Genomic DNA, 461,373 nt, shown 5'->3' with positions numbered 1-461,373 from the left:
ACAGGGTTAGAAGCTATTGCTAACTTTCAGCCTGACTTAGTAATTTTAGATGTCCAACTACCAGATATCACCGGTTTTGAAGTTTGTCGCCAAATTAAGGCAAACCCTGAAACGACTTTTATTCCCGTACTACACCTTTCTGCAAGTTTTATCCAAAGCCAGGATAAAGCAGAAGGCTTGGATAGCGGTGCTGATGCTTATCTAGTGCAACCTGTTGAACCGATTGAACTGCTTGCCACCGTGCGATCGCTGCTGCGAATTCGTCGGGCGGAGGAAGCTGCTTTGTCCTCAGCGCGGGAGTGGCAAACTACCTTTGACTCCATGAAGGACGGCGTATCTCTGGTAGATCGAGAAGGGATAATTCTGCGTTGTAATCGAGCGATGATGCAGCTTTTTGGCAAGCCCTACCACGAAATTTTAGGTTATGCTCACCATGAGTTGATGAGCGCAGAATTGGGAATCGGCGATGGCACTTGTTTTCGGCGTGCGAAAGAAACTCACCAACGGCAAGTTCTCGAATTTCAGTCGAAAGGACAGTGGTTTGCCAAAACCATCGACCCAGTATTTAATGGGGATGGGACTCTCACTGGTGCCGTTTTCATCTTGTCCGATATCACCGAACGTAAACGAGCAGAAGCCTTGCTGCAAGATCAAAACGATCGCCTCAATCAACTGATGATTTCCTTGCAGCAACAGACCGAACAAGCGCAACAAGCCAACCGCATCAAAGATGAGTTTTTGGCAGTGCTATCTCATGAATTGCGATCGCCCTTGAATCCAATTCTGGGTTGGGCAAGAATTCTGCAAAAGAGTCACCAAGATGCAGCCAAAACTCAGTACGCCCTAGAAACCATCGAGCGCAATGCGAAACTGCAAGCACAATTAATCGAAGATTTGCTCGATGTGTCGCGTATTCTCCAAGGTAAGTTGGCTTTAGACACAGTTCCAGTCGGTCTTACTTTTACTATCAAAGCTGCCCTTGAAACCGTGCGCCTTGCTGCTGAAGCTAAATCTATTCAGATTCAAACAATATTTGAACCGAACGTTGGACAAGTGTTGGGTGATTCTGGTCGCTTGCAACAAATTGTTTGGAATCTACTTTCTAACGCGATTAAATTTACCTCAGAGGGTGGTCGAGTAGAGGTGCGGTTAGAAACAATCAAGGATGAAGTAGATACTCATCTTGCAAAATACACTCAAATTACTGTCAGCGACACTGGTAGGGGGATCTCTAGTGACTTTCTGCCCTACGTCTTTGACTACTTCCGCCAAGCCGATGGGACAACGACGCGAAAATTTGGCGGGTTGGGGTTAGGGCTAGCGATCGTGCGTCATTTGGTTGAATTGCACGGCGGAACCGTTCAAGCAGCCAGTCCTGGAGAAGGGCAAGGAGCAGTATTTCAAGTTAAACTTCCACTGATCGCTGCTTCAAAATTAAATCAAGTTAATACTGCCGATCGCGATCGCTCAGACTTCAATCTCAATGGATTGCAAACGCTGCTTGTAGATGATGACAAAGATTCGCGGGAGTTCATTGCCTTCGTGCTAGAACAGTACGGGGCACAAGTGACTGAGGCGGACTCAGGACATGATGCTCTAAACAATTTGATGCAAGCAAAATTTGATTTATTAATTAGTGATATTGGTATGCCCGATATGGATGGCTACACCTTAATTCGTCAAATTAGAAAGCAGCCGCCCGAACAAGGTGGAGAAATTCCAGCGATCGCTTTGACTGCTTATGCGGGAGAAATCGATCGACAACAAGCAATAGCCGCCGGATTTCAACACCATATTTCCAAACCAATTGAGCTAGAAGTATTAATACAGGCTATTTTGACGATAGTAACGGTTTAGCAACCTGAATTTTGCCTTATCTATTGAAGCTAATCTCTGAAATCATCTTTAGCATTGTTTCTGCGATCGCGGCGTTTAATAAACCTATTTTAAGTAAACGCTCATTCGTAATAGGTTAACTTACTTCTGCTATAATCCAACATCTAAAAGAGAATAAGCTAAAACACATTTAATTTGCATATTAAAATTTTCTCAATGTCTTGTGGGGTAGGCATCTTGCCATTGGTGTTAAGTTAAGGCAGAAGCCCAAATGTCAAAGGTATGTTCGTCAAATTCGGGCAGTCGTTCATCGAATTCGGGCAGCCGTTTATTGAATTCGGGCAGTCGTTCATCGAATTCGGGCAGTCGTTTATTGAATTCGGGCAGTCGTTTATTGAATTCGGGCAGTCGTTTATTGAATTCGGGCAGTCGTTTATTGAATTCGGGCAGTCGTTTATTGAATTCGGGCAGCCGTTTATTGAATTCGGGGTGTCGTTCATCGAATTCGGGCAGTCGTTCATCGAATTCGGGCAGCTGTTTATTATTTTTGTTCAATTTTAATTTGAGGAGGATAAAACCTAAACACAAAAAGACTTTTCATCCAGTCCCCAGTCCCCAGTCCCTAGCTATACTATTTTACCCCAGTGATTTCATCTTAACTTGACACTAATGGCATCTTGCCCGCCCTGATTATGCAACTTTAATGCTGATTAGCTTACTACTTTAAATTATCCCGTGCAGCAGCACGAACAATACGATTGGGGTCTTGGGTTAGTTGTTGGCAAATATCGCGGTCAGTATTTGGATTTTGAGCGATCGCATATCTTTCTGGCCAAAACCAAGATTTATAGTATCTTGCCAGAAATGAACTCGGTATATGAGGATTCATCAGAACCAAAAAGCGAGAAAATGATGGGCGATCGGGAAATTTTAGACACCGATCCAAGAAAGGAATCGCCGCTTCTGGTTCTTGGGTCAGTAAACTTTTAACAGCAGCTAAATTGAGTGGATTAAAGTGAAATCCCCCACGTACTGAGGGTTGAGTAGCTAACTGAATTAGTAAATCTTTCGGCGCACCAGGATTTTGAGCGACTGCTAAAGGTAATCTTCGATCTGGATGCTCTATAAATTTAGTTAGAATCTTGGCTGGAGTTTTCGGATGTTTAGCTACAGCTAATTTGACAATTAACTTATCGTCAGCTAGTTTTGCCAGAATTGAACTATCAACGTTAGGATGTCGAACAACTTTAGTTTTGACAGCAGTGTACTCACTATTTGCTAGTTCTCGTAAATCTAATAGAGATAAATTTGGATTTTCCAAGCTTGCTAATTGTTCTCTAAGCATCGAATCAAGTTTGGGATTAGCCAAAGCAGCTGCTCTAACTTCTGGATTGCGATCGTCAATTAACTTGTCTAAAGAGTTTTGAGTAATATTGTGATGACTAGCTACCAAAACTCTCACTCCCTGGATTGGATGCTCCACTAATTTTGATAGGATTTGCGGTGAAGTGCTAGGAGCGCTTGCTAGAATTACGCCATAGTATTCTAAATTAGAAAATTTAATAAATATTGGACTATGGTCTTTATATCTACCTCTGTCAAAATCCTTAAGCATATTTTCTCGGTAGGATCTTCTGCGTCTCGAACCCCTATTGTTTTGTATCAAGGCAAGTAAACATAGATTAATTGTTGGGTTATTTATGGGGATGGGAATGCTTCTTACTTTTTTGCTCCAATATCTATCTTTTAACTTCGTAAACAAAGTGTCTAAATCGGTAATTACAGGGTTGGTTTGATTGGTAGAATGATTTGGTAGTTTAGTATGCCCTATTGGCAGTATTCCCGAAAGTAAATCGAAAGCTATTGATTCTCGCTGTTTTAAATAAGTAATACATTCAGCGATTAATTGAGAAACTCTGGGGTGGTTTTCCAGATTATTTAAAATCGAACGAGGTGTGTCAGTAGAAGAAACAATCTTTAATAAAGTACTTGTATATTCGTGTACTGACTTTTGATTTAAATAAGGTAAAGTGCTTTCATCAATTGCTCCTGCGTACCACAATCGTACTTCAATTCCTTCTTCATCATTATTTAAAATAGGCAGTTGCGCTCTATCAATTTTGCTTTCCGCTAGATCGCGCCATCCAGTTTCCAACTCTCCAGCATAATTAATATGTAGCTTTGCTGCTTCAGCAATAAAAGGAAGGCTATTTTTCGCTAGCTTATCGAGTAATTCTTTAGGTGTTTTCGGATGATTAGCAATAATATTGAGAATTCCTGTAAATGTCTCAAGCTGAGATGCTGCTTTTAAAAAATTTGTGGATATTTCTGGCAATTGCACCAATTTAAACATCAGCCTACGTGGAATAAAAAGAATAAGGTTTGGTTTCTTATTTAAAGCCACCTTATCCCAGAAAGTAATGTCATCATTGGGACAATCAAGACGTAACTGAGCAACTTCTGCAACAATATCCTCCTCAGATGTTGATAACTCCAATAGTTTTTTTCTAGAAGTATTTTGATGACTAGCTATAACAATTAAAATCTCTCTCCATTTCCAAAATTTTTCAAAAGAGAATGTACTCAAATACCCTATATTCATCCGAAGATATTTAATGCCATATTGCTGCTCCAGAGAGAAATGTCTAAAATATTCCTTATTCCGAACACGCTTAATATTAGTCTCACAAATGCCAGCAGCAAATTCTAGAAAAGATGTTGGTACATTAGATGCACAAACAAGCTTTAATAGTAAGTGAGACTTTAATAGTAAGTTAAAGTTGACATTTTGCAGAGTTGATAAATCATAAGCCGGATTGCTGTTGATATTTTGCAGAATTGATAAATCATAAGCCGGATTGCTAAAGAATTCTTCAGGAAATAGATGCGCTAGTCCGATTAACCATTGTGTTGGTGTATTGGGATTGCTTGCGATCGCTCTTTGCATTTCCGAATCTTTGTTAGTTCTGGCTTGTATCGCAAGTTCTGCTAATAAACTACTATCGGCGAGAGGATTTGCAGCAACTAATTTCGTTAGTTCATCATTAATTGCAGCTAGCTCTCGTAATCTTTGTGGTGAAGTGTTATGATTTTTTGCTTCTTGCTTAAGCGAATCGAGTGACATTAACTTAACAACTTTCTTTTACTATTTCAGCAATATCATTTTTAATTTACTCGGATATTTCAGTAAGTGCTAGGTTGATTTAGTAAAAGATTCAAAGCCTCTCTCCTAAAACGAGAGAGGTTTGGAGAGAGATCAAAATTTTACTTCACGCTTGTCGAGAACCGCTATGAAAACACTCAATTAACAGTAGATTCAGAAATAACCGTTACACAGGCATTCACTAAAGGTAACAGCGGCCCTATTTGCTCTTGTCCATTCACTGCTAAATCGCTGTGACACAAATAAACTCTCTCGGATACACGAGACAGTAAATCTGTCAAAATTCTTTGCAGTCGTTGTTCTTCTGCCAATTTTTCATCTTCTGCTGTCCAAGGTTCGCCTAACCTGTCTCGCAGGAAAAACGGCGCACCGAACAAAGTCGCTGCACCACCTTTCGCCCACAGGGGCGAACCAGCATCTAGCCAAAAATGCCACTGGTGCGATCGCCTACTAGATCGATATTGAAATATAGTTGCTAGTGTGACAGCCTTTCTCGCTCCACCAATGGGGCGCACCGGGTAAGGGTTAGCAGTAATTGTACCACGCCGCAGTAATTGAATGAATTCAATAATAGTTGTCTGAGGCGTTGTCTCCACTGGGGTAATTTGTCGTAATCTGGTGTCAATTTCCCAGTAATGTTGGGCGGTTTCTAATAATTCCCGCAATGCTGCTAGTTGTTCGTAGGGGAGATTACTTCCATTCCACAAAAAACGTTGAATTGCTCTGTCTAACAGAGAAATAGGACTAGGAATTAACCGCAATTCTTGTTGCGATCGCTGCTGTTCTAACCACTGTAATATTTCACTATAGGCTGTAGTAGCTGCATAGCCGATTCGATCCCAGCGCTCAAAGGCTGACACTGGTAGCAAGTTGGGGCGATCGGGATGGGGTACAAAGCAGTAATCTGCAATCAAACCAGCACGTACCGGGTCAATATTTGTAGAGACGCGATTCATCGCGTCTGTAGTAGATACCCGATTCATCGCGTCTGTAGTAGAGACGCGATTCATCGCGTCTGTAGAGTTTTCAGGCGATTGTTTCCTGCTCAACACAACCAGCATTTCCGCCACCGCATCCCGATCTACAAGTCGTCCCAAGCCGGGATAAACTAGTGCCAGCATGGTGAGTAAGGCGCGAATCACGGGCGAACTAATTAGGGGACGTTGGTCATTGAGCGATTCTACTGGGATATTTTGCTTGACGAGGATTTCTACTAGAGTATAACGAGCGATCGCATCTAAACCTGGGGCAATAATTGCTACTTCTTCTGGTTGCACTTGCTTTGATTGGATAGCATTAGCAATTATCTCTGCTGTTTGCCGCAATAATTGGGCGCGGGAGGTGGTTTGAATTGAATGCACTGTTTTTGGTAAACTCAACATTACCATCGGGGAAGTGACTAATTCCACCATCTGTTTAGTCAGTTGCTCGCTCAGAGACTCTGGAGGCGGCCCGTTCAATATTTCTACCCGACAACGCTCTGCTAACCCTTCTAGGTAGTTGGGATCTGCTCCCAATCCCAATCGCACCGCACCATCAGGATTGTAGCTAAATGCGCCAACTGCACCTCGATCTAATAGCAACTCAAACAAAAGACGCGCTACGCTAGGATAATCATCGACATCATCCGCCAGTACTGCCTGGTAGCGTTTAGTTAGGTGCTGCTGGTAATGGCGATCGCTTAACAAATGCTGACTATAAAGTTCGGTAATAATCCCATAAGTCAGTAACCCCCTCTCTAAACACCAATTACGCCAATCTAGCAGCAAAGATGCCAAAAATTCCGGCTCTATTGTGGTATTTTCCCCAAAACCCTTGGCTAAAATTTGGGCAATATTTTCGCAAGGTATACCACTGTAAGCTGCTAATTGTAATAAGTCCAAGATGCGACGCACCAAGCGAGATTCATTCACTCCCGCAAGACGTAAAATTTCTTCTTCTAATTGCGGACGCCAAAGTTTGGTTGCTAACTCTTGTTCGGTTTCCGGTCGCAATCTTACCGGAAACTGTGCTTTCAGGTTCAACGAGTTAATCAGCAACGGCCAAAATAAAATAACTTCATCCTGAAAAAAACCTAGTGGCGTTTTGGCACGAACCGGATATTTACCCAAAGTTGAGGTAACAATTATATCTCCTAACTCTCGACGATTATCATCATTGGCAGCTAAAACTAAAACTCCTGGCTCTGTTTGTTTAAGATATAAAAATTCAGGTACATCGCCAGTTTTTTTACGCCCTGGTTTTTTTGTATAAAATGATTCAGTATATTGTTTTTCTGATTTTACCCAATTACAAAATTGTTCTACTAAGCGAGCCGTCTTACCACTACGGCTAGTGCCAACAATCCAAACCGAATGAGAAACCACAAACTTTCTCCTTGTAGATTTGTTAGTATACCTCGTGCGTTAACTTAAGGTTAATAGTCATCAAACAATGCTAAATGATTGTCTGCAATGAAAAATTCTGTTTTTAGTCAAAAAATCTATTCTTTCTTGCTTGCTGCTTTTCGATGGTACTTACAGACTCCTGAACGTTCTTTACATGAAGCCTATGATGCAGCATTAAAAATTCAGGAAATAGAAGATAAGCATTTCAATGGTAATAAAATAGACATCGACTCGGCCATGTACAGTAACAGTGTGATGGATTATTTTGAGTCAGACCTCAAAAAACTATTAAAAGTTGTCAGAATGCGGCTGACGGAGTTTAGAGCAAGTCGTTGGTTTCTAAATGAAGAGGATCAAAAAGCTGCCCAAAAAGCAGGTATAGAGTATCTAACTCCTTCTTTAGTTTTGGAAAAGCTAAACTATATCGATCGAGTTACATCTAAATACACAACAAATTCCGATAAAACAACTTCTAACGCTTTAGTAGTACAACCTCCAAATGTACCAGTTAATGTAACATCTGACGAAAAATCCCTGCTCGTCAAAACTCCAACATTACCACCCAAAATACAAAATCAAGACTTAAACAATAAACCAAAAGCCAAGAGCAAAACCGATACAACAGGTGTTTTACCTCGCTCTATTTTAAGTACTATCAGTCGTCTGCAAGTTGAATTAGACCCTAATTCGGAACAAGAAGTAATTCAGAGTTTTCGTCAAACTCAAAAAAGAACAATAATATCTATCAGGTTTATTTTACTATTAATTATTGTACCACTTTTAACGCATCAGATAGCAAAAGCTTTTGTAGTTGGGCCAATTGTTGAGAGATTTAGAAGCAGTGAGGAAATGCAGATATTTCTCAATTCTGAAATGGAAGAGGAAGCCCTTTTAGAATTAGAAAGATTTGAAGAAAAGCTCAAGTTTGAAAATTTCATTGTCAAAGCGCCTCCACTTTTACCTGAGCAGATGGAGACTGAAATGAAAAAGAAGGCGAAAGAGCTTGCTGAAGAATTTCGTCACGAAAGCTCTGGTGCTATCAAAAATGTTTTTGCAGATATGTTCTCGGTGGTTGCTGTTATCTGGCTTTTGCTAGTCAGTAAGTCTTCTATTGCTGTGGTCAAAGATTTCTTTGATAATATTGTCTATGGACTTAGCGATAGCGCCAAGGCATTTATCATTATTTTGTTTACTGATATCTTTGTCGGATTCCACTCTCCTCATGGCTGGGAAGTCTTGCTAGAAGGAGTATCACGCCATTGGGGATTACCAGCAAATAGAGATTTTATCTTCTTATTTATCGCTACATTTCCAGTGATTTTAGATACTATCTTTAAGTATTGGATCTTCCGATATTTGAATCGGATATCGCCCTCTGCTGTTGCGACTTACCGTAATATGAATGAATAGGGAATAGGGGATAGGGAATAGGGAATAGGGCATTGGGCACTTGTACTGAGTTTCGACTGCGCTCAACTACCGCGTAGTCGTTGGCGCAGCCTCTCGTAGAGAAGTATTGGGAATTGGAAAAAATTTTTGGTTTTTGATTTTGGAATTTGAGCGAGGTGGGAGAATCTTAAAAATTTTGAATTTTCATGAAAAAGACACTTATTGGGTTAGGAAAGTTTCACAAAACTATCGCTATCAGCCTACCTGTGATTTTGTCGATTTTACTGGTGCGGATGCAATCTTTCACGCATCAGGAACTCATTTCGCCAGAATGTCAGGTGAAAAAGTGGGATCTACCAGTGTCCTTGACTGCTGAAAATCAAGATGCATTTTTGCAAAAACAAAAATTACCATTAATCCAGAGACTACCAATTACTTGTTGTCAAAGTGATACCTCTTGTCTGGATGAAGTCATTTATGGCAAAATACCAGAGAAAAAGGCGCTGATCGGTGCGATCGCTCGCAGTCTCCAATATCTGCAAACAGCCGATGCTGCGGCTGCTTATCAAAACTATCCGGTGGCTGGAATTACGCGCGATCGCGTCATCAAAAGCTTGCAAAGATTCCGCGAACTTTTATTAAAAACCAATTCTGCCACAGAATTGCATCAAGCCATTGAGCGGGAATTTGTTCTTTACCAGTCAGTCGGTAAAGATAACCAAGGTTCCGTTTTATTCACCGCCTATTATGAGCCACTTTACGCAGCCAGTCGCGTCCCCACAGCAGAATATCGCTATCCGGTTTATCGCTTACCTCCCGATCTCAACTCTTGGACTAAGCCTCATCCGACACGCGAGGAATTGGAAGGAGCAGATGGTTTGCAAGCTGCAAAAGGGAAATTGCGAGGATTAGAGTTGTTTTGGTTTCGCGATCGCCTTGAGCCATATCTAGCTCAAATTGAAGGTTCGGCGAGGCTTCAACTTCCCGATGGTACTCAAACAACAATCGGCTATGCAGGTCATACCGCTTATAATTACAAAAGTATTGGGCGAGAATTAGTAAATGATGGCAAATTACCGCTAGAAGGTATCACTCTGCCAATTATTCTCGACTATTTTCAAAAGCATCCCCAAGAATTAAATATTTATATTCCGCGCGATCGCAGCTTTGTTTTTTTTCAAGAAAATCACGGTGAGCCAGCTCAAGGTTCTATTAACGTACCATTAACAGCAGAGCGTTCTATTGCTACAGATAAATCTCTTATGCCTCCTGGGGCTTTAGCGTTGATTCGCGCTTCCATTCCCTTTGTTAATCCTACCGGAAAAATGCAAGAGCGCATTATCAGCCGCTATGTTCTCGATCAAGATACCGGAGGTGCAATTAAAGGTGCAGGTAGAGTGGATTATTTTTTAGGTACTGGGAAAATAGCAGGCGATCGCGCTGGTGTTACAGTCAGCAATGGACAATTATTTTATCTCTTACTTAAGTCCAAAAATTAAACACACTCGCATTTTAATACTAAAATTCCCGACTTTTTTAGATACAGCAGTTTTCAAATGAATAGACCACGTACAGACCTCACTTCCATTCCTCTCTCCTTGAAGGAGAGAGGCTTTGAATTTCCCCCTTCCCTTATAGGGAAGGGGGTAGGGGGTTAGGTCTTTCTTGTAGTCTACTCAACTGAAAATCGGTGTAAGTCAGGAATTTTAGCCTTTTGGCGTAAATGAAACACCGATTCCAAATCAATGGAACGCTTGCGATATAGTAATTACGAATTACGCTACTAGGCGTCTAAATCCATGTCACTATCATCATCGTCATGATCGTAAGGGATATCGTCAAGGTCTATCATTTCGGAAATTTCTTCTACTTCAGTTAGATACTCAGATTCTTGATGTTCGCGTTCGATTAAACGACCAGTTGACTTCAGCCATTCCAAGAGTATAAATTCATTACTTGTACGAATTACAGGCGCTCGCTGGTTACGAGGTTCTTCACGCAAAGGACTTATAGGCATAAAAAAAACTCACTTTGAATTTACAGGTTAGCTTACAAAAACGTCAAAATTGTACATTAAGCTTAAAAGTCTTGCATAACAAGTCTTTTCTCAACAGACAAAATATGACCCATTGAAGTTTTGTCTCAAGTCCATTTAACTACTTACCATTAAAATGTCCCGGTGTCCGTTTTAATAATAAATATTTCAGCTGATGCAATATATATTACAAAGCATTTGGTAGCTTGACGAGAGTTTCATACATATCAGAGGGTAATGCAGATAGTCTATTCGCTACAGCGACTGCATCAGCTAACTTACTAAATTGACACCGGACTATCTCTTGTCCATTTCCTGAAGGGAATCGTTTCCTAGCTTTATTAGAGACAGCACAAATGATTGCTAAAGCTTTGGCGAACCCGTCTTTTGTCAATATTCTTTCTTGAGCGAACCCTTCAACAGGGATAAGACAAACCTCAAACCGATAGCCAGGTCTGGGAGAAACAGCTATGTCAATATATGGTTTATCTTCTTTTCTGATTCGGCGTAAATATTTGGCTGTTGAATTAGGATCGTGCAAATCAGTCCCAAGAGCGTAAGTAAAAAAGCAATCTTCTGTGAGGGACTCAGGACGAGTAATTATATCCGTGGGCATAAGTTCCAGTAGTATCCGTATGTTGTCTGCGTGTATGACACACTAGACTTGTCCGTTCTTATTAGCACATTTTCTTTGACAGTTAGGTGTATCAGTGTCAGTGTCACGCGAGGTATTACAATACATTGCGGCTAAGTAAAATTTCAATTTTTGGAATACTTATGACATTAAACACCTTTAGAATCAAAGGGTGTAGAGATTTAGATTCAAAGAGGAGTCTATATAGTCAGTCACATGACCGAAAATATTTCTCAACAGATAAAATCATAACATAGTTGATGTCAGGTGATGCGATCGCATCACCTGACAGCATCGGTGAATGCTTAAAAGCGATCGCGAACTATCTGAATATTTAGTTATTGAGATCGAATCATCGCCTTAATAAATCCCCAAGATTATAAATATAATCCTGGGGTATAACTTTCATATCTTTGTCAAGATATGTAAAAATCTAAAGGATACAAGGGAGGATAATACCAAAAACAGTATTCACCCAATTATGGTTTGACGTAAGTATTCACAACATTTTGAGACAGAGTTTTAATGGCAGGGGGAAGAGGAGCATATCCGCGATTTTTAGCGATCGTGTCCCCGGCTGCTCCAAAAGCCCAACCGATCAATCCTTTAATACCAGCTGCTACTTTAGCGTCTGCGTATTTATCATAAAATAGCACGTAAGTTGCGGTAACAATGGGATAAGCATTTGCAGCTGTTGGATCTGTAACTACGAGTTTAATCCGTTGAGCATTTGCATCTTGGTCACTTGCACCGACAAAAGCATTTGAAATTGTAGTTGATGAAATGGCATTGTAAGTACCTGCCTTGTTCTGCAAGACAGCAGCTTTCAGATTATTAGCTAACTGCGTAGCACTATCCACATAACCAATTGCACCAGGAGTGGTAGCGATCGTGGTGGCTACACCTCCACCTCCTGTAGCACCTTTGGAACCAACTGGCCAAACAACTGTATCGGCTGGTATTGTTGAGGGAACAGAGCCAACAATACTTTTTTTACCAGTTCCTCTGTTCCATGTCGGAAATGCCGCCTTGAGATGACTGCTTAAAGCAAAAGTAGTACCGCTGTCGTCACTACGATATACGAGAACGATAGGCTTATTTGCTATTGTTACGCCACCGTTATCTGCTTTGATTTTGGCATCATTCCAATTTATGATGTTGCCTTGAAGAATACCAAGGTAAGTAGCTCGTGAAAGCTTAATTCCACCAGTTGGCACGTTTAGACCAGTGGGGTTATAAGCTAAGGCGATTCCAACGGTGATTGCAGGTACTTGGACGTATGCATTTGCGGGTGTGCCAGCGTTATTGGGACTGCCACTAACTTTTTCTGTTCCTACTACGGGGTCGTCACTAGCTGCAAAAGAGACAGGGCGATTGATAGTAGGACTACCAGCTGGTACGGTTTGAGTGAAAAAAGCTGTTAAACCCTTACCACTACCAACCGAAGCATATCTAAATGTGACAGCCGCATTTACTGGGCCGGGAGGATTGAGGCTTGAAGGATTTCCAACACCGTAAGTGTTAAACCATGAGCCTTTCGGATTAAAAGGAGAGGTAGTTCCTGTACCTATAAACAAAGTAGTTATACTGCTTGCACCTGCACCATTTATGGAAGTTACTCCAGTTGGGGGAGGAGTAGTAGAGGTCTGAGCTAGAGATTTATGAGTAGCAGATTGACCTACTACTAAACCAGTTGCTATGGCAAGTACAGAAATTGAACTTGCTAAATAGGTCAATTGACGATTAGGATAAAAAGTCATGTCAAGCTCCTTCAAATTAATTTCCGGCTCAACGCCTATAAAATCAAAATCAAGTGTCAAATTGGCGATTAAAAACAACCTTATATCTGCATAAATAATTAGCATTATCAAGGTTATTAATAAATTAGACATTGACACAAAACGCTGAAAAATGTAGAGCAAAACTAAAGCAAGACTTTATATAGAGAGTATGGCTCTATTGCTAATCCACCCTAACAAATGATTATTTGCTAGTTAAAAACTCTACATTCTTAAAGTAAGTTTGTATAAATATTCAGTGGCTTTAATATAAGAGAGTAGTTATTAGTACTATGAATCAGGCTTCAATTACCATTTTCAGTCTCTTATTTCCTTTTAAAAGCCATGTTTAATTTTACCCACTTACTTATTTAGGATGGCAATTTTATTTGAATTATGGAAATCAATTTCTTCAATATAAATTACAGCAGTTTGTTACAAACTACCGCTAAGTGCGAAGTAAAGAAATTTAGGATTCCACGATTTTTTGATAACTGCTATAGGTAATAGCTGTTAAATTTTGCCAACGGAATCAACAGTATAATGTGAAGGTAAAGCTGAAGTCATGATTAAATTATGAAATGATTAAAAAGCTTAAATATATTTTGGGAATTTAGAGGTGTTTCAAAAGTGATTTTTATAGCATTTTTATTACTTTCTTCAGAGGAAAATCAAGACCTTTCACTTAATATGTGTAATATGTGATTTTGCTTATTAAGATTTTTTAGAGGTTTTAATCAGTATTTAATAGAGCTTACTAATTGCTTGACAAAAAAACCACTATATGGAACTTTTTGATTCGAGTTTTGTGACTATATTTTGTCAAAATCGTGGATTTTTCACTGTTTTTTGTGTTTTTCACGACATCAAAAACACAAATAACGATCTATGCTACCGAACGAAATCATTAATTGTGCTATTCACATTATTGACTCAGTGCTAGTACGGTTTTTGTGATGTAGGTAAAACAGGCTTGTTGAGTCCTTTTCAAATAGGGCTATACCAACATTTAAGGCATTTTCTCATTAATGCCTAAGCTGACAAATTATACCAATTTTAGATAAAAATGCGCTCAATACGTAGATTGAGTCGTAGCAATATCTCGTAGATTACGGGGTAAAACTCAACATATACAAGATGTTGGGGCGTTGGGTTTCGTGCTTTAAACGCAGAAAAGCTGAGAAACCTTTCGATAGCAGTGGCTTCCTAACCTACTTTGTAGCAATCATTTTTCAAATTGGTATTAGTCAAGAATAGCAGCGATGCCGAAGGCGGGCTACGCCTACGCAAAATCCGTCAGAACTAGCTACGATTCCGTCTCTACTAAACTTTTTGAGGTATTCAATGAACAAGATTAATCTGCACAAACAACACCAGGCCAAAAATCAGGTATTGATTTTTACTTCTTTGACTGTTTTGGCTTCTTCATTAGTACTACCCTTTCAACAAGCCTTTGCTGCAACATTGACTACTGTTGTAAATTTCAACGGCACCAACGGAGCTACACCAAGAGCTGGTGTACTTAAAGGCAACGGTACTGATGACAATCTTTATGGAACTACTTCTGCTGGTGGTACTTCTGGCAAAGGAACTGCATTCAAGTTAACTCCTACTGCTTACACTACTCTAACTACACTAATCAACTTCACCGGAACCTCTGGAATCAACAAAGGGACTAATCCAGTTGCTAGATTATTCCAAGCAGCCGATGGCAATTTATATGGGGCAACCTTTACAGGTGGTACAAGTGACCTCGGCAGTGTGTTTAAGTTGGCGAAAACAGCTTTTACAACCCTGACAACTCTGACAAATTTCACAGGCACTAATGGAGCTAACCCAGCAGGCCGACTGATTACAGGTACTGATGGCAATTTGTGGGGGACAAGCTCTACAGGTGGGGCTAATAATAAAGGAACTATATTCAAGGTTTCGCCAACTACCGGGGCACTCACCACCATCAGAAGCTTCAGCGGTACTGATGGAGCAACTCCATTAGCAAGATTGCAACTGGCTACCGATGGAAACTACTATGGCAGCGCCTCTGCCGGTGGAGCAAGTGCTAAAGGAGTTGTATTCAAGTTAACTCCCGCAGGAATACTGACTTCATATAGCTTTAATGGCGCCAATGGAGCAAATCCGCAGTCTGGATTAATTGAAGTTAGTGGATTCCTCTATGGGACTTCTAAACTAGGTGGAGCCAACAATAAAGGAGCTGTATTCAAGGTTCCCATCGGTGGCGGTACACCCGTTTTAGTTGCCAGTTTTAATGGTACCAATGGGGCCAACCCAACGGCTGCACTCATAAAAGCAAGCAATGGTAACTTCTATGGCACAGCTTCTGCTGGTGGCGCAAGCAACAAAGGAGTTATCTATCAGCTAACTGGAGCAACCATCACCGGCTTAATTAGTTTCAATGGCACTAATGGGGCAACACCAGAGTCCACGCTAATTCAACTCTCAAATGGTGCCTTTTACGGTACTGCCTCTTTTGGCGGTAGTTCTAATCTAGGAACTGTGTTTAAGTTTGTAATTTAGTTCCAAATCTAATCGGCGTGTAGAAAATGGTAAAACGTAGATTAGAACGTTTACCATTTTTCTACAATCGATCTAAACTTTTCAAGACAGATATTTGAATTTTGGTGACTCAATATTGTTTCATATCATGTTCGCTCCGAAGAACCCTAAAGAACCAAAGCTACGCTTGGTCTGCCCTAAGAGCAAGCCTATGGTGTACATACAAGTCTAAAACATTTATAGCAGTTCGCTCAGATACCTATGAGGTGGAGAAAGTCAAGGCTTGGAAGTTGGTTAATCGAGGCTATCTCTATCAGAAGATTGAAAAAATTCTCAAAGTCGAGAGGAATCTACCAGTTTAATCTCAATATTTGCAATCCAGCTTCTCAAATCAGAGAAATTTAGTTTTAGATAAATCTTAATATCATGTTAACTTAACTTCAGAATACTGATGTAGAATATAGAACTTTACTACAGGTTTATAATTTGATTAATAATGAAATGATGTTAAAGTATGTTGAATTGTAGTAGTTGTAAAATTTGATACAAACAAGGATAAATCATAGTACACCATAGGAAAATTAGCAAATGTTTAGACAAAGTTCTCACGAGAGAAACTTTTTCAAAGCTTTAACTGGTAGTGCGGCGAAAGAATCTCACAAGTTAAGACGGGCATTTAAATCCTGTCTGACTATTCTGATTGAATCTGTACCTTTTTTGATTGCTTGTGCTGTATTGGTTAGCGTTATCAGCCTCAAAAGTCCTATCTTGCTGTTTTGTTTACTGGTTGGTAGTTTAATTGCTCTCATCATCCAGCAAATTGGTCAGCAAGTGAATTTACCAAGGCGATCGCTAATATTATTACAAATTTTAGCAGCAGCGATCGTTCTGAGTTTATATTGGTTAGACTGGTTTGCAGCCCCTGTACAAGCTCAATTTTTTGGAAAAGCTGAAGACTTTTTCAAAAACAGCTTCCGTGGTTCAGCAACCAATGGTGGCGATAGCAACACAGCAATAAGTTTGATATTTAACGTGTTGCGGGCAATTTACTTACTCTATATTGCAATTTCCTTAGTTGGTGTGATTAACGCAGTGCGTAAAGATGAAGATTGGCAAAGCATCGCCAGAACTCCTCTATTAGTGGTTGTTGCTGTTACTGTTGCTGATATACTTACTGGCTTTGTAATTGGTCCTAGCCCTAATAAATAATTCAGATATTTCAAATGCCTCAAGAGCAGGAACAAGAATTTCGTCCAGTCAATCAGGTTCTAGGAAGCCAACCTTCACTAGGACCAATTCCTGCCGATCAAATTCTTCCTTGGACGGTAATCGCCTTAGCCTCCTATTTTACTATCAATGGAATTTTTGGAGGTTTTTTCCAAGAAGAGTTTCAAAAATGGTTGTGGACAGTACTAATGACTGGTTGGGGAATCGGAACTTGGTGGATTTTAACTGGTGGTAGGAGTTGGAGTTTTTTAAGTAAATTTATCGGGGTTCCCACTTGGACAAGAGGCTTTGCTCGTTATCAAAGCTTATTGGAAGTTAACCATGAAGCAAAAAATCGGAAAACAAAGCGTCAGCGTCGCCGGAAATGAAAGTAGATTAACACCATTTGAAGATGCCTTGCACTTGGCGACAATGCTGCGTGTCGCCATGAATGGACGTGACATTGGCGCTTATCTGTTGACAAAAGGTACTCAAAAAGATCGGTTCTGCTTTGTTTTTGGTTTTGATTGTAAGGGAATTCATACCACCTTAAGACCTGAACAAATTGATACACTTTTTAATAATATTGAAGCTGGATTAAAAGACATTCCTAGCGGTGAAAGGATGACGTTACACTTGGGTTCTTTTAGTTCAGACAAAGAGCGCCAAAAAGAGTTAGCAACATTAATCAGAAATGCATCATCGCGAGACATCAAATATTTGTTGATGGCGGAGAGAGCCAGAATTAAAGAACTGACGATTTCTGGGATTCGGAAACCTAAATTTTTACGGATTTATGTAACTTACACCATTGAATCTAATTCACAACACGCAGATGATTGGATAGAAAAGCTTTTAGTCAAAGCTGAATCCTGGTGGTTGAAATTTAAAGGCGATCTTTTAGAAGTAGAAAATCAACGTATTGAAACCCTGATTACAAATGCTTACAACCAGGGGTTTCTCCGCTGGGAACAAATATTATCTAACAAAATGGGATTGGATGTCAAACCTTTGACTGCTAATGAACTCTGGGGAGAAATCTGGAAAAGGTTTAATGATACGCAGCCAATAGATATTCCCCAGTTAATGACTTTAGATGAAGAAGGATTACATGAACAAGTTAATTCCGATTTAGCTAGTACTAAATTACTTCTAGACAATATTCACGGCACAACTTTGCTGATGGAATCTAGTGTACCTTGTGCCGATCGCCGCTGGGTTAATGTTAATAATCGTTATATTGGCACACTGTCATTTCTGGAAAAACCCGGCGGTTGGCCAAATAAATCGGCTCAACTGCGCTATTTATGGGAACTGTTGGCCAGAGAAACAGTAGTAGATACAGAAATATTTTGTGAGTTGACTGCTGCAAATCCAGCATTGGTAAAAACTACTTTGCAACGAGTGCTGAAGCAGTCAAATATGACAACGATTTTGGCTCAAGAAAAAAGTAAAACTATTGATGTCAATGCTCAATTAAAATTGAAGAAATCGGTAGCAGCACAAGAACAGTTATTTGAAGGTGCAGTCCCGATTTATACGAGTATTGCTATTTTAGTACATCGTCCAACTTTAGAAAAATTAGATGAGGCGACAAGATATATTGAAAACTGTTTTCAACGTCCAGCCAGAGTAATTAGAGAAACTGAATACGCCTGGAAAATTTGGCTGCAAACTCTACCAATAGTTTGGGAAGGTTTATTAGCAACACCCTTCAACCGTCGCCAGCTATATTTAACCAGTGAAGTTCCGGGATTAATGCCTTTAGTTTTAAGTAAAAAAGGTGATAGACAAGGCTTTGAGTTGATTGCTGAAGAAGGCGGAACACCCATACATTTAGATTTATTTAATCAGCACAAAAATTTAGCTTTGTTTGCCACAACTCGTGCTGGTAAATCGGTGTTGGTGTCAGGAATTTTAACTCAGGCTTTAGCGCATGGGATTCCGGTTGTGGCATTAGATTTCCCTAAACCTGATGGGACATCTACTTTCACTGATTACACAGAGTTTATGGAGGGGAATGGAGCCTATTTTGATATTTCCAAACAATCAAATAACTTATTTGAGCAGCCAGATTTACGATCGCTAGAAGCAGAACAACAGCGCGATCGCTTTAACGATTATACCGCCTTCCTAGAATCAGCCTTAATGACAATGGTTTTAGGATCGTCCACTGAAAGTCAAATTTTATCGCAAACCGTGCGATCGCTGCTCAACTTGGCTTTAGAAGCCTTCTTTAGAGATGAGGGGATCAAAGAGCGATATCGACAGGCGATGGAGGGAGGATTTGGCACTCTTGCTTGGCAGAAAACTCCTACTTTAAAAGATTTTCTCTTTTTCTGCTCGCCAGAACACTTGCAGCTAAGTTCTTTAACTGGCAGAGTCGAAGATGCTCTGAGTCAAATTCAGTTGCGCTTACGCTTTTGGCTTTCTAGCCGCGTCGGACAAGCCATTTCTGCACCATCCAGCTTTCCTACCGATGCACAACTTTTAGTTTTTGCTCTCAGAAACCTATCAGATAGTGAAGATGCAGCCGTACTATCCTTGAGTGCTTATTCAGCCGCACTCCGACGCGCATTGAGTAGTCCAGCTTCCATATTCTTTATCGACGAAGCACCAATTTTATTTGAGTTCGAGCAAATTTCCGATTTAGTTGGTAGAGTTTGTGCGAACGGCGCTAAAGCTGGTATCAGAGTCATCTTATCAGGACAAGATCCTGACACCATTGCTAAATCTAAAGCTGCATCGAAAATATTGCAAAACCTGACAACACGGTTGATTGGACGCATTCAGCCAGTTGCAGTAGATAGTTTTGCAGACATCTTAAAATATCCCCGCCAAGTTATTTCTCGTAATGCTTCAGAAAGCTTTTTTCCCCGTAAAGAAGGCGTTTATAGTCAATGGCTATTAGATGATAACGGTACTTATACATTCTGTCGTTACTATCCAGGTTACGAGCAATTGGCAGCAGTTGCTAATAACCCTTATGAACAAACTGCACGTAGCCAAATGATGCAACTTCACAGTGATAAATATGAAGCAATTTCTGCCTTTGCACGTCAATTAGTGGCTACTCTACGTAGTAGTTAATTGGGTTATGTAAGTAGTTAATGGTGAATCAAACAAGTTTGGATTTTAGATTTCTGATAGTGTAGTATTAGCAACTTACCAACGTCTTTTAGATTTACTGCACCCATTTTTGGGTTATAGCTCAGGAATTTTAGATTTTAGAATAGCACCGGGATTGAACCGAAAAACTAATTCTATTATCCAAAATCCCAAATCAGCACGGCTCAAAAGCTAAATTTTTACCTCACTATATAATGTAGTTTACCTTTTTCAGGCACAGATATATGCGAAAAACTACCATTTTTACTTTTACCTTGCTATCTCTGGCAATACTACCAGCAGTAGCACAAATTCAGACGGGCGGATTAGGCCAGGTTTGGACTGACTTTCAATCATATTCCCAAGATATGCAAGATTACTTTCAACATAATAATTTGAAAAATACCTTAAATCCTTTAGAACAAGCCCAGAGTCAAATTGCGATTGACAGTGCCAAAGGAGATTTGAAGATACCTAACCCCGTTGCTGCGGGACAAAAAATTCGTGATGATTCAATTAACTACTCTTATAATTCAGATGCTAAATCAAGTCGCTTTGAGAATAATGCAGCAGTAAGGGGAAATTTAGTTAGTAATGAACTTAATCGTATAATTACCCGTGGAATAGCGGTAGGTGTTCTCGGTAAAAATGGACAAACTAGAACAAAAGTAAAGCTAGAGAATACAGAAAAAAGTCTGGAAGATATTGATGGATTGGCTCAGGAAATAGATGATAGTAAGACGAGATTGCTAGGGAAAATTGGCAGCATTCCTAAGCCAGATGCTCAAACACAAGCTATTTCAAGTTTGACAGAATTGCTAGGTCTTAGTCAAGTGCAAATGATGAAAATTCAACAGGAACAAGTAAAAATTGTAGCTGAAACATTTGGTCAGACATTACAAAATAATCAGGCTTTGCAATACTCTAACTTAAATTTGGCAAATATTTCTCAGCAGGCGGAAGAGGCGAATCGCGCTCGCAGAGTAGAAACATCTACAGAAGCAGCGCGACTTTTACGAGCAACTTCTCAACTAGATTTGTTTGGCAGACAAGTTAATCAGCAGGATTTTAAGAGAAAAAAACTCTAATCTTTTAGACAATTGTAAAATCCTTTAACTTCTGAAAAAGCAACAGGAAATCTAAGAGGATGTTTGAAAAGTCATGATTGATGTATAAAACATTTTTTACCCCACCCTAACCCTCCCCTTGTAAAGGGGAGGGAACTAGATTTTTCTTGTTTCCCCCCTTTACAAGGGGGGATTAAGGGGGGTAATAATGTAATTAAAATTACAGCCAACTACTTTTCAAACAATTTCTAAAAAATAGCCCAGAAACTCAAAATGCAACTTGCAATTAAACTAACTTTTGCCCAAGTAGGCATCGATCAGATTCTCGATACTGGTGCTGCAACTTCCCAAAGCATTGCCGATGGTTGGGACAAACAATGGCTGGATTTATTACAAAATAACACCAATAATAACTTGTATGGAGCGCTGACAAATCTGGGTATTTTTTTTGCTGTAGGAACCCTGTTATTTTTTATGATACAATTCCTCAAAGACTTAATATCCTACGAATATACCCGTCCCATATCAGCTTTAATTTGGCCTTTTATTGTGGTAGTCCTCTTAAGTAATTCAGGCAAAGGAAGTATACTTTCTACTCTGACACTGGGAGTGCGGGATTTTTTAAACGGTGTGAATCAGCAAGTAGTGGTTTCAGCAGATGCAGATAATATATATCAGCAAGCACTGAATATGAGTGTTGCTGAAGAAGTAGCTGGTTCTTTACTACGTCCTTGTCAATCTCTTACTGGCGAACAACAAAGCCAATGTTTTGTTAAAGCTGCCGAAAAAGTTAACGTTCTCTGGCAGAAATATAGAGATACTTATGGAAATAAAAGCTGGATAAGCAGACTACAAACAAAGGTAGATAATATCAGATATGGCACTGGCATTGTATCAGAAACCTCTTTTAATTCTCTGTTAGGTTCTACAGCCCAAACGAGCATCAAAAACTTTTTAGTTTCCTTACAATATGCTTTTCAGAATTTGATAGAAGCTACTATGTTGTTAATAGCAGTTTTAGGGCCAATAGCAGTAGGTGGATCTTTGCTACCTGTAGCTGGTAAACCAATTTTTGCATGGCTGACTGGATTTTTATCTATTGGAATCGCCAAAATTTCCTTCAATATTATTGCTGTGCTGACTGCCGCAGTGATTGTCAATGGCCCAGGTCAAAATGCTAGTGTCGATCCAGATTTAATGTGGTTCATAATTTTTCTGGGAATTTTAGCACCAATTTTATCTTTAATTGTGGCTGCTGCTGGTGGTTTTGCAGTCTTCAGCGCAATTAACAGTACGGCTTCTTTAGTAAAGGAGAGGATATAAAAAAATTAAAAATGAATAAAATTGTTGTAAGTATCGTAATTATTAAGTATATGCAAAACATCATATATAATAGCTGAAGTTTTTGCAGTAGGAGGTGAGGAAATGGTGCGTTTACTAGAAAAAAGACAAAGAACGGCAAGTGTTTTGACGTTTTTTGCGATCGCAACCTTCAGTTTACATATATTAGTTTTATTTTTATTCTTATTACAAGGGCTAAATATTCGCCAACTCAGTTTGAGAAAACCTCCTAACTTTGTGCAATTAATCAATGGCAAACCAGTAGCTAATATTGATGATTTAGCAAGAGAACCAGAAGCAATTCGCCAATTTATCAGCAAAACGATGATCTCAATGTTTAGCTGGTCTGGAACCTTACCACCACAAAATATTGAAGAAGTCGCAAACCCCAAACCAGATTTAGGAATACTGATTAACATACCTCAAGGTGGTAGCCAAAAAATTACTACCAGCAGTTGGGTAGCTAGTTTTGCCTTATCAGAAGACTTTCGCAAAGGTTTCTTAGGCACAGTTGCAGAAATGACACCACCAGAAGTTTTCTCGGAAAATCCCAACCAAGCGATGACTTCACAACTAGTAATTAAGAGAGTTTATCCGCCAAAACAAATTGCACCAGGGAAATGGCAAGTGGGTATGGTAGCCGACTTAGTTCAAAAAAACCGAGTTGGTGGTGCAAGACTTATAACTCCTTTTAATAAAGATTTACTTGTACGTGCAGCAGATTATTTTGCTAATCCCCAAGCTGACAATAGCACCGACTTGCAAAAAGCAATTTATAGTGTCCGTGCTGATAGACTAGAAATTTATGAAATTCGGAATTTATGTTTGCTAGATGACTACAACCCGAACAAAAATCAATTACAACAATGCGGAACTGGACAAACATCTGATAGTTTTATCAGATAATCAATTTCTGACGTAAAAATAGTTCAGTATTATAATTCTACGAACGATTATTAATGCAATTACTCAAACCAGAAAATAATAAAAAAAATAGCCCTTTACCCCTGTTGGCAGTAGGAACATTTGGTTTACATCTATTTACCTTGCTGTTACTAATATTTCACTGGTCTATGTTACAACAGTTAGGCCGACAACTCACACCTCAAAGTTTAGTGCAACTTGTTGATGGTCATGCGATAACGGTAGACCCCCAACCCAATTTAGAGCGGCAACCAGAGACGATTCGGCGCTTTGTGGGTGAAACTATGAGTTTAATGCTTACCTGGTCACAACAACAGCCGCCAACACAAGTCTGGGAAATTAGCTCACAACTGGTAGCTGATGATTTTAAAGAAAAACTTAAGTCAGAAATTACTAATCTAAATCCAGATAGCCAATTTGAAAATGTTAATAGAGGTGCAGAGAATGTCTTAGTAATCCAAAAAGTTTCTCAACCTCAAGAAATAAGTAATGGAAAGTGGAAAGTAGAGATACTTGCAAATCAATTAATTTTTAACAGTTATGATAAATTAGGGAAATCAGTTTCCTTTAATAAACAAATTTTAGTTAGAGCAATAGATCGACCTGTAACTTCACTACCAAATGCAGCACTACCGTCGCAGTTTGCAGCTTACCGCCTTGGAGAAGCCAGATTAGAAATTTATAATATATGTGAAATAAAAGATAATAATTGTTCTGGAAATCCAAACTAGGCTCTACCATGACCCGATACTCAATTCCTGCCGAAACGCCTCCCCAAAATGGATTTACTCTAACTACCGACGATCGCCAACCAGAAGTAGAATCTGGAGATTGGGAATCGCGGATGTCAAGGTTGGTCGGTTTTGAAGAAGAATCTTCTAGTGACACCGAAAAATCGGAAGACTCGGCAACGCCGCCAGAGTCCCTATCTCTTCCACAAGAAGTTCAGACTAAGCAAGCACTCTCATCTAATCCCTTTGCCAAGTTAGGCTTGGTAGGATCTGCTACCTTAGCGATCGTTTTGGTGGGTGGTGTGTTTTTGTCTCAGTTGATGAGTGGTAGCAATCAAAAGCCAAAAACTATTGTTTCTCCACCAGTGCAAGAGCAGCCTACTGATGAATCCATATCTCAACAGATGGAAGCCCAAGTAGATACTCTCAAAACGAAATTAGCCCTGACTGAACAAGCACAGATGGTGAAAGATGCCCAACAACAGCTGAGAATTGCCAAATCAACGCCGACAGTAGCTTTACAACAACCGTCAGTTAGACAAAAAGCGATCCCAACACCCCCACCAACAGCTTACGTACCTCGGACAGTGACAGTTGAGCGCGTCATTAGAGTACCTGCTTCTCAACCTTCGCGATCGCCCCAGCTACCAGTTGTGAAGCCAAATCCTCAAACGGTCGTTAATGTAACTCCAGTAATTCCACCATCTCCACCAAGCCCATTTGCAGAGTGGGCAAGGTTAGCAAAGTTAGGTAGCTACGGTCAAGTTAATCCTAGCAATCAACCTACTAGTAACATAGCTACTTTGGAACCTGCAACCAATGCACAGCCGCAGCAAGAGGCAACAAATTCCAATCCCGAACAAAACACCCCACAACAGGACAATTCTGCGGTAAGTCAAGCTCAACCGCAGGGAGAGAAATCTGTAGCAGTTGGGAGTAGTGCTAAAGCTGTGTTAGCGACAGCAATATTTGGCGAAACTACTAATAAATCAGGCGGTGGTGGTGATGCAGATGAAGCGAAAAACGTATTTGTGATCCGATTGAAAGAACCACTAAAATCTACCGATGGTGCAGTTGCTCTACCCGCAAACACCGAATTCCTAGCTGAAATTGGTTCGCTTTCCGAACAAGGTCTTTTGCAGATGAACGTAGTCAAAGTTATCTCGCAAAATAATGGCAATCGTACAGAACGAAGCTTACCCAACAATGCAATTATTCTTCGCGGTACTCAAGGTAAACCTTTAATCGCAAATAAATATCCTGGTCAAAGTTCCTCCATAGCCTCGATGGATGCAGGACTATTCGTTTTGGGAGGTATAGGTAAAGCAGCAGAGTTAATAAATCGCCCTGATACAAAACTCGTGCCATATTCGATAACATCAACATCTCCCAACCCTACCGAAGACAACCCGAACAATACCACCAGCAGCACCTCCACTGGTCTTGTTAGTGAGACTGACAACAGACGCAATCTTGGAGCTGCGGTTTTGGAAGGTGGTATGAACTCTGTAGTACCCCAAATTGCCCAACGCAATCAACAGGCGATCGCCCAAATGTCTCAACAAGGTGGTGTTTGGTTTTTGCCAGCAGGCACAAATATTGAAATATACGTTAATCAAGCAACTCAGTTTTAAGGGGTAATATTTATAGCAATTTTAGATATTTGCAACCATGAAAAAGAATATTAAATTGTCAGGAGATAACCCAAAACGTTCTTATTTCCTACCTATAGCTTCCTTAATTTTCTCCGTTTCTATGTTCTGGTTGGTAGGTCGCGCTGTAGCTAATAACGCCGTTCTGCGTTCCATCTTTTCCTGTCAAGCACAAGGTTTAGGGGGACTTGTACCTACGGTTGATGTCTGGTATCAACAAGGAACAAACTTAAGTTTTATTCCGGCGGGAGAAGTAATTAAAAAAGTTTGGTTAAATGACCCATCACAGGTAACTATGGATTTTGATGGGCCAGTATGTATGCAGTTCGGTCAAGAAGCTAATAATAATTCAGGAGATTGTAAAAACTCCGCAGCAAATGTAATTCAACTCAGACGAATTCAAAAACTGGACATACCTGGACTTCCTCCCACTAGCAATACACTTTTAACAGTTGTTACCGAAGCGCAAGGTAAAAACAAGTTGTATACTTTTAAAGTGATATATAAAACAGATAATCCTGAATATCACACCTTAGCAATTTTTCCCGATCCTTCTGGTCAAGAAGGAGCTTGTTCGAGAGTTTTACAATAAAGTTCTAACAAAATTACCCTCAAGCCACAGAAGTTTCGCCTCGACAAAAAGCGTTGATGCCTACGTATGTCTGCATTGTGGTCGATCGAAAGCCCTGTTAGAATTCCTTGCTGAGAAAAAAGGGTTGGGGAGATTTAAGTCTTTGGGCAGTTTTATTTCTTTACGTAGCACGCTTAAAATAACGTATGGGTTAGTCCTGTAGTTCAATCAATTGAATAAACGCTATAACTTAACAGATTTAACTGACTCAGGCATTTTTAGCCTCATCTTTATAAATCTTCAGACAAAAACTAACCACAAATTCCAAAATCGTGTAAATATAAAGAAAAGCTTAAGAGGTTACAGACTCATGGTGACAGCGAAAATGATGCAACAGCTTTGGGCTGTAATCGAGTCTACTCAGGTCAACACCCTGCTCCAGTTTGACGATGCTGCTTTAGTACAATTGCTTCTTCAGCAGTTAAAAGCGAAGCAGGGGCTTGATGCTCAGTCAGATAGCACTCTCAATACTTATATAAAATCTAAACTGCCCCTAATTCGGGATACAGCTGAAGGTAGATTATCTTGAGGGCAAGGCGACAATCATTAGTCCGAAAAATCAAATTATTGCTCGCTGCCAAGCATACGCTCAGAGTTCAAACAGTGGAATATTATGAATAACTGGCTAGTAATTGCCCTAGTAGCTTATCTAATTGGAGCAGCGATTGAAGGGGTGAGTACAGCCAGTCAGCTATCTCATTCAATGCCAGAATTAGCTAAAAACACACAAGCTCATCCTTCAAAGTCTGACACCGGGTCTAGTTCAAGTTGGCGAGTTGTGGCCGCTATCGCCTCAGTCAGTGTTTGTGGAGCTTTTTTGTGGCCTTGCCGCCTTTTCCACCGTTTGATTAAAGGCAGTGTTCGTTCGTAAGCATAAAATATCATTACAGTAATTCTGGAAGAAGCTCTCTCCTTCTGAGAAATGAGTTTTGAGTTTGGCTCTCGTTTACTTATGATGCACTTTGTTCGGGTTCTGTCGCTACAGGTTGCCCAATTTTCGGCTCCGTTCCCGCAAACAGTCGTTCGATATTAGTACGATGGCGCAAAATCACATACAACCCACCGGCAATCCCAAACAGAATATAGGGTAAAGGTTGATGCAAAAGTACCATGAAAATGGAAACCGCGATCGCACCTGCAATTGAACTTAAAGAAACAATCCGCGATATTGCCACAACAACGGCAAACACACCCGCTGTTGCTAAACCTACCTGCCAACTCATTGCCAATAAAATCCCCAAACTGATAGCAACGGATTTACCACCAGTAAAGCCTAAAAAAATTGATTTACTATGTCCCAGAATGGCAGCTAACCCAGATATTGTTACCAACCACGGTTGCCACAGTTGTACATCTACCGTTTGAGGGATATAATTTTTAATTGCTTCAAAGTTGAACAACCAATAAACTAGAGCGATCGCTAATACTCCCTTTAAGGAATCAAGTACTAAAACCAATGCTCCTGGCCCTTTGCCCAAGGTTCTTAATACATTAGTTGCGCCAGTGGAACCCGAACCAACTTCCCGAATATCAATACCTTTTAATTGCTTCACAGCAATATAGCCAGTGGGAAAAGAACCCAACAGGTAAGCTATAACTACAATTGCCCCACACAGAGTTAGCCAAATAGCCATAATAAAATTCAAAACTTGTACTGAGCGTAGCCGAAGTATTCAAAATTCAAAAAAGTCAAGAGTAATACCTCTTGACCAATGACTAATGACTAATGACCAATGACTCATTTAAAAGTCATCATCATAGTTTCTCACTATTTTGGGGTCAGGAGCAAAGGCTAACCACAGGGGAAATTGCAGCAGTGATAGACTGATTTGTTCTTCGGAATCGTCAATGATAATTAAAGGTAATTGATTGGCTTTCGTCAATCGGTCTGCTTTTTGAGCGAGAGCGTCAGATGCCTCAAATAATACCACACCCCGGTCTGGGCCGAAATCTGGGCGACCGATTCCTAGACAATCTTGCAAGCCGCGCCGCCATTCACCTAATCGCTCCGGTGTATTAGCTAAGACTAAAGTACGGACGCGATCGCCATAGAGCTTGTGTAATATCGAAATTGCAGCTGAGGCAATCAGAATATTTTGTAAGCGGCTACCCATTGTCCGCAAACCACCTCTTCCTCCTTGGGTAAAAAACCAGTTGGAGATTCGTTCGGCGTGGATTGGTTCAAAGGTACGGCGTAGTTGCCACGGTGGCCCGTAGTAATCTGGTTTATTACGGTATTGGTCAATGAGGCGGCGAATTTGCTTTGTCGTATCTTGAAACTGCTGTTGGGCAAATTGGGGTATTCCAGGTTGGGGTTCAGCTGGTTTAGCCTCTTTTACAGATGGTTTTTCTCGTTCCACCACACTTGGCGTTAGTTGCAACTGCTCGGCGGCAGAGGCCAAATCCTGTAAACTACCCGTGAGATAGTCTTTAAAACCCTGCACCCGAATTGCCAAGTCTTGGGATGCACCAGCAAAAGTGGTTCGCATCTCATTGCGGATACGTTCTTGACGGCGTTCTAATTGTTCTACAGAAATTTGCAGCGTTTGTTTGCGTTGTTCTAACTGTACCAGCGACTCTTGCACGAGTCGCCCTAGTGAGGTTTGAGTTTCACTCACCTGTGTCTGAAGCTTTTCGTAAGAAGCTTGCAGCTTGGCTATTTCTGACTTGAGAGCTACTTCAGCACTCTGCAACTCTGCTACTCGCTGCTCTGCTTCTGCATATAATAAATTATTTCCCGATCCTATTTCAGACCCCAGAGCGACATTTTCTACTTCTAACTGCGCTACAAACTCGCCATTTGAATTTTCTGTTAGCTCTACTGTAGAATCTACCACTTCTGCATTGGCAATGAGTGGCTCAAAAGTTGTGTAGTCCTCTGATGAGCTAATGGCTTTTGTGTCTACCACTGGCTCAACTGATGAATTTACTGGATGTTCAACTGCATTGTTCTCTTCTGGTTTTTCTGCCAACCGTTCATCAATGGGTTCTGGGGTTTGAGATGCCTCTGGGTTCATAAACAATAGTGTAATTCCTATGACGCGAATAAATAGCTTTCAGAAATATTACAATTGACCTGCTATAAAAGTCCTGAGCATGAGTGCTGAGTTCTGAGTCTATATCAAAACGACTCAGAACAGGTGGCAATCAGCACTAAATACGCGGACAACGTTGTTCTAAACAAGTTTTCAAGGTGTTGGGGTCAAATAAAATTGGCAAAAAGTGAATACTTTTAATTTCTTTAAAGTAAAACAAAATGGGGACTCTATTCCAAAAGATCCGCCAGTTTTGCCATTCTTGGTAGGGAAAGCGTCGAATCAATTTTTCGCCTCTGTAAATATCTAAGTCGGTAGCGGTAAATTGCAAACGCAGCGTTAACGCTTGAAACATGAGAAACAAACCAAACAGCGTGAAAACGGAGCCTACCCAAGGTTGTACCAACAATAATGGAATCGCGGCAATCACCAACACTATGGGTATATTGTAACTAGGCTTGAGTTCCACAGTTGATGTGGAGTTAGAAACAAATGAACTGGTCACAGTCTTAAATCCTGCTTTGTTTAGTAGGCATATCTCCTATTTTAGGAGTCAGGAGTCAGGAGTTAGAAGTTAAGAGTTAGGAGTGAGGAGTTTTAACTCATAACTCATAACTCATAACTCCTCACTTCTTACTTCTATAGCCCTATGAATGCACTGCCAGTCCCCTGAAACATTAACCAAGAAAGAAAGAAGTTGCTAACAAATATAATCAGCAAGGCAGTCACAACAGCTGTTGTAGTTGACTGTCCTACACCTTTGGCACCTCCTGTTGTCGTCAACCCCCAACTGCAACCAATTACAGCGATTAAAATGCCAAAACAACAGGCTTTAATCATGGCGCTAAAAATATCCCAGAGACCAAGAAAGTTACGGGCTGAGTCTAGAAATACCGTATCAGACAGGTTGTAGATACTGGTCGCAATGATGAATCCTCCGAACATCCCTGTCACTAAAGACAGAAGGGTTAAAATTGGTAGCATGAAACAGCAAGCAAGAACGCGGGGGATAACCAAGTAATCAATTGGATCTGTTCTCAACATCAACATGGCATCGATTTGCTCTGAGACTCGCATGGTACCGATTTCTGCTGCAAAAGCAGAACCGACTCGTCCGGCCAAAATCACTGCTGTTAACACAGGAGTGAGTTCTCGTGTCAACGCTACAGAAAGGACTCCGCCGATAATGTTTCCGGCACCAAAGTTAATGAATTCTCGCGCCACTTGAATGGTAAACACTGCGCCAACGAAAATAGCCGTCAATAAAGCAATAAATAAGGAATCTGGCCCAACTGCTGCCATTTGTTCTAAGGTGTTGCGCCGATGGATTTTGCCTCTTAATAGGTGAACTAGTACTTGCCCACCCAGAAAAATCGCCGCCAGCAGCCGCTGACTCCATTCCCCTAAACTGGATTTGGATGTAGTCTGGTTCAATGTTCTGTAGCTAACTCGGTAACTGCCTTAAGAATAGCGGAAGTCATGGGAATGGGGAATGGGGAATGGGCATTGGGCATTGGGTATTAAGAGTGTTGAGTTAGGAGTTAAGAGTTAAGAGTTAGGAGTTTTGTTTACCCTCTTGTCCCCCTATCTCCCTCATGTCCCGGTTGGTGAGCGCAGTCGAACCACATCTCCCCCTACTCTCCCTGCTCTCCCAAGAAGGCTGAATATTAACTTAGATTAAAGATGTTCTCAGAAAATGAAGCTGTTCTTAAACGTGCTGCAAAGCAATACATAAGTATTACCCTTCGCTATAACCTTCATTGTACAAGGCTTTTGTAGATTTAAGTCGCTTTTTTTATCCACAGCATGGGCTGTAACTGCTAGCCATTTATTTTAATGAAAACTTAAGATTTTTGACAGATTGGCTGCTTTGGAGCGATCGCCCGTATTGTAGAAAATGACAAACCACTATCTTGCTTTTGTCATCTCTACTCACGGAGTTTGTCTTAAATGACTATTTTTACTAACTTTCTCCGCTCCCTACTACTCACAATCATTTTTAGTTTTGTGCTTCCCATATTTTTCGTTGGCGGCGGATTCCTCGTTCTATCCCTCATTGGTAACATCCCCTGCTTACAAGACTTCACTGAGGCGATCGCAACTGAGATTATCCATTTTCTCGCTACCTTCGGCAGTGGAACTCCCCTACGCGGATTATTTGTAATTAGCTTAACCTGTAGTTTCGTTGGCGCACTGTTTGATATGTTTGTCTATTATCGGTATCAAATTTTACGGATAGATTCTTAAGTAGTGAAATCGCTTCATCAGGAGATTATTGGGCTGTAGAAGACAGGAAAAAGTGATATTTCCAAGAGCGAAAGTACTACTAGTCTATAACCTAAATAGAGATTAGTGTTACTGAATCAATTTTTATTAATTAAATTGAGTGTCGAAGTAATTGATTAAATATTTATATATTCATTAGTTATTAGTGATTAATTACTGACAACTAGTAAGCGTGCGCGATCGCGAGTAAAAACAGTCCTCAAACATTCAAAAAGCCGGAATAACAAGGCATTGAGAAGTTTTAATTTTGCAAAATAGCTAAAATAGCCTTTCTAAATCATCAGGTTAACGCTAAACTAGAGTTTGGCATTTTGTGCTAGCTGTAATCTTTAAGGATTTGATTAGCATTAATCCAGACGATCCAATAAAACTCACTAAAAAATATAAAAATTTCCTTAAAATATTAATGAGCACAATGGCAGCTCATGTTTCTTAACAGAGAAAAGCAGGTCGTTTGACCATTGGGGATCTTATATTGAATTTATTACGAGGTATGTTGACAGCTCATGGTTTGGCCGTTTAAGCCCAAGTTTAGAAAACAAATTGCGCGGATTGAAATTACTGGTGCGATCGCCAGTGCTACTCGCAAACGCGTCCTAGAAGCCCTGAAAACTGTAGAAGAAAAAAAGTTTCCGGCATTATTGCTACGTATCGATAGCCCTGGCGGCACAGTCGGAGATTCTCAAGAAATCTACAGTGCCCTCAAGCGTTTACGCGAGAAAATCAAAATCGTCGCTAGCTTTGGCAATATTTCGGCTTCTGGAGGAGTATACATCGGCATGGGAGCCGAACACATCGTTGCCAACCCAGGTACAATTACGGGTAGCATTGGTGTGATTCTGCGTGGGAATAACTTGGAACGCTTGCTAGAAAAAATTGGTGTTTCCTTCCAAGTAATTAAATCTGGCCCTTACAAAGACATTTTGGCTTTCGATCGGCAATTGACCGAACCAGAAGAAAGCATCCTGCAAGAGTTGATTGACACAAGTTATCAGCAGTTTGTCCAAACGGTAGCTGATGGCCGTTCTTTAACGGTGGAAGCTGTAAAAAGTTTCGCTGATGGTCGGATTTTTACTGGACAGCAAGCCCTAGCTTTGGGTGTTGTAGACCGCTTGGGCACAGAAGAAGATGCCCGTCGTTGGACAGCAGAACTGGTTGGTCTCGATCCAGAAAAAACTCTCTGCTATACCCTAGAAGAACGGAAACCCTTATTGAGTCGCTTTATACCAGGAAGTCGTCAGTTTTCATCAGGAATTGGGGCTGGTATTGATTGGCTCGAATTTGAAATGTCTACTAGTGGTTTACCTCTGTGGTTATATCGACCCTAAATATGAGTTAGGAGTTATGAGTGAGGAGTTATGAGTTAAAAATCTAAACTTCTCATTCTCAATTCCTAACTCCTCACCTTTGTGTTTTAAGGAGGATTTTGGCGTGGACTGGCAAATGCGGGCTATTCGCGGAGCAACAACCGCTTCAGAAAATACTGTTGAGACAATCCGAGAAGTGGTTACAGAACTACTAGATGAACTGGAAAACCGGAATCAATTCCAGCCAACAGACATTATTAGTGTGACTTTTTCAGTGACACGCGATTTGGATGCGGTTTTTCCAGCTGCGATCGCAAGAGCGCGTCCTGGTTGGGATAATGTGGCTATGTTGGATGTGCAGCAAATGCACGTCGAAGGCAGCTTGCAGCGCTGTATCCGCTTCTTAATTCACGCTTATCTGCCAACCTCCGCCTCAATTCATCATATTTATTTACGTAACGCCGCTAGCTTGCGTCCCGACTGGAGTTTGCCTCAGATACAAGCATCACAGCAAGTAGTTAAGTCAAAAGTGTAACAGGACTTAATATTTTTCAGATGAAATCCAGTTTTCTAATTGTAAATTAGAAATGCGGCTGTAGTGACGAGTATTGTTTGTTACTAAGGTGTAATTTTCTGCAATTGCAACACTAGCAATTAGTAAATCAAATTCAGTAATAGTTTGTCCTATTCTACGAAGTACTGTTTTTAATTCACCACACTTTCTCAGAGCAGGATCGGTTAAAGGTACAACGGGTAAGTTTTGAATAGAATAAATTCTTCTGCACGAGTTCAATTTTCCACTACTGGTTGAGAATTATAAGCACCAAAATATAACTCAGCAACCGTGATGCTGCAAATATAAATTTGCTCCTCATTTAGGATTGCTATAGTTTACAATAAGTTTTGTTACATTTTTCCATCCGGAAATAAAAATTATACAGCAGGTTGGTTTTTAAGCGAAATTAAAAATGCAGTACGGGAGCATCAGATATAAAAAGCTTCTGCCTCACTTCGACTACGCTCAGTGACCACCTGCCTCAAAACCCGTAACTTTGTACTTAATGCAAATAAAAACTGCTATATGTATATACGCAGTTGGTATGATAATTTATGACTAAATATAGCTCCTTTGGTAGTTTCATTACTTAAGTAAGAAAGCGTAAACATTACTCGTGTAAGATCAATAAGCTGATAATCTCAGCGATTGTATCAAGTAAAAATATAGTTCTATTGGATATGCGATCGCATATCTTTTTAAAATAATGCCAAACTCCAGCTTGAAAGATGACTCATTATGGTTCAAAAATGCAATTATCTACGAACTAGGTGTTCGCACATTTGCTGACAGTAATGGTGATGGTATTGGTGATTTTCCAGGGCTGACAGAAAAACTAGACTATTTACAAGATTTAGGTATTACTGCCATTTGGTTGTTACCTTTTTTTCCTTCACCACTCAGAGATGATGGTTACGATATCGCCGATTACACTAGTATCAATCCTATCTATGGCACGCTAGAAGACTTTAAAGCGTTTTTGAGCGCTGCTCATCAGCGCGGTATTCGGGTAATTATTGAGTTAATTATTAACCATACCTCTGACCAACATCCTTGGTTTCAAAGAGCGCGCCGCGCCCCAAAAGGAAGTCAGGAGCGAGATTTTTATGTTTGGAGTGATACTCCTGAAAAATACCAAGAAGCGCGAATTATCTTCCAAGATTTTGAGACATCTAACTGGACTTGGGATTCAGTTGCCAAAGCTTATTGCTGGCATCGTTTCTATTCCCATCAGCCGGATTTGAATTATGACAATCCCTTGGTGCGCGAGGCAGTATTTGATGTTCTAGATTTTTGGTTAGAGATGGGTGTAGATGGACTACGCATGGATGCTGTGCCTTATCTCTACGAACGGCAAGGAACCAACTGTGAAAATTTACCCGAAACCCATGCGTTTTTGAAGGAGTTGCGATCGCACATCGACGCGAAATTTCCTAACCGGATGTTACTAGCTGAGGCGAACCAATGGCCTGAAGATGCAGCCGAGTATTACGGTGCAGGGGATGAGTGTCACATGAACTTTCATTTTCCCCTAATGCCGCGTTTGTTTATGGCAGTGCGGATGGAAGATAATTTCCCGATTGTAGATATTCTTCAGCAAACTCCATCGATTCCTGATAACTGTCAGTGGGCATTGTTCCTCCGCAACCATGACGAACTGACTCTAGAAATGGTGACAGATGAAGACCGCGATTTTATGTATGGGGCCTATGCACAAGACCCGATGATGCGGGTAAATTTAGGCATCCGTCGCCGATTAGCGCCGCTTTTGGGTAACGATCGCCGCCAAATTGAATTACTCAATAGTTTATTATTATCTTTGCCAGGAACCCCCGTACTTTACTACGGTGATGAAATTGGCATGGGAGATAACGTTTATCTAGGCGATCGCAATGGTGTTCGCACACCTATGCAGTGGAGTTCTGACCGCAACGCTGGTTTTAGTCGCGCCAACCCGCAACGCTTGTATCTACCCGTCATCGTTGACTCAGAATATCACTACGAAGCACTCAACGTCGAGGCACAACGGACTAATAGCAATTCTCTTTGGTATTGGATGAAACGTTTACTCGCTACTCGCAAACGGTTTGCAGCATTGGGTGAAGGGCGTTTTGAATTGCTACAGTCTAATAATCGCAAAGTTTTTGCCTTCAGCCGGATTACCTCTGAAGAAAATGTTTTGGTAGTAGCAAATTTATCTCGTTACGTGCAAACGGTGACGTTAGATTTATCAACTTTCAATGGGCTACTACCAGTAGAAATTTTTGGTTCCACTGAGTTTCCACCGATTACAGAATCGCCCTATTTCCTCAGCTTAAGTCCTTACGGATTTTACTGGTTCACCTTACAACGTAAACTTAGCTCAAATCAAGAGCCTAAACCCCAAGCAGATTTAGTAACTCTGCTGGTAAATGGTTCATGGCAGAATGTGATTCAACAACGAGAGTCAAAAAGCGTTCTAGAATCAACACTGCGGGATTATCTCTATACCTGTAGCTGGTTTGGCGGCAAAACTCAGACTGTACAATCAGTACAAATCATTGAAGCGATTTCTTTACCCTATAACCAGCAGATAGCTCAAATTGTTTGGTTGCAGGTAGATTATAGCCAGGGAAACCACGAAACTTATCTGTTATTTCTCGCCTATGCAGAAGGCGATCTTGCAACACATCTTTTGGCAGAAATGCCGCAAGCCATAATTGCACGGCTTGGGGTGCAAGGCAAAATAGACACTCCTCCACCCAATACTCAAGAAGTTGGAATTTTATTTGATGCTTTAGCAGACAAAAACTTTCTCACCTCACTGCTAGATGATGCGATCGCTAATCATCACTCTTATAAAGGGATAACCGGAGAATTATTTGGTACTACTACTGATTCATTCTCCGAATTGCGCCGACAGTTAACCAATCATGAGCCGACTGTTCTAAATAAAGAAGAACAAACCAATACTTATATAATTTATGGCGATCGCTTGTTGTTGAAACTCTTCCGCAAAGTCGAAGAGGGTTTGCACCCAGATTTAGAAATCCGGCGTTTCCTATACCAGAAAAAACACTTGCAAAACTCAGTTTTTCTAGCTGGTGCTTTAGAGTACCGCCGGGGAAATAAAACAGCCAGTAAAACTGCCCAAGCCACGACTATAGGCATATTACAAGAGTTTATTTCAGATATCCGCAGTGGTTGGGATTACACCCTTGATAGTTTGCAAAAGTACTTTGATTTTGTTACCACAGAACACGCCACTATTACCGAAGTGCCTCTGCCATCAGGTTCTTTGTTGGATTTACAGAGAATTGAGATTCCAGAATTGGCAATTGCAACTATCACTTCTTACTTGCAAAGTGTTGAGCTATTGGGTAAATCCACAGCTGAATTCCATATAGCGTTGGCTGCAAATATAGATAGCTCAGACTTTGCTCCAGAATCTTTTTCATCACTTTATCAACGTTCAATATATCAAAATGCACGTAACTTAACTGGACAAGTATTTAGGTTGTTAAAAGAACGAGTAAAATCCTTGCCAACCGATACTCAACCATTAGCATTAGAAGTTCTGAATAGCCAAGAGAAAATCTTAGAACGCTTTCAGTTAGTTGTCGGGCAAAAAATTACTGCATTGCGTACTCGTCATCATGGAAACTACCATTTATCGCAAGTATTTTACACAGGAAAAGAGTTTATTATTCCTGATTTTGAAGGCAAAGCAGATCGTAGTTTTAGCGAACGACGCATAAAGCGATCGCCTTTACAAGATGTAGCAGGAATGTTGCTCTCTTTCAACTATGCAGTTAATCAAGCTCTGAGCTATCAAAAAGAATCTGGGATGATCCTATCTGAAAATTTACCCCTTATAGAACAATGGGGACAGTTTTGGTATATCTGGGTTAGTACTAGCTTTCTCAATTCTTATTTAGAAACAGCTAATCAAGAATCTTTCCTGCCAAAGACAAAAGAAGAACTAGATGTGCTGCTTTTTGCCTATCTTCTAGAGCAAGCGATTGATGCACTAGGCGAGGAACTAAATAATCGCTCCGATCGGGTAGAAATTCCACTGCAATTTATTCTGCGATTACTGAGTGAAACTGCTTAAAGAAATCGGAAGTCGGAAGTACAGTTTTGTAATGGGGATTTAAACCCCATCACAAAACTTGCGGATGAGAGGAAGCCAGGGACTTAAACCCGTAGAATGTTGTTAAACAGTTTTTCCTTCTTTGCAGGTTTTAAAGCGTAGTACGGAAATATTAACTGTAGGTTGGGTTGAACTTTAGTGAAACCCAACAGAGACGGGAATGTTGGGTTTCGTTCCTCAACCCAACCTACAACTACTACAACTACAATTTCATCCCATTGGGAGAAAAGAAATTGTGCGATCGCGGCTGATAAATTTATAATTACTTCAAAATAGGAGATTTTCAAAAGGATAACTTTGCTTCCAACGATAGGTATTAAAGTCACGCTGGTCTACTGAAAAAATGCGCCCATGCCCTAAATATTCTGCTAAAATTACTAGGGAAGCATCAGCCAAATCCATTGGAAGATCAGCATATTTTTTGATTAATTCAATAATTCGAGGAGTATGATGAGGTTCTAAATTAAAAATCGTAAATAATTCTTCTTGCAGACTATTTAGAAAAATAATTTCAGCTTCAACTCCCTTGCGAGTTACCAAAAGATAACAAGTTTCTGTGACAACAGGCCATGTTGTAATTAAAGGTTCATTATATTGTTTTAAAGCTTGTTTTACTCTTTGGTGGTGAGTGTCTTTTTTATCAATAAGGGCTAACCAAAATCCTGTATCAATGATGATCATATTTTTTATCTAATGTATTAGATAAAACTTCCTTATATGTAGTTGATAAATTTTCTTCCACAGAACAACAACCAATTAATCCAATGTCATCAAACTTTTCATAAAGACTTTTTCCCTGACTATGATTTTCTGATTCTGGTTGTGGATAACGCTTTTTGAGTAACTGAATAAAATCAAGTAGTAAGATTTGAGCTTCTTCTGGTAAAGTATCAATATCTTTATATATTTCTTCAAATTTTATAAGCATAATTAACTTCTAAGATTGAGGAAAGTTTTCAGTATGACCTTATTATAGACTGCTTTTCAAGCGATCGCGGCTGATAAATTTATAATTTATAAAGGCATACAGCCAAATAATATTTTAAACTTTAAAATATATTAGTTGATCCTAGAGACTAGAGAAAATGAGCATTGAGGAAATTATTATAGACAAGGTAAGAATATTACCTCCTGATAAGCAACAATAGGCATTAGATTTTGTAGAATTTTTACTTGCGATTAACATATATTTTAAATTTGATTAATAAGCTGTAATTATTGGGGAATATGTGTTTATGAAAATAGCCAGAACACACCCTTGGAGGTTGGGTAGAACGGAGTGAAACCCAACAAATGATCTCACTTGTCACAACAAAAATTTTACATATTAACTTATCTGCTTTAAATTCAGGTGATTTAGTGTTGGGTTACGGCGCAAATATTAATTCGTTGTGCTGCAAATATGCTAGCTTGCGCCTCCACCCAACCTACAAAATTACTGATTAATTTATGTGATATCAAAAAATATAAATTTGATGTCGGATGTTAGCCTACTTCTAAATTGCTCCTCTACTTTGTAGTTTTATCATTTCTTCTTGTACACTAACTGCTACTTGTAATGCTTCATTTAATAACTGACCATATTCGCTTGCCTGTTCCCTAATTTGCAAGGTTTTTATCATACTTAAATTAATTGCAAATTTTTCTGGGTTAAAATCAGGATTTTCCCTTAAAATTCTTTCTGTTTTTAACGCACGGATTAACTCATCTCTTGTTAATTGGAATGCTTCAATTACTTTCTCTCTATCATCTAAACATACACGATGTCCGATTTCTTGCAGCTGTTCAATAACAGTTATATTTTGTACTAATTGATTATATTTTTGTACTTCTTCAGCTATCTTACTTAATTTATAATCAATTTCATTAATTTTATTAATATTTGATTTAGTAGAGTTTTCAAAACTGTTATTCATTGTACCACCTATACTAATCAGAAAAACAGATAGCATCCAAAAAATAATACCAGGGCTAATGTGCATAAAAACCTTAGCACAGATACATCCGATAAGAGTAATCCCTCCAGCAACACTGATTACATCCCCAATAGATTTTAAAGTAGAATCTTGAACGGGTATATTTTTTATACCTATCAGCTTTTCCAATTCCTCTTGAGTAATCTGAAGTTTTTGTAAATTAGAGTTCATAATTGTAAGATTATTAATTAATGTATTTTTTACAACATTTACATAAATAACAAAATCAAACTTATACTAACAACCGCAAATACACGCATTAAAAGCTATATTCTTTGCTATCCTATGCGTATTCGCGGCTGTATTTTAAGTTATATATTTACAAAACCCAGCCTGAATGCACTAATACGATCGCACCTTTCCTCAACCCTCCACAGCCAATCAATTAAACACCACATTTTCCATAGAAATATCGCGTTTCATCCTCGCTTGTGAATTAAGTTTTGAACTCGTAAACTAGCTTTTGCGACTTGAAAACTAGCTTTTGTGACTTGAAAAGTAGCTTTTGCGACATGAAAAGCAGCTTTTGCGACATGAAAAGCAGCTTTTGCGACATGAAAAGCAGCTTTTGCGACTTGAAAACTAGCTTTTGCGACATGAAAAGCAGCTTTTGTGACTTGAAAACCTGTTAATGTTAAAGAATTTCAGCAAATCTAACCAGATTTATTTATAAACTAATCTCAATCCCTTAGAAGTTCTCATAAAAAAACGCAAATATACGCATTAAACGCAATTTTTCAACATTGCCATACGTATATTTGCGATAAAAGTAGAAACAATTCTAGCTTTAATGCACTAACGCGATCGCCCTCTTTGTCAAAGCCTCAGCTGTCAATCCATTAAAGGCCATCAACTCGCCAGCACTGGCTGTAGTTTCGCCACGTTTCCATGCAAAGGTGTCGCGCTTCGCTGTACTCCGTAACAGGATCGGTTCTAGCATCGACGCAGCACCACCAGTAACCGCAATTAACCCATCGCCATCAAATAATTCGGCAAATTTCGCATCATCTAAGAAATCGCCATCAGGTTCGGAACAGGTATCCCATGCGGTATCGTGGGGACGATACAAACGTCTGGGGTTAATAACAGAAACAATCTTGGCACCAATACCTTCAGTTTCTAAGAAAGCAGCAGCTTCAAATACTGGCATTAATGTCATATCGCCAATTACAGCAAATACAACTTGTTTATCGCCAGCAATTTCATGTAATAAAACTGCACCATCGCGCAACCCTTGACGAGTTTGTTCTATAGTTGTGCGAATTGGTAACGGCGATTTACTTGCAGTAATTACAATTCCCTTATTCTTAGTTTTCAATGCCCACTCATAACAGACTTGAATACTATTAGCATCAGGGGGAAATAATGGAAAAACATTTCCATTTCGCATCAACGAAGCAAAGTAAGCTTCAATTTCTGGACGTTGGTGAGTCCAACCGTTGCGTCCTTGCTCTAATGCGCCTGCTGTGAATAAAGTAATAGTCGAGGGTGTAGGACGGCGTAATTCTGCCATTGCTTGGATTACAGTTTGCCAAATTGGTAATCCGTTGATGGCAAAAGATTCGTAGGAACACCACAAACTTCTCGCACCCATTAACGCTAAACCCGCAGCTAAACCGGCACAAGCATCTTCACTCAATGGTTCATAAACTTGCCCATTTGGTGCTTGATTATATAACTCGTCGGTTGTAGGATGGATAATCTTTAATGCTTGGTTGATGTTAGCAATTCCAGACGCTTCATTACCATCAGCGTTGGTGACGAGAAAATTCCGATCTTTATTTCCCACTATTCCTACCAATCGTCCCATTGCAGTTGTGGAAACTTTTGGTTCGCCTCCAACTGCATATTCTTCTAAAGATAATTCGCCTAATTCTGGCAATGGAAATTCAAATTCTGTCACTACAGTTTTTGCGGCTGGTCCACCACCGGCGCGTTCGGCATTTGTTCTGACTAATTGCCAAGCTTGGGCTGATAAAGCACGGGTTTGCAATGCATTAACAATATGCGGCGCATCCAGCGTATCTTTAGGATACAGGTTGTGAGATTTTGCACCCCGCGCGTGAACTCCTGCACCTTTGAGTTGTTTAATAATAAAAACGGTAAGTTTACCACCTAACGCCGATCGCGCGGCTTTATCTACACCGGAAAGTACTGCTTGAGTAAATTCTAGGCGTTTCTCAAAGGAAAAGGCAGTACTATCAACGTAATCCCCAGGTTGATCTCGATCGTCAAAATCTTTGGCATCCACCAACACAACTTCATCAAAACCGTTACCTTGCCAATATGCTTGCATCTCTGGGTTGGTTTTCAGGGAAACCATGCTGTGATGTTCTTGGCTGTAACCGTTCCACACTAATATCGGCAAGAAATTGGTGACAGCAGGATAAGCAGTATGGAAATGCGCGATCGCACTGACAATATAAGGCTCACCCAATCCCCCATCCCCAACTGTAAAGGGGAATAACTTATCTTTGTGCAATAGTGCAGCCGCCATTGCAAAGTGTTGCCCTTGTCCTAATGGCCCCGCAGGTGCGAGAATACCGGGAATGAAACCAGAAAGGTGTCCTAAAAGTCCGTGCTTTTCTCGGAAGCGATCGCGCAATTGTTGGACTGTAAAAATTCCCATGTCCTCTAGCGAACGATCTAAGAACATGGCACTATAAAATCCGGGGGCGTGGTGTCCGACTTCGGTAATAATATTCTTGTATCCCAGCATGACAAGAGATGCGTAAGCTTCTGCTTGGCTGGCGAATCCGCCGGGATGCCCAGAAGCCTTACTACCGGTAACTTGTAAAGTTAGGTAGCGCAGGGCATCGGCAGCTAGTAAAGTTTGATATACGGCTGCTTTTTCTGTAGTCGATGCGATCGCGATTTTGCCCGACTCAATAGCAGGAGTTGCACCATAAGTTTCAAAATCTGGTAAGGCTTCACCAAAATATTGAATCCCTTCCGAAAAATTGGGAAGCGCTGAAGATGCCTTTGCGGAGATTGCAGTCATGCTGAGTACCTTTTGACGAGGAAGTGAAACTGTAGATGCTCGTTGAATTTAACCAAAATTTTACATCTTCGAGGTTGTAACAGTTTATTGCTTTTTTGCAACGTTAGAATAAGTACTTTAAATGGTCAGGCAACCAAAATTTCAATTAGTTGAAGTAGCAAAAAATATTTAATCGGAAAAAAATTTATGAAATTCCCAAATGGCCCGCAAACTCCAGCAGTTGTACAGATCCTGCGCTGGGTTGTTAATCCGATGTCATTTATGGAGGATTGTGCCAAAAACTATGGCGAGATTTTTTCTCTCCGATTAGACAAAAATCTGCCTCCTATGGTGATTGTCAGCAACCCCCAAGCGCAACAGCAAATTTTGACAACTGATACCAAAGAATTGGAAGCACCTGGCGATGTGAATCAGCTGTTTGAACCGTTGCTGGGCAAGCATTCTGTAATTACCATCAGCGGCGCAGAACACCAGCGCCAACGTCAGTTGTTAATGCCTCCATTTCATGGCGAAAGAATGCGGAACTATAGCCAGGTGATTACCGATGTCACCAAGCAAGTTATTAACCAATACCAAATAGGTAAACCCTTTAATATCCGGTCTGCAACTCAAGCTATTACCCTGCGGGTGATTATGCAAGCTGTATTTGGTCTGTATGAAGGGCCTCGCGCCGAAAAACTACAGCATTTTTTGGGCGATCTTTTAGAAAAGGCCAGTTCTCGCTTAAGTATAGCTTTGCTTTATTTTCCAGCTTTACAAAGAGATTTTGGCCCGATTAACTTCTGGGGAAATCAGATGCGCCTTCAGCAAGAAGCTGACAAACTCATCTACGAGGAAATTCGGGAACGTCGAGAACAACCAGATTCATCACGCACGGATATTCTTAGCTTACTCATGGCTGCTAGAGATGAAGCCGGTCAACCCATGACCGATGAAGAATTGCGCGATGAATTGATGACTCTGTTAGTCGCTGGTCACGAAACCACAGCCACAGCCTTAGCATGGGCATTATACTGGATTCACAAAGTACCATCAGTGCGCCAAAAGCTACTGCAAGAATTAGATAGCTTGGGCGATAACCTAGATCCTGGCACCGTTTTCAAGTTACCTTATCTCAACGCTGTCTGTTCCGAGACATTGCGGATTTATCCAGTAGCGATACTAACTTTGCCCAGGGTAGTCAGAACCCCGATATCGCTGGGCGGTTACGAACTAGAACCGGGTACAGTGCTACTTGGTTCTATTTATTTGACCCACCAACGGGAAGATATTTATCCAGAACCTAAGCAGTTTAAGCCAGAACGCTTTTTAGAACGACAATTTTCTGCTTATGAATACTTGCCCTTTGGCAGTGGTGCTAGGCGCTGTATTGGGCTAGCATTTGCCCAGTTGGAAATGAAGCTAGCACTTGCTCAAATCCTTTCTAGTAAGGAATTAGAACTAGTTAATAATGGTGAAGTGCGACCTAAACGCCGTGGTTTAGTGACAGGGCCAGATCGTCCCATTGAGATGGTTGTCACGAGTCAACGTCAGGTGAAGTCTTCCATCCTCCAGACAACCTCTGTTTGATGCTGCGAGGTTTAATGGTTGCGTTCAGCAAACTTTCAATCATCTATACATTTAGATAGATTTTCAATGCTTTTAAACAATCCCCTATAGTCCTCTTTTAAAGAGGACTATAGGGGATTTTAATATATTACAACTGTAAAAAGAATGAATTTTAATAGTGAGACAATACACCAAGATAAGGCATTTTAATATCATCAAAAGACGTAAATTTAATATGTGTATCTCAAAATAATTGAGTAAGTTTTTTTTGTAAATGCATTTAAAAAATCATAAAAAATATTATTATTAATTTTGTAAAACTAATGGTGATTAATTAACACTACGGTTCACTTAGTGGTAACTAACTCCCGACTATCCCCTGAAAATATTAAAAAAGCTGGCTCTAATTACATCTTTTTTAAGGAGTGTTAGGGAGAATTAAACCTTAACCTAAGCGGATTGAATTATTTGCGCCTTGTTAAATCCTAAAAGTATTCAATAAACAATGAAACTATTTGAGAATCTCAGCACACCAGCGTTGCTACAAACTCTGCAATTAATTGCTGAACCAACAAAGTTTTTAGAAAATAATGCTGCTAAGTATGGTGATATTTTTACAGTAAAGGTAATGGGTTTAAAGTCGCCACCGATAGTATTTTTTAGCCATCCGCAAGCAATTAGCGATTGTTTTGCCATACCTGCACAAAAATTAGATTTTCAAAAAGCAACCCATGTATTTAAACCCTTGTTTGGTGAGAATTCTATTGTATTTCAAGAGGCGCGATCGCACCAACAACAACGGCAGCTATTACTCCCAGCATTTCATGGCGATAATTTAAAATCTTATGGACAAGCAATTTGTCAAATAACTGAAGAGGTTACACAAAGTTGGACATCAGGTACAGATATTTGTATACACAAATTAATGTCAAATATCACTTTAGAAATTATCTTACAAGTGGTATTTGGGATTACTCATGGTGTGCGTTACCAACAATTAAAAGAACAATTGAGTTCTTTATTAGAAGACGTAACTAAACCTTGGTATTCCAGCTTGTTTTTCTTTCCTTCGCTGCAAAAAGATTTAGGCGCATGGAGTCCTTGGGGAATTTTCTTAAAAAGACGAGAGCAAATTGACAAACTCATCTATGCCGAAATTTCTGAAAGACGTTGGCAAAATGATCCTGCGCGTACAGATATTCTCAGTCTGCTGATGTCAGCTTATGACGTAAATGGGCAACAAATGACAGATGAGGAATTACGCGATCAACTAGTTTCATTATTGCTATTGGGTTACGAAACTACATCTGGTGTATTAGCGTGGATATTTTATTTAATTCACTCCCATCCAAAGGTTAAACATCGGCTAATGCAAGAACTAAATACCTTAAACAATCTCACAAATCCGGAAACAATTGCCCAATTACCTTATCTCACCGCCGTCTGTCAAGAAACACTGCGAATTCACCCTATTGCTTTAATTTGCACGCCGCGAATGGTAAAAGATAGAGTGGAAATTATGGGGCATAAATTTACATCAGAAACAGTTTTAGTTCCCTGTATTTATTTAGCACATCGCCGAGCCGAGACTTACCCAGAACCAGAACAGTTTCGGCCAGAAAGATTCCTCAACCAAAAATTTTTACCTTACGAATATTTACCCTTTGGTGGAGGTTATCGCGGTTGTATTGGTGCAGCCTTTTCCATGTACGAACTAAAATTAGTAACAGCTATAATATTATCCCGTTTTGAATTAAGCCTTACTGATAAACGTCCTGTGCATCCAGTCCGTCGTGGAATTACAATTGTCCCTAGCGGCGGTGTAAAAATGGTTGTTACTAAAAAAGCAAAACTCAAAAAACAAACAATACTTTCTACTTAACCCTGTTTTATCACTTTGGGGAAAGAAAAATAATTGTAGGTTGGGTTGAACTTTAGTGTTACCCAACATTTACCTTGGTTTTCGGATGTTGGGTTTCGTTCCTCAACCCAACCTACGCCTAAATTGATAAAAGTATTGAAAAATAAAGGTTTTAGATTTTTACCTGGCGAGAGTGATTAAAGAGGGTTAATTACTCAATCTCCCCATTTGCATATATCGTAATATAGAGCCGCTTGTTAGTATCTAGCCTTTACAGTAAATAGTAAGAGGACATTTATGAGAATTAGTAATTCATGCCTAATGAGCATCGGTTAGAAGAACAATTTATATCCCAAGAAGCTGAAAAACAAGTATCCAATCAGCTAGATGAAGTAGAAGAAATAGCAATAGATGTAAAAACCGATCTGTTAAAAATCCTTCAAGGACAGGCGGATGGAGTTGCAGTTGCAGGTCAAGGATTAGTTATTAAAGAAGACATTCGCGTACAGGAAATAAAACTGCAAACAGATAGTATAGCTATCAATCCCTTTAGCGCTCTTTTTGGTCAAATAGAACTCAATGAGCCAATCAATACTATTGCTAGGGTTATACTCACAGAAGTCGATATTAACCGCGCCTTGACCTCAGAGTTTGTTCGTAGCCAGATGCAAAACTTTGAGTTGAATGTAGATGGAGAAATTGTCAGTTTTGAGCCAAAAGAAATTCAGATATTTTTACCTGGTGATGGCAAACTAGAATTTAAAGGAAAAGTGCAGTTAAAGGAAATGGGAAATACTCGCCCTTTAGCTTACACTGCGATCGCTCGCCCACGAACTCATTCACAACCCGCCATGCTGGAGGCTTTTAACTGTACTGAGGGAGAGGGGATTTCAATAGAATTAACTACAGCATTGATGCAGAAAGCTAAAGAACTGATGAATATACCATCCTTTAAATGGGAGGAGATAGCTTTTTCTATCAAAAATGTAGAAGTACAAAAAGGTACTTTAATACTTATGTTAGAAGTTCAAGTAAAGCAAATACCCCCATCGTCAAGTTTAATATCTCCTTAGTAGGATTGACACGAGTTAAAAATAATTTTTGTTACTGAGGGATGATGTCAATGTAATAAAAATTTTCTAATATTTTAGAAAGCTACTTATTTCTAAATTCCAACTATGCAAGAGTATGATGTTGTGCTGATCGGTGCTGGACATAATGGACTAGTTTGCGCAGCTTATTTGCTAAAAGCTGGTTATAGCGTTCTGTTACTAGAAAAGCGTTCTGTACCAGGTGGCGCAGCAACAACTGAAGAATGCTTACCGCAAGAAGCTCCTGGATTTAAATTCAATTTGTGTGCGATTGACCATGAATTTATTCATTTAGGCCCAGTTGTTGAAGAATTAGAACTAGAAAAATATGGCTTGCATTATTTGCAGTGCGATCCAGTTGTTTTCTGTCCTCATCCTGATGGGAAGTATTTCTTAGGACATAAGTCGCTGGAAAAGACTTGTGCAGAAATCGCCCGTTACAACCAACGTGATGCCAAAAAATACGCAGAATTTGTAGACTTTTGGCAGCGATCGCTAGGTGCAATGATTCCTATGTTTAATGCACCGCCAAAATCAGTTATAGACATTCTTGGTAACTACGACGTTACCAAACTGAAAGATTTATTTTCTGTTATTGGTTCTCCAAACAAAACGCTGGACTTTATTCGCACGATGTTGACCAGCGCTGAGGATTTACTTAACGAATGGTTTGATGAAGAATTTCTGAAAGCGCCACTAGCCAGACTAGCATCAGAACTTGGTGCGCCGCCATCACAAAAAACCCTTGCCATTGGTGCAATTATGATGGCAATGCGTCATAATCCGGGGATGGCCAGACCTCGCGGTGGAACTGGCGCACTTGTGCAAGCTTTGGTGAATTTAGTCACAAGTAAAGGTGGCGTTATTCTCACAGATCAGCACGTTGAAAAAGTTTTAATTGATGATGGCAAAGCTGTAGGTGTGCGGGTTGCTGGTGGAAAAGAATATCGCGCTAAATACGGGGTTATTTCTAATATTGATGCCAAGCGGTTGTTCTTACAAATGACAGATAAAAGCGATGTTGATGGAGCCGACCCAAATTTATGGGAAAGATTGGAACGCCGCATCGTTAACAACAACGAAACCATCCTCAAAATAGATTTGGCTTTAGACGAACCACTCCATTTTCCCCACCACGCCCACAAAGATGAATATCTTGTCGGTTCTATTTTGATTGCTGATTCTGTGGCTCATGTAGAAGAGGCTCATAGTAAATGTACCTTGGGAGAGATTCCTGATGCTAACCCATCAATGTATGTGGTGATGCCTAGTTATTTAGATCCCACATTAGCACCAGCAGGTAAGCACACTCTATGGATTGAGTACTTTGCTCCTTATCAAATTGCTGGTGCAGAAGGCACTGGTTTAAAAGGTACTGGTTGGACGGATGAATTGAAAAACAAAGTTGCAGATCGGGTGATTGATAAATTGGCAGACTATGCACCTAATGTCAAAAATGCAACTATCGCCCGTCGGGTAGAAAGTCCAGCCGAACTAGGAGAAAGATTAGGTGCGTACAAAGGGAATTATTACCATGTTGACATGACCCTAGATCAGATGGTATTTTTCCGTCCCTTGCCAGAAATAGCGAACTACAAAACGCCAATTGATAATCTATTTTTGACTGGTGCAGGGACTCATCCAGGTGGTTCAATTTCCGGAATGCCGGGACGCAATTGTGCACGCGCATTTTTGCAGGCAAAACATCCCATTAGCCAAACTTTGAAGGATGCGCGGGATTCGATTAAGTCAACTGTCGAGTCAGTGTTTGGCATTAGTTAAGCCTTGCACAGATAAACCCTCATGTAGAGACGCGATTTATCGCGTCTTGATTTATCGCGTTTTGATTTATCAGGCAATCACGAAAATATTTGTATTAGTCATAGCTAGACCTATTGCTAGTTGAGCAACTTGGATTTGACTAGATGAGCCTGTACCATCAGCATCAAAGAATAAACCCCCTGTATTATTGTTGTAGATAAAGCGATCGCTACTATCTTCTGCTACTGAACCGATAAAAAATTGCGTGGCTTGAAGTATACCTTCACTAAGTCCACCTCCAAACCCGATTTGAGAAACATGAATTGTGTCATCTAAGGGCGAAAAATCTGTAATGTTATCAATCCCCTCAGAAGGGGTATTAATAGTAAAAACATCAGATCCAGTTCCTCCCGTTAGTGTATCGTTACCTAAACCTCCAACGAAAGTATCATTACCACTTCCCCCTATAAGGATGTCATTGTCATCTCCACCATTTAGATTGTTATTACTAGTATTACCAGTCCCATTAATATCATCTGCACCTGTTAAGGTAAGATTTTCTTCATTGGCTGATAAAGGGGAGCTAACGGTTGATGAAACGGTGATATCTGGCGAAGTAGGCGTATTATTGGCAACAGTGAGTAAAGTTCTAAATACCTTTTGGTTGCTGGTTAGACTTTCATCAAACTCTGGGATTGAATTAGTTGGATCTAGAAATGAAATAACATAGTAATTTCCAATTGGGATATTCGGAAACGCACCACTCCAAGTCGCTGTTCCCGAATTGAATGGATTAATCGAAGAAATAGTTGTATTACCAATTAAGTAATGAGAACCAATATTATCAGTGATATTGGCATCAGTGGAAGCATAAAAAGAAACCGAGAAAGTGCCTGTCGCGGCTGTACCATTGTTGCGAGGATAGACCGTGATGCTGAAATTTTCCCCATATTTGATAGTTTTATTATTAAAACTTCCAAGAGTGGTGTTAAACCACACATCAGAATCTACTAAATCAGCTTTGTCAGTGGGTTGGCGCGCGCTATTGTCTTGGTCGATCCAGTTTTGAATCTCATTATATCGAGTGCTTGTAATTCGGGCGAACTCGTTGTAAAGCGGAGTTTTATTGCTGGTTGTCTCATTTGAAGCTACTCCATAAATAGTTGGTTTATTTGTGTTGGAATTATTAAGCCAGAGAGGGCCTCCACTATTTCCAGGTAAGATATCTAGCTCATTACTACGCAAGATCGAGTCAGTTGTACTTGTGATTTTTCCACTTTGAGTCCACATATCATAGTTGTCAAATTTCCCATCGCTATTGGAATCAAATTTATCAGATGGGTATCCAGTGACATTCACTAAAGTTCCACTGCTGAGATTATCGTCATATCCATAGTTAAACCAGCCAGTAAAGTTTCCAATATTGCGGTCAAGAGTAACCAATCCTATATCGTATTGAAAAGTTTCGCTTTTAGTTTGATCTCCTTGAGTCCATCCATCAAAAGAACGTGTATAAACAGATTTAGCTTCACTATAATATTCATAATCAGCGCGGTTTGTACCAGCAATGATATTTCCTTTAGAACCAAGCATCACCTCAATTTTATCTGCCCAACCTCCATATCTCGTATCATATACACAGTGTCCTGCTGTTAAAAAGTGGTAGGAATCAATCATGGCACCAGAACCGTTGATGATAATATCATCAGCAGTATCAATAACCCCATCTGGGCCTTTCCAATGTATTCTCATCTTTCCTATAGCACTAAATGGAGAAGTTGTCGTGTTGCTAACTTTTGTCCGACCATCAGGGGAGAAAAGAGACATAGTTTTATATCCTAAATAAAAAATGATGAATACAAAATAGACAATTTTAATGCCAAAAATTATCTCATGGCATTATGAGTGCACTAGCAATTTTTATGAGATTTTTTCCTGTTAATAATTTTTTAAGTAAAATTAAAACTTGAAATTGCCATATATTTAATATAAATTATTTATCCGATTTATCAATATCTAGAGCTTAGTTTGAATTTTCTTTGGAAGCGAAAAATAAAACTAATTAATAGAGATAGAGGTTGGAAAAACTAACTATTCTGATATTCCTTCTGTCTTCACCTCTGCGATCCTGGCTGATTTATACCGTCGGCATTGGCAAATTGAAGAAGCTTCTCATCAGGATGAATTACTACAGGAATGCGATGTTTACGACGAGTCACAGCTACGCAATATATATAGCAACACGAATAAATTGTTTTTTGAGTAAAGCAGGTTCTAAGCGATTGCTTTATGTGTATTTAATATGATATTATTACATACGCTTGATTTTGATAAAGTTTTATGCATCGTCAACAAACCTTTTTGGGAAAAGAAATATAAGTAAATTAATGGGTAAAAACTAGTGTATTTTGATAATACTCAAAAAACTAACAAATTTGACCATCATCTAAAAATTTTTGTAGGTACAGCATGGTTTTTCGGCACTGCTTCGTTGCATCTGGCTTGATAGCTTTCTTGACATTTGGCTGTAGTGGTGGGGGAAACTCATCGGCAGAAAATACTACACAGGTTGTCCAAGAAAGCAATGTAACCCAACTTTTCATAGAAGCGAAGGCTACCCAAAAAGCAGAAGATTACTTTCATCAAGGTAACAATTTATTAGATAGACATAATTATGAAGATGCCATAAAAGCTTATGATAAAGCGATCGCCATCAAAGTTGAGAGTCCTGAAGCTTGGATTAACCGTGGCATCGCCTTAACATCGCTGCAACGCTACCAAGACGCTCTTGCATCTTACGATCGAGCGATCGCCATCAAACCCGACAAATATGAAGCTTGGTATAATCGTGGCATCGCCTTAACATCGTTGCAACGCTACAAAGATGCTGTTACATCTTACGACAAAGCGATCGCCATCAAACCCGACAAATATGAAGCTTTAATTAACCGAGGTATAGCTCTGACAAAGCTGCACCGCTACCAAGATGCGATCGCATCTTATAATAGAGCGATCGCCATCAAGCAAGATTTGCACCAAGCATATTACAACAAAGCTTGCTCTTATGCTTTACAAAGCAATCTAGAATTAGCAATTGAGAACCTAGACAAAGCAATCAAGCTTGTTCCTGATAAATACAAGAAGTTAGCAAAAACTGACCCCGACTTTAGCAAAGTGCGTAGTAAAAAACAGTTTCAGGAATTACTGCAATAGTATTCGATCGCCACTACTCAGTGTAAAATATAAGCCTGCTGTAACAAGGATTTTTTCTTGAGCGGTTTACGATTAGACATGAAAAAATTGTTAATCACTGGGGCAAGTGGTTTTTTAGGATGGCATCTTTGCCAGCTTGCCAAACAAGAATGGGAGATTTATGGCACTTATTTATCCCATCCTTTAGAGATTACTGGTATGAAAATTTTACAAGCGGATTTAACAAATTTTCAGGAATTGAAACGTATCTTTAATGATGTCAAACCAGAAGCAGTTATTCATACTGCTGCACATTCGCAACCAAATTTTTGTCAAACCAACCCCAAAGAATCGCACGCAATTAATGTGATAGCATCTTGCAATATTGCCGGACTTTGCGCGGATAATTCTATTCCTTGTGCTTTTACCTCGACCGACTTAGTTTTTGATGGTTTAAATGCTCCATATCGAGAAACAGATGCCGTGTGTCCTGTCAATCTTTACGGCGAGCAAAAGGCGATCGCAGAAGCAGATATGCTAGAAAGGTATCCCATGACCGCAGTGTGTCGAATGCCGTTGATGTTTGGTGCAGCAACACCCACAGCGAAAAGCTTTATTCAGCCATTTATTCAAACTTTACAAGCCGAAAAAGAACTAAATTTATTTATTGATGAATTTCGCACCCCAGTAAGTGGAACAACTGCCGCCAAAGGACTTTTATTAGCATTAGAAAAAGTTAATGGCATCATTCATTTAGGTGGCAAAGAGCGGATTTCACGTTATGATTTTGGACAGATATTAGTAGAAGTATTGCAACTTCCTGCCACTAGACTTAAATCTTGTCGGCAACAAGATGTGAAAATGGCAGCACCTAGACCAACTGATGTTTCTTTGGATAGTTCCAAAGCTTTTGCATTGGGGTATCAGCCTTTATCTGTAAGGGAAGAATTAGAGGCAATACACTTCAGTTAAGGCTAAGTGTTAATTGGATATGTATACATAAATATTCGCGTTTACAGATTTTGCTGCGATCGCACTTGTAACACAATTTATCGAAAGTATAAATTTTCGAGAACCTGATTCTATGGTATCGGGCGATGCCTGCGGTGGGCTACGCCTACGCACTTCTGCCTTCTGTGAATTAACTTCTGCTTTCACGTTTCGGTGTTTCGCGCACTCTGTATCAACTTCTGCCTTCTCGGAATTAATTTCTGCTTTCACGTTTCGGTGTTTCGCGCACTCTGTATCAACTTCTGCCTTCTCGGAATTAACTTCTGCTTTCACGTTTCGGTGTTTCGCGCAGTCTGTAGCAACTTCTGCCTTCTGTGAATTAACTTCTGCTTTCACGTTTCGGTGTTTCGCGCAGTCTGTAGCAACTTCTGCCTTCCCTGAAGTAACTTTTGTCTTCAAGTAACCTGAGTTCGGGTTAAAGATAAGGAGGTAAAAGCCACTCCAGTTGAAGGCTAGGTTTCTTAGGTTGATGACAATAAGCGATTAATCCGCAAAGAACGTTAACGCAAAAATTAACGGGGCTTCGGTGTCGAGAATGTTCAATCTGAGAAATGTTTTTGAGTTGATCATTAATCGTTTCAATAATTGAGCGTTTACGGGACAAAAGTTTGTCATGAAGACGCATCAGCCTATTCTTCATATTGCGACGGGGTTTAGCGAAAAATTGGATTCCGAACTCTTCCAAAAGCTGAGAAGCAAGTTTTTCAGAAACATAGCCGCGATACCTTCGGTAAGCTTCGCTAACGCCAAATATTTTGCCAAAAAGCTTACACAGTAAATCTGGTACGGGTTTACGGTCATCAATATTACCAGGAGTAAGAGTCACATTTAAGAGTTGACCAAGCTCATTGACAACAATATGAAGCTTAAAACCAAAAAACCAATCCACGGAAGTCTTGCCACGAGCGGCTAAACCTTTAAATACCTTATGCCGAGAAATCCGACGATTATGACATACCTTCAAGCAGGTTGAATCGATAAAGCCGATACCCGTACATTGTCCGAAACAATGCTTCAGATAGACGCATAAAGGTATTAAAGTTGATGGTATCCATTCAATAAATCGTTGATAAGAAGGAAGACCTGGAAACGCAGAACTCCACTGCTGTTTCACCTGATTCAAATAAAAATGTTTGAAATTCCGGTAGTGATTTTGATGAAAAGCGATGATAATTGTCATTATTTCACTTAAACACAAGCTTTTCGCTCTTACACGTTTTATTCCTCCATGATTTAACAGTTTTCTGTGCCATTGAGCTTCAAACGCTTTACAGAAATCATCTACATGACAGAACAAAGCATCTAAACTAAACATAGGACAGGTTGCTGGATTTGTTGTTATTTTCAGCTTACTACCTGTCCTTTTCCTTATCCCGAACTCAGGTTCAAGTAAGGGAACTCCAAAAAATAAATCATCCAATTTCACCGAATCAAAAGGACTTTCTCTTCGCCTGCGAAGATATCCTTGCTTCTCTACAAGATCGAGTCCAGTAGGGTGCGTTAGCGACAGCATAACGCACCGCGCCACATTCCAGTTCTTCTAAATATCCCAAATACTGTTAAGCACTTCTGGAACTTCAATCATTCCCCAATTTTGCGGATAAACATCTTGCTGGATAAACCGATGAATAGTTGAAAATTGCCAATCCTGTGGAGTCAGACATAATTGATGCCGCACAGGATTGTAATGAATATAATCAACATCACTCCCTTTTCCCCCTCTTGCAAAAGTAACTTTTGCAAGAGGTCTATTAATGAGTCTATTGTCTTAAAATACCCATTGTTTATGCCGAATTAATATCTCTCGTAGGCTGCGTTAGGCGTTTGTGTTTGGATATTTTGACAGGCGATTTGGTTGTTTACGCCGTAACGCACAAAATCATCAGTTCGGTGCGTTACTTCGTTAACGCACCCTACAAGATCGGGCGATCGCACTCTATAAGAGCGGCGATCGCAATTATAATTGAATGGGCATCGGAAAATTAATATCGTTGCCAACTAATATATTTATATGTGTACGACCGTGCTTATATAATTTTCTGGTAATGGAGGAAAGGATATCTGAAAAGGTAATTAAATCGATCAATGCACCTTTCAACATGTTATCGACTTCTGTCCAAATAAGGGCAGAGCGGACTTCAGGACAATTTACGAGGTATTGGAAAAAGTGATCCTCAAAATTACTCAAATTGTCTGCTTTGCCCTCCGTTAATATTTGATCGGAAAATTCACTTAGAAATGTCTCTATATTGACGATGTTTTTGCCATTTAGAGTGTACAACTTATATGATTGGCTGAGTGAGTTTGATAAGTCTGTATATGCTACTTTATTAACCACATTTATGATGGATGGTCGTGTTATATTAAATCCTATATTCTTCATCGTGGCATTCCTTTTTTACTTTTTTTATTGGTTTTTTGTTGTAAATTGCGATTGTATAGGACTCATATCTGATTTTTGAACAAGATTTCAGATAAAACCCTGATAGAACGGGCTTTTCAATCTCAGTATCTTTTCAGAAATCAAATCGGAGTCCTAATATTAAGCAATAGTTATATAATTCGGGTAAAATTATTGTAGTGATCGCTTGTAGCCCACCAATGATTGGCATGTGGCCCTGCCCCTGTCGTATCCCTTACAATTCGATTTCTCCCCCAGAACCCTTCAGCCGCTATAACTCCTGTTGGTTGCGCATAGTATTCAGCATACCCTCCGGCTCCCGCGAGTCCGGGTAAGTCACCATCGTTATTATTCCATGACACATTCCAACTGGCCGTTAACCATCTTCTTTGCGCGTTTATTGACCATTGGTTCTTATGTACATTCATTCTATTATTGTAATCTTTCTCTGATCTGGCGTTCCTCCAAGTCGTCTCATCATTCCTTGCTTTAGCATTGACTGGTAACTTATTCCAGGCATCTAAGGCAACATTCTCTGATACTATCCTCTCTGTATCCTCATTCCATGGATTATCTTCGGCAACTCTGTCAGTAACCCATGAGGGTGCAGGAGGTCGTGCATTCGGACTCGTTGTTGCCAACGCGTATCCTGCACTTAGCGATGATGATAAACTACCTACAGGCGTAGTATTAGCAGCATTCCATGGAACCATTTGCAAATATCCGGGCTGCGCTAATGATGAAATTTGGCTATTCCCTGTTATTGCCCTTTTCCGTTGGCTCGTGCGATCGGCAATTGATGCAGATGGGGTTTCGATAGCTGTGTGTTGCGATAACTGCTGCGGTGGTAAAGGCGATCGCATCACTGCCCCCCCATTCTGCTGCACAACGTGAGTCAACTCATGCGCCAACAACTCCTGTCCGCCCCGACTCCCAGGATTATATTCTCCCGAACGAAAGAACACATCCTGTCCCGTTGTGAAAGCACGCGCCTGAATTGACCGATTCAATTGGTCTGATTGACCATCTGTGTGAACCTTCACCCTACTGAAATCTGCGCCAAATGCCGCCTCCATCGGTTCGCGGATATTGTCTGCCATCAATTGTCCACCACCCCTAGCTTGGTTAATGGACGCTTCCAGGTCTGGTGTAGCAGCCATTCCAGCATTAGTCTGACGCTGCACCATCGGCTTCATCTGTAATTCTTCCTCATCTTCTGGCACTGCTTCTCGTTGCAGTGTGCGATTGTCCAGAGATTTCATTTGCAATTCTTCCTCATCCTCTGGCACTTCTTCTCGTTGCAGTGTGCGATTGTCCAGAGATTTCATCTGTAATTCTTCCTCATCTTCTGGCACTTCTTGTCGTTGCAATGTGCGATTGTCCAGAGATTTCATCTGTAATTCTTCCTCATCTTCTGGCACTTCTTGTCGTTGCAATGTGCGATTGTCCAGAGATTTCATCTGTAATTCTTCCTCATCCTCTGGCAATGCTTCTCGTTGCAGTGTGCGATTGTCCAGAGATTTCATTTGCAATTCTTCCTCATCCTCTGGCAATGCTTCTCGTTGCAGTGTGCGATTGTCCAGAGATTTCATTTGCAATTCTTCCTCATCCTCTGGCAATGCTTCTCGTTGCACCAAAGGAGTGATGGAATTTGCTAGAGGTTTCATTTGCAATTCTTCTGAATCTGGCAGTGTTTCTCGATGGATAGACTGGTGATTTACAGGTTGCGTTATTCTTTGCATTACCTGCTGTGCGACGCTATCAGCTTCCTGTTCGTATTTGTCTCCAGGCTGGCTAATTGAGAGTTTTGCTTGAGAACGCAGTGATATGCGACTGATATCGTGAGTGACTGGTTTGTGGAGTGGTTGTATTTTAGGAATTGCTTGGCGTGAAATTGCCGACGACTCCAAACCAAAGCCAGGTATCGGTTGTTTCAGGGATGGAATTGAGAAGCCTGTAGTAGTTTTTTTCTGCCGACTGACATGTTCTCTCATTTTCTTCTCCAGATTGCCCAAGCAGTAGCTAGATGAATATTTTACTGTTAATAATATCTAGAGTACTGCGATCGCACTTGTAACACAATTTATCGAAAGTCTAAGTTTTTGGGTTTGGGAAGTTGATTCTATGGTATCGGGCGATGCTTGCGGCAAGCTTGCCTTCTTGGAATTAACTTTTGCTTTCACGTTTCGGTGTTTCGCGCACTCTGTATCAACTTCTGCCTTCTTGGAATTAACTTTTGCTTTCACGTTTCGGTGTTTCGCGCACTCTGTATCAACTTCTGCCTTCTTGGAATTAACTTTTGCTTTCACGTTTCAGTGTTTCGCGCACTCTGTATCAACTTCTGCCTTCTTGGAATTAACTTCTGCCAAGACGTTTCAGTGTTTCGCGCACTCTGTATCAACTTCTGCCAAGACGTTTCGGTGTTTCGCGCAGTCTGTAGCAACTTCTGCCTTCTGTGAAGTAACTTTTGTCTTCAAGTAAGGGAACTCTAAAAAATAAATCATCCAATTTCACCGAATCAAAAGGACTTTTTCTTCCCCTGCGAAGATATCCCTGCTCCTCTACAAGATCGGCGATGCCTGCTGCGGGCTGCGCCTACGCAGTTTAATTCAATTTGGGATAATATGTATTTCCGGCTTTGTGAATTTCAATCATGTCCAGTAGGGTGCGTTAGCGACAGCGTAACGCACCGAACCGATGATTTGGTGCGTTACTTCGTTAACGCACCCTATAAGATCGGGCGATCGCTAAACACTTCGGGGCGATCGCACTCCATTTGAAGAGAGCATTGGCATATTTGGTCATCATAAGCTTTACTCCTACTTTTCTTGAGGGTTAAGTTTTTTTTGTTCCGCGTTTAATATCGCTATCACAGATTTCATATATTCCGATGCCGGCTCTGCTCCAGTTTCTTTCCATGCAATCATCTCACCTTTCCATTGTTGAGCTTCTTCGGCTGTTATTCCTCTCGGTATTTTTGTTTCCTTTGTGATTACAACCTCTTTTCCTTGTCTACAAAATAAATAGTCAAAGAAACTCTTTTCCATTTTTGTCTTTCCTGGCAATACAATATCTTCCATGCTTAAGAGTCTTTCTATATTCGCTTCTTGAGTCTTATATTTGAATGTCTGTCCTTTTTCTTTTCCATACATGCCGACCCAGACCTCTGGTATTCCAACAGCAGTTTCAAAGCTTGCATGATCCCCTCCATCTCTCATGACGACAGAAGCATAATGATTTTCCCAGCCATCATCACGTCCAGGGGAAGTATCTGAATCATACAAAACCCCACCCACGTCACTAGTAGATTGATCCACTTTCTGATCGACTTCAGTTAATCCTCGCGCCAATTCGCCACAAAAATGTTCAGTACCGGGTTTTCCTTTCTTGTTCTCGTACTTTGAAATATCAGCGGTGTATTGTGTATAGGTAATATTATCAATTTCTTTATTGCCACCACTTTCCCATTCTAGTCCTCCAGGTAAGTCCATTGGAGCTTCCTTTGATGATACATATATATCCTTGGGATACTTAGCAGTTGCTACCGCAAATTTCTTATTTTCTGAGATTTGATAATTTCTATCAGTAGACTCTGTGTATCTTTGGATTGATGTATTTTCAACTGCCCTGCCGCCATTCTGCTGCACGAAATGAGTCAACTCATGGGCGATCAACTCCTGTCCGCTCCGACTCCCTGGCTCATACGCACCTTGCCGAAAGAACACATCCTGTCCCGTCGTGAAAGCACGCGCCTGAATTGATCGATTCAACTGGTCAGATTGACCATCCGTGTGAACTTTCACTCCACTGAAATCTGCGCCAAACGCCACCTCCATCGGTTCGCGGATATTGTCTGCGATCGCCACTCCTCCACCCCTAGCTTGGTTAATGGACGCTTCCAAGTCTGGCGCAGCATCCATCCCAACTTCACCTTGACGCTGCACCATCGGCTTCATCTGCAATTCTTCTTCCTCATCCTCTGGCAATGCTTCTCGTTGCAGTGTGCTATTGTCCAGAGGTTTCATTTGCAATTCTTCTTCCTCATCCTCTGGCAATGCTTCTCGTTGCACCAAAGGCGTGATGGAATTTGCCAGAGGTTTCATCTGCAATTCTTCTTCATCTTCTGGCAATGTTTCTCGTTGGATATGCTGACGATTTACAGGCTGCGCCATTCTTTGCATTACCTGCTGTGCGACACTATCAGCTTCCTGTTCATAAATGTCTCCCGGCTGGCTAATTGAGAGTTTTGCTTGGGGACTACGCAGAGGTATGCGACTGATATCGTGAGTAACTGGTTTATCGAGTGGTTGTATTTCAGGAACCGCTTGGCGTGAAATTGCCGACGACTCCAAACCAAAGCCACGTGTTGGGTGTTTCAGGGATGGAATTGAGAAGCCTGTAGTAGTTTTTTTCCCTCGGCTGACCTGTTCTCTCATTTTCTTCTCCAGATGCCCAAGTAGTAGCTAGGTGAATATTTTGCTGTTACTAACATCTAGAGTACAGCGATCGCACTTGTAACACAATTCACCCAAAGTCGAAATCCAGGCAAAAACTAAGTTCGACTTTTGGCTACTTTTGATTCTGATGCACTACCTTTAGCCTGGATTTAGGGAGAGTTTTTTTATTTATGGACTCAAAACAGCAACAAAATTTTTTCACCTTCGATGGAGATGTTGGCGGGACTGCTGGCTATGCTGGGGTTTCGGCGGCATCTGATGCTACCAAGGCGGCTAAAACGGCAAGTAAATATCTCAACGACTCACTGCTGATGAACCAGCTTACAGAACACGTATATAAACTTTTGCTAGAAGATTTGCGATCGCAGCGGGAAAGGCTAGGTAATTATAATTCCCAAAGGTGGTTGTGATGGCTACAGGCGCTAATAATGGCAACATTACTCACGAATTAAATTATGTCACTACTAATCGTTTCTATGTAGAAATAGACAGTTCTATTGCTGCATCTTTCGCGGAATGTTCAGGATTAAGTATTCAAATTAAGAAAAATGTCTTTCAAGAAGGTGGCGTTAACGATCAGCAAAGAATTTATTTAGGTCATACAGAATTTGCAGACATCACTCTTAAACGTGGAGTTACCGATCATCCAGGTTTTTGGAACTGGATGAATGCAGTTTTTGATGAACAGAAGAAAACATCTCGACGCAATGTCAATATTTTGATTTTCAATCAAGCCGGTGAAACGATGATGAGTTGGACTTTGATTGGTGCTATTCCAATAACCTGGAAAACACCTGCACTCCAAGCAGATGGTAAGGCAGTTGCCATTGAAGAATTAACTTTAGCGTATGAGGGTTTACAAGTTGCAAGGTCTACAGGGGGAGGCACTTCTGTACAACGAAATCAAAAAAGTGGATATTTCGTTTCTAGCTAATTGGCTATTTCTCAACGATAACTATGCAAATTATTCAATCTCCACTAGGAAACAATATTCAGCCCCTTGGGGTAATATCATCTTTATCAAATCCTGAGAGAATGGTATTGAGAAAACAGTCTCATTCTCTGCATTCACGAAGTAATTTTCTTAGTCCCATACAAACTAAACTACCATTAGTTACATCCTCGAAATTTTTCTTATCTCGCGAACATGAACCATCGATACAACCATTAATAGGTTGGGATAGTTGGGATAATCAAGATATAAATAGTGATTTGCCATTACTGGAATCTGATTTTTTTGATTCAATAGCTCTACCAGAAAATAGTCATGTTAATCCTAGTGAAATAGTAAAAGACAGTATTCCAGAAATCCTGCCAAATCGGATTGATAAAAAAACAATTGATGATACCTCGCAACAACTAAGTCTTAAAAGTAAAAGTAAATCTAAATCACAAAAAATAAATAAATCTCAAAAGCCACTTAAGAAAAAATCAAAACCAAAATCTAAAAAAGCAGTCAAATCATCTGTGGCTAAGAATATTGTTCAAAGCAATGTTACTATTAATGGTAATGAAGATAGCTTATTAACATCAAATAAGCCTCTGTCTGTTGGGGCTAATTTGGAAATACCCACATTGCGACTAGATAATGCTGTCGTTGAAAATTCTCTAGCTTTGCCGTCAGCACTTACCTCACCCGATCTTGATGATGCAACTACTTTAACTCATCCTTTGGCGAATGATGAAAATATTGTAGTAGAGCATATTGTTGTACCTACTTCTGAGTCTTCAGTTGCAAAAAAAACTATTGCAATACAACAAGAAATTGATTCCAGTGTTTCAAGTGAGTCTCTAGCGAGTATACCTGTTCAGCTAACACCTACCTCAGCCGAGATTGAAGACACACCTCATTTATTCAGAAACTCTGATAATCATGAACCGTTAGTAATTTCAGAGCCACAATCTGCTATAGTGCTTAATGTCTTAGATGCTTCAGCAAATCTGACTTCACTGCAACGTGACAGCTATCTTGAAAGTACTAATACCGAGTTTACAGAAAGTCAGCCCATTTTAGTCCCACCTGAGATTGTTGAAACACCAATAATTACTCCGACATCGCCTGAGATAGGTGAAACTGCGATCGCACCACTTACCGCGACGCCAGAGATTTCTGAAATACCAGCAATTAGCGCCATATCGCCTGAGATAGGTGAAACTGCGAGCGCACCACTTACCGCTACATCACCAGAGATTTCTGAAATACCAGCAATTAGCGCCATATCGCCTGAGATAGGTGAAACTGCGAACGCACCACTTACCGCGACGCCAGAGATTTCTGAAATACCAGCAATTAGCGCCATATCGCCTGAGATAGGTGAAACTGCGATCGCACCACTTACCGCGACATCACCAGAGATTGTTGAAACACCAGCAATTAGCGCCATATCGCCTGAGATAGGTGAAACTGCGAACGCGCCACTTTCCGCTACATCGCCAGAGATTGTTGAAACACCAATAATTACTCCGACATCACCTAAGATAGGTGAAACTGCGATCGCACCACTTACCACATCGCCAGAGATTTCTGAAATACCAATAATTACTCCGACATCGCCTGAGATAGGTAAAACTGCGATCGCACCACTTTCCGCGACGCCAGAGATTTCTCAAATACCAATAATTACTCCGACATCGCCTGAGATAGGTGAAACTGCGAACGCACCACTTACCGCGACGCCAGAGATTTCTCAAATACCAGCAATTAGCGCCATATCGCCTGAGATTGGTGAAACTGCGAACGCACCACTTACCGCGACGCCAGAGATTTCTCAAATACCAGCAATTAGCGCCATATCATCTGAGATTGGTGAAACTGCGAACGCACCACTTACCACATCGCCTGAGATTTCTGAAATACCAATAATTACTCCTACATCGCCTGAGATTGATGAAACTGCGATCGCACCGCTTTCTGCGACATCGCTAGAGATTTCTGAAACACCAATAATTACTCCTACATCGCCTGAGATTGGTGAAACTGCGAACGCACCACTTACCGCGACGCCAGAGATTTCTCAAATACCAGCAATTAGCGCCATATCGCCTGAGATTGTTGAAGCACCAATTAGCGCCATATCGCCTGAGATTGGTGAAACTGCGATCGCACCACTTACCGCGACGCCAGAGATTTCTCAAATACCAGCAATTAGCGCCATATCGCTTGAGATTGGTGAAACTGCGAACGCACCACTTACCGCGACGCCAGAGATTTCTCAAATACCAATAATTACTCCGACATCGCCTGAGATTGTTGAAGCACCAATTAGCGCCATATCGCCTGAGATTGGTGAAACTGCGAACGCACCACTTACCACATCACCTGAGATTTCTGAAATACCAATAATTACTCCTACATCGCCTGAGATTGATGAAACTGCGATCGCACCGCTTTCTGCGACATCGCTAGAGATTTCTGAAATACCAGCAATTAGCGCCATATCGCCTGAGATAGGTGAAACTGCGATCGCACCACTTACCGCGACGCCAGAGATTTCTGAAATACCAGCAATTAGCGCCATATCGCCAGAGATTGTTGAAGCACCAATAATTACCACCATATCGCCTGAAATTGGTGAAACTGCGAGTATTTTCAGGGAAATTATTGACAATGAACAAATAGTAGAATCAGAATTTACCTTTGCGGTAACAAATGAAGAAAATCCTGAAATATTAACCTTTGTTGATACCTCAGATAATCCCACCTCCCCACAAAATGAGGTAAACACACTACCTCAAGTTGAGCAAAATGCGATCGCAGAAAATTTGCCAGCACCTAAAGGTTATGCTACTGGTGGCCACGTAACAGATTCCCGCGTTGAAAATCGCCAGCAGATAGCAGCCTCGGATACAGTACCTGCAATGCTTACACCTGGGGAGTTTGTGATTAATACTAGAGATGCACAGAAGAATCTACCCCTACTACATCACATCAACACGGGTGGAACACCCCAAGATATTATCCTTCCAAGTTTACAGACACCCAATTCCACAGAACCAGAAGAAACAATTTCTTCAGAGACTCCGACTAAAGTCGATTCTTTTTCAGACACTTCATTACAGCTAAAAAGTGCTGAGACTGATTCACCTGAGATATCCAATTCTTTAAGTATTTCTAACTTGGGGTTGAATATTAGTAAACAGAAACTTTCTATTCTCAATTCTCCAGAGATTCATACCCTTCACAATGAAACAATTGATGTAGGTGAATCCTCACCCCAATACTCATCACCTCCCCTGATTTTCCGCAAAGCAAATTCTCCCACTAAGACATCTTCCCAATGGTCAAATACACCTTCTCAATGGTCAAGTGTAGAAGATTTACTAAATGGAAATGATGATGAATTCACTAGCTTTAATTTTCATGATGGAGAATTTAATAGCCCAAATTATGAATATTCTCATGTTTCAGAATCACCACAAGTTTTTGCTAAAGATCTTCCTTCACCTAGAGGCTTTGCTGATGGTGGAGAAGTTACTCCACTCGACATATCCAGAGAAATAGTACCAGTGACTGAGACGATAGAGAGCGCATCTTCATTTTCTCAAGAAGATGATAAAGATGATACAGCCGATCTTGAAGCTCTAGCTCGTGAAGTTTATAGCAGATTACGACAACGAATAGAAATTGAGCGAGAACGACATGGCGGTTCCTCTGGTAGATTACCTTGGTAAATTTGTATTTAAGAATTAATTTTTGGAGAAATACTCAAATGGCAAGTCCAGCAATTATTGTTATTCAAAAACGTCAACCGCAACTTGAGAAAGCCAAACTTGTAGCTTATAACGGTGAAGCACCAGATATTGAATTAATGTTTAATCCTACAGAGATTAGTTTCTCTCGAACTGTTAAGTGGGAAAGTCAGGATGGTAATAGAGGAACGACTCTACTTCCAAAAGTAAACTTTTCTAGCGTGGAACCTTACGAATTTACGCTCAAACAGTTACTTTATGATACTTATGAAACAAAAGAGTCGGTGATGAAAAAATATATAGATAAAATTAAGAAAGGTGTAGAAACTATCAGTAAAGCAACTGATAAACGACCACCTGTTTATATATTTACATGGGGAAACGAGTATTTTTATTGTGTCATCACGAGTTTAACTTACACTTTAAATATGTTTTTGAGTGATGGTACACCAGTAAGGGCACTGGTAGATATAGCCTTGCAAGAAGTAGATAAGAATAACCTTCCTGGAGGACGTGAATCTGCTTCTACAGGAAATGCTCGTGCGGAAGATCCAAAAGGACAAACACTGAGTAAGACAGAATAAGTAATACCAATTTGAAAAAAGAATGCGACAAATAGACTATTTGTAGAGACGCGATTCATGAGCCAGCGCGTTGCGAGGGTTCCCACGGCAGTCGCTCATGGGGGGAACCCCCAAGACCGCGCTGCCTCCCCGTTGTAGAGACGCGATTCATCGCGTCTTTAGCCAAGGATGTGTTGCAATCATTAATTAAATAGGTATAAAGTGACAAATTAGTATTGACTTTCTCATTAAAAGCTGCTCTGAACATTTCATAATTTAGAAAATAATAATTATGCCTGCAAAAAAAAGCCTTTATTTAAGCGAACCTAAAATACAAATAGACGGAAAACAGGCTTCTCCTGAATTAATGAAGGATTTGTTGCAAATCACAATCGAAGAAAGCCTTCATTTACCAGCAATGTTTACGCTAGTAATCCATAACAGCTATATTCCTGCATCTGACCGACCAGAAAACAAAGCTTGGCGACATGAGCCTTTGTTTAAAATTGGGAAAAAAGTGAAATTGGGTTTTACTTCTAGTACGACTCTAGATAATAACTTCCAAGAAGAGGTAGGAGAATTCCTCATTGAAGGCGAAATTACAGCGATGGAAGTTCACTTTAATGAAAAATCTGAAGCTGATATCATTGTTCGCGGTTATGATATTTCTCATCGTCTGCACAGAGGTCGTTATAATCGTTCTTTTTTAAATAAAACTGATAGCGATATAGTCAAGCAAATAGTTAAAGAAGTAGGCATAAAGCTTGGCAATATAGAGGCAACTGGTGAAGTTCATAAGTATGTATTTCAAGAAAATCAGACCAATATGGAGTTTTTGCGAGAAAGGGCTGCCCGCATTGGTTTTGAATTATTTATTACAGAAGAAAAACTAAATTTTTGCAAACCAAAAACTCAGGGAGCCTTATCACTCAAATGGTTAGTTGATATTAATAAATTTAGTACCCGTGTTACTAGTGCTGAACAGATAAGTTCTGTAGAAGTACGCGCCTGGGACTATACCCAGAAAAAATTGATTAGTGGAACAGCCAAGAAAGAAAAGCAAATAACCGAGACAGGTAATCGGCTAGGAAGTAGTACTAGTAATGCATTTTCTAATCTTAAATCTCCCAAAATGATTGTTGTAGATAAACCTGTTGCCAGTAAAAAACAAGCAGACACGATGGCTCAGGCTTTGTGTGATGAACTAGGGGGAGAATTTGTTTATGCAGATGCCAAAGCAGAAGGGAATCCTGAGATTCGTCCGGGACGGGTTATTAATCTTCAGGGTATGGGCGATCGCTATAGTGGTAAGTATTATGTTACAGAAACCCGCCATTTCTTCAGTCAGCGCGTTTATGAAACTTATTTCAGCGTGCGGGGACTACGTTCTGGTAGCTTATTCACAACTCTATCTCCAGAAAAACGTCTCCAGCCATCTGAGACTTTATTAGTCGGAATTGTGACTGATAATAAAGATCCAGAGAAAATGGGCAGAGTGAAAGTCAAGTTTCCCACTCTCACAGAAGAACATACAAGTGACTGGGCGAGAGTTGTTGCTGTGGGAGCAGGTCAAAATAGAGGCTTCGACTGTTTACCAGAGGTAAACGATGAAGTTTTGGTAGGTTTTGAACATGGCGATATCCACCGTCCCTACGTCATTGGCGGGGTATGGAACGGGAAGGATGCACCACCGGAAAAGGTAAGCGATTCAGTTACAAGTGGTGTAAGATTACGCACTATTAAAACTCGCGTTGGTCATGTTTTACAGTTTGTTGAAGAGGATAAAGGAACTAGTAAAACAGGGATTCGCGTAGAAACTAAAGACGGTCATAAAATATATCTCAATGATAGTCAAAGGTGCATAGAAATTGAAACTAAAGGCGGTCATAGAATCAAAATGGACGATATGGCTAAATCTGTTTCAGTGAAATCAACAGGTAATATGTCATTAGATGCTCGTGGAAATATAGACATTTCAGCCACGGGTACGATTACAGTCAAAGGTGCGTTGATTCGACTTAATTAATTCGTAATTAACACAATAGGAGGTTATCGTGGGTAGACCAGCAGCAAGAATTACTGACAATGTAGCGCACCCCTTACCCCCAGTCTTGACAGGAGGGCCGGGTAGTCCCAATGTGTTGATTGGGTCTTTACCTGCGTGGCGGGGTGTGCTTGCCGCCGCAGTACCAGGTTTACAGTCTGCCAAAACCGCTTCTGATGCAGCTATCCAAGCCGCTGAGGCTGCTACTTTAGCGGCGGCTGGTACACCAGGGGCACCTGCTGCCTTAGCTGCCGAACAAACTACAAAGGCAACATCAGCAGCTACTATGGGTAGTGCAATTAGTGCTGCTGCTGCTGGTGCTGATATTCATAATTGCGCCACACCTTTACCCGTCCCTCCTCACGGCCCTGGAGTTGTGATTGACGGTAGTCAGACAGTGCTGATTAACAATTTGCCTGCCTCTCGAATGGGCGACACCGTTTTAGAAGCATTAGGGCCGCCGAATAAAATTATCAAAGGTAATCCCACTGTTTTGATTGGCGGTTGATTGGAGAGGCAGGGGGCACGGGGCAAGGGGACAAGGGAGTGTTAGTATCTCTTTTATCCACCTTTGAACTGGATGAATCCACCTTTGAACTCCGTTAATCCACCTTTGAACTGGATGAATCCACCTTTGAACTCCGTTCGTCCACCTTTGAACTGGATGAATCCACCTTTGAACTCCGTTCGTCCATCTCAAAACTCCGTTCATCCATCTCATATTAAGTCCGGTTAATCACTTCTGATTACCGCATCTGTGCAAAAATCCCAAAAGCCTCTTTCCCTCTGCTCCCCTGCCCCTCTGCCCCCTGCCTTTCAAGGGCAGGCTTTTAGGCTTTCGATAAATAGTTGAGAATGTTCTCAATTATTGAACGTAGTTTTAAGTTCTCAGACAATGGTTTTGGTTTTAAAATTCCAAAAATTTGTCTAATCAAAAAAACCTGCCCCAGAAAGCTGCCCCCTGCCCCCCGCCTCCTTAACCTCGACCTTTGGCGAATAGGCTTAAACTCTCTGTGCCGATATCTTTGAAGATATCCATGTAACAGCTGTCTAAGTGCCAGATATGGTTTATGGTCGTGAACGAGCCTATTTGGGAACAGGTTGGGCTTATCCACTGCATTTAAACGTGCAAGGTGGAATACAACTTAGCCGTGAAGATCAAAAAGTTAAAGAATCTATTTGGATTATCCTCCGCACGGGTGTAGGTGAGCGGGTTTATCGCCCTACCTTTGGTTCGCGCTTGTCAGAACTGGCGTTTGCACCTTTAAATAGCGATACCCTACTGCGAATCCGCCTTTATGTTTTGGAAGCTTTAGAAGTTTGGGAACCACGCATTACTATCGATGAAGTTATCACCGATCCCGATCCAGTGCGTGGCAGAGTGGACATCATCATCAATTATCGGCTCAAAGACGGCCCCGATATTTATAGTTTTGTTTATCCTTATTATTTGGTGTCAGCTGGGGAGGAATCGTGATACCAATTAAAAATTAAAAATTAAAAATTAAAAATTCAGAAAGTTAAATTTCGTCTCGGTTTCTAGGTTGTATCTGTCACATTCTTTTTTAAAATTGGTATGAACTTTGATTTTTTACCGAAATTACCTTCTTCCAACTTAGACGATCGCGCCTTTGATGATTTGGTGGAAGAATGTATTATGCGTATTCCTCGTTACTGTCCAGAATGGACTGACCATAACCTCAGCGACCCAGGAATTACGCTAATTGAGTTATTTGCTTGGTTAACTGACCAAATGTTGCTCAGATTCAACCAAGTACCTCGAAAAAATTATGTTGCTTTTTTAGAATTACTAGGTATTCGTCTCCAGCCTCCCGCCCCAGCCCGCACGGAATTAACTTTTTATTTAAGTGCTGCACTACCTGAAGCCTACACGATTCCCGCAGGATTAGAAGCCTCTACTATCCGCACTGAAACCACAGAAGCGATTACCTTTAGTACAGATTCTCCTTTAATTATCGGCAATCCTCGCATCCAACATTTCTTAACTGCCCAAACTACCGAAGATATTCCCCAATCTCTGCGCGAAAGAGTTACAACTTCCTGGACTCGTCAATCTAACGGTTACTGGACAGGTAACGAACAACCGATTTTTGAAGAGGAACCCCAGCCTGGTAACTGCTTTTATTTAGCAATTAATTCTGACGATCCTTTAGACGCTAATGTTTTAGAAATTATTTTCCAAGGGGCTGCGGCTACTCCTGCTGGGATTAACCCCAATCAACCACCCCGGAAGTGGGAAGCTTGGGATGGGGAAAATTGGCAATCAGTTTTATTGCAAGAATTAGATGATAAGACTCGCGGTTTCAGTTTTTATGAAATCGCCCAAGAAGGTGAAAACCCCTCTCAAGGTGCAGAAGTACGTCTGCATTTACCTCAAATTTGGCCTGTGGCTAATTTCACCTCTTACCGAGGTCGCTGGTTACGCTGTAGCTTTATTTCTACAGAAGCGAATGAATCTGGTTACAATCGTCCACCACGAATTATTGGTTTAGCAGTGCGTTCAATTGGCGGTACTGTTAGGGCTAGCCATAGTACGCTGATTGAAGACGAGCGATTGGGAATTAGTGATGGTACACCCGGTCAGTCTTTCCAGTTACAAACAGCACCAATTTTAGAACGTCGAGAAAATGAGTATATTTTAGTTACTCCGGCTGGTGGTTTGCCGCAAAAGTGGACTGAGGTGAGAGATTTTGCTGATTCTGGGCCGCATAACTTCCATTACACCATCGATTCAATCACTGGTACAGTCCAATTCGGGCCGCTGATTCGGGAACCGAGCCAACTTAAACAACAAACACAGGTAAGATCGAGAATTCAGCAACCACAACTAGATGACACATCTGTACAAGTTCTGGAAAATAACCAGTCTGAACACCAATATGGGGCGATTCCTCCCCGTGGTGCAGAAATTAGGATGGTTAGTTATCGTACAGGCGGTGGTAGAGAAGGCAATGTTCAAACTGGGGCAATCCAGTTTTTGAAGTCTGCATATCCATATATTGCTAGTGTGGTCAATCGTGTACCAGCAATCAATGGGGCGGATGCTGAGTCACTGGAACAAGCTGTAATGAAGGCTCCCCGCATCCTCCGCACGCGCGATATCGCGCCGTCACTGCTGAAGATTTTGAAGTTTTAACTCAACAGGCGGGTGCTGGTGCGATCGCTCGCGTCCGGTGTTTGCCAGCAAATTCTCGCAGACAAGCTGGTATAGTTAGTTTGCTAGTAGTGCCTTATGCAAATACAGATGCGATCGCCCAAGGCAATGGGATGACACCAGAAGATTTTGCCCTCAGTAATGCCCTGCAAGAGCAAATTTTGAGTTATTTAGATGAAAGACGCTTATTAGGAGTACAAGTAGAGTTACAAGAGCCGAATTACGTAGGTGTTTCGGTACAGACAGAAATTGCTCTAGAGCCAGCCTACAATAATCCTTTTGCCAGCGAAGAAATTCGCCGGAATTTAAGGCGATCGTTGTATAAATATTTAAATCCCTTAACTGGAGGAATCGACGGCAAAGGTTGGCCATTTGGGCGACCAGTTTATACATCTGATATTGTGGCATTACTGCAACAAACCCCAGGCGTGCGTCATTTAGGCCCTGTCTTGCTATTTCCCATCCGCAAGCAAGGAGAAAATTGGCGACGACAACCATCACCAGAACAATTGATCGATCCGGGATCGGAAGGTTTGATATGTTCTTGGGCTGATACAAATCTGCGTTCCAATCACGACATCCAAATCATTAATCGTTGATTTGTCATTTGTCACTTGTACTGAGCGAAGCCGTTGGCGCAGCCTCTCGTAGAGAAGTATTTGTCATTTGTCATTAATTATCTATCCTCCTCTGCTCCCCTGCCCCCCTGCTTCCTTGCCCTGAGCGAAGTCGAAGGGCTGCCCCCTGCCTCTTCTTACCCCCAACCCTCAATCCTATGGTTCAAAGTCGCTCTAGTCCAGCTGTAAGCATTCAATTAACGCCAATGCAAATTCCCGAAGCTTTACCTGCGGCAGGTTTAGCATTTGCAAATGCAGAAAACATCGATGTAGCTGGACGTAGTTTGCTCTTACATCCTGGACATCCAAGTGAGATGATTGTGCAGGTGCAAAACTTAGAACAACGTCCTTTGCGGGTAAGCTTAAGCGTTGAAGGAAACTTTCCATCCCAGTGGTGTCAAATTGGTACAGAAGGCAGTGAAATACCGCCTCGCGGACAGATGGATGCTGTTCTCCACTTCTCAATTCCCGACACATTTTTTGAAGACCAAGAAGCAATTTCCCCTGGAAAAAAAGACAAACTAACACTCAATTTTCGCAGCCTAATTACTCTACACATAGATCTAGGCACAGACAACGAACAAATCGAGAGAAGCGAGTATTTCGATTTATATATCCGTCCCTACACTGCCTACATGGAATTCTTGCCAATTTTGTATCGGGAAGTGGACTTTATTGGTCGCTTCATGAAGATATTTGAGCAAGCTTTTCAACCAATAGTTGATAGTTATAACGTCATGTGGGCAAACCTCGATCCCTTGACAGCACCGCAAGCATTATTGCCTTTTATGGCTCATTGGGTTGCTTGGCAAGTAGATTCTGTTTGGGATCTCCAGCAACAACGGCGTTTAATTCGCCGAGCCGTAGAACTTTATCGCTGGCGAGGAACTCGTAAAGGATTGCGTCTCTACTTGCATCTTTATACTGGTTTACCGCTAGATGAACATTTACCAAATGAAGCTGATAAACATATTAGTATTACAGAACCTTTTGGCCCAAGTTTCATTATCGGAGATGCACAATTAGGAAATGCAGTTTTAGCAGGTGGACAACCATATCATTTTATAGTGCGTTTGCGTTCAAATATTTCTAGTGGCATCATCAACGAAGAACTTATTCAAAGAATAATCGAACAAGAAAAACCTGCTTTTTGCACCTATGAATTATCTATCGAAAATTCCACTAATTAAATAATTCGTAATTCAGTAAAATTAACAGACTTTTAATCCAAAATCTAAAATCTAAAATCCAAAATCCAAAATCTAAAATCTAAAATCCAAAATCTAAAATCCAAAATCTAAAATCCAAAATCCAAAATCTAAAATCCAAAATCTAAAATCCAAAATCCAAAATCCAAAATCCAAAATCCAAAATCTAAAATCCAAAATCTAAAATCCAAAATCTAAAATCCAAAATCCAAAATTGCCATGTCCCATCCTTTCCCACCACCACCAATTAAATCCTTGGAACGCCTGCAAGCCGCAGACGGCTTACTAATCAATGCGGAACGCTGGCGCACAGCCCATGAATATCACCGGAATCGGCAAAATGCTCAATATCAAAGTTTAAATCAACCTGGAATTGTCTGCGGTTTAGGCGTGCGAGATGTAACTGCCCCAAGCCAAGTTGAAGCTAGATATCGAGATGGACGTTGGGTACAAATTCAACCTGGGATTGCAATTGATTTAGCAGGTAATCTAATTGTTGTACCGACTTCTTATGATTTTCCGATCGATTTAGAAGTAGTAAGTTCTGAACCGCTCATGATCTACTTAGTAGTTAGCTATGTAGACCCTGATGAATTGCGGCGCGGACAACAAAGAGATATTGTTCAAGAAACTTATCGAATTGACCAAATAAACTCTACACCAGCCAGTTCAGAAATAGAAATATGTCGAATACTCTTACAACCAGGACATACTGACATTACCCAACCTGCGGATGCTTTTTTCCCTGGATATAATAATATTGATTTGCGTTATCGTCGTCAGGCACAAATGCGTCCTCAAGCACTTGTATGTATGGCGCAGGCGACTCATAGCGATCCTGAATGTGCGCGTAATTTTTTCAGCCTTTCATATTTATTACAAGCAGTAGAACCTCTCTACCCAAGTTTGCGGGGGGCTGATGAACCAGGTCAGGTTTCTTTAGCAGAAAACATCCAAGACTATGACATCCTTTATCTCACAGGTGGACAGGCTATCTCTTTAAATAGTCTCGAATTTGAATCCCTCAAAAATTATTTAAATTTAGGTGGTGTACTTTTTGTTGATGCGCCAACAAATGCTAATCCTCTAATTGAGAGTACTCAAGCTTTGGCACAACAATTAGAGAGTCCTTTAAGACCTTTAGAAGAATTGCAACGGAGTCATCCTTTAAGGACAAAACCTTTCTTATTTGCTGCTTTACCAATGGTTAATCAACAACAAATTAAACTTTTAATTGGTGGAGGAATTATTTTAGCCATTGGAGATTTAGCAACTGCTTGGGGGCTGGATAGAGATTTGAGTTTACCCAGATTGACCATTCGGACAGCTCAGGAATTAGGGATTAATATTCTTCACTATGCTTGGAAGCGGCGACAGTTAATTGGATTGCAACAGGAAGATAATTCAGGGCAGTGGTGAAAGGCAAGTTAGTAAGCTGGATATTGCTGTTCAAACCCAAGACTCTAAAGCGAAAGGGTGAATCTGGTGAATACGTTGGAAATCATTGTCCGTTGAGACTGCTGTTGGATGAGATTGGGTTCACCGAAGATGATGCGACTACAGTGATTAGTGTCAAGCAGATACATCAGAATTCAGCCTGCGAGCGGGTGTCATAAACAGACTGGAGACATTTTTCAAAGTCCTCACCTTGCCAGGTACCAGCAAATTTCAGCAAATCTTTAGCTTTGGAGCCACGCAGTATTGGTTCCCCATCTTGGATAATGGCACTTGCTGGTTTAATACCAGAGCTATTTTTTCTGGTTTTGAGATATTCGAGATAGTCGAGAGTTTCCTCTAGAATCGATTCTGGAGCGGTTTCGATCGCAGCAATGAGTTGTTCCTTAATAGGGGTCATGGGGGCACTGGAAGATTGATTGTGGATATCTTGATTCTGCATCATTTCCCACCATTATTTCTGAAACCAAAGATAGCGATGCCTGCGGTGGTAACAGAGCTTGCGTTGCCCTGAGCTTTGTCGTACCGCTACGGGGAAGCAAGCTACGCGTACTGTCTCCAAGAGTTGGGTCGAAGTGTAAACCTACACACTTCATTATCCAAAGGAAGCAGTGACAGTTAGTTGTTTGGACATTGCTTTGATCGTATTGAAATAGATGCCAACATTTTTAAGCAATTTCCACCTACAATATAAAGTTGGAATTATTGAGTCTGGTTATTTGCGATCGCAGTATTATTTTTGTCGTGTTCGAGTTCTCTCATTAGAGAATCAAAACCACTGGTATTGTTTCCACTTTGGGCAAATAAAGACCGAATTTTATTAATTATCGTACTCATACTGTTGGAGAAAAACCGACCGAGATTATTAACAAAGTTTTTCAGTTTCTCAAAAATTGTCATCTCTACAGTAGAATACTTATTAACAATTGGATATACAATTTTTCCTTTTTCTGTTTGATAGTATTCTTGTTCAGGCATCAACATTGATGTGAGTGGTTGCACCTGTTTTGCCATATCAGCTTCGGTTCGTTTATTGCTGAGGAATAAAACATCATAAATTTTTCCATTCCAACTAGCCCAATAATGGTTTTTCCAAAACCATCGTTTACCGTCATCACAATTAGGCTTTTTACCTTGATATGGGGTAGCCCCAGCTTCACTCAAAAAAGGTTTAGCGATACTTTCAATTGTGATTTTTTCAATGCCAAAATATTCTTCTGCAACTTTTTTAAAAGCACGAGCTAATGTCTGACAATCTCCTTCTGGAGATCCTTTTAATAGAGTTTCTGGACTCTTGCTCACCATTGTGTATTGAAATTGGATATTTACAAAGTTTTTAAAAAGTTGTTCTAATATTTTATCTTGTGGCAATGTGTCATCTATACCATTGACTAGTGTTTTAGCTAGCGAATATTCTTGTAAAAATTTTTGTTTTTTATCTGCTGAGTTATTTGCTGCTAATATTTCTTCAGACTTTGCTTGTTCGTTCTGATTAGCTGGTATTGTCTGCTGTGCGTCCTGGTTTTGCAGAGGAGATCGATTAATTTGGTTGACTACAGAAGTAGCGACACTATCCGCCTCTTGTTCATATCGATCTCCTGATTGACCAATAGTCAGTTTTGGCTGTATTTCTCCTATTGACAGGCTATCAGCACGTTTTATCGCCATTTTGCTCAAGTTATGACCAAACTGCGAAGAATGTTCCTTTCCTTGCTGCAAAGATTCATTCATCTTTGTTTGCAACACAGTGAGTCGCTCTTGCCCTTCTGGCGCGATAGTGCCATGCTTGGCTTGTATTTGGAGTTTCCTTGCCTCAAACTGATATTGTTGAAATTTCTGATTTTCTACCTTTGCCTGTACTATAGGCTTGTTGGAGCCAAGTTGAGAGTGGGTAGTTAATAAATGCGATTGCAACTGACTTTGCTCTGACGAATAAGCGGATGAGTCAGCTTTTTTGTGGATTTGTAGCCGTTCTTTCATCGCTAGTTTTAAAAGTCAATAGTGGGTAATCTATATATTATGTCACTTACTTAAAGATCCCCGACTTCTTAAATAAGTCGGGGATCTGCGGATTGCGATAATTTCTACTGGGTTAAGAACGCCGTACATTCAAGCAACACCATTCTTTGCGTTTCCACAGGGTAGCGACAACCCAGCCATTTTCTTCTAAAGCGTCAGCAACAGCTTTAGATTGTTCTAATAAAATACCACTGAAAATTGCCCAAGTTTCAGGTTTAGCGATCGCACTCATTTCTGGAATCAATTCAATAATCACATGAGCCAAAATATTGCAGACAATACCATCCACTGGGCTTTCAATTAATTTTTTCAAAACGTCTACACTTCCCTGTGCAGGCAGTAAACGTTCTGGGCTAATATGATTCAGCGTACCATTACTGATAGTTGATTGCACCGCTAAAGGGTCAGTATCCACTGCATAAACTTTCTCAGCACCCAATAACAGCGCCCCAATGGAAAGGATACCAGAACCACAGCCAATATCCGCAATTACCAAATGTTCGTGTTTGCCACTATTACCCACAAAGGACTGCGGAACTCCACTCAGCCGCATTTCCAGGGATTCCAAACATAGCTGGGTGGTCGCATGATTACCTGTACCAAATGCTACACCAGGATCGAGGCGAATTACTAATCGTTCGATTGTTTCTGGTAATGGTAGCCAAGCTGGGTTAATTAGGAAGCGATCGCCTATTTCCTGCGGATGCCAATATTGTTTCCAGCTAGTCGCCCAATCTTCCTCATCAATTAACTGCCATTGCAAAGAAGGAGATGAAACTCCTACACAGAGCGCATCTTGACGCAGCCATAGCGACAGCGCTGCTAAATCTAAAAGCTGTGTTTGAATTGTCGGCAGATAAGCCCTGACTAAAGATGAATTTCCTTTGTTTTCACTAGCCGTACCACGACAGCCAAAATCTTCCAGTCGCCAAAAGATCGTATCTTCTAGGTCTGGTTCACATAAAATATTTAGTTCCCACCAGGTGTTTGCCATATAATTTTAAATTTTAGATTTTAGATTTTAGATTAGGGACTAGGTAACGGTTAATGACCAATGCGAAAAACAATGAGCAATTAGCCATTACCAATCCAAAATCCAAAATCCGCAATCCAAAATTAAAGTGTTACTGTATACGCGTCCCGAATACCAGGGACTTTTATAATCTCATTCAAAATGCCTTCTGGTAAAGGGTCATCTATACTCAGAGCCATTACCGCATCACCACGGACGATTTTACGACCTACTTGCATACTGGCAATATTCACATTAAAACTGCCGAGTAGGGAACCAAGTTTGCCGATAATCCCTGGCATATCGCGGTGCAGGGTAAACAACATATATTTGCTAGGTGGGACGTTAATCGGGAAACCGTCAACGTCGGTGAGGTGGATTTCCCGCTCACCCAACAAAGCACCTGTGACAGAATGAGTACCTAAAGTACCTGTGGCTTCTAGATGCAGTGTACCAGCATAGTCTCTAATGGAAGCATCGCGGGTTTCAATTACCCGAATTCCGCGTTCTTTGGCTTCTATGCTGGCATTTACGTAATTTACTCGTTCCCGCAAAGCTTGGTAAAGTAGTCCTTTGAGGGCAGCGACGATTAAAGGCTGACTTTTATTGGTCGCGAGTTCCCCTTGTAGTCGAATATTCAGTACTTCTACCCTTCCACCAGCTAGTTGTCCTACTAGATTACCGAGAGTTTCTGCTAGTTGCATATAGGGTTTGAGTTCTTCCAACACATCGGGGCCGAGTCCGGGAATGTTGACGGCTGAACGTGCTGGTAGTCCTAAAAGAACATCGCGAATTTGTTCGGCAACATCAATGGCCACATTCACTTGAGCTTCTGTGGTAGAGGCTCCCAAGTGGGGAGTGAGGATGATTTCTTTACCTAGCGATCGCAATTCCGATTCACCCAGTGGTTCTGACTCGAACACATCCAAGGCTGCACCGCCAATTTTACCCGCTTTCAAAGCTGCTGCTAAAGCTACTTCATCAATGATCCCACCACGAGCGCAGTTGATAATCCGGGCTGTCGGTTTCATTTTTGCCAGAGTTGTGGCATTGATTAAGTGGGTAGTTTCTGGGGTTTTCGGAATGTGGAGGGTGATATAGTCTGCTTGCTGGAAGAGTAAATCTAGTTCCACCAACTGACAGCCAAGCTGTTCGGCTCGTTCTGTAGAAATAAAAGGGTCATAAGCTAGGAGTTTCATCCCCATTGTCTTAGCTACCGCCGCAACATGGGAGCCAATTTTACCCAAACCGACAACGCCGAGAGTTTTTTTGTAGACTTCCGCACCAACAAAGCTATTGCGATCCCACGCACCGCGTTTTACCGAAGCATTAGCATCGGGGATATGGCGAGACAAAGCCAAAATCATTGCTAGCGCGTGTTCGGCAGCGGCTATTGTATTTCCCTCTGGAGAATTGACTACGACAATTCCCCGGCGGGTGGCAGCAGGAACATCCACATTATCCACACCCACACCAGCACGACCGATGATTTTTAGCTGAGTGCCGGCTTCAATGATTTCTTGAGTAACGCGCGTACCAGACCGAATCATCAGCGCGTCATACTCACCAATAATTGCGATCAGTTCTGCTGGTTTTAGACCTAGTTTGACATCAACAGTTGCAACTTGCGAAAGAATGTCAATTCCAGCTTGGTCAATCGAATCAGAGACAAGAACCTTAGACATGATTACTTCATTTAAAGCTACAGGTTTTGCTGCACAAGACTTTTTAGTTTAGTCTTTATCTGTCGCAATTGAGCAAAAATTATTCGTTTGAATATCGACTTAACCTTAACTTACACTATCTGGTGGTGGTATCAAAGCATGAGTTGCTTTTGGTGGATACTGCCTCCTAAGTATTTGAAGGTGAGTGGCTATTTGCATCATCCTGTCGCTAAATATAAAGCATGAATAGCACTAAGCACCGATATATTTATTAATAGTTAAGAGTTACCAAAATTTTATCGGCTGAAGCAACTTTCTGAGTGGGGTAAAAATGCCTGTATTCTTGACTGGGCTGCAATTTTAGATCGGGCAATGCTATTGACAACCACCAAACGAGCGAGTAACTATTATATCTATCAAATCTTGGCTATTTCTAGATACCACAAGTGGTATCCCTTAGTCAAAGCAAAATATTGCAACTTTTATCCCAAACAGGCGTTTAAATTCACCAACCGATCGGCTTTTGATTTGTTGGTATCGCATATTACCATTAGCTTTCTGGTAAAACCTCCATCTTACCATAAAATATTTGTGCAATACTCTAAGGAAGTCGTGAAAGCTTTCTGAGTAGTTTGATGTTCTATTGAAAATGAATAAAGCTCAATGAACTAAAAATAGTTACTTCCAAAAAATTGAAGGGAAACAGGATTGTAGCTATCTTTAGAACTAGTAATTTTTATTTTTTTATTCCTAAATATTAAACTTAATCAATGCAAATTTTGGTGATGATGTTGCTTTTGTACCTCCAGAAATTGCTCAATTGATGGAAGAACAGGTTGGTGTCATGGTAATAGGCGATCGCAACTTGAATCCAAATCGATCTTGTGACTTTGGCCAGAAAATAATCACGTCAAGATGGTTATTTATCGTGTGCGAGCAAGTTAGGTAGAACAAAAATATGCGCTAACGACTGATTTGTGCGATCGCAATAAAATTTCTACATCACATGCATTTTTCCTGGGATAGAGATTGCGATCGCACAAATAGACATATTTTAGGGCAACTGCTCAAGCTCAAATACATAAATAATTTTGGGCTTAATGCAATGCACCGCGCTCAACAAGAAGCGCAACGCGCTGATATTGCAGAACAACGGGTTCGACAGTTGGCGGAACAATTAAGAGCGTTGGGAATAGATCCAGATAATCTGGCCTAACTGAAATATTTTGCAATATTTTCAACAAAACCTAAAAATTGAGATGATTACAGTAATGCTCAGAATAACAAAGTAGAGGTTGTACTGAAAAAGTATGTGATATCATGTCCGGTCAAAGACTTATCATTAAGGCAGCAGAGGGGCAGGGGGGCAGCTTTCTGGGGCAGGTTTTTTTGATTAGACAAATTTTTGGGATTTTAAAACCAAAACCATTGTCTGAGAACTTAAAACTACGTTCAATAATTGAGAACATTCTCAACTATTTATCGAAAGCCTAAAAGCCTGCCCTTGAAAGCAGGGGGGCAGAGGGGCAGAGGAGAAGGGTTTTTGGGTTTTTGCATAGATTCGGGAATCATAACTAATTAGCCGGACTTGATATGACAAAGGATTTAAGAGATGATCTCAACCTGATGAGATAAGTTTGAGCAAGTCATGATGTTTTAGGAATTTTTATAATCACTTGAAAGCGGTTAAATTACAGCAGAATTTTGAATACTGAATTATTACAGAAAAACTATTGTTTTTTAGGAATAACGTTCCTGATTCCACTTTTAGTAGAGACAGTATCACCTTTGTAGCGAGGGATGATATGAATACTGGCGTGCATAATATTTTGACCAGCAGAGCGATTGATATTCATTCCTACATTAAAGCCATCAGCTTCAAATTCTGCTTTGATAATTTCTTGGACTTTGTTCGCCATAAACCAGCAAGCAGATTGCTCTTTTAATGGAAGTTCAAAATAATTGCTGACATGAAGTTTGGGAATAACTAAAACATGACCTTTACTTATTGGATAGCCATCAAAAATAGCATAAGCTGTTGCTGATTCAGTTACTAATTTGAGATTTTTATGAGGATTACAAAATATGCAATAGTTAGATGAATTTCGCTGATGATTATAGTGAACATACTCATATATTTCTCGATATTCATCTAAGCAAATTGAAGTAAAGGGAAGTCTTGCAATGCACTGATAAGTAGGCTTTTTGTGAACATAATGTTCTCGAAATCCTTCTCTTTTGATATCCCTTCTTACAGCATAATAAGCTTTACCTCCTGGTTTTAATAAATGTGATACTTCCATTAAGACATTAGTTTGTTCTTCGGCAAATAAAACATTTAAAACATAAAAGCAAATTATGGTATCAAATTTATTATCAGGATATTCTGGAAAATAATAAGGGTCATAGCCTGTAATATCATAACCTTTTTGGCGCAATATTCTAACATCATTACCAAAGCCACAACCAAAGTCTAGTATTTTACCTTGGAGAAGATTTTGATTTAATAAAAACTGTGCCGGAAATGATAAATAACTTCTTTCAATCGCAGTAAGATGGCTGAACTGATTTTTTTGCTGTTTCATGGAATGAATTTTGGTGCTGATGTACCAAAATTATTATTCCCAGCATTTGTTAGGTTATGCGATGTCTACAACGGGCTATTCAAAGTCGAATCAGGGTCAATACCTAGCTCACGTAACTTAGCTGCTAATATATCAGCACGCTGGCGTTCTTGTTCAGCTCGTTGGCTTTCCTGTTCAGCGCGTTGGCGTTCTTGTTCAGCACGTTGACGTTCTTGTTGGGCTTGTTCGCTACTCCACAACAATAAATTTCCTTCTGTATCCCACCACCGCAGCCAATTCATGGTTTGGCATAATCTTTCACCTTGCCAAATTCCTAGAAATAACTCTAATTCAGGAATCCAGTAACGTCCATTAGCGTCTGCTTGCTGCAAAATATATTGTCCATTTTGCAAGCATCGTAGTTCTATGCTGGGTTCGTAAGGGTCGTAGGTTACGTATGTTGGAACTTGGAGAATCTTTTCGTAATAATAGAGTTTACCGTAAGGTGGAGTTGAACGGACTGATAATTCTCCGCCTTCGGTGTCTGAGAGGAATTCCATCACTACAGCCACAGCAGCACCTTCTAAATTCGGGGTGTAGCTGCGACGAACTACATTTGTTCCTACAGACTGCACTTGAGGAACATAAAACCAGTCTGGTGCTTTGACAACGATTTTTTTGTTGACAGTGGCTACAAGTCCAAAATTAGAGCCAATCAGCATTTGAGGTTGGATGCGTCCTGTGCTTCCCAAAGCATCGGTAAGTGCAGCAGCGATCGCAGGTTGTTGAATATTTTCCACTGGATCGTCTGGTAAAATGAAGTCGGCTGGAAGTGCTTCCCAAGTAACAATTGGTTCTTTTTGGATGGGGTTAACTTGTAGAACCATAAAATTATTCCTAATATTCATGCACAGTATATAGTTATTTTTAACAAATCTTCAGGTAGTACAGAGGTGCGATCGCAGCATATAAATTCAGATAATCTTAAGTTTTGGATGAATAGACGCGCACTGCCTAAAAACCTAGAAATCTGGAAGAATTTCTCAGACTGGTGTATATACTCGTAGTCAAGCACTTAGCAGGCCTGAACATTATGCTGGAATGGTTTATTGGCTGGATAGCAAGCAATGCCTTTCTGCATCGGAAATTTTTAGAATATTTCTGTGCTTGGGAGTTTGTCTGGCAGTTTGAGAAGGAAGGCAGTATTTCAATTGAGGATCTCAAAACTGAAGTTTTTGGCAAACACTGGCAAAATGAAACTTGGCATGAGGTATTGCGGCTAATTGCGGGAATGATTGATGCGAAATTTGTTGGTGAAATTCTTGATTACTTGATGGTGCAAGATGGTGAAGAGAAAAAATTTATCAACTTGTTTTTAGCAGCTAAGTGTCTTGCAGAAGTGAGAAATCGGTCGGTAATTGCGTCAGTGGCTAATAAATTATTTGGTAAGGTAAAAGACTTAACTAAATATGACCTCTGGTATTATTACACCTATGACAATGCAGAAGAAACTAAGCTAGTTCAGGAAGTCCGCATTCAAGCAATTATAACAATTGCCGCAATTTGGAAAGATAACCGTGATGCCTTACACTGCCTTAAAGACCTCACTACTGCTGATAATAAAAACTATGTCAGATGTGCAGCCATCGAAGCATTAGCCAGCAATTTCAAAGATCACCCGGACACCCGCTCATTTCTCAAAGACCTCACTACTGCTGATAATAAAAACTATGTCAGATGTGCAGCCATCGAAGCATTAGCCAGCAATTTCAAAGATTACCCGGACACCCGCTCATTTCTCAAAAACCTCACCACTGCTGATGATGGAAATGTGCGACATACAGCGATTAAAGCATTAGTCAGCGATTTCAAAGATCACTCGGACACCCACTCGTTTCTCAAAGACCTCACGACTGCTGATAATGAAAATGTGCGGCGTGCAGCGATTAAAGCATTAGTCAGCAATTTCAAAGATCGCTCGGATACCCACTCGTTTCTTAAAGACCTCGCCACTGCTGATAATCAAGGTTATGTGCGAGGTGCAGCCATCGAAGCATTAGCCAGCAATTTCAAAGATGACTCAGATACGCGCTCGATTCTCAAAGACCGCGCTACTGCTGATAATGTATGGAGTGTTAGATGTGCAGCCATCGAAGCATTAGCCAGCAATTTCCCAGATGACCCAGACACCCGCTCGATTCTCAAAGACCGTGCCACTGCTGATAATGAAGGGAATGTGCGACGTGCAGCCATCCGAGCATTAGCCAGGAATTTCCTAGATGACCCAGACACCTGCTCGTTTCTCAAAGACCGTGCCACTGCTGATAATGAAGGGAATGTGCGATATGTAGCCATCGAAGCATTAGTCAGCAATTTCAAAGATGACCCAGACACCCACTCGTTTCTCAAAGACTACGCCACTGCTGATAAATCTGAGTATGAGGGACGTGCAATCATCGAAGCATTAGCCAGCAATTTCCCAGATGACCCAGACACATGCTCGATTATCAAAGACTACGCCACTGCTGATAAATCTGATTATGTGCGACGTGCAGCCATCAAAGCATTAGCCAGCAATTTCCCAGATGACCCAGACACCCGCTCGATTCTCAAAGACCGTGCCACTGCTGATAATGAAGGGAATGTGCGACGTGCAGCCATCCGAGCATTAGCCAGGAATTTCCTAGATGACCCAGACACCTGCTCGTTTCTCAAAGACCGTGCCACTGCTGATAATGAAGGGAATGTGCGATATGTAGCCATCGAAGCATTAGCCAGCAATTTCAAAGATGACTCGGACACCCACTCGATTCTCAAAGACCGCGCCACTGCTGATAATCAATGGAATGTGCGAAGTGCAGCCATCGAAGCATTAGCCAGTAATTTCCCAGATGACCCGGACACTCGCTCGATTCTCAAAGACCGCGCCACTGCTGATAATGTATGGAGTGTCAGATGTGCAGCCATCCAAGCATTAGCCAGCAATTTCAAAGATGACTCAGATACGCGCTCGATTCTCAAAGACCGCGCCACTGCTGATAATCTATGGGCTGTCAGATGTACAGCCATCCAAGCATTAGCCAAACACTTCAGAAATCAATTTGAGTTGTTTGAGATTTACTACAACTGCGCTGTCAATGACCTCTTTGAACGTAAGCGAGATTATGAAACCAACCCTCGGCGCGTTGCACTGGAGATAATTATCAAGCAATTTCCTCAGCATCCCCAGACTTTACAACTGTTGCGCGACAAAGCAGAGAATGACCTAGATGAGCAAGTGCGGGAGTTTGCTCAACAGAAGCTGGCAGAATTAGAGAAGTAAAAGAGTGTATGAATAAATATGAAATATACAATTGTTATTCAGTGGTCTGATGAAGATGAGTGTTTTGTTGTGAGTCTTCCTGAATGGGGATTTTGTCATACTCACGGAGATACTTACGAAGAAGCTTTCAAAAATGCTCAAGAAGTTTTAGAAATGCTGATTGAATCATCTTTGGCTGACGGTCAACCTCTGCCAGAGCCAAAAACACTAGAAAAGTCGTTGAAATAATTCGTAATACTTCGGCTCCCTTCTCTACGAGAGGCTGCGCCAACGGCTTCGCTCAGGGCAAGACCTCAGTACAAGTTGGTAATTCTTAATTTGTCAATTTAGAGAAGCATACGGCGATGCCTTCACAGTAGGCATCGCGGATTTTAGATTTAATCTAATCTAAAATCCCAAATCGAGTTACCGATTCACCGCCGCCGCTTCTCTTGCTGCTGCTGCTTGGTCTGGGTGAATACCCAAGCGGGTGAGATTAATCCGACCTTTGTTATCAATTTCGCGCACTTTGATAATCACTTCATCGCCTACTGCTACTTCATCCTCAACTTTGCCAACGCGGTAGTCAGCTAGTTGAGATATGTGAATCATGCCTTCTTTTCCTGGCAAAAATTCCACAAATGCACCTATCGGTATAATCCGAGTAATGCGTCCCGCGTAGACATCCCCTTCATGCAACTTGCGGGTCATGCCTTGGATGATATTTCTGGCTCTCTTGGCCTTGTTCTCATCCACAGCGGAAATTGTCACGGTGCCATCATCTTCGATGTCAATTTTTGCACCAGTTTCCTCTGTGATTCCCTTAATAGTCTTGCCTCCAGGCCCGATGACCAAACCAATCATGTCTGAATCAATCTTGATTGTTAACAGACGTGGGGCATAAGGTGAGGTTTCAGTTCGTGGTGTATCAATGCAGGCGAGCATTTTCTCCAGAATGTGCAACCGGGCTGCTTTGGCTTGGTGGACGGCTTGGGCAATAACCTCCAAAGACAAACCGGAGATTTTCATATCCATCTGCAAGGCGGTAATTCCGGTATCCGTGCCGGCAACTTTGAAGTCCATATCGCCCAAAAAGTCTTCAATGCCTTGGATGTCGGTCAGAACTCGTACTTCGTCCCCTTCCTTAATCAGACCCATTGCCGCGCCACTGACGGGTTTGAGAATTGGTACACCAGCATCCATCAGGGCGAGGGTGGAACCGCAGACTGAACCCATTGAGGTGGAACCGTTGGAAGAAAGTACTTCCGATACGATGCGAATCACGTAGGGAAATTGTTCTTTTGACGGTATCACAGGTATTAGCGCTCGTTCTGCCAATGCCCCGTGACCAATTTCCCGCCTTCCTGGGGCCCGCATTGGCTTGGTTTCCCCGACTGAGAACGGCGGGAAGTTGTAATGATGCAGATAACGCTTGTGCTGATCTAGCTGCATGTCATCGTTGAGGTTTTGAGCATCCCCAGGTGTACCCAGAGTACAAGTGGATAATACCTGAGTTAGTTCCCGGTTAAATAAACCGCTGCCGTGAACTCGCTTTGGTAAAACATTAACTAAACAAGAAACCTGACGCACTTGATCGAGTTTACGACCATCAACGCGGACGTTATCTTCGATGATTTGTCGCCGCATGAAGTGTTTGGTAATATCTTTAAAAGTGTTACCAAGTGCTTTTTTATTTGTAGTTGCGGCAACTCGAATCGGATCTTCTTCTGGCAGTTCGGTAATCGTCGCGGCAATTTCATCCTTGACGACATCTAAAGCTGCATCGCGTTCGGGTTTGCTCAAACTAAATTGAGACAGGATTTTCTTAATCTCGCCACTAGCGCGATCGCGGATATAATTTTCTAGGGTTTGGTCTACTTCTGGTGGTGCTTCTTGCACTATTACTAGACCCAGTTCGGCGATTAAATCTTGCTGCGCTTTGATTAAGTCCCGCACTGCTTCATAACCAAAGTCAATCGCCTCAAGAATATCTCGCTCTGGCAACTGATTGGCTCCTGCTTCCACCATGATCACGCCATCTGGTGAACCTGCTACTACCAGATCCAAGTCTCCGGCTTCAATTTCTGCATAAGTGGGGTTAATAATGAAATCATCTCCCACTAAACCAACCCGCACTGCTGCCATTGGCCCATTAAAAGGAATCTGGGCAATCAGGGTAGCAATTGAAGCACCTGTAACTGCTAACACATCGGGTGGCACTAACTCGTCCATCGACAGTGTTAAGGCAATAATTTGCAGGTCATCCCTTAGCCATGAAGGAAACAAAGGACGCAGGGGACGATCTATAAGACGGCTGGTGAGAATTGTTTTTTCTGGTGGGCGACCTTCGCGCCGCATGATCCCGCCGGGAATCCTACCAGCGGCATATAGCCTTTCTTCATAATCTACAGTCAGGGGAAGAAAATCAATGCCTTCTCTGGCTTGCGATCGCGTAGCCGTCACTAAAACGGATGTATCCCCTGATTCTATCAAAACTGACCCACCTGCCTGGGGAGCTAGTAGGCCTACTTTCAGTCGAATATCCCTTCCATCGAAGGATATTGACTTATCAACTTCTGCCATTCAGTTTTTTTTCCTTCTCTTTCGCTATTCTCTTTCTGTGGCAATCCTAACATTTATGCCCTATGGCTGACTTCTAGTACATACAAAGATAGACAAGTCGTTTAACGCAAAGTGTGATACAAGATTAGAGCGTCTACTACCTGCCCATTCTCGAGCTTTGCCGCACCCGGAATTCGCCCAATAATTTCAAATCCTAACGACTGCCAAAGTGTAATTGAAGGTATATTAGTCTCAAAGACCAAATTAAACATTACTGCTTCGTAGCCCAGGTTTGCTGCGATCGAAAGCATAGCCTCTCCCATGAACCGTCCTAAACCCCGACCGCGTAATCCAGGTTGTACAATAAAACCAGCGTTGCAAATATGGCTACACCGACCGGGAAAGTTTGGCTTTAAATAAAACGCCCCTAATATTTCTTTTGACTTGTGTGTAGGATCTACAACAGATGTCCTGACAACAAAGGCATCCTTGCTTAACCAGTAAGCTGAAAATTCTGTAGGAGATAGAGGTTGCTTTTGGGGATAAGTTTTACCTTCAACAATTACAACATTGAGTAACGATCTGACAACCTCTTGTTCTTGAGGATGCATATAATCCAGTTCCACTAACATCCCGGTTTTTAAGACTTTAATTAGGGGAAAATTCATGATTAACAATGTTTATATGAAATAATTACTGAAATATTTATTATATTATGAGAAAATTGGGCAATAAATTTTGTTGATAAGATGCAAAAAATCGAATAATTGTGATTTTAATTCTAGAGTTTTGGGAAAATCTGAGTAGTTAGCAAATGGCGATTTTACACTGTAATTGGTTACTAAAAAATCAAAATGGTAGTTTATTTATTTGGGGGGAAACTTGGCGATCGCCACGAGTGAATTTGGAGTTGAATAGATCTGGAAATATCCCAGTACATCCATTGGCAATGACATCAGTGGAGTTGAGTGAGTGGTTGCGTTCCCAGAACATGGCAATTACCAACTTCATTCAGCAACCTCAAGTTGCGATGCCTGGGGCAAGCAAAGCGATCGCTACTACTGGGCGAACGCGCAAAGCCGCCAGTGCCACTGAAATCAGTTTGCCAACGCACTCCCAAATCATCGCTCTACCAACTTATATCCCAGAAGGTAGTAGTGAAGGAACAGCAGCAATTTTCCCTGTACATTCTGCTAGCTTGGGCGAAAATACAGACTCACCACAATATTTGCAACCGTGGCGAGTTGAGGGTTTTTGTCTTAACCCTAGCCAAGCAATAAAATTTCTCGCCGCGATTCCCCTGAATGCTGCTAAAGGGGAAGATGCTTTTTTGGGTGGAGATTTACGCTTTTGGTCGCAGGTTGCCCGATGGAGTTTAGATTTAATCTCCCGGTGTAAGTTTTTACCAACAATTGACCGACAATCAGATGGTACATTTGCTGCCAAATGGCGAGTACTTCTAGACAGTGCATTAGATGGAACCCGCCTAGAAAGATTTTCTGCGAATATACCGTTGGTTTGTCGTACTTATCAGGAGGGATTGGAGACTGGGGAGGAGTTTTCCCAATCCCTACTTTATATAGACTTTCCCACAGAACCTCAAGAATTACTTTTGGGATTTCTCAACAGTACGATAGATGCCCAAGTGAGAGAAATGATGGGTTCTCAACCTCCAATAGAAGCTAAGGCGATTGCATCTTTACCATCTGGGGTTCGACAGTGGTTGCAAGCCTTAACTAGTGGATCTGGTATCAATGCAGATGCACTTGAAGTGGAACGACTGGAAGCGGCATTGAAAGCTTGGACTATGCCGCTACAATACCAATTAACTCTTAAAAGTCAATTTCGTACCTGTTTTCAACTGCGTTCTCCAGAGTCTGGCGAAACAGATTGGACATTGGCGTATTTTTTGCAAGCGGCTGACGATCCTGAGTTTTTAGTGGATGCAGCAACTATTTGGAACAATCCAGTTGAAAGATTGGTTTATCAAAATCGGACAATTGAGCAACCACAAGAAACATTTTTGCGAGGTTTAGGGGTAGCTTCCCGATTATATCCAGCGATGTCTGGCGACAAGACGCAAAGCGCCTACGCACCCAGCTTAGAAACCGAATATCCCCAATCTTCTCGTCTCACCCCCATCCAAGCTTATGAGTTTATCAAAGCTGTAGCTTGGAGATTGGAAGACAGTGGTTTAGGAGTAATTTTGCCTCCCAGCTTGGCGAACCGCGAAGGATGGGCGAACCGTTTAGGTTTAAAAATTACAGCCGAAACCCCAAAGAAAAAGCAGGGACGTTTAGGCTTGCAGAGTTTACTAAATTTCCAATGGCAATTGGCAATTGGTGGACAGACTATTTCCAAAGCCGAGTTTGATAAACTTGTGGCTTTAAATAGTCCGCTAGTGGAAATTAACGGTGAGTGGGTAGAATTGCGACCCCAAGATATCAAGACAGCCCAAACATTTTTTACCACTCGCAAAGACCAAATGGCGCTTTCCCTGGAAGATGCTTTGCGTTTGAGTACAGGAGATACTCAAGCAATTGAAAAGTTACCAGTGGTCAGCTTTGATGCATCTGGGGCATTGCAAGAGTTGATTGGGGCATTAACAAATAATCAAGCGATCGCACCTTTGCCAACACCAACAGACTTTAAAGGACAGTTGCGACCTTATCAAGAACGTGGTGCTGCTTGGTTGTCATTCTTGGAACGCTGGGGCTTAGGCGCGTGTCTCGCCGACGATATGGGACTCGGTAAATGCGTAGCCAATGATACTCTAATAAATATAAATGGGCTGTTACGCACAGCTGAGACAATCTGGACAACTCACGCCAAAGAAACAGAGTTTGACGGCGAAGGATTTTGGTCTAACCCCACTGAGCAATTACTAGTTAATTCCATAAATGAAAAAACTGGCAAAATTGTCCAAGCTAATGTCAGGCGATTGTATCGGCAACAAGTCTGCGAAAAATTGCGAAAAATAACGTTAGAAGACGGTAGCCAGATCGCAATCACTCATCGTCACAAACTGCTAACAAGTAAAGGTTGGACAAATAACTTACAGGTGGGTGATTACGTTTGTGTACCAGGTAAAACTCTCTGGAATGGGCAATCACAAGACCCTGATTTAGTCAAATTTATTGCTTGGCAGATTGCTGAAGGGCATGAACTACCTGATGTGGGAAGAGTCACAATATCCCAAAAAGACATCAGAGTACTAGAGGATCTACTCCAAACTTGCCAACGCATTCAAAACCGTTATAACCTCAAAATTAACAGCCCTAATATCTCTACCTTCACTAATAAAGTTCCTTGTCTTCGAGTTAACAGTCAAGCCTATCGACGATTCTTAGAAGCTCAAGGTTATGTTTGGGGTAAACTATCGGCAGAAAAATCTATTCCGCCCTTCATTATGCAGGCAGATTTGGATAGCGTGCGGATATTTTTACAAAACTATTTCGATGCTGAGTCTGCTGTTCTTTTTAGGATGCGGAGTATTGAGATTTCTACAGCTTCAACTTTACTAATTCAGCAACTTTCTGCACTGTTGCGACGCTTCGGTATTTGGTTAAGAATATCGCCCAAACTAAAGTGTGCTACTAATGGAACTCGTACTTTACGCACCTACTATATTGGTGTAATTGGTGGAAATTCTGCCCGCAGATTCTTCCAAAAAATTGGTTTTAATAACTCAGAAAAACGGAGTAAATTAGAGCAAATTTGTCAACTGGTCAATAACACAAATATTCAAGGAATTCCTGCTTCTGATATTGTTGCTCAAGCAGTCAGAGGAACGAGGCTACCGTTGCGGCATTTTGGGATGCACAACACTGTTTACATTAATGGCTCACAGCAATTTTCTAGAGATAGTTTACAGCAAGTAATTGCTGGGATGAACCAGAGGATTAGTGGAGAAGCCCAAAAACAATATCAGCTACTAAAACCTTCTAAATGGACAACTCAAACTTTGTCAGCATATAGCAACCTAGATGTAGAACAGTTGAGCTTAACAAGACAGTATTTGCAATGTCTTCTCGATCGAGAGGTATTTTATTGTCGGATTGAATCTATAGAGGAGATAGATTATCAGGGATGGGTTTATGATTTTGAAGTTAGCGAACATCATAATTTTGTCGCTAACAATATTATTTGCCATAACACTGTCCAATTCATTGCTTTTCTGCTGCACTTGAAAGAACAAGATGCACTAGAAAATCCAACACTATTAGTTTGTCCAACTTCGGTTTTAGGCAACTGGGAAAGGGAAGTCAATAAATTTGCACCAAGCCTGAAAATTTTGCAATATCACGGTGACAAACGCCCAAAAGGAAAAGCATTTTTAGAAGCTGTAAAAAAGCACGATTTAATCGTTACCAGCTACTCATTGCTTCATCGAGATATCAAGTCATTGCAAAGTGTCTCTTGGCAGATAATAGTTTTAGATGAAGCCCAGAATGTGAAAAATCCAGAGGCGAAACAGTCAAAAGCAGTACGGCAATTAGAAGCGACATTCCGCATTGCATTAACGGGGACACCAGTAGAAAATAGACTGCAAGAACTATGGTCTATTTTAGATTTTCTCAATCCTGGGTATTTAGGGAATAAGCAATTTTTCCAGAGGCGGTTTGCCATGCCAATTGAAAAGTATGGTGATACGGCTTCTTTGACTCAGTTACGTTCATTAGTGCAACCATTTATACTGCGACGATTGAAAAGCGATCGCGACATCATTCAAGATTTACCAGATAAGCAAGAAATGACCGTATTTTGCGGTCTGACTAGCGAACAAGCTGCACTTTATCAACAAATTGTAGAACAATCTTTAGTAGAGATAGAATCTGCTGAAGGATTGCAACGCCGGGGGATGATTTTGGCTTTGTTAATCAAACTCAAACAAATCTGCAATCACCCAGCCCAATATTTGAAAGAAGCGACATTAGAGCAACATAATTCAGCCAAACTTCTGCGCCTAGAAGAAATGTTAGAAGAAGTTTTAGCAGAAAGCGATAGAGCTTTGATTTTCACACAATTTGCTGAGTGGGGTAAATTACTTAAACCCTATTTAGAAAAACAGTTAGGACGAGAAATATTCTTTTTATATGGTAGCACTAGCAAAAAACAACGTGAGGAAATGATTGACCGTTTCCAACACGATCCTCAAGGGCCACCAATTATGATTCTTTCTTTGAAAGCGGGTGGAGTAGGACTGAATTTAACACGAGCTAATCATGTATTCCACTTTGATAGATGGTGGAATCCAGCCGTGGAAAATCAAGCCACAGATAGAGTATTTCGGATTGGTCAAACCCGGAATGTGCAAGTACATAAGTTTGTTTGCACTGGCACTTTAGAAGAAAAAATTCATGACATGATTGAAAGTAAAAAACAATTGGCTGAACAAGTTGTGGGTGCTGGGGAAGAATGGTTGACTGAACTGGATACAGACCAACTTCGTAACTTACTAATACTCGATCGCAGTGCAGTAATTGACGATGATGCAGAATAAGTTCTTAATCATGTAAAAACTAGAAAGACTATTTTGTGTTGCAAGTGATTGAGATATTGCGATGCGATCGCTTACCAAAACGACTTGCATTGAATTGAGTAATCGAATGCGAGATGCTAAAAATAGCACCTCATATCATGTCCGCCTAATTAGTTATGATTCCTGAATCTGTGCAAAAACCAGGAAAACCTCTTTCCCCCTGCCCCCTGCTCCCTGCCCCCTGCGGTCTTAATGATAAGTCTTTAACCGGACATGATATCACAAGGCGTTGCTATGCCCATCCCACAAAACTAGCAAAATCATCCCGCAAAAAATATGCAACGCCCCTCCCAAACCCCGTACTGCTTGGTGATGGCAGAGTGCTAATAAAGATTAAACAATCACAAAATTGTCTTCGGTGAGTGACAATCCAGCACTTAGTTGTGCAAATTTTACCTGAGTAAACCCAGATGTACTACCATCAAGGTCAAAGAACAGTCCACCTGTGGCGCTGTTGTAGATAAATCGCTAAGTGCTAGTGGTTGCAGATGTTCCGATGGTAAACTGACTTGTCTTAAGTGAAGGCGTTGACAACCCGCCACCAAAACCAGCAGCCGATACCCGAATCAGTTCATTAGTGGCGTTGAAGTCATAAAGATTATCAACACCTTAATTGTAACTATTGAAAGCAAAGGTATCAGTACCATCATTTCCATAGAGGGTGTCATTACCTTTTCCACCTGTGAGGATATCATTGCCATTACCACCATAAAGAGTGTTATTGCCTAATGCCTCATAAGCAGAAAGAGTATCATTGCCATCACCCCCAGAGAGTAGGTTCTTGCCTGTAGAGACAGGGGAATTAAATCTCCAGCTTGGTTAAAAAATTTGACAATTGAATACCTAAAATTCGGCGTTGTTGAATTGAAGTATGAATCTGGATGTAGAGACGTAGCACTGCTACGTCTCTACAAGGATTCTGGTATTATGCAAAATCATTTTCATACATGGAATTAGCAACGCCCAAAATTCACACTCGATATTTGGTTTCTTGCGAGCGTCTAAGTTCTAGTAGAAGAAAAAATAGTCAAGTGTTGTTCGGAAAAGATATTTTTATACCCTCCTTGTAGGCTTCTTTGCATAGATATCTAGCTTGAAAATAGAGAACATCTAAAGAACCCAACACTGACCATATACTACCATTTTTACTTAGATATCTTTGCTTAAAGATACATCTTTGTATATTCTTCACATTATTTGCTGATAAATTTATGTAAAAATACCTTGTTTATGTAGTATTAATCTTTTGATAGTCAATCTTGCCGAAGGCTATTACGGACTGATATAACGTTTGTAACCAAGAAACCTGCGAACGCAGAGATTAGTGCTTCCGGCTCTAAAGCGCAAAGCAATCAAATGACCTCTGTTCTCAAAAATTCTCAAATGCTTGAGACATTGCTAATGGATCTGATGGCTGTGGTTGAGATTAAAGGCTAATACTTCTTAGTAAAGAACAAAAGCAGGGTAAAGTTATAATTATTTTATTCGTCTAAGAAGTGCAATGCCTACGGCGGCTTGCGCCTACGGATTTTTTAACTAGTCCTCAATCTCCAGTTCTTTTTACTTTGAGTGAAGCAACCATGACCAATTATACTCTTCAAGCAAGTCGAGAATGGTGGTCGCAACAATGGCTAGATTTGCTAGATTCCTATCGCTTTAAAAAGCGTTTAGAACGTGCCAGAAATTATGCTCGTCAAGGAAATGTTTTGAGCATTGAATTTAAAGGTGCAAAAGTATTGGCTAGGGTGCAAGGTAGTGAAGTAGAACCTTATAAAGTTTCTCTTTCCCTTGAACCATTTACCGATGAACAGTGGGGTTATGTAATTGAAAGCATGTCCCAAAAGGCAATTTTTGCTGCCAAATTACTAGCAGGAGAAATGCCACAAAATATAGAAGAAGTCTTCACGGCTAATGGTCTTTCGATATTTCCATTTACCCTTGGTGATGTCCACAGTAAATGCTCTTGTCCCGATAAAGCAAATCCTTGTAAACACATTGGTGCGATATACTATCAGTTAGGCGATCGCTTCAGTGAAGACCCCTTTGTACTATTTCAATTGCGCGGACGTTCTAAAGAGCAAATTATTAGCGACTTGCGTAAATTACGTAGTGCCAAGATTGAACCTAATACTACAGAAACGGTTGATGTTCAACAGTCAATTACTAATAACAAATACTCAGTAAAAATTGACTCTTTCTGGCAATACAATGAGCCACTAGAGTCATCCTTGGTAGTGATTGTACCGTCTAGCAGCGAGACGATATTAGATGTATTGGGAGCGATTCCCTTAGCAAAGGAAGAGGAAAACGCAGTAAATTCAACTTCGAGTGATGTGGTAATGAAATATTTAAATACCGTTTACAGAGATGTAAGTCAGAAGGCTGTTTTAGCAGCAATGAATGTAGAAGGAAGTTGATAATAATTCGTAATACTCGCCTTCATGCGAGAAGCAAGCTACGTAATTCATAATTCGTAATTATGAATTAAATTGACTAGAATATTCTCGCCTTAAAACTCTATCTCTTTATGGGTAGAGTGTTTACCAATTCTGTATTCTAACTCCTGATTTATTGTCCAAACTCAAGCCTAGCCTGTTCTACCAAATCACCAGTCACAACATCTTGGCCTGCTTCACGAGCCAGCTGTTCAATTCTGGCTTTAGCTTGAGAGCGGACAAAAAAGGGAATATTTTGTAACTTTTCTTTAGCTAGGGAATATTTTGTAACTTTTCTTTAGCTTCAGATGTCCATCGCAAAGTATCAATAAAATTGGAATCGTTCATAAATTAGTTACCTTGGCAAGTCGCTTACTTTAATTAACGTGAGTTCGACGAGTGCTATTTTGACCTCTCCCCCAGCCCCTCTCCTACCAGGAGCTACAGTGTACACACAAGTCCTTCTGACCCCCTCTAACTCCCCCTTGGTAAAGGGAAGAACCGGATATTTCCCCCCAAAACATCGGGGGGATTAAGGCTTTCAAGGGCAGGCTTTTAGGCTTTCGATAAATAGTTGAGAATGTTCTCAATTATTGAACGTAGTTTTAAGTTTTCAGACAATGGTTTTGGTTTTAAAATCCCAAAAATTTGTCTAATCAAAAAAACCTGCCCCAGAAAGGGGGATTAAGGGGGGGTAAATTCAGGGTTTAAGCTTCATTACCAAGATATGTGTACACCGTAGCCTACTAGGAGAGGGGAGCAAAAACCCTCCTTACTCGTTACTCCTCCCTCTCCCAAGGGGAGACGCACTCGCGTTCGCCTTTTAGGAGAGGGAGGCTGTCCGGGAGAGGTCTGTCGAACTCACGTTTAATTAATAGATTACTAATTTTCGTATAAAAAAAGCCCTTGCTTTTATGCAAGAGCTTTTAAATTAATAGTCAGTGATGAAATAAACTTTACAACCTAATCTAGGTCGTCCATGAACATCACCGGCTCAGTATCACGGTTAATTCCTTTCTCAAAACCACCAGCCGCAGCCCGTGCGCGACCAGCGTGCCACAAGTGACCAACTAGGAAGAAGAATGCTAGTACGAAGTGAGAAGTCGCCAACCAAGCGCGAGGAGATACGTAGTTGAAGGAGTTAATTTCGGTAGCCACACCACCTACGGAGTTCAAAGAACCCAGAGGAGCGTGGGTCATGTATTCAGCAGCGCGACGAGCTTGCCAAGGCTGAATATCATTCTTGATTTTTTCCAAGTCAAGACCATTCGGACCACGTAGAGGCTCCAACCAAGGGCCGCGGAAATCCCAGAAGCGCATGGTTTCACCACCAAAGATGATTTCACCAGTTGGAGAGCGCATCAGGTATTTACCTAGACCAGTAGGGCCTTGGGCAGAACCGACGTTAGCACCCAAGCGTTGGTCACGAATCAAGAAGGTCAAAGCCTGAGCTTGAGAAGCTTCTGGTCCAGTAGGACCAAAGAACTCACTTGGATAAACGGTGTTGTTAAACCAAACAAAGATTGAGGCAATGAAGCCCATAAGAGAAAGAGCGCCCAAGCTGTAGGAGAGATAAGCCTCACCAGACCAGATGGATGCACGACGTGACCAAGCAAAAGGCTTGGTAAGAATGTGGAAAATACCACCAGAAATTAAGATAAAGGCGACCCAGATGTGACCACCGACCACATCTTCTAAGTTATTGACGCTGATAATCCAGCCTTCGCCGCCAAAGGGAGACTTGATTACATAGCCAAAGATAACTGCTGGGTTCAATGTCGGATTGGTAATAATCCGAACATCACCACCACCTGGTGCCCAAGTGTCATACAACCCACCAAAGAACATTGCCTTTAACACTAATAGCAATGCACCGAATCCCAAAATAATCAGGTGGAACCCGATGATGTTGGTCATCTTGTTCTTGTCTTTCCAGTCGTAACCAAAGAAAGAAGAATATTCTTCTAAGGTTTCTGGACCGCGAACGGCGTGATAGATACCGCCAAAGCCAAGGACGGCTGAGGAAATTAGGTGGAGTACACCGATAACAAAGTAGGGGAAAGTATCGATAACTTCACCACCAGCACCAACACCCCAACCCTGAGTGGCAAGGTGAGGTAACAAAATCAAGCCCTGTTCGTACATGGGCTTTTCAGGAATGAAGTGAGCGACTTCAAACAAAGTCATCGCTCCAGCCCAGAATACAATCAAACCAGAGTGGGCAACGTGAGCACCCAGTAGTTTGCCAGATAAGTTGATTAAACGGGCGTTACCAGACCACCAGGCAAACCCGGTGGATTCTTGGTCGCGTCCAGCGCCGCCTAAGATATTTGGTCTATTAGAGAGCGTTACCACGTGGTAATACCTCCTCAGGGAATACAAATTGTTCGTGGGGTTGATCTTGAGGAGCCATCCAAGCGCGGATACCCTCGTTGAGCAAAATGTTTTTGGTATAGAAGGTTTCAAACTCCGGGTCTTCCGCCGCCCGTAATTCTTGGGAGACGAAATCATAAGCCCGCAGGTTGAGTGCTAAACCGACGATGCCGACGGCACTCATCCACAAGCCTGTGACTGGCACGAACAACATAAAGAAGTGCAACCAGCGTTTGTTGGAGAAAGCAATCCCGAAAATCTGTGACCAGAAACGGTTTGCCGTCACCATTGAGTAGGTTTCTTCCGACTGGGTGGGATTGAAGGCGCGGAAGGTGTTAGCACCATCACCATCTTCAAACAAGGTATTTTCGACTGTGGCACCGTGAATCGCGCACAGTAGCGCACCACCCAATACACCCGCAACACCCATCATGTGGAAGGGGTTGAGTGTCCAGTTGTGGAACCCTTGCAGGAATAACAGGAACCGGAAGATAGCCGCGACGCCAAAGCTGGGTGCAAAGAACCAGCTTGATTGTCCCAAGGGGTACATCAGGAATACGCTGACGAATACCGCAATCGGAGCTGAGAAGGCGAGAGCGTTGTAAGGGCGGATACCTACTAGACGAGCAATTTCAAATTGCCGTAACATGAAGCCAATCAAACCGAAGGCTCCGTGTAGGGCAACGAACGGCCACAAGCCACCCAGTTGGAACCAACGGGTGAGGTCGCCTTGGGCTTCTGGTCCCCACAACAGCAATAGGGAATGTCCCATGCTGTCGGCGGGAGTTGATACTGCCACTGTCAGGAAGTTACAGCCTTCTAGGTAGGAAGAGGCTAATCCGTGGGTGTACCAAGAGGTGACGAAGGTGGTGCCGGTCAGCCAACCGCCTAGTGCTAGGAAGGCGCAGGGGAATAATAATATCCCTGACCAACCTACGAATACGAAGCGATCGCGCTTGAGCCAGTCGTCGAGAACGTCAAACCACCCTCTACTGGGGGCGCGTCCAACTGCGATGGTCATCGGACTAAAATCCTCTTTTTTTACTAAAATTGCAACGTTTCTAAGGCATTACGGAAAGCCAATGTAACCGACTGCCGTGAGGAATTAACGTTTTTTTTGACAATCTCAACTGCTTTTAAGTAACTGAGATTCTGAGAGCTTACTGACTAGTTAAGTCATTATTTCTCAGGGTTATGACATTACACGTACCATCGGCTAGTAATCTAGCTTGTGGTAACTTAATGATTCTTAACTTATCACACTACTCAGGGTTTTTGCCTGATACGCAAAAGGAAATGAGCTATGAAACACGAACCTTATAAATAATATGAATATCAGAAATTTTACAATTTGACACAACTTTTCTCAGAAATCTAAAAAAATTTAATGCAGATGGAGGTAGGTAGAATAACTCATTTCAAGAGGTCAAAAAGAGGCAGGGACAGGAAAGCAGGGAATTAAGAGGGGCAGAGAGTGAGGGAGTAAAGAATTTTGATCGGCCATTGAGTAAAAAAATAGTACAACATTACCTGAAAAAATTATATCGGTAGCAGGAACATGGAACGGCGCAGTTGAGTTTTTGTCAACGATATTTGGTAAAATAATCTGGATAATGACTTTGCGGCCACGTCGGTGATACACCTCTGGAAAACCTATGTGAAACGTTAGACAAGGAGAAAGGAAGTTGGCATATCTTGACTAATACAAATAGCCTAAGTGGTTTGTCCCGTAGTACAAGAAAGCCAGCATTATCCGAAACAGGAAAATTTGTAGGGTACAAAGTGAAAAATTTCTAGTCTGCGGCAGGGTTCCCGTGGACTTAAAACATAGCTCTTTGTGCCTCCTAAGCAATAGCCGGATTGGCAGAGAAACCCACCACTCTATGCAAAAGCATTTAGTGTACGAGTATGTGACAGCGAGTATCTCACGGGCAATGGTAGTTCAATGACGACATCAACAACGATTAACAAAGGCGATCGCCTCCTGCACCAAAATGTTCTCGGTTCTCGTCGGTTCAGTAACTACTGGTGGGCAACTATCGTTACCTTGGGAGCAAGCGGCTTTCTATTGGCTGGAATATCCAGTTATTTAAAAGTTAATTTACTCATAGTTTCCGATCCCACTCAACTGGTATTTGTCCCCCAAGGATTAGTAATGGGGTTATATGGTACTGCTGGCTTGCTATTAGCTACATACCTGTGGTTAGTGATTTTATTGGATGTTGGAGGCGGTTACAACGAATTCGATCGGGAAACTGGCGCAATCAAAATCTTCCGTTGGGGGTTTCCTGGTAAAAACCGCCGAATTCAGATTGATAGCCGCATAGAAGATGTCCAATCTGTATTAATAGACATAAAAGAAGGTCTTAACCCCCGTCGCGCCCTCTATCTACGCATTAAAGGACGGCGAGATATACCATTAACACGGGTTGGACAACCAGTATCTTTAACAGAGTTGGAAACAGAAGGCGCAAAGTTAGCCCGCTTTTTGGGAGTATCGTTAGAAGGATTGTAAGGGAGTGAGGGAAGAAGAGGGGGAGCAGGGGGCAGGGGGCAAGGGGGAAAAGAAAAATTCCTTCTTTCCCCTCTGCTCCCAGCTCCCTGCCCCTCTGTCTCTTGTGCCCAATGCTCCTCAAAACGATAAGATACTCTGGTTAAATCGGTAACAGGCAATGCGGTTAAAAATTTCTCAATTTTTGCTTTCTCTTGTGATTATCAGTGCTTTGATCTTGGGAGGATGTTCAACACAGCAAGTCGCTTCTAATAGCTCTTCTCCAAACTCGACAGCTACCTCGACCACAACCGAGGCGAGTACCAAGACAACTACTGAAGCAACTTCTGTATCTCAAACTAGTAGTGAGAGCATTCCTGGACTGGCAGATTTACCGCGCCTCGAAGGCAAGGCTACTGTGGTAATCACGGTTAAAGGTTCGCCGATTACTATCGAAGTAGACGGTACTGATGCCCCCATTACAGCTGGCAACTTCGTAGATTTAGTGCAAAAGGGGGTTTACGATGGTTTAGCTTTCCATCGAGTTGTGCGCGAACCCCAACCGTTTGTAGTTCAAGGGGGCGATCCTCAAAGCAAAGACCCGAAAGTTCCAGCAGACAGACTGGGAACAGGTAGCTATATTGACCCAAAAACAGGAAATGCTCGTTATATACCTTTAGAAGTTAAGCCCAAAGGTTCAGATACTCCGATTTACAATAAACCATTTGATGCTACTGCTCAACCCGTCGTATTGCCCCATAAACAGGGTGCAGTAGCAATGGCGCGATCGCAATCACCAGATTCAGCTTCTGCCCAGTTTTACTTTGCTTTAGCGGATCTAGCATTTTTGGATGGTAACTACGCCGTGTTTGGCAATGTCACTCAAGGCTTTGATGTCGTAAACAAAATTCAGCAAGGCGATCGCATTGACTCTGCTAAAGTCACTCAAGGTGCTGAAAACCTGAAAACACCAGGAAAGTAGGGAAAGAGGCAGGGGAGCAGGTCTTTCTGGGGCAGGTTTTTTTGATTAGACAAATTTTTGGAATTTTAAAACCAAAACCATTGTCTGAGAACTTAAAACTACGTTCAATAATTGAGAACATTCTCAACTATTTATCGAAAGCCTAAAAGCCTGCCCTTGAAAGGGGGAGCAGGTGGTCACTGAGCGTAGCCGAAGTGGGAGCAGGGGGGCAAAGGAAAAACTCTTAACTCTTAACTCCTAAATTGGTCAAAATTGTTGTTACTGGTATTGGTTTAGTTTCCGCCTTGGGTGGAAGCTTCGAGGATAGCTGGCGAAATTTAATCGCAGGTAAATCTGGAATTCGGTTACATCAACCATTTTCAGAATTTACACCACTTCCTCTAGGTTTGATTGGCGAACAACCATCTGAGTTGACAAGGTTAACTCGGATGGTTGTTGCTTCTGCTTTACAAGATTCTGGGTTAGTTGCACCTTTAGCTGATTGTGCTGTAGTCATTGGATCGAGTCGCTCTTATCAAGCGTCTTGGGAAAAATTGGCGCGGCAAATGTATAACGCGGAAAATTTTCCTGTGTCCTCTTTGGGAAATTGGCTAGATACATTACCTCATATAAATGCGATCGCAGCTGCAAGACAAATCGGTGCATCGGGGATAGTTTTGGCACCGATGGCAGCTTGTACTACTGGAATTTGGTCTATTGCCCAAGCAGCTATGCTTATACAAACTGGGCAATGTCAACAAGCGATCGCAGGTGCAGTAGAAGCACCGATTACACCTTTAACTTTAGCTGGGTTTCAACAGATGGGTGCTTTGGCAAAAACTGGGGCTTATCCCTTTGATTTGCACAGAGAAGGCTTAGTCTTGGGTGAAGGCGCAGCTGTGTTTGTCTTAGAATCAGCAGAGTTGGCAAAGCAGCGTCAAGCAAAAGTGTATGGTGAAATTCTCGGTTTCAGCTTAACCAACGACGCATATCATAGTAATTCACCAGAACCCGAAGCCAAAAGTGCGATCGCTGCTATCAAACAATGTCTAGAACGTAGTTGTCTATTACCAGGCGATATTGATTACATTCATGCTCATGGTACAGCTACCCAACTAAATGACCAGATGGAGAGCATGGTAATTCAGCGTTTGTTTCCCCAAGGCGTGGCGGTTAGTTCCACCAAGGGAAGCACAGGTCATACACTAGGGGCATCTGGAGCTATAGGTGTAGCTTTTTCTCTCATGGCGCTAAAGCATCAAATATTACCGCCTTGTTTAGGATTGCAGCAGCCAGAGTTTGATTTAGATATCGTGACATCTGCACGTATAAGTAAAATTCGACAGGTATTATGTTTGAGTTTTGGCTTTGGGGGACAGAATGCCGCGATCGCGTTAGCAGCTCTTTAGCTCCCTTGTCACCTCCTCAAGTCAAAAACGTTAAAGGGAAAAGGGGAAGGTGGGGCCCCAAGAAGGGGATAAGGGGCGGGGGAAAAGGGAAAGAAAAAACCTTTAACCCAACCCCAGTAACCTTTTCCCCAAACCAAATTCTGAGTTCAAAATGCACAAAGCGAGTAGTATTGCATCTACTTGTTACTATAGTTTTGAAAAATAAATTGTGATTAAAAGGGAATATGAATGGCGATTGCTATTCGACAAGCTCGTGACGACGAACTTGAAGCGCTGATTCCGATACTACTGTTGGCAGAAGAATCGGAGCGTGCACTGCGATGGGGGCTTGCTAACCTCGTTGATGCTGTATATCGCATGGACGACAACGAACACTTGGTTGGTGCAGCAACGATGAAATGGCGCAGCGACCCCTGCGAAATTATGGAACTTGGTATAGCCCCTGAGTTTCAAAGGCAGGGTTTAGGTAAGGAGTTCGTTGCTTGGTTGATTCAAGAGGCGAAGCAACGCGGCAAGAAACAGATGCTCGTTGGCACGTCTAATTCAAGTCTTGGCAACATTGCTTTTTATCAAAAGTGCGGATTTCGGATGGATCGTGTGCGCCATGACTACTTTTGGTATTTACCTCAGCCAAGTTACGAAAACAGCATTCAGATTCAGGACATGCTCGTATTTCGTTTAGATTTGGTGCCATGCTCAACTAGGAAAAAAAACAAACTCAAAGAGGAAAAGCAAATTAGGTATGAAAGCTAGGGTAAAATTAGTTCTTCAGGATGAAGAGAGAGAATGGCAGCAATAATGGTTCCCACTTAATGCCTGCTCACCGAAAAATTTACAGATTAATTGAGATAGTAGCTTCGATATAGGTATAGCTACTTTAAGCTTGAGTGACTAGTGCTATGTACATTGAATCATTATCGATAGCAACCTTGGAGCAAGCAATTCACCTAAGAGAAGAAGTTTTCCCAGGCGTGAGTAATAGTAGTGATAGTCCATCGCTGGTGGCAAGTTTATATCTAGATGAATATGCTCAATGGTTTTCAAACAGTGGAATTACCCAACTCAATTACTGGGTTGCGATCGATGAGCAATCTTTCCAAGTAATTGGGCTAACTGGGTTATATTGCAAAAGCGAAGACGAACAAGAAGCTGACTGGTTAGGCTGGTTTTGTGTAGCATCACGATTTCGAGGAAAAGGAATTGGAAAAGAGCTATTAGACTTTACCATCGACTTAGCACAAGCAAAAGCAAAAAGGTACTTACGTTTGTATACTTGGGAACATCCTTCTTCTTATGTAGCCCGGATGCTTTATCTCAAACGCGGTTTTTACCAAATTGGTGAATCCCCAAACAAAAGCGGATTTAAAACTATCTATCTTGAACTCCAACTCGATAGCATTATTCACAGTGGATGAAGAAATTTTTTTATAGATTTTGTCAAAGCTTACATCATCGGCAGCTAACAAGCCAATTCCGATCGCAGGCAGAACCTTTCATCGCAACTTTAGAGGAAGAGGCAATCAACGGTGCGAAGCGATGCCTACAGCAGTAAACTATTCTCCTAGAACAAATGCACCAGAACCACAGTTACATAGATTGCGACAGTGTTGATCGCTCAAAGCCTTGACAAAACTGGGTTTTATACTTAGCACTGGCTCAACGCCCCGCTATCCATGTACAGCACTTTGCTATGGGACTTCCAAGAAATAAATTATCCACTCTTGTGGGGTGGGCGACACGAGCGCCCGTTGACAGGGGCGGACAAGATGTCATTGGTGTCAACTTAACGTGAAACCGAACGTCCGCCAGGGATTAAAATCCCTGTCTCATAGCAAAAGTCTTCTGAAGAGGACTGAAGATTACAGTCCATTTTAATGGACTTGGGTTATTAGACCGCCGTTTTAACGGTGGGCGGACTGCTTTACACCCAGAGCAGAATATACAATATAAAACTGTAACAAAAACTACAAAATAAGTCTTTTACCCAAAAAAAAGGATAAGCTTAGGTACAGATGAGATCCGGTTCGCAAAGATACCGTGATTAGGAGAAAATTTATGATTTCAAGATCCTCGTTGCTGTCAGAACCTGCTTCGCCAGCGCATATATGCCCCTTTGACCAAGCGTGTAGTTACTTAGAAGCGGCAGCTAAAGAATTAAATTTAAATCAGGGTTTGCTAGAAATTCTCAGCCACCCGCGTAAGGTTGTCACGGTTTCCATTCCCGTGAAACTAGATGATGGGGAAATACAAGTTCTCGCTGGACACCGAGTGCAGCACTCTGATGTCTTAGGCCCATACAAGGGCGGAATTCGTTACCATCCGGCTGTGACATTGCGCGAAGTATCTGCTTTAGCAATGCTGATGACCTGGAAATGTGCCTTATTAGGTATTCCTTACGGTGGTGGGAAAGGTGGCATTGCTATAGATCCCAAACGCTACAGTGTTGGCGAATTAGAGCGAATCAGTCGCCGTTATATCAGCGAGTTGATTAAAGATATTGGGCCTTCTGTAGATATTCCTGCGCCAGATATGGGTACTTCTGCCCGTGAAATGGCTTGGATGATGGATACTTACTCTGTGAATGTTGGTCATGCTGTACCAGGAGTTGTAACTGGGAAACCCCTTTCGATTGGTGGTTCTCTGGGACGAGAAATGGCAACCGGACGTGGCACAATGATTATTGTCCGTGAGGCGCTAGCAGATCGAGGTAAATCTTTGGTAGGAGTGCGAGTAGCCATTCAGGGTTTCGGTAACGTTGGCTGTGCCGCAGCAGAATTACTACATGAAGCAGGCGCGAAAATTATCGCCGTTTCAACTGGTGCAGGCGGAATATTCTCCGAAGCTGGTCTTGATATTCCCAAATTAAAAGTCTACGCGGCTGAAAATCGCAAGAGTATTGTCGGTTTCCCGCAATCTGTACCAATTAGCAATGCAGATTTATTAACTCTACCCTGTGATGTCTTAATACCAGCAGCTTTGGAGAACCAAATCACTGAAGAAAATGTGAATCAGGTGCAGGCGCAAATTGTCGCAGAAGCAGCTAACGGCCCGGTTACTCTTGAGGCTAACTTGGCCTTAGAGGCGCGGGGTGTGACAGTGTTACCAGATATTTTGGCGAATGCTGGCGGTGTAGTAGTCAGTTATTTAGAGTGGGTGCAAGGTCTTTCTTACGTATTTTGGGATGAGGAGCGCGTCAACCGCGAAATGGAACATTTGATGGTGCAAGCCTATCGCAAGGTGATTCATCAGTCGGAGGTACGGCAAATTTCTTTAAGGCTAGCAGCTTATACACTGGGGGTAGGTAGAGTGGCTCAAGCGTTGACTGACAGAGGTCTTTATCCTTAATATTTGGGCATAGACAGCAGTTTTTAATTGAATAAATAACATATAAGGGCACAACTATAATATTGTGTCCTTATTATGTTATGAATAGCCGATGTTTCTGTTAAGCGATCGCTACAACATAACTAGTGGTTTGATTAGAGGCTGCTGACTCAATTTATAATTGCAGGCAGCAGCCTACATAAATGCATTCCCATTCGGAAACCAACCTTACGACTCGCTAGAAGGTGCAGCAGCATGAATTAAGTCTGGCTTCTCGTCATTAGGAGGACGCTCAATAGTTTGAGCCGATGTGGGACGTTGATGGCGATTGCGAGTTTGGATCTGTACAGGTTTACCTGTCTCAATTGACTCGTAAAGTGCTTGAATAATCGAAACATCAATCAACCCTTCCGTCCCAGATGGTTCTGGGTCTTTATCTTCGAGAATACAATCAGAGAAGTAGGTAAATTCAGCCGCTAGTTGATCGCGATCTTCAAAGGTACGCTCTTGAGTTTCACCATTAATTGTCAGGTAATGCTTGATTTCTCCCTGCCAAGGATATGCGGGGTCTACTCGTAAATCGCCTTGAGTACCTACAATCTGATAAGTTGAAACACTTGCCCCTCCAAAACTACAGGTAAATGTTGCCAATCGCTCATTCGGAAAACGCAAGATGACGCTAGCCATTTCTTCCACTTCGCTGAAGCGTTGTTCTCCGTTATTGGCAGCTACGGCAAATACTTCAATTGGTTCATCTTGAAATAGATAACGTGCAGCATTAATGCAGTAGATGCCAATATCGTAGAGCGTGCCACCACCGGTAACATCTCGTAAACGAATATTGCCCTCTTCTACTTGCTGAGTAAAAACCGAATTGAAAATCCGTGGTTCACCAATTTGCTTTGAGCGCAAAATTTCAACTGCTTGTAAATTGGCTGCTTCTAAATGTAAGCGATAGGCAATCATCAGCTTCACATTGTTATCATTAGCAGCTTGAATCATTGTTTCACACTCTTTTTCTGTAACTGCCATTGGCTTTTCACATAACACATGAATTGCCTGATTAGCAGCCCGCACAGTGTAGTCACAATGCAAGTGATTAGGTAGCGCAATATAAACTGCATCAACCTCGCCGCTTGCCAAACAGTCCTCATACTCTTCGTAGGAGTAAGTATGCTCAATACCATACTTTTTGCTCAGTTCTTCGTTTTTAGTGGGATCATCTGAAACTAGTGCCACTAATTCTGAGTTTTCGGTGTTGGCAAACGAAGGTAAGGCAGCTTCTTGGGCAAACCAACCTAAACCAACAACGGCGTAACGAATTTTGTTCTTAGCATTTGTAGCAGTCATTTTTCTACTCTTTAATGAAGGAATATTTTGGTAATTTTAATGCCCTAATTACGTGTAAATTATGGCTAACATATTTATGCAAACATCTAGAACAAAGCGCATTACTACATTGCTAATGCAGCTTCTACATTTGACACCAACTTAGCTTTAGTTTCTTCAAACTCTTGTCCTAATTCAGTTAGCTCTTGCTCGCTCATACATTCGTGCACAGCATTAAAAATCTCGCTTTCTTCTTCTTTTACATGATGCTCAAGTGTTTCCTTCAATTCACTCATTTTTTCTTTAAATTCAGGGTTATTAGGCTTAAGCGCCTTAATTTCTTCTAAAATAACTGAAATTTCTTCATGTTCTTCTTCAGCTTCTTCAACATATTCTTCAGTTTCTTCATATTCTCGCAAAGCTGGGTAGAAGACTAATTCTTCAGTTCTTGCATGTAAGATCGCTTCTATATAGATTTGATTGAATTGCTCAACCAACTTTGCACCTTTAGCTTTTTCTGCTTCTGCAAAAAGTTTCTCAATTTGCCGATGCTCTGCTTCAATTAATGAAAGAATGTCTGTTGATTTAGCTTTAGTTTTAGCCATTTTTGCCTCAGTAATAATCGATTTATCAGACTGATATTTGGAGGTTAATGAATGGGAACTCGTATATTCTCAATGACTTGGGAAATGAAAACCTCATTCTTTGAGTAAGCTTTAATTTAGACTTAAGGAATATTTTCGGTATTGCACCTTAACTGAAATTCATAACCTCAGCATGATGGATGCTGAGTATGTAGCGTTAGCAGGTCAAAGCTACAACCCAAACCTCGAACACCTGTTGAAGATTCCCACACATTTGGTACAGCCTTACAAAGAAGCGGTGTAAGTCTTAAACACAACTAAGTTTTGTTTGTCTTTGATGTTACAACAGAAATGACAAAAGCTACTTAGTATATATGACAACCGACCTCCAAAAACAGGGATTATTGCTTCTGCGTCAAGCGCTTGATAATTCCACAGCCAATTTTCGCCCTGGACAATGGGAAGCGATTGAAGAATTACTCCAGCAGCGATCGCGTCTACTAGTTGTTCAACGTACCGGTTGGGGTAAAAGTCTAGTTTATTTTTTAGCAACTCGCTTGCTACGCGATCGAGGCGCTGGTTCTACTCTTTTGATTTCGCCACTACTGGCTTTGATGCGAAACCAAATTGTAGCAGCCCAACGCATTGGTGTAAAAGCCAAAACAATTAACTCCAGCAATACAGATGAATGGCAATTAGTAGGAACACAGTTGCTAGCAGGAGAAGTAGATATTCTGCTAATTTCTCCCGAAAGACTAGCTAACGAAGAATTTCGGGAAAAAATTCTTTTACCAGTATCTCAATGCATAGGTTTATTTGTTGTTGACGAAGCTCATTGTATTTCCGATTGGGGACATGATTTTCGCCCTGATTATCGCCGGATTGTGAGAATTTTACAGGCACTTCCCCAAAATATCCCAGTCTTAGCAACAACGGCTACAGCTAACAATCGAGTTGTAAACGATTTAGTTGCTCAATTAGGATCAAATCTGCGTGTTTCCAGAGGAAATTTAACCAGACAAAGTTTACATCTGCAAAATATTTCTATCCCCAGCCCAGCAGCACGAATCGCATGGTTAGCTCAACAGCTTCCTAATTTACCAGGAAGTGGGATTATTTATACCTTAACTGTGAGAGATGCTGAAAGAGTTGCCAATTGGTTAAAAACTCAAAATATTCATGCTAAGGCATATCATAGTAATTTAGACAATGAAGTTCGTATAGTATTAGAAGATGAGCTTTTGAACAATGAAATTAAAGTATTAGTAGCAACAACAGCATTAGGAATGGGTTTTGACAAACCAGATTTAGGATTTGTCATTCATTACCAGCGTCCTGGCTCAGTTGTCCATTATTATCAGCAGGTAGGACGAGCAGGAAGAGCGGTAGAAAAAGCTTATGGAATTCTTCTCAGTGGTGATGAGGATGATGATATAACTAACTATTTCATCAATACAGCTTTTCCTCCAGAGGTGCATACGCAACAAATTTTAAATGCACTTAATGCAGCTTTAGATGGTTTTTCTATTCCCCAATTGGAGCAGCAACTGAATCTATCACGAGGACAAATTGAGAAAGTTTTAAAACTGCTTTCACTAGAATTTCCTGCACCTGTAACTAAGCAAAATTCAAAATGGTATCTGACCCCAGTCTCTTATCAACCTGACACTGAAAAAATTGAAAAGCTTACACACATTCGTCGCCAAGAACAAGCTAGAATGTTACAATATATGCAAAGTCAAGAATGCTTGATGAGTTTTCTCGCAACAGAATTAGACGATCCTCATCCCACAGCTTGCGGTAAATGTGCTGTGTGTTTAAATAGACCGTTATTACCAGAAGCTTTCTCAATTGAGCTTGTAAATAAAGCAATTTAATATTTACGTCGCAGCGACCAAATCATTGAGCCACGCAAACAATGGACACCACAAGCATTGCCTAATTATGGCTTTTCAGGCAATATTAAAAATAATTTTCAAGCAGAAGAAGGAAGGGCATTATCTTTATGGGGCGATGCAGGTTGGGGAGAATTAGTCAAGCAGGGTAAATATCAAGATAATCATTTTGATGATGCACTAGTCCAGGGTATTTTTGACATGATTCAACGTTGGCTACCAAAACCCTTTCCGACTTGGATAACTTGTGTTCCCTCATTGAATCGTCCAGAACTCGTACCAAGCTTTGCTCAAAAACTGGCAGATAAATTAGGCTTACCTTTTATGCCAATTGTGCAGAAAGTTCACCAAACTGAATTGCAGAAAAAGATGAGCAACAGTTACCAACAAGCTCATAATTTGGACGGGGCTTTTGCCGTTGACTCTTGGCAAGGAATGAGTGGTTCTGTTTTCTTGGTTGATGATATAGTTGATTCCCGTTGGACTTTTACTGTAATTGCAGCACTTTTGCGTCGTGCTAACAGTGGGGTAGTTTTTCCTGTGGCATTAGCACTCAATTCATTCGGTCAAGGGGATTAGAAAATCATGTTAAATCATGTCCTGCAACCAGATACTCAAGCAATTTTGCTGTTGTGTGCCAGCTTTGGGCAAAATCGCCAAATTGAGCCACAACCCCTAACCCTGAGTGAATATAATTCTCTAACAGAGTGGTTGCGGGAAAACCAGATGCGTCCGGCAGATTTACTAGAATCTACAGGCAAAGAACAGTTAGAAAAAATTACTGTTAATAAGCTTAACCCTGAAAGGCTTTCAGCTTTATTAGAACGGGGTATGATGCTAAGTTTAGCTGTTGAGAAGTGGACTAATCAGGGATTGTGGGTGTTGGGAAGAAGTGACGCAAACTATCCTAAACGTCTCAAGCAAAAGCTGAGACATTCAGCACCAGCAATTCTCTATGGTGTTGGCAATATCGAACTGCTATCTCTAGGAGGATTAGCAATTCTCGGTTCTCGTGATGTCGATGACGAAATACTTGGTTACACGCGAAGAGTTGCACAAAACAGCGCTGTACAAGAAATGCAAGTGATTTCTGGTGGGGCGCGTGGGGTAGACCAAGCAGCAATGCTAGCCGTGTTGGACGCAGGAGGAACATCTGTTGGTGTCTTAGCGGATAGTTTGACGAAATCGGCAGTGAACAGCAAATATCGCTCTAGTATTCAAGAGGGTAGGCTTACTTTAGTTTCTAGTTATGACCCTGAAGCTGGTTTTAATACTGGTAATGCGATGGGGCGAAACAAATATATTTATGCTTTAGCAGATTATGCTCTTGTAGTCAGTTCTTCTTTTGGTAAAGGCGGTACTTGGGCGGGTGCAGTAGAAGCGCTTTCCAAACTTCAAGATATCCCAGTTTTTGCCCGGTTGGATGGGTCTGTGTCAGAAGGTAATCAGCAACTCCACAATCAAGGCGCAAAAGCTTTTCCGGCTGAACCCTGGAATAATTCATTGAGAGAACTTTTGGCAAAAGCGGCTTCTTTGGTTGAATCAGTACAGGTTGAGGTAGAAACAACAACTCAAAAGACTGTCTTGGATATTCATCCACAAGATATTTATCAAGCTGTTTTACCATTTATTCTTAATCATTTACAGCAACCGAAAGATGCAAAATCTCTGGCGGAATCTTTGGATATCAGATTATCTCAAATGCAGGATTGGTTAAACAGGGCTGTAAATGAAGGTAAGGTGAGAAAAATTAATAGACCAGTGGCTTATATAGTCAATAAACCAGTGACTCAACTTTCTTTATTATGATGGTGTCATCAGGGAATTCAAAATCTTAAGCATAATTGGTGTATAAAACACCAGTGTCTAATAGGAATAATAGGAGTTTAACAAGTGTATGGTGATACAAATAGAACCAACAACTCAGACTTTATACGACCAAGATTATTACCTTTGGCTGAGGACAACCATCAACCAACTTCGCGCTGGTCAGTTTTCATCTGTAGATTTAGATAACTTAATTGAAGAGTTGGAAGATATGGGGAGGAACCACAAGCGAACGGTGAAAAGTTTGTTAATTCGACTTTTTGAACATCTACTTAAGCTTACATACTGGGATATGGAACGGGAGCGAAATGAAGGGCATTGGAAAGGTGAAATCAGGACATTCCGTAGAGATATTAAGGATGAACTCAAAGATAGTCCTAGCTTAAAACCTTACATTTTAGAAATATTTGATCAATGTTATCAAGATGCAAGGAAAGAAGCAAGCGATCGCTCTCAACTTACCATTGACATATTCCCCTCTATACCCATTGGCTCTTTAGAACAAATCTTAGATGAAAACTGGTTTCCTGAATATAACCACAATCATCACGGTAAACCCGATTAAAATGAATACGCAACTTGGGTTTCCATAGGAGTATGCAGACGTGCAGCCGGACTTAATAGGCTTAGAAATTAGTAAGGGGGAACTGAGACGTTTGACTGGGTTCGATCCAGAAGACGTTTTTCGACCCTCGGTTTTGCGAGATGGCAAAAAGCGATTAGGGTTTTTTATCAGTGAAATGCTGGTGACGCTGGCGCTAACGCCAATAATTGTAGGCTTTGTTTACGCGTTTATTATTCTACCAACTATTGGTTCTTCAGTTCGACTAGGAATTCTTTTACTAATTTTAGTGCCAATGCCGATATTAGTGGGGCGATGGCTATGGCGACAATTAACCTGTCCCGAAGGACTGACAATACTTTTAGATGAAGTTGATAAATATCATGACCTGGTTGCTGCTATAGATATTAATGACCAATTAGCAGCATCAGGAAACGTAGAAAGCAGTATCCATGACCGAGATAAAGTCACTGCTGCCTTGCAACTAATTAGAGAAGATTTAGTTCGCGCTCTGAAAACGGAACGAATTTTGCGAGATAATAAAAAATTGCTTGCTAATAACCAAGAGTTATTTGTGAATAATTTAGCCAGTCTGCGAGCTTTACAAGTTAGTAGTCAAGCAGGCGAATATGCTCAACTGCTAAATCAATCATTGCAAATTGCGATCGATGTGCAAGCAGAAATCAGAAAATTGCAAAAAGGCTAAGAGAATGTTTGTAAAAGTGGTTACACGAGAATTTACCTGCCTCCACAGGTTAGAAAACCCTTGATTTTGGATTAGTTCACGGGAGGTGGACTTTACTCATGTAGTAGTGACTTCTAGTCACCCAATATTTTTTCAGAAAACAATCGCCCCGTTGACTTAAATGAGCAACAAACCCAAAATAATTGTCCTGGATGATGACCCTACAGGTTCTCAAACAGTCCACAGCTGCCTGCTGCTAATGCACTGGGATGTAGACACTCTACGCAGTGGGTTACAGGATGATTCGCCGATTTTCTTTGTGCTGACTAATACTAGAGCGCTAACGCCAGAGTCAGCTGCATCTGTCACCAAAGAAGTTTGCCATAACCTGAAAATCGCTTTGAAGGCTGAAGGAATTGAAGATTTTCTAGTTGTCAGCCGTTCTGATTCTACTTTGCGGGGACATTATCCCATTGAAACAGATGCGATCGCCCAAGAACTCGGCCCCTTTGATGCTCATTTTCTCGTACCAGCATTTTTTGAGGGGGGACGCATCACCCGTGACAGCGTGCATTACTTGATGATTGGCGGTGTACCCACCCCAGTCCATGAAACCGAATTTGCCCGTGATTCCGTCTTCAGCTACCATCACAGTTACTTACCCAAGTACGTCGAAGAAAAGACTCAAGGACGAATTAATGCCGAAGCTGTAGAAAGGTTTCTCTTGGCCGATATTCGCGCTGGCAGTTTGGAACGATTGTTACAACTTCATGGTAATCAGTGCGCTGTCGTCGATGGTGAAACTCAAGCCGATCTCAACCGCTTTGCAGTGGATATATTAGCAGCCGCAAGTCAAGGCAAACGCTTTCTATTTCGCAGTGCAGCAAGCATTTTAACGGCTTTAGCTGCTTTACCTCCCCAACCCATTGCTGCCGAAAACATGGCTCAGTACGTGCGCCAAGGCAAACCAGGTGCGGTGATTGTTGGTTCCCATGTGAAAAAGACTACCCAGCAATTAGAGGCGCTGTTGCAACTAGAAGGAACTGTCGGCATCGAAGTAAATGTAGAGCGATTACTTGATGATGCAAATCAATCTGCGACATTACTAACTGAAATCCAAGAAAGTACACGGACGGCACACGAAGCTGGCAAAACACCAGTGGTTTATACTAGCCGTCAGGAACTAAATTTTCAAGATGCCAAGACAAGATTGGAGTTTGGGGAAAAAGTTTCAAGTTTATTGATGGATATTGTGCGCGGTTTACCATCTGATATAGGATTCTTAATCAGCAAGGGTGGCATTACTTCAAACGATGTCTTGAGTACTGGACTAGCTTTAACTTCAGCCCGTTTACTCGGTCAAATTTTAGCTGGTTGTTCAATGGTGTTAACGTCATCCGATCATCCCCAGTTTCCTGATTTGCCTGTGGTGCTGTTTCCAGGTAATGTCGGCGATGCTGATGCCTTGGGGACAGTTTATCAAAGGTTGACCTTGCCAATTTGAGATTTGAGACTTGAGATTAAATAATATTTTGGTTCATGCCAGACTAACATTTTGCTACGCATCACTCCTTGTCGGTAATACAAATCCAAAATCCCAAATTTAAAATCCAAAATCTGTGTATCCTTTGTCTTTTGGCTAGTACTCCATGACTTCTGATTCTGCGATTCCCAATCTAAAGTCAAATTCTGCACTTCCTAATGCAGAATCAAACTCTATCCTTTCTGAGATAGAGGTAAATTCTACTGTTTCTGATGTAGAGTCAGATTCTATCCTCCCTGATGCTGAGTTAAAATCTGTCCTGCTTTATTTAAAATCAAATACTGTTCTTGGAGATGTAGAGTCAAATCCTGCTGACCCAGATGTAAAGTCAACTAATACTGATGCCGGATCGGATTTTATCCTGACTGATTTAAATCCCAATGAGTTAGCATTACCAGCGCATCGCGTAAATGATAATACTCAAGTCCAGTTAAAAAGTAAGGAGGGACGATTGTTATTAATTTTGCCCTCAGAATCTCAAGTATCTGCTTCAGAACTTACTTGGTCTGATATTTGGCAGCAAATCAGACAACGTCTGAGTGCAGGCGATCGCTTCCGGGTATCTAATACACCTGTGCATTTAATGGCACAAGACCGTTTGGTAGATACCAGACAACTCCAAGAACTCGCCGAGGCTTTGAGTGAAGTCCAACTCCGACTGATATCTGTCTCGACAAGTCGGCGGCAAACTGCGATCGCTGCTGTGACATCTGGGTATTCAGTAGAACAATTACAGCCCGTAACTTCCCTGAGTTCTGAGCCAACAACTACAGCGATCCCCCAAGAAGATGCCCTTTATTTAGAAATCACAGTCCGCTCTGGAGTAGAAATTCGTCATCCTGGGACAGTAATTATCTTGGGAGATGTAAATCCAGGTGGTATTGTAATTGCAGATGGAGATATTATTATCTGGGGTCGTCTGCGTGGAATCGCTCATGCTGGGGCTGGAGGCAATAGTGAGTGTCTGATTATGGCCTTGCAAATGGAACCAACCCAACTGCGGATCGCAGATGCTGTCGCTAGAGCACCAGAAAAACCGCCAGTGCAGTTTTATCCAGAGGTGGCACATATTACGCCCCAAGGAATTCGGATCGCTAGGGCGACTGATTTTTCCAGAAACCAATTCACCAAGAGCAATCAAGAACCATAAATATTTACTTAAAGAATGAAGTATATAAGTAAAGATGAAATAAAACAAATATTTATGCCTCGCCCTCATCAGGGAGAACAGATATTTCTTCATACTTGATACGATACTTCATACTTTATACTGCAATTTACTGTTTTATATTTCCTGAACCCTCATTGACCGCATTTCTATCATGACTCGCATTATTGTGATTACCTCCGGTAAAGGAGGAGTGGGTAAAACCACAGTTTCAGCAAATTTGGGTATGGCTTTAGCCAAAATGGGGCGTCAAGTTGCTTTGGTTGATGCGGATTTTGGTTTGAGAAATTTGGATTTGCTCTTAGGGCTAGAAAACCGCATCGTTTATACTGCGGTAGAAGTTTTAGCCAGAGAGTGCCGATTAGAACAAGCCTTGGTGAAAGATAAGCGCCAACCGAATCTCGTACTTTTGCCGGCAGCCCAAAATCGCTCTAAAGATGCAGTCACACCCGAACAGATGAAGTTATTAGTGAATGCACTAGCGCAAAAATATCAGTACGTGATTATTGATAGCCCTGCCGGTATTGAAAATGGGTTTAAAAATGCGATCGGCCCGGCCAAAGAAGCGCTAGTTGTCAGCACACCAGAAATTTCCTCAGTTCGTGATGCCGATCGGGTAGTAGGGTTACTAGAAGCACAAGGTATCAAGCGTGTTCATTTAATAATTAACCGTATCAGACCCGCAATGGTGCAGGCAAATGATATGATGTCAGTGCAAGATGTTCAGGAACTTCTCGCCATTCCCCTCATCGGGGTAATCCCTGACGACGAGCGTGTTATTGTATCTACCAATCGCGGCGAACCCTTAGTGTTAGCAGAAAATCCCTCTTTAGCTGCCACAGCCTTTGAGAACATTGCTCGTAGATTAGAAGGGGAAAGTGTCGAATTTCTGGAGATCGACTCGTCCCAAGACAGCATCTTCGCCCGCCTACGAAGGTTGTTGTGGACAAAGATTGTTTAACTTACCTTTCCAGTCTCCGCCCCAGACCTATTCGTAATGATTGAACTTCTAGAAAAACTTTTTTTTCGCGGCCCTGATAGCAGTCGAACTCAAGTTAAACGTCGCCTGCAATTGGTGATTGCTCACGATCGCGCTGATATAGATCCTCAAACGTTGGAAAAAATGCGCAAAGAAATCCTAGATGTTGTCTGTCGCTATGTAGAAATTGAGACAGAGGGCTTGGAGTTCTCCTTAGAAAGCAACCAACGAACCACAGCTTTAATTGCCAATTTACCCATTCGCCGGGTGAAGGGTGCTATACCTGAATGGGAAAGAGGTGATAAGCCTCTCTAGCTTTAATTTTAAGTATTTTTATTTACGATCTAGTTAAATTGTTGGTTCCTAGTCAGGACTTTATTCCTGGCTTTGAGGACTAAAGTCCCCACTACAAACTACTTTTTATAAATGGTTTGGCAGATATTATATTGCTGATTGAAAATCTGAATTTATCTCACCAAAACAGTAAAAATTAGACTTCTTGGCATTTGTCGGGAAAAGGGGAAAAGGCTCTGTATTGTCCCCTTCCCCTTTAACCTTTACCCTTTTCCCCAAGAGTGCAAAAGCACTTTTGCAAGAGGTCTATTGAAGATATTCAACCTCTGTCACTCTCCGAAAACACAGATAAAAAAATCCCGTTGTCAGCAGTGACGACAACGGGAGTATGTAGGGTTTTTTATAATCTATCGGTAGGCAACTTGGGGGCCTGCCCAAATTTCTGTCACCTTTTTACCAAAAGTAATCGGCCGATCGCTGTCGGTTGTAGTAATAGCCTTGCCATCATTAGCAACTTGTATTAATGGCCAGTTTTCCTCGCCCAATTCTCCCGCACGGAATAACACGCGATCTGGTTGGCTTTTACTCCACCCTAACAATACAGCAACTTTTTCATGTTCTTCGTCACTAAGAGGAGCAACTGTGTTAGTGTGATTTTTTTGCCGATCCCAAATCACAGCACTATCTGTAGAATCACCCGTGTTAAATATACCATCAAACTTGCGTGCTAAGAAGCGATCGCCTTTTTCTGACCAGCTAACTGGAACTAATACTCCAATCTTACCGCTCGTATCAGTTTCTTCTGAAGACTCCGCTTTTGCAGCCTTTACCTTTAATAAAGGATCGCTAACTGGAGTCGTTGAAGCCATCACCCACAATTTGTTAGTGTGCATATCTTGGACAAACAGAACGCTGGTGACACGACTGTTGTACATTTGGGGTTTTACCTCCAGTTGCACCCGGCTATAAACAGCATATTTACCATCTGGAGAAATCACGGGTACGCTGCGATAGTGACGCACTCCAGAACCACCATTAGCAGCAACAGCTTCTTGAGTTGCTGTAATCCATTTCCAAGGAATCGGATGAGGACTACCTATTGGGTCTATTTGTTCTGCTTGGGACTCATCAACTGGTTCCACAACAGGTATTTCCGTCGTTGTGGTTGATTGAGATTCTTTAATCGCTGGTGCTACTTGAGTTGCTGTCAATGATTCAGTCAAAGACTTTTCTCTAGAGAGATAATTTTCTTGTCCTCTTAAAGACTTGACATTAGCAGCTTTAAGTTTGCGTATTAAATTAAGTTGACTAACAGGAACATCTGTTGATGGTGCGAGTTCAACTGCTGCCAAAGAATCGGGAACAGTTACATCACTTACATCTAAATCGCTGCTTGAGAGATAATTATCTACTTCAGTTGGAGACTCAATTTTATTTGCTGGTAATACTTGCGGTTCCTGAACAGCAGTACTTTGTGTTGGCACAGAGTCAAATTCTTCTGTGATCGATTCGATTTGATCTGTTTTTAATGTTTCAGCTATCTCAGGTTCCCCAACTACAGCTATTTCCTTTGATCCAGAGTCAGATTCTTCAGTTATCGAAGTTAGTTTATGTACTTCGGATTTTACTGGGATCGAGTGAGCCGATGCTCCTAATAATGGCGCAATTAGGATCGCAACGACAACATAATTGAGAAATGGTTGGGTGCGGAACCATCCTGACAGCAAAAGGGGTTTAAGCATTTGTAGACTCTCTAGAGGGGGCAATTGCTATGTGAGAAGCAATACATCAACAGCAATGAGCAGGTGGTAGTTATATGTATAACAAGAAACTAAAACTAATGACGAAATAATATCTTCAAAGTTTGCAGAGCTTTACAAAAATTAAGTATCATTGTCTACACCTTTTCTTACCTAGATACGGAATATTTTTTCGCAAAAATATGCGAGTATAGTAAGTATGCTGAGAACTCAGTAATTACTACACGATATATAATGTGCCTATACCCAAACACACCAAAAATAAGTCTTGGTTAAGGAATATTTAGGATATAGTTTGAGGAATGAGGCTGGCGAACAAGAGTTAGATAACTCAGCTATCGGGGATCGTACTAGCGATCGCTAGTACACAGCAAATAAGCTAGGTTACACACTAAATATAACAGCGCAAACCCTCATGATAGTAAACGTGAGGCGTTAATTAAAAACCTGGGAAACCGGACGCATAATACATCATACTCAGAATATATTGCTATCAGCAACCCAAAGTTATAAATTGCTATCTAAACTACAGAAGTAGTTAGAAGACGCAATAGTTTTTCGGAAATGTAACTACATTTAAAGTTAATTTCGGGCAGACGATCGGGAACACAACAAAATTCACTCGGTAGATGCTCTAGCGACTCGCAAAGAAAAACCACTAAGTGATTGTTTCACTAGAGGCAAATGCGGCTGATACTAGCTGTTACGCTTGTCAACTTAACCCGGTAAGTTAATCAAGCAGCCTTTGGTTTCATGAATACGAAAATATTGTACCACCAAACAGCCAATATTATTTACAGCTAACAACTGTATTTTGCAACTGCGTCCCGAATACAGAAACCTGCTAGTAGTCTGCCAACCCAAAAATGCGCTTGTGAGGATTGGGTAAAGGTTAAAGGTTAAAGGGGAAAGGATAAAACACCTTTACCCATTGCCCTTTCCCCTTTCTCCCGCCAAGGAAACTTGGCGAACTGCTAGATGCAGGCTTAGTGAATTCTGTTTCAACATGAAACTTAAATGTTGTCAGTTATCAGGGGCGCACTTACGATTAACTAATGACTCACGACTAAAAACTATTAATTATTAATGAAAATTGTATTTTTTGGTACACCTCAATTTGCTGTACCCACCTTGGAAAAATTATTGAATCATTCAGAATTTGATGTGCTGGCGGTTGTCACCCAACCAGATAAACGCCGGGAACGCGGAAATAAACTGACGCCAACACCCGTAAAAGCGATCGCCACTGCTCACAACTTACCAGTATGGCAACCCGAGCGGGTGAAAAAAGACACTGAAACTTTAACAAAACTCAAACAATTAGATGCAGATGTGTTTGTTGTTGTCGCTTATGGACAGATTTTATCGGCAAAAATCTTGAATATGCCAAAATTAGCTTGCATTAATGTGCATGGCTCGATTTTACCCAAATATCGCGGTGCAGCACCGATTCAGTGGTGTTTGTATAACGGTGAGAGAGAAACGGGGATCACCACCATGTTGATGGATGTGGGGATGGATACCGGCGCAATGCTCCAAATAGTCACTACACCGATTGGATTACTGGATAATGCCCAAGATTTAGCCGATAGACTAGCAGAAATCGGTGGGGATTTGTTGGTAGAAACTTTGTTGAAGTTGGAAGGTAAAGAAATTCAACCAATACCTCAAGATAATTTAGCAGCGACTTATGCGCCTCTGATTCAAAAACAAGATTATGCTTTAGATTGGTCAAAAAGCGCGATCCAATTACACAATCAAATCAGAGGCTTTTACCCTAACTGCACCGCTACCTTTCGTAACAACCTGCTGAAAATCACTGCTTCTGCTCCTCTTGGTTCTGTAAGCGATTGCGATCTCCCACCAGAATTACAAGAATTAGTACATAAATTGCCTGATTTGTCAAATACATCAGATCGACCAGGAGTTGTAGTCAGCATTGCTAAAGGAATTGGTGCGATTGTCCAGACTGGGGAAGGTTTATTGCTGTTGCGAGAGATTCAGTTAGCAGGTAAACGTCCCCAGTCTGGATGGGATTTTGTTAATGGTACCCGCTTAACTGTGGGAGAAGTTTTTGGTACGGGAAGCTGACAGGGATGCAAGAGATGAAGGAGAATAACTTTTAACTCCTCATTTTGTACAGACGCGGTTAATCGCGTCTCTCCGAAGACTTTTCATAAAAGCGGCAAGATTCGCAAGGGCCATCGGGGTTGACTGCACAGCGAATAAGTTCTGAATGAGCATTGTAGCAGCAGGTGGCATCGCCGACTACCCAACGTCCCGCTACCAAACTTTTCTCAGATGGTCGTTTAGCAGACTGTACATAAATGGCAATATTATGCAAGCGGTAGCGCCCAGCTTGAAGTTTGTATCTATGACGGCGCTCTAAAACCGCGTAGGTTTTACCTTCAAAATCAAGATAGTTTCCGGGTTGGGGTGTCCAATCAAGTTGCACTCTACCGAGGGACTCACGCGGGTGCGTCAGAATCACCTCAGTTGGTAAAGAGTCTGGCTCCATAAGCTTATGTGATTTGATTTACATTATAAGGATAGTATCGCGATCGCTTTCTTTAGCTTATCGAATTTAAATTACAATTGATGATTAACTAGATTTGCGAGAAATATACATGCAGTAGGGATGCACTGCTGTGCTACCCTACAGATTACGGCAGCCAAAAGTCAGGTAGGATAGATTTGCTCAATTTACGCAAAGTTTGGTTGAGCGATCGCGCCATTTGGATATGCACTTCATCCTCTTCTACAGCTAAAATCTCAGATGGCTGACCTTTTCCCAAATAAGACACTACCAAATTCGCTGCCTCCAAACCAGTAACATAAGCTTTTTCCTGCGACCAGGAACCATGACGGTTCACAATCCAATCCCCACTCATAAACACATTCTCAAAACTTGTCTTCGCGGGCAACATATAACGATAGCTACCAGGTGCAAAGTGAGTCACTGCTTGAAGTAGCCGAATTACACTGCTATCAATTATCTTTGCCTCCCGAAATGCTGGCACACAAGTTGCTAAATAACCCTGAACGATTGCTAAAATCTCCTCATCACTCAAACCTAGAAACTGATTTGCGTGATAGAAATCAGCTTCAATCACTGTTACCGGCTCATCTCGATATTCATCATGTAGAGCATTCAAATCAAAAAACGTCCAACCTGTAGTTGCATCGAATCCAAAACAAGCATTAGAAGGACGAGGAATATCAACTTTACGGTCAAACCATAGTCGCGTGGCTAAAACATCAATTGCTCCTAAATTGCTCAAATTACGAAATTCTTCACGGCTTTGTAAACTAGGGCTAGTTGAGACAATTTTCTTCATCCCCGTGATTCCAACCGCAAAAATCACCGCATCTGCTTCAAAAACTTCATCACCACAAACCACACCCTTAACTTGATTACTATCAACAATTAAGTCTGTAACCCGACGCTTTGGCAACACTCGTGCCCCAGCTTTTTCGATACGTTTTACCCAAGGACGAAATATCTTTTCTCCGACAGTTCCCCGACACCAAACCACATCAAAATCCGGTTGATGAGCCAGAATAAAAAAGTAAAGCATCCCTAAAGTTGCGGCGGCTGAACACTGTTCGCCAGGGGCAAATAAGCCCACTAATAACATCGGTTCAAAAGCTTCGCGATAAAGTCGGAAAGAAACGTTAAAGTCTTTGAACAATTCACGGGCAGTTACAAAATCATAGCGCCGCCAAGCTGCATCGGAATTATCAAAATCAACGACAGCATAAAGTAAAGGCAGGGCGCTGAGACGGTCAATTAGTGGCAGCCGCTTAAACTGAGTGTAGAGAAAAGTTCCTAGTGGCGAGGGGAGTCGCGGTAAATCTTGAAAAATTGGTGATTCAACTTCCAAACCGGCTGGCGAATATTGCGAAGAACGAGTCCAAGTAGTAAAAGGATTAATTTCTAATTCATTGATTAAAGAAAAAATATTTCTGTAAGGATACCAGAACCCATGAATGCCAGCTTCAACAGACTTTCCAGCAGATGTTTGCCAACCTGCCACCAATCCACCAGGATAGGGGCCTGCTTCCAGAAGTGTCACATCATAACCTTGTTTTGCCAAATGGTAGGTTGCTCCTAAACCAGCCCAACCCGCACCCACAACTACCACCCGTTTTTGTTGTAACCCTCCTACCATCGCCGCCTCCAATTGTTGCAGTCCATCAACTAATGTATACGAACTTGTGTTGCGATCGAGCAAGGGTTGTCATTATAGCGGTTTTCACTTGGATGCAATAGGCTCTTTGCTAGCACATTCCATCGAATTTAAAATAGTTATAGACTTTAAAAAAGGCTTGAGAGTTAGCCGTTCAGGAAAAATCACTTGCGGTTAATGCTGAGTTAAGAGTATAACAGAAAACAGAATTCACTATTGATGAGGATAATCATAATGTCTCAATTAGCAAATGTAAAATCCAGTCTAAATGACTTTGAATTACGAGATGGAATTTATTTTCCTAGCGACTATGAACAATTAACTAATACTCAACATAAAAAAACATGGGATGCAATTGGTAAAACATATTATGGCTCCCAAAAAATTGAAAAAGTTGCAGCGACATCGCCCATTAAACAAGATTACACTCTGTTAACTGGTACGCCTGGAGGTACTTGGAACAAATTTCCGTTGAATAAATCTGTCGGTTCTATTCTAGAAATTGGTTCTGGTTATGGTCGCGCACCTTTACATCTCTCGAAAGCGAAAAATCTCAAATGCGAGAAATATTACGGCATTGATATTTCTGAACCTTTATTGCGGCGGCTAATCAAAGTTAAACAAGAATACAATTTTTTTCCAGAAGCTGAATTTAACTTGATTTGCACTTCTGCTGAAACATTGCCTTTAGAAGATAATTCTATAGATTTGGTAATTTCTAATTGCGTTTTTATGCATATTCCAGATGCCCAACTAAGAAATTTATTGGCTGATATTTCTCGCGTGTTAAAACCTGGTGGAATTTTTGTTTTTAATCATTCATTTCACAATAAATCTTGTCCTTCTCATATTATCCATAATTTTATCAGAAGGCTGAACCCATTTGTGAGAAATCCAGTTTATCTCAAACAATATTCAGCTGCTGAAATAGAAGAAATGTTAGCTACTGCTGGGATGAAAACGAAGTGTCCAGAATACATTGTCGAACCAACAGCAGAATATGCAATTTTGCCGGAAACCATCAAAGGGATTCCCGTGCCGTTTGCTAATGCTATCAACAGAAGTCTCAAGCCATCAGATAATTTAAAAGAAACTTTGGCTTACGGTTTTAGTGCGTATAGTACGAAACTGGACTGATTAATAAACTCTCTGGTTGTCACAATCAATTGAATATAAATAATCTACAAAAGCACAACAATGTTGTGCTTTTATTTTTGCAATCAATGCCTATGAACTTTAGTTTTTTATTTTTGGCTTTGAGTTTGCTTATTTAGTCTAAACTCCAATCATCACAAAGACGCGATAAATCGCCGTCTCTACAATAATCTGTCTTTTGTTTTGACGGCGATTCATCGCGTCTCTTGCCTTAACCGAATAGTATTGATATGACTTCTAGTTATGGGAGGATTAAGGCTGCCCAATGAAGATTAGATTCGCCAAAACTTGTACTTTTGTTAACTCGCGCACGAGACGTTGAGCTTGATGTTTATAAAGTGGTATTGGCAATACTCTAGGCAAATTATTCATCCATTGTCTAGCGGTGGTGGAACTACATCCCGTAATCAAAACTATCTCTTGGGCACCATATATAATGGCATTTGTAGTCAGAGCTTTTTCAATCTGCACGCTCCATTGGCGAGGCAGCATTTCACCCCATTCAATTTGCTGCAAACTACTGCTTGTGGCTAAAACAATTAAGCGATCGCCAGCATCAAGCTTAACATCATACCAGGGCATTAAAGAGTAATTGTCTTGCTGATATTTCTGGTAGAGAATCGGTACAACACTGTAACCAGATGCTATTTCAGATAAAAGCAAACCATTCAAGGTATCGCCATCTTCAATCTTGTATTCTGTCACCATGACTATTTGCTCGTTCAAATGAAACAAGCTGAGAACATTTTCTCCAAAAGCAGCACAAGCAAAAACTTCTGCCGATAAAGCCGCACCACATATAACTTGAGCATAAGGGAACAAAGGGGCGACATTATCACTAAATTGGCGGTCTTGAGAGCGGATAATCAAGGTAGTGGCAGGATTCATTGCATGAGCCATCAAACCAATTTCCAGATTTTCCATATTGTCGTCCCCAACTAAAATGATGCTTTTAGCATGGGAGATATTCGCCTTAATGAGTGCTTCGGTAGCATTACCAACGACAAGGGGCATATCGGGCAAAGTTTCTTGGTCGAGAGTGGTAGGATGAATTCCTACTAACGGCTGGTTGAGTTCTTGCAAAAGAGCAGCTACTTTTTGTCCCAAGCGATTTAAGCCAATAATTATTAGATGGTTGCGTTGTGGTATAGGAGGGCGGGAATTGAAAAAATGGAATCTTGAAGTGACAAGAGCATCAGTCAGCAGTGCATATAATACTCCCACGAAAGCTTGACCTGTCAACGTTAGTCCCAAGCTAAACAACCGCAACCACCAAGGGATAGCGTCTGAGGGCTTTGATTGCGCTGCAAACTCAACACCACCAAATAAATCTCCGTATCCTCCCAAGAGCAAAATTGCTGTCGCATAGAAAGCTTCTTGGATGCTGATATCAGGATAATATAAGCGGTAAAGAACTATCCCAACAAACCACAAGATGAGTACAGTAATCGCATAGATTGTTGCAATTCGCCGGATTTGATTTTGGCTTTGGTAGTAAGATTGCCAAAATTGCACTATTTTATCCTTGAGATTTATCGCTGTCATACCTTGGATAAACTGTTGCCAATGCCACTTTTGCTTATGAGATTGCCGACGTTGTTCAGAGAAAGCTAAATCGTATGCCACATCAATGTAAACTAGCGTATCTCCTACCTGTACTTCTGCCTCTGGATTCCAGCCAAACAATTCTTTGAGTGGCTTAGATGAAACAGGTGTATGACTCAAGATGCGGCGAGTTGTCAGATTGAGTCTATGTACTGGCTTGCCATTACACCAGCTATCCTTTGCTTGTACCTGATGCTTTATGACTTGCAACAGTTGCCCTTCTAAGGTGAAATATCCAATAGCTTCAGAACCAAGGGCTGTGAGAGCGAAGGCATGAGCTGAAAGATGAGTAGGTTCAAAGGCAACAAAATTACCGAGATTTTCCCACAAGAGTTTGTTGAAATTTTGTTTGTCAGAACGTACAATCAAGCGAACGTGCGGATTAAGACGCCGTGCTGCAAAGGCAGCTTCTATATTTATCCGCTCATTTCTGGTTACTAAAAGTATTGCACGACACTGACATATACCTGCTTGTTCTAAAACACTTGGCTGGCGGCAGTCTCCTACAATTAACTTTTCTAGTAAGTTAGGTACTTCTGGGACTTCCCAATGTTCGGGCTGCACATCCTCAATGGCACTGACTTTAACATCGTATTCTTTGAGGATTGCCACGCAATGTTGCCCTAAACTTTTGAGTCCACATACTAAGAAAAGGTCTTGGGGTTTTTTTTGATTGCTGGTAGGAGGAGGATGCACTTTCTGTTGACGGTAGCATTCGATACTGCTAACAGGATGTGTTTGCTAAGGTTTTTACACTTCGGTAATTTCCAACAATTTTAGCAGTTGGTTTTAAGATGAGTATCAAATGATAATAAACCGTAGCGAATTCTGATATTTGATACCTAACTGAAGGCGAATCTGATTTAAAGCTTGGATATTTTTGGGATTTCCTTGATTGATTGTGATGTAATTTACCAACTTTTTCCAACATATTAAAGCCAAAGTTGGTAAATTAGGGATTAGTTGAGCTAATTCTTCCCTACGCAACTATGCCATTGGATTTATCGCCTCTTTGGATATCACTCAAAACTTCATTACTTGCCACATTTATCACCTTCTTTTTGGGTATCGCTGCTGCCTACTGGATGCTGGGATATGGTGGCAAAGGTAAATCGTTGATTGAGGGTATCTTTATTGCGCCCTTGATTTTACCGCCCACAGTTGTCGGGTTCTTGTTGCTGCTATTTTTTGGCAAAAATGGCCCTGTAGGGAAATTCATGGGGGCTTTTGACTTCAGCATCGTTTTTACTTGGTATGGTGCAGCGATCGCAGCCACGGTAGTTTCTTTCCCTTTAATGTATAAAACTGCACTGGGAGCCTTTGAACAAATAGATGCTAATTTGCTGCGAGTAGCTAGAACCCTTGGCGCAAATGAAACCACAATCTTTTGGCGCATCAGTTTACCCTTAGCATTACCCGGCATTGTCGCCGCCACAATGTTAGCTTTTGCCCGTGCTTTAGGAGAATTCGGCGCAACCTTGATGCTGGCTGGTAACATTCCAGGACAAACGCAGACAATTCCAATGGCGATTTATTTTGCAGTGGAAGCGGGAGCAATGAATGAGGCTTGGTTTTGGGCGATCGCAATTATGGTGATTTCGCTCTCTGGAATTATCGCAGTCAACTTCTGGCAAGAATTGAGGGAAAAGAGGAGGGGAGGGGGGAGAGCAGGGGGCAGGGAGCAGGGGGCAGGAGGAGCAGGGGGAGATAATCTTTATACCCCGGACTCTAGCTTTGAATCTGGTGGATTGTTTGTCAATATTGAAAAAATCCTGACTAGCTTTGATTTAAAAGTTGCTTTCACTACTGATGAGCAACCCTTGGGATTGTTAGGAGGTTCTGGAGCAGGTAAGAGCATGATTTTGCGCTGCCTTGCGGGAATAGAAACGCCCACAACCGGGCGCATAGTTTTAAATGACAGAGTTTTGTTTGACTCAGAACAAAGAATTAATTTACCTAGCCGCGATCGCCGCATCGGTTTTTTAGTGCAGAATTATGCCCTATTTCCCCACATGAGTGTGGCGCAAAATATCGCTTTTGGCTTGCCCAAAAACCTATCTGCTGGGAGTATTCGGGTGCAGGTAGAGGAGCAACTAATAGCGATGCAGTTGCAAGGATTAGGCGATCGCTATCCGCACCAACTCTCAGGGGGACAACAACAACGGGTAGCCTTAGCAAGAGCATTAGCAAGTCAACCGGAAGCATTGCTTTTAGATGAACCGTTTTCCGCACTTGATACCCATCTACGTAGTCAATTAGAACAGCAAATGACAGAAACTCTTGCTGATTATCAAGGTGTGACTTTATTTGTCACCCATAATATGGAAGAAGCTTATCGGATTTGCCCGAATCTATTGGTGTTGGAGCATGGTAGAGCCGTTCATTATGGCTCCAAATACGATATTTTCCAGCATCCTGCTACCGTTAGTGTCGCCCAACTTACCGGATGTAAAAACTTCTCCCGTGCTGTTCTCCAGTCATCTCAACAGGTGGAAGCGATTGATTGGGGTTGTACTCTGCAAGTAATTGAACCAGTCAAGAGTGAATTATCTCACGTCGGCATTCGTGCCCATCAGTTTATTTTTACCAACGACTCATCACAGGAAAATACCTTTCCTTGCTGGCTAGTACGAACCAGTGAAACACCCCATCGAATGACATTATTTCTCAAATTACATTCTGCTGGCAAGAATTCTCAAGATTACCATCTGCAAGCTGAAGTCTTCAAAGAAAAATGGGCGACGATGAAAGACCAACCTTTTCCTTGGTATGTGCGTTTAGATCCTCTGCGCTTAATTTTGATGGAGTGAACGCAGAGATATACAGGATAGAGGGCATTGCATATTTGAGTGTTGCATCAAAAGTAAAACTAAATGGTAATCGATGTACTATAGCTTGTGAATTGTATCGCCAGTATTTTGTTCTGAAAAGTTTGAAGAAGCAGATTGGGAATAGAGCGATGCCGATAGAGCGGTGTTTCCCTACGGGATAGCTCCGCTTTACGCAACTTAGCTGCCGTGGCTTTGACATCGGTGCCGGATATCCTCAGCGATCATAATTTTTCAGACATTCCTCTAGAAAAAATATTTACAGTTTGGCAATTATTCTTCTGACTAGTGATACTTTTGAAGTATTTATCGCTGGAAAATTGAAAGTGCCACCAATAACGTATGCCATTTTTTGTAGCTCAGGTATCGATACAACTTCCGGAGACGGTGAAAAAATGACTGAAAATTCACTATTTGAAGAACCCGGATGAACTTGGCTAGAGTATATCCCTTTACTAAAGCTTCCAATCTTATTAAATCCAAAAAGTGTAAGGTTTCCCTTGCGGTTTTGATCCCAAGATTGTTTGAACTTTTTGAAATCTGCATTTTGGTAAAGGATTGTAACTGTTGGATAGTTACTGATTAGTAGGCTTGTGAGTTGACCAAAGTCCCCCCTATCAGCTAAAGAATTCAAATTATAATTAGGTGGTAACACGAATTTAAATCCTGTAACGTCCTGTGTGCCGTTCTTATAAGCCTCAGCAATTGGCTCTTCATAGTACCAGCCAATATTAGTAGCTTGCTGCCAAGCTAGTGGCTCTATCGGCACCATAGTGTATCCTGGGTACTTAATCTCGATCAAGCTATCCTTACTACTCCCCTGAACCATTTGCATATTGTCATCAAAACTATTCTCTTGGGAAAACCGGAGTACCGAGCCAAAAAAGAAGCTAGGTAGATCTGCGATGCTAGCGATCACTTCTGTACTAGACTTTTCTGAAGTCCTGATATCAACCTTAATGATTTGTTGTTTGTTGTTCAGGTCATTTTGGATAGAAGCCAAGGAGCGAGAGATACTGTAACCCACTTGAAAGGTTTGAGAAACCGCCCCTGTGTTGGGGTTAACAGTTTGCATACCACCATTTTCCCTAGTCGGATGAGAGGTATTATTTACCATCTGGCGGACAAGCCAATTTCCCATTTGGATCTCGGACTGGAGAAGGTTTACAGATTGCATAAGAGCTAGGTAAATTGATAATTCCGTTACAACTGGCTCTCCTGATACAGGCATTTTCGGGAGTAAATCCTTGAGATTCTGAGCATTTGCCATCTCCTTATTTGTCAGTGGTAGCTTTTCTTCCTCTTGCCGACCGCTCCATTGGGAGCCAAGAACGTAGCTAATTACATAATCTATCTTGGCCAAAACAGCTTGATCCCCTAGCCTGTTCTGAGCCTTTTTTAGATCCTCAACAGTAATCTCGCCAAAAATTTCTTGGTACTTGTTAACAATTGATTGAGCCTGAGTATTTGTATGGCTCAATGTATCATGGAGCTTAGTTTGATCGGCTTGACTTAATGTATATTTAATGCTGGATATAAGTTGGATATAAGCATTGGGGAACCCTCCAGCAGATGAAATTTGGGCTGTTCCCGGTAGACTCCCCGGTGATACTCGGGCACTGATGTAGTTGAAAGTACCTTCGTTAAATACTTGGTTTATATTCTGGTAATACCACATGAAGTCACCCTGAGAGGGAAACGCAATCGGTGTAATCTTAGTATGGTAAATACCAGCAATTGCTTTGTTAATAGTAACTTCGAGATCGGAGTAAAACTTTTGTTCGCTAGCTGTCTTAGATGGCAGGGTTATTAGGGTATCTTTTTGTCCAAAACTGTTTCTAGCTTGAACAGATATTAAGGTTTTATCTGTTGTTAACCTGTATGGTATTTGAGAGTAAGATTTTTCACTGATAAACAAGCATTTGATGTAAATTGTACAAAGCATCACGACAAAAATAACTGACCAGTTTTTTCTCCTCATACCCTTTTGAATAAATGCATTAGATACCTGAAAACAGCTATAGATTTACAAGTTTTTGCTCTGCAAAGATAAGCAGTTGACTTGGCCTTGCAGAGCACGAGTAATTAAACTGATCTGATTGCCTAACTTAGGCTAATGTCCGATCTTCGCAACACGAACTTCAACCAGTTAGCTAGACAGAAACAAGCTGTTCAACCTGTTGAGAAGAGGTCACTCCAGGGTTGGTAACAGCACCACCGATGACGTATGCAGTCTTCTGTAATTGAGGTACCGATAGAACTTCCTTCGACGCTGAGAATGTTACTGTAAAAGTGCTGTTATCGGCTCCCTGCTGATAACTACTACCATACGCTCCCTGGCTGAAGCTTCCGAGTTCGATAAAGCCGAAGAGCTTGAGATTTCCACTGACACTTTGATTCCAGGATTGTTTAAAACTAGAGAAATTGGCGTTTTTGTAAGTGATCTCGATCGTTGGATAGTTGGAAATTACCAAGTTGTTCAGCAACCCGAAGTTCCCTCCCTTAGCAAAAGGCTGTAGATCGTAGGCCGGTTTGTTTAGGAATTTGAAACCGGTAACGTCTTGAGTACCATTGTTGACTGCCTGTGCAATTGGATCTGTGTAGTACCAGCCAACATTGGTAGCTTGTTGCCAAGCTGTTGGAGCCATCGGCACTACAGAGTAGCCTTTCCAAGTTAGCTTGATTGAGGCATCTGTACTTGTTCCTTGCGACTTGGACATATCGTAACTGCCACCAGCTGTTGTCGCAAAAGTGAGCCAAGAGCCGACTGAAAAACCAGCTTGCCCTTCGATGCTGACACTGACACTCTCTCCAGATGCCTGCGAGGTTGTCATACCAAAGCTGATAGTGTTGTTGCTGTCTAGATCGTTCTGGATAGCTGCTTGGGATTTGGAAATGCTGTAGCCTACTTGTAAATTAGGCGACACTGCCCCCACAACAGGAGCCGGCTCCGAGTGCTGCATTGATCGCACTACCTCAATCGATTCCTCACCAACAACACTCTCCACTTCCTCCACCGCAACGGATAACGTCACCATCTCGATCGCAATCGGTTCAACTCCCGCATTCCCCTTGGATATTTCCCCAATTGCAGACTCAGTTACTTCCATTGTTGGCGTAACAGATTTATCCGTATCAATCCTATCCTCATCGATAAAGTATCCCCTCAATTCCTCTCGCAGAATTGCCCGCGCTTGGGAGATGCGCTTGCAGACATTCTGGTAAGAAATCTCTTGCTGTTGGACAATTTCTTGATAAGACAGTTCCTGATAAAAGTGCAGGATAAACGTCTCGCGTAGCCTAGTCGGTAAGTTATCAATGGCACGACGAATCACAATCCTTTTCTCGCCAGTCTCCATTGCACTTTCTGGCGTTTCCTCACTCCGTACCAGTCCTTGCTCCTCGTTCGAGGCGTATACTTCTATATTTTCAACTCTATTCGCACTGCGATCGCGTTCTCGATGAATATCCACGCAGAGATTATGAGTTAGTCTTGTCAGCCACGCCTTAAAATTAGCAATTTCCTCCGCATACTTTTGCACCTTCTCCCAAGCCTTGAGCATCGCCCGACTTAGCGCATCTTCAGCATCCGTCGGATTCCCACCCATCCACTTGAGACAGTAACGATAAAGATAATCTCGATATTCCTGCCATTGTTGCCAAAATCTTTTTACTAAATCTTCATCTTCTGAGTTATTCCGCAGGCAGGACGTAATCGATGCAACTACTGATTGACAATTTGACATAACTCCTGATGTGGTAGTGTATCCAATTGCTGCAAAATTAATGCCTTCAATCCCTTATAGGGCTAGGCATTTGAGTATGAAATATGGTCTGAAAGTCAAATAATGATGTACTTGCTGTATGCCGTAAATCTAACATCTATCTTGAGACGTATCCTCAGTAAAATTACGTACCATAATTTAAGAATATTAAATTAATGTGAGTTCGACAGTTACAAAAAGGCAAAAAGCTTACTAGATATGAAGTGCGAGAAACTGGGCAGGTAATGACGTATTCACAGGTGGTGCCAATACGGTTCGGTTAAAGGGGAAAGGAGAAAGGGGAATAAAAAACCTTTAACCGCAAACCCATTTCCCTTTTCCCCAAACCCTATTTTGAGTTCAAAATGCTTATCCGAACCGTATTGCAGGTGGTGCGGCGGTTGATAGGTTCCTTTACAACACCAGTGCTGCTTTTAATGGCTCTGCTATTGGTCTAAATACCATTAGTGATTTCAACAAATCCCAAGGTGACAAGATTGAACTAGATAGACTACCTTTTGTGCGTAGACGCTTCTCCTGTCGGAGACGCTACGCGAACGTCTTTTCGCAGACATCGCTCTAATTCTGAAATTATTTAAGTAATATTAATTATTTTTAAAGTATTGGTTTAGACTTGCATCAACGGATAATTTTAGAAGTACTTATATCGTGTCCAGATGAATAGTTATAAATAAGCTCTCCTTGTTCTTGGCCACCAGTAATATCATGTCCGGTTAAAGACTTATCATTAAGACCGCAGGGGGCAGGGAGCAGGGGGCAGGGGGAAAGAGGTTTTCCTGGTTTTTGCACAGATGCAGGAATCATAACTAATTAGGCGGACATGATATAATAGCAAGTTAATCCTTGGACTAAATGATGTTGCTTCATGATCTGTTGACATCGGTAGACCAAAAGCTCTTCTAGTTCGTCTAGAGATGCTGGGGAAAAATTAGCAACTACTTCATTGGTCAGAGGCCACAACCTTTCTGCAGGTTGCAATTCAGGAGAGTAGGCAGGTAAATAAATTAAATCAATTCCTTCGGGAACAATTAAGTTGTTACTTGTATGCCAACCAGCCTGGTCAACTGTTAGTAGAACTCGTTTGTTTTCTCCAAAATCGTACTCTTGGGCAAAGTCAGCCAAGACTCGATTAAATACTTCAGTATTGACTCTAGGTAGAATCCACCAATATGTCTCACCAGATTCTGGATGTACAAATCCATACAGCCATATCCATTTATACTTTTGTTGTACTGAAGCAATTGGCTGCTCTCCTTCTGGTATCCAGACTCGACGCAAAACCGGATGAAGACCTAAACGGTGTTCATCCATACTCCAAACCTCTATCTGGGCATTTGGATATTTGGCTTGAAGAAATTGCAGCTTCAAATTTAGTTTTTTTTCCAGTTTTCTTGTTCAATCGGGTCGGCTTGGTGATGTTCTCTTCGAGGCACACGTAATCTGTATTTCATCTGTTTTAAATATTCCCATCCACGCCGACGGTCTACTTTCTCACCTGTTAGCTCACTTAACCAATCTGCCACTTTTCTACCATTCCACAATCCCCCATCTGGTGCTTTGTGTGAAAGTACCTGCCACAGTTGAGCTTGCTGTATATCTGATAACAATGATGCTTTACCTCGATTCTCATAGCGCTTGTTACCTAAACCTCCGACACCATTTTGGTTGTATCGTTTTACCATTTGATAAATCTAAATTTTTGAGTATCCTGTCACTTGAGATACTTCCTGTACCGTCTTTCCCGTCCTCAATAACCAAATTATTTGGTAATGGCTGCGTTGGCTTGGTTCTGTTGCTTGACGGTATCCAACAAATAGTTCTTCTGTACTTAAGTGGCTAGCAATCGCAATCCGTTTTGGCATAAGACATAGATAGGTCTACTGCAACGATTCCAATTTTATTATAAGTAATCATCCGGACTTGATATTACTTCAAGCGCCCAGACCCAAAGAGTCTGAGCGCTTGAATATTAGGTTGCAGAGAAACTTCTGCTAGATTGTTGTGGAATTATGCAGGCATCATGTGCATACTTCTGCAAGACTCTGCACACTTACGGCAAGCGGCAGCACATTCCATCATTTTCGCGTCATCGTTCATCATCTCACACGCCATTGCAGTGCGATCGCACATTTCCGCACAAAGCATACAAGTGCGTTCCATGAACTCAGAACCGCTCATCATCATATTCATGCACATCATACACATTTCAGAGCAATCGCGCATCATGCTCATCATGCTCATCATGTTCTTATCCATGTGCTGACCACCTTTGCTCATACAATGAGTCATGGTTTCCATGCACATTTTATGACAATCCATACAAACATTCATGCAAGTCTGCATTTCTGGAGTCATGGTTTCAGTCATCATCATCATCGGAAATATCTCCTGATTTTTTGATGCATAAAATAGTGTCCCCGAAGGACTATTTATCACATTAGTCTTATCCTTTTAAAGAGTCAATGGGGTTTTTAAGAGAGAATTTTTAAGCCTACTATCCCGATATAATTACCGGGAATCTGAACTAATTCTACACTAATTTGGTGTTGTTTTTCTGGAAAATACTATACATTAAGGTTTAGAAACCCTCGTTTACAAGTGTGGTTTCCTTTGGCAAGTCAACTTTATATCGGGGATCAAAAGTTAGAGTTAAATTTAAGTCGAAAATAATGTTATTGTTTTTAACAAATGAATGCCTAAACTAAGCATTTGTAAATTTATATTAACTTGTGTTTGATTAATTTATATTAACTTGAAGATATAGGTCTTGAAAAATTCGTAATTCCTAATGGAATTTCAACTGCACTTAAAAGAAAATTTCCTCGAAAAAAATAATTTTCACAACTTACATAAGATATGATGTAGGTTATAGATTTGATTGCAATTTTAGTAAGCGATCGCTGGCTGCTTGTAATGTCTCAGGTCTTTTGCTAAAGCAAAATCTAATCAATGAATGTCCTTTTTCTGGTTGACTGAAAAAGCTGGAACCGGGAACTACAGCAACACCGATATCTTTAATCAGATGGTAAGTGAATTCAACATCTGTTTTATAGCCAAATTTGGAAATATCTGCAAGAATGTAATAGGCTCCTTGAGGAACGAAATAGGGAATCCCAACTTGGTCTAGAATTTGTAAAATGCTGTCTCGCTTCTGGTGATAAAGTTTGGCTAATTCTTCATAATAGGATGGTGGCAGTTGCATAGCGGCAACTCCGGCTCGTTGCAATGGTGCAGGTGCGCCAACGGTGAGAAAATCATGGACTTTGCGAATCGCCCCTGTCAATTCGGGGTTTGCTAGAATGTAGCCGACTCGCCATCCGGTAACACTATAAGTTTTAGATAAACCGTTAATCGTAACGGTGCGTTCTTCCATACCGGGAAGAGTCGCTAGGGCAATATGTTGAGTGCCGTCATAGAGAATATGTTCATAGATTTCGTCTGTGAACGCTAACACATCCCATTTTTGACAAAGTTCAGCAATTAAGGTGAGTTCTTCACGGCTGAAGACTTTACCTGTGGGATTATGGGGTGTGTTGATAATAATTGCTTTGGTATTGGCATTGAAAGCTTGACGCAACTGTGCTTCATCAAATGTCCAATGAGGAGGATGCAGTGTCACGTAGCGGGGTATAGCACCAGCTAAAATCGCATCGGGGCCGTAGTTTTCATAATATGGCTCAAATACAATTACTTCGTCACCGGGATCGACTGTTGCTAGCATTACAGATGCCATTGCTTCTGTGGAACCGCAAGTAACGGTGATTTGGGTTTCGGGATCGATATCTAAGCCGAGATACCAACGGACTTTGTTAGCGATCGCATGACGAAATGGGCGATCGCCCCAAGTAATGGCATACTGATTAACATCTGCCTCTATCGCCTGATATGCTGCCTGTTTCAATTCTGGTGGACAGGGAAAATCAGGGAACCCCTGCGCCAAATTCACCGCATCGTGTTGCAGTGCCACCCTGGTCATTTCTCGAATCACAGACTCTGTAAACTGTTCTGCCTTCGCTGATATTTTTTGGCGCTTAATCTCACTCACCCCTATACCTCCGTCGATCGTTATTGCCGAAATCCTGTGAATTTCTGTAACCCAGACTAAATCCATAAGATTGATAGATTTATCGTAGTATACTCAAATTTCTGAGCTAGAGGAAGAAGCAAGGGAGCGGGGGAGAAATCAATTCAAAATTCAAAACTTGTACTGAGCGTAGCCGAAGTATTCAAAATTCACGCATTCAAACATTTTAGAACTTCTACCTCTTTGCCCCTCTGCACCTCTGCCCCTCTGCCCTCTGCCTCTTCCCAATGCCCTTATTATCTATATACTTAATTATTGAGATTAATAGTCAATTATTGAAGTATCGATCCAGAATCATCATGAAATCTTTGCACCGTCCCGATCTGTATAGCTGGTCTAATTTCAATCCGGCAAGAAATATTGATTTCAATGGGATTGCCTGGATTCGCCCAGATGGCAACATCTTGATTGACCCAGTAGCCTTATCAAACCATGATTGGAATCATCTAAAATCCCTCGGTGGTGTGGTTTGGATTGTGCTGACGAATTCTGAGCATGTCAGGGCAAGTAAAGAAATTGCCGATCAAACCTATGCTAAGATTGCTGGCCCGATTGCAGAAAAAGACACTTTTCCTATACCTTGCGATCGCTGGCTATCTGATGGTGAAGAATTTGTCCCAGGACTGGAAGTGATTGAACTCAATGGTTCTAAAACTCCCGGTGAGTTGGCTCTGTTACTAGAAGAGACAACTTTAATTACAGGGGATTTAGTCCGGGCACGCAAAGCAGGTAGCTTGACAATTTTACCAGATGACAAGCTGCTGAATCGAGAGGAGGCTGTTGCTTCTATTCGCAGGTTGGCTCAACTGAGTCGGGTAGAAGCAGTGCTGGTGGGGGATGGTTGGCCCGTCTTTCGGGATGGACGCGATCGCTTAAAGGAGCTTGTAGCGACATTGTAAATAATTAGGGTAGCACAGCTAGCTATGCTACCCTGACAATACTTTTTCAATAGCACTGAATAGAAGAAGTTATTGTCAAAAATTTATTCACTCTTGGTCAACTATGAAAATCTGATGATTTAAGTTGTGTGTGCGATGTGAGGACGGCTGTGACGCTCGATAGTGCAGCGTTAACGACACAGGAAGGTCTTGACTCGCTAATGCTACGCTATCGGTGACGCAACTTATCAAGCAGGCTCAAATTTCAGCGAAACACCGTTCATGCAGTAGCGCTTCCCAGTGGGCGCAGGCCCATCATCAAAAACATGGCCCAGATGACCACCACAGCGACTACAATGCACTTCAGTTCTGGTCATAAACAACGACTTGTCTACAGTTGTGGCGATCGCACCTTCAATTGGATTAAAGAAGCTAGGCCAGCCAGTACCACTGTTGAATTTGGTATCAGATGTAAACAGTGGTTGTTCACACGCAGCACAATAATAAGTACCCTTGTCGTATTTCTTATCTAATGGACTGGTATAAGGGCGTTCAGTCCCATGTTTACGCAATACATTAAACTGTTCTGGCGTTAAAATCGTGCGCCACTCTGACTCTGGTTTGGTAACTTCAAATCCACTCTTAGAAGTTGTCATCGCTTCTGGCTCCCATTTGATATACCTTGATAACAATGCTGTGCCGACTATGACTGCACTAGCCTGTAAAAAATAGCGTTTGTCCATATATCTATTATTTTCTATTTTCCGGTTCACTGGCCAATCAATTCCAGTACGGGATTCCCTACATGAATGACTATAATCAGCGATGTCTGGCGACAAGCCGCTTCTCTACGAGACGCTACGCGAACGCATCTACGCTCTGAATTAGCCCTAATAAACTGATTAAAATTGGCTAAGAAACAACAATACCTTAGCCAAAAAAAGAGTATGTCCCTATCCCGATTACGGTACTCTCAAAGGCGTTGTTAGCGCCATCTCTCCAGATGCCATTACACAAAATAATAATTCAGGTATGGGAACAACTGCCACAACAGCTTTGCATGAGTGTCAAGTATGGGTCGAGGAACTGGTCGGTTTCATTCGCAATAAGCAGGCATATTATCGACGAGGTTTAAAGGCTATGATGCTTATACAGCAAGCACTTTAGCTTAATTGTCGCCCTTTGAAGAGATTAATTATAGTGTCTGGTACAAGGCCATCAGCTGAATCCTTACGTTATTTACATCTTTGCATCTCAAGATGTCATAAAACTCTATTTACCGCCGTGCGATCGCCGATCTTGGTTCACAATTTTGGCTAAATTATGGGTAAAAGCACATAATATCCTATGTTTTAATCAAGAAGGATGTCAATCTTTTAATTGATATTGAACGTTTGATTCCTCTTGTACGTAATTATTATTTTGATAATCATCTTGCTTAGTAGAAGATGTGAGTTCTTCCAAAATTTGAATTGCACCACTAATCCGCAGTAAGGTATCGCGCAGATTTGCTTGTTTCGCCTCTAAATCTGCCATGACTTTTTGTCCTGATACCAATTCGGCTTTGAGTTCAGTGAGACGTTTTTCTAATTGTTCTTTCATTATTTAATTAAGTTCCTTTGACTTTGCTATTTAGGGAAATAAATGTGCCAGTACCGGAATATTTGGAGGTTGCGTCGGGTATGGGACTAGGTACAGAAGGTTTTTGTGCAGGAACCAGAACTTGAAATTTGGCTTTAAATGAAGCACCTTTGAGCAGTACTGGTTTCCCACCAGATTTTGTCTTTTTGGCTTTTTGGTTGCCAGCAAGGGATTCAATGGACAGTATCCCAACTCCAGGGATAGTATATTGGGAAGTCATATAAGGACAACCAGGAACGATAACTTTTTTTTCGTCGCCATCTACACAGACTAGTTTCTGGTTAATTTTATCCTTACCTGTGCCAATTAGATCGCCTGGACGGACGGTGACAATGGCTTGGCCAAAAGTTTTGTTAAACATGGCTCGATCGCCAGTGATGAGAATGAAGTCAGCCATAGAGTCATATTGAATTGCAAATATATTTTATAAGCTTGGTGATCGCACTAACTAGGAGAACCAATACATCTTGCTTTCGCGACTATATCAGCACCTCCACTTCCCTGTTTTCCACCAAGATACCAATATCCGTCACTTCCTATATAAGTGAAAACTTGTTCGCCACTACCAGCAAATTTTCCTTGCGTATATGTTAAGAATGCGACGCATTTACTACTGTGTCCCATTTTGACATCAGTTTGACCATTCTTCCATACATATTCGTCAGAATACCAAATCTTTCCCTGTATTTCTCCACTAGGAGTAATGGTTACTGCATCTACAAGATTTCTTTGTGTACTACCTTGTGTTTGTGTTCTAATTCTCAAGCCAATATCTCGATTGGATGAGTCGTCTCTTGCTTGAAGAAAAGCAATATTCTTTAGTCCATATTCCTTGAGTTGGACATGACCCGATAGGTCAATATTCGTTGTACTGTTAACAGATACACCCACCGATAAAGAACCAGTTACAGTTAAATTTCCAGCAAAAGAAGAACTTCCTGTTCCTTTGACTGTTAACCCACCATCTACAGCAGTGCTTAACAACATTCTTTCAGTATTTTGATTATCTCGCCAAGAATGATTGCCGTTAGCTGTATAGAATAAAGTAGAACCATTAATACCGAGACCATATCCGCTCCAAAGTTGTAATTTCAGTTGGTTTGTAGTTCCATTATCTGAAAAAATAATTTGTTGACTGCCATCAAGACTAACTTTACCTTCCTGAATAGTCAGACTACCTTGAAGCAACTGATTACCTTGCACATTTAATTTGTAGTCACCTGGATTATTGATGCCAATGGCAACATTGCCAGTATTATTTATATACAAAGCTGTACTTTTAGAGCTACCACTTCCTACTCGGATATTTAATCCGTTAAAGACATTCCACTTGGCTCCATCCCACACTCCTTCATTATCTATGTTAGACAGGTTATTATACAGTACGTGGTTATAGTCTCCTATTGAAGCCAGAAATAATGCACCACGCTTACTACCGTCTGCTGAAATGGATAAGTTTTTACCTGTAATATTACCATTAACAGTTAAATCGCCAACAATTGTTCCAGAGGTGATTTTATTTGCTGATAAATTAGGAATTCTCTCAACATTTAATGTTCCAGAAGTGATTTTATCAGTTGATAAATTAGGAATTCTCTCAACATTTAATGTTCCAGAAGTGATTTTATCAGTCGATAAATTAGGGATTCTGTCAACATTTAATGTTCCAGAAGTGATTTTATCAGTCGATAAATTAGGGATTCTGTCAACATTTAATGTTCCAGAAGTGATTTTATCAGTCGATAAATTAGCAATTCTGTCAACATTTAATATTCCAGAAGTAATATTTTTTGTATCTATTGTTCCTGAGATTGTCCCAGTTACTGTTAAATCCCCATCAATTTTTAAGCTACCTGTCAAAACTGCTAAGTTTGGAGTGGCATTTCCTCCAGAGCGAAGAGTTAAAGCTTTACTATTAGAATTTGGTAAGGATAAACCAGAATATTCCCGAACGTTAGCATCAAGAGTAATGGTATTTTGAGCTATTGTTAGTTTTCCCAGATTGACGCTATTTTCAGGAATTGTAGTTGAAAATCCCAAAATAGGTTTTTCAATCCAACGAGTATAGCTATCTGGTACATCTTTTTGCTGTTGAACTTGTTTACCTTGAGCATATTGGATGTAGAGTACACCGTCAGTAAGATTTTTGAAGTCGGAAAATGTAATATTTTCTTTTAAAATAATTAAATCGCCGCTACTATTGATAGCCGAACCCGATTTTATTTGAACAGATTTTGTATCCTGAATAACTGCAACTTCTAACCCTTCAATAATTCCTGAAATATGAAGACTTTGATTATGATAGCGTTGGCGATCGCTAAGATATTTATGTTGAATTTCAAAGTCATCTTCTAGCAGGTATTGCCCTGCAAAATAGTTAGGACGTTCATTACCAAAGTTAGTGAAATCAGTAGTTTTAGCCATGTTTGATCCTGAATTTAGTTCAATGATTGACTATTTGTTCCTAGAATGGTGTTACCAAAAACAATTTTACCTTCCTCGTTTTTACGGCAAATTTGTAAAATATTATAGGGAGAGACGGCTGTGAGGTTAAAGGTTTGCTCTAGTATTTTATAAGTAGATAAACGCTGATTAATATTTAAGGAAGCTTGAACAGTGACTTTACCAGCAATATCAAGATTATTGAGATTTTTGATTGTCACTGTAAATTTATCTATAGTTTGCATAAACTCTTGGTAGTAGAGGGTACGCTGAATTCTAATTGTATTATTTTCTCTAAGAGTTTCTGGTGTTAATAAATAAAATCCTGAAACATCATCTTGAAGGCGAACTGTGATTTGATTTAGTAAATCTGAGTTGATTGTATTTGGTTGGGTAATTTCTACAATTGCTTCAAAGTCTAATTTTTCAATAATTGCAGTTATATTAGGTTGTAACTCTTGAACTTTCGGTGGATCAAACAGTAGAAAACTATAGGGTTTAGTCCATATAGATTCTGTCAGCTTCATTCCCGATTGTTGCGGCTGACTATTTTGGTAAAAAATTGTATTTCCTGCAATAATTTCTCTTTTATCATTTTGATGACAAATTTTTAGGACTGGTGATAGATTTACAGGTTGTTCTAGGAGTGTATTGTTATATTCAACTTCATTAATTAAAAAATATAGCTTAATAGTTAAATTGCCCACGAACTGTTTATCGGTTCGGTTTGATAATATAACATTGAAACCTGCTAAATTTTCTTGTAAATGCTGATAATTTAAATTTTGTTTAATTGAAAATGATTGATTATTGATAATTATTTCTGGTGAGTAAGGGGTAATTAATTCCGAGTTTCCTTGAATCTGAATAGCTAACTGGTTCGCTAATTGATTAATGGGAATACTATTAATGTTGTTAGGAGTAATTGTGACTTCTATGGCAAAGGTTTGATTATTTGGAGATGCAAACAATTTGAAAGGATAAGCAACGTGCGATCGCTGAGTTAGCTGCATCGTTGGGACAAGGATTTTTAAGGAATAAAATGTCTGTGCAGGCTTTTCTCTATCGATAATTGCTTTAGCAATTTTAGCTTGTCGCCAATACTTATCAGGATCGCGGTCTTTGAGAGTTAGTTGAACTTGAAAATAATTCGGTAAATTATCAAATTGATCGAAGACTTCAACCTTTTCTCCAAATCCTGAATTTTTTAAATAAACACTCAAAATTTCGATTAATCCTGCTTTTGTTCCTCGTAAACCGTATAGGTGAACAATTTGTTGAATAAATGCTTTTTTGACCTCTACTTCCCAATCGTCTCGTAAACTCAAGGCTACCCAACCCGCTAACCAAGGTAAAAATTCCTTTGGAGTATGTTGAGGATTTAAATAAACATGAATATTATCAATAATTTCTTCTAATCCTGGTATATTTTGAGTCTTGGCTGTAATAATTTGCTCTTGATTCGGAGTTTCACTTAATCCACTGAGAATTTTTTCAAATGACAGCAACAACTGAGCAATAAAAACATCTTTTTGGAGAATTGCTGGTAAATATTGATGATATGTACTAATAGATTCAGATTTTTTTACGTTCATTACCAACTTCTACCAATATTGTAAATTTACTGTCTGTGAGATTGATTTTAACTAACTGATTATCTGCTAAATTAATTTCAGATTTAGAGTTATTATTCTTATCTTTAATTTGCAGGTTTTCAACATAATCTACACCTTCTAAGTCATCTAATAATTTATATAATTCCGATAGATAAACACTCCGACCAAAAGGCCATCCTTTTCCCTGCCAATATTTTTGCGATCGCAGAGGTTCAAAAAACATTTTGACTTCCTCTTCTGCCTGTGTTTTAACTGCTTCTGCTTGTGCGCCATCCTGAAGCACTAATTCTGCTTCTATAGATATGGATACATACTCAGGTTCTAAGATATGCAGGCGGGTAGTTAATAGTCTGCGATCTTCAAGAAATCTAAATAAAGGTTCATATTTATTTACTTGAGTTATTTCGTTATCTTCAGGAACAACTACTAAACTAATATGTCCTTTAGCAAAATTATCAGATGTTGACTCTAAATTACATTGTGTTAAACATTTAACCCTAGCAATTTTTAAATTATCAGCATCTTGTGATTTATTCCAATCGATAAGTACCAATTTTTCAAAATCTTCTGGAGTAACGGCACGATAAATTTTGCGTACTTCTAATAAAGTCTTTTGAATTTCTGATTGTAAAATGTTTTGTCGTTCCTGGGTAGAAATATTAATGGGTAAGTTCCATTCTTCTCCTTTAAGTAAACTCAAAAAACTAGCATAATTCTCATCAGGAATTTGATTAACTCGGTAGAGAACCATTTCTGTTAACCATGCGAATAATTCAATCAGGATAATTCCTGTATCTGTAGGATTATGATCTGTCCATTCTGGGTATTCAAGCGGAATCTGAGAAATTGCCTCTTCTAGTAAGTTGGCATAGCTGCGATCGTCGAGATTGGGTAAGGGTAGAGTCATGATTAGAGGAATGGGGGATGGGGAAATAGGGAATAGGCAATGGGCAATAGGCAATAGGCAATAGGCAAATAGGTAATAGGTAATAGGTAATAGGTAATAGGTAATAAAAAGAATAGTTTTTAATTTTTTAAATTTTTGAGAAGGGAAATAATCATTTTAGTTTCTTCTTGAAGATGTTGGAGAATCAATTCTATATCTTTTACAGTGCATAACCCTACTCTGGAAGAGAGAATAAGATGAGTTTGTAATTCATTAATTGAGCCTTGACTGATGTTTAAAAATCTCGCATAATCACCAGGCGATCTTCTGCCATAGCCTTCCGCAATATTGGCTGGAATAGAAACAGATGCTCTTCTTATTTGTTGAATCATTCCGAAAAGTTCATCTCTAGGAAAATTTTTCGTTAATAAATAACATTTTTCAGCAATTTCCATACCTTTTTGCCAAATTATTAAGTCTTTAAAATCCCGAATCCCTGACATTTTTTACTCCTTATATTCACCAACCTAACCTATTGCCTATTGCCTATTGCCTATTGCCTATTGCCTATTGCCTATTGCCTATTACCCATTCCCTATTGCCTATTGCCTATTGCCTCTTCCCTATCCCCTATTCCCTTCTACCTTGACGTTATGATTGCCAGAATAAATTAAAGAATCAGCACTTAGTAATAACTTGCTTTCTGTTGCAGGTAGCTCCACCTCTAGGGAATTAACATGATCTACTCCCGTAATGGATTGAATAATGGCGTAAAAATCCGATTTTTGCGGGTAGCGTCCAAATTGCCACCCCTCCCCTGTTCCTCCAGTTAAGGGATGGAGAAAGGCTTCTAAGTGTTGTCTAACGCTGTTTCTCACCATGTCTGCGTCTTCGAGCAACACAGGAGTGATAGTTGCAGTCACAGTTACTTCTCGCCATTTTGGGGCTGTAACCACTAAATCTACTGTCCCCGCACAACGGGAACGAATGTAGGTTTCGACTTGCTCTAGTAAAGCTAAACTAGGGGTTGGTTGGCGATCGCTACTGTAGGGCAGAATTATTAGCTTAACTTGCCCTGCACGGCGGTTAATTTCCCGCATCATTTTTTCAAAGTTTTCTGCTTCGGTAGCATTAATTGTCTGCAACTTTTCTCGGAGGCTATCTTCAAATAGCACATTTGGTTTAGTCGGATCGAGCCAAAGTTTTTCATTCAAAGGGCTAAAATCAGCCGTCAGCAAATCTGGTGTAACTACTTTGACTCTAGCTACATCTGTAGAAGCTTCGTAAGCTAAATCTGCTATATCCTCAAGAGTGACAGCGCGATCGCGGTGACGTAGTTGCTTTGGTACTCGTTCTTTCAGACGATCCAAAGTTTCCTGTTGCGCCCCACCTGCTGCTGCTTCCAGGTTAATTACCCGATCGATGTAGGGAATGGTAGTTTTCAGTTGGCTAATGGTTTGTGCAGTGACGTTTCCCTGTTTACCTCCTCCAGTGCGATAAAAAGATAGGCGAATATTATTGCGTCCTCTGGGGGGGATCATCCCGGCTTGTCCGTTTCCAAAGCGAATTTCGCCTGTTTGCCGATCTAAAGTGTAATGGCGATCGCTGGCACTAGAATCGTAAAAATCTGCTACTTCTTGCCAAAGTACCCAAACTTCATCAATTTCTCCCAAATTATCTTTAATTACCTTGATGCGATCAGATTCTATGTTTAGGGGAATTTGTGCTTCTTGAATTTCTAACTGCTGTCCCATCAAAATGGGAATATTATTGGCAATGAAAACCTGATTTGGATCGTAGTTACTTGAACCTAATACTTCTTCTTGGAGACTAATTGCCTGAACTGCCCATGTAGTATTAGTTAACAAGCGACGTAGACGAGGTTTAACCCGAAAATTACCTGATACCCAACGCACTCGCAACCAATATAGTTCTTTGCCAAAGTTTTCTCCTGGGCTAAAGTCTGCGGGAGCAATAAATCTAATTAAACCTGGTTGAGAAAATGCTTGAGTTTCGTCCTCTACTCCTAATGGTTGCCAACCCAGAGTACTAGAATATTCCCAAACTAATTGGGGTTGCTGCGAACGAATCACTGGGGTATTCTGAGGATAATCTTGTTGTAGAGGTTGATTAGTGGTAACTAAATTTTTACTAATATTACTAATAGTATAATTATCGTATTGTTTGGCGTTGAGTGGGTTCTGAATTTGTAGGCGATCGCCTGTTTTCCAACCAGTTACATCGGCTATTTGCAGCGTTTTCTCTCCAGTATTTACTGTTAATGCAAGGACGGTATTTGCTGTAATGTCAGCTGATAATTCATTAGGTAATGGGGTATCAAACTGTGCATAAAGAGTAACTGTTTTATTATCAAATGATTTATCAAATCCGAAATAGAGGGTAGGTTCTCGATCTATGGTAGGTGTAAAAGGTTGAAAAGATTGTGTACTCGAATTTTCTGGATGAGAATATGTAAAATCATTTTCAGCAAAATAAATAACTTTTTCTGTAAGGGTAAATTCGTAGGTTAATTTTAATGACTTAATCAGAGGTGGATCGTAAGTCGGAGGAATCGTCTCCGTGATAATTAACTTACGCATGATTCGCGTCCCAACCCCTAAAGTAGTGTTTAAAACTCCGGTTTCTAGCTTCAGCCTATTATTATCTTTAATGATTTGTGTAATTTTATTTTCTTCTGGAAATCCCTCAGTATAAGGAAGAACACGAATTGTATCGCCAGTGTTAAATAAATCTAAAGTATCAACTTCAATTTCGTTGGCTCCTTGTTTGAATTCCTTTCGCAGAACTGCTAAGTCATCATAAACAGGATACAGGCGCTCATCTGCGGCTTTACCATAATGACCTTGAGTAATCCGAGCGCGAACCCAATAACGAGTTTCTCCATTTACAGTGCTAGGAGAAGGTATATTTTCTGCATTGGGAAATTGTAACTTCGCCTGGATAGTATCTTTTTCAGTAAACTGAATTGCTGATGATTTTTCTATCCATTTTAGTTGGTTATTTTTATCTGCTATTTCTTGCCATATTTGACCGTTACCAATTTCCCAGACAATTTTTAAATTATTTATATTTACAGGCTGATGAGTTAAAATTATATCAATAATAATAGTTACATTTGGCTTCACAAATGTATCGTTTAAAGCTATATAAAATGTATCATTAAGTTCCGGCTGTTCGCCAAAGGGATAAAAATCTTTGGTAAGGTCTAAAGGAGTAGTGTTAAATAAGCAAATTTCAGGAATTAAGTTAGCTTGCTTTATATTGATAACACCTTGAATATTAGTAACTTGAGGTAAATTTTCGATTAAAGAAAATATATTATTTAAATTGGCTTGTAACCATCTTGCTGTTTTTCCTTGAAGCTCATAAGGAGCCGGAATAGGTAAATTTGCAAAAGTAAAAGTAATAGTAGATTGATTATTGTTCTGACTTTGGCTAGGAGTTTCAATGGTTTGCCATTGAGAGCTATCCCAATAAGACCAGTTAAGCGGTATTTGTAATTGATTAACACTTTCAATCGTATTATTGGTAGTAATAATTAGTTGCAGATCCTTTAAGTCTGGTAAAGTAAAAATTTCGGGACAAGTTATGTAAAGAGAATGGGTAATAGAGCGATCGCCTTCCAAAGCTAAAAAAGCTGCATCTTGTTGTCCTGTTCCTGCCAAAGTGCGCTCCTCGGAAAGGATCTCAGAGAGATCGCTATACTTATCTTGATTGGGTTCGCGCAGGAATACTGCTTGTAATTGCGTTGTTGTGACAACCAATTCTCGATCCGTTTCAAACACGATTTCTGCGTCTGTACCCTCTGCTGGTGGCGCTGAAACTTGAGTATGAGCGGGAACTAACCCATCTGTAAGGCTTCCTTGTGCCAAATAAAAGGTTAAAGGGACTTTAGCAGGTTGAGGAGGTTTGAGTTCTCCCCCAATTAAATCAAGGAAAGCCAGAAAATTTTTCTCTGGAACTTGGTTGATGCGATCGCTGACTAATTTTACCATCCGCCCAAAGATGCGAATTAATGCCCCACCCGCATCAGTTTTATTTCCAGATGCAGCTTTCCAGCCGGTAGATTGTTCTACTAACTTCTCGGTTTGCTCAACAATTTCTTCATAGGTACGCTGGTCAATTTTGGGAGGTAAAGAAGGCATATACAATTACTGCAAATAAAAAGGATAAACTAAATTAAAAATATTATTTGTTGTCCGAATTTGATAATTTATTTGAATTAAAATTACATTTGGTTGGTGAGGATCGGGAATTGTATCCACATCTAAAACATCAATGCGAGGTTCCCATTCAATTAAAGCATCTTTCACATCACTAACAATTTGTCCAACTGTTCCCAAACTATTAGGAGAAAATACTTTTTCGTGAATATCACAGCCAAAATCAGGACGCATTATCCGTTCTCCTTTGGCAGTACTGAGAATCATCCAAATTGATTGACGCACAACATCTTCATAGCGCGCCACCTCAATTTGAGCATTTTTATCAAGTTGGACAGGTAAAGCCCATCCCACACCTAAAAAATCAATCTCCATTACATCACTTCCAATGAACCATCATTTATTTTCACTCCGGCTGCACATTTGATTCCTAAGCCAGATTGCGCTTCCAATTTATATTTAGATTTAGCTTTGATTGTACAATTTGCACCTACTTCTAATTGATAATTTTGTTGAGTTTTTATTTGCAAGTTTTTACATTCAATCGAGATATCATCATCGCTACTTTTTAAGATAACTTTTCCTTTGGTCTCAATAGTTAAATCTTTTTCAACTTGAATATTCATCTTGTTATCTTTAGAATTAATCACAATTTTATTTTTACCAGTCTTGTCTTGAATAATAATTTTTTCTTGCTCTTTAGTATCATCTAAAACAATCATATGACCGCTTCGAGATTTAATGACTCGTTGATTATTTTTCCCATCTTCATTTGTTATTGGTGGTTTATCTTTTCCATTCCATACAGCACCAAGAATGTAAGGAAAATTCATATCACCTTGTTCAAAAGCAACCAATACTTCATCATTAACTTCAGGCAAAAAATAAATACCACGGTCATTTCCTGCCATGAGAGTTACCACTCTAGCCCAGTAACTTTCTTCTTCTGAAGATAGCCAAGGAAATTTTACTTTGACTCTTCCTAATTTATTTGGATCTTTGTTATTAGTGACTACACCAACAGTTACGCCGTAAAAATGATGATTTTGGTTGTTTGATAATAAAACATCTAGTCCGTTCATGTAGCATTTCTCCCTACCGTAAATGAAGTTTTATAACCTTGGTTTACTAAATAACTATGTTCGGCAGTTTTAATATAATAAAGTCCACTAAACCTTTGACCAAGCCCAAGAATTTCAACCACTTTTCCGGCGCGTAAATTGGGATTACCTTGACAAGTTCCTTCACCAGTAATGTAAGCGATCGCCATATCTTGAAACTGCCCCAATGCCATACTATCAGCTTCTTCTTTACTTAATACAGGTTGATTTACTATCGTATAGCTCGATTCACCAAAGGCTTTTTTGACTGCTTTCGTTCCAGAAGTTGAACCTCCCATTGTGCCACCTTCTTTTCCTACTCCTGCTTTACCTGATACTTCTTTTTTCTCTTTTTCTTGATAAATCCAACCTTTTACCTCTAACTGTTGTACCTGATTCATAGTACTTAAGCGTGGTAGAAATTCTTGTAAATCTTCTCCATAAGTTAGAGTCAAAGCTTTACCTTTACCATTCTGATGGGGACGAAAATAGAGAGTTTTTTGCTCTACTGCAATTTCATAACCAATGCGTTTAGCTCTCTCTTTTAAAAACTCCCAATCTGTTTGATTGTGCTGCAAGATATATTCTAACTTCACTTTACTATCAGTAACTTTTGCTGTAATTCCCCTAGTTCTAGCAATTTGACTGACAATTTCACTATCCTTAATTTTTAGGAAGGATTTTGTGTGGCTTCCTCGCAACAAACGATGGCGTAAATCATGACCACGCACCACTAATATAGGTGCTACATCCTGGCTATATTCTGGTTCTAATCCTGTAATTTCTCCCACCATGAGAGTTTTTATTTCTTGTTCATATCCCATCTGAATTTCTACTTTATTACCAACATCAAATACTTTGTTATCTACCCATGTCATTTCTTGTTTTAATAAGTCCCAAGTAATCAATCGCAGTTCAAACATACTAGGAGCTTCCAAATCCTCAGATACCAAAACTGATACTAAATCAGCTTCTATTTCTGCGGCTAAGGGTTCGTCTTGAACCAAAATTTTGACATTAGGATTTAATAAGGAAGCATCATTTGGCATGATTTAACTCCTCTGAGTCAGGCTAGTAATTCGCAAAGGAGGAATCGTCAGCACAGTTCCAGGATTTAACATCCGAGGATTGTTTAAGCGATTTTCTACCGCAATTACACGCCATAAAGCAGGATCGCCATATTCTTCAGTAGCAATACTACTTAAAGTTTCTCCTCGTTTAACGATTCTCACAGGATCATCAATGGGATTAGCAATCTTTGCCTTTTTTTTCGGTTCTTTCCACTCCTTAAATTTACAGCTTAAAGTTGCTCTGACAGGCGTACCATCTTCGAGAAAATGAGTAAGTTTTTTGGTGACACTTTCTAAAAAACCATCAGGTAATAACAAGCTATCTTTACCTGATATAGTTCCCCAAATCAATTGACAACGAGGGGGACGTTTAGGGTTTTTGCCAATACGAGGCTGAGTCAAACTAAAAATTTTGCGGGTATAGTTTTGGACATTTTCTGGGGGAAATCCCATCAACGTGGTGTCAAAGAACAAATCAAGACTGAGTTGAGTTAATTCTTTAGATGCAACTGGGCCATAGTCTCCCATCGACCAGCCTGTTTTAACAATTTCCACTTGATTAGGGTTAAAAAGAACTTTAAATTTATCAGCAAAGTCTCCTGGATTATTTTTTTCGGCTTTGATAGTTAATTTCTCTAGTGCCATTGATTTTTTCCTCTGCGTTCACTTTCAACGACTAGCCGTCGCATTAGTTTGCGTTCAACTTGACTCGCTATAGCATCAACGTCAATATTGGATTGAGTTGCTATTGGTGATACAGGACTAGCAAAAGTTATAGGAGGTGATAAAGAATCAGTATTTGATATCGAATTGCGGTTTGATTGTTGACTATTACTTTTTGATGATGAGGTATTTTTAGCTCCGGGTAAAAGCAGAGATTGAGCTTTTAAGGATGGGTTACTTGCAGAAGTTACAGAGACAAGGGGAAGAGAAGATATATTTTGCTTGTGATTAGTTTGATTATTTTGTGAGGTAGAAACAGTAACAGGTTGTGTGTTGACTAACGTTGCAGGTTGATTTTGATAACTTACCGAATTGATAGCAAATGATATTTCTTGTTGAGTCAAATTAGCTTGAGCAGTGACAATGGGAAGTTGTTTTGATTGGTGCTTAATTGAGCTTAAATTGCCTGCGTAATTATCTGCTTGCGTTTGTTGTTGGTCAGCTAAATTATTTAAATCATTAACAATAGGAAGAGATGACCGCGATCTGGAATAATTCTGGAGTTTTGCTTGAATAATAGGTAGGGTTGTATCAGTAAAGCTGGTAAATTCTTGTGATGACTCTATTTCTCCAGTATTTGGCGATTGTTCAGCAATGGGTTGTGGCAAAACTACGGGAATTTCTGATGAAATGATAGAGGCAACATCTATAATCGGTTGAGATGGGTGATTGAGATTTGATTCAGCGCTATTAGGCGAAGATGCTTGCAAGTCTGTCAAATCTGCTAACGTCATTTCTGCTGTTTTTGGCAATTGTTCGGTTATAGATTGTGACAAAACTACGGGAATTTTTGGTGAAAAGATAGAATCGACATCTACAATCGGTTGAGATGGGTGATTGGGATTTGATTCAGCGCTATTAGGTGGAGATGTTTGCGAGTCTGTCGAATTTCCTAACGTCATTTCTGCTATTTTTGGTAATTGTTCAGCAATTGGTTTTGCCGAAACTACCGGAACTTCAGATGAAGATATAGAGGTTTTATTACTTTGTGTTTCTAAAGTTAAAGATTTGGCTGTTTCATCCGCAACATCCGAGTTTGAGAATTCTGTGATATTTTGGACAGGGATAGTATTATTAACTGTTTTAGTTGCTAAAGATTGAGAAGGATCTAATTTTCTTTGAATTATATTAGCAGAAGGTTCAACTTGGGAGACAGTTGGCAAATTATGTACTCTCTTCTCTACTTTTTGGTCTTGTGCTAATGAAACAGGCTGTGCATAAACAATGGGTATTGACTCAGATGATAGGCTATTAGTATTACCCCAACGTTGCATTTGTTGAGTCAAAAGAGGTAAACGATTTAAAAAGCGATCGCAACGATTAATAATGCGCTGACTCATCGCCATTTTCATCATTCCCGGTTGGTTTAAGGGACGATACAGGCGATTTACCAACCCCTCATCGAGTGAATCTTCCCAATTAGATAAATTTGCCATGATTCAACATAAAACTCCTATAAGATTTTTACTAAATTGAGTACAAATACAAGAGCCTCCTTACCTATCACCTATGACCTATTGCCTATCACCTATCATCTATGACCTATGACCTATTACCTATGACCTATTACCTATTGCCTATTGCCTATTCCCTCTAAATTCCTATAACTTATTACCTATTACCTATTACCTATTGCCTATTGCCTATTGCCTATTCCCTCTAAATTCCTATAACTTAGAAATTCCTTGATGCACTAATTCAATTTTTTCTACAGCAATTTCGTCGCTACTAGCCTTAAAACTTGGCCCTTCCCACTTGACGGGATATGCTTTTTGAAATGTCCACCACATCACCGGAATTTGCTGATCGTTAAGTAAGAGAATCGTACCGTTCAACTGCTCAATCCACCCTTGGCTAGTTGCTTTATACCAAATATAAAACAAATCAATATTTACTAATCCTCGACTCAAAACTAAATTGGGATAAGTAGTATGTTTGGGAAATTTATGAACAAAATCGTTTAAGCCTCCTTCCTGATAAGATTCCAACTCAATTTCACTACTTAAACCACTAACTTCGCTAAAACCACCAACAACAACTCCTCCAATTTCCACAGCAAAGTTATAAGCCATGTAGGGATCGTGTCCCAATAAACTGGCTGTTGAACCTGCGGCTAAAGCTGCATTTAATGCGATAAGTTTGGGATTCATTTATTTTCTGTTCAATCGTTAAGTCGCTGATTAATTTGTACTACCTGCGCCACCCACTGCTGACGTTCTCGGTGTTCCATTGCCATAATCTGTTCGTAAGACCAATGAAAATTGTAGGCAAGGTAAGCTACCTCCTCCAGCAGTCGTTCTGTGGGGTAGCAAACTACTCCCCCACGGGAATAGTTTCTACTTCAAACTCTCCGTCACAGTGGGGACATGCTACCCGCAGACGACTATGACCGTTTTGGTTAATCCTTTGATAAAAATCCTGTAAATAAACTAAATCTCCTGAGAATAAACCCTCAATTATTTTGGTATTAATTTGGTCTAATGTTCCTAGTTGGACTATCGTCCTTGCTAAGAGAATAATCACCAAATAACCAGGATTTTTCTGCACCCTTGGATCTCGGATGGGGGCAATTTCATCATAGGCAGTTGAAAGGCGCATAATGCCTTCGCGGTGAGTGTTACCTTCCGAGTCGAGATATCCTTGAGGCAAGATAAAAGGAAATTCGGTTTGCTGCATGATTTTACTGAAAGTAAATATTAACCAATGGTAATACCTTCATGAACTAGTTCGAGAGTTTCTATCGCTACTTCGTCTGAGGTAGCATTAAAACTTGGAGCATTCCAGATAGTAGGCCAGCTATTTTCTAAATTCCAACGAATCTTTTCTTCTCCTTGATCGTTAGCCAAAATAATAGAAAGATTGCGTCGATCTGTCTCGCCATTCTGTAACTTTTTGTGCCATTCCCACAGTTCTTTATTGTCACTAACTCCTCGCTTTAGGGTAATGTTACCATAAGTATTAAGACCGGGAATTTGACGTTGGCTTAATGCTTTATCTGTTCCTTCTCGATAAGTTCCTGCTTTACGAGTCGCTGTCAAACCGCTACATTCACGAAACCCAGCATGAACAATACCATCCCATTCCACCCAGAAATTATAACCACTGTATGGATCGTGGGGATTAGAAATCGTGGGCATAATAGAACCTCCTGCAATAAATTTGAATTAAGAGTTATCAGTTATATAGGAATCTGCTTTGATTTTTGAACTTACTTGGGTAGGAAGGCAATGGGTAATAGGCAATAGGCAATAGGCAATAGGCAATAGGTAATAGGCGATAGGCAACGGGCAATAGGCAACGGACAATAGGCAAGAAGTCTTTTTGAGTTATATGGGGTTTTTTCACGCAATCAAATATGAGTCCTATATAATTCCCATTAAATTTTTGAAACACTCAACACATATCTACCTCCTTTTTCCAATTTTTTCTGTTGCCTATTGCCTATTGCCTATTGCCTATTGCCTTCATATCAGCGAAATTCCATTACTACTTTGAACAACTAAAAGTTGAATAAATTCCCCCGGAATAGTGGGAGCTAAACCTATTTCTGCTATTACTTGTCCCATTTCTCGATTTTCAGGGGGATTCGTTTCAGCATCACATTTGACATAGAATGCCTCTTGGGGCAAAGCACCTTGGATAGCGCCTTGTCGCCATAAAGATTCACAATAAATGCTTAATTCCCTTTGCAGTCGCACCCATAAAGGAAAAGCATTTGGTTCAAACACTGTATCTGCTAAATTGCGATATACCCAGCGTCCAAAGGTGAGAAATAAACGACGTACATTGACATATTGCCATTCAGAGATTGGGCTGAGGGTACGTACTCCCCACACTCGCATACCTCGTCCTTGGAAGCTACGAATACAATTGACTCCCGCTTCATTTTTTGGATTAAGCTGTTCTTGATCTGCGGAAGTTAGGGCAAAACTAAGATCCAGTACCCCTGCAAGTGGAATATTAGCAGGTGCGCCATGTACCCCGACTGTGCGATCGCAACTTGCATATATTCCCGCAACATGACCACAGGGAGGAATAGGATCGACGCGAAATTCTACTTTTAGCCAAGGTGCATATAATGCTCCGTTTTGGCTATAAATTCGTTTGCGTTGCTCATTTAGTTTTCCTACATCATTCAAAGCATCAAGAATGGCAAAGCGAATCGCCCATCTGTTCGCAATGTTTTAAAATAGCTTGCTGCATCTGCATAACTTCCCCATCTGAACCAAGCATGATGTCGGGAACACAAATCAAATCAACATTTTCTAAGACTTCGCTTGTCTCTAAACCTTCTTGGAGAGCCTCAATAGTATTGTCAGATAAGGCTATAACATAACAAAGACGACCTCCATTTTCAAAAAATCCTTTGATTGCATCTGTTAAATACCCTTTGGCTTGACCAAAATACTGCTGAAAATGCGTCGCTAAGGTTAGCTTTTTTGGTTCTTTCACTTCCTCTGTAACCAGGCCAAAGAATACCGGAACACCTGTCAGTAACTCAGGTTCTGGAGTAGGAACGACATAGTTTAAAGAGATACCTGGTATTTTTGGCTCTAAAGTCGGCATTTGAGTATATGGCAGTCCGCTTTGATTTTTGAACTTACTTGGGTGGGGAGGCAATAGGCAATAGGCAATAGGCAATAGGCAATAGGGAAGGAGGCTTTTTAAGTTGTATGAAGTCCTATAGTTCGTAATTCGTAATTCAGTGGGGAGTGGGGAAAAAACCACTTTCATACTTGGCTTGCCTATGAAACTTGTTTCCTTGAGATTACCTCCTACCTATTCCCTATTTGCCTATTTGCCTATCCCCTATCCCCTATCCCCCATCCCCTACGTTCCCGTCTCAGTCCACTGACTCAGACGGAAAATCACGAATTCTGCCGGCTTCACCACTGCTAGGCCAATTTCTGTGACAACTTGACCCAAATCACGCACTTCTGGGGGGTTGGTTTCGGCATCACATTTCACATAAAAAGCTTCTTGGGGAGTTGTGCCAAACAATGCACCTTTGCGCCACTCTATCAATAAAAAAGCACTGATATTGCGGCGGATTTTTGCCCAGAGTTCGGGTGTATTGGGTTCAAAAACTGTCCATTGAGTCCCTTTATCAATGGAATCTCGCAGGTAACTAAAGTGCCGACGAATATTGACGTATTTGAACTCTGTATTTGCATCTCCGCCCAAGGTACGCGCACCCCAAACGCGGATATTCCCGTTTAATTTGCGAATAACGTTAATTCCATCGGGATTAAGCCCATCTTGTTTGGCTTTGCTGAGATTATATTTTAAATCTAAGGCTCCCAAAATAGTTTCATTGGCAGGGGCTTTGTGTACTCCCCTTTGTCCATCAACCCTTGCATAAACTCCTGCAATATGACCGCTTGGGGGAATATAAATATTGCTATTACTTGCAGGATCGAAAACTTGAATCCACGGGAAATACAAGGCTGCATAGGCAGAGTTGAAGGGTTTAAGGGTATTTACAACTCCTGTGCTGCTCAAGTCAATGGTATCTAAACTATCGAGAATCGCAATGCGATCGCCTAGTTTTTCCGCATGATCTTTAATATCATCTCTAAAGGCTAAATTTCCTGGTGCAGCAATAATAGTGATTTCATCAATAGCTTCAAACGCATCTAAAACACCAGCAAGTTTATTTTTTTCAGATATCCAGGTGACGTAACAACGAGTTCCACCATTTCTGAAAAAGCCATAAACTGCATGAGCTAAGGTGTTTTGCCCTTGGGTATCACCACTAGGTGGTAAAAAGTCACCAAAGAATTTCTTAAATTCACTAAAGTTTGTGATTAACTTAATTTCCCCTTCTTGAGCAATGTTAGCATCGCTGGGAATTACTATTACAGGTAGTTGAACTTGGTAATAACCAGTAATTTTCTCCCCTGAAGTAATCGCATCTTTAAATTTTACAGTTGCAGATTTTTCGGCATCGCTATTGCTAATAGGGTTTGTATCATCTAAATTAACAGGACTCCCACCAACGAAAAAGCCATAAGTCCCCACTGTGGTTACTAGTGGATAATCTCCTGATAATAAGGAATAATTTTTTTGGTTTCCACCTTTACCTTCACCAATTTCAACTGGATTTGTAGGGCTACCTACAGACTTAATTGAGGTGTTGCTAATATTAGTTGATGACCAAGCATTGGCTTTAATCGTGCCAATAAAAGCAGCAATACTGGTTCCAACTCCGACAATTGGAGCAGAACCGGAAGCTATTTCTTCGACATAAACACCTGGGGAAAGATAAGTTGGCATTTCTTTAGCTCCTTGATATAAAGAAGTCGGAGTAAATTGCTGGGATAAGGCAAATAGGCAAGAGGTAATAGGCAAATAGGCAAGAGGCAAGAGGTAATAGGGTTTTAGTTTAGTTTGTTTTTCGTCATAATATAGTTGATTATTGTGCCTATTTACTTATCTTAAAAATAGCTAGTATTTATTTGGATTTTAGAGCAAAATTCTGCTCTGCAATTACTTGACCGCGCTGAATATTGAGTGACTGGGAAACTTTTTGATAACCTGTTGCAGAGACAATCACGGTGATGTTACGCTGACCTAATTTCGGTGATTCTAATCCGATTAATCGATAATTACCTTGTCGGTCGCTAATGCTAGCATCTTCGCTATCTTGAATCTGTACTTTGGCATTTGTAATGAACTTTTTTGGATCGTTTGCATCAGTAATTCTTCCTTTAATTCCCGTGGGTAAAAGCACAATATCCGCCATCGTTGTGGAAATTTTGCCATTGATAGGGGAAGATACTTGAACTTTTGTTCTGACTTCGTTGTATCGAGTTAAGCTGGTAGGTAACGATGCTTCTAGAAGGTATTCTCCAGAGGGTAAATTGGTAAAATAAAAATAACCATCATTGCTGGTAATTTTGCGGTCAGGTCGCTCAGGCATTTTTTCCCATTTTGAACCGTATTGTAGTGCTTTTAGAGATAAAATAGCTCGGAATTTTTCTGGCATCTCAATAATTGCAACTATTGCACCAGAAATATTCTTTTGGGTTTCTTCTTGCAAAACTTTACCTGCGATCGCTATTTGTTGGTTAACTATAGATAGTTCGAGCATCGCTACTCCTGAAACTAAGAGTTTGGTTGATGAACTCCCACCAGTCCCGCTTCTTCACCTGCTTCATCCACAGGAACGGAGATGGTGACAGTACAATGCAAGACAACCTTGGGTCTAGTTCCTTCTTTCCCCCCCATTGCTTGCCAAAATTCACCAAAACTTTGTAAGTTACTGGGACGTAAACTAATTAGTCTTAAAGGAAGTTCTTGTGCTTCTAAGTTATCTGCAATCAAGGTTTCGGGGAGTTTTCGATGTCGCAGCAATACCTTCATCACTGCTCCTAAAAGCTGATGTTCTGTCTGGATATCCTCTTCATTTTGTGGCCAAGCAGTAATTAGATATGAACAATCTACCCTAGCTGGGGGACGTTTTCTAATTGCTCTGCCATTAGTTTGGCGTTCCACTGACCAAGCACTGCTGCGTAACTCTAGATTTTCCTGCACATCATAAAGAAATAAATTAATCGCTGGTTTTTGTTTAATTGCTCCTTGGTAAGGCGTAACAAAACTGATAAATACCTCTGTGTCTCCTGAAGGAACATCAGGTGGAAGTTCTCGCTTCAGTAGCAATTCTAAGGTAGTGTCTAGACCATCTAACATAATCTAAACAATGTTCGTTTTATGACACTGTTCATTTTGAAAGCTGATGAAAGAAAATAACTTATAGTTGAAAATAATACAACCAGTTACTAGCTTTATGAATAAAATATACATGAGTTATTGTCAATATTCTTGTAACTATTAGTAATATTTGCAAAAATTGCAATTTAGGAAAAGTCTGCTAAAATCGATTGATTAAATTTAGAATAAGGAACTTAACGTTGCAGAATCTTGCTGTGGCGCTCAATACTGGGTTGAGCTTTGCTCCGTGTTTGATAATACTAATGTAATAATTTATTCTACTAATACTATATATAATAAATACACATATTTTATGAGTCGCATAAATACTTAAGTATGTCTAATCATTATTTTTTATAGCAATCCCTAACCGAATACCGGAGATAAACTATGTACCGAAAACAAATATCTCAAAAAGCTTCACCCTCGCTGCCGTCAACGCCAATAAGTAAAGAGATTGCCCCTAGTCACAGTTATGGATCTGGATCGTTGTCTTCAGTTGTACAGAGAGTGCAACAAGATCCAAATAGCGTGAGTGGGGATGAGAGACAGGAGTTAGAGAGTGCGATCGGTACAAGGTCAACACGAGAGATTTTGGCGGGAAAGCAAACGCCGTGGATACCTGAATTCCAAGGGATTTCTGCCCAGCTTTGGGGTAATTCTGGTCAAGTTGGAGTACCAATACAGGCGAAGCTGACAATAGGGGAAGCGGGGGATAAGTATGAACAAGAAGCGGATCGAGTAGCCAAGGATGTGGTGCAGCAGATTAACACACCACAAACGAATGCACTACCAAAGGCAGATTCAACACTGGTACAAGAAAAATTGCAACGGAAACAGTTACCAGAAATGGTGCAGCGTCAAGAAGCTATTTCTGAGGGTGAAGCATCAACAGATTTGGAATCAGCCATTAATAGTGCAAGGGGAAGTGGACAAACTTTAGATGACAGTCTGCAACAGTCGATGGGACAGGCGATGGGGGCAGATTTTAGTGGCGTGCGCGTGCATACAGATGCTCAGGCAGACCAGTTGAATCAATCGATTCAGGCGAAGGCGTTTACCACAGGTCAAGATGTATTCTTTCGGCAAGGGGAATATCAGCCAGAGAGTCAAGGGGGACAGGAGTTGATTGCTCATGAATTGACCCATGTGAAACAGCAAGGTGACGAATCGATCAACCAATGCGCTGGAAACTTAGTTCAAAGAATGAAACAAGTTAAGAAAGATAGGTTTCTTGGAGTTTTATTCGAGCTGGAAGATAACGAAGCTGAACCACAAGACAATGAAGAATACACTTACGAATTCGACGACGAACTATCAGACCAGGGAAAGAAGCTATATTGGCGTAGGCCAGCACCAAAACCCGTAGAACTAGATCCAGAGGAAGTTGCAAAATCCAAAAAGAAAAGTAAGATAGCAGAACTTACAAAACCAAAACCAGAACTATTTAACGAAGAATCTGGAGGTGCTAAGGAAGGTACATTTGAATATGTAGCAAATTATCTTTTTGCAGAAGTTTGTAAAGCAGATTCCGAAACTGCTCAAAAAATTTGGTCTGATGTATGGAAAGTAGATGATAGCCAAGATGAACCAAAACTTGTACCAGCACAAGAGGAGATTCCTGACCAGACGAAGAAGGAACTATTAAACCGCATGATCGAGAAAGGCTTAGATACAAGCTGGCAGAAGCAACCTATTGAAAATATCATGCAGTTAGAAGTGAAAAATCAAAAACCTGCTTCTTCTATGGCTATACACCAAATAGATCAGAACATGCTGGACTCTCAAGGAGATGTTCTTTTTAGTAGTAGACCTTGGTTAAAATCACAAACTTTAGGAGTGGGATTCCACACTACGGATGGCGATTCGTCCAAAGTTCTTCAGAGTAGAAATCAAGGAGGTTGGGGAGGAATTACGCGTCCCATCACTGCCCCATTCTTCCAAAAACGATATGCATTAGATCAACAGTGGAATCCTTTAAACCAATGGTTAAGTGATAAAGGCCCAGCTTTCCGAAAGGGTATTAAGGATAATGAACTTTTATCGACTGTGAGTGTAGCAACTAGCTTGCATGCTTGTGTCAAGTTCCCTTTAGCAAATAAAAATAGAACACATACAAAAGAAAATAATCGTGTCCAACATGAATCATTCAAGATGACAGCATATGTTTATGCAGTTATTGTTAAAGACGGATATGCGACATTTACCAAACAAGATAATCCATTCCCTGAAATCGCCACAGGAGACATCGCTATTCAAGATATTATCGGTTATGCCAAAATAACACGTTGGCATGATTATCATAAAAAGGAAAACAACCAACAGGAAAATACAGACAACCCAGATGACTCATCATTCTATTATGAAGTTGATAATTTTGTAGAAAATCCTTTAGGACTGACGGACGAAGAAGTAGCTATACAACAAGAACTTGTAAAAAAGGCGAAGGAAGCGATCGTCAAAGAACAGGAACGAGCAAAGAATGGCAAATATACTCCAAAAGAGAACTAACTAGTAGTGCGATCGCCCCTTTTGTAGGGTGTGCTAACAGATATGACACTAACCCAACATATCGCAATGCAGTCTAACAGTTACGCATACCCTAGCCATCACTAGTTAAGTCTGTTCCACTTCTCTATGTCATTCCAATTATCAGCCGTGAATTCGATAGCAGCAGGAGAAAAAACATTTACTAGACCCATGTTTCCAGAAACAGAAATTACTCCCGATTTAAATGGGTTGCAACCTCTACTACTGCGATTAGATTGGCTGATTCAAACAGCTATTTCTACTGTGCAATCAAACCAAAAACCCGGAGGAGAATTAGAGGTTTCATGGTTACAAAAAACCGAAATATTATCAGAGCAAGCATCAATTACAATTCGGTCTGATTCGCTCTTAGCATGGTTGCAAAAAACTTTTAGCTTATCTGCTTTTGACTTGGATATACTAGCGATCGCTCTTGCACCAGAATTAGATCGTCACTATGAAAAGGTTTATGCTTATCTCCAAGATGATATGAGCAACAAAAGACCTACAGTAGATATGGTCTTAAACTTGCTCTGTTCTAGCGTTCCTGAAAAGCTATCACGACGTAAGCATTTTACTACTAACTCACCCCTAATTTACCATCGTCTGCTCCATCTCTGTCCAGAACCTCATCAGCAGCAATCTACACTTCTTTCTCATCGTCTAATACTCGATTCCCAAGTGGTGAGGTTGCTATTACATCAACCGGGGTTAGATTCCCGACTCATTTCTTGTTGTCAACTACTAGAACCAAGCATATATTTCGATACTTTATATCTCAAGGCAGATGTACAGACAGCACTAGAAGCTTTGTTGAGAGAAGACTGGCAGAAACAACAACCCCAACTACTCTATTTTCAAGGAAATGATGCCTGCGGCGGGCTGCGCCTACGCACAGGTAAACACCGCACCGCCCAAATTCTTGCTAAAGCTTTGGAAGTTCCCTTGTTAGTTGCCGATATAGCAAAGATGGTAGAAGATAAAGCCAACTTTGAGGAAAAACTGCAACTTTTATGGCGAGAAGCCTGGTTTTTTAATCGTTTGCTGTATATCGATAACTTCGATATTCTCTACCTTCAAGAGCATCAAATTCTTTATCAATCCTTTCTCAGACAATTAGAAAAAAATATAGGTATTACTATTCTCTCAGGAGTGCAAAATTGGATACCCACAGCGACGGGTGCAATCGGATTAATTACAGTTCCTTTTACAATTCCCGAATCTAGTCAACGCCGAGAATGTTGGCAAATTCACCTAAAAGCAGCCCATATAACTCTTGAAGATAGAGAGTTAGATGTGTTGTGCGATCGCTTTCTTCTGACCCCAGACCAAATTGCCGATGCTGTCGCCACTGCCTATAATACTGCCCGTTGGCAACAAATTGACTCAATTAAAGAAAAACCATTACCGTCATTTTTAAACTTATGTAGTGCAGCTCGCGCTCAATCGGGTCACGATTTAGCAACTCTCGCCCGTAAAATCGAACCGAAATATACCTGGGATGATATTGTATTGCACTCCAACCAAATAACACAACTACAAGATATTTGCAAAGAAGCAGAATACCGCAATTTAGTACATCAAAAATGGGGTTTTGCAGATAAATTATCTTTAGGAAAAGGTCTAAATGTTCTGTTTTCTGGATCTTCCGGTACAGGTAAAACTATGGCAGCAGAGGTGATTGCCCATCAACTGCAATTAGACCTTTACAAAATTGATTTATCTCAAATAGTTAGTAAATACATCGGCGAGACGGAGAAAAATATCAATCGCATTTTTACTGCTGCAACCAATTCTAATGCCATCCTTTTTTTTGATGAAGCTGATGCCTTGTTTGGCAAACGTTCTGAGGTGCAAGATGCCCGCGATCGCTACGCAAATATCGAAGTAGGTTATCTGTTGCAAAAAATGGAAGAGTATGAAGGTATTGCAATTTTAACTACAAATCTCCGTAGCAATATAGACGAAGCTTTTGAGCGGCGACTCCGATTTATTATTGAGTTTCTCTTACCAGATACAAAAAATCGTCACCTAATTTGGCAGAAAATTTTCCCAAAAAATGCTCCCTGTAGCCCCAATCTTGATTTAGAATTATTGGCACAAAATTTTGAGATTACAGGGGCTAATATTCGCTATATTGCGCTGACAGCAGCTTTTTTAGCAGCAGATGATGGGGGAGTAATTGAGATGGTACATTTAATTCGAGCGCTGCGTCGGGAGTATCAGAAAATGGGACAAGTTCTCAGGGATAAAGATTTAGGTCAATATGTAGATTTGCGTTGACTCCACTAGAACACAAAGCAAACACATCTAATTTGCAGTCACGATTCTTCAAATAAGCGAGCGCCCTGATGTAAACGTTCCGCAATTTGATAAGTTTGTCCTTGAGGGTGGCCGCCGAGATACGTGCAAAATGGGACACGTTGTAAAGTTTTGTAAAGAAACCAGGTTGAAAGCATTGATTTTAGGTTCAGTCGAGCCAGAAATTTTGGAAGCGATATCGCTCGATAGTTCTGTGTAGCGAATAGTGTGTTGAATATTCTTGGTAAGGATTCAGGTGGAACCTAGTTGACAAAGGAGACAAGAGTGCGAGAGCATCACTGTCATGAGCCAAAAGACAGTAAAAGCCATTCCAGAAGAAGAACTAAACCAATTGTCAAAGGAACAGTTGGTAGAAATTATTAAGGCGTTGCAAGAGGAAGTAGCAAGGCTCAAACAAAGCTTAAAAATTGACAGTAAAACTTCATCGTAAACAATCAGGAGCTATTACGGCTGTAGTGAATTTCTGCGCTTGAGCAATCACAGTCAATTACTTTATATTTAAAAAAGCAAATTTACCATTAATACCGTTTGCTTCCATCTTTAATTGGGCGACATAAAACTGTTTTTGAACTACATCACCTTCTGGTGTAAAAGCAATTTCACCTAAAGGAGTTTGATAAGTTAATCTCAGTAATTCCTTGTTCAACTCTTGACGCAACTCAGGTAAAGTTAAATTCTTAATTCTACTTTTTTTGTCTAAAGATTGCAATGCTTCTACATATACTTGTAAAGCAGCAAAAGCTTGTGCGCTAACTTGGGGTGGCTCTCGATGATATTGCTCAACATAAGCTTTACGAAAAGCAGTGTTAATTTCATTTTTGTATTCAGGACTATAAGCTTGAGCAATAATTACACCATCACAAAGCATCCTGCAAACTGAAAATATATGAGAAGTATTAAATCCATTTCCGCCAATAATTAAGCCTCGATAACCAAGTTCCCGTACTTGTTTGACTAAATTACCTCCATCCACAGCTAATCCAGATATAATTATTAAATCTGGTTTTAAATTAATAGCACTACTGGCTTGCGCTTGAAAGTCGGTATCTGTAGTTTGAAACTTTTGGACTGTGACTAAATTTAATTCTAAATCTTTCACTGTTTTTTGAAAAATTTCGGTTTCCGATTTATTAAAGGCATCATTTTGTGCATAGAACACAGCCACCCTTTTGATTTGAGGATTTTGTTTAAGCGCTGCTTTGACTGCGTAAGGAGCGACGACTGCAACAGATGAAGAAACACGAGCGATATAATCACCAATCTCAGGAATGCCTTTAGCAGTATTTGATGCACCAATCACTGGAACCTGATTGCGTTCTGCTATCGGGTCAGCACTAAATGCCTGTTGTGACAGAGTAGGGCCAATAATACCAACAACCTTATTTTGATTAATTAAACTGCCAAAGGCATTAATTGCTCCAACCTCATCGCCACCAGTATCTTGAAATATTAACTCGATTGGTTTACCATTAATCCCATCTTTGTTATTAAAATACTTCTGGGCAATTTTAACTCCATCAGTTCCCTCTTGACCTAGTAGTGCTACATTACTGGTTTGAGCAAAAGCGATCCCAATAGGAACAGTATTAGCTGCACTTGTTACTACTGCGGAATTATTTGCTGGAGTTAATCTAACGTTGCTACTTTTACTACAAGCTGCGATCAGCATCCAGCAAATAAATAATAATGCTGTATTACGTGATATCCCAAACCAGAGTTTAACAGTGAGCGTGCTTTTCATAGATGCTCGATTATAATCTTTGAAGAATATTAGGGATTTTGAGATATTGTTCTTATATAGTACTTGTAAGCTGTTCAGCATACAAACTTCTTCTGTTAACGCGGCAGTTACTTATTTTCTTCCAAGGAAACGAGCGCAGCTCAGAAAATAGAACCGAGTCGCCCCTCTGCTGAGTTGATAACTGAAAATTCAGTTTCGGGTGTAGAAGTCAAAACAGTTCATGAAGGTATTTATTTCGCCGTATCTGTACCAAATTCTGAAAAATGTTCGCATGAGGCGATTGTAGCGAGGTCAAATCTGCGACCGGGGCGTATGCAGAAACTCAAGGTTGCGGCGAATTCGGGGCAGAATCCGGGCTTTGACTTCTTGCGGAAATGCAGAGATTATGATCCGGCACTTGTGATAACGATCAAGAAACTGCTAGCTAAATTTCCCCAGGGGGGAATTGCAATTGCAGACGGAGTATTGATTAACTTTAAGAGTTAATGCTAAAAGGTAATTGAACGTGGATTTATTGGTTAGAGAAGTTGAACTTAACGATGCTGAAGCTATTGTCAGCATTTTGAATCCAATTATTGAGGCTGGAGTATACACAGCGTTTGATACACCCTTGACTGTCGAGGCTGAACGTGATTATATTTTACACTTTCCAATACGTGGAGTATTCCATGTAGCTCTGTGTTATCACGAGCAAAAGGTTGTAGGATTTCAAAGTATGGAAGCATTTGCTAACTACACCCATGCCTTTGATCGTGTGGGAGTGCTAGGAACTTATGTTGATCTGTCATATCGACGCCAAAAAGTAGGTACAAGTTTATTTAATGCTACGTTTGAGCTTGCGCGTCAGCGTGGGTACGAAAAACTGCTTACTTATATTCGTGCAGATAATATGGCGGCATTAGCTACTTACCAAAAGCTTGGTTTTGGAATTATTGGTACAGCGAAAAGACAAGCCAAAATTAACAGCAGATATATAGACGAAATCATTGTTGAAAAATTTTTGTAGAGATTACAGATGGACACTCATGAATTGCTATGGCAATGCTGCTCGCTTTGTGCATTTTTAACTCGGAATTGGGTTTGGGAAAAAGGTTACTGGGTCTAGGTTGAAAATTTTTTCTTTGCCATTTTCCCCAAAACCCGATTAGTATTGGGTGAAGTGGGATGAGCAACGCAATTGCCCTTCATTGCAGTACCAGAGTGCGATCGCTGATTTTGAAGGAGGCGTTGCGAACGAGGATTGGGATAAAATCACCGGAAGCTGTGTTTGTGGCTGCTTGTAAGGAGGGGAAGAAAGCGGAAGCACAACAGGCCAAATCTACTGCGATTGCTTGGTTTGAGTGGGCGAAGAAACAGCGAATTGTGATTGCAATGTCTGGTGAGATTGTGTACACGCGCTTTAAGTGAAGCGGTGGCGTTGACCGAGACGATCCAGCGGTTTGGGATGCAAGGGTAGAGTTTTGTGTCTGCCTAAAATTTTAAATAGTCGAGTAAGGCGATCGCTGCTCGTTCTCAGTGAAGCTGATAAATTTGTGCAAAAAAATCAATACTTTTCTAAGATGCAAAAGAGTGCTTTGGGAAGGGGATCGATTATCCCATGATAGACCGTTTGTTTAGCCAAACGCAGATGAAATCGTTCTTTGAATATCTGCCCAATCTCCTCTGGGCTAAAGCGGTAAGGCCCTTGTTCTCTTGTTTCCTCTTGAGAGAAGCATTTCAGTAACAGGTAGCACTTAGGCTTTAATAAGCTTGCGACTGTTTGGACGTAAGTACCATAGCTTTGGGGTGGCAGAACATGGAAGCATCCTCTGTCGAGAATCAAATCGAAAGATTGTTGCAAACGACTGTTGAGAATATCATCTTGTTGAAACGAAATTTCTAATCCCTTTTGGTTTGCCTTTGCTGCCGCCTGACGAATGGCCCCCTCTGACAAATCTGTTCCCATCGTCTGAAATCCTCGTTCGGCTAGGGCAAGCGCCTGAGTTCCGGGCCCTGTTCCCAAATCCAGCACTGAACCATTGCTCACCTCAAGGGTAAGGAGCGCTTCTTCGACATCTGGATCTAAGCTAGGGTTGAACCAAGGCATGGTTTCAACGGCCTGTTCTTGATAGAGCGTTTCCCAGTTCGGAAATTCTCGTTCGGTCATCATTAGTTACCCTTTCTATTGAATAGGTGAATATAATAGCTACAATGTCTTGTAAAAACTCAAGTGATTAAAGTCAGCTAAATTGCCTTATGCTTTTGGCATGGTAGAGTCAATCGACTTACGTTGATGTAATAGCTCAAACCATTGGCTCAATTTAGGATACTCTTGCTGCCAATTATGGCCAAATCTGAGGCTGTAGTAACCCAACCCTGATATAGCTGCAACATCAACAGCACTCATAGTTTCATTGAATAGGTAGGCTGAGTTAGTCAACTTTTGCTCAAAAACACCTAAAAGGCGATTAATGCTGGACTGATATTTAGCTTGGGTGGCAAAATCGGCTTGATTTCCTTTACGGGTTTCGTACCACAATCCCACAACATTATCTATCAAATTATCTGCTAACTCTTCCCCCTGACGACAGCACAAACGCTCGACGCGCGAACCTGGATAGAAACTCGGCTCAGGATAAGTTTCGTCTAGATACTCCACAATCAGCGTTGAATCCCAAAAAACGAGACCATTTTCATCTACCAATACTGGAACTTTCCCAATGGGAGATAAACTCAGAAATTCTCTTGATTTATTGTTAATGTCTATTTCTTTAGGTTCGTAAGGTAGCTGTTTCTCTGCCAGGACAATTCTCACTTTCCGAGCGTAAGGTGAACGCTGTGCATAGTATAAAATTCGCGCCATATCACTGCTATAAATTCAGTTCAATTTCAATACCATTGCCAATTTACGAGGCTTTAAAGCCCGTAGAAACGGCATGAATACGTCCCAAAGAAGTAAGCTTGGCAAAAATCTGATTTAATAAAATAGGCTCAGGCATTTCCGGAAGCATTTTTAAGATTTCATTAACATATCGAAAACCACGGTAGTGAACCTTAAGGTCAATAATGCTGGAACCGGGATTGTGGTGACGAAAATCAGCGAGAAGATGGTGGGATAAATTAACCATGAAGAATGCGTGTTTTAGCAGCATTAGTCACAGCAGTTTGTCCCAGGTTCATAAAATCTTCCAATCCCCAGAACTGCTTGGCATCACGAAAATTAAACACGAGAGTGGAAACGGAGTTTGTAGTAGTCGATTATCTTCTCATATGAAAACTTTAGGTCACTAGAAAATAGAATTACATGACTACGAGCATTAGTTTTAAGATTTGTTTTGACTACAGTAACTATATTTAGTGCTTGAGCAAATTCCTTTCGAAGTATTCAAAATTCAAAATTCAAGCATTTTAGAACTTCTGCCCCTCTGCCTCTCTGCCTAATGCCAATACCCAACGCTAGTTTTTTGGACATTGCTCAATCTACATTGTTTTGATAGGAATACCGGATTTTTATGAAAACTTCTTGCTTACTTAAATGGAATATGTGATACTCTAAAAACTATAAACAAAGCACGGTAGTTCTATCGAATTACCGTAGTTTAAAAGGACAAGACTCATGCAGCTACTATGGTTCATCCCAACCCACGGCGACGGACGTTACCTTGCAACTGCTACAGGTGGAAGGGCAGTAAGCTTTCCTTATCTGCGGCAGATTGCCCAAGCGGTGGATGACCTTGGTTATACAGGGGCATTGCTGCCTACAGGCCGCTCTTGCGAAGATGCTTGGATTGTAGCGTCAACCTTGGTATCACTGACGCGACAGATGCGTTTTTTAGTAGCGATTCGTCCCGGCTTGGTATCACCTGGAGTAGCGGCGCGGATGGCGGCGACTTTCGATCGCCTCTCTGGGGGACGCTTGCTGATTAATGTCGTGACTGGTGGCGATCCCGTGGAGTTAGCGGGAGATGGCTTGCATTTGGATCACGATCGCCGCTATGAATTAACAGATGAATTTTTGACAGTATGGCGAGCGATCGCTAGTGGCGAACAAGCCAATCTCCAAGGCGACTATCTTAACATTCAGGATGGGAAACTGCTGTTTCCACCCGTCCAGAAGCCATATCCGCCCTTGTGGTTTGGCGGTTCCTCTCCTGTTGCTCAAAAAATTGCTGCCAAGCACATAGATGTCTATCTAACTTGGGGCGAACCACCGGCGCAAGTAGCCGAGAAGATTGCAGCAGTTCGCAGACTTGCAGAAATACAAGGCCGGACTTTGCGGTTTGGAATTCGCCTACATGTGATTGTGCGCGAAACTGAGAGTGAAGCTTGGGATGCAGCGAATCAATTGATTAAGTATGTGGATGATGAGGCGATCGCCAAAGCCCAAAAAGCTTATGCCCGGATGGATTCAGTTGGACAACAGCGAATGACTCAATTACACCACGGTAATCGTGAGGCATTAGAGATTAGCCCGAACTTGTGGGCGGGAGTCGGTTTAGTGCGGGGTGGTGCGGGAACAGCCTTAGTCGGCGATCCTCAAACCGTAGCTGCCAGGATATTAGAATATGCTGATTTAGGTATTGAGTCCTTTATCCTCTCTGGCTATCCCCACCTAGAAGAAGCTTATCGAGTTGCAGAACTTCTATTTCCCCATTTGCCATTAGATAATTTACCCGCAGTGGAGAAGCAACACGTCTTAAGTCCATTCGGCGAGATTGTGGCAAATGAAGATTTCCCTAAGCAGCAACATCAGGAGAAAGCCACATCCATATCCTAGTAAAGTTTAGGGTATTGGGCATTGGTTATTTCCCATTCCCCATTCCGATTAATGCATAGGAGTTTAATTGAATGACAAATATTTTAGCGATCGCAGGTAGTCCAACACATCCATCTAGAACCTATGGTGTTGTCGAATATACTGCCCAGCTTTTACAACAAGAAGGCTTGCATATAGATATTATTTCAGTTCGAGATTTACCTGCTGAAGATTTAGTTTTTGGACGATACGACAGCCCTGCTTTAGAACAGCCAAAAGCTTTATTAGCAAAGGCAGATGGTGTGATTATTGCCACCCCAATCTACAAAGCTGCTTACACAGGAGTGCTAAAAACATTTCTAGATTTGCTGCCACAAAAATCATTAACAGGTAAACCCGTGTTACCAATTGCTTTGGGTGGAACCATCGCTCATTTATTAGCAATTGAATATGCTCTAAAACCTGTGTTATCTGAATTAGGAGCGCGGCATATCCTCGCTACAGTTTATGCAGTAGACAAACAAATTCAACGCCAACCCGATAACAGCGTCTTGTTAGATGAGGAAATTGACCAAAGACTCAAAGACGTTCTTAAGGAATTTGTGAAAGCTGTAGAATATGATGCCGCAGCGCCTCAAGAATTGGTTCATGCCAATTAAATAATTAAGTTTATACCTCCGTTTGCTTGTAGCAGAAGGGTAAATTTTACCCATCTGTTACTTTTTTTTAAAGTTAATCAGAGCCACATAACTTTACTTTCAGAATTTCATAAATGACACTTTTATTGCAATCTTCAAATTATTTATAGATCGCGCTCATACTTATCTGCCAACTTTTATAGTCTATTAAACTAACACCGCTATAATTTATTATCTTTTCTATAAAATATATTGTATATATGCAAATTGTCTCCTAACTCTACCTATAGTAGATGAGTGAAATTTACTCATCTACTACTTTCTCTATTTACAGCAGTTTTCATGTATTTGAACCACATTTGTCGTCAGGACACAGCATTGCTCATTAGTGTCAACTTAACGCCAAACCCCTTGTCCGTCGGGAATTGAAATTCCCGCCTCATAGCTCAAGTCATCTGAAGATGACTAAATATCGACCAAAAATCTCCAGTCTACTTCAGTAGACTTAACCTAAAAGCCGGAAAATTTATTTTCGGGCGGGGATGGGCAGCACTTTTTTGGTCAGGTTAGCCAGTAAATTAGAAGTAGGGCGTAAAAAAATAAACTCAATGAAAGCGATGTCTAACGACAAGCCGCAAGGCGTCTGCGCTTCTGAACTTGCATCTATCGTCGGTGAAGAAAATGCTATTTGCCTTTGGGAAAATATCGAATTCAGTCAGCAAAAACGTATCCAACAAGCTATAGCTTCTGGAAATTCACCCAGTTGTATTGTCTATCCCCGCAGCCAAGAACAGCTAGCCGCAGTCATGACCGCGGCTCACGCCAATAACTGGCGCGTGCTTCCCTGTGGTAGTGGCAGTAAACTTAGCTGGGGTGGTTTAGCAAAAAGCATTGATGTTGTAGTTAGTACAGAACGCATCAACCAACTGATTGAACACGCTGTTGGTGATTTGACTGTCACAGTCGAAGCTGGGATGAAGTTCTCCGATTTGCAAGCACTTTTGGCAAAATCGCGGCAATTTCTTGCTCTTGACCCCACAGCACCAGAGTCAGCAACCATTGGCGGTATTGTTGCCACAGGTGATACAGGTTCTCTGCGGCAACGTTATGGCAGTGTACGCGACCAGTTACTAGGTATTACATTTGTCCGTGCTGATGGAGAAATCGCCAAAGCTGGGGGAAGAGTAGTTAAAAATGTTGCCGGATATGACTTGATGAAGTTGCTTACCGGGTCTTATGGCACATTAGGCTTTATTAGTCAATTAACTTTTCGCCTGTATCCGCTAGCCGAGGCATCGGGGACGGTGGTACTAACTGGGAAAGCTGAGGCTGTATCTCAAGCGGCTGATATCCTTCGAGGTTCGGCGTTAACACCAGTTCAGGCTGATTTGCTATCAACTAAATTGGTGTCTAGTTTAGGATTGGGTGAAGGACTGGGATTAATTGCTCGGTTTCAAAGTATTAGTGAGAGTGTTAAGGAACAATCAAACCGAGTTTTGGAAGTTGGACAAAAGTTAGGGTTAAATGGGGCAATTTTTACCGATAGTGATGAAGCTAATCTATGGCAGAGATTGCAAGAACGAATACATACTACTGCTACAGAATCGGTAATTAGCTGCAAAATAGCAGTATTACCTACTGCTGCTGTGGGGATTTTGACTCAAGTGGAGTTGGGTTTAATTCATCTTAGTAGTGGTTTAGGTTTGTTACAATTAGAGAGTAAAAATCAAGTTTTGAAAATCCGCGATCGCTTAGGCTTTGCTAGAAGCAATCCCACTCAAGTGAGTAGTGGTTTTTTAATAATTCTGTCAGCACCAGTTGCGGTTAAACAACAAATAGATGTTTGGGGTTATACGGGTAATGCTTTACCGTTAATGCGCCGTATTAAGGAACAGTTTGATAGTAAGCATATTTTAAGTCCTGGTCGGTTTGTGGGTGGAATTTAAGAAACGAACCGCTAAGACACAGAGAACGCTCAGATAGAGAGGGGAACAAGAGAATATATGCAAGTTTCAGAAAATTCTGTTAATAATACGGCTAGTTTAAAGAATTTGAAGGGCTTTGATGAAAGTCATCCACCCGATCCGAAATTAATTGATAGTTGCGTACATTGTGGATTTTGTCTTTCGACTTGTCCTAGTTATCGGGTGCTGGGTAAGGAGATGGATTCTCCTAGAGGACGCGTCTATTTAATGGATGCAATTAATGAGGGTGAAATTGCTCTCAATACCGCAACAGTAGAACATTTTGATTCTTGTTTGGGGTGTCTTGCTTGTGTGAGTACTTGTCCTTCTGGCGTGCAGTATGACAAGTTAATTTCTGCAACTCGTCATCAAGTTGAACGAAATTATCCCCGCAGTTTACCAGATCGATTTTTTCGCCAACTAATATTTACTCTGTTTCCCTATCCTAATCTTTTACGGGTTTTATTAGTTCCGTTGTTAGTTTATCAAAAATTAGGATTTGCTAAGTTATTTCGGGCTACGGGTTTACTGAATAAAATATCGCCCCGTTTGGCAGCAATGGAATCAATTCTGCCAGAAATTACTCTCAAATCTTTTCAAGATAGTTTGCCTACTGTGATTCCTGCTAAAGGTGAAAAGCGGTATCGAGTCGGGGTAATTTTGGGTTGCGTCCAACGGCTGTTTTTCTCCCCCGTAAATGAAGCGACAGTGCGCGTTTTAACAGCGAATGGTTGTGAAGTTGTGATTCCCAAATCTCAAGGTTGTTGTGCGGCGCTTCCCGAACACCAAGGACAAACAGAACAGGCGAAAGCTTTAGCAAGACAGATGATTGATAGTTTTGCCAAAACAGATGTGGATTTCGTAATTATCAATGCTGCTGGTTGCGGTCATACTTTAAAAGAATACGGTCACATTTTAGAAGATGACCCAGAATATCGAGAAAAGGCAAAGGATTTTGCCGCTAAAGTTAAAGATGCTCAAGAATTTTTGGCAACTGTTGGGTTAACAGCGAAACTTTCACCATTGACCGATAAACCATTGAATTTAGTTTATCAAGATGCTTGTCATTTATTGCACGGACAAAAGATTAGCGTCCAACCGCGTCAGATATTGCGACAAATTCCAGGGGTGAAGTTGAGAGAACCAATAGATGCAGCTTTATGTTGTGGCAGTGCTGGAGTTTATAATATGCTGCAACCAGAAGTGTCTGAAGAATTGGGTCGGCAAAAAGTACAGAATTTGTTGAATACTGGTGCTGAGTTAATTGCTTCTGCTAATCCGGGGTGTACTTTGCAAATTACCAAGCATTTGCAGTTGCAGGGTAAGAAGATGTCAGTTATTCACCCGATGGAGTTGTTAGATTATTCGATTCGCGGTGAGAAATTGAAATTGTAGACATTTTTTTGTGGGATGGACACCTGTAATTGATTTGAAAGCAAAGAGCCAAAGCTACGTTTTTACTCCCTCCTCGCTTGCCTACGGTGTATACACAAGTCAAATTACCCCCCTTAATCCCCCCTTGTAAAGGGGGGAAACAAGAATCTTGTTCCCTCCTTACCTCCTTTTAATAGAGGTACTCCTTCGATGACCCGATGTATTGGGGGGAAACAGGAATCTTGTTCCCTCCCCAATACATACGGGGAGGGTTAGGGTGGGGTAATTCGAGGACTGGTAGTGATTCGATAACTTGTGTGTACACCGTAGCCTTGCTTGCAAGCAGGGTTGGCGGTGGGGTTCATCTGAATTCTGTTTAATTAAACAGACAAAAATAATCACTCAATCTGAAGAAGTTTTTTCCGAAATAGCCGCTTTATCGTCTGTATAATCACTGAAACGGGCAAGAGCATCAAGCTAATTTCGGGTAATTTGTGATGAAACTAGATTTAGTCAGGTTTTCTCAAGCTTGCAACCCCAGTAAAACTCTGGTCGTGAGCAAACCGGAAGATAAACAATATTATATTGATTTCTCTAAAGTGCGTGGTGCCAAAATTATTGAGGAACTTGGGCGAACTATCGCCCGCCTTTCACCTGAAGAACCCACTTGTCAATTGTTTACCGGACATATCGGTTGTGGCAAATCCACTGAATTACTGTGGCTAAAGGCAGAGTTAGAAAAGCAGGGATTTCATGTGGTTTATTTCGAGTCTAGCCAAAGCCTCGATATGGCTGATATTGATGTTACAGATATTTTATTAGCAGTAGCTCGTGAGGTGAGTCAAAGTCTGGAAGCAATCAAAATTAACCTCAAACCAGGATACTTTAAAAATCTGTTTACGGAAATTTCTGAGTTTTTGCAAACGCCGCTAGATATTGGGGTGGAGGCGGAATTATCTGTTGGTATTGCTAAAATTACTGCCAAAACTAAAGATAGTCCCAAACTTCGCTCTCAGTTACGGCAATATTTAGAACCGCGCACCAACGGCATTTTAGAATCAATTAACAAAGAATTGCTCAAGCCTGCAAGAGAGAAACTTAAGCAGCAAGGTAAAAAAGGACTGGTGGTAATTATAGATAATCTCGATAGAGTAGATAATTCTTTAAAGCCTTCCGGTTATTATCAGCCAGAATATCTGTTTGTGGAACGGGGCGAACAGTTAAACCAGCTAAATTGTCATGTTGTTTATACCATTCCCTTAGTGTTGATTTTTTCCAACGCTTTAGGAAGGCTAACAAATCGCTTTGGCGTAGACCCCAAGGTTTTGCCGATGGTTCCTGTGCAATTACAAGATGGTTCGCAATTCTCACAAGGAATCATGCTGCTGCAACAGATGGTGATGGCGAGGGCTTTTCCTGGTGTGAGTTGGGAACAAAGCCGGAATTTAATTACCGAGGTTTTTGATAATTCTGATACTTTAGAGCGACTTTGCCGAGTTAGCGGCGGTCATTTGCGTAACTTGTTGATGTTATTGTTTCGCTGTCTTCAGCAAGAAGACCCGCCTTTGTCGCGGGAGTGCGTAGACAGGGTGATTAAACAACGCCGCAATGAGTTAACTTTGGCAATTACGCCTGATGAATGGGAAGTACTGCGTGAGGTGGCGCAAAAGAAAAGCTTGAGAGGTCATGAAAGATACGAACTTTTGCTCCGCAGTATGTTTGTATTTGAATACCGGAATGAGGATGGTTCGTGGTTTGATGTCAATCCGATTTTGGCAGAAGCCAAAGAATTTGGGTTATAAATCGGCATATATGAACAATTACCCCCCTTAATCCCCCCTTATAAAGGGGGGAAACAAGAAATCTAGTTCCCTCCCCTTTATAAGGGGAGGGTTAGGGTGGGGTAAAACCTTGGTTAATCAGCTATTTCAGACTTGTGTGTACACCGTAGCCTTAAAGGAAGAGAGAAATAGAAGTGAGGTTTTCCAGATACCGCGATAAGTCAAGTGCGGGAGCTAGATCAGCAAGTGCGGGAGCTAGATCAGCAAGTGCAGGAGCTAGATCAACAAGTGCCGGAGCTAGATCAACAAGTGCCGGAGCTAGATCAACAAGTGCCGGAGCTAGATCAACAAGTGCCGGAGCTAGATCAACAAGTGCCGGAGGTATATCAGCAAGTGCCGGAGGTATATCAGCAAGTGCGGGAGCCGTTTCAACAAGTGCGGGAGCCGTGTCAGTTGTCATCTTCACAACTACAGCTTTTTACAACTAGCAAAAATCGTCATTTCTGCCCCCTGCTCCCTGCTCCCTGCCCCCTGCCCCCTGCCTCACTTCGACTTCGCTCAGTGACCACCTGCCCCCTGCTCCCTGCCCCCTGCCTCCTACCTCCTGGCTCAAAACCCGTAGCTTTGTACTTTATGCAAAAGAAAACTGCTGTATGTTATGAGTAATCAGCAAAAACCGGAAAATTTAGCTTTTGATAATCAGAGTTCATTACAAACTTTAGTCAGAGCAATTACCTTTTCTCAGGGGCAGTTTTCGCTGATTTTATTGCGCTGTAACTATGCTGCTTTACGTCAACGTATGGTAGAACGCCTGCGCCAATTATCTCCTGTGGAAATATGCGAAATTACTTTACCTGCATCAATCAAAACGCTTTACACAAATATACGCGAACAATTGGCAGATGAACAGCCACCTGCATTGATGGTTTTTGGTTTGGAGTCGGTTAAAGATATTGATACAGTTCTGACTTCAGCTAACCAAGTGCGGGAGGAGTTTAGAAAGAACTTCCCGTTTCCGATATTGTTATGGGTTAATGATTCAGTTCTGCAAAAATTTATTCGATTAGCAACTGATTTAGAAAATTGGGCAACTATCATTGAGTTTGAAAACCCTACGGATGAATTAGTCAACTTCCTTCAGCAAAAAACTGATGAAGTCTTTGCTGGTGAAGTAACGCCTAATTCCCAAATGTGCCGGGAATTAGAAACTGCTCGTCAGGATTTGCAAAATCGAGGAGAAGTATTAGAAGCAGCACTTCAAGCAAGTTTAGAGTTTTCGCTTGGCTTGAATGATTATCTACACGATCGAATAGATTCAGCTTTAGCACATTATCAACCAAGTTTGCAGTTCTGGCAACGAAGTAATTATTTAGAACGACAAGGTATATTAATCGTTAATATTGCTTTAGTTTATAACCGCCAAGCTGAAAAAAATCAGACAGAAAATCAACACTATTGGCAAGAGTCGAGAAATTACCTTGAGCAAGCTATTGATGTTTTTGAACAAGCAGGACGTTCAGATTTAATCGCAAAACATATTACTAAACTAGGTGAAGTACTACGAGGTTTGCAAGCATGGACAGAGTTGCAAAGCCTTGTGGAAAAGTCTCTACCACTACATCAAAATTATGGCACGTCGTTGCAATTGGCTAAAGATTATGGTTTTTTGGCAGAGGTAGCACTAGAACAGTCACGCTGGGATGAAGCTCATCAACTGGCGGGGCAAGCATTACAAATATTAGCTGATATACCTAATATTCAATCAGATGAATTTGGATTATATCGATTTATTTTAGCCAAATCACAACAGGGTTTAGGTCTAGTTCAAGCAGCAATTACTAATTTAGAAACTGCAAAAGTTGAAAGTAATCATCAATACAACCCACAATTATATATATCTATATTAGAAAGGTTACGCTTGCTCTACTTTGAACAAGGTGAATATCTCAAAGCTTTTTATATTAAGCAAGAGCAACTACAAATCGAACAACAATATGGTTTCCGCGCCTTTGTTGGTGCATCTTACCTCAACCCGCAACGACAACCAATTAATTCTGCACTGCAAGTTGAAAATGCAGAAACCATTGCTCAAGAAATCGCTGCTTCTGGACGGGGACAAGATGTGAAGCGGTTGCGAGAAAGAATTGGCGGGACTGAGCATAAATTAACTGTAATTCATGGTCAGTCAGGAGTGGGTAAAAGTTCGATTTTACAGGGTGGATTAATCCCGGCGTTGCAACAACAATCAATTGGCGAGCGAGATGCTTTACCTATTTTGTTGCGAGTTTATACAGATTGGGTGGGAATGTTGGAGCAAAGTTTAACTAAGGCTTTTGAGGAAGTTAGAGGTAAGAAATTATCTGTTAATTTTGATTCTTCAGCAGCGATTTTAGAACAATTACGCAAAAATGGCGATAGAAATTTGTTGACGGTTTTAATGTTTGACCAGTTTGAAGAGTTTTTCTTTGTTTATCCCGACCAACATCAAAGGCGAGTGTTTTATGATTTTTTGCGAGTCTGTTTAGATATTCCTTTTATAAAGGTTGTTTTATCATTACGGGAAGATTATTTACATTATTTATTAGAGTTAGACCGTTTGTTTGATTTGACGGTAATTAATAATAATATTCTTGATAAAAATATTCGCTATTATTTGGGTAACTTTTCCCCAGCCGATGCCAAGGCAGTTGTAGAGAGTTTAACAGCACGTTCGCAATTTTATCTAGAACCTACGCTAATTGATGAATTGGTGCGGGATTTAGCAGGTGATTTGGGTGAGGTGCGCCCGATTGAATTGCAAATTGTGGGGACGCAATTGCAAACTGAGAAAATTACAACTTTAGAAAAGTATCGTCAGTTTGGTACTAAAGAAAAACTGGTCGAGCGATTTTTAGAAGAAGTTATTCATGATTGTGGTTTTGAAAATGAACAGGTTGCACGACTGGTTTTATATTTACTCACAGATGAAAATGGCACTCGTCCTTTAAAAACTCGTGCTGAGTTAGCTGCAGATTTGGTGGCAGAAGTTGATAAATTAGATTTGGTGTTAGAAATTTTTGTGGCATCAAGGTTAGTATTGCTGTTACCAGAATCACCTGCTGACCGCTATCAATTGGTACATGATTATCTCGTGTCGTTTATTCGCCAACAACAGGGCAATGAAATATTAGCAGAATTAACTAGAGAGCGAGAAAAACGCCTGCAAGCAGAGGAAAGAATTAAAACGGTAAGGGAAGAAATAAAAACTGTTGAGGTAAAATTACAACAAGTCCAAACCACTCTCGAACAAGCGGAAGCAAAACTTACAGAAGCACAGAAAGCAACAGAAGCAGCAGAAGCAGCACGTAAAGAAGCACAAAAGGGAACCGAATTAGAACGAGCTGGAGTTAATGCTTTAAGACAGTTTGAATATGCAGAGTTAGAATCGCTATTGGCAGCAGTGCAGAGTGGTAAAGAATTAAAAACTTTGGTCAAAGATGGTCGCCCTTTAGAAAAATATCCAGCTATCAGCCCTATTTTTGCTTTGGATAATATTCTCAATAAAATTAAAGAACGTAACCAGTTTCAAGGGCATCAAGGCAGTGTCAATAGTGTGAGTTTCAGCCCGGACGGCAAAACCATCGCCACGGCATCATCTGACAAGACAGCGCGGTTGTGGAACCTGCAAGGGCAACAGATCCAAGAATTCAAAGGGCATCAAAACAGTGTCTGGGGTGTGAGTTTCAGCCCGGACGGCAAAACCATCGCCACGGCATCATCTGACAAGACAGCGCGGTTGTGGAACCTGCAAGGGCAACTGCTGCAAGAATTCAAAGGGCATCAAGGCAGTGTCAATAGTGTGAGTTTCAGCCCGGACGGCAAAACCATCGCCACGGCATCATCTGACAAGACAGCGCGGTTGTGGAACCTGCAAGGGCAACAGATCCAAGAATTCAAAGGGCATCAAAACAGTGTCAATAGTGTGAGTTTCAGCCCGGACGGCAAAACCATCGCCACGGCATCATTTGACAACACAGCGCGGTTGTGGAACCTGCAAGGGCAACAGATCCAAGAATTCAAAGGGCATCAAAACAGTGTCTGGGGTGTGAGTTTCAGCCCGGACGGCAAAACCATCGCCACGGCATCACTTGACAACACAGCGCGGTTGTGGAACCTGCAAGGGCAACTGCTGCAAGAATTCAAAGGGCATCAAGGCAGTGTCGGTAGTGTGAGTTTCAGCCCGGACGGCAAAACCATCGCCACGGCATCACTTGACAACACAGCGCGGTTGTGGAACCTGCAAGGGCAACTGCTGCAAGAATTCAAAGGGCATCAAGGCTATGTCAATAGTGTGAGTTTCAGCCCGGACGGCAAAACCATCGCCACGGCATCATCTGACAACACAGCGCGGTTGTGGAACCTGCAAGGGCAACAGATCCAAGAATTCCAAGGGCATCAAGGCTATGTCTTAAGTGTGAGTTTCAGCCCGGACGGCAAAACCATCGCCACGGCATCAGATGACGGAACAGCGCGGTTGTGGAACCTGCAAGGGCAACTGCTGCAAGAATTCAAAGGGCATCAAGGCATAGTCTCAAGTGTGAGTTTCAGCCCGGACGGCAAAACCATCGCCACGGCATCATCTGACAAGACAGCGCGGTTGTGGAACCTGCAAGGGCAACTGCTGCAAGAATTCCAAGGGCATCAAGGCTATGGCTATGTTTATAGTGTGAGTTTCAGCCCGGACGGCAAAACCATCGCCACGGCATCACTTGACAACACAGCGCGGTTGTGGAACCTGCAAGGGCAACAGATCCAAGAATTCCAAGGGCATCAAGGCTATGTCAATAGTGTGAGTTTCAGCCCGGACGGCAAAACCATCGCCACGGCATCTGATGACAAGACAGCGCGGTTGTGGAACCTGCAAGGGCAACTGCTGCAAGAATTCAAAGGGCATCAAGGCTATGTCAATAGTGTGAGTTTCAGCCCGGACGGCAAAACCATCGCCACGGCATCTGATGACAAGACAGCGCGGTTGTGGAACCTGCAAGGGCAACTGCTGCAAGAATTCAAAGGGCATCAAGGCTGGGTCAATAGTGTGAGTTTCAGCCCAGACGGCAAAACCATCGCCACGGCATCAGATGACGGAACAGCGCGGTTGTGGAACCTGCAAGGGCAACTGCTACAAGAATTCAAAGGGCATCAAAGCTATGTCAATAGTGTGAGTTTCAGCCCGGACGGCAAAACCATCGCCACGGCATCATCTGACAACACAGCGCGGTTGTGGCCTGTGGAGAATTTAGACCGTTTGCTGGTGCGGGGTTGCAATTGGCTGCATGATTATTTGCAGAATAACTCGAATTTGGGTGAGAGCGATCACCATCTCTGCGACGATATCAAGTAAAAAGCAAGTGAAAAATTATGCATCGCCGGATTAATATCAGCTAGCCAAATAAAACGTGATTGCGGGTGCAACGATCGCAAAGCGTCTCGTAGAAAAGAGAAGCAATCACAAGCTCGATCCGGTAGCAATGCGATCGCCTCTATCTATTCGATGTAGCTCAAGCAATATTTTGCGATCGCCCTCTCATATTGAATCATTTTAACCAAAGCGCGATGGCACTACTTGTACTTGTCCATCAGGCGATCGCTTCTTTAATTCTTCTGCTTTTATAGCCCAATACGGTTGGGTTAAGGGTTATTGGTACAAAATATTGGGTTTTGAGACGCGATAAATCGCCGTCTCTACAAGTGTTTTGGTCTGCGATCGGGGTTTACTTGCAGTCTCATCTACTCTCAAAGCCTACATGCGATCGCCCAAGGCAGCGTTTCTTTGAGTGTATCTTTGAGTAAAGAACTTGGATTGACTGGGGAAATTTCAGGCAGAAAGCGATCGCCATCTCAGCTCTTACCCCTTTCTCCTCTTATGGGATGATGAAGTCAACTGATTTGCTATGCCATCATCAGCAATAAAACAAAATGTCAGTTGAGGTTTTTCATGGCATTAGAAGGGGTAATTTTAGATATTGATGGCACGCTGGTTATCAGCAATGATGCTCATGCAAATTCCTGGGTAGAGGCATTTGCAGGTTATGATTTGGAAGTGCCATTTGAAACAGTTAGACCACTCATGGGTATGGGTGGAGATCAACTAATTCCTAAAGTAGTGCCAGAATTAAATGGTGAAGAAGGAACTGGCAAAGCGATCGCTCAACTACGCAAAAAACTCTTATTTGACAAATATATACCGCAAATTACTGCTGCTCCTGGTAGCAGAAACTTAATATTAAAGATGCAAAAATCGGGATTGCATCTGGTTGTCGCTAGTTCAGCAAGTTCTGAAGAACTTGAGATCATGCTGAAAATTGCCCAAGTAGATGATTTGCTAACGGAAGTAACTACATCTGATGATGCTGAAGCATCTAAACCTGCTCCTGACATTGTAGAAGCTGCCTTGAACAAAGGGCAAATAACACCAGAAAAAGTCGTGATGCTAGGAGATTCGCCCTATGATATTGAGTCTGCCAGCAAAGCAGGAGTAGGTGTAATTGCTTTGCGTTGCGGTGGCTTTAGCGATGAAGAACTGTCGGGAGCGATCGCAATTTACAACGATCCAGAAGATTTACTCCAGCAATATGACTCTTCTATTCTGGGTGCAAATGCTTAAATATTAAAAGAAGGAAGAAGGGTAGGCGATCGCACTCGATTCATTAACAAAGCTGTGCAATATTATACTAGTCAAAAAGCCTTAGAGCCATCCTACGGGCGGGACTTGATTTGGAGTTGGTGAAGTTTTGAGGCGATATCTGGTGAAAAGCTACTTTGCATCTGCGCTTCCCACTTTTCTAGAAGACGCGATTAATCGCGTCTCTAACCTTTGGCTCAGACCTTAGTGTAATTATTGATTATCTTAGCTAAATCTGGCACTGCTTCTTCTACGTGCTTTTTGGCTGAACCGCGAAGTTTTTCATAGGTTCCTCGCACAATTTGGCGGGTTGAGTTCTTGACTCTGGCATCGGTAACACTCAGTAGCGCGTCTGCTGTATCAGAGCGATTCGTACTCAGATATTCAACTGGATCGCCTTTCTCTACGCCTCTACTCCAGATGGGATCGAGAGCTGTAAAGCATTGCGGTAATATTTGCTCAACGACATAGGGAATATACCCTGGCTTAATCCCTTTCAAAGCAGCAAAGGCAGTTTTCAAAGCGATGCCGCTCATGCCTGACTTGGATGCAAGCTGTCCTTCAATCATGTTGCAACAATCATCTACGACCATAGCCTTTTTGGTCGGATTCAAAAGTCCCTCACTAAGTCCCATTTCACTCTTCCTTATCTAAGTACTTAATTCTATTCGGCTAATTTTTTAGCAAGCAGGAAATTACAGAAAATGGTATCAGAGTTAGAGGATGTTGTGGATAAGCTGATACGCTTTTAAACTGCATAGTTGAGAAGAAGCAAGGGGGCAGGAGGCAGAAGGCGGGGGGCAGGGGGCAGGGGAGCAGGGGAGACAAGACAAAACAGAAAAGGGATTAACCCCACCTGTTGCGCTAGCTTCCCGTAAAGTACGAGAACCACTTATAACTTATAAGAAGTGGATGTACTCAAACCTATGTTCCGCTCTGATTCACGGCAACAGTAAAAGGTCTTTTCCCCCCAGCCCCTCTGCCCCCTGCTCCCTGCTCCCTGCCCCCTGCCCCCCTGCTCCCCTGCTCCCCTGCTCCCCTGCTCCCCTGCCCCCTGCCTCTTAGCAGACTTAAGAGCTTATCCCATCCTCCTGAGACCTAAGTTGCGTCTCTGGCTGACTTGAGCCAGCAGGTAGAACTTCATGTCTAGTTCCGGAAGCTCCATTTGGTGAATCTGGAGGATTTGAACCTCCTCGCTTCCGAGGTAATATAGCCTGAGCCAAGCTCTTAACCAAAATATAGAGAATTGGCACTAAGAACAAACTCAAGAATGTCGAAAGCATCAGCCCGCCAAACAGCGCTGTTCCTAAAGACCAACGGCTGCTGGCTCCAGCCCCTTGAGAAATCACTAGAGGCAAAAATCCTAACAGTGCGGCAAAGGATGTCATTAAGATCGGTCGCAAACGTTCTTGTCCCGCTTTCACCGCCGCCCTTGTGTAGCTCATACCCTGCTCGTGCAGTTGATTGGCAAATTCCACAACTAGAATTGCGTTTTTCGCAGCTAGACCAATCAAAGTTACCAAACCTACCTGGCAATAGATATCATCGACCACTTTTGGGAAGAGGCTACCTACCATGAAAATATTGGAACGCAGCCAAATCGCTGTCATTGCTCCCAAAACTGCCAAAGGAACTGTCAGCAAAATGATAATCGGGTCAACGTAGCTTTCATACTGAGCTGCCAGCACTAGAAAGACAATAACGATCGCTAAGGCAAAAATCAAGCCCGTAGCTCCCCCAGATGTCTTTTCTTGCAGATAAGTGCCTGTCCACTCATAACCAAACCCTTGAGGTAAGTTTTCTGCTGCTAGTTGCTCCATTGCTTTAATCGCTTGCCCAGAACTAGCACCGGGAGCCGGAGCGCCCTGTACTTTGATTGACCTGTACAAGTTGTAATGGGCGATGGTTTTCGGCCCTACAAAGGGAGTAATTTTCACCAAACTGCTCAACGGAATCATCGCCCCATTGGCAGAGCGAACATACAGCTTGCCAATATCATCTGGATTAGAACGGAACACTCCATCTGCTTGGACATATACCCGATACTGTCGCTGTCCCTGGACAAAGTTATTCACATATTGCGACCCCAGATAAGTTTGCAATGCCCCAAAGATATCGTTAATTTCAACATTGAGAGCTTTGGCTTGGTTGCGGTTTACCTGAATGTCAAATTGGGGAGTATCTGCGGTGAACTGAGTGAAGACTCCTTGGAGAACAGGGCTTTTACGTGCTGCCCCAATCAATTTTTGAGTAGCATCAATTAGGTTTTCAATCGGCGCACTGCCGGTTTTGTCTTGAACGATAAACTCAAAACCACCCGTAGTACTTAATCCTCTCACTGGAGGAGCATTGACTGCGATCGCTCTGGCTTCTGTAATTGCAGATAGCTTGGCGTTCAGTCTTTGAAGTATGCCATAAACAGAGTGAGATTGTTCAGCTCTCTCTTTCCAGGGTTTCAGGTTAGCAAAGGCAATACCTAAATTAGAAGCATTACCATCGAAACCAAAGCCACTGATCATAAAACTAGCTTTAACTTCGGGAGCCGATGTCACTTCTTTGACTACCTTGTTCATCACAGATTCGGTATATTTCAAAGAAACCCCGTCAGGCCCCTGGACAATGACAAAGAAGTAACCTTGATCTTCCTCTGGAATAAATCCGGTAGGTACTGCTCTGTACATCAAAACTGTTGCTAATAAACCAGTGAGAAAAACGCCGATTACAATCGGCTTGATATGGGTAAGGTAGCTAACAAACCTGACATATCGCCGCGTGAACCAGCTAAATCCTCGATTAAATCGGGTAAAAAACCACCCCAAAGGGCCGCGTGGAGTCTGAGCAGGGCGCATGAGAATGGCTGCCATACTCGGAGAGAAGGTTAAGGCATTGAAGGTGGAAATGCCAATGGAGCAAGCAACGGTTAAGGCAAATTGTTTGTAAACAATCCCAGTAGTGCCTGGAATGAAAGCAACTGGAATAAATACCGCCATGAGTACAAGTGAAGTGGCAATGATTGCCCCAGTTAACTCCTTCATGGCTTCGACAGCCGCCTGAAAGGGTCTCATACCCTGTTCTAGTTTGACTGCAACTGCCTCCACCACAATAATGGCATCATCCACGACGATCCCGATCGCGAGAACAAAACCAAATAAGGTGAGTGTATTAATTTGAAATCCTAAAACCAACAGAGCCGCACACGTCCCAATCAAGGAAACGGGGATCGCCACAGTCGGAATGATCGTGGTACGCCAGTCTTGTAAAAAGACAAAAATTACCAAGACCACTAGGACAATTGCCTCAACCAGAGTGTGTAGAACTTCTTCTAAAGAAATTTCTACAAACGGAGTGGTATCAAATGCCAACTCGGCTTTGAGTCCTGGTGGAAAACTTTTCTCTAATATTTTGATCTGTTCTTCAACAGCATGAGCAACGTTCAAGGCATTACTACCGGGAAGTTGATATATCCCCAAACCCACGGCTGCCTTGGGAGCATTTCCTGGAATAGTGAATTTGGCATCAGCCAGATAGTTCTCTGCTCCTAGTTCGACTCGACCAACATCTCTGACTTTAACTAAAATGCTATTGGTGCTATTAGTAGCGCTATTACTAGTGCTATTACTGGTGCTATTAGTGCCAGCTGGAGTCACCTTCAGCACCATATCTTCAAATTCAGCCGCATCTTTAAATCGACTGGTTGCCCGTAAAGCAAATTCAAAGCTTTGATTATCTGGTGCTGGTTCCTTACCAATCGCCCCTGCACCCACTTGAATATTTTGTTGTTGCAGGGCAGCTGTGACATCTTGCGGAGTTAATTGATGTTGGGCAAGCTTGTTGGGATCGAGCCAGAGACGCATAGCATATTTGCGTTCTCCAAATACCCTGGCACTTCCCACACCAGGAAGCCGTTTAATCTGATCGAAAATATACAAATCGACATAGTTACTGATAAAAATGTTGTCATACTCATTATTTTCTGAGTAAAACCCATAGACCAGCAGCAAACTGCTCGATGCTGTTTCAACAGTTACACCTGTTCGTTGAACAGTATCTGGCAATTGAGGTGAAGCCAGTGCTTCTTTATTTTGAACGTTTACTTGAGCAATATCGCTATTGACATTAGTTGGAAACGAGACGGTTATATTACTAGAACCATCATTACCCGTATTAGAAGATATATAAGATACATCTTTAACACCATTAATTTGTCGCTCAATAATGTTGGTGACAGTATTTTCTGTTGTTTGAGCATCTGCACCAATATTGTTGGAGCTAACGTTGATTTGCACTGGGGCAAGGTCTGGTAGCTGAGAAATGGGAAGAATCGGTATACAGATGCTTCCCAGCAGCAAGATAATGAACGTGCAGACCGTCGTCAGCACTGGCCGCCTGATGAAGGTATTGACAAACATAAATCAAGCAATAATGGAATTGTTTCAGACTGGTTAGGAACGTAGTAGCTTTTTATTAATATAAGGATTTATTAAGGCTTAATGTTAGATATTTTCTTTTTCCTATAGTCAGTATAGGAATGCATACATTTATGCTGATGACTCAATGTATCATTAGAGGCAGAGCGATTAACTAAGGTTTTAGCGTCAGTTTTACCCCACCCTAACCCTCCCCGTATGTATTGGGGAGGGAACAATAAATCTTGTTTCCCCCCTTAATAAGGGGGGATTAAGGGGGGTAATTGGACTTGTGTATACATCGTAGCCCTGCTCCCTGCCCCCTGCCCCCTGCCTTATTTTCAAGACAGGTTTAATCTAGCTCGATCGCAAGAGAGTTAGAATTTGGTCTCATCAACTGAAAAATGCGGTAATGAATCTAATTTCTAATTATCTTTGCCATTACTCGAAAAATTTAACGATTGCTCGTCATTGACCCAAATTGCTTGTTGAGGTACAGAGATGGAAATTCCCGCTTCGTCTAGGGCAACTTTGAGGCGGCGGCGAAACTCTCGTGCTACATCCCATTGTTTGAGGGGCAGTGTTTTAATCCAGACACGAATAATCAAACCGCGATCGCCAAATTGATCTATTCCCAAAACTTGCGGCGGTTCCAATATTTGACTCTGCCATTGCATTTCTTGATTCATGTTATCAGCAATAGTTGCAATCAAGTTCAAAGCCTCTTCTGTATCCGCTTGGTAGGCGATGGGAATTGTTAAATCGGCTCGCGACCAACGACTAGAAAGATTGGCAACAACTTTAATTTCACCATTGGGAATTGTAATCAAGCGCCCTTCAGAATCCCGCACTTGGGTCATCCGCAGATTCAGATTTTCTACTAAGCCTCCCACGCTTCCCACATTAATCACATCGCCTAAAGCATACTGGTCTTCTAAAATGATCAAAAAACCGTTAATCGCATCTTTAATTAAGTTTTGCGATGCCAAAGACAATGCAACACCAACTAAACTCGCACCTGCTAGTAAGGGAACGATATCTATCCCCAAGGATACCAGCGCGATCAAGAAACCTACTCCTACCCAGATAACAGTAGTGATACTTTTAGTTACACCAGAAAATGTGGAAACACGCAGTTGCAACCGCGCAGAACTTTCTGGGGTGAGGAAAGCACTACTACTAATCAGTGTGGAGGCGAAGCGGTCAATCAGGGCGTAGGTCAAACGAATTGCTACATAGGTTGCCAAGCATACAACACCTAATCGCACAGGAAATTGGGCGGCTGTGAGAATTGCTACTTGAAAACCTCGTGTATAGGGAAATAGACCCAAAATAAAGAAGCTTCCACCTGCCCAAATTCCGGCTTGACTGAGCTGAAATAATCGTCTTTTGGCTTCTTGGAGATGTTGCTGTTGTCGTTGATTTAGTTGTGTTGTAATTGCTTGATCTGCTGGTTTTGAGTAGTTGAAGAGTTCCCTTTGGGGTTGGGAGGCAATGGAGTTTTCTAAATTCTTTTGGGAACGCCGCTGCCAGCTATATACCCCCCAACTCATGACAATCATTGCTAGTCCGATACCGCCAGCAATTTTACCCTGGTCGATTAAAGATTGAATTTGCCTTTCTTGCTTGGCTTGTTGCAAGTCTTCTTGTAATGATTCGGCGACTTGATTTGCCGATGTCGATACATCTACCTGTCGCAGTCCCGCATCTTCAGAAGTAACGGTCATCAGATATTGACCGTTGACATAAATTACTGGTAATTCGTTTACTTTGCGAACATCTACCTTAACTGGTGTGTTTGCTGGTGATTGAAAGTAATTTTGACCAATTTTCTCCAACTTCTTTTGAATATCTTCTGAACGCTCAGGAAAGTTGGTTCTTGTTGCCGCTATTTGAAATAACCGACGACCATCTAAATAAATCCAGCCGGAAACAACTCTGTTATCTGAATCATTACTAATACTGCTGGGAGCTTGCAGTTGCGGTAACAAAGGTATCTGGGCTGTGGCTTTTGGCACAGATACAACGCCTATGGCCATTGAACTGGCGATGCCTACGGCGGGCAAAGCCAACGCCAAAAATTTAAAGCGCACTCAAACACCTCCTTAAGTAAAATCTATCAATTACTACTTTAACTATCCTGCTTAATTCCTTTGGGTAGATGTACCTATCTAAAGTTGAAGTTTTCCCTTGAGTTGATGAAAATTTGATGTTTTTTCTTTGCCTTCTATCTTTAGACAGATGACAAAAATCAGTATGTCAGGACTGAAAGAGTCTTACTCTTACCAAAGATAAAACAAAAAGGAAGAAGCTGAAGAGGAAGTTGACATTCCGGCGATCAAACGTCAAGCTAGTTTTGAGGATTCTTGACTAGTAATTTGCTTTCATCCAAGCAAAAATCGCCAGTAGTAGAATAACCTAGTAGAGTGCGTAAAACTTACGTAGCTTTTTTAATTTTTTGAGGTAACTTTTGATGACCGCAACTTCTCCCCGATTAAAGCACGAGGTTAAAGACCTCGGCCTAGCTGCCTTGGGAAGACAGCGCATTGAATGGGCTGGACGCGAAATGCCAGTTTTGAAGCAAATCCGCGATCGCTTTGCGAACGAAAAGCCCTTCGCTGGTTTACGCCTAGTAGCTTGTGCCCACATTACAACCGAAACAGCACATTTGGCGATCGCTTTGAAAGCCGGTGGTGCAGATGCGCTTTTAATTGCTAGCAATCCCCTATCAACCCAAGATGACGTAGCCGCTAGCCTCGTCGTCGATCATGAAATTCCTGTTTTTGCTCAAAAAGGCGAAGATAACGCAACTTATAACCGCCACGTCCAAATAGCTTTAGATCATCGCCCCAACATTATTGTTGATGACGGTAGCGATGTAGTTGCAACTTTGGTACAAGAACGCCAACACCAAATTGCTGATTTGATTGGTAGCACCGAAGAAACCACCACTGGGATCGTCCGGTTACGTGCCATGTTTAGAGAAGGCGTTCTCACCTTCCCCGCAGTCAACGTTAACGACGCGGACACCAAGCACTTCTTTGATAATCGCTATGGTACTGGGCAATCAACCCTAGATGGCATTATCCGCGCCACCAATATTTTGTTGGCTGGGAAGAATGTTGTTGTTGTCGGTTATGGCTGGTGTGGTAAAGGTACAGCCCTCCGCGCCCGTGGGATGGGTGCTAACGTCATCGTCACCGAAATCGACCCCATCAAGGCAATTGAAGCCGTAATGGATGGCTTCCGCGTCCTGCCAATGGCTGAAGCTGCACCTCAAGGTGATATATTTATCACTGTCACAGGTAACAAGCACGTCGTTCGTGGCGAACACTTCGATGTCATGAAAGATGGTGCGATCGTTTGTAACTCCGGTCACTTTGACTTGGAACTTGATTTAAAATACTTGGCTGCACAAGCTAAAGAAATCAAAGAAGTTCGTCCTTTCACCGAAGAGTATAAATTGAAAAATGGTAAATCAGTTGTCGTTCTCGGACAAGGACGCTTGATTAACCTAGCTGCGGCTGAAGGACACCCCAGCGCGGTAATGGATATGAGTTTTGCAAACCAAGCTTTGGCTTGTGAATACCTGGTGAAGAATAAAGGTAAGTTGCAACCTGGTTTGCACTCAATTCCGGTTGAAGTCGATCAAGAAATTGCTCGGTTAAAGTTGCAGGCTATTGGTATCACCATTGATAGCCTCACACCCGATCAAATTGAGTACATCAATTCTTGGACAAGTGGAACTTGATACATTGATTAGTTGATTTTTTGAGGGATAAGCTTTTGGGCTTATCCCTTTTTTTTGGGTTTTGCCCATATTGCAAGCTTAATCCGCAAAGTGCAAAAGCTTACTTAAAAAATTAAATTTCAGGAAAATTTAGAAAATACTGAAATTGTTTTTGATATCAGAATGCGATCGCTATATTATATTTGTCGTTGACGGCGTTTTTTTGCTATTCCACGCCGATATGCGACTTATTTTTAGAACCCCACTTCCATTCCTCTCCCCGTTGGCGTTAGCCTGCCGTTAGGCAAGCGCATAGAGGCTTTGAATCTTACTCCCCTTCCCTCTTAGGGAAGGGGCTGGGGGTTAGGTTTGAGATAAAGTTGCACACCGCGTTATTCCTAAATCTTCTATATCTCTAGCCCAAACTTGTTGATTAACTATTTCTACTAGCGGCACTTTGCTTGGGGACATCCAAGAATTAAATTAACGTAAGTTTGACGAGTGCTATTTTGACCTCTCCCCCAGCCCCTCTCCTACCAGGAGAAGGGAGCAAAAACCCTCCTTACTCGTTACTCTTCCCTCCCCCTTATAAAGCTACGGTATATACACAAGTCTGAAATAGTTTACTCACCTGGTTTTACCCCACCCTAACCCTCCCCGATATATTGGGGAGGGAACTGAATTTTCTAGTTTCCCCCCAATATATCGGGGGGATTAAGGGGGGTAATTTTACTTGTGTATACACGGTAGCCCTTATAAAGGAGGGAAACTTATACCAATTCAATTAATGATTGCAACACATCCTTGGGTAAAGACGCGATAAATCGCGTCTCTACAAATGGTCTATTTGTCACATTATTTTTTCAAATTGGTATTAAAATCTTGCCCCCTCCCCAACACATACGGGGAGGGTTGGGGAGGGGTGATTCAAGGATTTTTGCAAGAGGTCTATTTTTTTATTTGGAAGTCCCTTGTACTGGCTGCAAACTTGTATCTGAGTTTTGCACTTTGTACTTCTAGATTCTATCGGTTGTATTCGCATCAATATTGCAATATTAATCATCAAGATTACAATCTTAATCATCAATATTGCAATGTTCCTCATCAACATTGCAACTTTCTTCATAAATATTGCAATGTTCCTCATCAACATTGCAATATTCCTCATCAACATTGCAACTTTCCTCATTAACATTGCAATCTTCCTCATCAATATTAAAGCAATTACCAAGAAAAACAGGTAAAAACTGGAAATATAGAGGAATTACCCAAATTGGTTGGAATTTTTTTAACAAATATAATTATCACTAATTTTACTGAACCAAAAAACAGCTTTAGTAAGCCAAAGTAGCTTTAGAAACCTCTCTAAGGAATATATTGATGTCTCGTAAAAAACGTACATCCCGTGTTCTCGAAAAAGCTGAGTTGAGATCCGCTGGACTAAAAGCAATTGATTCAAATATGAGTTTTGGTGATGATTGCGATTTGCAAAACTTGAATCAAGCAATTGAACAGCTAAGAACCATGCTTGATGCTTATAACACTGCCTTAACTGTAATTGATTCTTCTAAAACTAAAATTGATGCGATGGAGAAAACCCTAAGTAATCTTACAGACAAGATGGTAAGAGGGGTTGCTTTTAAATATGGCAAAGATAGCAGCGAATATGAAATGGCGGGTGGGGTTCGTGAGAGCGAACGGATTCGCAAAGGCAGATTAAGCCGCCTGAAAGCTACTGGTGGAGAAGCATCAGATAAAAATCCTAAAACTACCTAATACAGCCCATATAAAAGCATAAAACAGCAGGAAAAGCAATGTTCTTACAAGGGATCTACGGAAAGAACAAAGGCACTTGGCTGATTAAAATTCTTTTCTTAATTATTGCAATTGTTTATGGTAAAGCATAACCCATTGCAATTTTTTATATTTACTAACGGTCTTTGATAAACAATAATTATATACAGCTACTATCATGCATCATCATGCATATTAGATCGGGCATTTTGTAGTTATATTTAATATTTTAGAATACTGAGACTCTTGCTGCATAGTGTTTTCAACCATTTTGCTTGTCTAAATACTGATTAGAGTTTATAGTGATACGGTGTTTTCCGTTCCTTGTCTCGGCAGATTCATAACATGATTTATTCTGGCAAATTACACAAGTATTTTGCGGGCATTTCTTTGTCTGTAATTTTAGTAGGTGACTTAGTTCTCACACAAAAAACTGCTCCAGTTTTAGCTGAAACCATAAATACATCGGTCGGTGAACCTGTGACATTCAGTTGCAATGATAGTGAAGCGGCAATCGCAGCTAAAAATGGTCCCAAAGTAGCTAATGGAACAGCAAGAATTTACATTGGTTATCAGCAATTCTCAAATAACAAAAACCCTATAACTATCCGCTTTAATAATGGGATAAAAGCATGGTGTCGTGATGATTACGAAACCACGGGCGATGATGGTACAGGTTACGGATTGTATTGGAATGGAAGTGATGTTTTATATGGCATTTACTCTTCTACAGGCAGTCAGACAGGTAACAATTTTAGCCGTTTTGCCAGTGGTCGGTGGTTGTCTAGCTATGGTAATGGAGGCGGACCAAAAGCCGCAGTGATAGCCCGGATTAATCCAGCTAATGGCCAGGTTGATTATGCCACATTTTTATCTTCTAAAAAGCCAGACAATGGACAAACTAATTCTTTACTTGTCAATTCTCTATCATGGAATGGCACAAATTTAACTGTGAAAGCTCAGTCATGGTGGACTCCTCGTGGCACTAATACAAATTCCATGAATTGCTCTGGTTCATCACCTTATCAATACACAGCCGCATTTACAAGCGATTTAAGAACGATGACCTCAGCTTCAGCCAATACTTGTTGGTAAAAGGGAAAAATTTAGCTTTCAAATTAAGGAAACATATTGTTTCCAGTTGTTTAAGAATTGACAACAACCCTGGCGAATCGAATTTACAACCTTAAATCCCCAACTTCTTATGGATTTAAGGTTTTATTGTTGTTCGCAAATGATTTAAAATTGACTTTGTAGAAACAGCGATTCATCGCGTCTCTTGCCTTAACCGAATTGAAAGTAACGCTTCATTTAGGGACACGAACGAAGTTTTGCGTCGATTCGTGCCCTAGACACAATGGAATACCTATTAGACCTCTTGCAAAAGTGCTTTTTGCAAGAGGGGGAAAAGGGTAAAGGTTAAAGGGGAAAGGGACTTTTGCAGAACCTTTTTCCCCTTTCCCCTTTTCCCGACAAATGCTAAGAAGTCTATTACTCCAGAATTACCAGAGGTACCGATATGACTGTTATCACTCCTGATAGTCTCATCGTGGAGGAAAGTCCCTCTCACACCGCGCATAAACCAAATCGTATGCTCTGGATCAGCGAAGCAGGAGGACTTACCCAGTTCGGCGCGTTCATCGAAGTCTTGCAGCCTGGCTCTCGTTCGTCGATCAAACATTGGCATAGTGCTGAGGATGAAATGGTCTATGTCCTCGAAGGCGAGATCGTGCTCATCGAAGGAGACGCGGAGGCTGTACTACGTCCTGGCGACGCCGCAACTTTTCAAGCAGGAGTGCCGATAGGCCACTTTCTCGAGAATCGTAGCTCCAAGGCAACGCAATGCCTGATAGTCGGCACTCGAGCGGAAGTAGACACAATCACGTATCCTGACCACGATCGGGTTTGTCACCGTGACCGATCGCTGCCAGACGACATTTGGACTAACGGCGCGGGAGAACCTGCCTCGAGTCCCTACTAGAAATGATTGCTGGATGCTTTTTGTACGCGCAGCGTGCGGCTGTGTAAAAATGCCCGACGATGTTCTGGCTAGGTGCGCTATCAAAGCGTCGCCTAACAAGTTGCTGCACCGGAACGCCACAAGTTGGTCGGTTGAGTTGCCAAGGTTGTCTGCGTCCGGTGACGTTTGGTCGTTAAACACCCAGATTTTGCTGTATCTGCCCCTAATTGTTCCCATTGGGACGCTGAATAATTGTCTCTACCACCCGCCGCTTGGCTTTAGGATCGATACCTACTAAGCGCACATACTCACCGCTATATTCTGCCAGAGTTGCCTCCAAATTTGAGATTGCATCAGTCTCAGCATCAATGTGGCTATGAACACAAGTTTGCCAAGAACCTGTGCGAAAACGGCGCTCATCTACGTGTTCAATACTAATTTTGTAACCTTGAGATAATAATTGTCTAATTTGAGCTTGTGTGTCTAGGGTCAAATGTGAATTTGATGCTTCCTGTTTCTGAAATCCATTAGTTTTTACTTCTTGGGTTGGGCCATTTGCCGGCTGAGTAATTGGTTTAATTGGTGTTACAACAGTAGGTGGTGCTGATTGAGAATTTCTACCTCGATTGAGACGATTGTAATCATCAACCAAATGGGAATTTTCCACCCGTTTTTGTTCGCCAACCAGGAAGTTACCAGACTCGATTAAGTGAGACAGCCTGAAATCTGGCTTTTGAAATTCTGGCGGCCCTTTAGCGCTGTTAACCACACTCAAGGATATCTGTTCAAAACCTACTTTATGGATGTAGTTGCGGATTTGTTCGTCATAAATGCGCGATCGCAAAGCGCTAAAAAAGTCAATGGACTGATTGACAAAAGTATCAACTAGCTGTTCAACTTCCTTCTGTGACAGTCCATCCTGTTCAAAAATCCCCTTGACAATTCCCACTTTATCGTCTCTATTTGGTTCCCAGTAGAATTTCTCCATCCGTCCATCCCGAATTAACGGTGCATAGAGGGTAGAAAAATCATTACCTGTGACAATAATCGGTACACGATGTAAAGGTGTGGAATCATAGCTTCCCGGCAACTGCACATCTGTGGGATTATCAGCAATATTCATCAGTGTGGCATTCACCAACTGCGTGTTTACAGTATATTGAGTCCCTTCATCAAAACGTCCTGCACCGGCATCTAAATCGTTAATCATCAGTACACACATTTTGCCGCGTACTTTGATCAGTTCTGCTGTTTCCCGATAGCGCAACCGAATCAACCGCGCTGGATCTCCCGCATCTGGACTTTCCAATTCGCCACCAGATATGTTAGTAACTTCGATACCCATTTTCTCGAAGACTAATTGACATTGAAATGTTTTGCCTTCTCCTTTGCGTCCATGAATACCCAGTATCACGGGAACTCGCACGCCAGGAAGCTTCAGGAAGTTTTTGGTAATGTGGACAGCAAGTTTGTCCAAAAAGCGGGGAGCGATGTAGTAACCCATGAGTTTATGTGATGAAAAATTAACACTTCTAAGGTTAATGTTAATTTTTTTTGGGGATAGCGATCGCTTTTCTTTCAGACAAGCTTGTGTTTGTTCATCTGTTGGGTTGATTAGACATCTCGCAAAAGTAACAAATGCTAAGATATTGAACTTCTTGGCATTGTAGGGGAAAGGGGAAGGGGTCAAGGGGAAAGGGATAGAATTAATTTCCACTTACCCTTTAACCTTTCCCCGACATCTTGCAAAAGTAAATTTTGAAAGATATCTATTGGAGAAAGGTTAAAGGGTAAGGGAAATTGTATCTACTACGTCTCATTAGGCAAAATTTCTTTTAAAGCAGACAACGCCTCTTCTGTTAATAAATCTGGGTTGTTAGGATCTTGAGGCAATATAATACCGCGCTTTGCAAGAGCAGCAAGAATTTCAGGAGTTAGTCGCGAAACAGGAGGCGTTGCGCCACCGTATACACTTTTCAATTCCTCATCATCTATTACTTCTTCAATAAACATAACTGGAGCTAGATTGAAAACGACGTTATCTTTGATTTTGTTTTTAGTCATAAACCACGTCTTAATTACGCCTTTTTAACTAATCATTGAATATGTACTTAATCTATCATCTAAAAAAAGGATAAATCAAGGTTTTATCCAAAATATCCTAGTTTTATGACTAATTTTGCTATTTTTTTGATTAATCCAATTAGGCAAGGTCTGAGGACGCGGTCGCACTTTTTGGCAGTGTGCCAGTTGAAAAATGTTTAGCCCAACGCTGGCGGTGGCTTTTCAGATTATGGCAAAAACGATTGTAAAAAACCTTGAAAGTGTAGTCTCAACGTTACAATTGGCCCAATACTTTATTTGCACTTGTTGTGGTTTAACATCACTTTTGATTTAATTTTACTTCTGTAATGCTGATGGATACTTATAATATGGTAATTAAAATTTAACTATGGAAACACAACCGATACAAGTAATTGGAGGTGGACTAGCTGGGACAGAAGCAGCTTGGCAAATAGCGCAAGCTGGAGTGCCAGTAATTCTGCATGAAATGCGTCCAAAGCGATTTAGTCCGGCTCATCATACAGAACATTTAGCAGAATTAGTGTGTAGTAATTCCTTTGGGGCAATGGCAAGCGATCGCGCGGCGGGATTATTGCATGAAGAGTTACGCCAACTCGGTTCGATTGTGATCTCAAAAGCTGATGAACACGCCGTACCTGCTGGTGGGGCGCTAGCTGTAGACAGGGGACAATTTGGCCAAGATTTAACTGAAACTTTAGCGAGTCATCCTTTAGTTGAATTCCGTCGGGGTGAAGTGTCTGCAATTCCTGAAGGAATTGTGGTTTTGGCAACCGGGCCTTTAACTAGTCCCGATTTAGCAGAAGATTTGCGCCGCTTTACCGGGATGGAATACCTCAGCTTTTTTGATGCAGCCAGTCCGATTATCGTCGGAGAATCGATTAATCGTGACATTGCTTTTATGGCATCACGTTATGACAAAGGTGAAGCCGCTTATCTTAACTGCCCAATGAATAAAGAGCAGTACTTGCACTTTCGAGAAGAACTCTGTAAAGCTGAACAAACAGAACTCAAGGGTTTTGAACGAGAAACGGCGAAATTTTTTGAAGCCTGTTTGCCCATAGAAGAACTAGCCCAGCGCGGGGAAGATACCATGCGCTACGGCCCCCTAAAGCCAGTGGGATTGTCAGATACTCGCACAGGAGAACGCCCTTATGCTGTGGTGCAGTTACGACAAGAAGATAAAGCCGGTCAACTATGGAACATGGTAGGATTTCAAACAAATCTGCGTTGGGGCGAACAAAAGCGAATCTTTCAATTAATTCCCAGTTTAGAAAAAGCAGAGTTTGTCAGGTTGGGAGTGATGCACCGCAACACTTTTATTAATGCTCCCCAGTTAATGCATCCTACCTTGCAATTTAAAGAGCGTCCGACATTGTTAGCCGCTGGGCAATTGATTGGTACTGAAGGTTACACTGCGGCGGCTGCGGGTGGTTGCTTGGCGGGAATTAATGCCGCGCGGTTAGCCTTGGGTAAAGAAGCTTTGGTTTTACCACCAACAACCATGATCGGTGCATTATTAGAATTTATTAGTTCCGCTTCGCCCAAACATTTCCAACCAATGCCGCCTAACTTTGGGATTTTTCCCGATTTAGGAATGAAAATCAAAAGTAAACCAGAGCGTTATGGACGTTACCGCGATCGCTCTTTAGCTGATTTGGCAAATTGGAAAGCTAATCGTAATTAATGGGCATTGGGCATGGGGCATGGGGCATTGATTATTTCCCTTGTCTCCCCGATCTATTTTTTAATAGTGACTAATCCATGTATACCTAGCGCTGTAATTACACCTCCCAGTAATCCCCAAGTACCATCGGCAAATACGTTGATGCGATGAATGTAGGTGCGATGATAGGCATACTCTAACTGTCTATCATTTACTTTTCCGACCTCTACCAGGTTTCCCACATACTTTTCGGCTTTAATCAGTGCTGCATAATCGAGATTAAACCAATACAACGATACTCCCACCACTGCCAAACCTGGAGCAACCAATGTAATTAAAAGAATTGCTATGCGTGCGTTCATACATCTCACCCGCTAATAAACCTGCTCAATGCTGACATACTTAGAATCCTTGTGTTACAACTTGGCAGGCCAATTTAATAATGCGTTGGAGTGAGTGAATCAGATTTTGGGAATAATCCTCATAGTGTTTGAAAGCATCGTTTTAGTTAGGTTCGCACTATGAGAGGGCGATTTCTAGAAAAAAAGCAGATTTATTGCTGTTTATCTATTGCATTTTGCTGTATTTTGTGGATTTGTTTGGCATTAATTCCAGCCGATGCAACGTCTACAGAGTCTATTGATACTCTGCGACAACAGCAGCAACAAATGAACCAGCAGCGTCAGGGTGTAGTTGGAGAGCGCGATCGCTTAACAAATCTCCAACAAGAGGCCCAAAAACACCTCACTGGTTTAAACCAAAATCTGCTAACTACAGATAGCTATCTTCAAGAGAGCGAATCACGATTACAACTTGCTAGCCAACGCCTCCAGCAGTTAGAAGCTGATTTAGATGTGGCAGAACGTTCATATCAGGAGCGGCAAATCGCAACAGTAGCACGATTGCGTTATCTCCAGCGATCGCCTGCTTTTGCGGGATGGGCGGTTTTGCTCGAAAGTGAAAATATCAGCGACTTTTTCAGCCGTCGTCATCAGTTGAAGTTAGTGTTTCAAGCAGACCAGAAAATTTTGCTAAAACTCAACACCCAAGCAAACTCAATCGATAAACAAAAAACGGAAGTAGAACAGCAAAAAAACGAAATCGGCTTAATTCGCGAACAACTGTTAGCACAAAAAGCCGATTATCAAACCCAGGCGCAATCACAATCAGAATTGATTCAACGCCTGAATAGCGATCGCCTCGCCTTAGAAGCTGCGCAAAATCAGCTAGAAAGAGAATCCAAAAATCTGGAAGTTTTGATTCAACAAAAGGTAGCAGAAGCCCAAGGAAAAACCAACAGCCGAACAGGTATCATCATTCGAGGAACTGGTATAATGGCATATCCTAGCGATGCTTCTACTAGCAGTCCTTTCGGCTGGCGGATACACCCAATTCTTGGCTATCGTCGCTTTCATGCCGGCTTAGATTTTGCCGCTAGCTATGGCAGTAAAATTCGAGCAGCCGATTCAGGAAGAGTAATTTTTGCTGGCTGGTATGGTGGTTATGGCAGAGCGGTAATTATCGACCACGGCAATGGCATAACTACACTCTACGGGCATACTAGCGAGTTATATGTTTCTGAGGGACAAGCAGTTGAACGCGGACAAGCGATCGCAGCTGTCGGTTCCACAGGTTTCTCAACTGGCCCCCACCTCCACTTTGAAGTTCGTCGCAATGGTACACCCGTAGACCCAGCTAATTATCTTTAAAGCTGCGAATTCGATCGCAGACGTGCTATAATATTGAAGAATGAGGGCGCGTGGCTCAGTGGATAGAGCAACAGATTCCGGTTCTGTGGGTCGGGGGTTCAAATCCCTCCGCGCTCGTTACCTTTACAGACTAACCAGAAAATCGAGAGGTCATTTTCTCTCATGGGATAAACCTAATTTACCATATGAGACAGAATGGGAATGGATAGTCTGGAATAAAAAAATTAGCCAAAAACTTTAAACTGTGTAGGTTGGATTAAGGAACGTAGCTTGCTGCCCATACCACTTCGTGGAAGCAAGCTACGCGTAGCGTCCCGAAGGGAAGGCTAACCCAACATTTCCGGGGCTTTGTTGGGTTGTGCTTTGTTACAATTTTTCTTAACTGATTCAGTCTCTCACCCCTATCTCTACCCCGAACTTTTTAAAAAATCAAACACCGTCGCATTTGTTGGGCGAATTCCTAAAGTAGAAGTAGATGCTAAATCTTTCCTATTAGCAGCAAATGGGTATGATGCAACTAGGATTTTTGTGGAGCGCAATTAATTATGACTGCTTTAACCTTACAATTACCTGCTAATCTGCAATTTACTGATGAGGAATTTGCACAGATTGTCGCTGTGAATAAAGAATTACGACTAGAGTTAACTGCGGAAGGGGAATTAATTATCATGTCACCTACTGGGGGAGAAACGGGAAACCGTAATTTTGAACTGTATCTTGATTTAGGAGTTTGGAACAGACAGAATAAACTCGGAAAAGCTTTTGATTCTTCTACTGGGTTTAAATTGCCAAATGGGGCAACTCGTTCACCTGATGCTTCTTGGATAAGGATAGAAAGATGGGATGCTCTTACCCCAGAACAAAGAAAGAAATTTCTCCCTTTGTGTCCTGATTTTGCAGTGGAATTAGTCTCTGAAACTGATGATGTAGAAGATACTAAAGCCAAAATGACAGAATATTTAGCAAATGGCTTACAACTGGGTTGGTTAATTAATCCTAAAGAGAAACAAGTAATAATTTATCGCCCAAATCTTGTACCGGAAGTTTTACAATCTCCTACAAGTTTATCGGGTGAAGATGTTATCCCTGGTTTTGTTTTAAATTTACAGCAGATTTTTGCATAGATAACTGATTATCTTGATTTTATTTCTACTCAAATTCGCTGAAACCATCGACGCTTCCTTGAAAGCTCAAACCAGATTCGACACCGCCGCAAGTGCTGAGTGTAAGAACTTTAGAAAAGTGAAAATCTTTTTTGATTGGCGATCGCACTTCTTCAGCAAAAAAATCAACTAACTTAAAACCAATATGGTTTTTCAGTACACTAACGCATTTGTCACTATAGCATCGGTTAATTTTGAGAAGTTAGTGAATTTCTATACCAAATTGCTGGAGCAAAAGCCAGTTATTTTGATTCCCAATGTTTATGCTGAGTTTAATTTAGTTAGTATGCGTTTAGGTATTTTTAAACCAAAGAACACAAACGAATCGGAATTTGAAGCGAGCGCCAAAAGTAAGATAAGTTTGTGTTTAGAGGTGAGTAACTTAGAAGATGCGATCGCTCACCTAACTGCTTTGGGCTATCCTCCACCAGGAGACATTTCCATTGCTTCCCACGGCAGAGAAATATATGCCTATGACCCTGATGGCAATCGTCTGATTTTACATCAAGCTGCTAAAAGGAGTCATTAGTCATTTGTCATTGGTCATTTGCAAAGGACATAGACGCGCCAGCGGCTTCCCGCAGGGTAGGACAAATGACAAAGAACAAATAACAAAGGACAAATAACAAATGGCTATAACTCAAAACTATAAATTAAACCTGATTCAATGGTATCCAGGTCACATTGCGAAAGCTGAAAAGAAGCTCAAAGAACAGCTAAAGCGTGTAGATGTGGTGTTTGAGGTACGAGATGCTCGGATTCCCTTAGCAACTCACCATCCCCAAATAGGTGAGTGGGTAGAAGGTAAAAAACGGGTATTGATACTTAACCGAGTAGATATGATTACACCACAAATGCGATCGCTGTGGATCGATTGGTTTAAACGTCAAGGAGAAGTCCCTTATTTTACCAACGCTCAACATGGTAAAGGTATAGCAGAAGTAGCGCGGGCAGCGCAAGCTGCTGGGGTAGAACTCAATCAAAGAAGAAGCGATCGCGGGATGTTACCCCGTCCAGTGCGGGCTGTGGTGATTGGTTTTCCCAATGTCGGTAAATCAGCTTTAATTAACCGCTTATTGGGAAAGCGAGTTGTGGAAAGTGCAGCTCGTCCTGGGGTAACTCGTCAACTACGCTGGGTGCGAATTTCCGAACAATTAGAATTGCTAGATGCTCCTGGTGTCATCCCTTTAAGATTAGAAGACCAAGACGCAGCCTTGAAATTAGCTATTTGTGATGATATCGGTGAAGCATCTTACGATAACCAGCTAGTAGCAGCAGCCTTAGTGGATTTACTCAACTATTTAGAAGCTGTAGCAGGAGATTTATTACCAAAAAAACCATTACAATCTCGTTACCAACTCGATTCCACATCAGACACCGGAGATACCTATTTACACGCCTTGGCAGAGCATCGTTACAAAGGTGATGTAGAGCGAACAGCAAGGCAACTTTTAACAGATTTTCGTAAGGGATTGTTGGGTGAAATGAGTTTAGAATTACCACCAAATTAAATCTAAATTCAAATAGTAAAAATTAGGAAAACTATTTGATTTTTAACAGGACTTACGCAAGTGTCACAAGCAATGGCGCGGCTATGTTGTGCTGCGCACCAAACAACTAGGCGATAATGATAACGTCTTGCCTTTTAATTGCAAAGATAAATAATTTGATAAATTGTTTGACCAGTTTTATAAGCTAAATCTTTGAGCTTAAACCAAACTAAAATAGCGCAGTCAATATGATTTATGGGAGTAGCACATAGTTACTGAAAAATGCGATCGCGCGCGTTAGATATTTCCACTTACCAACTAAATTAGGAATTTCCAAAAAATAAATTATCCAAATAAACGTAGACGCATACTCTTACAAAGAAGCAAGCTATGCAAAGCGTCTGTCTGCGACACGCCGTTCGCGTTCGTAGAAAAGCGGCTACTCTACGAGAACGCCAAAGGCGAAGCCGCAGGCTACCACTCCAAGCGCAGAGAACACAAAAAGAGAAGAAATAGAAAGAAGTTTGGCGTCAGTTTTGAGATATTTTTATTTGGAAGTTTCTTAATACTTTTTTAATGTTGCCTCATGCCTTTCTTTGTCAGGTCAAAAACTCTTTAACGGAGTTTTGATACTACTTTGGGAAATCATCAAAATGCGTTCCCCACACCTACATAAAGGTGTTTGCATTCCTACTCTTGGCTCCAGTGCCCTATACCAATGTAACTTTTCTAATGGTTGTTACCCAATTTATGGTAGCGGGAATTATAACACTAGTATAAAGAGATTTTCGTAAAAATTTATGAGCGCAAAAGTTGATGGAACTTTAAGGACTGCTGGCTGCCAAATCATTGAGCAACTTTATTCAGGTTCTCGTACTCAAGTGTATCGGGCAATTCGAGAATGCGATCGCCTACCAGTTGTCATCAAACTCTTAAAACGAAAATACCCAACTTTTAGCGAATTAGTCCAGTTTCGCAACCAATATGCGATCGCTAAAAACCTAGATATTCCTGGCATTATTAAACCCTACAGCCTAGAAGCCCATCATAATGGCTATGCCCTAGTCATGGAAGACTTTGGTGGTGTTTCGCTGCGGCAATATACTCAAGGAAAAACACTGACATTAGAGCAATTCTTACCCATTGCTTTGCAACTACTAGACACTTTACACCAGTTACATCAACAGCGCGTCATTCACAAAGACATCAAGCCAGCCAACATCTTGATTCACCCTGACACGAACCAAATCAAGCTGATTGACTTTAGTATTGCCTCGCTCTTACCACGAGAAACCCAGGAACTTCAGAGCCTCAATGGACTAGAGGGAACGCTAGCCTATCTGTCGCCAGAGCAAACCGGACGGATGAACAGAGGCATTGACTACCGCAGTGACTTCTATTCTTTAGGCGTGACTTTCTTTGAATTACTGAGTGGAAAATTGCCCTTTGAGTCCTATGAACCGATGGAGTTGGTGCATTACCACATTGCGAAACTTCCACCCTCCCTGTGCGATTTCAACCCCAAATTGCCCTTGATGCTGGGCGAAATTGTCCGCAAACTGATGGCGAAGAACGCTGAAGACCGCTATCAAAGCGCGCTAGGACTTAAACATGACGTTGTTACCTGCTTAGAACAGTGGCGAGAAACAGGCAAACACACCTGGTTTGATTTAGGACAGCGAGATATTAGCGATCGCTTTCTCATACCCGAAAAACTCTACGGGCGGGAATCGGAGGTAAAGACCTTATTAGAAGCATTTGGTGATGTGGCCAATGGTGGCTCTCAACTGATGCTAGTGGCAGGTTTTTCTGGTATTGGCAAAACCGCAGTCGTCAATGAAGTGCATAAACCGATTGTGCGCTGGAACGGCTACTTCATCAAGGGCAAATACGACCAGTTCAACCGCAACATTCCTCTGTCTGCTTTTGTACAAGCCTTTCGCGATTTGATGGGACAGTTGCTTAAAGAAAGCGATACTCAACTGGAGCAATGGCAGAGCAAGATTTTAGCGGCAGTTGGAGAGAACGGGCAAATCCTGATCGAGGTGATTCCTGAACTGGAGCAGCTGATCGGCAAACAGCCGGAGATCGCTGAACTATCAGGCGGTGCGGCACAACACCGTTTCAATCTGCTGTTCCAAAAGTTCATTCAGGTGTTCGCGACCAGAGAGCATCCGTTGGTAATATTTCTGGATGACTTGCAGTGGGCAGATTCGGCATCGCTGAATTTGCTGAAGTTGTTGATGGCTCAAAGCGATTGCAGCCATCTATTCATTATTGGCGCATACCGCAATAACGAGGTGTTTGCGGCTCATCCACTGATGTTGACGCTAGATGAAATTGAAAAAACTTCTTCTAGCATCAAAACCTTGAACCTAGCTCCCTTGAGTCAAGCAGATGTGAACCATTTGATCGCCGACTCGCTTAGTTGTGCAACAAAACAGGCACTGCCATTGACAGAGTTGGTTTATCAAAAAGCCAAAGGCAATCCCTTTTTCACAACTCAGTTTTTGAAAGCGCTACATGAGGATGGGCTGATTAGCTTTAATTGGGAGGCAGGTTTTTGGCAGTGTGATGTAGCACAAGTGCGATCGCTTGCTCTAACTGATGATGTGGTGGAATTTATGGCACAACAACTTCAAAAATTGCCCAACATCACTCAAGATGTTCTGAAACTGGCAGCCTGTATCGGCAATCAGTTCGATTTGGCGACGTTAGCGATCGTTTATGAAAAGTCGCAAGCAGAAACCGCTTCAGACTTGTGGAAAGCATTGCAAGAAGGATTTATCATTCCTACCAATGAAATTTACAAATTTTATCAGAATTCCTCATTGGCGATCGGTCATTTGCAAATGACAAGTGACAAAGGACAAATGACGGTTTACAAATTCTTGCACGATCGCGTCCAGCAAGCTGCTTATTTCCTGATTCCAGACGAACAAAAACAGATCGCTCACCTCACAATTGGGCAACTATTACTGACTCATACACCTGTTAGCAAACAAGACGAAAAATTATTTGAAATCGTTAACCAACTTAATATCGGCAAATCCCTAATTGTCGAGCTATCTAAGCAAATAGAACTCGCCCACCTCAATCTGAAAGCTGGACAAAAAGCCAGAGCCACAACTGCCTATACAGCCGCATCTGAGTATTGCACTACAGGCATCGCTTTGTTAGCTGAAGATATGTGGCAAACGCAGTATGAGTTAACCTTAGCCCTCTATGAAGCTGCCACTGAAGCCGCTTACCTGAGCGGCAACTTTGAACAGATGACACAATTGGCCGCAGTCATAATAGAACACTCTAGAAATCTGTTGGATACGGTCAAGGTCTATGAAGTTCAAATTCAAGCTGCTCAAGCCCAACATCAATTTATAGAGGCAGTGGAGATTGCTCTGAAGATTGTAGAGCGTCTAGGAACGAGTTTTCCCAAACAACCCAGTCAATCAGATATTGCTAAAGCATTCGAGACGACTAAATCGATTTTGGCTGGAAGGCAACCGCTGGATTTAATCAATTTGCCCCAAATGTCAGACCCTAACAAGTTAGCAGTTGTACGGATTCTCGCCGCTGTTACTTCTGCTGCTTTTGTTGTCACTCCAGCGCTGTTACCGTTTATTGTCGTCGAACAGGTGAATTTATCCGTTCAATATGGCAATAGCTCATTTTCGGCAATTGGCTATGGCTACTATGGAATGATACTTTGTGGGATGACGGGAGAGATTGACTTTGGGTATGAGTTTGCACAATTAGCACACTTGTTGCTGGAACATTTCAATGCCAAAGAACTGAAATCCAGAGTCTATGTCGGAATTTACTGTTGCGTGTGGCATTGGAAAGAGCCGCTCAAGAACTCCTTACCGTTTCTCCGGGAAGGCTATGAAGTTGGATTAGAAACGGGAGATTTAGAATCGGCTGCTATTTGCGGATTCATTTACATCTCATATTGTTGGTTTATAGGCAGAGAATTAAGCGATCTCAACCGAGAGAGCGCTGCCTTCCGAGATCAGCTTGGGCAGCTCAACCAAGAAGGTCTTACCAGCCATCTGACCGTTTTTCAGCAACCAATTTTGAATATGCTTGGCGATTCTGCTGAACCTTGGCAGCTGACTGGAAATGCCTTTAATCGAGAGGAAATTGTGCCAGCTCTCGAGCGTTCGGGCGATCAAACTGCGCTGTATTATTTCTATGCCAACCAACTTGGTCTGTGTTACATGTTTGGCAAGTTTGAGTTGGCGGTGTCAGCGGCGATCGCCGCCGAAAACTATACGGGTGGTGCTACAGGCTTATTCATAGTTCCGCTCTGCTACACCTATGATTCTCTAGCCCATCTGGCAATCTATTCTCAGGTTTGTGAGGCACAACAGCAAAACATTCTGCAACGGGTGGCTAAAAATCAGGAAAAAATGCAAAAGTGGGCTGACCATGCTCCAGAAAATTACCTGCACAAATTTTATTTAGTTGAAGCCGACCGATACCGAGTCTTAGGGCAGAAATCAGAGGCAATAGATTTGTACGATCGCGCCATAACTCTAGCCAAAGAACACGGCTACACTCAAGAAGAAGCACTCGCCAATGAACTGGCAGCTAAATTCTACCTGAATTGGCACAAAGAGCGCATTGCTCAGTCATATATGACCCAAGCCTACTATGGCTATGCTCGTTGGGGCGCTAAAGCAAAAGTCGCTGACTTGGAACGACGCTATCCCCAACTCCTCGCCCCCATCTTAGAGCAAACCCGTTTTCCCCTCTCAACTAACGAAACTATTTTCACCTTGGAGAGTCTCACCTCCACCAGTTCCGCCACTTCCAATAGTAGCAGCGTCTCTGTTGCTTTAGATTTAGCTACCATTCTCAAAGCTTCCCAAACTCTTTCTCGGGAAATCGAACTCGAAAAACTGCTTTCAGCTTTGCTGCATATCGTCATTGAAAATGCTGGAGCCGATAAATGTGTATTCATGCTTTTGCAATCAGAGCGGTTGCTAGTTCAGGCTTTAGCACAACTTTCCCTGAGCAGTCTACAGAACCAAGCTGCCAAAGTTGATTTTTACCCGATGTTATTCAACCCACAGCCTGTTGAAGACTCAGTTGATGTACCAGTTGGCTTAATTAATAACGTCAAACGCAATTTACAACCAGCAGTAATTACTGATGCCACGGTGCATCCGCAATTAATTAACGATCCGTATATTCAGCAACAGCAACCCAAGAGTATCTTGTGCAGCCCGATTTTGAATCAGGGTAAGTTGTTGGGCATATTGTATCTGGAAAATAATTTGGCAACCGGAGCCTTTACAAGCGATCGCGTCGAACTGCTGAACTTACTTTGTGCCCAAGCCGCAATTTCTCTGGAAAATGCCCGAATTTACCAAAATTCTCAGAACTATGCGCAACAGTTGGCACAATCTCTAGCAAAATTGCAAGCTAGTGAAATCCGCTTCCAAAATTTGGCAAATAATATTCCTGGGATGGTGTACCAATTCCGTTTGGAGGTGGATGGTTCAACTTCAACACCCTACGTTAGTTCTGGCTGTCTCGACTTATATGAGTTAGAGCCAGAGTTGGTAATGGCAGGGACGCATAGCCTTTACGCTATGAATCATCCTGACGATCGCCCGGCTCTTGCCCAAGCGCTCGCCTACTCAGCTGAAAATCTTACACCATTTGAGGAAGAATGGCGGATTATCTTGCCTTCAGGAACCGTAAAATGGATTCAATCTGCTTCTCGGCCAGAGCGACAAGCCGATGGGTCAATCATTTGGGATGGGGTAGTAATTGATATTAGCAATGGCAAAGAGGCTGAACTATCTCTAGCCAAAGAACGAGAGTTTTTGAATGCCATCATTCACAATATTACCGATGGGATTGTTGTTTGCGATGCAAGTGGCAAATTGACTCTATTTAACAAAGCAACTCGTGAATTTCATGGTGTACCAGTAGAATCATTACCAGCAGAACAATGGGCAGAACACTTCGATCTCTATCAACCTGATGGTCAAACACCTCTATTAACCACGGAAATTCCTTTATTTCGCGCCTTGCAAGGAGAAATCGTCGAAAATGCGGAAATGGTAATTGCGCCGAAGCATGGTTCTAGGAGAATTTTATTAGCTAGCGGACAAGCGATCTTCGATGCTTCAGGTAACAAACTCGGTGCAGTAGTTGTGATGCGAGATATTAGCGAAAGGGCGCGGCTTGAAGCCGAACGCAAACTTGCTGAACTTGCCTTGCAGCAAAAATCATTTGACTTAGAACAAGCGCTAACCGATTTGCAAAACGCCCAATTACAAATGGTGCAAAGTGAGAAAATGTCTGCACTAGGGAATTTAGTTGCTGGTGTCGCTCACGAAATGAATAATCCTCTCGGTTTTATTGCTGCGAGTCTTAAACAAGCTAAACCTACCCTTACTGATGTAATTGAACACTTAAAACTGTATCAATCAAGCTTACCCAATGCAAGTGATGAAATCCAAGACCATGCCGAAGAAATCGACTTGGATTATAGCTTAGAAGACTTGCCTAAGATGATTGATGCCATGTCGATGGCGTGCGATCGCCTGAAAAATATCAGCACCAGTTTACGAACTTTCTCGCGTGCCGATAAAGATTATAAAGTACCATTTAATATTCACCAAGGCATCGATAGCACGATTTTAATTTTGAAACATCGTCTCAAGGCTAACGAGCAACGTCCAGCAATTGAAGTGATAACTGAATACGCCACTTTACCTCAAATTGAGTGTTTCCCTGGACAACTAAATCAAGTATTTATGAATCTATTAGCAAATGCTATTGATGCCTTGGAGGAATCGAATATTGGTCGAAGCTTTGACGAAATTAAAGCAAATCCAAACAGCATTACAATTACCACTACAGTAGAAAATAATTTAGTTAAAATTACAATTGCTGATAATGGTAAGGGTATAGAGGAAGAAGTAAAACAAAAAATGTTTGACCATTTATTTACGACAAAAGCTGTCGGTAAAGGCACAGGATTAGGACTTGCGATCGCTCGACAAATCGTCGAAGAAACCCACAACGGAAAATTGCATTTTAACTCAGTTCTGGGTCAGGGAACAGAATTTATCATTGAAATTCCAGTATAATTTTTAGTCAAATTATTCTAGAAAAACATGGCAAAGCGATCCAAGTGAATTCTAAACTTGGCGAAGGAACTGAATTTGTGATTCAGCTACCATTGTTGGCATAAACGAAAAAGGACTGACAAGATTGCGACCCAATACTTCTCAGGTTTTGGGGAAAAGGGGAAGGTGGGGCCCCAAGAAGGGGATAAGGGGCGAGGGAAAAGGGAAAGAAAAAACCTTTAACCCAAACCCAGTACCCTTTTCCCCAAACCCGATTCCGAGTTAAAAATGCTTTACCCGAAAAGTATTGGATTGCGACCCCAGGAAGGCAAATTCCTAACTCCAAACTTTTTACGCTTTTCCAGCAGCTACCACAGAGTTTTTCTTCAAAAGTTCCACAGCGGCTTGATATTGCAGATCCGCTTCAGTACCAATTTCTTCGCGGTTAATGGCTGGTTGGGAAATAACTTTATCTGGCTTAATACCTAGTTTGTTAATATCCCGGTGTTCAGGAGTTTCATACTTAGCAATTGTGACTGCTAAACCCGAACCATCTGATAATTCAAACAAGGATTGAATTAATCCCTTGCCAAAGGTAGTTTCGCCTACCAACTGGGCACGACCGTTATCTTGGAGTGCGCCAGCAAGAATCTCACTGGCACTGGCAGTTCCTTGATTTACCAAAATCACCAGAGGATCTTTCGTCAGGGCTGGCCCAAAGGCTTCAAAACTACCTTGAATACCTTGTCGGTTAACAGTGTAAACAATAGTGCCAGAATCTAACCAGAGACGGGCAATTTCAATTCCTGATTGCAATAATCCCCCAGGATTATTTCGTAAATCTAGAATGTAGGCAGCAGCGCCTTTTTTTTCTAGACTAGAAATAGCGTGTGCCAACTCTGTTGAAGCGTTGGCATTAAATTGTGTAAGACGTAGGTAGCCAATGGGTGTACCCTCAGCAGAAACACGCAAATCTGAAACCACAGGGTTAAGGGCAATGCGATCGCGTGTCAGTCTAATTTCCGTTTCTGCTTCTCCGTCCCGTTCGATTACGAGAGTCACAAGGCTGCCACTGGGTCCGCGCATTCTGGTAGCAGCTTCATCAAGGGTGAGATTTTCTGTGGAAACACCTTCAATTTTGAGAATGCGATCGCGTGGTCGAATCCCCGCTTTATCTGCCGGTGAACCGGCGATAGGAGCCACTACTTCTAACTTCCCATTCTCAGAATTCAAGGCAATTTGCAATCCTACCCCAGTCAGTTCCCCAGAAGTATTGACCTGCAAGCTGCGGTACTGTTCTGGATCTAAAAAGCGGGTAAAAGGATCGTCGAGGCTCTTGAGCATCTTCCCAATTGCCTCATAACTGGCATTTGAATCTGGCAGTGGTTTTTCCAGAACCTTTTGCCGCACAGCCGCCCAGTTTTGATGATTAAATGTCTCATCTAGATAAGTACGATTAACAATTCGCCAAACTTCCGAAACCAGCTTTTGTTCTCCAGTCAAAGCCAGCGATGGCTGAGTGAGCGTACCCAACGCCAAGCAAACCGCCATTAACAATGAAAATCCAACCCGAAAGACTTGTTTATTCATGAACCCCATTATCAATTCCACCTCAACCCAAATTGCCTAGATAATGCCCACTTCCTCTGTTGTTGATGAAATCTATCTCTCGATTATGTTACTTTTTTTATAGAAGTGGTGCATTTTTCTCATCAAGTTGTTCAGTCAACTGATGCATCGTATCCACTCACCAAAGGATAAAATCTACTTTGTGTCCACCATTTTGTGTGTAGGGGCGTAAAGAGATCGCAATATATTCCATCTTTACAGAGTGTAAAGTTTCTGAAGTCTCTTAGCACACTGAAAGCTAAAAAGCAAAGAAAAAAAACTCCTCTTTACTAAAATCCCAAAATTGTTAATTGGGAGAGAAGTCTGAGCGAAGGCTTCTGCCGATTCAGAACTTCGGGATTTATCAACCGCAACCGACTTTTAGGAACTTGAGATTGTATGGCTAACGTTTACGACTGGTTTGAGGAACGCCTGGAAATTCAGGCACTCGCCGAAGACGTTACTAGCAAGTACGTCCCTCCCCACGTCAACATCTTTTACTGCCTGGGTGGAATTACCTTGGTTTGTTTTCTCATCCAGTTTGCTACTGGATTTGCCATGACGTTCTACTACAGACCAACAGTTACTGAAGCTTTTTCCTCAGTCCAGTACATCATGACTGACGTAAACTTCGGTTGGCTAATTCGCTCCATCCATCGCTGGTCTGCCAGCATGATGGTGTTGATGATGATTTTGCACGTCTTCCGGGTTTATCTCACTGGTGGTTTCAAAAAGCCCCGCGAATTGACCTGGGTAAGTGGTGTGATCCTTGCTGTGATTACCGTTTCCTTCGGAGTTACCGGCTATTCTCTACCTTGGGATCAAGTTGGCTACTGGGCTGTGAAAATCGTTAGCGGCGTACCAGAAGCAATTCCTGTGGTTGGAGTTCTGATTTCCGACCTATTGCGCGGTGGTTCCAGTGTTGGTCAAGCAACACTAACTCGTTACTACAGCGCACACACATTTGTACTGCCTTGGTTGATTGCAGTATTCATGCTGTTTCACTTCTTAATGATCCGCAAGCAAGGCATTTCCGGGCCTTTGTAATCTCAGCTATTAGTGAAAGGCAACATTTGTCAGTTTTCAGATCGAGTTGTTTGTTTTAAACTTATGAAACACAAGAAATTAATTGCACATAAGTTCCAAAAAACCAATACTTGTATCTGGAGCGTAAAGCTATAGAAAACTTCAGGCGGATGACTGTAGATATAGAAACGCTGTTTCCTGCCTTTTGGTTGCCTAGTAGCTGATAGCTTTCACAAATGCTTTAATTTAACTTAAGCAGGAGAGCACATTTCAAAATGTCAACACAAAAAAAACCTGACCTGAGCGATCCTCAGTTAAGAGCCAAACTCGCTAAAGGCATGGGTCACAACTACTATGGTGAACCCGCTTGGCCAAATGACTTACTTTACGTCTTTCCAATTGTGATCATGGGTTCCTTCGCTGCGATTGTGGCTCTAGCCGTGCTAGATCCCGCAATGACAGGTGAACCAGCAAATCCTTTCGCCACACCATTGGAAATTTTGCCAGAGTGGTACTTGTATCCAGTCTTCCAAATTTTGCGATCGCTTCCTAACAAACTTTTAGGAGTGTTAGCAATGGGTTCTGTACCAGTAGGTCTAATCCTCGTTCCCTTTATTGAGAACGTGAATAAGTTCCAAAACCCCTTCCGTCGTCCAGTCGCAACCACAGTATTCCTCTTTGGTACCCTTGTCACCTTGTGGCTGGGTATTGGTGCTGCTTTGCCATTGGATAAATCTTTGACCTTGGGACTATTCTAAATTAGTCACCACAAAGTTCTTTGACGCCTGTGAGTTTCAAGAGCAGATGCAGATGTGCTTTTGAAAACAATCAACAGGCGTCAATTTTAACAGTAAAGAATTCAGAATTCAGAAGCCAGAATGGGCTAAACGCCCCGAAGAGAGCTAACAGAATTAAAACGTGAACGAAAAAGCGGATAACGCCACCCAAAGTGAATCCGTGTATCTTACAGGAAAGCAAGTTATGCATAGCGTCTTATAGATAGTGTCTGCATAAATGGGTTTAAGTTCCCCACTAAAATATGCTTTTTTTAGTGCTCAACAAGATAGTGTTGGATTTGTAGCCAAATCCCGCAGTGTATCCCTCACTGATTTCCTTCTGTTAGCGGATAGCTAAGGTTTAGCCCATTCTGAATTCTTTATTCTGTATTCTTCTTCAATCGTTCAGATTGCTTCTGGGATTTGCAGTTTTGGATAGAAAAGCTATTCCCAAATCTCAAATCATCAAAAGTCAACAAATACAAACATTTCTGACTTACTTAACGTAAGTTGCTAGTTACAACCCTCGTCAATGCCAAAATCATTCATGTTTTGTATTTTGGTACATAGAATATATCAATTTAGATTTTTTTATGTCAGAGAAATTTTGCGAACAGCGCAGAATTTAATAACTAGCAACTTGGGTTTACTTATATTCAACTCACAGTTAATGCTTAGTATAGTGCAGCAAGACCATCTGACGGTTAAGAGCGAACTCAGGCTCTTAAACCAAGTGCAAGAATGGTTTGAGCAATTTTGTCTGCAACACTTGTCTCAACTTGGCTGGTCAAAAACCCAACTCGATCGCCTCAATTTAGCATTAGCAGAAGGCTTTACCAATGCTGTTCGTCATGCTCATCATGCTTTACCGCCAGAAACAACCATTGAGATTAACGTTTATCTGTGGATTGACCGACTAGAGATTAGAATTTGGGATTATGGAAAACCTTTCAATCCTGATGCGATCGCAGAGCCAGCCCCAGGTACTCTGCAAGTAGGTGGGTATGGATGGTTTCTCCTCCGGCGGTTGGCTGACAAGGTTGTATACGAACGTGGTGCGGATGGTAGAAATTGCCTACTCATTGTCAAGTACTCTGTAGAAGCACAAAAGTAACAGTGAAGTCAAGGCTAAAGGTAAAGAATAGTTCTGATGTCAATTTTGGCTTGTGAGCAAAGTGGGGCGTAGGGAAGGAGTCTCGACAAAAAACGAGGGTTTTTCTTCTCTACAATACTCTCTTGTAATAGGAGGCAAACAAATAAAACTTCCATATAGCCGTCATCAAGCTAATGAAGACTTTGCTTCAATTTGAGCTACAAACTTTCAAACAGAAGCGGTTTTTGTTAAAATACATTGTTATTTGATTGATAAAAGTATACTTCTTTTTCAATGTTATTTAAATTGGAGAAATATATTTTTTACGTGAAATTACCGATCGTTATTATGATTTTTTTGTAAAGTTTTCAGTAAAGCTTTTGTATAAAAAGAACTAGTGAATATAGTAAAAATAGCATTCGAGCTACACTAGCTGCTTTGTTAAGATTTGTCAGCAGTGTTGAGAGTCTTAATGTTTGTTCTCCAACAAGTGCCATTTCGTGATTAAAGAGATAGACACAATAGGGGAACAAAATATTATGACTAAGACAGCCCTAATTACAGGAATTACTGGTCAAGATGGCTACTATCTCAGCCATTTGCTCCTCAACCGTGGTTATCGAGTTGTCGGATTAGTACCCCCACATCGACAAACTAATTTGACAAAACTGGGAATACTGGCAAATCAAGTAGAAATTTTTACAGTTGACTTGAGGGATAGTGCAGCACTGTTGACCGCAGTTGAACAACTGCGTCCCCAAGAAATTTACAATTTGGCGGCTCCCAGTTTTGTACCCGACTCCTGGAACGACCCATTGGGAACTTTGGATTTAATAACTGGTACAGCTACTAGGCTCTTGGAAGCAGTACGAAAAGTTGGTTTGTCTACCAGATTTTATCAAGCCAGCAGTTCAGAAATGTTTGGCGATGTATTTCTCTCGCCTCAAGATGAGGAAACCGCTTTTCGTCCCAAAAATCCTTATGCTGCGGCTAAAATGCACGCTCACTGGACGATGGTGCATCATAGACAGCGCTATGGACTATTTGCCTGTAGCGGAATTTTATATAATCACGAGTCTCCTCTACGCGCACCTCAGTTTGTCACACGCAAAGTTTCTTTGGCAGCTGCATCAATTAAATTGGGTTTAACTGACACATTAGAAATGGGTAATCTGGATGCCAAACGTGATTGGGGCTTTGCAGGTGATTATGTAAAGGCAATGTGGCTAATGTTGCAAATTGATCGGCCAGAAGAATATGTGATTGGCACTGGCAAACTACACAGTGTGAGAGATTTAGTTGCCACAGCCTTTGAGTCTGTGGGCTTGGATTGGAAGCAGTATGTAGTTTTAAATACTAACTTGTTGCGACAAGATGAGCATTTTCAACTAGTAGCTAACCCCAGTAAAGCTAAAATAAACCTCGGCTGGGAACCCCAAGTAAGCTTTGAGGAACTTTTAGAAAAAATGGTAAAAACAGATTTAGAGCGGTTACAAAGCGGTGCCATCGCGCCCTTACCGCAAGTGTAAATAATCTAAGATGCAAATCACTACAGTGACAAAAAACCTGAATTTAGGTAATAAAGTTAATAAACAAACTAACCATGTCTTTGTGTTTTTAGAAATTTTTGCTCACGAAGGTGGTATTCAATCGTATATAAAAGATATTTTTCGCGCCTATTTGGGATTGGGTCAAGACTACAAAGCAGAAGTTTTTTTGCTGCGAGATAGTACTGATAGCTTAAATCCGTTTGAAGACGAGAACTTAAAATTTCATTACTTTAAAAATCAGTCTCCCTATTTGGGGAGATTGCAAATGGCAGCAGCTTTACTGAAATGTCTGTTGCAGAGCCGTCCGCAGCAGGTTTTCTGCGGTCACATTAACTTAGCAGTATTAATCCAAACACTTTGCCAGCCCTTGGGGATTCCTTACACCGTGCTAACTTACGGCAAAGAAGTCTGGGAACCGTTGAAAAATCAGGAACGTCGTGCCCTGATATCAGCAGAAAGAATTTGGACAATTAGTCGCTACAGCCGCGATCGCGCTTGTGTTGCCAATAGTCTAAACCCAAACATGGTACAGATGCTGCCTTGTGCAATTGATGCGGATAAATTTACTCCTGGCTCCAAACAACCAGAATTAATCCAGAAGTATGGCTTAACTGATGCGAAAGTGTTAATGACAGTAGCGCGGTTATGGTCAGGAGATATTTACAAGGGTGTAGATGTCACCATTCGGGCATTACCACAAATCGCTGAAGTTTTCCCAGAAGTGAAATATTTGGTAATTGGTCGCGGCGATGACCAACCGCGATTAGCTAAACTTGCTGCATATTTAGGTGTGAGCGATCGCGTCGTGTTTGCTGGTTTCGTTGCCACAGAAGAATTAATGGAACATTATCGGCTTGCTGACGCCTATATTATGCCGTCGCAAGAAGGCTTTGGCATAGTTTATCTAGAAGCAATGGCTTGTGGAGTGCCGGTGTTATCTGGTGACGATGATGGCTCCGCTGACCCCTTGCAAGATGGTAAACTGGGATGGCGAGTTCCACACCGCAATCCTGATGCTGTAGCAGCAGCTTGTATAGAAATGCTTCAAGGGAATGACCAGCGATGTGATGGAGAGTGGCTAAGAGAACAGGCGATCGCTCTGTTTGGCATCAATGCCTTTCAACAGCACTTACACAAAATGCTGCTATCCTCAGTAATAAAGTCCATTTGAGTCCAAATGACAAACGATCGATAACTCATAACTAATGACTAAAATCGCTATCCTAGAAGGAGAGCAGGACGAAATTTATTAAAAATGAGCTTTAAGTCATTTCAATTGAATCTTTTAAATCTCCGCCCTTGGCTCACCCTGCTGGCAGTTTTTTGGCTGCTGGCATCAGTGGGCTTGGGTTGGTTAGTTAATTCACTGCTAATTATTTTCGGGTTACTGTTGTTAGCACCTATTGTGGCTTTTTTTGGCTTTCGTTGGTGGCTGCAACGCAACTTGGTTGCCGATCGATGTCCCGTTTGTGGATATGAATTTACAGGTTTAAATAACACTCAGTTGCAATGTCCTAATTGTAAGGAATTACTGTTAGTGCAAAATAGTCATTTTCAGCGCTTCACACCAGAAGGCACAATTGATGTCACTGCTGTCGAAGTTCCCGCTAAATCACTGGAAGAATAGTCAAGGATCGTTAGTCATTAGCAAAGTATAAATGACTAATGACTATTTATTTTTTTGTGAGATTGAGAGGTTGTAAGTATACTGTTGCTGGGATAGTTCGCCCACATACAGCGAGTATTTTCCTGCCTGCCAATAACCAGAAAGTTCTGACTTACCTCCAGAGTAACTATCTGCTAATACACAAAAGCGCCCTCCAGGCCCGTCGATCAGGAGTGTTGGCTTTCCTTGACTCTCTACTGTTAATCGTAAATAAGGTAGTGACTCTGTAACTTGGATAACTTGACTAGGTTCAGTGGTAATATTGCCACAATTACTTTTGACAGTTCCCCCAGACTTTCCCTTCAAAACCAGTGGATCTGGTTGGAAATTCCGACCAATTTGAATTGTTGGTGTCTGTGCCAAATTAGCCTCAGTGAAAGCCAAACTCATCGCCAAAGCTGTGGGAATAATTGCAAGTAGCCTCAGAGTCTTCATTTTAATGAATGCTCCAGATTTTTTTTAGAGCAATATTGTTATACAGTCCGATTTATATAGACGACAGCAATTCCTCTTGGTTCCAAAAGCTGCCGTATAAAGTAATACTAGTCAGTTAAGGATTATTTGTGAAGATTTGATAGGTGTATGTAGAGAGGTTGCATTGCAACGTCTCTACAATTGATGCCTGAAAGGTCTTGCATCCACAGACATTAGCTAAAATCACAAAGACAACCACCAAAAATAGAATTTGGTTAGTCTATTGTTGAATAAGTATGCTAATGAGTTAGGAAAGATTGATGAATCCTCAACCAGAAGAAGACTTACAGCGGCGTCTCAATCAGCTAGAGGCAGAGATTAATTCCCCGCCTGGGGTGGTTTCACAAGAACAAAAACAAACGCCTCAGTCTATTTTTGCCAGCTTCAACTTGCAACTAGAGCGATTTCAGATTTGGTTCAACAGCTTATCTGGGGCAAAAAAGCTGGTAGTTTCAGGTGTGACGGTGCTAGTAGGCTTGGCGATGCTGCAAGCAGTTTTTAAACTAGTTGCATCTATAATCAGTCTGGCACTTTTGGCAGTGTTAGTGTATGTTGGATACAAATTTTTTGTGTCTGGTAGCTTTCAACGTAAGCAATAAGTTGATATGCATTTACTTTGCACTCTGCCCAAAGTTATGAAAGTCAGGAGCCGAAATAAAAACGGCTTCTGACTTACAGAGGATTTCCAGGAAGTTGAAGTACACAAGCTAAGTGTCAAAACTAGGTATAAAGCCTATTTGATTTCTGTTAGCGCAGCTTATTCAGACTCCTGAATTCTGCTGCATAACTCCTAAATCCTATTTCAATATGCTTTTCTTTTTGCTGACGAGCTTAGTCTATTTTAATTGTGCCGATCGCGGCGTAGAAATAATATCAAAGGAAATTATACGATGACGTCACCAATTGTCAGAAGAACTAGTAATCAATCTGGTCAGTCAAAAAAATCGGAAAGAGCCAATTCGCTGCTACTAGGAAGTAGGCGTTTTGCTGCTTGGGCGGCTGAAATTACACTAGTGGTGACTAGTGGGTTGATTCCCTTCGGCCTTGGTGTCTATGCCAATTCTAGAAGCGATCTGAACCGAGTACCGCTTAACCCCGTGCTGGTAGTCACAGAAAGAGCGATCGCCAGACCCCTAGCTCTACCTGTGAGCTATGGCATCCGTAACGTAGCATGGCCGACTAATATTTTGTGGACAATCGCCTTGTTAGCGCCTGTAACTCTCTCGTGGTGGCAATTGTATTTATTAGCTAAGACTGGTAGCACAATTCCTAAACGTTGGTTAAAAGTGCGGGTTGTCAACGAGCAAGGGAAGCCGCCCGGATTAGGGGCAGTTGCGATCAGAGAAGGCGTTGGGCGTTGGACTGTACCCATTTCCATTGCCTATCTGCTGTGGCGCTACAGCTTTGCTTTTCCCAATTTAGGATTATTCACATTTTTGTCTTTATTAATGATTGTGGGTGAAGGGATTGGCTTACCGTCCCGTCGGGGGCGTCGCGCACTCCACGATCGACTCGCAGGTACTTATACAATTGATGCAGTTTTAGCTAGCAACAGACAAGCTCAGTCTGCTGACGGTAATGAAGAAGCAGCAGAATGGCAAGAGGGAGAAGAATTAGCGGCAGATCGAACCAGCCAATCGCATAATTTGTGGCGGCGAATACAGCAAAATCCCAATCTGACTTTGTTTGGGGTAGGGCTAACGAGTATGACTGCTGTGCTGGCAACTTTAATCGGTACTCAAGTTTATATCCAAATTCAACAATCCCAGCGAGCAACCAAGCAAATCAACAGCCAACAATTCCTCGAACTTGTCAAACAATTGACTCCCAACTCTGGGGCGACTAATGAGCAACGCCAAAGTGCAATTCTGGCTATGGGTGGTCTTAATGACCCACAATCCATTAAATTTCTGGCGGATTTATTAGTTAGCGAAACTGACCCCAGCCTTCTGGATACAATTCAACAAGCTTTGACAACTGTCGGGCCCCAAGCCATCCCAGAACTCAAAAATAAGAATCAGTTTTTGGTGAGCGAACTGGAATCTGTAGGTAGCACTGCAACCAAAGAGCGGGAATTACGCCAAGGTCGGTTACAAAGAAACCAACGAACAATCAACAAGATTCTCTCTGTTTATAGCGGTAAAAAAATCGACGGTGTTGACCTTAGTAGAACCCAATTAGGTCAAAGCGGTACTCCAGGAAGTTCTTTCTTCAACTTGGTACTGGACAATCTTGATTTATCAGGAGTTAAGTTTAAATCTGCAAATCTTAACCAAGCCAGCTTTAAGGGTACCCGCTTTCGGAGTGTAGGTGAAGATGGACGCTGGGATACCTACGACGATGTAATGGCTGATTTAAGCCAAGCTCAGTTGCAGCAAGCTAATCTTACTGATGCTAACCTCAGTCGCGTCTTGATGAACCGCATCGATTTGAGTCGTGCCACTCTTAACAGAGCCAATTTATCCAACGCGCGTCTATATGATGCTAAACTCAACAGCACCCAACTAGTAGGAGCCGATCTGCGAAACGCAGTTTTGGAAAAAGCTAGCTTGACTGGGGCTGATTTAGGCGATGCTAAATTGAACGAAGCCAATCTGTATGCAGCGCGTTTAGGTCGCGCCACTGCGATCGGCACGCAATTATCTTTTGCCAACTTAATTAACACTGATTGGCAAGGGGCAGATTTATCAGGAGCTTATTTGGATCGTGCTAATCTCAGCAATGCTAACTTCAGCGCTACTCGTTTAACTGGTGCTGTTTTACGTTCTGCCCAAATGGAAAACGTTAACTTGCAAAATGCTGACCTGAGTCTTGCAGATTTACGAGGGGCAAACGTTGCTGGAGCAGATTTTAAAGGAGCAATTCTCGCTCCTAGCAAACAAGATCCAGCAGATCAATTTGTCCAAACCCCAGATTTAGGCTCAGTATCTGCCGTAGTCCAAGGGGTTGATTTTTCTCAAGCCAAAAATTTAGATGCCAAGCAATTAGCATACATTTGTACTCAAGGAGGCATTCATCCCCGTTGCCCGTAGAATGAGAGGGAGGCAGAGGAGCAGAGGGGCAGGGAGCAGGGAGCAGGGGAAGATGAGGGAAATCAAGGACAAAAAGACAAAGAGACAAGGAGAATAACCTATGCCAATGCCCCATGCCCCATGCCCCATGCCCCATGCCCAATGACAAATGACAAATGACAAATTGGTGTGAGGAGTTGGTTATGAAATATATTCCATCTTTGGTTTCAGTTTTAGGGGCTGGTTTGATCTTGAGTCTGGCGAGTACGAAACCAGCACAAGCTCAAGTAGCTTATGGCAGTTATATTGGTATCGGCCCCACTGTTGGTTTTACCGATGGTATCCAATTGGGGGGAGTAATCGCGGGGCGCTACAAGCTTTTGGAAGCACCAATATCACTCCGCGCTCAAGTATTAATTGGTAGTAATACGGCTGTTGTTCCAACGGTTTCTTACGATTTACCCCTCAACTGGCAAGCTGATGCCTACCTGGGTGCGGGATTAGTTTTAGCTGGTGGCGGTGATTCTTCTCCTGTAGGTGACAAAATTAGTTTTGCCTTACAACCGGGTATTGATTATATGATCCCAAATAGCAATACTGTCCTTTTTGGCAATGCTATTATTGCTTTTGATGCCTACCGAGATAGCAGTGGTACAGCTATTTCCGTACAAGGTGGCGTTGGTTTAAGATTTTAAGGGACATGTTATCCCTAAGAAGCGTTAAACTTCATTGCAAATTAAGAAGTTAGTCCAAACAACGTGATAGTTTTTGGTCATGAAGAGAGACAGCACAGGATTAACACAGGAGAACACAGTGGCAATGGAATCAAATTTATTAACGGATGCGGGCGCAGATGAAATGAATCAAGATTTCAGTGAATATGTTGCCAACTTGCAACTTCACATGACTCTGCAAGCTCGTAATCTTGTTCCAACGCTGAAGCAAACACTGGTAGATAGTCGCCACCAATTACTCCATCAAACCCAAGCCAACTTTGAAAAGCTAGTTTCTCGGCAAGGGTTATAAAATATATACAAATTTTAATCAAAATTCAAATAAAATAAGGGCAGATGTTGTTGGGTCAATGCCAATGGTGTTCTCACAAGGTCTGCTTTTTCTGCTTTTTAAGTATTAAGTTACTAAAATCACCCTTTTGGCACAATAGTAGAGAGCAGAAACTAGTTAAGATTATTGCAGCAGTTCCTTCCTTTGAAGAGCAGTTAGTTAAGGCTAAATGGCGGCTCGAATAAAAATGACTTCATTACTTCCCAGAAACCTCAGCGTTATTATCCGACCAGTCCAATATCGGGATCTGGACGGAATTGAGCGCATAACTCAAGAGTCATTAGCAGCCCTTACTCCGAAGGGAGCAGGTTTTGCCATCAGCCAGATGCAAAGGCTGCGTCGTTGGTATGGATTACTCAAATTTTTAAGTTGGTTTCCTAACCCGCTACAGTATCGCCTTTGTGCTTTTGTTGCAGAGCAAGGGCGGACACTTTTAGGAATGATTCAAGTGTCACCCTTTAACCGCACACGTAGCACTTGGCGGATCGATCGAGTGTTGCTAGAGCGTGGTGTTGATAAACAAGGAATTGGTTCGCCACTTTTGCGTCATTGCTTTGAATCGATTCTGGAAGCTCGGACTTGGTTACTGGAAGTTAATATCAATGACATAGAGGCGCTGGCATTATATCGACAAAATGGATTCCAGCGTCTAGCAGAAATGACATACTGGGAAATTGGGTCAGAATTACTGGCTGAATTGGCACAAGCAGAGCCAGACTTGCCCAACCTCTTACCTATAAGTAATGCTGATGCCCAGTTGCTATATCAACTAGATACGGCATCGATGCCACCTTTGGTACGTCAGGTTTTTGACCGCAATACCCGCGACTTTAAAACCAGTTTGTTTGGCGCTTTAACTGATGCAGTGAAGCAATGGCTGACCAAAACAGAAGTAGTCAGTGGTTACGTATTTGAACCGCAACGCAAAGCTGCGATCGGCTATTTTCAGGTGCAACTCGATCGCAAAGGTGAAGTTCCCCATGCTGCAACGCTGACAGTTCATCCTGCTTACACCTGGCTTTATCCAGAATTACTATCTCAACTGGCTCGTATTGCCCAAGATTTTCCTCAGCAAGGGTTACAACTAGCCTCCTCAGACTATCAGGCAGAGCGAGAAGAATATTTGGAGCGAATTGGAGCAAAACGCATAGAACATACATTAGTGATGTCTCGCTCTGTGTGGCACAAGCTACGAGAGTCGAAATTTGTCTCCTTAGAAGGAATCCAATGGACTGATATGCTGCAAGGTTTACAACCAACTCGTAAACCTATACCAGGTGGGATGTCATGGATACAACCAGGGAAACTGCCATCCTCAGATAAACCACTGCCAATCAAGCCAGAACCGATTAACTTTCCGGTAAAAAACCCTAGCATAGAAACATCGCCGATTACTGAATCAGCAGATGGACAGCAGGAGAATTAGTGTGATATCCCAAGAGCAACCAAAACCTTTTATTTCAGCGTTGGGACTAGATTTTGGTCGCAAGCGGATTGGTGTGGCTGGATGCGATCGCACGGGTTTAATTGCCACGGGTATCGCTACAATTGAACGCACATCTTTTGAGCAGGATGTCGAGCAAATCCGACAAATCGTTAATGAACGTGAGGTGCAAATTCTAGTTATGGGCTTACCTTATTCAATGGATGGCTCACTAGGATTTCAGGCTCGTCAAGTTCAGAAATTTACTAAAAGACTTGCTAAAGCACTAAACTTGCCTGTGGAATATATGGATGAGCGATTAACTTCATTTCAAGCAGAGCAACTGCTGATAGCTGAAAACCGCTCCCCATCACGCCATAAAGGTTTAATTGACCGCAAGGCAGCCGCTTTAATTTTGCAACAATGGCTGGATCTTAAACGTGCCAACTCTCGCAGCTCAATTGCGGCTATTGAATATTGATACCTTTTAACATGATATTCTGAAAACGATTAGCCAGCAGTTGTATCTACGTATAAAGCTATTTGTTTGACATCATAATATGTCATTCACTATAGTTAAGCGATTTTCAAACTTGCTGGTATTTATTAAATTTCTACATTTCGGCTATGTTTTCCTCTCCATTTCCTGAAGAAAATGATAACGCTCATGCGGGTTCCATCACTTTAACCGATGACAAAGGGCGATCGCTCGACTGTTATATAGAGCATTCCCTAGAGGTAGATGGACAAGAATACGTTTTGCTTCTTCCTGTAGACTCACCTGTAGAAATTTTTTCTTGGGAAGGTGATGGTGAGGAAGAAGAAGCGGTTCTGGTAGAAGATGACACGATCATTGAGCAAATTTTTGCTAATGCCCAAGCTGTACTATCTGAGCAGAACTTGGTACTGAAGAACACAGCTTATGCTTTGACAGTTGCAGGTGATTTACCACCAGTTGAAGAATCAGAACTCTTCACCTTAGAAATCGAAGACGAAGAGGCAGATTTAGAGCCTGAACAATTACAGCTACTTGCTAGCTTTTATGAAGAAGATCAGGAGTATGCAATTTATACACCCCTAGATCCTCTGTTGTTTTTTGCACGGATAACAAAAACAGGTGAGCCAGAATTACTTTCTCCAGAGGAGTTTAGGAAAGTGCAACCTCTGTTAGAAGAACATCTTTTTAATGAAGTGGAATAAGATTAAAAATTCAAAATGAAAATATTGCATTTTGAATTTTTAATTGGGAATTTTCATTGTAATCAAAATCTACCTAAACCTTTTACCATGTCCTATAAAATGTGGAAGCGATGAAACATTGACACTAAATTGGGACAATTAGTATTGTTTAAAATTATGGAACAAGCATTTTGGTCGTGATTTTCAATTCCATTATCTAAATCTAAAATTGGTATGAGGTGCTGAAAATGACTTATAGCGATTTTACATTAAGTAAATTTAAAAAGTCATTCAGCATCTGCATTGATGAAGAAACTGATTTATGTGCTGACATACAACCTTTACAGGCAAGTGAGAAACTCAAAAATTTTTTAGAAGAAACTACAGAACTGGCTTTAGCAATTAATACTGAAAAAGCTCGTTCAGAAATGATTATCACTCCGATATTGTTGGAGATAAGACGCAGAGCGAGTTATCCAATTAGCTTATTTTCGGGAACAGATTTTAATGTCGATGCAGAAAAAGGTCTGAATGGATACTGTGACTTTATCATCAGTCGTTCTAAAGAGCAGCTAACAATTAATGTGCCAGTGGTGGTTATTATTGAAGCCAAAAATGAAAATATTAAAGGTGGATTAGGTTAATGTGCAGCCGCAATGTTGGCAGCGCAATTGTTTAATCAACAAGAATGAAATGAAATTAGAAAAATTTATGGTGCGGTAACAACAGGGGATATTTGGAAGTTTTTGAAGTTAGAAGGAAAGGATATATTTATTGATTTGAGTAATTATTACATCAAAGAAATAGATAAGATTTTAGGGATTTTATCTCAAAATGTTCAGGGAGACATTCCAGGATGGAGTTCGACTAACTAAACTATATTGGGTTATGCTCATTTGTCTTAGCTATCTACATTTGACTGTTGACTATGGTCTGGAACAATCTTTTACAGCCTGATTTGATTTTAGAAGGTTCAGTGTTGAACCTAACACCAGATATTATCCAAAAATACGGGCTTAAAGGGCTAGTATTGGATGTAGATGAAACTTTAGTACCCTTTACAGTCGGGATAGCTTCCCCAGAACTACAAGAGTGGGTAGAGCAAATCCGTACCTGTACTGCACTGTGCTTGGTGAGTAACAACCTGAGTGAAGCGCGAATTGGTGGAATTGCGCGATCGCTCAACTTACCTTACTACTTGGGTGCAGCCAAGCCTTCCCGACGCAAAATTAGAGCCGCACTGAGGGGAATGGATCTACCAGTGCATCAAGTGGGGATGGTAGGCGATCGCTTATTCACCGATGTTTTAGCAGGTAATCGCCTGGGAATGTTTACCATTCTAGTGGAACCGATTGTTCATGCTGATGCGGCTCTGCGCTCTCATCCCGTCCGCAACTTTGAAGTTTGGATATCTGAAATTCTGGGAGCCTCTATTACCCCCAAGAAAACCAAGATTCACAAAACTTGAGAAATCGTCAGGAAAGTAAATCTAAAGAAATGGTTAAGGAATCATACTGGAAGCAAAAAATCGGGGATCATAAGTATTAATAACATGGGGTCAGCCAAAAAAGATCCTAACTCATAATAAGTAAATATACTTCCGTAAAGCGTCAACCTTCACTATAGAAGGATTGGCGCTTTACAATTTCTTTAGTCATTTGTCCTTTGTCATTTGTCCGTTGTCATTCGTCAGTTACTAATGACCAATGACTAATGACCAATGACTAATAACCAATGATTAATGACTAATGACTAATGGCTAAAACAATTGTTGTCAAAATCGGTACTTCCAGCCTAACTCAACCAGAAACGGGACAATTAGCACTTTCTACCATTGCTACTTTGGCGGAAACACTTTGCCATTTAAGACGCCAAGGACATCGGGTGATTTTGGTTTCTTCTGGCGCTGTCGGTGTGGGTTGTGCGCGATTGGGTTTAACTGAACGTCCGAAAGCGATCGCACTCAAACAGGCTGTAGCAGCAGTTGGACAAGGTCGGTTAATTCGGATATATGATGATTTATTTACTACCTTGCAACAAGCGATCGCTCAGGTATTACTGACACGCAGTGACTTGGTACAGCGCAGCCGCTATCTCAACGCCTACAATACTTTTCAAGAACTATTAGGACTGGGAGTTATCCCTGTAGTTAATGAAAATGATACCGTAGTCATAGACGAACTAAAATTTGGTGATAATGACACCCTTTCGGCATTGGTTGCCAGCTTAGTAGAAGCAGATTGGCTATTTTTGCTCACCGATGTCGATCGGCTATACTCAGCCGATCCGCGTTCCGTACCAGATGCGCGGCCGATCGCTTTAGTGAGTAGCATTAAGGAATTAACTCAATTACAAATACAAACAGGTTCCCAAGGTTCTCAGTGGGGTACTGGCGGTATGGTGACAAAGATTTCGGCTGCGAGAATTGCGATCGCAGCGGGAGTCCGTACCGTAATTACCCAAGGGCGATTTCCCCGGAATATCGAAAAAATTATCCAAGGCGAATTGATTGGGACGCATTTTGAACCGCAACCCGAACCAACTTCGGCGCGTAAACGTTGGATAGCTTACGGACTTGTACCTGCGGGTAAATTGTATTTAGATGAAGGAGCGATCGCGGCAATTTCTCTAGCAGGAAGATCCTTATTAGCAGCTGGAATTAAGGCGATAGAAGGAGAGTTTGACACGCAGGATGCGGTGCAATTGTGTGACACGAACGGTAACGAAATTGCCAGAGGACTTGTGAATTACAACAGCAATGAATTGCAAAAGATTTGTGGGCGTCATTCACGAGAAATTTCTACAATTCTAGGATATGTCGGTGCAGAAACCGTGATTCATCGGGATAATTTGGTTTTGACTTAAAATGGAAATAAGATAAATTTTGTGACTATTAACTGAGATGTTAATTTTTACATTAGACTCATAATTATTAAGTTTAATGGTGTGACAACAAAGAAGGCAGTTGGTGCATGGAATAAAAAACACGCGCTCCAGATGCCTCAAGTAGATTAGCTTCACTTTGCTCGGTGTAACCTAAAACTCTCATTCCAGCGGCAACACCCGCACGTACACCCAAAACGCTATCTTCTACAACAGTGCAAGATGCAGCTTGAAACCCCATATTTTTAGCCGCATATAAGAATAAGTCAGGTGCTGGTTTCCAGCTTTCAATTTGATATGAGCTAAAGATACGTCCTTCAAATCGAGGCAGTAGGTTAGTTACACGCAAAGCTAACTTAATTTTTTCCGGTGGACCACTGGAAGCAACGCAAATAGGTAGATTAATCTTGTCTAAAGCTGCTTCTATTCCTTCTACAGGATGTAGTTCACGCTCAAATGCCTCAGCAGTACGGGTACGAAGCTGAGTTACAAAATCTTCTGGCAGCTTTTTTCCAAGTCTATGCTCAATGACAGCAACACAATCAGCCATTTTGCAACCCTTAAATAACAAAATAGCTTCTTCAAGTTTGATTGCAAGTCCAAACTCAGCGACAAATTCCACAAGAACGCGATTGCCTAATCCCTCGCTGTCTACTAACACTCCATCACAATCAAAAATAACTAATTCTGTTTGCACGCGCTCCACGCCTCACTCACTTACAAATTCGAGATTGTCATAGAAGCGATCGCCACCGCCCCCCATAAAGGTGCATCATCCCCTAGAACCGCCGGCACAATTTCAAAATCAACTTCTGGCAAAGCCGTCTCCCGCGCTACCTGACGCACTACCCGCCAAAAATCCTCCCCCGCTTTCATCACCCCACCTCCTAACACAAAGCGCTGCGGATTCATCAAATTTGCTACATTGCCAATACCCACACCCAGCGCCCAAGCAGCCTTGTGTAAAACTTCCTTCGCCAAATCATCTCCAGCAGCCGCCGCTTCAGCTACCAACTGTCCCGTTAACATTGTTAAATCATCCCCCACCAAACCCCTCAAAACTTCTCCTCCTTGGTGTACTTGGCCACTTGGCGGTACGTTTTCCAATATGTCCTTAGCATTTTGCGCCATATAAGGCCCCGAAGCCAAACGTTCCACACATCCCCGCTTCCCACACAAACAAAGTGGCCCAGCAGGATCTACAACGATATGTCCAATTTCGCCAGCCATCCCACCAGCACCCCGCCAAGGCTGGCCGTTGAGTATCCAACCGCCACCCACACCAGTGCTGACAGTGATGTAAAATAGGCTATCGTATCCTTGTCCCGCACCAAAATGGTGTTCGCCCAAAGCCGCAACATTGGCATCATTATCTACACCAACAGGAACACCAAACTCATCCTCCAACAAGGCTTTGAGAGGAATATTTTCCCATCCAGCCACATGATGAGATAGTCGCACCGTCCCTGTGGAAGCATCAACCGGGCCGCCAAAGCTAATACCGATCGCAGCAGGTTTTGTGTCTTGCAGCAAAGAGTAAATGAGCGATCGCATCATTTCCAAGTCAGTGCTAGCATCTGCACCTACTGGCGAGAGACGACGTTCATAACGCAACCACTTTCTCGAACCGATATTAGCTGTTGCTGCTGCCAGCTTGGTTCCGCCAAAATCGAGAGCTAAAATTAATGTCATTCACTCACCTTTTATTACACCATCACACAACGTAGTAGTCTGTCAACCCAAAATTGTTAGGTGGAGGTTGGGTAAAGGTTAAAGGGAAAAGGGTAAGGGATAAAAAACCTTTCTTTCCCCTTTCTCCCTTCCCCTTTACCCCGCTTGCGTTACCTTGGCGTACTAGTAGTTTCTTTCTTCAGAAAGATGTTTGCACTCAAGATACATTTAACACTAGAAAAAACTACACTATTATTTAGCAACTTATGACTACTGAGCAACCCAATCCACTTATCGATTTCTCTCATGCCAAAGAACCTCCTGACTCTCTTGATATTGATACTCAAGAGGCAGATCCCATTGAACCAGAAGAAGTGAGTGGAGAGAGTAAGCAAAATCCCACTCCTGATGATTTGAATCGCGAAGATGAAGATCCCAGAATCGGGGGTAGTCAAATAATCAGTGGGAATATTTCAGCTGGGTAAATAGTTACTCACGTTTTTGTGAGTTGAGTACTCCATCAATAAACTGTTGTAATCGTTCATAATGCGAACCTTTCCAATAAATGCGATCGCAGTCTTGGCAACGCTGGAATTCATCAATCTGCGATCGCACCTTTTCTGGCACTTGTTCAATAATGGATTGCTTATCTACAGGTTCTAATAATCCATTGCAACGCAAACACCGTTTAAATGGTGAGATTAATTCAAACAAGTCGAAGCGTTGCAGTACTTCTAGGATTTGTTGTTCGGGGTTAGTGTTTCTAACGTAATACCCATACGTTACCAAACTACGCATCAATAGACCTTTATCACGAGTCAAGAGAATCCGCGCTTGAGTGTACGATATTTGGGCTAATTTATCGTCCTCGTAGTCATTGCGGTATAAAGTATCAAAACCTAAAAGTCGTAAAGATGTCGCCAGCTTCCCTAAATGAATATCTACAACAAAACGGACAATACTGAGTGGTTTTGGCAGAAGAGAAACGCTTGGTATAATAACATTCCTAGCTGAAATTGGATAAACATTGATAGTGTCTCCATCAGAAACTATGTAAGAAAAATTTACATATTCACCATTAACATTTATCGAATCTACCTCTGGATGAGGGACACCCAACGACTCAATCATGTCCTTAATAGAGGCTTTTTCCTCAAACACATGAGAGATTCTCACCTGTTTGTGATGCCGTGGTAAAAAATGATTCAATTCTGCGTGAAAGTAGAAATATGCGATCGCCATAGCTACAGATATTTGGACTAGTAAGTGCGCCTTTACTAGCAACAATTTGTCACAATTGCAAAACTTTATCTATTATATTGAAACTATCAATGCTTGTTGTAGTAGGTTATCTTACTATGAAATGCCTGTTCACCTTGATTTAAGCAATGTCCTAGAGGCAACAAACTGTAAAGAAGTCATAAAGAATCTTAAAAACTTGCATTTCTTATTGACTTCAGTTACAGTCAAAGCAGATGCCTATCATCAAACCCTGACACAAACTTCGGGAAGTTAGATTAGGTAAAACGCTAAATACCAAATTTGTTAATGTTAATGTCAGTGACAGTGCTAATAATTAGTCACTACTTTTAATTATTAACTTATCGCAGGTGGAGTAAGGGGAAGTAAAGCATTTACCCCTAGTTTGACTTTTTTTATTTTCTCAAGCTATTGAGAATTATTTGCAATATGGATAATTCGATAGATAAATTGAAAGCAGATAGTGGGGAAGAAGTCTGAAAACAGTATTGGCTTACCAAAGCGAGCGCTGTTTATTAAATGTTTCCGCATCTCCCTTTAGGAATATATTTGTAAGATAATCGATACAGAATTATATCTTTATATGTAAAAACAGGATATGTAATTAGCTATGTAGATAATTTCAGCAAAACTTTAAACAACTAGATTGCTACTAGGAACATTTTTGATTGTAGTATCAGCTACATCAAGATTGTAAGCAAGTTAATCGTCGGTAACTCTCCCAGTCGCTTTGCGTCTATGTACTAGGTTTAATATATTTGATTTTGCCAAAGAGACCAAGTTCAGAAAAACTGAGTTTCCGCTAATGAAAATTTATTAAATACCAAATAACAATAAAACTAGATACAAAATTAACGCCACTCATACGGAAAAATATCTCTTGACACTATTTATCTTTATTGTGGAGAATTTATTAACCGGGAAGACCTCAATCGATAATGATGTTATAAAGTGGCTACCTAGTTTTAACTCAGAAATGAATATTGTTCTTTTTTATCTCCTTGAACCAAGGATATTGTAGTTAAGAACACAATTGTATTTTGTAATACCTTTTGTCCATAAAATATGCTAATGAGTACAGCGAGATGAATACTTTTTTTTGTTCTGATGATTCGCGGCAAGTAGGAGAAGATGTTATTGGTAGTGCCACCAATTATCAAACTTATATTTTAATTGAGTGTCCTTTACCTTGGACATCAGAAGCCTTTAACTCCAAGTGGGTGCCTCAGAATTTGAGGATTTTGGTAGAAGAAGTGAAGCGTGCAAAACTGCCGATTAGATTTCTCCTCATTGCTAATGATTTATCACATAAGGTAAATCACACTACACTTTTGATTTATCAAAAAGAAGAGGGGCTAAGTAATGGATACCATAAACAGGAGTTTCAGCTAGCAAATATTGAGCAAGTAGCAGGAGTTGTCCAAAAATGGATATGGGGTATCGATTCTAATTTGGAAGTAGAAACTAGTAAAACTAGAGATATTTTAGTTTGTACCCACGGCAGCCATGATAAGTGTTGTGCGAGATATGGCGCTCCTTTTTACTTCCAAATAACAGCGAGTAATGCCGATTTGTGCTTAGAGAATGTGCGAATTTGGAAATCATCGCACTTTGGTGGACATCGGTTTGCACCAACAGTTATAGACTTGCCAGAAGGAAGATACTACGGTCGTCTCGATCGAGATTTATTTAGATCGATTTTGACTCGTACTGGCGATATTCAATGCTTACATCAAGTCTATCGAGGCTGGGGAATTCTGCCTGCTGCACTTCAGGTTTTGGAAAGAGAGCTAATTCTCTATAAAGGATGGGATTGGTTTAATTACAAAGTTGCAGGAAAAATCTTAGAGCAAAGTTTGGACAATAGTACTATTTTAGCTGAAATTAGTTTTGAACAACCTTGTGGTTCTCTCTATACTTACCAGGCTAAACTTGTGAAAGATGAAACGAAGACTCAACAACTGAAAAGTTCATGCAATGCTACACGAGAGTTGGTAGTTACTAAATATGCTGTCGGTAGTTTTTGGATTACTTCTAGTAAGGTGATGAGTTATAGTACACAGAAGTAGAGAGAGAGTTTTTAAACGCAGAGGGACGCTAAGGGAAGCGCAGAGGTACGCAAAGTATTGCTGTATTTACTATAACGCTGCACAAATTATTAATAAAATCTCTGTGTTCCTCTGCGCTTTCCTCTGCGCTTCTTTGCGTTTAAATTCTCAATTAAGATGAAGCCATATTTAAGACTTTTCGTAACAGTATTTGGTCTTCTAATTTGGCTTTTAAACGACCATTCTCGATATCTCGAATCCAGCTTTGGCTTTTACCTGTGAGTTTTGCCAATTCTCTTTGGGAAAGATTTAAATTTTTTCGCGCCTGCAAAATCTGTTCGCCTAGCAAATCGTTTGTAGCTTTGGGCTTCTTTTTGGCTTTAGTAGTTCTTGTTTTCTTTTTTTCCGATTCTGAGATTTGCTGTTCCCATTCTGGCGGGAGTTCAAAAGCCAAAATCCGCGCATTCATGAGCAGATTCCATTTACCACGGGGGCCTGTATCTGTGAGGCGAGTTTCAGCACCACCGTCATTAGTCCAAAATTCTAATGCTTCATCTGGATCTTCGGGAAGATCGATTAATTTCGCCCACAAAGGTTGAATTTCTGGTGGATAAGTAACTGGATCGAAAAGTGGTTTCATTCCATAGTGATTGAGAATTTCCAAATCGCTTTCAAAAGTTCGCAGCAGACGTTTACGTTCTTCCCGTTGTCTGGATGCAAGGGCGACTTTTTCCTCACCGTAAGCAATACGCAGCAAGGTAGGAATGGTGATGCGTTGTTCCTTGCCCATTTTGGTTTTAAACAGCAACCACAGCATTAGTCGAACTGCGCCTTCATGTTGCTGCCAAATACTCATAACTGTGGTTAGCAGCGTTTTGGGGAGACTGCCGTATTGATAGAATGCGGTTCGCTCTTTACATGCTTGTTTGTTTAAGAAATATTGCGCCCATAAGCCTGCTTTGACTTTAAAAGTTAGCCCGATCAGATATTTGCATCCGAGATTATCTTCCTGGAAGTGGTGCTGAATATCTACTAAGTGCCATAAGCGGCTGCCGACAAGAGAGAATCCGTTAATTCGACCTTGTTGGGGCCAGTCAATGGAGATAATTAGGGAGCAAGCTTGCTGAACGATATTTTTCATTAAAGCTAACTTGGCAGCTTTGCTTAAGTCTTTGCGTTTCTCCATCCCCAAATATTTCTCGATTTGTCGCTCATCGATCGCAAATTCTTGCTCCCAAGGTTGCTCTAAAGCTGTAGCATAAGCTGCAAAAATTAGATGTATGCAAGCGGCTCTAATGTCAAGTCCCTCAATTGCTGCTATATCTGTGGCCTTGTCGTTCACTTTGAAAGGATCTTGGATATGAAAAGCGATCGCACCTCGCCCTTGATTAACTTGTCGGCTATAACTGATGTACCCTTCTTCATCGGTTTCCCAGGGTAGGGATGTGCGCTGCGCTAATACATTACAAGCTTCCCAAATTGCGATCGCTGAAGCAAATGGATTATTCTTGCCATTAGAAAATAAGTCTAAGCTGCTAGCATCTCTCGGTTCAACTTTGCATCTTCCCTTTTTCGCCTGCCAAGGAATCGGAGAATTAGTTGGACAAGCTATTACACATTGCGGTTGTGAATAATAGCCCTCACAATTATTACAAAGACCAGGATCGACCCAGTATTCATTGTCTTCTATTCTGATTGCACCCGTAGGACATTGGGGGCGGCAGTTGTCACATCCAACGCAACTGTTGTTAGGAATTGTATAAGGCATTTGGCTCTTTTCCCACTCTAATCGTTGAGATGTCTGGCTCAGGTCTCCCCTGGATGAGTCCTGTTTATTCATGACTCGCTACCACACAATATTTCTAGTGAGAATAATTTTTTCTCACCACATTCCATTTCCACATCCACTTGTTAAATTCGCATCTAACTGCAAGCTATTTAAAGTTTAAAAAATAGCCTAATAAAACTTCTGATTAACTATACATTTCATGAGCAAAATAATTAATTTGTTCGGATTGAGCCTAGAAAAAATCTTTACGTTTATTTAATTTAGTACTTGATGAACATTTTAGTTTTGACGATAAAATCTTATACAAAATGTTTTTCGTCAATCTTCGAGCCTCCTATACTTGAGCTTACTCTGATTTGTTAATAATTTTAATATTTAAGGCACGATCGTATTCTGCCATCAACTTTACAGTTCCTTTATAAATTAATTTTGTGTATTCAGATGAAATCAAAATATTCCTTTGTCATCATTTATTTAAATATTTAAATCAAAATAACTGGAAAATTGTTGCTTTCTAAAATACATATTGCATATATCAAAATGTCAATGGCGAACATTTATTTTGGTATACATATATACTGTTTATCTAAATTTATTTCCTCAAGTCTATAAATATTTGAAAAAAAATATCATTATTCTTAGAGATATAGTTGCATTTGCTGTAAATAATAGTTAAATCGGCAGGTATACAATACGGTTCGGATAAGCATTTTTCACTTTCCTTGTGGTCTGGGGAATGGGTTTGGAGGTATTGGGAAAAGGATGTATTCAAAACCTTTCCCCTTTCCTCTTTACCCTTTTACCGATAAGAATCATTAGCAATAAGTTCGATCTATAAATTGACAGAAAAAACAATTCTTCGTTGTGTTCAAAGTCATCGAAAGTTAATGTGGTAAAAGTAAATTTTGAATATAAAACAATAAAAGATTAGGATAATATGATGATTAATGTACAAACAGATAGACAGGCAAAATTGCTGAGGATTTATTCATGGCACAACTAACAGGTTTGACATTTGGCGGTAAGGCATGGACACCAAAATTTGCTCAGGAAATCGACAAGGACAAATGTATCGGCTGTGGCAGATGCATTAAGGTATGCGGATACAATGTGCTTGGTTTGAAGGCACTCAATGAAGAAGGTGAATTTGTGGAAGATGAAGATGATGATGAAATTGAACGGAAAGTAATGGCAGTTACTTCTCCAGACAACTGTATTGGTTGTGAAGCTTGTTCGCGGATTTGTCCAAAGAACTGCTACACCCACGTTGCTTTAAATAATTAAGGTTTTTGGAGTTAGTCAAAATTGTTGTTCGTCACAGGAGGCACTGTTTGAATAAAGCGCAAATGCGCTAGGCAAGGTAACTTGAGGGGAATACTAAATATTTACTGTAACTAATAAAAAGTTCATAGTAAACAAATCCGTAAATCGCAAAATGTTAGCTATTAACAAATTTAAACTTGCTGCTAATATAGCCTAATCAATATTAGGTCTAACAGTGCCCTCTTAGAACAACTAGCTTTTGTGAAAGCAGGGGGCTAACTTTGTGGTATGAGTTCAACTATAATTTGTCATTTTTTGGGGGAAAGATATGGAAAAAATCTGGAAGTTTCCCCCATTTTTTATGGCTACACGTTAGAAAGTTAATAAGTGAAAAGGAAATAGAGAATGGGGAAAGAACAAGGGAATAGGGTGCAGGTTACAGGGAATAGATGAATTCCTATAACCTGTAACCTATAACCTCTCCCCTAAAACCTAAACTCAGAAAATAACACCTCAAAAGACTGTTTACACAGGTAGCATGTATGCAACAAGTTCCTGTTTCACTATGGACTCTGGTTGCTGGGATAGTAGTTACAGCAATCAGTATTTGGATCGGTCACAACCACACACTCATGCCGGTGCAGGCATCGTTACAAGCGCCTTTGGTAGACGGTTTTTTCAACGTCATGTTTACCATTGCGATCGCACTCTTCTTGGTGGTAGAAGGAACAATTATAGTTTTTTTGGTCAAGTTTCGTCGCCGTCGCGGTGATGATACCGATGGTTTGCCAATCGAAGGCAACGTTCCCTTAGAAATCTTTTGGACAGCAATTCCTACAGTAATTGTCCTCGGTTTGGGCATCTACAGCGTAGATGTTTTTAACCGAATGGGCGGTTTTGAGCCTGCTGGTCATCCTCATTCAGCTGCTCATGTTGCTCATAAGTCGGGAACTGCAATCGCTGCTACACTCAGCGATGCTTCTGAAGCAACAACTGCCCCAGCAATAGCCCCAACAATTGGTATTGGCGCGTCTCCCAAAACCCTAAATAAACCAGCCGATTTAGTTGTTGATGTCAAAGGCATACAATACGCCTGGTTATTTAATTACCCTGATAGCGGCATTAGTTCTGGGGAATTACACATACCCGTTGGTGCTGATGTGCAACTCAACCTTTCAGCACAAGATGTAATTCACTCATTCTGGGTGCCAAACTTCCGCTTGAAACAAGATGCACTTCCCGGTATCCCTACCGAACTGCGATTTGTCGCCACCAAACCAGGTACATATCCCGTAGTTTGTGCTGAGTTGTGCGGTGGTTATCACGGTTCAATGCGGACACAGGTAATTGTCCACACGCCAGAAGAATATGATAGCTGGCGGACAGAAAATCAGCTTGCTCAACGACAAAACCTAAATCAAGTCGTTGCTGTTAATCCAGCCGACTTATCAACATCAGAGTTTCTCGCACCCCACACCCATGAGATGGGAATTAGTGCAGCAACTCTAGAGTCATTGGTCATTGGTCATTAGTCATTGGTCATTGGTCATTAGTTATTAGTCATTGGTCATTAGTTATTGGTAACGGACAAATGACAACGGACAAATGACAAATACAACTCTTGGAGAGGCTGCACTTCGACTTCGCTCAGTGACCACGCCAACGGCTTCGCTCAGTACAAGTGACAAATGACAACGGACAAAGGACAAATGACATAGACGCTTCTGCGGCTTCCCGCAGGGTAGGACAAAGGACAAAAATATGACACAGGTAGAATTTCCCCGGAATACTCCACCAGACGAAAAGAAACCGGAAATGGTGACTGGCCACACTTCGCATCCGAAGGCGTGGAAATGGCAGGACTATTTTACATTTAATGTTGACCACAAGGTTATTGGTATCCAATACCTGGTGACGGCGTTTGTGTTTTATCTCATCGGCGGACTGATGGCTGTTGCTCTCCGTGTCGAATTAGCAACACCAGATGCAGACGTACTCGACCCCAATCTGTATAACGCTTTCATGACCAATCACGGGACGATTATGATCTTCCTGTGGATTGTTCCTAGCGCCATTGGGGGATTTGGTAACTATTTGGTGCCATTGATGGTTGGTGCCAGGGATATGGCTTTCCCGAAGCTAAACGCGATCGCCTTTTGGTTAAATCCCCCAGCAGGTGCGCTCATTTTAGGTAGTTTCATTTTCGGCGGTTCCCAATCTGGTTGGACAGCTTACCCACCTTTGAGCTTAGTGACAGCACCAATTGCTCAAAGTATGTGGATACTTGCGATCGTTTTGGTGGGAACTTCTTCAATTTTGGGTTCGCTGAACTTTGTAATCACCATTTTGATGATGAAGGTTCCTAGCATGAAATGGGATCAAGTACCCCTATTTTGCTGGGCAATCTTGGCAACCTCTCTGCTGGCGCTTCTCTCCACACCTGTATTAGCAGCCGGTTTAGTGCTGCTGTTGTTTGACCTCAACTTTGGCACATCCTTCTTTAAACCAGATGCAGGTGGTAACGTTGTAATTTATCAACACTTGTTCTGGTTTTATTCTCACCCGGCAGTATATTTAATGATTCTGCCCATCTTCGGCATTATGTCCGAGGTAATTCCAGTTCACTCCCGCAAACCAATCTTTGGTTATAAAGCGATCGCTTACTCTAGTGTAGCCATCTGCGTTGTCGGTTTGTTCGTCTGGGTACACCACATGTTCACCAGTGGCACACCCGGTTGGATGCGGATGTTCTTTACCATCTCCACTCTTATCGTTGCAGTTCCCACTGGCGTGAAGATTTTTGCCTGGGTTGCTACCCTTTGGGGTGGTAAAATCCGCTTCACAGGTGCGATGCTTTTCGCCATTGGCTTGTTGTCCATGTTTGTCATGGGCGGCTTAAGTGGTGTGACGATGGGAACAGCCCCCTTTGATGTTCACGTCCACGACACATATTATGTAGTCGGACATTTCCATTACGTTCTGTTTGGCGGTTCCGTGTTTGGCATCTACGCCGGCATTTATCACTGGTTCCCCAAAATGACCGGACGAATGCTGAATGAAAACTTGGCACGCATTCACTTTGCCCTGACTTTCATCGGCACTAATCTGACCTTTTTACCGATGCACGAGTTGGGTTTAAAGGGAATGCCGCGAAGAGTGGCAATGTATGACCCCCAATTTATCGACCTCAATCAAATTTGTACCTTTGGTTCATTTGTTTTGGCGGTATCGGTAATTCCTTTCACCATCAACATAATCTACAGTTGGCTGAAAGGGCCTTTGGCTGGTGATAATCCTTGGCAAGGTTTGACCTTAGAATGGACAACAAGCTCACCACCTGCAATTGAAAACTGGGAAGTGTTGCCGGTTGTCACTCATGGCCCTTATGACTACGGTCAAGAGCATAGAACTGAATTACAGTCATCAGCAACGCCAGAAGCTAGTGCTTAGTTCGTAGAGTGAGTGATGCGATCGCACTCAAAGCCACTGAAACTTCTAGTCATTAGATTTAAAAACTCGAAACTCCAAGCTTGGAACACGAACGCCCGAATTCAATAAGGGACTTCCAACTAAATAAAATATCCGATCTTGGTGTAGGCAGGGGGCAGGCTTGCCGTGAGCGTAGCCGAACGGGAGCAGGGGGCAGGGGGAGAAAGAAAAATACGATCTGAGTAAATTGGATAATTTATTTTCTGGAAGTCCCTAAACGAACGCCCGAATTCAGAAAACGGACGCCCGAATTCAATAAACGGACGCCCGAATTCAATAAACGGACGCCCGAATTCAACAAACGGCCGCCCGAATTCAATAAACGGCCGCCCGAATTCAACAAACGGCCGCCCGAATTCAACAAACGGCCGCCCGAATTCAATAAACGGACGCCCGAATTCAACAAACGGCCGCCCGAATTCAACAAACGGACGCCCGAATTCAACAAACGGCCGCCCGAATTCAATAAACGGACGCCCGAATTCAGAACACGAAACTCGGAATTTTCAAAATTCCTGAACAAGTCAAGAGTTTGGCTAAACAAGCGTGAGTTCGACGAGTGCTATTTTGACCTCTCCCCCAGCCCCTCTCCGACACGGAGAGGGGAGCCAAAACCCTAATTCTCCTCGTTGCTCCTCCCTTTCTCCGTGGGAGAGGGAGGCTGTCCGGGAGAGGTTCATCGAACTCACGTTAAACAAACATGAGTTCAACGAGTGCTATTTTGATTTCTCCCCCAGCCCCTCTCCGACACGGAGAGGGGAGCCAAAACCCTAATTCTCCTCGTTGCTCCTCCCTTTCTCCGTGGGAGAGGGAGGCTGTCCGGGAGAGGTCTGTCGAACTCACGTTAAACAAGAATTTTGGATAAAGAATGGAAATTTTGCCACTTCAGACTTCATTCTTTATTCAAGCTTCCACAACAGACAGAGTAGATCGGTATTGTCAAAAAATCTATGACTATAGCTACAACCACAAGCGAAGAACACAGTGCAGGACACGAAGAACATCCAGATTTAAGAGTTTGGGGACTTTTGACGTTCCTCGCCTCTGAATCCCTGATGTTTGGGGGATTTTTTGCCACTTATTTGTTTTTTCGGAGCAGTACAGCCGTTTGGCCTCCAGAAGGAAGCGAAGTAGAACTACTTGTGCCGACAATTAACACCATTATTCTGGTGTCTAGTAGTTTCGTGATTCACTTCGGTGATACGGCGATTAAAAAGAATAACGTCAAGGGAATGCAACTGTGGTACGCAATTACTGCAATCATGGGGGCAATTTTCTTGGGTGGTCAGGTTTATGAGTATTCAACATTAGGATACGGACTGACTACCAACGTCTTCGCCAACTGCTTTTATATCATGACTGGGTTCCACGGTTTGCACGTTTTTGCAGGACTGTTATTGATATTACGTGCATTGTGGCGATCGCGTCTTCCCGGTGAATATTCTGCAACCAATCATACTTTCATCGAAATGACAGAAATTTACTGGCACTTCGTAGACATTATTTGGATTGTATTATTCACCTTGGTGTACATTCTCACTTTGTTTTAACAAAAGTTAGGAGTGAGGAGCCAGAAGTCAAGAGTTAAGAATTTATAACTTCTAACTCGTAATTCACAACTTCTAATACCAATTTGAGAAATGATTAGACAGATGGAAAACTGAGACACTTATCCAATGGATGTTTCACAATCCAAAATCTAAAATCTAAAATCTAAAATGGTATAACTCCTAACTCCTAACTACTAACTCTCCAGAAATTTATTATGCAAGCTAATACAAACCAATTCTCATGGTTCCAGGTTCCAGAAGACATTAAAAACTTATTAGTTTTAGCTGCACAAAACTGGGAGAATACATCACAATCAGAAAAATATATTCAACAAGCTTTAGCAAAAACTGGTGAAAATACAGATGTATTGGTAGCAGCATATAGATTTTTCTATTATAAAAATAATTATTGTTTGGCACTACAAACAACAATCAAATTATTAGATAAAATTAAAGAACTAGAAAACTTTCCTGATGACTGGGAGCAACTTAAGCCGATATTAGTCAGTCGCAAAGAAGAACCACAAATTCGATTGTACTTAAATGCTTATGCTGCTTCTGGATTAGTACTAGCAAAGTTAGGAGAAATTGAAGAAGCAAAAGAAATCAGCACCAAAGTCAAAGAGATAGATGAAAAGCATGATTTTGGTGCCGGAATTCTTCTGGATATTTTGACACGTCCAGCAGAAGAAGATGATTAATTAGTCAATGTGCTTCTCTACAAAACGATGTGTGAAAGAGTGGGGAATGATGAAGAAGCAGGGGTACAAGGGGCAGGGGACAGGAGGAAAGAGTTAGAGACAAATCATTTGTATCAAGCATTTCGTGAAATGGTATTACCTCTTTCCCCTCTGCCCCATTCCCAATGCCCAATGCCCCATTTCCAATGCCCAATGCCCTTTTGGTGAACAATCATGAACAACTGGTTATCTACATCATATTCCTCTTACTCTATTTTGGGAGCAGCTAGTAATAGTAACTCTATTATTCCTGCAATTACCATACCGACTAAAATTCCTGCAAACAATATTCCTAACGTCTCTCCGATCATTATCATCCAATCTTCTCCGTTATCAATTTAAAAGTTATGAAAGGTAAGGATTGGTTACTAACGGGAGATGGTCAGCATCAAGCTTGTAAATCTGTAAGAGCCTGGGATTTATTGAGAGAAAATTACCGCCTTTACCGGTTTTTAACTGAGGTGGAAGATGTTCTCAATAATGGAGACGATCGAGTCAGTTTTCTGCCAGAAATTCGGATGCTCGTAAGGCGCTTGATAGTAAATTCCTACTGGGTACGAAGTCAAACTTTAGAGCCTTCACCCAAAACAGGAACCTCTGTTTTACTCCTATACGATGAATTAGGTTTTCCCTTAACTGTGCAAACAGTAACATTTGCACCGGGAACCCGATCGAACATTCATAATCATGGGACATGGGGAATCGTGGCGGTGTTAAAAGGTCAGGAAAAAAATACTTTTTGGCAACGCAGTCATAGCCCAGAATTTCAGGACAAAATTGAACCGACGGGAGAGCTAACTCTATTTCCAGGAGATATTATTAGCTTTACTCCCGATGCAATTCACTGTGTAGAAGCAGTGGGTGATGAACCAACTGTGACTTTTAATATCTACGGTGAAACCGATCCCAATGAGAGATTTGAGTTTGATCCGATTAAGTATAGTGCTAAAAACTTTTAGCATCACGCAGTAGGCACACACAGCCATCATTGGTGTCAAATTAAGCTGAAAGCCTTTTCATATCTCGTTTCCAGCCCAAAGGCTGGAAATGCACTTCAATTGGACTGCTGCCGCCAGCAACAGAGGCTCCGCCTCTAGGACAGCATTCTCAGTCGGAGACTGGGAACGAGACACAAACGAATCGTATTCTACTAAGAGGTAGTTAAATGGCAAGAGTAATTTTCTATAGCAAACCAGGCTGTAAAGGTGGTATTAAGCAAAAAGTTTTGCTCACAGCTGCCGGTCATGAAGTGATACCACAGAATTTGCTAACAGAACCTTGGACAGTTGAGCGGTTGCGTTCTTTTTTTGGCGATCGCCCCGTAGCCGAATGGTTTAATCCTTCCGCCCCTAAGGTAAAATCTGGTGAGGTGGTTCCTGAAAAAATCGATGCCCAAACCGCCTTGACGTTGATGTTGAAAGAGCCACTTTTAATTCGCCGTCCTTTATTAGAAGTAGGCGAGCGCCGTGAGGTAGGATTTGATGTCCAAAAGATTGATACTTGGATTGGCTTACAAGCTGTGGATGAATCCTTGCAAGAAATCAGCGACAAGTTGATGAAGCAAGATTTGCAAAACTGCTCCCACGGTCATGGTCATCATCACCATAATCATTAACGTGAGTTCGATGAACCTCTTCCTCCCAACCTCCCTCTCCCACGGGTTTTGGCTCCCCTCTCCGTGTCGGAGAGGGGTTGGGGGAGAGGTCACAAAAGGGCTTGTCGAACTCACGTTAATCATTAGGGTGGCTGTAACCATCATGGTGAACAACATCAAAAACAAGGCGGCTTATGTTTATTAAACTTCTTGCATAAATCAATGAGCTTTCACCCTAAATCCCTCTCCCGACGTTGCTGAATCAAGGGATGATTCTTGTGGGGTGGGCCGAAAAGCCCGCCCGGAAATACAAGGGACGGGCTTTTCGGCCCACCCCACAAAACTAGTAAAATCATCCCGCAATTATGCAACGCCCCTCCCCCAAGCTTGGGAGAGGGATTTTGAAATTAGCTCTAGTCTTTAGCTAACTTCTTGTTGGATGTGTAGTAAACCTTACTACCACTATCAGGTACAAAATGGCAGCTGACACATGAACGCCATAATGACTTCCAAATAGGTTCTTCCGATTTGTGGAAATACTCACCCATGACTGGTTTTATTGCCTCAGTTGCCTTCAGCAAATTGTAGTGAGGGATGTTAAGGAATATATGGTGAGCAACATGAGTACCAATATCGTGATGGATATGATTAACCAAACCATAATCACGGTCAATACTAGAAATTGCGCCTTTGAGGAAAGTCCAATCTTCTCCCCGATACCAGGGAAGCTCTGGCTCAGTGTGGTGCAAAAATGTCACCAAATCTAGCCAAATTATGAATACAAGGTAGGGCACAGCATAATATTTCAGCAACCACATCCAACCCCATTGGTATGTGAGGAAACCGAGCAAACCTACCATGCCAATCAAAAGTACAGTACTAGTGATGACATCCCATTTTTCTGATGCTTTGAAAAGCGGACTGCTGGGCAAAAAGTGAGAGCCTTCTTTATTAGGAGAACGCTTAAACAGATACACAGGATAAGCCAAGAGAAAAATATAATATCGGACTATCTTTTGGGCTAAAGGCATCTCTTTGTATTCTGATTCCGTCACAGGATACCAGCTTTCATCATTATCGAGATTGCCAGTATTTTTGTGATGGGTTCGGTGGCTGATCCGCCAACCATGATAAGGAACAAGTATTGGTGTGTGAGAAAGATGTCCAATCAAATCATTGAGCCATTTATGCTTTGAAAAAGATTGGTGTCCGCAGTCATGCCCGACTACAAACAAAGCCCAAAACATCGTTCCTTGCATTAGCCAGAAAATCGGAAAGAAAAGCCAAGAATCCAGGTAATTAGCTACGGCATAAAGCAGACCGATAATTAGGATGTCACGAAAAAAGTAAAAAAGTGATTTTGTTACATTGGGCTGAAAGCATTCAGCAGGGATTGCAGCTTTTAAATCTTGAAGAGTGAAAGGTAATTTGGTGGAATCCTCAGACGTTTCGTAGCCAGTAGGATTATTGAACGTGACGAGATTTGATAGCACTGGATTCTTTTGTTGGATATAAATCGGAACTTGATTTGAGACAAGATAATCTCACCTTTAGGATGCCCACAAAACTAGCGATCGCTAACATCAAAAAAGATAAATTTTGGCAATTTAGCTAACAACTTTATAGTTAGTAAAAAGTTGCCAAATTCTATTTAAACACAGCATGATAGACGCTCTCGTTGAGTTCAAGAGCGTAAGTCTAAATCACAGCGCTATTTATTGCTCTGTATAATATTCGTTGAAAGTTTTATAGCCAACATCAGTTGTGTATAGTTGACACTGGTCTGTAATCTGTTTCATTAAAGACCAAGAAAACTGACACTCATCATGTAGATAAGGCTGCCAATTTTCTTTGATGCTGCTGTAAGCTAACCGCAAATTATAAGAAGGAATCGCAGTGGAAATATGATGAGGGACATGAACATTGATATCGTGGCACAGGATTTCTACCCAACGCGGATAATCACAATGAATAGTGCCAAATAGCTGTGCTAGAGCTTCGTTCCACTTGTTCGCTGTCGTAAAAGGAACATCTGCGGCAGTGTGGTGAACAATAGTAAAAGTACTCATCCAAAAATGGTAAATCATCCAGGGCACTAGCCAAAACTTGACAAAGCCCCAGATACCAGTTGTGGCGACCAAAAGCGGGAAAGCGATCGCAGCAAACACAACTACTACAGCCACAGACAGCTTGATACTCGATTGGTCTTTCGTTTTGAAGTTCCGCCAATCAAAATGCACTACAGCCCAATGTCCAATGGAACCTACCCACCAGAAGCGTTTACGCATGAACAGTTCAAAAGCAGACTGTCGGGTTTTATCCCAATCTTCAAACACTTCTGGTCTGATTGGATGCCAAGCATTGTCCTCATCCAGCTTATTGGTATGAGTATGGTGGTAATTATGCTTAATGCGCCAACTATGAAAGGGGTAAATTAACGGCATCATGAAGAAATGCCCTACCAAATCATTCACCCAACGACGTTTGGCAAAAGACCTGTGACCGCAATCATGGCCAATTACAAAAAAACCTGTTAAAGCAGTGCCCGTAAAAATCCAAGCAAGGGGCAAGAGAAACCAAGGAGCGATCGTCAGGCTGTAATAGCCCAAGGCGACCGCCAAGACACTGAGTATTACTTGTGTCCAAGCTTTGCGACGGTTCTGCTGAAAACATTCCCGTGGCAGGGTTTTAACAATATCTTTGAGCCGAAAGTCGGAATTACTAGGCTCGTCACTTAGTTTCTGGCTATTAATTATTGATGTAGTCATGGACACCTAAAAAACAACAAACTCCTCCACCAAGTCACTAAAAAGTAACTTGCCGCAAAAATTCTTCACATTAGCGCTTCGGATTATAGCAACCTAACCGACACAAGCGCACCAGTAAATAGCTTTTTAAAAAGTTAGGAGTAAAAAGTGAGGAGTTAGAAGTGATGAGTTAGGAGTTTAGATTTATAACTCACACCAGATGTGAATTATAAACGCTCCTTGTCCCATAAAGATTTGTAGTTTCCAAAATTATGGTTTGAGAAAAATTGATGGCATCACGTAACTCCTAACTCCTGTACAGACGCGATTAATCGCGTCTCTCCTAACTCTTGTACAGACGCGATTAATGCGTCTCTCCTAACTAACTTTTGTTGGGGCCAACTTCACATTAGTCGCCAGACCAACTGCTTGCAGCAATTGAACTGTCATCCAAGTTAAATCGACTTCCCACCATTTCAGCCCATGACGAGCTGAGTATTGAAAAGCATGATGGTTATTATGCCAGCCTTCACCGAAAACTAGTAGGGCTACCCACCAGCAATTAGTCGATTTATCCCCAGAATCATAGCTTTGATAGCCAAATTTATGAGTAGCGCTGTTCACCAACCAAGTGCAGTGGTAAACCCAGACAATGCGCACAAAAATTCCCCAGACAACAAACGACCAGCCACCTAGAAACAAAAGCAATACACCTAGAGCAACCTGGATCGAGATGAAATATTTTTCTAAAAACTGATAAACTGGGTCTTCGGCAATGTCTTTGGTGAAACGAGGAACATCAGCGTGAGCGGGACAATAGTGAATCAGCCAATCCATGTGGCTCCACCAGAAGCCTTTATTAGAATCATGGGGATCGGCGTCAGTATCAGAGTGTAAATGATGAATGCGATGTGTCCCAACCCACTCAATTGGGCCTCCTTGACACGAGAGTGTGCCGAAGAAAACCAGGAGATACTCCAGCCACTTGGGAGTTTGAAAACTGCGGTGAGTAACAAGACGGTGAAATCCGAGAGTAACTCCTAAACCACCCGTTACCCAGTACAGCAATAAACCCACACCAACTGCCGTCCAGCTAAAGTTACCAGGAATAAAGGCAAATAAAGCGCCGATGTGCAGTCCAATGAAAAACAGGGTATTAACCCAGTTAATTTGAGGTTTGGTTGAAGTAGCAATTGTCATGCAGTAACCTGAATTTGAATTTTCCAGCCTAGTCTGCGCGATCTTAAAATCCGCATATCTATAATCTTAATTTTTGTGAACGAGGAACTGATGAACAGCTTAGAACAGCTGCGGCAAGCAGAACAGGCACTATTAGAAATTTTTTCTGGTATTGACACTCAGGTCAAGCATAATCTAAAACGAGTGCTGGGTGCTTTTCGTAATCACCGTGTGGGCGCACACCACTTTGCTGGTGTAAGTGGCTATGGTCACGATGATTTAGGACGAGAAACTTTAGATAAAGTTTTTGCCGAAGTTATGGGTGCCGAAGCGGCGGCGGTGCGAGTGCAGTTCGTTTCGGGAACTCATGCGATCGCCTGTGCTTTGTTTGGTGTTCTCCGTCCTGGAGATGAAATGTTAGCAGTGGTCGGTTCTCCCTACGATACGCTTGAAGAAGTCATTGGTTTACGGGGTCAAGGTCAAGGTTCCCTGATCGAGTTTGGCATAAATTACCGCCAATTGGAGCTAACCCCAGAAGGAACTATAGATTGGCAAGCTTTAACTACTAGTGTGGCTGAAAACACTCGTTTAGTCTTAATTCAGCGCTCTTGTGGCTATTCTTGGCGTCCTAGTTTATCAATTGCCGATATTGAAAAAATCGTTCACTTAGTCAAACAGCAAAACCCGAATACCGTTTGCTTTGTGGATAACTGCTATGGCGAATTCATTGAAACCAAGGAACCCACAGATGTAGGTGCTGATTTAATGGCGGGGTCATTGATTAAAAATCCTGGTGGCACTATTGTCAGTGCTGGCGGTTATGTCGCCGGCCGCGCTGATTTAGTAGAAGCATCCGCCTGTCGCCTCACGGCTCCCGGTATCGGTAGTTATGGTGGTGCTACTTTTGATCAAAATCGCCTGCTGTTCCAAGGCTTATTTCTAGCGCCGCAAATAGTCGGAGAGGCAATAAAAGGGACTTATCTTACTGGTTATGTGTTTGATAAACTCGGTTATCCAGTAAATCCGGCTCCCTTGGCTCCCCGTGGAGATGTAATTCAAGCAATTAAACTCGGTTCTGCCGAAAAGCTAATTGCTTTCTGTAAAGCTATACAACAGCATTCTCCCATCGGTTCCTACTTAGACCCCGTTCCAGATGATATGCCGGGGTATGAGAGCCAGGTGGTCATGGCTGGGGGGACATTTATTGAAGGGAGTACTTTGGAATTATCAGCAGATGGGCCAATGCGTGAGCCGTATGTGGTTTATTGCCAGGGTGGGACTCATTGGACTCATGTGGCGATCGCCCTGGAAGCTGCGATCGATGCAGTCGGCACTAGTAGTTTGTGATTAAGGATTGGGTTGGTAACGCTCAACTCTATATTGCCACAAGAAAAAATATCTTTATTTACCGACAACATAGGGGAGAAAAGCCCGTCGCACTTCGGATGCACCCAACAGGCTTGGCTCGATCGTCGCTGTGAACCAGGATGGATCGCCCTTTAGGAAATGGGCGTGGAGATCGACAAATTGCCCATAGCGATTAGCGATTTCTTGAATTGCAGTGTTCATGCGCTGGAGGTTCTTGCGGGCGATCGCCGACTCAACCCCTACAAAGTTGCGTCTGTCATCTCCAAAGGTAGGATCGTACACATTACCAAGCACAACGGGGCGAATTGGCAACTGCTGTACAAATGTGTCCAAAGTATTAGCAAAAGTTGCAATTCCTGCACCAGTATCTTGAATTAATCCCCCCAGGAGATCGTTACCACCGATAGTGATTAGTGCAATCGCCTTTCCTTGCACCCGCAATTGGTGAGCCTGAGAAGACAACCCATCAACCGTTGCACCATCACGCGCATGATGTTGCAGTTGAGCAGGCCCGCGTGATGTTAGATCCTGACCTTGAAATTCGGGAAACAGGCGATCGTCATTCTGGACGAGGAGTTGCCCTGGATGAACCCCAAACTCGTTATATCGTCCGCAATCTAAAATTGAGTCGCCAAAGGTATATAGTGTCACCATTTCTTGCTCCCCTCGATTGCAGCCAAAGAGAGTTAGGACACTTGCCCCGCCAAATACTTGAATAAAGTGTCATCGCGTAGGTCGAAACGCAGCCATCACACTCTCCTGTTTGTCCGACCGTAGCATGAGGAGATAGTAGACGATATGAATCAGAAGATGGATTTGCGGTTACAAGCCCTGAATCTCGAAATACTTCTTACACTGGTCGCAACCCATCTCAAAGTTGAGCCAGTAGAACTTCAGCTTGTGCGATCGCTACAGGTAAACATAATTTGTCATTCTGGGTAGTTGCTGGCTGGGCAGAAGGATTTCAAGCCTATGACACAATTAGAAGAATAAGATAGAACTACTGTCACAAACCCTGCTCTGAAGAGACAGGGCTTGTAAGAGAAAGACTAATCACCCTTCAAATACAAGACTAAAACATTGTCTAGCTTGTAGGTTCACAACCTAAACTGAATAGGTACGTAACTTTGAAGCGATTTTGAACGGAAATAAGTTGTGACTGAGATTAAAGGCTTGAAAACTGAAAGTCAACGCATTTTAGAAGATTTGTTCTGTAGACAGGAGAAGGGCGAGTAATGAGCGATCGCCACACCCCAACTGCTGCACGTCTCAATGTTTACACCCAAGGTCAAGGATTCCCCATTCTGGGCTTACATGGTCATCCTGGTACTGGTCGTAGTCTTTCTGTCTTTACCAATCATTTATCAAAACGCTACAAAACTTTTGCCCCTGATTTACGCGGATACGGCAAAAGTCGCTACAACGGCAATTTTGACATGAATGACCATTTGACTGATTTAGAAGCGCTGCTAGACCGTTTGCAGATTGAAAAGTGCCTGGTATTGGGATGGTCACTTGGGGGCATTTTGGCAATGGAGATGGCATTACGTTTGCCAGAGCGCGTTACTGGGCTGATTTTGGTGGCGACAGCTGCAAAACCCCGTGGCAGTCATCCTCCTATTACTTGGCAGGATAATTTATATACTGGCATTGCTGCCCTATTGAACTATATAAAACCGAGTTGGCAATGGAATATTGAAACTTTTGGTAAGCGATCGCTTTTCCGCTACCTAATCCAACAACATACATCTACCAGTTACAATTACATCGCCAAGGAAGCAGTACCAGCTTATTTGCAAACTTCTCCAGCTGCTACTCGCGCCCTTTATAGTGCAATTCAATCAGGATACAATCGGCTTCTAGATTTAGAACAAATACAATGTCCTAGTCTAGTACTTGCTGGTGAAAAAGACCGCCACATCACATCTGATTCCAGCTTAGAAACTGCTCGACATCTCCAAAATTCTCAGTGGCAGTGCTATCCCAACACGGCTCATCTTTTTCCGTGGGAAGTTCCTCAGCAGGTACTAAATGATATTGACCATTGGCTGAAAGAACATCCGCAGGTAGTTGGTAGTCAATAGTCCAAATAAATATTTAAAAAATTTTGACTATTGACAACGAAGAAGAAATGGAGAGAGAAGATGTGGTGACGCGATCGGCGAAAAAGACGCAATAGCCCCCGATAAAAGGATTTTCTGTGTCTTCATATCTTTGCGTCCCCGCATCAGGGCATCCTTTTCATTCTCTGGCCTAACTTAAATTTGACCGCCAAAGGCAGGCTGTACTTTGCGGTCAAATCTTTCCCCCAAGTCGTCAGCAATTGTTAAGTTACTAGGTTTACAGCGCTTGACATTCACAACAATTCCCGTAGCTCCTTCAAGCTCTAAATCTTCTATGTATCCTTTGCTTGCTAATCTTGCATCAGAAGAACTTAGAAATGGCCCGAAGTAATACGTGCAACGGGGATTGTGCGTCACAATCTCTACCCACCAAGCCAAGCCGATATAGTCGAATGTGTTAATTAACACTTCCTTGAGGTTATGCCAAATGGTTTTCATGGTTTTCGCTGATTTATTAACGTGCTACAGGGTGTTAAACGATATGTTGCTTTATTATCTTTTACATTTCTTTATACTCTGTTACGTTATTTTTTCAAAGAGATTTTTTGTAATTTATCTAAGTGCAGCGTATTTAGCGATCGCTGGCGATAAATTTCATAAAGCGCCATACCTGCTGCTACAGAAGCATTCAGGCTAGGAGTCTTACCTTGTAGAGGAATCGATACTAAAAAATCACACGAGCGCTGAGTCAACATACTCAGACCTTCGCCTTCTGAGCCGATTACTAAAACGATTGGCCCAGTGAAATTGACTGTATGCAAAGGTTCGCTGCCACTTGCAGCTGTGCCGTAAATCCAAAAGCCAGCTTCTTTTAACTCTTCTAAGGAGCGGCTGAGGTTGACAACTCTAGCTACAGCAAAATTCTCTAAAGCGCCTGCTGCCACTTTCATGACCGTGGAAGTGATCCCAGATGCCCTTCTTTGGGGAATTACTAATCCTTGAGCGCCTATTGCTTCGGCAGTACGAATTATTGCTCCTAAGTTGTGGGGATCGGTAATTCCGTCAGCTACGACAATTACAGCATCGGTTACAGATTTGCACTGCTCAATTAGATCGGGCAATTCGATGTAAGCGTAGGGAGCAACTTGTGCTGCCACACCTTGGTGATTAGCCCCGTTGGTAAGATAGTCTAAACGTTTGGGTTCAACCTCATCAATAACTGTGCCATTTTCCTTTGCTTGCAAGAGAAAATGGTGAAAGCTGGGATCGTACCGCAGACGGGTAGTAATCCACAGACGGTTGAGATTGCGCTGATTTTGCAATGCACTCAATACTGGATGACGACCATAGATGAGATCGTTATCTTCTTCTGTTGGTGTAGATACAGACGGCTGGGAAAAGTTGCTATTTCTTTGTCGGGAGTTGCTATAACTGGGGTTGGTATCTATTTTCCTGGGATTGCGATTCGGATTAACAACAGAGATGGTGTTGCCATCTACTTTTCTGGGATTGAGAGTTGGATTCGCACCAGAGATTGGGTTGCTATCTATTTTCCTGGGCTTGCGAGTCGGATTCGCACCAGAGATTGGATTGCTATCTATTTTCTTGGGATTGCGAGTCGGATTCGCACCAGAGATTGGGTTGTTATCTATTTTCCTGGGATTGCGAACCGGATTAGTAACAACACGTTTACCTTTAATTTTTACGGGTTGTCCCCGATTTGGTTCGCTAGAAGTCAAGATTTTTTTGGGTTTATCCTGCATTTGAATTATGGATATAGCGTATGGTTGATTGTTCCGATTACCTCAATTTTTTGAATCTAATCTAGTGCTGTGGCTACTGCGAAATTGAGTTTTTACTCTTTTTCTAGATGAAGTATTTGCAACAGTTCGGTTAGACGTTGGTAATCGGTGATATATAAGTAGCCTATTAAAGTTTCTAGACTAGTTGCCTGTTGATAAATTTCGGGATTAAGTCGCTTAGGGCGTCCTGTTGCGGCGTTTCTACCCCGTCGGACAATTTCTAATTCGGTATCCCTGAGATGAGGAATCAGCGATCGCAAATGTAGCGCTTGTGTTTCTGCTCTTACCTGCTCCACTACCAGACGATGGTAAATTCCTGACCGCTGCAATGGCAGCAGATAGAACATTCTAACATACAACTCATAAATTGCATCCCCCAAATATGCTAAAGCACTAGGAGAAATTTGTTGCACTTGTGAGAGGGAAATCTGTTGGAATGGCCCTGTGGTTGCCAAGAGTGCTTCAGTCCAAGACAAGCTCTGTTTGGGAGTTTCATCTTGTCCATCTAATAGCTCTTCCTCCTGTGACTTCACAAATAAATCATTCCTTGACGGGCTACATTTGGCAGGCATTCTTCGCAAAGACTGATTTTTCTGAAGTATGCCGTGATAGTATACTTAGCATAATCAATACTATCAAAATTACTTCCTAATTTCATCTTTTTGATTGAGAGTTGGCATTTAAAATCACCCTGATGTCAACATCTATAAACCAAATTTCGCCTACTTGTTGTGGTCTGCGCCTCAGATAGGGTAAAATTTTAACATCAAATTCACCCTTCTACTTGGTAGCATTGCCATACTTACTGAGTAAACCTGAGTAAACGACAACTTTTAACTATACAGCATCAAGTCAAGTCTATCTATAAACAAATCTGCTGGCTTTGTATTTCTTACAACAAATCTCTCAGACTTGATTATTTATCCAATATTCTAGCCAACGATTACATACCCAAAAATTGGGTCTTTATATATTTAGTTATTACTCAACTTTAAACATAATAGCTCAACTGGCTTTATGCCTCTCCCACAAGGAGAGAGGTTTTCTGCCAGAAGTTTTAAAAATTAAGCTATCCGATTTTGAATCTAGATAGCTAAATTTACCTCTCAGATCGAGCAATCAAGACTACTTGACGTTTTCTAGAGCGTCTTCAACTGATTTTTGCAGGGAGAGAAACTTCTCTAGGCGAACAAGCTTGACCGTTTGAGTTACGCGGGCATTCGTGACAATTTGCAAAGTGCCATCAGCAGTTTGAGCCTGCTTGGCTAGCTGCACCAGAGCACCCAAGCCAGAGCTATCAACAAAGTCAATTTGCGAGAGATCCAAAATAATGTGCTTAGGACCCTCGTCTATCTTGCTGCCAAGTGTCTTGCGAAATGTCGGCTCGGAAAAAGCATCTAACAAACCTGTGAGGCGGAATAGCTGACAGTTATCCCGGACTTCACGAGTGCCTCTCAGGCTAACGGTTAGATTCAGTGGCTCAGCAATAATTCCCTCCTCATGAGTTAAAGTGAACGCTCAAGTATAGATGGTTTTTGAGCAAGTTGTCTACAATCTGCTGGAATAGGGGATTGGGCATTGAAAAGAGGCAGAGGGGCAGAGGGGAAAGAACTTGTAGAAGAACTCTCCCCTGCTCCCCTGCTCCCCTGCTCCCCTGCTTCTTCCCCATTCCCTATTTTTACCTCACCTCTGCCACGGCTTGACGTGCTGTTCGCATGGCTTGAACAAATTGCTCAAACAAGTAATCAGCATCGTGGGGGCCAGGACTAGCTTCTGGATGATACTGTACGGAGAACACAGGTAGAGATTTGTGACGTACCCCGGCAATGGTGCGATCGTTTAAGTTTAGGTGGCTGATTTCTACAACTGCCGTAGGTAAAGAATCTGGGTCAATAGCAAAACTATGGTTTTGACTAGTAATTTCTACTCGTTGTTGTAAACCGGCAGGCTGATTCAAACCACGATGACCAAATTTGAGTTTATAGGTTTCTGCTCCTAGTGCATGACCTAAAATTTGATGTCCCATACAAATACCAAAGATAGGTTTTTCACTTAACAGGAGTGCTTTAGCAGTTGCAATTCCTTCAGTGACAGCAGCAGGGTCGCCAGGCCCATTAGAAAGAAACACACCATCTGGATTGTATTTGAGAATTTCTTCTGGTGGTGTATCAGCGGGTACAACAATTACCCGACAACCATAACTTACTAAGCGACGTAAAATATTGCGCTTAACGCCAAAGTCAAGGGCAACAACGGTAAAGGCTTCCCCAAGATTTTCCGCAGTTTCAGAGTTAAATTCCCAAGTTGGAATTGTGGGATCGGACCATTCATAAGCCGTTGAGGTGGTGACTTCACGAACCAGATTTAATCCTGCCATGTTGGGGGCTGCTAGTACCTGCTCTAGCAATTCCGCTTCATCAAGAATAGTAGTAGAAATACCACCGTTCATCGCTCCGAACATCCGAATTTTGCGGGTGAGAGCGCGGGTATCAATGCCGTATATCCCTGGTATTTGGTTTTGTTTGAGGTAGTCAGGTAAAGTTTGTGTCGATCGCCAGTTACTCGGACGGTGACAAATATTCCGCGCGATCGCACCCCGCACTTGGGGCCCATCTGATTCTTCATCTTCCAGATTGACGCCAGTATTCCCCAATTCAGGATAGGTAAAAATCACAATTTGACCCCGGTAACTAGGATCGGTCAAGACTTCTTGATAGCCTGTCATGCCAGTGTTGAACACCACTTCTCCGATCGCGGTTCCTGTCGCACCGAAAGACCAACCGCGATAAGTGGTTCCATCTGCTAGGACAAGTAAAGCTGGTATTGAGTCAGTCAGGGGCATAGGTGATAGGATTGGGGATTGGGCATTGAAAAGAGGCAGAGGGGCGGGGTGCGGGGGGCAGAGGGGAAAACTCTTCTCCTTGTTCCCTGCTCCCTATTTTCTATTCCTTAATACTGCGATTGTTAATTATCCCATGAGTTGAGCAATTGGGAGTTTTTAAGATAGTTAATTAAAATTAAAAGGGAATTAAAGTAGCGGGAGTGGATTTGGCAAAGCTTGGGCAGTTAAAATTAATTATGCTTCAGTCTTTTTTATCCCGTGCAACCCTAATTTTTGTATCAAGCACTCTAGCGGTTTTGTGCGTTGCCTGTAGTGAAGACAAACTGAACACCGCTACTGGTGGCGATGAGCAACCTATGCCAATTGGGGATCTAGCACCAGTCCAGCCTAGCGTTAAACCAGTAAGACCAGCAGCTACCCCAGAAGCGCAGCCGCTAGATCCGTTTGAAAGTGAACCAAGTCTTTTTGAGATGGGACGAGACAAAGCTGTTGGCGCTTGGAGTATCAGCCAATCGGCTCAATCTCCAGATGATTGGAAATTGGTGGCGAGTCAGTATCAGGATGCGATCGCGCTGATGCAAAAAATCCGACGACAAAGCCCAGAATTTGCGATCGCTCAAACCAAAATTACAGAATATCGCCGCCAGGTTAAATATGCCCAACAGCAAGCTAATCCTCGTCCTGTTGCAGTTAGAGAACCTCAGAAAATAGTCGTTGTTGTTCCCCAAAGAGAAACTATACCAAAGCTCACTTTACCTCCACGAGAAACAAAACCGTTATCACCAGAGCCAGCTTTGCCTTCATCAGCAGTGGTTATTCCCGATGAAGCAGTATTTACAGCGCCGATAAAAAGACGAATTGGTGGTACGCCAATTGTGGAAGTTACCTTTAACGGCCAGCAACAATTTGAGATGATTGTGGATACGGGAGCAAGTGGCACTGTCATCACCCAAGAGATGGCTAATGCTTTGGGAATCGTCACAGTGGGAAAAGCTAAGGCAAACACCGCGAGTTCCAGAGCTGTAGAATTTCCCGTGGGCTATGTTAATTCGATGGCAGTTGGCGGGGTAATAGTGAATAAAATACCAGTAGCGATCGCAGGTGCGGAACTAGAAACTGGACTTCTAGGACATGACTTTTTTGGCAACTACGATGTCACCATTAAACGCAATGTGGTAGAGTTTCGCCCGCAATTGCGATCGCAAATCAATTCCCCAGAAACTTCACTAACTCCTCCAACTTCGTCCAAGCAGCCCCACTTTGTAGGATATCCTTAGCGATTTTAATCCCTTGGGCGCGATCGAGGAAGGCGATCTTACCCGCGACTTGCAGCGCCAACGACGCATTTAAAGCTACTACATCTTGTTGCGCCTGAGTTCCCTTACCTTGGAGTACCGCCTTGAGAATCTCCGCATTCTCTTGCACATCTCCACCCCGAAGCATACCTATGGGAGCAGGTGTTAAATCCAAATCTAGGGGATTAATAGTAGTTAACTGTACTTCGCCGTTTGATAAAATCGCCAAGTCAGTTTCATCTCCTAACCCAGCCTCATCAAGTTTTTCTCGCCCGTGTAGTACAATCGCCTTTTCCTTACCCAAATTCTGTAATGCTTCGGCAACTGTTGCCAAAAGCTTAGGAGTAAATAAGCCCACCACTTGCCCAGTTGGACGCAAGGGATTTACTAACGGCCCGAGCAAATTAAAAATTGTTCGCACTTTCAAAGTCCGCCGTAATGACGCAACCGCCTTGAGTGCTGGATGCCAACCAGGGGCAAACAAGAAAGTGATCCCGACTTCTTGTAGTGCTGCTTGTACTTTTTCACTAGAGGCACTTAAGTTTACACCCAAGGCTTCCAATACATCTGCACTTCCTGTGAGACTTGAGGCTGAACGATTGCCGTGTTTAGCAACTGGTATACCATAGGCAGCAGCAACAAAAGCCACTGCTGTAGAAATATTAAAGGTTGATGAACCGTCTCCACCAGTGCCACAAGTATCTATTACGGTGCTAAGTTCTAAGTGCTGAGTGCTAAGTGGGGAACATTGAGATTGTAATACTTCAGCCATACCGGTCAACTCGTCGGCAGAAATGCCTCTAAAGTTCAGTGCTGTTAAAATTGCTCCCGATAATTCTGGGGGAACCGCTTCACTGAGCCAACCCTTCATCAATTCAGCAGATTGAGTGCGAGACAATGATTGTCCATCTATTAATTGTTGCAGCAGGATATACCAGCTAGCAGAGGATTCTTGAGCAGAGATTGGGGAAGTTGCCATAGCTAAGGTTTTTGTAGGTATGGGAGCCATCCTACCGAAAAATGAGAAAGTAGCAGCCAAGCTTGGGAAACTAAAATCCCAACTTTTTGCTGTTCTTAGGAGTTGACATTTAAGCAATTACTTATGTATTCTATAAATAGTTAAGCGTTTGCTTAAATATATGGTTAATAGGAATGAGTAGACCTGCTGCCAGTGCCGATGTTTTTGTGGCGATCGCAGATCCCACACGCAGGGCACTACTGGATCTGTTACGTAATGGTGAGCAACCAGTCAAGGAACTAGCCCAGCCATTTGCCATGAGCTTGCCAGCGATTTCTCAGCACTTACAGATTCTTTGCGAAGCAGGCTTAGTACAAATGCGAAAAGCAGGGCGACAGCGTTTCTATCGGCTCAACCCGGAGCCATTGAAACAGATATCAGAATGGATTGCTCATTACGAGCAGTTTTGGCAAGAAAAACTCGATGCCCTTGGCAATTATTTGGAGGAAAATTGATGCTCCGATTGAATATGGAAGTGTTTTATCCCTATCCTCCCCAACGGGTTTGGCAGGTTCTCACTAACCGTCAGGCATTGGCAGTATGGTTAATGGAAAACGACTTTGAGCCGCGTTTGGGACACCAATTCCGATTTGTGCATTCGACACTGCCAGGGCTGGAGGGAGACATAAACTGTGTGGTAATTGAACTCGATGAACCAAGACGACTTGCATTCACTTGGCAAGACAGTATGATGTGCCAGCCTTCAGTTGTTACCTGGACAATCCAACCCGTTGTTGGAGGTACAAAACTTCTACTCGAACATAAAGATTTGATTCAAAAAGCCATCAAGCTAAATGAACCAATGGAACTTTCCCAACCGTGGCAAGGCAAATTTATGCATGAGTCCCAGGCAGGGATGCAAACACTAACAGCAAATAATCGCAGCACTATATTTTCGTCAATACCAATTGGTAGATATGAGGCATTAGATAGTATCTTTCTTAGTTATTTTCTCAATGGTGGATGGAACTATAGTTTGCATGAAAAACTACCGCAAATCTTAGTCACAGATTGCAGTAATTAAAGTGTAAATTCACATATTGCAGACCGATAATTACATTTAAATTCAAAGCTTGGCAACACGATCATTTGTAGTGAGACGAGTATTAGCCAACCCACATTAAATTGAGCTTTTGGAAAATTAAATATGAATAAACAGACTTTTGTGGGCATAGAAACTGAAATATGGTTTGAGTTTGTGCCTGTTCCAGGTACGAAATTATTGCCATTAGCTGAACCAGTGTCAAAAGCGCACTGAAAACCACCAAACCTAGATCCCCCCTTTTTTAGAGGGGAGTCCTAAAAGCCCTCTTTTTAAGGGGGTTGGAGGATCTCTTGTGCGGAAGTCCTAAATTTATTAGTATTTTATCTTTTTTGAAGATATCAAATATGAGTTATCAGACTCAACTCAGCATCCCAATGATTATTCAACAATCAGAAAGAGGGGAACGAACATTAGATATTTATTCCCGCTTACTTGCAGAACGAATTATCTTTTTGCGAAACGAAGTTACAGATGAGACAGCTAACCTCATCGTTGCACAAATGCTATTTCTTGATGCTGAAGATTCACAAGATATCACATTGTATATTAACAGTCCTGGAGGTTCGGTGACAGCAGGAATAGCTATTTACGATGCCATGAATCAAATTCGTTCAGAAGTATGTACTGTATGTATTGGCATTGCTGCTTCAATGGGATCGTTCTTGCTTGCTGCTGGAAGTAAGGGTAAAAGATATGCTCTACCAAATGCTCGAATTATGATTCATCAACCATTAGGAGGCGCTCAGGGAAAAGCATCTGATATTGAAATTGCAGCCAAAGAAATTTTGTATTTCCACCAATTAATGAACAAAATACTCGCTGCTAATACAGGTAAATCGCTAGAACAGATTGAATTGGATTCTGAACGTGACTTTTTCATGAGTCCTGAAGAAGCAAAAGCTTACGGTTTAATTGACAATATCATCTTGAAAACATCTGCATCTATTTAATTTGCAAACAAATCTAATATCCATAAATAGTAATGGGATGGAAACCAAAAATGAAAATACTCATCATTGGCGGCACAAATTTTATTGGCCCTCCTGTAGTCCGTCAACTGATTGCAATGGGTCATGAAGTGAGCGTATTTCATCGGGGAAAAACTACAGCTAACTTACCACCAGATGTGCATGAAATTTTGGGCGATCGCTCCCATCTTTTGGAGATGAAAAGCAAGTTTAGGCAGCTTGCGCCTCAAGTTGTGGTAGATATGATTGCCTATAACGAACAAGATGCACTAACTCTAACGAGCGCATTTGAGGATATTACCCAGCGTGTTGTTGTAATCAGCAGTATGGATGTATATCGTGCATACGATGTCCTTTGGGGTAGGGAATCTGATGTTGTACCTGTACCACTTACCGAAGATTCGCTCCTGCGCCAACAACTCTATCCATACCGGGAAATGCCCTCTAGACCGATCGCTGTGCCAAGTGATTATGAAAAGATTCTGGTAGAGCAGGTGGTGATGGCATCCAACTTGCCCGGAACGATTATACGCTTGCCAATGGTATATGGTTCCAGAGACATCCTACATCGCCTGTATTCCTATCTTCAGCGAATGGATGAAAACCGTCCTGCGATTGTTTTGGAAGACAATATCGCTCGATGGCGTGGCTCTTACGGCTATGTAGAAAATGTAGCGTATGCGATCGCATTAGCAGCAACAAATGAACGTGCAACTAATCGTATTTATCATGTCGCTGATGTCGAAGCACTTACCGAAGCTCAACGCATCACCAGAGTCGGGAAAATAGCCGGATGGCAGGGTAAAGTTATTATCGTACCCAAAAGCCAGTTACCATCAGAGTGGAAGTTGCCTGGTAATACAGAGCAAGATTGGTTTGTAGACTCAACTCGTATCCGTCAAGAGTTGGGATATAAGGAAATTGTGCCGTTAGATGAAGCATTGCGGCAAACAATTGATTGGCAACGAACTCATTCACCTCAAGAACCGCAGCAGTTTGCAGTACCGTGGTTGCTGGACTATGCAATAGAAGATGCGATTTTGTCTAAATTCCGTTGAACTTCATAGTTAGTAATGAATAGCTCTTTTCCTTTAGCAGCACCAATTTGTTTATAGTTATTCATGCCGTACTGTAATTCCCACTCTGAAATATTAGCCCATTGAAAATTTTCTAAAATTTGCGTTGAGTTGTCGTAGGTAATTAGCCAGCGATGATGACATTGTTGCAAAAGTTCAGCAAATCTCTGATGTTCAAAAGAAGTGTGCAAGTGACCATCTTTACCATATAGCTTTGATTTCGTAGCACTAAAATATGGTGGATCTAAAAATATAAATACATCTTCTCCTTCTGATTTTAATAAATCGCTATAATCTAAATTAGTAATTTTGACGTTTTTTGATAAGATATTTTCTAACTTTTCAAGTCGTTCTATTGAAGTATCAGTAAATCTTTTATGGAAAGCTTCTTGGGAAAAACCGCCTGATTCTACGGTTCCAGAAAAAGTAATTCTATTGAGAACGAAAAAACGAACGGCTCTTTCTAAATCAGATAATTTATTCACATCTACACTAGTCAATTCTGAAAACAATAATTTGCCATCTGTATACTTGACTTTAATATGGCGAATTTCTTTAACTAACTGAGCAATATCAGATTGGGCAAATTTCCAGAATAAGAAGAGTTCGCGGTTTAAATCGTTAATCCAAATTTTGAGATCGGGAAACTTTTGTCTTAAATAAATGAATACGGAACCACCACCTACAAAAGGTTCTCGAAATTCAGAAAAGCTTTCTGGTAAATATTCAACTATTTGATTTATGGCTTTTGACTTACCACCAGGATATCGTAGAGGGCTTTTTAGCATATTAGCATAAAAGTAGTTTTTTGTGGCTTAAAATATATTAATTTAATTATTCAAACATTTATACAAAAAGAAGATTCAACTATCTGTAAAATAGTCTGAATCTATCTTTTTGATTTCATAAACCGATACTATTGATACACCTATATTATTATCAATCATCAATTGTGCTAATTCTTGACCATCTATTAAGACAACCTTTATATCTATGTCAGCTACATAATTTTTTGCATCTTGAGTAAACTTAGAAGTGGTAATAAACACTCCTTTTTTTGCTCTTTGCCCATATAATGCACCAACAAATTTCTGAATTTCTGGTCTGCTTATAACATTAGCGTCCCATCTTTTAGCTTGGATATAAACAACATCTAATCCTAATTTATCTTCCTTAATTATACCGTCGATTCCACCATCACGACTTTTACCAATTGCTTTACCAGCATCACGCCTTGAACCTCCATAACCCATTTTAATAAGTAAATCAATTACAATTATTTCAAAAAAATCTGACGAAATAGTTTTAATCCGATTAATTAAATCTATTTCCAATTCATTGCGAATTTTTTGATATCCTAATTCTATAGACTCTTGGGGAGTTTTTTCTGAGATTTCGTCAAAATCTGGATTAATCTTATTGTCTTGTTTTTTTGAACTTTTAAAGTTAATAAATTCAGAGAATTGACTAAGAAATTGAACATCTATCTCTTGTAGAGATTGTCTAGTTACATTTATACCTTGTTCTGTAATCTCAAAATATCCTCTCTTTGGGGTTGCTAATAAACCTGCTTTCTTTAAGTATGTTCTTGCCCATCCTACACGATTATCAAATAATGGTTGTTGACCACTAGGTAATAATTCTTTTCGTTCGTCTTCACTTAAATTGAACTGGTCGGCTAAAGCTCCAATGGCTTCTCTTATAGAGTGTTCTTGACCATCAAGCGCATATTTAAGTAATGGAAGCATTATCTTTTGATAATCAGGTATTGCCATTTTTATCTATCTAAAAGTTTACAAAAATAAGACTATAGGCATTTTTAACATCCTTATCAGAAAATTGGTGAAAAATAAGTTAAGCGATCGCAAACCCATAACACAAAACTACGCACCCGTAATATATATTGCTGAATTTTATATCGAGTTTATGTTGCAATTTTGTAAAAACCTGTTACATTACTTTACAGGCAGTTATAACTGTTACAACATAAAAGCTCGGAGTATTATTTATGGCAGACGTTAAGAAGACTACGCCTTCGGTTTCAGAAGATCCTAATGCTTTGCGCTGGGGCTTCACTCCTCAGAGCGAAAACTGGAACGGTCGTTTTGCAATGATTGGCTTTTTATCTGCTGTTGCACTTGAAGTGTTTTCTGGTCAAGGGATTTTACACTTCTGGGGCATTCTCTAAATTTAAACGTTTTTAGCTTCATTAGATTATGAGGCAAGACGGGGATTAGTAAAATTGTCTGCCTTGCCTCGTAATCTCAAGAATTAGAAAACTCACCAGCAACTACCGTGATGAGCGAAATATTACACGCCCTGGAGATTCTTCTTGATTAATTCGCGCATACACTCGAAGAGAAGTTAAGACTTCGCCAGGAATACCACCACAGTCTAGTTGTAAGTCATCCTTGGATAAAGCACAGATATCTGCATAAAGCCCCGATAATTGGCGAATTCGCACTTCATTACCTGCATTAATAGCTTCATCAGCGACTTTCTTCAGGATGCGCCGTGATTCATGTTGTAGCTTTCCCCACCAAGAATAGCGTTCAGCCGGTGGTACAAATACTAGGGAATGTATCGCTTCGTCCATGTCAATCCAAGCACGGAGAATTGACAGGGGATCGGTGTTTTTCTCAGCTTTTTGGGTGCGTTGGAAGCGATCGCTTAAAGCATCAATATATTGATCGCGCTGTTCTGGTTTAGAGTGTAAGGAAACGACATCGAAGCTAAAAACACTCTTTAAAGCATGATGTAAATCTGGGTCTATTTCGATAAAATTCATATATAAAAATAGGAATGCCGCTGGTAAATCGGATGCATTCTCTTGGGTAACTAATGGATTTGAAAGTGCTTGTTGATACAAGCTCAATCCCTGAGCTTGAACAGTTCCACTAAGACCGGGGTAGATAATTTCGTCGCGGATAAAGGGAAGTTGAAAAAGATTAGAATTATCTGCGATCGCACCAACTTGTTCAGCCAAATCTAAGGTGCGCTGTCGCCAAGTTGCAGCCAAATCTTCTGGTATTCGCAGCAGTTTGCGTTGAATCTCATTCCACAAATCTGAGTCTGTTTGGCTTTGCAGTTGGGAATTACCCAGATAATAACTGAGTTCTGAGTCGGAATCGAAAGCTTCTCGGAGGTGATTTAGTTTTAACTCGTCTGGCGGATCTTCCCAACCAGTATTTTGCTGTGGTGGTTCAGGTTGTAAGAGGTTATGAAGTTCTTGCAGCACATCATCACATATTTTAGATCCTGGATCTAGTGGTAATTCTGCACGAGCCTGATTCAAAGTAGCCTCCAGTCCATACAAACTAAACCGCAGTAACCGAGCTAACTCCGAGTTTTCTATCTCTAATAATTGACGCAAATGCTGCATAAATATCACCTCCAAATATTACCTGTATGCGGTTCGTAGCGAATTAAGCTTGACAAACTTCTGCGTTCCTCTGCGTTTAAAAATATTAATTTTTTTAACGCAGAGGAACGCAGAGGTTTAATGTAAGAGTTAATGTATGCCGCAAAAGGGATCGCGTTCTTTATCAACTTCATTAGGTTGCAATTCTAATTCAGCACGATAAACACATCCTTCTTCTTTCAGGCATTCTTGATTTTGTGATGTCCAGTAAGGCACTTCACCAGCGTGCATTCTTAGAATACCTCGATCGTCGAGAGTTACACGATATTGGCAAGGGTAATCTGTGGTTATATCTGGTTTACTGAGTGCGCCAATTCTGATCCATTTTTTGCTGTTAGTTTCGGCATCTGTTTGATAAACATAGAAGGTGTGCTGGCCAGTTTGTGGGAATGGAGGTAAGGGATTACTAATTAACCCAATTCCTGGTTGCGTCACCCCATCGCGCAAATAGTGAAATTTGTGAAACGTTTTACTACCATCATTTCCGACTTCAAATACAAGATGATAGGCATCTGGTTGATCGACAGTTGCAGACTCAATCACATTGACGGCAATATCACCATCATTTAAGTCTTTATTGAAGCGTTCTACAGCAATATTCCAATTTAATTTACCATCAGCAAATAACTCTGATGTTTCTGAAACTACCGATTCTAAATCAATACCAGAAATGTCAATCAAATAATGGGGATTTCCTTGACAAAGCAATACGTTAAATTCGAGGGTTTGGTCAATCTCAAACTGGACTTTGATTTTTTTCAGAAATTCTACTTCTGGCATTTCCAGTTGATTCATGAGGTTTTTGCCGTCAAAGCTTCCCCATAGTCGTAAATCTCCCTCTTCGTAATCTTGACGGTAGATAATATTAGTTAATTGTATGCCTTGCCAATGAGTACGAACTTTAGCAACAGTTTCCCAAGGTGCAAGTTGATAGAGTTCTTGTCCAGCTTTGAATATAGTTAGTAAATCGTTGCTTTGGGTTTTGCGTTTGAAGTTGCAGGGTAAATAATAAAATAGGTTTTTAACATCAATTTCTAGCTGGTTGGCTCCCTTACGCAACAAGCTTTTAGACTCTTCTGGATCGAATCTCAATCTTCGTAACTTTTCGGCATAACAAGCACCGGCGGAGGTGGCTAGCTTGGTAAATTCCAACACAAAGGTAATCCGTTCTGGATTCCAAACAAAATATGGAGATTTACTAAATTCTTGGTAGATTTGACGCTGCACTATGTCTAAATTGCAAGTTTTACCAGACAAAATTAACCAATCAACTTTTTGGGAATTCCAAGAATCTTTGGTGAGATCGTCGGGACGCAAACGACTTTCCATTAATCCTTTGGCAATTCCGATCGCTTCTTTAATTCCTGAAGCGGCGGCTCGTTCAAATTGCTGGTTATCTAAGGTGACGCAGATGTTATTGGGATCTTTAACTTGCAATTTAATGGCGCTTTGGGTAAGCAATTCGGAAATTTGCTGCTCAGAAAGTGTAAAGGTTAATAGAGAATTCTCTGTTGGTGGCTTTTGCCCAAGTTTAAGTTTGGCGGCTTCTGCATAATCCCAGAGAATATAAAAAGATTGCAGACGTTGAGGTGCTTGTTGCCAACGAGTCGGCAATACTTTCTCGGCTGTATCTAGGGCATCTTTGTAAGCAATATCGCCTTCTGGATTTTCTTTATCTAGACATTTTAAAAGACTGCCAGTTTTGAATTTGCCTTGTTCTAAAAAGCGCTCGTTTAACTCGGAGTTAATTAAATCTTCTAGCTTTTCGTTTTCAAGATCGCCTGTTGTAACTGCTGTCAATAAATAATCTGCGATCGCAACTTTTAATAATCTGAAAATTCGCAGTGTAATTAATTCACCGCCTAACTGTAAATGACCGGATGAACCTAATAGTTTGGGAGTAAGTTTATAGTAACGTCCTCCTAAACCTCGGTCTTCATAATCGGCAAAAGCTGGGGTTTTATCTTCTAGAGTCAGTTCAATTAAAGCTAAGTCTGTGGTTCCCCCGCCAATATCCAAGACGAGGACATTTTGTGACCATTTGTTTCCTACTTGGCGACAACGGGTTTTGAATGACTCGATTCCAATGTTGAGATTACCGCCAAATTCTCGCCATAAAAAGAATATTGCTACAGAAACGGCTTCATCATAAGCAGTTTGCACATCATCGATTCCCAACTGCTCAACCAATTCCCTAACTTCCTTGCGAACAACTGGTGGGGCGACTGTTGGGTAGGTAACAACTGCTGTTAAAAAATCTCCTTCCGAAAATCTGCGTCGTGCGTGTTGGCGGTATTCTTCAGTTAACTCGATTAAATGCGCCCAAGCAGATTGGATTAACTGGTTGGCGGTAATTGTTTCTTCTTCGCCATCCAAAATAACTGAAAACGATCGCTCCTGGCCAAAATAGCGTTTGGGTGAATGGTGAAACCTGCTGATGATTTCCTTTAAAGAACCGCTTGTACCTTGAGCGATCGCTTTTTTTCGGTTATCTCTAGCTTCCCTACCCATCCGCAGTTTTAAATCCTCTAAGTGTGAAATTTCCGCCTCGCTGGGAATTTCCGTATCGCGGCGATCGATATCCAGCACAACTGGGATCAGATTTTGCGACTCTAAGGTAGGGACGCGGAACACCTCATGATAAATTTGGTAAAGTTTTTTGCTGACAGCACGGCGGAATCTCTCGCTGTTTCCTAAAGAAAGTTCAATTTGGCGAATTGCTTCCAAAAATCGCTCTTTATTATCACTTTCAAATACTTCGCTCAATCGGCTGGGTTCTATCTCTAAATTTTTGCTAATTTCTATGATAAACTTTGCCCAATCATCAGTGCTAACATCCGGTAAAGCTACTGAGGCGGGAGAACTCAGCCATTGTGATAAGCGATCGCGCAACCGCATTTCTTGTTCTTTTGGTAAAATTTCTGCGATCGGTACTTCAATTGGATCGAAAAGTGTCACTGTCGAATTCGATGTACCAAAATCTAAAGCAAACCATCCTGGAAATCTTTTTTGTTGTTTCTCGCTTGGTTCGCGATCGGTATAGTTATTCAGTTTAAAAGGGTTCATTATAGTATCAAATAATTCTGTTGAACGATCGCTTTTTTATCTAGGGCGATGCCTACACCTTTTCATATAAAAGCGTAGGCATCGCTATGAAAATTCCATCATTTACTAAGTTTATGTTGAAGATTCTTGCTCACTTGCAAGTCTTACTTGTTCGATAGTTAAATTAAGTAATTGGGCAACCTCTTCCATTGATATACCACGAGCTAAGAACTGAGGTACAAGTTCAAGTTTTACTTGTTCTCGTCCTCGTTGTACTCCTAGTTCTATCCCCTCTTGTTTAGCTTCTTGATAAACTCTAGTTTCTTCTAACTTAACTCCTAACATTGCCTCTACCTCTTCACGACTTAAGTTTGCGAATTTATAAACTGCGATCGTTGTGATTACTCAGATGCAAGTCTTACTTGTTCAATGGTTAAATTAAGTAATTGGGCAACCTCTTCTATCGACATACCACGAGCTAAGAACTGAGGTACAAGTTCAAGTCTTGCTTGCTGTAATCCTTGTTGTATTCCTTGCTCTCGTCCTAGTTGTATTCCTTGTTCTCGTCCTAGTTCTAATCCTAGTTCTAGTCCCTCTTGTTTCGCTTCTTGATAAACCCTAGTTTCTTCTAACTTAACTCCTAACATTGCCTCTACCTCTTCACGACTTAAGTTTGCGAATTTATAAACTGCAATCGTTGTGATTACATCTATTATCTCCTTCTTAGCCAAGACAGTTATCTGCTCTTGTTGCACCCGCTCAATTAAACGTTTCGCATCCTGAACCATTTGAGTCTCTGAGGCAATAGTCAACTGCATCAAACTAATACCTACTTTGTACTCATCAGGATTACCTAACTCATCTAAATAAATCCGTTGTACTTGAGAACTGTTCAGTAACGATCTGTGAATAGTGGTTTTTTCTGGTTCCAAGCTGCGAGACTGTAAAATAATTACCCCGTACCAGTCATCGTAAAGTGACGCGTTACGATACATATACAGCATGGATTCTGAGAAAAAGCGATGGTACAGTAACTCATCCTTTTGGAATTGTACCTCAGCAAAAAAGATTATCTGAGATGTTGCATCCGGTGGAGGTAAAAATACCCCATCAATCCGAAATGTTGGTTCTTTAACTTCAACTGATTCAAAGCGATAGCTAGCAGCTTCAGGCGGTGGCTGTTCTACTAACTCGAAAAACAATCCTGGGACACGCTTGAAAATTGTATAAAAAATCGCATCACGCCTCATAAATACATCCTCATATCTTGACGCGATCGCGTCATCTCAAATCATCTAAATAAGAAACAGCAGCAAGTTCGGAAATAATCTGCAACCAAGTCGGAATTTGGATTTCAGATGGTAATTCTCCAGCCGCCAAATATCTTAGCAAATTTTCTTTTTTGGAAAGGTTTTGCAAACTAGGAATAATTTGATCCAAAATACCTTCTAGTTCGGCATTAATTTGCTGATTAACTTCGCTAACATACTGCACAAGATGGAGGCTGGCGCTAGCTGTAATTTCATCTCGCAGTCGCAGTACTAAAAGTTGGTGATTGCTCGATCTGGGTAAACCTTGGCTTTTCTCTGGTGCCCAATCAAAGATTTGACCAACATTGTGTTTATCGTCTTGACGTGCTAAGGGAAAGATAATTTCGGGCGCAACAGTTTTATCTTTACTACTGATTTCCGAGACGATTGCTTCTTTCCATTCGTTAGGATCGCATCCTAGTAATAATTTGTAAAAGAGATCGGCATCTTCAAAACCAAATTTTTCTTCAATTTCTTGTTCCATTTCTGGGTGGAAAAATGCCTGTAATTGTTCGCGTTCTGGGGCTATATAATTTGATAATTGGTTTAACAAATCTACCACGGCTTGCTGGATGCGATCGCGGGCAAAATCTTCTACTTCTTTAACGGTTTTCTCAAATACTGGATAAAAATCATCGCTCTTAGTCGGAAGGGAAGTATTTACGCGGTTTCCCCGATCGAATAATTTCCCAGCTGCACCTTTAGATTCTGCCAGAGCGATCGCTCCATTGTTAGCTTTGTTGAAGAGTAAAGTCCACTGGTTCCAATTGAGGATTCTAAAGGTGAGTTCGTCTTTCACTACATCGCTAACAACAACACCGCGCCGATCTTTGAGTGGTTCTTTCCCGATATCTTTTTGAAAATTTCTGTAGATTTTATCTAAGCTTTCGATCAAAAAACGCAATTCGATAAAAGCGGGACTATCGCCTGTGGGGATACCTTGCTCGTGAATTTCATCTATGATGTCTTTCAAGCGATCTTGTTGCTGACTCACCACATCAGCAGCTCTTTTGGTATCTTCATACAGTTGCTTTAGACCATGAGTCGCTACGTGGGTTTGAATCAATTCCCGCAGCTTACTAAGTCCGCCATCTTGACTAAAGTAACCTAGCTGTCTGCCCAAATAGCTACGGGTGTTAGATTCTATCAGATTTTTACTTAATAGCTCCCATTTCTCTTGTAGCCGTTTAGACCGATCTAAATAATCAGGATAATCTAAGTTAGCTAAAAATTCTGGTGAACCAGCTTTGACTGTAGTAGAACGTTTTGCCAATTCAGCTAATCCCAATAGTGGCGACAGTAAAACGATGCGGTCTTTTTGGGTTGTAAATGCTGCTGCACCGTCAATGGTAGTTTGCAGAACTTTGAGTTTTTGGAGAACCGTTTCCTCTTCTAAATGGCTATCTTCAATCAGATGGTCAAGTTCTCTTTCGCCACCCTCGCTATCTAGAGGGAGTTGATCGAAACGACCCACACCAACGAGAATTAAATCTTTCAGGTCTTGTCCCGGTCGCTGCTGCTGCATCATGGTGAAGATTTTATTGGCGCGATCGCTTCCGGGAGATTTACCATTTAGCAATACCAAAATTGTCTGTACTTCTGCCAATTCCCGCAATGACAAAAAGGTATCCCTAGCCCCAGAATTAGCAGCCCCCAATCCCGGAAAGTCGATGAGAATAAATTTAGCTGCATCTGCAAAATCCCAAATTTCCCGTGAGATTTTCACATCAATATCGACGCGGCGGATCAGTGGGAAACTGTTTTGCAATAACTTTGTTGGTAGCCTCTGGGGTGGACTCGGTAATCTGATGTGCGCTGGGGGTAGATCCTCGAATTTCAGAGTTTGGATTGCCATTGGCTGCTCGACTAGCTGTAGCCCCTCGCGGGCAGTCACCGCATCAATTTGGTAGTGCCCACCACACATAACTTCCCCATAAGCTTGATAAGCCCGCAGGAATAATACCAACTCCCGGAGTAAATAACGCAACTCTAAATTGTTACTGCTATTCCATGCTTCTTCACACCAGCCAATAATATCTGTGCCAGAGTTGAGTTTCGATACTGGTATCGGAGGAAGCCCTGCTGCTGTGGTTCGTTTATTGGCTTCCCCTAGCATGAAGCGGAGACACTCGTGTACTCCCTCATGGGAAAGATACTCTACCGTAAAGTTGCTTAATTGCGTCGTTGTAAAATCGTCTTGCGGAATAATATGTATGGCGGTAACATTACCTGTAGTGGGGTTTTCACTGACTGGTAAAGCATCTGCATATCCAATTAGACTGCCTAAAAGTAAGGTTTTTCCACTACTAAATTCTCCCATCACACCAATTTTGACAGGCGAAGTTGCCAGGCCTACAGTTTTCTGGGCAGCCGATCGCAAACGCAGAAGACAGTCATCAAGACTAGCTGGAACCCAATCTTCTTGTTTAGAAGGGTACTGGGGCACAGAATCTATCTTTCGGAGAATGAATTCGCCGTACTCCTTAAAACGGCCCAGTTTATCTGGTTCCATAAAGTAGTTTCCGCCTAACATTAATTTCTGTGAGCTTTATAACATATAAAATGCGATTACCAGGCATTGTTACAACCAGTTGATATCACATTTAGCATTTCTCTCATTTAATTTGTGATTTTGGGATGAAGCATTTTGCATAGTCAAGACAATTTTGAAACATTGGATTTTGTTAGGAAAAATAAAAAAGAATACATTCTTCAAAATCAAGGTTCGCGAATGAGTGAAGTTGGCTTTTATACCACTAAATTATTGAAGACCGCTTAGTAAATATGTGGGTATTCAACCCTTTTATACACATGATTTAAGGCATAAGAGTTTTAGACAATTTTTACGTAAGTCCTTTATATATAGGAATCCGCTTTGATTCAAAGAAATTATTTGCGTAGGCAGGGAATAGGGAAGAGGGAACAGGGAATAGGGAAGAAGGAATAAATGTGTACTGAGTTTTTTTCACGCAATCAAATAGGAGTCCTATACAAGGTTTTTGGTGCTAACCCAAGGGTATTAGAATATAATTCACTACTACACAAGCCAAATCCGCCTAAGCAAAAATTTTTAAACCAATGGAGGTGGGTAAAGTTTCGTGTAGCCGCGATTTCTAGTCGCCAGGACTTGGGAGCATCCCAATTTGGCAAAAATAAAATAATCTGGGGATTCAATCAAGTGGTTATTCTGACTCTTGCTCAAATCCAAAACTAATGTCTAGCAAACACTAGACTTCTTGGCATTTGTCGGGAAAAGGGGAAGGGGGAAAAGGTTCTGCAAAAGTCCCCTTCCCCTTTCACCAAAACCTTTTCCCCAAGAGTGCAAAAAGCACAAGTGCCAAGAGGTCTACTCATTGGGAGACTAACAGGTATAGATTTTTACCAAATAATAAGACCTCTCCTTAGTTGTACTAAGTGATAGAGGTCTTTGGAGTTATGTTATTTTGGCTAACAGTTTAAAAACTGCTTGTTATATCAGCTCATAACTGTTCTCTTACGCTTGAAGATGATCCCTAAACCACCCATTAACAGTGCGCCCATAATAGTAGAGGATTCGGGAACAACTTTAACCGTTGCGGCTATAACTTTGAAATCTGGCCCATTGTCGTTAGGAATACCAGGAATAAGCCCATTATTGTTAGAGCTAGTTAATCGCAGTGTTTGAGTAGTGATTCCATTTAAACTAATGCCTATAGAGCCAATATTGAAAGGCCCATTGTTAAGGATGGGGAAGACCTGAGTACTGATGTTATAGTCGGCTTTGCTGTAGTTTTGCCTCAAAATTTTGTAAGTCGCTATAACTTCATTATTTTCACCCAAAGCTTCCACCAATAAATCGCTATCGCCTGCAACTGAACCACCTGCTGTTCCACCACGCTCCCAAAAGAGGAAGGTATTCACGGGATTGGCGAAGGAGACTTCAATGCTGTCTGTATCTGCATTTTCTCGCGTCACCAGAATGCTATTTAGATTTAAGTTTCCCAAACTGTCAACAATGTCTTGAGCAGTTGGATTTGGTTTTGAGGGGCCTTCAAAAAGCAGGGTGTCATCAGGAGTATTAGGGCCTCTTCCTGAATTCAGTACACCGAATACATTTCCATCTGGAAGAATGTATGTATCATTTCGGAGAATCTTTGCTTTGGTGACAACTTCAAAGCTACTAATCGTTCTTCCACTAAATTCTACTGAATCCAACCGGATATCCCTTGTGGGATCGTTGAGTAAACTAGATGTAGGGTCGTTAGTCGGAGTAGCTGTGACATTAGTTTTAAACGAAAATTGGGTGAATGGTGCTGTCTGAGCATGAGCAGGTACTGTTAGTATTAGGGAAGCCACTGATATAAAAGCAGCACTTGTTGCGATCGCTATTGTCTTTGCAAAGATATTTGTCATTTGTATTTTCACCTTGATAGACACCAAAAAACTTACCTGAGTGAATCAGATAGGTTACTAGACAGAACAAATTAGTCGCACAGTCTCAAATTTGTGCAACCTCACCCCCGCTTCTACAAAAAGCGAATTATCAGACTTTTTTACACTTCGGACAATTAACCCTTCAGTTTTTGAAAGTCTTTAATCAGATTTATGATTATTTACTACTAAATCTTGGTCGATTTACCGTAGTTTAGTAGAACTATCCCATAGCTTTTTGTCTGTGTCAATTAGTTAAAAAAGTTTTTATAACTTTTGTGTGGGCGATCCTTTCAGCCAAAATGCTGTTATTAGATACAATACCTTAGCCAATTTACAAGAATTCAACGCCCGTAGAAACGGAATGAATACGTCCTAAAGAAGTAATTTTGGCAAAATCTGGGTTAATAAAATAGGATCGGGCATTTCAGGAAGCATTTTTGAAATTTCACGGACATATCGAAAACCACCATAGAAAGCCTTAAGATCGATAATGCCGGAGTCGGGATTGTGTTGACGAAAATCTAAGAGTTGATGATGGGATAAGCTGGTCATAAAAAATGCGTGTTTTAGCAGCATTAGTCACCGCAGTTTGACTGAGGTTCATAAAGTTTTCTAATCCCCAGAACTGCTTGGTATCTCTAAAATCAAACTTGATTTAGAAGCGTAAATGCCTTGCAGAGAATCATATAGTTTTAGTGAAGCTAAATCAGGTTTTTCAGCAATGCAATTACATAGCTAAGATGAATTTCTCAGTACTTCAAAAAAGAAACAAAGTAAAACAAGCTCTCTGATATATATAGTTTAAATTTCACACAAAATGCTGAAGTTAATCTTAATGATAACTTCAGCATTTTTTCAATTTATTTACACTAAAAGAGGAATTACTGCATATAGAAAAATAAATAAAGTATTAAGATCGTTAGCAGGTTGGCATAAACAAGATTATATCCATGTATTAAGAAATTGTATTTTCAGCACATTACCTTAATAATTTAGGCAGAGCAGGCAGGCAAAAGTGTTTTCTAAAAAGGTGCAGAGCTACGTTAAGCAAATCATAGTTGAAGAGGAAGAGATACAACAGGATGAAAAAGGATTCTGCCAGCAGGCGGATATTGCTCCTCTGATGATTTGGATGTCTCGATGTAATGCACTTTACTGTTACTTCAATTCTAATTGGCTGAAATTTACTGGAACACATCTCACAAAAGCCGCGTCTGCATCTGCGCGAGCAGAGGAAATAGGCAATATTTGGACTGGCAGCGTCCATCCAGAAGATAGACAGCGATGTGAAGATATATACCTGAGAGCATTTGTGACGTATGATTCCTTCCAGAGGCAATATCGCCTGCGTCGAGCTGATGGTGAATATCGCTGGATTTTAGATACAGCCGCGCCACGATTTGCGGCAGATGGTAGCTTTGTCGGTTACATCGGTTATTGTATCGATCTAACAGAAGTGCCGATCGGGATCGGTCAACCTTCCCTAACAGAAAGCTGCTCGCTATCGACAAATTCCTCTCGTTACCTACGTAAAATTACTGAAGAAGAACGAGCAACAGAATTAGCAAAAGCATTAGAGCAACTGCAAGCCGAAATTAGCAAACGCCAAGCAATTGAAGCAGAGTTACGCCAAAAAACCTCAGAATTTGCCGCGATTTTGCAAGTACTTCCTGATTCCTACTTTCGCATTGATGCTGCTGGCAGTATTCTGGATTACAAGCAAGGGTTGATGGAGAGTCTGTATATTTTACCAGAAGATTGTCAGGGCAAGAGTTTGCACGAATGCTTACCGACTGCTGTCAGCGATCGCTTCCATCAAGCAATAAATCAAGTACTTGAAACTCAATATGAAGTCAGTTTTGAATATACCTTACCGCAACCAGGAGAAAACAAGAATTTTGCAGCTAGGTTATTACCATTACCAGACCAGCAAATTATAGTTCTTGTTCGCGACACCAGCGACAACATCCAAGCAGCTTTAATAGAAAGTGATGCCAAGTTCCGCAGCATTGTAGAAAATGCCAACAACGTTATTTTTGCGCTGACACTTGAAGGGATATTTTCCTACGTTTCTCCTAATTGGACTGAAATCTTTGGGCATGAAATTGCAGAGGTTGAAGGCAAATCTTTTATTCCTTTTATACATCCTGACGATGTGCATATTTGTGTCGATTATTTTCAAAGAATTTTGACAACAAGCGAAAAACAAAAACCAATCGAATATCGAGTCCAACACAAAAATGGTAATTGGCGATGGCATACAAGCAACTCATCTGCTATTAAAGACGCTAATGGCAATATTTTGTACTTCGTTGGTATTTGCTATGACACCACTGACCGTAAAGAAGCAGAAATTGCACTCAGAGAAAGCGCCCAACGAGAAGCACTCCTCAATCGTCTTTCTAGCCAAATTCGAGCTTCTTTGGATCTCAATTACATTGTGGAAACCGCAGTGCAGGAGATTCGCAACTTATTCCAGATCGATCGCTGCGTCTTCTTTTGGTATCGGCAAGACGCTGATGTACCATACTGGGAAAGAGTCTATGAGGCGAAAAGTTCCTTTTTACCGTGTCTACTTAACCAACAAGAAGCAACTCATGCCGAAATCAAACTAATTGCAGCCAAAACCTTGAACGGAGAAATCATCCGCGTTGATGATACTGAGACTGTGGGCGATTCCATAGCAGAGCAATTTTTGCAGGATTTTGGTTTTACTGCTTTTATGGCGCTGCCTGTACACACCCAATCTGGTGAAATTGGTGCATTTAGCTGTGGTTATTGTAGTGGCTTTCGTCCTTGGCTGAACAACGAAGTAGAATTACTACAAGCAGTTACAGTTCAACTAGCGATCGCCATTGACCAAGCTAAACTTTACAACCAAAGTCGCATTACCGCCCAAACTGCCCAAGACAAAGCCCAGCAACTAGAAGCAGCACTGCTAGAACTTCAACAAACTCAAACGCAACTAATTCAAACTGAAAAAATGTCCAGTTTAGGACAATTGGTTGCAGGTATTGCCCACGAAATTAATAATCCTGTCAATTTCATCTACGGCAATATTAGCCACGCCAGTGAATATACTAAGGATTTGCTGCAATTAGTAGAACTTTATCAACAAAGCTACTGCCCACCAACACCAGAGATCGATCGACAAATTAATACCATTGATTTGGAATTTCTCAAGCAAGATTTACCCAAAATTCTGGAGTCGATGAAGATGGGAGCCGAACGCATTCGGCAGATTGTCCTATCTTTACGCAATTTTTCTCGCCTTGATGAAGACGGTACAAAAGCAGTAGATATTCATGAAGGGATGGATAGCACTTTACTGCTATTGCAAAATCGCCTCAAAGCCAAACCAGGACATCCCGAAATCCAAGTAATTCGAGACTACGGCAATCTACCACCAGTAGTCTGTCACGCCGGACAGATGAATCAGGTGTTTATGAATGTGTTGACAAATGCGATCGATGCTTTAGAAGAGTCATACTCTGTGGGAAGGCGAAGCGCCTATATCAATAGTCATACCCCGCAAAAAGGCGTTTGTGTAGCGTCTCCAAGAGTTGCGCCTATGTCATTAGCAAACAACACTGAACAAATGACTTTGCCACAAATTCATATTCGCAGCCTCATCCAAAAAGACTATGTAATCATTAGCATTGCTGACAATGGCCCTGGGATGAGTGAGGAAGTACGCAAACGCCTATTTGACCCCTTCTTCACGACAAAACCTGTGGGTAAAGGTACAGGTATGGGATTATCAATTAGCTACCAAATTGTAGTCCAAAAACACGGTGGAAAGATCCATTGTATTTCAGCACCAGGAGAAGGAGCCGAGTTTGTTGTAATGATTCCACTAAAGCAAGAACCCTCAACCTAGATATCACACAATAGAGATAAAAGTGAAAAAATGTAGAGACGTAACAGTGTTACGTCTCTAGAAGGGTTCTGGATAACGCATATTTAATTTCTCGATATGTGTAATCTTAATCTGAACTTAATCAAAGCTTAACCTAATAGTTGTTAACTAAGATCAACTCACTTTTTGCTGCAACATTTTAACCCCCTCAATAACCTAAAATTTACAGGAATTGAGGGGATTATTTATTCTAATATAGGAAATTAGGTTTGAAAAACGTTGTAATGGTAGTACTATCTTTGCGTAGGCATAGCCAATCCAGACAATAGACTTCTTGGCATTTGTCGGGGTAAAGGGCAAGCGTAAAAGGGTAAAGAAACTCAAAATCCTTTCCCTTTAACCAAAACCTTTTCCCTAAGAGTGCAAAAACATATTTTTGCAAGAGGTCTAATGTACATAATGAACTACACCTACGCACCGAATAAAAAAATCCCTGAGTACAAGTAAAATAGAAGGCTGGGATGATACAACCCGAAAGTCAAAATAGTATCACCTACACACGCGTTATCCACCTAAGTCATGTAATTGACATAGATATTCCCCAATGGTCTGGAGATCCCACAGTAGAATTTGAAACTGTGGCTGAACTAAATAATGATGGTTATTACTTGCGGCGTTTCTCCTTGGGGGAACATAGCGCTACCCATATCAACGCCCCTAATAGTTTTCATAGTTCTGCTGTGGGAATTGACCAATATTCAGCCCAGTCTTTAGTTGTACCTGCGGTGGTTATAAACGTTTGCCAAGCTACAGCAGTTAATCCTGATTATGCCTTGAGTGTTGCTGATGTTTTGGCTTGGGAAGCAGAATATGGTGAAATTTCTGGTGGCTGCGTAGTTATATTGAATACTGGTTGGCAAAATAAGTGGTTAGATAAAAGTGCATTCCTCAATCATGATGCTCAAGGGATTCCCCACTTTCCGGGATTTGGTAGCGAAGCGACTCAATTTTTACTTGATAAACGGCAAATAATTGGGGTAGGAATTGATACTCATGGTGTAGACCCCGGACAGGATAACAGTTTTGCGATTAACCGCTTGGTATTGGAAAAACCGCGCATTGTGTTGGAGAATCTAACAAATTTGGATCAACTGCCACCTAAAGGTACTACTCTAGCGATCGCAGTTCTTAGGTTACGTGGTGGTTCTGGTTCGCCTGTGGGCGTGTTGGCGTTCGTGCCTTAAGGCAAAGAATTCAGAACTTAAGAGTCGGAATTCAGAATTGATACTTAATAATGATATACAGAGCAATGAAACGGTGTAACTTGTAATGAATGCTGAAGAGTTTCTCAGACGTTATGAATCAGGAGAACGAGATTTTTCTAAAGTCGTTTTGAAAGGTCTTCAGCTAAATCACCTTGATTTGAGTGACATCAATCTTAATCAAGCTTGGCTTGAATCTACTTGTTTGATGGGAACCAATTTAAGCAGTGCAAACATAAGTGGTGCTAATCTGAGGTTTTGCTACTTAGGTTCTGCCAATTTAACCAATGCTAATTTAAGTAACTCACAAATAGAGGCAACTAACTTTAACGAAAGTAATTTAACCAATGCTGATTTAACCAAAACGTTTCTATGTGACTCTAGTCTAGTTAGAACGAATTTAACCTCAGCAACGATACAGGAATGTAACTTATCAGGTTCATTCTGCCGCCAAACAATTTTTACAAATGCTAACTGGGATTGGAATTATACTGACGTAATTTTTCACGAAGCCATATTGCCCAATGGAGATATTGAGAGCTATAACTATCACCCTAGCGAAGCCATTGAGTCATTACAAAAACGCTATGATTCAGGAGAAAGAATTTTTACGTTTGAGCGTTCTGTAGATTTGACAGGAATCAGATTGAGCGGTAGTGTTCTGCGTTTGTGGGTTCCAGACTTTGAATTGCGTTATGCTGACTTGAGGAACTGCAATTTTGAAAGCTCAAGAATTCAAACGTCTTTTTTTGATTTTGCTGACCTAAGTGGCGCTGTTTTTAAAGAGGTAGGTTTAGCTGATAACTCTTTCATTGCCGTTAATTTAAGTGATGCAAATTTTGAAGGAGCATATATGAAAGATGACGACCACAGGTGTTGTTTTGATGGTGCAATCTTTTGTAGAACTATCATGCCAGATGGAAGTAATCAAAATAAGGGATGTTAACAGTTATGGGTTAAAAATGTAGTTGAACAAATGCAATGCCGCGGACGGTATCAATCTGTAAAGCTGCACTGCATTACCTTGGCGCGAGATCAAAATTTAAATCATGACTCCTGAATTCTGACTTGACGATAACGTAGAAAGCAAGCAAGCTTAGTACACAAATTCCACTAGATTATCATTCGGAGGTGTTTGTGATGATAACTCCACTATCTTGCCGTAATTATATAGATGGTCAATGGTTGAGTGCTGTAGGAGAAGCAACCCTAGAAAGTCGCAATCCTGCTGACAAAACCGAAGTCGTAGCCACATTTCCCCGTTCTCAAGTTCAGGATGTAGATACAGCGGTAGCCGCCGCCCGTCAAGCCTACCGCAGTTGGCGCAAAGTCCCGGCCCCAGCGAGGGCAGAATACATTTTTCGCGTTGGGGAAATATTACTCCAGCATAAAGAAGAACTTGCCCAATTAATCAGTCGGGAAATGGGTAAACCCTTGACGGAAGCTAGGGGAGATGTCCAAGAAGGTATTGACTGCGCCTTTTACAGTGCTGGCGAAGGACGGCGACTATTTGGGCAAACCACACCTTCGGAAATGTCCAATAAATTTGCCATGACTGTACGGATGCCTATTGGAGCCTGTGCTTTAATTACTCCCTGGAATTTTCCGGTGGCAATTCCTTGCTGGAAAGCGATGCCAGCTTTGGTATGTGGCAATACAGTCATCCTCAAACCTGCCGAAGATACTTCTGCTTGTGCAACTAAATTGATTGAAATTTTTCAACAAGCAGGTTTACCACCAGGAGTAATTAACTTAGTGCATGGTGTGGGAGAAGAGGCGGGGAAAGCTTTAGTTGAGCATCCTGATGTTGATTTAGTATCCTTTACTGGTTCTTCAGAAACGGGTGCTTTTGTCGGCGCGACTTGCGGACGCACTCACAAACGTGTCTGTTTGGAAATGGGTGGTAAAAATGCTCAAGTGGTGATGGAAGATGCCGATTTAGAACTTGCTCTCGATGGGGCAGTGTGGGGAGCGTTTGGCACAACTGGGCAACGGTGTACGGCTACTAGTCGGCTGATTTTGCATCGTGATATCAAGGAAAAATTTACCGCGATGCTTTATGAGCGTACCAGTAAGTTACGCTTGGGTGCTGGCACTGACTCTGATACAGATATTGGGCCAATAGTCAATGAAAAGCAACTCCAACAGGTGAGGAAGTATTTGGATATCGCTCGTGAGGAAGGAGCAAAGGTTTTAATTGGTGGAGAAATTGCTAGTGAAGGTTCATTAAAAAACGGTTACTTCTTTCAACCAACTATTTTGGATAATGTAACTCCTGATATGCGCGTTGCTCGTGAAGAGATATTCGGGCCAGTAGTGGCATTAATTGAGGTTAGCTCCTTTGAGGATGCGATCGCAATTCTCAACGATAGCAATTATGGTCTTTCTTCTTCAGTTTACACCCGCGATATCAATCGGGCTTTTACTGCCATGCGCGACATCGAAGCAGGTATCACCTATATTAACGGCCCGACTATTGGGGCAGAGGTACACTTGCCTTTTGGTGGTGTGAAACAAACCGGTAACGGACACCGCGAAGCTGGAACTACTGCATTGGATGTTTTCACAGAGTGGAAAAGTGTTTATGTTGACTTCTCTGGAAGTTTGCAACGCGCTCAGATAGATAATCGTAGTTAATTGTTTGCAAATACACCTCAGATAATTAACTACCCCTGGCTGTGCGAAAGTTTAAGCCAGGGGTATTTCATAAGAATTCTTGGCATTTGTCGGGGTAAAGGTGAAGGGGAAAAGGGTAAAGAAACTCAAAATCCTTTTCCTTTACCCTTTACCCTTTACCCTGAGAGTGCAAAAATATATTTTTGCAAGAGGTCTATAGTAAATTTGGGTCAATTCCTTGTTGTTGTAATTTGGCTAAAAGTTCTTGAAACTGCTGCTGAGTTTGTTCTAGCTGTTGTTGCTGTTGTGCGTTTATTTCTTCTGGAGTTTGGTATCTGTTACCATCTTGGTCATACCAAAATAGCCATTCTCGTGTTCTTCCTTGATAAGTACCCTGTTCTCGTCCAATCCCTAAACCAATTTCTGGCATCCAAATTTGATCGCCGAGTTGTAAAGTGTACTTACCTTCAATTAAGCGATAAACTTCTAAACGTTGACGCTTACGACGTAGCCGCGTTGGTGCATAAATGACGTAATATAAAATGCCTAATTGAGCATAATCTATTTTCTTTTGTTCATATTCGCCATTGTAGGTTTGAGAAACCACCTCTAAAGCTAAAATGGGCGTAATTCCTTCTTCTTCCCAGAAAACGTAACTAGAACGTCCGTTTTCTCCAACAAAACGTTCAACACCTAAACTCAAAAACCCATCGGGGACTATAGCTGGTTGTAATGGTGTATAGTAAATTCCCATATTGATACCGAAAAACCAGTCATCACGAGTTTGCCAAATCGAGGCTAAGATGGCTAACAATAAATTAGGAATTAATATTTGTAGTTCGTTATCCACAGGGATATCATTAGAATCTGGTAATTCCGCCGATGAAGGTAGGCAGTCTAAGGGATTGTAATTATACATACAGCACTTTTCGATTCATTAACCAAATCAAATAATCTGCTTTAATACAAGATAGCCACTATTTCGCATACCTGCTATGTCCGCCGACTACCCGACACCAGAAAAACGTGCATTCATATCCCGATGTCGAGAAAAATGGCAACACATTGGACTATCTACCAAACCCATCAACCAACAACAGGCTACGGATGCAGTTCGAGCAATATATACTGCACTCGAACTCACTGAACCTGAAATAATTATCGTTGATAGCCCTAACGCTGGGTTCGAGTACATCTGGAATTTGCTCAAAGTCGAATCTCAGACAATTCTGGGTGATGCTATAGATAGTTCCCACTGGAGTAAAATCTACAGTAAGTTGCAATCATATTTGCTCACGCGATTACCCGTTGATTTACAAACAAATTTACATTCTTTGTTTGACAATCATCTAGCAAAAGAATATGCCAAATTACTCCAAGAACAGTTAGAAATACAATGGGGAGATGTTTTGGAGGAACATTTTGGTAAACGCAATAGCCAGTTGATTAAAAATATATTCTCTTCTTGTCGGAAACCGGAAATTTTAATTGCAGGATGCAGTTATTTTGACTTTTGTATTCAGAGTTTCAACTACCAGCAATTTGAAAACCAACTATTCATTTTAGAAGATTTTGTTAAAAATTGCGGCTGGACTTTCTTCTTTCAAAATATCGCGATTATTTCCAACCATTGCACCACAATTAATATTGATAGCAACAACCATCTCCACGGTGAAAATACACCTGCCGTAGCCTTTACAGATGGGTATAGCCTGAATGCACATCACGGTAAAATAACCCTACAACGCAAGCGTCAACTCGACGATCTCGCCTGGACAAAGATATTTGAAAAAATGAAGGCAGTCGAAATTGACTCTTGGGAAGAATACAAGTTGTTACGTGTCGTTGAAGGAATTAATGTCCAGCCTAAGCAGTTCCTTAAAGTAATAAATCCAAATACGGGAGAAGTGCAGGTTTTTAGAGTGTCTATGCGGTTCACATCTGCTATTGAGGCGGCACGCTGGGTAAACCAACGCAAAACTTAGGAATCATGAGTAAGAATAAGCTATTTCATAATTATTTGTTGTTTGACAAACTCAGAAAAATTTAAATTAAAGCTGATGCCAATACTGTGTTTGATTACCATTTCTCAAACACTGGCAATACTTAAGCAATTATCATTATTTTCAATTTGGTCTCGCAAGTTATTACTAATTCTTGGGTGCTTTCAGCCGCGCTAGTAGCGACTGTCAAATTTCAGAGTCAAGCGTTGGCTAGCAAATATCGCAGGCATCGCTGTTTGATGCCATTTTTTCAGATTAGATGCAGGGTTGACGGGAGTGACTACAGGGTTGACGGGAGTGACTTCAGGGTTGACGAAAGTCACTACAGGGTTGACGGGAGTGACTACAGGGTTGACGGGAGTGACTACAGGGTTGACGAAAGTCACTACAGGGTTGACGGGAGTGACTACAGGGTTGACGAAAGTCACTACAGAGTTGACGGGAGCGACTACAGGGTTGACGAAAGTCACTACAGAGTTGACGGGAGCGACTACAGGGTTAACGGGAGTAACTACAGAGTTGATGGGAGTGACTTCAGGGTTGGTTTTTGTTTGGTGCGATCGCTTAATTATAAAAAATCATTGCCAGCAAAGCAATCTTTGAGTGTTGCGTTGGCTAGCAAATACCGCAGGCATCGCTTTTTGATGCTGTCATAAATTAATATTTATCTCCAGATTATTGCTAAATTTAAAGTAAATCCTGGTAAAATATCTTCACCTAATAATTCTTTTGGATGTTCTAATATTTCCACTGGTTGACCAAGACTGTAGATTTCTACCTGACGTAATTTTGAATTAATTAACCAACCTAATTTAACCCCGTTATCGATATATTCCTGCATTTTCTCTTGGGTTTCTTTCAAAGAATCGCTGGGTGACATTAACTCTAAAACGAAGTCTGGTGCAATAGGTGGAAACTTTTCTTGCTCTTCAGGTGTAAGTGTATCCCATCGTTCTTTTCTAATCCAAGCGACATCAGGAGAACGGTTTGCACCATTAGGCAATTTAAAGCAAGTGGAAGAATCGAAGCAAATTCCTAGTTGAGTTTGACGATTCCAAATCACAAAATCTGCCGCAATTTCAATATTACGATTTCCAGTCTCTCCGCCTGTGGGTGGCATGATTAGAAGTTCTCCCCTTGCATTGCGTTCAAATTTGATTTCAGGGTTTTCACGACACAACTGATAAAATTGATTGTCGGTAAGTTGGATGATGGGGTTTAAGTTGATGGCGATCGCTGTCATAGTAACTATATTGGGGATGACATCAAAATTTAATGAAGCTTTTTACCACAAACTAATTGTATCAAGACATCTTAGTAATGAATTTCAGAGTCCAGCGTAGGCGTAGCACAACCCAGGCATCGCTCTTGAACACCATTTTTTCAAACTAGATGCAGGGTTCGTCTTTGTTTGGTGCGATCGCCTAATTATAAAAACTCATTGCTAGCAAAGCAATCTCCGATAAAGAGCGATCGCTCTTTAACACCATTTTTTCAAACTAGATGTAGGGTTTGTCTTTGTTTGGTGCGATCGCTTAATTATAAAAACTCATTGCCAGCAAAGCAATCTCGAAAAAAGCGTTGGCGTAGCCCGCCGCAGGCATCGCTCTTTGATGCCATTTTTGAAGATTAGCTGTGCGATCGCCTAATTATAAAACTCATTGCCAGTAAAGCAATCTCGAAAAGAGCGATCGCTAAAACTCACTTAGCTGGTTCTGATGGTAAACCGAGTTTGGTACGAAAATCCTTATCGTATTTTGCATACTCCCAGTTTTTAGCAGATATAACTTGCTCAGAAGTCAGGTTTTTAACACCTCTAAGGTCGGTCAAAAATTCGAGAATGCCGAGGTTTGCATTGCTGAGGTCAGTACCACTAAGGTTAGCACCTCTGAGGTCGGCACTAGCGAGTCCAGCATCGCTGAGGTTAGCATCACCGAGGTTTGCATTGTTGAATTTAGTATTAAAGAAGTCTGCATGGCTAAGGTTGGCACGGCTAAGGTTTGCATCGCTGAAGTTTACATAGCTGAGTTTGGCATTGCTGAGTTTGGCATTGCTGAGGTTGGCATTGCTGAAGTCTGTACCGCTGATATCGGCATCGGCATTGGTGAGGTCGGCATTGGTGAGGTTGGCATTGCTGAGTTTGGTATGGCGGAGTTTGGTATAACTGAGGTCTGTACCGCTAAGATTGGCACGGCTGAAGTTTGTATTGCTGAGGCTGGCAAAAATGAGGTTAGCACGGTTGAGGTTGGCACCACGAAGGTCAGCACCATTGAGATTGGCACGGCTGAGTTTGACACCATAAAGGTCAGCACTATTGAGATTGGCACCACTGAGGTTGGCACGGATAAGTCTGGCATCATTGAGTTTGGCACCACTGAGATTGGCAGTGCTAAGGTTGGCATCACTGAAGTCTGTACCGCTAAGGTTGGCATGGCTAAAGTTGGCACCGCGAAGGTCAGCACGGCTGAGGTTTACACCCCTAAGATTGGCGTAACTAAAATCTCGACTTGCGAGACTCTCACCAAGTTCTACCAACTTTTGAAGTGCTTGAATTCTCGCCTGACTATACTCTTTTGTCTTAGCAGCATCTACCGTTTGCCAAAGAATGGCTATCCTAATTGGCTTCTCTACAGCTATACCCAGATATATTGCTAAACCTAGCGGAATAATAATGAATTTAAAGCGGTTATTCCATCTTTGTCTAATACTCGCTTGAATAAACTCTACTGCTAAATCAGATAATCTTAAATTTTTGGCTTGTTCTTTTTGAGAAATCTGAAAAATCTGTGCATCTATCAAACGTTTCCCCTGAAGAAGGTAATCTTTTCCCTTTCCTCTATCTCGCCATTCAACGGCAGCCGCTTCAATTTTTCGCTTTTGCCGCAATATATCCCGGCTTTCCTCAATCCACTTGCGTAATAGTGACCAATTGCGAATCAGTGTTTCGTGAACAACATCGACGACAGCAGCTTTTCCAGGACTTAATCCTTTCTCAATTAAGGTACTAGTAACAACTAACTTTTCATCAGCTAACCGTTGAATTACCTTATTAATCAAAGCTTCTGGATGCTGTGAAGTAACTAAATCGCGTTGCAAAACCTGTCTGCGCGTGTCTTCTGTTCGTTCTCCCAACTGTGTCAGTTCGAGAAAAATCCGCTTTGTTGCCTGCTGTTCCTCAGGTAATAACGACTTATAAACTTCTGTAGCGCGTATTTGCAGCGTTCCTCTGATTCTACCCAATCGGCTATAGGCGATAAGAGTTAACTTTTCCTGAGTTCTTTGCTGCCATAGTTGTGTCAGCGTGTACTGCAACAATGGTAAGCTCCCCAGTGAGTTCTCTACATCTATAATCATTTCAGAAACTAATTCCGGTTCTACTTCCAAGTTCACCTGTTCAGCAGGTTTGATAATTGCTGTTTCTAATTCCTCCCGATTCATCGGTGTTACTGTTACTAAATGCTCTTGAATTTTCTTAGCTAGTCCGCCATACTCTTGTTCGAGACATTTACCAAAGAAATCACCCCGCATTGTGATTATTAAGCAGAGTTTATTGTCATCCCGTTGCAAAGCACCTAGCAAACATTCAAAAAACTGCTGTCGTTTTGTAATGTCTTGACATTGAGTAAAAGCTTCTTCAAACTGGTCTACCACTAACACGACGCGCTGAGTTTGACTAGCAGTAATAAACTGTCCTAAACCAACTGCACCTCTAACTATTAATTCTTCTGCTTTTGCTAATTGTGATGCGCGTTCAATATCTGATAATTCTGATTCTACAAATGTCAGTGCTAAATTTTGTAAGGGATTAATCCCTGGTCGAAATATTTTCAACTGCCAAGTATCGCTACCAGATAACTTGCGTCCTAACTTTAATTGATAAAGTAAACCTGCTCTGACAACACTAGATTTACCACTTCCTGATGCTCCCAACACAGCAAGGAAATTACCCGATCGCACTTTTTCTAATAATTCATCGGTTAACGCTGTTCTGCCATAAAATAATTTAGCATCTGCTTCTGTGCAATCAAAATAAGACAACCCTTTGTAAGGACAAATAGCTGATATTTGTTCTGTGGAATTAACAACAGAGGAATTCCATTTGCGGGTGAGATTAATTGCTTCACCAGAGTTAGCAAATATGGGACGCTGGGGGAAGGGGTGATGTTCTTGATTGAGCAAGTCTACTAAAGTGTAGTTACTCACCCAACGGTCTTGTTTTGGTTCTAAACCTTGAAGCAGTGCGGCGGTGAGAACGCTGTGTTGGCTGTTAATCTCTTCAAAAGCAACTTCAAAATCACGAGAAGCCGCAATAAAACACCTGTCTCTACCTTTACCGCGATCGCCTGGATCTGCCTCTGCAAAATTTAGCACTTCTCCGCTATAGCAGCAATCCAAAATCACAATTTGTTGTCTGACTTCACTTTCTTGCAGCAGTCGTCGCAGCCATTGTAGAGATAGTCCCCAATTACCCGCGTCGGGGTTGACTTCACTCGTTGCTAAATAACCTTCCTGAATTCCGATATTTTTCCGCAATCCATGACCAGAAAAATACAGCAGTGCCGTGTCTGGTGGCTTACCATCTGGCTTAAACAATTGGACGATCGCTCTTTCTAACTGAGTTAAACTAACTTTAGTTTGCTTACCAATGCGAATCGTCTGGTTTTCCTTGTCTTTGATTGCTGGTAGCCGCGTTACCCGAAATTCACCATATTGTTGTAAGATTTGAGCGATCGCTTCACCATCGGCAGCTGGCGCATTGAGACTCTTTAAGCGGTCATACGTATTAATTCCCACCACCAAAGCGTCTCGACTCATATTAGTAAGCTTTATGATAGTTTAGTCGCATTATTTCCAGCTTCTACAAGAAATTTACCGCATTTTCCGTAAAAATGTGTAAGGTAGCACAGCTGTGCTACCCTACGCCCAATTCTTTTAAGCAAGATTTATTCCATGACTCAACTCACACCTATTCATTTAGAAGATGGCACGATTATTTACATTGAAGCTACAGATAATATAGATGCTCCACCAGTCATTACCGAAGTTTCTCCAGAAGGAGAAGAAGCGCTAATTGATAAGGGATGGGATGCTGATGCTGCACAAAAACAGATAGTGCAAAATTTTCAAGCGATTGAAGGTACAATTCGGGCTTACACTGTTTATTCACTTAATGCTTTTAAGAAAATCCCTGTTGCTAATATTGATAAAGTCACTTTAGAATTTGGCATCAAAGTTGGCGGTGAAGCAGGTATACCTTACATAACTAAAGGCACGGCTGAAAGCAATCTGAAGGTAACAGTAGAGTGTTCATTTCCTGACCAATCGGAAAAACAAACTCAGCAATCATGAGTCAAAGTATTGGTGCTGCTAAAATTTCGATTATCATTCCGGCTATTAATGAAGCAGGAAATATTAAAAAAGCCATTGCTACTACTCAAGCCAATCTAAATATAGAAGTCATTGTAATCGATGGTGGCTCTAGTGATGATACTGTAGCGATCGCTCAGTCTTTAAATGTCAAAGTTATCTCATCATCTCCCGGTCGTGCTGTGCAAATGAACGCGGGTGCTGTAGCAGCTAGCGGTGAGATTCTGTTATTTCTCCATGCAGATACCCGTTTACCAACTGGGTTTGATGAGATGATTCGCACGGCACTACAACAGCCTGGAATTGTGGCTGGTGCTTTTAAATTGCGGATTGATGCGTCACTTTTAAGTTTACGATGGGTGGAGTGGGGAGTAAATGTGCGATCGCATTTTTATCAAATGCCCTATGGCGACCAAGCAATTTTTTTAACAAAGGAAGTATTTCAAAAAATAGGCAGTTTTCCCGAATTGCCTATCATGGAAGACTTTGAACTCATGCGTCGTCTAAAACGCATCGGACGCATTGTAATTATTCCCACACCAGTTGTCACCTCAGCCCGTAGATGGTTGCAAAAGGGAGTATTAAAAACTACGCTACTTAATCAAATAGTAATTATTGCTTATTTGCTCGGCGTTTCACCTGAGCGAATTTGTCGCTGGTATCGCCGAGAAAAATTTAAGAGGCTTTAAGCTGTTTCTCATGTAGGTGGTATATCTTAGGGGCATTGGATTTAAGGTGTAAATTTGAAAGTTGAGCTTCAGAAGGTCAACATTGAGCTTCAGAAGGTCAACATTGAGCCTCAGAAGGTCAACATTGAGCCTCAGAAGGTCAACGTTGAGCCTCAAAAGGTCAACATCGAGCCTCAGAAGGTCAACGTTGAGCTTCAGAAGGTCAACGTCGAGCCTCAGAAGGTCAACATTGAGCCTCAGAAGGTCAAAGTCGAGCCTCAAAAGGTCAACATCGAGCCTCTGAGGGTGAAACTTATAAAAATGAACAAGCGTTTATTAAATTCCAAACTCAAACTACTACTGCTAAGTTGCCTGATTATCACACTAATAATTGCTGCTAAACAGTTAAATTTTCAGGGACTTTTACAGACCTTAGTCATTTGGGTTCACAGTCTTGGTACTTTAGGGCCTATTGCCTACATAGTTATTTTCAACTTAGCAACATTACTATTTATACCGGGTTCTCTTCTAACCCTCAAAGGTGGTTGTCTGTTTGGTGTATTTTGGGGTTCAATATATGTGCTAATTGCTGCAACAATTGGAGCAACCTTGGCTTTTCTTATTGGACGCTACCTGTCGCGGGATTGGGTTTCTCGACAAATGGACAAACATCCTAAATTTAAAGCGATTGATTTAGCAGTTGCTAAAGAGGGATGGAAAATTGTTTTGCTAACTCGTCTTTCACCCGTCTTTCCCTTCAATTTATTAAATTATGCTTTTGGAGTAACACAGGTTTCTCTCAAAGATTATATATTAGGTTCCTTCGGCATTATTCCCGGTACTGTGATGTACGTTTATATTGGTTCTTTAGCTGGTAATCTTGCCACGATTAACACCTCTCATCAACCAATTACTCCAGAAACTCAGGTCTGGCAATGGATAATGCGAGTAGTTGGGTTGATTGCTACCGTTACTGTAACTGTGTATATCACAAAAGTTGCTCAGAAAGCATTAGCTCAAAGTGTGGCAGTAGAAGAAATCACAACCGATGAAAAAACTAACAATCATTCAGATATTTAAAGCCTCTCTGCGAGACGCTACGCGTAGCTTGCTTCCACGAAGTGGTACGACTCCGCTCGGCTTTAACACTGAGCGAAGCCGAAGTGTTAAAAGTATTAATGCCAGAAACTTCCAGAAGTTTTTTAGCCTCAGTGTATTAATATTACTAATATTGGCAAGTAGTTTTTCATTAAACACAGACCCAGCTTTAGCACAAGAATCGGTAAATTCAAATTCTTTTAATCCCCAAGCAATTTTACGCGAAGCCTTGCAGTGGATTGAAAGCCTGGGTGCATTAGGAGCCATAGCTTTTATTGCCCTTTATATTATCGCTACCGTTGCTTTTTTTCCAGGTTCTATTCTCACTTTGGGAGCTGGTGTAATTTTTGGTGCAGTTTGGGGTTCTCTTTACGTGTTTATCGGTGCAACCCTTGGCGCTACAGCTGCTTTTCTCGTCGGACGTTATTTAGCAAGGGGTTGGGTTGCTCAGAAAATTGCAGATAACAAAAAATTTGCCGCCATAGATGAAGCGGTAGGTAGAGAAGGATTAAAAATTGTCCTGTTAACGCGACTATCTCCGATATTTCCTTTCAATTTGTTAAACTATGCCTTTGGCATCACGGGAGTTTCACTTCAAGATTACTTCATCGGCTCTCTAGGGATGATTCCTGGAACCATCATGTATGTTTATATTGGTTCCCTTGCAGGTAATCTGGCGATGATTGGCACTGAGGCTCAACCTACCAACCCGAATTTACAATGGGCAATTCGCATCTTGGGTTTGATTGCAACAGTCGCTGTTACAGTTTATGTAACCCGGATTGCCCGCAAAGCTTTAGAAGAGGAATTGTAGGGTAGCACAGGTGTGCTTGCAAATTGCTGTAAATTATTGATTGCTGAAACATTTATAAAAAAAAGCTTCAATCGTATCTGTCAATTCCCAAACGGACAAAACAATTTAAACGCTGTATTCCTTATTAAACAAGCATAAAAAATAAAAGACTGAGCCGCCTAAATTAATCGGGATTCTTAATTTTAAAAGAGGTTTCGCCAATGACCAATTCAGATTTAGAAAGAGTCACAGTTCGCCCAATTGACGAGTATAACCAAAAGCTGGTGTCTTATGCCCATCCGCCAAATTGGGTTAATCCTCAGCCTGCCGACGTTTACGACTTGGTAGTTATTGGTGCTGGAACGGCGGGATTAGTCGTGGCGGCGGGGGCTGCGGGTCTGGATTTGGGTTTAAAGGTGGCGTTAATTGAAAAGCATCTCATGGGTGGAGATTGCTTAAATGTTGGTTGCGTACCATCTAAAACTATTATTCGCTCTGCCCGCGTTGTTGGCGAAATCTGGGATGCTAAAGACTTGGGAGTTAATATTCCCCAACATAATATTGATGTTGATTTTCCCAAAGTTATGGCCAGGATGCGGAAGATAAGAGCTGATATCAGCCCTAACGACTCGGCGGAACGGTTTCAAAAGTTGGGTGTCGATGTCTTTTTGGGTAGCGGTCGATTTGCAAGTAAAAATACGGTGGAAGTTGGCGATCAAACCCTCAAGTTTAAAAAAGCTGTGATTGCAACTGGCGCAAGAGCTGCACAACTGTCGATTCCGGGAATTGAACAGGCGGGTTATCTAACCAATGAAACGGTTTTTTCTCTAATTCAACGACCAGAACGTTTGGCGGTGATTGGTGGCGGGCCCATTGGTTGCGAAATGGCGCAAGCTTTCCGGCGTTTGGGTTGTGAGGTGGTGCTTTTTCATAGCGGTTCTCATCTCCTAAATAAAGAAGACCCTGAAGCCGCTAAAATTCTCCAAAAGGTTTTGATTAGCGAAGGAATTCGCCTAGTATTCGATTCCAACTTGGAAGAAGTGGTAACTGTCACCGAGGGAAAACGCCTTTACTTTTCCTCTAACGGTCATCGAGATTCGGTGACAGTCGATGAAATTTTAGTTGCTGCGGGGCGATCGCCAAATGTCGAAAATCTAAATTTAGAAGCTGTGGGTGTAGAATATGACAAGCACCTTGGCGTGAAGGTAAATGATTACCTGCAAACGACCAATCCCAAAATTTATGCAGCTGGCGATATCTGCATGAACTGGAAGTTTACCCATGCTGCTGATGCCGCAGCGCGGATTGTAATTAAAAATACCCTGTTTTCTCCCTTTGGCTTGGGACGCTCGAAACTCAGTAATTTGGTGATGCCTTGGGTAACTTATACTGACCCAGAAATTGCCCACGTAGGGTTATCCGAACACGAAGCGCAGAAATTGAGTATTGAGGTGACAACAATTGAGATTCCTTTTAGTAGTGTAGACCGAGCGATCGCCGATGGTGAAGAGTTAGGATTTCTCAAAATTCACCATAAAAAGGGGTCTGATGAAATTATCGGTGCAACTATTGTCGCCAGTCACGCGGGTGAGATGATATCAGAAGTGACTACGGCAATGGTGAATAAGATTGGTTTGAGCAAGTTAAGCAGTGTAATTCATCCTTATCCCACTCAAGCCGAAGCAATTAAAAAAGCAGCTGATGCTTATCGTCGAACACTCCTAACATCAAATACCAAAAAATTGCTGGGATTTCTGACAAAGTTATCTTAAGCAAAATCAGCGAACGGTCAGATAACTGTTCGCTGATAACTGATAATTTTTATGTCACTGCTATATCTCTACACAGGTCGGAAACGATCGATCTCGCCTCCGGTCAAGTTTGCGTAATACAGATTACCATCAGGGCCAGTGGTGATTTGTGTAGGCAGTCCTAGATTAGGCCTGTCTGTTTGGGAAGCAAACCGCTTAACTGAGGTAACTTTACCTTGACTATCTAATATCAAAGCATCGATAGTTCCTTGACTGAAATCACCAATGAATAAGGCACCTTGATAGATTGCAGGGAAAGTATTACCTGTGTAAAAGTCACCCACTAGGATCGAATTAGAACCAGAATGCTTGTAAGTGTACAGTGGTTCTGTAACAGATGAGCCACTATTATAGAAGGCTTTTGCTGCATCTAAATTAGCGTAGACTGGTTGTTTCAGACTGACGACATTACCATTTGCATCAAGGCCACCTTCATAGAAGGGCCAGCCAAAGTTAGCTCCTGGTTTTCCGACATTCACCTCTTCGTAAGTACCGAAGCCAACATCGCCAATATAGGGGGTATTGGTCTTTTTATCAATTGTGAAACGGAAGGGGTTACGCAGACCGTAGTCATAAACTTTGGAAATATTGCTATTGGCGTCACCGTTGTAGAAAGGATTGCTGGATAAGCCTTTACCCGTAATCGGGTCAATCCGCAGAATCTTGCCGGATAGATTATTTTTATCCTGGACGCGAATTGCTCGCGGGTCTACTCCATTGTAGGAAGTACCATCTCCTAAGCTCACAAATAGAGAACCATCAGTACCAAAACGCACAGAACCAACTGAGTGAGATTCACTATCATTGGCTATAAAATTCTGGATATTTTGGACTTTATCGAGATTATTGAGATAATCCTGCAAGCTAGTAAACGGCTTACCAGTATCTTTGTTGAGAATTCCTGATGGTGCATAGCCAAGTGAAACATTTGTGCTATTTCCATCTGGGTGGCTGATATTTGCCCAAGTGCCATTTGTGCCAAGTAGTACAACTTCGCTGCCAGCAATTGCAGTAGTGTAATTAGTATTGGGGTCAGCTGTAAAGCGACTTAGGCGTGCAGTACGATTCCCATTTTGATCGGGATCGTCCAATGTGCTATTGGGATTATTATTAGGATTGTTTGGATTAGTTTCTGGTGGATCGTAGGTATACAACAGGTAAACATAGTTGTTGCCGTTTGGACTTTTACCAAAATCTGGATGTACGGCAATGCCTAAAAGACCGCGATCGCGCGTATCATTTACTTGTCCGCTAATATCAGTAAACGGTGTTGATAATAAGCTACCGTTTTTCATGACTCGCACTACCCCATTTTTCTGGGCAATGAACATACTGTTACCATCAGGTGCCCATTCAAAAGCTGTAGGTTGATTCAAACCAGAAGCTACCTTATCTAAAGCAAAATTACCAGAGTCATTATCAATAATAGTGATACTTGTCTGTTGATTAGTTAACTGCACTCCAACTGGGTTACTTAACTTCAAGGTAAATGTTTCATTTGATTCCCCAATGTTGTCATCAACAATGGGGATAACAATGGTGTTACTGGTTTGTCCAACTGCAAAACTCAAGTTTCCAGATACAGTTTTGTAATCAGATCCAGCTTTAGCAGTCCCATCTTCGGTCGTGTAGTTGACGCTAGCAGCCGCCGAAGCGTTGCCTCGTGTAACTATCACCTTAGCATTACCGTCACCTTCATTAACTACTGTCTGACTAAAATCGAGGCCGGAGCGATCGTTGTCTTGAATTGTAATTGCGAGAGTTCTTTGGACTCCTAGTGTTGCCCCCTCTGCCTGATCGATGACAAAATTAAAGGTTTCATCTCCTTCTATCAAGGAATCATCATTGATCGGAATCGATACCTGTGCGCTACTTTGTCCCGGCGCAAAAATCAGTGTTCCAGCAGTTTCAACGCCTTCACTGCCATAGTCAACTCCTTTTGTAGCAGTATTAGCTATAGTCGCATACTTAATTGAAGATGTACCACTTGTATCTCCAGTTCTAATTAGTTTGACGGTAACACTACCACTGTCTTCGTTCACAGTCATCGAAGACGAACCTAAGGTGATAGTGGTCGGAAGAAATGGTGAATAAAGTTGAGACTGAGGAATGATTTCCTTCGCCTGAGAGGCGCTTGACCAACGCAGTTGAGAAACGGCATTGCCTTTATTTTCGTAGTACTCAAGTTTAATATCGTACTTCTGACCTGCAACCAATGCGATCGAGCCACTAGATTCAGTGGCAGCTTGATCGACAAACTGACTGATGATTTGTTGACCATTCACCCACAGTCGCACACCATCATCAGCAGTAGTGTAGAACTTGTAAGTTTCGCTGTATTTGGCTTCTACCTGACCTGTCCACCGCACTGAGAAAGTATCTGCATCAATCGACGGAGCGGGAGAATCAGCGCCCCAGTTAAAGTTCACCGTCGGATTTGTAGTAGTTATCTTCAGATTGGTGAAGTCGATGTTGTCGTAGTACTCTCCTTTGAGTCCATTGCCACTACTAGGTGTGCTGACATTACTATACAGTTGCGACTGAGGAATGATTTCCTTCGCCTGAGAGGCGCTTGACCAACGCAGTTGAGAAACGGCATTGCCTTGCTTTTCATAGTACTCAAGTTTAATATCGTACTTCTGACCTGCAACCAATGCGATCGAGCCACTAGATTCGGTGGCAGCTTGATCGACAAACTGATTGATGATTTGTTGACCATTCACCCACAGTCGTACACCATCATCAGCAGTAGTGTAGAACTTGTAAGTTTCGCTGTACTTGGCTTCTACCTGACCTGTCCACCGCGCTGAGAAAGTATCTGCATCAATCGACGAATCGGGAGAACCAGTACGCCAGTTAAAGTTCACCGTCGGATCTGTACGAGTTACCTTCAGGTTGGTGAAGTCCATGTTGTCGTAATACTCTGCCTTGAGTCCATCTCCTTGAGAGAGTAGGCTAGAGCGAGCAGAAATGCTGGTTTGCCCTTGGTCAATACTTTCTAGAGATGATTTAGTAGTAATTACTGGACTTACAGATGTTGATAAGTTTTGATTTGATGCCATAATTAATGTTTCAAGATTAATTTTACATTGAATATTCCAGCAAAAAATGCATCATGAAGCTTGATATAAATATACTGATAAGCTAATAATTGATTAACTTATAAATATATATTTAGTAATTACTAATCATGAATAATTAATTGAAGAATATATTAGTCTTTGTTAGTCTTTGTTTTCTTTCAAAAATTTAGTAAATTTTTGATACCTTCTAAATTTTATTGATGTGCAGATGCATATCAGCAAGGCAAGCAGTGCTTAAGAAAGCAAATACATGCGTAATTAGTCAAATGCAATAACTTTACATAGATTACTTAAGTATTCTTTTAGTGCTTACACATTTGACAATAGATGGCGGTGTTATGTCTATCTTCTGTATGGAACTTTGTTTAAATATTCATATTGATATATCCTTTTTTAAAGGAATATAAAAGTTTTGCTGATGTTTAAATAAAAAATGCCAAAATATCGGATAATCTAATGTGCTTATCTACAAATTTATTAACTATATAAAATTTGTATAAAGAAAAATTTTAATATTTAAAGATTTGAAAAATTAATATTTATCTATACTTCATTTTGACTATTACTTTATCTTTTTGTTACCAGAACCAGCAGAAATATAGTAATAACCTAAAATCAGTGGAACAAAAACTTTTATCAGAGGGGGGGGAAAGGGTAAAGGTTCAAGGGGAAGGGGACTTTTGCAGAACCTTTTCCTGACAAATGCCAAGAAGTCTCTTGTTGTGAGTGGATTATCCTGTAAATCGCTATGGGACAGTTTCTCTTCTCTACAAGAGGCTACGCCCTAAGCGTTCGCGTTGGCGTTCGCGTTAGCGTCTCTGAAAGAGAAGCCTCTCGAAGAGAAGCTATGCCGCAGGCTTTACGAGGCGCTGCGAGCAAAGAATTGTCAGCATCCGAAACCCTCTGTTTCGTTCATTTACAAAAGTTTTCAATTTACTCTAAGTCAGAAAAATTATAAGTTTGACGTTGCACATTCCCACTTTCCCCTAGACTAAGGGCAGCAACCTTGTTCAAACTGGCAGAGGAAAGTGGACTTTGACTGAGACAAACAATTTAAACTCTACCATCCAGAATCTTTCACGCAGGGAATTGCGGGATTTAGTGCGGACTCAGCTGCAAATGCTCCTAGAAGCAGGAGACTTGCAAGGAGCAAAATCAATTCTCGTACCCGTGCAGCCTGCGGATATCGCCGAGGCGATTGAGGGTTTACCAGAAGCGATGCACGCTTTGGCTTTTCGCTTGCTTTCTAAGGATGAGGCGATCGAAGTTTATGAATATCTTGACTACAGTGTTCAAGAACGGTTAATTGAAGAACTTAAAAGCCAGGAAGTCTGCGATATTGTCGATCAAATGTCGCCGGATGACAGAGCAAGGTTATTTGATGAATTACCGGCAAAAGTCGTCAATCGCTTGCTAGAACAACTGAGTCCAGCTGAACGTCAAGCTACAGCCCAACTATTAGGTTATGAAGCTGATACAGCTGGGCGAATTATGACGCTAGAGTTGATCTCGCTGAAAGAAAATTTGACAGTATCTCAAGCTCTAGAGCGAATTCGCAACTTAGCTAATGCCAGTGAGATGATTTATTATCTTTATGTCATGGATGCGGCAAGGCGCTTGACGGGGATTGTATCGTTGCGGGAATTAGTAACGTCTCAGCCTGAGCAAATTATTGGCGAAATTATGACCCGTGATGTGGTGTTTGTCTACACTGATACAGATCAAGAAGAAGTTGCAAGATTAATCCAAAGATATGATTTTTTGGCTGTGCCTGTAGTAGATCGAGAACAGCTTCTAGTAGGTATTGTTACGGTGGATGATGTAATTGATATTCTGCAACAAGAAACCACGGAGGATATCTATGCTTTGGGTGGTGGTGTGCAGTCGGGGGGCGACAATTATTTTCAAATGAATTTGCTGGAAATCGCTCGGAAACGGGTTGTCTGGTTATTGGTCTTACTTGTAACCAATACCGTTACAGGCACAATTATTAAGTCGCAAGAAGATATTTTAGCAAAAGTGGTGACACTGACGGCCTTTATTCCCTTGTTGACTGGTACTGGAGGTAATGTAGGCGCTCAATCTTCCACAGTGGTGATTCGCGGGATGAACACCGATGAAATCCGATCGCGTGGTGCATTGCAAGTAATCAGCCGAGAAGCGATCGCAGGCGCCCTATTGGGAGGAATGTTAGGTGCGATCGCTACTGTCTGGGCTTATTTTCTGCAAGGACGATTAGAAGTAGCGATCGCTGTCGGCACTAGTTTGGTAGCTATTTCTATTTTGGCTTCGATCTCCGGTTCAGCACTGCCATTTCTATTTCGCTATCTGCGTTTAGATCCGGCATTAATGTCAGCGCCGTTCATCACCACAGCAGTTGATGTCGTAGGTGTTTTGATTTACTTCAATTTGGCGCGGATAATTTTAAAGTTATGAAAAAAGTCATTGGTCATTGGTCATTGGTCATTAGTTGTTGGTAACAGACAAATGACAACGGACAAAGGACAAATGACAAAAGACAAAGGACAAATGACTAACTTAACTTTTACAATTCTGATTCCGTATCTGGAGCAACAATTTCGCCAGTACCCAATTGCAGTATCATGTCCTGGTCAGTAATCAATCCGCTAAGTTCCTTCACTTGTAAATTCATGTCTTCACAAGCTTGTCTAAGTTCTCTGGCAAATTTGTTGAGGTCTTGACCATAGCCACATTGATAAGCAGCAGTTTCAATTCCTTGCTGGGCATTTGCTCTAGCACAATCTACTAGTTCTCTGCCATTCAATGGTGTAGGAGATGCCATAGACGTAGTTATTATTTATTAAATGTTTGCTGCTAGATAGACTATCAATATTCCCACTTTTACTCATCCCTCCAATGGAAGACCATCAGGGTATAATTTAGAAGTAATTATTTTTTCTAATTAGTCATTAGTTCTTTATTCAAAGTGAATAACCAGTGACCAATGACTAATGACTAATGACTAATGACTGAACTTTTTACTTACCCATTGACAACATCTCCACCATTGACATGTAACACTTGTCCAGAGACATAAGAAGCATCATCAGAAGCTAAATATACGTAGCTAGGAGCAACTTCTTCAGGTTGTCCGGCTCGTTCCATTGGTACTTGTTTACCAAAAGTTTCAACTTTCTCTTCGGGGAAAGTTGAAGGAATTAAAGGTGTCCAGATTGGCCCTGGGGCGACAGCATTAACGCGAATTCCTTTGGATACCAAATTTTTTGATAAGGAGCGAGTAAAAGCAACGATCGCACCTTTTGTAGAGGAGTAATCTAGTAGTTGTGGGCTACCTTTATAAGCTGTTACCGATGTGGTATTGATGATAGCACTGCCCGTTTGTAAATGCTTGAGTGCAGCTTTAGTCATGAAAAACATTGAGAATATATTAGTGCGGAAAGTTCGCTCTAGTTGCTCTTCGGTGATTTCTTCAATACTTTCTTTCGGATGTTGTTCAGCAGCGTTGTTGACGAGAATATCGAGTTTGCCAAACTCACCAACTGTTTGTTGTATGGCTTGCTGACAAAAAGTTTCATTGCCAATATCACCTGCAATTGTTACTGCACGACGCCCTTGTTTTTCTACCAAATGTTTTGTTTCTTTGGCATCATCGTGTTCATTAAGGTAAAGAATAGCTACATCTGCACCTTCTTTTGCAAATGCGATCGCAACAGCACGACCAATCCCACTATCTGCACCCGTAATCAATGCTACCTTATCTTGTAACTTCCTACTACCCCGATACTGAGCATCATCTGCTTTGGGTTTGGGTGTCATTTCTGATTCAACACCTGGTGTTTCTTGTTGCTGTGGCGGTTGTAATTTTTGCTCTTTTTTCTCTTTTGGTTCTTTTGATTTAGCCATCTGTTTTACCTTAGTCATTGAGTATTGAATGGGTGTTGAAAAAGGGGAATTGGGCACTCGTTATACTCCATCTTTCTCCTATTCCCTATTTCATAACTAAACCTTGGATCGAAAATTCAACCCAAGGTTTATTTTTGGCTTTGGCTCTCACTAGCCATTCGCAATTTTAGGCATTTCTATCCTGGATGTTTGCCAAACTGACTTATTCCTAGCAACTGTACGCGACTTACATTATTTATCCTCACGCTTGACCATGAAATAAGTACACAACTGCGATGCGATGAAGAATTTCTCTTTTTCACCTGCTTTCAAATTAACTATTATGTTGCTCTACTTTATCGCCCTCTAGAGGTAAACTAAGCTGCAATTAGCTCAACCTTAAGAGGGAAAAGAAATTAAAAAAGTCAGCGATTTCCGAGTTGCTATAGCTCGATCGCTCCTTGCGGACTTCCGGAAATTTTTTACAAAACTACCTGAATCTTGACACGGCAACTATACATCGTCCAAAAGGGTGCGTGGTGCGCTACATTGAGATTATTAGAGGGCATGGGTTATGGCAACATTAAATATTTCCGAGTTAGAACAGGTTGAAAAGTTTCGCCACTTACAATTAACCCTGCGCGATCGCTGGAAAACGAGCGAAATATTTGACAATAGTGAAGCGGATATTTTAATTATTCCCTCCTTGAGTCTTGACCAGGGAGAACTCCAAAAGATTGAAGGCTGCGAACATTATGAAGAAAGATTACTATTTTCCTTAATTCGGTTGCGGAATCCCCGAACTCGACTGATTTATGTAACATCAGTACCGCTGCATCCGAGTATCATTGATTATTATCTGCAATTGTTGCCAGGAATTCCCTTTTCTCATGCTCGCAATCGCTTGCTGTTACTTTCTACTTACGATTCCTCTTTTAAGCCTCTAAGCCAAAAGATTTTAGAACGCCCACGTTTGCTAGAGCGAATTCAGAAATCTTTGAGGCTAGACAAATCATTTATGATCTGCTACAACTCTTCGCACTGGGAAGGCGAATTGTCTTTAAAATTGGGTGTACCACTGTATGCGGCTGCACCAGATTTACAGATTTGGGGAACAAAAAGTGGCAGTCGGGAAATCTTCAAGGAAAGCGGAGTACCGCATCCAGATGGCAGCGAAAAAGTTTGGAACCACAAAGATTTGACAGAAGCTACCGTTGATTTGTGGGAACGCCAACCAACATTAAAACGGGTAGTAGTAAAACTTAACGAGGGCATTTCTGGAGAGGGGAATGCATTGTTGGATCTCAGACCGATTGAGAATTTAGCACCAAACACTGGTACTCATGCCGAAAGGATAGCAGCAATTAGCGATCGCTTATCAACGATGCGCTTTCAAGCAAAACAAGAGACTTGGGATAGTTTTTTGGGAAAAATGCCTGAGTTAGGGGCAATCGCTGAAGCATTCGTGGAAGGGGAAATTAAGCGATCGCCCAGCGTTCAAGGACGGATCACGCCCCAAGGCGAAGTGGAAATCCTTTCAACTCACGACCAAATTCTCGGAGGCCCAGACGGTCAGATTTATCTTGGTTGCAGCTTTCCTGCTGATGAAAGATATCGATTGCAATTACAGCAATTGGGACTTCAAGTTGGCAGAAAGCTAGCAGATAAAGGCACTTTAGAGCGGTTTGGTGTAGATTTTATCGCCGTTGACAAGGGTAATGGAGACTGGGATATTCAGGCGATCGAAATTAACCTGCGTAAAGGCGGTACAACGCATCCATTCATGACCTTGAAATTATTAACGAACGGTCGCTATGACCTTTCCACGGGTTTATTTTATAGTCAACAAGGTCGTCCAAAATACTATGTTGCCACTGATAATCTGCAAAAAGAGCGCTATCAGGGATTATTACCCAATGATTTAATGGATATCATTGCTCACCACAGACTGCACTTTGACAGCGGTACAGAGACAGGTACAGTCTTTCATCTTATGGGCTGCCTTTCGCAGTTTGGCAAGGTGGGATTAACCAGCATCGGTGATTCACCGCAACAAGCACGAGATATTTATAACAAAGTTGTCAAAGTTCTCGATGAAGAAACCCGCAACGACAATTGTGATTTCTCGGCGTTTTCAGATTATTCCTTTCCTGTAGTTTGGGATGAATTATAAGCTAACGCGCCTACATATTGCACAAACTCCGTGTAGACCGTCATTAGTCATTAGTCACTTGTACTGAGCGACTTGCCCTGAGCGTAGTCGTAAAGCCTGCGGCATAGCTACGCTTCGGGCGCAGCCTCTCCAAGAGTTGGGAGTCGAAGTATTTGTCATTTGTCATTTGTTGGGATAAGGGGCGGGGGAAAGGGGAAAGAAAAAACCTTTAACCTTTACCCAATCCAATTCCGAGTTAGAAATCCACAAAGCGTGCAGTTAGGGGCATCTGTTGTGCCCCGCCGATTAGTTCTAAATGGGCCGATCGCTGTTAGGTAAATTTTGCTGGTTGTTTTGCAGTTTACCAGATTGCAATTGCGTATATATATAGGTTACTACGGCTAAAGTTAGCCCAATAGCCAACACCACGCCTACGATTCGCAAGAAATTGGGAGTAATTCTCGTAGTTAGCTGCTCACTTAGCCTTGGTTGGTAAATAGTATCATCCGTTCGTGTTTGTGTTCTGCTTTGATTAGACGCAGGTCGTGGCTGATACAACGTCACATCTGGTTGCACTGGCGGTCTACTTTGATTCGATCCTGGTCGCGGCTGAAACAACGTCTTATCTGGTGGAACTGGTGGTCTATTTTGATTAGATCCTGGTCGTGGTTGAAACAACGTTTTATCTGGTGATACTTGTTGACCGCTTTGATTAGATCCTGGTCGTGGTTGAAACAACGTCTTATCTGCTGGTACTTGTTGACCACCTCGATCGGCTCCTGGTCGTGGTTGATATAACGTCACATCAGGTTTGCTGGCGTTCGGATTATTCACAGGATTCTGTTGATTTTGCTCAACTGGGTTAAATGGTCTGGGAACGGTTTCGTGATTTGAGCCTTGGTTGTGTCCTGCCTGAATGGGAGGAACGATTTGCTCAGATTGGTTTTGCTTAATCGGGTTAAATGGTCTGGGAACGGTTTCGTGATTTGAACCTTGATTGAAACCAGATGGAGGGCGAATAACGGTATCGTCGTTTGATTGTCTGGAAACAGTTTCGTGGTTTGAACCTTGATTGAAACCAGATGGAGGACGCAGAATCGTGTCGTCGTTTGATTGTCTGGGAATCGTTTCGTGATTTGAACCTTGATTGAAACCAGATGGAGGGCGAATAACAGTATCGTCGTTTGATTGTCTGGGAACGGTTTCGTAATTTGAGCCAAGATTTGAAGAAGGTTGCGATCGCCCAGTAATTTCTCCGGGTACGCTAGATTCGGTAGCAAATTTGGCAGCAGCTTGCAAAGCTTGATTTAGTTCTTCTACCGTTGCAAATCGGTTGGCTGGGTTTTTTTGGAGGCATTTCATTACCACGGCTTCTAATTGTTCGGGTAAATGCTCACACCCTGGTTGCTCGCGCAGTGGTTTTGGTGGCTCGTAAGCATGAGCTAATACCCAAGAAGCCTCACTCACATGACTACCCTTAATGCTGATTCCAAAGGGGTCGGCTGCACTCAGCATTTCATAAAGGATAATCCCTAAGCTGTAAATATCACCTCTAGCATCCAGGTTGCGATCGCTTTGGATTTGTTCGGGAGGTGCGTAACGAAATGTCCCGATAAATGTACTAGTTATATTTGTAATATTGGAATTTTCTGAAGATTCACTACGAATTTTGGCAACACCAAAATCCAAAACCTTCACCCATTCTCCTAAATCTGTGGGCATCAAAAATATATTATCTGGTTTCAGGTCGCGATGAACTACCTGAATATGTTCAGTAGTTTTGCCGCCATCCCGTTGGAGAGTCACTCCTTGATGGGCAAGCTGTAAACCTTTACAAACTTGCGCCATAATCTTTACCGTCCGCTCAACAGACAGCCGCTTTTCGCGCAGCAGTAATTGCCTGAGCGTTTGCCCCCGCAAATATTCCATGACGTAAAATGGAAAACCTTCCGGGGTTACACCACAGTCACTAATCTTAACAATATGGTCGCTTTGCAAAGCAGCACAAACTGCCACCTCCCGTTCAAAACGCTTTCTCATTTCCAGTGATGCCACTAGCGTATCTTTGAGCAACTTCAACGCTACCTGCTGACCAACACGGGTGTCCGTTGCTAGGAAAACTTCTCCCATGCCACCCCCGCCTAACCGTCTGTCTAAACGGTATCGCTGGTTATCACCGACGAAGCGACCATTCCAAGAATTTGAAGAAGGTGGGGATTTCATCTGGGGCAACCCATCCTAGTTACTTTAAGTGTTAACTTTATTCAGAGATAATACTAGTATTACAAATATGATTGCTTCATAACTTAGATGAATATTAGTAATATATACTACTAGTAGTTATCTAATTATACTCAGCTTAACATATTAATAACTTAAAGTAATATGATAAATTTGATAAAATGTTTAAACTTTAGACCTAATAGCAGTTGAAATTTGTTCCTGATATTAAGTTAGCGCAAGTTCGCCGATAATCGTTGCTTCAGTAGTACTGAGTGACTAAAAGAGTCAAACGGTAGAGCGCAAACTACGAACCTAGTGCCGCAAGGCAAAATTCAAAATTCACGCATTCAAAATTCAGAATTAATACAGCATAAGAGTTTCATTTATTTTGAATGGGTGGTTTATTTACGCCGTGTTGTCTAGCAAGTCAAACTTTACAGACAAGTAATTGAATTTAAGACTCTGATTAAATTACACTGCTAATTTTGACCGGCTAATTAGGAGGCTAAGATGGAAAGCAACACCACAACATGGTGGATATATGCATTATTGTCAGCTAGCTTTGCAGCATTGACAACTATCTTTGCCAAAATTGGGATAGAAAATGTGAATGCTAATTTAGCAACAGCAATCCGAACTGTTGTCATTTTAGTAGTTGCTTGGGGGATTGTATTTTTTCAGGGGAACGTAGTTAATATCTTAGCTTTACCCCAAAAAACCATAATTTTCTTATTATTATCTGGAGTATCTACAGGGTTATCATGGATTTTTTACTTCCAAGCCTTACAAGCAGGAAAAGCTTCCCTTGTTGCACCAATTGATAAATCAAGCTTGGTATTAGTTTTATTATTTTCAGTCATTTTTTTAGGAGAAACATTAAGCTGGAAAATCGTTTTAGGAACTGGGTTAGTAGTCATCGGTACTTTAGTTTTAATCATTTAAAATCTTAATTAAGCTCGACTCGCTCTAAAATTAAGAACTCGGTTTTCTTTATCCGACAAAACCTAGCTTTTTAGCAAATACTTTTTCCACATCACAGATTATCGATGAAGTGAAAAAAGTAAAACTAAGCTAACGCGCCTACATATTACACAAACTCCGTGTAGACCGTCATTAGTCATTAGTCACTTGTACTGAGTTTCGACTGCGCGGTAATCGAGCGAAGTCGAGATTCAACTACCGCGAAGCCGTTGGCGTGGTCACTGAGCGTAGTCGAAGTGCAGCCTCTTGTAGAGAAGTATTTGTCATTTGTGTTTACCAACTGGACTTTGGACAATTGACAAAGAACAACCTCTCCTGAAGGAGACGCTGCGCGAACACCAGTTAATGTGCTTTTCTTTTTACGTAACAGCTTACTATCCCATAAAGGTTTATGTTTAAGCGTTCGTACTGATAGTCTTAGCGACAACAGGACTTAAAGTTTTGCAAAATATATTCTATTAATGTACTCTGGCGTACATGATTAATATGTGCTATTGCCATGAGGAATCAGGATGAGTAATGTGCTCTCTATAGCCGCAGTGACAGCAGTACTAAAAGTCTTGCTGGAAAATGGTTTAGTCAGCGATCCGATCGCTGCTAGCGTTGGTGATGTGATTGTAACTGCCTTACCGCCCGATCGAATTTCAGTTGAAGCTGACGAGCGTGCCCAAATAAACCTTTTTCTCTATCAAGTGACGCAGAACCGCAATGTCGATTGGGTATCTCAAGAATTTCGGAGCAGGCACTCACGGATTAATGGAAACCCACGCTCTCAGACTCCACCACTAGCTCTTGACCTTCACTACTTATTAACAGCTTACGGAGCTAAGGATTTTCAGGCAGAGCTTTTACTCGGCTATGCAATGCATTTATTACACAAAACACCAGCGATCGCATCTGATATTATTGAAAATACTTTGATAAATGCATCTACAACCAATACCTCAAGTGCTTTTTCCCAAGCCGTAGCAAGTGTGTCTGTATCCGATTTAGCAGAACAAATTGGGCAGATCAAACTGACTCCAGAGTTTTTTAACATGGAAGAAACTTCTAAGTTATGGTCTGCTTTACAAACACACTATCGACCTTCAGCTACCTATTTAGCATCAATGATATTGATTGAAAGTAGTAAATCTGACAAAGAAGCAGGTTTCTACATGATGCCCTTGTCTCAACCGAATATAGAGCAAGTTATAGCTCAGACTAAAACTGAACAAATGATTGTTGCAGGTACAAAATTAGTAATTCGTGGTAAACGGTTACGCGGTGAAATCACACGAGTTCGTTTTAGTAATACGGAAACATTACTAGTACCTCAAGAAGTCAAAGAAACGCAAATCAGCTTATTAGTCCCCCCAGATTTATACGCCAGCGTTCAGGGTGTCCAAGTTGTACATCTAACAATGGGCTATGCAGAGCAAACGAATCATCTAGTTGAATCAAACGTGGCGGCTTTTGTCTTACATCCAACAATTACAGCATTCGTCACTCAAGTAGAAAATAGCGGTGAGAATTTACGCGCAGCAGAAATTACCGTTAAATTCCAGCCGAAAGTAGGTAAAGAACAGCGGGTAGTTTTGCTACTCAATCAGGTATCAGGTGAGAATCCGGTAGCTTACTCTTTTTTGGCTGCACCACCTACCCAAGACACTGATGCGATCGCAATTCCGATCAAAAATGTCAAACCAGGAACTTATATTGTCCGAGCGCAAGTAGATGGCGCCGAAAGTCCACTTCACAAAAATCAGTTAGGGGAATATGATTCGCCACAGGTGACAATTTTATGAATGCTACAACAATTAATCACAATTGGGATGAGGCAAACTACCGCTACCTATCAGCAGCTCTGGCTGTAGTGCGTGATATTTTGGAAAATCATACGGCAAAAGAGCAAAATCAACCACAAGAGAACCACCCAGAGCATTTACAGCAGGCGTTACAGGAAGCTGTTGCTGCTATGCCTGCACCATCGGCATTGGAGAGAGTCTGCAAAATGTTTCGCCTCTCATCCTTTGAACGTAATTTGTTGCTGTTGTGTGCAGGTATGGAATTAAATGGAGATTTTGCCAAATTGTGTGCCATCGTTCACGACGATTCACAACGAGCTTACCCAACTTTGGGTTTAGCTTTGGCAGCTTTACCTAACGTCCATTGGGATGCGATCGCTCCAAATGCTCCCTTACGTTATTGGCGGTTAATTCAAATTGGTGATGGTCATGCCCTAACTCTTAGTCCCTTGAGAATTGACGAGCGGATTTTACATTATCTCACGGGTATTCAATATCTTGACGAACGGCTAGCTAGTATCATTGAGCCATTACCAGAGGTTAGCGATTTAGTACCTTCGCATCAAGATTTAGCAGAGCGAGTCGCAGCGATTTGGTCACAAGCTTACAAGGTTAATAGCTTACCAATCATCCAGTTATCTGGTGGTGAAACTGCCAGTAAACGTGCCATTGCCACCACAGTTTGTCAACTTCAGGGTTTAAGCTTGTGGGTAATGCCTGCACAAGTCATTCCTTTAGCACCTGGCGAGTTAGATAATCTCATTCGCCTATGGACTCGCGAGACAATTTTAAGTAAAAGTGCCTTACTCATAGACTGCAACGAACTAGATACTAATGATACAGCGCGGCTGAATGCGATCGCTCGTTTCATCGAACGCACAAAGGGCTTTTTAATAGTCACGAGTCGGGAACGGATCGGCTTATCACAACGCCTAGTAGTTAATTTTGACGTACATCAACCAACTAGCAAAGAACAAGGTGCAGTTTGGCAAGATGCATTAGGAGCGAGTGCATCGCAAATGAATGGGCAAGTCAAAACCTTAGTGGATCAGTTTAACCTTAGTGCTGCAACCATTCGCGCTGCTTGTGCAGAAGCCGCAGGACAATTAGCCCAAACACCAGAAACCGATATCACTAGCATTTTATGGGATGCCTGCCGCGTGCAAGCACGTCCGCGCTTAGATGAACTCGCCCAAAGAATTGAGCCATCTGGGGATTGGGATGACTTAGTATTGCCAGAGGCGCAGAAACAAGTTCTCCGGGAAATCGCGGCTCACGTGCGGCAACGTAGTACTGTATATAACAATTGGGGTTTTGGGGGCAAGAGTGCTAGGGGATTGGGAATCAGCGCTTTATTTGCAGGTAGTAGCGGCACTGGTAAAACTTTGGGAGCAGAAGTACTGGCCCAGAAATTGCGCCTCGACCTCTATCGGATTGACCTATCATCGGTAGTCAGCAAATATATTGGCGAGACAGAGAAGAATTTGCGCCGGGTATTTGATGCCGCAGAACAAGGCGGAGTGATTTTGTTATTTGATGAAGCCGACGCTTTATTTGGTAAACGGAGTGAAGTTAAAGATGCCCGCGATCGCTATGCCAATATAGAAGTTAGCTATTTATTGCAACGGATGGAAAGTTACCCAGGTCTAGCAGTCTTGACTACCAACCTGAAAAGTTCAATTGATACAGCCTTCCTGCGGCGGATTCGCTTTGTAGTGCAGTTTCCCTTCCCGGATACTATGCAACGAGCCGAAATTTGGCGGCGTGTGTTTCCAGCCGAAACCCCAACCGCAGATTTAAATGCTCTGCAATTAGCACGGCTTAATGTCGCTGGGGGTAATATCCGTAACATAGCTTTAAATGCCGCTTTCCTCGCTGCTGATGCTGGAGAACCAGTGCAGATGAAACACGTATTGCGAGCGGCTCAAACAGAATATAGTAAATTGGAAAAACCCTTGACTGATGCGGAAGTTGGCGGCTGGATGTAATTTTGCAATTTTGACCTTATATTATGTCCGGTCAAAGACTTATCATTAAGGCAGCAGAGGGGCAGGGGGGCAGCTTTCAAGGGCAGGCTTTTAGGCTTTCGATAAATAGTTGAGAATGTTCTCAATTATTGAACGTAGTTTTAAGTTCTCAGACAATGGTTTTGGTTTTAAAATCCCAAAAATTTGTCTAATCAAAAAAACCTGCCCCAGAAAGCAGGGGGGCAGAGGGGCAGGGTTTTTGGGTTTTTGCATAGATTTGGGAATCATAACTAATTAGCCGGACTTGATATTATACCAATTTGAAAAATGATTGCGACAGATGGATTCACACCAAGCCAGACGCACGAAAGCAATTCCAAATCCAAAATCGTTCGACTGAGCGCAGCCGAAGTCTAAAATCCAAAATCTAAAATGGTATTACTCTGGTAATTCACCAAATCTTTCCCGATAGCGAGCAAGCATAGACTCCATTTGGGCAAGTTGCTGTTCGGCTTGTTCGCGTTGCTGTTCGGCTTGTTGACGCTGTTGCTGTTCTTGGTGTGCTACTTCTTCTGGCGTGGGTGTCAGTTGTCCATCGGCAGTGAAAAAGCGCAACTTCGATTGATAAACTCCCAAATATAACTGCAATTGCTGACTCCATAACCAACCAGTTTCATTTGCTTGCAGTTCTTGATAACGGCCATCTAATAAATGAAATCCTTTAAATTCTAAACTTACCGGGTCAAACCAAAAATAATCAGGAGTCCGCCAAATATCTTGATAGATTTCCTTTTTCAACCCTCTATCAGTAGCAGCTGTTTTGTCAGAAAGAATCTCTACAATCACATTTGGGTATTTGCCATCTTCTTCCCAAACTACCCAGCTTTTGCGTATTTTACGTTGGGTATTTAAAACTACAAAGAAGTCGGGGCCTCGAAATTGCTCGGACTTACGCTGACGCGGACTGTAATAAATCGTCATGTTACCGCAAGCGTAAAAATCTTGACGCTCCTGCCACAACCATTCCAAACACTGAATTAACAGCAGTATTTGCCGTAAGTGAAGTTCTGTTTCCAAAGGTGGTTCATCACTGTATAAATCACCAGGGGGAAATATAACATCTTCTGGTGTGTCTTCTAAAATTATTCCTAAATCTTGAGCAGAAGACATAATAATTTCTATTTTGACAAGATAAATCTAACTTAACCCAATTCATTCACCTGCAAAAGCGATCGCCCCAGCTTTTAATCCCAGCTTTCTAGAATTATAAATCTCGCTTACACAGAGTCACTGCTGGCACAGAATAATTTCTACTTAAGTCGATAGCGATCGCCACGAAACAAATTGTATAATTTGATTCAAAAATATGCTTGAGGATGTGAGATGAGCGATCGCATATTTGGGTCTAAGAAACTAGGTATATCCACTTCAAATCCGTCGCTGCTCTCAGCAACAACTCCAACGCTGGCGAATCCAGTGCGCGGCTTTGACATCGCAAAGAAAGCTCCAATCCAAGCATCCTCTGAAGTATCAACAGACATGCAAGCTGCACAATCTGCTGGCGAACAATCCTGGGAATCACAAGCTATCAAAAAAAGGCCACTTCACGACATTAGTAGCATGGCGTTGCGTCGTCCACAAGCAAAACTGACGGTTGGAGAACCAGGAGACCAGTATGAGCAGGAAGCCGATAGGGTGGCTAATCGAGTCATGTCAATGCCTAATACTGCGATGCAACCGCAGATGACACCAGAAGAACAGACTCAAGAAGAAGTGCAAACGAAGCCTTTCGATGTTTACTTTGGGCAAAGGAAACCGGCAGGGAATAATCAGTTGCCTCATGTAGTACAACACAAAGGTAGAGTATTGCAGAGAGATGTGTTGCAGAGAGCGCCAAAAAACCCAGTAGTAACAGAACTTTCGTCAAAATTGCCACTGACGGAAGCTAATGCAAGATTAATTGACGCTTGTCATAATTTAGGTAGTATTTATGTGGATTTATCTGTAGCAAATACTGACTTAATCAGTACAAAATTAAAAATTTTCTCTATAAATTACGATATGGCTTACAGCAATTACTCAAGAGTAATTGGTCAAGGAAGAGCAGAAGCACAAAATCAAACTCTTTGGAGAGGAATATTTTTAGGAATAGGAACGGGTGTTTTAGCAGGTCTTGCTGCCGCCTATATTGCTCCTTCTACTGCTGCTGGATGGTTTGCTCTCACTCTCGCTGATGCAGGTACAGCAGCCGGTTCTTCATTTTTACAAGGTGCTGCATCTTCAGCAGTAGCTCTTGCTGTATCAGATGCCATCACAACGCGAGGCAGTGATTTACAACCTGGTGGTCTTTCACCTGATATGCTGCGAAGTAATATTTGGCAACACGTTGCATCAATGTATCGTGGTGCATTGCAAACCAATAAAGTATTAGCAAACTTACATAAAAATACCGTTATTCTTGAGCGATTAATTGCAGAAATTAGGGTACAAATTGCTGGTGGTGCATCGTCATATTCGCCAGCAGATATACTAACAGCAACTAATATTATGAACGATCGCATTAATGGAATGGCAAGTGTCTTTAGCGAGTTGAGACAAAAAGCAACTGCGATGAGTGCCTTTGGTAATTCTATTTTGGCTTACGATCCTACTAAGCCCGGAGTCGATCAAATAGAAAAAGATATTTGGATTATGTGGATGGGAACTTTAAGTAATGATGACTCTGACATTCTTGATTTAGATAATATTGAGGATCATTTGAAGAGTATCGGGATTTTAGGTAATGGTGGTTTATTAGGTGTAGATTTTGGAGACTATACCTCCGAAGACGATGAACTAGCGGCTTTAGCAGCAGCTCGTCCTCGCGCTGCAACCATACGAGGTAAGTACGATCGAACCGCTTCTCAATGGACTGCACCAAGTCCCTAAGTTAAATTTTAATTATTTACTTTGATTTGTTTGCAAAGCGTCTACTCAATTAAAGATTTTTACATCGTTTCCAATCTCCGACTGGTGAAAATACTTGTCAGGTTTTGGGGAAAAGGCAAAGAAAAAACTTTAACCTTTCCCCTTTAACCTTTTCCCCAAACCAAATTCTGAGTTCAAAATCCAAAACCCAAGTAGTATTGCGACTGGTGACACAGATTTAATTAGCACACTTTAAAACTTTTTCAACTTGTTTCGGTGCTTTGATTTCAGTAAATAGCTGAATTGCTCGATCGAAATTTATTTGACTTTCATCAGGTTTTGACATCTTTTGATTAGTTAAACCCAGTTGAAAATAAGCTTCAGCTAAATCGCATTTAGCATCTATTTTATCCAAAAGTTCAATTGCTTCTGTATGATTAGCAATAGCTAATGCAAAATCTGTTTGTTGCCGATGGATTTCTGCTAAACCATTGAGTGTTTTTGCTTTTACTTGCATATAATGACTTTCTTCAGCAAAAGTCAAAGCTTGATGGAATATTTGATTTGCCTGAGAAAATTCGCCTAAATTGACGTAGGTTTGACCCAAAATTTGCATAAAATAAACAAATCTGCCAGTCTGTTCGATCAGTTTTTCGTTCGTAATATTTTGATACGCTACATCTGCTAATTGATATGATAAATCGCACAAACCTAAATAAGAATACACCAAAGCTAAACAGACTGAAGCTTTCTCTGCCCAGCGATGATGCTCGGTATTTTGAGCTAAATAAATTACTTGTTGAAATAACTTGGCGGCTGCCTCTAGTTCCCACAAATCTATTTTGTAAAGACCAATACTTAATAAAGAATCTACCTCTAGCATCCTCAGATAGTAAACTGTATGTTTATTTTCTGGCTGAGGTACAAGTGATTTGAGTGCTTGGGTTGCGAGTGTAATAGTCTTTTCTTGACAAGCGATCGCTTGACTAATTTTACCTGTTATCCAATATAGATCGCCCAATATATTATAAAGTTCGCTGAGATTTTGGTCATCTTCCAGATTGTTAACAACTCGCTCAATTGCCGCAAGTATCGGTTGAATTAAACCCATCCGATACAATGTACTCCCAAGAGGTAAAAACTGCTGCCATTGATTATTTCGGCTTTTTAAAATGACTTTACCTGCTAACTCAAATTCATGAATTTCTATATAATGATAATATGCTTCCAGAGCTTGCAAAGCATCTTTAAATGTTTCAATTTGTTTAACACTAGTTGTCCAAAATTCTGCGGCTTTGTGGTTGGCAATTTCCCATTCATTGCTGGGGCGTAAACGCGCGATCGCCTCTTTCCGAATTACCGGATGCAGCCAATATTCACCTTTTTCACACTCCACCAAAGACCGATTTCTCAAGGAGGCGATGATTTGGCGATGTTGATCGGCTGGAACATCCCACAGTAAACAAAACAATCCTTGTGATGAAATGCTGGGTATATCTTGGTAACGATAGCATCCCAAACGGCAAAGTAAGCGATACGCTTCGGGATCGAGGGCTTGCAGACGATTGATTTGACTAACGGCTAAATTTTTTAAATCGGTTGCGGCTAAAGGATCGGCATGATTTTCTTGCCAATAAAGAGCCATATCACCATCAAAATCCTCCTGAATCGAACCACAGAGAATCCCCATTGCTTTCGCATTACCGCCATAAGTGCGATGCATGATTTGCAAGATTGGTGAGTCGATGGCTAATCCACGGCTACTAAAAAACTGTTGCCATACGCTTTCATCTAAACCAGGAAGCCGATAGTGATTCACATTTAACCCCGGTTCACAAAGGCGATCGCGGCTAGTAATCAAGGTAACAGATTGCACTTTGGCATCAGCTAAAATCCGCAATAGTTCTACATAGTTGCGGTGAGAAGCAATTAACCCACCTTGTCGATCTAATGCAGGTTCGAGATTATCAATTAACACCCCAATCCGCCGATTGTGGAGTTGGCGCTTGAGTCGCGCCAAAGTTACCCCAAATTCTACCCCAGGTTCTTCGTCAAAATCTTGTTTAAGCCATTCCTCTACAACTCGTTCAGCAGGGGTGATATTCTGCGTTTCCTTCGCCATCAGCAGTTCCAAAACCAAATCAAACTCTTGATGGAGATATTGCTGCGCTAGAGTAGTTTTGCCTAAACCGCCTTCACCTTGAATGACAATGACTTTTGAACCTTGATTTACCAAAGTATTTAGGTGAGCGATCGCTTCTGTTCGGCCAATAAAATTGGTATCCTCTAATTTTGGGGTGGGTTGGGGCGATCGCGAGTAATCAATCAGACTTGATGATATAGCAGTAGTTTTTCTCAGAACCCGTTCCAAAGTAGCGCGACAATTACTTTTGGTTATTTTTTCTCGCAATACTTTAGAAAGCAACTTCCATAACTGAGAACCAGCATCCTTAGCGTGTCCTTCCGTACAACCGTAAGCATGAGCGATATCCAAGTATTTTCTACCCAACCAAACTTGCACAAGAATCACTTTTTGCAAATCGCTCAACCGTTCCCCAGTCTGAGGGGGAATTATGGCGTCTAACCATGCTAATGCTGCTTCAGCGTCCATTGGGTAACGACAAGGCTAGTTCAGATTTTAAGGACAACTATAAATTACTTTACAGTTATATTGCTGGAGTTTTTGGATAAGATTCTGTAAACCCGACTTTTTTCCCGACTTTTCCGACATTGGCTGGAAGCCTCTAGCGAAAATCTTCTAAGTGTCACCGTGCCAAAATGGGAAAGAAGTTGCACAATTGGTGTTGAAAAACATACAAATTGTTCTGCATATAAACTAGATTCTTTAGTTTGGGAAAGTTTGAGCGTAAAATGTCAGAACTAAATCAAACTTCAGAAGAACAGTTAGAATTAGCACAAAAACAACTTGAGCGTTATCGTCAACAATTTGGGGAACTACCAGAAGATTGAGGGGGCGATTGCATTGCCCAGAGCAAAACTGATTTAGTGCTTTAAAAGTATTGCTATTTGGACAACAACTTTTAGTTCTTTCACATACTCTTTTTAAGAGCTTCACTCCAAACAAGCTCAAACTCACTTTGTGATATTTCATGTTTTGTTCCTAAGCCAGTTTCTGATAATGGTTGATCGCACAAGGCCATTCCTCCAGTTTGTGGATGATAAACTTTGTTAGATAAAAACCATTTATCCCCATAAATCTCAACTTGCCTAGAGGCCGAATCACCATCAAATTCTAAATAAGCAATCCCCATTTCTAAGTCAGATTCAGCCTCATGCTTAAAATATAACTTCATAGCATTGTTTTCTCACTTATCATCACTCTGTCACTAATATATAAATCATTTCTGAAATAGAATGTGGCAATTTCATCCAACTTTTTCCCCGACTTCTCCCAACTCCATCAGATAAAACTGCCGACTTCAGCCGACTGACAAACGATAGTGCGATCGCTTAGGCTATTGGGCATAGAGATAAAAATTAAAGTATAAAAAAATGCTTAATACTCTCAGCCCAGTTAGAGAAGACTTAGCAGGTAAAAGCTATCCCAGTCCTCACTACCTACAAACACAGCGCCGCATTCGTTCACTCATAAACAAATATATTGCAGTCGAACAACTACACGATCGCTTGCAAGATTTACCGATACAGTTTGCCAATCCCCAACCGCGTCCCTGGAAACCCATCGATTGGCAGACGATTAACCGCAATCAAATTATCGGCTTAGACGCAAATGTATTTCTATCTATATTAATAGGTGCGATGGACACAGAAGCACCCATTCGCGGTTATACCCAAACCAGTCGGCAGTATTTAGAAAAATTGCATCCTCAGATGGCTCGGTTTGTTGGTGGAACAGTCGGTGAAGATGGGGAATTGCTGAAACTTGGTTTGTGGGAAAAGGAAGAACGTCAACACACACCCGCATTAATCAAAGTCTACACCCAATTAACAGGCGAGAAAATTACCCCAAAACTTCGGACAGTTAGAGGCTATCTCCCTACAGATGACGCCAAAGAAGACTTATATCGCCACGGCTTACACCGCATTGCCACAGAATACGGTGCTACCTGTCTTTATATTTGGTTGATGGCTCACACCACAGGCGCACTCCAGGATGTTTTAGAGGAACTAGCGCAGGATGAAATCAACCACATGACCAAATTCTGGGGGTTTGGAGTCTGGGCTTTCCCTGATACTGGGTTGATGCGAATTGGACGGACGCTAATCAAAACGCGATCGCCAAACTATCAGCGTAACAACCTCATGCGTACTCTTCGCCGCATGATGGGTATCCTCAACTGGGATGCTTGGTCATTAACCAACAAAATAACTCTCCTATTTACCTTCACTTACACAATGCATCGCTTGTGGAGTTGGAACAACACCCTCACACCAGAGTACTTACAAAATTTATTTGAATTAGACATTAGTAAAAACAAATGACAAATACTTCTCTACGAGAGGCTGCGCCAACGACTTCGCGGTAGTTGAGCGCAGTCGAAACTCAGTACAAATGACAAATACTTCTCTACGAGAGGCTGCGCCAACGACTTCGCGGTAGTTGAGCGCAGTCGAAACTCAGTACAAGTGACAAAGGACAAATGACAAATGACAAATGACAAATCAAAACTACCCATCGATTTAAACCCCCAAAAAATCCCCCAACATATCGCCGTCATCATGGATGGTAACGGCCGATGGGCAACCAGTCGAGGATTACCGCGCATTGCTGGACATCGCCAAGGAGCAAAAACGCTCAAAGAACTATTGCGTTGCTGCAAAGATTGGGGAATCAAAGCGTTGACAGCCTATGCTTTCTCAACAGAAAATTGGCAGCGTCCTGTTGAAGAAGTAGATTTTCTGATGCATTTGTTTGAGCGATTACTACACCGCGAGTTAGCTCAGATGCATCAAGAAGGTGTACGAATCTCGTTTATTGGAGATTTATCGGCTTTACCTAAGTCTTTACAGACAGAAATGGAACGTTCAATGATAGAAACGTTGAACAATCAAGCAATCCACTTTACTGTTGCAGTCAACTATGGTAGCCGCAACGAAATTACCAGAGTTTGTCGTCAAGTAGCTCAACTCGTGGAACAGGGCAAACTTAGCGCCCAAGAAGTGAATGAAAGTCTTGTAGAACAACATCTCTACACAGCAGATACTCCAGAACCCGATTTGCTGATACGTACCAGTGGTGAGATGCGATTGAGTAATTTCCTCTTGTGGCAAATGGCGTATACAGAGATGTATTTCACCGATATTCTTTGGCCAGATTTTAATCGAGAAGCATTTCATCAAGCTTTGTTGAGCTATCAAAATCGCGATCGCCGTTTTGGTCAAGTTAAAGCTTCATTATCAGCTTAATGTACCAAACACCAGACATCACCTGAAGAAGGCAGGGTAAAGGGGAAGGGGGAAAGGGGAAGAGGGAAAGGAGAATATCTATCCTTTTCCCTTTAACCTTTTCCCTTTTCCCCTCTTCTTCTGCCTTCTGCCTTTATTGATAAAGTAAAAGCACCCACATTACCACGATGGTATATGAGCGCTCACAAATAAAACATTATCGAGGATAATCTATCTGCTATGACAGACCGAAGTAACTATAAGAATAGCAGGCACTGGGTAAATAAACTGCAAGGGTAGTTACAAATGTTTTGTTAAAAATATTACTTACCGTAAATGTGATGCTTGATTTAGGCAAAATCCAATCGATTGCGGAATCCTATTCTCCCCAAGAACTCTTCGCTGGCTTGGTTTGGCAGCGTCGGTTCAATGAGTTTGATGGCGAAGAAGTAATTACTGACCTTTCCAACCACAGAAATTTATGGTCAAGCTTTCTGTTCACAAAACCAATCTTTGCACCAGATGAAAACGGTTTAAGTTTTGGTGGTATGGTCGATACCCTACTTGCAATGGCAAATTATCGTCCCATGCCTGAAAGCAGCATCATCCATTTTATTGCCTATCCTGCCGATACACTATACATTCTGACAGAGAACCAAGACACAAAAGTGTCAGAGCTTTTAGACTTGGGCAAAAAATGGCGGGCTGACTCAGTAGAGATAAGTGATAGCACGAATGAAGACTACGGTTTGCGCCTGAAGCGCCGACTGAGAACTAGACTGGAAGGGGCGCTATCAGGTGAAGATGTTCATCGGTATTCTGATGCGGTCATTGTTTGTTATTGGTGGGATTGAATACTTAAAATATCTCAATTGGAGAAATTGTGTGCTATAATGTGCTATTTTTTGCGCCGATTTTAGCCTGCACCTAAATTGAGCAGCGATCGCGGTCTCTTAATTTTTTTAGTAATTCTTCTCTGGTAGGTATTGAACCGAAATCCTCGGCTCAATATTTATATTCATTATCACAAAATGAGACTTATGTAATTATTGTTTTATCAAAATAGCAATTCGATTTTATTTTTGAACAGAGAAAATCTGGAAGGCTTATGAATCAAGCATTCTAGGAAACGTACTGTTCACAAACCATTGAGTATTTACTATAGTAACTATAGAAACTCTTAATATAATTTATTGTTAATTATTTCCAAAAATAGTATTTACTATAATTTAATACTTGCAATATAAGCTGATTTCCTGGTAAGCAAATTCAGAAAAAATCCTGAAATGCAAAATTTAAAGTTAACAAGATTCTCTTGCTAAATATACTTTAAATTTACTTATCAATCCATTTGGAAATCGCAATTGTTTTTTCACGATTTTATTGGTGTTGGGAGTTATGATGGCAAAATATCTACTAGCTTCTGCTAGTGGGATGGGATTTTTATGTTTAATTGCCGGGTTATCACCTGTGCAAGCCCTTCCTAGTCTAGAAATTGCAGATAAAAACTTAGCTGTTAATCAAAATGATGGCAGCTTTCAAAAAAATGATTCTCATCAAAGCAATTTAGCAAATAATATCTCCAGTAAATTGTTGATAGCTAATGAGAGTCAAAAAAACTTATCCTCAGTCAATCAACAGCTAAAAAATCAAAATTTAGAAGTAAATTCTACTGGTAACTTTTGGCAGCCAATCACACCACAACCTGCAAGTTCATCTCAAGCATCAGACAAACTTGCACAAGTAACATCTGTATCCCAATTGTCTGATGTACAGCCGACTGATTGGGCTTTTCAGGCACTCCAATCTTTAGTCGAACGCTATGGTTGTATCGCAGGTTATCCCAATCAAACCTATCGCGGTAATCGGGCGATGACTCGCTATGAATTTGCTGCTGGCTTAAATGCTTGTTTAGAGCGAATCAACGAACTGATTGCGACTGCAACGGGTGATTTGGTCAAAAAAGAAGATTTAACCACGTTGCAGAAACTACAAGAACAATTTGCGGCGGAATTGGCAACATTGCGAGGTCGAGTAGATGCTGTAGAAGCTCGCACAGCAGAACTAGAAGCAAATCAGTTTTCTACTACGACCAAACTCAGTGGAGAGGCAATTATTGCTGGTATTGGTGCTAGCGGCGGCGCTCCTAATCAGAGTGACCCGAACATCATCCTAGTCAATAGAGTGCGGTTAAATCTCACCACTAGCTTTACTGGTAAAGATTCATTAATTACTGGATTGCAAGCCTATAACTTTTTGGGTGGAGCCGATGGACAGGGTAGCTTACAACAAGGTTTAGGACTAGCTTCGCCGCTTTTAAGTGCAAGTAGCGCTCGTACCAGTTTTGAGCCGCAATTTCCGGGGTTAAATGTCAATACTTTGTCGGGTGTTGGCGCAAACAGCGTTCAGATTTACAAATTGCTGTATATCTTTCCCGTGGCTAGTAAATTAACCTTGTTTGCGGGAACTGCGGCGGAGACATCAGATGCTTTCCCAACAATTACGCCTTTTTATGGTGAAGGACAAGAGTCAATTTCTCGTTTTGGCAACTTGAATCCTGTGGTACGGGTTTCTGGTGGGACTTCGGGTACTGGTTTAGCATCGGCGGCGGGATTTATTTTTAACATTTCGCCAAATTTAGATTTCAGAGCTTTATACGGCAATCCAAATGCCAATTTAACCCAAAAATCTGCCGCTGAGGCAGTACCAGGAGTTTCTACTACACCTTTGGGAGCAGGTTTATTTAGTGGTAGTAATGTGATTGCCACACAGTTGACTTTCAAGCCAAGTACCGCTCTGGATATTGGTTTAAACTATGCCCACAGTTATCACGAAATCAATATTTTGGGTACAGGATTAGTTAGTAGTGATATCGGTGCTTTAGTAGGAGCAGGGCTTGGACCTGAAACACCGGTCACACTCAACTCTGTTGGCGGTACGCTAACATGGCGACTGTCTCCCAAGATAGCCTTATCTGGCTACGGTGCAGCACTATTTGTTGACGCTGCTTCCAATAACGTGAATGCTTCCACCACATTTACTAGTTGGATGGCGGGAATTCACTTCAATGATTTATTCAAGTCAGGGAACACTGCCGGGATTCTTTTTGGTCAGCCGCTTTTCCGTAGTGATGCTGGTGGTTCTGCTCAACTTACCCCCACAGGCGAGAATCGGGCGACTCCTTACCATTTAGAAGCCTATTACCGCCTTCAAGTTAGCGATAATATCAGCATTACCCCTGGTGCATTTGTTCTCTTTAACCCAGAAGGTAACAGCAACAATGAGACTACGACTGTAGGCGTACTTCGGACTACTTTTACATTTTAAGAGATTAGACTTCTTGGCATTTGTCGGAAAAAGGAGAAGGGAAAAAGGCTTTGTATTGTCCCCTTCCCCTTTAACCTTTTCCCCTTCTTGCAAAAAGCACAACTGCCAAGAGGTCTATTGAGATTAGGCAGTCAAAATCCCCTAATAAATTGGGGGATTTTAAGATTAAACCTCATCTATGTTGAAACCTAGAGTTTTTTAAAAAATATATTTTTGTAGGTTGAGTGGAGTGAAACGCAACCCAACATTACCACCAAATTTTATGTTGGGTTACGCTATCGCTGCACCCAACCTACAAAACTACGGTTTTCAAGGTAGACGAGGTTTAGATAACAAAATTCACAGTAGACCTCTTGCAGCATCAATCAACAATAAAGAACTTCACCCCGATGCTTTGGCTATCCATTAGTCACATTTTTAAAAGGAGTGTCGAGGATAAAATAATGACTAATAAATACGTAGAAATTCGGTGGATGTTTATTGAATAATATTGTTTGGTTTTTGACAAAAATATAGTCGCATTGCCCAAAATCTGTTGTGCAAAACTAATCTGATGTCTACGTTGGTGACTGACTTGTACTGAGCGCAGTCGAAGTAGCTTACCGAATGGCCGAAGTCCGGGCTACATCAAAAATAAACTGTGTAGGTGTAGCTCATCGTCGATATCGCCCCCAGATAACCTAATTATTTCTTTTACCTGATTTATGAGTTTGATTTGAAAGGTGGTGCTTTTGTATAACCCGCTCAATCTGGCAAGTCACCGCATCTATTCTATTTTTAACCTTATCAAAATCAATATTCACCCAAATATAGGCTTTGTCAGGTCTTTGCTGCCTTCTATTCATATATGGTTTCACTTGTCAATATATTTTGTTATATCTATACAATATAGTCTTCTCAATTTCTAAACTACTTTCTCTAGACATATAAGTAAATATGCTTAACATTTACTTAAGGTTTTATCGCACTCAAAGTACAGCGTAAGCGCCAGAGGCAGAGAGTAGGGAATCAGCCTTAGTTATACAGAGTTTTTTCACGCAATCAAATAGGAGTCTTATAGCTTTTAGAAGTTCAACCAAACAGTGATTTGATTAATATGGGCGCACATGATTATCTATCTATTGAAAGAGACGCGATATTTCGCGCCTCTAAGAACCAAAATCAAAATTATAAGTGTTATTAAATCTTTGTTTGTAGATATTGCACCAACTGCGGTGCTTGCATTACTCCCTCTATCCGATCCACAGGCTGACCCTGCTTAAACAGTACTAAGGTTGGAAGAGAAGCAATTTTATACTCAGTAGCCAAATCTGTGTATTTTTCTGTGTCGATTTTGACAATCCTTAAGCGATCCTTAAGTTGGGCATTGACTTGCTCTAAAATTGGCACCATCATTTGACAAGGACCACACCAGTCAGCATAAAAATCTACTAATACAGGTACATCAGAAGCAGACAGCATATCTTCAAAACTGTTAAATTGCTTTTTGGTTGCCATGTGACACACACCGATTTTCAATTGTTTGTTTCAATAGTAGTTCTTATAAAATAAAATCGGTATAGGTTCATGGGTTTTTGTTAGTAAAAGATTAGATTAGTTAATATTAGAATGATTCGCCAGCCAAAAATCTTAAATAATTATAATAAAATACGTATATTATGTTAGGTTGTGCATCTGTATTAAATATGTATTTCAACCTATCACGATCGACCAAATCATTATAGAGGCTTTCACAAGAGTGATGTCTACAAAGGCTGTAGATGCAACACTTTCCAATACTTATCGGTTAAGAGGGAAAGGAACTCATGTTAAAAAGGAAAAAACCTTATATATCGAGCCTTCTACTCCTTTTCCCCTTAACCGAGCAGTATTGCAACACTTTCTAGTCTATCTAGTCAGGCAAATATATTAGTTATAGTTATTCATTTATTTACAGAGAAGTAACTATAGATATTTAATCAGAGTAAAACGTTAATTATTGTTATTCGAGTTATATAGGAATCTTATTTGATTTGTGAGAATTGCAAACCGCAGCTTCTCGATCGCTTTTATGAAGGCGGGGATCTGGTTTTTGCGCCTTTGATTCAGCATAGCTATATCTAGTTAAATACGAGGTATAACTTTATCTACTAGCTATCTAACTTGCAGCATGACACCAAGATTATCACCCCGCAAGAGTTAGATATTATCTAGACAATATTCAGATGTTCCCGAAATCGCCATAAGATAATTAGCGCGGTATTTCTAAGATTGAGGAACATTAAATGACGCTATTACAAGATAAAGTCGCAATTGTCACAGGTGCATCAAGAGGAATTGGCCGAGCGATCGCAATTGAATTAGCCTCACAAGGAGCGATCGCAGTTGTCAATTATGCCAATTCTAGTGCTGCGGCTGAAGCAGTTGTAACAGAAATTACAGCAGCAGGAGGTCAGGCGATCGCGATCCAAGCAGACGTTTCTAAAGGCGATCAAGTAGATGCACTAGTTAACGCCGTCACCGAAAAGTTCAGCCGTGTGGATATTTTGGTCAACAACGCAGGTATTACCCGCGACACCCTGCTTTTGCGTTTGAAGCCAGAAGATTGGCAAGCAGTGATAGACCTAAATCTAACTGGTGTTTTCTTATGTACGCGCACCGTCAGTAAAATCATGCTGAAGCAGCGATCGGGGCGGATTATCAACATTACCTCTGTTGCTGGGCAAATGGGCAACCCAGGTCAGTCAAACTACAGCGCCGCCAAAGCAGGTGTCATCGGCTTCACCAAAAGCGTTGCTAAAGAACTAGCTACTCGCGGGATCGTCGTTAACGCCGTCGCCCCTGGATTCATCGCCACCGACATGACCAGCGATCTCAACAACCCCGAAGATATTCTCAAATACATTCCACTCGGTCGCTTCGGTCAACCCGAAGAAGTCGCAGGAATGGTGCGCTTCCTCGCCGCCGATCCTGCCGCTGCCTACATCACCGGACAAGTCTTTAACGTCGATGGCGGCATGGTAATGGCCTAAATAGTTGAGCTAAATAATTGAGGGGTAGCGATTTTTCGTAGTTGGCGCTAAAGTGCCAACTACGAATTTATTAAATAATTTTTGACAGATTAATTATGAAAACAGATTCTATTTTTTATCGTTTATTTCAAACTTTCCCCAGTGCTTTTTTTGAATTAATTAATCTGCAACCATCAGAAGCAAATGCATATAATTTCGCTTCCGTAGAATTAAAGCAAACAGCATTTCGCATTGATGGAGTCTTTCTTCCTGTTGCTGACACTAATCATCAGCCGATTTATTTTGTAGAGGTTCAATTTCAAAAAGATAATGAATTTTATGCTCGTTTATTTTCAGAAATATTTCTGTATTTACGACTTTACGCACCTACTTCAGATTGGCGAGCAGTAGTTATATTCCCTCGCCGCAGTCTTGAACCAACCCAAGTCCAACCTTATCGAGTTTTACTCGAAAGCCAACTTGTAACGAGGCTATATTTAAACGAGCTTGGAGAAGTAACTGAATATTCCTTGGGAGTTGGGATCATCAAATTAGTAGTTGTAAATAAAAAACAAACTCCCATATTAGTCAAAAGTTTGATTACAAAGACACGTTCGGAATTGAGCGATAAAGCACTTCAACAAAAAGTGCTAGATTTAATAGAAACAATTGTAGTTTACAAACTACCGCGTATCAGTCGTCAGGAGTTGGTAAAAATGTTTGGACTCGGTGATTTTGATATCAAAACTACCAGAATTTATGAGGAAGTGCGTGATGATATCATTGAAGAAGTCCGTAATGAAGTCAGGCAAAAACAGACTCTAGAGCTAGTCATGCGCCAGTTACGACGACGCATTGGTAATTTGAGTCCGCAATTGCAAGAGCGTATCAGCCAGTTATCTATCGAACAGCTTGAAAATCTAGCCGAAGCACTGTTGGATTTTTCCATAGAAGGAGATTTAGTTGCTTGGTTGCAAGACAATTTAACTCAAGCTTGAATTTTTGATCGACTGAATAAACATAGTAGGGCTAGCACTGCAATGCCCACCCTACAAGTAACTAAGGCTGTTGGCGTATCCTTTGCCAGACTGTAAAGCCCAAAAGCAGGATAATGCTACTGGCGGTAGCCAGCATCACAGCCAAACTCATACCTTGTATTCTCATCGCCAGCAAGTTGAAAACTAAGGTAATTGACCAAAGGGTAAACGCAGCATGGCGCTGGGAGAGTCCCCAAGCAAGTAAGCGGTGGTGCAGATGGTCTTTACCAGGAGTACTCAGAGGGTTATTTCCTGCTAGTAGCCGCCGCACAAATACTTGAGTGGTGTCTAGCACCGGTAACAACAGAAATAAAACCGTAGGAATTAGGGCATAAACTGTATTTTGTTGCAGTTTGCCCAAAATACTAGTTGCTGCCAGGACATAACCGAAAAAGTATGCTCCGGCATCACCCATAATAATTCGTGATGGATGGAAATTATGGCGCAAAAATCCTAGTGCAGCACCTCCCAAAGCTGCGAGGACTAAGATTGCCGCAGCACGATTGTTAAATTGGGCACCAACGCCCAATAAACTCATGGCGGTTATAAAGCTAATTCCTCCTGCCAAGCCATCCATACCATCCATCAAATTGATGGCGTTGGTAATCCCTACTACCCATAGTACTGTTAGCAACATGGACAGAAGTGAATCGATGGGAGTGCCAAACAGGACTTTGACACTGATGCCATTAGCTACCAGCAAAAGTGCCGTGACAATTTGCGCCCACAATCGCACAGAGGGCGGTAAGCCAAACTGATCGTCAATAAAGCCCACAAGGACTAATATCGAACCCCCCAACAGAATAGTGAGCACCTGAGCCAATACGTTTTGGAGTTCGATCGGTCGTAAAAGGCTAGCTAGTACCAGCGCAGCAATCACGCCCGCGTAGATAGCCAGCCCCCCTGCATTGGGTAAAGGTTCTCGATTGAGTCGCCGGGCGTTGGGTTGGTCAGCCCAACCTACCCGCAAGGCGAATTTGCGTACTGTCGGAATTAAACGCCAAGTTACAAGCCAAGCCAAGAGGAACGTAAATACTACTGCCAACCAGCCGGTGCCGCTAGGGTCGGCAATACCAAGGGACTTAAGGGAGTTGTCTAGATTCATCTCCCAATTCAAGCATTACTGCCAGTATCTAATATGAGCATCACCTGTATATTAATCAATTTTTTTATTTCCATTTGTAACTTGAGCAGCCTGAGAGATTAGCACTCTGGCGCTGTGAGTGCTAAATTGTCTAATGGAAGCGCTGGAGAAATGAAACATGGCGAAAATTATTGCATTTGACGAGGAATCGCGGCGATCTCTAGAAAGGGGTGTTAACGCCCTTGCCGATGCCGTAAAAATCACCTTGGGGCCCAAAGGTCGCAATGTCCTTTTAGAGAAAAAATTTGGCGCACCTCAAATTGTCAACGATGGTATCACTGTTGCCAAGGAAATTGAATTAGAAGATCCTTTGGAAAATACTGGTGCAAGACTCATCCAGGAAGTGGCCTCAAAAACTAAAGATGTCGCTGGAGATGGGACAACCACCGCCACAGTTTTAGCACAAGCCTTAATTAAAGAAGGTTTGAAGAACGTCGCCGCAGGTAGTAACCCTGTGAGCTTGAGACGCGGGATCGACAAAACTATTGAGGCATTAGTAGAAGAAATTGCCAAAATAGCCAAGCCAGTAGAAGGAAGTGCGATCGCTCAAGTTGCCACTGTCTCTGCTGGTAACGATGAAGAAGTTGGTCAAATGTTAGCCCAAGCAATGGAAAAAGTCACCAAAGATGGTGTAATTACCGTTGAAGAATCAAAATCCCTGACAACTGAATTAGAAGTAGTTGAGGGGATGCAGATTGACAGAGGTTATATTTCTCCCTACTTCGTCACCAACAATGAACGGCAAATCGTCGAATTTGAAAACGCCCGGATTTTGATTACTGACAAAAAAATCAGCAGTATCCAAGATTTAGTGCCTGTGTTGGAAAAAGTTGCCCGTTCTGGTCAGCCGTTGCTAATTATCGCTGAAGATGTCGAAGGTGATGCTTTAGCAACTTTGGTGGTGAACAAAGCGCGGGGTGTACTAGCCGTGGCAGGGATTAAAGCACCTGGATTTGGCGATCGCCGCAAAGCTTTGTTAGAAGATATTGCGATTCTCACTGATGGACAGTTGATTTCGGAAGAAATCGGTTTAAGCTTGGATACCGCTTCTCTAGAAGCATTGGGAACTGCCCGCAAAATCACCATTGACAAAGAAAACACCACAATTGTTGCTGGTAGTGTCACCAAGCCAGAAGTACAAAAGCGGATTGGTCAAATTCGCAGACAGTTGGAAGAAACTGATTCTGAGTACGATAAAGAAAAACTTCAAGAACGCATCGCCAAGCTTGCTGGCGGCGTGGCAGTGATTAAAGTGGGTGCGGCAACCGAAACCGAACTCAAAGACCGTAAACTGCGGATTGAAGACGCGCTCAACGCGACTAAAGCTGCTGTAGAAGAAGGTATTGTTCCTGGTGGTGGAACAACCTTAATTCACTTAGCTAAGGCGGTAGCAGCGATTAAAAACACCCTAGAAAATGACGAAGAAAGAATTGGGGCTGATATTGTCGAACGAGCGCTAGAAGCCCCCTTGCGCCAAATAGCAGATAACGCTGGTGCTGAAGGTTCTGTGATCGTCTCTAGAGTCCGCGAGAGCGACATCAACATTGGCTATAACGCCGCTACTGGCGAATTTGAAGACTTGATTGCTGCTGGTATTATCGACCCTGCCAAAGTTGTACGTTCAGCTTTGCAAAACGCTGGTTCCATTGCTGGTTTGGTCTTAACCACCGAAGCGATCGTTGTTGAAAAGCCAGAGAAGAAATCTGCTGCTCCTGCCCCTGATATGGGCGGCATGGGTGGCATGGGCGGTATGGGTGGCATGGGCGGCATGGGTATGTTCTAATTTCTGCTGACCCAGATAAATATTTTTTAAACAGTTTGTCTTGCCAAGGCAAACTGTTTTTTTGTAGCATTGCTGATTCAAAGGCAATATGTTATACCAATTCGTAATTCGTAATTCGTCAGATTCAATCTGAGTGACGATCAAATTAGCAACCTAAATAATTACACAATTTAGAAATTACCATCTTTATATTAATTTTTGTGAAATAACGTGTAAGTTATTCTTATGTCCTTTGTTATTTACTAATGACAAATGACAAATGACAAATGACTATTAGGTAATATTGCATGGCACGAAAACTACGTCGCCTTCCTAAAATACTCACCAAGCTGTATGAAGACGAGTTCCATCACCAACCAGGGACTATACCTGGAACTATTTTTATTGATGCAGATGCTCCACCGCCAATAATTTTTTTGATTGACTATAACCAAACCAATTTCATCCGCGAACAAATAGAAACTCCAGAGGAGTGTGTCTCTTATCTGGAAGCGGAATCGGTTTCTTGGGTAGACGTACAAGGTTTAGGTAGTCAAGATATATTACAACGATTGGGTAAGGTTTTTAAGTTACATCCTCTAGTTTTAGAAGATGTAGTCAATGTACCGGAGCGTCCCAAAACAGAGGATTATGAAGAGCAATTACTTTTCATTGCTCGGATGGTAGTACCAAAGGAAAGAATATGTGGTTTTTATAGCGAGCAAGTGAGTTTGATATTAGGAAAAAATTATTTACTGACAGTGCAAGAGGAACCAGAACATGATTGCTTTGAAGCGGTGCGATCGCGAATTGAAAAAAATAAAGGTATCATCCGTAAACAGGGAGCAGATTATTTAGCTTATGCTCTATTAGATGCAATTATTGATGGCTTTTTCCCAGTGCTGGAGCTTTATGGCGAGCGAATCGAAGAGTTAGAGGAGGAAGTAATAGTTAAACCTACTCCCCAAACACTGCAAAATATTTATCAAATTAGACGAGAATTACTGCAACTACGTCGTGCTATCTGGCCCCAGCGGGATGCAATTAATTCCTTAATTCGAGATGCTCCCGATTTGATTTGTGAAGAAGTGCGAATCTACCTGCGAGATTGTTATGACCATACAGTGCAAGTGATGGATATGGTAGAAACTTACCGAGAACTATCATCTGGATTAATGGATGTGTACCTTTCGGCAGTAAGTAATAAAATGAATGAAATCATGAAGGTGCTAACGATAGTTTCAACAATTTTTATTCCCCTGACTTTTGTGGCCGGAATATATGGTATGAATTTCAATACTGAAAAATCACCATATAATATGCCTGAGTTGAATTGGTATTGGGGTTATCCCCTTTGCTGGGCACTAATGTTAGCGATCGCAGTTAGTTTGCTATTCTTTTTTTGGCGAAGAGGCTGGCTACAAAATTCTGTAGTAATCAAGCGCAATTAAAAATTGTAAATTAGCGATGAGTCAAATATATATTCATTAGCACCGGGAGTTAAAATTTTTGAGTTATGAGGAGTAGCGACCAAAATTTAGTAGTTTTGACGATTTATATTATCGGTGTTTCTTATGTTTTCAACCGCATGATTGAATCCATCGATGACCAAGTGAAATTTGAGTTTAAAAAAGGAATCGTTGACGAACAACTCAAAGAACAAAATCTCGACGATAAAATTGGAATTTCCTTTAAACTCAAATCCTCATACCCAATTGACGATTTGAAAGATTTAGGAATTAGTATCGAAAATAAATCGGATAATGTTGCCCTATATGTTGACTGGGATAACAGTTCTTTAGTTGTTGAACATAGTAAGCAATCGCGCCGCGTAATTCGGAAATCACCAGACTTAACCCGCGACTTAGCAGTACCCCAAAGTCCTAGCCTGATTGCCCCCAGGAAAACACTTTCTGAAACAGTGACAGCAGAAGATGTTTTCCAGCGCGATCAAGTAGCTGGAACCTATTTAGCAAAAAAACCACTAATTGATATCAATGGGCTACAAAAAGGGCAAAAAAAGTTGTACAACGACTTTTTTAACAGAAAAAAAGAGTTGGATTTTTCTCTGCAATTAGTGCTGAGGATATCTGAAGTGCGTTTAGGTCTAGCCCCAGGTCGTGATTTTCCTCCCATTAGCATTATTAATTGTCCTTTCACAGTCAGGAAACTACCTTGGACTTACGCTCTACCTTGGAATAAAAAAAAGTAATGCCTGTCAACCCCTTGTGTTAACCGGGTACACTGGATTTAAGGAGAGAGTAGGCGCAGGCGGTTGCAGATCGGTCATAGTTACTGGTTTGAGGAAAGTCCGGACTCCCGAAAGACCAAACTTGCTGGATAACGTCCAGTGCGAGCGATCGTGAGGATAGTGCCACAGAAAGATACCGCCAGGACAATTAAAAATTAAAAATTAAAAATGTAAAATGAGTAATTTTTAATTTTTAATTTTACATTTTTAATTGATCTGGTAAGGGTGCAAAGGTGCGGTAAGAGCGCACCAGCAGTATCGAGAGGTGCTGGCTCGGTAAACCCCGGTTGGGAGCAAGGCGATAGGAACTACGGTTGGTCTTTTACCAGTTCCGCTCAACGAGAGCCGCTTGAGGCGTTTGGTAACAAACGTCCCAGATAGATAACTGCCCTCGCAAGAGAACAGAACCCGGCTTATGTCCTGCTCTCTCCCCTTTAATGGAGTATGAACCTTTCACGGTTTGTACTCTATTATTTTTTGTACGGGTTTTGGGCGTAAGCGTACCCTTCGGGAAGCAAGCTACGCGTAGCGTCTCGTAGAGAAGCTCGTCGTAGACATCGCTAATTCATCATCTAAAGCATTTAAAGCATTCCCAATATCTCTAATGCTGTATCCAAATGCCATTTAACGCGATAGAGTCCAAACAGCTTCTCTTGACTGTATCGTGCTGGATACTCTAGTTTCCTCCCCTCCATCGTTACCTTGAGCAATGCTGACTGCTCAGGTGTAGGTGTTCCCATAGCCTCTAGCGTTGCTTCTAACGCTTGTACTTGAGAAAGCATAGGAGACTTCAATCCTTTATTTTCTGACACTTGCTTGCAGGCTATAACAGGAAAAGTCAGGAGTGCGTTAATGTAGGATGCCTTATCCGCAGGGTTTCCTATTGCTTGGATGCCATACTGTATCAGACATAAATCGCGTAACGCTCTCAAGCTTTTAACTTCTAATTCTGTGCGCGTAAACATAAAATAGAGTTACCTCTTGTAAAAGTGGAAATCGGTGGGCAACAAGTTTCTCAGGCTAAAATGCCCATCGATTTAACATTCTCCACTGATATACACGTGGAGAAGAAAATTATTTGTATTTCTATACAATGTCTAAAAATAAAGGTAATCCAGATAACTTAAAGCCATTCACCACAGACAGAGAGCGACCACTAACTGAATATCTACATTTGCGTGTCACCAAGGAAATGAAGGAAGAAGTAAAAGCTAAAGACGATCCTCCTGAGTTTTGCCGTCAAGCTATTCAAGAGAAGCTAGATAGAGAGAAGTAGCGAAAAGTTGTTAAAGTGATAGTCCAAGAACTTTAGAGATATAAGATAGATAGCTAGTTACCTTCCCCTGCCCCCTGCCCCCTTTCCCCTTCCCCCTGCCCCCTTCCCCCGATCGCGTAATGCCCCTTGCCTATCCACGCCGTCAACGGCAACTTGAAAGTTTAGTCCAAAAATTTGGTTTGTCGCTAGAAGCACCTATAAAGTGGGAACTGCTGGATTTAGCGCTAACTCATCCCACTGTCTCTGATTCGGCAAATTATGAACAACTGGAGTTTGTTGGCGATGCAGTGGTGCGGTTGGTGTCGGCTGTTGTATTATGGGAAAATTATCCCGATTGTTCAGTAGGGGATTTTGCGGCAATTCGTTCGGTGTTGGTGAGCGATCGCATTCTCGCCCAATTAGCCAGAGTTTATGGTTTGGAGTTATACTTACTAGTCGCTGGTAGTGCTACCGCCGATAAAGTTGGTCTAGAGTCACGACTGGCAGATGCTTTTGAAGCAGTTTTGGGTGCGCTTTACTTAAGTACTCAAAATCTGGAATTGATTCGCTCTTGGCTAGATCCCCACTTTCACCAACTAGCCACAGAAATTCGCCTCGATCCTGCCAGACTAAATTACAAAGCTGCTCTCCAAGAATGGACTCAGGCGCAATTTAAAGTTTTACCAGAGTATCGGGTTGTAGAAGTTACTCAACCGCACCGCAATCAAGAACGTTTCCTGGCTGAAGTGTGGCTGCACGGAAACAAACTCGGAGAAGGTAAGGGGCGATCGATCAAAACCGCCGAACAAGCCGCAGCTAAAGTAGCTTTTTTAGCAATTCCCAATCCGCAAATACCCTGAGCTTAAAAGAAGGGTGATTAGTCGATAATCAGTTGATTGTCAGTGGTCATTTGTCCCTCGTCCTTTGTATACAAATAACTAATGACAAATGACAAATACTTCTCTACGAGAGGCTGCGCCAACGGCTTTGCTCAGTACAAGTGACAAATGACAAATACTTCGGCTTCGCTCAGTACAAGTGACAAATGACAAACCAAATTAAAATTGCTGTTATCGGAGTTGGGCGTTGGGGAGTGCATCTGTTGCGGAATTTTTTAGCACATCCTCAAGTAAATGTAGTTGCTGTAGTAGACCCTCATCCAGAACGATTAGCAGCAGTAAAGCAGCAGTTTAACTTAGGCGGAAATGTACTATTAACAACCCAGTGGCAGAATTTAAAGACAGTGCCAGGGTTGACAGCAGTGGCGATCGCTACTCCTGCTACCACCCACTATGCTTTAATTAAAGATGCTCTCCAACAGGGATATCATGTTTTGGCAGAAAAACCCCTAACTCTTGATCCCGCAGAATGTCGGGAACTTTGCCAGTTGGCAGAGCAGCATAATTTAATACTCATGGTTGACCATACCTATTTATTTCACCCAGCAGTTGAGCAAGGAAAAACTGTAGTACAAGCGGGGAAATTAGGTGATTTACGCTATGGCTATGCCACCCGCACCCATTTAGGGCCTGTCCGGCAAGATGTTGATGCACTGTGGGATTTAGCTATTCACGATATTGCTATTTTTAACGCTTGGCTGGGTGAAATTCCTGTGCAAGTACAAGCAACGGGTACTGTGTGGCTACAGGGAGCAGGGGAGCAGGGGAGCAGGGGAGCAGTGGGGCAGAGGAGCAGGGGGGCAGGGGAGCAGGGGAGCAGGGGAGTAGAGGTGAGTCCATATACAGAGTCTGTGCCTCAAGGTTTGGCCGATCTAGTATGGCTGACACTCACATACCCAGATGGCTTTCAAGCTTATATTCATTTGTGCTGGCTGAATCCTGATAAACAGCGACGGCTGGGGATTGTGGGTAGTCTTGGTAGCTTGATTTTTGATGAAATGTCAATATCATCACCCCTAACCCTGCTACATGGTGAGTTTGAACAGCAGGGGAATCAATTTATTCCTGTGAATCAAAGGCAGATAGTGCTGGAATTAGAGCCAGGAGAACCATTGGAGCGGGTTTGCTCCTCCTTTGTTGTCTCAATTCTTAACAATACTCCCTCAGAGATTTCGTCTGGCTGGGTAGGCACTGAGTTAGTAGAAATTCTTGCTGCTCTAACATTATCTCTTAATCAAGGCGGTAAACCTGTTTTTTTGAGCGATCGCATCGTCAAGGAGTAAAAGTCTTAGGAGTAGTTATGAATATGGACTTTTGACTAAATTACTTCTTGAAAGTCCCATTTGCACAAACTCCTCCTTTTGGAAGACTTACCAAGATAGTTTGCAGGGGTGAAAGACGAATCTCGCAAGTCTCATTTCCAAATAGCAACTGGGACTTCGGGAGCTTCTCTTTGTCTAGCTCTACTTTTACAGATTTGTTGATCCCCAAAGAGGAACTTCCCCCAGATTCCTGTAGGCTGGGATAGCGGCTTGCTTTTACTGGCTCATTCCCAGAGGAGAACCCAAGATCCCCGACATTTGCTTCTTTATTTGGAACAGCTAACAGCGAGATATCAATCAAAGGTAAGGTAATTTTCAGTGTCGTACCTTGATGAAGTCCCGCACTCTCAAGAGTAATAGTGCCTCCCATGAGTTCGATTAAGTTTCGTGAAATCGCTAGTCCCAGTCCAGTACCTTCAAACTGGCGTGTGGTAGTGCCATTCACCATTACAAAGGGGCGAAATAGTTTATGCTGTTGAGTCGGATCGATACCTATACCTGTATCTTTGACAGCTACTACCACCTGAGATTTACCATTAGTAGATTGGATTTCTGTTGAAATGGTGATGCTTCCGGTGTCGGTGAACTTGGTGGCGTTGCCGATAACATTAATCAGCACTTGCTTTAGTTTTCCCGCGTCTGCCTTAATTGGTATCACTTTGGAAGTTAACTCACATTTCAATTGCAAGCCCTTTTGTTGGACATTAACTGATTGTAAATTAATTACCTCTAACAATAGTTGTCGGAGGTCAATTGGTGTGGAAACAACTGAAAGCTTACCTGCTTCGATTTTAGAAATGTCGAGCAAATCATTAATAATACCTAACAAGTGAATTGTTGTTTCATCGGCGCGTTTGAGAAACTCCATTTCTTCTTCCCGGTCATCACATAAACCTTCTTCAACCAGGCGAATACAGTTAATAATAATATTTAATGGGTTTCTCAATTCATGGGAAGTCGTAGCCAAAAACTGGCTTTTAATTTGGTTAGCGCTTTTTGCTTCTTTCCAAGCTATTTCTAATTCTTCCGAGCCAGCTTTCAGCCGTTTTACCATTTGGTCTAATGCTTGGGCTAGTTGATTGAATTCCCGAATTTGAAAATTGTGCGGAACTGGTTGTGCGGCATGGTGAGAGTGAATATTGAGAGCGTAGTCTCGTAATTCTTCTACAGGACGTGCCAAGTAAGGAGCTAAATATAGAGATGCTAACAAACTTGCACCAATCAAACCGACTGTCAAAACGATCAGAATTAATTTGATTTCCTCTAAACCAAAAAGTGCATTATCGACGCTAGTAACAGCTAAAACTATCCATTTTTGCTGCTGCTGTTGGGTGAGTGGATTTGGAATTGCTGTATAACCAGCGACTAATTCTTTTCCTTCGGTAAAAGAGAAATTTATCGAATCGTTTTGTCCCGTAATTGCATTTTTAATTATGCTTTTGATTTGGGAAGCATGAGGGTGCTGATTGATATTAGTTCCCACCCAATCTGTCAATGGGTGTGCCAAAATTGTGCCATCTTCAGCAATCACTACCATAGCGCCTGTGAGCGATCCCGGCGGATTTTTGGTTTGTTGGGATAATGCAGACTGAATACTTAAGCTGTAAACTGAATTTTTTCGGCTATCAAAGACTGGTGCAGATAAAACTAGTTGCAGCTGCTGATTTTGTGTGTTTCTTTTTCCAGTCGTTCCTGCTTTTGGCGGTAAGATTGCTTTGACATCAATTCCCTCACTAGGGAAAGGTAATCTCAATTCGCCAATTTCTCGCTCCCCACAGCTACTGGCAATTATTTTGTGGCTTTGGAGATTTGTTAATTGGATGCACTCAATACTAGCTGGAAGTTGTTGCCTTAACTGCGTGAGAAATTCTTGCTCTTGTATAGGCGAATCCGATGGAATAACCGTTGTTTTGCTTACACTCTGCAAATTAGCTTTTAAGATTGCGATCGCATCACCAATTCTCTCTCCTTTACTGATAGCGCTTTCTGTTAAGTTTTGCCGTGCAGTTCTCAATATACTAGTACGTGCCTTATTCAAGGCAACAATTTCGCCTACTAGTAAAACTGGAACAAACAGCAGCAATATTCTTGTTACTAAAATTCGACGGAAGGAAGATTGGCGGGAATTAGTCATCAAGTGTCTCACTTTGCACCTGCAATCTACAACACCAAAGATATGCAATTAAACTAGCTAGATGAGACATTTTCTTAAATTATCAGAATTTTATTTTCAATGTTTAAAAATAACAAATTGCTATAATTCAAAAAGAAACGTGGTATACCAAAACTCGTATATGCTAGATGTAGAAGCGATTTGTGTTGCATATCAATACAATGGTGAAATATAAAACAGTAGGTTGCAGGTATGGTTTAAAGAGAATCTACATACGACTAAAGTAAATATTAAAACTATCAAATCAATTTAATGTTGCAACATCGTCCTCATACTACAGTTGTTTTAGCAATGAGTGCAGATGGCAAGATAGCAGATTTTAAGCGATCGCCTGCTAGGTTTGGCTCAAAGGTTGATAAAGCGCACTTAGAAAAACAAATTGCTGCCTCTGATGCCGTTTTGTTCGGTGCTAGGACTCTGGATGCTTATGGAACAACACTTACTTTAACCGATCCAACTCTAGTGCAACTCCGGGCGCAAGCAGGGAAGCCTCAGCAACCAGTTCATATAGTGATTACAAACTCTGCAAACCTTAATCCGGAAATTCACTTTTTTAAGCAACCAGTTAGACGCTGGCTACTCACCACAACAGCAGGGGAATTTTCGTGGAAAGAACGCTTACAGACACTTCACTCAACTCTGGGAATCGGAGTACAGGAGTACCCTTCAGAATTTGAGAAGATTTTGGTTTTTGAAACACCAACGCAAGAAATTGACATTCTCGCAGCTTTGAAGTGTCTAACCACTCTACATATAACACGCTTGGCGATCTTGGGTGGAGGTGAATTAGTCGCTTCTTTGGTGAAATTAGACTTAATTGATGAATTATGGCTAACTGTCTGTCCACTGATTTTAGGTGGTAATACTGCACCTACACCCGTTGAAGGGAAAGGATTTTTACCTGATTTGGCTCCCAAGTTACAACTTATAGAAGTTCATACAGTTGAGCAAGAAGTGTTTTTGCACTATCGCCTGCAACGACCAGCAGATTAGATTACGCTAAGTTAAGTTATTTATTGGGGATAGGGCGTTAGGAGTGCTGAGTGCTGAGTTAGGAGTTAGGAGTTAAGAGTTAAGAGTTATGAGTTAAGAGTTAGGAGTTTTGTTTATCTCCTTGTCCCCTAACTCCCTCACTCCCTCACTCCCTGCTCCCCTGCTCCCCTGCTCCCCTGCTCCCCTGCTCCCCTACTCCTCTACTCCCCTGCTCCCCTGCTCCCTACTCCCTACTCCTCTAAGATGGTGGAACAACTTAAGCCTCGCTATTCTGTCATTTGGACGAACAAAATTGCTGAAGTACCCCAAAATGCTTGGAATGCTTTGGCAATGCCACTCAAAACGCCATTTTTAGAATGGGAATGGCTGAATAATCTCGAAACTTCCCAGAGTGTTACGGCTAAAACTGGTTGGTTGCCAAATCATTTGACATTGTGGCGAGATAAAACGCTGATTGCGGCTGCGCCACTTTATCTTAAAGGACATAGTTCTGGTGAATTTGTTTTCGATCACCAATGGGCAGAGTTAGCCGATCGCATCGGAGTCCAATATTACCCAAAATTGCTGGGAATGACACCATTTACCCCAGCAGAAGGTTATCGCTTCTTAATTGCCCCAGGAGAAGACGAGGATGAAATCACAGCGCTGATGGTGCATGAAATTGACACTTTTTGCTCCAAAAATCGGATTTCTGGGTGTCATTTTCTCTACGTCGATCCCCAATGGCGTCCAATGCTGGAACGGCATGGCTTTACAACTTGGCTGCACCACAGCTATATCTGGGAAAATGCTGGCTTTAAAACTTTTGATGATTACTTGAAAGTTTTCAATGCGAATCAGCGCCGTAATATCAAGCGGGAACGCAAAGCTGTAGAAAAAGCAGGTTTAAGATTGCAACCTCTAAGCGGGGATCAAATTCCTCAGTCTTTGTTTCCCTTGATGTACGAATTCTATGCTGACACCTGTGATAAGTTTGGCTGGTGGGGTAGCAAGTATCTCACGCGGAGATTTTTTGAGCAGCTACACACCGATTATCGCCATCGAGTCTTGTTTGTTGGCGCATATAGCGAAGAAGATGATTCTCATCCTTTAGGAATGTCCTTTTGTTTATTTAAAGGTGACAAACTCTATGGACGCTATTGGGGGAGTTTTCAAGAAATAGATTGCTTACATTTTGATGCTTGTTATTATGCACCGATTGAGTGGGCGATCGCTAACAATATCCAAATTTTTGATCCTGGCGCGGGCGGGCGTCACAAAAAACGCCGTGGTTTCCCCGCTATGCCCAATCACAGTTTGCACCGCTTTTACAATAATCGTTTAGGACAAATTATTCGTCCCTATATTAAGGAAGTGAATCAACTCGAACAGCAGCAGATTGAAGCAATTAATGCAGAGTTGCCATTTAGTGAGAAAAATGGTTGAGGAAAAGCAACTACTCGATAATCAACACAGCGTTGATGTTGTAAATAAGTTCAAGAAAATATTTATGAATCGTGATGAGTTGATTAAAAGATATGCTGCTGGAGAACGTAACTTCGCTCTAGTTAAATTTTCCGATCCTGGCTTGGACGGGATTGACCTGAGTGGCACTGACTTGACTGGGAATAATATGGAGGAGTTCTATCTTGCTCGTGCTATTTTGAAGGCAGTTAGTTTGGTTAATGCCAAATTGTTTGAAGCCTGCCTGGATGGTACTGATCTGACCGAAGCCGATCTTAGAGGAGCTGACTTGCGACGTGCTCGTCTCGATGTTGCTAACCTGACTAATGCCGACCTTAGACAAGCGAGATTCCACAAAACTCGTTTCTATAGGGCTAATTTGATAGGGGCTAACTTGAGCGGAACTGATTTAGGGGGATGCGACTTCTGGGAAGCTAACTTGACTGGAGCCAATTTGGAAGGATCTAATCTGCATCGCACTACTTTTCGTAACACCATCATGCCAGATGGCACTATTCGGAATAGTTGAGTCTAATTCTCTAATTTTATTTTAAGTAAAAGGGATCAAAAATATCTGAAAGATATGAAGAAGACTAAGGAGGATAGGAATTACACTTGATATAGAGTGTAAAAACCCTGAAAAAAGAAAATTTCTTTTTATAATGCTTATGGATTTAATAGTTGAAGATTTAGCCGCAATTGATGATAAACTTTCCCAGCGTCATATTGACCTCGATCCCGGTGGATATTTCATTATTTACTTGGATCGAGACGCGGGGTTAATTTATGCCAAGCATTTTACAAATGTGATTGACGATCGCGGTTTAGCTGTCGATCCTGAAACGGGAAAGGTTATTCCAGCGCGAGAAAAGGTAGAACGAACTCATACAACAGTTTTTAGCGCCAGAACGGCGAAAGAACTTTGCGTGAAGATTTTTGAAGAAACTCAGCCCCCTCCTGTAACTCAATTAGATCATGCAGCTTATTTAGGTCGAGAATTTGTCCGGGCTGAGGTAGCTTTAGTTACAGGTCAAGAGTATGTTCAAGATTAAAGTTAGGAGTGAGGAGTTAAAAGTTAAGAGTTAGAAATTCATAACTCCTAACTCCTAACTCCTAACTCTCAACTCCACTCCTAACTCTGCCATTACCCATTAGAAGAGGGCTGATTTATCTGATAGATATAGTAAGTTGCCATTGGGATAACGGTGGCGGCAATTAACAATCCTACAACCCAAGCAGTAGCGTTGCCTTGGTTGGTTTCTTCTGCTTTCTTGAAAGTGCCTCCAACCTGCACATTGTCAGTTATTTGGGGTGGCCCTGGATCGGTTTTGCCAGAGAGAACGGCGACAAGGCGATCGCTTGCATCAAGAAATGCCTGATTATATTTGTCACCATTGCGTAACGGCACACTTACTGTTTCAGTAGCTATACTCTCGGCAATAGAGTCAGTAAGCAAAGGCTTGACTTGATCCCCAGTAATAATGGCAGTACCATTGGTAACTGTATCAAGAACCAACAAAGTTTGATTAGCTTGGGCTGCTTTTGTCGGAAACCATTTTTCAAACAGTTCTTTAGTAAAGCTTTCTGGTGTTTCGCCATAGTCGAGTCGGCGAACAGTAACAATTCTGACTTCCTTATCTGTTTGCTTTGCCAAATCCTTAAAAGCACTGCTAATCTTGCCTTCATTCAGACGGCTGATGACTTCACCTCGATCTAAAACCCAGGTGTCATTCCCTGCTGTCAGACTGGGTATTTGATACACACCTGTGGCTGAAGCAGGTGTGGCAAACAGCGAGGCTGCGAAAATAATCGTCACCAAAGGTAGAATTAGCCGGATGAGGTGTTTTTGACTGCTAAAAACTTGTTTGAGGAGCTGTTTCATCGTGTAATCCCTAAGACAGACTTGCACCAAAAATACTACAGAAACACTGCAAAAATCACCTCGTTCCCGATTTTCTTCAGTGTAAAATTTCTGATATTCCCAGCAAATATGTATATTGTACGGGATTTTTGATTACACAAACTTGTCCTGAGGGCGGTTGCAAGCATTAACCTGACGCTAAACCCCCTTACTAGTCACAAGAAATACCGCCCATTTTGGGAATTAACCCAAATACTGAGGGCGGAATTTGCAAACCATCTAGAAATCATATCGCATGATTCATATTTTGGTTCAACAACGGCATATTTTTTCATATCTGCGAGTAGCTTTTCTTAACGTACTCATTAGATATCTGAGTAAAAAAGAATGTCAAGACGTTATACTGCTAAGTCTCTACAAGGGTTCTGGACAATGCATATTTAGTTTCTAGAGATGTCTATGTGATGGTTTATATCTGCATTTTTCTGATATTTTAGCTAAATCAATATCATATATACATGACTATACTTTTAACTAACGACGATGGCATTGATGCCCCTGGTATCCAAGCGCTGCTCAAAGCTGTAAACGGCAGAAATTCTATTATCGCTGCTCCTGCCGATCATCAGTCTGGCTGTGGACATCAAGTTACTACTACTCGTGCTATCAACCTCCAGCGACGTTCTGAGACTGAGTATGCGATCGCAGGTACTCCTGCTGATTGCGTGAGAATTGCTTTAACACAAATTGCCGCAGATGTCAAATTTGTACTTTCAGGCATCAACGCTGGGGGCAATTTGGGAGTCGATGCCTATATTTCTGGCACAGTGGCCGCCGTGCGGGAAGCCGCGATGCACGGTATTCCCGGAGTTGCCATTTCCCACTATCGTAAAGCCAAGCTGAATTTTGATTGGGATCTAGCTGCCAAATTCACAGCTGAAGTTTTAGCGGATTTACTCAAGCGTCCCCTAGAACCAGGAAGCTTCTGGAATGTGAATCTGCCGCATCTGCAACCAGGAGAACCACATCCTGAGATGGTATTTTGCCAAGCCTGTACCAAACCTTTGCCTGTGAACTATCGAATTGAAGGCGATAATTTTTATTATGTAGGAGAATATAGCAAACGCGATCGCACTCCTGGTAGCGATGTAGATGTATGTTTTTCTGGTAATATCGCCGTCACCCAGTTAAGAGTTTGACATCAGCCATCAGTTCATAGTTAACTGTTACCAACTTTTAGTGGATATTGAGGAGAGCTTGTAGGGCTATTAATTAATCTTATGGGTAAGCTAATCGTCATTCATTTTTCCAGACTGATTCGCTTGTAGTAAGGGCTTCAGCCCTGGTGTTATGCAACTTAAATGCTCATTAGCTTATGTGGTGCGATCGCGATCGAAATTTTCAAGGATTTGAAATCTGGTAAAGTTTCAGTGGTACTGAACACTAATTTCAAAAAAAAGGAGAAATTTATGCAGTTTCTCAAAATTGTTTTTGTTGCGCTCGTATTGATGGTGAATCTGCTAATTGCTCAACCCTCTTGGGCAGGTAAGGATTTCACTAAGGGGGCTGACTATGCTGAGGTAACTCAGGCACTCAATCAACTTCTAACTGTAAAGAATACACCTGAGCAAGCTGGCTATACACCTGAGCAATTCCAGCAGCGACTAGCACAATTGCAGTTTCAGAAAAATGTCATAGAAACAGCTAGAAAGCGGGCGCAGTGCCGCAATGAAACTGGAAGGACTTTGGCTGTCTATGCCAATAAACCAAAAAAAATTCCAACCCAACTTTACTTTTTGGGTGCAGGAACAATCACCGATGATGATTGGGATTGCGATGGTATTTACTTACCCGCAGGTTCTCAAGTGGTTTTAGGCCCAAACGCTCAACCACAACAACTGACTCAACCCATCGCCGTTAAGTTTGTCGATGGTACACAGTCTCTTGCTAGAACCAATCCAGCCACTGGTGCAATTGAATTGAATGTTGAACCTGCGAAAGTATTCAAGGCGGGTGAGAGTACTTGGTTGCTTCCTAATTTTTCCCAAGCAGATATCGATACGCAAATTCCCACCCCACAACTCATTGACTAATCTTATCTAGATTATTCAACTTTTATGCGGTAAGGCATTAAGCCTTACGCCTTTCTTGCCAATCAACATAGAAAAAGAGAATTGCTTGCATTACCTCAAGTTATTAGTGTCGGTGATGGGTTTTTATGTTTGAACAACCTGAAGATTTACGATTTTATGTCCAACAATTAGCTACCGAAGCTTTACAAAAATCACAACCATCGGCATGGTTTGAAGTGTTATATACCGAAGCTAAAGGTGATACAGCAAAAATTCCTTGGGCAAAGTTAGCTCCTCACCCTTATCTACAAGATTGGTTGACAAATCGTCAACCGTTCGCTTCTGGGCAAAAAGCGCTAGTCATTGGTTGTGGTTTAGGAGATGATGCCGAAGCTTTAGCCGATCAAGGGTTTGAAGTAACTGCCTTTGATATTTCACCAACAGCGATCGCTTGGTGTAAGCAGCGATTTCCAGATTCGACTGTCAACTATATAGTTGCAGATTTGTTAGCGATTCCCTCACAATGGCATCAAGCTTATGACTTTGTTTTTGAATGTCGTAATATTCAAGCTTTGCCTTTGAATGTGCGTTCTTGGGTTATTTCTTCAGTTACCTCTGTTGTTGCTCTCGGTGGCACACTTTTGCTGATTACTCATATTCGAGACATAGAAGCCAAACCCTCTGGCCCACCTTGGCCATTATCAGACTCAGAATTAGCACAGTTTGAAAGTTTGGGATTACAGCCAGTAGAAAAACTTGAGTTTTTAGAATCTGAGTTTGACGTTAAGCAAGTGCGGATTGAATATCAAAGGCATAAATAATTCTTTGACAGATGTATTGCCTTTCAGTTCTCTTGGATAATCTACTGGTTTGTAACTCCCAGTGATAACCTTGGAAAACAACTGCGCCTGCTGCAAAAATATGGTTATCCAGCAAAAAAGTAAGAGAAGGCAATGGTGACAGTGCTGCAACAGGCATTGTTATGCAGAGATCCGTAAACTACGCTCTTGAGTTTTCCGATCTTCGAGACGCTACTGGCGTTCGCTTGTCTTTGAGAACTAAGGGCGATCGCTTTTCAGATATACTCTCGAATTTTTCCCTAATTACTTCCAAGGGTGAATACAAAGTATCCTCCAGCCCAGAAACTTTCTTTGACGAAATTCCCCACCCCCTACCATCTTCGATGGTGACCCCATCCGTGGAACCCTCCTCCAAATCCGAAGTGGAACCCTCTTCCAAATCCGAAGTTGATGCCATAACTAGGATAGGGCGACACATAGATGGGATAAGGGTTGTAGATGTAAACAGGAGAAGGCGCTACGGTGTAAGCATCATCATCACAAATCTGAGTAGTATGTTGCACAATTGTTTTAGGTACAACATTCTCTTGCCCAGCATAAGGTAGATTCAAATAACCATCTTGAAAACCACGAGCGAATTCGCCTCCCGCACTCCGAGGTTTATAAGCTTCTCTGTTCCGAGCGCTTTGTTGTCCTTCTCGAAAACCATTTGTATAAGCATTGGGGTGGTTAGCCGCCGATGTGAGTACCCTATTATCAATAACAGGATGACAGTAAACAACCCTATCAGCTTTAGCGGCTTGGGGAAAAAGTAAAGACGTTGAGCCAGCGATTAAGCTGAATAAAGTAGCAACAACTATTTTCTTCACAGCTTTTAACCTCATTTATGCTTAATACTTTAAGCCCTTTAACTATAATTATAAAACCTGAATTATCAGGTGAGATCGGCCAAAAATCATAAATCCTTTGTCAACACCCCTGCCTTGATGCTAGGGGATTCTAGCCTAAAGTCTTAGGAATACCACGACGCAATAGAGCTTGGATGTTGTTGTTTTAGAAATATAAGCGATCGCCTGACTGCATATCTCCTTCAACAGCAGGTTAGGTAGTTGATTATTATTGGTCTTAATAGTTATTATTCTGGTTTACCGAACAGAGAAATTAGAGTAAACCGTAATTTCATTTTAAGTCTAATTAAGTGCGGTAATCATCATTTAATTAGGTGATGATAACCGAATTTACACAAGTTGTAACCATATTTATTATGAATACATAAGCACAAAGGCAAGTGCAAAAACGATTAAACAATAGCTGAATTGTTCCGAGAAAGAGTTATGGTACTAGTTCGTTACAACCCCTGGCAAGAATTGAACGCTTTAGAACGTCACATCAACGGCTTATTGGGAGATACCAAAGTCCCGTCTGCACGGTTGGAAAAAGGCTTTATCAAAGTTCCGGCTGCTGAAATTCAAGAAACTGAAGATGCGATTCATCTCAAGCTAGAACTGCCAGGACTGGAAGCTAAAGATTTAGATATTCAAGTCACCCAAGACGCAGTTCACATTAGCGGTGAGCGCAAATCCCAAACTCAAACCCAAGACAAGGGTATTACCAAGAGTGAATTTTACTATGGCAAATTCCAACGTGTAATTCCTCTATCTGCTAGGGTTCAAAATACCAATGTTACCGCAGATTATAAAGACGGTATCTTGAATTTGACACTGCCTAAAACCGAGCAAGAAAAGAACAAAGTCGTCAAGGTTAATTTAGAACAACCTGCTGCATAAGTGCGAAACTTCTCACCTCCAATAATTGATTGAGATAACTAAAAGCCCAGTTATAAATACTGGGCTTTTTTGTATGCAATCTCTACTTTAAGGCGCTGTTCGGTGTCGCTCTGAGAGTTTCATCAAGACGATCCCTGATTTTTGATTTGTTTAGATGTAGCTTCCATAAAGTCGATAAAAACTTTTATGAGCTTATGAATTCCCTCACTACCTCCTGCAATTAAACCTCCTGTCAGCAATGCATCTAAACAACGAAAAATAATTACTTGTATGGGATTATCTAAATCAATAACTACAAGTGGTTCGATTGAGCGAATACCTATTGCGCTCATTAAAAGACCGAATAAAAGAGATGTCCATAGAGCAATTATTCGTGTATCAGATTTATAGGCTGTTCTTTGGCGCTCTTTTTCATGTATATCATCCATTTGTGGCTGGAAAAGTTTTAATGAATTTTGTTGATTTTGTGTAAAATTTTGGATTATTTGCTGTTCTAAACTCATTCCTTCTGGTGGAAGTCCACTGATTTGATTTGATTCCAAAGAAGGAAATTGTTGCTGTTGTCCTTCCATAAGTTTTATTTTCTCAGAGATGAGAGCCTTTTCTTGCTGAATACTAATATCTAATTGTTCGACGAATGGGCCACGCCAAGTAGTTATAAAAACTTCTAAAGAACGCTCTAACAACAAAGAAATAAATAATTGTAATGTGAGTAGCTGGACAATATCATTAGCTCCAAATGGTTTTAAAATGAATGGTTTTGATGATAACCAAGTTGACAAAGTTACTATTATAAAACTAATAATGATTAATACAATAAATAGAGGAGATTCGGGAGAAAGCTTTCGCAACGTATCTATACTCCTGTTTCGCATCACAATATTTAACACAGCCTGGAGGTGAAAACTACACCTGCTGAGTAACTTAACAACGTTAATTTGATAGAACAGTAAATAATTTATGACTCGTCCCTTATTTCTAAAAGTGTGATGAGTCGCGCCGTTGTGGGAGCAGAAAGCATTCTAGTGCTACTGTGCATAGGACGACGCTAGAGCAAGTAGCAACCGTAGCACCAACTAAAAACCCCTCCAAGGTGTTGGAGGGGTGAAAGTAATTTTTGCGAATGAGATGGTAATTAGGGGGAGACAGCAGCTTTTCCTGCTCGGTTACGCATTTTTTTGTCAAAGCAACCAGATGATAGTACAGCATTTTATAAATCCATTACGAACCTCTGCAAGTCTGTACTTAGTAAGATAAATCGTTAGTGCTGTCGTCTGATGTCAACTGCAACTCGACAGCGTTTAGATAACCTTTATCATTCAAAGCTTTTTGTGTTGGTAACTTTTTAGCGTTAACAGCAGTCTTAACCACATTTAATGCAGTCAGGTTTCCTGTTTGGGATTGAGATACCAAAGCGCTACTGCTAAGACCACCCTGTGCTTTCAGATTACCTCGATAAGCTAGAAATACAGCATCAAAGGGTTTGAGGTAGTTGACGTTAGATGAATTGTTAGAATTGATAGCTATAGGTTCGCCACTATTGCTAGTAGCTATTTGAGTGCCACCGATTCGAGGCAATAAAGCAATAGAAGTAACAATGAGTACAGAATCAATCAAGATAGAGAGTTTCATCGGATTATCCTTAGTTATAGTAAAGTGCAATGAGTGTTCTTGAGTAATAGAGTCTTATTTTTTATTTGTCTTAACTTCCTGCACCCAGTTCACCTGAACGGTTGATTTGCTCCTCACCCATTTGGGTGATTGCATCCGACGATTCATTCAAAGTTGCTAAGACCCATCATCTGATAAGCAAGAACAGCAGTATCAAAGGTTTTGAGGCAATTGATATCTGTGGAATCGTTGCGTAAAGTATTAGATTTGACAGCGGTGTTGATTGATGTGCCATTTTTGCGATGAGTAGCTATTTGAGTCCTAGCGATTCTAGGCAGGACACTAGAATCAACAATGTGTGCAAAATTAAGCCAAGGAAAGAGTTTCATCATTGATGCTGTGTTGGTTAATAAATCGAGAGCTAAGTTCAGGACAAACTTGAACAGATATATATTTAACTGAGGTTATTTAAAAATTTATGCAACGCTGTTACTCAGTTGTAGATATAGCCCAACTGAGGCATCGTATTTTTAAGCTATCTCTTCAACAGCAGATTTATTGATTTAGTCTGATTGAATTTAATTTGTCTATTCGGGTTTACCGAACAGGCAAATTAAAGCAAACCGTAAAAATTTTTCTATCTAATTTGGTGCGGTAATCATCAATTAGTTGGTGTCAAAAACCGAATTTACAGCGGCTTTAACTCTGCATAATATGAATATGTAAGCACAAGTTGAAGTGCAAAATTTATTAAATAATATTAACTGATGCGAGGAAGGGGTATGACACTAGTTCGTTGGAATCCTTGGAGAGAAATTGACACTCTACAACACCAAATCAATAGTTTATTTGAAGATACCAGACTACCATCTGCATTGTTTGACAAAGGCTTAAGCAAAGTTCCGGCTGCTGAAATTCAAGAAACTGAAGATGCGATTCATCTGAAGATAGAACTGCCAGGAATAGAAGCTAAAGACCTGGATGTGCAAGTCACAGAAAATGCTGTTTACGTTAGCGGTGAGCGGAAGTCAGAAACGAAAACAGAGGAAAAAGGTGTTACCAGAAGTGAGTTTCATTACGGTAAATTTCAACGCGTAATTCCTCTATCGGCTCGGATTCAAAACACTAACGTTACGGCAGATTATAAAGATGGCATCTTGAATCTAACACTGCCTAAAACTGAGCAAGAAAAGAACAAAGTTTTCAAGGTTAATTTGGAACAATCTGCTAATTAATAATCTGCTTGCGATGTCTACGATGGTCACTGAGCTTGCCGTTGGCGCAGCCTCTCGTAGAGAAGTGCGGACTATGACGCTCGAAGACTCGCTAACGCTTCGCTATTGGCGTCGCAGTACTTTAACGTGAGTTCGATGAACCTCTCCCGGACAGCCTCCTTCTTTGAAACCCAAAGGGAAGAGCAACGAAAAATTAAGCTTTTTGCTCCCCTCTCCGACACGGAGAGGGGTTGGGGGAGAGGTTAAATAAGACTTGTCGAATTCACGTTACTTTACCTGTAATGATTGATTGAAATGATTAAGAGCTTGGTCATTTACATGACCAAGCTTTTTTATTAGCATTTTAGTGTTGAAAAAAATACTAAAGACTTTCGATATTTTTAAGCACCTCTGCGGCTGACTGATATCGTTGAGTGAAGTCGAAATGTACCATTTTATTTAAAATCATCACTAACTCGTCTGTAGCGTCAGTGAATTCGCGCCAATGTTGCCAAATCTGTTGATTAGCATCAGCTTGGCTTTGGATGATTATTGCACCAGTATTTGTGTCTCTACGAAACTCTCTGGGTTCTACGCCAGTTAAGCCTTGTATTCCCATAATTCCCAAGGCATAAATATCACTGTTGAGTTTTGGCAACCCGCTCATTTGTTCCGAAGGTGCATAATTAGGAGTGCCAATTGAAATTGTTTGAGCTTCTTGCTGCTGAGGTTGAATCTGCTTAACAGCGCCAAAGTCAATTAAAACAATGTGCCCATCTGATTCTCGCCTAATTAAGTTACTAGGTTTGATATCTCGATGGATTACGCCATAGCTGTGAACAAAAACTAGTACATTTAAAACTTCTTTGAGTATCTCCAAAATTTCAGCTTGTTTTAGTCGCTTTCCAGCAGTTAACTCTTTATCCATAGCGTGCCCTCGAACAAATTCTTGTACTAAAGAGAATTGCCGATTTTCTTCAAAAAAAGCTAGCAGTTGGGGAATTTGTGAGTGCTTACCCAAAGTTTCTAAAATTTCTGCTTCCGCGTCGAATAAACGTCTGACAACATTTAAATATTCTGCATCTTGGCGGGGAGGTCGCAACTGTTTAACCACACACTGCGGATTACCGGGACGCTGGATATCGTCAGCTAAATAAGTATTGCTAAATCCTCCAGAACCCAAGGGTTGAGTAATTTTGTAGCGGTTATTTAGTACCGTTCCTAGTGTAATTTCTTGCCCGATGGAATCAACAATTACTGTTGGCGCTTCATTTGAGGCGTTGCCACGCTGCCGTAAAAGATTTTGCAATTCTATAATTAATTGTTGGTGTTCTTGAACCCGTTGGGTAATTTCTTTTTGCTCTTGCTGGGTTTGATAAGCATTATAGGCAAGGACACTGGCGGCGGTAAATACTAACCCCAACGCCGGAGGTATGACTGGGAACCATGCAGCTTGGGTAAAAATGACAAAATTGGCTCCAAATAATACTGCTAGGGCTGTTACTGCTGCCAATCCTAAGCCTAGCGGATGTTGAATTCGCCATACCAGCAACCCACCAACTACAGTCCATCCCCATATCCAAAGGACTTTACCCCACTCAGGCAAAAACCAAAATAGAGGTTGTTTGTTCAGAACAGCACTGAGAATTTGACTAACGCTGTGGGCATGAATTTCAATTCCGGCCATTTTGCCAGAATTATCTGATTTCCCGCTAGTAAAGGGCGTATTAAAAATATCATTTAAACTGTTAGCTGTTGAACCAATCAAAACGATGCGGTCTTTAACTAAATCTGGTTTAATTTGATTTGCAAGTACTTCTGTAATAGTTACCTGCTGGGCAACCTGATGACCAGAACGGTAATTAAGCAGGATTTGGTAGCCATTGGTATCTGCTTTTTCATAGCCGCCAGCGTTACTTTGCAGAGGTTTAAATACAGTATTACGTAGTTGTAGTTCTTTTTTGGGGGTAAATTCTAGTTGGATGCCTCCAACTTCTAAATATTTGAGCGCTAGTTGTAAGCTAAAAGAATAGGTACTTTGACAAGAATCAGACTCCTCTGCACTTACTAATAAGAGATTGCGGCGAATTGTGGCATCAGTATCTTCTACGACATCATTAAATCCTACTCGCTCTGCTTCAACGCCTTTTGGGGGTGCTACTCCCGGATTATTAGAACCCGAATGTTTACAAATGGGAATGATGATATCGCTCTGTTGGAGGCGTTGCAGTAGCTTGTCATGACCAGGCGGTACTGGTAAGTCACGAAAAATATCTAGACCAATGACTCGCGGTTGATATTCTTCAAGTTTGCCTAATAGTCGGTCTAGAAGTTCGCTAGACAAGGGCCAATTCCATTTTTGGATATCTTTTTCACTTAAAGCAACAATCAATAAACGGGTGTCTGGGCCTGGGTCGGCACGTAATTGCGTCATTTGGTCGTAGACTTTCATTTCTAGAGGCTCAAAAACCCCCAGTTTTTGAATTCCTACTAACAGAAGTGTTGCGATCGCACTTGAAAGAATAACTGGCTGTCTAAATAAACTTTTAAAAGTTACAACCATTTTCTTAAATAGATTTTACTTTAAAATATACGTATATTTTTGGATTAATTTTTAATATCGAAATTATTCTACGCAATTTGCAACTTTTCAAAAAATATAGTCATCATATTTTACTTGTAAACGCCAAGAGACTCAAATCCCCGACAACTTTTACGAAGTCGGGGATCTTTTTGTTCATAACTCATTTATCATTGCTAGATGTGTTTCAGATAATGCACAATTGCCTCTGCTGTTGACAAGTTAGTAGCCAATAAAACTTGATTAATAGTGCATAATCTTAACAGTGCTTCTTCATTTGCTTGACCAGGCTGAGGTTGCAGCAAATCTCGCAGGAAAATAACTGCTACAATTTCTCCGGCTCCAACCAATGAAGCAATTGTTTGATATCCTCCAGAAGTTGGTGCGGGAGTTTGTTGACTAATCGTTATCCCTGCCTGCTGATGTAAAACTTCACTAACAGATGGCCAGGTAATTGTAAAACTCTGCGAGAAAAATTCCTGATGTTCCAAAACCAATTCAGCAAGTTCTGATTTTTTGCTTTCATGAGCAATCAGCACTATGTTTCTTTCAATGATTGCTTGAGGAGACTCACTAACATTTGTTTCTTCTGGAGTTTCATCAAAATGAGCTTCTTCTACTTCAGGAATTGCTTCAATAGTTTGATTGATGCTCTCAGTAGCTCCACTTTCTGTTGTTTCCAAAGATGGAATATAACCGAAGTCAGAAATTTCGCTTATTTGTGCAGCAACACCATCAACATATAGACTAACTTCTTCAGTACTTGCATTACTCAAATCAATATATTGATTGCTTAAAACTTCCGCAACGGCATCATCAGGTGTAGTTGATGCTTCCGAAACTTCGCTTATTGTTTCATCCACCGCAGAAGTAGGTTCTACTTCCTCAACATCTGCGCTGTCTGCTGCTGTAACTGACCTATCCCAATCTATTGCTTCATCAATGATATCCCGTGTAACTTGGCTCTGCTCCTCTGCTGCTTGTGGCTGAATTTCTTCGTTTTCAACAATTTCACTGGTTTCTTCTACTACTGGCGTATCTAAATTCACTACTTCATCGTGAGTAGTTTCATCAATGATATCCGGTGTAACTTGGCTCTGCTCCTCTGCTGCTTGTGGCTGAATCTCTTCGTTTTCAACAACTTCACTGGTTTCTTCTGCGACTGGCGTATCCAAATTCACTACTTCATCGTGAGTAGTTTCGCGAATGTCACTCTCCTCCTCAGATACATGGTGGAAAATATCGCGCGGCTGGACGGAGGTAACTTCTGCTGCTAGTGCTGCCTCCAATGCATTTTCATCGTAGGTAGCTTCGGGAGTGACGCTTTGTACAGGAACTTCGTTCAAAATATCACGTGGCTGTACGAAGGTAACTTCTGCTGCTAGTGCTGCCTCTAACTCTGCATCCTCGTCGTAGGTAGTGTCTGGAATAGCACTTGTATCACGCTGTTGTACGAAAGTAGATTCTGTCGCCAGTGCTGCTTCAAAATCTCCAGCCTCATCATGGTTAGCTTCTGGAAGAACACTTTCTTCTTCAGGAGTTTCAATGATGCTTTCAGGTGCAGCTATGGCGTTATCAGGTTCAGTCAAAGAAACTTCTGAGGCTTCGCTGACTTCTGGAACTTCAACTTCCTGACTATCGGCGCTGACTTCTGGTGTAACTAATGTCCGCAAATCCACAACATCATCACGAACATCGTGTGGAACTTCGCTAACTGCTGCTGGTGTCTCAACAACAGGAATGACATCATCAGGTTGAGTCGAAACAACTTCTGAGATTTCGCTGATTTCGGAGGCAGGGGGTGCTTCTACTTCGGAACTAATTGGCGGTGAAACTTCGCTAACTACCTCTGGGGTTGGGGCTGGATTAACAACATTGGCAGCGTTGACATTTTCAGGCGATCGCGATCGAGAAAACAGTGAAGGATCTATAATTCTAAAGACTGTCTCTGGTTGCTCATAAGCAGGAGCAACTGCTTCCAAAATCAAAACATAATCTGCAATCCGAATAATATCTCCATCACTCAAAGAATATGGTCGATCTTTTTCAGCCTGTTTCCCATTAACTATTGAACCATTTCTACTGCCAAGGTCAGAAAAGTAGTAATTTCCACTTTTAACAAAAAACTTAGCATGTACCCGACTGATATCAGGGCTGTCTAGGACTAAATCAGAATCAGGAGAACGACCTATTACCCATTCTCCTCTTGTTGGAGTTTCTGTGGTCAGGTCAACTTCATTGACTTCACTTAAATTTGGTGAGTAGCTAACTTTAACTTTCATATTAATTTTTGGTTAATTTTATTGATTTCTGCTACCCAACGCTGACGGGTAGTGTGTTCTAAATTTAAAATATCATCTTGTGACCAGTGGAAATGATAAGCAATAAAAGCTACCTCCTCATATAAAGTATCAGAGGGGTAGCTTACGACTCCCCCGCTAGTTCTAGCTCCACTGAAAATTGAGTATTGCAGTGGGGACATTGTGTTGGAATGTGTACATTGCCTTGTTGATTGATTCGATTGTAAAATTCTCGGAGATAGGCAATGTCATGTAGGAGAAGTCCTTCGAGTAAATCAGGACTAACAGAGTTGAAACTGCCCAAGCGAGTGATAACCCGCGCAAGCATTACCAAGACACCGTAAGCCGGATTTTCTTGAACTTTGCGCTCTTGTTGCACCAAAATTTCATCTTTGGCGGTGGCTAAACGCATCACCCCATGACGATGTACTCGTTGTTCGCCATCACTCAATCCTCTAGGAAGAGTGAAAGCAAATTCTGTGCAGAGAGTATCCTTTTTACGGCGCATAGGTTAATTTTATTTGGGCATTAGGCATTGGGCACTTGTACTGAGCGGAGCCGAAGTATTGGGCATTAACTGGTTCCCAGCCTGGAGGCTGGGAACCCATTCTGGGAGGCTCCGCCTTCTCTTTGTTGACAAGAGGTAGAACCTCTGAGAATACATTCCCAGCCTGGAGGCTGGGAACGAGGCTAAACTCCATTAATGAGTCTTTGCTCTCTGCTCCCAATGCCCAATGCCTCATTCAATTATGAAGAAGTGCTTCGGGAGAATTTACTGTATCTTCCGGTATGGAAGTTTCGCCTTCCAACCCATTGATTCGACGGTAAAAATCTTGGAGATAATTTAAATCTTGAGAAAAAAAGTTTTCCACGATTGCAGGAGTAACTTCTGATAAAGCACCCAAACAAGTAATCACTCGCGACAAGATAATAATTGTGGCATAAACGGGATTCGCTTTAACGCGGGGGTCACGCAAGGGTGCAATCTCGTCTATCGCCGTTGATAACCGCATTACACCTTTGCGGTGGAGGTTGCCTTCAGAGTCTAGATACCCCTTTGGCAGTGTAAATTCAAACTCTGTGGGAAACATAATTCTCCTAATTATTTCACGCGTTTAAATTCCTCAAAAGCAACCTCTACCTCCTCAATTTCGATGTCATGGCTGCGGGCGTTGACATCGGCAATTTTGTAACTTGCAGGCCAAGCACCGGCTAATTCAAATCTAGCTACTTCTTCATTTGCCTGATTATAAATAGACAAAGCAACAAGTCTACGTTGCTGTGACCAATTACCTTTTTCGACTTTTTCAAACCACTTCCAAAAATCCATAGAGTTGGTAGTACCTCTACGCAGAATGAGATTACCACTCTTGGGATTGCTAGGAAGCTTGGTTCTCACCACCTGACCTTTGGATTGTCCTTTTGTACCCCAGGTTTGAGAAGTGACTTCAGTAATTTCAATTACCTCTTGTGTTCTTTTAAAGCCTTGACACTCCAAAAAGAAACAATTGGCATCGTTTTGACCTTCTAGTGTCAGTTCTAAATAGAACCGATGGGCTGTCAGAACTTCTGGAATTCGGCTTGCGGATTGTACCACTGTTAATTACTGCAAATGCTAATTATTTGATTCGTTTAATTCCTTCGTGAACCAATTCAACTGTTTCATTTGCCATATCACCACCAGAGGCTGTTAAGGTAGGCCCGGTGTATTTACAGGGATAACAATTGACAATGTTCCAACGTGCTTTTTCTGAGCCTTGTTGGTCATAAGCAACTACTGAACCAGTTTTACGATTCTGTGCCCACTTCCGAGGGTCTCCCATGTCTTCGTTACAGTCTTGATACCATTTATAAAGGTCTATATCATCAGTGGCGATGACTTTTACTGTAATATTGGTAAATTTAACAACAGTTGGTGTAGCTTGACGCATGAGTTTAGCGCCTTTAGATGAACCGTGAACTTCTTGCGCTGGTGTATTTTCAACGCCTAGTCCGCTAATTTCTTTGATGAATTTATCAGTAATTCCATCAGCCTCGAAGTAAAACTTACAAGAGGTTAAAAATTCGCCTGCCATACTTTTAGACTCCTTTGTGTGTGGTTAATTTGGGAATGGGGAACAAGAATTTTAGATTTTAGATTTTGGATTTTAGATTGAAATTTAATCCAAAATCCGCAATCCAAAATCCAAAATTGAATTGCCCTATTCGCTATCTTCAATGCCATTCCATTGGCTGATGCGGAAAACAACAAATTCCGCCGGTCTGACGGGACAAACACCGACTTCAATATATAAACGTCCTAAAATTCTGGTTTCTGGTGGGTTCAATTCTTCGTCGCACTTGACATAGAATGCTTGGGCTGGAGATGCACCAAATAAAGCACCTTCACGCCAGATACGTTCTAAGAAATTACTGACGGTGCGGGTGACACGCGCCCATAAATCTTGGTCGTTCGGTTCAAAAACTACCCACTGAGTCCCTAATTCTAGGGATTTCTCGATATAGCTAATTAATCTACGCACGCTGATGTAACGCCACTCTGTTTTATCTGGCTCAACTAAAGTGCGTGCGCCCCAAATGCGGATACCTCGATTGGGGAAGCTGCGAATGCAATTTATTCCCAAGGGATTTAATAATTCTTGTTCGCGGAAGTTGGTGTCATAACCCAAACCAATTACGCCTCTGGGAACCTCATTGGCTGGGGCTTTGTAAACTCCTCTGGTTTCGTCGGTGCGGGCCCAAACACCCATCACATGACCGCAAGGAGGTACTAAAATTGGATTACCGCGATCGCGTGGATTCGGTACTTTAATCCAAGGATAATAAAGGGCCGCAAACATGGAACGACGGTTAAATCTATTCAACCATTCCACTACTTGTTGCGGTTTGACGGCTTCCGGTGGCGAATCAAGTACAACCATGCGGTTGGGTGGGTTGGGAATATCGCCACTGGCAGAACCCTCGCACATACTAATCATCAACTCGATGATGCCGTGAACTTGATCTAAATTCAGTACTTGCTCTTGATAAGCCCGCATCACATCAGGACAAGCCAGCATTGTGATTTCATCAACTTCAAAGATACCGCGTACCCCGGTGCGATCGTCTCTAACCCCTTCTAAATTTTGTGAAAATCTATCGGGTGTGGCAGCGACAATGGGCGGTGCTAATTCGTATTGACCATTCACCGGACGACGAGCTAAAGGTTGTCCGCTTTGAGTGATGTCTTCTACAGTGACATACATCGAATTTCTCAATGCTGTCAGTGCATAAGTTGCTACTTGAGCATTAGGGTCGCGGTTCATGCTCAAGTTTTCGTATTGCTCTAAAAGTTCATCTCCCCGACGAATTTCGATGGTGAAATATTCGCCTGTATTGGGAGGCGCTTCTCCTTCAGTACCTTCGGGTAGAGGGCGGGGCGAACCATCAACAATTACAATATTTACTAATCCACCTGATGCTTGCTCAGGGCGCAATGTAAAGCGCAGGGCTGGACGATTACCTCTAGCGTTGATTCTGAGGGTAGCCGGTTCTGGAGTTGCAGGTCTGGGTGCGCCTGGTAACTGAGTCCCAATGCTTGTTACCCAGCAACGACCGCCACCATTCATAAAGTAGCCGTAGACTGAAAAGGGTAAATAGGCGTTGAAGTCGGTGAAGCCGTCAGAATTAGGACGAGCAAAGTAGTTTAAAAATTGCGTCCAAGTGGTTACTAGCATGGGCTTGTATAACTCAGCCCCACCGCGAACGTCTTCTGTAAAGCCTACAAATCCGGCAACTGCTGTGCTAACACCTTCAATTGGTCGGCTACCCCGGTCAATTTCTTCGATGTAAACACCAGGAGCAAAGTAATCAAGTCTAGCCATGAAAGTTTCTCCAAGTCAGTAAAAATCTAATTATTCAGGAGTTAGAAATATTTCTTTGAAAGTATTACTTTGGTTATCTACCAATGCATTGACGTTTTGAGGTAAATAGCCTGGATGATTCAGAGTCAAAACATAATTACCTAAATGAAGGTCTTCAAAGAAGAACAACCCTTCTTTAGTAGTTGATATGGACTTGTCAGTTCCTCTCACAGCCACTTCTGTTGCTACCAGCGGCAAATTTGTCACCGCACTTTTGACAATACCTGCGATCGCAACTCGCCTAGTTAGAACTAAACTGTCACTATCGCGAGACAATTGATTTCGCAAATTGAAAATTCGCTCCCAAACCAAAGGCACTGGAGTCGGTTGTGGCTCGAAGGGTATTGTAACTGTCAAATATAAGGCTGAACGCAATGGCACATTGAGAGCGCTCCATAAAGAGCCAATCTCAATTGGCGGCTCTAAGGCAACTGTCATGTTCAAATTACCATAGCCCCGTAATTCAGGAACCAAAAACTCTTCTTCCAAGGTGCGATGGCGCAACAGCACAGTCAATGCCTCACTAATAAAGTGATGCTCACCTAAAGCTGTTCTATCCCAGGCTGTTAATAGCAGCGAAACATCAAACCAAGCTGGTGCCCAATTTACAGTGGCAGGTTGTAGAGCGCGTGTTAGCTTGCGTTCTACTTGCCTGCCAGAATGTTGTACCTGCTTACTCTCACGTATATCAAAAATATATAAATTGAGAGTCGGGCCTGCTCCCTCTTCCCTACGATTACCAGGATGGCTAAAGTCAATTTGCTCTGTACTGGTAAGTGAGGTTCCTCCAGCGAGAATTTCGGCTAAAGTTTGAAGAACGAAGATAAGCATGAAGGTGTGCTGCTGGTAGCTAATCCAGATGCATCTACAGTATATGTATCGGGCTTCTAAAGTTAATTAGACTTTTGTCGATATTTTTTAAATCAGGTATTGGGTCAAGAATCCGTAAAGCAGCAACTTCAGTTTGTAGATTAATCTGGAGCAGTTCTTCAGTGGAGGCACTACATTTTTTTCTTGTGAGGTGGATTGAAAAGCATTGGTGTCAAGTTAAGGCAGAAGCCCAAATGTCAAAGGTATGTTCGTCGAATTCGGGCAGTCGTTTATTGAATTCGGGCAGTCGTTTATTGAATTCGGGGCGTCGTTTATTGAATTCGGGCAGCCGTTTATTGAATTCGGGGCGTCGTTTATTGAATTCGGGCAGTCGTTTGTTGAATTCGGGGCGTCGTTTATTGAATTCGGGCAGTCGTTTGTTGAATTCGGGGCGTCGTTTATTGAATTCGGGGCGTCGTTTATTGAATTCGGGCAGTCGTTTATTGAATTTGGGCAGCCATTTATTATTTTTGTTCAATTTTAATTTGAGGAGGATAAAACCTAAACACAAAAAGACTTTTCATCCAGTAAAGAGCGATGCACTGAGCCGGTCGTTGTGTCCCTAGCTATACTAGTTGACCCAATGATTTCATCCTAACTTGACACTAATGGCTGAAAAGACATCCCAAGTAGTCCATTAAGCTAACGAAAGCTTGGGTACGTAGTCAATACTACTCGGGTTTTGCATTTTGAATTGAAAGTTTGGTTTTGGGAAAGGGTTAAAGGGTAAGGTTTAAGGGTTTTTTCTTTCCCTTTTCCCCTTTCCCCCAAAACCCGACAAGTATTGGGTACGTAGTAAGCATTTCAGTGCTTAACATCAGGACTAAAGTCCTTACTACAAACTTGTTTACACAGCAAAGTTAGCTTGATAATACACATGTGAATACAAACCTTAATAATTATTTGTATGAATTATCTCAAAAGAGAACTTAACAAAAAAATAAACATTCCTGAAACTGCATAATTTTATACTGGTCAGCAGAAGAGTAAAAACATTTAGTTGCAAAAAGCGAGTGAAGCTATGACACTAGGCTTTTCTGTACAAAAACTAGACAATGGCTCTAATTATTTGAGTTCCTCAGACATCCAAAGCTTTTGTCAGCTTGAGTCTGAGCAGTTAACTAGTCAGTATCCAATTTATTTCGCTCGGATTGTCTATCATGATTCATTATTGAGAGCTAATCAAGAGGTAATAAATTATGGTCAAGACCAAGTTCCTTTTTCCCCAAAAACTTTAGCTTATTTGCGTTCGGAAGCATGGCTGACAGATTTTCCGCCTGTTTTGACTTTACAGGAATTTCAGCTGAAGGACTTTTCATCTATTTCTTACATTTGCCCCATATCCTATAGAAATCAGAAAACTGAGTATATTCAAATCATTACTCATGAACCTCTCTCGTCGAGTTTACAACTATATGTAAAACGCTCTGCTATGCTACTGAGTAAATATGTAGATATTTCCTTGGATTATGGCAGACAAAAAACTGAAATTCAACTCCTAGAAAATATCTTGCATCGAGTCGGTCATCAATTACGTAACTCTCTAGGACTTATCGGATTGTATGCACATAATTTATGCTTAGGTTTAAAGGATAGCCCTTGGCAAGAGCAAGCAACAATCATCGGCGAAAGTATACAAGATTTAGATACTAATTTAAATGAACTGATTGATTGCGGTCAAAGTGAAAAATTAAGAGTAACACTTCAAGATTTAAGAAGTTTAGTGGTAGAAAGTATCATAAATTTACAACCTCTAATTAATCAGAAAAAACTTAAAATATTGATTCCCGATACATCGACAATACTGAAGATAGACAAATTACAAATGAAACAAGTTTTTGATAATATCCTCAGTAATGCCGTTCATTTCAGCCCTCATTCAGGAACTATTACCTGTACCTGGCAAATTTTTCAAGATGAAGTTTTAATTAAAATCTCCGATCGAGGACCAGGATTGTCTCAAGAAGACTTACAAAAAATATTTACCCCATTTTATTCCCGACGCCAAGGAGGTACAGGACTGGGTTTAACTATTGCTAAAAAAATCATTTTGGATCATCAAGGAAGTATCTGGGCACAAGTTTTATCAGAAAGTGGGGCACAAATTTCGATGATTTTACCTCGACCAAGGAATGTGAATTAATTTATAATTCATCAGAAAAATATGATTAATGATAATAATAAACTTTCGGTTTTACTCGTAGATGATGAAGAACGCTTTCGTCAAGGTTTACGTACTCTCCTAAATTTTTATAGTATTAATTCTGCGTTACCTGTAGAAGTTATTGGTGATGCAGATTCTGTTGAGCAGGTTTTAAAGTTTACAACTCAGAAGTGTCCAGATTTAATTTTGCTGGATATGCAATTGAAAGGATGTGATGGAATTACAGTTCTGGCACGTCTAAAAGAAGCTGCTTACAGTGGCAAAGTTTTAGTATTGTCGGCTCATCAAGAAGACGATTGGATTTTTAGAGCGATGCAGGGAGGAGCCGCAGGTTATGTGTTTAAAAATCGTGTAGCAACCCAATTATGTGAAGCTATTGACACTGTAACTAGGTCAGAAATTTATCTACCTTCAGAAGTTGCTAGTCGATTTTTCCGGTTTTTTCAGGCTTATTCAGATTCTTGTGTAAAAGCATGTCATGAGGTGCATTTAACCGAAAGAGAGCAAGAAGTTTTGTACTGGTTAACTCAAGGTGCTTCTAATGAAAAAATCGCTAAACATTTGTATGTAACAGTTGCTACTGTTAAGGCGCATCTCACCAGTATTTTTGAAAAATTAAAGGTTACTAGCCGGACTCAAGCGATTGTAACTGCCCTCAAGCTAGGATTAGTTCATGCTTGAGCGCGACGGAAGTAATCGGCGCAATTCACGAAACTTTTTGGATATGGCTTCATTTGAATCTTTTTATCAAGAATACCCCTGCTCGTACAATTCTCCCTTAAGTTGCGATCGCCCCTTCCAAACGGCGCAGCAAATCAAGGGTGCTAAGTTTTGCTTGGAATGTGGTTTTCCAGCAACTTTACCACAGGAGGGTGAGATTAAAGGAAGTCAGGGAACTTATCAAATAACTAGTTTTGTCGGTGTGCGCGGTTTAGGGCGCTTATATTCAGGTGTTCAACTTAAGGACAAACAACCTGTAATCATCAAAGAATACCTGCTCCCCAATCGTTCTTTTAATGAAAGTGAGACTCAAAAGCGGAAAGAGACTTTTAAACGGGTAGGTGGGGTAAGTTTAGCCGATAGTCGAATTCAAAACTTTCGTCTGGTGGAAACGAAAGAAGCGATCGCAGATGAAAAAGGAGAACGCTGCTATCTTATTACTCAAGGAATCGAATCATCCCAAACTTTAGGTAAATATCTCATAGAAAAGGGAGCAATGACATCTCTTGAGGTGCGGGAAGTACTAAATCAAGGTTTACAAACTCTCCAGTTTCTCCACACTCAAAAGCTGCGTTTTCCCTCCAATCAAACACAACTAGGTATCACTCACGGCAATATCAATTTAGATAGTATTTTAATTAAAGTAGAAAATAATCAAAAGTTTTCTATATACTTTTGTGATTTAGCAATCTGGGAAAACTTATTTATTCCCCCAATTATTCCTCAACCTGCTGCCGCCAGACCCGATCAAGATTTAGAATCATTAGGATTATTAGCCTTTTATTTATGGGTAGGTCGGACAACTAATTTTTCATCTAACCAGCCTCTCGACCCTAGAGATAATCAACAATGGCCGGATACTGATAGCTATTTAAGGCAATTTATTTATCGCTTAATTGGGTTGGAAACTCCTTTTGAGAGTGCAGAAGCGGCTCGTAAAGCACTGCTAGAACTTCCTCAAGAAGATCGTGCTAAAAGTTTAAATTCAGCGCGAGCGCCAGGTTCTCAAGAAATAAAAAAGCCTTTGCCAATGCCCTTACTTTTACTAATAATCCTATTTTTATTACTACTTGGTGGCGGAATTTGGTATTGGCTATGGGGTAGGAAAACAGATAATCCTAATCAATATATCCAATGGTCTAAACTTGTACGTAATTTTTCCGAAGTCCCCAACGTTCCTTCTGGACAATTTACTTATACAGGAGAAAAAGATAGTACATGGAGTTTTGTTTTAACGCAATTAGTGGACAACAGCCGTTTAGCAGATTTATTGACCAGACCAAAGCCAGATGCAACCGCAACATTTGACTATAAATCTGTTTTGTCATCAAATATAAATAATCCGATTAAAAGTATCGAAGAAGTTCAAACAAACAAAAAAGATTTTGCCATTACTAGTTTGGTAGATAACATTACAGATAAACTTGCGAAAAAAGCAGTGGCCTATGATGGTTTACTTGTTTTTGTCGCATTTAATAAAAGAGACTCAAATCTTGCCAATGCTCTTGGGGGGCAAATTAATCTTGAGCAATTGCGTCAAATTTACACAGGTAAAATTACTAATTGGCAGCAGATTAATCCTAAACTGCCAAATCTGCCTGTGAAACCTTTTGCCCCAACCGAACCGGAAGCAATCAGTAAATTTCAACAAATAGTTCTGCAAAATGCTCCTCAAGACGAAGCTTTATTTGCAGCGAAAGTTACTAAACTTGATACAACAAAAACCCAAAACCTGATACGCAGTGAAACTTTAGATGGGCGAACTACTGGTATTATCAGTTTTGGGATTATCAGTAAAACTTCGAGTCAGTGTACTGGCTATCCTCTAGCGATCGCCGATGCTAAAAAGTCCGCTATTCAACCTCTGTTTCAAAAGCGCGATCGGCGCTCAATTAATCCCTCAGATGATTTGTGTCAACATGATGATTATTATGTTGATGTCACAACTTTCCAAAGCTACCCCTTGGGATACCCTATTTTTGTAGTGTACCCTAAAGACAGCAACCGCCTACCTGGTGGTTCTACATTTGCCCAGATGCTAACTACTCGTCAGGGTCAGTGTTTACTTAGTAAAGTAGGTCTTGTAGCTTTACAACCTATGCCTGATGATATAAAGTCTTATGCCTGCAAATCGGTGCCCTAATCCTAGTTGCGAATATTTTAACCGCGCCCTGCCTAACAATGCTAAGGTTTGTCCCTGGTGTTCTACCCCGGTGGGTAATGTAGTTTCTGCTACACCACAATCACCTAGTCAACCTCCACCTATTCAACAACAACCTAGTCAACCACCTGTTCAGTATCAGCGGCCGCCTACAGACCAACCTTACCAAGCTCCCCAACAAGCCCCCATTGATTATTCAACAGTCTATCAGCCACGAGTTTCCTATCAACCAACGCCACCTGTTTATACCCCCCCGCCTCAAAGAGCGCCAGCCTTAAAGCTGATTCATAGCACCGGCAGAGAATTTCACCTCATTGGGGAAGGAGGTTATATCGGTCGCCGCAGTCAGAGTCCAGGAATAGCGCCGCCAGAAATTGACTTGACCGGCATTCCCAGTGAGGGAATAGTCTCTCGTCGTCATGCGCGAGTCGATTGGGACTGGTCGCAAAATTCTTACATGATTGTTGATATGAGTACAAATGGTATTTATTTAAACAACAATCCTTTGAATCCTGGTATGCAGTATCGCCTACTGAACGGTGATTCCCTGCGATTTGGTCAGGATAACCTAGTTAATTTCACTGTATATGTAGTGTAGTAAAAAGCTGATTTTATAACTTTTAATTAACAAGACTGGGGGCTTAACAACAAGCTTAAGCCCTTTGTTAAAGATAGACAAACTTGTGAGCTAAATATATTTAGTAAACTCTGCTGTTGACGACTCATTTTTACCTTCTTAAATCTAAAATTCGGCCATTAGTCATTTTCGCTTATCCCGAAAGACAAAGGACAATAGACAAATGACGCTGGACGGAGGACAAAGGAAAAATGAGCAATGTATTTCGGGAATTTCTGCAAAAAGTAGGCAGCGGAAACCACACATCTAAGAATTTAACTCGTATTGAAGCAGTCACCGCTACTCAAATGATGCTGCTGGGTGAAGCGACACCAGCCCAAATTGGAGCCTTTTTGATTGCTCACCGAATCAAGCGTCCTACGGGAGAAGAGTTAGCCGGAATGTTGGATGCTTATGAGGAACTGGGGCCAAAACTGCAACCCATAGCCTCTGGGCGACCTGCGATCGCTCTTGGCATTCCTTATGATGGTAGGACACGCACAGCACCGATTAGTCCCGTCATAGCTTTACTACTCGCCGCAGTGGGACAACCAGTGGTAATGCATGGTGGCGATCGCCTACCAACAAAGTACGGCTTACCCCTGATAGATATTTGGCAGGGTTTAGGAGTCGATTGGACTACTTTACCCCTAGCACAAACTCAACAAGTGTTTGAGCAAACGGGAATCGGCTTTATTTATCTACCTCAGCATTTTCCCTTAACTACAAGTATTTGGGAGTACCGCGACCAACTGGGCAAACGTCCGCCGTTGGCAACAATGGAGCTAATCTGGTGTCCTTATGCTGGGGATGCTCACGTAATTGCTGGGTTTGTCCATCCACCGACAGAACGGATGTTTCAGATCGCTTTCGGACTGCGAGGAGTGACAAAATTTACATTAATCAAAGGATTGGAAGGTAGTTGCGACTTACCGCGCGATCGCACTGCAATCATCAGCTTATCTTCATCCGTAGCACCCCAAGAGGTAGAACGATTGCACCTCGTACCGCGCGATTACGGCTTTACTACCAAGAACGTACCCCTTGGAACTACTGAAGAACTGGTGGCGGATATTCAAGAGGTTTTGGCAGGTAAACCAGGTGAATTGATGCAAACAGCCTTGTGGAATGGCGGATTTTATCTATGGCGCAGTGGTATTTGTTCAGATATGCCAGAAGGTTTAGCTAAAGCAGAAGAATTATTAACCAATGGTGTAGCAGCAGCTAAACTCCAAGAACTGAGCCAGGTAGTAACTTCAGTATCAGCAGATGTACCCTTTAGGGTGTCAACGACTTCTCCAAAATAGATTTTTGTTCCAACCAATCTTTACCTACTTGGATACTGATATCCGATGCCAGGTTGCCAGTGCTTTCCACCCGCACTTCTCCAAATCCCAAAGTGCTGCGAATTGATTCGGCACTGTCACCATCTCCTTGTTGGGCGACAATATGAGTTACATCTAGAGGTTCACCCCATGCCTTGGCCACATAGATATTGCGATATCCAGATTTTTCCAAGGCTCTAATTAACGGTTGCAGGTTAGAGCGATCGCCACCTGTACTATCTTGAATTGCTACACGCAAAGAGCGGGGGTTAGTTGTACTTGCCAGCTGTTCCTGTTCTGACTCCACACCAAAGTGTTGAGCCATCAGTTTCGCAATCCCATCTTTGTTGGGCAACCAATAGCTAGCATCAAACTCATTCTTTTCGCTAAAGCGACCTGGCAGCATTAACATTTGCATATTAGAGCGATTTGTCCGCACCCCAAAACCCATTAGTGCCACTAACTCTTCAACCGTCAAGTTAGTATCAATGTGGTCTTTCACGACATCAAGAACTTTAGGTAATTGAGCAACAGTCGCTGGGTTGAGTGTTTGCTCCATTAAAGCGCGGATGACCATTTGCTGGCGCTGAATCCGACCAATATCACCGAGTTCGTCATGGCGAAAACGCAGCAATTGTAGTGCCTGATCGCCGTTGAGATGCTGCTTACCCGCCTTCAAATTGATGTACAAATGCTGAGAATCATCTTGATATTTCATATCTTTAGGGACGTAGACAGTCACGCCACCCAAAGCATCAATCAGCTTGGCAACTCCCAAAACGTTAATTCGGATATAGCGATCGATTCCCACCCCACCTAAGAGATTACTGACGGTTCTAGCAGTCAAAGCTGGCCCACCGTCAACATTGGCAGCATTAATTTTTTTCACTCCATATCCCTCTATTTGCGTGCGGGTATCTCTGGGAATGGAGAGCATATTTATTTTTTTCGTCTCTGGATCGAATTTGACCAAGAGCATCACATCGGAAAGACCATCAAAAGAGTTGACTTGGGGCAGGTATTTGAGATTTTTGGTATCTTCAGGAGGGTTTTGGATATCTGGCGGAAGTACGCTCATTCCCATCACCAAAAGATTCACTGGACGAGTTAATTCTGAAAATCGCAGCACACCTCCAGAAATGCGCTCGCTATCAAAGGCCGCCTCATCCTTTGGAGTTAGCTGGGCTTGTTGCAAAGGCGTACTCGTCAAAGACACCGCCAAAAGCGCCCCCGCAGTTGCAGATACCATCGCAATACCACCCATACCTACCCAAAACCACAGCCACCGTCCTGATGTCGAGCTTTGGGGAATTTTTTTATTGGACTTTGAGGCTTTTCCCGACTGGTTTTCTTCCGCCGAACTTCTTTGAATGGTCACAGACTTCCTCACACTTACTCACTAATCAAATTCAGTAATTTTGCAGACTAAAAACACCCAAACAAATCAACCCATAATAGCTAACTCTTAATTATCGGTGCTAACTTTTTTAATGTAGTGTCAACCACAACACTTATAGCAGCATTTATTCTTTTTTTGGGACAACCTGGAGATGTTTTACTGAAGTATGGCAATAATAAACTGGATTTGACTAGATATATAAATAAATCTGCCAGAAATTTTCTAAAATTCAGTAAAAACACCGACAATTTATCGCTTTAAAAAATTAAGATAAATACTTGCCAAGCACTCGTTCAGCTAAACTACTAAACCCTGGTAAACGACTAGATTTGCCCTGCATTAGGCGCAAAATCAACCAAATACTTACTAAAAAGTAACCTGACGTAAGAAAGCTATTGAGGATAAATAGACGTAGCGGAAAAAAATCTGAAGTTGCTGCCCCGGTGGCTAATAATAGATAACTCAACAGCCAAGTAAGTGCCAAAGTAATAGACAGACGACTAATAGCAAGTTGTTCCCGATTACCCTGGCCTCGATAGAGCGTCCACAAAGATGGAAAAAAGCCGACGATCGGAACTAAATGTAAAAGCAACTGTGTTTTAGGCATTGGGGATGGGGCATCAAGAAGAGACAAGGTAGACAAGGAAGAGGGGAGAGACTTGGGAGAGACTTGTCCCCCTTGTCCCCCTTGTCCCCCTTGTCCCTCTGCCCCTCTGCTCCCCTGCTCCCTGGCTCCCCTGCTCCCTGGCTCCCCATTCTCTTTTGGTTCAAAATTCTTCATTGGGGTTAGTCTAACTCCTAAACTAGAAGGATGAATAAGACTCATATAGTTAGAGATAATAAGCTGTAAAGAAAAATTTCATTTAGTTCTATTCCGCAATCAGCTCAAAATGCAGACACGTAAGCTACTCGACTGGTGGCAAACATTTACTCCAATAGCGCGAATCGGGGCGATCGCGCTATTCGCTCCGCTGCTAGTTCTCAATGGTTGGGCAATTTCGGTATTTTTCAATTATTTCCATTCTCTCATAGTCATTTTAGTCGGAGCCTCAGTGCTAGCATTTCTGCTCAACTACCCCGTGAGTTGGATGGAGCATCATGGTGCTAGGCGAGAGCAAGTTGCTATTTTAGTATTTCTCTTGGCTTTATCGATTTTATTGGCGTTGGGTGTGACACTTTTTCCCTTGGCTCTTACCCAAGCACAACAACTGGTGGCGCGTTTGCCAGATTTAATCGACTCTGGACGCTCTCAGTTGATGATCTTAAACGGAAAAGCTGAGACTTTTGGCTTACCGATTAACCTCGATGCTCTGGTGGTGCAAATCAACGATCGCGTCAAAGGACAATTACAAGCGATCGCTGGACAAGTTTTAAATCTGGCTGTACTGACAGTTACTAGTCTGCTAGATATTCTCTTGACGATAGTTTTGACTTTTTATCTTTTACAGCATGGGGGTGAACTCTGGGAAAGTTTAGTTGAATGGCTACCTAATAAATTTCGCGAGCCTTTCTCCAAAACAGTCCGCCTCAGCTTCCAAAATTTCTTCATCACCCAGTTGATTTTATCTACCTGTATGGCTTCAGCCCTTATTCCTACCTTTTTGTGGTTAAAAGTGCCCTTTGGATTGCTATTCGGACTAACTATTGGCCTGATGGCTCTCGTTCCCTTTGGCGGTTCTGTAGGCATTGCCCTAACTACACTATTGGTAGCGTTGCAAGATTTTTCAATGGGTGTGAGAGTGTTGATCGCAGCGGTAATCGTACAGCAAATTCTCGAAAATTTAATTGCCCCCCGAATTTTAGGCAATTTTACTGGTTTAAATCCAGTTTGGATTTTAATTTCGGTCTTAACAGGGGCAAGAATTGGCGGACTGTTGGGTGTAATTGTGGCAGTACCTACAGCTGTTGTGATTAAGACTGCTTTAAGTGCCTTGCGTCCTGGTACCGCAACAAACGACAGCGCCATTGGGGAGATAACTGCATCCGTTCCAGGAAATGAGTCATCGAAAGCCGACGACAACAAAACTTTGAGCATTTCTGAAGCAACATTGCCTTAATACAAGAAGGCAGGAGCAGGAAGTGTATCATCAGTTATTTATCAGGAACGGTAAGGGGCAAGGGAAAGGGTAAAAAGCTATTGCTTCTATGGTGGGAGACTATTATTAACCTTTTTCCCTTGACCCCTCTTATTTTTGAAATTCTGTTGCAAGCGATTGCTTAATATCAAAATTTTCCAAATCCTGTGAAAAGTCAGCCTTTACCACCAGAAATGAATGCCAATTGGTGTTTCGCTTCAATATTCTAAATAGCTTTTAAGCTTTTAAATAAATCTAACTTTCAGAATCATTATCTAATTTAGAATTTAGCAAAGGAAACTACTTTGCAAGAAGTGCTTTTAAATTGCAGCAAAGGTGAAATTGCTAGGTTCTGCACTTGCCGATCGATACCATCTCCCTGAATAATCACCTGGGAACGCGACTGAATTAATTCCCGAATTTGTGGACAACCTAGAACAGAATTCAGTTCTGTTAAAGCAAAGATAAGTTCTATATTTAATTTATCTAACGATGGTCGCAATGTCTGGTTTAAGTCTGGCACGTTAGGAAAAGATTTAATGCCTTGCTTTTGCCAGTTTTTAAAATCAGTGGTTTGGATGAGTTTTCCTGCTTTTATTTGTGCTTGAAAAAATGCTGCAACTGTATCGGGTTCTAAATTATGGATTGTTGCTTGCTGCCGAACCTTTAATAGTAACTCTTGTTCGCGCTTTAGATCCTCAATAGGACGTTTGTGATTCCATTTCCATCGGGCTACATCATGTGCAATTAACAATCGCTGCTGGATCAATTTTAGTAATTTATCTACAGGCAGTTGTTGTTCAGCTACCCTGATAGCTTGGATATCTACTAATTTTACTGGCTTAGAGTTTTGAGCAACGAAATATAATTTTAACTTTGCAGCCACTACTGTAGTACTGAAAAAAATTCCAAAGAAAATTATGATGACAAACAACAGTGGATGCTTTCTAAAAAAACTTAAATTCATAGAAAAAAGCTTATACACCCTGCTAATTAGGACAAATTATGAGTAAATCGGTAAGAATACAGTATTTTCAATTTCAAACAAAATATCTCATAGTTACTGACAAAAAGCAAATTCAGGCTTATGGAGGTATTCCTGCATTTCTCACAAGCTTGAGGTGCAGAGAGGCACGAGAGAGGTGCAGAGGGAAAAGAACTTGTACAAGAACTGTCTTCTGCTCCCCTGTACAAGGTTTTGAGAGATGTGGTGAGAAATCCGGGTATTGTCTTTGTCAGCAGGGATTACGTGCTGCTAAAAGATGATGCTAAACGCAGTCGTAAATTGTTCTAAGCAGAAATTCAGCGGATTTGAGCATTGATAATATAGGTAGATGTAGAGCCGATTTCTTTGTTAAAGATGACTTTTCTCAGCACTGACATAATTCACGCCTTGAGATTACAGCTTGAAATGAACTCTGCAAGAATTGCTATTTGCTGAGTAAATTGGGATATAGATGCGGAAAATTTTTCTGGGTAAACTTGACCAGCAAATGGTAATGAAAAACTATTATCAAGATTTTTTAATTCGTGATTGGGTGAAAAGCGATCGCACAAGAGCCGCCGAAGTCATCAGTTATGTATTATCAGAATACGGTCTGGGTTGGGAACCCAAGGGTGCTGACCAAGACGTGCTGCGAGTCGAGGAATGTTATTTAGCTACTGGGGGAGAGTTTTGGGTAATTGAACACCAAAGTCAGTTAGTAGGTACTGGAGCATACTACCCCATACACCGAGGTGAAAAAGCTGTAGAAATCCGCAAAATGTATCTTTTACCCAGCATCAGGGGTTTAGGATTAGGGAAATATTTGTTACAACAGCTAGAAGCAGCGATCGCAAAGCGTGGTTTTCAACAAATTTGGATTGAAACCGCCAGTGTTTTGGTGGAAGCAGTCAAGCTGTATGAAAGCAATGGCTACACTCCAGCAACAGGAGTGGAAACAACAAGGTGCGATCGCGTCTATGTTAAGTCATTGGTCAATAGTCATTAGTCATTAGCTAAAAACAAAGGACAAAGGACAAAGGACAAATGACAAATAACAAAGGACAATTCTAAATGCACCCTTGGATTCAAAATTTTAAAGGCTTACTCAATCTTTTTCTCCAATCCCATTGCCCTCTATGTCAACGCGCAACTTCCCAAGAATTCTGTCAAAACTGCACCATACAACTGCAAAAATGTCAACGTAAAGACCCGATTTCTCTATGGCAAGAGCCTATACCAGTGTTTGGCTGGGGGGAATATGGTGGCCCAGTGAAACGAGCGATCGCAGCGATGAAATACGAAAATCAACCCCAAATAGCTCGTCCTTTGGGTCAATGGTTAGGGGAAGCATGGTTGTTAAATTCACCGAAGCGAGATAGCCAGCCTGTAGTAGTTCCTATCCCACTTCACGCTAGCAAACAAAAACAACGTAAATACAATCAAGCTGCACTAATAGCACAAAGTTTCTGCGAAATAACTGGATTAAAATTGAAACTAAACGGTTTAGCAAGAGTGCGAGAAACTGAAGCGCAGTTTGGTTTGTCGGTATCTAAACGAGAAAAAAACTTGAACCAAGCTTTTGCTATTGGGCAAGAATTTCGCCATCGTCTTCCAAATGTCCCAGTGCTGTTAGTGGACGACATTTATACTACTGGTGCTACTGCCAGGTCTGCTGTGCAAACACTTCGTCAGTATGGAATTGTGGTCTTAGGATTAGTAGCTGTAGCCACTGCTGTCAAAGACGGATAAATCAAGAGTTAATAAGCTAACTTTGGCAGATAAGTGCATAAATTGACCTAATTACCCTATTTTTGTAGAAAAATTGCTTAAAATGTATGAATAAAGTTTTTGCGGCAGGTTTAAAACAACTCATCATCATTCCTGCCACATTGCTGGCAATAGGCATAAGTACAAGTGCAGTTGCTCAAAATAAGTTGTATAGTCCAATTCCTTTATCTAACAGTACTGAAATTGACGATCGCCTTTCAGACAAAGATATCCCCACAGGTCAAGGTGGGTTTGCTCGTGATTACACTGTGAAGTTGCAGAAGGGCGACAATTTAGCAGTTGACCTGTCATCGGAAAACTTTGACAGTATCATCACACTGCTGGCACCTGATGGTTCGACTTTAGCAGAAAATGATGATGGCCCTGATGGTAGTAGCAATTCCTTACTCTTTACTCGCATCGTAGAGACAGGGAATTATGTTATTCGTGTCCGGTCTTTTGGGGAAACTGGGGTTGGGGCTTTTAAACTCAAAGTCACAAAGTTGCAACCGATTAAATGAGTGCTGAGTGCTGTTAGCGGTAGCGGGGCGTTTAGCCCGTGCTGAGTTAGGAGTTAGGAGTTAGGAGTTTGGAGTTTTAACTCCTCACTTTTCACTCCTCACTCCTAACTTCCTACAGTAGTCAATACACAGAGAAATAAGGCTTCAGTCCACTCAACGACTGCGCCGTAGGTATCTCCAGTGTGTCCGCCTAGTTTATGGTTGAACCATGCACCAGTTAAAGTGGCGATTGCACTTCCAACAAATATGATTGTCAGTGCGAGAAATAGCTGCTGGTTATCTATTAGCCAAAGTAAACCACTCAAACTAAACAACAACAACAATCCCGGTAACAAATCTTTGTAAGAACGAATGGCTTGTTTGTGAAGCGCACCTTTACCAGTTGCTTTCAAATAAGGATATCGGGCAATCGCTAGTTGTTGTCCCCAACGTCCCCAACCACAAGCAGCCATCAGCAATAACCAACGGTTTTCTGGCATATCCGTCAAAGCTGTTATTTTCAGTAGCACCAAGGCGATCGCAGCCATTGCTCCAAAGGCTCCTGTAGCACTATCTGCCATTACCTCCAGTCGCCGATCTGGGTCGCCTACTGCTAAACCATCGGCAGTATCCATTGCCCCATCTAAGTGCAATCCTCCAGTTATGGCAATCCAAACACTTACTACCAGGGCACTACGAGTTAACACGGGCATACCAAGATAATCCATCCCCGTATCTAGCAACCCTAAAATTCCCCCAATTATAACTCCAACAAGCGAAGCAAGACGTGCTACTCTTTGAAAGTCCAATCCGTTCAAATACGGTAACGGAATACTTGTGTAAAATATAATACTAGCTGCCAGCTTTAACAGCAGCTTTTTCCACCACTGTTGCTGTTTCGTCATTTGAATTAGATTAATTTTTGGTAAATTGCTGGATAATAGTCATAATTTCGGTAAAACCGACATCAGTAGACTTTAAAACTTTAAATAAGATTTACTTCTATTAAACATTCTCGTTGAAAATTTTGTTATGCTGGTCTAAGTGGTAAACAAATAGTTTTGAGTAATTTTTTATACGAAAACGATAACTTAGGAAGTTAAAATTCCATCAAGGAGCAAAATTTGTATTTTGTATTCGTTAACTAAAAACTTACTCCAAATTATTAGACGATTGCCCCATAAAATTGATATTTTTTTAAATGTAGGGAGTAAACAAGCTATTCAATTATGACAGTTTAGCTATGTTGTTGCCCTCCTTAGCTCAATCGCAATTTTCCTATGAGTCACCATCTACCCGACACCAGGATACCAGCTCCGTGCATTATAAACACGGGCATTATTGTGAATAAGCTCGACATCCGGCGATTGCTGGCAGATTTAGGTCGAGTCCACTACATCTACACCCAAGAAGATAAGGTACTGAGCGAGGGTGAAGGGGATGTGATGGAAGTTTTTGCCAATCCGCAAAGGTCTACCTTAGTGGCTAACCGCGCCCTATATCTGAATGTTTGTAGTTTTGATTACTTAGAACTAAAACAGTCGTCGCAACAGGAAACCTACTTCGATTTGATGCAAGAAGGATTGTGTCTGCGGTTAATTCCCCGATCGACACCTTTACAAGAGCGACGAGAGCGAAGCTTCAATGTCAGCGCTATAGAAGCGATGATGGAACAAGTACTCTCAGCCAAGTGGGATGCAGAAATTGACGATGACTGTTCTGATTCTTTCTAAATAACAATTATTTAGAGTATATACTCGTAAAGTTGGTAACTAGGTTAGTAATGAATGCTTAAGTGTTCGCTAAAACTAAACTACCAATCTTGATGTTTGTCCATAATTTAGCCAAATATGATTAATTTTGCCCTAATACCATTTGGTTTTATGGCGCTAGTACCGCAAGGCAAAAGTCAAAAGTCACTCATGCTTGAATTTTGGGCTTTCTGGCTGTAATGAAATGGTAGGTTTATTTTTGCTGCGTTGTACTAGTTATGGATTTTTGAAACTCTCGATCAATTAGTGTTTCACAATCCAAAATCGTTCGACTGAGCGACTTGCCTTGAGCGAAGTCGAAAGGAGCCGAAGTCTAAAATCTAAAATTCCAAATGGCATGAGTGCGAATTTTTCTTTTCAATGTCTTGCTTGCTGTAGTCAGACAAAAGCTAGAGCAGGAGTGTTTTTCACCCCTCACGGTCTTGTAGAAACCCCCAGATTTATGCCAGTAGGAACGCTGGCAAATGTGAAAACTATTACTCCATCTCAGTTACGAGATACTGGGGCGCAAATGATCTTATCTAATACTTATCATCTTCACCTACAACCAGGGGAAGCGATCGTGGCTGGGGGTGGTGGGTTGCATAAATTTATGGGTTGGAACGGTCCAATGCTCACAGATTCGGGTGGGTTTCAGGTCTTTAGCTTAAGCGAGATGCGAAAAATTACTGAAGAAGGCGTAACTTTTCGCTCGCCCCATGATGGACAAATTATTAACTTAACCCCAGAGCGCTCCATTCAGATTCAAAATACTTTGGGGGCTGATGTGATTATGGCCTTTGATGAGTGTCCGCCCTACCCAGCAACTCGCCAAGAGGTTGAAACTGCAACTGAGCGCACTTATCGCTGGTTAGAACGCTGTATAACAGCTCATCAACGCAGCGATCAGGCGTTGTTTGGGATTGTGCAAGGGGGGGTGTATTTGGATTTGCGTTGCCGTGCGGCGGAAGCTTTGGCTAAGTTAGATTTGCCCGGATATGCCATTGGTGGCGTGAGTGTGGGAGAACCGCCAGAATTGATGGCTGAGATTGTCAAAGTAACAGCACCGCTTCTACCCCCCGAAAAGCCGCGTTACTTGATGGGTGTGGGTACTTATCGGGAAATGGCGATCGCGATCGCATCTGGTATAGACTTGTTTGATTGCGTCATTCCCACCCGCTGGGCAAGACATGGTACAGCGATAGTTCAAGGCGGACGCTGGAATTTAAAAAATGCGAAGTTTCGTGAAGATTTTACGCCCTTAGATGAAACTTGCCCCTGTTATACTTGTCAAAATTTTAGCCGTGCTTACATATCTCATTTGGTGCGATCGCAGGAAATTTTAGCTTATACCTTGTTGAGCATTCACAACATTACCGAACTAATTCGCTTTACGCAGCATATTAGAGAAGCAATATTGAGCGATCGCTTTGTTGCAGAATTTGGTCACTGGCTTACCGAAGAAAGCAAAGATGCAGAGGATTAATGACAAATGACAAATGACAAATGACCAATGACCAATGACCAAACCATGTTAAGATACTTCTCAATTATGAAAGCTGTGTTGGATAGGTGGATTTAAACAAACATGGAAGCAGCACTTTTATTAGCAAAACTGCCAGAAGCTTACCAAATTTTCGATCCTTTGGTAGACGTTCTCCCAGTTATCCCGGTATTCTTCTTGTTGCTTGCTTTTGTTTGGCAAGCAGCTGTGGGATTTAGATAAGTTAATCTATTGTTCAATTTATAGGACAGGTAGACTACCTGTCCTATTTTTTTGCAGTGTCGTGTTTGAGAAAATTAATATTTATTAATATTTTGCAATGAATTATTATAATAAATAAGATATTAATCAACCTATGTCAATATGAAGCCTTGAAAGCCAAGCTTACAGTCAAGGAGGAATCAGTTATGGGTAATATCAAATTCGTTAAAGAAAATAAAGAAGTAGTGGCAGCAGATGGTGCTAATCTCCGGCTCAAGGCGATACAAAATGGCATTGACATATATACATTGATTGGCAAAATGACCAATTGCGGTGGTTATGGTCAGTGTGGTACTTGTGTTGTGGAGATAGTCGAAGGACTAGAAAATCTTTCCCCCCGCACAGATGTAGAAAACCGGAAATTTAAGAAAAAGCCAGAAAATTACCGCCTTGCCTGTCAAACTTTAGTGAATGGCTCAGTCAGCGTAGTTACGAAGCCTTAAGTTCTCAAATCTGTCATGTATCCAGTCAGTAGTCAAAATACTTACCAAAATTGAGTTTTCTCTCTACGAGACGCTACGTCGACATTTTGAATACTTCGACAAGCTACCTCGGCTACGGTTCCATCGAGCGGAGTCGAGATGCTCGGCACAAGTCAGTACAAGTTTTGAATTTTGAATTGGTATAACTCTGTCATCGATAATGCTATCCTAATGTTGTTGACTGGAAATTTAAGAGAGGCTTTCTTGCCATGCAAGTTAATGACCTGGGGTTCATAGCGAGCATTTTGTTCGTACTAGTCCCCGCCGTGTTTTTACTAATTCTTTACATCCAAACTGCTAGCCGCGAAGGTGGAAAAGATAGTTAAGAGTTTGTGTATAAAATAAATAACCCCTGCGCCAATAGTGTAGGGGTTTTTATTTATTAACTATCCATTTAGTGCATGTTAGCGTAGCCTGTGCTGAGTGCCCAATAGTAAAGAGAAGAAAAATCTTACTTTTTTACTATTTTATTACAACAATTATTATACTCAGCACTGTTTACTTTAAGCGATTGTCCGCGCCAACAACACTGGACAAGTGGCATTAACTCGAACATAGTCAGACAAAGAAGATCCGATGAGCCGATCTATATCAACAAAACTCTTAGCGATCGATGGACGACGATCTGGAGAACCGAGCAATAATAAGTCTATATTCAACTCTTCTGCCAATCGACAAATTTCTTCACCAGGTTTGCCACTGCTGATATAAGAACGAGATTGGATGCCTTGTTTTTCAGCTTCTGCAACAGCAGCTGCTAAAACTGGATTTTGATCTGGGTTAACCTTGGTTATTTCCGATTTTTTACCGCCGAAATCTGTACTAATATTTGCCAAAATTAATTCGCCGCCCGGGATATCTCGCAGTAAAAACAATGCCAATTTCAAGCAATTTTTTGCTGAATCAGAATTGTCTATTGCCACCATGATGCGCTTAATTCTTTTAACATAAATGTCATCTTTTACCAGCAACATGGGGCGAGAAGATAGCTGGAAAACATACTGACTGACTGAGTTCGATAAAATCGATTGCAGCCGCTTCAGTCCACGTGAACCCATAATAATCAAGTCAGCGTCGATTTCATCAGCAACTTGGCAAACCACATCTTTGGGATCGCCTTCACGCAAAATTGAAGAAACTTGGCTAGGATCTAAGTTCAAAGTCTGAATGGCATTCGCCAGGATTTTACCACCATTTTCCCATTTAGCTGTCATGGTAGCAGCAGCATTTTGTGCTTGAACAACATGCAAAATTGTAACTTTTGCAGATTGAATTGAAGGGATTTCTTTCAGGGTTTTGAGCATTTCCTCTGCGTGTCCCAATCCCGATACAGCCAGCAAAATTCTTCTGATCATTTTACGTAATTTTTGTGAAGTTTACTTTTGTTTTCGCTGTTGGTACTTGGCTCTGGTCGGATTTTCACCACTTTGCTTGACAGCCTAGTTAGTAAGTTGGCACAAATAAACTTTGTTTTTTAGTATTTAACACTCAAAGAAATGACAAAGGATAAAAAACTAAACAAATATTTAAGTTTGTTTGCACTTAGTTACTTAAACTTTCAACTAGACTTCAACTATTCAGCATACTCTCAATTTAGACTGATGAACTTAATAAATTATGATGTTATTTATTATTTTTAATTATGTTTATTTTTGTTAATTATAGATAAGTTAAGTATTGCAAATAAATGCCAAAATAATTCTATAGGAAAATTGATTTAGTATAACCTTTAACAGGCGATGTCTACGACGGGCTATACCTACGCTTCTCGACTTGGATAGTCTACATTCTTCCTAATTTTTCCATATTCTCTGCTTTTTTAAGTGTTGTGCAGTTTTGGTAAATCAGATACGATTGCTATATCCAAACACCACAAAATGCGGGATAACAACATCCAAATTCGGATATTCTAATAGTCGAAATCATATTTAAGACTATATTGAAACCCTCCAGATTATATTTGGAGGGTTTGTTTGATAACTTGTGAGATTTGCTTAACTTAGAAGTGTCCCTGGTTTTCCGTTCTGGACTACAAAGGAAGCTAGGGTTTTGACTGAGGCATTCAAGTCAACTAAATATTTCCCCCTTAGTCACCCAGTAAAGACATAACCTCTTCTAGTTTCTGTTTTGCCTTGTAGAGGTTGATAAGCTTCTCCTGTTTCCATCTAGCGGGTGACTGCATTCTCCTGCCTTCCAGAGAGACTTTAATCAGTGCCGCTTGCTCATCAGTGGGTGAATTCATCTCATCTATAGCGCTACTCAATGCTTGCATAAAAGCAAAAGTAGGAGGTTTCAACCCTTTACCTGCATCGAATTGAGATAACGCCATTTGAGGAAATACCATTAAGGATGTAATCCATGAGGTCTTGTACCCTTTATTCCCAGTTGGTTTGATGCCGTAGCGTAAGCACAAGTCACGAAGTTCTTTGATGGTTTTGATTTCGAGTTCTGAACGTGTGAACATAGAGTTACCATTTCTCAAAAGTGGTATCGGTAGGTAACAAGTTTGTCAGGCTGTGATACCTGCCGATTAAAGACTTTAATCGATGGCTTCCTATCGATTCAACTTATATTTATATTTCTATACAATGCCTAATCCCAAGGGAACACCTGAAAATTTGCAACCAGGAAAGAGGAGAGGTGAAGAACCACTGACCGAGAAAATGAATATACGCATGACTAAAGCAATGAAAGACGAAGTGCAGCAACAAGACGATCCTCCTGAATTTTGTAGAGAAGCTATTCAGAAGGCACTAGATGAGAAAAAACAGAATCGGTAGGTTGCTTCAATCACTCGCACTTTCCCTTTAGGAATCCGATGAGCAATTCCCGGTAAACCTTGATGATGCGTGGCAGTGGTTAAAGTACAGCAAATTGAAATTGTACTTGGCTAGCATGGTCTGTTGAGCAATCACATTCCAGCGCGATCGCGATTGGTCTAACCCTTTTTGTAGCCACTGCTCTTGTTCTGAGCCGATCGTAGTAGCATTTGTATCAAAAGCTTGGGGACAGCAAGACTTGAGTCCGTCATCACAAGGTTGATTAGTGCGATACTGCCTGGTAATTAGGACTAGGAGAATTTTATGAGTAATTTAGACCCACCACCAAAATAGTAAATAATTTATGACAGTTAACAATACAGTTTTGGGAGGGATTGAAAGAGTTAAGCAATTGCTGGCGTATGGAAAGGTTGAACAAAAAATTGATGCCCTTCTAGATGCTTTTGAGTATGGGGAAGCTGGCTTAGACTTGATTATTGAAGCTTTACAAAACTCAGAGGTTGATGTTCAAGAAGCAGCTTATTGGCTACTTCAGGAAAGTACAAAGCCAAGAGCTAAACTGGCATTACGGGCATACAACCCATATTTATTTTTTGAGTATCTTTTTACTATTGAGAGGTATACAGATCGAGTTCGCAGTATAGCTTGTGTAGATATAAGCCAAGAGTTACAAATCTTAGTTACTTGTAATTATAACAACATAATTCAAGTGTGGAATATGCAAACGCAACAAGTAATATGCACATTCCACCCAGAAGCAACGAAGGAATTCGATCAAATCGCGATCGCACCCAATAATCGCGTTTTAGGACTTTGGAATTGTAATGATTATGCTGAAGTGTGGGATCTAAAAACAAAAGAAAAAATCTTTAGTACGCATCGTCGCTCAGATTGGTTTTGGTATATTGCTTTTAGCCCAGATGGTCAATCATTTTTAAATGCTGTTGACGGAGAAATTTTTGAGTTGTGGGATATACAAATAGGAGAAATAATTTCCTATATTTCTATGTTTGATCGGGGTCATAATTTTATCTATTCAAATTCGCAAGTTTTAATAACTCAAGAACAAGGCTTTGACCAAAACTATGAAATATGGGATTGGCAAAGACAACAAGTAATTTGCACCTTAAGTCTTTCAGGGTATATGCCTGTAATTACTGTCAGCCGCGATCGACGTTTTTTACTTAGTGGTAGTCGAGAAAATGGAATTATTAAAGTGTGGAATATTCTTACAGGACATGAACTTTGTAGTCTCACAAGTCATTCATCGTCAATTACTCGCCTTACAATTAGCTCAGATGGACAGAGACTATTTGTTTGGAGTGGAGACAGCACCGTTGAGGTGTGGGGAATTTAATTTTTCACAGTGATTTCAGATAGTTTTACTTCAAAATTCCAAATTATACTGGATAAATTACGAATTATTTAAAATCTGCCATTTCCCTGAACAATGTGTTTAACGGTGGTCAAGGTTTCCAGGCTGATAAATCCCCGGCGATGACCTTTTTGATTAGACATGCCGAGAAATACTGAATCTCCCCGCGAAGGGTTGCGGGAAAAACGCGGGGAAGTGTTGATGTAGGTAGAGGCACTGTTAACTCCCAAGGCAAACTGCCGACTTTCCTGGTAGGATTCAGTCACGATAGAGTCGGCATGACCACTGCTGTATTCATTAATCCAGGCGATCGCACTCTCTAAGCTATCCACCAGTTTAAAAGCTACTGTCCTCGTTAAATAAGGGTTTCCCCATTCGCCTTCTTTTACCAGCTGCAACTGAGGAAAGGTTTGGACTAGTTCTGCATCTCCTTTAATTTCAAAGCCTTTTTCCATCAAGCTGTTCCACAAGACAGCTAAAGATGATGGCAAGGCTTGACGATGAATTAGTACTTTTTCAATGGCGTTAACTCGATCGGGTTCACTTTGATGACTATTAAGAATCATCCAGCGCACCATTTCTAAGCTACTATTGGGCGACCAATAAAGGTAACAGTTACCCATCGCCGACTTTAAAACTGGGCAAGTTGACTGTCGGACTACTTGCTGCACTAAGCTAGAACGTCCGTAAGGAATAACTAAATTCACGTACTGGTCTTGGGTAACTAGATCGCGAACTGAAGCCCCGTGTTCTGCTGTAATCATTTCTAGACAGCCCGGAGCTAGACCAACTTCTGCGATCGCATTTTGCAGTACCTCAGCGATGACCGCGTTAGAGTGGCTAGCTTCGGTGCTGCCTTTGAGAATTATACAATTACCAGTTTTGATACAAAAACCCGCTGCGATCGCTCCTAAATCAGGAAAGGCCTCATAAATAAATCCAATCACTCCCAAGGGCATTAACTGGGTGTAACTTTGGGAATCTTCTAGTTGATAATCAGCGGTTCTGACGCGTCGCAGCGGATCTGATAATTCCCCCAACCGTTGTAAAATGTCTACTGTCATCTCTAGTCTTGTGGGAGTCAGCTTCAGCCAGTCCAATATCAGCTCAGGCACTGCCATTTCCCGACTGGCTTCTAAATCCAAGGTATTGGCTTCTAGAATGTCATCAAATGAGCGCTCAATCGCCTTAGCCATTGCCAATACTGCACGGCTCCGGTCTGCTCCCTTTGTGAGCGCCAGCTTTAGGGAAGCTTGATAGGCTCGTTGGGCACTAGTAATCGGTTCGGGGTGGTCATCCAATTCAACAGTCATTGAGTTAACGTCTGTAGGTAAGCCAGACCATTAGTGCTGGTAAGATAGCCAATAGCACCGCCACCATTGCCCAAGCAATAATGCTGGAACCATTTGCCAATCGCAGTGCTAATGGCAGCCATATAATCACTAGCACGAAAATAATCCCCAGCGCTATAGGCAAATAGCTTTCTCCCAAGCGGGGATGGACAACATGCCAACTATTTCCCATCCAACGCCAAGCCCGTTTGTAGGGATAGGTGGTGGAAAGCTGTTCTAGGACATGACCATTATCTTCTACAACAAAGATTTGCTGACAGCGATCGCAACCAAATGCTTCTGTCAGCGTAATCGGAATTAACTGACCCCGGCGACGACAGGGACAGGGGTATTCGGTATTGAAATCGATTTTTTCGGGTTTTTGAGATTGCACAAGCGTTCTAATAACTTGAGCGTGTTTTACACGAACTACAAAAATATAATGCCTTGGTAAACACCTTAGAGGCTTCTGTCTTTATATACATAAAAAGGTGATGCAAACATTGCCCTGATTACCAACAGTAGATGCAGCTAACTTTAAGTATCCTACTAATTGCCACAGTACGGAGTTATCTATTTTTAATCTTTCCCCGTAGCTGGCGATCTTGTTTAAAAATTTCCTTCTCTTCATCTGTCGCTTTCAAGGTAATGTGGTTGCGTTTTTGGGGATTTATTATGCTGACACACCTGATACAATTTTTAGCATAGGTGGCGACCACTCCTAAAGCCAATCCTTTGGGAAGGCTAGGTCTAGGTTCGTAAACAACACGCATCAACAAACCCGCTAATTTCCCTTTGGGTCACTATATATTACAACCAGTTATCAAGGTTAGATCGGGATTATCTCCAATCTCTATGCCTTGGAGTTCACAGGCGTTTCCAGAGCGGAAATTGCTAAAACATATTTAGTGTCTAACTCTTGATCCAAATATATAGATTGTGGCTAATTTTAACCGATCTGTCCACATGTGGAGCAGTTTACAAGAGTGCAGAGCTAATCTACGAACACTTCAACGCACCCTAAAAACACTAAACCTCTTGGAATTGTTAAATTCAAGAGGTTTTAGTTGGAAGCGGGTAACGCGATTCGAACGCGCGACATTCACCTTGGCAAGGTGACGCTCTACCACTGAGCTATACCCGCGATCGTCATCCAAATACCAATATCTCAGATTTATCTGTAATTGTCAACCCCTTAATTTAGTTATTGGTCAGTAGAGACGCGATTAATCGCGTCTGTACAATGGTCATTAATGAATAACAAAGGACAAACTAATGACGGACTAGCCGAGTTCTTCTGACTCGATAGTTAAATTGCCGACGCTGGCACTTGGAAAAGAGGGTGGCAAAGACTGGCTATTACGAGAATATGGTTCTGCTAGGTTAGAACGCAGTTGTCGCATCAGGCTAGCCATTTCTAAAGCATTCAGGGCGTAATCCCAGCCATGATTACCTTTTATGCCTGCCCGTTCTAGGGCTTGCTGCATAGTATCTACTGTCAAAATGCCAAAAATGACTGGCACCCCAGTTTGAAAGCTAGCGGCGGCAATGCCTTTAGAAACCTCTGAGGATACGTAATCAAAATGGGGTGTTTGTCCTCGAATGACTGCGCCAAGACAAATTACAGCATCATAACGATGGGAAAGTGCCAATTGGCGAGCTACTAAAGGTACCTCAAAACTTCCCGGAACCCAAACATAGTCCACCTGATTACCTTGGGGATTAGGGTCTACACCGTGGCGTTTTAAACAATCTTGACATCCCTCTAGCAGCTTTCCGGTAACGAGGTCATTGAATCGACCAATCACCACTGCAAACCGCAAAGGCTCCGTTTGGGTAAAAGTTCCCTCGAAAACTGCCATGATTGCCTCTTTATCAACTATACTTCTGGCCAATATACATTTCTTATTTAAATGTAGAGGAGCAGGAAAACGCGGTCAAAATGAAGTTAGTAGGAAAAAAAATCTTTTGTTTCCCTTAACCTTTGACCTTGGCTTTTCTGCCCCTCTAGTTCTTATATTATGTGCCTGCGCCAGAGCGAAGCCGTCGCCTAAACGACAAAAAAGTTTAACAAGCCAACTAAAAACACCAAACCAATCCAGACCCCAGAACCAACCCAGAGCAGTTTTTTAGATTCATTCCAGTTTTGGGGAGTGGCGTAAGCAACCGGAACGCCTACAACGAGGACAAAAGACAACAGTACTAGACCTATCAAGGCAAATTGGAATATTATGGTCATTTTTACTTCTCCCAATACAGCGAAATACTAAGGATAGAATATCCTAAAGGGCGACACTGACACTTTCTTATTATTTTTAAGCTAGCAGAAATTGCAACATTTTAGTCATTGGTCATTAGTCATTTGTCCGTTACCAATGCCTAATGTCCAATACAACTCTTAGAGAGGCTGCACTTCGACTACGCTCAGTGACCACGCCAACGGCTTCTCTACGAAACGCTGTTCGCGTTCGGTCAGTACAAGTGCCCAATGACTGTATAACTATGGATTTAATTCTTTGCCACACAACAGCAGATTTTGACGCATTAGGAGCAGCAGTAGGGTTGACGCGCCTACTATCGGGAAGCAAGATTGTGCTAACTGGCGGCTCTCATCCTCCTGTACGGGATTTTTTAGCATTGCATCGGGATGAATATCCGCTGATTGAACGCCGTTCGGTGAGTCCAGAAAAAATTCGCTCTCTAACCGTGGTGGATACACAGCACCGCGATCGCTTGGGTAAAGCTGCCCAGTGGTTAGATTTACCTACTGTAAGAGAGATTATAGTTTATGACCATCACTTAGGACAAGAATCAGATATTCCGGCGACGCGATCGCATATTGACTCGGTAGGAGCCACCACAACTTTAATCGTCGAGCAGTTGCAACAACAGGAAATTTCCTTGACTGCTGCCGAAGCAACTGTGATGGCTTTGGGTATCCACGTTGACACTGGCTCTTTAACATACGATCAGTCCACAGCACGAGATGCCCTAGCTTTGGCTTGGTTGATGCAACAAGGGGCTAGTTTATCAGTAATTTCCACCTACCGCGATCCCGGATTATCTTTGCAATTGCAGCAGCTATTAACTAAATCTCTGGAAAGTTTAGAATCTCTCAGTCTACATGGATATACGGTTGCTTGGGTAACTTTGAAAACTGAGGCTTTTGTGCCGGGGCTATCGAGCCTAGCTTCGGAACTTGTAGAATTAACTGAAATTGATGCCCTACTGCTGGTTAATGAGTATCCTTTAGGTGAAGAGGAGTCACGCTTAACGGTAATTGGGCGATCGCAAATTCCCAAAACAAATCTTAACCTATTATTCCAACCTCTAGGGGGTGGCGGTCATTCGCAAGCCGCATCTTTAAATCTAAGAGAAGTTGATTCGCAGGCAATATTAAAACAACTTCTTGACGGGATAAAAGCACAAATTCCTCATCCCCTAACTGCGAGGGATTTGATGTCTTCTCCTGTCCGCACGATTCTGCCTGAAACGACAATTGCCGAAGCCCAGCGCATTTTATTACGCTATGGACACTCTGGTTTATTCGTAGTCGATACTCAAGGGCAACTAGTAGGTATTATTTCGCGGCGGGATATTGATATCGCCTTACACCACGGATTTAGTCATGCACCAGTTAAGGGCTACATGACCAAGAATCTCAAAACGATTACACCAGATACGACATTACCACAAATAGAGTCGGTGATGGTGACTTATGATATCGGACGCTTACCAGTATTGGAAAATGAGCAGTTAATGGGCATTGTCACCCGTACTGATGTCTTACGCGAATTACATCAAGAAAGGGATGAAGACCAAGAGGGAGAGCAAAAATTCAAAATTCAAAATGACGCTTACAGAGTCGCTAATGCTGCGCTAACAAAATTTAAAATTCCTCTCAGCACTGAATTGCAAAATCGCCTTGCTCCCCAACTATGGCAATTACTCACTACAGCATCGCAAGAGGCAGAAAAACGGGGTTGGCATCTTTATCTAGTGGGCGGTGCGGTGCGGGATTTGCTATTAACAGAAGCAGTAGCGGGCACTTTGATGATTAAAGATATCGATCTTGTGGTTGATGGCTTTCATAAATCAGCAGATGTCGGTGCTGGTGTGGAATTAGCCAAAGCACTCCAACAACTTTACCCTATGGCTCGCTTAGAAATCCACGGGGCTTTTCAAACTGCGGCTTTGTTATGGCACAAAGACCCAGAATTAGATTCTCTCTGGGTAGATATTGCCACTGCGAGAACAGAATTCTATCCTTATCCAGCCGCAAATCCAGAAGTTGAGGCGAGTTCTATTCGTCAAGATTTGTATCGCCGAGATTTTACCATCAACGCCCTCGCCTTGCGCCTGACTTCCCCTCGTACTGGTGAGTTACTCGATTTTTTTGGGGGATTACTAGATTTACAAGCTAAACAAATTCGGGTTTTACACGCCAACAGCTTTATCGAAGACCCCACCCGCATTTTTCGTGGCGTGCGCTTTGCCGTGCGCTTTGGATTTCAGATAGAATCGCAAACTGAAGAGTTTATCCGCTATGCCATCAACAGTGGTGTTTACGATCGCACTGCTCAAGAGAATAGCAGAACTCCAGCCCTGCAAACTCGACTGAAAACAGAACTAAAACACATCCTAGAAGTCACCTACTGGAAATCAGCTTTACAGTTACTCGATAACTTAGAGGCATTGCAATGCATCCATCCTACCCTGAAGCTAGACGCAGAACTCTTGCGACAATTACGTTTGCTAGAAAGCTGTTTGCGGCGATTTGACCCGCAACCAACCCTCATTCATTGGGAAATGCGTTTAGAAGCGTTAATTGCCCATCTAGCACCACAATATCGAGCAAAAGTGGCAAAGAATCTACAACTGCAAGAAGATGGCGTTAAACGCTTGCAAAACTTGGCTTCTGCTCAAACTGAAGTAATAGAATCTTTGCCTAAGTGCCAAAGTCCTAGTCAAGTAGTACAGTTGTTGCGACAGTACGATTTACCAATGCTGATTTTAATCGCTGTGCAAAGTCCGCGATCGCTTAGACATCAGATTTGGGAATATTTAACTGTTTGGGCTAATGTGCAGCCACTACTGAATGGCAATGATTTAAAGAAACTGGGTTACACACCAGGGCCCCAGTATCGGCAAATATTAGATAATGTACTTGCTGCTACCTTAGATGGAGTAATTAAAGATAGGACTGAAGCTGAGGAGTTTTTAGCACAACACTATCCTAAATGAATTAGCCGTGGTCTAAATTGTATCTGGATCGATATTTAACTCACGCAGTTTTGCTGTTAAACGTTCTGCCTTTTGTTCGGCTTGTTCTGCCTTTTGTTCTGCTTGTTCTGCCGTTTCTTCAGGTGTTGGTACTAGTTGACCATCTTTTGTATAAAACCGCAATAATCCCCGATCGACTCCCAAATATAACCCTAGTTGTTGACTCCACAAATATCCTTGTTCGCTTGCTTGTAGAGGTTGATATTTTCCATCTACTAAATGAAATCCCGCAAATTCTTGTGTATAAGGGTCGAACCAAAAATAATCTAACGTGCGGAAAGTATCTTGATAAATTTCTTTTTTTAAACCTTTATCTGTATTCGCTGTTGAGTCAGACAAAATTTCTAGAATTACATTCGGATATTTGCCATCTTCTTCCCAGACTACCCAACTTTTGCGGGTTTTACGTTCGCATCCCAACACTACAAAAAAGTCTGGGCCTCGGAAGTATTCTGATTTGCGTTGATGTGGACTGTAATAGATAGTCAGATTTCCCGCCGCATAGAAATTATTCCTATCTCGCCACAACCATTCCAGACATGTTAAAAGTAGGATTATTTGCCGTAAATGCAGTTCGCTTTCCAAGGGAGGTTCATCACTATATAAATCGCCAGGGGGAAATATAACATCTTGGCAGATGCCTTCTTGAGAATCTAATTCTTGAGCTATGGTCATAAGAATGAATACGGCATCAAGTAGTGATTAATTTATTTTAGCAGTGTTGTAGTTAGCGATCGCATCCTCGCTTTCCGAAATACCTTAGTGCTACACTGTAGTCAATATCAAACCTCATCACAACTCCAATGAGATAGCACAAATGAAGTAATACCAAACACCTGTTGCACTAAAGCAACAAATGTCAACGAAGAATAAACGCAACTAGTTTGACACGGTTACTTCACATAGTCATGCACTACAAATATTGTCATCACTCCTATCTACATAGAATCGCTTGACGATTGTCTGCGGCTGGTTTTTTGTGTCTAATCTACCCGCAGCTTTTGGAAAAACGCGGGTGGAATTTTGCGAATTGAGGTTTGATAAGAATGCCGAAAAAATCAATATTATTAGCTGAGAATTTAGCCTACGAACTCAGCTTGGACAGAACTTTGTTTCCAAAAATTCAGGTGAGTATCGAAGCAGGCGATCGCATTGCTTTAGTCGGTCGCAACGGGGTAGGAAAATCAACCCTTTTCAAGATACTTGCAGGTCAAATTAACCGATATACAGGTTCAGTTTGCTGTAATGGTATTGTCTATTATTTGCCACAAATCAGCACTATCAGGCAAGAAATTACAGCAGAGACAGTACTTAATTTTTTGATTTCTATCTCTGATGAATGGTGGAAGATTGAGGATATTTTGCAAACACAATTTAACACCAAAGTTGACTTATCTTTACCAATTGCTAACTTGAGTGGTGGAGAACTTACTAAACTGTTTTTGGCAATCGGTTTAGCTCAAGAGCCAAACTTGTTATTGCTCGATGAGCCAACTAATCACATGGATTTGCAAGCATTAGAAAGCCTAAGACAGTTTCTTTTGAATTTCACAGGTGCGTATGTAATTGTCTCTCATAAGCCTTTTTTCTTAGACCAAGTAACAGAAGTTACCTGGGAACTTACACCTGTTGGCTTGAAAATATATGGCGGTAATTTCTCGCACTATCGAGAACAGAAAGCAATAGAGTTAGAGGCAGCATTGCGATCGCACGAAGTCGCCAGAAAGGAACTCAAACGCGCTCAAAGTGCTGCTATGCAAGAACAACAGCGTGCAGCCCAATCTCAGCGCAATGGTCGTGCTAAGTTTCTCGATGGTAGTATCGACACAACAGCAGCCGGAGCGATGAAAAGAAAAGCTGAAATATCAGCCGAAACTGCGAAAAAGAAACATGAAGCCGCAGTGGCTAAAGCTAATCAAAAAGTTGTAGATACCAAGGTGAAAACCACAAAAGTAACAAGTATCCAACTAGAAGAAAAAAGCCAAAAGCGCAAAAACTTAATTGATATTCAAGGTGCAAATCTTAAGATATCAGAAAGGGTACTTTTACACAATATTCAGTTGCATGTTTCTTCTGGCGATCGCATAGCCATTATCGGCGCAAACGGTTCTGGTAAATCGAGTTTGGTCAAAGCAATTTTGGGGATGGAAAACCAAACGGCGGTTTTAGAATCTGGTGAGGTTTTGCTTGCACCAGCGATGAAAGCTGTATATCTCGATCAAACCTACGAATTAGTAAATCGTAAATACACAATTCTGGAAAATATGCAAGTAGCTAATCCCAATCTCAGCTATCAGCTTTTACGCCAACAGCTAGGACACTTTTTGTTTAAATACGATGATGTTCATAAAAGCGCCTCTGTACTGAGTGGAGGTGAATTAGCAAGATTAGCGTAGGCGTAGCCCGCCGCAGGCATCGCTATAATCAGTATCTCAGAAATCGATCTACTGATTCTTGATGAGCCAACTAATAACCTAGATATTGAAACTGTTGAACAAATAGTATTAGGTATCAATGATTACCAAGGAGCGATCTGGGTAATTTCCCACGATATAGATTTCCTCAGCCAGATTAACATTACCCAAGGTTTCAAGTTGAGGGAACAAACTTTGCAAATGACAACTTATTTACCAAGTACACCAGAGCAATATTATCAAGAGTTGCTGGAATACGCTCAATAAAGCGATCGCCTGATGTAAATTTCTAGTAAATTTCTACCTCAACAACAGAAGCCGTAAAGCATACAGGCAAGTTATAATTCTCTTGCGGTGCAACGTAACAAAAATTTATGAGTAACCCCCTTGTACAAGCCTTTTTCGTAGGCAGAGCGGTAGCAGAAGTAGTTAATGAGCGTTTAGAGGTCGCCTTGACCGATGCTTTGAGCGATCTGGGCAAATTTGATGCAGAAGCTAGAGAGCAACTGCGCCAATTTACAGAAGAAGTTTTAGAGCGAGCAAATCGGTCAGCAGAAGCAGCTAATGCAGGTCAAACTACCCCAGGTACTGGGCAAGCCAGTTCTGATTCAGGTGATTTGCAAGCAGAGATTGATGAATTACGAGCTGAAATTGCCCTGTTACGAACAGAATTGCAACATTATCGTAGAACTTCTGCATAAATTTTAGTCATTGGTCATTGGTCATTAGTCATTAGGCTAAGAATTATGCACAAATGACAATTGGACTTTGGACAAATGACACTTAAGAAAGAATAGTTTAGGAGTCAGAGTGTCTTTTCTTCCAAGTGATTCGATCGCAAACCAACGGTAAACAAAGTATATGGAACAAGGTTATTCAGAGAAGGCATACCGTTGGAATCGGGAAAAATACTCTAGCAAACGGCGTTTTGTGGACATTTGGTCTTTTGTCTTGACCTTATTGTTCAAACTTTGGGTATACAACAAATCTTGGAGTTATGCAGGTGGTGTAACTGATGTAAAGCAAGCTGCAAGACGCAAAACCCAAGCAGTCTGGATTCGCAATACTCTATTGGATTTAGGACCAACCTTCATCAAAGTTGGACAACTGTTTTCTACCCGTGCTGATATATTCCCTGGTGAATATGTAGAAGAACTAGCCAAATTACAAGACAAAGTACCCGCATTTAGTTATGAGCAAGTAGAAGCGATCGTTGAGAAAGAACTAGGCAAGAAAATTCCTGAACTTTTCCATAATTTTGAACCTATTCCCTTAGCTGCTGCTAGCTTGGGGCAAGTACACAAAGCTGTACTACATACTGGAGAATCAGTTGTTGTTAAGGTGCAACGTCCTGGGCTAAAGAAGTTATTTGAAATAGATTTACAGATTCTCAAAGGAATTACCCGCTACTTTCAAAACCATCCTAAATGGGGACGTGGACGAGATTGGTTGGGTATTTACGAAGAATGTTGTCGGATTCTTTGGGAAGAAATTGATTATCTTAACGAAGGTCGTAACGCCGATACTTTTCGCCGGAACTTTCGCGGCTATGATTGGGTGAGCGTCCCCAGAATATACTGGCGTTACGCTACTTCCAGAGTTCTGACTTTGGAATATCTCCCTGGAATTAAAATTAGCCAATACGAAGCTTTAGAAGCAGCGGGTTTGGATCGAAAAGCGATCGCTCGTCAAGGCGCTCAAGCCTACTTACTACAATTACTCAATAGTGGCTTTTTCCACGCCGATCCTCACCCAGGTAATATTGCCGTCAGTGCAAATGGCGCTCTGATATTTTATGATTTCGGCATGATGGGGCGGATTCAGTCCAACATCCGCGAAGGATTGATGGAAACACTTTTTGGCATTGCTCAAAAAGATGGCGATCGCGTTGTGCAATCTCTGATCGATTTAGGTGCGATCGCCCCAACTGATGATATGGGCCCAGTACGGCGTTCCGTGCAGTATATGCTGGATCATTTCATGGATAAGCCCTTTGAAAATCAATCAGTCGCAGCAATCAGTGACGACCTTTACGAAATAGCTTATAATCAGCCATTTAGATTTCCAGCAACTTTCACTTTCGTGATGCGAGCCTTTTCTACTTTAGAAGGAGTAGGTAAAGGCTTAGATCCAGAGTTTAACTTTATGGAAGTTGCCCAACCATATGCAATGCAGCTTATAACCGATATGAATGGTTCTGAGGGGAATAGCTTTCTTAACGAATTAAGTCGCCAAGCAGCTCAGGTAAGTAGTACTGCGTTGGGTTTACCACGTAGGTTAGAGGATACGCTAGAAAAGCTAGAACGGGGAGATATGCGCTTGCGCGTTCGGTCTATAGAAACCGAACGCCTGCTGCGGCGGCAGAGCAGTATTCAGCTCTCAATAAGTTATGCTCTGTTAATCAGCGGTTTCACGCTTTCAGCTACTATTTTAGTGGTTAAGGATTATCTCTGGTTGGCACTGCTGCCTGGTTTAATTGCAGCGGCGCTTTCAGCGATTCTGATCCGATTACTTTTACGCCTCGACCGTTACGATCGTATGTATTAATTGTTGCAAAAAATTTATGAAACTTAATTTCACGGGTTTTAGCGATCCGGGACTTATTCGTTCTAATAATCAGGATGCTTACTATATCGACCCAGAAGGACGATTTTTCGTTGTCGCCGATGGTATGGGTGGTCATGCCGGAGGTGAAGAGGCAAGCCGGATTGCTACAGGAGAAATTCAGGCGTATTTGGTAGCAAATTGGGAAACTTCTAAATCTTCTCAAGAATTACTAGAGCAAGCTTTGTGGGTTGCCAATGAAGCGATTTTGCAAGACCAGCAAAATCATCCCGAACGCGCCGATATGGGGACAACTGTTGTAGCAGTAATTTTTCGCTCCCCAGAGTCGCCTTGGTGCGCTCATGTTGGCGATTCACGGCTGTATCGCTTCCGCGAGTCGCACTTAGAACAGGTGACGGAAGACCACACTTGGGTAGCACGAGCAATCAAAATCGGTGACATCACCTTAGATGAAGCACGATTACATCCTTTTCGCCATGTATTATCGCGCTGTTTGGGGCGTGAAGACTTGCATCAAATTGATGTGCAACCACTAGATGTAAAAGTTGGCGATCGCTTGCTCTTATGTAGTGATGGTCTTACAGAAGAACTTGTCGAGCAAAAGATTGCTAACTGCCTCCAAGATAGTCCTTGGCTTGATAAAGCCGCCATCTCTCTTGTTGAGGCTGCCAAAGAGCATGGAGGGCACGATAACATCACAGTTGTCATCGTCTCGCTTGAAGAAAATAGTCATTAGTCATTGGTCATTGGTCATTGGTAACGGACAAATGACAAAGGACATAGGCGCGCCAGCGGCTACTCTTCGAGAACGCCAAGGGCGAACCCGCAGGGTAGGACAAATAACTAATCTGGTAAATATACTCAGTAATTTGTTCAGCGTGAGCATTTTTCCTTTTTACAATTTGATACAAATATTTTTAGCCTCTAAAATCACCCAAAGAGGCTAAATTTGTATAAATTGGGAAATTGACATCTTGCACGTAATAAGGTAAAGCGACTATAATTCACGCTTATTACCATTAATTCCCCAACCTCCTTACAATTTCCCTGCCCGAAGCTTCTTCCACGCTTGCGGAGACAGCATCTTAGGCTTTTTAAACACAAAGACTAAGACGGGTTTTGCATAGCACCAAATATTCTCTTTAAAGGATATTTGTGCAAAGCAGGAATGAATGAGGGAGGTAGTTATACCTATCTAAGACCAAATAGAGCTTATTTTCCGGAATATGGTTCAGCTGACTTGGGTGGTATATCAGTAGGATTAGATGCAAGATATCAAAGCAGAAAAAAGTCCACACTTTGGATGTGGGCAATCTGTCAAACAATTGTTATCTTTCGTAATACGGAGGAACAAATGTTGGACAGATATAAGTCCAAATATTATCCCATTTGGACTTCTGTAAGCGATATCACCTTTACGCGTTGTTTTTTCGGAGTAATTATGAATCAACCAATGAAACTATCCTTGGAACAGCAATTCAGCATCTGCTCATTTGCTACTCAGGTGCAAAATATGAGCCACGATCAAGCTAAAGATTTTTTAGTCAAGCTCTATGAGCAAATGGTCGTGCGCGAGGCAACTTATCAAGAGCTTCTTAAGCATCAGTGGGGCTTAGATTCAGGTTCCACTATGGCATAGAGTCGTTCTAATGTCGCAGTGGGCGACCTCCTTCTCTTGCTTGGTTCCAAGGAGGAAAAGAGCTGGGGATGCCGGGGCGTCAACTTCGATAAGTAATTCTACAAGATGGCGCAAAAGTTCAATTCCCGAAATTAATTAAGAATGAATAAACATTGTTTACGGCATATCTGATTGGAGTCTAGACTAACTTTAGCATTGCAGGCTAAAACTGTTGTTTGCTTTAGCCAAACTTCTTGTTGTTTCGTCTAGTAAGGAAATCAAACCTGCACAAATTGACAATCCACTGGAATATTTGCAGAGGAAGATTCAGAGATAATTTGTATACCACTGCTTTAGCAGCTAGTGATTTCACTCTTTATACATATAACTAGAAGTTAGATATTTATATATATTTTGTTTATAAAACGTTACATTCTGAGAGCGACCACCTATGAAACACGTAACATTAAGAAATTATGCCTAGCTGGAAAGATCGTATGGAGAATCTGTATCTATACTTTCCAGTTTTGTTATAATCTGAGGCTTAATCTTTTCGTACTCGTTTTTGAGTAAACTTTTACTAATTTGCGGGTCGGTAGAGGACATCAACGTATTGCTGATTGCGACCCACTCTTGCAGTCGTTGCCGCTGGGCAGAAGCGACGCTGGAAAGTAAGATGTGGGTACAGGGATTTGGTGCTTCTCGTGCAAAGAATAGGAGACGGTAGTAACCTGTGTGCTGTAGTAACCGGGCAATTTCTTGACCAAGGCTGGTTTTGAGATCGAGGTAATAAGGCAACCATTTAGCGCCATGCTTGCGATTGTAGATGACAGTAATCCATAGCAGCATGGGATGGGGGATAGAGATGAACAGAAATTGGTTATAGCGGGTACAGAGTAAGCGTTTTTGAATTTCCTCTTGCGGTAGCATCACCCACAAAGCTGGTAAAACCTCCCCATTGGTATGAATGGGCTGGGGAAACACAATATCGGCAATTGGTTTATTTTTGGGCCAGGAAATGGCACGAGCAATTTCATCGTTTGACCAGGATGCCCGCAAATCGGCTTTGGTCTTTTGTTCAAGCTCGCTGCTAGCTGTAGTAGTAGGAACTAGGGAATGGCTGGCTTGCTGAATTTTGCGTGTATGCTCAGGCTTTTCTAAAGATGCTAAAACTCTGAGGATTTCAGTAATACTTTGAGGGCGATCGCGTGCTACTTTAGCTAGACAACTCATCACCAAATTTTCAATTTCTTTTGGTAGTTCTAATCCAGGCACAGCCTCAGCAAAAGAACGTGGTTTTTGATAATGATGTGTTTTATACCACGCACCAAAAGAGTGAGTTGGTGCCATCAGTGGCATTTTGCCTGTGAGCATCTCAAACATCATGACACCCAAACTATAAATATCAGCACGGTTGTCTAATTCTTTACCCTCCATCTGTTCGGGAGAAGAATAAGCCAATGTCCCCAAATAAAATTTTGTATGGTCGCCATCTGACTGTAATAACTTAGCAATACCAAAATCTAGAACCTTGACCAATTCTCCAAAACTGGGATCTTGAATCACCAGCATATTGCTTGGCTTGACATCGCGATGGATAATTGGGCAAATAGCGCCATCAACTGGGATGCCATCATGGGCGCACTGTAACCCCAGGCTGAGTTGACGCGCCATACTGAGGAATCTTGTTAAAGGTAATCGTTGCTTGCGAATAATATTGTTCAGGCTTTGTCCTTGTAAGTATTCCATAACGTAGAATGGGGTGTTATTGTCATCTACGCCGTAGTCCATAACTCGGACAATATGGATACTTTTTTGCCCTAGTAAAGCACAGGTTTTTGCTTCTCGCTCAAAACGGTCTTGCAATCGCATCTTTTCATTTTGGATTGATAGAGCCAGAAACTTAACTGCAACAGGTACACCTCCCAACAATGTATCTTTAGCACGATAAACCCGACCCATTGCTCCAGTACCGATTAACTCTTGGAGTTGGTAGCGTTTGCTGAGTAAGCGACCAATGTTGGGGTCTGACATAGAAAATTCGACTCCAAAAGCAGGTTGTAAATGTTTGGGAGGACAAGTGCATTCAAAAATTGTAGTGTAGTTTTAGTTTGCCCAATTTTGACTAATGCGCTATCACTCTTGGCATCTCCTCTTCTCTACGAGACGTTGCTTTGTGTTGAGAGAAGACGGCATTAGTTTGCCTACACCAAGACTTACGCAACTGGCATAAGCAATGGCGTGCGGAGCGCGCCGACTGCCTAAAAACTAAGCAATTGACATAGCAATATCTGGACGTTTTAACTGCCCAATTAAATAATTTGACAACAAACCATGTTTAATTTGATAACTTGATATACAAGCCCTTGCTGCAAATTTTTCACAGGTTAACAAACCCTGAAATTCGCATTACTTTACGAAGTAGACTTAGTTTATGTAATAACGAATTATATTCATCCAATACTTTTAAAACATTTTCTGATTACCTAACAATCTTTTTAACCTTCAAGCTAATTATTACTATGTAATAATGCACTATTTATGGGTAATCTGTAATACTTTAAGTGTGATGTTTTCGTTTTTTCTGCTGATTATGATATATATCAAAACTTGATTTATTATTCATCAAATAATATTGAATTCGACGTTCGACAATACCATTAAATCGTGACATAAAATCATAAAAGAAACCCGGATATTTCCTGATTTCTGTGAATGCTGTTAACCATTTTCTTTGTTTTATAGGTTCTACAACTTGAAGATAAGCTAGATTTTTCTTATAGACTGACAGATTATAAGATAGAGCACGCATTAGGGTAGGATTCTTTTTCACAATGTCTTGTTGCATGAAAGAAGTAGTAGTTTTGCAGTATTGAATTAGACGTGGTAATTGGCTTTGATATACCAGAGAACCAGGGCGTGAACGGTAGAAATAATAGGGTTTTGGCTCAATAAAAAACCTAGCTCCTTTGATTAAGCATTTCATGTCAATCCAAAAATCTTGACCCATTCTAATTTCTTCATCGTACTCGATGCCGTTCTTAATCAAGAATTCTCGTTTGAATAGAGGCTTGCTTAAGCCAAGATGCAACCCTGGTTGCCCATAGACATCAGTTTCCACAAAATAAACGATATCAATTTGGAAGATTTTATCTATACGTTCTCCACTTTCTTGAATCAATGTACTCCAAGGAGATGTTGTACCGTCTTTGATCAAATAAACATCATCAGCAATCATATCTGCATCTGTTTGATTTGCCAGAGACACAAGATTTTCTAATCTTTTGGGAGCATACCAATCATCTGAATCAAGTACAGCAATCCATTCTCCTTGGGCTGCTCTGAAAGCGCGATTACGTGCCGCCGCAGCTCCAAGATTTTGCTGATTAACTATCACTTTGAGACGTCGATCGGTGAAACTTTTAGCGACTTCTACAGTTTTATCACTTGAGCCATCATCGACTATGATAACTTCAATGTCAGTGAGTGTTTGCTTTAAGGCTGACTCTATTGCCTTCCCAATATAAGTTTCAGTATTGTAAGCAGGGATAATAACGGAGACTTTAGGATTCACGAAACTGAACTCCTAGACTACATGGTTAGGTAAAAAACTAAAATCCTGACCATAATTTAATCGTTTCTTTTTTACTATACAACTCAGTAGGTCGGTAAGAATAAACAATGAGTGGTTAAAGTTGGGCAGGAGATATTAGGCGTTGGTAAACCAGTGCGTTGTCAGAGTTCTTTGAACGGCGGTTTTTGGCTTAGAAGAACAGCAAAGCGGTGAGATAGGGCTGCTTTTAAGCTGACTGACGCTCTAGGCTAGCTTCCATTGTGTTAGTTAAAAAATGACCAGCTAAGATACCACTACTGAGATAATATGTATCTTGCGAAATCCGGTGTAGGGTTTCAAAGCCACTACGACGCTGACGATCGCCTAGTACCCAGTAACGCTGTACGATAGTATCCAGACCAATCCAGCCTTCGCCTTCAACCTGCCCCAAAATATTATGTTGTAGTAAAAAAGTATACTGACGCTCTCCATCATGCAACCGCCCCTTATATTGCAAAGAGATTTCAGAGCGATCGCTACCTGGGAAAATCAGTTTTGTGGCCATAGTAAACCAATTATCTCGATTCCAAGCGACCAAGGTCATACCCTTGACGCTGATTGGCATACCGTTACGTTCTAGCCAATTTCCTTCCATTGCCCAGCGTCCTGGTTCCAATAAAAAAGTATGAGCCACCTTTTATTCCCTGTCTTGCTTGAGTGCCGCCAAAACTACAGTTATAGCAGTGCTAAGTTACCAGTGATGAGTTCGAGAAAAGAATGAAGAAATTTTTTATCTTGTTTATTGTTCTTGACTCAAGACTGACCTTGGTGAATTTCTCCCAAAAGTACTTCTTGAGGTGCACCTGTGGCTGTAGGTAAGTTGCCAGGAATACCCAAATGTCGCCAGTAGGCTAAAACTGCGAAAGCGATCGCTTCTTTAAAATCTGCACTCAAGCCGACTTCATCTGTTGTCGAGACTGGTATCGATCCTAACAACAACTGTAACCTTTGTTTCAAATAAAGATTGCGACTACCACCACCACATAATAATACTCGTTGTGGCATTTCTGGCAAAAAAGTGTGGTAACTATGAAAAATTGAAGCAGCTGTAAGTTCTGTGAGAGTTGCCAGTACGTCAGCAGGATTGAGTTGGTATGCTTGAGCATCTTTTAAACACTGATGCAGGTAAGTCACACCAAATAATTCGCGTCCAGTAGATTTGGGTGGCGGTAAATGAAAGTAGTCTTGATTGAGCCATTGTTCTACTAATTGATGGCAAGGAGTACCACTTGCTGCCCAATTGCCATCTTCATCATAAGTTTTAGCACCACCGCTTAAATGCTCCACCGCTAGATCCAACAGACTATTTCCAGGGCCAGTATCCCAACCACGAATTTTTGAGAGCCAGTCTCCATACCGAGGCGGAATATAAGCAACATTGCCAATACCACCAATGTTTTGAATACAACGCCCCTCCTGGGGATGGCTGAGTAAATAAGCATCGACTCTGGGCACGAGAGGCGCACCATGACCACCAATAGCAATATCAGCAACGCGGAAGTTGCTCACAGTCGCAATGTTCGTAAGATAGGCAATTAATGCACCTCGCCCTAGTTGAAGACTGTAACCCAAGGGACTGCCCAGTGCTGTTAACGGATAGCAAGAGTTTAGCCCGTGGGTAGCGATCGTTTCTCTCCCCCTGCTCCCCTGCTCCCCTGCTCCTCCTGCTCCCTCTTTGGGCGGTCGATGATAAACCGTTTGACCGTGGGAACCAATGAGAGTGGCGCGCTGATGACCAATTTGAATATTTTGGGCGGCTTGGGCAAAGACTTGAGCGATCGCATCATCTATTTCCGCTAATTCTGCCATTGAGATGGCAGCGCCTGCACCAACTGCTAATATTTTTTCTCTGAGTTGGGCTGGATAAGGATATGTTGCCCCGGCTAGCAACTCAACTTTGAGATCCAATTCTGTACCGGAAACCTCTACCAACGCAGCGTCTATGCCATCTACGGATGTGCCACTAATTAAACCAATAACGCGAGTAGGGACAACAGCTTTTTCAGTTGGATGCATCGCTCGATATTCTTTTGTTGATTGCAAGAGTTTAGTTTAATTCATGTTAATAGCTATGTCAAAACACTCAGGTTGCATAGTTGATTACAGAAGAAAAAGTAAATAGAGCGACGGAAGAATCTCAAAATCAATAGCAATGACCCCGAATCTATTTATATTGACCAGCAAACAAATAATTTAAAACAATTTTGTTTGTTATCTTGATCGATCCTTAATCAGGACAACATCCGAATATACAAATTCTTAATATATGCAGGCTAACTTTACAACTTTTTTACCTTCAGATAAATAACAGATATCCTATCCACTTTTCCTGCAAGTGAAACTACTGATTTCTGTTCAAAAATAGGGCAAATTCTTGGCTAAATCTAGGGATTTTTCAATAAATCCAAATCCAGTAGTTTCATCCTATTGTTTCTTCTATAAGACACTACATAATGAATCCAAGTCGCAAACGAACTTTTCAACAATTAAAAATACAGAATTTCAAGATTATGTCTCTTACAAAAATTGCTTGTATCGCTGCTCTATCCTTATCTGCAATCTCCTCATTTATCTATGCAGGTTCTGCCCAGGCTATTTCCTTCCAAATAACCACTGGCATTGCAGGCCCTAATGGAGAAACTGACCAAGGTGCTTTTTCTGAGTTTACTCAACTTCCCGGTACGACAACTGTTAACTTCAATAATGGTCAAGCACCAACCACTGGTTTTGCTAAATACTCATTTGAGAATAACAGTGGAACCAGCAGTGTGAGGTCAGATGTATGGGCACCTGCTGGGGCAAATGGTGAAGTCAATAATGGGAATTATTTGGCAGTTTTCAACGGCGATAAAGTCACAATTAACCTTGCAAGTTCCCTCAATTATTTCGGTATTGACTGGGGAGCTATTAGTTCTGGTAACGTTTTTTCCTTCTACAATGGCGATAATCTAATCAAATCATTTACAACAGAGGATGTGAACCCAGTTGCTCCAATTCGTGCATCACAGCATGGCGGTGAAGGAAATGGCTACCTTCACTTCTACTCAGATAGTAGCAACGACATTTTCAACAAGATTGTCATTACCCAAACAGGTGGTGGTGGATTTGAAAGCGACAACCATTCTTTCCATCTAGGAACTGACAAATTTACAGGTTTTGATCCTAAGTCTGTTCCTGAGCCTAGTATTACATTAGGTATGCTGGCTGTAGGTGGTATGTTTCTACGCAAGCGCAAGAACGAAAAGTTACAAACTGTAAGACAATCTCATTAAATATATCAATCTGAGCTCAGTAAGATTTTCTCTATAGTCTAACCTTAGCCTGTAGAAGGATTTCAAAACTTAGTTAATATTAAATACAAATCAGGGCGAGTTTACTTAGGTAAACTCGCCCTAATACATTTGCCATTTATAATCAGGGCTTCTTCTACGGTCAATGCTACGCGCAGCAAGCTGAGAAAATTTTCTTTAACTAGACTTTTTATTCATGCAAAATTGGGAGAAGGGGTTGAGGGATGTAGCAAGATCCGGTAGGGTGGGCAAATTTTACATTTCATTTGTGCAAGAGGTCTACTCAATACTGCTTAGAGCTTAACCAAACTGTATTGAGAGTGAACCGTAATTTTGACTCCTATAGGTTATTGCATGAATAAAATATACGTGGATTAGTTTAGATATAATAATGACTCATTCTTTGTTGTCCTAACTGGAGAAATTAATGGGTCGCGCCAAAAAGGTTGTCCTGGCATATTCTGGCGGAGTGGATACCTCAGTTTGCATCCCCTACCTCAAGCAGGAGTGGGGTGTGGAAGAGGTGATTACCCTAGCAGCAGATTTAGGTCAGGGAGATGAATTAGAGCCAATCAGAGAAAAAGCTCTGAAATCGGGTGCAAGTGAATCCCTAGTGGCAGATGTCAAAGACAGCTTCGTTAAAGATTACGCCTTTGGAGCGATTCAAGCCAACGCCCTTTATGAAAATCGTTATCCTCTAGGAACCGCCCTAGCTCGTCCACTGATTGCCAAAATATTAGTAGAAACAGCCGAAAAATATGGTGCTGATGCGATCGCTCACGGTTGCACCGGTAAAGGCAACGATCAGGTTCGCTTTGATGTCTCTGTCACCGCCTTAAACCCCAACCTGAAGATCCTCGCACCAGCCAGAGAATGGGGGATGAGTCGTGAGGAAACGATCGCTTATGGGGAAAAGTTTGGTATTCCCTCACCAGTTAAAAAATCTTCTCCCTATAGTATTGACAAGAATTTGCTTGGTCGGAGTATTGAAGCTGGTTTACTCGAAGATCCGTCATTTGAGCCACCAGAAGAAATTTATGAGATGACCAAAGCGATCGCTCAGACTCCCAACGAGCCACAGTACATCGAAATTGGTTTCCAGGGTGGTATTCCTATAACCCTCAACGGTATAGCCAAAAAGCCAGTTGAGCTAATTGAAGAACTCAATCAGATGGTAGGAAATCACGGCATCGGCCGGATCGATATGATTGAAAACCGTCTGGTGGGGATCAAATCGCGGGAAATCTACGAATCACCCGCAATGTTGGTGCTAATTCAAGCACATAAAGATTTAGAAAGCTTGACTTTAACGGCAGATGTCACCCATTACAAGCGTGGGATTGAAGAAACTTACAGCCAAATAGTTTACAACGGTTTGTGGTACAGTCCACTTAAAGTTGCACTCGATGCCTTTATTCAAAAGACACAAGAGCAAGTCTTTGGAACTGTGCGAGTGAAGTTGTTCAAGGGCAACTCTACGATAGTTGGGCGTTCGAGCGATAATTCTCTCTATACTCCTGATTTGGCAACCTACGGAGCCGAAGACAAATTTGACCACAAAGCCGCTGAAGGCTTTATCTATGTTTGGGGACTACCGACTCGCATTTGGTCAAAGCAGATTAGGAGTTAGAAGTAGAGACGCGATTAATCGCGTCTGTACAGGAGTTAGGAGTTAAAAAAGCAAAATACAAAAGTAAAAGTCAAAAAAATTCACTTTTTACTTTACTTTTCACTCCTGACTCCTGACTTAGTTTATGCTTGACTTACTCTTCTGCTGCACCTTTAACCTGGCGAGATTCCAGCCACAGGGGCACAATAATTAAGGCAGCGAGGATTAGTAACGCTGCGATCGCAAATTGACCCACCCAAGCAACCAATTGTTCTAAAGAGACTATTTTGCCAGCAAAAAAAGCTAAGGTTACCATCAAACTAGCCCAAGCAACTGCTCCTAAAAAGTTGTATAAAAAGAATTTTCTAAAGGGCATTTCAGCTATACCAGCTAGTGGTGCAGCAAAAACTCGTAACAATGCCAAAAAACGCCCAAAAAACACTCCTTTAGCAGCGTTTTGACTAAATTGATCTTTAATACTCAGCAGCCGCACTTCAGAAATCCGAAATATGCTGCCAACTTTTACTAGAAAAGCCCAACCGCTAACTCTACCAATCCAATAGCCACAAGTACCACCAATGACAGCACCCATAATTGCGTCACCGAGAACCAGCCAGAAATTTAGTTCATCGCTACCAGCTAAAAACCCGCCTACTAAGGTCACGGTTTCACCAGGAAGGGGAATGCCTAAATTTTCTAGCAAAATTCCGAAAAAAATTGCCCAATACCCGTAATTATGAGCAATTTCCTGGATATTTTGTAGTGAAATCAACTCTAAAGACATTCCACACCGCCGTCTTTACAAATTTTTACTTTTACTATATTTTTACTATATTTTTACTATATTTTTGCTTGTTTTTGGGTGGAGTGTCAATCAAACTAATACATAACTTCTACGCTATGGTAACTATTAACTTATGACTATTAACTATCCAATTTTTGGGATTAGTACCACATGTTCATAATCTATTAAAAAAAGATTAAAAATTTTATAGAAAATTTATAAATATCCGTTTAAATTGTGAAAATCTTGTAAAAGATACGGTTGATACCGAAATTGTTAGGCGCTTATGCCTATATTGATGAAAGTTATCACAAATTATACGACATGAATACTGAAATAATCTCTCTCAACTGTAGGACTAAAATTACCCAAATATCTGGGTAAAAGGTCATTTTACCGTTGAAAAAGAAGAAGTATTGATGTCTTTTTCAATTTTTTGTCAAGTGTTCCAATTACCCTGTTAAATTCATGGCTTTCACACAAGAACTTCAAGTGATTTTGTTTAAACCCCAAGGAAGCATAGATTTGCAAGGCGGTAAGGCTTTGAGCGAACAGATGGCTGGAGTAGTCCCTCAAGCTTATCAACTCTGGGTTATCGATCTAGCAGAAGTTAACTTCATGGACAGCTCTGGGTTAGTTCCTTTAGTAAAAGGCTTAAAAGCTGCACGTCAGAGTGGTTGCCGCTTAGTTCTATGCAACGTACAAGCTCCTGTACGGTTGATTTTGGAACTTACCCAACTCGATACAGTGTTTGAAATTTTTAACACTTACCAAGATATTTTTACCAACGTTAAAGATGACAGTCTGATGCTAGCAGACTAACTAATAAATCTACCTACGGGAGGATGGCGGAGTCAAGCAATATTTGCATTTTTTCACATTCTCTTTAAAATAACAGTCTGGTGCTAGCAGGCTGATTTTCTTTATTGGCAAGAGTTGAATGTTGAGGGAAACTCATATCTTTGAGCTAGGTAGTATAAATCGCATTATTGGAAGTCATCTACCTAAAGCAGTAAAGTCAGAAATTGCCAAAATGGATCAAAGCAAATGCAACTGTTTGTGACACTCCCCAGCCTTTTAAATCCAGGGTTGTGCAAATTACTCTAAGCTAATTGTTTTATCTGGGACGTAACTAGTGAAAGGAAGCAGGAGGTAAGAAAGGTTAGAATCTCGGCTTTTCGGTTATTTCTAACTTTATAGTTATTTTTGCCTCGATCTAGTACTTGGATGCCTCCAAGATGTTTTGATGCACCAATTTCTTACCTCTTAAATTCCACCATAATGATAATTTTAGGCATTCTGGGGAGTCGAAATATTAGTTTGTTCCGATGCTGGGCGGGGAAAATTTGGTAAATCAATACCGCTGTGACTAGCATTGCGAGTTTTGAGTGCTAAACGGTAACTCACACTTTGCAGTTCTGCTTGCAGTTGGCGGTTTTCCCGTTGTAGCGTTGCTACCTTTTCTCTGACTGGCGTCATCCGCTCCTCAAACTTCCGACGGTAAATTTGAGGCAACTCTTGTACTACTTGCTCCAACATCCGAGTGCGATCGGTAAGTTCTTGAACTGACTGTCGCAATTGATAAATTTCGGAGTCACGAGTTGTAATTTGCTCTTGGTAGAACGCCACCTGCTGTTCCACAGCTTGGAGTTGTTCTTGTAAAGCGTGTAACTGGGTCAGATCGCGCTCAAATTCCGGCTGCTGTGGCATAAAACTAGTGTTACCCTTTACCAGCCGGAAAAGTTCTTGAGATAGTTGTTGCACTAATTGATCGCGAAGTTGCAACTCCTGGCGTAGCTGCGATACTTCCGTCGAGAGAACTTGAATATTAGGTGTCTCAGATTGGCTCACAGTAGCTTAAAGCTCCCATTCAGAATCTTGTCCACTCTTAGGTATAACTGCGGGAGTACTACCTTTGGCAAGTATTTGTTAATTTAGCATTCCCAAACAAGTGACGAAAAAAGAAAAAGACAAAATTTTATTGAATGGGAGTGGGGATTGAGGATAGGGAGTTAAGAGTTAGGAGTTAGGAGTTAAGAATTCTTCCCCTGCTTCCCCTACTCCCTCATCTCCCTCATCCCCCTCACTTCCCTACACTGTTGCAGGTGCAGCTACTTTAGTAGGCTTTTCTTTTTCCTCTTTAGGGGGTTTTTCTTCTTCAATGTCCTGCTTAATTGTCAAGTAGCGAATCACTTCTTCACTCAAACGCATAGCGCGTTCAAAAGGAGCGATCGCAGTTGCAGGTGCGCTGTAGTTTAACTGGATGTAGATGCCATCCCGATGTTTTTTGATTTCATAAGCCAGACGGCGCTTACCACGATTTTGAATTTGGATGTCCTGGGCGCCTTGTTCGCGAAGCAAATTCTGATATTTAGTAACTGCTTGCTCTACCTGTTCCTCTCCCAAGTCAGGACGGAGGATGTACATTGTTTCGTAATTTGTAGTCATATTTTTCAGTTTCCTCATGGACAAAAGTGGCTGCTGATATCAATTTATACCTAGACTTTATTTAAAATGCCAGTATTAATCAACATCTGAAGCAACAAGGAACTATAATCTTACCAGTTTTCAATTTTGTTTCATTAGCCAAATTGCCAAAGAAAGTTTGGATTTTTTGGATGTCCCTAATGAAAACTAGGTTGAGAGGCAATCCTGATATTTCTTTCACAAGATCGATCGAGCTATCAGCTTCGCTAAGGGGTATCTTTCTTTAAAGGGCATCTTAAATAGCGATCGCTTTTTTGCTCAAGGCTCAATCGGTTTGCTAAACAGCTAACTGACGATTGCTACCTGCTCACAGCAACTAAAAAGCAGAAAAAAGGTATTTATCAAGGTTATGGCGCAGCGCTACGTGCGAATTCAAAATCCAGAAGGACAGATTTACTATGGGTTACTACAGCTATCCCTGAATGTACAGGTGCTAGATGCTCCACCCTGGTTACAAGGACAACCCACTGATTTAACTTTGACACCAGAAAATTACCAAATTCTGGCTCCCTGCGCCCCCTCAAAAATTGTGGCCGTGGGTAAGAATTATGCAGATCATGCAGCTGAAATGGGAACCCCAGTACCTTCTGAGCCATTAATCTTTCTGAAGCCACCTACGTCGATCATTCCATCTGAAAGGGAAATTAAGTATCCTCCCCAGTCACAGAGAGTTGACTATGAAGGAGAGTTAGCTCTAGTGATTGGCGATTACGCTTTTGAATGCACGCCAGAGGTAGCCCAAACCAAAATTTGGGGCTACACCATCGCCAATGACGTAACAGCGCGAGATTTACAAAAACAGGATGGTCAGTGGACGCGAGCCAAAGGTTTTGATACTTTCTGTCCTTTGGGACCTTGGATTGTGCGGGAATTAAATCCAGGAGCGAGATTGCAGACTTTTGTGAATGACGATGCTAATCCAGTCCAATCTACCTGTATCGATCGGATGGTGTTTTCCCCCGATGTTTTAGTTTCCTATATCAGTCAGGTGATGACGCTACTCCCTGGTGATTTGGTGCTTACAGGTACGCCGGAGGGTGTAAGTGCTTTGCATCCAGGCGATCGCGTCCGCGTCGAAATTGAAGGTATCGGTCGCCTGGAAAACACCGTAGCGACCCGTTAACTTCTAACGCACTTGCATATACACTGCATCGGAAATCGCTGGAATTTCTGCATAACGTCCGCTCACAGACTGGATGACTGAATATGCGACTGCTCCCACTATGCCGATAAAAATGGTTGTGGATAGAGTTTGGATTGCAAAACCACCGGAAGGAACTAGTCCCACAACATCAGTTAGGATGCTAAACAAAAAGATAATGATATCCAAAAGGATTGCTTGCATGGTGTTGAAACGAATAAAGTGACTAATTTTTTCGTTTCTTACTACCAGCAAAAATAAAGCAAAGAAAATAATCATTCCTGCATAACGCACGCCGTAGTAAATTCTCAATAATGGCAGAAGCGGTAAAAACAGTAGTTGTAACGGTGGAAACTCTGAGAGTAAATATCTACCAAATACAAAAACTTCAATTAGAGGAAGCAAATAAGGCAAGGAAGCAAAAATCCGATCTGAAACTGTTGTAGACCCGCGCCAAGACATTATGCGTTCTCCTGTGGTTAAATTTTAATAGTTACTTGAGCTTAGGATAACGCAGTTACTGGTCTTGCTGAGAAATTCAACTATTCTATATGGGCGATGCGAAAGCCCATCATACATTCATATTGGTCTGGCTGCTGTTGAGTAAGTTTGCGAATGGCTTGACCACAGCGCAGTTGACCTTTACGCCAACGGGGTTGACCGCTCCCGTCAGCAAGTAAACAAGACTGGCAAACTTGCTCAGGGGCAAGGATTTGCTCGTCCATTAAAATGACTAGCATCGAATCCCTCCTGTAAATCCTCATTGTCAACCCACATTTCACTCAAGGGAAGACGTGTTTTGTAACGGTTCAAATAGCCACTTCAGATAGATTGGATGCGTTTTGCGTGGTTAAGTGTTGTGATTTGCAATCTCGCTTTGCGCCTAACTTGGGCGATCGCAGAGGACACTTAAGAACCACATCTTACCTCTTTGCAGCAAAAATGTGGGTAATTATGATTCAATAACAATTCTCAAGTGAATTTAAATTTATTGTACGTTGTGTCTATTGCAAAGTGGAAATTTTAGTAAAAAATAATACAAAAATTTTTGCACTAAGTTGAGCAAAGACAACTAACGGTATCCATTGCATCTCTGTTAATTTAGCACTAGGATGTGTCAAACTTAATATTCAGAAAACAACAAAAGCTTTACGCACAAGCAACACGGCGACTTATTGAAATTCCCTTGAGGTGAGTAGTTAAAGTGTGTGAAGTCAAGTCAGTAAAACTGAGTTAACTTGATAGTTATTTAAGTGAGGCATTTCTAAAATACTGAGGTAAACTTGCAAGCAAGTTAATACACAATATTACTCAGCGGCTCGTCGGTCTGGGCATCACTTACAATGGAACACTGGCAATTTCTGATACAGAAACAAGGCGCTCGCTCGTGGCATATCCTAGAATCGCCAAATTTGGAAATCTTGGAAGGGCAGTATAGAGTTTTGGCTCGTTCTAACCTTCTTAATACAGACGTGGAAGTGCGGGTAACTCACTCTTCAACCGAGGAAGTTCAACCAACGCGGCGAATTTTCAAGCGATCGCGTCGCACTAATTCAGAAGGCATAATGGCGGTAATTCCTTTTACCTACTTCCAACCGGGAGTTTGGGAGTTGCGGTGTTCCGGCGATTTGATGTCGGATCTGCTGGGTAAATCTTGGCAATACAGCGTGCAAGTACAAGTCTTCTCGCTGTTAGCAGAGAGAGAACCGAGGAAAAATTTAGACTCAAGTTCATCCAACGATCGCCCAGATCCTGTTTCTGGAAACTTGGAATATAGTGCTTCAGCAGAAACTGCAATCACGTTATTTACGTTTGAGAAAGCGATCGCAGTTTCTGAAGGACTGGCAATTACTACAGATAACAACCTCACTGTTGCCTCAGATGAAGAGAACTTGGAATCTAATGCCCCAGCAGAAACTGCAATTGCGCTAGATAATCCGATCGCAGTTTCTGAAGGACTGGCAATTACTACAGATAGCAACCTCACTGTTGCCTCAGATGAAGAGAACTTGGAATCTAATGCCCCAGCAGAAACTGTAATTGAGCTAGATAATGCGATCGCAGTTTCTGAAGGACTGGCAATTACTACAGATAGCAACCTCACTGTTGCAGCAGATGAAGAGAACTTGGAATCTAATGCCCCAGCAGAAACTGCAATTGAGCTAGATAATGCGATCGCAGTTTCTGAAGGACTGGCAATTACTACAGATAGCAACCTCACTGTTGCAGCAGATGAAGAGAACTTGGAATCTAATGCCCCAGCAGAAACTGCAATTGAGCTAGATAATGCGATCGCAGTTTCTGAAGGACTGGCAATTACTACAGATAGCAACCTCACTGTTGCAGCAGATGAAGAGAACTTGGAATCTAATGCCCCAGCAGAAACTGCAATTGAGCTAGATAATGCGATCGCAGTTTCTGAAGGACTGGCAATTACTACAGATAGCAACCTCACTGTTGCAGCAGATGAAGAGAACTTAGAATCTAATGCCCCAGCAGAAACTGCAATTGAGCTAGATAATGCGATCGCAGTTTCTGAAGAACTGGCAATTACTAAAGATAGCAACCTCACTGTTGCAGCAGATGAAGAGAACTTAGAATCTAATGCCCCAGCAGAAACTGCAATTGAGCTAGATAATGCGATCGCAGTTTCTGAAGGACTGGCAATTACTACAGATAGCAACCTTGTTACCACTGTTGCACCAAATGAAGAGAACTTGGAATCTAATGCCCCAGCAGAAACTGCAATTGAGCTAGATAATGCGATCGCAGTTTCTGAAGAACTGGCAATTACTACAGATAGCAACCTTGTTACCACTGTTGCACCAGATGAAGGGAACTTGGAATCTAATGCCCCAGCAGAAACTGCAATTGCGCTAGATAATCCGATCGCAGTTTCTGAAGGACTGGCAATTACTACAGATAGCAACCTTGTTACCACTGTTGCCTCAGATGAAACGGAAGAAGATGAAGATATAGTTATCGATCGGCCTGTAAGTCCTGTATGGCTCAAAGGAGAGACGGCAGAGCAGATTTTACAAAATTTAATAGATTTAGCTTTACCCACCTCTGAACTGCTGCCGCAAGATGAAAAAGTTACAGATTCTTCGGCAACACAACTACCGCCACCATTACTGCTAATTTTAAGTCAGGATAATTATATTGCTCGTTGGGGACAAGCTCTTATAATCAACGGGTACATAGAATTCCAAGAAAAGACAAATCTAGATTGGGATGAAACATCATCTTCAAAAAGCTTGCGGGCGCTTGCAGTAGAAATTGAACTGCGATCGCCCAAGAACTCGAAAATATTGACCAAAGTACGGCAAACCTTATCAGATAAAGTGTTGCCCTTTACCATCAATACCTCAATTGATATTCCTGCTGATTGTGAATCTAAGCTAATTTTGGCAGATATCAGTTTGTATGGTAAATTCGCCGATGCTGGTGAAGTCATGCCGTTAGCCACCCAGTCCTTCACCATTACAGCAGATGTAACAGAATTACTGGCAATTACAGCCGCAGCAAAATCCAACATATTTTTAAATGATCTCATAACACCATCGGACTCATCTGCTGCTTTCACAGAAACAGAGACACCTGTTAAACTCGATTTGAAACTATTAAATCTGGTCAAAACTCCAAAAACAGAGCAGTCTCAGATAGTTAATCCATCCCCAAACACACCTTTACCACCGCAAATTAACCTGCAAGTTTTGCGAGAAGCTAACTTGCGGACATCTAAGCTCAAGAATTCAAGTATTTCGTTGCCTCAATTACCGAAACTGCCCCCTATTCAAAGTGATGCCAACATTCCCTCAGATGTTGTTGCAGAACCACAGACACCAGAGAAGCTTGTAGAAAAGGATGCTACTATAGCCACCATCAATTTGGAGCAGTTGGTCATCAAGCAACGTCGAATGCCAATAATCGAGACTACTTTGCCATACTTGAAACGGCTACAAGCTTTACCAGATGATGCCGAAGAAAAAGTAGAAAATAATGTTCTTCCAGATACATTAGAAGTTAAAGCGGCTGAAGACTTACCAAAGTTGGACGCAACTGTGGCTGAAGATGAAAATATACCTGAATTAGGAGTAGATGACGCACAATTTCAGGAAGAATCTGTTGCTGAAGTTGAAGCCCCGCAAAATTCACAATTCCAGGAAGAATCTGTTGCTGAAATCGAAGCCCCGCAAAATTCACAACTTCAGGAAGAATCTATTGCTGAAGTTGAAGCCCCCCAAAATGCACAATTAATTACAACAGGAAACCTTTATTCATCTCCCCTGCTCAGGAAGTGGATGCAGAGCCAAGGATACTCCTTGCCTGAATCTATCAACGATCTGCAATCTCAAGATTACAATAACTATGTTCCACCACAACAGATACCCCTTCCTCCTAGTGCAGAAAATGCGAATGTTGATGTTAACTTGTTGTCATTAGACCTAGATGCCAACACGGAGAAAAATCTGAACCAATATTGGAACAGTTCAGAATTTCTTTTGGCTGAAACGCCCAAGGGACAAGAAACATGGCAAGAAGTCGAAGGATTGGCTCCTGAACAGGAGAACTTTGGGGAAGATATAGACACAGCGCAGGAAATAGAACAGGGGATTGGAGAAAATACGGAAATAGAAAAAGTACTAGAACCAACAATCTCATCGGCTCTGTTAACACAACTACCGCCCCCTCCTCCTCCGATAAAAATAAATATAGCGTCAGCTTGGTTGGCGCAAGAAATCGTTGTAGATGATACAGATACCGAACTAGAAGGCGATGCAAAGGAGAGTGACACCTTTGAAGAAAAGGAGCAACCACTTTTATATTCATCTTCTTCCTTACCTCTAATTGCGGCAGCCACTGAGCCTTTGCCAACTCCACATTTGTATGTGCCAGAAGGCGAATTAATTGCTGGCAAGTCTGTCATAGTGCGCGTAGTACTGCCGGAAGTACCTCTGCAAGTTGTTGTCAAGTTATGGCTTGAAGATTATCAAACTCGCTACTTACTAGATGGGCCTCATTTATTGACAAATTTACTTCCTAATGCATCAGGAGGGTTGGAAGTGATGACACAATTAAACATTCCCTTTGGCTGTTTGGAAATTCGCTTAGGAGCGATCGCACTCGATCTAACAACCCAACAGGAAAGTCACAAAGTCACAATAGTACGAACCGTGATTCCTCCAGACTTGCCAAGCTTGCAACTAGATGAGCTCCTGGGTATGTAACTCAGGTATGAGGGACATTGGGTATGGAGAAGAGACAAGGTAGACCAGGAAGAGAGGGGAGACTTGGGAGAGACTTGTTCAATAATTTCCCCTTTGTCCCGCTTGTCCCCCTTTTCCCCTTGTCTCCTCTGTCCCCCTGCTCCCCATCTCTAATTTCCCCTGTGTTAAAAATATGAAAGAATTTCAAAAATCTGGCAGAATTTGCAGTAAGCTCATCTTGAATTGTAGTGTGATTTCATAGGAACCTTTAACTATGGCAGCATCTTTTTTGCCTACTGTCTTGGCTAGTACTTCGTACTTGTCTGCGATCTTCGTGCCCATAATTGGTTGGATTTTGCCAGGTGTGGTCTTCGCATTTCTGTTTTTATACATTGAAAGCGACGATATCAGCGATATCAGCTGATACTGATGTAGTCATTAGTCATTAGTCATTAGTCATTGGTTATTGGTCATTAGTCATTTGTAAAAAACAAATGACAAAGGACAAATGACAAATGACAAAGGACAAATGACCAAAATTAATACCGCCCATCTCATAGAGACAGGCGGTTTTTTTAACGTTGATTTCTCAACAAATGCTAGAAAGTTCTAACTTATAGTATTCGGTTCAAACTAACTAATGTTAAATCGAAGAACCGAGTCCGGCGTAGGCACCATAAAAGAAAATGCCCAAGACTGTAATTATACCTAAACCTGCGATCGTAGCGACGACCCACAGGGGAATTCTCCCACTTCCAGACACAGCTTCTCTCCTCCCTTAACAACAAATCAACACACGTTCATAAACCAAGATTAACAACAGTACTTCTAATTAGTTAAAGAAGTAACTGGAAAACAGAATACCCAGAACGAAAATTAGTAGTAATCCCAGGTATAACGAAGTCCGGTTTAGTTCAACCGGTTGATTATTGGGATTGGGCGATCTTTCTACCATAATTGCTCCTAACGTTGAATAAATTGCATTGCGGCGATCGCGCCCAAAAAGAATACAGTTGGTACACCTAAAGTGTGAACTGCCAGCCATCTAACGGTAAAAATTGGATAGGTAACTGGTTGATTGATGTTGTTGCCGCTAGTCATGATCTCAAACTACTTTCCAATAAATTGTTCAACTTGTTTTTTAGCTTCAAAACGGTTCTTCACAATGGGCACTTCTTGCCGCGCTGGTGTGAAATACTCGTTGGGACGGGGTGTACCAAAAGCATCATAAGCCAGTCCGGTGCTGACAAATAACCAACCAGCAATAAATAATGCCGGGATGGTGATACTGTGAATTACCCAGTAACGAACGCTAGTAATGATGTCCGAAAATGGACGTTCTCCAGTGGTACCTGACATTTAGATCCCTACCTTATACATAGAGTGTTATTGAGTTTATTATCCTACAAAGTTAAGAAAGAGTTACAAGTTGCAACGTTCTTCTCAGAAATTGTACGTTGGGAATGGGGCATTAGGAGTGCTGAGTGCTGAGTGCTGAGTTAAGAGTTAGGAGTTAGGAGTTTTGTTTACCCCCTTGTCCCCTTGTCCCCTTGTCCCCTTGTCCCCTCATCTCCCCCTACTCACTAAGCCGCCTCTGGGGAAGTTGTTTCAGGGTTTGGTAGATATTTGAGCAAAACGCCGCGATCGCCAATTATAAATCCCCGCTCTGGCTCCAAAAACACAATCTTGTACAAATTAGCCGCAACTTCTTCCACTTCACGGTCTTTTTCCCAGGTTTTGCCACCGTCGGCACTGCGTAGCAAATTACCACTACCCCCACCTACCCAAATTTCATTGGGTGTGCGATATGCCAAATCCAGTAAACCCCAACTGGTAGATAACTCTGGATATTGTGCCTCTTGCCATTCTTCAGGTTTAGTTGGGTCACTAAACTGAACTTGACCTCCTCTAGCTAGCAACCACAATTGCCCATTATCACCAAAGCCCATGTTTTCTACTCGCCGAGAACTATTGCGATTATGGGGAACCCAAGCATCTTGGCCTGGTTCCCAAGTCGAGTAGAAACTACCTTTAGCCGAAACTGCAACATACTTACCATCAGCAGAACGCTCTAAGTTACGCACCACACCCACTGCTGATTCCACCTGGGCTTTCCAGTTTTTGCCGCCGTCTGTGGTCTTATATATGGCTCCCACATTAGTAGCCATTTCCGCTGTATTGTTTGCTAGCGCCTTAACTGCGATCGGACTACCTGGTAACTTTTCGCTCAGGGGGATACGCGACCAAGAAGCACCTTCATCGGTTGTGTGTAGTAATAGTCCAGGCTCTCCGGCAATCCAGCCTTCTTTACCTGCAAAACTTACTGAGTCAAAGCGATACTTCTGCTCATCCAGTTGCAGTGTTATTGGTTTCCAGGTATTACCACCGTCATTGGTTTCCAATAGGGTGGCATTGCTACCAACTAAATAACCATGCTCAAGGTTATCAGTAAAAGCAATATCCAATAAATTTGAGTCTGTTGGCACAGAAATGACTTTCCAAGGGTTGTAGCTAACAGAGGGAACTTGGCTACAACCTATGCACATCACGACTACTATTAACAAGGCAAATATTCGTTGCCAACCTTTGACAATTGAATGCATCAGTATTTCTTAGTTATTTCTAAATTTTTGTAGGAGTTGGCTGCCAGGATGCTGGAAAATCCTGGCTTTTTCATTTTGAATTTTGTTAGCGCAGTGTCAACCCTCTGGTTGAGAGCGTTATTTGAAATTGCTTAAAGGCTGTCATTGTAAGCCGTAAAGACTGATAAAAAACAAGAAGCCAAGAGCCAAAGCACCAAAAATTAGGATATTTTTTTGGGTTGGCGTTAGGTTGTTAACACCCAAACCATAACCGAGATTTTCTTTAAAGCCGGATGCAGTACCGGCAGGGCCGATGTTGGCAAAAGCAGTCTTTTTAGCAGAACAAACTGGACAGCGCCAATTTATGGGCAGTTCTGCAAAGCTTGTCCCTGAAGCAATATCATCTTTGTCGTCTCCCTTTTCGGGTTCGTAAACATAACCGCAGGCGCGACACTCGTAGCGGTCTAACACCGTAGTCTCAACAGCTGGTTCGCTCATGGCTAAGGCCTCGCAAAGGAGAAATCTTAAATATACGTTAAAAATTATGACATAATTGTTAGACTTTTCTATCACTAGCAAAAGCGAATCAAATACCTGAAGTCCGTCTGTTTCCCAGATTTCAGAAAAACCAAACAGATATAATGTAAAAGAAAGTTACGCAGTTAAGGGATTGGGCGTTGGGTAAAACAGTTCCGAGTTCCGAAAGTTCTGAGTAAAGAAGTGAGATTCCCTACTCAGCACTCAGCACTCAGCACTCAGCACTCAGCACTCAGCACTCAAAACTCACTACTTAAAATACTCCATAAGCGGTAGATACTCATTGTGTTTGTCCTCAGCGGTTACGAGTACCTTCTAGGTTTCTTCATCATCTGTAGCCTAGTACCTGCCTTAGCGCTCTCAGCTTCCAAGCTCCTACGACCCAGTGGTTACGCCCCAGAACGTCGCACCACTTATGAATCTGGCATGGAACCCATCGGGGGAGCCTGGATTCAGTTCAACATCCGCTACTACATGTTTGCTCTGGTCTTCGTCGTCTTTGATGTGGAGACTGTTTTCTTGTATCCTTGGGCGGTAGCTTTTCACCGTTTAGGGCTATTGGCTTTTATTGAAGCGTTAGTCTTTATTGCAATTCTTGTAGTCGCTTTAGTTTACGCATGGCGTAAAGGAGCTTTGGAATGGTCTTGAATTCTAACTTAACAACCCAGGGTAAAGAACGAATCATCAACCCCATTGAGCGTACTAATGTCACTCAAGACCTTTCAGAAAACGTCATTTTGACGACGGTTGATGACCTCTACGACTGGGCGCGGCTTTCTAGTTTGTGGCCGTTGTTATTTGGTACTGCTTGCTGCTTTATTGAGTTTGCAGCTTTAATTGGTTCCCGGTTTGACTTTGACCGTTTTGGGCTAATTCCCCGTTCTAGCCCCCGCCAAGCTGATTTAATTATTACGGCAGGGACTATCACGATGAAGATGGCTCCGCAACTGGTGCGTCTTTACGAACAAATGCCAGAGCCGAAGTATGTAATTGCGATGGGTGCTTGCACAATTACTGGCGGTATGTTTAGCGTTGACTCTACCACGGCAGTGCGCGGAGTCGATAAACTGATTCCTGTGGATGTGTATTTGCCTGGTTGTCCTCCCCGTCCCGAAGCAATTATCGACGCAATCATTAAGTTGCGGAAGAAAATCTCCAACGAGTCGATGCAAGAGCGGGGTAAAATTAAGCAAACTCACCGCTATTACAGCACGACTCATAACCTGAAGCCAGTAGAGGAAATCTTAACTGGTAAGTATTTGCAGTCAGCAACTCGCTCTGCACCACCGAAGGAATTGGCGGAAGCAATAGGTATGCCAATACCACCTGCACTGCTGACAGAAAAGGCGCAAAAGGAGGAACAACCCCGTGGCTGAAGAAGAATCTAAACCAGTACCAGCAGCGAAAGAAGAAGCATTGGTACAAGCGGGTAAAGTTTCCCAATGGTTGACGGAAAATGGTTTTGACCATGAGTTTTTAGCACCAGACAAAAATGGTGTAGAGATAATTAAGGTAGCGGCAGATTTTTTGCTTCCTACCGCTACAGCCCTTTATGCTTATGGGTTTAATTATCTCCAGTGTCAAGGTGGTATTGACCTTGGTCCAGGACAAGAATTAGTGAGTATGTATCACTTGATTAAAGTCGGTGATAATAGCGATCGCCCCGAAGAAGTTCGAGTTAAGGTGTTCTTACCACGGGAAAATCCTGTAGTGCCTTCTGTGTACTGGATTTGGAAGACCGCAGATTGGCAAGAGCGCGAGTCTTACGATATGTTCGGCATTATCTACGAAGGGCATCCAAATCTCAAGCGGCTTTTGATGCCGGAAGATTGGGTAGGTTGGCCTTTGCGGAAGGATTACGTCTCACCCGATTTCTACGAGTTGCAAGACGCTTATTAGAGATTGCTGAGTTTTAGCAGTAATTAACCCCTTTCCGGTGTCGGAGAGGGGTTATGTTTTTGGTGTTTCATGTCAGGGACTTCCAAAGAATAAATTTTTTTGTCAGCTTGACCCCAGTTTCATAGGTTTGAGTGACTAATTGAACAAATTGTTAGTGGCATAGTTTATTTTCTGGAAGTCCCAATTTAATCGATTGCAGCACATTAATCAAAATTTGCAGTAAGAGATATTCGGCAAGACTCAGTTAACTTTTCAGATGTGTTTGGTAAAATTTAGGTAAAATTATCAATCTTATTGGTCTTATTGACAAAAGTAGACCTATCTTTTTTTTACCATAGTATTGCTGCACTCTTTATTTGATAAGCTTTTTAGCCCATTTTGTCGCCCCGTCAGCAAGCGGATATGATATTATTCCTCAATCAACTCAAAATTCACCCGTTCGTAAATATCACGCAAGGTAATTTGAAATTCGATAGAATCTAAGACTAAAACTGCATCTTCACCTTCATATTCCTTAAAAATCCATTGACCTTCTACTTGCTTTGCAAATTGTTCTACAGCAAAACTATACTGGTCAATCATAATATATTCCTGAAAACCAGGAATTGAGCGATAATATTTAAATTTATCTGTTTTGTCATAATTTTTAGTTGAATTTGATAAGACTTCAACAATTAACAAGGGATTAGTAATAATTGTTGTACCTGTTCCCTCATAAATAGGCTTACCTTTGATGACGATTACATCAGGATAAGTATAAATGCGATGACGAGGTATTGATAATTTTACATCCCCTATGTAAATCTCATAATCTTGTCCTTGCACAGTCAGGGGAAACTTGCGACAAAAATTAAGTGCAATCTTATTGTGGTTGGTTGTCCCCCCTGTCATAGGTATAATCTCTCCATCTCTGTATTCATTTTTATATTCAGCCTTCTCTTCTAATTCCAAATATTCTTCTGGGGTGTAGCGTTTTTCTGTTTGTAAAACCATATTAATTAACTGATAAAATGGAGGAATGGTTCTGTTATCAATAGCGTAACGTACCCTATTGATAGGCAAAATAAATATTTTTGTTATACAAATACGGTTGCAGACAATGTAACAATAGCGATCGCAAGCCAATACTTTTAGCCATACCCACCAGTGAACGCCCCTACCAATATCTCTGCACAAACTCAGAATCGCAAAGCCGATCACATTCGCATCTGCTTAGAAGAAGATGTTCAGTGCGATCGCATCACCAATGGATTAGAACGTTATCGTTTCACCCATTCTTGCTTACCCGAACTCAATTACAACGATATTGATATCAGTACAACTTTCCTGGGGAAGCACCTTGGCGCACCTTTATTAATTTCTTCCATGACTGGCGGAACAGAACAAGCCGCAATCATTAACCAACGTTTGGCCCAAGTCGCACAACACTACAAAATTGCAATGGGTGTTGGTTCTCAGCGAGTAGCAGTGGAAAAACCCCAGGTGGCTGATACTTTTGCTGTCCGCAAGTATGCCCCTGATGTTCTGCTACTTGCAAACTTGGGGGCTGTGCAACTTAATTACAAGTACGGCTTAGATGAATGTTTGCGCGTAGTTGATATTTTAGAAGCTGATGCCTTAATTTTACACATTAACCCTTTACAAGAGTGCATTCAACCCAAAGGTGATACTAATTTTCGAGGTTTACTTGACAAGATTTCTATATTATGCTCAAAATTGCCAGTACCAGTGATTGCGAAGGAAGTTGGTAACGGCATTTCAGCAGCGATCGCCCAAAAACTTCTTGCCGCTGGGGTAGCAGCAATTGATGTCGCGGGTGCGGGAGGTACTTCTTGGGCAAAAGTAGAAAGCGAACGGGCAGAAAATCCCTTACAACGTCGTTTAGGGAGGACGTTTGCCGATTGGGGTTTACCGACGGCAGAGTGCATTACAACTATTAGAGCGATGTCTACGATGGTCACTGAGCCTTGTCGAAGTGCGGGCTACGCCAACGCCAAAGATGTGCCTTTAATTGCTTCGGGAGGTTTGCGTCATGGATTGGATATTGCAGCTGCGATCGCTTTGGGAGCAGATATAGCTGGTTTAGCAATGCCTTTCTTGCAAGCAGCAGCAATATCAGAGACAGCAGTAGCCGAACTCGCTGAGGTATTAATCGCTGAAATCACCACAGTCTTATTTTGTACTGGCAATGCTACCTTGTATCAGTTAAAGCACTCTGGCTGTTTACAGCGCATAGAATAAGTAAATAGGTCATTAGTCATTAGTCATTTGTCATTTGTCACTTGTACTGAGCGTATCGCTAAAGCGAAAGCTCCGCTAACGCGCAGCGTCTCGTAGAGAAGCCGAAGTATTTGTCATTTATAAATGCCCAATGCCCAATGCCCCATGCCCCATGCCCAATGACTAATAACTAATGCGTAATTTTATCAAACAAACTTTTGCTAGTTTAGTTGGCACTTTACTAGGACTAATTATTTTCGCTGGTCTAGGAACTACTGGACTCTTCTTGCTGATTTTTGCTGCTAGCTCGTCTAAAGATACTGGGCCTTATGTGAAAAATAAGTCAGTGTTGGTTTTTGACTTGTCAATGAAAATTACTGATGGCGAGCCTAGTTCAGACCAACTGTTTCAGAACACAATCTCAGGTGTCGATGAAGATAGAATGGCACTCCGCAAAGTTGTGGAAACTTTGGAAAAGGCGCGGCGAGATCCGCGCATTGTCGGAATCTATCTGGATGCAACCAACACAAGCCAAACTGGTAATGTCGGCTATGCCTCCCTGAAAGAAATTCGGAAAGCGCTGGAGGAGTTTCGCGCTGCGGGGAAAAAGATTGTTGCCTATGGCAGTGATTGGAGTGAAAAGGAATATTACGTTAGTTCAGTGGCAGATTCCATTGTCCTTAACCCTCTAGGAATGATGGAAGTCAACGGTTTGAGTTCACAACCAATGTTTTTAGCGGGAGCATTGCAGAAGTATGGCATTGGCGTTCAAGTCGTGCGAGTAGGGAAATTTAAAGGAGCCGTTGAACCATTTATTCTCAACAAGTTGAGTCCAGAAAACCGCGAACAAACTCAGAAATTGTTGGATGATGTTTGGGGAGAGTGGCGCACTGCTATAGGCGCAAGTCGGAAAATTGAACCCAATAAGTTGCAAGCGATCGCAGATAATCAGTCTTTACTAGAAGCCACACAAGCTAAAACTAACGGTTTAGTCGATCTAGTACAATACCCCGATGAAGTTGTCGCTGACCTGAAAAAGTTGACAAATAGCGATAAAGAAGATAAAACATTCCGACAAATTAGCTTGAATAGCTACGCCCAAGTTTCTGGTAAATCTTTGGGTGTAGAACGTAACTCCAAAAATCAAATTGCTGTTGTTTATGCTGAGGGCGAGATTGTCGATGGTAAAGGAGAAGATGGACAAGTAGGAGGCGATCGCTTTGCGAAAATCTTCAACAAGCTGCGACAAGATAAAGATGTGAAAGCTGTTGTATTACGAATTAATAGTCCCGGTGGTAGCGCTACCGCAGCCGAAGTCATGCAGCGAGAAGTGAAATTAACTCGTGAAGTAAAACCAGTTGTGGTGTCAATGGGTGATGTCGCCGCCTCTGGTGGTTATTGGATTGCTAGCGACTCTAATCGCATTTTTGCAGAACCAAATACTATTACAGGTTCTATAGGAGTGTTTGGGATCTTATTCAATGGGGAAAAGCTGGCCAGTAATAATGGTATTACTTGGGATTCAGTGAAAACCGCACGCTATGCTGATAGTCAAACAGTTTCGCGTCCGAAATCGCCTCAAGAGTTAGAAATTTATCAGCGCAGTGTTAACCGGATTTATAATATGTTTCTGAATAAAGTTTCTCAAGGTCGCAAACTCCCAGAACAAAAAGTAGCAGAAATTGCCCAAGGAAGGGTTTGGTCGGGTGAAGCGGCTAAAGAAATTGGTTTGGTGGATGAAATTGGTGGTTTGAATACTGCGATCGCATACGCTGCCAAGCAGGCGAAATTAGGAGACGATTGGGAAGTACAAGAATATCCTCGCACTAGCAGCTTTGGAGAACGCTTTTTTGGGCGTGCAACAGAAGAGGTGCGGACTGCTTTCGGGATTGAAGGGACGCAACTCAAATCAGCTAATCCCCTCACCATCGAATTCCAAAAATTGCAACAGGAAGTAGAGATTTTGCAAAAGATGAACGATCCCCAGGGAGTCTACGCCCGCTTGCCTTTCAACTTGAAGATTGAGTAGATGTTTTTTGAGTATCAGTGGGCAACAACTGACCGAATACTACGTCAAACTAGTTTTGAGGATTTGTAGTAAGGATTTTAGTCCTTGTTTTCTCAGAGCTAAAGTCTTTGCTACGAAATTGTGTACCAATCAATTTAAAGAGAGATTACTAGGACGAAGCGCATGAGTTTACCTCGCCAAGCCATAAACCAGCTGACATTTGCTGCCTTGATGTGTAAAGTAGTTTAAAGTCAACTACAATTTCTAACCTTTGACAGAATTTTAGATTTGGAATTTTGCTGAAGCAGCCTGGTTAAACAGTGGCTCAAGTATGGAAAAATCTAAAATTTTTTATCTACACCCAAGTGTATTTACATACCGCTCCAATTTAAAGTCTAAAATACAAAATTGAGTAAAACATCCATCTATGGCTAGAAAAACACAACGTCTTTTGCTGCTAATTGTTTCTTGTAGTATCACTGGTGTAATTTTAGGAGGTACTGCTGGTTGGGCAGAAAGTAGTCTCTGTTTGGATGACAGTAAGGTTACAAGTGAGTGCCTAACCCAAGATCCATTCCAAAAAACTATCCAAGGAATGAGTACTGGATTGTTAGCTGGGGCTGGGGCTGCTTTTGGTGCAGTCTGGCAGTTACGGAATGAAGATTGAGCATGAACTACCACTAACCCGGAACTCCGGGTTAGATTAGGTTTTTGTACTAATTAGCCAGTGCCTCCACTTTGACTGTCGCCCAGCATTAAAGTCATGTGGGTCAATTATTAATTTATATGGCTTTGGAAGAATACCGATCTATTAATGCACGAGCAAATTTCTGGTGTTGTTCAGCTAGATGTTGAGGGTAGATGAACTGAGCATTGCCCATGAAGCGATACACCCACCGACAAAACTCCTCCAGCGATCGCCAATGCTTTAGCATCCCTAATCAAAGCAAGACCTGAAACTTATCATAATCGATGACTTTCCATAACCACTTTTTCTAACGGGTAATATTGGCATCAATTTCTTGCTTTACATTCTATTTCTGAACCAGCTACAAATTTTCCTTCTTTAAAACTTCAGTAACTTTTTCTTCCATCACTTTATAGAATTTTGTCATTGCCTCCACTGCCCATTGTCGCAAATTTTCAAGTTCTTCTGAACTATTTTTTATAGAACCTTGATGATATAGTGCTATGCGTGATGCTAAACTCTCTCCTTTTCGTTCCCAATTTAGAGTTTCTCCCATCTCAGATTCAATTTCAATTTTATGTTTTAAAATCGAATCATAGATATATTTGTTGCGACTTTCATCTCCTTTATCAATGAATAACTCAATTCTAAATTGGTTAGAAGAATTAATAAAAGAAAAAGCTAAGTTGGCTACTGTGTTTCCTTCTTTTGGTAATTTAGTTACTGTAATATAGTGACGGCCATCTTGAAAAGTATTCCATACTCGGAATGGAGCTACTTCACGGAGTCTTCTAAGGAGAGCATTAAAAAAGGTAATGTACTCACTACCATCTTCTCTACGAATAAAAGTAACTGTTTTTTCTGGTAAATTTATGTTAGATACATACCATCCTACTCTTACCCAAGGTTGAGATGTATCATTTTCCCACCATAGCCGATACTGTCTTGCTGTTTCAGGTAGCTTATTTCGGATAATTTCTTCTATATTTTCAAACGAATAAGTTACTCTATCTTCTCCAGAAGATTTATCTTGTAATTGTCGGGCTAAAAATGCATAACGACCATCACTTTGATTCATTAACTCATCGGCGGAAAAATTTGGTTGAGTAATTATTGCTGAGATAGTATCATACGATTCTGAAGCTTGGGGTATTAACGGCTGATCTGCATCATTAGATTTTTGTTCCATTATTGGCGTTGCAGGGTGATGTCGAGCAAGCCATGCCGCACAAAATTGTAGTTGGTGTCGTTGCTTTAAGGATATTTCATTACGAAAATGAAAAACAGTATTTCGTATGTTATTAACATCATTTAATAACTTAAAAATTTCTTTGCTATCTAAACCATAGATTGCATTAGTTGTTTGATCTCTGCTCTTATGAAAAAGAAGGTGAGTATATTCCCAAAATGTAAGTTCTTCAAATAACTTTGTAGCTTTTTTAATAGGAAAATGCTTGGCTACAACTGTTTTTATAGCTTCTTTAGAATCAAAGGTTATCTGTGTCTCAAATATTTGATAACTTTGAAATTGTCTTTGAATACCTTGAAAAATCTCTTCTATCTCCTCTCTACTTATATTTATTCGATTATTTAATGATTCCAAATCTATTCCTTCTGCTTGTTCAGAATCATTTTTATCAGATGCTTGAGTTGGATTGCAAATTGAGAAAAATCGATTAACTATTTTTTCTATGACTTCTTGAGAATCTACTTTTTTAGGCTTTTGAAGATTAGTATAATGATTAAGTGCATTCTCAAATTTTTTATACACGTCTTGAGACTCTGAAATTTCTTCAATAGCTGCCGTCAATAGTTCCTGTTCTATTTCACCTTCATTATTGGTGAATACAGTAATAATATGATCTTTGATTTGACTCTCAATTTCCTCTATAAGCATTATATCTACAGCATTTTTACGGAAATACTCTGTGGTATCATAGGTTGTAATAATTCCACAAGCTTGTTTTTGTACATTGCAAATAACTACAGAATTAGTACTTTTTAAATAATCAAGTACTTCAAACAAGTCATCTTCTAGTACACAAGTTTTTATTCTATTTACCAGAGCGTGTGATACCTGAAGTTTATCTGTAGTTACTCCAAAAATATTGAGTGCGCGTAAAATTGAATCACTCGTTATCATTCCGAGAAGTTTTTTATCGCTATCAATAACAGGTAACTGAGTAAAATCATTTTCAATCATCAGTTCTAGTGCCTTTTGTACTGGATCATTAATTTCTATTACTACTAATTTTTGTTGGAGACTTTCACTCAAATTCCTGACAGTAAAAGGCATAGCTATTCCTTATAAGTCCAGTTATTCTATTCTGTTCATCAACCTTACAGGTTTAGTATTCCCAAATTGACAGCCATCGCACAAACATTACTCCGCCAAGAGGGATTTTTCCGCTTCTTGTAAGGCAGATTCAATAAATCAATCGCCTATTTATTAGCCACTTACCCCCACCCCTCATACTTACTCGTAGTACTGCGTAGGAGCCACCGTGGCAATTTGGGAAAATTGTAGGTTAAAGAATCGAATCGGGTCATAAATTACTAGAGTGAATCCCCAGAAAATCAGTACTCGTCATCGCGGAGGATATTTACAAGCGATCGCACATAAATAATCGACAACAGCAAGGCATTGTTTGACTGTCTAACTATGCTATGCGTTGCAGCTAACACTTCGCTGCAATAGACTGAATCGATATCTGGGTTGGGATGCAAAGAAGTATGCCTATGGGCGCATTTGCTTTCTTGGTAACTTATAGAGAATAATCACAAATAAAGCAGCTTTGGCATCTTCGTGCGAGAGAATAAATATAAAATATGGCGATCGCAATCGATTTTGGTACTAGCAACACAGTCATTGCTCGTTGGAACCCTGTAACCCAGCAGCCAGAAACCCTGACTCTACCAGGCTTATCAATTAAACAAAGTCTCAATCCGCCACTGATTCCCAGCTTGGTTTATGTTGAAGACGCAGCCCAAAATAAAGTCTTAGTCGGGCAACAAGTACGCGATCGCGGTTTTGACCTCAAAGGCGAAACGCGATTTTTCCGCAGCTTCAAACGTGGTATTGGTGCAGATATTCAAGGTTTCTTACCCGAACTAGATGGGCAAATTGTCACCTTTGAACAAGTAGGGCAATGGTTCCTTACTCAAGTAATTGAAGAACTAGCACCCCTGGAAGGTGGGTTAGATTCTCTGGTGTTAACCGTACCTGTAGACAGTTTTGAAGCCTATCGTCATTGGTTGGGGACAGTATGTCAAAGCCTCCCGGTCGAACAGGTGCGGATGTTGGATGAACCCACAGCCGCCGCCTTGGGTTATGGCTTGGCAGATCGAGAAATTCTCTTGGTGATTGACTTTGGCGGCGGTACTTTGGATTTGTCCCTTGTCCGCTTGGATCAAAGCGTGCAAGCAGCCACAAAGCCGCTCGGATTTCTCCTCAAATGGGGTAATAAGTCCCTGGCTGAAGATTCAAAACAAAAAGTCAAAACTGCCCGTGTCCTGGCGAAAGCTGGGCAAAATTTGGGTGGTACTGATATTGATAATTGGTTAGTAGATTACTTTGCTAAAACTCAAGAGTTGGCGGTAAGTCCCTTGACAACACGATTGGCAGAACGGGTAAAAATTCAGCTATCAACTCAAAACCAAGCTAGTGAAGTTTATTTTGACGATGAGACATTTGAAAGTTATGAACTGGAACTAAACCGCGATACTTTTGACGATATCCTCAAAGAACACGCCTTTTTTGAGTTATTGGATGATTCGATGACCACACTGTTGCAGCAAGCAAGACGGCAAGGGATAGAACTTCCAGATATTAGTGCAGTTTTGTTAGTTGGTGGCACAGTGCAATTACCCGCAGTGCAGACATGGATTAAACAGTATTTTGAGCCAGAAAAAATCCGTTGCGAACGTCCTTTTGAAGCGATCGCTCAAGGTGCATTACAATTAGCTCAAGGCGTGCAAATCAAAGACTTTCTCTACCATAGTTATGGTATCCGTTACTGGGATCGCCGCAACCAGCGTCACAAATGGCATTCTTTAATTAAAGCCGGACAAGCATACCCAATGACTCAGCCAGTGGAATTAGTCTTAGGCGCTTCTGTAGAAAATCAGCCCAGCATTGAACTAATTATGGGAGAATTGGGAGCAGATACGGGTAGTACTGAAGTTTATTTTGATGGCGATCGCTTGATTACTCGCCGTCTGGACAATAGTGAAACCAGCGTCAAACCCCTCAACGATCGAGAAGGTGCGAAGACAATTGCCCAACTGACACCAACCGGATATCCTGGAAGCGATCGCATCAAAATCCTCTTTCAAGTTGATGAGCAACGCTTTTTGCGAATCACTGTTGAAGACTTGTTAACTAATGACACGCTGTTGGAAAATCAACTTGTGGCACAGTTGAGTTAATTAACTAAAAGGATTTAAAAGTGGGATACCGCAGCCATCGAAATCCCGGATGTTGCGCGTTACTAAAGTCAATTGATGAATTTGAGCAGTAGCAGCAATCATCATATCTGCTTGGGTGTGTGTTTTCCCACTTAATCTTAGTTGACCTCGCAATTCACCGGAGCGCTTGGCAATTTCAATGGTGATAGGCAATACTTGACAATTATTTCCCAAAAAGTTCTCAAACCATATTTGAATTCTAGGGTTGGGCTTGGATGTCAGCCCATAAAATATTTCTTCAATAGTGATGGCACTCAGAACTATTGAGAAATCTCCTTCTGCCCATTTCAGTACACCAGAGTTAGGTTGAAGTTTTACTAATTCGCTGATAATATTAGTGTCACAAAGAAAAGTCATCGATGGCATCAGCGAAAGGGTTAGGACGGTCTTGGCGGGAGGGTACTTCGAGAATATAATCTTCCTCAGCAGCTATCTGACGTAGTTCTTTGAAAACCTCAGCTAAAGAAATCTTTTCGCGCTGCTTGCGCCACGTCAAAAATTCTTCAAACATCTCAGCTTCAACAACTACAGCCACCAGTTGATTTCGGTTGTAGATGAGTTGCGGTTCTTTGGTGACAGCATGAATTAGTTCGGAGAACCTCTGTTTCGCTTCTGCAATTCTCCAGTTCATCTAAAACCTCTTTTATTCATAATCATGTCTATTATAGACATAACTAATGTCTATATTCTCATCAAAAAGCATACATTTAACGACAAATGTATATTTTTAATTGCCCATTTTTAATCATCCAAAAACTTGATTGACAGTTAATGCAAGTTCAATTTCTGGTAATACAGGTAAAAAATCTTCTCCCTGGAGTAGCACTGGCTGCTGCTTTGGTAGAAATACCAAAATACTAAGGTCATCAGGGCAGTAGACTTCTTGACATTTGTCGGGTAAAGGGTAAGGGTTAAAGGGAAAAGGGATAGAATTAACATTCCCCTTTAACCTTTCCCCATTTCCCGACCTCTTGCAAAAGGCACAAATGCCAAGAGGTCTAGTATATATGAACAGGTGCGCTGACGCATAACCCACCTGTCCATACATCAAGGTAATGATTGCAGCAACGATCGATTCACGATCATTTATGCACTACTACTAAAGTTCCCGTTGAAGCCCATCTGTAAAGATTGCCAGCTTGCTTAACAGGTAAATTTACGCAACCGTGGCTGACTGGAGTGCCAAAACGGTTATGCCAATAAGCTCCGTGGATGGCATAGCCTCTGTAGAAATACATTGTGTAAGGAACGTCAGGAATGTTGTAGCCTCTGCCTCGCATCCGATGAGTACGATACTTAGAATTAATCCGAAATCTACCTATGGGTGTAGGAGTCGATCGCTTACCTCCCGAAATGCGGTATGAATGAACAAGTTTATTACCTTCCCATGCACGTAAACGTTGTTCTGACAAGTCAATTTCAATCCAGCGAGGTTGGCTAATATTATTAGTGCTGTTTTGATCTACTGAGGTGGCTGTTGCTGTAGTCGAGTTTGGTGTACCTGTTAACGGCGATGACCAAGAGAATAAAGTCATTACCATCAATGCCACGCCAGTACAAAAAGTTGCTGAAGAACGAATCCCACTGCGGCGAATCCAAGTTTGCATTATGCCTTATCTTCTAAACTACGCAAAAATCATCAAGTGAAGTAATTTTCTGGAAAACTACAAATTTCCAAAGTGACTTCTAACTTCCTGTCGAGGATTTACGCAGTTCATCTTTTATTTGTCATTTGTCATTTGTTAAATGATGACCGATGACCAATGACCAATTACAAAGGACAACCTTTACAAAGAATCTGTCATTTAAATGTCCAAATGCAAACTTTCCCCGAATTCATATTTGCATTTGTAATTTCACACAATAATTGTCAGGATTTCCGCTTATTTTTTAGGCAAATATTTAATGCCCTTTTCTATATTTTATTTCAAATTTCGTAATTACGACTCCGAATATTCCCAGCATGATTTGATGCTGGGAATCACTTAATTGTCTTGATTTGTTGTTATTTATGATTTTACCTAAATTGCCTTTTGGCTGCTTCACATATTATTTATGAATGACTATTGGTGTCCCTACGGATGCCCACTCGAATAGCCATTTAGCATGTTTAGGTGCAACATTCACACAGCCGTGGCTCACTGGAGTGCCAAACTTTTTATGCCAATAAGCTCCGTGAATAGCGTAATTACCTTGGTAAAACATTGCATAAGGAACGTTGGGAACATTGTAGTCTTCTCCCTGCATCCGGGTAGTTTTAAACTTGGATTGAACCTTAAAAGTACCGATAAGAGTAGGAGTAGCTTTTTTGCCAGAGGAAATAGCACTTCCATAAACCACTTTGTCACCTTGCCAAGCTATTAATCTTTGCTTGGAAAGATCAATTTGAATCCAGCGCTGATTTGATTGTTGTAATGTCTGGATTCTTTGTGCAATCACTTGATTTTTGGAATTCGCCCAAACTTCACTGGTTCCAGTAGTAGTAAAAACACTTAGGGACAGTACTGTACCAGTGAGGATTATTTGTAAGCGACGCACCCAGTCAGGAGAAATTTGTCTTTTCATTTTAGATACACTCACACTCAAATCATGGGGTCTTGAGAAACTTATCAGGTTTCACCTTTATTTCCCTATCTATTACTTTAATAGACGTGAATTTTGATGATTTGATTCTAAGTTAACCTAACTGTTGCATTAGGTTTTTTGCCTGAGTTGCGATCGCTGACCAATTTCTCTCTATGACAAGCTTTTGGGGAAATAATTCTCCGCTCAAACCAACAGCGATCGCTCCAGCTTGCAAAAATTCTTTGGCATTTTCTAGAGTCACGCCACCAGTAGGAATTAAGGGAATCTCACCTAGCGGCCCTTGCAAACTTTTGATATAATCAGCCCCTCCCACTGCTTGCACCGGAAACACTTTTACACAACTAGCGCCCTGGCTCCAAGCGGTAACAATTTCTGTAGGAGTCAGCGCTCCTGGTATGATAGGGACATTTTTTTCTTGTGCTGCTTGAATCATTGCCGAATCAACGTGGGGTGTAAAGAGGAATTGCGCCCCAGATGCGATCGCATTTTGTAACTGCTGCACATTAAATAGCGTACCAGTGCCAATAATACAGGCTGGTAATTCCGAACGTAGTTGAGCGATCAATTCCCCAGCGCGATCGCTATTCCAGGTAATCTCAATTAGCTGCACTCCCCCAGATGCTACAGCCATTGCCATTTGTTGTCCCAGTTCCATTTGAGGGGCGCGGATAACTGCGATCGCTCGGTGTTTTTCCAACTGTGATAACCAAATTTGATTAGGCATTTTGACTAGAGATTGGAGACTAGGAGTAGGGATTGAGACTAGAGAATAGTTTTCAATCTAGTAAATACTAATTTTTAATACTAATGCCCAATGCCCCTCAAGAGTGCTGAGTAATATTAGCACAACTGTTTTGCCCTATTCCCAATGCCCTGAAAACTTGCTTATTGCATCAAGCTATGAGATATTAAATACAAATAACATAAAACCTATAGTGTTACCGTAGTTTAAAATTAATACTTCAGCATTTAGGTTTAAAGGAGTAATTAAAATGACAATTGCACGACAAAACACAGCAGCATCCTTACCAATCATCATTCACGATTCTGAAAGTGCTGATATAGCAGCTAACTTATGGAAGGTTGTGCGACTAGGTGCGAATGGCTTTTGGTGGCGCACTAAGGCATATACAACGATTCTGGGCGTTATGCTGCTAATCTTAGTAAGTCTGATTTTTCTAAGTATGCATTGGTCTTACCGCAGATTGTTGCCTTTTATCAACCATCAAGTTATTGGTAGCGATCGCGGGATAAGCAATTAAAAGTTAAAAACTAGACATGAACTTGCAAAGGGATAGGCGATCGTCTCAATCGCCTGATTTCGCTTCCTTTACATTACTTTAGAGACAGTCCCTAAAAACTCAGCTTAATTCTTCTAGTAGAGGAGAGAGCTAATTAAAAATGCATATACTGCAATTACCAAGCAATAGTTTATGTAAGCCCCTAGTTAAAGACCTACTAGGAGCTTTTTTTTAATTGACTATCTACCTCAAATGGTTCATATAGCAGCGATCGGACAACTTAGGACATTGGCATGTCACACCTATTCATAGCCGACTTGTCCTAAGCAGAATGGTAGGCGCAATATAAAAATCTAGTAGCAATTAAACTATTCCTAATGGATATTCATAATTAATTCTGATGGTAGATTAAGTCAAAAATGAAGATCGTTAATATGTACTTGTAAGTCAAAAACGTTTACCAACTTAACAACAATGAATATTCTTGCTTGGATTGTTTTAGGTCTAATTGCTGGTGCGATCGCAAAAGCTATCTACCCCGGTCATCAAGGTGGCGGAATTCTAGGAACTATATTGTTAGGAATCATCGGTGCTTTTGTTGGCGGTAGTTTAGGTGTATTTTTCAGTACGGGAACTTTAACCCTAGCAGCTCCTAGTCTGAGCATTCCAGGTATTGCAGTAGCAGTTCTTGGTGCAATTGTTGCAGTCTTCTTGTGGAATTTATTAACTAACCGCAGTGCTGTATAAAAAATTGCGGTCAATCAATGACAAAGATTTAACAAATTCATTTAACTATTTTTAACTGTGAATTAAATTCAAAAAATAACGTCACCAAAAAATTACAGGTAGGCGTTATTTTTTTGATTATTTTGCAATAAAATAGTCAAAATTAGCCTTAGTAATGGGTATTATGGCTTAGAAGGGGTTTGAAAAATCCATTAGGTATGTAAGAAAAGCCCTCAGTTTCAACACAGGTTTTGCTAAAAATTATATAGGAAGACTAGCGATCGCTAAGTATAAACTTATCTTAACAGTCTTAACTAGCTCTAAGAATTCCTATACCAGCTTCTCTTTCAATGTAATCTGCTAAGTTGATAAAATCTTCACGCGGGTAGCATCTTCCGCCAACTAGATCAAAGGCTAATCTACTGGCAGGATTTTCTGGATTTTCGAGTATATGTATACCCCAGTAGTAAAGTAGATCGCTAGTCCGAATACAAACTTCTTCTGGATCTATACAATGAAATTTATTATCTATCTTACTAATTTCTTTATAAGCATTAGAATAGACTTGTTTTAGAAGTTTTAAGCGCTTAATACCAGGGTCTTTAAAGTTGTTAACTAATACAAATAAATGAGCTAAATTATTGATTTCACGTATTTCTTTAACAGTATCTTGAATAACTTTACCGTGCTTACTTATTCCCAATGGATTGAAGGTTGTTGGGATAATACAATAATCTAATCGCTTAACTAGCTCTGGGGGATTACGCTCTAATGCTGGTGAGCAATCACAAATTACTATTTGACAGTCACGGGCAGCATCTTCATCCCAATCATTTCCATCAAAAACTTGAATAGTTGTACCTACTCCTTTAGGATTGGGAACAAAAACCCCATCACCTACTAATTTTTGCAGATTTTGTTCCGGGTCTAAATCCACAAGTGCTACATTAAATCCTTGCAGTGCTAATGCTCCTGCTAAATGACCTGCTACAGTTGTTTTTCCTACTCCGCCTTTACAGGTAAAAACTCCAAAGTAAGCTTTTTTTGGCGTAGTTCCTTCGTCAGGCTTCAGATTATCTTTGCCACCAATCTCAGAATCACCATCAATCCCAACCAGCTTATTTTCATGGGCAATTCCACAGCGAATTTTAGTATCTTTACCCCAAGTTCTCATTAATGCCAATGCTGGGCCGCCAAATCCTTTTGTAGTTAGGAACCAACCAAAATTAAATTTTTTGCCTTCATCAGAATCTAAAAAGTCAGCAAACTTTAAAAGCTGTGGCGCTGTTACATTACTTTTTAGCCATTTTACCTGAACAACACCAACTAGGTTTCCTTTTTTAACCACTAGATCATAGCCAGGTTGATTGGTCTTTGCAGTTTCAACTGTCCAATCTGCTTTATGGAGCAATTTTGCTACGTGCTGCTCAAAGTGGGTAAAATCCTGGTGTGACTCTAATAATGACGACATAAACAGCCTTAGATGTTTTGGTTCAACGTGGTAGTATGTAATACAATATACTTTACCCAAATAAACTGACATAATTAACAGCAAAGTTACGTCTGATTTTAACTAAGTATAAATACACTAAAATATACAGCTTTCATAAAATTTCTAATAAGTTGCACTGGTCGCTACACACAAATAAACAATGTTCAGTTAAGCTGTAAGCGCTATGATTGAGCTTTATTGAACGTCTTATGCATTGGTTATTATCTGGGCCGTTAAGTATAGAAGCATTGACGGTTAACATTGCAGGTTTGCCTGCATCGTTACAAGGTAAGAAGCTGGTGCAGTTGTCAGATTTTCACTACGATGGTTTGCGGCTGTCGGAAGAGATGTTAGAAAAAGCGATCGCACTTACTAACAAAGCTGAACCAGATTTAATTTTATTAACTGGTGACTACGTAACTGACGATCCCACACCAATTCACCAACTGGTACTTCGACTCAAACATTTGCAAAGTCGCAGTGGTATCTATGCTATCCTTGGCAATCACGATATATATAAACACGCAAAAGCAGAAGTTACAGAAACCCTTACTAGCATTGGAATTCACGTCCTTTGGAACGAAATTGCCTATCCACTAGGAAAAGAATTACCACTCGTTGGACTGGCTGATTATTGGTCACGGGAGTTTCACCCCGCACCAGTTATGAACCAGCTAAATCCCGACACACCCTGCATCGTTTTATCCCATAACCCAGATACTGCGGAGATATTACAAGCATGGCGAGTCGATTTACAATTATCTGGTCATACTCACGGTGGTCAAATCTTGATTCCCGGAATTGGCCCTGCGGCGTTGTTTTACGAAAAGCTTGTAGAAAAAATACCTAGAAAAGTGCGGCGTCGAGTCCCATTTTTGGAAGAAAATGTTTCTGTAGTCAGACATTGGGAATGGGCACAGGGTTTGCATCGGCTAGGAAAAAATCAACTATATGTCAATCGTGGTTTGGGAACTTACCTCCCAGGACGCTTATTTTGCCGCCCAGAAGTTACTATAATCACGCTACAAGGTGAGTAGGTAATTACCAAATTTAACAAAAAAGAACGCAATTTCAGCAGGTATTCTGGCTAATGAGTGCCTGAAAACTTAGACATAACCTGCTACTCTCATCGCCAAAATTAAATCAGCAAAATTAAATCAATGAATTAATTGTATCTGAAGTAGATGACATAAATTATTGCATTTTATCAAGTTACATTTTGATTTTTGGTAAGCTGTAAGCGCTGGTATGAGGAGTATCGGTTAACTTATGCATTGGTTGTTTACGGGACATTTAAGAGTAGATAAAATAACGGTTAAGATTGCAGAACTTCCTGCATCTTTACAAGGTACAACATTAGTACAGTTGTCAGATTTTCATTACGATGGTTTGCGACTGTCGGAAGAGATGTTAGAAAAAGCGATCGCACTTACTAATGAAGCTGAACCAGATTTAATTCTATTAACTGGTGACTACGTAACTGACAATCCCACACCAATCCATCAATTGGTGCTTCGACTCAAACATCTGCAAAGTCGCTGTGGTATCTACGCCGTACTTGGGAACCACGATATCTATTACAGCCACTCCAAAGCAGAAGTTACACAAGCGTTAACCAGCATTGGGGTACATGTGCTTTGGAATGAAATCGCCTATCCACTAGGAAAAGAATTACCATTGATAGGACTAGCTGATTATTGGTCGCAGGAATTTTACCCTGCACCAGTAATGAATCAACTAGATTCGCTTACACCGCGCATCGTTTTATCTCATAACCCAGATACAGCCAAGATATTGCAACAATGGCGCGTAGATTTGCAACTATCTGGTCATACCCACGGTGGTCACATCGTCATTCCGGGCATTGGCCCTCTAGTACTCTATTACAAAAAGCTACTTAAACAAATTCCCAAAAAATTGCGGCGTTGGGTGACATTTTTATTAGGAGACTGCTCGAAAGTAGTTCGATATTGGGAGTGGGCGCAAGGGTTTCACAAGGTGGAAGAAAATCAACTATATGTCAATCGTGGTTTAGGAACTTATAAACCAGGACGTTTATTTTGTCCGCCTGAAGTGACTGTAATTACTTTAATTAGTCATTAGTCATTGGGCATTGGTCTAAATAAAGGATAAAGGACAAATGACAAATGACAGAAACCGCCTGAAGCTACGATGGATAAATCTCAATAGCTTGCGGCGGTTTCTTGAAGATTGAAGAATTCAGAAATGACTAACTCAAAATAAGGTGGACAGTATTCGCGATCGCTTTATTCAAAATTGCACATCCTTATATTCCAACTAGGCAGGCATTTTCTGGCTGTGCGTTCTAAAACCTCCAAAACAACTCATTGAACTTAAGGCAAAAACACATTCAACGGATGTCACAACCAAGGATAGCGATCGCAATAAGATTAGAGCAGGAGGCACAGGCTCTAACTTGAAACTTTTTGTTTAACTTTTAACCTGTTTGTACCTTGGTCTTAATCTAGCATTGTGTTTGTTTAGCTACAAGACACCTTTACTAAACTTGAATACCATTAATTTATCGCAACAATTCAGAAATATTGCTTAAAATTTGTCCCACTTGGTAATATTGGCATTCACGCCAACATTACCAAGTGGGCTGAAAGTTCAGAAGGCGTTATTGGCCAGAACCGCCTGCGGTAGAAGAATCGCTATTAGATGTACTGTTTGACTGGTCTACTCCTTGAGGTGTAGTACTTTTAGAGGTGTCACTTTTTGTACTAGGAGCAACAGTATTAGTAGAACTATCGTTCTGCGAAGCCGGAGTATTAGTAGTTGAACTCGTCGCCGGACTTTGTGTCGCTTTAGGGGCTGACTGGGTTACAGAAGGTGCTTTTTCTGCCGCAGGCTGCTGGGGTGGAATAGTAATGTTAATATCCGGTTGGCGAGGTGCAGACGGAGGTGTAACTTGCTGTTGGGGAACAGGAACAGCAACAGGTACAGGTACTTCCCTAGTTCTTTCTTCGATTATCGTCTTTTGTGGTTGAGGAGATGCACTGGGAGTTGGCTCGCTCTTACTTGGTACAGGAACCACGACCGGCACAGCATTGTTAACTGTTGCATTATTCTGCTGGTTGAAGTACCAAACCCCACCTATAACTAAACCAAGCAGGGAAGTAATGATAATACCCAACAGCAACCCACCACTAGCATTGTTTTCATCACGTTGGGCTAAATCTGCTTGCTGGTAGCTACGCTCAACATTTCGACCATGTACGTAACCGCTAGTGTAAGAGCTGGGATTAGTTGTATTATTCTTGACTGTTTCACTAGTTTGTGTCAAATGGGTTTGAGTATTGCCATTAATATCAGTGTAAGATTCTTGTCTAACTTCACTATTTTTGATTTCGCGTTCATTGGGAATAGACATAGCCGTTGATTTAACTCCTCAGATTAAGATATTGACGAACTAAAGCTTTGTGAAAACAAAAGGTTTTAATGAACTGAAAAATATATGTTGCTGATAAATATTGAGTTTTATTTGCTACTCAACTGTTGGTAATCTCAGAATAACCTCTGCCCTCAAACAAATGGCTCTATCTCCAGGGAGTTAATACTTAATCTTTAGAGAGTTAATACTTAATCAACAGAAAGAGTATCCCAAAGATGGATGTTATTTAACTGTCAGTTAATGGCTAGATCGAAAAATCCAGCAATTTGCTTCAATTCTCTAAGTAGCTAGACGTAAATCAATTAAAGTTTGTAGTAAGGACTTTAGTCCTATAATCCTTTCTTTGAGCGATGAATTGCTCACTACGAACTAGGATTTTACTTGATGTTTAATTATGTCTATCTACTTAAATTTTTAATTTGTTGTTAGATATCGCATCGCCAAAGCTTGATAGTCATATCTCGACTACCGCTAACCAAAGTTTTGCCATCAGGACTGAAAGCAACAGAGTTAACCCAATCTGAATGGTTATCCAAAGTGTAAAGTTCTTGTCCCGTGTTAACATCCCATATCTTCACAGTACGATCTGCACTACCGCTAACAAGATGCTGACCATCGGGACTAAAAGCGATCGCACAAATATAGCTGCGATGTCCGGCAAGAGTGTTAATTAGCTTACCTGTACTAATGTCCCATAGCTTGATAGTTTGGTCATAACTGCCACTAGCTAAAATTTGCCCATCAGGGTTAATAGCAACACACATCACCCAACCTGAATGTCCGTTGAGAGTTTGCAGCAGTTTGTTACTCTTCAAATTCCACAGCTTAATGGTATTATCCGCACCGCCACTGACAAAAATCTGTTGTTTTGGGCAAGTGGTAAGGGAATAAATGAAGGAAGAATGACCTTTGAGGACTTGCAGTAATTGTCCTATTTCTATATGGGAAACCTTTATAGTAGTGTCTGTACCGCCACTCAAGATAGTTTGACCATCTGGACTAAAGATTACAGAAAAAACTGGGGTTGAATGTACTTTCAGGGTCTTGAGTAATTTACCTGTAGATACTTGCCAAATGACTATGCTGCTATCATCACTGCCACTAACCAGAGTTTGGCTATCTGGGCTAAAGGCTAGGCATCTTACCCATTTGGTATGACTAGTGAGAGTATGTAGTAATTTCCCTGTGTCGAGATGCCAAATCTTGATAGTATTATCACTACTTCCACTAGCCAAAGTTTGTCCATCTGGACTGATTGCAGTTGTAAAAACCCAGTTTAGATGAGTTAGGGTGTGTACACATTTCCAGGGTGAAGGTTGAGACTGTGATTCAGGTGGTGGCGTTGGTGGCTTTGGCGGTTGCGATATCGGTTGGGGTGGTGGTGGCGGCGTTGGTGGCTTTGGCGATGCTTTTTTCTGTTTCAGTTCCAGTTCTCTGGCATTTTTAAAATCTGACTTGGCTCTATTTTCATATCCTAGTTTCGAGCAAGCAAGCCCTCGGTATTTGTAGGCTTCAAAATAGTTGGGGTTGAGACGAATCGCTTGGGTAAAGTTTTCAATTGCTTCAGTATATTTTCCTTTTTGAGCTTTCTCCATGCCCAATTTGTAGAAACTTTCAGCATTAGATGCAGTGAAATCAATTTTGGTAAAAGTGGAAGCAGATTGATTTGTCTGATTTGGCTGATAAGACTTTAATCTTGCATAAGCTTGATTGATTTCTTTGATTTTTTTTTCTGCTTCTAGCTTTTGCTGCGGTTCAATAAAACAATCTGGATGCCAAGTCTTAGCCATCTGGCGGTAAGCTTGCTTGACCTCATCAGCAGATGCACCTGGTTTCAACCCAAGAATATCGTAAACATGATTTATATCAAAGCGATCGCTCATACGATGAATACTAAGAAATCGGCAGCAATTCTTACTACACTTAGTATTCCCAAGTATAAGTATTATCTAACTCCATCTCTAGTGTCTTCAACTAGATTCACTCCTTATCTCCAACGCCGATTTAGCCGCAGTAAACTTTTTATCCTTTGACAAAATCTTTCTACTAGAGGTCTAGGTTTTGATGCATCATATCTGGGCGATCGCGATCTTTGCGTACTCCCCGGATTTCTTAACTCTTCTTCTATTTGTGCAGCTTTATTTAAATCTGAAGCGGCTCTATATTCGTATCCCAGTTGTGAGCAAACTAGTCCACGATATTTATACGCGTCAATATAATCAGGATTGAGACGAATTGCGTGGGTAAAATCTGCGATCGCATCCTCATATCTTCCTTGTGTAGCATTTTCTACTCCTAAAGTGTAAAAAGTTTCTGCATCCCAACGATTGACAGATATTTTTGGGGGATTTTTAGGCGAAGATGAAGATGGATTTTTAGGAATAGGAGGCTCAGATGGAATTTCGGATTTGAGCCTGTTGTAAGCTGCGTTGATTGATTTGATTTTTTCTTCAGCTTCCTGTTTTTGTCTTTGCTCGACAAAGCGATCGGGATGCCAAATTTTCACCAGTTTACGGTAAGTTCGCTTCACCTGTGCTTGAGAGGCACCGGGTTTTAGCCCAAGAATTTCATAAGCATCATTGATATCAAAGCGATCGCGCATACTGAAAAAATCGGCAATTAGATAAATCTATGTTAACTATTCCCCTAAATTCTCTCCAAACGCCCCATTCTGGTTATCACTGGGATGGCAGTAGCCGTCGCTTCTTTGAAGGCTGGTATTACCGCGTCACGTTGCCGGAAATTGGGCAAACATTCGCCTTTATGTACTCTATTGAAGATCCCATCGGCGGTAAACCTTACAGTGGCGGTGCAGCCCAAATCCTCGGCCCAGATGATGAGTACCTCTGCCGTACTTTTCCTGATGTCAATAAATTTTGGGGTAGTCGGGATGTTTTGGGTTTAGGTCATTGGGGTAAAAATAATTTGCAAGTTTCTCCCCTATATTTACTCCCAGCAGAGTTTGAGTATCACGTCCAAGAAGGATATCAAGCTACAGCCACCTTGAATCAGGGAATAATTCGCGATGCCGCCACCAATAATTATTGCCGTTGGCAGTATGAAATTCAACCAGTATACGGTTGGGGCAATCAAAATGGCATTCAGCAATCAACCGCAGGCTGGCTGTCATTCTTGCAGATTTTTGAACCTGGATGGCAAATTTTGATGGCTCACGGTTTAGCCAGTGGAAAGATTGACTGGAATGGCAAAATCTACGAATTCACTAACGCCCCAGCCTACGGCGAGAAAAATTGGGGTGGTGCTTTTCCTCAGAAATGGTTTTGGATAAACTGTAATTGCTTCGAGGGCGAACCCGACTTAGCATTAACTGCTGGTGGTGGACGGCGGGGTGTGCTGTGGTGGATGGAATCTGTAGCGATGATTGGACTGCACTATCAAGGTAAGTTTTATGAATTTGTTCCCTGGAATTCCCAAGTTGAGTGGGAAATTCAGCCTTGGGGTAGATGGCAAATGAAAGCTAGTAACTCTAATTATGAAATTGAATTAACAGGAACCACAGATTTATCTGGTACACCTCTACGTGCGCCGACAGTAGAAGGTTTAAGATACTGTTGCCGAGATACTATGCAAGGAAAACTGAATTTAGAGTTACGAGAACTAAATGGCAGAAAATCTAAAGTAATTTTAAAAGCAAAAAGTTTTCTTTGTGGTTTAGAAGTAGGCGGTGGCTCTTGGGATAATTTTTGGCAGTCTACCTAAAACTACTGCTATAATTATATATGCTTCGCAGTTGGGGTTGTAGCTCAGTTGGATAGAGCGGACGCCTCCTAAGCGTCAGGTCGTGCGTTCAAGTCGCACCAGTCCCGTTATCTTTAGACAATTCATATATACAGCAATTAATATGGTAAGAGCATTGCTGTACCTATAAAAGTGGTATGCCAGTTCTCACAAGTCGGGATATCCGCCCATGCGATTGGCTCCAGTATTCCGTGCAATTGAGAACAACTATATAAAGTGGTTAAAACCCTTTGATGAATCGTCCGATATCGGTTAGGATAATCCATCAATTAGAGGAAAAACTCCAGGCACGCTTAATCGCGCTGTTACACAAAAACTAACCAAATTTATATTTGGGCAGTATTTGGGCAGATTCTTGGGAAGTTTGCTACTCTACTATCAATTGTTTTTTCTTATAGCCAGAGAAAATTGTGTACCAAGTAAATTAAGTTATTGAGCCTTGAATAAGCTACTCTTTACAAATAAATCTTTTCGTTTTATGGCTTTTGTCCTACCAATATTTATGTGGTTAGGATACAAAGAAGTACAAAACCAATTTGTGCAGCCGCAAGCAGTCCTAGTCTTAGGTGGTTCAACGAGACATTTAGAGCGAGAAAAGTTTACAGCCAAATTCGTTCGCGAGCATCCAAATATACCGATTTGGATTACAGGCGGCAGTCCACGTACATTCACCCAAAGAGTGTTTACCAAAGCTGGTGTCGATCCTCAACGTTTACACTTGGATTATGAAGCAGTAGATACAGTTACTAATTTTACTACTTTGGTAGATGATTTGCAAGCTCGCGGCATTAAGAGCGTTTATTTGATTACTTCAGATTTTCACATGCGTCGGGCTTGTGTCATTGGCGAAATTATTTTGGGTAGTCGGGGTATTTATTTAAAACCAGTGCCAGTTCCTTCCGAAAAACCCCCTGAATCTATCGAAAAATCTATTCGTGATGGAGCTAGAGCGATAATTTGGTTAGCAACTGGTTACACTGGTGTGGATGCCGCTAAAAATAAACGGTAAATCAAACTGATTTTGGATTTTTAATCGGTCAAAATCCAAATGACTAATGACAACCATCACTAGTCACTTATATGGTTAGGGAAAAAACGCCCCAAATTTCCCCACAATTTGATACCCTAGCTTAAACAGATTTGAGTAAAGTTAAAGCGTGGAAATTCAACTTGGGCGGGGAAAAACAGCTCGCAGAGCTTACGGAATAGATGAAATTGCTCTAGCCCCTGGTAATAGAACGCTAGACCCCAGTTTGGCAGATACTAAGTGGCGTATTGGCAATATTGAGCGAGAAATCCCGATTATTGCTAGTGCTATGGATGGCGTAGTAGATGTTCGTATGGCTGTACGTTTGTCACAGTTAGGAGCATTAGGTGTCCTCAACTTAGAGGGTATTCAAACTCGTTATGCCGACCCAGAGCCAATATTAGATCGGATTACCTCTGTGGGAAAAGATGAATTTGTTGCCCTCATGCAAGAACTCTATGCCGAACCAATAAAGCCTGAATTAATTGAACAACGTATTCAGGAAATTAAACAACAAGGCGGCATTGCAGCGGTGAGTGCGACTCCAGCCGGTGCAAGTAAATACGGTGAGGCAGTGGCAAAAGCTGGGGCAGATTTATTTTTTGTCCAGGCTACGGTAGTTTCTACTGCACATCTGTCACCAGAGTCTTTAGTACCACTCGATTTAGCAGAATTTTGCCGTTCCATGCCCATCCCTGTGGTGTTGGGGAATTGCGTGACTTACGAAGTTACGTTGAATTTGTTGAAAGCTGGGGCGGCTGGGGTACTGGTGGGAATTGGGCCGGGTGCTGCTTGTACTTCTCGTGGAGTGTTGGGTGTGGGTGTGCCACAGGCGACTGCGATCGCAGATTGTGCCGCAGCACGAGATGATTACTATAACGAAACTGGCAACTATATCCCCATTATTGCTGATGGCGGTTTAATCACTGGTGGCGACATTTGCAAATGTATCGCCTGTGGCGCTGATGGTGTGATGATTGGCTCCCCCTTTGCCAGAGCCGCAGAAGCCCCAGGACGAGGTTATCATTGGGGTATGGCGACTCCTAGCCCAGTTTTGCCCCGTGGCACCCGCATTCGCGTTGCCACCACTGGTAGCCTAGAGCAAATACTGATTGGCCCAGCAGGATTAGATGATGGTACTCACAATCTTTTAGGAGCCTTAAAGACCAGCATGGGTACTTTGGGAGCGAAAAATATTAAAGAAATGCAGCAGGTGGAAGTTGTGATTGCACCTTCTTTATTAACCGAAGGCAAAGTTTACCAAAAAGCTCAACAATTAGGTATGGGTAAGTGAAGGGAGTAGGGTACAGGTTAGAGGTTACAGGCTACAGATTATTTCCTATCACCTGTCACCTCTTCCCTAATCCCTAATCCTTCAATAAATTTTTCTGGCCCCTAAAACAATTGCTGGAAAAATCCGATATGTCGCTTACAATAGAGATAGCGGAGACGCATGTTTCCGTTCACTCCTCACACCACACTCCGCCCGGACTACTGTTCGGGCGGTTCCTTATGTTTGTAAATAAAATAAGAGAGCTTCTTTGCAAATGTACATCCTCGCACTCCCAAGCTGAGGTTTTTGCTATGGTAGAATTTTCACCAAGCTCAGATATTATTGGCGAAGGTTTTAGGCATGTCAACAGCCGCACAAGTTACCGATTCTAGTTTCAAGCAAGAAGTACTCGACAGCGATGTACCAGTTTTAGTTGACTTTTGGGCACCCTGGTGCGGACCATGCCGTATGGTAGCTCCTGTTGTCGATGAAATCTCCGAACAGTACAAAGGTCAAATAAAGGTCGTAAAAGTCAACACAGATGAAAATCCGAATGTTGCTAGTCAGTACGGCATCCGCAGCATTCCCACATTAATGATTTTTAAGGGTGGGCAAAAAGTGGATATGGTGGTCGGCGCTGTGCCTAAAACTACATTAGCTTCCACTCTCGAAAAGCATCTTTGAAACTCAATCGGTAATAAAATCCTCTTGAGTTATCCATTTTGTTCTAACTTTAAGTTAATTTTCATAAACAAGTTTGAGAGCCGCGAATTTCTCGTTTCTCAAACTTGTTTACATTTGTATACAGTTTCTGAATATTTTAGTGTGAGTTCTACAAGCCCTTTTTTCACCTCTCCACCAACCCCTGTCCGTGTTGGAGAGGGGAGCCAAAACCCTAATTTCTCGTTGCTCCTCCCTTGACCCGTGGGAGAGGGAGGTTGTTCGGGAGAAGTTCATCGAACTCACGTTATTTTAGGAGTTTTCTACCTCAAAAACAACTCCCTAATTCCTGTACTACCAATTTCCACTGCTAGCGCCGCCAACAGAAAACCCAAAAGTTGAGTCACAATTACTCCACCTTCTGCACCAATCCACTGGTCAATCAGATTTGCTAAACGCAAAATCAACCAAGTGCTAAACATTGCCCCTACGATACCCACCGCCACAGCAATATGCGGACTCTGTGATTTCGACATCAGCAACATCACCGTCGTCAAAGTTCCCGGCCCCGCTAACAATGGTAAAGCTAGTGGAGTAATTGCGACATCGCGTCCTTCCTCAATAATTGGCTGATCTAATTCTCCGCGCAGCATTTGTAAAGCAATTAACAGCAACAATATTCCTCCTGCTACTCGCAAAGAACCGATACTAATTTCCAAGTAATTTAAAATTATTTGTCCTGCAAAGGCAAATAGCAAAAGAACTGCGATCGCAATGATAATTGCTTTATCTATAACTTTGTTTCTTTGGTCTGGCATCATGCCCTTAGTCAAAACTAAAACAATCGGTATATTGCCCACAGCATCCGCCAAGACAAACACAGCGATAAATGTTTGAATGAGAATAGAAATATCCACAGTAGACAGTTTTTATCAAGGTTTGATCGCAATCTAATCTTTATCTTGCTCAGTTTGCTAGAACCCAGAGGAAGATTAAGATCGACAATAAAACAAGTCTGTTAAAGAAAATCTTGGCTGATGGATTTCTAATTAAGTTCCACAGATTTGGAAGTAGCGATATATTTTGATAATCTATCTTCCATAAATCAACTATTCATTGTTGAATCTATGAAGTCTTATTTAGCCGCCGCTATTCAATTGACCAGTGTGTCCGATTTACACAAAAATTTGGCGCAGGCAGAAGAATTAATAGAGCTTGCCGTGCGTCAAGGTGCTGAATTGGTAGGTTTGCCAGAAAACTTTTCTTATATGGGAGAAGAAAAAGATAAACTCGCACAAGGTGATGCGATCGCTCTTGAAAGTGAAAAATTTCTCAAAAAAATGGCTCAACGCTTTCAAATTACCATCTTGGGCGGCAGCTTTCCACTTCCTGTAGATAATACAGGCAAAGTTTATAACACTACTCTACTCATCGACCCCAGCGGTCAAGAGCTTGCGCGCTACTACAAAGTCCACCTATTTGATGTTAATGTCCCTGACGGCAACACCTACCGCGAATCCAGCACGGTTGTGGCTGGTACGCAATTACCCCCCGTCCATTTCTCAGAAAAGCTCGGTAATTTAGGGCTTTCTATTTGTTATGATGTCCGATTTCCAGAACTGTATCGCCATCTGGCAGATAAGGGAGCCGATATTATCTTTATTCCCGCAGCCTTTACCGCCTTTACAGGTAAAGACCATTGGCAAGTACTACTACAAGCCAGAGCCATCGAAAATACTGCCTACGTCATTGCTCCCGCCCAAACGGGGAATAACTACGCCCGTCGTCTAACCCACGGTCACGCGGTGATTATCGACCCTTGGGGTGTCATTTTAGCCGATGCTGGAGAAAAACCGGGAATTGCGATCGCAGAAATCAAGCCCACAAGGCTAGAACAAGTCCGGCGTCAAATGCCATCTTTACAGCATCGCGTGTTCTAGGGAGTAGAGAGCAGGGGAGGCAGGGGGAGCAGGGGAAGAAGCAAGGGAACTCTTAGCTGGGAGCAGGGAGTGAGGGAGTTAGGGGACAAGGAGATAAACAAAACTCCTAACTCTTAACTCTTAACTCCTAACTCAGCACTGGCTAAACGCCCCGCTATCGCTAACAGCACTCCTAACGCCCATTCCCAACCCTGATAAATAAAACAAAAAACCGGGTAAACACCCGGTTTCTGACAACATTAAAATCCTCAGTTTTTTAGCAGCATAGTTTTCCTATGCTGCTATTTATTTGCTGTCAAAATTAAACTTTAGCAGCTGACTTGGTAACAACGTTAAGTTCACCTTTAGCATACTTAGCAGCAAAATCTTCTAAAGAAATTTGCTTAATCTTGCTTGCATTGCCGGCTGTACCAAATTGTTGATAGCGTTCAGCACAAACCTTCTGCATGTATGTAATAGAAGGCTTGAGGAAGTGACGGGGGTCAAACTCCTCTGGTTTTTTAGCCAAAGCTTCACGTACAGCAGCAGTAATAGCCAAACGGTTGTCGGTGTCGATGTTTACTTTACGTACACCACTCTTGATGCCTTTTTGGATTTCTTCTACAGGTACACCGTAGGTTTCAGGAATTGCACCACCATACTCGTTAATCAATGCAAGCAAATCTTCAGGTACAGAAGAAGAACCGTGCATTACCAAGTGGGTGTTAGGCAGACGGCGGTGAATTTCTTCAATGCGGCTGATAGCCAAAATTTCACCAGTCGGCTTGCGAGTAAACTTGTAAGCACCGTGGCTTGTGCCAATGGCAACAGCCAAAGCATCTACTTGAGTTGCTTCTACGAAGTCAACAGCTTCATCGGGGTCGGTTAGCAATTGGGAGTGGTCGAGTGTACCTTCAAACCCGTGACCATCTTCAGCTTCACCAGCACCAGTTTCTAGAGAACCCAAACAACCAAGTTCACCTTCAACGCTGACACCTAAAGCATGAGCTACATTTACAACTTCGCGGGTAACACTAACGTTGTACTCGAAGCTAGCAGGAGTTTTCGCATCAGCTTCTAAAGAACCATCCATCATCACACTAGTGAAGTTGTTCTTAATCGCTGAGTAGCAGGTAGCAGGCGCATTACCATGATCTTGGTGCATGACAATGGGAATGTGAGGATAGGTTTCTACCGCAGCCAAAATCAGGTGGCGGAGGAAGTTTTCTCCTGCATAATTACGAGCGCCGCGTGAAGCTTGTAAAATTACGGGGCTATCTGTCTCGACAGCAGCCTTCAGGATCGCCTGAATCTGCTCCAAATTGTTAACGTTGAAAGCTGGGATGCCGTAACCGTTTTCAGCTGCGTGATCCAACAGCAGCCGCAGTGGTACAAGCGCCATAGATAGTCCTCCTAATGTGGTTGTCAGCTAGTCGGTCTGAGAGAAGCGTAATCATTACGCTAAATCTTAAGAGTTTTTTCAACTTACTTATAGGAAATTATAACTAGTGTGGTGTATCTATGTTGAAAAAGTTTACGCCATAGTTATTATCAATATGTTCTATACTTGCTTTCTACTGCTGTACTATGTCCTATAGTTGCTCTGTATTGCTGTACATTTAGCTACCCTAGAATTAGTGGCTCTGGTAGCTTATTATCCCAAATGCTTCTTTGTCCAATTATTAAGGCTTCTTTACATCGTTTAATAAACTTTTATATGGGTCGCCCGGGATTCGAACCCGGAACTAATCGGTTAAAAGCCGAGTACTCTACCGTTGAGTTAGCGACCCTTTCTTTGCATTTCGCAACTTTCCCATCATAGCATAGACATCTATAGATTTGTAAATAGGTTTAGAAAAAATTTGCCGTAAACCTTACAGATGCCGTATAGTTGCTTCCTGGTTCTAATACAGTCAGGTTTTCACCAGTGTTCAGGGAGTTACGGGGAGCGCTCCACGGTTCAAGGCAGTAGAAATCTTTGCCTTTGAGCGTCCAAAACACCAAAATCGGATATTTATTCCCGTAATCCAGAGTTAGTTTTAACTTGCGGTTGTTGTCTATGACTGCGGCTGATTGACTGGTTAGCTGCTTAAAGGCAACGTCAATTTCATCGCGGTTAAAGTCAAAATTACCATCAAAGGGGTGAATTTCCTTGCTTATCTGGTCTTGATACTGTTGGGAAGGAATTTCAAACTTTAGGGCAGCTTTATCATTTGTCAGAAAATAAGGATGGAAACCTGTAGAAAAGGGCAGTGATGTGGATGAAAGATTTTTATACTGTTGCCGAATTTCTAAGGTATTACCTTGGAGTTCGTAAGTGAACTGCACTTGAAAGTCAAAAGGATAAACAGCCCGTGTTTTCTCGTTGCTGTTGAGGACGAGGGTGAGGCTAGCTTTATCTTCAGTTACTTGGTCAGTTACTTCCCACGGCAAGTCACGCGCAAAGCCGTGTTGTTTCAAAGTATATTGCTGACCATTATGAGTATAAGTATTATCAGGTATATTGCCGCAGATGGGGAACAAAATAGGATTCCCACCTCTGACACTCAAATCAGGATTAGCAAAGCGTTCAGTATCTAAATAGAAAATTTCTTGCCCCTGTATACGCCAGCGAGTGATGATACCACCACGTTCTGGAACAACTTCCAGTTGAGAACCACCATTTTCATCTGAAAGGATGTAGGTTTTGTATTGTTGCTGTTGAAGTGCAATGGTAAACACAAATTTAGTCCTAATTGGGGATTGGGGATTGGGAATTGGGCATTGGGGATTGGGCATTGGTTATTCTCTTTGTCACCCTTACCTCCATGCCCCATGCCCTATTCCCTAAAATTTATTCGTCTTCTGCAAACACGAAACGATATAACTCGCTGGGGTCTGGTTCGGGGCTGCTTTCGGCGAACTTAACGGCTTCGTCGATTACATCCTGAATTTTACGATCGATTGCTTTAATTTCTCCCTCATCCGCTAGGTTTTGCTCTAGCAAATAAGCTGCCAACTTCTTAATTGGGTCGCGGGCGAACCAAAATTCTTTCTCCGCTTTGCTTCGCATTTCATCTGGGTCTGCCAAGGAGTGACCCCGGAAGCGGTAGGTAAGCGCCTCAATTAATGTTGGGCCTTCACCTGCACGGGCACGGGCTACAGCTTCTTGAGCAACGGCTCGAACTGCTAGTACATCCATCCCATCTACTTCTACGCCCACCATGTTAAATACGCTGGCTTTTTTATAAATCTCTGGCTGGGAAGTAGCGCGTTCGTGAGACATCCCAATGGCCCACTTATTATTTTCGACTACGAAAATAATTGGCAGTTTCCATAGGGCTGCCATATTTAGTGTCTCGAAAAACTGACCGTTATTAGCTGCACCGTCGCCAAAAAAGCAAGCTGTCACTTGGTCAGCGTTTTTATCTCCCAGCACTTCGCGGCGGTATTTGGTTTGAAAAGCCGCCCCAGCTGCTACAGGAATTCCCTCAGCCACAAAAGCATAGCCACCCAACAAGCGATGTTGAGCAGAAAACATGTGCATGGAACCACCGCGCCCTTTGCTGCAACCTGTGGCTTTACCAAATAATTCTGCCATTACCTCTTTTGCTGGTACGCCTGCACTGAGAGCATGAACGTGGTCGCGGTAAGTACTACAAACGTAATCTTCACCCGGTCGCATTGACTGCACAACACCACTGCAAACAGCTTCTTGACCGTTGTACAAATGGACAAAACCAAACATTTTACCTCTGTAGTACATTTCAGCGCACTTGTCTTCAAACAAGCGCCCTAACACCATATCCTCATACAACCGTAACCCTTCTTCTTTTGTAATTTGCGTAGTAGCAGCATTAAAAGTGGGTAAAGTACGCTCTTGAACCATTATTTTTGAGTATCCCTGTTGTACAACTTAAAGTTACGGTCTTAAATAAGTTGGTCTGATAACACCTCAGCTTTTAACAGGCTAGCGTTTGTAAGACTCAACAATCAAACTTTATTTATGCACCAAAAAAGGGTCTTAGGGAATAGCTGAATTTTTAATTTTTGATTTTTAACTTTTCAGCTGATGCCCCGTGAGGATTTGACTCTAAGGGCAATATCTAGCGCTTTCGGTTTTCTCCCTCACCAAAACAGTGCTGAGTAGCGTTAGCGGATAGCTAAGGTTTAGCCCGTGCTGAGTAAAAAGTAAAATTAGACCGATTAGGCATCAAATCAGTTACGAGTAGTGAGTACTTAGCAAAAGATTCACAAGTACTACGTCTTACTCATTACTTCTTACTCAAAACTCAGCACTCCTGAATATTCCCCTTCACAGACTAGCAATCAAGATAGACTGCTTTCTGCATATCCATTAACAATTTAAAAAAAAGCAGGCAAAAATCTATAATACCGAAATAGGTAATTGTAATGAAGGGTAAATTATGATATGATTTTTGTCTCCTGTTATCAGGGTAAAACCCTCAATAGTGGTATTTTTGTTACTGCCTAGTAGGAAAGTACCAAAAAAATCAATCATCATATAGATTCTTCCAGCCACAACAATTATGCCGCGATTAAAAACGGTAGTTGTGGTTTGTGGTATCGAAGGCTGATAATAGTTGTGTTAAACAAAAATACTAAGAATTAAAACAAACAATTGAGGCTTTCTAGGCGAAAGCAAAAAATTAGTACTAAAATGTGACTCAAAATTTCGGGAAGGTACAAAACAAGTTGTTGCAATATACACTTGTAGAGTAAATTCTATACGGCATTTTTATGGCACGGTTTTACGGCCTGGAACGCTCTAGGTAAATTATGTTGATCGCGGTGCAGGGGAAGTAGGCTGTGCGAATTCCGCTAGATTACTACCGAATTTTAGGACTACCGTTGGCGGCAAGTGATGAACAATTGCGGCAGGCATATAGCGATCGCATTGTACAATTGCCGCGACGCGAGTATTCTCAGGCAGCAATTTCTTCTCGTAAACAACTCATAGAAGAAGCTTACGTGGTTTTATCAGATCCAAAACAACGCAGTACCTACGATCATCTCTATCTTGCTCACGCCTACGATCCTGATAACCTTGCTGCTGCCACGGTAGCACTGGAAAATCCTCCAGAAAGCACCAAAAGGGGTAGTGACACTCAGAGTTTGGGTATCGAAATTACTCAAGACGAATTAGTAGGTGCTTTATTAATTTTGCAAGAGTTAGGGGAATACGAACTTGTATTAAAACTAGGTCGTCCGTATCTGGTAAATAAAAATAATGCTACAAGTGCAAGAAAGGGTAATAATTTAGCAGAGGAAGAAATACACGAAAGTGCTGAATACCCAGATGTTGTTTTGACTGTTGCCCTTGCTTGTCTAGAATTAGGTCGCGAACAGTGGCAACAAGGTCACTATGAAAATGCCGCCATATCCCTAGAAACTGGTCAAGAACTGTTAGTACGCGAAGGGTTGTTCGCCAGTGTCCAGGCGGAAATTCAGGCGGATCTTTACAAATTGCGGCCATATCGAATTTTAGAATTGCTGGCACTACCTCAAGAAAAGACCGCCGAACGAAGCCAAGGTTTGGAATTATTGCAAAATCTCTTAGAAGATCGTGGCGGGATTGATGGCACAAACAATGATGATTCTGGTTTAAACATAGATGACTTCCTGCGTTTTATCCAGCAGCTACGTAACCACTTAACAGTCGCCGAACAGCACAAGTTATTTGAAGCCCAAAGCAAACGTCCTTCTGCTGTTGCCACTTACTTAGCTGTTTATGCCTTGATAGCGCGGGGATTTGCTCAACGGCAACCTGCTTTAATTCGTCAAGCAAGGCAAATGCTTATGCGTCTGGCCAAACGCCAAGACGTACATTTAGAACAGTCGTTATGTGCTTTACTTTTGGGACAAACTGAAGAAGCAACTCGGGTTTTAGAACTTAGTCAGGAGTACGAAGCTTTAGCTTTTATTAGAGAAAAATCTCAAGACTCTCCAGATTTGTTACCAGGGCTGTGTCTATATGCAGAACAATGGTTACAACACGAAGTATTTCCCCATTTTCGAGATTTAGCAAACCAGCAAGCTTTTCTAAAAGATTACTTTGCTAACCAACAGGTACAAGCTTATTTAGAAGCGCTGCCAACGGATGCAGAAACAACTAATGAGTGGGCTGTAATTAACCCCCAAAATTTTCCTCAGCCGCAGACAAATAATTCGCCTTTTCCTAAGAATTCAACTAAAACTCCAACGCAATTTAACCACAGCAGAACACCTGACTTAAATTTGCCAGACACATCAGAATATTCAAACTTCTCACCACCTACGTGGAATTTATCTGGAAGTGTAAAATCAGAGGTTCCTGCTGCTGAACGAACGAGCAGAGGCACAAAGGAGTATTTGAACGGTTCAGCTAAAAATGCTACACCTGCTCATAACCAAAAGCGTCGGCAAAGAAGAAAATCTACTCCATCTGCTATCCGGGAGCGTGTACCGGACAATCGCCCCCATTCTCGTCGTCCTCGGCGGCGGCGAACTTTTGCTAACACCATTGAAGGAAAAACACGGCTGGTATGGAGAGTGTTTATTTCTTTAGTGAGTATTTTAGTTTTTTGGGTGTTAGCCACAACAACTTTTGGATGGTTAAAAAATCTGTTTTTTCCGACACGACCTGCACCTGTTTCACAGTTGTTTGTACAAATAAATCAACCACCAATATCTATTCCTCCTCCAAATAGTCCACCACAAGGACTAGATGGCCCTTTAACAGATACTGCGGCAGAGGAAATCATTCGTACTTGGCTATCTACTAAAGCCGAAGCTTTAGGGCCGAATCATGAGATTAATAATTTAGAGCAGATTTTAACTGGTTCAGCTTTGTCTCAATGGCGGCTGATTGCTCAACAGGCTAGGTCAGACAACCGCTACCGCAAGTACGACCATAGCGTAAAGGTGGAATCTGTAGAGAAAATTGATTTATTCGCAGATCGTGCCGCAGTGGTAGCTACGGTGAAGGAAGCGACGCAGTTATATGAAAATGGTCAGTATAAAAATTCTTCTGACGATAAATTGCGAGTTCGGTATGATTTGATTCGACAACGAGGTAAATGGCGTATTCAGAGTACATCTGTTGTGAATCAGATAATTAGATAAGTTTGAATTTTTAGGCGATGATCTGCGACGAAGCTTTACTTCAAAGCTGGGCTAAATGTAACTCCACAAACGGAGTTAATGCTTCACCCGTCCAAATTCCTTCTATTAAGTTCATATCTCTACTCACAGAACTGTACGTTGTTTCCTTTTCATTTTGATTGTTATAGATAAATCGGAACTGATAATTACCTGGCTTGAGAGGTTTAAAAAACCATGTACCACCATTTCCAGTAGGAATGTTAATTCCAAGTCGATTACCCCAAATCCCAAATATTTCGATATCAGGAAAGAATGTCAAACTCTCTCCTGGTATGGCCAAAAGGTAATCAGATTCTAAAGATGATAAAGGGCTAATCCAACCACCCTCGAATGGAATTCGACCGTATGCATTCACTAGTTCTGGAAATAAGGTGAAATAAAAGCTAAATATAAGAGGAGTTAAGGTGTTATTAGTAATCCGTATACCAAGCTGTACAGAATATTTAGGGGAAAAATATCCTGGCGTTATTGGTAATAAAAATTCCAAAATACTCAGAAGTTTCTGTACTAGATTTTTTTTTGGTAAGCACAACATTCGCTCCGGTACTAAAGTTTCAAACCGGACGCCATCTATTTCAACCGCATTAATTTCATTTGATTCACTTGATGTCATATTGGCTGACCTCTCAAGGACATCTTCATGCGCCGTCAATACTCTAGGCACATAGCTTAATGTCATTATCCTGAAAAAAAATAATAATTTCAGAAAATTTTTTATTCACCAGAACTTTCCAACACCGCTAACAAACTTTTCAACAGCAAATAAGCAGAAGTTCCTCCTGGATCTGGATGTCCGATACTCCGTTCCCCCAGGTAGCTAGCCCGTCCCTTTTTCGCCTGCATTGGTATAGTTTCCTGCAACCCTTTGTGGGCTGCTGCTACAGCTTGTTGCATAGCTTCCAGCGTTCCCTTACTTTCTTTTACAGCTTGCCCAAAAGCGGCTACAGCTGGAGACAGCACATCCACCATCGTTTTGTCTCCTAGTTGCGCTTTACCACGTTGCAGCACGCCGTCTAAGCCTGCTTGGAGTATTCCTAAAACATCTTGTTCTGTTAATTCTTGCTTACCAACTACTGCTGTACTGGCTCGTAAAAACCAAGTGCCATAAAGAGGGCCACTAGCACCGCCAATGGAAGAAATTAAGGTCATACTTACAGCTTTGAGAATGCTGCTGATGTCCTTGTCTTTTTGAGTTGGTAACTGAGCGCTTACTTTTTTGAAGCCGCGATCCATATTGATCCCGTGGTCAGCATCTCCGATCGCAGCATCTAATTCTGTCAAATATGCTTTATTCTGCTCTATCACGGTTGCATAAGCCTGCAACCATTGTAGTATCTGCGACTGACTTAACATAATTCGTAATACTCGCCAAAGGCGAGAAGCAAGCTACGTAATTCGTAATTATGAAATTCCCCAGCGCCAACTTGGTGTTTTGACTGGTGCATCCCATAGGCGGATCGTCTCGTCATCTAATTTCAGCAGGGTAATGGAGCAACCTTGCATTTCTAGAGATGTGATGTAAGGGCCTATCAAGTTTCGTACAATTTGCAATCCTTGCTGTTCGCAGATTTGGGCGAGTTTGCGGTAAACAATATACAGTTCAGAAATCGGGGTTCCACCCATACTATTGACGAAAGCTAAGAGGCGATCGCCTTCGGCAAATGGTAGAGTTGTTAGTTCTACATCTACCCATTCTCCTTTGTCTTCATCCCATTCGCGGAGCGTGCGGGTGTATGCTGCATCTTCAATGAGCGATCGCGTTAAAATTTCGGTAATCTCATCTACTGATTTGAGCGCTGTACGTTCTGTTCCTGGCTCACCGTGAATACCGATACCTAATTCAATTTCGCGATCGCTCAATTCAAATGTCGGCGTTCCATTAGCGGGCACTGTACAAGATGTTAGAGCAATTCCCATACTCCGCCCATTCAAATTTACTCGGCGACACAAATTTGCTATTTGTGGCAAATCATACCCTGCCTCAGCCGCCGCACCACAAATTTTTTCTGCCAGTATTGTTGTTCCTACACCTCGCCGTCCTTGGGTATAGAGACTATCTTTGACTGCTACATCGTCATCAATCAAAATATTTAGCGATCGAATGCCCTCACTACGGGCTAACTCTGTTGCTATCTCAAAGTTCATCACATCGCCACTGTAATTTTTGACGATATAAAGGATACCTGAGCCTCCATCTACAAGCTTTGCTGCTTCTAGCATTTGGTCGGGAGTCGGTGAAGTGAAAACCTCACCAGGACAAGCTGCATCAAGCATTCCTTTGCCCACGAAGCCAGCGTGCATTGGTTCATGTCCACTGCCACCACCTGAAATAATTGCTACTTTACCCGGAATAGGTGCATTGGCTCGATAGACAAAAGTCGGATCGTAGTTCAGTTTAATTAAATCGGAATGAGCCGCCGCCATACCTTCTAGACTTTCTTGCACAAAGTCTTCTGGCTTGTTGATCAGCTTTTTCATAATCCGTGTTTGGTTAAAAGGGTGCTAAAACCCAGGTTATAGCGATCGCTGGTTTGTATGCAATAGAGGCTGACCTCTCTCTAAATCTCTCTCCTAAAAGGAGCAATGGTATACACACTCGAAAAAACTTCATCCACCAAAGATTTGCAGTGCGTTACGCTGGCTGACAAAGCTAAAACGCATTTGCTATTTCGGCGAACTCATTTGCTATTTCGGCGAACTCATTTGCTATTTCGGCGAACTCATTTGCTATTTCGGCGAACTCATTTGCTATTTCGGAGTACTCATTTGCTATTTCAGAGTACTCATTTGCTATTTCGGAGTACTCATTTGCTATTTCGGAGTACTCATTTGCTATTTCGGAGTACTCATTTGTTATTTCGGAGTACTCATTTGCTATTTCGGAGTACTCATTTGTTATTTCGGAGTACTCATTTGTTATTTCGGCGTGTCCATAACGCACCCTAGTGGGGTGGCAAGGCTAAATTTGTGCATTAGCAAACTCTTATGGGATAAGCTCTCTAGCCCGTCCTAATTGGCGGGCATCTTGCCCGCCCCACAAGAAAATTTATTGCACGTAGCCTAAAAGGAGAGACTTTGAATTTTCCCCCTTCCCGCCACGAGTTGGGGGTTAGGGGGTTAGGTTTTTCCCTATCGCGTGAGAAAAGTGAGTTATCTAATGTTAATTCACAGATTCCATCCACTCGATACACTTGTGCATCTGCTGGCGTATGGTTTCTTTATCAGCATGAAACCTTCGTCCATGACCTGGTAGCACCCACTCAAAAGAGTAATTAGCCAAGTTACGCATCGATTTAGTCTGTTCTGACCAAGAATACCAGCAGGCATTCCGGAATGCAGCCAATTGGTGGAAGCTTTCTGACCAAGCGAGATGATCCCCAGTGAAGAGGAACTGATTTTTATAAAGTAAAACTGTGTGTCCTTTGGTGTGACCGGGAACTGGGATAATTAATAAATCTGGTGTCAAAGTAAATGGTTCAGAACCAGTTAGCTGTATTTCTACATTGCGAGTATCCGCAGTAATATCATCAGCATGAAGGATGCGATCGCACTGAAAATGCTCGGCAAACTTTTGATGATCTGCCACATCATCCTTATGAGTGAGGTACATATAACGAATTGGCCCCAGTTCTTCTAAACGCTTGACTAAAGGCGGTGTAAACCGGGGAGAATCCACCAAAATGTTACCTTCTGGAAGTTGAATTAAATAGCTAGCAGCACCATAAGATTTTTCCGAATGATAGCCGCAGTGGTAAACATTTTCCGCTACTAATAGAGGAAACTTTTCTTGAGCAACTTTGATATCTTTTGGTTTCTCAACAGTACCAATAGAACTAGTAGGACAAGCTAAAAGTGCTTCTAGCGCGGCTAATCTTTCCGCTTCATTGGTTGGTTGATGATAAACAGCCGATTGATCGTCAACATCATAAAATACTTCAGGAGCCATCCAGCGACAGGTATCACAATCAATACAGGTAGTATCTACATAAAAATCGCCGTTGACATTTTGAGAGCGACGCTGATTTAAATGAGCCATATTAATCCTTTCGCTTCCAGCCACTTACTGGGGAGCGATAAACTCTATATCACTACGCTAGCAAAAGTAACTTGAGACTGTAGACGCCGCTAGAAATAAATCTGCTCAAAAATATAAAGACTTGTGAAACCCAGTAAGCATAAATTGGGAAAACTGAACATAGACACTATCTGCTGATATATTCCTAAATATGCTTTACTGTTCTAATTCCAATTGCTCAAATCCTTTTAATCCTGATAACAATAAGTTTTGCATTAAGTGTGGAAAAACACTCACACCATTATTTAGAAACCGTTTTCGGGTAATACGGCTTTTGGGTGAGGGTGGATTTAGCAGAACTTATGAAGCCAGGGATGCAGATAAGATAGATGAACCTTGCGTAATTAAGCAATTTGTCCCTCAATTTGAAGGAACGGCTGCACTTGAGAAAGCCACAGAGTTATTTAAGCAAGAAGCGAAGCGTCTGTATGACTTAGGAAAACACCCACAAATTCCCTGTCTGATTGCTTATTTTGAACAGGATAAACGGCTTTATTTGGTACAAGAATTGATTCAAGGGCAGAATTTATTACAAGAATTGCAGCAGCAGGGAGCTTTTAGCGAAGAAAAGATCAAACAGATTTTAACTGATTTATTGCCTATCCTGAAGTTTATCCATGAACGCGGTGTAATTCATCGAGATATCAAGCCAGAAAATATCATGCGCCGTCTAGATGGCAAGTTAATATTAATTGATTTTGGTGTTTCTAAACAAATTACAAAAACTTTTGTAGGTGTTGGTACAACAGTGGGAACACCTGGATATACGCCACTAGAGCAAATGCGCGGTCAAGTTTTCCCTGCAAGTGACCTTTATAGTTTGGGTGTAACTTGTATTCGCTTATTAACCCAATGTTTACCAAAAGCAAATGGTTCTGATGAACTTTATGATGCGCTCAGGGGTTGCTGGATTTGGAGAAAATATTTACCACAAAGTATTAATCCTGACTTTGGGCAAGTTTTAGATAAGTTAATTCAGGATTTTGTGAAGGAACGCTATCAATCTGCTGATGAGGTTATACAAGCTCTTAATTCTGAGAATCTAAATTCAGCAGTAGGAATAGATTATACAATTTTGCAAAAGTTACTAGCATCTGGTAAATGGCGAGAAGCCGATCGAGAAACTTGGAAGTTTATGCTTAAAATATCTCATCGAGAAAAAGAAGGTTATCTCAGAGTACAAGATATCGAAAAGTTTCCCTGTCAAGGCCTCTTAACTATTGATCGCTTGTGGGTAAAATACAGTAATGGGCGCTTTGGTTTTAGTATCCAGAAGCAAATATGGGACAGCGTTGGGGGAAAACCTGACTTAGATTTGCAAACTTGGAAATATTTTGGAGAGTGTCTAGGTTGGCGGATTAAAAATAATTGGAAGCCTTATGATTTTCTATCATTTACATTAACTGCTCCGGCTGGACAACTACCCAGAGCAGTGTGGAGTATGAGATTAGATGAAAGAAGAAAAAGACTTTCTGCCCTTACATCAAGGCTTGTGAATTGTAAAATTTATTAGTTAAGGAAAAATTCACTATGACTGAAATTGTATTTATCGTTGAAGATGATCCAGATGGTGGTTATACAGCTAGAGCTTTAACCGAGTCAATTTTTACTCAGGCTGACGATATAGAAACACTACGCGAAATGATACGTGATGCGGTTCACTGTCATTTTCCTAATGAACAAAACCGTCCAAAAATCATTCGGTTACACATAGTTCGTGATGAGGTAATAGCTTCTTGAAGCTCCCACGAGACTTATCTAGTTCAGAATTAGTTAATGCTCTTGCTCGTTTAGGATACGAGGTCAGTCATCAAAAGGGTAGCCACATTCGGTTAACTACTCAACAGAATGGTGAGCATAATATCACAGTTCCCGCCCATGACCCGATTAAAATTGGTACTCTTAACGCCATACTGATAGATGTTGCCGCTCATGCTGGTTTCACTCGTGACGAATTACTTGCGTTGCTTTTTCCATAGCTATTAAAAATAGATAAATAGGTAAGTGTAATTAATGTTTAATAAATTCACTTGCGATCGAAACTTTACTCGCGTAGGCGTAACCCATCGTAGACATCGCAAATTCGCCGCTAGCAAAAGTGGCTTGAGATTGTAGACACTCTAAAAATAAATCTAGTCAAAAATAGAGAGTGGTGAAACTGCAACACTCCAAATTCCCCGCCTGATTGCTTAGGTAATAAAAACTCTTACATACCTATATCAATACTATGAAGGCTAGCTTAAAGACAATAAATTTAGAAATTTTAAAGTGTTTGCCGTCCTAATTAGATAAACCCAAGATATATGTTTTCCTATTCCTCTAGATAGATTAACTGGAAAAATTTACTTCTGCCAAATAACTTTCAAGATTGTAATTTAACGATTAACATTTAAAGGAATAAAGTTTGTCAAAAATTTGTAACTCCAAATAATATTTTTGTAAAAGGTTATCAGCAACTAAAGACGGTAATGAGTATTACATCCGATCCCAATAGCAACCCAACAGTTCCTACCCGATCCTTTCTCCCTATAGAAGATTATGGGGTGATTGGCAACTGCCATACCGCAGCTCTTGTCAGTAGTTGTGGTTCGATTGACTGGCTTTGCCTACCTCGGTTCGATTCTCCATCTTTGTTTGCTCAGATTTTGGATCTCGAACGTGGTGGGAGCTGGAGTATTCAGCCAGCCACTGCTTGGGAAAGCGATCATCAGTACTTGAACGAAACTAATGTACTAGAAACTATTTTTACGTGTGAGTCAGGACGAATTTCGCTGCTGGATTTTATGGATATCACTAATAATGAGCAGCAGCAACGCCTTCCTGCGCCTGGTAGACTGATCCGAATTGTCGAGGTTAGCGAAGGAACAGTTGAAATTATTAGCACTTGCTCTCCTCGCCCTGATTATGGGTATACAATTCCCGATTTACTCAAATTTGGTAACGAAGTCAGGTTTGGTTCATTCACAGTTACTGGCCCCGTTGAATGGCATCTAGACACAACAAGCAATACATTTATGTGCCAGATTATCCTCCACGCTGGAGAGCAAGCCGTATTCACGCTTTTGACTGAGGAGGATGCACAACTGCCGAACCTAGCCCCTACCGATGCCCTGGCATCAACGATCGCCTTCTGGCGGCGTTGGGCGAATAAGTGTACTTATCAAGGAGCGTACCGAGATGTAGTTGTCCGCAGCGCGCTCACCTTACAGTTGATGACTTACGCTCCTTCAGGAGCAATTGTGGCTGCACCTACAACCTCGTTACCTGAAGAAATTGGTGGAGAGCGGAACTGGGATTATCGCTTCACCTGGATTCGCGACTCATCATTTACTCTTTATGCATTGCTATTAGCAGGTTACATTGATGATGAGTATCAATACTTTAATTGGCTGGCGCAGACTCTGAAGATAGAAGGAACTGGCATCAAAATCCTTTACCCGATCGCATCAAGTGGACAGGTGGTTGAGCAAACCTTAGATCGCTTGCGGGGATACCGGGAATCGCAGCCAGTTCGGATTGGCAATGGTGCATCTGGGCAAGTTCAGCTTGATGTCTATGGTGAGGTGCTTAGTGCCTTACATTTTGCTTGGAAAATTGGGAAGTACGATCCAACTGCAATTTGGGAACACATTTGCCCACTAGTAGATTGGGCTGCTGAACACTGGCGCGAACCGGATAGCGGCATCTGGGAAGTGCGTGGGGGGTTGCGGCATTTTGTTTACGGTAAAGTTATGCTGTGGGTGGCGTTAGACTGTGGGATCGAAATGGCTGAAGCGCTTGAGCTAGCTGGTGATACTAGCCGTTGGCGACAGGAGCGCGAACTAATCCGCAATCAGGTGTTTGAAAAAGGATGGAGCGAAAAACTTGGTGCGTTCAAGCAATCCTACGAGGACGAAACTCTTGATGCCTCGAATTTGCTCATGTCTAGTGTCGGCTTCATTGATGGAACTGACCCGCGTATGGTGTCAACTATTGATGCTACTATTAAGCATTTAGTTGACAATGGACTGTGTTATCGTTACCGGGATGCACCAGAAGGAGTGAGCGGTAAAGAGGCATCCTTTGTTCTTTGTACCTTCTGGCTGATCGACGCACTGATCTTGGCTCAAAGGACAACAGAGGCTCGTGTTTGGTTTGAGCAAATGTTGGGACGAAGCAGTTCGCTGGGACTGTTTGCAGAAGAAATCGACTTGGAGACAGGGGCGCATCTTGGTAACTTTCCTCAAGCCTTTTCGCACATTGGCGTCATTAACGTTGCCGTTTCCTTAGCACACGCATGTAATACCGGAACAGTTGAGCCTCAGCATATTGATGCAGCAAATGCTGCCAGAAGAGGTGGCGGTGGTATTCAAACCTGAGTTTGATGTAAGAAGCCTATACTGAACCTGTACTCAGATCAGTGTAAGAGATGTCACTGTTCAAAGACAAACCAGAGGATTAGCTATGAAATGGCGCGTGATTCAAGAATCAGACCTAGAAACAGGCGATGGGGCTGTATGGTGTCCAGAATTACCTGGTTGTACTTCAGCAGGAGAAACTGAAGAAGAAGCTTTGGAAAATATTAAAGAAGCAATTCAATTGTATTTACAGCCAGAATCAATTGAGTTAGCCCCTGGCGCGATCGCACGAGAGATTATCGTATCGTGAGCGATCGCGCATATAATTCATAACGTCTCCCATTCATCTCTGCTGATATTAGCTTGACGTAATATTCTATTTAATAAGCTTGGGCTGATGTCTCCCTGATGTAGATTGGGAATTGTCAGCTTTAATTCATCATCATTAAGTATTGGTAGAGTATGACCCAAACGCAATCCTAGTACAATCCATCCTTCAAGAGTATCTTGCAAATCCTCCCGGCAAGCTTCTAGTGTTGTAGCGTTTGCCCACACACCTTGACATTCTAGAATTTCGCCGTAGAAAGTTCCATCCTCAAGCAACTCATAAGTTGCTTTGTGCATTGCTGTACGAATGTAATTTGTCAACATTCAGCTTTTTAATCAATTTGGTTATAACTAAAATTTTATTTTTAATCGCAAATACGCAAAACTCTAATTATGTATATTTTTTAATTTCCGAAAATGCGATCGCGCCCCTTTACCAAACGCGATCGCTAAATTTTCTATCCCCTAAACAATAAAATGCAGACGATCGATCGCTGCATTAATTAAATTATGGGTAACGGGAAGACTATCAACTACCATCCCCAGACACAACAGCATCATGTAGGAGATCGAATAGAGAAACAACTCTCTAGCGACAGTGCGATCCTCTGGATTTTGCAACAACCGCCAAGATTTGTGGATAAATAATCCTCCCAGACTGAGGGCGATCGCAGCATAAAGAATTCCACTCGCGCCCAAGGGATATACCAATAACACGGTTGCAAATACTGTTACCAGCGTGTAGTACCAAATCTGCTTTACAGTTGCCGTAGTACCTTCAATCACAGGTAACATTGGTATCCCAACTTTTGCGTAGTCATCTTTAATCATCAGAGCTAGCGCCCAGAAATGGGGTGGTGTCCATAAAAAGACGATGGCAAAAATCAGCCATGCTGACCAGCTTAATGTCCCCGTGACAGCAGCCCAACCCACTAAAGCCGGAATTGCCCCAGCCGCACCACCAACCACGATATTCTGAGGGGTGTGGCGTTTTAGCCAGTGGGTATAGACCAAAATATAAAAGACGATGCCAGAAAAGGCTAGCGAGGCGGCTAATAAATTGGCAAATACTGCTAGGAGTGTAAAGGAAAGTGTTGCCAGTGCGATCGCAAAAATTAGAGCATCGCGTGGCTGCACCTTACCGGAAGGCATCGGACGATGACGCGTCCGCTCCATGTCATAATCAATATCCCGGTCATAGACACAGTTGATCGTCTGGGCGCTTGCAGCAGCCATTGTGCCACCAGTGAGAGTTACTAGCAACAACAATGGGTCTACTTCTCCCTTAGCAGCAATCCACATACTTCCAGCCGTGGTAATTAAAAGCAACGGAATAATCCGAGGTTTGGTTAGCTGGTAGTAACTTTGAATTACCTGTAAAAATGTTCCGTGGTGGCGAGAGACATTAGTCTCAATCATTTTGGCTCTGGTTCCTTATTTTTCAACAACTTATATGCAGCCCCCGCTCAAGGTGGCTCTTTCAGGCAAACGAAAACACAGATTTTCTGCACCTGCGTGGGTCGCAATACTCGCCGTTGCGCTTTCCATCAGTGCTGTTAGCGATAGCGGGGCGTTTAGCCCGTGCTGAGTTAGGAGTTAGGAGTTAACAGTAGAGACGCGATTAATCGCGTCTGTACAAGAGTTAGGAGTTAGGAGTTAGGAGTTATTTCTTCCCTTGCTCCCCTTGCTCCCCTTGCTCCCCCTACTCCCCCTGCTCCCTCATCTCCTCCATTCCCTACTCAGCACTCAGCACTCGTGACTCAGCACTAACTGAGTCACGCAGTGCGAGAACTGTGAAAGCCACCAAAGTACCCAGCAAAGTAGCTCCTATAGCTTGGTGAGAGACTGTGAGAGGCTCGACTTGGAGGTGTAATTTGAAGGTGGCGAATCCCAACAAGATTTGTAAGGTTAACAACCCACCAGCCATATTTGCCAGTCGCCGTAAGGCTGGATGTAGTGCTGGTGTCCGCCAACAGATAAATACCATTGCCAAGGTTGCTACTGTTGGCGGCACCAAACCAGCAATATGGCTGTACATTACCGTACAAAGTTGAGAACCGCCGAGACATTGGTGTAGCGCCCAGCGAGAGCCTACCAAAGCACCTAGTAGACTTTGCAGGTAAACCAGAACAGCAGCAGTTAAACCAATCCAAGGCAACTTACCAACGGTTCCAGTCCCCTGATAGGGTGTGAGTGCTGTGCCGATAATCAGGAGGGTGGTAAAAAACAACAGCGCCGTTCCTAAATGAGCGGTAACGATATCAAACCGCAACAGTTCGGTAACGGTGAGTCCCCCCAAGATACCTTGGAAGACAATTAAAAACAGGGCGAATGTAGATGCCCAAGGCAGCCATCTGGGTAAGAAACGACGATGCCACCAGGACAAACCAAAGAGTGCGATCGCGCTTACACCAATTAAAGCTGCATCCAATCTGTGAAACCACTCCAAAAACACTTGGAGATTCATTTGCTTGGCTGGCACCAGTTCGCCATAGCATAAGGGCCAGTCTGGGCAAGCCAGCCCAGCATTCATCACACGGGTGGCGCTGCCTATTGCCATCAAAATTAAGGTGGCTATGCATATTTTCCACACCAAGCGACGAATCATTTCCTTGGGCTTTTGCTGCTGAAGCGCCGCTTCATTTTGTTGTTGTAGGACAAATTCGCTCATCAATGATACCTTCTGCCCGTTCTTGGTGGCTCTCTTAAAATTTTCAATTTTCTTTTAGCGTCCTATCTTCACCCTAGCGTATAGGCTAAGGTTTTATAGATTAGCACTCACTTATACTTTGAATCACTCCAACAAGGTTTTGCCTGAAGCTTTAGGTATTTTTCAAGATGTGAGAAATTGGTGAATGGCAATTAATTTAAACATCCTAAATTTTTCCTTAAATTTTTTTACTGATTTGCATCTATTTTTGGCGTTGTATGATAGTAAACTCATACTCAAAATTAGTAAAATAGCCAAAAAAATTAATAAAAATTTCAGACCTTTCTCGCCCATGTCTGACAGCCTAGACTACCTTAGTAAGTGAGCAGCTTTAAGATAACGTAGTAAATTCAATTAAGTAAGCCGTGAAGATTCCAAGTTCAATCTGGACATTACTCATTGGCATCGTGCTAACGCTCGCTAGCCTTTGGTACGGTCAAAATCACGGTCTGTTGCCAGCAGCAGCCACAGATGAAGCCGTATTGGTGGATGGTCTGTTCAACGCGATGATGGTCGTTTCTACAGGTATATTCCTAATCGTCGAAGGTGTTTTAATTTACTCTGCATTTAAATATCGTCGGCGTGCAGGTGATAATGAAGACGGCCCACCAGTTGAAGGCAATATACCTCTAGAAATTCTCTGGACGGCGATCCCAGCAATTATCGTTATCGGTATTTCTGTTTACAGCTTTGATGTCTACAACGAAATCGGTGGCTTTGATCCCCATGCTATTCATGAAGCGCCGATGATGAATCAGGAGTCGATGAAAATGCCAGGGCATGGGAGTGCTATCGCCGCAACTTTAAACGATACTCCTCCCAGCACCGAACCCAACCTCAATCAAGAAAAATCTGATGAGGCAATGCAAGATCCAGCTACGGCAGCAGTTCGTAATGCTGACCAAATTCCGCAAAAGCGGAATGCCCCAGGTGTCGGTAGTGTTGCCCCGACGATTGGGGGAACTCCTGATAAAGCAGGCAAACCAGCACAATTACAAGTCAACGTCACTGGTCTACAATATGCCTGGATTTTCACCTATCCTGAAACTGGTATAACTACAGGTGAAATGCACGTCCCCATCGGGCGAGAAGTGGAAATCAATATGACCGCCAACGATGTCATCCACGCCTTTTGGGTTCCAGAATTCCGCCTGAAACAAGATGCGATCCCTGGTAGGCAAAGCGAGATTCGCTTCACCCCCAAAACAGCAGGAGACTATACCCTAATCTGTGCTGAACTTTGTGGCCCCTACCACGGTGCGATGAGAGCGCCAATAGTCGTTGAGCCACAAGAAGCCTTTGACAAATGGGTGCAAGAACAACTAGTTGCCAGCAAAGAAACACTAAATCAAGCCGTTGCGGTTAATCCTGCCGATCTATCCCCAAATGAATTTCTCGCCCCTTACACCAAGGACATGGGAATTCAGCCAGAAATCCTCCATCAAGTTCACAAATAGTCATTAGTCATTAGTCATTAGTCATTAGTCATTAGTCACTGGTCATTAGTACTCATACCAATGACAAAGGACAAATGACAAAGGACAAAAGACAAGTGACAAAGGACAAGTGACAAAGGACAAATACTTCGACTACGCTCAGTACAAGTGACAAATGACCCAAGCTCAAGTGCAAGAAACTGCCAACACCCCTGCTCTTGTTGAGGAGCCAGGGATCAGAAAATGGCAAGACTACTTTAGTTTCAACACCGACCATAAGGTGATTGGGATTCAATACCTAGTCACTACATTCATTTTTTACTGTATCGGTGGCGTAATGGCTGACTTGGTTCGTACAGAACTGCGAACCCCAGAAGTCGATTTCGTCACCCCTGAAGTCTACAACAGCTTATTTACGCTGCACGCCACGATCATGATTTTCTTGTGGATCGTGCCAGCTGGTGCGGGTTTTGCTAACTTCCTCATCCCTTTGATGATTGGGGCAAAGGATATGGCATTTCCGCGCTTGAATGCTGTTGCCTTTTGGATGATTCCCCCTGCGGGTTTATTGTTGATCGTCAGTTTAGTGGTAGGCGATGCACCGGATGCAGGTTGGACTTCCTACCCTCCCCTGAGCTTGGTGACAGGTCAAGTCGGTGAGGGAATTTGGATTATGAGCGTTCTCTTACTAGGTACGTCATCGATT

General features: G+C 41.5%; 387 protein-coding genes, 4 tRNA genes, 1 other RNA gene and 10 pseudogenes (2 of these 402 cut by a window edge). 216 read left to right on the top strand and 186 right to left on the bottom strand.

Going from position 1 to position 461,373, the window contains the following annotated elements; all coding sequences use genetic code 11:
• Together NSTC731_RS23645 and NSTC731_RS23640 are read left to right on the top strand one after the other, a co-directional pair.
• Positions 1 to 1,857, top strand: the 3' portion of a protein-coding gene (locus NSTC731_RS23645) for a hybrid sensor histidine kinase/response regulator (protein WP_445627055.1). 117 nt of this gene lie to the left of the window's left edge; only the last 1,857 of its 1,974 coding nucleotides appear in the window; the start codon falls outside the window, past its left edge; it ends in the stop codon at positions 1,855 to 1,857.
• Between the two features lie 261 nt (positions 1,858 to 2,118).
• Positions 2,119 to 2,397: a hypothetical protein gene (locus NSTC731_RS23640; RefSeq protein WP_445627054.1), complete on the top strand. Its 279-nt coding sequence runs from the start codon at positions 2,119 to 2,121 to the stop codon at positions 2,395 to 2,397.
• 157 nt (positions 2,398 to 2,554) lie between these two features.
• Here NSTC731_RS23640 and NSTC731_RS23635 read toward each other — a convergent pair whose 3' ends face one another.
• Positions 2,555 to 4,960 carry a hypothetical protein gene (locus NSTC731_RS23635; protein ID WP_445627053.1) on the bottom strand — a complete coding sequence of 802 codons (2,406 nt, stop codon included), beginning with the start codon at positions 4,958 to 4,960 and terminating at the stop codon, positions 2,555 to 2,557.
• 176 nt (positions 4,961 to 5,136) lie between these two features.
• Complete coding sequence (locus NSTC731_RS23630; RefSeq protein ID WP_445627052.1) at positions 5,137 to 7,365, bottom strand: recombinase family protein; 2,229 nt, start codon at positions 7,363 to 7,365, stop codon at positions 5,137 to 5,139.
• Between the two features lie 87 nt (positions 7,366 to 7,452).
• Here NSTC731_RS23630 and NSTC731_RS23625 point away from each other — a divergent pair, with 87 nt between their 5' ends.
• Together NSTC731_RS23625 and mltA are read left to right on the top strand one after the other, a co-directional pair.
• The gene (locus NSTC731_RS23625; RefSeq protein WP_445627051.1) at positions 7,453 to 8,796 is read left to right on the top strand and encodes a proton extrusion protein PcxA; all 1,344 of its coding nucleotides are present in this window, start codon (positions 7,453 to 7,455) and stop codon (positions 8,794 to 8,796) included.
• Positions 8,797 to 8,981: 185 nt separating this feature from the next.
• Positions 8,982 to 10,274, top strand: coding sequence for a murein transglycosylase A (gene mltA, locus NSTC731_RS23620; RefSeq protein WP_445627050.1), 1,293 nt, complete (start codon positions 8,982 to 8,984; stop codon positions 10,272 to 10,274).
• Between the two features lie 284 nt (positions 10,275 to 10,558).
• Here mltA and NSTC731_RS23615 read toward each other — a convergent pair whose 3' ends face one another.
• The 3 genes from NSTC731_RS23615 to NSTC731_RS23605 form a co-directional block, all read right to left on the bottom strand.
• Positions 10,559 to 10,792 (bottom strand): DUF3134 domain-containing protein, encoded by a 234-nt coding sequence (locus NSTC731_RS23615; RefSeq protein WP_445627049.1) that lies wholly within the window; start codon positions 10,790 to 10,792, stop codon positions 10,559 to 10,561.
• 205 nt (positions 10,793 to 10,997) lie between these two features.
• Positions 10,998 to 11,426, bottom strand: coding sequence for a hypothetical protein (locus NSTC731_RS23610; protein ID WP_445627048.1), 429 nt, complete (start codon positions 11,424 to 11,426; stop codon positions 10,998 to 11,000).
• 497 nt (positions 11,427 to 11,923) lie between these two features.
• Entirely contained in the window at positions 11,924 to 13,336 is a 1,413-nt protein-coding gene (locus NSTC731_RS23605; RefSeq protein WP_445627047.1) for a substrate-binding domain-containing protein, read from the bottom strand.
• A 1,230-nt stretch (positions 13,337 to 14,566) separates the two neighbouring features.
• Here NSTC731_RS23605 and NSTC731_RS23600 point away from each other — a divergent pair.
• The 12 genes from NSTC731_RS23600 (at position 14,567) to NSTC731_RS23545 (ending at position 27,267) form a co-directional block, all read left to right on the top strand.
• A complete protein-coding gene (locus NSTC731_RS23600) occupies positions 14,567 to 15,757 on the top strand; it encodes a choice-of-anchor tandem repeat GloVer-containing protein (RefSeq protein WP_445627046.1) in 1,191 nt (396 codons plus the stop codon).
• A 567-nt stretch (positions 15,758 to 16,324) separates the two neighbouring features.
• Entirely contained in the window at positions 16,325 to 16,945 is a 621-nt protein-coding gene (locus tag NSTC731_RS23595) for a hypothetical protein (protein WP_445627045.1), read from the top strand.
• A gap of 14 nt (positions 16,946 to 16,959) precedes the next feature.
• A complete protein-coding gene (locus NSTC731_RS23590; RefSeq protein WP_322671318.1) occupies positions 16,960 to 17,331 on the top strand; it encodes a hypothetical protein in 372 nt (123 codons plus the stop codon).
• A complete protein-coding gene (locus tag NSTC731_RS23585) occupies positions 17,285 to 20,032 on the top strand; it encodes a hypothetical protein (RefSeq protein WP_445627044.1) in 2,748 nt (915 codons plus the stop codon). The genes NSTC731_RS23590 and NSTC731_RS23585 overlap by 47 nt, the downstream gene beginning before the upstream one ends.
• A 263-nt stretch (positions 20,033 to 20,295) precedes the next feature.
• Positions 20,296 to 21,138: a hypothetical protein gene (locus NSTC731_RS23580; RefSeq protein ID WP_445627043.1), complete on the top strand. Its 843-nt coding sequence runs from the start codon at positions 20,296 to 20,298 to the stop codon at positions 21,136 to 21,138.
• Between the two features lie 252 nt (positions 21,139 to 21,390).
• Entirely contained in the window at positions 21,391 to 22,440 is a 1,050-nt protein-coding gene (locus NSTC731_RS23575) for a hypothetical protein (RefSeq protein WP_445627042.1), read from the top strand.
• Positions 22,441 to 22,542: 102 nt separating this feature from the next.
• A complete protein-coding gene (locus NSTC731_RS23570; protein WP_445627041.1) occupies positions 22,543 to 23,364 on the top strand; it encodes a hypothetical protein in 822 nt (273 codons plus the stop codon).
• Between the two features lie 53 nt (positions 23,365 to 23,417).
• Positions 23,418 to 24,113, top strand: coding sequence for a hypothetical protein (locus NSTC731_RS23565; protein WP_445627040.1), 696 nt, complete (start codon positions 23,418 to 23,420; stop codon positions 24,111 to 24,113).
• Positions 24,114 to 24,121: 8 nt separating this feature from the next.
• The gene (locus tag NSTC731_RS23560) at positions 24,122 to 25,747 is read left to right on the top strand and encodes a TrbI/VirB10 family protein (protein ID WP_445627039.1); all 1,626 of its coding nucleotides are present in this window, start codon (positions 24,122 to 24,124) and stop codon (positions 25,745 to 25,747) included.
• Between the two features lie 37 nt (positions 25,748 to 25,784).
• The gene (locus tag NSTC731_RS23555; protein ID WP_445627038.1) at positions 25,785 to 26,357 is read left to right on the top strand and encodes a hypothetical protein; all 573 of its coding nucleotides are present in this window, start codon (positions 25,785 to 25,787) and stop codon (positions 26,355 to 26,357) included.
• A 349-nt stretch (positions 26,358 to 26,706) separates the two neighbouring features.
• Positions 26,707 to 26,925 (top strand): hypothetical protein, encoded by a 219-nt coding sequence (locus tag NSTC731_RS23550; protein ID WP_094350677.1) that lies wholly within the window; start codon positions 26,707 to 26,709, stop codon positions 26,923 to 26,925.
• 84 nt (positions 26,926 to 27,009) lie between these two features.
• Positions 27,010 to 27,267, top strand: a complete 258-nt coding sequence (locus tag NSTC731_RS23545; RefSeq protein WP_445627037.1) for a hypothetical protein — start codon at positions 27,010 to 27,012, stop codon at positions 27,265 to 27,267.
• A gap of 79 nt (positions 27,268 to 27,346) precedes the next feature.
• On the opposite strand, the gene plsY is transcribed toward NSTC731_RS23545, so the two are convergent.
• From plsY to NSTC731_RS23525, 4 genes are all read right to left on the bottom strand, one after another.
• Positions 27,347 to 28,030 carry a glycerol-3-phosphate 1-O-acyltransferase PlsY gene (gene plsY / locus NSTC731_RS23540; protein ID WP_445627036.1) on the bottom strand — a complete coding sequence of 228 codons (684 nt, stop codon included), beginning with the start codon at positions 28,028 to 28,030 and terminating at the stop codon, positions 27,347 to 27,349.
• A 108-nt stretch (positions 28,031 to 28,138) separates the two neighbouring features.
• Positions 28,139 to 29,413 (bottom strand): DUF3086 domain-containing protein, encoded by a 1,275-nt coding sequence (locus NSTC731_RS23535; protein WP_445627035.1) that lies wholly within the window; start codon positions 29,411 to 29,413, stop codon positions 28,139 to 28,141.
• Between the two features lie 136 nt (positions 29,414 to 29,549).
• Positions 29,550 to 29,936 carry a DUF3119 family protein gene (locus tag NSTC731_RS23530; RefSeq protein WP_194043054.1) on the bottom strand — a complete coding sequence of 129 codons (387 nt, stop codon included), beginning with the start codon at positions 29,934 to 29,936 and terminating at the stop codon, positions 29,550 to 29,552.
• Positions 29,937 to 30,070: 134 nt separating this feature from the next.
• Positions 30,071 to 30,865 (bottom strand): MlaE family lipid ABC transporter permease subunit, encoded by a 795-nt coding sequence (locus NSTC731_RS23525; protein ID WP_335007964.1) that lies wholly within the window; start codon positions 30,863 to 30,865, stop codon positions 30,071 to 30,073.
• 516 nt (positions 30,866 to 31,381) lie between these two features.
• On the opposite strand from NSTC731_RS23525, the gene NSTC731_RS23520 reads away from it, so the two are divergent.
• The 3 genes from NSTC731_RS23520 to aroH all read left to right on the top strand — a co-directional run bounded on the left by NSTC731_RS23520 (position 31,382) and on the right by aroH (position 33,559).
• Complete coding sequence (locus tag NSTC731_RS23520) at positions 31,382 to 31,678, top strand: hypothetical protein (protein ID WP_445627034.1); 297 nt, start codon at positions 31,382 to 31,384, stop codon at positions 31,676 to 31,678.
• 545 nt (positions 31,679 to 32,223) lie between these two features.
• Positions 32,224 to 33,045 (top strand): signal peptide peptidase SppA, encoded by an 822-nt coding sequence (gene sppA, locus NSTC731_RS23515; protein ID WP_322694031.1) that lies wholly within the window; start codon positions 32,224 to 32,226, stop codon positions 33,043 to 33,045.
• 103 nt (positions 33,046 to 33,148) lie between these two features.
• The gene (aroH, locus tag NSTC731_RS23510; RefSeq protein ID WP_445627033.1) at positions 33,149 to 33,559 is read left to right on the top strand and encodes a chorismate mutase; all 411 of its coding nucleotides are present in this window, start codon (positions 33,149 to 33,151) and stop codon (positions 33,557 to 33,559) included.
• Positions 33,560 to 33,565: 6 nt separating this feature from the next.
• On the opposite strand, the gene NSTC731_RS23505 is transcribed toward aroH, so the two are convergent.
• Complete coding sequence (locus NSTC731_RS23505) at positions 33,566 to 33,817, bottom strand: PIN domain-containing protein (RefSeq protein WP_445627032.1); 252 nt, start codon at positions 33,815 to 33,817, stop codon at positions 33,566 to 33,568.
• Positions 33,818 to 34,286: 469 nt separating this feature from the next.
• On the opposite strand from NSTC731_RS23505, the gene treS reads away from it, so the two are divergent.
• On the top strand, positions 34,287 to 37,673 hold the full coding sequence (treS, locus tag NSTC731_RS23500) for a maltose alpha-D-glucosyltransferase (RefSeq protein ID WP_445627031.1): 3,387 nt from the start codon (positions 34,287 to 34,289) through the stop codon (positions 37,671 to 37,673).
• A gap of 83 nt (positions 37,674 to 37,756) precedes the next feature.
• Here the strand turns inward: treS and NSTC731_RS23495 are convergent, their stop codons facing one another.
• From NSTC731_RS23495 to NSTC731_RS23475, 5 genes are all read right to left on the bottom strand, one after another.
• Positions 37,757 to 37,999: a hypothetical protein gene (locus tag NSTC731_RS23495; protein WP_445627030.1), complete on the bottom strand. Its 243-nt coding sequence runs from the start codon at positions 37,997 to 37,999 to the stop codon at positions 37,757 to 37,759.
• Complete coding sequence (locus NSTC731_RS23490) at positions 37,980 to 38,393, bottom strand: type II toxin-antitoxin system VapC family toxin (RefSeq protein WP_445627029.1); 414 nt, start codon at positions 38,391 to 38,393, stop codon at positions 37,980 to 37,982. The genes NSTC731_RS23495 and NSTC731_RS23490 overlap by 20 nt, the downstream gene beginning before the upstream one ends.
• Positions 38,380 to 38,640, bottom strand: a complete 261-nt coding sequence (locus tag NSTC731_RS23485; protein ID WP_445627028.1) for a DUF2281 domain-containing protein — start codon at positions 38,638 to 38,640, stop codon at positions 38,380 to 38,382. The genes NSTC731_RS23490 and NSTC731_RS23485 overlap by 14 nt, the downstream gene beginning before the upstream one ends.
• A 568-nt stretch (positions 38,641 to 39,208) precedes the next feature.
• The gene (locus tag NSTC731_RS23480; protein WP_445627027.1) at positions 39,209 to 39,859 is read right to left on the bottom strand and encodes a hypothetical protein; all 651 of its coding nucleotides are present in this window, start codon (positions 39,857 to 39,859) and stop codon (positions 39,209 to 39,211) included.
• Between the two features lie 616 nt (positions 39,860 to 40,475).
• Complete coding sequence (locus NSTC731_RS23475; protein ID WP_445627026.1) at positions 40,476 to 42,689, bottom strand: phosphoketolase; 2,214 nt, start codon at positions 42,687 to 42,689, stop codon at positions 40,476 to 40,478.
• A 186-nt stretch (positions 42,690 to 42,875) separates the two neighbouring features.
• Here NSTC731_RS23475 and NSTC731_RS23470 point away from each other — a divergent pair, with 186 nt between their 5' ends.
• The 4 genes from NSTC731_RS23470 (at position 42,876) to crtO (ending at position 48,971) form a co-directional block, all read left to right on the top strand.
• Positions 42,876 to 44,258, top strand: a complete 1,383-nt coding sequence (locus NSTC731_RS23470; protein WP_445627025.1) for a cytochrome P450 — start codon at positions 42,876 to 42,878, stop codon at positions 44,256 to 44,258.
• A 484-nt stretch (positions 44,259 to 44,742) separates the two neighbouring features.
• Positions 44,743 to 46,119 (top strand): cytochrome P450, encoded by a 1,377-nt coding sequence (locus tag NSTC731_RS23465; protein WP_445627024.1) that lies wholly within the window; start codon positions 44,743 to 44,745, stop codon positions 46,117 to 46,119.
• A 293-nt stretch (positions 46,120 to 46,412) separates the two neighbouring features.
• A complete protein-coding gene (locus tag NSTC731_RS23460; protein WP_445627023.1) occupies positions 46,413 to 47,171 on the top strand; it encodes an LmeA family phospholipid-binding protein in 759 nt (252 codons plus the stop codon).
• A gap of 105 nt (positions 47,172 to 47,276) precedes the next feature.
• On the top strand, positions 47,277 to 48,971 hold the full coding sequence (gene crtO, locus NSTC731_RS23455) for a beta-carotene ketolase CrtO (RefSeq protein WP_445627022.1): 1,695 nt from the start codon (positions 47,277 to 47,279) through the stop codon (positions 48,969 to 48,971).
• A 69-nt stretch (positions 48,972 to 49,040) separates the two neighbouring features.
• Here the strand turns inward: crtO and NSTC731_RS23450 are convergent, their stop codons facing one another.
• On the bottom strand, positions 49,041 to 50,777 hold the full coding sequence (locus tag NSTC731_RS23450; protein ID WP_445627021.1) for a trypsin-like serine protease: 1,737 nt from the start codon (positions 50,775 to 50,777) through the stop codon (positions 49,041 to 49,043).
• 642 nt (positions 50,778 to 51,419) lie between these two features.
• Here NSTC731_RS23450 and NSTC731_RS23445 point away from each other — a divergent pair.
• Positions 51,420 to 52,163, top strand: coding sequence for a tetratricopeptide repeat protein (locus NSTC731_RS23445; RefSeq protein ID WP_445627020.1), 744 nt, complete (start codon positions 51,420 to 51,422; stop codon positions 52,161 to 52,163).
• A 78-nt stretch (positions 52,164 to 52,241) separates the two neighbouring features.
• Entirely contained in the window at positions 52,242 to 53,114 is an 873-nt protein-coding gene (locus NSTC731_RS23440; RefSeq protein WP_445627019.1) for an SDR family oxidoreductase, read from the top strand.
• Positions 53,115 to 53,123: 9 nt separating this feature from the next.
• Here the strand turns inward: NSTC731_RS23440 and NSTC731_RS23435 are convergent, their stop codons facing one another.
• The 3 genes from NSTC731_RS23435 to NSTC731_RS23425 all read right to left on the bottom strand — a co-directional run bounded on the left by NSTC731_RS23435 (position 53,124) and on the right by NSTC731_RS23425 (position 54,831).
• On the bottom strand, positions 53,124 to 53,552 hold the full coding sequence (locus NSTC731_RS23435; protein ID WP_445627018.1) for a hypothetical protein: 429 nt from the start codon (positions 53,550 to 53,552) through the stop codon (positions 53,124 to 53,126).
• A 16-nt stretch (positions 53,553 to 53,568) separates the two neighbouring features.
• The gene (locus tag NSTC731_RS23430) at positions 53,569 to 54,468 is read right to left on the bottom strand and encodes an IS982 family transposase (protein WP_445632155.1); all 900 of its coding nucleotides are present in this window, start codon (positions 54,466 to 54,468) and stop codon (positions 53,569 to 53,571) included.
• Positions 54,469 to 54,693: 225 nt separating this feature from the next.
• A complete protein-coding gene (locus NSTC731_RS23425) occupies positions 54,694 to 54,831 on the bottom strand; it encodes a hypothetical protein (RefSeq protein ID WP_445627017.1) in 138 nt (45 codons plus the stop codon).
• Positions 54,832 to 54,983: 152 nt separating this feature from the next.
• On the opposite strand from NSTC731_RS23425, the gene NSTC731_RS23420 reads away from it, so the two are divergent.
• Positions 54,984 to 55,139, top strand: a complete 156-nt coding sequence (locus NSTC731_RS23420; RefSeq protein ID WP_445627016.1) for a hypothetical protein — start codon at positions 54,984 to 54,986, stop codon at positions 55,137 to 55,139.
• Positions 55,140 to 55,706: 567 nt separating this feature from the next.
• Here NSTC731_RS23420 and NSTC731_RS23415 read toward each other — a convergent pair.
• The 3 genes from NSTC731_RS23415 to NSTC731_RS23405 all read right to left on the bottom strand — a co-directional run bounded on the left by NSTC731_RS23415 (position 55,707) and on the right by NSTC731_RS23405 (position 59,990).
• Positions 55,707 to 57,548, bottom strand: a complete 1,842-nt coding sequence (locus tag NSTC731_RS23415) for an eCIS core domain-containing protein (RefSeq protein ID WP_445627015.1) — start codon at positions 57,546 to 57,548, stop codon at positions 55,707 to 55,709.
• A 57-nt stretch (positions 57,549 to 57,605) separates the two neighbouring features.
• Positions 57,606 to 57,863: a hypothetical protein gene (locus NSTC731_RS23410; RefSeq protein ID WP_445627014.1), complete on the bottom strand. Its 258-nt coding sequence runs from the start codon at positions 57,861 to 57,863 to the stop codon at positions 57,606 to 57,608.
• A gap of 510 nt (positions 57,864 to 58,373) precedes the next feature.
• A complete protein-coding gene (locus NSTC731_RS23405; protein ID WP_445627013.1) occupies positions 58,374 to 59,990 on the bottom strand; it encodes an eCIS core domain-containing protein in 1,617 nt (538 codons plus the stop codon).
• 191 nt (positions 59,991 to 60,181) lie between these two features.
• On the opposite strand from NSTC731_RS23405, the gene NSTC731_RS23400 reads away from it, so the two are divergent.
• The 12 genes from NSTC731_RS23400 (at position 60,182) to NSTC731_RS23345 (ending at position 73,726) form a co-directional block, all read left to right on the top strand.
• Positions 60,182 to 60,421, top strand: coding sequence for a hypothetical protein (locus tag NSTC731_RS23400; RefSeq protein ID WP_445627012.1), 240 nt, complete (start codon positions 60,182 to 60,184; stop codon positions 60,419 to 60,421).
• Complete coding sequence (locus NSTC731_RS23395; protein ID WP_292725611.1) at positions 60,421 to 60,945, top strand: phage tail protein; 525 nt, start codon at positions 60,421 to 60,423, stop codon at positions 60,943 to 60,945. Before NSTC731_RS23400 ends, NSTC731_RS23395 begins: the two co-directional genes overlap by 1 nt.
• A gap of 23 nt (positions 60,946 to 60,968) precedes the next feature.
• The gene (locus NSTC731_RS23390) at positions 60,969 to 64,682 is read left to right on the top strand and encodes a hypothetical protein (RefSeq protein ID WP_445627011.1); all 3,714 of its coding nucleotides are present in this window, start codon (positions 60,969 to 60,971) and stop codon (positions 64,680 to 64,682) included.
• A gap of 38 nt (positions 64,683 to 64,720) precedes the next feature.
• Complete coding sequence (locus NSTC731_RS23385; protein WP_445627010.1) at positions 64,721 to 65,284, top strand: CIS tube protein; 564 nt, start codon at positions 64,721 to 64,723, stop codon at positions 65,282 to 65,284.
• Between the two features lie 271 nt (positions 65,285 to 65,555).
• Positions 65,556 to 67,289, top strand: coding sequence for a VgrG-related protein (locus NSTC731_RS23380; protein WP_445627009.1), 1,734 nt, complete (start codon positions 65,556 to 65,558; stop codon positions 67,287 to 67,289).
• A 28-nt stretch (positions 67,290 to 67,317) separates the two neighbouring features.
• On the top strand, positions 67,318 to 67,815 hold the full coding sequence (locus NSTC731_RS23375) for a PAAR domain-containing protein (protein WP_445627008.1): 498 nt from the start codon (positions 67,318 to 67,320) through the stop codon (positions 67,813 to 67,815).
• A gap of 72 nt (positions 67,816 to 67,887) precedes the next feature.
• On the top strand, positions 67,888 to 68,043 hold the full coding sequence (locus tag NSTC731_RS23370) for a hypothetical protein (RefSeq protein ID WP_445627007.1): 156 nt from the start codon (positions 67,888 to 67,890) through the stop codon (positions 68,041 to 68,043).
• Positions 68,044 to 68,370: 327 nt separating this feature from the next.
• Positions 68,371 to 68,784, top strand: a complete 414-nt coding sequence (locus NSTC731_RS23365) for a GPW/gp25 family protein (protein ID WP_445627006.1) — start codon at positions 68,371 to 68,373, stop codon at positions 68,782 to 68,784.
• 99 nt (positions 68,785 to 68,883) lie between these two features.
• Entirely contained in the window at positions 68,884 to 70,464 is a 1,581-nt protein-coding gene (locus NSTC731_RS23360; protein ID WP_445627005.1) for a putative baseplate assembly protein, read from the top strand.
• A 23-nt stretch (positions 70,465 to 70,487) separates the two neighbouring features.
• A complete protein-coding gene (locus NSTC731_RS23355; RefSeq protein ID WP_445632154.1) occupies positions 70,488 to 71,081 on the top strand; it encodes a hypothetical protein in 594 nt (197 codons plus the stop codon).
• Positions 71,082 to 71,257: 176 nt separating this feature from the next.
• Positions 71,258 to 72,289, top strand: a complete 1,032-nt coding sequence (locus NSTC731_RS23350; protein WP_445627004.1) for a phage tail protein — start codon at positions 71,258 to 71,260, stop codon at positions 72,287 to 72,289.
• A gap of 237 nt (positions 72,290 to 72,526) precedes the next feature.
• Complete coding sequence (locus tag NSTC731_RS23345; RefSeq protein ID WP_445627003.1) at positions 72,527 to 73,726, top strand: DUF4159 domain-containing protein; 1,200 nt, start codon at positions 72,527 to 72,529, stop codon at positions 73,724 to 73,726.
• Positions 73,727 to 73,892: 166 nt separating this feature from the next.
• Here NSTC731_RS23345 and NSTC731_RS23340 read toward each other — a convergent pair whose 3' ends face one another.
• From NSTC731_RS23340 to serA, 4 genes are all read right to left on the bottom strand, one after another.
• A complete protein-coding gene (locus tag NSTC731_RS23340; RefSeq protein ID WP_445632153.1) occupies positions 73,893 to 74,162 on the bottom strand; it encodes a hypothetical protein in 270 nt (89 codons plus the stop codon).
• Positions 74,163 to 74,464: 302 nt separating this feature from the next.
• Positions 74,465 to 75,742: a hypothetical protein gene (locus tag NSTC731_RS23335; protein ID WP_445627002.1), complete on the bottom strand. Its 1,278-nt coding sequence runs from the start codon at positions 75,740 to 75,742 to the stop codon at positions 74,465 to 74,467.
• 112 nt (positions 75,743 to 75,854) lie between these two features.
• Positions 75,855 to 76,775 carry a 50S ribosomal protein L11 methyltransferase gene (prmA, locus tag NSTC731_RS23330; RefSeq protein ID WP_445627001.1) on the bottom strand — a complete coding sequence of 307 codons (921 nt, stop codon included), beginning with the start codon at positions 76,773 to 76,775 and terminating at the stop codon, positions 75,855 to 75,857.
• Positions 76,776 to 76,897: 122 nt separating this feature from the next.
• Positions 76,898 to 78,478: a phosphoglycerate dehydrogenase gene (gene serA, locus NSTC731_RS23325; protein ID WP_445627000.1), complete on the bottom strand. Its 1,581-nt coding sequence runs from the start codon at positions 78,476 to 78,478 to the stop codon at positions 76,898 to 76,900.
• A 985-nt stretch (positions 78,479 to 79,463) separates the two neighbouring features.
• Between serA and NSTC731_RS23320 the strand changes: the two genes are divergently transcribed.
• Entirely contained in the window at positions 79,464 to 79,673 is a 210-nt protein-coding gene (locus NSTC731_RS23320; protein ID WP_445626999.1) for a hypothetical protein, read from the top strand.
• A gap of 514 nt (positions 79,674 to 80,187) precedes the next feature.
• On the opposite strand, the gene NSTC731_RS23315 is transcribed toward NSTC731_RS23320, so the two are convergent.
• Positions 80,188 to 81,042, bottom strand: coding sequence for a bifunctional class I SAM-dependent methyltransferase/HIT family protein (locus NSTC731_RS23315; protein ID WP_445626998.1), 855 nt, complete (start codon positions 81,040 to 81,042; stop codon positions 80,188 to 80,190).
• Between the two features lie 65 nt (positions 81,043 to 81,107).
• Entirely contained in the window at positions 81,108 to 81,908 is an 801-nt protein-coding gene (locus NSTC731_RS23310; protein WP_445626997.1) for a Uma2 family endonuclease, read from the bottom strand.
• 206 nt (positions 81,909 to 82,114) lie between these two features.
• On the opposite strand from NSTC731_RS23310, the gene NSTC731_RS23305 reads away from it, so the two are divergent.
• Positions 82,115 to 84,343 (top strand): HEAT repeat domain-containing protein, encoded by a 2,229-nt coding sequence (locus NSTC731_RS23305; RefSeq protein ID WP_445626996.1) that lies wholly within the window; start codon positions 82,115 to 82,117, stop codon positions 84,341 to 84,343.
• An 18-nt stretch (positions 84,344 to 84,361) separates the two neighbouring features.
• Complete coding sequence (locus NSTC731_RS23300) at positions 84,362 to 84,571, top strand: type II toxin-antitoxin system HicB family antitoxin (RefSeq protein ID WP_104908798.1); 210 nt, start codon at positions 84,362 to 84,364, stop codon at positions 84,569 to 84,571.
• A 177-nt stretch (positions 84,572 to 84,748) separates the two neighbouring features.
• On the opposite strand, the gene NSTC731_RS23295 is transcribed toward NSTC731_RS23300, so the two are convergent.
• Positions 84,749 to 86,905: a polyribonucleotide nucleotidyltransferase gene (locus tag NSTC731_RS23295; protein WP_445626995.1), complete on the bottom strand. Its 2,157-nt coding sequence runs from the start codon at positions 86,903 to 86,905 to the stop codon at positions 84,749 to 84,751.
• Positions 86,906 to 87,006: 101 nt separating this feature from the next.
• Entirely contained in the window at positions 87,007 to 87,552 is a 546-nt protein-coding gene (locus NSTC731_RS23290; RefSeq protein WP_445626994.1) for a GNAT family N-acetyltransferase, read from the bottom strand.
• 146 nt (positions 87,553 to 87,698) lie between these two features.
• Here NSTC731_RS23290 and NSTC731_RS23285 point away from each other — a divergent pair, with 146 nt between their 5' ends.
• Positions 87,699 to 92,387, top strand: coding sequence for an SNF2-related protein (locus NSTC731_RS23285; RefSeq protein ID WP_445626993.1), 4,689 nt, complete (start codon positions 87,699 to 87,701; stop codon positions 92,385 to 92,387).
• A 648-nt stretch (positions 92,388 to 93,035) separates the two neighbouring features.
• Here the strand turns inward: NSTC731_RS23285 and NSTC731_RS23280 are convergent.
• Positions 93,036 to 93,215 (bottom strand): annotated as a pseudogene (locus tag NSTC731_RS23280) (hypothetical protein); the annotation flags it as partial.
• Positions 93,216 to 94,006: 791 nt separating this feature from the next.
• On the opposite strand from NSTC731_RS23280, the gene NSTC731_RS23275 reads away from it, so the two are divergent.
• Positions 94,007 to 94,843, top strand: a complete 837-nt coding sequence (locus NSTC731_RS23275) for an SWIM zinc finger family protein (protein WP_445626992.1) — start codon at positions 94,007 to 94,009, stop codon at positions 94,841 to 94,843.
• 151 nt (positions 94,844 to 94,994) lie between these two features.
• On the opposite strand, the pseudogene NSTC731_RS23270 reads toward NSTC731_RS23275, so the two are convergent.
• The 3 genes and pseudogenes from NSTC731_RS23270 to psbD form a co-directional block, all read right to left on the bottom strand.
• Positions 94,995 to 95,209 (bottom strand): annotated as a pseudogene (locus NSTC731_RS23270) (PCP reductase family protein).
• 615 nt (positions 95,210 to 95,824) lie between these two features.
• On the bottom strand, positions 95,825 to 97,216 hold the full coding sequence (gene psbC, locus NSTC731_RS23265) for a photosystem II reaction center protein CP43 (protein WP_445626991.1): 1,392 nt from the start codon (positions 97,214 to 97,216) through the stop codon (positions 95,825 to 95,827).
• On the bottom strand, positions 97,200 to 98,255 hold the full coding sequence (gene psbD / locus NSTC731_RS23260; RefSeq protein WP_322694081.1) for a photosystem II D2 protein (photosystem q(a) protein): 1,056 nt from the start codon (positions 98,253 to 98,255) through the stop codon (positions 97,200 to 97,202). The genes psbC and psbD overlap by 17 nt, the downstream gene beginning before the upstream one ends.
• 924 nt (positions 98,256 to 99,179) lie before the next feature.
• Between psbD and NSTC731_RS23255 the strand changes: the two genes are divergently transcribed.
• From NSTC731_RS23255 to NSTC731_RS23225, 7 genes are all read left to right on the top strand, one after another.
• Entirely contained in the window at positions 99,180 to 99,749 is a 570-nt protein-coding gene (locus NSTC731_RS23255; protein ID WP_322667183.1) for a photosystem I assembly protein Ycf4, read from the top strand.
• 157 nt (positions 99,750 to 99,906) lie between these two features.
• Complete coding sequence (locus NSTC731_RS23250) at positions 99,907 to 100,707, top strand: peptidylprolyl isomerase (protein ID WP_445626990.1); 801 nt, start codon at positions 99,907 to 99,909, stop codon at positions 100,705 to 100,707.
• Positions 100,708 to 100,949: 242 nt separating this feature from the next.
• The gene (locus tag NSTC731_RS23245; protein WP_445626989.1) at positions 100,950 to 102,095 is read left to right on the top strand and encodes a beta-ketoacyl-ACP synthase; all 1,146 of its coding nucleotides are present in this window, start codon (positions 100,950 to 100,952) and stop codon (positions 102,093 to 102,095) included.
• 228 nt (positions 102,096 to 102,323) lie between these two features.
• The gene (locus NSTC731_RS23240; protein WP_445626988.1) at positions 102,324 to 102,848 is read left to right on the top strand and encodes a GNAT family N-acetyltransferase; all 525 of its coding nucleotides are present in this window, start codon (positions 102,324 to 102,326) and stop codon (positions 102,846 to 102,848) included.
• 146 nt (positions 102,849 to 102,994) lie between these two features.
• Positions 102,995 to 103,510 carry a GNAT family N-acetyltransferase gene (locus NSTC731_RS23235; RefSeq protein ID WP_445626987.1) on the top strand — a complete coding sequence of 172 codons (516 nt, stop codon included), beginning with the start codon at positions 102,995 to 102,997 and terminating at the stop codon, positions 103,508 to 103,510.
• A 19-nt stretch (positions 103,511 to 103,529) separates the two neighbouring features.
• The gene (locus NSTC731_RS23230) at positions 103,530 to 103,706 is read left to right on the top strand and encodes a hypothetical protein (RefSeq protein WP_445626986.1); all 177 of its coding nucleotides are present in this window, start codon (positions 103,530 to 103,532) and stop codon (positions 103,704 to 103,706) included.
• Positions 103,707 to 104,150: 444 nt separating this feature from the next.
• Entirely contained in the window at positions 104,151 to 105,440 is a 1,290-nt protein-coding gene (locus tag NSTC731_RS23225) for a Glu/Leu/Phe/Val family dehydrogenase (RefSeq protein WP_445626985.1), read from the top strand.
• A gap of 207 nt (positions 105,441 to 105,647) precedes the next feature.
• Here NSTC731_RS23225 and NSTC731_RS23220 read toward each other — a convergent pair whose 3' ends face one another.
• Both NSTC731_RS23220 and NSTC731_RS23215 read right to left on the bottom strand, forming a co-directional pair.
• Positions 105,648 to 106,769 carry a Gfo/Idh/MocA family oxidoreductase gene (locus NSTC731_RS23220; RefSeq protein WP_445626984.1) on the bottom strand — a complete coding sequence of 374 codons (1,122 nt, stop codon included), beginning with the start codon at positions 106,767 to 106,769 and terminating at the stop codon, positions 105,648 to 105,650.
• Between the two features lie 104 nt (positions 106,770 to 106,873).
• Positions 106,874 to 107,353 (bottom strand): hemerythrin domain-containing protein, encoded by a 480-nt coding sequence (locus NSTC731_RS23215; RefSeq protein WP_445626983.1) that lies wholly within the window; start codon positions 107,351 to 107,353, stop codon positions 106,874 to 106,876.
• 353 nt (positions 107,354 to 107,706) lie between these two features.
• On the opposite strand from NSTC731_RS23215, the gene NSTC731_RS23210 reads away from it, so the two are divergent.
• The 9 genes from NSTC731_RS23210 (at position 107,707) to minE (ending at position 116,306) form a co-directional block, all read left to right on the top strand.
• The gene (locus tag NSTC731_RS23210) at positions 107,707 to 109,209 is read left to right on the top strand and encodes a RecQ family ATP-dependent DNA helicase (protein ID WP_445626982.1); all 1,503 of its coding nucleotides are present in this window, start codon (positions 107,707 to 107,709) and stop codon (positions 109,207 to 109,209) included.
• Between the two features lie 57 nt (positions 109,210 to 109,266).
• Positions 109,267 to 109,806 carry a hypothetical protein gene (locus NSTC731_RS23205; protein WP_445626981.1) on the top strand — a complete coding sequence of 180 codons (540 nt, stop codon included), beginning with the start codon at positions 109,267 to 109,269 and terminating at the stop codon, positions 109,804 to 109,806.
• Positions 109,807 to 109,812: 6 nt separating this feature from the next.
• Positions 109,813 to 111,036, top strand: coding sequence for a DNA-processing protein DprA (locus tag NSTC731_RS23200; RefSeq protein ID WP_445626980.1), 1,224 nt, complete (start codon positions 109,813 to 109,815; stop codon positions 111,034 to 111,036).
• Positions 111,037 to 111,124: 88 nt separating this feature from the next.
• A complete protein-coding gene (locus NSTC731_RS23195) occupies positions 111,125 to 111,619 on the top strand; it encodes a DUF29 domain-containing protein (protein ID WP_445626979.1) in 495 nt (164 codons plus the stop codon).
• A gap of 40 nt (positions 111,620 to 111,659) precedes the next feature.
• Positions 111,660 to 112,322 carry a hypothetical protein gene (locus NSTC731_RS23190; RefSeq protein ID WP_322711332.1) on the top strand — a complete coding sequence of 221 codons (663 nt, stop codon included), beginning with the start codon at positions 111,660 to 111,662 and terminating at the stop codon, positions 112,320 to 112,322.
• 160 nt (positions 112,323 to 112,482) lie between these two features.
• Positions 112,483 to 113,805 (top strand): four-carbon acid sugar kinase family protein, encoded by a 1,323-nt coding sequence (locus NSTC731_RS23185; RefSeq protein ID WP_445626978.1) that lies wholly within the window; start codon positions 112,483 to 112,485, stop codon positions 113,803 to 113,805.
• Between the two features lie 145 nt (positions 113,806 to 113,950).
• Positions 113,951 to 114,994, top strand: a complete 1,044-nt coding sequence (gene minC, locus NSTC731_RS23180) for a septum site-determining protein MinC (protein WP_445626977.1) — start codon at positions 113,951 to 113,953, stop codon at positions 114,992 to 114,994.
• Between the two features lie 172 nt (positions 114,995 to 115,166).
• Positions 115,167 to 115,973 carry a septum site-determining protein MinD gene (gene minD, locus NSTC731_RS23175; protein ID WP_012410009.1) on the top strand — a complete coding sequence of 269 codons (807 nt, stop codon included), beginning with the start codon at positions 115,167 to 115,169 and terminating at the stop codon, positions 115,971 to 115,973.
• Positions 115,974 to 116,009: 36 nt separating this feature from the next.
• Positions 116,010 to 116,306: a cell division topological specificity factor MinE gene (gene minE, locus NSTC731_RS23170; protein WP_292776638.1), complete on the top strand. Its 297-nt coding sequence runs from the start codon at positions 116,010 to 116,012 to the stop codon at positions 116,304 to 116,306.
• Positions 116,307 to 116,692: 386 nt separating this feature from the next.
• Here minE and NSTC731_RS23165 read toward each other — a convergent pair whose 3' ends face one another.
• Entirely contained in the window at positions 116,693 to 118,027 is a 1,335-nt protein-coding gene (locus NSTC731_RS23165; protein WP_445626976.1) for a hypothetical protein, read from the bottom strand.
• A gap of 1,104 nt (positions 118,028 to 119,131) precedes the next feature.
• On the opposite strand from NSTC731_RS23165, the gene fmt reads away from it, so the two are divergent.
• Positions 119,132 to 120,136, top strand: a complete 1,005-nt coding sequence (gene fmt, locus NSTC731_RS23160; protein WP_445626975.1) for a methionyl-tRNA formyltransferase — start codon at positions 119,132 to 119,134, stop codon at positions 120,134 to 120,136.
• 58 nt (positions 120,137 to 120,194) lie between these two features.
• On the opposite strand, the gene NSTC731_RS23155 is transcribed toward fmt, so the two are convergent.
• Together NSTC731_RS23155 and NSTC731_RS23150 are read right to left on the bottom strand one after the other, a co-directional pair.
• Positions 120,195 to 120,563 (bottom strand): DUF6464 family protein, encoded by a 369-nt coding sequence (locus NSTC731_RS23155; protein WP_322674884.1) that lies wholly within the window; start codon positions 120,561 to 120,563, stop codon positions 120,195 to 120,197.
• A 145-nt stretch (positions 120,564 to 120,708) separates the two neighbouring features.
• Positions 120,709 to 122,217: a hydroxysqualene dehydroxylase gene (locus tag NSTC731_RS23150; protein ID WP_445632152.1), complete on the bottom strand. Its 1,509-nt coding sequence runs from the start codon at positions 122,215 to 122,217 to the stop codon at positions 120,709 to 120,711.
• A 252-nt stretch (positions 122,218 to 122,469) separates the two neighbouring features.
• On the opposite strand from NSTC731_RS23150, the gene NSTC731_RS23145 reads away from it, so the two are divergent.
• Positions 122,470 to 123,372 carry a class I SAM-dependent methyltransferase gene (locus NSTC731_RS23145; protein WP_289797938.1) on the top strand — a complete coding sequence of 301 codons (903 nt, stop codon included), beginning with the start codon at positions 122,470 to 122,472 and terminating at the stop codon, positions 123,370 to 123,372.
• A 270-nt stretch (positions 123,373 to 123,642) separates the two neighbouring features.
• On the opposite strand, the gene NSTC731_RS23140 is transcribed toward NSTC731_RS23145, so the two are convergent.
• On the bottom strand, positions 123,643 to 125,691 hold the full coding sequence (locus NSTC731_RS23140; protein ID WP_445626974.1) for a potassium channel family protein: 2,049 nt from the start codon (positions 125,689 to 125,691) through the stop codon (positions 123,643 to 123,645).
• A 293-nt stretch (positions 125,692 to 125,984) separates the two neighbouring features.
• Between NSTC731_RS23140 and modB the strand changes: the two genes are divergently transcribed.
• Positions 125,985 to 127,805, top strand: a complete 1,821-nt coding sequence (gene modB / locus NSTC731_RS23135) for a molybdate ABC transporter permease subunit (protein WP_445626973.1) — start codon at positions 125,985 to 125,987, stop codon at positions 127,803 to 127,805.
• A gap of 277 nt (positions 127,806 to 128,082) precedes the next feature.
• Here the strand turns inward: modB and NSTC731_RS23130 are convergent, their stop codons facing one another.
• From NSTC731_RS23130 to NSTC731_RS23110, 5 genes and pseudogenes are all read right to left on the bottom strand, one after another.
• On the bottom strand, positions 128,083 to 129,741 hold the full coding sequence (locus NSTC731_RS23130) for a hypothetical protein (protein ID WP_445626972.1): 1,659 nt from the start codon (positions 129,739 to 129,741) through the stop codon (positions 128,083 to 128,085).
• Positions 129,742 to 129,976: 235 nt separating this feature from the next.
• Complete coding sequence (locus tag NSTC731_RS23125; protein ID WP_445626971.1) at positions 129,977 to 131,569, bottom strand: RNA polymerase sigma factor; 1,593 nt, start codon at positions 131,567 to 131,569, stop codon at positions 129,977 to 129,979.
• A gap of 849 nt (positions 131,570 to 132,418) precedes the next feature.
• Positions 132,419 to 133,470, bottom strand: a pseudogene (locus NSTC731_RS23120) (IS630 family transposase).
• Positions 133,471 to 133,615: 145 nt separating this feature from the next.
• A complete protein-coding gene (locus NSTC731_RS23115) occupies positions 133,616 to 133,984 on the bottom strand; it encodes a four-helix bundle copper-binding protein (RefSeq protein ID WP_445632151.1) in 369 nt (122 codons plus the stop codon).
• Between the two features lie 490 nt (positions 133,985 to 134,474).
• Positions 134,475 to 135,719, bottom strand: a complete 1,245-nt coding sequence (locus NSTC731_RS23110; RefSeq protein ID WP_445626970.1) for a pyridoxal phosphate-dependent aminotransferase — start codon at positions 135,717 to 135,719, stop codon at positions 134,475 to 134,477.
• A 272-nt stretch (positions 135,720 to 135,991) separates the two neighbouring features.
• On the opposite strand from NSTC731_RS23110, the gene NSTC731_RS23105 reads away from it, so the two are divergent.
• Positions 135,992 to 136,591 (top strand): MBL fold metallo-hydrolase, encoded by a 600-nt coding sequence (locus NSTC731_RS23105; protein ID WP_322694109.1) that lies wholly within the window; start codon positions 135,992 to 135,994, stop codon positions 136,589 to 136,591.
• Between the two features lie 227 nt (positions 136,592 to 136,818).
• Here the strand turns inward: NSTC731_RS23105 and msrB are convergent, their stop codons facing one another.
• The 22 genes and pseudogenes from msrB to NSTC731_RS22995 form a co-directional block, all read right to left on the bottom strand.
• Entirely contained in the window at positions 136,819 to 137,313 is a 495-nt protein-coding gene (gene msrB, locus NSTC731_RS23100; protein ID WP_445626969.1) for a peptide-methionine (R)-S-oxide reductase MsrB, read from the bottom strand.
• A 625-nt stretch (positions 137,314 to 137,938) separates the two neighbouring features.
• Positions 137,939 to 138,172 carry a hypothetical protein gene (locus NSTC731_RS23095; protein ID WP_012408145.1) on the bottom strand — a complete coding sequence of 78 codons (234 nt, stop codon included), beginning with the start codon at positions 138,170 to 138,172 and terminating at the stop codon, positions 137,939 to 137,941.
• Between the two features lie 7 nt (positions 138,173 to 138,179).
• Complete coding sequence (locus tag NSTC731_RS23090) at positions 138,180 to 138,608, bottom strand: hypothetical protein (RefSeq protein WP_445626968.1); 429 nt, start codon at positions 138,606 to 138,608, stop codon at positions 138,180 to 138,182.
• Positions 138,609 to 138,655: 47 nt separating this feature from the next.
• Positions 138,656 to 140,635, bottom strand: coding sequence for a hypothetical protein (locus tag NSTC731_RS23085; RefSeq protein WP_445626967.1), 1,980 nt, complete (start codon positions 140,633 to 140,635; stop codon positions 138,656 to 138,658).
• Positions 140,636 to 140,649: 14 nt separating this feature from the next.
• The gene (locus NSTC731_RS23080) at positions 140,650 to 142,248 is read right to left on the bottom strand and encodes a phage tail protein (RefSeq protein WP_445626966.1); all 1,599 of its coding nucleotides are present in this window, start codon (positions 142,246 to 142,248) and stop codon (positions 140,650 to 140,652) included.
• Positions 142,229 to 143,176 carry a baseplate J/gp47 family protein gene (locus NSTC731_RS23075; RefSeq protein WP_445626965.1) on the bottom strand — a complete coding sequence of 316 codons (948 nt, stop codon included), beginning with the start codon at positions 143,174 to 143,176 and terminating at the stop codon, positions 142,229 to 142,231. The genes NSTC731_RS23080 and NSTC731_RS23075 overlap by 20 nt, the downstream gene beginning before the upstream one ends.
• A gap of 119 nt (positions 143,177 to 143,295) precedes the next feature.
• On the bottom strand, positions 143,296 to 143,658 hold the full coding sequence (locus NSTC731_RS23070; protein ID WP_445626964.1) for a four helix bundle protein: 363 nt from the start codon (positions 143,656 to 143,658) through the stop codon (positions 143,296 to 143,298).
• A 120-nt stretch (positions 143,659 to 143,778) separates the two neighbouring features.
• Entirely contained in the window at positions 143,779 to 147,321 is a 3,543-nt protein-coding gene (locus NSTC731_RS23065) for a baseplate J/gp47 family protein (protein ID WP_445626963.1), read from the bottom strand.
• A gap of 6 nt (positions 147,322 to 147,327) precedes the next feature.
• A complete protein-coding gene (locus NSTC731_RS23060) occupies positions 147,328 to 147,714 on the bottom strand; it encodes a GPW/gp25 family protein (protein WP_445626962.1) in 387 nt (128 codons plus the stop codon).
• A complete protein-coding gene (locus NSTC731_RS23055; RefSeq protein WP_445626961.1) occupies positions 147,714 to 148,421 on the bottom strand; it encodes a phage baseplate assembly protein V in 708 nt (235 codons plus the stop codon). The genes NSTC731_RS23060 and NSTC731_RS23055 overlap by 1 nt, the downstream gene beginning before the upstream one ends.
• Positions 148,418 to 149,488, bottom strand: coding sequence for a phage late control D family protein (locus tag NSTC731_RS23050; RefSeq protein ID WP_445626960.1), 1,071 nt, complete (start codon positions 149,486 to 149,488; stop codon positions 148,418 to 148,420). The genes NSTC731_RS23055 and NSTC731_RS23050 overlap by 4 nt, the downstream gene beginning before the upstream one ends.
• A gap of 3 nt (positions 149,489 to 149,491) precedes the next feature.
• Positions 149,492 to 150,154 carry a CIS tube protein gene (locus NSTC731_RS23045; RefSeq protein ID WP_445626959.1) on the bottom strand — a complete coding sequence of 221 codons (663 nt, stop codon included), beginning with the start codon at positions 150,152 to 150,154 and terminating at the stop codon, positions 149,492 to 149,494.
• Positions 150,145 to 151,668: a hypothetical protein gene (locus NSTC731_RS23040; RefSeq protein ID WP_445626958.1), complete on the bottom strand. Its 1,524-nt coding sequence runs from the start codon at positions 151,666 to 151,668 to the stop codon at positions 150,145 to 150,147. Before NSTC731_RS23040 ends, NSTC731_RS23045 begins: the two co-directional genes overlap by 10 nt.
• Positions 151,669 to 151,899: 231 nt before the next feature.
• Complete coding sequence (locus NSTC731_RS23035) at positions 151,900 to 152,382, bottom strand: phage tail protein (RefSeq protein WP_445626957.1); 483 nt, start codon at positions 152,380 to 152,382, stop codon at positions 151,900 to 151,902.
• 11 nt (positions 152,383 to 152,393) lie between these two features.
• A pseudogene (locus NSTC731_RS23030) lies at positions 152,394 to 152,528 on the bottom strand (DUF6760 family protein); the annotation flags it as partial.
• 17 nt (positions 152,529 to 152,545) lie between these two features.
• Positions 152,546 to 152,908 (bottom strand): hypothetical protein, encoded by a 363-nt coding sequence (locus NSTC731_RS23025; protein ID WP_012408133.1) that lies wholly within the window; start codon positions 152,906 to 152,908, stop codon positions 152,546 to 152,548.
• 20 nt (positions 152,909 to 152,928) lie between these two features.
• Positions 152,929 to 153,369: a phage tail protein gene (locus NSTC731_RS23020; protein ID WP_445626956.1), complete on the bottom strand. Its 441-nt coding sequence runs from the start codon at positions 153,367 to 153,369 to the stop codon at positions 152,929 to 152,931.
• 327 nt (positions 153,370 to 153,696) lie between these two features.
• Positions 153,697 to 154,371, bottom strand: coding sequence for a phage tail sheath family protein (locus tag NSTC731_RS23015; RefSeq protein ID WP_445626955.1), 675 nt, complete (start codon positions 154,369 to 154,371; stop codon positions 153,697 to 153,699).
• Between the two features lie 4 nt (positions 154,372 to 154,375).
• Positions 154,376 to 154,798: a hypothetical protein gene (locus NSTC731_RS23010; protein WP_445626954.1), complete on the bottom strand. Its 423-nt coding sequence runs from the start codon at positions 154,796 to 154,798 to the stop codon at positions 154,376 to 154,378.
• 264 nt (positions 154,799 to 155,062) lie between these two features.
• Entirely contained in the window at positions 155,063 to 156,508 is a 1,446-nt protein-coding gene (locus NSTC731_RS23005) for a phage tail sheath family protein (protein WP_445626953.1), read from the bottom strand.
• A 178-nt stretch (positions 156,509 to 156,686) separates the two neighbouring features.
• Positions 156,687 to 157,325 (bottom strand): MSCRAMM family protein, encoded by a 639-nt coding sequence (locus tag NSTC731_RS23000; protein WP_445626952.1) that lies wholly within the window; start codon positions 157,323 to 157,325, stop codon positions 156,687 to 156,689.
• Positions 157,326 to 157,339: 14 nt separating this feature from the next.
• Complete coding sequence (locus NSTC731_RS22995; RefSeq protein ID WP_445626951.1) at positions 157,340 to 157,924, bottom strand: DUF4255 domain-containing protein; 585 nt, start codon at positions 157,922 to 157,924, stop codon at positions 157,340 to 157,342.
• Positions 157,925 to 158,335: 411 nt separating this feature from the next.
• Here NSTC731_RS22995 and NSTC731_RS22990 point away from each other — a divergent pair, with 411 nt between their 5' ends.
• The 3 genes and pseudogenes from NSTC731_RS22990 to NSTC731_RS22980 form a co-directional block, all read left to right on the top strand.
• Positions 158,336 to 160,456: an eCIS core domain-containing protein gene (locus tag NSTC731_RS22990; protein ID WP_445626950.1), complete on the top strand. Its 2,121-nt coding sequence runs from the start codon at positions 158,336 to 158,338 to the stop codon at positions 160,454 to 160,456.
• A gap of 189 nt (positions 160,457 to 160,645) precedes the next feature.
• On the top strand, positions 160,646 to 162,757 hold the full coding sequence (locus NSTC731_RS22985; protein WP_445632150.1) for an ATP-binding protein: 2,112 nt from the start codon (positions 160,646 to 160,648) through the stop codon (positions 162,755 to 162,757).
• Positions 162,758 to 163,079: 322 nt separating this feature from the next.
• Positions 163,080 to 163,223, top strand: a pseudogene (locus NSTC731_RS22980) (DUF1192 family protein); the annotation flags it as partial.
• Between the two features lie 60 nt (positions 163,224 to 163,283).
• On the opposite strand, the gene NSTC731_RS22975 reads toward NSTC731_RS22980, so the two are convergent.
• On the bottom strand, positions 163,284 to 164,537 hold the full coding sequence (locus NSTC731_RS22975) for an ABC transporter substrate-binding protein (protein ID WP_445626949.1): 1,254 nt from the start codon (positions 164,535 to 164,537) through the stop codon (positions 163,284 to 163,286).
• Positions 164,538 to 165,042: 505 nt separating this feature from the next.
• Between NSTC731_RS22975 and NSTC731_RS22970 the strand changes: the two genes are divergently transcribed.
• Together NSTC731_RS22970 and NSTC731_RS22965 are read left to right on the top strand one after the other, a co-directional pair.
• Complete coding sequence (locus NSTC731_RS22970) at positions 165,043 to 165,543, top strand: GNAT family N-acetyltransferase (RefSeq protein WP_445626948.1); 501 nt, start codon at positions 165,043 to 165,045, stop codon at positions 165,541 to 165,543.
• A gap of 158 nt (positions 165,544 to 165,701) precedes the next feature.
• Positions 165,702 to 165,944, top strand: a complete 243-nt coding sequence (locus NSTC731_RS22965; protein ID WP_445626947.1) for a hypothetical protein — start codon at positions 165,702 to 165,704, stop codon at positions 165,942 to 165,944.
• Between the two features lie 136 nt (positions 165,945 to 166,080).
• Here the strand turns inward: NSTC731_RS22965 and NSTC731_RS22960 are convergent, their stop codons facing one another.
• The 3 genes and pseudogenes from NSTC731_RS22960 to NSTC731_RS22950 form a co-directional block, all read right to left on the bottom strand.
• A complete protein-coding gene (locus tag NSTC731_RS22960; protein WP_445626946.1) occupies positions 166,081 to 166,686 on the bottom strand; it encodes a class I SAM-dependent methyltransferase in 606 nt (201 codons plus the stop codon).
• An 84-nt stretch (positions 166,687 to 166,770) separates the two neighbouring features.
• A complete protein-coding gene (locus tag NSTC731_RS22955) occupies positions 166,771 to 167,379 on the bottom strand; it encodes a glutathione S-transferase family protein (protein WP_445626945.1) in 609 nt (202 codons plus the stop codon).
• Positions 167,380 to 167,422: 43 nt separating this feature from the next.
• Positions 167,423 to 167,901, bottom strand: a pseudogene (locus tag NSTC731_RS22950) (IS4 family transposase); the annotation flags it as partial.
• 231 nt (positions 167,902 to 168,132) lie between these two features.
• Between NSTC731_RS22950 and ssuD the strand changes: the two are divergent.
• From ssuD to NSTC731_RS22905, 9 genes are all read left to right on the top strand, one after another.
• A complete protein-coding gene (gene ssuD, locus NSTC731_RS22945; RefSeq protein WP_445626944.1) occupies positions 168,133 to 169,293 on the top strand; it encodes an FMNH2-dependent alkanesulfonate monooxygenase in 1,161 nt (386 codons plus the stop codon).
• A gap of 71 nt (positions 169,294 to 169,364) precedes the next feature.
• Positions 169,365 to 169,931: an NADPH-dependent FMN reductase gene (gene ssuE / locus NSTC731_RS22940; protein WP_445626943.1), complete on the top strand. Its 567-nt coding sequence runs from the start codon at positions 169,365 to 169,367 to the stop codon at positions 169,929 to 169,931.
• A gap of 587 nt (positions 169,932 to 170,518) precedes the next feature.
• Positions 170,519 to 171,856, top strand: coding sequence for an FAD-binding oxidoreductase (locus NSTC731_RS22935; protein ID WP_445626942.1), 1,338 nt, complete (start codon positions 170,519 to 170,521; stop codon positions 171,854 to 171,856).
• Positions 171,857 to 171,913: 57 nt separating this feature from the next.
• A complete protein-coding gene (locus NSTC731_RS22930) occupies positions 171,914 to 173,269 on the top strand; it encodes a (Fe-S)-binding protein (protein ID WP_445626941.1) in 1,356 nt (451 codons plus the stop codon).
• A 476-nt stretch (positions 173,270 to 173,745) separates the two neighbouring features.
• Positions 173,746 to 175,050: a P-loop NTPase fold protein gene (locus NSTC731_RS22925; RefSeq protein ID WP_445626940.1), complete on the top strand. Its 1,305-nt coding sequence runs from the start codon at positions 173,746 to 173,748 to the stop codon at positions 175,048 to 175,050.
• A gap of 204 nt (positions 175,051 to 175,254) precedes the next feature.
• Positions 175,255 to 175,695, top strand: coding sequence for a hypothetical protein (locus tag NSTC731_RS22920; RefSeq protein WP_445626939.1), 441 nt, complete (start codon positions 175,255 to 175,257; stop codon positions 175,693 to 175,695).
• Entirely contained in the window at positions 175,688 to 180,409 is a 4,722-nt protein-coding gene (locus NSTC731_RS22915; protein ID WP_445626938.1) for a WD40 domain-containing protein, read from the top strand. The genes NSTC731_RS22920 and NSTC731_RS22915 overlap by 8 nt, the downstream gene beginning before the upstream one ends.
• Before the next feature lie 55 nt (positions 180,410 to 180,464).
• The gene (locus tag NSTC731_RS22910) at positions 180,465 to 180,611 is read left to right on the top strand and encodes a hypothetical protein (RefSeq protein WP_445626937.1); all 147 of its coding nucleotides are present in this window, start codon (positions 180,465 to 180,467) and stop codon (positions 180,609 to 180,611) included.
• Positions 180,612 to 181,003: 392 nt separating this feature from the next.
• Positions 181,004 to 181,672: an HAD family hydrolase gene (locus NSTC731_RS22905; protein ID WP_445626936.1), complete on the top strand. Its 669-nt coding sequence runs from the start codon at positions 181,004 to 181,006 to the stop codon at positions 181,670 to 181,672.
• A 215-nt stretch (positions 181,673 to 181,887) separates the two neighbouring features.
• Here the strand turns inward: NSTC731_RS22905 and NSTC731_RS22900 are convergent, their stop codons facing one another.
• From NSTC731_RS22900 to NSTC731_RS22890, 3 genes are all read right to left on the bottom strand, one after another.
• Positions 181,888 to 182,325 (bottom strand): DUF6918 family protein, encoded by a 438-nt coding sequence (locus NSTC731_RS22900; RefSeq protein ID WP_445626935.1) that lies wholly within the window; start codon positions 182,323 to 182,325, stop codon positions 181,888 to 181,890.
• A 435-nt stretch (positions 182,326 to 182,760) separates the two neighbouring features.
• Positions 182,761 to 186,099: an efflux RND transporter permease subunit gene (locus NSTC731_RS22895; RefSeq protein WP_445626934.1), complete on the bottom strand. Its 3,339-nt coding sequence runs from the start codon at positions 186,097 to 186,099 to the stop codon at positions 182,761 to 182,763.
• Positions 186,100 to 186,521: 422 nt separating this feature from the next.
• Positions 186,522 to 188,135 (bottom strand): mechanosensitive ion channel family protein, encoded by a 1,614-nt coding sequence (locus tag NSTC731_RS22890; RefSeq protein WP_445632149.1) that lies wholly within the window; start codon positions 188,133 to 188,135, stop codon positions 186,522 to 186,524.
• A gap of 434 nt (positions 188,136 to 188,569) precedes the next feature.
• Here NSTC731_RS22890 and ahcY point away from each other — a divergent pair, with 434 nt between their 5' ends.
• From ahcY to NSTC731_RS22870, 4 genes are all read left to right on the top strand, one after another.
• A complete protein-coding gene (gene ahcY, locus NSTC731_RS22885; protein ID WP_445626933.1) occupies positions 188,570 to 189,847 on the top strand; it encodes an adenosylhomocysteinase in 1,278 nt (425 codons plus the stop codon).
• A 1,359-nt stretch (positions 189,848 to 191,206) separates the two neighbouring features.
• Positions 191,207 to 191,602, top strand: coding sequence for a hypothetical protein (locus tag NSTC731_RS22880; RefSeq protein ID WP_445626932.1), 396 nt, complete (start codon positions 191,207 to 191,209; stop codon positions 191,600 to 191,602).
• Between the two features lie 363 nt (positions 191,603 to 191,965).
• Positions 191,966 to 192,715 carry a hypothetical protein gene (locus NSTC731_RS22875; protein ID WP_445626931.1) on the top strand — a complete coding sequence of 250 codons (750 nt, stop codon included), beginning with the start codon at positions 191,966 to 191,968 and terminating at the stop codon, positions 192,713 to 192,715.
• A gap of 424 nt (positions 192,716 to 193,139) precedes the next feature.
• Complete coding sequence (locus NSTC731_RS22870; protein WP_445626930.1) at positions 193,140 to 193,601, top strand: cupin domain-containing protein; 462 nt, start codon at positions 193,140 to 193,142, stop codon at positions 193,599 to 193,601.
• A gap of 202 nt (positions 193,602 to 193,803) precedes the next feature.
• On the opposite strand, the gene NSTC731_RS22865 is transcribed toward NSTC731_RS22870, so the two are convergent.
• Together NSTC731_RS22865 and NSTC731_RS22860 are read right to left on the bottom strand one after the other, a co-directional pair.
• A complete protein-coding gene (locus tag NSTC731_RS22865) occupies positions 193,804 to 195,084 on the bottom strand; it encodes a ribulose bisphosphate carboxylase small subunit (RefSeq protein WP_445632148.1) in 1,281 nt (426 codons plus the stop codon).
• Between the two features lie 305 nt (positions 195,085 to 195,389).
• On the bottom strand, positions 195,390 to 195,644 hold the full coding sequence (locus NSTC731_RS22860; RefSeq protein ID WP_445626929.1) for a hypothetical protein: 255 nt from the start codon (positions 195,642 to 195,644) through the stop codon (positions 195,390 to 195,392).
• Positions 195,645 to 196,032: 388 nt separating this feature from the next.
• Between NSTC731_RS22860 and trmFO the strand changes: the two genes are divergently transcribed.
• Complete coding sequence (trmFO, locus tag NSTC731_RS22855) at positions 196,033 to 197,349, top strand: FADH(2)-oxidizing methylenetetrahydrofolate--tRNA-(uracil(54)-C(5))-methyltransferase TrmFO (RefSeq protein ID WP_445626928.1); 1,317 nt, start codon at positions 196,033 to 196,035, stop codon at positions 197,347 to 197,349.
• A gap of 53 nt (positions 197,350 to 197,402) precedes the next feature.
• On the opposite strand, the gene NSTC731_RS22850 is transcribed toward trmFO, so the two are convergent.
• A complete protein-coding gene (locus tag NSTC731_RS22850) occupies positions 197,403 to 197,690 on the bottom strand; it encodes a hypothetical protein (protein ID WP_445626927.1) in 288 nt (95 codons plus the stop codon).
• 159 nt (positions 197,691 to 197,849) lie between these two features.
• Here NSTC731_RS22850 and NSTC731_RS22845 point away from each other — a divergent pair, with 159 nt between their 5' ends.
• The 6 genes from NSTC731_RS22845 to NSTC731_RS22820 all read left to right on the top strand — a co-directional run bounded on the left by NSTC731_RS22845 (position 197,850) and on the right by NSTC731_RS22820 (position 208,799).
• On the top strand, positions 197,850 to 199,037 hold the full coding sequence (locus tag NSTC731_RS22845; protein WP_445626926.1) for a murein hydrolase activator EnvC family protein: 1,188 nt from the start codon (positions 197,850 to 197,852) through the stop codon (positions 199,035 to 199,037).
• A 44-nt stretch (positions 199,038 to 199,081) separates the two neighbouring features.
• Positions 199,082 to 199,154, top strand: a tRNA-Arg gene (locus NSTC731_RS22840).
• Positions 199,155 to 199,582: 428 nt separating this feature from the next.
• On the top strand, positions 199,583 to 200,161 hold the full coding sequence (locus NSTC731_RS22835) for a Uma2 family endonuclease (RefSeq protein WP_445626925.1): 579 nt from the start codon (positions 199,583 to 199,585) through the stop codon (positions 200,159 to 200,161).
• 184 nt (positions 200,162 to 200,345) lie between these two features.
• The gene (locus NSTC731_RS22830; RefSeq protein WP_445626924.1) at positions 200,346 to 200,729 is read left to right on the top strand and encodes a VOC family protein; all 384 of its coding nucleotides are present in this window, start codon (positions 200,346 to 200,348) and stop codon (positions 200,727 to 200,729) included.
• Between the two features lie 100 nt (positions 200,730 to 200,829).
• A complete protein-coding gene (gene ylqF / locus NSTC731_RS22825) occupies positions 200,830 to 201,711 on the top strand; it encodes a ribosome biogenesis GTPase YlqF (RefSeq protein WP_445626923.1) in 882 nt (293 codons plus the stop codon).
• A gap of 779 nt (positions 201,712 to 202,490) precedes the next feature.
• Entirely contained in the window at positions 202,491 to 208,799 is a 6,309-nt protein-coding gene (locus NSTC731_RS22820) for an ATP-binding sensor histidine kinase (RefSeq protein ID WP_445626922.1), read from the top strand.
• A gap of 330 nt (positions 208,800 to 209,129) precedes the next feature.
• Here NSTC731_RS22820 and ctpA read toward each other — a convergent pair whose 3' ends face one another.
• A complete protein-coding gene (ctpA, locus tag NSTC731_RS22815) occupies positions 209,130 to 210,377 on the bottom strand; it encodes a carboxyl-terminal processing protease CtpA (RefSeq protein WP_445626921.1) in 1,248 nt (415 codons plus the stop codon).
• Positions 210,378 to 210,785: 408 nt separating this feature from the next.
• Between ctpA and petB the strand changes: the two genes are divergently transcribed.
• From petB to NSTC731_RS22785, 6 genes are all read left to right on the top strand, one after another.
• On the top strand, positions 210,786 to 211,433 hold the full coding sequence (petB, locus tag NSTC731_RS22810) for a cytochrome b6 (protein WP_322675438.1): 648 nt from the start codon (positions 210,786 to 210,788) through the stop codon (positions 211,431 to 211,433).
• Positions 211,434 to 211,687: 254 nt separating this feature from the next.
• Entirely contained in the window at positions 211,688 to 212,170 is a 483-nt protein-coding gene (gene petD, locus NSTC731_RS22805) for a cytochrome b6-f complex subunit IV (RefSeq protein ID WP_069068452.1), read from the top strand.
• A 688-nt stretch (positions 212,171 to 212,858) separates the two neighbouring features.
• Positions 212,859 to 213,302, top strand: coding sequence for an ATP-binding protein (locus NSTC731_RS22800; RefSeq protein ID WP_334720184.1), 444 nt, complete (start codon positions 212,859 to 212,861; stop codon positions 213,300 to 213,302).
• 518 nt (positions 213,303 to 213,820) lie between these two features.
• A complete protein-coding gene (locus NSTC731_RS22795; RefSeq protein WP_445626920.1) occupies positions 213,821 to 214,810 on the top strand; it encodes a GDP-mannose 4,6-dehydratase in 990 nt (329 codons plus the stop codon).
• 10 nt (positions 214,811 to 214,820) lie between these two features.
• On the top strand, positions 214,821 to 216,002 hold the full coding sequence (locus NSTC731_RS22790; RefSeq protein WP_445626919.1) for a glycosyltransferase: 1,182 nt from the start codon (positions 214,821 to 214,823) through the stop codon (positions 216,000 to 216,002).
• Between the two features lie 84 nt (positions 216,003 to 216,086).
• Positions 216,087 to 216,458 carry a hypothetical protein gene (locus tag NSTC731_RS22785; protein WP_445626918.1) on the top strand — a complete coding sequence of 124 codons (372 nt, stop codon included), beginning with the start codon at positions 216,087 to 216,089 and terminating at the stop codon, positions 216,456 to 216,458.
• Between the two features lie 42 nt (positions 216,459 to 216,500).
• Here NSTC731_RS22785 and NSTC731_RS22780 read toward each other — a convergent pair whose 3' ends face one another.
• Positions 216,501 to 216,932, bottom strand: a complete 432-nt coding sequence (locus NSTC731_RS22780) for a hypothetical protein (protein WP_322694729.1) — start codon at positions 216,930 to 216,932, stop codon at positions 216,501 to 216,503.
• A 299-nt stretch (positions 216,933 to 217,231) separates the two neighbouring features.
• Between NSTC731_RS22780 and NSTC731_RS22775 the strand changes: the two genes are divergently transcribed.
• The 10 genes and pseudogenes from NSTC731_RS22775 (at position 217,232) to proB (ending at position 226,514) form a co-directional block, all read left to right on the top strand.
• A complete protein-coding gene (locus NSTC731_RS22775) occupies positions 217,232 to 217,570 on the top strand; it encodes a hypothetical protein (RefSeq protein ID WP_445626917.1) in 339 nt (112 codons plus the stop codon).
• 291 nt (positions 217,571 to 217,861) lie between these two features.
• Positions 217,862 to 220,003: a pentapeptide repeat-containing protein gene (locus tag NSTC731_RS22770; protein ID WP_445626916.1), complete on the top strand. Its 2,142-nt coding sequence runs from the start codon at positions 217,862 to 217,864 to the stop codon at positions 220,001 to 220,003.
• 182 nt (positions 220,004 to 220,185) lie between these two features.
• The gene (locus NSTC731_RS22765; protein ID WP_445626915.1) at positions 220,186 to 220,677 is read left to right on the top strand and encodes a hypothetical protein; all 492 of its coding nucleotides are present in this window, start codon (positions 220,186 to 220,188) and stop codon (positions 220,675 to 220,677) included.
• A 124-nt stretch (positions 220,678 to 220,801) separates the two neighbouring features.
• Positions 220,802 to 221,008, top strand: a complete 207-nt coding sequence (locus NSTC731_RS22760; protein WP_322690484.1) for a hypothetical protein — start codon at positions 220,802 to 220,804, stop codon at positions 221,006 to 221,008.
• A 208-nt stretch (positions 221,009 to 221,216) separates the two neighbouring features.
• Positions 221,217 to 222,473, top strand: coding sequence for a GNAT family N-acetyltransferase (locus tag NSTC731_RS22755; RefSeq protein ID WP_445626914.1), 1,257 nt, complete (start codon positions 221,217 to 221,219; stop codon positions 222,471 to 222,473).
• 1 nt (position 222,474) lies between these two features.
• Positions 222,475 to 222,951: a Holliday junction resolvase RuvX gene (gene ruvX, locus NSTC731_RS22750; protein ID WP_445626913.1), complete on the top strand. Its 477-nt coding sequence runs from the start codon at positions 222,475 to 222,477 to the stop codon at positions 222,949 to 222,951.
• A gap of 146 nt (positions 222,952 to 223,097) precedes the next feature.
• Positions 223,098 to 223,670, top strand: coding sequence for a DUF3727 domain-containing protein (locus NSTC731_RS22745; protein WP_322682818.1), 573 nt, complete (start codon positions 223,098 to 223,100; stop codon positions 223,668 to 223,670).
• Between the two features lie 227 nt (positions 223,671 to 223,897).
• A pseudogene (locus NSTC731_RS22740) lies at positions 223,898 to 224,524 on the top strand (hypothetical protein).
• A gap of 53 nt (positions 224,525 to 224,577) precedes the next feature.
• Positions 224,578 to 225,117, top strand: coding sequence for a YqeG family HAD IIIA-type phosphatase (locus NSTC731_RS22735; RefSeq protein WP_445626912.1), 540 nt, complete (start codon positions 224,578 to 224,580; stop codon positions 225,115 to 225,117).
• A gap of 287 nt (positions 225,118 to 225,404) precedes the next feature.
• On the top strand, positions 225,405 to 226,514 hold the full coding sequence (gene proB / locus NSTC731_RS22730; protein WP_445626911.1) for a glutamate 5-kinase: 1,110 nt from the start codon (positions 225,405 to 225,407) through the stop codon (positions 226,512 to 226,514).
• Between the two features lie 73 nt (positions 226,515 to 226,587).
• Here the strand turns inward: proB and NSTC731_RS22725 are convergent, their stop codons facing one another.
• On the bottom strand, positions 226,588 to 227,229 hold the full coding sequence (locus NSTC731_RS22725) for an HAD family hydrolase (protein WP_445626910.1): 642 nt from the start codon (positions 227,227 to 227,229) through the stop codon (positions 226,588 to 226,590).
• Positions 227,230 to 227,249: 20 nt separating this feature from the next.
• Entirely contained in the window at positions 227,250 to 228,224 is a 975-nt protein-coding gene (locus tag NSTC731_RS22720) for an ROK family protein (RefSeq protein WP_445626909.1), read from the bottom strand.
• Positions 228,225 to 228,469: 245 nt separating this feature from the next.
• Between NSTC731_RS22720 and NSTC731_RS22715 the strand changes: the two genes are divergently transcribed.
• Positions 228,470 to 228,688: a hypothetical protein gene (locus NSTC731_RS22715; protein WP_445626908.1), complete on the top strand. Its 219-nt coding sequence runs from the start codon at positions 228,470 to 228,472 to the stop codon at positions 228,686 to 228,688.
• Positions 228,689 to 228,692: 4 nt separating this feature from the next.
• Here the strand turns inward: NSTC731_RS22715 and NSTC731_RS22710 are convergent, their stop codons facing one another.
• Positions 228,693 to 229,445 (bottom strand): Mut7-C RNAse domain-containing protein, encoded by a 753-nt coding sequence (locus NSTC731_RS22710; RefSeq protein ID WP_445632147.1) that lies wholly within the window; start codon positions 229,443 to 229,445, stop codon positions 228,693 to 228,695.
• Positions 229,446 to 230,548: 1,103 nt separating this feature from the next.
• Here NSTC731_RS22710 and NSTC731_RS22705 point away from each other — a divergent pair.
• Positions 230,549 to 231,532, top strand: a complete 984-nt coding sequence (locus tag NSTC731_RS22705) for a sucrase ferredoxin (protein ID WP_445626907.1) — start codon at positions 230,549 to 230,551, stop codon at positions 231,530 to 231,532.
• Between the two features lie 151 nt (positions 231,533 to 231,683).
• Here NSTC731_RS22705 and NSTC731_RS22700 read toward each other — a convergent pair whose 3' ends face one another.
• Positions 231,684 to 233,279, bottom strand: coding sequence for a helix-turn-helix domain-containing protein (locus NSTC731_RS22700; RefSeq protein WP_445626906.1), 1,596 nt, complete (start codon positions 233,277 to 233,279; stop codon positions 231,684 to 231,686).
• A 1,011-nt stretch (positions 233,280 to 234,290) separates the two neighbouring features.
• On the opposite strand from NSTC731_RS22700, the gene fdxB reads away from it, so the two are divergent.
• The 7 genes from fdxB (at position 234,291) to NSTC731_RS22665 (ending at position 241,957) form a co-directional block, all read left to right on the top strand.
• On the top strand, positions 234,291 to 234,584 hold the full coding sequence (gene fdxB / locus NSTC731_RS22695; RefSeq protein WP_445626905.1) for a ferredoxin III, nif-specific: 294 nt from the start codon (positions 234,291 to 234,293) through the stop codon (positions 234,582 to 234,584).
• Positions 234,585 to 235,105: 521 nt separating this feature from the next.
• Positions 235,106 to 236,095, top strand: a complete 990-nt coding sequence (locus NSTC731_RS22690) for a cytochrome c oxidase subunit II (RefSeq protein ID WP_445626904.1) — start codon at positions 235,106 to 235,108, stop codon at positions 236,093 to 236,095.
• A gap of 229 nt (positions 236,096 to 236,324) precedes the next feature.
• Positions 236,325 to 238,013, top strand: a complete 1,689-nt coding sequence (gene ctaD / locus NSTC731_RS22685) for a cytochrome c oxidase subunit I (RefSeq protein WP_445626903.1) — start codon at positions 236,325 to 236,327, stop codon at positions 238,011 to 238,013.
• A gap of 989 nt (positions 238,014 to 239,002) precedes the next feature.
• Positions 239,003 to 239,602 carry a cytochrome c oxidase subunit 3 gene (locus NSTC731_RS22680; RefSeq protein WP_445626902.1) on the top strand — a complete coding sequence of 200 codons (600 nt, stop codon included), beginning with the start codon at positions 239,003 to 239,005 and terminating at the stop codon, positions 239,600 to 239,602.
• A 215-nt stretch (positions 239,603 to 239,817) separates the two neighbouring features.
• The gene (locus NSTC731_RS22675; protein ID WP_445626901.1) at positions 239,818 to 240,303 is read left to right on the top strand and encodes a hypothetical protein; all 486 of its coding nucleotides are present in this window, start codon (positions 239,818 to 239,820) and stop codon (positions 240,301 to 240,303) included.
• A gap of 386 nt (positions 240,304 to 240,689) precedes the next feature.
• Positions 240,690 to 241,301, top strand: coding sequence for a cysteine dioxygenase family protein (locus NSTC731_RS22670; RefSeq protein WP_445626900.1), 612 nt, complete (start codon positions 240,690 to 240,692; stop codon positions 241,299 to 241,301).
• 206 nt (positions 241,302 to 241,507) lie between these two features.
• A complete protein-coding gene (locus NSTC731_RS22665; RefSeq protein WP_445626899.1) occupies positions 241,508 to 241,957 on the top strand; it encodes an ArsC/Spx/MgsR family protein in 450 nt (149 codons plus the stop codon).
• A 392-nt stretch (positions 241,958 to 242,349) separates the two neighbouring features.
• Here NSTC731_RS22665 and NSTC731_RS22660 read toward each other — a convergent pair whose 3' ends face one another.
• The 3 genes from NSTC731_RS22660 to NSTC731_RS22650 all read right to left on the bottom strand — a co-directional run bounded on the left by NSTC731_RS22660 (position 242,350) and on the right by NSTC731_RS22650 (position 245,883).
• Entirely contained in the window at positions 242,350 to 243,429 is a 1,080-nt protein-coding gene (locus NSTC731_RS22660; protein WP_445626898.1) for a fatty acid desaturase, read from the bottom strand.
• Between the two features lie 222 nt (positions 243,430 to 243,651).
• Positions 243,652 to 244,704, bottom strand: coding sequence for a fatty acid desaturase (locus NSTC731_RS22655; protein WP_445626897.1), 1,053 nt, complete (start codon positions 244,702 to 244,704; stop codon positions 243,652 to 243,654).
• Between the two features lie 357 nt (positions 244,705 to 245,061).
• Entirely contained in the window at positions 245,062 to 245,883 is an 822-nt protein-coding gene (locus NSTC731_RS22650) for an acyl-CoA desaturase (protein WP_445626896.1), read from the bottom strand.
• Positions 245,884 to 245,973: 90 nt separating this feature from the next.
• On the opposite strand from NSTC731_RS22650, the gene NSTC731_RS22645 reads away from it, so the two are divergent.
• Positions 245,974 to 247,209, top strand: a complete 1,236-nt coding sequence (locus NSTC731_RS22645) for a methionine gamma-lyase family protein (RefSeq protein ID WP_445626895.1) — start codon at positions 245,974 to 245,976, stop codon at positions 247,207 to 247,209.
• Between the two features lie 54 nt (positions 247,210 to 247,263).
• On the opposite strand, the gene NSTC731_RS22640 is transcribed toward NSTC731_RS22645, so the two are convergent.
• Positions 247,264 to 247,884: an SGNH/GDSL hydrolase family protein gene (locus tag NSTC731_RS22640; protein ID WP_445626894.1), complete on the bottom strand. Its 621-nt coding sequence runs from the start codon at positions 247,882 to 247,884 to the stop codon at positions 247,264 to 247,266.
• A 144-nt stretch (positions 247,885 to 248,028) separates the two neighbouring features.
• Here NSTC731_RS22640 and NSTC731_RS22635 point away from each other — a divergent pair, with 144 nt between their 5' ends.
• Both NSTC731_RS22635 and NSTC731_RS22630 read left to right on the top strand, forming a co-directional pair.
• The gene (locus NSTC731_RS22635) at positions 248,029 to 248,172 is read left to right on the top strand and encodes a hypothetical protein (protein ID WP_445626893.1); all 144 of its coding nucleotides are present in this window, start codon (positions 248,029 to 248,031) and stop codon (positions 248,170 to 248,172) included.
• Between the two features lie 293 nt (positions 248,173 to 248,465).
• Positions 248,466 to 249,314 (top strand): alpha/beta fold hydrolase, encoded by an 849-nt coding sequence (locus NSTC731_RS22630; protein ID WP_445626892.1) that lies wholly within the window; start codon positions 248,466 to 248,468, stop codon positions 249,312 to 249,314.
• A 174-nt stretch (positions 249,315 to 249,488) separates the two neighbouring features.
• On the opposite strand, the gene NSTC731_RS22625 is transcribed toward NSTC731_RS22630, so the two are convergent.
• From NSTC731_RS22625 to carA, 5 genes are all read right to left on the bottom strand, one after another.
• A complete protein-coding gene (locus tag NSTC731_RS22625; protein WP_445626891.1) occupies positions 249,489 to 249,791 on the bottom strand; it encodes a DUF1816 domain-containing protein in 303 nt (100 codons plus the stop codon).
• 86 nt (positions 249,792 to 249,877) lie between these two features.
• Complete coding sequence (gene rlmB / locus NSTC731_RS22620) at positions 249,878 to 251,056, bottom strand: 23S rRNA (guanosine(2251)-2'-O)-methyltransferase RlmB (protein ID WP_445626890.1); 1,179 nt, start codon at positions 251,054 to 251,056, stop codon at positions 249,878 to 249,880.
• Positions 251,057 to 251,148: 92 nt separating this feature from the next.
• Complete coding sequence (locus NSTC731_RS22615; RefSeq protein ID WP_194044898.1) at positions 251,149 to 251,628, bottom strand: Mini-ribonuclease 3; 480 nt, start codon at positions 251,626 to 251,628, stop codon at positions 251,149 to 251,151.
• Between the two features lie 592 nt (positions 251,629 to 252,220).
• Positions 252,221 to 252,586, bottom strand: a complete 366-nt coding sequence (locus NSTC731_RS22610; RefSeq protein WP_084227153.1) for an STAS domain-containing protein — start codon at positions 252,584 to 252,586, stop codon at positions 252,221 to 252,223.
• A gap of 187 nt (positions 252,587 to 252,773) precedes the next feature.
• Entirely contained in the window at positions 252,774 to 253,937 is a 1,164-nt protein-coding gene (gene carA / locus NSTC731_RS22605; RefSeq protein WP_445626889.1) for a glutamine-hydrolyzing carbamoyl-phosphate synthase small subunit, read from the bottom strand.
• A 236-nt stretch (positions 253,938 to 254,173) separates the two neighbouring features.
• Between carA and NSTC731_RS22600 the strand changes: the two genes are divergently transcribed.
• The gene (locus NSTC731_RS22600; RefSeq protein ID WP_445626888.1) at positions 254,174 to 255,214 is read left to right on the top strand and encodes a retroviral-like aspartic protease family protein; all 1,041 of its coding nucleotides are present in this window, start codon (positions 254,174 to 254,176) and stop codon (positions 255,212 to 255,214) included.
• Here NSTC731_RS22600 and trpD read toward each other — a convergent pair.
• The gene (gene trpD, locus NSTC731_RS22595) at positions 255,144 to 256,211 is read right to left on the bottom strand and encodes an anthranilate phosphoribosyltransferase (protein ID WP_445626887.1); all 1,068 of its coding nucleotides are present in this window, start codon (positions 256,209 to 256,211) and stop codon (positions 255,144 to 255,146) included. The two genes, NSTC731_RS22600 and trpD, sit on opposite strands and share 71 nt — an antisense overlap.
• A 173-nt stretch (positions 256,212 to 256,384) precedes the next feature.
• On the opposite strand from trpD, the gene NSTC731_RS22590 reads away from it, so the two are divergent.
• The 4 genes from NSTC731_RS22590 (at position 256,385) to NSTC731_RS22575 (ending at position 259,321) form a co-directional block, all read left to right on the top strand.
• Positions 256,385 to 256,705, top strand: coding sequence for an ArsR/SmtB family transcription factor (locus NSTC731_RS22590; protein ID WP_292725800.1), 321 nt, complete (start codon positions 256,385 to 256,387; stop codon positions 256,703 to 256,705).
• Complete coding sequence (locus NSTC731_RS22585; RefSeq protein ID WP_445626886.1) at positions 256,705 to 257,274, top strand: SRPBCC family protein; 570 nt, start codon at positions 256,705 to 256,707, stop codon at positions 257,272 to 257,274. The genes NSTC731_RS22590 and NSTC731_RS22585 overlap by 1 nt, the downstream gene beginning before the upstream one ends.
• Positions 257,275 to 257,639: 365 nt before the next feature.
• Entirely contained in the window at positions 257,640 to 258,245 is a 606-nt protein-coding gene (gene clpP, locus NSTC731_RS22580; RefSeq protein WP_445626885.1) for an ATP-dependent Clp endopeptidase proteolytic subunit ClpP, read from the top strand.
• Between the two features lie 50 nt (positions 258,246 to 258,295).
• A complete protein-coding gene (locus NSTC731_RS22575) occupies positions 258,296 to 259,321 on the top strand; it encodes an NAD-dependent epimerase/dehydratase family protein (RefSeq protein WP_445626884.1) in 1,026 nt (341 codons plus the stop codon).
• Here the strand turns inward: NSTC731_RS22575 and NSTC731_RS22570 are convergent.
• Entirely contained in the window at positions 259,282 to 260,127 is an 846-nt protein-coding gene (locus NSTC731_RS22570; protein ID WP_445626883.1) for a DNA adenine methylase, read from the bottom strand. The genes NSTC731_RS22575 and NSTC731_RS22570 overlap by 40 nt on opposite strands.
• Positions 260,128 to 260,202: 75 nt before the next feature.
• On the bottom strand, positions 260,203 to 261,114 hold the full coding sequence (locus tag NSTC731_RS22565) for a restriction endonuclease (RefSeq protein WP_445626882.1): 912 nt from the start codon (positions 261,112 to 261,114) through the stop codon (positions 260,203 to 260,205).
• A 233-nt stretch (positions 261,115 to 261,347) separates the two neighbouring features.
• On the opposite strand from NSTC731_RS22565, the gene NSTC731_RS22560 reads away from it, so the two are divergent.
• Entirely contained in the window at positions 261,348 to 261,527 is a 180-nt protein-coding gene (locus NSTC731_RS22560) for a high light inducible protein (protein ID WP_069071239.1), read from the top strand.
• A gap of 102 nt (positions 261,528 to 261,629) precedes the next feature.
• Here NSTC731_RS22560 and NSTC731_RS22555 read toward each other — a convergent pair whose 3' ends face one another.
• The 7 genes and pseudogenes from NSTC731_RS22555 to NSTC731_RS22525 form a co-directional block, all read right to left on the bottom strand.
• Positions 261,630 to 262,721, bottom strand: coding sequence for a hypothetical protein (locus NSTC731_RS22555; protein ID WP_445626881.1), 1,092 nt, complete (start codon positions 262,719 to 262,721; stop codon positions 261,630 to 261,632).
• A 129-nt stretch (positions 262,722 to 262,850) separates the two neighbouring features.
• Complete coding sequence (locus NSTC731_RS22550) at positions 262,851 to 265,826, bottom strand: molecular chaperone (protein WP_445626880.1); 2,976 nt, start codon at positions 265,824 to 265,826, stop codon at positions 262,851 to 262,853.
• Positions 265,827 to 265,937: 111 nt separating this feature from the next.
• Positions 265,938 to 266,150, bottom strand: coding sequence for an aspartate aminotransferase (locus NSTC731_RS22545; RefSeq protein WP_445626879.1), 213 nt, complete (start codon positions 266,148 to 266,150; stop codon positions 265,938 to 265,940).
• Between the two features lie 56 nt (positions 266,151 to 266,206).
• Positions 266,207 to 267,055 (bottom strand): Rpn family recombination-promoting nuclease/putative transposase, encoded by an 849-nt coding sequence (locus NSTC731_RS22540; protein ID WP_445626878.1) that lies wholly within the window; start codon positions 267,053 to 267,055, stop codon positions 266,207 to 266,209.
• Positions 267,056 to 267,086: 31 nt separating this feature from the next.
• A complete protein-coding gene (locus NSTC731_RS22535; protein WP_445626877.1) occupies positions 267,087 to 269,627 on the bottom strand; it encodes a proteasome protein in 2,541 nt (846 codons plus the stop codon).
• Positions 269,628 to 270,589: 962 nt separating this feature from the next.
• Positions 270,590 to 271,507 carry an exosortase-dependent surface protein XDP2 gene (locus NSTC731_RS22530; RefSeq protein WP_445626876.1) on the bottom strand — a complete coding sequence of 306 codons (918 nt, stop codon included), beginning with the start codon at positions 271,505 to 271,507 and terminating at the stop codon, positions 270,590 to 270,592.
• A 352-nt stretch (positions 271,508 to 271,859) separates the two neighbouring features.
• Positions 271,860 to 272,183, bottom strand: a pseudogene (locus tag NSTC731_RS22525) (IS4 family transposase); the annotation flags it as partial.
• Positions 272,184 to 272,543: 360 nt separating this feature from the next.
• On the opposite strand from NSTC731_RS22525, the gene NSTC731_RS22520 reads away from it, so the two are divergent.
• From NSTC731_RS22520 to NSTC731_RS22505, 4 genes are all read left to right on the top strand, one after another.
• A complete protein-coding gene (locus NSTC731_RS22520) occupies positions 272,544 to 275,408 on the top strand; it encodes a PAS domain S-box protein (RefSeq protein ID WP_445626875.1) in 2,865 nt (954 codons plus the stop codon).
• A 500-nt stretch (positions 275,409 to 275,908) separates the two neighbouring features.
• On the top strand, positions 275,909 to 276,631 hold the full coding sequence (locus NSTC731_RS22515) for a cyclase family protein (protein WP_445626874.1): 723 nt from the start codon (positions 275,909 to 275,911) through the stop codon (positions 276,629 to 276,631).
• 85 nt (positions 276,632 to 276,716) lie between these two features.
• Positions 276,717 to 277,595, top strand: coding sequence for a pentapeptide repeat-containing protein (locus tag NSTC731_RS22510; RefSeq protein WP_445626873.1), 879 nt, complete (start codon positions 276,717 to 276,719; stop codon positions 277,593 to 277,595).
• Positions 277,596 to 277,789: 194 nt separating this feature from the next.
• Positions 277,790 to 279,286, top strand: coding sequence for an aldehyde dehydrogenase family protein (locus NSTC731_RS22505; RefSeq protein WP_445626872.1), 1,497 nt, complete (start codon positions 277,790 to 277,792; stop codon positions 279,284 to 279,286).
• A 193-nt stretch (positions 279,287 to 279,479) separates the two neighbouring features.
• Here the strand turns inward: NSTC731_RS22505 and NSTC731_RS22500 are convergent, their stop codons facing one another.
• Entirely contained in the window at positions 279,480 to 280,184 is a 705-nt protein-coding gene (locus NSTC731_RS22500) for a Uma2 family endonuclease (protein ID WP_445626871.1), read from the bottom strand.
• 76 nt (positions 280,185 to 280,260) lie between these two features.
• On the opposite strand from NSTC731_RS22500, the gene NSTC731_RS22495 reads away from it, so the two are divergent.
• Positions 280,261 to 281,250, top strand: a complete 990-nt coding sequence (locus tag NSTC731_RS22495; RefSeq protein ID WP_445626870.1) for a DUF6745 domain-containing protein — start codon at positions 280,261 to 280,263, stop codon at positions 281,248 to 281,250.
• Between the two features lie 191 nt (positions 281,251 to 281,441).
• Here NSTC731_RS22495 and NSTC731_RS22490 read toward each other — a convergent pair whose 3' ends face one another.
• The 3 genes from NSTC731_RS22490 to NSTC731_RS22480 form a co-directional block, all read right to left on the bottom strand.
• Positions 281,442 to 281,738: a hypothetical protein gene (locus tag NSTC731_RS22490; protein ID WP_445626869.1), complete on the bottom strand. Its 297-nt coding sequence runs from the start codon at positions 281,736 to 281,738 to the stop codon at positions 281,442 to 281,444.
• Positions 281,739 to 281,932: 194 nt separating this feature from the next.
• Positions 281,933 to 282,511 (bottom strand): Uma2 family endonuclease, encoded by a 579-nt coding sequence (locus NSTC731_RS22485; protein ID WP_445626868.1) that lies wholly within the window; start codon positions 282,509 to 282,511, stop codon positions 281,933 to 281,935.
• A gap of 458 nt (positions 282,512 to 282,969) precedes the next feature.
• Entirely contained in the window at positions 282,970 to 286,083 is a 3,114-nt protein-coding gene (locus tag NSTC731_RS22480; RefSeq protein ID WP_445626867.1) for an nSTAND1 domain-containing NTPase, read from the bottom strand.
• A gap of 135 nt (positions 286,084 to 286,218) precedes the next feature.
• Between NSTC731_RS22480 and NSTC731_RS22475 the strand changes: the two genes are divergently transcribed.
• Positions 286,219 to 286,617, top strand: coding sequence for a CU044_2847 family protein (locus NSTC731_RS22475; RefSeq protein WP_445626866.1), 399 nt, complete (start codon positions 286,219 to 286,221; stop codon positions 286,615 to 286,617).
• Positions 286,614 to 287,324, top strand: a complete 711-nt coding sequence (locus tag NSTC731_RS22470; RefSeq protein WP_445626865.1) for a TIGR04283 family arsenosugar biosynthesis glycosyltransferase — start codon at positions 286,614 to 286,616, stop codon at positions 287,322 to 287,324. The genes NSTC731_RS22475 and NSTC731_RS22470 overlap by 4 nt, the downstream gene beginning before the upstream one ends.
• Here the strand turns inward: NSTC731_RS22470 and NSTC731_RS22465 are convergent.
• Positions 287,271 to 287,585: a hypothetical protein gene (locus NSTC731_RS22465; RefSeq protein WP_445626864.1), complete on the bottom strand. Its 315-nt coding sequence runs from the start codon at positions 287,583 to 287,585 to the stop codon at positions 287,271 to 287,273. The genes NSTC731_RS22470 and NSTC731_RS22465 overlap by 54 nt on opposite strands.
• 39 nt (positions 287,586 to 287,624) lie before the next feature.
• Between NSTC731_RS22465 and NSTC731_RS22460 the strand changes: the two genes are divergently transcribed.
• The 3 genes from NSTC731_RS22460 (at position 287,625) to NSTC731_RS22450 (ending at position 290,966) form a co-directional block, all read left to right on the top strand.
• On the top strand, positions 287,625 to 288,383 hold the full coding sequence (locus tag NSTC731_RS22460) for a TVP38/TMEM64 family protein (protein ID WP_445626863.1): 759 nt from the start codon (positions 287,625 to 287,627) through the stop codon (positions 288,381 to 288,383).
• Positions 288,352 to 289,215, top strand: coding sequence for a TVP38/TMEM64 family protein (locus tag NSTC731_RS22455; protein WP_445626862.1), 864 nt, complete (start codon positions 288,352 to 288,354; stop codon positions 289,213 to 289,215). The genes NSTC731_RS22460 and NSTC731_RS22455 overlap by 32 nt, the downstream gene beginning before the upstream one ends.
• 200 nt (positions 289,216 to 289,415) lie before the next feature.
• Positions 289,416 to 290,966 (top strand): mercuric reductase, encoded by a 1,551-nt coding sequence (locus NSTC731_RS22450; RefSeq protein WP_445626861.1) that lies wholly within the window; start codon positions 289,416 to 289,418, stop codon positions 290,964 to 290,966.
• A gap of 68 nt (positions 290,967 to 291,034) precedes the next feature.
• Here NSTC731_RS22450 and NSTC731_RS22445 read toward each other — a convergent pair whose 3' ends face one another.
• Positions 291,035 to 294,067, bottom strand: coding sequence for a PA14 domain-containing protein (locus NSTC731_RS22445; RefSeq protein WP_445626860.1), 3,033 nt, complete (start codon positions 294,065 to 294,067; stop codon positions 291,035 to 291,037).
• Between the two features lie 1,056 nt (positions 294,068 to 295,123).
• Here NSTC731_RS22445 and mgtE point away from each other — a divergent pair.
• The gene (mgtE, locus tag NSTC731_RS22440) at positions 295,124 to 296,524 is read left to right on the top strand and encodes a magnesium transporter (RefSeq protein WP_445626859.1); all 1,401 of its coding nucleotides are present in this window, start codon (positions 295,124 to 295,126) and stop codon (positions 296,522 to 296,524) included.
• A gap of 109 nt (positions 296,525 to 296,633) precedes the next feature.
• Here mgtE and NSTC731_RS22435 read toward each other — a convergent pair whose 3' ends face one another.
• The gene (locus tag NSTC731_RS22435) at positions 296,634 to 296,891 is read right to left on the bottom strand and encodes a hypothetical protein (protein WP_094352695.1); all 258 of its coding nucleotides are present in this window, start codon (positions 296,889 to 296,891) and stop codon (positions 296,634 to 296,636) included.
• Between the two features lie 200 nt (positions 296,892 to 297,091).
• Complete coding sequence (locus NSTC731_RS22430; RefSeq protein ID WP_445626858.1) at positions 297,092 to 297,973, bottom strand: SDR family oxidoreductase; 882 nt, start codon at positions 297,971 to 297,973, stop codon at positions 297,092 to 297,094.
• Positions 297,974 to 298,526: 553 nt separating this feature from the next.
• Here NSTC731_RS22430 and NSTC731_RS22425 point away from each other — a divergent pair.
• A complete protein-coding gene (locus NSTC731_RS22425; RefSeq protein ID WP_445626857.1) occupies positions 298,527 to 300,125 on the top strand; it encodes a peptide ligase PGM1-related protein in 1,599 nt (532 codons plus the stop codon).
• Positions 300,126 to 300,416: 291 nt separating this feature from the next.
• Here NSTC731_RS22425 and NSTC731_RS22420 read toward each other — a convergent pair whose 3' ends face one another.
• The gene (locus NSTC731_RS22420; RefSeq protein WP_445626856.1) at positions 300,417 to 302,327 is read right to left on the bottom strand and encodes a serine/threonine protein kinase; all 1,911 of its coding nucleotides are present in this window, start codon (positions 302,325 to 302,327) and stop codon (positions 300,417 to 300,419) included.
• Between the two features lie 510 nt (positions 302,328 to 302,837).
• On the opposite strand from NSTC731_RS22420, the gene NSTC731_RS22415 reads away from it, so the two are divergent.
• The 3 genes from NSTC731_RS22415 to NSTC731_RS22405 all read left to right on the top strand — a co-directional run bounded on the left by NSTC731_RS22415 (position 302,838) and on the right by NSTC731_RS22405 (position 307,083).
• Complete coding sequence (locus tag NSTC731_RS22415; RefSeq protein WP_445626855.1) at positions 302,838 to 303,269, top strand: EamA family transporter; 432 nt, start codon at positions 302,838 to 302,840, stop codon at positions 303,267 to 303,269.
• A 551-nt stretch (positions 303,270 to 303,820) separates the two neighbouring features.
• Positions 303,821 to 305,095: a DUF4255 domain-containing protein gene (locus NSTC731_RS22410; RefSeq protein WP_445626854.1), complete on the top strand. Its 1,275-nt coding sequence runs from the start codon at positions 303,821 to 303,823 to the stop codon at positions 305,093 to 305,095.
• Positions 305,092 to 307,083: an ATP-binding protein gene (locus NSTC731_RS22405; RefSeq protein WP_445626853.1), complete on the top strand. Its 1,992-nt coding sequence runs from the start codon at positions 305,092 to 305,094 to the stop codon at positions 307,081 to 307,083. Before NSTC731_RS22410 ends, NSTC731_RS22405 begins: the two co-directional genes overlap by 4 nt.
• Before the next feature lie 417 nt (positions 307,084 to 307,500).
• Here NSTC731_RS22405 and NSTC731_RS22400 read toward each other — a convergent pair whose 3' ends face one another.
• Together NSTC731_RS22400 and NSTC731_RS22395 are read right to left on the bottom strand one after the other, a co-directional pair.
• On the bottom strand, positions 307,501 to 308,232 hold the full coding sequence (locus tag NSTC731_RS22400) for a Uma2 family endonuclease (RefSeq protein WP_445626852.1): 732 nt from the start codon (positions 308,230 to 308,232) through the stop codon (positions 307,501 to 307,503).
• Positions 308,233 to 308,420: 188 nt separating this feature from the next.
• Positions 308,421 to 308,603, bottom strand: a complete 183-nt coding sequence (locus NSTC731_RS22395; protein ID WP_445626851.1) for a hypothetical protein — start codon at positions 308,601 to 308,603, stop codon at positions 308,421 to 308,423.
• Here NSTC731_RS22395 and NSTC731_RS22390 point away from each other — a divergent pair.
• Positions 308,602 to 309,990 (top strand): hypothetical protein, encoded by a 1,389-nt coding sequence (locus NSTC731_RS22390; protein WP_445626850.1) that lies wholly within the window; start codon positions 308,602 to 308,604, stop codon positions 309,988 to 309,990. The genes NSTC731_RS22395 and NSTC731_RS22390 overlap by 2 nt on opposite strands.
• Before the next feature lie 217 nt (positions 309,991 to 310,207).
• On the opposite strand, the gene NSTC731_RS22385 is transcribed toward NSTC731_RS22390, so the two are convergent.
• A complete protein-coding gene (locus NSTC731_RS22385; protein WP_445626849.1) occupies positions 310,208 to 312,580 on the bottom strand; it encodes a tetratricopeptide repeat protein in 2,373 nt (790 codons plus the stop codon).
• A gap of 439 nt (positions 312,581 to 313,019) precedes the next feature.
• Entirely contained in the window at positions 313,020 to 313,283 is a 264-nt protein-coding gene (locus NSTC731_RS22380; RefSeq protein ID WP_445626848.1) for a hypothetical protein, read from the bottom strand.
• A 199-nt stretch (positions 313,284 to 313,482) separates the two neighbouring features.
• Here NSTC731_RS22380 and NSTC731_RS22375 point away from each other — a divergent pair, with 199 nt between their 5' ends.
• The 5 genes from NSTC731_RS22375 to NSTC731_RS22355 all read left to right on the top strand — a co-directional run bounded on the left by NSTC731_RS22375 (position 313,483) and on the right by NSTC731_RS22355 (position 319,072).
• Entirely contained in the window at positions 313,483 to 314,433 is a 951-nt protein-coding gene (locus NSTC731_RS22375; RefSeq protein ID WP_445626847.1) for a ferritin-like domain-containing protein, read from the top strand.
• Between the two features lie 165 nt (positions 314,434 to 314,598).
• Positions 314,599 to 315,357 carry an isoprenyl transferase gene (locus NSTC731_RS22370; protein ID WP_445626846.1) on the top strand — a complete coding sequence of 253 codons (759 nt, stop codon included), beginning with the start codon at positions 314,599 to 314,601 and terminating at the stop codon, positions 315,355 to 315,357.
• Positions 315,358 to 315,647: 290 nt separating this feature from the next.
• Positions 315,648 to 316,190: a hypothetical protein gene (locus tag NSTC731_RS22365; RefSeq protein ID WP_445626845.1), complete on the top strand. Its 543-nt coding sequence runs from the start codon at positions 315,648 to 315,650 to the stop codon at positions 316,188 to 316,190.
• 547 nt (positions 316,191 to 316,737) lie between these two features.
• Positions 316,738 to 318,663: an iron uptake porin gene (locus NSTC731_RS22360; protein WP_445632146.1), complete on the top strand. Its 1,926-nt coding sequence runs from the start codon at positions 316,738 to 316,740 to the stop codon at positions 318,661 to 318,663.
• Positions 318,664 to 318,892: 229 nt separating this feature from the next.
• Positions 318,893 to 319,072, top strand: a complete 180-nt coding sequence (locus NSTC731_RS22355) for a hypothetical protein (protein WP_445626844.1) — start codon at positions 318,893 to 318,895, stop codon at positions 319,070 to 319,072.
• 770 nt (positions 319,073 to 319,842) lie between these two features.
• Here the strand turns inward: NSTC731_RS22355 and trxA (NSTC731_RS22350) are convergent.
• A complete protein-coding gene (gene trxA / locus NSTC731_RS22350) occupies positions 319,843 to 320,160 on the bottom strand; it encodes a thioredoxin (protein WP_445626843.1) in 318 nt (105 codons plus the stop codon).
• Between the two features lie 767 nt (positions 320,161 to 320,927).
• Here trxA (NSTC731_RS22350) and fabG point away from each other — a divergent pair.
• Together fabG and NSTC731_RS22340 are read left to right on the top strand one after the other, a co-directional pair.
• Entirely contained in the window at positions 320,928 to 321,674 is a 747-nt protein-coding gene (gene fabG / locus NSTC731_RS22345) for a 3-oxoacyl-[acyl-carrier-protein] reductase (protein WP_445626842.1), read from the top strand.
• Positions 321,675 to 321,769: 95 nt separating this feature from the next.
• The gene (locus tag NSTC731_RS22340; protein ID WP_445626841.1) at positions 321,770 to 322,651 is read left to right on the top strand and encodes an Rpn family recombination-promoting nuclease/putative transposase; all 882 of its coding nucleotides are present in this window, start codon (positions 321,770 to 321,772) and stop codon (positions 322,649 to 322,651) included.
• 61 nt (positions 322,652 to 322,712) lie between these two features.
• On the opposite strand, the gene NSTC731_RS22335 is transcribed toward NSTC731_RS22340, so the two are convergent.
• Entirely contained in the window at positions 322,713 to 323,795 is a 1,083-nt protein-coding gene (locus NSTC731_RS22335; protein WP_445626840.1) for an MraY family glycosyltransferase, read from the bottom strand.
• 157 nt (positions 323,796 to 323,952) lie between these two features.
• On the opposite strand from NSTC731_RS22335, the gene groL reads away from it, so the two are divergent.
• From groL to rnpB, 4 genes are all read left to right on the top strand, one after another.
• Positions 323,953 to 325,617: a chaperonin GroEL gene (gene groL / locus NSTC731_RS22330; protein WP_445626839.1), complete on the top strand. Its 1,665-nt coding sequence runs from the start codon at positions 323,953 to 323,955 to the stop codon at positions 325,615 to 325,617.
• Between the two features lie 287 nt (positions 325,618 to 325,904).
• Complete coding sequence (corA, locus tag NSTC731_RS22325; RefSeq protein ID WP_445626838.1) at positions 325,905 to 327,047, top strand: magnesium/cobalt transporter CorA; 1,143 nt, start codon at positions 325,905 to 325,907, stop codon at positions 327,045 to 327,047.
• Between the two features lie 65 nt (positions 327,048 to 327,112).
• Positions 327,113 to 327,808 (top strand): hypothetical protein, encoded by a 696-nt coding sequence (locus NSTC731_RS22320; RefSeq protein WP_445626837.1) that lies wholly within the window; start codon positions 327,113 to 327,115, stop codon positions 327,806 to 327,808.
• A 46-nt stretch (positions 327,809 to 327,854) separates the two neighbouring features.
• An RNA gene (gene rnpB / locus NSTC731_RS22315) (RNase P RNA component class A) lies at positions 327,855 to 328,278 on the top strand.
• A 150-nt stretch (positions 328,279 to 328,428) separates the two neighbouring features.
• On the opposite strand, the gene NSTC731_RS22310 is transcribed toward rnpB, so the two are convergent.
• Complete coding sequence (locus tag NSTC731_RS22310; RefSeq protein WP_445626836.1) at positions 328,429 to 328,812, bottom strand: hypothetical protein; 384 nt, start codon at positions 328,810 to 328,812, stop codon at positions 328,429 to 328,431.
• 128 nt (positions 328,813 to 328,940) lie between these two features.
• On the opposite strand from NSTC731_RS22310, the gene NSTC731_RS22305 reads away from it, so the two are divergent.
• From NSTC731_RS22305 to NSTC731_RS22295, 3 genes are all read left to right on the top strand, one after another.
• The gene (locus tag NSTC731_RS22305; protein WP_099104126.1) at positions 328,941 to 329,123 is read left to right on the top strand and encodes a hypothetical protein; all 183 of its coding nucleotides are present in this window, start codon (positions 328,941 to 328,943) and stop codon (positions 329,121 to 329,123) included.
• Between the two features lie 119 nt (positions 329,124 to 329,242).
• The gene (gene rnc, locus NSTC731_RS22300; RefSeq protein ID WP_445626835.1) at positions 329,243 to 329,962 is read left to right on the top strand and encodes a ribonuclease III; all 720 of its coding nucleotides are present in this window, start codon (positions 329,243 to 329,245) and stop codon (positions 329,960 to 329,962) included.
• A 185-nt stretch (positions 329,963 to 330,147) separates the two neighbouring features.
• Complete coding sequence (locus NSTC731_RS22295; protein ID WP_445626834.1) at positions 330,148 to 331,284, top strand: Gfo/Idh/MocA family protein; 1,137 nt, start codon at positions 330,148 to 330,150, stop codon at positions 331,282 to 331,284.
• A 40-nt stretch (positions 331,285 to 331,324) separates the two neighbouring features.
• Here NSTC731_RS22295 and NSTC731_RS22290 read toward each other — a convergent pair whose 3' ends face one another.
• A complete protein-coding gene (locus NSTC731_RS22290) occupies positions 331,325 to 333,457 on the bottom strand; it encodes an ATP-binding protein (protein ID WP_445626833.1) in 2,133 nt (710 codons plus the stop codon).
• Between the two features lie 291 nt (positions 333,458 to 333,748).
• On the opposite strand from NSTC731_RS22290, the gene NSTC731_RS22285 reads away from it, so the two are divergent.
• The 4 genes from NSTC731_RS22285 (at position 333,749) to NSTC731_RS22270 (ending at position 336,984) form a co-directional block, all read left to right on the top strand.
• Positions 333,749 to 334,489 carry a RibD family protein gene (locus NSTC731_RS22285; RefSeq protein ID WP_445626832.1) on the top strand — a complete coding sequence of 247 codons (741 nt, stop codon included), beginning with the start codon at positions 333,749 to 333,751 and terminating at the stop codon, positions 334,487 to 334,489.
• 243 nt (positions 334,490 to 334,732) lie between these two features.
• Entirely contained in the window at positions 334,733 to 335,914 is a 1,182-nt protein-coding gene (locus NSTC731_RS22280; RefSeq protein ID WP_445626831.1) for a GNAT family N-acetyltransferase, read from the top strand.
• Positions 335,907 to 336,461, top strand: a complete 555-nt coding sequence (locus tag NSTC731_RS22275; RefSeq protein ID WP_445626830.1) for a pentapeptide repeat-containing protein — start codon at positions 335,907 to 335,909, stop codon at positions 336,459 to 336,461. The genes NSTC731_RS22280 and NSTC731_RS22275 overlap by 8 nt, the downstream gene beginning before the upstream one ends.
• Before the next feature lie 139 nt (positions 336,462 to 336,600).
• Positions 336,601 to 336,984 carry a DUF4346 domain-containing protein gene (locus tag NSTC731_RS22270; protein WP_292873130.1) on the top strand — a complete coding sequence of 128 codons (384 nt, stop codon included), beginning with the start codon at positions 336,601 to 336,603 and terminating at the stop codon, positions 336,982 to 336,984.
• A 92-nt stretch (positions 336,985 to 337,076) separates the two neighbouring features.
• Here NSTC731_RS22270 and psb32 read toward each other — a convergent pair whose 3' ends face one another.
• Entirely contained in the window at positions 337,077 to 337,814 is a 738-nt protein-coding gene (gene psb32 / locus NSTC731_RS22265; protein ID WP_445626829.1) for a photosystem II repair protein Psb32, read from the bottom strand.
• A gap of 497 nt (positions 337,815 to 338,311) precedes the next feature.
• Here psb32 and surE point away from each other — a divergent pair, with 497 nt between their 5' ends.
• From surE to NSTC731_RS22250, 3 genes are all read left to right on the top strand, one after another.
• Complete coding sequence (gene surE, locus NSTC731_RS22260) at positions 338,312 to 338,992, top strand: 5'/3'-nucleotidase SurE (RefSeq protein ID WP_445626828.1); 681 nt, start codon at positions 338,312 to 338,314, stop codon at positions 338,990 to 338,992.
• Positions 338,993 to 339,262: 270 nt separating this feature from the next.
• Positions 339,263 to 339,886 (top strand): hypothetical protein, encoded by a 624-nt coding sequence (locus tag NSTC731_RS22255; RefSeq protein ID WP_445632145.1) that lies wholly within the window; start codon positions 339,263 to 339,265, stop codon positions 339,884 to 339,886.
• 125 nt (positions 339,887 to 340,011) lie between these two features.
• Positions 340,012 to 340,686 carry a class I SAM-dependent methyltransferase gene (locus tag NSTC731_RS22250; protein WP_445626827.1) on the top strand — a complete coding sequence of 225 codons (675 nt, stop codon included), beginning with the start codon at positions 340,012 to 340,014 and terminating at the stop codon, positions 340,684 to 340,686.
• Positions 340,687 to 341,036: 350 nt separating this feature from the next.
• On the opposite strand, the gene NSTC731_RS22245 is transcribed toward NSTC731_RS22250, so the two are convergent.
• Positions 341,037 to 341,534 carry a hypothetical protein gene (locus NSTC731_RS22245; RefSeq protein WP_445626826.1) on the bottom strand — a complete coding sequence of 166 codons (498 nt, stop codon included), beginning with the start codon at positions 341,532 to 341,534 and terminating at the stop codon, positions 341,037 to 341,039.
• A 465-nt stretch (positions 341,535 to 341,999) separates the two neighbouring features.
• On the opposite strand from NSTC731_RS22245, the gene NSTC731_RS22240 reads away from it, so the two are divergent.
• On the top strand, positions 342,000 to 342,452 hold the full coding sequence (locus NSTC731_RS22240) for an Hsp20/alpha crystallin family protein (protein WP_445626825.1): 453 nt from the start codon (positions 342,000 to 342,002) through the stop codon (positions 342,450 to 342,452).
• Between the two features lie 122 nt (positions 342,453 to 342,574).
• Here the strand turns inward: NSTC731_RS22240 and NSTC731_RS22235 are convergent, their stop codons facing one another.
• The 3 genes from NSTC731_RS22235 to NSTC731_RS22225 all read right to left on the bottom strand — a co-directional run bounded on the left by NSTC731_RS22235 (position 342,575) and on the right by NSTC731_RS22225 (position 344,455).
• Positions 342,575 to 343,303 carry a hypothetical protein gene (locus NSTC731_RS22235; RefSeq protein WP_445626824.1) on the bottom strand — a complete coding sequence of 243 codons (729 nt, stop codon included), beginning with the start codon at positions 343,301 to 343,303 and terminating at the stop codon, positions 342,575 to 342,577.
• 394 nt (positions 343,304 to 343,697) lie between these two features.
• Entirely contained in the window at positions 343,698 to 344,084 is a 387-nt protein-coding gene (locus tag NSTC731_RS22230; protein WP_445626823.1) for a hypothetical protein, read from the bottom strand.
• Positions 344,085 to 344,227: 143 nt separating this feature from the next.
• Positions 344,228 to 344,455, bottom strand: coding sequence for a hypothetical protein (locus tag NSTC731_RS22225; RefSeq protein ID WP_445626822.1), 228 nt, complete (start codon positions 344,453 to 344,455; stop codon positions 344,228 to 344,230).
• Positions 344,456 to 344,845: 390 nt separating this feature from the next.
• Between NSTC731_RS22225 and NSTC731_RS22220 the strand changes: the two genes are divergently transcribed.
• Positions 344,846 to 345,298 carry an Hsp20/alpha crystallin family protein gene (locus NSTC731_RS22220; protein ID WP_445626821.1) on the top strand — a complete coding sequence of 151 codons (453 nt, stop codon included), beginning with the start codon at positions 344,846 to 344,848 and terminating at the stop codon, positions 345,296 to 345,298.
• A 361-nt stretch (positions 345,299 to 345,659) separates the two neighbouring features.
• Here the strand turns inward: NSTC731_RS22220 and NSTC731_RS22215 are convergent, their stop codons facing one another.
• From NSTC731_RS22215 to NSTC731_RS22175, 9 genes are all read right to left on the bottom strand, one after another.
• Complete coding sequence (locus NSTC731_RS22215; protein ID WP_445626820.1) at positions 345,660 to 347,840, bottom strand: CHASE2 domain-containing protein; 2,181 nt, start codon at positions 347,838 to 347,840, stop codon at positions 345,660 to 345,662.
• A gap of 194 nt (positions 347,841 to 348,034) precedes the next feature.
• On the bottom strand, positions 348,035 to 350,140 hold the full coding sequence (locus NSTC731_RS22210) for an FHA domain-containing protein (RefSeq protein ID WP_445626819.1): 2,106 nt from the start codon (positions 350,138 to 350,140) through the stop codon (positions 348,035 to 348,037).
• Positions 350,137 to 350,340: a DUF6760 family protein gene (locus NSTC731_RS22205; protein WP_313931140.1), complete on the bottom strand. Its 204-nt coding sequence runs from the start codon at positions 350,338 to 350,340 to the stop codon at positions 350,137 to 350,139. Before NSTC731_RS22205 ends, NSTC731_RS22210 begins: the two co-directional genes overlap by 4 nt.
• Positions 350,283 to 350,666, bottom strand: coding sequence for a hypothetical protein (locus NSTC731_RS22200; RefSeq protein WP_094347971.1), 384 nt, complete (start codon positions 350,664 to 350,666; stop codon positions 350,283 to 350,285). The genes NSTC731_RS22205 and NSTC731_RS22200 overlap by 58 nt, the downstream gene beginning before the upstream one ends.
• Positions 350,667 to 350,901: 235 nt before the next feature.
• On the bottom strand, positions 350,902 to 351,249 hold the full coding sequence (locus NSTC731_RS22195) for a hypothetical protein (protein WP_322688381.1): 348 nt from the start codon (positions 351,247 to 351,249) through the stop codon (positions 350,902 to 350,904).
• 11 nt (positions 351,250 to 351,260) lie between these two features.
• Positions 351,261 to 351,755 carry a phage tail protein gene (locus NSTC731_RS22190; protein ID WP_445626818.1) on the bottom strand — a complete coding sequence of 165 codons (495 nt, stop codon included), beginning with the start codon at positions 351,753 to 351,755 and terminating at the stop codon, positions 351,261 to 351,263.
• A gap of 22 nt (positions 351,756 to 351,777) precedes the next feature.
• Entirely contained in the window at positions 351,778 to 352,233 is a 456-nt protein-coding gene (locus NSTC731_RS22185) for a phage tail protein (RefSeq protein ID WP_094331970.1), read from the bottom strand.
• 126 nt (positions 352,234 to 352,359) lie between these two features.
• Complete coding sequence (locus NSTC731_RS22180; protein ID WP_445626817.1) at positions 352,360 to 354,021, bottom strand: phage tail sheath family protein; 1,662 nt, start codon at positions 354,019 to 354,021, stop codon at positions 352,360 to 352,362.
• 30 nt (positions 354,022 to 354,051) lie between these two features.
• Positions 354,052 to 354,891: a Pvc16 family protein gene (locus NSTC731_RS22175; protein ID WP_322714146.1), complete on the bottom strand. Its 840-nt coding sequence runs from the start codon at positions 354,889 to 354,891 to the stop codon at positions 354,052 to 354,054.
• Between the two features lie 244 nt (positions 354,892 to 355,135).
• On the opposite strand from NSTC731_RS22175, the gene NSTC731_RS22170 reads away from it, so the two are divergent.
• The 6 genes from NSTC731_RS22170 to NSTC731_RS22145 all read left to right on the top strand — a co-directional run bounded on the left by NSTC731_RS22170 (position 355,136) and on the right by NSTC731_RS22145 (position 361,898).
• Positions 355,136 to 355,414, top strand: coding sequence for a hypothetical protein (locus tag NSTC731_RS22170; protein WP_445626816.1), 279 nt, complete (start codon positions 355,136 to 355,138; stop codon positions 355,412 to 355,414).
• Between the two features lie 537 nt (positions 355,415 to 355,951).
• Complete coding sequence (locus tag NSTC731_RS22165) at positions 355,952 to 357,073, top strand: sensor histidine kinase (RefSeq protein ID WP_445626815.1); 1,122 nt, start codon at positions 355,952 to 355,954, stop codon at positions 357,071 to 357,073.
• Positions 357,074 to 357,094: 21 nt separating this feature from the next.
• Entirely contained in the window at positions 357,095 to 357,775 is a 681-nt protein-coding gene (locus NSTC731_RS22160; RefSeq protein WP_445626814.1) for a response regulator transcription factor, read from the top strand.
• Positions 357,776 to 357,818: 43 nt separating this feature from the next.
• Positions 357,819 to 359,957 carry a substrate-binding domain-containing protein gene (locus tag NSTC731_RS22155; protein WP_445626813.1) on the top strand — a complete coding sequence of 713 codons (2,139 nt, stop codon included), beginning with the start codon at positions 357,819 to 357,821 and terminating at the stop codon, positions 359,955 to 359,957.
• Positions 359,935 to 360,573 carry an FHA domain-containing protein gene (locus NSTC731_RS22150; protein WP_445626812.1) on the top strand — a complete coding sequence of 213 codons (639 nt, stop codon included), beginning with the start codon at positions 359,935 to 359,937 and terminating at the stop codon, positions 360,571 to 360,573. The genes NSTC731_RS22155 and NSTC731_RS22150 overlap by 23 nt, the downstream gene beginning before the upstream one ends.
• Positions 360,574 to 360,803: 230 nt before the next feature.
• Positions 360,804 to 361,898 carry an anthranilate phosphoribosyltransferase family protein gene (locus NSTC731_RS22145; protein ID WP_445626811.1) on the top strand — a complete coding sequence of 365 codons (1,095 nt, stop codon included), beginning with the start codon at positions 360,804 to 360,806 and terminating at the stop codon, positions 361,896 to 361,898.
• Here the strand turns inward: NSTC731_RS22145 and NSTC731_RS22140 are convergent.
• Positions 361,870 to 363,294, bottom strand: a complete 1,425-nt coding sequence (locus NSTC731_RS22140) for an LCP family protein (protein ID WP_445626810.1) — start codon at positions 363,292 to 363,294, stop codon at positions 361,870 to 361,872. The two genes, NSTC731_RS22145 and NSTC731_RS22140, sit on opposite strands and share 29 nt — an antisense overlap.
• 286 nt (positions 363,295 to 363,580) lie before the next feature.
• Positions 363,581 to 363,922 (bottom strand): hypothetical protein, encoded by a 342-nt coding sequence (locus NSTC731_RS22135; protein WP_322693865.1) that lies wholly within the window; start codon positions 363,920 to 363,922, stop codon positions 363,581 to 363,583.
• Between the two features lie 283 nt (positions 363,923 to 364,205).
• On the opposite strand from NSTC731_RS22135, the gene NSTC731_RS22130 reads away from it, so the two are divergent.
• Entirely contained in the window at positions 364,206 to 365,372 is a 1,167-nt protein-coding gene (locus NSTC731_RS22130; RefSeq protein WP_445626809.1) for an AI-2E family transporter, read from the top strand.
• Positions 365,373 to 365,670: 298 nt separating this feature from the next.
• On the opposite strand, the gene aroQ is transcribed toward NSTC731_RS22130, so the two are convergent.
• Positions 365,671 to 366,276, bottom strand: coding sequence for a gamma subclass chorismate mutase AroQ (gene aroQ / locus NSTC731_RS22125; protein WP_445626808.1), 606 nt, complete (start codon positions 366,274 to 366,276; stop codon positions 365,671 to 365,673).
• A gap of 613 nt (positions 366,277 to 366,889) precedes the next feature.
• Between aroQ and NSTC731_RS22120 the strand changes: the two genes are divergently transcribed.
• From NSTC731_RS22120 to NSTC731_RS22110, 3 genes are all read left to right on the top strand, one after another.
• Positions 366,890 to 367,381: a GNAT family N-acetyltransferase gene (locus NSTC731_RS22120; protein ID WP_445632144.1), complete on the top strand. Its 492-nt coding sequence runs from the start codon at positions 366,890 to 366,892 to the stop codon at positions 367,379 to 367,381.
• 65 nt (positions 367,382 to 367,446) lie between these two features.
• On the top strand, positions 367,447 to 368,124 hold the full coding sequence (locus NSTC731_RS22115) for a ComF family protein (RefSeq protein ID WP_445626807.1): 678 nt from the start codon (positions 367,447 to 367,449) through the stop codon (positions 368,122 to 368,124).
• 86 nt (positions 368,125 to 368,210) lie between these two features.
• Positions 368,211 to 368,663 carry a PPC domain-containing protein gene (locus NSTC731_RS22110; protein WP_322705848.1) on the top strand — a complete coding sequence of 151 codons (453 nt, stop codon included), beginning with the start codon at positions 368,211 to 368,213 and terminating at the stop codon, positions 368,661 to 368,663.
• A 104-nt stretch (positions 368,664 to 368,767) separates the two neighbouring features.
• Here NSTC731_RS22110 and cobS read toward each other — a convergent pair whose 3' ends face one another.
• Entirely contained in the window at positions 368,768 to 369,547 is a 780-nt protein-coding gene (gene cobS / locus NSTC731_RS22105) for an adenosylcobinamide-GDP ribazoletransferase (RefSeq protein WP_445626806.1), read from the bottom strand.
• 375 nt (positions 369,548 to 369,922) lie between these two features.
• Between cobS and NSTC731_RS22100 the strand changes: the two genes are divergently transcribed.
• The 5 genes from NSTC731_RS22100 (at position 369,923) to psbM (ending at position 372,966) form a co-directional block, all read left to right on the top strand.
• A complete protein-coding gene (locus NSTC731_RS22100; protein ID WP_322662022.1) occupies positions 369,923 to 370,375 on the top strand; it encodes a hypothetical protein in 453 nt (150 codons plus the stop codon).
• A 376-nt stretch (positions 370,376 to 370,751) separates the two neighbouring features.
• Entirely contained in the window at positions 370,752 to 371,879 is a 1,128-nt protein-coding gene (gene tgt, locus NSTC731_RS22095; protein WP_445626805.1) for a tRNA guanosine(34) transglycosylase Tgt, read from the top strand.
• A 102-nt stretch (positions 371,880 to 371,981) separates the two neighbouring features.
• A complete protein-coding gene (locus NSTC731_RS22090; RefSeq protein ID WP_006195022.1) occupies positions 371,982 to 372,119 on the top strand; it encodes a photosystem II reaction center protein K in 138 nt (45 codons plus the stop codon).
• 185 nt (positions 372,120 to 372,304) lie between these two features.
• Positions 372,305 to 372,601, top strand: a complete 297-nt coding sequence (locus NSTC731_RS22085) for a 2Fe-2S iron-sulfur cluster-binding protein (protein ID WP_322676274.1) — start codon at positions 372,305 to 372,307, stop codon at positions 372,599 to 372,601.
• A 248-nt stretch (positions 372,602 to 372,849) separates the two neighbouring features.
• Positions 372,850 to 372,966 carry a photosystem II reaction center protein PsbM gene (psbM, locus tag NSTC731_RS22080; protein WP_084227279.1) on the top strand — a complete coding sequence of 39 codons (117 nt, stop codon included), beginning with the start codon at positions 372,850 to 372,852 and terminating at the stop codon, positions 372,964 to 372,966.
• 177 nt (positions 372,967 to 373,143) lie between these two features.
• On the opposite strand, the gene NSTC731_RS22075 is transcribed toward psbM, so the two are convergent.
• Positions 373,144 to 373,995 (bottom strand): universal stress protein, encoded by an 852-nt coding sequence (locus NSTC731_RS22075; protein ID WP_445626804.1) that lies wholly within the window; start codon positions 373,993 to 373,995, stop codon positions 373,144 to 373,146.
• A gap of 731 nt (positions 373,996 to 374,726) precedes the next feature.
• A complete protein-coding gene (locus NSTC731_RS22070; RefSeq protein WP_445626803.1) occupies positions 374,727 to 375,104 on the bottom strand; it encodes a hypothetical protein in 378 nt (125 codons plus the stop codon).
• Positions 375,105 to 375,228: 124 nt separating this feature from the next.
• On the opposite strand from NSTC731_RS22070, the gene NSTC731_RS22065 reads away from it, so the two are divergent.
• On the top strand, positions 375,229 to 375,420 hold the full coding sequence (locus tag NSTC731_RS22065; RefSeq protein ID WP_445632143.1) for a hypothetical protein: 192 nt from the start codon (positions 375,229 to 375,231) through the stop codon (positions 375,418 to 375,420).
• A 93-nt stretch (positions 375,421 to 375,513) separates the two neighbouring features.
• On the opposite strand, the pseudogene NSTC731_RS22060 reads toward NSTC731_RS22065, so the two are convergent.
• A pseudogene (locus NSTC731_RS22060) lies at positions 375,514 to 375,711 on the bottom strand (alkaline phosphatase D family protein); the annotation flags it as partial.
• 52 nt (positions 375,712 to 375,763) lie between these two features.
• Here NSTC731_RS22060 and NSTC731_RS22055 point away from each other — a divergent pair.
• Complete coding sequence (locus NSTC731_RS22055; protein WP_445626802.1) at positions 375,764 to 376,777, top strand: WD40 repeat domain-containing protein; 1,014 nt, start codon at positions 375,764 to 375,766, stop codon at positions 376,775 to 376,777.
• 68 nt (positions 376,778 to 376,845) lie between these two features.
• On the opposite strand, the gene NSTC731_RS22050 is transcribed toward NSTC731_RS22055, so the two are convergent.
• From NSTC731_RS22050 to psbZ, 6 genes are all read right to left on the bottom strand, one after another.
• Positions 376,846 to 378,108, bottom strand: coding sequence for a glutamate-5-semialdehyde dehydrogenase (locus tag NSTC731_RS22050; protein ID WP_445626801.1), 1,263 nt, complete (start codon positions 378,106 to 378,108; stop codon positions 376,846 to 376,848).
• Positions 378,109 to 378,112: 4 nt separating this feature from the next.
• Positions 378,113 to 378,520 (bottom strand): hypothetical protein, encoded by a 408-nt coding sequence (locus NSTC731_RS22045; RefSeq protein WP_094348002.1) that lies wholly within the window; start codon positions 378,518 to 378,520, stop codon positions 378,113 to 378,115.
• Between the two features lie 175 nt (positions 378,521 to 378,695).
• Positions 378,696 to 378,899: a hypothetical protein gene (locus NSTC731_RS22040; RefSeq protein WP_445626800.1), complete on the bottom strand. Its 204-nt coding sequence runs from the start codon at positions 378,897 to 378,899 to the stop codon at positions 378,696 to 378,698.
• A gap of 299 nt (positions 378,900 to 379,198) precedes the next feature.
• A tRNA-Gly gene (locus tag NSTC731_RS22035) sits at positions 379,199 to 379,270 on the bottom strand.
• A 139-nt stretch (positions 379,271 to 379,409) separates the two neighbouring features.
• A complete protein-coding gene (ribH, locus tag NSTC731_RS22030; protein WP_445626799.1) occupies positions 379,410 to 379,988 on the bottom strand; it encodes a 6,7-dimethyl-8-ribityllumazine synthase in 579 nt (192 codons plus the stop codon).
• 188 nt (positions 379,989 to 380,176) lie between these two features.
• A complete protein-coding gene (psbZ, locus tag NSTC731_RS22025; RefSeq protein ID WP_335005725.1) occupies positions 380,177 to 380,365 on the bottom strand; it encodes a photosystem II reaction center protein PsbZ in 189 nt (62 codons plus the stop codon).
• Positions 380,366 to 380,628: 263 nt separating this feature from the next.
• On the opposite strand from psbZ, the gene NSTC731_RS22020 reads away from it, so the two are divergent.
• Positions 380,629 to 383,370, top strand: coding sequence for a CBS domain-containing protein (locus NSTC731_RS22020; protein WP_445632142.1), 2,742 nt, complete (start codon positions 380,629 to 380,631; stop codon positions 383,368 to 383,370).
• 12 nt (positions 383,371 to 383,382) lie between these two features.
• On the opposite strand, the gene NSTC731_RS22015 is transcribed toward NSTC731_RS22020, so the two are convergent.
• Positions 383,383 to 384,084 (bottom strand): Uma2 family endonuclease, encoded by a 702-nt coding sequence (locus tag NSTC731_RS22015; protein ID WP_445626798.1) that lies wholly within the window; start codon positions 384,082 to 384,084, stop codon positions 383,383 to 383,385.
• A gap of 371 nt (positions 384,085 to 384,455) precedes the next feature.
• Here NSTC731_RS22015 and NSTC731_RS22010 point away from each other — a divergent pair, with 371 nt between their 5' ends.
• The 5 genes from NSTC731_RS22010 to NSTC731_RS21990 all read left to right on the top strand — a co-directional run bounded on the left by NSTC731_RS22010 (position 384,456) and on the right by NSTC731_RS21990 (position 390,027).
• On the top strand, positions 384,456 to 385,805 hold the full coding sequence (locus NSTC731_RS22010) for an ATP-binding cassette domain-containing protein (RefSeq protein WP_445626797.1): 1,350 nt from the start codon (positions 384,456 to 384,458) through the stop codon (positions 385,803 to 385,805).
• Between the two features lie 392 nt (positions 385,806 to 386,197).
• Positions 386,198 to 386,524, top strand: a complete 327-nt coding sequence (locus NSTC731_RS22005) for a DUF6825 family protein (RefSeq protein WP_445626796.1) — start codon at positions 386,198 to 386,200, stop codon at positions 386,522 to 386,524.
• 160 nt (positions 386,525 to 386,684) lie between these two features.
• Positions 386,685 to 388,370 carry an ABC1 kinase family protein gene (locus NSTC731_RS22000; protein ID WP_445626795.1) on the top strand — a complete coding sequence of 562 codons (1,686 nt, stop codon included), beginning with the start codon at positions 386,685 to 386,687 and terminating at the stop codon, positions 388,368 to 388,370.
• 16 nt (positions 388,371 to 388,386) lie between these two features.
• A complete protein-coding gene (locus NSTC731_RS21995; RefSeq protein WP_445626794.1) occupies positions 388,387 to 389,124 on the top strand; it encodes a Stp1/IreP family PP2C-type Ser/Thr phosphatase in 738 nt (245 codons plus the stop codon).
• A 705-nt stretch (positions 389,125 to 389,829) separates the two neighbouring features.
• A complete protein-coding gene (locus tag NSTC731_RS21990) occupies positions 389,830 to 390,027 on the top strand; it encodes an NblA/ycf18 family protein (protein ID WP_041565841.1) in 198 nt (65 codons plus the stop codon).
• 459 nt (positions 390,028 to 390,486) lie between these two features.
• On the opposite strand, the gene NSTC731_RS21985 is transcribed toward NSTC731_RS21990, so the two are convergent.
• The 4 genes from NSTC731_RS21985 to NSTC731_RS21970 all read right to left on the bottom strand — a co-directional run bounded on the left by NSTC731_RS21985 (position 390,487) and on the right by NSTC731_RS21970 (position 395,635).
• The gene (locus NSTC731_RS21985) at positions 390,487 to 392,040 is read right to left on the bottom strand and encodes a serine/threonine-protein kinase (protein ID WP_445626793.1); all 1,554 of its coding nucleotides are present in this window, start codon (positions 392,038 to 392,040) and stop codon (positions 390,487 to 390,489) included.
• 526 nt (positions 392,041 to 392,566) lie between these two features.
• Positions 392,567 to 393,580: a glycosyltransferase family 2 protein gene (locus NSTC731_RS21980; protein WP_445626792.1), complete on the bottom strand. Its 1,014-nt coding sequence runs from the start codon at positions 393,578 to 393,580 to the stop codon at positions 392,567 to 392,569.
• Positions 393,581 to 393,806: 226 nt separating this feature from the next.
• A complete protein-coding gene (locus NSTC731_RS21975) occupies positions 393,807 to 394,253 on the bottom strand; it encodes a hypothetical protein (RefSeq protein WP_094348018.1) in 447 nt (148 codons plus the stop codon).
• A gap of 119 nt (positions 394,254 to 394,372) precedes the next feature.
• Positions 394,373 to 395,635, bottom strand: a complete 1,263-nt coding sequence (locus NSTC731_RS21970) for an anhydro-N-acetylmuramic acid kinase (protein ID WP_445626791.1) — start codon at positions 395,633 to 395,635, stop codon at positions 394,373 to 394,375.
• A gap of 494 nt (positions 395,636 to 396,129) precedes the next feature.
• Between NSTC731_RS21970 and NSTC731_RS21965 the strand changes: the two genes are divergently transcribed.
• Both NSTC731_RS21965 and NSTC731_RS21960 read left to right on the top strand, forming a co-directional pair.
• Positions 396,130 to 396,891 carry an Npun_F0296 family exosortase-dependent surface protein gene (locus NSTC731_RS21965; protein WP_445626790.1) on the top strand — a complete coding sequence of 254 codons (762 nt, stop codon included), beginning with the start codon at positions 396,130 to 396,132 and terminating at the stop codon, positions 396,889 to 396,891.
• 445 nt (positions 396,892 to 397,336) lie between these two features.
• A complete protein-coding gene (locus NSTC731_RS21960) occupies positions 397,337 to 398,539 on the top strand; it encodes an argininosuccinate synthase (RefSeq protein WP_445626789.1) in 1,203 nt (400 codons plus the stop codon).
• Positions 398,540 to 398,672: 133 nt separating this feature from the next.
• On the opposite strand, the gene NSTC731_RS21955 is transcribed toward NSTC731_RS21960, so the two are convergent.
• Positions 398,673 to 399,302, bottom strand: coding sequence for a DedA family protein (locus tag NSTC731_RS21955; RefSeq protein WP_445626788.1), 630 nt, complete (start codon positions 399,300 to 399,302; stop codon positions 398,673 to 398,675).
• A 468-nt stretch (positions 399,303 to 399,770) separates the two neighbouring features.
• Here NSTC731_RS21955 and NSTC731_RS21950 point away from each other — a divergent pair, with 468 nt between their 5' ends.
• The gene (locus tag NSTC731_RS21950; protein WP_445626787.1) at positions 399,771 to 400,124 is read left to right on the top strand and encodes an STAS domain-containing protein; all 354 of its coding nucleotides are present in this window, start codon (positions 399,771 to 399,773) and stop codon (positions 400,122 to 400,124) included.
• A gap of 468 nt (positions 400,125 to 400,592) precedes the next feature.
• On the opposite strand, the gene NSTC731_RS21945 is transcribed toward NSTC731_RS21950, so the two are convergent.
• Together NSTC731_RS21945 and rpsF are read right to left on the bottom strand one after the other, a co-directional pair.
• The gene (locus tag NSTC731_RS21945) at positions 400,593 to 401,153 is read right to left on the bottom strand and encodes an Npun_F5560 family protein (protein ID WP_445626786.1); all 561 of its coding nucleotides are present in this window, start codon (positions 401,151 to 401,153) and stop codon (positions 400,593 to 400,595) included.
• A 240-nt stretch (positions 401,154 to 401,393) separates the two neighbouring features.
• Entirely contained in the window at positions 401,394 to 401,750 is a 357-nt protein-coding gene (gene rpsF / locus NSTC731_RS21940) for a 30S ribosomal protein S6 (RefSeq protein ID WP_445626785.1), read from the bottom strand.
• Positions 401,751 to 402,138: 388 nt separating this feature from the next.
• Here rpsF and NSTC731_RS21935 point away from each other — a divergent pair, with 388 nt between their 5' ends.
• Positions 402,139 to 402,912 (top strand): fumarylacetoacetate hydrolase family protein, encoded by a 774-nt coding sequence (locus NSTC731_RS21935; protein WP_445626784.1) that lies wholly within the window; start codon positions 402,139 to 402,141, stop codon positions 402,910 to 402,912.
• Positions 402,913 to 402,915: 3 nt separating this feature from the next.
• Here the strand turns inward: NSTC731_RS21935 and NSTC731_RS21930 are convergent, their stop codons facing one another.
• Together NSTC731_RS21930 and NSTC731_RS21925 are read right to left on the bottom strand one after the other, a co-directional pair.
• The gene (locus NSTC731_RS21930; RefSeq protein WP_094348027.1) at positions 402,916 to 403,392 is read right to left on the bottom strand and encodes a Tic20 family protein; all 477 of its coding nucleotides are present in this window, start codon (positions 403,390 to 403,392) and stop codon (positions 402,916 to 402,918) included.
• An 80-nt stretch (positions 403,393 to 403,472) separates the two neighbouring features.
• Positions 403,473 to 403,670 (bottom strand): hypothetical protein, encoded by a 198-nt coding sequence (locus tag NSTC731_RS21925; RefSeq protein ID WP_445626783.1) that lies wholly within the window; start codon positions 403,668 to 403,670, stop codon positions 403,473 to 403,475.
• A 603-nt stretch (positions 403,671 to 404,273) separates the two neighbouring features.
• Here NSTC731_RS21925 and NSTC731_RS21920 point away from each other — a divergent pair.
• Both NSTC731_RS21920 and psaI read left to right on the top strand, forming a co-directional pair.
• Positions 404,274 to 408,161, top strand: a complete 3,888-nt coding sequence (locus tag NSTC731_RS21920) for a hypothetical protein (RefSeq protein WP_445626782.1) — start codon at positions 404,274 to 404,276, stop codon at positions 408,159 to 408,161.
• 253 nt (positions 408,162 to 408,414) lie between these two features.
• Positions 408,415 to 408,564: a photosystem I reaction center subunit VIII gene (gene psaI / locus NSTC731_RS21915; RefSeq protein ID WP_322693829.1), complete on the top strand. Its 150-nt coding sequence runs from the start codon at positions 408,415 to 408,417 to the stop codon at positions 408,562 to 408,564.
• A gap of 219 nt (positions 408,565 to 408,783) precedes the next feature.
• Here psaI and NSTC731_RS21910 read toward each other — a convergent pair whose 3' ends face one another.
• The 6 genes from NSTC731_RS21910 to NSTC731_RS21885 form a co-directional block, all read right to left on the bottom strand.
• Positions 408,784 to 408,903, bottom strand: coding sequence for a photosystem II reaction center protein J (locus NSTC731_RS21910; protein ID WP_012411803.1), 120 nt, complete (start codon positions 408,901 to 408,903; stop codon positions 408,784 to 408,786).
• Between the two features lie 69 nt (positions 408,904 to 408,972).
• Positions 408,973 to 409,095: a photosystem II reaction center protein L gene (locus NSTC731_RS21905; RefSeq protein ID WP_015127970.1), complete on the bottom strand. Its 123-nt coding sequence runs from the start codon at positions 409,093 to 409,095 to the stop codon at positions 408,973 to 408,975.
• An 8-nt stretch (positions 409,096 to 409,103) separates the two neighbouring features.
• Positions 409,104 to 409,241, bottom strand: coding sequence for a cytochrome b559 subunit beta (gene psbF, locus NSTC731_RS21900; protein ID WP_015115279.1), 138 nt, complete (start codon positions 409,239 to 409,241; stop codon positions 409,104 to 409,106).
• Between the two features lie 9 nt (positions 409,242 to 409,250).
• Complete coding sequence (gene psbE, locus NSTC731_RS21895; RefSeq protein WP_012411800.1) at positions 409,251 to 409,499, bottom strand: cytochrome b559 subunit alpha; 249 nt, start codon at positions 409,497 to 409,499, stop codon at positions 409,251 to 409,253.
• Positions 409,500 to 409,723: 224 nt separating this feature from the next.
• Positions 409,724 to 410,743, bottom strand: a complete 1,020-nt coding sequence (locus tag NSTC731_RS21890; protein ID WP_445626781.1) for a photosynthesis system II assembly factor Ycf48 — start codon at positions 410,741 to 410,743, stop codon at positions 409,724 to 409,726.
• A 141-nt stretch (positions 410,744 to 410,884) separates the two neighbouring features.
• Positions 410,885 to 411,220, bottom strand: a complete 336-nt coding sequence (locus NSTC731_RS21885) for a rubredoxin (protein WP_094348032.1) — start codon at positions 411,218 to 411,220, stop codon at positions 410,885 to 410,887.
• 324 nt (positions 411,221 to 411,544) lie between these two features.
• Between NSTC731_RS21885 and ndhC the strand changes: the two genes are divergently transcribed.
• Genes ndhC through NSTC731_RS21870 form a run of 3 tightly spaced genes read left to right on the top strand, consistent with a single transcriptional unit; the run spans position 411,545 to position 413,158 of the window.
• A complete protein-coding gene (gene ndhC, locus NSTC731_RS21880; RefSeq protein WP_012411797.1) occupies positions 411,545 to 411,907 on the top strand; it encodes a photosynthetic/respiratory NAD(P)H-quinone oxidoreductase subunit C in 363 nt (120 codons plus the stop codon).
• Positions 411,898 to 412,635: a photosynthetic/respiratory NAD(P)H-quinone oxidoreductase subunit K gene (ndhK, locus tag NSTC731_RS21875; protein ID WP_445626780.1), complete on the top strand. Its 738-nt coding sequence runs from the start codon at positions 411,898 to 411,900 to the stop codon at positions 412,633 to 412,635. The genes ndhC and ndhK overlap by 10 nt, the downstream gene beginning before the upstream one ends.
• Positions 412,628 to 413,158, top strand: a complete 531-nt coding sequence (locus tag NSTC731_RS21870; protein ID WP_322693831.1) for an NAD(P)H-quinone oxidoreductase subunit J — start codon at positions 412,628 to 412,630, stop codon at positions 413,156 to 413,158. Before ndhK ends, NSTC731_RS21870 begins: the two co-directional genes overlap by 8 nt.
• 408 nt (positions 413,159 to 413,566) lie before the next feature.
• On the opposite strand, the gene NSTC731_RS21865 is transcribed toward NSTC731_RS21870, so the two are convergent.
• Positions 413,567 to 414,151: a Uma2 family endonuclease gene (locus NSTC731_RS21865; RefSeq protein WP_445626779.1), complete on the bottom strand. Its 585-nt coding sequence runs from the start codon at positions 414,149 to 414,151 to the stop codon at positions 413,567 to 413,569.
• A 153-nt stretch (positions 414,152 to 414,304) separates the two neighbouring features.
• On the opposite strand from NSTC731_RS21865, the gene fni reads away from it, so the two are divergent.
• The 3 genes from fni to NSTC731_RS21850 all read left to right on the top strand — a co-directional run bounded on the left by fni (position 414,305) and on the right by NSTC731_RS21850 (position 418,053).
• On the top strand, positions 414,305 to 415,399 hold the full coding sequence (gene fni / locus NSTC731_RS21860; RefSeq protein ID WP_445626778.1) for a type 2 isopentenyl-diphosphate Delta-isomerase: 1,095 nt from the start codon (positions 414,305 to 414,307) through the stop codon (positions 415,397 to 415,399).
• Positions 415,400 to 415,571: 172 nt separating this feature from the next.
• Positions 415,572 to 417,407, top strand: coding sequence for a signal peptide peptidase SppA (gene sppA / locus NSTC731_RS21855; RefSeq protein ID WP_445626777.1), 1,836 nt, complete (start codon positions 415,572 to 415,574; stop codon positions 417,405 to 417,407).
• Positions 417,408 to 417,813: 406 nt separating this feature from the next.
• Entirely contained in the window at positions 417,814 to 418,053 is a 240-nt protein-coding gene (locus NSTC731_RS21850) for a hypothetical protein (protein WP_335046787.1), read from the top strand.
• Positions 418,054 to 418,168: 115 nt separating this feature from the next.
• Here the strand turns inward: NSTC731_RS21850 and NSTC731_RS21845 are convergent, their stop codons facing one another.
• Entirely contained in the window at positions 418,169 to 418,321 is a 153-nt protein-coding gene (locus NSTC731_RS21845; protein ID WP_445626776.1) for a hypothetical protein, read from the bottom strand.
• A 114-nt stretch (positions 418,322 to 418,435) separates the two neighbouring features.
• Positions 418,436 to 420,370, bottom strand: a complete 1,935-nt coding sequence (locus NSTC731_RS21840; protein WP_445626775.1) for a DUF4268 domain-containing protein — start codon at positions 420,368 to 420,370, stop codon at positions 418,436 to 418,438.
• 533 nt (positions 420,371 to 420,903) lie between these two features.
• On the opposite strand from NSTC731_RS21840, the gene NSTC731_RS21835 reads away from it, so the two are divergent.
• Positions 420,904 to 422,502: an Hsp70 family protein gene (locus NSTC731_RS21835; protein ID WP_445626774.1), complete on the top strand. Its 1,599-nt coding sequence runs from the start codon at positions 420,904 to 420,906 to the stop codon at positions 422,500 to 422,502.
• On the opposite strand, the gene NSTC731_RS21830 is transcribed toward NSTC731_RS21835, so the two are convergent.
• From NSTC731_RS21830 to NSTC731_RS21810, 5 genes are all read right to left on the bottom strand, one after another.
• Positions 422,503 to 422,898 (bottom strand): type II toxin-antitoxin system VapC family toxin, encoded by a 396-nt coding sequence (locus tag NSTC731_RS21830; protein WP_445626773.1) that lies wholly within the window; start codon positions 422,896 to 422,898, stop codon positions 422,503 to 422,505. It lies immediately after the preceding gene.
• The gene (locus NSTC731_RS21825; RefSeq protein ID WP_445626772.1) at positions 422,882 to 423,172 is read right to left on the bottom strand and encodes a type II toxin-antitoxin system prevent-host-death family antitoxin; all 291 of its coding nucleotides are present in this window, start codon (positions 423,170 to 423,172) and stop codon (positions 422,882 to 422,884) included. Before NSTC731_RS21825 ends, NSTC731_RS21830 begins: the two co-directional genes overlap by 17 nt.
• Before the next feature lie 451 nt (positions 423,173 to 423,623).
• Positions 423,624 to 424,148, bottom strand: a complete 525-nt coding sequence (locus tag NSTC731_RS21820) for a L,D-transpeptidase (RefSeq protein WP_445626771.1) — start codon at positions 424,146 to 424,148, stop codon at positions 423,624 to 423,626.
• A 442-nt stretch (positions 424,149 to 424,590) separates the two neighbouring features.
• Positions 424,591 to 425,106, bottom strand: a complete 516-nt coding sequence (locus NSTC731_RS21815; RefSeq protein ID WP_445626770.1) for a L,D-transpeptidase — start codon at positions 425,104 to 425,106, stop codon at positions 424,591 to 424,593.
• Positions 425,107 to 425,218: 112 nt separating this feature from the next.
• Positions 425,219 to 425,851: a bifunctional 4-hydroxy-2-oxoglutarate aldolase/2-dehydro-3-deoxy-phosphogluconate aldolase gene (locus NSTC731_RS21810; protein ID WP_445626769.1), complete on the bottom strand. Its 633-nt coding sequence runs from the start codon at positions 425,849 to 425,851 to the stop codon at positions 425,219 to 425,221.
• A gap of 268 nt (positions 425,852 to 426,119) precedes the next feature.
• Between NSTC731_RS21810 and NSTC731_RS21805 the strand changes: the two genes are divergently transcribed.
• Both NSTC731_RS21805 and NSTC731_RS21800 read left to right on the top strand, forming a co-directional pair.
• Positions 426,120 to 426,389 carry a hypothetical protein gene (locus NSTC731_RS21805; protein WP_445626768.1) on the top strand — a complete coding sequence of 90 codons (270 nt, stop codon included), beginning with the start codon at positions 426,120 to 426,122 and terminating at the stop codon, positions 426,387 to 426,389.
• A 453-nt stretch (positions 426,390 to 426,842) separates the two neighbouring features.
• On the top strand, positions 426,843 to 427,115 hold the full coding sequence (locus tag NSTC731_RS21800) for a GlsB/YeaQ/YmgE family stress response membrane protein (protein WP_445626767.1): 273 nt from the start codon (positions 426,843 to 426,845) through the stop codon (positions 427,113 to 427,115).
• A 289-nt stretch (positions 427,116 to 427,404) separates the two neighbouring features.
• Here the strand turns inward: NSTC731_RS21800 and NSTC731_RS21795 are convergent, their stop codons facing one another.
• Positions 427,405 to 428,565, bottom strand: coding sequence for a nucleotide-binding protein (locus tag NSTC731_RS21795; protein WP_445626766.1), 1,161 nt, complete (start codon positions 428,563 to 428,565; stop codon positions 427,405 to 427,407).
• Between the two features lie 230 nt (positions 428,566 to 428,795).
• On the opposite strand from NSTC731_RS21795, the gene NSTC731_RS21790 reads away from it, so the two are divergent.
• The gene (locus NSTC731_RS21790) at positions 428,796 to 429,623 is read left to right on the top strand and encodes a metallophosphoesterase (RefSeq protein WP_445626765.1); all 828 of its coding nucleotides are present in this window, start codon (positions 428,796 to 428,798) and stop codon (positions 429,621 to 429,623) included.
• 232 nt (positions 429,624 to 429,855) lie between these two features.
• Positions 429,856 to 430,689, top strand: coding sequence for a metallophosphoesterase (locus NSTC731_RS21785; protein WP_445626764.1), 834 nt, complete (start codon positions 429,856 to 429,858; stop codon positions 430,687 to 430,689).
• A gap of 538 nt (positions 430,690 to 431,227) precedes the next feature.
• On the opposite strand, the gene NSTC731_RS21780 is transcribed toward NSTC731_RS21785, so the two are convergent.
• From NSTC731_RS21780 to NSTC731_RS21770, 3 genes are all read right to left on the bottom strand, one after another.
• Positions 431,228 to 431,980, bottom strand: coding sequence for a hypothetical protein (locus NSTC731_RS21780; protein WP_445626763.1), 753 nt, complete (start codon positions 431,978 to 431,980; stop codon positions 431,228 to 431,230).
• A gap of 446 nt (positions 431,981 to 432,426) precedes the next feature.
• Positions 432,427 to 433,884: a WD40 domain-containing protein gene (locus NSTC731_RS21775; protein ID WP_445626762.1), complete on the bottom strand. Its 1,458-nt coding sequence runs from the start codon at positions 433,882 to 433,884 to the stop codon at positions 432,427 to 432,429.
• A 104-nt stretch (positions 433,885 to 433,988) separates the two neighbouring features.
• Entirely contained in the window at positions 433,989 to 434,603 is a 615-nt protein-coding gene (locus tag NSTC731_RS21770) for a DnaJ domain-containing protein (protein WP_445626761.1), read from the bottom strand.
• 29 nt (positions 434,604 to 434,632) lie between these two features.
• On the opposite strand from NSTC731_RS21770, the gene NSTC731_RS21765 reads away from it, so the two are divergent.
• The 5 genes from NSTC731_RS21765 to trxA (NSTC731_RS21745) all read left to right on the top strand — a co-directional run bounded on the left by NSTC731_RS21765 (position 434,633) and on the right by trxA (NSTC731_RS21745) (position 438,744).
• Positions 434,633 to 435,721 carry a tocopherol cyclase family protein gene (locus tag NSTC731_RS21765; RefSeq protein WP_445626760.1) on the top strand — a complete coding sequence of 363 codons (1,089 nt, stop codon included), beginning with the start codon at positions 434,633 to 434,635 and terminating at the stop codon, positions 435,719 to 435,721.
• Positions 435,722 to 435,754: 33 nt separating this feature from the next.
• Positions 435,755 to 435,828 (top strand) — tRNA-Arg (locus tag NSTC731_RS21760).
• Positions 435,829 to 436,238: 410 nt separating this feature from the next.
• A complete protein-coding gene (locus NSTC731_RS21755) occupies positions 436,239 to 436,769 on the top strand; it encodes a YdcF family protein (RefSeq protein ID WP_445626759.1) in 531 nt (176 codons plus the stop codon).
• A 148-nt stretch (positions 436,770 to 436,917) separates the two neighbouring features.
• Positions 436,918 to 438,081, top strand: a complete 1,164-nt coding sequence (locus NSTC731_RS21750; protein ID WP_322670253.1) for a GuaB3 family IMP dehydrogenase-related protein — start codon at positions 436,918 to 436,920, stop codon at positions 438,079 to 438,081.
• A 339-nt stretch (positions 438,082 to 438,420) separates the two neighbouring features.
• The gene (gene trxA / locus NSTC731_RS21745; protein WP_104909616.1) at positions 438,421 to 438,744 is read left to right on the top strand and encodes a thioredoxin; all 324 of its coding nucleotides are present in this window, start codon (positions 438,421 to 438,423) and stop codon (positions 438,742 to 438,744) included.
• A gap of 299 nt (positions 438,745 to 439,043) precedes the next feature.
• Here trxA (NSTC731_RS21745) and NSTC731_RS21740 read toward each other — a convergent pair whose 3' ends face one another.
• Positions 439,044 to 439,637 (bottom strand): MarC family protein, encoded by a 594-nt coding sequence (locus tag NSTC731_RS21740; RefSeq protein WP_445626758.1) that lies wholly within the window; start codon positions 439,635 to 439,637, stop codon positions 439,044 to 439,046.
• 210 nt (positions 439,638 to 439,847) lie between these two features.
• On the opposite strand from NSTC731_RS21740, the gene NSTC731_RS21735 reads away from it, so the two are divergent.
• On the top strand, positions 439,848 to 440,660 hold the full coding sequence (locus NSTC731_RS21735; RefSeq protein WP_445626757.1) for a carbon-nitrogen hydrolase family protein: 813 nt from the start codon (positions 439,848 to 439,850) through the stop codon (positions 440,658 to 440,660).
• Between the two features lie 301 nt (positions 440,661 to 440,961).
• Here the strand turns inward: NSTC731_RS21735 and fba are convergent, their stop codons facing one another.
• From fba to pdhA, 4 genes are all read right to left on the bottom strand, one after another.
• Positions 440,962 to 442,041 (bottom strand): class II fructose-bisphosphate aldolase, encoded by a 1,080-nt coding sequence (fba, locus tag NSTC731_RS21730; protein WP_445626756.1) that lies wholly within the window; start codon positions 442,039 to 442,041, stop codon positions 440,962 to 440,964.
• A 316-nt stretch (positions 442,042 to 442,357) separates the two neighbouring features.
• Positions 442,358 to 442,429 (bottom strand) — tRNA-Lys (locus NSTC731_RS21725).
• A gap of 61 nt (positions 442,430 to 442,490) precedes the next feature.
• Complete coding sequence (locus tag NSTC731_RS21720; protein WP_445632141.1) at positions 442,491 to 443,360, bottom strand: aldose epimerase family protein; 870 nt, start codon at positions 443,358 to 443,360, stop codon at positions 442,491 to 442,493.
• 112 nt (positions 443,361 to 443,472) lie between these two features.
• Entirely contained in the window at positions 443,473 to 444,507 is a 1,035-nt protein-coding gene (pdhA, locus tag NSTC731_RS21715; protein ID WP_445626755.1) for a pyruvate dehydrogenase (acetyl-transferring) E1 component subunit alpha, read from the bottom strand.
• Between the two features lie 941 nt (positions 444,508 to 445,448).
• Here pdhA and NSTC731_RS21710 point away from each other — a divergent pair.
• Positions 445,449 to 447,743 (top strand): IMS domain-containing protein, encoded by a 2,295-nt coding sequence (locus NSTC731_RS21710; RefSeq protein ID WP_445626754.1) that lies wholly within the window; start codon positions 445,449 to 445,451, stop codon positions 447,741 to 447,743.
• Positions 447,744 to 447,783: 40 nt separating this feature from the next.
• On the opposite strand, the gene NSTC731_RS21705 is transcribed toward NSTC731_RS21710, so the two are convergent.
• The 4 genes from NSTC731_RS21705 to NSTC731_RS21690 form a co-directional block, all read right to left on the bottom strand.
• A complete protein-coding gene (locus tag NSTC731_RS21705; protein WP_445626753.1) occupies positions 447,784 to 448,395 on the bottom strand; it encodes a hypothetical protein in 612 nt (203 codons plus the stop codon).
• A 101-nt stretch (positions 448,396 to 448,496) separates the two neighbouring features.
• Positions 448,497 to 449,135, bottom strand: coding sequence for a dihydroxyacetone kinase subunit DhaL (dhaL, locus tag NSTC731_RS21700; protein ID WP_445626752.1), 639 nt, complete (start codon positions 449,133 to 449,135; stop codon positions 448,497 to 448,499).
• A gap of 48 nt (positions 449,136 to 449,183) precedes the next feature.
• The gene (dhaK, locus tag NSTC731_RS21695; RefSeq protein WP_445626751.1) at positions 449,184 to 450,260 is read right to left on the bottom strand and encodes a dihydroxyacetone kinase subunit DhaK; all 1,077 of its coding nucleotides are present in this window, start codon (positions 450,258 to 450,260) and stop codon (positions 449,184 to 449,186) included.
• Between the two features lie 682 nt (positions 450,261 to 450,942).
• Positions 450,943 to 451,818 (bottom strand): MBL fold metallo-hydrolase, encoded by an 876-nt coding sequence (locus NSTC731_RS21690; protein WP_445626750.1) that lies wholly within the window; start codon positions 451,816 to 451,818, stop codon positions 450,943 to 450,945.
• A 190-nt stretch (positions 451,819 to 452,008) separates the two neighbouring features.
• Between NSTC731_RS21690 and NSTC731_RS21685 the strand changes: the two genes are divergently transcribed.
• From NSTC731_RS21685 to NSTC731_RS21665, 5 genes are all read left to right on the top strand, one after another.
• Positions 452,009 to 453,370 (top strand): GUN4 domain-containing protein, encoded by a 1,362-nt coding sequence (locus NSTC731_RS21685; RefSeq protein WP_445626749.1) that lies wholly within the window; start codon positions 452,009 to 452,011, stop codon positions 453,368 to 453,370.
• Positions 453,371 to 453,387: 17 nt separating this feature from the next.
• The gene (locus tag NSTC731_RS21680; protein WP_322719525.1) at positions 453,388 to 453,597 is read left to right on the top strand and encodes a type II toxin-antitoxin system HicB family antitoxin; all 210 of its coding nucleotides are present in this window, start codon (positions 453,388 to 453,390) and stop codon (positions 453,595 to 453,597) included.
• Positions 453,594 to 453,836 carry a type II toxin-antitoxin system HicA family toxin gene (locus tag NSTC731_RS21675; RefSeq protein ID WP_445626748.1) on the top strand — a complete coding sequence of 81 codons (243 nt, stop codon included), beginning with the start codon at positions 453,594 to 453,596 and terminating at the stop codon, positions 453,834 to 453,836. Before NSTC731_RS21680 ends, NSTC731_RS21675 begins: the two co-directional genes overlap by 4 nt.
• Before the next feature lie 489 nt (positions 453,837 to 454,325).
• Entirely contained in the window at positions 454,326 to 456,215 is a 1,890-nt protein-coding gene (locus NSTC731_RS21670; RefSeq protein WP_445626747.1) for a glycoside hydrolase family 15 protein, read from the top strand.
• Between the two features lie 85 nt (positions 456,216 to 456,300).
• Positions 456,301 to 456,504, top strand: a complete 204-nt coding sequence (locus NSTC731_RS21665; protein ID WP_445626746.1) for a type II toxin-antitoxin system HicB family antitoxin — start codon at positions 456,301 to 456,303, stop codon at positions 456,502 to 456,504.
• 113 nt (positions 456,505 to 456,617) lie between these two features.
• Here NSTC731_RS21665 and NSTC731_RS21660 read toward each other — a convergent pair.
• From NSTC731_RS21660 to NSTC731_RS21650, 3 genes and pseudogenes are all read right to left on the bottom strand, one after another.
• Positions 456,618 to 456,845: pseudogene (locus NSTC731_RS21660) on the bottom strand (type II toxin-antitoxin system HicB family antitoxin); the annotation flags it as partial.
• Positions 456,846 to 456,986: 141 nt separating this feature from the next.
• Entirely contained in the window at positions 456,987 to 457,940 is a 954-nt protein-coding gene (locus NSTC731_RS21655) for a heme o synthase (protein WP_445626745.1), read from the bottom strand.
• A 316-nt stretch (positions 457,941 to 458,256) separates the two neighbouring features.
• A complete protein-coding gene (locus NSTC731_RS21650) occupies positions 458,257 to 459,192 on the bottom strand; it encodes a COX15/CtaA family protein (protein WP_445626744.1) in 936 nt (311 codons plus the stop codon).
• Between the two features lie 404 nt (positions 459,193 to 459,596).
• Here NSTC731_RS21650 and NSTC731_RS21645 point away from each other — a divergent pair, with 404 nt between their 5' ends.
• Both NSTC731_RS21645 and ctaD (NSTC731_RS21640) read left to right on the top strand, forming a co-directional pair.
• Positions 459,597 to 460,688, top strand: a complete 1,092-nt coding sequence (locus NSTC731_RS21645; RefSeq protein WP_445626743.1) for a cytochrome c oxidase subunit II — start codon at positions 459,597 to 459,599, stop codon at positions 460,686 to 460,688.
• Positions 460,689 to 460,842: 154 nt separating this feature from the next.
• On the top strand, positions 460,843 to 461,373 hold the beginning of the coding sequence (ctaD, locus tag NSTC731_RS21640) for a cytochrome c oxidase subunit I (protein WP_445626742.1). 1,206 nt of this gene lie beyond the right edge of the window; 531 of the gene's 1,737 nt are visible here — the first part of the coding sequence; it begins with the start codon at positions 460,843 to 460,845; its stop codon lies off the right edge, out of view.

It is taken from the genome of Nostoc sp. DSM 114167 (assembly GCF_052692655.1).
This window is presented reverse-complemented; position numbering and strand designations above follow the sequence as displayed.

Coding starts and splice junctions, on each gene's coding strand:
- NSTC731_RS22155 (WP_445626813.1), top strand. CDS start 357,819: ATGGCTTCATTTGAATCTTTTTATCAAGAATACCCCTGCTCGTACAAT.
- dhaL (WP_445626752.1), bottom strand. CDS start 449,135: ATGTTAAGTCAGTCGCAGATACTACAATGGTTGCAGGCTTATGCAACC.
- NSTC731_RS22665 (WP_445626899.1), top strand. CDS start 241,508: ATGGCAAGAGTAATTTTCTATAGCAAACCAGGCTGTAAAGGTGGTATT.
- NSTC731_RS22205 (WP_313931140.1), bottom strand. CDS start 350,340: ATGTCCCCACTGCAATACTCAATTTTCAGTGGAGCTAGAACTAGCGGG.
- NSTC731_RS23095 (WP_012408145.1), bottom strand. CDS start 138,172: ATGAAAGAACAATTAGAAAAACGTCTCACTGAACTCAAAGCCGAATTG.
- NSTC731_RS21835 (WP_445626774.1), top strand. CDS start 420,904: ATGGCGATCGCAATCGATTTTGGTACTAGCAACACAGTCATTGCTCGT.
- prmA (WP_445627001.1), bottom strand. CDS start 76,775: ATGGCAAACACCTGGTGGGAACTAAATATTTTATGTGAACCAGACCTA.
- proB (WP_445626911.1), top strand. CDS start 225,405: ATGGCTAAAACAATTGTTGTCAAAATCGGTACTTCCAGCCTAACTCAA.
- NSTC731_RS21845 (WP_445626776.1), bottom strand. CDS start 418,321: ATGCTAAAGCATTGGCGATCGCTGGAGGAGTTTTGTCGGTGGGTGTAT.
- NSTC731_RS23600 (WP_445627046.1), top strand. CDS start 14,567: ATGAACAAGATTAATCTGCACAAACAACACCAGGCCAAAAATCAGGTA.
- surE (WP_445626828.1), top strand. CDS start 338,312: ATGACTATACTTTTAACTAACGACGATGGCATTGATGCCCCTGGTATC.
- minD (WP_012410009.1), top strand. CDS start 115,167: ATGACTCGCATTATTGTGATTACCTCCGGTAAAGGAGGAGTGGGTAAA.
- NSTC731_RS23085 (WP_445626967.1), bottom strand. CDS start 140,635: ATGGCTAAAACTACTGATTTCACTAACTTTGGTAATGAACGTCCTAAC.
- fba (WP_445626756.1), bottom strand. CDS start 442,041: ATGGCGCTTGTACCACTGCGGCTGCTGTTGGATCACGCAGCTGAAAAC.
- NSTC731_RS22175 (WP_322714146.1), bottom strand. CDS start 354,891: ATGCTTATCTTCGTTCTTCAAACTTTAGCCGAAATTCTCGCTGGAGGA.
- NSTC731_RS23560 (WP_445627039.1), top strand. CDS start 24,122: ATGACCCGATACTCAATTCCTGCCGAAACGCCTCCCCAAAATGGATTT.
- NSTC731_RS21890 (WP_445626781.1), bottom strand. CDS start 410,743: ATGCATTCAATTGTCAAAGGTTGGCAACGAATATTTGCCTTGTTAATA.
- NSTC731_RS23285 (WP_445626993.1), top strand. CDS start 87,699: ATGGCGATTTTACACTGTAATTGGTTACTAAAAAATCAAAATGGTAGT.
- NSTC731_RS23440 (WP_445627019.1), top strand. CDS start 52,242: ATGAAAAAATTGTTAATCACTGGGGCAAGTGGTTTTTTAGGATGGCAT.
- NSTC731_RS22865 (WP_445632148.1), bottom strand. CDS start 195,084: ATGGGTTACTACATCGCTCCCCGCTTTTTGGACAAACTTGCTGTCCAC.
- NSTC731_RS22010 (WP_445626797.1), top strand. CDS start 384,456: ATGCCGAAAAAATCAATATTATTAGCTGAGAATTTAGCCTACGAACTC.
- serA (WP_445627000.1), bottom strand. CDS start 78,478: ATGTCTAAGGTTCTTGTCTCTGATTCGATTGACCAAGCTGGAATTGAC.
- NSTC731_RS21930 (WP_094348027.1), bottom strand. CDS start 403,392: ATGTCTTGGCGCGGGTCTACAACAGTTTCAGATCGGATTTTTGCTTCC.
- ylqF (WP_445626923.1), top strand. CDS start 200,830: ATGGCTATAACTCAAAACTATAAATTAAACCTGATTCAATGGTATCCA.
- NSTC731_RS23575 (WP_445627042.1), top strand. CDS start 21,391: ATGCAACTTGCAATTAAACTAACTTTTGCCCAAGTAGGCATCGATCAG.
- NSTC731_RS22715 (WP_445626908.1), top strand. CDS start 228,470: ATGACTACTGAGCAACCCAATCCACTTATCGATTTCTCTCATGCCAAA.
- NSTC731_RS22230 (WP_445626823.1), bottom strand. CDS start 344,084: ATGAAACTCTCTATCTTGATTGATTCTGTACTCATTGTTACTTCTATT.
- NSTC731_RS21955 (WP_445626788.1), bottom strand. CDS start 399,302: ATGTCTTTAGAGTTGATTTCACTACAAAATATCCAGGAAATTGCTCAT.
- NSTC731_RS22790 (WP_445626919.1), top strand. CDS start 214,821: ATGCAAATCACTACAGTGACAAAAAACCTGAATTTAGGTAATAAAGTT.
- ssuE (WP_445626943.1), top strand. CDS start 169,365: ATGACAAATATTTTAGCGATCGCAGGTAGTCCAACACATCCATCTAGA.
- ribH (WP_445626799.1), bottom strand. CDS start 379,988: ATGGCAGTTTTCGAGGGAACTTTTACCCAAACGGAGCCTTTGCGGTTT.
- NSTC731_RS23310 (WP_445626997.1), bottom strand. CDS start 81,908: ATGGTTCTACAAGTTAACCCCATCCAAAAAGAACCAATTGTTACTTGG.
- NSTC731_RS22375 (WP_445626847.1), top strand. CDS start 313,483: ATGCTTAATACTCTCAGCCCAGTTAGAGAAGACTTAGCAGGTAAAAGC.
- NSTC731_RS23010 (WP_445626954.1), bottom strand. CDS start 154,798: ATGCCGACTTTAGAGCCAAAAATACCAGGTATCTCTTTAAACTATGTC.
- NSTC731_RS23490 (WP_445627029.1), bottom strand. CDS start 38,393: ATGATCATCATTGATACAGGATTTTGGTTAGCCCTTATTGATAAAAAA.
- NSTC731_RS21685 (WP_445626749.1), top strand. CDS start 452,009: ATGCTTTACTGTTCTAATTCCAATTGCTCAAATCCTTTTAATCCTGAT.
- groL (WP_445626839.1), top strand. CDS start 323,953: ATGGCGAAAATTATTGCATTTGACGAGGAATCGCGGCGATCTCTAGAA.
- NSTC731_RS22370 (WP_445626846.1), top strand. CDS start 314,599: ATGACAAATGACAAATCAAAACTACCCATCGATTTAAACCCCCAAAAA.
- NSTC731_RS22290 (WP_445626833.1), bottom strand. CDS start 333,457: ATGACTAATTCCCGCCAATCTTCCTTCCGTCGAATTTTAGTAACAAGA.
- trxA (WP_104909616.1), top strand. CDS start 438,421: ATGTCAACAGCCGCACAAGTTACCGATTCTAGTTTCAAGCAAGAAGTA.
- NSTC731_RS22635 (WP_445626893.1), top strand. CDS start 248,029: ATGAATCAGAAGATGGATTTGCGGTTACAAGCCCTGAATCTCGAAATA.
- NSTC731_RS22100 (WP_322662022.1), top strand. CDS start 369,923: ATGAGTCACCATCTACCCGACACCAGGATACCAGCTCCGTGCATTATA.
- NSTC731_RS21865 (WP_445626779.1), bottom strand. CDS start 414,151: ATGGTTTTACAAACAGAAAAACGCTACACCCCAGAAGAATATTTGGAA.
- NSTC731_RS22285 (WP_445626832.1), top strand. CDS start 333,749: ATGTTGCAACATCGTCCTCATACTACAGTTGTTTTAGCAATGAGTGCA.
- NSTC731_RS22435 (WP_094352695.1), bottom strand. CDS start 296,891: ATGGCATCTCCTACACCATTGAATGGCAGAGAACTAGTAGATTGTGCT.
- NSTC731_RS22425 (WP_445626857.1), top strand. CDS start 298,527: ATGGCAACATTAAATATTTCCGAGTTAGAACAGGTTGAAAAGTTTCGC.
- NSTC731_RS22445 (WP_445626860.1), bottom strand. CDS start 294,067: ATGGCATCAAATCAAAACTTATCAACATCTGTAAGTCCAGTAATTACT.
- NSTC731_RS21985 (WP_445626793.1), bottom strand. CDS start 392,040: ATGTCAGACCCCAACATTGGTCGCTTACTCAGCAAACGCTACCAACTC.
- NSTC731_RS22005 (WP_445626796.1), top strand. CDS start 386,198: ATGAGTAACCCCCTTGTACAAGCCTTTTTCGTAGGCAGAGCGGTAGCA.
- NSTC731_RS22540 (WP_445626878.1), bottom strand. CDS start 267,055: ATGAGGCGTGATGCGATTTTTTATACAATTTTCAAGCGTGTCCCAGGA.
- NSTC731_RS22765 (WP_445626915.1), top strand. CDS start 220,186: ATGAAATATATTCCATCTTTGGTTTCAGTTTTAGGGGCTGGTTTGATC.
- NSTC731_RS23295 (WP_445626995.1), bottom strand. CDS start 86,905: ATGGCAGAAGTTGATAAGTCAATATCCTTCGATGGAAGGGATATTCGA.
- NSTC731_RS23145 (WP_289797938.1), top strand. CDS start 122,470: ATGTCTCAATTAGCAAATGTAAAATCCAGTCTAAATGACTTTGAATTA.
- NSTC731_RS23640 (WP_445627054.1), top strand. CDS start 2,119: ATGTTCGTCAAATTCGGGCAGTCGTTCATCGAATTCGGGCAGCCGTTT.
- NSTC731_RS22295 (WP_445626834.1), top strand. CDS start 330,148: ATGACAAACCAAATTAAAATTGCTGTTATCGGAGTTGGGCGTTGGGGA.
- NSTC731_RS22735 (WP_445626912.1), top strand. CDS start 224,578: ATGGTCTGGAACAATCTTTTACAGCCTGATTTGATTTTAGAAGGTTCA.
- NSTC731_RS22085 (WP_322676274.1), top strand. CDS start 372,305: ATGGGTAATATCAAATTCGTTAAAGAAAATAAAGAAGTAGTGGCAGCA.
- NSTC731_RS22860 (WP_445626929.1), bottom strand. CDS start 195,644: ATGACTAAAAACAAAATCAAAGATAACGTCGTTTTCAATCTAGCTCCA.
- NSTC731_RS21960 (WP_445626789.1), top strand. CDS start 397,337: ATGGGTCGCGCCAAAAAGGTTGTCCTGGCATATTCTGGCGGAGTGGAT.
- msrB (WP_445626969.1), bottom strand. CDS start 137,313: ATGGACAAACGCTATTTTTTACAGGCTAGTGCAGTCATAGTCGGCACA.
- NSTC731_RS23255 (WP_322667183.1), top strand. CDS start 99,180: ATGACGACATCAACAACGATTAACAAAGGCGATCGCCTCCTGCACCAA.
- NSTC731_RS23535 (WP_445627035.1), bottom strand. CDS start 29,413: ATGAACCCAGAGGCATCTCAAACCCCAGAACCCATTGATGAACGGTTG.
- NSTC731_RS22915 (WP_445626938.1), top strand. CDS start 175,688: ATGAGTAATCAGCAAAAACCGGAAAATTTAGCTTTTGATAATCAGAGT.
- NSTC731_RS23045 (WP_445626959.1), bottom strand. CDS start 150,154: ATGGCACTAGAGAAATTAACTATCAAAGCCGAAAAAAATAATCCAGGA.
- NSTC731_RS22640 (WP_445626894.1), bottom strand. CDS start 247,884: ATGGTGACACTATATACCTTTGGCGACTCAATTTTAGATTGCGGACGA.
- NSTC731_RS21665 (WP_445626746.1), top strand. CDS start 456,301: ATGAAATGGCGCGTGATTCAAGAATCAGACCTAGAAACAGGCGATGGG.
- NSTC731_RS22545 (WP_445626879.1), bottom strand. CDS start 266,150: ATGTTAGGAGTTAAGTTAGAAGAAACTAGAGTTTATCAAGAAGCTAAA.
- NSTC731_RS21795 (WP_445626766.1), bottom strand. CDS start 428,565: ATGTCGTCATTATTAGAGTCACACCAGGATTTTACCCACTTTGAGCAG.
- NSTC731_RS22780 (WP_322694729.1), bottom strand. CDS start 216,932: ATGAAGACTCTGAGGCTACTTGCAATTATTCCCACAGCTTTGGCGATG.
- NSTC731_RS22385 (WP_445626849.1), bottom strand. CDS start 312,580: ATGGACGCTGAAGCAGCATTAGCATGGTTAGACGCCATAATTCCCCCT.
- NSTC731_RS22925 (WP_445626940.1), top strand. CDS start 173,746: ATGAAACTAGATTTAGTCAGGTTTTCTCAAGCTTGCAACCCCAGTAAA.
- NSTC731_RS22415 (WP_445626855.1), top strand. CDS start 302,838: ATGGAAAGCAACACCACAACATGGTGGATATATGCATTATTGTCAGCT.
- NSTC731_RS22775 (WP_445626917.1), top strand. CDS start 217,232: ATGAATCCTCAACCAGAAGAAGACTTACAGCGGCGTCTCAATCAGCTA.
- NSTC731_RS23345 (WP_445627003.1), top strand. CDS start 72,527: ATGTCCCATCCTTTCCCACCACCACCAATTAAATCCTTGGAACGCCTG.
- NSTC731_RS22340 (WP_445626841.1), top strand. CDS start 321,770: ATGAAAACAGATTCTATTTTTTATCGTTTATTTCAAACTTTCCCCAGT.
- NSTC731_RS22450 (WP_445626861.1), top strand. CDS start 289,416: ATGACCAATTCAGATTTAGAAAGAGTCACAGTTCGCCCAATTGACGAG.
- NSTC731_RS22500 (WP_445626871.1), bottom strand. CDS start 280,184: ATGTATAATTACAATCCCTTAGACTGCCTACCTTCATCGGCGGAATTA.
- NSTC731_RS22430 (WP_445626858.1), bottom strand. CDS start 297,973: ATGGCTAAATCAAAAGAACCAAAAGAGAAAAAAGAGCAAAAATTACAA.
- modB (WP_445626973.1), top strand. CDS start 125,985: ATGCCATTGGATTTATCGCCTCTTTGGATATCACTCAAAACTTCATTA.
- NSTC731_RS22515 (WP_445626874.1), top strand. CDS start 275,909: ATGATACAACCCGAAAGTCAAAATAGTATCACCTACACACGCGTTATC.
- mltA (WP_445627050.1), top strand. CDS start 8,982: ATGAAAAAGACACTTATTGGGTTAGGAAAGTTTCACAAAACTATCGCT.
- NSTC731_RS22485 (WP_445626868.1), bottom strand. CDS start 282,511: ATGACAGCGATCGCCATCAACTTAAACCCCATCATCCAACTTACCGAC.
- NSTC731_RS22360 (WP_445632146.1), top strand. CDS start 316,738: ATGGCAAAATATCTACTAGCTTCTGCTAGTGGGATGGGATTTTTATGT.
- NSTC731_RS22835 (WP_445626925.1), top strand. CDS start 199,583: ATGACTGCTTTAACCTTACAATTACCTGCTAATCTGCAATTTACTGAT.
- NSTC731_RS23020 (WP_445626956.1), bottom strand. CDS start 153,369: ATGCCCACGATTTCTAATCCCCACGATCCATACAGTGGTTATAATTTC.
- NSTC731_RS22180 (WP_445626817.1), bottom strand. CDS start 354,021: ATGGCTAGACTTGATTACTTTGCTCCTGGTGTTTACATCGAAGAAATT.
- NSTC731_RS23480 (WP_445627027.1), bottom strand. CDS start 39,859: ATGAACTCTAATTTACAAAAACTTCAGATTACTCAAGAGGAATTGGAA.
- fdxB (WP_445626905.1), top strand. CDS start 234,291: ATGGCACAACTAACAGGTTTGACATTTGGCGGTAAGGCATGGACACCA.
- pdhA (WP_445626755.1), bottom strand. CDS start 444,507: ATGGTTCAAGAGCGTACTTTACCCACTTTTAATGCTGCTACTACGCAA.
- NSTC731_RS22335 (WP_445626840.1), bottom strand. CDS start 323,795: ATGAATCTAGACAACTCCCTTAAGTCCCTTGGTATTGCCGACCCTAGC.
- NSTC731_RS22710 (WP_445632147.1), bottom strand. CDS start 229,445: ATGGCGATCGCATATTTCTACTTTCACGCAGAATTGAATCATTTTTTA.
- NSTC731_RS22700 (WP_445626906.1), bottom strand. CDS start 233,279: ATGCCTTATACAATTCCTAACAACAGTTGCGTTGGATGTGACAACTGC.
- NSTC731_RS23475 (WP_445627026.1), bottom strand. CDS start 42,689: ATGACTGCAATCTCCGCAAAGGCATCTTCAGCGCTTCCCAATTTTTCG.
- NSTC731_RS23340 (WP_445632153.1), bottom strand. CDS start 74,162: ATGACCCCTATTAAGGAACAACTCATTGCTGCGATCGAAACCGCTCCA.
- NSTC731_RS22675 (WP_445626901.1), top strand. CDS start 239,818: ATGCAAGCTAATACAAACCAATTCTCATGGTTCCAGGTTCCAGAAGAC.
- NSTC731_RS21810 (WP_445626769.1), bottom strand. CDS start 425,851: ATGCCTAATCAAATTTGGTTATCACAGTTGGAAAAACACCGAGCGATC.
- clpP (WP_445626885.1), top strand. CDS start 257,640: ATGAGTTATCAGACTCAACTCAGCATCCCAATGATTATTCAACAATCA.
- NSTC731_RS22830 (WP_445626924.1), top strand. CDS start 200,346: ATGGTTTTTCAGTACACTAACGCATTTGTCACTATAGCATCGGTTAAT.
- NSTC731_RS22975 (WP_445626949.1), bottom strand. CDS start 164,537: ATGAAAAGCACGCTCACTGTTAAACTCTGGTTTGGGATATCACGTAAT.
- NSTC731_RS21850 (WP_335046787.1), top strand. CDS start 417,814: ATGGCTAGAAAAACACAACGTCTTTTGCTGCTAATTGTTTCTTGTAGT.
- NSTC731_RS23290 (WP_445626994.1), bottom strand. CDS start 87,552: ATGAATTTTCCCCTAATTAAAGTCTTAAAAACCGGGATGTTAGTGGAA.
- NSTC731_RS22420 (WP_445626856.1), bottom strand. CDS start 302,327: ATGAAATCCCCACCTTCTTCAAATTCTTGGAATGGTCGCTTCGTCGGT.
- NSTC731_RS22475 (WP_445626866.1), top strand. CDS start 286,219: ATGACTCAACTCACACCTATTCATTTAGAAGATGGCACGATTATTTAC.
- ssuD (WP_445626944.1), top strand. CDS start 168,133: ATGCAGCTACTATGGTTCATCCCAACCCACGGCGACGGACGTTACCTT.
- NSTC731_RS23430 (WP_445632155.1), bottom strand. CDS start 54,468: ATGTTTAGTTTAGATGCTTTGTTCTGTCATGTAGATGATTTCTGTAAA.
- NSTC731_RS23550 (WP_094350677.1), top strand. CDS start 26,707: ATGGTGACAGCGAAAATGATGCAACAGCTTTGGGCTGTAATCGAGTCT.
- NSTC731_RS22720 (WP_445626909.1), bottom strand. CDS start 228,224: ATGACATTAATTTTAGCTCTCGATTTTGGCGGAACCAAGCTGGCAGCA.
- NSTC731_RS23465 (WP_445627024.1), top strand. CDS start 44,743: ATGAAACTATTTGAGAATCTCAGCACACCAGCGTTGCTACAAACTCTG.
- NSTC731_RS22000 (WP_445626795.1), top strand. CDS start 386,685: ATGGAACAAGGTTATTCAGAGAAGGCATACCGTTGGAATCGGGAAAAA.
- petD (WP_069068452.1), top strand. CDS start 211,688: ATGTCAACACAAAAAAAACCTGACCTGAGCGATCCTCAGTTAAGAGCC.
- NSTC731_RS22210 (WP_445626819.1), bottom strand. CDS start 350,140: ATGAAAGTTAAAGTTAGCTACTCACCAAATTTAAGTGAAGTCAATGAA.
- NSTC731_RS22050 (WP_445626801.1), bottom strand. CDS start 378,108: ATGACTGTTGAATTGGATGACCACCCCGAACCGATTACTAGTGCCCAA.
- NSTC731_RS21825 (WP_445626772.1), bottom strand. CDS start 423,172: ATGAACTGGAGAATTGCAGAAGCGAAACAGAGGTTCTCCGAACTAATT.
- NSTC731_RS22040 (WP_445626800.1), bottom strand. CDS start 378,899: ATGCGTGTTGTTTACGAACCTAGACCTAGCCTTCCCAAAGGATTGGCT.
- NSTC731_RS23185 (WP_445626978.1), top strand. CDS start 112,483: ATGAGCAACAAACCCAAAATAATTGTCCTGGATGATGACCCTACAGGT.
- NSTC731_RS22015 (WP_445626798.1), bottom strand. CDS start 384,084: ATGACCATAGCTCAAGAATTAGATTCTCAAGAAGGCATCTGCCAAGAT.
- NSTC731_RS23400 (WP_445627012.1), top strand. CDS start 60,182: ATGGACTCAAAACAGCAACAAAATTTTTTCACCTTCGATGGAGATGTT.
- NSTC731_RS22550 (WP_445626880.1), bottom strand. CDS start 265,826: ATGAACCCTTTTAAACTGAATAACTATACCGATCGCGAACCAAGCGAG.
- NSTC731_RS22020 (WP_445632142.1), top strand. CDS start 380,629: ATGGATTTAATTCTTTGCCACACAACAGCAGATTTTGACGCATTAGGA.
- psbF (WP_015115279.1), bottom strand. CDS start 409,241: ATGACTAGCGGCAACAACATCAATCAACCAGTTACCTATCCAATTTTT.
- NSTC731_RS22565 (WP_445626882.1), bottom strand. CDS start 261,114: ATGGCAATACCTGATTATCAAAAGATAATGCTTCCATTACTTAAATAT.
- NSTC731_RS22120 (WP_445632144.1), top strand. CDS start 366,890: ATGAAAAACTATTATCAAGATTTTTTAATTCGTGATTGGGTGAAAAGC.
- fabG (WP_445626842.1), top strand. CDS start 320,928: ATGACGCTATTACAAGATAAAGTCGCAATTGTCACAGGTGCATCAAGA.
- trpD (WP_445626887.1), bottom strand. CDS start 256,211: ATGGCAACTTCCCCAATCTCTGCTCAAGAATCCTCTGCTAGCTGGTAT.
- NSTC731_RS23565 (WP_445627040.1), top strand. CDS start 23,418: ATGCAATTACTCAAACCAGAAAATAATAAAAAAAATAGCCCTTTACCC.
- NSTC731_RS23405 (WP_445627013.1), bottom strand. CDS start 59,990: ATGAGAGAACAGGTCAGCCGAGGGAAAAAAACTACTACAGGCTTCTCA.
- NSTC731_RS22145 (WP_445626811.1), top strand. CDS start 360,804: ATGAGCAATGTATTTCGGGAATTTCTGCAAAAAGTAGGCAGCGGAAAC.
- NSTC731_RS23360 (WP_445627005.1), top strand. CDS start 68,884: ATGAACTTTGATTTTTTACCGAAATTACCTTCTTCCAACTTAGACGAT.
- NSTC731_RS22215 (WP_445626820.1), bottom strand. CDS start 347,840: ATGGTTGTAACTTTTAAAAGTTTATTTAGACAGCCAGTTATTCTTTCA.
- NSTC731_RS21705 (WP_445626753.1), bottom strand. CDS start 448,395: ATGACATCAAGTGAATCAAATGAAATTAATGCGGTTGAAATAGATGGC.
- NSTC731_RS22590 (WP_292725800.1), top strand. CDS start 256,385: ATGAGTAGACCTGCTGCCAGTGCCGATGTTTTTGTGGCGATCGCAGAT.
- NSTC731_RS23460 (WP_445627023.1), top strand. CDS start 46,413: ATGCCTAATGAGCATCGGTTAGAAGAACAATTTATATCCCAAGAAGCT.
- cobS (WP_445626806.1), bottom strand. CDS start 369,547: ATGACGAAACAGCAACAGTGGTGGAAAAAGCTGCTGTTAAAGCTGGCA.
- NSTC731_RS22530 (WP_445626876.1), bottom strand. CDS start 271,507: ATGACAAATATCTTTGCAAAGACAATAGCGATCGCAACAAGTGCTGCT.
- NSTC731_RS21785 (WP_445626764.1), top strand. CDS start 429,856: ATGCATTGGTTGTTTACGGGACATTTAAGAGTAGATAAAATAACGGTT.
- NSTC731_RS22225 (WP_445626822.1), bottom strand. CDS start 344,455: ATGATGAAACTCTTTCCTTGGCTTAATTTTGCACACATTGTTGATTCT.
- NSTC731_RS22380 (WP_445626848.1), bottom strand. CDS start 313,283: ATGAAGTTATATTTTAAGCATGAGGCTGAATCTGACTTAGAAATGGGG.
- ahcY (WP_445626933.1), top strand. CDS start 188,570: ATGACCGCAACTTCTCCCCGATTAAAGCACGAGGTTAAAGACCTCGGC.
- NSTC731_RS23060 (WP_445626962.1), bottom strand. CDS start 147,714: ATGGAGATTGATTTTTTAGGTGTGGGATGGGCTTTACCTGTCCAACTT.
- NSTC731_RS21805 (WP_445626768.1), top strand. CDS start 426,120: ATGACAATTGCACGACAAAACACAGCAGCATCCTTACCAATCATCATT.
- NSTC731_RS22755 (WP_445626914.1), top strand. CDS start 221,217: ATGGCGGCTCGAATAAAAATGACTTCATTACTTCCCAGAAACCTCAGC.
- NSTC731_RS23350 (WP_445627004.1), top strand. CDS start 71,258: ATGGTTCAAAGTCGCTCTAGTCCAGCTGTAAGCATTCAATTAACGCCA.
- NSTC731_RS23370 (WP_445627007.1), top strand. CDS start 67,888: ATGAATCCACCTTTGAACTCCGTTAATCCACCTTTGAACTGGATGAAT.
- NSTC731_RS22850 (WP_445626927.1), bottom strand. CDS start 197,690: ATGAACGCACGCATAGCAATTCTTTTAATTACATTGGTTGCTCCAGGT.
- NSTC731_RS22065 (WP_445632143.1), top strand. CDS start 375,229: ATGCCTAATCCCAAGGGAACACCTGAAAATTTGCAACCAGGAAAGAGG.
- NSTC731_RS23315 (WP_445626998.1), bottom strand. CDS start 81,042: ATGAAACAGCAAAAAAATCAGTTCAGCCATCTTACTGCGATTGAAAGA.
- NSTC731_RS23365 (WP_445627006.1), top strand. CDS start 68,371: ATGGTTTATGGTCGTGAACGAGCCTATTTGGGAACAGGTTGGGCTTAT.
- NSTC731_RS23595 (WP_445627045.1), top strand. CDS start 16,325: ATGTTTAGACAAAGTTCTCACGAGAGAAACTTTTTCAAAGCTTTAACT.
- NSTC731_RS23000 (WP_445626952.1), bottom strand. CDS start 157,325: ATGCTCGAACTATCTATAGTTAACCAACAAATAGCGATCGCAGGTAAA.
- NSTC731_RS22745 (WP_322682818.1), top strand. CDS start 223,098: ATGTTTTCCTCTCCATTTCCTGAAGAAAATGATAACGCTCATGCGGGT.
- NSTC731_RS23320 (WP_445626999.1), top strand. CDS start 79,464: ATGCATTTTTCCTGGGATAGAGATTGCGATCGCACAAATAGACATATT.
- NSTC731_RS23215 (WP_445626983.1), bottom strand. CDS start 107,353: ATGGCTAAAACTAAAGCTAAATCAACAGACATTCTTTCATTAATTGAA.
- NSTC731_RS23380 (WP_445627009.1), top strand. CDS start 65,556: ATGCCTGCAAAAAAAAGCCTTTATTTAAGCGAACCTAAAATACAAATA.
- NSTC731_RS23470 (WP_445627025.1), top strand. CDS start 42,876: ATGAAATTCCCAAATGGCCCGCAAACTCCAGCAGTTGTACAGATCCTG.
- psbD (WP_322694081.1), bottom strand. CDS start 98,255: ATGACCATCGCAGTTGGACGCGCCCCCAGTAGAGGGTGGTTTGACGTT.
- NSTC731_RS22795 (WP_445626920.1), top strand. CDS start 213,821: ATGACTAAGACAGCCCTAATTACAGGAATTACTGGTCAAGATGGCTAC.
- NSTC731_RS23050 (WP_445626960.1), bottom strand. CDS start 149,488: ATGCCAAATGATGCTTCCTTATTAAATCCTAATGTCAAAATTTTGGTT.
- NSTC731_RS23610 (WP_445627048.1), bottom strand. CDS start 11,426: ATGCCCACGGATATAATTACTCGTCCTGAGTCCCTCACAGAAGATTGC.
- NSTC731_RS22900 (WP_445626935.1), bottom strand. CDS start 182,325: ATGGGACTTAGTGAGGGACTTTTGAATCCGACCAAAAAGGCTATGGTC.
- psbZ (WP_335005725.1), bottom strand. CDS start 380,365: ATGACCATAATATTCCAATTTGCCTTGATAGGTCTAGTACTGTTGTCT.
- rpsF (WP_445626785.1), bottom strand. CDS start 401,750: ATGACTACAAATTACGAAACAATGTACATCCTCCGTCCTGACTTGGGA.
- NSTC731_RS22655 (WP_445626897.1), bottom strand. CDS start 244,704: ATGACTACATCAATAATTAATAGCCAGAAACTAAGTGACGAGCCTAGT.
- NSTC731_RS22090 (WP_006195022.1), top strand. CDS start 371,982: ATGGAAGCAGCACTTTTATTAGCAAAACTGCCAGAAGCTTACCAAATT.
- NSTC731_RS22760 (WP_322690484.1), top strand. CDS start 220,802: ATGGAATCAAATTTATTAACGGATGCGGGCGCAGATGAAATGAATCAA.
- NSTC731_RS21995 (WP_445626794.1), top strand. CDS start 388,387: ATGAAACTTAATTTCACGGGTTTTAGCGATCCGGGACTTATTCGTTCT.
- NSTC731_RS21735 (WP_445626757.1), top strand. CDS start 439,848: ATGAAGTCTTATTTAGCCGCCGCTATTCAATTGACCAGTGTGTCCGAT.
- NSTC731_RS22800 (WP_334720184.1), top strand. CDS start 212,859: ATGCTTAGTATAGTGCAGCAAGACCATCTGACGGTTAAGAGCGAACTC.
- NSTC731_RS22770 (WP_445626916.1), top strand. CDS start 217,862: ATGACGTCACCAATTGTCAGAAGAACTAGTAATCAATCTGGTCAGTCA.
- NSTC731_RS21670 (WP_445626747.1), top strand. CDS start 454,326: ATGAGTATTACATCCGATCCCAATAGCAACCCAACAGTTCCTACCCGA.
- NSTC731_RS22150 (WP_445626812.1), top strand. CDS start 359,935: ATGCCTGCAAATCGGTGCCCTAATCCTAGTTGCGAATATTTTAACCGC.
- NSTC731_RS21925 (WP_445626783.1), bottom strand. CDS start 403,670: ATGCTAGTCATTTTAATGGACGAGCAAATCCTTGCCCCTGAGCAAGTT.
- fmt (WP_445626975.1), top strand. CDS start 119,132: ATGAAAATTGTATTTTTTGGTACACCTCAATTTGCTGTACCCACCTTG.
- NSTC731_RS22220 (WP_445626821.1), top strand. CDS start 344,846: ATGACACTAGTTCGTTGGAATCCTTGGAGAGAAATTGACACTCTACAA.
- NSTC731_RS23080 (WP_445626966.1), bottom strand. CDS start 142,248: ATGAACGTAAAAAAATCTGAATCTATTAGTACATATCATCAATATTTA.
- NSTC731_RS23625 (WP_445627051.1), top strand. CDS start 7,453: ATGAAAAATTCTGTTTTTAGTCAAAAAATCTATTCTTTCTTGCTTGCT.
- NSTC731_RS22160 (WP_445626814.1), top strand. CDS start 357,095: ATGATTAATGATAATAATAAACTTTCGGTTTTACTCGTAGATGATGAA.
- NSTC731_RS22480 (WP_445626867.1), bottom strand. CDS start 286,083: ATGAGTCGAGACGCTTTGGTGGTGGGAATTAATACGTATGACCGCTTA.
- NSTC731_RS21950 (WP_445626787.1), top strand. CDS start 399,771: ATGGCTTTCACACAAGAACTTCAAGTGATTTTGTTTAAACCCCAAGGA.
- NSTC731_RS22575 (WP_445626884.1), top strand. CDS start 258,296: ATGAAAATACTCATCATTGGCGGCACAAATTTTATTGGCCCTCCTGTA.
- NSTC731_RS22845 (WP_445626926.1), top strand. CDS start 197,850: ATGAGAGGGCGATTTCTAGAAAAAAAGCAGATTTATTGCTGTTTATCT.
- NSTC731_RS21780 (WP_445626763.1), bottom strand. CDS start 431,980: ATGTCTATTCCCAATGAACGCGAAATCAAAAATAGTGAAGTTAGACAA.
- sppA (WP_445626777.1), top strand. CDS start 415,572: ATGCGTAATTTTATCAAACAAACTTTTGCTAGTTTAGTTGGCACTTTA.
- NSTC731_RS23055 (WP_445626961.1), bottom strand. CDS start 148,421: ATGAACGGACTAGATGTTTTATTATCAAACAACCAAAATCATCATTTT.
- NSTC731_RS22250 (WP_445626827.1), top strand. CDS start 340,012: ATGTTTGAACAACCTGAAGATTTACGATTTTATGTCCAACAATTAGCT.
- NSTC731_RS22200 (WP_094347971.1), bottom strand. CDS start 350,666: ATGCGCCGTAAAAAGGATACTCTCTGCACAGAATTTGCTTTCACTCTT.
- NSTC731_RS21905 (WP_015127970.1), bottom strand. CDS start 409,095: ATGGTAGAAAGATCGCCCAATCCCAATAATCAACCGGTTGAACTAAAC.
- NSTC731_RS22555 (WP_445626881.1), bottom strand. CDS start 262,721: ATGCAGCATTTGCGTCAATTATTAGAGATAGAAAACTCGGAGTTAGCT.
- NSTC731_RS21990 (WP_041565841.1), top strand. CDS start 389,830: ATGAATCAACCAATGAAACTATCCTTGGAACAGCAATTCAGCATCTGC.
- NSTC731_RS22400 (WP_445626852.1), bottom strand. CDS start 308,232: ATGTCTTCTGCTCAAGATTTAGGAATAATTTTAGAAGACACACCAGAA.
- NSTC731_RS22960 (WP_445626946.1), bottom strand. CDS start 166,686: ATGATGACCGAACGAGAATTTCCGAACTGGGAAACGCTCTATCAAGAA.
- NSTC731_RS23390 (WP_445627011.1), top strand. CDS start 60,969: ATGCAAATTATTCAATCTCCACTAGGAAACAATATTCAGCCCCTTGGG.
- NSTC731_RS22110 (WP_322705848.1), top strand. CDS start 368,211: ATGAATAAAGTTTTTGCGGCAGGTTTAAAACAACTCATCATCATTCCT.
- NSTC731_RS22170 (WP_445626816.1), top strand. CDS start 355,136: ATGTTCGTCGAATTCGGGCAGTCGTTTATTGAATTCGGGCAGTCGTTT.
- NSTC731_RS22935 (WP_445626942.1), top strand. CDS start 170,519: ATGAAAGCGATGTCTAACGACAAGCCGCAAGGCGTCTGCGCTTCTGAA.
- NSTC731_RS22535 (WP_445626877.1), bottom strand. CDS start 269,627: ATGGAACCAGATAAACTGGGCCGTTTTAAGGAGTACGGCGAATTCATT.
- NSTC731_RS23155 (WP_322674884.1), bottom strand. CDS start 120,563: ATGGAGCCAGACTCTTTACCAACTGAGGTGATTCTGACGCACCCGCGT.
- NSTC731_RS23150 (WP_445632152.1), bottom strand. CDS start 122,217: ATGGTAGGAGGGTTACAACAAAAACGGGTGGTAGTTGTGGGTGCGGGT.
- NSTC731_RS22130 (WP_445626809.1), top strand. CDS start 364,206: ATGCAGACACGTAAGCTACTCGACTGGTGGCAAACATTTACTCCAATA.
- trmFO (WP_445626928.1), top strand. CDS start 196,033: ATGGAAACACAACCGATACAAGTAATTGGAGGTGGACTAGCTGGGACA.
- NSTC731_RS22870 (WP_445626930.1), top strand. CDS start 193,140: ATGACTGTTATCACTCCTGATAGTCTCATCGTGGAGGAAAGTCCCTCT.
- NSTC731_RS22115 (WP_445626807.1), top strand. CDS start 367,447: ATGCACCCTTGGATTCAAAATTTTAAAGGCTTACTCAATCTTTTTCTC.
- NSTC731_RS22995 (WP_445626951.1), bottom strand. CDS start 157,924: ATGTTAGATGGTCTAGACACTACCTTAGAATTGCTACTGAAGCGAGAA.
- NSTC731_RS21830 (WP_445626773.1), bottom strand. CDS start 422,898: ATGACTTTTCTTTGTGACACTAATATTATCAGCGAATTAGTAAAACTT.
- NSTC731_RS23275 (WP_445626992.1), top strand. CDS start 94,007: ATGACCAATTATACTCTTCAAGCAAGTCGAGAATGGTGGTCGCAACAA.
- NSTC731_RS22405 (WP_445626853.1), top strand. CDS start 305,092: ATGAATGCTACAACAATTAATCACAATTGGGATGAGGCAAACTACCGC.
- NSTC731_RS23005 (WP_445626953.1), bottom strand. CDS start 156,508: ATGCCAACTTATCTTTCCCCAGGTGTTTATGTCGAAGAAATAGCTTCC.
- minE (WP_292776638.1), top strand. CDS start 116,010: ATGATTGAACTTCTAGAAAAACTTTTTTTTCGCGGCCCTGATAGCAGT.
- NSTC731_RS21965 (WP_445626790.1), top strand. CDS start 396,130: ATGTCTCTTACAAAAATTGCTTGTATCGCTGCTCTATCCTTATCTGCA.
- NSTC731_RS22510 (WP_445626873.1), top strand. CDS start 276,717: ATGAATGCTGAAGAGTTTCTCAGACGTTATGAATCAGGAGAACGAGAT.
- NSTC731_RS22895 (WP_445626934.1), bottom strand. CDS start 186,099: ATGTTTGTCAATACCTTCATCAGGCGGCCAGTGCTGACGACGGTCTGC.
- NSTC731_RS22650 (WP_445626896.1), bottom strand. CDS start 245,883: ATGACAATTGCTACTTCAACCAAACCTCAAATTAACTGGGTTAATACC.
- NSTC731_RS23555 (WP_445627038.1), top strand. CDS start 25,785: ATGAAAAAGAATATTAAATTGTCAGGAGATAACCCAAAACGTTCTTAT.
- NSTC731_RS22255 (WP_445632145.1), top strand. CDS start 339,263: ATGCAGTTTCTCAAAATTGTTTTTGTTGCGCTCGTATTGATGGTGAAT.
- NSTC731_RS22625 (WP_445626891.1), bottom strand. CDS start 249,791: ATGAAAACCATTTGGCATAACCTCAAGGAAGTGTTAATTAACACATTC.
- NSTC731_RS22135 (WP_322693865.1), bottom strand. CDS start 363,922: ATGCCTAAAACACAGTTGCTTTTACATTTAGTTCCGATCGTCGGCTTT.
- corA (WP_445626838.1), top strand. CDS start 325,905: ATGGCACGAAAACTACGTCGCCTTCCTAAAATACTCACCAAGCTGTAT.
- NSTC731_RS23075 (WP_445626965.1), bottom strand. CDS start 143,176: ATGACTCTACCCTTACCCAATCTCGACGATCGCAGCTATGCCAACTTA.
- NSTC731_RS21680 (WP_322719525.1), top strand. CDS start 453,388: ATGACTGAAATTGTATTTATCGTTGAAGATGATCCAGATGGTGGTTAT.
- petB (WP_322675438.1), top strand. CDS start 210,786: ATGGCTAACGTTTACGACTGGTTTGAGGAACGCCTGGAAATTCAGGCA.
- NSTC731_RS21690 (WP_445626750.1), bottom strand. CDS start 451,818: ATGGCTCATTTAAATCAGCGTCGCTCTCAAAATGTCAACGGCGATTTT.
- NSTC731_RS23210 (WP_445626982.1), top strand. CDS start 107,707: ATGACAACCGACCTCCAAAAACAGGGATTATTGCTTCTGCGTCAAGCG.
- NSTC731_RS22890 (WP_445632149.1), bottom strand. CDS start 188,135: ATGGCCATAGGCGTTGTATCTGTGCCAAAAGCCACAGCCCAGATACCT.
- ndhK (WP_445626780.1), top strand. CDS start 411,898: ATGGTCTTGAATTCTAACTTAACAACCCAGGGTAAAGAACGAATCATC.
- NSTC731_RS22585 (WP_445626886.1), top strand. CDS start 256,705: ATGCTCCGATTGAATATGGAAGTGTTTTATCCCTATCCTCCCCAACGG.
- NSTC731_RS23225 (WP_445626985.1), top strand. CDS start 104,151: ATGATTTCAAGATCCTCGTTGCTGTCAGAACCTGCTTCGCCAGCGCAT.
- NSTC731_RS23450 (WP_445627021.1), bottom strand. CDS start 50,777: ATGTCTCTTTTCTCCCCTGATGGTCGGACAAAAGTTAGCAACACGACA.
- NSTC731_RS22570 (WP_445626883.1), bottom strand. CDS start 260,127: ATGCTAAAAAGCCCTCTACGATATCCTGGTGGTAAGTCAAAAGCCATA.
- NSTC731_RS22470 (WP_445626865.1), top strand. CDS start 286,614: ATGAGTCAAAGTATTGGTGCTGCTAAAATTTCGATTATCATTCCGGCT.
- NSTC731_RS22785 (WP_445626918.1), top strand. CDS start 216,087: ATGAGCTTTAAGTCATTTCAATTGAATCTTTTAAATCTCCGCCCTTGG.
- NSTC731_RS22690 (WP_445626904.1), top strand. CDS start 235,106: ATGCAACAAGTTCCTGTTTCACTATGGACTCTGGTTGCTGGGATAGTA.
- NSTC731_RS22195 (WP_322688381.1), bottom strand. CDS start 351,249: ATGTTTCCCACAGAGTTTGAATTTACACTGCCAAAGGGGTATCTAGAC.
- NSTC731_RS22600 (WP_445626888.1), top strand. CDS start 254,174: ATGCTTCAGTCTTTTTTATCCCGTGCAACCCTAATTTTTGTATCAAGC.
- NSTC731_RS23070 (WP_445626964.1), bottom strand. CDS start 143,658: ATGTCAGGGATTCGGGATTTTAAAGACTTAATAATTTGGCAAAAAGGT.
- NSTC731_RS22240 (WP_445626825.1), top strand. CDS start 342,000: ATGGTACTAGTTCGTTACAACCCCTGGCAAGAATTGAACGCTTTAGAA.
- NSTC731_RS21815 (WP_445626770.1), bottom strand. CDS start 425,106: ATGAAAAGACAAATTTCTCCTGACTGGGTGCGTCGCTTACAAATAATC.
- NSTC731_RS22985 (WP_445632150.1), top strand. CDS start 160,646: ATGTTTCCAGAAACAGAAATTACTCCCGATTTAAATGGGTTGCAACCT.
- NSTC731_RS23035 (WP_445626957.1), bottom strand. CDS start 152,382: ATGAATCCCAAACTTATCGCATTAAATGCAGCTTTAGCCGCAGGTTCA.
- NSTC731_RS22320 (WP_445626837.1), top strand. CDS start 327,113: ATGAGGAGTAGCGACCAAAATTTAGTAGTTTTGACGATTTATATTATC.
- NSTC731_RS23105 (WP_322694109.1), top strand. CDS start 135,992: ATGAAATCTTTGCACCGTCCCGATCTGTATAGCTGGTCTAATTTCAAT.
- NSTC731_RS22165 (WP_445626815.1), top strand. CDS start 355,952: ATGACACTAGGCTTTTCTGTACAAAAACTAGACAATGGCTCTAATTAT.
- NSTC731_RS22990 (WP_445626950.1), top strand. CDS start 158,336: ATGTACCGAAAACAAATATCTCAAAAAGCTTCACCCTCGCTGCCGTCA.
- minC (WP_445626977.1), top strand. CDS start 113,951: ATGACTTCTGATTCTGCGATTCCCAATCTAAAGTCAAATTCTGCACTT.
- NSTC731_RS22275 (WP_445626830.1), top strand. CDS start 335,907: ATGGTTGAGGAAAAGCAACTACTCGATAATCAACACAGCGTTGATGTT.
- NSTC731_RS22070 (WP_445626803.1), bottom strand. CDS start 375,104: ATGTTCACACGTTCAGAACTCGAAATCAAAACCATCAAAGAACTTCGT.
- NSTC731_RS23200 (WP_445626980.1), top strand. CDS start 109,813: ATGTTAAATCATGTCCTGCAACCAGATACTCAAGCAATTTTGCTGTTG.
- NSTC731_RS23115 (WP_445632151.1), bottom strand. CDS start 133,984: ATGATGATGATGACTGAAACCATGACTCCAGAAATGCAGACTTGCATG.
- plsY (WP_445627036.1), bottom strand. CDS start 28,030: ATGGCTATTTGGCTAACTCTGTGTGGGGCAATTGTAGTTATAGCTTAC.
- NSTC731_RS22270 (WP_292873130.1), top strand. CDS start 336,601: ATGGATTTAATAGTTGAAGATTTAGCCGCAATTGATGATAAACTTTCC.
- NSTC731_RS23025 (WP_012408133.1), bottom strand. CDS start 152,908: ATGCAGCAAACCGAATTTCCTTTTATCTTGCCTCAAGGATATCTCGAC.
- NSTC731_RS22505 (WP_445626872.1), top strand. CDS start 277,790: ATGATAACTCCACTATCTTGCCGTAATTATATAGATGGTCAATGGTTG.
- NSTC731_RS23580 (WP_445627043.1), top strand. CDS start 20,296: ATGCGAAAAACTACCATTTTTACTTTTACCTTGCTATCTCTGGCAATA.
- NSTC731_RS23415 (WP_445627015.1), bottom strand. CDS start 57,548: ATGAGAGAACATGTCAGTCGGCAGAAAAAAACTACTACAGGCTTCTCA.
- NSTC731_RS23590 (WP_322671318.1), top strand. CDS start 16,960: ATGCCTCAAGAGCAGGAACAAGAATTTCGTCCAGTCAATCAGGTTCTA.
- NSTC731_RS22905 (WP_445626936.1), top strand. CDS start 181,004: ATGGCATTAGAAGGGGTAATTTTAGATATTGATGGCACGCTGGTTATC.
- NSTC731_RS23195 (WP_445626979.1), top strand. CDS start 111,125: ATGGTGATACAAATAGAACCAACAACTCAGACTTTATACGACCAAGAT.
- NSTC731_RS22560 (WP_069071239.1), top strand. CDS start 261,348: ATGGCAGACGTTAAGAAGACTACGCCTTCGGTTTCAGAAGATCCTAAT.
- NSTC731_RS23250 (WP_445626990.1), top strand. CDS start 99,907: ATGCGGTTAAAAATTTCTCAATTTTTGCTTTCTCTTGTGATTATCAGT.
- psbE (WP_012411800.1), bottom strand. CDS start 409,499: ATGTCAGGTACCACTGGAGAACGTCCATTTTCGGACATCATTACTAGC.
- NSTC731_RS22310 (WP_445626836.1), bottom strand. CDS start 328,812: ATGTTTACGCGCACAGAATTAGAAGTTAAAAGCTTGAGAGCGTTACGC.
- NSTC731_RS23040 (WP_445626958.1), bottom strand. CDS start 151,668: ATGGCAAATTTATCTAATTGGGAAGATTCACTCGATGAGGGGTTGGTA.
- NSTC731_RS22880 (WP_445626932.1), top strand. CDS start 191,207: ATGTCTCGTAAAAAACGTACATCCCGTGTTCTCGAAAAAGCTGAGTTG.
- NSTC731_RS22455 (WP_445626862.1), top strand. CDS start 288,352: ATGAAAAAACTAACAATCATTCAGATATTTAAAGCCTCTCTGCGAGAC.
- NSTC731_RS22630 (WP_445626892.1), top strand. CDS start 248,466: ATGAGCGATCGCCACACCCCAACTGCTGCACGTCTCAATGTTTACACC.
- rnc (WP_445626835.1), top strand. CDS start 329,243: ATGCCCCTTGCCTATCCACGCCGTCAACGGCAACTTGAAAGTTTAGTC.
- NSTC731_RS21885 (WP_094348032.1), bottom strand. CDS start 411,220: ATGAGCGAACCAGCTGTTGAGACTACGGTGTTAGACCGCTACGAGTGT.
- NSTC731_RS23220 (WP_445626984.1), bottom strand. CDS start 106,769: ATGACTGCTACAAATGCTAAGAACAAAATTCGTTACGCCGTTGTTGGT.
- crtO (WP_445627022.1), top strand. CDS start 47,277: ATGCAAGAGTATGATGTTGTGCTGATCGGTGCTGGACATAATGGACTA.
- NSTC731_RS22955 (WP_445626945.1), bottom strand. CDS start 167,379: ATGGCGCGAATTTTATACTATGCACAGCGTTCACCTTACGCTCGGAAA.
- NSTC731_RS21775 (WP_445626762.1), bottom strand. CDS start 433,884: ATGAGCGATCGCTTTGATATAAATCATGTTTACGATATTCTTGGGTTG.
- NSTC731_RS23485 (WP_445627028.1), bottom strand. CDS start 38,640: ATGCTTATAAAATTTGAAGAAATATATAAAGATATTGATACTTTACCA.
- treS (WP_445627031.1), top strand. CDS start 34,287: ATGCCAAACTCCAGCTTGAAAGATGACTCATTATGGTTCAAAAATGCA.
- NSTC731_RS21655 (WP_445626745.1), bottom strand. CDS start 457,940: ATGATTGAGACTAATGTCTCTCGCCACCACGGAACATTTTTACAGGTA.
- NSTC731_RS23635 (WP_445627053.1), bottom strand. CDS start 4,960: ATGTCACTCGATTCGCTTAAGCAAGAAGCAAAAAATCATAACACTTCA.
- NSTC731_RS22680 (WP_445626902.1), top strand. CDS start 239,003: ATGACTATAGCTACAACCACAAGCGAAGAACACAGTGCAGGACACGAA.
- NSTC731_RS23125 (WP_445626971.1), bottom strand. CDS start 131,569: ATGTCAAATTGTCAATCAGTAGTTGCATCGATTACGTCCTGCCTGCGG.
- NSTC731_RS23385 (WP_445627010.1), top strand. CDS start 64,721: ATGGCAAGTCCAGCAATTATTGTTATTCAAAAACGTCAACCGCAACTT.
- NSTC731_RS22185 (WP_094331970.1), bottom strand. CDS start 352,233: ATGGCAGGCGAATTTTTAACCTCTTGTAAGTTTTACTTCGAGGCTGAT.
- NSTC731_RS21650 (WP_445626744.1), bottom strand. CDS start 459,192: ATGAGCGAATTTGTCCTACAACAACAAAATGAAGCGGCGCTTCAGCAG.
- NSTC731_RS21800 (WP_445626767.1), top strand. CDS start 426,843: ATGAATATTCTTGCTTGGATTGTTTTAGGTCTAATTGCTGGTGCGATC.
- carA (WP_445626889.1), bottom strand. CDS start 253,937: ATGCCCCTGACTGACTCAATACCAGCTTTACTTGTCCTAGCAGATGGA.
- NSTC731_RS23445 (WP_445627020.1), top strand. CDS start 51,420: ATGGTTTTTCGGCACTGCTTCGTTGCATCTGGCTTGATAGCTTTCTTG.
- NSTC731_RS23235 (WP_445626987.1), top strand. CDS start 102,995: ATGTACATTGAATCATTATCGATAGCAACCTTGGAGCAAGCAATTCAC.
- NSTC731_RS23520 (WP_445627034.1), top strand. CDS start 31,382: ATGACTATTTTTACTAACTTTCTCCGCTCCCTACTACTCACAATCATT.
- NSTC731_RS22410 (WP_445626854.1), top strand. CDS start 303,821: ATGAGTAATGTGCTCTCTATAGCCGCAGTGACAGCAGTACTAAAAGTC.
- ctpA (WP_445626921.1), bottom strand. CDS start 210,377: ATGGGGTTCATGAATAAACAAGTCTTTCGGGTTGGATTTTCATTGTTA.
- NSTC731_RS23585 (WP_445627044.1), top strand. CDS start 17,285: ATGAAGCAAAAAATCGGAAAACAAAGCGTCAGCGTCGCCGGAAATGAA.
- NSTC731_RS22390 (WP_445626850.1), top strand. CDS start 308,602: ATGCAAGCTGCACAATCTGCTGGCGAACAATCCTGGGAATCACAAGCT.
- sppA (WP_322694031.1), top strand. CDS start 32,224: ATGGTTTGGCCGTTTAAGCCCAAGTTTAGAAAACAAATTGCGCGGATT.
- NSTC731_RS22460 (WP_445626863.1), top strand. CDS start 287,625: ATGAACAAGCGTTTATTAAATTCCAAACTCAAACTACTACTGCTAAGT.
- NSTC731_RS22670 (WP_445626900.1), top strand. CDS start 240,690: ATGAAAGGTAAGGATTGGTTACTAACGGGAGATGGTCAGCATCAAGCT.
- psb32 (WP_445626829.1), bottom strand. CDS start 337,814: ATGAAACAGCTCCTCAAACAAGTTTTTAGCAGTCAAAAACACCTCATC.
- NSTC731_RS22395 (WP_445626851.1), bottom strand. CDS start 308,603: ATGTCTGTTGATACTTCAGAGGATGCTTGGATTGGAGCTTTCTTTGCG.
- NSTC731_RS21755 (WP_445626759.1), top strand. CDS start 436,239: ATGGCTTTTGTCCTACCAATATTTATGTGGTTAGGATACAAAGAAGTA.
- NSTC731_RS23065 (WP_445626963.1), bottom strand. CDS start 147,321: ATGCCTTCTTTACCTCCCAAAATTGACCAGCGTACCTATGAAGAAATT.
- NSTC731_RS21920 (WP_445626782.1), top strand. CDS start 404,274: ATGGAACACTGGCAATTTCTGATACAGAAACAAGGCGCTCGCTCGTGG.
- NSTC731_RS23395 (WP_292725611.1), top strand. CDS start 60,421: ATGGCTACAGGCGCTAATAATGGCAACATTACTCACGAATTAAATTAT.
- ctaD (WP_445626903.1), top strand. CDS start 236,325: ATGACACAGGTAGAATTTCCCCGGAATACTCCACCAGACGAAAAGAAA.
- NSTC731_RS21935 (WP_445626784.1), top strand. CDS start 402,139: ATGGCGCAGCGCTACGTGCGAATTCAAAATCCAGAAGGACAGATTTAC.
- NSTC731_RS21765 (WP_445626760.1), top strand. CDS start 434,633: ATGTTAACTATTCCCCTAAATTCTCTCCAAACGCCCCATTCTGGTTAT.
- NSTC731_RS22820 (WP_445626922.1), top strand. CDS start 202,491: ATGAGCGCAAAAGTTGATGGAACTTTAAGGACTGCTGGCTGCCAAATC.
- NSTC731_RS21790 (WP_445626765.1), top strand. CDS start 428,796: ATGCATTGGTTATTATCTGGGCCGTTAAGTATAGAAGCATTGACGGTT.
- NSTC731_RS23090 (WP_445626968.1), bottom strand. CDS start 138,608: ATGGCTGACTTCATTCTCATCACTGGCGATCGAGCCATGTTTAACAAA.
- NSTC731_RS22075 (WP_445626804.1), bottom strand. CDS start 373,995: ATGATCAGAAGAATTTTGCTGGCTGTATCGGGATTGGGACACGCAGAG.
- psbM (WP_084227279.1), top strand. CDS start 372,850: ATGCAAGTTAATGACCTGGGGTTCATAGCGAGCATTTTGTTCGTACTA.
- NSTC731_RS23305 (WP_445626996.1), top strand. CDS start 82,115: ATGCTGGAATGGTTTATTGGCTGGATAGCAAGCAATGCCTTTCTGCAT.
- tgt (WP_445626805.1), top strand. CDS start 370,752: ATGAGTGCGAATTTTTCTTTTCAATGTCTTGCTTGCTGTAGTCAGACA.
- NSTC731_RS22705 (WP_445626907.1), top strand. CDS start 230,549: ATGAATACTTTTTTTTGTTCTGATGATTCGCGGCAAGTAGGAGAAGAT.
- NSTC731_RS23240 (WP_445626988.1), top strand. CDS start 102,324: ATGGCGATTGCTATTCGACAAGCTCGTGACGACGAACTTGAAGCGCTG.
- NSTC731_RS21840 (WP_445626775.1), bottom strand. CDS start 420,370: ATGCCTTTTACTGTCAGGAATTTGAGTGAAAGTCTCCAACAAAAATTA.
- psaI (WP_322693829.1), top strand. CDS start 408,415: ATGGCAGCATCTTTTTTGCCTACTGTCTTGGCTAGTACTTCGTACTTG.
- trxA (WP_445626843.1), bottom strand. CDS start 320,160: ATGGCAACCAAAAAGCAATTTAACAGTTTTGAAGATATGCTGTCTGCT.
- NSTC731_RS23165 (WP_445626976.1), bottom strand. CDS start 118,027: ATGCTTAAACCCCTTTTGCTGTCAGGATGGTTCCGCACCCAACCATTT.
- NSTC731_RS22055 (WP_445626802.1), top strand. CDS start 375,764: ATGACAGTTAACAATACAGTTTTGGGAGGGATTGAAAGAGTTAAGCAA.
- NSTC731_RS21820 (WP_445626771.1), bottom strand. CDS start 424,148: ATGCAAACTTGGATTCGCCGCAGTGGGATTCGTTCTTCAGCAACTTTT.
- NSTC731_RS23615 (WP_445627049.1), bottom strand. CDS start 10,792: ATGCCTATAAGTCCTTTGCGTGAAGAACCTCGTAACCAGCGAGCGCCT.
- NSTC731_RS23605 (WP_445627047.1), bottom strand. CDS start 13,336: ATGTCTAATTTATTAATAACCTTGATAATGCTAATTATTTATGCAGAT.
- rlmB (WP_445626890.1), bottom strand. CDS start 251,056: ATGCAGGATAAACCCAAAAAAATCTTGACTTCTAGCGAACCAAATCGG.
- NSTC731_RS21770 (WP_445626761.1), bottom strand. CDS start 434,603: ATGCGCGATCGCTTTGATATCAATGATGCTTATGAAATTCTTGGGCTA.
- NSTC731_RS22965 (WP_445626947.1), top strand. CDS start 165,702: ATGAGCAACGCAATTGCCCTTCATTGCAGTACCAGAGTGCGATCGCTG.
- NSTC731_RS22495 (WP_445626870.1), top strand. CDS start 280,261: ATGTCCGCCGACTACCCGACACCAGAAAAACGTGCATTCATATCCCGA.
- NSTC731_RS22645 (WP_445626895.1), top strand. CDS start 245,974: ATGAACAGCTTAGAACAGCTGCGGCAAGCAGAACAGGCACTATTAGAA.
- NSTC731_RS23300 (WP_104908798.1), top strand. CDS start 84,362: ATGAAATATACAATTGTTATTCAGTGGTCTGATGAAGATGAGTGTTTT.
- dhaK (WP_445626751.1), bottom strand. CDS start 450,260: ATGAAAAAGCTGATCAACAAGCCAGAAGACTTTGTGCAAGAAAGTCTA.
- NSTC731_RS23110 (WP_445626970.1), bottom strand. CDS start 135,719: ATGGATTTAGTCTGGGTTACAGAAATTCACAGGATTTCGGCAATAACG.
- NSTC731_RS22280 (WP_445626831.1), top strand. CDS start 334,733: ATGGTGGAACAACTTAAGCCTCGCTATTCTGTCATTTGGACGAACAAA.
- NSTC731_RS22875 (WP_445626931.1), top strand. CDS start 191,966: ATGATTTATTCTGGCAAATTACACAAGTATTTTGCGGGCATTTCTTTG.
- NSTC731_RS21970 (WP_445626791.1), bottom strand. CDS start 395,635: ATGCATCCAACTGAAAAAGCTGTTGTCCCTACTCGCGTTATTGGTTTA.
- NSTC731_RS23335 (WP_445627002.1), bottom strand. CDS start 75,742: ATGAAAGAACGGCTACAAATCCACAAAAAAGCTGACTCATCCGCTTAT.
- NSTC731_RS22930 (WP_445626941.1), top strand. CDS start 171,914: ATGCAAGTTTCAGAAAATTCTGTTAATAATACGGCTAGTTTAAAGAAT.
- NSTC731_RS22305 (WP_099104126.1), top strand. CDS start 328,941: ATGTCTAAAAATAAAGGTAATCCAGATAACTTAAAGCCATTCACCACA.
- NSTC731_RS23545 (WP_445627037.1), top strand. CDS start 27,010: ATGAATAACTGGCTAGTAATTGCCCTAGTAGCTTATCTAATTGGAGCA.
- NSTC731_RS23570 (WP_445627041.1), top strand. CDS start 22,543: ATGGTGCGTTTACTAGAAAAAAGACAAAGAACGGCAAGTGTTTTGACG.